The following is a 445,021-nucleotide window of genomic DNA, read 5'->3' on the forward strand; positions in this document are numbered from 1 at the left end:
CACCCGATCCGGGCGCCCTTGCCTGGCCGGTGGCGGCTGTCCTCGGGAGGGACTGCACCATGCGACAGATCCATCGCAATGCATTGACGGCAATCATTCTGAGCAACCTCGCACTCATGCCCGGGCAGCTGCTGGCCCAGGACAGTGCGGATCCACCGCCGGCGGGGCAGGCACCGCAAGTCACCGAGCTGGACCGGATCCAGGTCACCGGGCGCCGCGCGGCCGACCGCGCGGCCATCGACGACAAGCGCTACGCGGACGGGCAGGTGGACGCGATCCGCTCCGACGACGTCGGCCGGCTGCCCGACCAGAACGTGGCCGAGGCGGTCCGCCGGCTGCCGGGCATCTCCACCGTCAACGACCAGGGCGAGGGGCGCTACCTCACGGTGCGCGGCATTTCGCCGGACCTGCTCAACGTCACCCTCAACGGCCAGACCTCGCCGGCGCCGGAGCCGGACGGCCGCCAGGTCAAGCTCGACGACATTCCCTCGGGCCTGATCGGCGCGGTGGTCGTGTCCAAGACGCTGACGCCGGACATGGACGCCAACTCCATCGCCGGCATGGTCAACATCGAAACACTCAGCGCGTTCGACCGCCAGGGCACGTTCGGCACCGCCAGCGCGGCCTACGGCTACAACGACATCAACGGCGAGCATCCCTACGAGTTCGACGGCTCGTTCGGCGGGCGCTTCGGCCCCGACAAGCAGTTCGGCGCGGTGTTCGCGCTCAACCACTCGGACCGCAAGATCGGCAGCCAGAACATCCAGAACGCGGGCGACTGGATCGAGGTCGACGGCCAGTTCGTGCCCGAGGGGCTGGACATGCGCCAGTACAACACCCATCGCCAGCGCACCGGCGCGGTGGCCAACTTCGACTGGCGCCCCAACGACGACACCAGCCTGTTCCTGCGCCTGCTGTACTCCAAGTACGAGGACTCCGAGACGCGCGACCGCTTCGCGATCGAGTTCGACGAGGACGGGATCTCGCCCACCGACGCGCGCAGCGGCACCTTCAGCGACGCCGAGGCGCTGCGTGCACTGCGCACGCGGTCGGAGAACACCAGTACGCTGACCGCATCGGCCGGCGGCGAGTTCGAGTTCGAGGGCGACCGCAAGCTCAGCGCCGAGGTCACCTGGTCACGCGCCGACAAGCGCGATCCGCACCGCGACGAGTGGGGCTTCGTGCAGGGCGACATCACCGGCAGCTACCTGCTGGGCAGCGATACCTACACCGTCACCCCGGACGGCCCCGACGCGTACGATCCGTCGCTGTTCGAACCCGATTTCTGGGAGCCCGAATCGCGCCACGCGGTCGAGGACCTGTACCAGGCGCGGCTGGACTACCTGATGCCGCTGTCGATCGGCGACGGCTCCGACCTGCAGTTCGGCGTGAAATACCTGCACCGCAAGAAGACCAACGACGAGAACGGCCGCGCCTACGAGTACCACGACGGCCCGATGACGCTGGCCGACGTGCTCGGCAAGCCCATGGGCTCGATGTTCGGCGGCCGCTACTTCATCGGTCCGACGATCTCCAATCCGGCGGCGAAAGCCTACTTCGACGCGCACGGCGGCGAGTTCGAGGAAGACGAGGAGGGCACCCTCTCGGCCACGCTGGCCGCCGACTACCGCATCACCGAGAAGATCACCGCCGGCTACATCATGAGCCGCCTGCGCTTCGGCGACCTGACCGTGATCCCCGGCGTGCGCGTCGAGCACACCCAGGGCGACTACGCCGCCAACGCCTTCGACGTCGAGGAAGCCTCCCTCGACCAGGGCTTCAACACGTTCGGTTCGCGCAGCTACACCGACTGGTTCCCCGGCGTGAACTTCCGCTACGACGCCGGCGAGAACCTGGTGTTCCGCGCCGCCGCCACGCGCGCGATCGGCCGGCCCAACTACGAGTCGCTCGCGCCGTTCGTGCAGGTCGAGGACGCCGGCAGCGCCGAGCCCGAGGTCACGATGGGCAATCCCGACCTCGACCCGCTGATGTCGACCAACCTCGACCTGTCGGTCGAGTACTACGTGGGCAACCGCGGCCTGCTGTCGGCGGCGGTGTTCCACAAGGAAATCAAGAACCCGATCTACGAGGTCACCCGCGACGGCCAGGACGGCGTGTTCGGCGGCCTGCCGTTGACCAACGCGGAGGTCGGCACCTGGACCAACGCCGACAAGGCCACGGTGAAGGGCCTGGAACTCAACGCGCAGTACGAGCTGAGCTTCCTGCCGTCGCCGCTGGACGGGTTCAGCGTCGGCGCCAACATGACCTGGGTCGATTCCGAGGCCGAGGGCCTGCCCGGGCGTTCGGACAAGGTGCCGCTGCTCAACCAGTCCGATCGCGTCGCCTCGGCACAGATCAGCTACGAGAAATACGGGTTCGCCGCGCGCATCGCCTACACCTACCGGTCGGCGATGCTGCTGGAGGTCAACGAGGAGGAGCGCGAGGGGGACATCTACGTCGACGCGCTCAAGCAGTGGGACGCGCGCGTGAGCTATGCCTTCAATCCACTCGTGACCGTGTTCCTGGAAGGCAGCAACCTCAACGACGCGGCCCTGCGCAACTACATGGGCTACCGCAACCGCATGGCCGAGAAGGAGATCTACGGCTGGACCGCGCGCATGGGCATCCAGCTCAGGTTCTGACCCCGGCGTCGACACGATGGTGATCCCGATGCAGGAGCGCAACGCCATGCCCCCTCCGATCCGCTGCGCCCTGGGCGCCGGCCTGCTCGCGCTTTGCGGCCTGCTGGCCGCCTGCGCGGGCAGCCCGGAGCGGCCGGCCCCCGACGCGCAGTCCGCGCCGGTGCTCGAACGCGTGGTGATGCTGATGCGCCACGGCGTCCGCCCGCCGACCAAACCGCAAGTCGCGCCCGAAGGCATGGCAGACCGGGAATGGCCGACCTGGTCGACAGGATTCGGCGAGCTGACGCAGCACGGCTACGACGCGGTGCGCCTGGTCGGCGCCTGGGATCGCACGCATTGGGCGGCGCGTGGCCTGATCCCGACCGACGGCTGCCCGTCGCAGGACACCGTGGCGGTGGCGGCCAGCGCCAAGTCGCGCACCCAGGACACCGCGCGTGCGCTGCTCGAAGGGCTCGCGCCGGGCTGCGGCATCGCGGTCGCCTTCCCGGCCGGTGCCGACGAGGATTTCGAGTTCCATCCGCTGGAAACCGGCTACACGCGCGTGGAGCCCGACCAGGCCGTGCGCGCGGTGGCCGCGCTCGCCCCGCCAGGCGGGATGGATGCCGAGGTGCAGGCGCGCGCGGCGCTGTTCGCGCAGCTCAACCAGGCGCTGGGCTGCTGCGCACCGCCGCTGTGCGAAGCGTGGGGCGTACCGGCCGGGTGCGACCTCTCGCAGATGCCGACCGGGATCGTGCGCCACGAGGACGATCGTCCCGACGTCGGCGACCCCTTCGGGCTGGCATCGACGATCAGCCAGACCTTCCTGCTCCAGTACCTGGAAGGCATGCCGATGCAGGACGTGGCCTGGGGCCGCCTGGACCGCGACGGCATCGAGGCGCTGCTCGAGTTCCATTCGATCAAGTTCCGCTACGAAGGCCGCGCGCCGTACGTCGCCGCGCGCGCCGCCTCGCCGCTGGCCGCGCGCATGCTTGCGGCCGTCGAAGACGGCCCGCCGCTGACGGTGCTGGTGGGGCACGACACCAACATCGCCGACCTCGGCGGCCTGCTCGACCTGCACTGGACCGTGCCCGGCTACCCGCGCGACGATCCGCCGCCGGGTGGCGCGCTCGGCTTCGAGGTGCTGTCGGATGCGCGCGGTGAACGCTTCGTGCGCGCCTTCTACCGCTCGCAGACCATGGACCAGGTGCGCGAACTGCAGCCGCTGTCGGACGCCAACGCGCCCGCCTACGTGTCCCTGCCGATCCCCGGCTGCGCGCAGCCCTGCCGCCTGGACGACTTCGCCGCGCTGGTGCGCGGCAAGCTGGTCGCGCCCGTGGCCGCGGCCGCGCGCTGAGCCCGCGTCAGGGGGCGACCACCTGGCCGCTGCGCAGCGACTGCGCCGCAGCCTCCGCCAGCGCCAGCGCGGCGACGCCGTCGGCGTAGCCCACCGATGCGCTGCAGCTGCCGTCGAGCATGTCGGCGAAGTGATCCATCTCGCGCCGGTAGGCCTCGGCATAGCGGTCGAGGAAGAAATTCTGGAAGCGGTCCGCCGCGGCGCCGGCCTCGGTCCAGGCCTGCACCGTGGTCTCGGTGACATTGTCGGCGCGCAGCATGCCGGCCGAGGCGTAGGCCTCGATGCGCTGGTCGTAGCCGAAGCCGGAGCGGCGGCTGTTGGAGATCACGCACAGGCGGCCCGATGCCGTGCGCAGCAGGGTGCGCGCGGTATCGACGTCGCCGAGCCTGCCGATTTCCGGGTCCACCAGGCAGCTGCCGACGGCAAACACCGCCACCGGCTCTTCGCCCAGCAGCCAGCGCGCCATGTCGAAGTCGTGGATCGCCATGTCCTTGAACAGGCCGCCGGACACCGCGACGTAGGCCGGCGGCGGCGGGCCCGGGTCGTTGGAGGTGATCTGCAGGCTTTCCAGGGTGCCGACCTCGCCGCCGTCCAGCCGCGCCTTGAGCGCCTGGAAGTTGGGATCGAAGCGGCGGTTGAAGGCCAGCAGCAGGCGCGCGCCGGACAGTGCATCGGCCGCGGTGCGGGCGCGGGCCAGGTCCTGGTCGATGGGCTTCTCGCAGAACACCGCCTTGCCGGCGGCCGCGGCGCGCACGCTGTAGTCCAGGTGCGTATCGGTGGAACTGGCGATGACCACGCCGGCCACGTCCGGATCGGCCAGGACCTCGTCGAGCGTGGCGACCCGGCTTTGCCACTCGGCGGCCAGCGCGCGCGCTGCCTCCTCGACCGGGTCGACCACGGCGGCCAGTGCCAGCCGCGGATGGCGCGCGATGTTGCGCGCGTGGATGCGGCCGATGCGGCCGGCGCCGATCAATGCGACCTTGTGCATGTTCGATTCCTTCATGAGTGGACCGGCGCGGCGGCGCGCGCGGATTGTCCGCAGGCTTCGGCCAGCGCGAGGGCGGCGATGCCGTCGTCGTAGCCGATCGCCGGCGCCGCGCGGCCGTGCACGACGTCGGCGAAGTGCTCGATCTGCGCGCGGTAGGCGTCGCGGTAGCGCTCGGGGAAGCCGGGGTGGATCGGCGCGGCGAGGGCGCCTTGCGCGGTCGTCGCCACCAGCGTGCTGGTGTGGACGTTGTCCGCGGCGAGCCGCCCGCCCGAGCAGAACGCCTCGATGCGCTGGTCGTAGCCGCAGCCGCTGCGACGGGTGTTGGAGATCACGCACAGGCGGCCGGACGGCGTGCGCAGCAGCACGCGCGCGGTATCGACGTCGCCCAGCCGGCCGATCTCCGGATCCACCAGGCAGCTGGCCGAGGCGAACACCTCGCACGGCTCCTCGCCCAGCAGCCAGCGGGCCAGGTCCAGGTCGTGGATGGTGAAGTCCTTGAACAGCCCCCCGCTGGTGGGGATGAAGCCGGGCGGCGGCGCGGCCGGGTCGTGGTTGACGATGTGCAGGGCTTCCAGTCGGCCGACTTCGCCCGCGTCCAGCCGGCGCTTGAGCGCGAGGAAGTGCGGATCGAAGCGGCGGTTGAAGCCGAGCAGGAAGCGCGCGTCGCGGAACAGCGGCTGCGCCTGGCGCGCCTTGGCCACGTCCAGGTCGATGGGCTTCTCGCAGAACACCGCCTTGCCGGCGGCCACGGCCGCGCTGGCGTGCGCCAGGTGCAGGTCGGTGGTGCTGCACACCAGCACGCCGCCCACGGACGGGTCGGCCAGCGCCTGTTCCAGCCCCGCGACCCCCGCCTGCCACCGGCCCGCCATCGCCTCGGCCACGCCGGGGCGGGCATCGACGACGTACTTCAGGCGCAGCCCGGGATGCCGGGCCGCGTTCGGGCCGTGGACCTGGCCCATGCGGCCGGCCCCCACCAGTGCGACATCGATACGCTGCATCTGGACCCCACCCGCACCGGAATGCAGATAGAATATTTGTTCTGTTTGGGAATGCAATAGAATTCGACGCCGGCGTACATCGCCGTGGGCGAACATGTGCACCCGTCCCATCCCCCGAACCACGCAACCCGAAGGAGTGGCCGAATGACCGAACGGACCCAGGCACCTGCGGATGCGGACGAACTTCGCGCAGCGATCCTCGACGAGTACGAGACGCTGAGCAAGCGGCTCAAGCAGATCGCGCGCTACGTGCTCGACGAGCCCAGCGCCGTGGCCCTGGAAACCGTTGCGGTGCTGGCCGAGCGCACCGGCGTGCAGCCGTCGGCGATCGTGCGCTTCGCCAAGCACTTCGGCTTCGACGGCGCCAGCCAGATGCAGCGCCTGTTCGTCGACGGCCTGCTGGGCAGCACCACGCAGGGCTACGGCGAGCGTGTGCGCGAGTTCACCCAGACCGTGGACCGTAAGGCCGTGGGCGATCCGGGGCAGGTGCTGGCGGAGTTCGTCGAAGGCAACGTGCTGGCGCTGCAGAACCTGGGGCGGGCGGTGGACCGCGACCATCTCGCGCGCGCGGTGAAGCTCATCTCGCAGGCCGAAACGGTGTACGTCGCCGGGTTCCGGCGTTCGTTCCCGGTGGCCGCCTACCTCGCCTACTCGCTGCACCAGGCCGACAAGAAAACCGTCTTCATCGACAGCGTCGGCGGCATGGCGCTGCAACAGGTCCATGCCATCGGCCCGCGCGACCTGCTGGTGGCGGTCAGCTACCACCCCTACGCCGAGGAGGCCGTGCACCTGATCGACGCGGCCGCCATCCGCGGCTGCAAGGTGCTGTCGATCAGCGACAGCATGGTCAGTCCGGTGGCCAAGCCATCGACCCTGGTGCTGCAGGTGCGCGAGGCGGAGATCCGCAAGTTCCGCTCGCTCTCGGCCTCGATGTGCCTGGCGCAGGCGCTGGTCATTTCCTACGTGTTCGCGGCCGTGCCCCCGGCGCGCGGACGGCGCAGCGGCGGCGCTGGCGGGCGGCGCGCGAAGAAATGAAACGTACGTTGCTTCATATTTCAAAATAGAATATATGTTACAAAAGCGGGGGCGATAGGCGCCCGGCACAGTGGGGCATGGCCTGCATGGCAGCGAAGGAGCGGCAACTCGACCTGGTCACGATCGGCCGGTCCTGCATCGACCTCTACGGCGAGCAGGTCGGCGGCCGCCTCGAGGACATGGGGTCGTTCGCCAAGTACATCGGCGGCAGTCCCACCAACACCGCCGTGGGCGCCGCGCGCCTGGGCTTGCGGTCGGCGCTGCTGACCCGCGTGGGCGCGGACCACTTCGGCCGTTTCATCACCGAGCAACTCGCGCGCGAAGGTGTCTCGACCCGCGGCGTGCTGGAGGATCCCGAGCGGCTGACCGCGCTGGTGTTCCTCGGCATCCGCGACGCGGACACCTTCCCGCTGGTGTTCTATCGCGAGAACTGCGCCGACATGGCGCTGCAGGCCTCGGACGTGGACGAGGGCCTGCTGCGCGACGCGGGCGCGGTGCTGATCAACGGCACCCACCTGTCGCGCGACAACGTCTTCGAGGCCTCGCTGCGCGCCTGCCAGATCGCGCGCGGCAACGGCGCGCGCGTGGTCTTCGACATCGACTACCGCCCGGTGCTGTGGGGCCTGACCCGCAAGGACATGGGCGAGAACCGCTTCGTCGCCCACGACGGCGTCACCGCGCGGCTGCAGCAGGTGCTGCCGCTGTGCGACCTGGTGGTCGGGACCGAGGAGGAGATGCACATCCTCGGCGGTAGCACCGACACGCTCGCCGCGCTGCGCGCGATCCGCGAACGCACGCCAGCGCTGCTGGTGCTCAAGCGCGGCCCGCACGGCTGCGTCGCCTTTGCCGGCGCGATTCCCGACCGCCTCGACGACGGCCTGGTCGGGGAGGGCTTCCGGGTGGACGTGTTCAACGTGCTCGGCGCCGGCGACGCGTTCATGGCCGGCTTCCTGCGCGGCTGGCTGCGCGACGAACCGCTCGAGGCGTGCTGCCGGTACGCCAACGCCTGCGGCGCGATCGTCGTCTCGCGCCACGGCTGCTCGCCGGCGATGCCGACCTGGGAGGAACTGCAGGCGTTCCTGGCATCGGACGCGCGTCCGTTCCGGCTGCGCGACGATGCCGCGCTCGAACAGCTGCACTGGGCCACCACCCGCGTCGGGCGCTGGGACGACCTGATGGTGCTGGCGATGGATCATCGCAGCCAGTTCGAGGCGCTGTGCGCGCAGGTGGGCGCCGATCCGGCGCGCATCCCGGCGTTCAAGGCGCTGGCGCTGCGCGCGGTGGACCGGGTCGCGCATGGGCAACCCGGTTTCGGCCTGCTGCTCGACGGCCGTTACGGTATGCGCGCGCTGCAGGCGGCGGCCGATTATCCGTACTGGATTGGCCGGCCGATCGAGATGCCGGGGTCGCGCCCGCTGGACTTCGAAAGCAGCGCCGACGTGGCCACTGAACTGGCCACCTGGCCGGGCAACCACGTGGTGAAGTGCCTGGCGTTCTATCACCCCGACGATCCGGACGACCTGCGCGCGCGCCAGGAGCGCCAGCTGCTGCGGTTGCAGGACGCCGCCCGCAAGACCGGCCACGAGCTGCTGGTGGAAATCATCGCCTCCAACAGCGGCGCCGTGGACGACGACACCGCGGCGCGCGCGATCCAGCGGCTCTACGACCTGGGCATGCGCCCGGACTGGTGGAAACTCGAACCCAGCGACAGCGCCGCGGCGTGGCGCAACATCGAACGCACCATCGTCGCCAACGACGCGCACTGCCGCGGGGTGGTGCTGCTGGGCCTGTCGGCGCCGCAGGAAGTCCTGGTCGCCTCGTTCCAGGTGGCCGCCGCGCAGCCGCTGGTGAAGGGGTTCGCGGTGGGACGCACCATCTTCGCCGAGGCCGCCGCGCGCTGGCTGGGCGGCGAGATCGACGACGAGACGGCGGTGGACGACCTGGCGGCCCGGTTCGGCGTACTCGTCGAGGCATGGCGCCAGGCCAGGAGTGCGAAGATCGGACATCCTGCCGTCGCGGACTGCGCCTGATGAGCGACATGGCCACGCCACGCACGATCCTGCTGACCGCCGCACAGGCCACGGTGCGCTGGCTGGCCGCGCAGCGGGTCGTCGTGGACGGCGCGCAGGTGCCGTACTTCGCCGGCGCGTGGGCGATCTTCGGCCATGGCAACGTCGCCGGCCTGGGCGAGGCGCTGCACGCGGCGGGTGACGCGCTGCCGACCTGGCGCGCGCACAACGAGCAGGCGATGGCGCACGCCGCGATCGCCTATGCCAAGCAGATGCGGCGCCGGCGCGCGATGGTCTGCACCAGTTCGATCGGGCCGGGCGCGACCAACATGGTCACCGCCGCGGCGCTGGCGCACGTCAACCGGCTGCCGGTGCTGTTCCTGCCCGGCGATGTCTACGCCGGGCGCCGGCCGGATCCGGTGCTGCAGCAGCTCGAGTCCGGCGCCGACGGCACGGCGTCGGTGAACGACTGCTTCCGCCCGGTGTCGCGCTACTTCGACCGCATCACGCGCCCGGAACAGATCCTCGATGCGCTGCCGCGCGCACTGGCGGTGCTGCGCGACCCGGCGCTGTGCGGGCCGGCCACGCTGGCGTTCTGCCAGGACGTGCAGGCCGAGGCGTTCGATTTCCCGGCATCGTTCTTCGAGCCCGTGCTGTGGCCCGAGCGGCGCCAGCCCGCGGACGAGGCGGCGTTGCAGGCGCTGCTCGAAGCGGTCCGCAGGTCGCAGCGCCCGCTGCTGGTCTGCGGCGGCGGCGTGGCCTACAGCGGCGCCGGGGCCGCGCTGTCCGCGCTGGCCACGGCCACGGGCCTGCCGGTCGCCGAAACGCAGGCGGGCAAGGGCACGCTGCCCTGGAACCATCCGCGCAACCTCGGCGCGATCGGCGTGACCGGCTCGACGGCGGCGAACGCCGCCGCGCAGGCGGCCGACCTGGTCGTGGGCATCGGCACGCGGCTGCAGGATTTCACCACCGGCTCGCGCAGCCTGTTCCCGCAGGCGCGGCTGTTCCAGGTCAACGTGCAGCCGCTGGACGCCCACAAGCACGGCGCCACCGCGGTGGTCGGCGACGCGCGGCTGGTGCTGGAAACCCTGCGCGAAGGGCTGGGCGACTGGCGCGTGGAGGAAGGCGTCGCACGGCGCAACGCCGCGGCCATCGCGGCCTGGAACGAACAGGTCGACGCCGCGACCGCGCCCGGCGCGGCGGGCGAGGCGCCCAGCGACGCGCAGGTGCTGGGTGCGGTGCAGGCCGCCGTGGACGACGACGCCATCGTCGTCTGCGCCGCCGGCGGGTTGCCGGGCGAACTGCACAAGCTCTGGCGCACCGCGTCGCCGCGCGGCTACCACGTCGAATACGGCTACTCGTGCATGGGCTACGAGATCGCCGGCGCGCTGGGCGTGAAGATGGCCGAGCCGGGCCGCGAGGTGGTGGTGCTGGTCGGCGACGGCAGCTATCTGATGATGAACTCCGAACTGGCGACCTCGGTCATGCTCGGCCTGAAGCTGGTGGTCGTGGTGCTCGACAACCGCGGCTTCGGCTGCATCGACCGCCTGCAGCGCGCCACTGGCGGCGCGGGCTTCAACAACCTGCTGGCCGACGCGCGCCACGCGCGGCTGGCGCCCGTGGATTTCGCCGCGCACGCACGCAGCCTCGGCGCGCTGGCCGAGCACGTGTCCGGCGTGGCGCAGCTGGGCGAGGCGCTGGCGCGCGCGCGCGCCGCCGACCGCAGCGCCGTGGTGGTGATCGACACCGATCCGCGCCGGACCACCGAGGCCGGTGGCTGGTGGTGGGACGTGGCCGTTCCCGAAGTGTCCGACCGCACCGAGGTCAACATCGCGCGCCAGGCCTACGAGGCCGGCGTGCCCCTCAAACGGAACCAGCCATGAGCATCCGCTTCGGCGTCAGCCCGATCGCGTGGTCCAACGACGACATGCCCGAACTCGGCGGCGACACGCCGCTGGACGACATCCTGCGCGAGATCGCGGCGCTGGGGTTCGAGGGCGTGGAGCTGGGCGGGCGCTTCCCGCGCGAGCCCGCCGAACTGGCGGCGCTGCTCGGCGGTCACGGCCTCGACCTGATCGGCGGCTGGTACAGCGGCGCGCTGCTGGCGCGCGACGCGGATGCGGAAATCCAGGCGCTGCAGCCGCACCTGTCGCTGCTCAAGGCGCTGGGCGCCACCGCGTTCGTGTTCGCCGAAACCAGCAATGCCGTGCACGGCGAACGCGGCACGCCGCTGGCCGATACGCCGCGGCTGCGGGACGACCAGTGGGCGCAGTTCGGCGAACGCATGACCCGCGTGGCCGACCACGTCCAGGCGCAGGGCATCCGCTTCGCCTACCACCACCACCTGGGCACGGTGGTCGAGCGCGCCGCCGACCTCGAGGCGCTGCTGCGCAACACCGGCCCGTCGGTGGGGCTGACGCTGGATACCGGGCACGCGGCGCTGGGCGGGATCGACCCGCTGGCGGTGATCGACGCGCACCCCGGACGCATCGCGCACGTGCACTGCAAGGACGTGCGCCGGGAGGTGTTCGCCGGCATCCACGAGCGCGGCGCGAGCTTCCTCGACGGCGTGCTCGCCGGCATGTTCACGGTGCCCGGCGACGGCGGGCTGGACTACGCCGCGGTCATGCGCGCGCTGGCGCGCATCGGTTACGCGGGCTGGATCGTCATCGAGGCCGAGCAGGATCCGGCGCTGGCCAACCCGCGCCAGTACGCCGCGCTCGGCCTGCAGACGCTGAAACAGGAGGCCGCGAAAGCGGGGCTGCAATGACCTCACCGCTGCTCGTTCGTCCCCACGCACCCGATGATTCGGGCACCGTGCTGGAAGTGACGCCCGAGAGCGCGGGCTGGAAGCACGTCGGCTTCCGCGTCGCGCGCCTGCTCGACGGCCAGGTGCATGCCGGCGAGGACGCCGCGCGCGAGACCTGCCTGGTGCTGGTCGCCGGCAGCGCCGACATCACCGCCGGCGGCCAGTCGTTCGAGGGCATCGGCGGGCGCGCCACGCCGTTCGAGGACAGGGCGCCCGGCGCGGTCTACGTGCCCGCGGGCGTGCCCTACGCGGTGGTCGCGCGCGGCGACGTCGAACTGGCCGTGTGCACCGCCCCCGGCCGCGGCGACGGCCAGGCGCGCCAGATCGACCCGGCGCGGATGAGCCGCGAGGTGCGCGGCAGCGGCACCAACACCCGCCACGTGCGCAACATCCTGCCGCAGACCGAGCCGGCCGACAGCCTGCTGGTGGTCGAGGTGATCACGCCGGGCGGGCACTGGTCCAGCTATCCGCCGCACAAGCACGACACCGCCACCCCGGGCGAGGAAACGGCGCTGGAGGAAACCTACTACCACCGCCTGCAGCCCAGCCAGGGCTTCGCGATCCAGCGCGTGTACACCGACGACCGCTCGCTGGACGAAACCGTTTCGGTCGCCGACGGCGACGTGGTGATGGTGCCGCGCGGCTACCACCCGGTCGGTGCGCCGCACGGCTACGACCTGTACTACCTCAACGTGATGGCCGGGCCCCAGCGGCGCTGGATCTTCCGCAACGACCCGGCGCACGAATGGATCGTGCAACCGGCGCCGGCCCCGGCACCAGACAAAAGGTAAAGCGACATGCGCAACATCGAACATTTCATCGGCGGCCGCAGCGTTGCCGGCACGTCCGGCCGCCACGGCGATGTCTTCGACCCCAACGCCGGCCGCGTGCAGGCGCGCGTCGCGCTGGCCGACGCCGCCGAGCTCGACCGCGCGGTCGCCAGCGCCGTCGACGGGCAGCGGGTGTGGGCGCAGGTCAATCCGCAGCGGCGCGCACGGGTGCTGTTCGAGTTCAAGCGCCTGCTCGAACGCGACATGGACACGCTGGCCCGCCTGCTGTCGAGCGAACACGGCAAGGTGCTCTCCGATGCGCGCGGTGACCTGCAGCGCGGGCTCGAGGTGATCGAGTTTTCCTGCGGCATCCCGCATCTGCTCAAGGGCGAGTACACGCAGGGCGCAGGCCCGGGCATCGACGTGTTTTCGGCGCGCCAGCCGCTGGGCGTGGTGGCGGGCATCACGCCGTTCAATTTCCCGGCGATGATCCCGATGTGGATGTTCGGCCCGGCGATCGCCAGCGGCAACGCCTTCATCCTCAAGCCGTCCGAGCGCGATCCTTCGGTGCCGGTGCGGCTGGCCGAGCTGATGCTCGAGGCTGGGCTGCCCGAGGGCGTGCTCAACGTGGTGCACGGCGACAAGGACGTGGTCGAGGCGATCCTCGCCCATCCGCTGATCAAGGCGGTGAGCTTCGTCGGCTCCTCCGACATCGCACAGCAGGTCTACGCGCGCGGCGCGGCGCACGGCAAGCGCATGCAGTGCATGGGCGGGGCCAAGAACCACGGCATCGTGCTGCCGGACGCCGACATCGACCACGTCATCTCCGACCTGATGGGCGCGGCCTACGGCTCGGCCGGCGAGCGCTGCATGGCCCTGCCGGTGGTGGTGCCGGTGGGCGAGGAGACCGCAGAGCGGCTGCGCGCGCGCCTGGTCGAGGCAATCGGCGAGCTGCGCGTGGGGACGTCCTTCGACGCCGATGCGCACTACGGGCCGGTGGTGACTGCCGCGCACAAGGCGCGGATCGAGGGTTACATCCAGGCCGGCGTCGACGAGGGCGCCGAGCTGGTGGTCGACGGCCGCGGCTTCACGATGCCCGGGCACGAGCAAGGCTTCTTCCTCAAGCCGTGCCTGTTCGACCGCGTCACCCCGGAGATGCGCACCTATCGCGAGGAGATCTTCGGGCCGGTGCTGCAGATCGTGCGTGCCGACAGCTTCGAGCAGGCGCTGGAACTGCCCAGCCGCCACCAGTACGGCAACGGTGTCACCATCTTCACCCGCAACGGCGACGCCGCGCGCGAGTTCGCCGAGCGCGTCGAGGTCGGCATGGTCGGGATCAACGTGCCGATCCCGGTGCCGGTGGCCTACCACGGCTTCGGCGGCTGGAAGCGCTCGGGCTTCGGCGATCTCAACCAGTACGGAATGGACGGCGTGCGCTTCTACACCCGCACCAAGATCGTGACCCAGCGCTGGCCGCGCGGCGGCGCGACGGAGCGGGACTTCAACATGCCGATGATGAAATGAACGCCGGCGCAGGGGAGGGCAGGGGCATGGGCAGCGCGATCGCGCGGTTCTTCGCCACCGGCGCGGACCGCGAACAGATCGCGGACACCGGCGAGATCGACCGTCTGTTCCGCAGGCATCGCGTGCGCGTGATGCTGGCCATCACCCTGGGCTACGGATTGATCTACACGTGCCGGCTGGCGCTGGGCGTGGTCAAGAAGCCGCTGATCGATGCCGGCGTGTTCTCGCCCAACGACCTGGGCCTGATCGGCTCGGCGCTGTTCTATACCTACGCGCTGGGCAAGCTGACCAACGGCTTCCTCGCCGACCACGCCAACATGAAGCGCTTCCTCGCGTTCGCCTTCATGATGACCGCGCTGTGCAACCTGGCGATGGGCTTCGCCACGGCGCTGTGGCTGGCGGTCGTGCTGTGGGGATTGAACGGCTGGTTCCAGAGCTTCGGCGCGCCGGGCGGGGTGGTCGCGATGACCGGCTGGTTCTCCAACCGCGAGCGCGGCCGCATCTACGGCGTGTGGAGCACCGCGCACTCGATCGGCGAGGGCCTGACGTTCCTGGGCGTGGGCCTGGTGGTGAGCGTGCTGGGCTGGCGCTGGGGATTCTGGGCGCCGGGGCTGGTCGGCATCGTCACCGCACTGGGCTGCTACCTGCTGATCCAGGACCGGCCGCGCACGCTCGGCCTGCCCGAGGTGGCCGACTGGAAGGACGACCATTACGACGCCGCGCCCAAGGCCGGCATGAAGTCCGTGCTCGCGCTGCAACTGTCGATCCTGAAGATCCCGGCGATCTGGGTCCTGTGCCTGGCCAGCGCCACGACCTACGTCACCCGCTATGCGATCAACTCCTGGGGCATCCTCTACCTGCAGGAAGCGCGCGGCTTCTCGCTGCCGGCCGCCGGCACGCTGCTCATGACCAGCACGCTGGCGGGCATCGCCGGGGCGATCGCGTTCGGGTTCGTTTCCGACAAGTTCTTCAACGCGCGGCGCCCGCCGGCCAACCTGCTGTTCGGCCTGATCGAGCTGGCCGGCCTGGGCCTGTTTTTCTTCGGCCCGCAGACGATGCCCGTGCTGCTGCTGTCGATGGTGCTGTTCGGCATGGGCCTGACCGGCCTGGTCACCTCGCTGGGCGGGCTGTTCGCGGTCGACATCGCGCCCAAGCGCGTGGCTGGCGCGGCGATGGGCGTGATCGGCATCTTCAGCTACATCGGTGCGGCGATCCAGGAGCAGGTGTCGGGCGCGCTCATCCAGGGCGGGATGCGCATGGTCGACGGCGTGCGGGTGTACGACTTCGGCCCGGCGATCTGGTTCTGGATCGGATCGTCGGTGCTGTCGCTGCTGCTGGCCAGCAGTCTGTGGCGCACGCGCCTGCGCGATTGATTTCGATGGACAGGAGCCGGACGTGTTGAATGCTTCCCCAGACCTGGTGGTGATGATGCAGGCCGCGCGCGCGGCCGGCGACGGGCTGAAGGCGCATTTCGCCCGCCTGCCGGAGATCACCGTGCGCAGCAAGAGCGGACCGGCCGACCTGGTGTCGATCGCCGACGAGGAGGCCGAGCGCACCATCCGCGGGCTGCTGTCCGCGGCGCGGCCGGACTATGGCTTCCTCGGCGAGGAAAGCGGTGCGTTCGCAGGCAGCGACGACGGCCACACCTGGATCGTCGACCCGCTCGACGGCACCACCAACTTCCTGTTCGGCTGCCCGTTGTGGGGCGTCAACGTCGCGCTGGCCCGCAACGGCCGCATCGTGGCCGGCGTCACCCACCTGCCGATCCTCGACGAGTTCTACGTCGCCGAGCTCGGCGGCGGCGCCTGGTGCAACGGCCGGCGCATCCACGTCTCCACGCGCGGACGGCTGATCGAGGCGGTGCTCGCCTGCGGCATTCCGTTCGCCGGCAAGCCCGACCATCCGCTGTTCGCGCGCGAGATGGCCCTGCTCAGCGAAGCCACCGCCGGCATCCGCCGCACCGGCGCCTGTTCGGTGGACATGGCCTGGGTGGCCGCCGGGCGCTGGGATGCCTACTGGGAGCGCGCGCTGATGGCGTGGGACATGGCGCCGGGCGTGATCCTGGTGCAGGAGGCCGGCGGCGACGCCAGCGCCGTCGACGGCGGGCCGCTGGATCTGCACGGCGGCACCGTGTGCGTGTCGAATGGCGCGATCCGGGAGCCGCTGATGGACGTGCTCAACCGTGTGCTTGCAGAGGGAGGGGTTTGACCATGCGCAGGCGCGTCTTCCTCAGGACCGGCGGGTTGATGGCGCTGCTGGCCGCGATGCCGCGCGCGTTCGCGCGCGCGGTGGGTTATCCGCGCGCGCTGCAGGGGCCGATGATCGGCGCGCCCGGGCCCAACCACTTCACGGTCTGGACGCGCGCCAGCGGCCTGTTCGACGTGACCCTGGAATATTCCACCGACCGCGACTTCGCCACCGTGATCGAAGGGCCGACGGCAACGGCGACCGCGGACGATGAAGGCTGCGTGGTGCTGCGCGCCGAAGGCCTGCAGCCGGATACCGACTACTGGTACCGGCTGCGCTACGCCGGCGAGCACGACCGCCACCAGCCGCTGCCGCACCGCACCCGCACCGCGCCCGCGGGGCCGGCGGACTTCCGGGTCGCGTTCGGCTCCTGCTGCCGGATCCAGTTCGACCAGGAGCAGCGGATCTGGAACGCGGTGCGCGCGCTGGAGCCGGACATGTTCCTGTGGCTGGGCGACAACATCTACGCCGACAGCGACCAGGCGAACGCGCTGGTCGACCTGTACGCGCGCGGCCGCAGCGTCGAGCGGCTCGAGCCGCTGCTGCGCTCGGTGCCGCAGCTGGCCACCTGGGACGACCACGATTTCGGCTACAACGATTCGGACGGACGCAGCACGTCCAAGGCGCAGTCGCTGCGCGTGTTCCGCAGCTTCTGGGCCAATCCGGCGTATGGCGAGCGCGACAATCCCGGCGTCTATTTCCGCCAGCACTACGGCGGGGTCGATTTCTTCGTCCTCGACGGCCGCTACCACCGCGATCCCACCGACCAGGTCGACGATGCCGGCAAGACCATGCTCGGCGCCGCGCAGAAGGCCTGGCTCAAGCGCGAACTCAAGACCAGCACCGCGCCGTTCAAGGTGCTGGCGATCGGCGGCGGCTGGTCGTGCGCGGAGAACGAGGAAGGCGGCGATTCCTGGGCCGTGTACCTGACCGAGCGCACCGAGATCTTCGACTTCATCCGCGACGAGGGCATCGGCGGGGTGGTCTGCATCTCGGGCGACTCGCACATGGGCGAGCTCAACTGCATCCCGCGCTCGCAGCAGGGCGGCTACGACATCTACGACTTCTGCTCTTCGCCGCTGGCGCAGATGCCCGCTGCCAAGAACACCCGCCAGGCGCCCGAGGTGCGCGTGCGCGACACGTGGACGCGTTCGGTGAACGTCGGGCTGATGCGCTTCGACATGACCGGCGACACGCCGCGGCTGACCTACACCCTGCACGACGTGATGGGCGAGCCGGTGTGGGAACCGCTGGTGCTCACCCCCGACGACCTGCGCAACGGCGCGCGCACCTGGGACAGCAAGTCCGACCCGCTGGAGCTCGAGCGCCTGGAGCGCTTCCGCCAGGGCGGCGGCTATTACGGGTTCGACCCGCCGCAGGGCTGGCCTAGCCGCCCACACTACGACGGATCGTCAGACTGACCACGCCCGGCGTGCGCCGCCTGCGGGTCTCGACTTCCCCGACCGCGCCGTCGGCGCGGGTGCCGTCGTACTTCTCGCGACGCTCGGAGAAGCTGCGTCCGAACAGGTCGGTGGCTTCCGCGCGCAGCCGCCAGTGTTCGCCGATGCGGTGCTCGGCGAACAGCGTCCAGCCGACGGCCTCGGATTCGCGGGTGATGCGATCGTAGCGGTACTTGGTCTGGCGTTCGCCGATATGCTCCACCAGCACGCCCCAGTTCGCGCGCAGCGCGGGCAGCTCCTGGGAGAATTCGATCTCGCCCTCGACCGGTTCTTCGTCGGAGATGCCGCGGCCACGGCCGGTGACCGGATCGGTCACGCGGCTGGCGCGCCACAGCAGGGTGGAACGGATGCGGCCGCCGGCGATGCCCCAGGCGTCGAGCGGCGCGGCCAGGTCCAGCGACAGCGTGTCGCGGCGACCGCGGCCGATGTTGCCCGGCGCGTCGAACACGTCGTCGTCGGTGACCACCAGCACCCGGTCCACCGCGTCCTCGATCCGGTCGTGCGTCCAGCCCAGGGTCAGCGCCGCATCCTCGCCAAAGCGGTGCTCCCAGGACAGCGTGGCGCGCCAGGTCTTGTCCGGCTCCAGTTCGGCGTTGCCGGCGCTGACCACGCCGCCGTCGAGCGAGGCCGAGGCGACGAAGTCGTTGAAGTCCAGCTGCCCGACCTCGCGCGAGAGCGAGAGGCGCCACTGGTCCGATTCACCCGCGTCCCAGCGCAGCGCGAGCCGCGGCTTGGCATAGGTGAAGCCGCGCTGCAGCGGGCTGTCGCCGGACTGCGCGATCTCCGAGCGTTCGACCCGGAGGCCCGGTTCGATCGTCCAGTCCTGCGCGGGGTTCCAGGTGGCGCCGAGCGTGGCTTCGCCGCGCCACTCGCGGATCCGCACGTCCGAGCCGGGCAGCGGGATGTCGACGCCGCCTTCCTGCACCCGGCTGTCGCCGTCGAGGGCGTTGTAGGCGCCTTCCAGCGCCGCATTGAACGACAGCACGTCCGAGCGCGCATGGGTCAGCGCGATCCGCGCGATCGTCTCGCCACTGCCGGTATCGCCCTCGAAGCGCTCGTCGTCGTCGCCGGCCTGCGAGTGCTCGCGTTCCTCGAGCCAGCCGCGCTGCACGCTGGCCATGGCCTCGAGCGTGGTGCGGCCCTGGAACTGGCGCACGAAGCGCATGCCGACCTCGGCCTCGCGGTAGCGCTCGCGCTCACCGATGCGTTCGGCATCGTCGACGGCCGATGCGCCGATGCGCGTGGTGGTGCGCGCATCCTCGCCGCGCAGCGCGCCGGTCAGCGACAGGCGACCGGATGCGAGCGGCTGGCGCCAGCTCACCGTGGCTTCCTGCTCGCCCTCGATGGTGCGCGTGTCCAGCGACCGGCGCCACGTGTCCGCGCCGTCCCGGGTGCGGATGCTGCCGCGGCCGGTGTCGTCGTCGATCTCGCGGACCGACTTGAGCGAAGCGTCCAGCGCGGTCTCGCCGCGGCGGCGGCCGTACTCGAACTTGGCCCGCGGTTCCGGCGCGCCGTCGGTGGCGGCGGAGAGCCCGGTTTCGACCGCCCACTCGGTGCTCGCGTCGTCGCGGCGGACCACGTTGGCCAGCACCGCGTAGCCGCCCATGTCGATGCCGGGCATACCGGCATGGATGAGTTCGATGCGCGCCACCGCGCGCGCCGGGATGCGCTTGAGCAGCGCGGCGGTGTCCTCGCGCTTGCTGGTCGGGCGCGCGCCGTCGAACAGCACGTTGCCGGCGGCGCCGGCGTAGCCGCGCACGTCGGCGTCGGACTCGACGATGGTGAAGCCGGGCAGCCGCAGCACCATGTCGTAGGCGTTGGCCGGCGCGACGTCGTCGAAGTAGGCGGCGGCGTAGACCGTGCGCGAACGCGAGTCGCCTGCCGATTGCGCGGCGACGGCGGGGAGGCAGGCGCCGGCGGCGAGCAGGCAGGCGTACAGCAGTGCGTGGTGGTGTTCCCGCCGCATGGTCATGTCTGGTTCCCCGGAAGTCGCTGCAAGGCTAGACTCGACGCGCTGACAGCACGGCCACGGTCGCTGTCAGGTTGCTGTCAGGAGGGGTCTCGCATGCTGCCCGCCATGGACATCCAGACCGGTTCTTCGCGCATCCGCCCGCTCCTGCTGCCGTTGCTCATCGGCATCGTGGCGATCCTTCCCGTGTCCGCCGTGCTGGCGGGCAAGAAAAGCGACCACATCGAGGCCCGCGAGCTGCTCCGCCGCGGCGAGATCGTGCCGCTGGCGCAGATCCTCGAGGTCGTGGCCCATCGCGTGCCGGGCGACGTCATCGAGGTCGAACTGGAGCGCGACGACGGCGTCTGGGAGTACAAGGTCAAGGTGCTCACCGCCACCGGCCGGGTCCGCAAGCTCACCCTCGATGCGCGCAACGGCGCGGTGCTCAAGATCAAGGATGATTGATGCGTTGCCTGGTCGTCGAGGACGAGCCTGACATCCGCGCCGACCTGGCGCGCGCGCTCGAGGCGGCCGGATTCTTCGTGGAGACCGCCGCCGACGGCGACGCGGCGTGGTACCAGGGCGACGTCGAGGACTACGATGCGGTGATCCTCGACCTCGGCCTGCCGCAGCTCGACGGCCTGACCGTGCTGCGGCGCTGGCGTTCGGCCGGGCGTACGTTCCCGGTGATCGTGGTGTCCGCGCGCGGCGACTGGACCGAAAAGGTCGAGGGCATCGAGGCCGGGGCGGACGACTACCTGTCCAAGCCGTTCCAGATGGGCGAGCTGGTCGCGCGCGTGCGCGGACTGGTGCGGCGCGGCGCCGGCAAGCTTTCGCCGGTGATCGAGATCGGCCGGCTGCGCCTGGACACGGTGCGCATGAGCGCCTCGTTCGACGGCGCGCCGGCGCGGATCTCGCCGCTGGAATTCCGCCTGCTCGACTACCTGGCCCACCAGCCCGGCCGTGCGGTGCCGGCCGGCGAACTGGCCGAACACCTGTACGGCGCCACAGAAAGCGGCGACGCCAACGCGATCGAGGCGGTCGTGGCGCGCCTGCGGCGCAAGTTCGGCAGCGCGGTCATCACTACCCGGCGCGGCTTCGGCTACCTGCTGGAACAGGACCGATGATCGCCCGCTCGCTGCGCTGGCGCCTGCTGCTGGCCGCGGCGGCGGCGATCCTGATGGCGCTGGCGATCGCGTGGGTATTCATGACGCTGCTGTTCGGACGGCACCTGGAGCGCCAGCTCGAAGCCGAGATGACGCGCGGCGCGCTGGTGCTGGTCGCCGGCCTGGAGCTGTCGCCCGCGGGCGGGCCGGTGCTTGTCGCGCAGCCGGTGGATCCGCGTCTGGACAAGCCCGCCGGCGGCGCCTACTGGCAGGTGTCCGCGGACGGCGGCACGTTGCGTTCGCGCTCGCTGTGGGATGCGGTGCTGCCGGTGCCCGCCGACGTCCCCGCGGATGCCTGGCGGATGCGTCGCGCCCCCGGGCCGTTCGGACATCCGGTGGCGGTGCTCGAGCGCCGCCTGGTCATCGAGTCCGACCACGCCCCGGTGGTGGTGCAGCTGGCGCAGGACACCGCGCCGCTGACCACGGCGCGTGCCGGTTTCGCGCGCGAGCTGGCGGTGTTCCTGGCGGTGCTGTGGGCGGTGCTGTCCGCGGCTGCGTGGCTGCAGGTCACGCTGGGGCTGCTGCCGCTGGGGCGGATCCGCGGCGACCTGGTGAAGCTGGAGAACGACGCCGATGCGCGCCTGCCGCCGGCGCGCCTGCGCGAGATCCAGCCGCTGGTGCAGGCGATCAATTCGCTGGCCGACGCGCGCGCCGGCGAACTCGAGCTTGCGCGCCGGCGCGCCGCCGACCTGGCGCACGGGCTGAAGACGCCATTGGCCGCGCTGGCCGCGCAGAGCCGGCGCGCGCGCGAGGCCGGTGCGGACGCCGCCGCCGACGGCATGGATCGGGCCATCGCCGCGATCGGTCGCGTGGTCGACGCCGAACTGGCGCGGATGCGGCTGGCGCGGGTGGGGCGCGTGCCCGGCGCCAGCGCAGGCGTGCGTGCGGTGGTCGAGCGGCTGGTCAACGTGCTGGAACACACCGAACAGGGCGGCCAGCTCGCCTTCGCCATCGACATCCCGGCCGGATTGCAGCTGGCGATGCAGGAGGAGCACCTGTCGGAGGTGGTCGGCGCGGTGCTCGAGAACGCGGTGAAGTACGCCCGCCGCCAGGTGCGGATCACCGCCGCGGCGGGACCGGAATGGACCAGCCTGTGCATCGAGGATGACGGCGCCGGCATCCCCCCGGCGCTGCTGGAGCAGGCCCTGGTGCGCGGGCGCCGGCTGGACGAGGCGGGCGGCAGCGGCCTGGGCCTGTCGATCGCGCGCGAACTGGTCGAGGCCAGCCACGGCCGCATCGCCCTGGACGCCTCGCCGCTGGGTGGCCTGCGGGTGCGTTTCGCCTGGGGGGCCGGCACCGGGAACTGAACGCGCCGGCGGTTGCCTTCACGGCATCTCCACTCCGGAAACGGCAGCCTTCACAAACCTGAAGACTGTACTTCCCCACGACAACTTTCACCGGAGCAGGCATGCGCGGATCAACGGAACCGGGCGGGCTCGTCCTCATCGTCGAGGACAACCGCAACATCTCGGAAATGGTGGGCGAATACCTCGAAGGCCGCGGCTTCGAGGTCGATTACGCCTCCGACGGCCTGGATGGCTATCGCCTGGCGGCGGAAAACACCTACGACGTGATCGTGCTCGACCTGATGCTGCCGCGGCTGGACGGCATCGAGGTCTGCAAGCGCCTGCGCGAGGAAGCGCGCAAGTCCACGCCGGTGCTGATGCTGACCGCGCGCGACACCCTGGACGAGAAGCTCACCGGCCTGGGCGCCGGCGCCGACGACTACCTGACCAAGCCGTTTGCGATCCAGGAACTCGAGGCCCGCCTGCGCGCGTTGATCCGCCGCGAACGCCGCCAGGTGGGGTCCGAGGTGCTCAAGGTTGCCGACCTGGTGCTGGACCCGGCCTCGCTGCGCGCCACCCGCGGCGGCACCGAACTGCAGCTCTCGCCGATCGGCCTGAAGTTGCTGACGATCCTGATGCGCGAGTCGCCGCGGGTGGTCAACCGCCAGGAGATCGAGCGCGAGATCTGGGGCAACAGCCTGCCCGACTCCGACACCCTGCGCAGCCACCTGTACAACCTGCGCAAGACGATCGACAAGCCCTACGACAAGCCGCTGCTGCACACCGTGCAGAGCGCCGGCTACCGGATCGCCGACATCGAGCAGCCGCCGACCTGACGCCGGCGCCTGGTCGTCGCCATGTCGCAAGGCCTGCCGCGCAAACTTCGCTATGCCTTCATCCTGCAGGTGGTGCTGGCCAGCCTCGTCGTGGTCGTCGGGGCGGTGGTCACCGGCAGCATCGTCAAGGACGCGCTGACCGACCAGCAGCTGCGCGGCGAAGCGCAGGAGTTCTGGAACGGCCGCGCGCGGGATCCGGCGTATCCGCTGCCCCGGGCCTCGACCATGCATGGCTATTTCGTGGCCACCGGGCAGTTGCAGGACCAGGTGCCTGCCGAACTGCGCCGGTACGGGATCGGTGTCTCCGACCTGCCCGGCGGCAACCGCAAGCTGATCGTCGACGAGCGCCCGCAGGGACGCCTGTACCTGGTGATGTCGTTCGACCTGCTCGACGCGATCATCGCGCGCGCGGGGCTGGTATCGATGCTGCTGGCGCTGGTGGCCGTCTACCTGACTACCTGGCTGACTTACCGCGCATCGAAGCGGCTCGTGACCCCGGTGAGCTGGCTGGCACGACAGGTGGCGCACTGGGACCCGGGCAAACCGGACATGCATTCCATCGCACCCGGGCGGATACCGGGCGAAGCCGATGGCGAGGTCGGGCAGCTGACCAGCGCGCTGCGCAGCCTGACCCGGCGCACCCGTGACCTCGTCGCGCGCGAGCGCGACTTCACCCGCGACGCCAGCCACGAACTGCGCACGCCGCTGACCGTGATCCGCGTGGCCACCGACATGATGCTGGCCGACGAGGACGTCCCCGCGCGCGGGCACCGCACCCTGCAGCGGATCCAGCAGGCCGGCCGCGACATGGAGGCGATCATCGACGCCTTCCTGATCCTGGCCCGCGAACATGGGCACGCGCCGTTGACCGAGGACTTCGATGTCGCGGTCGTCGTCGACGAGGAGGTCGAGAAGGCGCGCCCGCTGCTGGCGGGCAAGCCGGTGGAGCTGGAGGTGGTCGCGACGGCCTCGCCCCGCCTGCACGCCTCGCCGCGGGTACTGGCAGTGATGCTCGGCCAGGTGCTGGACAACGCCTGCGTGTTCACCGAGCGCGGGCGCATCGAGGTGCGGGTCGAACCTGGCAGCCTGGTCGTTGTCGACACCGGCATCGGCATGACGCCCGGGGTGTTGCACAGGGCCTGGGACCCGTTCTACCGCGCCGACAGGGTCAACCCGAGCGGCAAAGGCATGGGACTGTCGATCGTGCGGCGGCTGGCCGACCGCTTCGACTGGAAGGTGACGCTGGACAGCACCCCGGGGGTCGGCACGGTGGTGACCATCGATTTCGCCCGCGACGTCATTGCTGACTCCGTTGCCTGATGCGTTGCCTGAAGATTCCCCGTCGCCGGAAACCGGTCGCGGCCGGACGCTGTCAACCCGGCATCCTTCCGCGCGTTGACTGAAATCGACACCCTTTCCCCACGAACGCAACGCATGAGCACACCACGCAAGAAGCCGACCCCTTCCCGCATGACGCGCCGCCTGCTGGTGGGCGTGGTCGTGGTTGCACTGGCGGTGCTCGCGACGTGGTACTGGAGATCCCAACGGGCCGCCGCCGACGAGGGCGCGTGGCGGACCACGACGGTCGAGCGCGGCGATATCCGCGTGGCCATTTCCGCGACCGGCACGCTGAGCGCGATCTCCACCGTCACTGTCGGCAGCCAGGTGTCGGGCCAGGTCACCGATGTGCTGGTCGACTTCAACGACAAGGTCGTGAAGGACCAGGTGATCGCGCGCATCGACCCGAGCACCTACGAGGCACAGATCAACCAGGGCAATGCCCAGGTCGCGAGTGCCCAGGCCTCGCTGCGGCAGGCGCAGGCGACGCTGGCCAACGCCGAGGCCGACTACCGGCGCAAGTCCGAGCTCGGCGCGCAGCAGCTGGTCGCCAGAAGCGACATCGACCTCGCCCGCGCCGCACGCGACCAGGCCCGGGCCCAGGTCAACGCCGCGCAGGCGCAGATCCGCCAGCAGACGGCCTCCACCGAAACCACCCGCATCAGCCTCGGCCGCACCGTGATCCGCTCGCCGGTGGACGGCGTCGTGCTCACCCGCACCATCGAGCCTGGCCAGACCGTGGCCGCGAGCCTGCAGGCGCCGGAGCTGTTCACCATCGCCGAGGACCTGTCGAAGATGAAGATCGAGCTGGCCGTCGACGAATCCGACATCGGCCAGGTCAAGGCCGGGCAAGCGGTGTCGTTCACTGCCGATGCCTTCCCCGACCGCCAGTTCAAGGGCGTGGTCGAACAGGTGCGGCTGTCGGCGACGACCACCAACAACGTCGTCACCTATCCGGTCGTGGTCACCGTCGACAACACCGACGGCACCCTGCTGCCGGGCCTGACGGTGAACGCCGAGATCGAGGTCAGCAAGCGCGATGGCGTGCTCAAGGTCGCCAACGCGGCGCTGCGCTACAAGCCGGCGGACGAGGCCACCGCGACGGGCCAGCAGGCGGCCGCGCAGCGTGGCGGCGGAAGTGGCGGCGGGATTTCCGACGACCTGGCCCGCACCGCGGCGGCGCTGAAGCCGGACGCAACGCAACAGGCCGCATTCGATGCCGCGATCGAGGCGATCCGGCAACGCCAGGCGGCGCGCCAGGCCGCGCCGCAGCAGGGCGGCAACAGCCTGTTCGGCGGGCGTGGCGGCGGGATGCGGGTCATGGGCGGCGGCGATGGCGCGATGCAGGCGCAGATGCGCCAGCGCATGCTGGAACGTTACCAGCAGGATTTCGCCGGCTTCCGCGCTTCGCTCGACGATGCCCGGCGCAAGCAGTGGGATGCCGCCGTGTCCGCGCTGGTCGGCGCGCGTCGCGCACCGCTGTACACGCTGGTCGACGACAAGCCGCAGCGGGTGATGGTGCGCATCGGCGCCAGCGACGGCACCAGCACGGAAGTGTCCGGCAACATCAAGGCCGGCGACGTGGTGGTCACCGGCGAGCGCGCGCGACAATGAACGCAGCCCGCAACCCGGTCGCGGTGATCGAGACACGCGGCCTCGGCAAGGTCTACTCGCCGGGCACGCAGGCCGAGGTGGCCGCGCTCAAGGACGTTGACCTGCGCATCGGCCGCGGCGATTTCGTCGCGATCATGGGGCCGTCGGGCTCGGGGAAGTCGACGTTGATGAACCTGGTCGGTTGCCTCGATACCGCCAGCAGCGGTACCTACGAATGCGACGGCGTCGACGTCTCCACGCTCGACGCCGAGGAGCTGGCCACCCTGCGCCGCGACAAGATCGGCTTCGTGTTCCAGGGCTTCAACCTGTTGCCGCGGATGACCGCGCTGGACAACGTGGCGATGCCACTGGGCTACGCGCGCGTGCCGGTCGCCGAGCGCCACGAGCGCGCGCGCGAGGCGCTGGCTGCGGTCGGCCTGTCCGAACGCGCCGGGCACCTGCCCAGCGAGTTGTCCGGTGGCCAGCAGCAGCGTGTGGCGATCGCGCGAGCGTTGATCAACCAGCCCCCGATCCTGCTCGCCGACGAACCCACCGGTGCGCTCGACAGCAAGACCGGCGAGGAGATCCTCGCGCTGTTCAAGCGCCTGCGAGATGCCGACCACACGGTGGTGCTGATCACCCATGACGCCGAGGTCGCCGCACATGCCGACCGCACGTTTGTCATGCACGACGGCGAGTTGCACGAGCAGGCGCGGCCATGAACTTCACCGACATCCTCCGCACCGCCATCCACGCCCTGCGCGGCAACTGGATGCGCAGCGCGCTGACCTCGCTGGGCGTGATCATCGGCATCGCCGCGGTGATCGTGATGGTGTCGGTCGGGCAGGGCACGCAGCGCGAGATCGACAGCCTCGTGTCCGGTCTTGGCTCGCAGCGCCTGGACATCTCCCCGGGCGCGGGCCGCGGCTCCGGCGGTGCGCGCATGAGCGCGAGCAGCTTCTTCACCCTCAGCGAAGGCGACGTCGACTCGATCCGCAGCGAAATCCCGGAGGTGCAGTACGTCGCCGGCGCGCTGCGCGGCGGCACCCAGGTGGTATTCGCGGAAAACAACGCGGCGACCAACTGGCAAGGCGTGCAGCCGGACTGGTTCGCGATCAACGACTGGAAGATCGGCCAGGGCGCGGGCTTCGATGCGCAGGACTACAGCAGCGCCGCCAAGCACGTGATCATCGGCGAGACCGTGCGCCGCACGCTGTTCGGCGACGACAGCGGCGTCGGCCAGACCATTCGCCTGGGCCGGGTGCCGTTCACCGTGGTCGGCACGCTGGCGCCGAAGGGGCAGGGCGGCTTCGGCCAGGACCAGGACGACATCGTGATGGTGCCGCTGGAAACCGGCCGTCGGCGCCTGCTCGGGATGATGGGCCTGCCGCCGAGCGCAGTGATGCAGATCGCGCTGACCGTCACCAGTGCCGACGACCTGGACTACGTGCAGGGCGAGGTGGAGGCGCTGCTGCGCCAGCGCCACAAGATCCGGCCCGGCGACGATGACGACTTCCGCGTGCGCAACATCAGCGAAATCGTGGCCACGCGCACCGCCACCACCAACCTGATGTCCAAGCTGCTGGGCGCGGTGGCGACGATCTGCCTGATCATCGGCGGCATCGGCATCATGAACATCATGCTGGTGTCGGTGACCGAGCGCATCCGCGAGATCGGCCTGCGGATGGCGGTGGGCGCGGGGCCGAGCGACGTGCGCCGGCAGTTCCTCGCCGAGGCGATGCTGATCTCGCTGATCGGCGGCGTCATCGGCATCGCGATTGGCGTGGTCGGCGCGCTGCTGGTCGGCAGGTTCAGCGAGCTGCCGGTGGCGCTGAACGGACAGGTGGTGGCGCTGGCGGCGGTGTTCTCGATCAGCACCGGGCTGTTCTTCGGCTACTACCCGGCGCGAAAGGCCTCGCAGCTCGACCCGATCGAGGCGCTGCGACAGCAGTAGGCCGGGGTTGCGCCGCCGCCACTTTTGCGCGATGGAGCGAGCGCGGTGCCGCCATGCGCCCGCGGGGAAAGGCTTTTTGTAGGAGCGGCTTCAGCCGCGAGCTTTTTCCCAGACAGCCAGCGCCTTGCGAAGGAGCTCGCGGCTGAAGCCGCTCCTACAGGATTGAAGTCGATAGCGCGTCCCGGCCAATCGCATATCCTGTAGCGATGAGCCAAACAACCCATTCCCGTCCCACGGCACTGGTCATCCACGGCGGCGCAGGCGTCATCGAACGCGACAAGCTCGACGCTGAAGATGAGCGCGCGATCCGCGCCGACCTCGATGCGGCGCTCGACGCTGGTCACGCGGTGCTCGCCCGCGGCGGCAGCGCGCTCGACGCGGTCGAGGCCGCGGTGCGCGCGCTGGAGGATTCGCCGCGCTTCAATGCCGGCCATGGCGCGGTCTTCGATGCTGATGGTCGCCATGAACTGGATGCCTCGGTGATGGAAGGCCACACCCGTCGTGCCGGCGCGGTCGCGGGGGTCACCACCATCCGAAATCCGGTCTCGCTGGCGCGCGCGGTGATGGAGCACTCGCCGCACGTGATGCTGATCGGTGCCGGCGCGGAAGCTTTCGCCGGCACGCGTGGTGACATCGAACAGGTTCCCAACACGTACTTCGATACCGCGCATCGCCGGCGCGAACTCGAACAGGCGCAGACCCGAGAGCGCGCCGACGCCGATGCCGCGGATAATCTCAAGGGCAAGTATTTCGGCACCGTCGGCGCGGTGGCGCTGGACGCCGACGGCCACATTGCCACGGCCACGTCCACCGGCGGCATGACCAACAAGCGCTGGGGTCGGGTCGGCGACACGCCGCTGGTGGGCGCCGGCACCTGGGCGGACGAGCGCTGTGGCGTGTCCGGCACCGGCTGGGGCGAGTTCTTTATCCGCTGCGCGGTCGCGCACGACATCGCCGCGCGCATGGCCTACCGCGGCGATTCGCTGCGGGCCGCGACCGACGCGGTGATCCTGGGGGCGGTGCCGGAACTGGGCGGCGACGGCGGCGCGATCGCACTCGACCGCGACGGCAACGTGGTCATGGCGTTCAACACTTCGGGCATGTATCGCGGCTGGATCCGGCCGGACGGCACGCGCGGCACCGCGATCTTCCGCGAGTAGGCCGGAGGCAACCGTCGCCGACGCGAACGGACCAGCATCCCGCAGCGGCGGCCTGCGTTCGTCGCGTGGTCAGCGCAGGTATGGCACGACGATGCCGCGCCAGAGCGCGTAGCCCTCGTCGTTCATGTGCAGGCCGTCGGCCAGGAACAGCTCGGCGCGCGGCTTGCCGTCGGCATCGAGCATCGGCGTGGCGACGTCGATGAACGCGACATCGCGCATCCGCGCCGCTTCGGCCTTCACCAGTGCGTTGGCCTCGCGCTGCGCCGGCAGCTGGTCGATGCGCGCCAGGCTGGGCTTGATCGCCAGCCACGCGATCGGGACACCGGGCAAGTCGCGTCGGACGCGGGCGACGAAGGCGCGGAAATCGGCCAGGACCTGTTGCGGCGGGCGCCCGGCATCGATGTCGTTGTCGCCCGCGTACAGCACGACCTGGCGCGGCTGGTAATGGATGGCGACCTCGTCCGCGTACCAGGTCGCATCGCGCAGCTGCGAGCCGCCGAAGCCGCGGTTGAGCACCGGCCGGCCGGGGAAATCCTCCGCCAGCGTGAGCCACATCCGCACCGAGGAGCTGCCGGTGAACACGATCGGATGCGCCGGCGGCGGGTTGCGCGCGTCCTCGGCGGCGAAGCGGGCCATGTCGGCTGCCCACTGGGGCGACGACACGGCCTCGGCGGCGGGCGGCACGGACGCGACCCGCGCTGTCGTCGGGCCGGCACCGGTGCAGGCGGCGAGCAGGGCGGCCAGCAGCAAGGCGGGCAGGGCGATCGGTCGCATGGAGGCTCCCTGGGGCGCGGGGCGCCAGTGGAACAGCGCCGGGAATCGATTGCAAACCCTGGGGGGTTCACCGGGCCGGATGGGCGGCGGACGCCGCCCATGTGGCAAAATTGCAGGATTCCGGCTTATCGGCCGCGGCGCCAATCTCCTTTCCATGCCACTGATCCCAGACCCTGCCCCAGGCGGCCGCCGCATCGCGACGAATCCACTCCGCCGGTGCGGCATCGATTCCGCCGCCGCCCGCCATGGCGGGCGCTGAGGTGGCCGACGAGGTCGGACATCTGCCGCGCGGCCCGGGGCGGATCCTGAAGGCCACGGTCTGGTCCATGCAGGGCCTGCGTGCGGCGTGGCTGCACGAGTCGTCGTTCCGGCTCGAGGTGTACCTGTTCGTGGTGCTTGCGCCGCTGGGCGCGTGGCTGGGCGGCAATGGTGTCGAGCGCGCGCTGCTGATCGGTTCGATGCTGCTGGTGCTGGCCGTGGAACTGCTCAATTCCGCGATCGAAGCGGTGATCGAGCGCTACGGCGCCGAACACCATGAACTCGCCGGGCGCGCCAAGGACATGGGGTCCGCGGCGGTGTTCGTGCTGATGATGAACGTATTGCTGTGCTGGGGACTGGTCCTGGCGCCGCGCTGGACGTGAAGCCGGTGACCGTCGTCCCCGCGCTCTCCGCGCCCGAAGCCATCGGGTCATTCTTGAAGGAAACCGTTTGATGAGTTGGGAAATGCTGGCCGATCCGCAGGTATGGATCCTGCTGTTGACGTTGAGTTCGATCGAGATCGTGCTGGGCATCGACAACCTCGTGTTCATCTCGATCGCGGTGAGTCGCCTTCCGGCGGCGCAGCGCGAACGCGCGCGCAAGTTCGGCATCGCCGTGGCCTGCATCACCCGCATCGCGCTGCTGCTCACGCTCGCCTACCTGGCGCACATGAAGCAGGACCTGTTCACGGTATTCGGGCAAGGGGTCTCGATCCGCGACCTGGTGCTGATCCTCGGCGGCGTGTTCCTGCTGGTGAAGGGCACGATGGAGATCCGCGACCTGGTCGCGGGCGAGGACGAGTCCGAGGACATCCACACCAAGCCGGTCACCTCCTTCGGCGCGGTGATCGCGCAGATCGCGGTGATCGACATCGTGTTCTCGCTCGACTCGGTGATCGCCGCGGTCGGCATGGCCGACCAGTACGTGCCGGTGATGGTGGCGGCGATCCTGCTGGCGGTGGCGGTGATGCTGCTGGCCGCGCGGCCACTGGGCCAGTTCATCGACAACAACCCGACGATCAAGATGCTGGCGCTGGCGTTCATCGTGCTGATCGGCGCCTACCTGCTCGTGGACGGTCTCGGCATCCACATGCCCAAGGGCTACATCTACGGCGCGATGGGCTTCTCGGCCGCGGTGGAAACGCTGAACCTGTGGGCCAAGCGCCGAGCGCGGCTGCGCGAGGCGCTGCGCGGCGAGGAATCCTGAAGGGAGCGCCGCCGAACCGGGGCGTTGCGCCGGGCCGCGCAGGGTGCTGCAATGCCGGCGTCTTCCCAACGGAGCCGGACCATGCGCTTGATCCTGTTGATGGTGCTCGCCGCGCTGCTCAGCGGCTGTGGATACAACCAGATCCAGCAGAAGGATGAAGCGGTCAAGGCCGGCTGGTCCGAGGTACTGAACCAGTACAAGCGCCGTGCCGACCTGATCCCCAACCTGGTCAGCACGGTGAAGGGCTACGCGGCGCACGAGCAGCAGGTGCTCACCCAGGTGACGCAGGCGCGCGCCAAGGTCGGGCAGGTCAACGTCAACGCGGACGACCCGGCGTCGCTTGCCCAGTTCCAGCAGGCGCAGGGCGAGCTGTCGAGCGCGCTGCAGCGGTTGATGGTGGTGGTGGAGAACTACCCCAACCTGAAGGCCGACCAGTCCTTCCTGGGATTGCAGACCCAGCTCGAGGGCACCGAGAACCGGATCACCGTGGCGCGCGGCCGCTACATCCAGCTCGTGCAGGACTACAACACCTACATCCGCTCGTTCCCGCAGAACCTTGTGGCGATGATGTTCGGCTACAAGCAGAAGCCGAACTTCACGGTCGAGAACGAACGCGCGATCCAGGAAGCACCGGCGGTCGACTTCGGGCAGGCGCCGGCCGCGCCGCAGCAACAACCGCCGCCGCAGCCGGCCAATTGAGCCGACGCGGGCCGGGATGATGTTGCCGCGGCTGGGCGCCAGCGGGCTGCTGGCAGTGCTGCTGGCGTTGCTGCCGTGGCAGCAGTCGCGCGCACAGCAGCTCGCGGCGATCCCGCCGCTGGATTCGCCGGTGGTCGACACCACCGGCACGCTCGATGCCGCGCACAGGCAGCAGCTCGAACAGCAGGCGCTCGCGCTGCAGCAGCGCAAGGGCAGCCAGCTGCAGGTGCTGCTGGTGCGCAGTACGCAGCCCGAGTCGATCGAGCAATACACGCAGCGCGTGTTCGACCAGTGGAAGCTCGGCCGCAAGGGGGTCGACGACGCGGTGCTGCTGGTGGTGGCGACGGACGACCGGCGCGTGCGCATCCAGCCGGGCTATGGCCTGGAGGGCGCGATCCCGGACATCACCGCCGGCCGCATCATCCAGGAATACATGGCGCCGAAGTTCCGCGCCGGCGACTACGGCGGCGGCATCGTCGATGCCACTGCGGTGCTGGTGAAGCTGATCGACGGCGAGCCGCTGCCGGAACCGATCGCCGACAACCGCGGCAAGGAAGGTGGCGGCGGCGACTGGCTGTTCGCGCTGTTCGCGGCGTTCATCGCCGCGAGTTTCGTGCGCGGGGTGTTCGGGCGCACGCCGGCCGGCGTGCGCGGCGTGCTGACCGGCGGCGTCGCGGGCGGGGTGGCGTGGCTGCTGTCGTCGCTGCTCGGCCTCGGCGGCCTGGCGGCGCTGATCGGATTCTTCTACGGCCTGGTCAAGCTGCCGGCGGGGAGCTATGCCCGCCACGGTGGCTGGGGCGGGTTCGGCGGCGGGGGCGGTGGAGGCGGCTTCGGTGGCGGGTCGGGCGGCGGCTTTGGCGGAGGCGGTGGCTGGTCCGGCGGTGGCGGCATGAGCGGAGGCGGCGGCGCCTCGGGGAGCTGGTGATGGCGGGCATGGCCTCGCGCTTGCTGCGGCATGTATTCGCCGCTCCCGCGGCTGGCATGTTTCCGGCGGCCAGCCTGCAGCGCATCGCCGATGCCGTCACCGTGGGCGAAGCGCGCCATCGCGGTGAGGTCTGCTTCGCGGTCGAACCCGCGCTGCCGCTGCGGCAGGTGCTGCGCGGCGTGCAGGCCCGCGATCGCGCGCACGAGGTGTTTGCGCAGCTGCGAGTCTGGGACACCCGGGCCAACAACGGCGTCCTGGTCTACCTGCTGCTGGCCGACCACCGCATCGAGGTCGTCGCCGATCGCGGCCTCGCAGGCCTGGTCAGTGAAGAGCAATGGCGCGGGACCTGCGTGCTGATGGAGGAGCGCCTGCGCGCCGGCGAGCCGGAGGCGGCGATCGTGGGCGGAGTTGCCGCCATCGCGGACCTGCTTGCCGCGCATTTCCCGCGCGCGCCCGGTGACGCCGACGAGAACGAACTGCCGGACCTGCCGCGCGTGCTGTGACGGTCGGTGCGGCGTCTGCCTCCCGCCATCGCGGGAGTGCACGATGGCTGCGATCCGCACAAGCGCCGGCTTCCGCGGCGCGGCACAATAGGCACGGACGAATCCCGGAGTGCCGAGCCAGATGCTGCTACTGAACCAGATCGACCCGATTGCCTTCCGGCTCGGCCCGCTGGCCGTGCACTGGTACGGGATCATGTACCTGCTCGGGTTCGCGGTGGCTTGGTTCCTCGGCCAGCGCCGCGTGCGTGATGGCCGGCTGCCTGGCGTGGACGCCAACGCGTTCGGCGACCTGATGTTCTACGGCATGCTCGGCGTGGTGCTGGGCGGGCGCATCGGCTACATCCTGTTCTACGACCTGCCCACCTACCTCGCGCACCCGCTGCAGGTGTTCAAGATCTGGGAAGGCGGGATGAGCTTCCACGGCGGGCTGCTGGGGGTGATGGTCGCCGCTTGGCTGTGGTCGCGGCGGCAGAAGCTGCATTTCTTCGACGTCGCCGATTTCGTCGCGCCGCTGGTGCCGGCGGGCCTCGGTCTCGGGCGCCTGGGCAACTACATCAACGGCGAACTGTGGGGCAAGCCGACCGATGGCAGCTGGGGCGTGGTGTTCCCGCAGGCGCCGGAAATCGTGAAGCTCGGGTTCGACCCGGCCGCGCTGCGCGCGCAGTTCGAGTCCGGTGCGCTGGACATGTTCGCGCGCCATCCTTCACAGCTCTACCAGGCCGGGCTCGAAGGCGTGGCGATGCTCTGCATCCTGTGGTGGTACTCGCGCAAGCCGCGACCGCGCTACGCCGTGGCGGGCATGTTCGCGCTGCTGTACGGCGTGTTCCGCTTCGCGGTCGAATTCGTGCGTCTGCCCGATCCGCAGATCGGCTACCTCGCCTTCGGCTGGCTGACCATGGGCCAGGTGCTGAGCCTGCCGTTGATCGCGGTCGGCCTGGTCTGGCTGTGGATGTCGCGGCGCGCGCCGACGCTGCAGCCGCAGCCTTCCGCATGACCCCCAGCGTCGGGAAGAATGCCGGTGGGCGCCGCAGGTCGGGGCTGCGCCCCCGACGCCCGCAACAACGGCCGGAATACGTAATGTCGGGGGCGTAGCCCCGACCTGCGAGAGGATTTGCATGCACCAGTACCTCGACCTGTTGCGCCACGTGCTCGAGCACGGCGCCGAGAAGTCGGACCGCACCGGCACCGGCACCCGCAGCGTGTTCGGCTGGCAGATGCGCTTCGACCTCAACGCGGGCTTCCCGCTGGTCACCACCAAGAAGCTGCACCTGCGCTCGATCGTGCACGAGCTGCTGTGGTTCCTGAAGGGTGAGACCAACATCGCCTACCTGAAGGACAACAAGGTCGGCATCTGGGACGAGTGGGCCGACGCCGATGGCGAACTCGGCCCGGTCTACGGCAAGCAGTGGCGGCGCTGGGCGACCGCTGACGGCGGCGAGGTCGACCAGATCCAGTGGCTGGTCGACGAGATCAAACGCAATCCGGACTCGCGGCGGCTGGTGATCAGCGCGTGGAACGTGGCCGACCTGCCGAAGATGGCGCTGATGCCGTGCCACGCGCTGTTCCAGTTCTACGTGGTCGACGGCAAGCTCAGCTGCCAGCTGTACCAGCGCAGCGGCGACATCTTCCTCGGCGTGCCGTTCAACATCGCCAGTTACGCGCTGCTGACCCACATGGTGGCGCAGGTGACGGGGCTTGGGGTCGGCGACTTCGTGCACACGCTCGGTGACGCGCACCTGTACTCGAACCACTACGAGCAGGCGCGCGAGCAGCTCTCGCGCACGCCGCGCGCGCTGCCGATGCTGAAGTTGAACGCCGACGTGCGCGACATCTTCGGCTTCCGCTATGACGACATCGCCATCGAGGGCTACGACCCGCTGCCGGCGATCAAGGCGCCGGTGGCGGTGTGATCGCGCCGAGGATGCGTAGTTCGTGATGGGTGATTCGCAAGAGGGACAGTCGTCGGCAGCGGAAGGCGAAGCCGGGATGTGCGTTTCCCTCGTCGCCGCGTTCGACCGCAACCGCGCCATCGGCCGCGACAACGCGTTGCCATGGCACCTGCCTGCCGATCTGAAGCGCTTCAAGCAGCTGACCCTGGGCAAGCCGATCCTGATGGGCCGCAAGACGGCCGAGTCGCTTGGCCGTGCGCTGCCCGGACGACGCAACCTGGTGCTCACGCGCAGCGGCCGGGTGCCATTCGAGGGCATGGAAGCGGTGGCCTCGGTCGATGCCGCGCTGCGCGTGGCGGCGTCTGATGGTGCGGGCGAGCTGTGCGTGATCGGAGGTGCGCAGGTCTATGCGCTCACGCTGCCGTTGGCGACGACGCTGCACCTGACCCATGTCGACACCGCGGTCGAAGGCGCGGATGCATTTTTTCCGATGTTCGACCAGGGCATATGGCGCGAGGCATCGCGCCAGCGGCATGAAGCCGATGCGAAACACGCGTTCGCTTACGAGTTCGTCGACTACCGGCGCGTCGCACGCTGAGCAGCGTGTGGGAGCGGCCATGACCGCTCCCACAAGGCCTAGGCCACCTCGCGGCCGGGCACCTGCACCACGCGCAGTTCGTCGGTGTCGAGCTGCAGTGCGGTGAGCTTGCCGCCCCAGACCGCGCCGGTGTCGATCGCATGCACGCCGTGGCCGATGAACAGCCCCAGCGCGCTCCAGTGGCCGCAGACGATCTTCAGGTCGCGCGGCGCGTGGCCCGGCACTTCGTACCAGGGATACAGGCCGGGCTGCTGCGTGCCGGGCGTGTTCTTCTCCTCGAACGCGATGCGCCCGCGCGGCGTGCAGTAGCGCATGCGGGTGAAGACGTTGATGATCGCGCGCTCGCGGTCCAGGCCCTTGAGCCCGGGCGACCACGCCGGACGGTCGCCGTACATCTGCTTGAACAGCTTGCGGTAGCTGCCGTTGCGCAACCGGCCCTCGACTTCGCGCGCGTGCTGCTCGGCCAGTTGCGTGGTCCACTTCGGCGCGAGGCCGGCGTGGATCATCATCCAGCCCAGATCGCGGTCGACGTGCGCCAACGGCTGCATGCGCAGCCAGTCGAGCAGCACGTCGCGATCGGGCGCGAACAGAACCCGCCGCAAGTCGGGGTTGACCTTGCGCTGGTCCTCCTCGCGGCGCTCGGCGATCGCCAGCAGCGACAGGTCGTGGTTGCCCAGCACGCTGACCGCGCTATCGCGCAGCGAGTGCACCAGGCGCAGCGTTTCCAGCGATTCGCCGCCGCGGTTGACCAGGTCGCCGCAGAACCACAGCTTGTCGCGCGCCGGGTCGAAGGCGATCTTGTCGAGCAGGCGCTGCGTCGGTTCGAGGCAGCCCTGCAGGTCGCCGATGGCCCAGACGCTCATGCCGCCGCCACCTGCCCGCGCTTCAATGCAGGGTCCGCGGCATCGACAGCGTGAACGGCGGGATCGGCGCGTCGAAGTGCGTGCCGTCGTCGCCGATCATGTCGTAGCTGCCCTGCATCGTGCCCACCGCGGTCTCCAGCACCGCGCCGGAGGTGTAGGTGAATTGTTCGCCGGGCTCGATCCGCGGCTGTTCGCCGACCACGCCGTCGCCGCGCACTTCCTCGACCTTGCCGTTGGCATCGGTGATCACCCAGTGCCGCGCGAGCAATTGCGCCGGCAGGCGTCCGAGGTTGCGGATGCGGATCGTGTAGGCGAACACGTAGCGGTCGTCGTCGGGCGCCGATTCCTCGTCGAGGAAGCGGGTGGCGATCTGGATTTCGAGGGTGTAGTCCGCTGTTTCGTCCATGGCGACAGTGTAAGGGCTTGCGGTGAACGCTTGGACTACATCGTGACGGGCAGGTTCGCCAGGCGCACGAAATCGGCCACTTCGAGCTGTTCGGCGCGTGCCTGCGGGTCGACGCCCGCGGCGCGCATTGCCGCTTCGTCGCAGACATTGCGCAGCGCGTTGCGCAGGGTCTTGCGACGCTGGCCGAACGCGGCGCGGACCACGTCGGCGAAGCGCCTGCGGTCGTCGATGCCGATCCGGGCTGGGTCGCGCGGCACAAGCCGCATCACCGCCGAGTCGACCTTCGGCGGCGGCCGGAACGCGCCGGGGCCGACGGTGAACAACGAGGTGACGTCGCAGAACGCCTGCAGCATCACGCTCAGCCGGCCGTAGATCTTGCTGCCGGGGCCGGCGGCAGCGCGCTCGACGACTTCCTTCTGCAGCATGAAGTGCATGTCGCGCACGGCGGTGGCGTGGTCCAGCGCGTGGAACAGGATCGGCGACGACAGGTTGTACGGCAGGTTGCCGACCAGCCGGATCGGCGTGCCCGCCGCCAGCGCGGTGAAGTCGACGTCCAGCACGTTGGCGTGCACCAGGGTCAGCTCGCCGTGCGCGCGCGCCGCGGCGGCGAGCGGCTGCAGCAGGTCGCGGTCGAACTCGATCGCGGTGAGCGCGCCGTGGCGGTCGAGCAGCGGGAAGGTCATCGCGCCCTGGCCGGGTCCGATCTCGACCAGCCGGTCGCCGGGTTTCGGGTCGACGGCGTGGATGATCCGGTCGACGACGCCGCGCTCGTGCAGGAAGTGCTGGCCAAGCGACTTCTTGGGCGGGGCGCGGAAATGGTCGCCTGCGTGCGTGCTCATGCAGGAGTGCTCACAGCAGTTTCGTTCCCAACGGCACGTCGCGGTCGGGCACGCACAGGGCGACGTGGCCGTCGGCGTCGTGGAAGCCGGTGACCAGGCATTCGGACATCAGCGGCCCGATCTGCTTCTTCGGGAAGTTGACCACCGCCACCACCAACCGTCCCACCAGCTCCTCCGGCCGGTAATGCGCGGTGACCTGCGCGCTGGACTTGCGCACGCCGATGTCCGGGCCGAAGTCGACCTGCAGGATGTACGCCGGTTTGCGCGCCTGCGGGAACGGTTCGGCCGACAGCACCCGGCCGACGCGCAGCTCGACCTTCATGAAATCATCCCAGCCGATCTGCTGCATGGCGCTGTCGCCACTCATGTCGTGCTCCCTTGCATGCGTGCCAGTGCGCGTGGGCGCGCCAGTCGCGTGCAGGTATCGATTGCAGCCAGCAGGCTCGACGGATCGGCGGTGCCGGTGCCGGCCAGGTCGAGCGCGGTGCCGTGGTCGACCGCGACGCGCGGGTAGGGCAGGCCGAGGGTGAGGTTCACCGCGCGTTCGAAACCGCTGTACTTGAGCACCGGCAGGCCCTGGTCGTGGTACATCGCCAGCACCGCATCGAACCCGGCGAGCCTGGCCGGCAGGAAGGCGGTATCGGCCGGCAGCGGGCCATGCAACGTCATGCCTTCGCCACGCAGGCGTTCGAGCACCGGTTCGATCACGTCGATTTCCTCGCGGCCCAGGTGCCCGGCCTCGCCGGCGTGCGGATTGAGCCCGAGCACGGCCACGACGGGCGTGGCAATGCCGAAGTCGTCGCGCAGGGCGGCGTCGAGGATGCGCAGCGTGCGTTCCAGCCCGGCGGGCGTGATCGCATCGGCGACTTCGCGCAGCGGCAGATGGGTGGTGGCCAGCGCCACGCGCACGATGTCGTTGGCCAGCATCATCACCACCTCGCAGCCGGCCTGCCGCGCCAGCAGGCCGGTCGTGCCGGTGTAGGCGATGCCGCCGGCGTTGATGTTCGCCTTGTGCACCGGGCCGGTGACCAGTCCGTCGAACTCGCCCGCGATGCAGCCCGCGGCACCGCGCTCCATCGCGGCGATCACCGCGCTCGCGTTGGCGGGGTCGGGCGTGCCGAACTCCGCGGCAACGGCGTTGGGGATGTTGATGAGCCGGATCGTGCCCGGCGCGGCCTCGGTCGCATCGGCCGTCGTGAACGCAACCGGCAGGCCGATGGTTTCCGCGGCACGCGCGAGGGTGTCGCGGTCGCCGAACACGACGATGTCGGCGGCGTGCTGCTGGTGCATCGCGCGGATGCACAGTTCCGGCCCGACGCCGGCCGGTTCACCCGGGACCAGCGCGAGCCGCGGACGCATTCGATCAGCCGCCGTTGCCGTCCGCGGCAGCCGGGGTGCCGGTGCGGATGTCGACGTAGGCCTCGCCGCGCATCTCGCGCAGGTAGCGGTTCCACTCGTCTTCCAGCTTGCGCTGGCCGATGCGCTCGCGCATCTGCGCGCGGCGGTTGTCGTCGGTGACGTTGGCCTGGCGCGAGGCTTCGCGCTGGACGATGTGCCAGCCGGCCTGGGTCTTGAACGGCGCAGACACCTGGCCGTCCTGCAGGCCGGCTACCGCGGCGCCGAACTCGGGCCCGAACTGGTCCTGGGTGAACCAGCCAAGCTCGCCGCCCTTGTCCTTGGTGAAGGTGTCGTCGGAGCTTTCCTTCGCCACTTCGGTGAAGTCGGCACCGCCGGCGATGCGCGCGCGCAGGGTGTCGATCCGGGCCTTGGCCTTGGCGTCGTCCCCGCCTTCGTCGCGGACCAGGATGTGACGCGCCTGGAACTGGGTGACGCTCTGCGCGGCCGCCTGGTCGGTGGCGCGGGTTTCGACCAGCTGCAGCAGCTGGAAGCCGCTAGGACCGCGGATCGGCCCGATCACCTGGCCGTTCTGCAGGCCGCGGATGGTGCTGGCGAACGCGGCCGGGATCTCGTCGAGGCTGCGCCAGCCCAGGTCGCCGCCTTCCAGCGCGTTCGGGCTGTCCGAATAGCGCACCGCGGCGGCGGAAAAGGCCATCTCGCCCTTGTCGAGCAAAGCCTTGATGCCCTCGACCTTCTGCTGCCCGGTCGCGATCTGCTCGGGCGTGGCGCCGTCGGGCAGGGCGACCAGAATGTGCGCGAGGTGGTACTGCTCGCCGTCCTGGGACGCCAGCGCGGCTTCGACCTCGGCTTCGCTGACGCTGATCCGGGTCTGCGCGAAACGCTGCCGCAGCCGCTGGCTCAGCAGTTCGTCGCGCAGCGAGCGGCGGAAATCATCGTAGGAGATGCCGTCGTTGGCGAGCTGCTGGCGCATCTGGTCCGGGCTCAGCTTGTTCTGCGCGGCGATGTTGGAGATGGCGGTGTCGATCTCCTCGTCGCTGACCCGCACGCCGGTCTGGTTGGCCTGGGCGGACTGCAGGTGCACCAGGATCAGGCGCTCGAGCACCTGCCGCTGCAGGATCTCGCGCGGCGGCAGCTGGTCCTCGCGACCCACGTACTGGGCCAGCACGTTGTTGAGCGCGAGGTCGAGTTCGCTTTGCAGGATCACGTCCTCGTCGACGACGGCGGCGATGCGGTCGAGCGGCTGGACCTGCTGCGCATGCGCTGCCGTGCCGAACAGCAGGGCGACGGCAAGGAAAGAGGCGGTGAATGTCTTCATGGGGAGTCGTCGGGGGAGTCGTCGTCGCCACTGCGGACTTCGGGCGGCGGTACGAGGTAGAGGTCCTCGCGATAGTAGCCGAGGATAGCACGGCGCAAACGGCTCTCCGTGTCCGGGCCGGCCGAGCCCAGGCCCTTGAGTTCGATCTCCAGCTGGATCGCGTCGTTCATGTCGCCGGTACGGTTTCGCACGTAGCGGCGGGCGACCAGGCGGGCGGACAGGCAGCAGCTGTCCCACTGCACGCCGGCGATGCCTTCGAGCAACTGGTTGTCCAGCAGCGAGTAGTAGTAGCGACCGACCAGGCTCCAGGACGGCGAGATCGGGTAAAGGAACGACAGGTCGGCCTGTTCGAGCAGGTCCTCGCCGTTGCCGGCGTTGCGGCGGTAACGGTAGCTGAGGTTGACGATGCCCTCGTCGCCGATCAGGTAGCGGGTACGCACGCTCGCGAGGTCCTCGCTGCGTGATTTCGGATCCCACTGGTAGGACGCGCCGATGTTCCAGCGGTCGTTGATCGCGTAGCTGGCGTCGGCAACCCAGGCCGAGCGGCCGCTTTCGAGCACCGGGCTGTTGGCGCGCAGCCCGACCCGGGAGTCCTCGAAATACCGGATCTGGCCGAGGCTGGCCGACAGCTTCTCGCGCCCGTCGGATTCGCGGATCAGGCGGCTGGTCACCGCCATGGTCAGCTGGTTGGCGTCGGTCTGGCGGTCGGCGCCGGAGAAGCGGTTGTCGCGGAACAGCTGGCCCCAGCTGAAGGTCATCGGGCCGGTGTCGAAGATCGGCAGGTTGTCCTGGTTGCGGTAGGGCGCGTTGAGATAGAACAACCGCGGCTCGAGCGTGTTGACGTAGTCGTCGCCGCGGAACTTGACGTGGCGGTCGAAATACAGGCCGGCGTCGATCGAGCTGATCGGCAGGCTGCGGTTGGGCGACGTCTCGGGGGTGCCGGTGCCGGCGAGGCCGTCCGCCAGGTCCTGGTCGAGCTGATAGCCGGTGTAGCGCCAGGCCAGGGTGGGGGTGATGAACCAGCTCGAGCCACCCAGCGGCATGCTGACGTAGGGCTTGAGGTCGATCCGGCTGCCACCGGGGCGGACGTCGCTCTCGACGTGCTGGAACCGCGCCGCCTCGGCGTTGATGCCGGCGGTGAACCAGCGGCCGAACGACTGTTCCCAGTTGTAATACGCACGCGGCAGGCGGTAGTAGGGCAGGGTCGTTTCCGACAGCGTGTAATCGGCCAGCTGGTAATAATCGGCCATCAGGCCGGCATTCCAGTGGCGTCCGCGGCCGTAGACGCCGATGTCGCTGTTGACCCGGTAGTTGGAGATCGAACTGAGGTTGTTGTTGAAATCCTCGAGGTAGCGCGGGTCGCTGATCCAGTTGATGTTGGCGCGCGCCTGCCAGGCGCGGTTGATGTTCTGCTTGCCGAGGAACCGGAAGCGGCCGCGGTCATCCTTGCGCCTGTTTTCCAGCGGATACCGGTTAGCCGGGTCCAGGAATTCGGCCAGCTCGTCGTCGTGCTCGCGGCTGGTGAGGTCGTCCGACGGCAGGTAGCCGATGTCGAACTCGCCGCTGCCGGTGGGCGTGAGGTAGCGGAACTCGGTGTTCAGCATCAGCCCGCGCTTGGTCATGAGCCTGGGTTCCAGGGTCATGTCGTAGTTCGGGGCGAGGTTGAGGTAGATCGGCTGGCGCCAGTCGAAGCCGTTGCGCCCGGACTGGCTGACGTTGGGGTAGAGCAGGCCGGTCACGCGGCGGTCGTCGATCGGGAACCGGAACCACGGGACGTACAGCACCGGCACCTTGCCAACGCGGATGGTCGCGTTGCGCGCAGTGCCGAAGCCCGAATCGGTGTCGATGTCGATGCGGTTCGCGCGCAGTTCCCAGTGGCGGTCGTCCGGCGGGCAGGTCGAGTACGTCGAACCCATCAAGGCGCCCTGGGTGCCTTCCATCCGGATGCTGTCGGCGCCGCCGTTGCCGCGCCGTTCGATCAGCTGGTAGCGGACATCGTCGATCTGGTGGATGTCCTTGGTCTGGTCGCCGTGCGCGCTTTGCGCCACCATGCGCATGCCCGAGTCCTGGTAGCGCACGTTGCCTTCGGCGGCGTACTGCGAGCTCTCCTGGTCGAAGCGCAGGTTGTCGGCCTGCAGGAACTGGTCGCCGCGCTGGAGGGTGACGTTGCCCTGGCAGACCACCGTCCCGCCCATCACGCCTTCGGTGCTGTCGCAGGCCAGGTCCGTGTCCTGCAGCGCCCGATCTTCGGGCGAGCCGACCGGCGATGGTGCATTGGCGAACACCGGGACCGCGTCCTGCACGGGACACAGCGACCAGTTTTCCGGACGGTCTTCGTCGGCATGGGCGGCCAGCGAAAGGGCGATGCACAGCGGCAGCGGCAGCAGGCGGACAACAGGGCGCACGCGGGCATCCGTTCAACGAAAAGCGGCGGTTAGCTTGCCGCATCGCCCGTCAAGCGGCAATGCAGGCCTCCGGGTTTCCCTTCAGCTTCGCGCCGGCCGGTGAAAACCAGGGCCGGCGCGCCGGTCCTGACCGCCGCAACGCCAGCTGAACGCAGCTGCGTGCCGCGGCCTCAGTTGCCGCGAAGCGCGCGGACGTGGGCGACGCTGCACTCACGCAGCGCCTGCAGGTCGTAACCACCCTCGAGTGTCGAGACTAGGCGCCCGGAAGCATGCTTGCCGGCGAGCCGGTGCAGTTCGCCGGTGATCCAGGCGATATCGTCGGCGTCGAGCTGCAGTTGCGCCAGCGGATCGCGCCAGTGCGCGTCAAAGCCGGCCGAGACCAGCAGCAGCTGCGGGCCGAACGCGTCGATCGCCGGCAGCAGGTGTTCCTCCCACGCGATCCGGAAGCCGCGGCTGCCGGTGCCCGGCGGAAGCGGGGCATTGAGGATGTTGCCGACGCCGCGTTCGTAGGCGTGGCCGGTGTCCGGGTACAGCGGCATCTGGTGCGAACTCACGTAGTGCACGCGCGGCTCGGCCTCGAAGATCGCCTGGGTACCGTTGCCGTGGTGGACGTCGAAGTCGGCGATCGCCACCCGCGCCAGCCCGTGCCGCTCCAGCGCGTGGGCGGCCGCGACGGCGACGTTGTTGAACAGGCAGAAGCCCATCGCCGCCCGTGACGTGGCGTGGTGTCCCGGTGGCCGCACCGCGCAGAACGCGGCGGACGCCTCGCCACCCATCACCGCGTCCACGGCCGCAACGCCGGCGCCGGCCGCGCGCAGCGCCGCTTCGGCCGATTGCGGCGACAGGACCGTGTCGGGGTCCAGTTCGACCTGTTGCGTCGGCCGGGTTTCCAGCACCGCGTCGAGCAGCGATGCGTCGTGCACGCGCAGCAGCTGGCCGCGGGTGGCGCGCGGCGCTTCGCGCCAGTCGAGGTCGTCGAAGCCGTTGCGCAGCGCGTCGATTACGGCGCCCAGCCGCTGCGGCCTCTCGAAGTGGCCGGCACCGGTGTCGTGGCCGAGGCAGGCGGAGTGGGTGAAGACCGGCAGGCTCATGGGGATGACGGGCGCCGGTGGCCGTTCACGCTTGCGGCTTGCGGCGCTCGTGCTGCCAGGTGACTTCGCCGTGGCCGCCCTGGCGCGCGAGCACCCGCGCGAGCACGAACAGCAGGTCGGACAGGCGGTTGAGGTAGCGGATCGGCTGCGGGCGCACGGCTTCGTCACGCGCGAGCGCGACCGTCTCGCGCTCGGCGCGCCGCACCACGGTGCGGGCGATGTGGCAGCGCGCCGCGGCATCGCCGCCGCCGGGCAGGATGAATTCCTTCAGCGGCGGCAACGCGTCGTTGTAGTGGTCGAGTTGCTGTTCGAGGCGATCGACGTCCGCATCGTCGATCGCCGCATGCCCGGGGATGCATAGCTCGCCGCCGAGGTCGAACAGCTGGTGCTGGATCGTGGTCAGCAGTTCGCGGATGTCGTCGGGGACATCCGCCGCCAGCAGCAGGCCGATGGTCGAATTGGCTTCGTCGACCGTGCCGTAGGCGGCCACGCGCGCCGAGTCCTTCGCGACCCGGCTACCGTCGCCGAGGCCGGTCGTGCCGTCGTCGCCGGTACGGGTGTAGATCTTCGACAGGCGGTTGCCCATGGCGGTGCGGTCAGCCCTGCTTCTTGTGTCCGGATGCGATCGGGTGGGCGTGCCTGGCCACCTGTTCGCTCACCACCTGGGCGATGGCGGCCAGGGTCACGAACATGGCCGTGCCCTGCAGGTAGGGCAGGAACCAGTCGCCATAGTTCTTGGCCCAGCCGGCGAACGTGGGTTCGGCGACGCTGTCGCTCAGCCAGTAGAAGCCGCCCTGCGCCAGCAGGTGGCACAGCGCGGTGGCCGCGACCAGGCTGGCGGCCAGCCGGCCCAGTGCCGGGACGCTGGCGCCGGAATAGTGGCGGCGCAGCCACAGGCCGCCCATCCACATCGCCAGATGCGCGGGAACCAGGAACCAGTAGCCCGGCGAAACGCAGTAATGGCTCCAGAAGCTCATGCCCTGGCCGGTGATCACGGCCCAGTCGATCCCCACCGCCAGCACCATCAGCAGCGGGAAGGCCCAGCGCGACCAGCCGCGCAGGTAGAAGCCGCCGATGAAGAACACCGCCCACGACGCATCCGGCACCGGCGTGAAGTGGGAGAAGACATGCGACCGCGTCGCCGCCATCAGCAGTACGAGCAGGGACAGGACGATGACGCGTTGCAGGTTGGTGTTCATGGGGCGGGCAGCTCCGGTCGCGGTGTGCGGATGGCGGACATTCTAGCGAACTGGCCGCGACGGGGCCCTGGAGCGTGCGCCTGCCTCAAAGTGGTTCCCGGGCGTCGGGGCGGTCGCGAAGCAAGGCCGGGCCATCGCGCGGCCGGGCTGCGTTGGCAACGGCGGCGATGCGCCATCGCGGCCATCGTGGCGGGCGGGCAAGTACTGCCAGGCAGATGCACGCTCTATCATGCCGGCATGAAACACGGTGCCGCCAAGGCAGGACATGACGTGGTGATCGTCGGCGGCGGCCTGGTCGGCGCCAGCCTGGCGATCGCGCTGGACAGGATCGGGCTGGATGTTGGCCTGGTCGAGGCCGCCCCGGCCGGCGCGCTGCCGGCGGTGTTCGACGAGCGCAACCTGAGCTTCGCCGATGCCACCGTCAATGCGCTGGACGCGCTCGGCGTGATGTCGAAGCTGCGCGCGCCCACCGGCGCCATCACCCGCATCCACGTCAGCCGCCGCGGCGATTTCGGCCGCGCCAGCCTGGTAGCGGCGGACTACGGGCGCGAGGCGTTTGGCCAGGTGGTGGTCGCGCGCGACTTCGGTGAGGCATTGGAAGCCCGGCTCGCGGAACTGCAGCGGTTGACCCGCTACCGACCGGCGCGCTTCATCGGCCTCGGCGACGGCGACGAAGCGGTGCGTGTGGTCCGCATCGCTGACGACGGCGGCGAACGTGAACTGCGCGCGCGGCTGCTGGTCGCAGCCGACGGCACCGGCAGCAGCGTGCGCGACGCACTGGGCATCGAAGCCGATCGCCACGACTACCTGCAAACCCTGTTCGTCGCCCGCCTGCGCGCGGCGCGCGCGCCCGACGGTACCGCCTACGAGCGCCTCGGCGACGACGGCCCGACCGCGCTGCTGCCGCGTGGCGACCGCCACTTCGGCCTCGTGCATGGCGTCGCCCGCGACGAGGCGGCGGCGGTGCAGGCGCTGGATGATGCGGCGTTCCTCGAACGGATCCAGCGCGCGTTCGGCTGGCGCGTCGGCCGCCTCGAATCGATCGGTGCGCGCAGCGTCTACCCGGCCATCCGCACGGTCGCGCGCAGCACCATCGCGCCACGCGCGGTGCTGGTGGGCAACGCTGCGCAGACCCTGCATCCGATCGGTGCGCAGGGCTTCAACCTGGGCCTGCGCGACGCGCTGACCCTGGCCGAACTGATCGAGACCCGCGGCGGCGGCCATCCCGTCGATCCCGGCGACGCGGATCTGCTCGCCGAGCATGCACAACGACGGTCCGAGGACCGCGCGCGCACGCTCGCCATGAGCGATGGCCTGGCGCGGCTGACCGCGAACGATGCGCCGCTGCTGCGGCCACTGCGCAGCCTCGGGCTGTTCGCGCTGGACCGCGTGCCCTCGGTGCAGGCATGGCTGGTCGGCGGCGCGATGGGCTATCGCGGGCAGGTGCCGGCGCTGTGCAGGAAGGCCTCGTGAGCCGCGGCGCGCGCAATGACGCGGTCGTCGTCGGTGGCGGCATGGTCGGCGCCGCGTGCGCGCTGGCGCTGGCCAGGCTCGATCTCGACGTCACCCTGGTCGAGGCCGCCGAACCCGCGCGCTGGTCGCGCGAGCAACCGGACCTGCGCGTCTTTGCCTTCGCCCCCGACAACGCCGCGCTGCTCGACACGTTTGGCGCCTGGCGCGAGGTGCTCGACGCGCGCGCGCAGCCGTACCGGCGCATGCGGGTATGGGATGCGGCGGGCGGCGACGAACTCGCATTCGATGCCGACGCGGTCGGCCGCGGGGAGCTGGGCTGGATCATCGAGAACGGGCTGCTGCTCGACCGCCTGTGGTCGGCGTTGTCGCGTGCCGGGGTCGACGTGCGGGTGCCGGCGCGGGTGGAGGCGCTCGAACAGGACGACGACGGCGTGCGCCTGCGCCTGGACGATGGCAGCCGCGTCGATGCGCGCGTGGCGGTCGCCGCCGACGGCGCCGAATCCACGCTGCGCCGGCTCGCCGGCGGCGAGGTCAGCCGCCACGACTACGGCCAGCGCGGCGTGGTGGCCTACATCGAAACGCAGCAGCCGCATGAAGACACCGCCTGGCAACGCTTCCTGCCGACCGGCCCGCTGGCGGTGCTGCCGTTCACGCAGGGCCGCAGTTCGATCGTGTGGACGCTGCCGGACGCGCGCGCGGCGGAGGTGCTGGCACTTGACCACGACGCGTTCGCGCGGGAACTCACGCGCGCGTTCGACGCACGCCTGGGACCGATGCGCGTGGTGTCGAAGCGGGCGGCGTTCCCGTTGCGCCGGCAACTGGCATCATCCTGCGTGCACGGGCGCGTGCTGGTCGTCGGCGACGCCGCGCACGTGGTGCATCCGCTGGCGGGGCAGGGCGTCAACCTCGGCCTGCGCGACGTGATCGCTTTGCGCGACGCGATTGCCGCCGCGCAGGGCCGCCGCGCCGACTGGACATCGCCGCAGCGCCTTGCGCGCTGGGGGCGCGGGCGCAGCAGCGAGAACGCGCTGGCCGCGCACGCCTTCGACGGCATCAACCGGTTGTTCTCCAGTGACGGCATGCATCGCACGCTGTTGCGCGGGCCGTTGCTCGGGCTTGCCGGGCGGCTGCCGCCGCTGACCGAGGCGCTGTGGCGGCGCGCGGCGGGGCTTTGACGGGACGCGCAGTTGCGCGCTCGTTCGGAACCGTCCCGAAAGATCGCGGCTGAAGCTGCTCCTAAGTTCTGGCAAGAAAAGCCCCGCGTTTGCGGGGCTTTTCGTCGTCGTATCGGGCGGTCGCGGCGTGGAGGACCATCCCCATGCACCCCTCCCTTGAAGGGAGGGCTCAAAGGCGGGCCGCTTGGTCCTTACATCCAGCCTGCCAGTTCCTGCTGGTCGAGCCGGCCGTCGTGATTGTTGTCGACGGCGTCGAACTCGGCGGTCAGCGTGGCGTTGGATTTCGCCTCGCTGCGGCTGATGCTGCCGTTGCCGTTGCTGTCCATTGCGGCGAAGTCGATCTTGTAGTCGCCGACGATCGAGTTCGATGGGCTGGAGGTAACGGTGACCTGCGGTTCCGTCGGGCCCGTGGTGGTGACGGGCGTCGGCGGTGGCGGCGCTGGCGGGGTATTGACCGCGTCGGTCGTGGCCTGCGCGGCGAGCGAGGCTTCGGTCGCGGCCGCCGTGGCCTGGGTGCTTGCGGCCTGCGCGGCGTTTGCCGCCTGGCGCGCCTGGTACACGGCGTGGTCGGATTGGCGGGTACCGCCGGCGGCGGCCGAATATGCGGCGCCCGCCTGGTTGGCCGCCTGGGTGGCATCACGCGCCGCCTCCTGGGCCTGGACCGAGGATTTGTCGGCGGCGTAGGCGTGGTACTGGGCGTTCGCAGTGCCGTCGCTGGTCAATGCACCGGCGCGCTTGCTCGCGGCGGCCTGCTGCGCGGCATCGCGTGCGGCCTGGGCCTGGTTGCGGGCCACGTCCGCCTCGGCTGCCGCGACCCGCGCTGCGTCGCTGGTTGCTGTCTTCGCGGTGCTGGAGCTGACGGTGGATTGCGCCTGCACGCTGCCCGCAGCGAATGCGCCGAGCAGGGCCAGGGCCAACAACGAAAAAGTGGGGGAGCGCTTCATTTCGATCTCCGGGCTGGGATGACGCGGCCACGCTAGGGCCGGGGCAATGAATCCCGCGTCAACTGCGCGAAACGATTCCTGAACGGGGCTTGCCGGCGCCGCCGACAGCGGCGGCAATCAAAGACAGGCACCCTGAGCAGATCACCAGAAGGAGCCCCCGGGCGCGGGCGACCAGAAGCGGGTTGGCGGTCAGGACCCCACGGCCGCGAAGACCGTGATCTCCTCGCGGTCGTGATAGAGCTGGCGTGCCCGGACCACCAGCGGGCGCTGCGCCTGCGCCGCGAGCAGGTCGAGGCACAGCCGGGTTTCGTCCCAGCGCTTTTTCATCGGCAGCTTGAGGTTGAAGATCGACTGCCGGCACCAGCCTTCGCGCAGCCAGGTCGCCATGCGTTCGGCGACGCGGCGTGGCTGCTCGACCATGTCGCAGACCATCCAGTCCAGCGGGCGCGTTGGTTGCCAGAGGAAACCGTCGGCGCGCAGGTGCTCGACCAGGCCGGTGTCGAGCACGTGCTGGCGCAGCGGGCCGTTGTCGATCGCGCTCACGTGCAGGCCATGGCGCGTGAGCACCCAGGTCCAGCCGCCGGGCGCGGCGCCCAGGTCGGCGGCGCGCATGCCTTCGCGGAGCAGGCGCGCGCGGTCTTCGTCGTCGAGCAGGGTGAGCAGCGCTTCCTCGAGCTTGAGCGCGGAGCGCGAAGGGGCGTCGGGGAGCAGGCGCAGGCGCGGGATGCCCAGCGGCCACGGCGCGCTGTCGGCGGGATCGCTGCTGGCGACGAAGGCATGGTCGCCGTCGACGAAGCACACGTGCAGCCGCGGCAGCGATGCGTTGTCCTGCGCTGCCAGCAGGCCGGCTTTTCGCAGCACAGGGCGCAATGCATTGCCGAATGCGCGCGCCAGGCCCGACAGCGGCTTGCCGGCGTCGCTGTCGGGATGCTCCACCAGCAGCTCTCCGTAGAGCCTGCCCCGAACCTGATCCGGAGGCGGCCCCTCGCCTGTCGAGTCCGCGTGCAATGCCGCCACGATCGGCGCGATCCGGTCCTTCGGGTCCAGCCCGCGCAGTTCCGCGAGCAACTGCAGTTTCTGTCGCGCGAACACCAGACCGCGCCACGGCAACGCGCGCGACAGCGCTTCGGCCCGGTCGCAGGCGAACACCACGAATCCGCTGCCACGCTCGGTGCGCGCATGGCCGAAGAAGCCGGCTTCCGCGGCGCGCGCGGTCAGCTCGGCGGCCAGCTCGGGTTCGAAGCCGGCGCGGCAGTAGCACAGCAGTCCCGTCATTGCGCGTTGCTCATGCAGGAGCGGCTTCAGCCGCGAGCTCCTGTCTTTGGTGAGGAATCAAGGGCTCGCGGCTGAAGCCGCTCCTGCAACGCCGGCGACCATCAATAACGGCGGCCGCCCCGTTCTCCATAGGCGCGCAGCACCGCGCGGGCGTCGTCGCGGTTGAGGTCGCGCACGACTTCGATGCCGCGCTTGTCCAGTTCGCCGACCCAGTCCGCCGGCAGCGGGCCTTCGTCGAACTCGGTCAGCTCCATCACGTCCCCGGCGCGGGCGCCGATCAGCAGGCGGTCGATGCCGGCCCAGATCGTGGCGCCGTAGCACTGGCAGCACGGCTGCGCCGAGGTGGCCAGGGTGTAGCGGCCGTCGGGCTCGCCGGCGTCGTCGCGATTGAGCCGGGCGCGCTGCAGCCGCTGTTGCGCCAGCATGTAGGCCATGGTCTCCGCGTGCCCCAGCGACGTGTTCTGCGGCAGCACCACGTTGACCCCGACCGCGACGATGCGGTCGTCGGCATTGAACACCGCCGCGCCGAACGGACCGCCGGTGCCGGCCTCGAGGTTGCGGCGCGACAGTTCGATCGCCAGCGCGACCTTCTCCGCGTCGGAACCGTAGCTGCGCGCGCCGTCGACTGCGTCATGCACCCATGCGGGCAGGGTGAGGTGGATCTGTGCGTAGAGCATCAGAGCTTCACCTTCGATCGCGATTGCGATGGCATGAAGGCTTCCGCGGGCTCGCAGCGCCCGGCGTTGCACGAACAGCTGCTGATCTCGCGGAATCCGCATACGTCCATGCGCCCGTCCTTCGCGCACTGCGACTGCACGGCCGCCGGATCGGTGGGGCTGTCCTTGTTGACGCAAGCCGGCATCTCGCCGCAGCAGTTGCCGACGTTCTTGACCGCGCAATCGGTGTCGGCCTTGCAGCTGGCGTCGATCACGGGCGCCTCGCGCACGCGGTTGGGCGGCAGCGGGCGCGACATCGATGGCGGTGCCTTGGCTGCCGGGTCCTGCGGAACGGCAGCACCGTTCGTGGCCGGCGCCGCGCAGGCGGCCAGCAGGACGCACAGGCAAAAGGCGATGGCGTTCATCAGGCGCTTGGGCATGGTCAGTCTCCCTTCTGCATCCAGGTATCGCGCAGGGTCACGGCGCGGTTGAACACCGGTGCATCGCTGCGGTGGTCGCGACGGTCGGCGACAAAATAGCCCGTGCGTTCGAACTGGAAGCGGGTTTCGGGTTCGGCCGCCGCCGCCGTGGGTTCGACATAACCGTGCACCACCTTGCGTGAATCCGGGTTGAGGTGCTCGCGGTAGGTCTTGCCCTCGCTCTCGTCATCCGGGTCGGCGACCGAGAACAGGCGGTCGTAGAGGCGGATTTCCGCCGCAACCGCGCGGGTGGCGTCGACCCAGTGGATGGTGCCCTTGATCTTGCGGTTGGCGCCTTCCATGCCGGGGCGCGATTCGGGGTCGAGCGTGCCGCGCAGTTCCACGACATTGCCATCGGCGTCCTTGACCACCTCGTCGCAGCGCACGATGCCGGCGCCGCGCAGGCGTACTTCGCCGCCGGGCACCAGTCGCTTCCAGCCTTTCGGCGGCACTTCGGCGAAGTCGTCGTGTTCGATCCAAAGCTCGCGCGAGAACGGCACCTCGCGCGTGCCGAACGATTCGTCCTTGGGGTGGTTGCCGAACGAGAGCGTTTCGGCATGCCCTTCGGGCAGGTTGGTCAGCACGAACTTCAGCGGCGTGACCACCGCCATCCGCCGCGGTGCATGTGCGTCGAGGTCGTCGCGCAGGCAGCCTTCCAGCACGGAAAAGTCGATCACCGAGTTCTGCTTGCTGATCCCGACGCGGTCGACCAGCAGCCGCAGCGACGCCGGCGTGTAGCCGCGGCGGCGCAGGCCCTGCAGGGTCGGCATGCGCGGGTCGTCCCAGCCGTCCACCAGGCCGTCGTTCACCATCGCCACCAGCTTGCGCTTGCTCATCACGGTGTAGTTGATGTTCAGGCGCGAGAACTCGATCTGGCGCGGCTTGGCGGCCTCGTTCGGCAAGCCCTTGGCCAGCAGCGGCGCGAGCAGTTCCGGCGAGCCGGCCAGGTCCACCTTGTCCACGCACCAGTCGTACAGCGGCCGGTGGTCCTCGAACTCCAGCGTGCACAGCGAATGGGTGATGCCCTCGACCGCGTCGCCCAGCGAATGGGCGTAGTCGTACATCGGGTAGATCGGCCAGGCGTCGCCGGTGTTCTGGTGCGCGACTTTCTTGATCCGGTACAGCGCCGGGTCGCGCAGGTTGATGTTGCCGCTGGCCATGTCGATCTTCGCGCGCAGGGTGCGCGCGCCGTCGGGGAACTCGCCCGCGCGCATGCGCCGGAACAGGTCCAGGTTTTCCTCGACGCCGCGCTCGCGGTACGGCGAATTGCGGCCCGGTTCGGTCAGCGTGCCGCGGTATTCGCGCACCTGTTCGGCGGACAGGTCGCAGACGAAGGCGTCGCCCTGCCGGATCAGCTTCTCGGCGGCGAGGTAGAACACGTCGAAGTAATCCGAGGCGTGGCGCAGACTGGCCCAGTCGAAGCCCAGCCAGCGCACGTCGTCCTGGATTGCCTGCACGAACTCGGGGTCTTCCTTGGCCGGGTTGGTGTCGTCGAAGCGCAAGTTGCACAGGCCGCCGAACTCGGCGGCGATGCCGAAGTCCAGGCAGATCGCCTTGGCGTGGCCGATGTGCAGGTAGCCGTTGGGCTCGGGCGGGAAACGGGTGCGGATCGCCGCGTGCTTCCCGTCGGCCAGGTCCTGGCGGACGATCTGGCGGACGAAATCCTGCTTTTCGACGGGCGCGGCGGGGGCGCCGGCGCCGGGGGCGGTGCTGTGGCTCATGTGCGGGGGTGCCGGGAAAAACAACAGTTTAGCCGAGCCCACCGGCCCGCGAGCGCGGCATCATCGCGATGCGATGGGACGGAGAAGACCTCCCCAATGGCCTGTCTGCCCGACTGGCACGCATGTTGCGTGCGGTAGGGTACGGATTCGGGGGGATGCGTCTGGTGTCGGAGACAGCACCACTGGCAGGAACGATCGCGGGGCAGCGCCCGGCCGGCATCGCTTTGGGCGGAGCCCGCCGATGAGCCTGCTTCGCCTGCACCATTCCTCGCACCACGAATGGCTGGTCGGCGGCTGCCTGCTGCTGTTGCTCGGGCTGTTCGCCAGCGCCGTCGCCGGGGGCCAGCCGGGCATCGAGACGGTGCCGGTCCAACTGCTGGCATCGCCGGAGCAGGGCGGGAGCCGACCGTCGGTCACCGCCGACGGGCAGGGGCTGGCGGTCGGTGGCAACCCGGGCGGCGTTGTCGCGCGAATGCATTTCACGCTGCCGCAGCGCACCGATCGCGACAACCCTTGGGTGGTCTGGATCGAACGCAAGCCGGTCGAGCGGGTGCAACTGGTCCGCGATGACTGGCGCAGCGATCCGCGCGAGTTCTTCGCTCCCCGTGCCGGCGCCGGGCCGCTGCCGACCGGTTACGTGTTCGAGCTGCCCTACGGCTGGCAGGGCGACATCGACCTCGAATTGCACGCGACCGGCAAGCTGCCGGCGGTGCTGCGTCCGAGGGTGATCGCCAATGCCGAGGCCTGGCGGGTGGAGCGCCAGGGGGTGGCGATCAGTGCGATGGTCTACGCCACCCTGTTCACCCTGGCGTTGCTGGCGCTGGCGTTGTTTTCGGCCGCGCGCGACCGGTTGTTCCTGACGCTATTCGGCTGCGCCACGCTCACCCTGCTCACGTTCTCGGCGGTCAACGGCCATCTCTACCAGGTGCGCGGTCTGCGCTGGCTCGCCGGCTGGGGCGTGCAGGGCCTGCTGGCGCTGCAGTTCCTGCTGTGCGCCGCGCTGCCGCAACTGTTGCTGCGCTATGCGGGGACGCGGCGGGTGCATTCGGCAATCGCGCGTGGCATCGATATCGCCTGCGTCGCCATGGCGGTGCTGGCCGCGGTCTGCCTGCTCGACCTGCAACCGCTGGTGCGTTGGCTGCAGCTGTTGGCCGTGCTCGCGCGCGTGGCCTGCGCGCTGGCGTGCCTGGGACTGGTGCTCGATGCCGCGCGCCGCCGCCTGCCGATGGCCTGGCCGCTGGCGATCCTGGCCATGCTGACCATCGCCGCGGGCGTGGCCAGGCAATTGATGCTGTGGGGCTACCTGCAGGACTTCCCGTGGGTGCGTTCCGGCGACCAGGTCGCGCTGGCCGCTGCCATGGCGATCCTCGCGGTCGGGGTGATCAGCCGCATCAGCGACTATCGCGACCAGCGTGACCGCGACCAGCTCGCGCGACTGGATTCGGAGCGACGGATGCAGCGAGAGGCGGCGCGTTCGGACCTCAACGCCGCGCTGCAGGTGAAGCTGCGCAGCTGCACCGAGGGCGACATCGAATGGACCGCCTTCCACCTGCTGCTCGAGCACCTGGTGCCGCTGGTGCGGGCCGACAAGGCGGTGGTGCTGGCGCGCGGCTATCACGGCCAGGACGTGCAGGTGGCGGTACCGGCGTCGCGCAAGGATGAAGCCGAGGCACTGGTCTCCCAGCGCGAGCTGTCGCTCAAGCGCCACGCCGCCAACGGCATTCCGCTGCAGCAGCCGCTGAGCGTCGGCGACGCCGGCGGGCTGGCGATGGAAGCGCTGGTGCCGTTGCCGATCCGCGCGCCGGCCTGGGGCATGCTGCTGCTCGAACGTGCCGGCGGCGAAGGTTTCACCACCGAAGAGCTGGCGCTGGCCGGCGAATTCATCCGCCTCGTGCTGGTCCACGTCGATCAGGCGCTGACCGCGATCCAGCTGCGGCGTTCGGCCGAACTCGATGCGCTGACCGGCACCTTCAACCGTCGCACGATCGACCAGTGGCTGGTGCGCAGCTTCGGCGAGGCCGAGCGCGACGGGCAGCCGATCTCGGTGCTGTTCGTCGACATGGACCATTTCAAGGCCATCAACGACAAATATGGTCATGCCTGCGGCGACCACTGCCTGCGCGCCGTGGCGCAGGCGTTGCGCACGGCGCTGGGCGAGGGCGACCTGCTCGGCCGTTACGGCGGCGAGGAGTTCATCGCCGTGCTGCCCGCGCGCGGCGGTGCGGCGGCGCGGATGGTCGGCGAGCAGCTGCGTGGCGACATCGAGCGGCTGAGGCTGGAGTGGGAGGGGCAACCGCTGCGCCTGACCGTAAGTGTCGGCGTGGCGATCCGGCTGCGCGACGAACGGCCGGCCGAAACGATCGACCGCGCCGACAAGGCGCTGTACGCGGCCAAGCGTGGTGGCCGCAACTGCGTGCACGTGGCGCCAGCAGTGTTCAGCTGACCGCTGCCAACCGGCCGGCCGGGAGCTTGTGGGAGCGGCCATGGCCGCGATGGCTTTACCGGCAAACCATCGCGGCCATGGCCGCTCCCACGGGAGTCATTACCATGTGTCGTCGCCGCCCTGGCGATGCCATGCAAGCACGTCCATGACCCATTCGCGGAACGAACCCAAGGCGCTGGTCTGGATGCTGGCCGGCGCCGCGATCATCGGCACCAACGGCATCATGGTCGAACTGGCCGGCACGCCGCCGACGGTGTCGGCGTTCTGGCGCATGGCGTTCGCCGGGACGATGCTGCTTGGGTGGGTGATGGCGTCGGGTGGCTGGCATGCACTGACGCCGCGCGCCTGGGGCTGGATCGCCGCCACCGGTGCGGTGTTCGCCGCCGACCTGTGGCTGTGGCATCGCAGCATCCTGCTGGTCGGTCCCGGCCTGGCGACGCTGCTGGGCAACGCGCAGGTGTTCTTCATGGCGCTGGCGGGCGTGCTGTTCTTCCGCGAGCGCATCGGCCCGCGTTTCCTTGCCGGGCTGCTGCTGGCGTTCGCCGGGTTGTGGCTCATGCTCGGCTCGAACTGGGCGCAGTTGCCACCGCAGTATCGCTGGGGCGTCTGGCTCGGGCTCGGCACCGGTGTCTGCTACGCGGCTTCCAATCTCGGCCTGCGCCGCTCGCAGCGCGAGGCGCACGTTGACCGCGCGCGCCCGGCGCCGGTGGCGCAGGTATTGGGGATCGCGGCGCTGGTCAGTGCCGTGTTCCTCGGCGGGGCGGCGATGGCGGAGGGCGTCGCGTTCGCGATCCCGTCGTTGAAGTCGTTCCTGGTGCTGCTGGCACTGGCCGGCTTCGGCCACTGCCTGAGCTGGGTGCTGATCTCGCGCGCGATGTCGCACCTGCGCGTCGCCCTGGTCGGGCTGCTGCTGTTGCTGCAGCCGGTGGTGGCGTTCGTGCTGGACGTCTGGCTGTTCGACCGCGCCACCGAGCCGCGCGAATGGCTTGGCCTGGCGCTGAGCCTGGCCGGCATTTTCCTGGCCGGCCTGAAGGGCCGATCTCGGTTGCCGGAACAGCCCACCTGACGTAGGTCGGGGCTACGCCCCGGACGCCCAACGCCCAACGCCCGACGCCAGACGCCCGCGCGCCCATGGCCGCACCATGACGCCATTTGAGACGGCCGCGGACCGGGCTAGTCTGCGGCGAATTCGCCGGCGAACATTGCCCGCACCTGCGCGATCGCCTCGCCCTTGTCGGGATGCAGCAGGCGCAGGCACTCGCAGGCGAAGCCGACCGGGCTGGTGCCTGGCGCGGTGACCAGGCCGCCCTCGCTGACCACTGTGGCATCGCGGTAATGCGCCGCGCCCGCATAGGCGGGTGCGTTGTCGCGCAGGAACTGCAGCGAGTTGCTGGTGTGCGCGCGCTCGTCGAGCAGGTCGGCATGCGCCAGTGCAAGGGTGGCGCCGCAGATTGCCGCCACCGGCCTGCCGGCAAGCAGGCGTGCGCGCAGCGCCTGGCCGAGGGCAGGGATCGCGCCGTCGCGCCAGGTATCGCTGCCGGGCAGCAGCCACAGGTCGCTATCGAGCGGGTTGAGGTCGGCGAGCGCGGCTTCGGGCAGGATTTGCACTCCGCCGATCGAGGTCAGCGGCGCACCATCGATGCTGGCGATGCGGACCTCGTCGCCGAACCATTCGCGCGCGGCCGGCAGCACCGGACCGATTTCCCAGTCGGCGACACCGTCGATCATCAAGACAGTGATCGTGGCCATGGATAAGCCTTCGTGCTTGCAGGGAGAGGAAGTGTCGCGGACTTCGCGGCGTGGATCAAAAGATCGTGGCTGAAACCGCTCCCGCAAGGGAGTGCGAGGCGTCTGCCATGGGGTGCTTGCGCAAGCCTGGATCGCTTCGCGGCACCGCCTTCGCTGTCATCGCAAACTCACGCGCCGGAAGCGCCAGGTGCGTGGGTGTACAGGGTTCCGGCGTCGGCGGCGGGCACGAGCAGGTCGGGCGGGAGTTGCCGGAACACGTCGGCAAGCTGCTCCAGGAAGCCGGCCATCGCCGAACTCCTGCGCCAGACCATCGCAATCCGGCGGCTCGGCGGCGGGTCGCGGAAGCGGACCAGGCGGATGTTCTCCGAACGGGCGACCGGTGGCTTGACCGCCAGCGTCGGAAGCAGGGTCACGCCGACATCGGCCGCGACCATCTGCCGCAACGTCTCGAGACTGGTGGCCTGGAACTCGCCCTTCTCGCTGGCGCCGGACATGTGGCAGACGTCGAGCGCCTGCTCGCGCAGGCAGTGGCCGTCGGCCAGCAGCAGCAGGCGTTCGTCGGCGAGATCGCGCAGCGACAGCGAATCGCGCTGCGCCAGGGCATGCGCTTCCGGCACCGCCAGCACGAAGGGCTCCTCGAACAGGAATTCGACGTGCAACTGGTCGTCGTTGACCGGCAGCGCCAGCAGTGCCGCATCGAGCCGGCCTTCGTGCAGGCGCGCAAGCAGCACGTCGCTCTTCTCCTCGACCAGCAGCAGCTCCAGCTGCGGGAAGCGTGCGCGGATGTTGGGCACCACGTGCGGCAGCAGGTAGGGGCCGAGCGTGGGGAACATGCCCAGCGTGACCGTGCCGGCTTCGGGGTCGCGGCTGCGGCGCGCAGCCTCGCGCATCTGCTCGATGTCGGCGACGACGCGGCGCGCGCGCGCGGCGACGTCGCGCCCGGCGGGAGTCAGCATCACCTTGCGCGGCGCGCGTTCGACCAGCGGCACGCCCAGCTCCTCCTCCAGCTTGCGGATCTGGGTGGAGAGCGTGGGCTGGCTGACGAAGCACGCCGCGGCGGCGCGGCCGAAGTGCAGGTGCTCGGCGAGGGCGACGAAGTACTTGAGGTCACGCAGGTTCATGGGGTTCCTCCGCTTCATGCCGCTGGGCTTGCGTCACGCGGCTTCGGCCTCTGCCTCTGCCTCGGTCTTCCCGGCCGGGCTGCTGGTGCGGATCAGGTGGTCGAACGCGCTCAGCGCGGCCTTGGCGCCATCGCCCATCGCAGTGACGATCTGCTTGTACGGCGTGGTAGTCGCATCGCCGGCCGCGAACACGCCCGGCAGCGACGTGCGGCCCGCCGCATCGACCTCGATCTCGCCGCGCGGCGAGAGCTGCAGCGTGCCCTTGAGCCACTCGGTATTGGGCAGCAGGCCGATCTGCACGAACACGCCCTCCAGTTCCAGTCGATGGCTGTCGCCACCGGCGCGGTCGCGATAGACCAGGCCGTTGACGCGACCGCCGTCGCCCAGCACCTCGAGCGTTTGCGCCGAGGTAATGATGCGCACGTTGTCCAGGCTGCGCAGCTTGCGCTGCAGCACCTCGTCGGCGCGCAGCTTGTCGTCGAACTCGATCAGGGTGACGTGCTTGACCAGGCCGGCCAGGTCGATGGCCGCTTCCACGCCGGAGTTGCCGCCGCCGATCACCGCCACCCGCTTGCCCTTGAACAGCGGGCCGTCGCAGTGCGGGCAGTAGGCCACGCCCTTGTTGCGGTACTGGTCTTCGCCGGGCACGCCCATCTGCCGCCAGCGGGCGCCGGTGGACAGCACCACCGAGCGCGCGCGCAGCGAGGCGCCGCTTTCCAGCTTCACCGTGGTGATGCCGTCGGCGTCCTGCTCCAGCGCCTGCGCGCGCTGCAGGTTCATGATGTCGACCTCGTACTGGCGCACGTGCTGCTCCATCTGCGCGGCCAGCTTCGGGCCCTCGGTTTCCTGCACCGAGACGAAGTTCTCGATCGCCATCGTGTCCAGCACCTGGCCGCCGAAACGCTCGGCGACCACGCCAGTACGGATGCCCTTGCGCGCGGCATACACCGCCGCCGCGGCGCCGGCCGGACCGCCGCCGACCACTAGCACCTCGAACGGCGCCTTCGCATTGATCGCCGCGGCCTCGCGCGCTGCGGCGCCGGTGTCGAGCTTCGCCACGATCTGCTCCAGGCTCATCCGGCCCTGGTCGAACAGTTCGCCGTTGAGGTAGACAGACGGCACCGACAGGATCTCGCGCGCCTCGACCTCGGCCTGGAACAGCGCGCCGTCGATGGCGACGTGGTGGATGTTGGGGTTCAGCACCGCGGCCAGGTTCAGCGCCTGGACCACGTCCGGGCAGTTCTGGCACGACAGCGAGAAGTAGGTTTCGAAGCGGTACTCGCCGTCGAGCGCGCGCACCTGCTCGAGCAGTTCCGGCGCGGCCTTGGACGGGTGCCCGCCGACCTGCAGCAGGGCGAGCACCAGCGAGGTGAATTCGTGGCCCAGCGGGAGGCCGGCGAAGCGCAGGTCGATGTCGTGGCCCGGCGAGGTGATCGCGAACGAGGGCTTGCGCTGGTCGTCGTCGCGGCGCACCTCGACGCTGACCTTGTCCGACAGTGTGCGGATGTCCTCCAGCAATTCCAGCAGTTCGCGTGACTTGTCGCCGTCGTCGACCGAGGCGACCAGCACGACCGGGCGCACCAGGCGCTCCAGGTAGGCGGCGAGTTGGGTCTTCAGGTCGTCGTCGAGCATGGCTTCGGATCTCCGTCAAAAAGGCAAACGCGTGGCGTGCGTCCTGCGCGGGCAGGTCGCCTCCGGCGTGGGGGTGGACCGCAAACCGCGCCGGCAGGCACGGGTTCCGGTCCATCCCCACCCCCGCGGTGCGGGGATGGGAACGGGGTTGCCGAATCGAGGGCCGACTTAGATCTTGCCGACCAGGTCCAGCGACGGCTTCAGGGTCTTCTCGCCTTCCTTCCACTTGGCCGGGCAGACCTCGCCCGGGTGTGCGGCGACGTACTGCGCGGCCTTGACCTTGCGCAGCAGTTCCAGCGCGTCACGGCCGATGCCCTCGGCGGTGATCTCGACGGCCTGGATCACGCCCTGCGGGTCGATGATGAAGGTGCCGCGGTCGGCCAGGCCGACGCCCGGGCGCATCACTTCAAAGTTGTTGGTGATGGTGCCGGTGGGATCGCCGATCATCGCGTACTTGATCTTGCCGATCGCGTCGGAGGTGTCGTGCCACGCCTTGTGCGAGAAATGGGTGTCGGTGGACACGCTGTAGATCTCGACGCCAAGCTTCTTGAATTCGTCGTGGTTGAGGGCCAGGTCCTCGAGCTCGGTCGGGCAGACGAAGGTGAAGTCGGCGGGGTAGAACACCACCACGGACCACTTGCCTTTCAGGTCGGCGTCGGTGACTTCGATGAATTCGCCGTTCTGGTAGGCGGTGGCCCGGAAAGGCTTGATTTCGGTATTGATGACGGACATGGGGTTCCTCGGTTGGTTGCAGGAAAAGGCCGGCGGCTGCCGGCGTCGACGCATAGATTAGGTGTTGCCTATTGATATGTAAAATTGATTATATCGATTCTATCGATAGGTTCAACCTATCGAATGTCCAGAATCTGCAGATCCTTCCGCCAAGCCTTCGGCGATCTTAATTTTTTTCATAAGTTATTGATTGTATGGAACCTAGAGCATGAACTTGGGTTATCCGCTCGCCAACGCTGCGTCCGAATGCGCCGTTGCCCGTGGATCAGGCCGGGCAGCCGGCCCGTGTTTCGATAGGCGCTTCCTGGCCTTGGCCCCGCTGCCTGTCGCCCGTGAGGTGGAACGCAATGACTGACGGAAGCGGCCCGGAAGCATCGGCCGACGCCTGCCTGCGCGCGGCCCGGGCGCACGTCGAGGTCGGCGAGGCCGCATTGCTGCTGGCGCACGTGCTCGGCCGCAGCCGCGGCTGGCTGTACGCGCATGGCGATGCGCCGGTGCCGGCGCCGGACCTGGCCCGCTTCGAACAGTTGGTCGCACGCCGCGCCGCTGGTGAGCCGGTGGCCTACCTGCTGGGGACGCGCGGTTTCTGGCGCTTCGATCTGGCGGTCACGCCGGACACCCTGATTCCGCGCCCGGAGACCGAGTTGCTGGTCGAGCTCGCGCTGGCCCGGATTCCCGCGCAGTCGGCCGCGCAGGTGGCCGACCTGGGCACCGGCAGCGGTGCGATCGCACTGGCCATCGCCAGCGAACGCCCGCAGGCCCGGGTGGTCGCTGTCGACATCAGCGGCGACGCGCTGGAGGTGGCGCGCGGCAATGCCGCCGCGCTCGACCTCGACAACGTCGAGTTCCGTCGCGGCGACTGGCTGTCACCGCTGGCCGGCGAACGCTGCGACCTGATCGCCAGCAACCCGCCCTACATTGCCGAAGGCGACGCGCACCTGGCGCAGGGCGACCTGCGCTTCGAGCCGCGCGGCGCGCTGGCCTCGGGCGCCGACGGACTCGAGGCAATTCGCATCATCGCCGCCGCCGCGCCCGCTCACCTGCGCGACGGCGGCTGGCTGCTGGTCGAACACGGCTGGGAACAGGGCGCGGCCGTGCGCGCGCTGTTCGAGGCCGCCGGCCTTGTCGATGTCGCGACCGAGCCCGACCTCGAGCAACGCGACCGCGTCACGCTCGGCTGCAATCGATTGGTCCGCTGACCTTTCAGGAGCGGCGGAAGCCGCTCCCGCAAGGCACCGCGGAATCGGCTGCTAGACTCGTCCGACGTTTTTTTCGACGGATTCCACGCATGCGCACGCTCTATCCCGAGATCGAACCCTTCGACACCGGCAAGCTCGAAGTCGACAGCCGCCACACGCTTTACTACGAACAGTGCGGCAACCCGGACGGCAAGCCGGTGGTGCTGCTGCACGGTGGCCCCGGTGGCGGCTGCAGCGCCAAGATGCGGCGTTTCCACGATCCGGCCAAGTACCGCATCGTGCTGTTCGACCAGCGCGGCAGCGGCCGTTCCACGCCGCACGCGGACCTCACCGACAACACCACCTGGGACCTGGTCGACGACATCGAAAAGCTGCGCGTGAAGCTCGGCGTCGACAAGTGGCAGGTGTTCGGTGGTTCCTGGGGCTCGACCTTGGCGCTGGCCTACGCGGAAATGCATCCCAAGCGCGTCACCGAGCTGGTGCTGCGCGGCATCTTCATGCTGCGGCGCTGGGAGCTGGAGTGGTTCTACCAGGAAGGTGCGTCGCGGCTGTTCCCCGACGCGTGGGAGCACTACATCACGGCGATCCCGCCGGTCGAACGCCACGACCTGATCTCCGCCTTCCACCGCCGCCTGACCAGCGACGACGAAGCGGTGCGCCTGGCCGCCGCGCGCGCATGGAGCGTGTGGGAAGGCGCGACCAGCTTCCTGCACATCGATCCCGATTTCGCCAGCAGCCATGCCGATCCCCGCTTCGCGCTGGCTTTCGCGCGGATCGAAAACCACTACTTCGTCAACGGCGGCTTCTTCGAGGTCGACGACCAATTGCTGCGCGATGCGCCGAAGATCGCCGACATCCCCGGCATCATCGTCCACGGCCGCTACGACGTGGTCTGCCCGATCCAGAACGCCTGGGACCTGCACAAGGCCTGGCCGAAGGCGGAGCTGGCGATCTCGCCCGCGTCCGGTCATTCCGCGTTCGAGCCGGAGAACGTCGACGCGCTGGTGCGGGCGACGGACGGCTTCGCCTGAGGCGCGCGGCTCGCGTCCCCTTGCCCTGATAGGGGTGGCTTCGGCCACGAGCTTTTGCTCCCTCCCCTGCGAAGGCAGGGGAGGGTTGGGGAGGGGTGCCTTTCAGCAGCGCCGCGAACCGTGGACACCCCCTCCCTACCTCCCCCTGCCTTCGCAGGGGGAGGGGCCAAAGCAAAGGCTCGCGGCTGAAGCCGCTCCTGCAAGATCAAAATCGCGGTTCAATCCGCCGGCGAGCCATCCGGGTTGTGCTCGATCATCCACAGCCCGGCCCAGAGCTTGAGGTCGAGCTCGTAGCCTTCAGCGTACTTTTGCATCAGCCACGCCGGCGCCTGCGCACGGGGGATGCTGTGCACGGTGATGTTCTCATCGGCCACGCCGCCGCCGTCGCCGACCTTCTTCAGATCGCGCGCGCGGGCGAAGGCGATGCGTTCGTTGCTCATGCCGGCGGTGGTGGGGCCGACCAGCAGCACGTCGATGCGGCCGGCGTCCCAGCCGGTCTCCTCGATCAGCTCCCGGCGCGCGGCGCTTTCCAGGGTGTCGCTGGCGTCGTCGTCGCCGACCAGGCCGGCCGGCATTTCGATCGTCTTCGCGCCCAGCGGCACGCGGTACTGCTCGACGAACAGCACGTGGTCGTCTGGCGTCACTGCGATCACCAGCACCGCCAGGCCGTCCTTGCCGTGGGTGCGTTCGCAGGACTCCCACTGGCCGCGCTTGACCATGCGCAGCCATTCGCCTTGGTAGAGGAGTTCTGGCGCTTCTTTGGAGGTGTCGTTCATCCAAGGATCGTACCGCGGCGAGGTTGGAAGTGGGTTGCAGCTGTCGTCGTCAGTCGGGTGACCTGTGGTTTACCTTTTGCGGCCGCCAAGCCCCCCGCCTGCGGGAGAAGAGCCTGTCTCGCGAAAGCGGGGGCGGCGCGAAGCGTCGGATGTGGGGGCGAGCAGGGCGAGCTGCCTTTCCGTGGGGCTTCCGTGCCTGCAAGATCAAAAGCGTTTCGCGCCGTGACGGCGCGAGTCACCTTTCTTTGCTTGTGCAAAGAAACGTGACCCAAAGAAACACACCCCGCCTGCGCGCCCGGCGCTGCGCACCGGGTCCGCGGAGCCGGCGGGATTTTCCGAAGGGGCATCCTGCCCCTGCGGAAAACGCCGCACATCCATGTGCGGCGCCCTGCGGGTCTTGTCCACCGCCTCCGCCGCTACGGAGGGGCCCCGAGAGTCAAGGTCAGCATCAACAGCAAAACCAAAACCAAAACCAAAATCCGACAGGCCTTGTGGGAGCGGCTGCAGCCGCAAGCTTTTGATTTCGCCGGGCACCGATGCAGAAAACTCGCGGCTGAAGCCGTTCCCACGAATTTGGTCTAGGCGCCCGGCGCGAACTCGACGCCGGCCGCGGTTTGCAGTCGGCGCCGTGTCATCGGTCCGAAGCGCATCGCCTCGCACAGCGCGAGCAGGATCGGGGCGTCGGCCTCGCCGCGCACGAACGGCGGCGCGGCGCCGGACAGCGGTGCGTCCAGCGCGATGGTGGACAGTTGTCGGCACAGCAGCGCCTGTTCGCGGTGCAGGCGGAGCTTCGCCCCGGCCTGGGCCGCGCCGCGGAAGCGCAGGAACTCGATTTCGTCGATCCGTTCCAGCAGCGCGTCGAGGCTGTCGAAATGGGCCAGCAGCACCGCCGCGGTCTTGGCGCCGATGCCGGGGACGCCGGGGATGTTGTCGACCGCGTCGCCGCTCAGCGCGAGGTAGTCGGCGATCTGCCGCGCTTCCACGCCATGCCGGGCCTTGACCCCGGCCATGCCCCAACGCTGGTTGCGGCCGAAATCCCACTGCTCATCGTGTTCGCCGAGCAGCTGCGACAGGTCCTTGTCGGCCGAGACGATCACGCCGCGGTGGCCGTGCGCGCGCGCCTGGTGCAGGGCGCTGCCGATCAGGTCGTCGGCTTCGTAATCCGAGTGCGACAGCGACACCAGGCCGAGCGCGTCGCACAGCGCGCGGCAGTACGCGAACTGGCGCTTGAGCGCCGGCGGCGCCGGGTCGCGGTTGGCCTTGTAGGCGGGATAGATCGCGTTGCGGAAACAGGTGTCCAGCGCCTCGTCGAAGGCGACGACGATGTGCTTCGGGCGTTCGCGTTCCAGCAGTTCGAGCAGGAAGCGGGCGAAGCCGTGCACGGCGTTGGTGGGCCAGCCGTCGGCGTCGTGGAACTCGTCGGGCATCGAATGCCAGGCGCGGAACACGTAGAGGCTGGCGTCGATGAGGTAGAGGGGTTTCATGGGTTCGATGTAACACAGGCGGCCATCGCTGGCGCGACTTCACAGGCTTCGGAACGCCGGGCCCGGCCATCGATGGCCGGGCATTCGCCACCGCAGCCGATACCGACAGGGCAACCCGCTAGGCGCGATCGCCCACCCAATCGGTGAGCAGGGTGCGCGCGTCGGGGCGCTCGCGTTCGGGCACTGTCATCGTCGGAGTGCCGATGTGGACGAAGCCAACGACGCGTTCGTGTTCGCCCATTCCCAGCAACGCATGCACGTTCGGGTCGTAGGCCGGCCAGCCGGTCAGCCAGTTCGCGCCGAAGCCCAGCGCCTGCGCGGCCTGCAGCAATGCGAAACAGGCACAGCCGGCGCTGAGCAGGCGCTCCTGTTCAGGAATCCTGGCATCGGCGGGGTCGAGCACCGCCAGCACCGCGATCACTAGCGGCGCATGGCTGAAACGGTGGCGGTCCTTGTCGATCGCGCCGTCGCCCGCCTGCGGGTCTCGCTGCACGGTGAGCGCGGCCAACGCCTCGCCCAGCGCGAGGCGTGCATCGCTGGCGATGCGCAGGAAGCGGAACGGCACGCGCTTGCCGTGGTCGGGCACGCGCGAAGCCGATTGCAGCATGCGCAGCAAGGTGGCATCGTCCGGGCCCGGCATGCCAAGCTGTCGGGCCGGAACGGAGCGGCGCGCATCGAGCGGTTCGAGCGCAGAAAAAAGCCTGTTTTGGCTATTTGCGGTGTTGGTCACAGACATGAAGCTCCACTTAACGGATCGTATTCAGCTCGGGCATTCCGCCTACGCGCATTGTCCCCCGAAATGACGCAACTCGACGACCTCAATTCGCTGGCCACACCGACGCGTCACCGCGCAGGAAGCGAGGCGGTGCGCGTCTACGAAGCGTTCAAGCGCCATGCGCTCACCGAGATGGCGGGTGTCCTGTCGGGGTTCTGGGGCAGCATCGAGGAACAGGTGCGGCTGGCGGCATTGGCCGGCCACGACTACAGCGCCAACCAGGATGATCGCGTGGCGATCACCGCGCTGCACCAGCGGGCGCTGGAACTGGCGACGCGCTACCGCGATGCGATCGAGCGCGAGTTCGCGCGCTGGCTGGATCCGAAACCGCCCCAGGCGCTGGAAAAGTCGCTGAGCCTGATGTCCGAGGCCGAGCTGGAAATCCACCTGGCCGGGCAGCAGACCACCGAATTGCTCGACCACCAGTTCCTGCATCCGCTGGAGATGATGGACGAACGCCTGCAGTCGCTGGCCAATGCGCTGGGCGCGCACGGCAAGCGCGCCAATCCGATGCGGCCGGAGGCGGCGGTCGCCGCATTCACCGGCCTGTTCGAGCACGACGACCTGAGTCCCGGCTTGCGCACGATGGTGTTCCGGCTGCACGAGAAGCGCCTGCCGCACGCCCTGGGCACGATCTACGAACGCACCAATGCCGCGCTCGAAGCGGCCGGGTTCGGCGGGATGGGCGCCGGTGCCAAGCAGCCGCGCTACCCCGGGCGGGTCGTGCAGGCGCCGCCGGCATCCTCGGGTGGCCGCGCCAATGCCGGCGCCGGCGCCGGCGATGAACTCTGGGTGCCGGACGGTGGCGTAGTCGAACACATGCAGGGTTTCATGCCGCCCGGTGCAGGTGGGCAGCCCGGGCAGGTCATGGCCGGGCCGATGGCGATGCAGATGCCGATGATGCCGGCGGGGGCGAAGGGTGCCGTGGGGCCGGTCGCGGCGCAGTCCTTCGGTGCATCCATCGCCTCGCAGGTCGCCGCCGCGGGCGGGGCGATGCCACAGCAGGCGCCGGACTTCGCCGGGCGCGTGCCGCGCTACCGCGACGTCGTCCGCGAACAGCTGCGCACCTGGCGCACACGCCAGGCCGAGGCGAGCGAACTGGCTGCGCGCCAGGCCGCGGAACACGCCGCTGCCGATGCCGCGAACCACGTGCTGGGAACCGAAGACCTGCTCAACGTCGCGCGCATGCTGCAGGGCGACGACCCGGCGCCGTTCGTGCGCGCGCTTTCCGGTGAAAGCGGCTATGCCCTGGCAGGCGCGCTGCGCGAGGAGATCCTCGACGGCATCCGCCAGCTCGGCTTCGATCCCGAGGACACCGCGCTGAGCACCGACGAACAAGACGCGATCGACCTGGTCGGCATCCTGTTCCAGTCGCTGGTCGAGGCCAACGAACTGATGCAGCGCGCCCGCACCATGTACGGGCGGCTGGTGGTGCCTTACCTGAAGATCGCGCTGACCGACGACTCGATGTTCAACCGCCGCAGCCATCCGGCGCGGCGCCTGCTCGACGTGCTCACCGAGGCCTGCGACGGCAATGCCGGCGACACGCCGCAGGATCGCGAGATGCTCGATCGCGCCGAGCAGGCGGTCGATCGCGTCGTCGCCGAGTACGACGACGACCAGGCGATCTTCGAACTGGCCGCCACCGAACTGCGCGACCAGCTCGACCAGCAGCGCAAGCGTTCCGAACTGGCCGAGAAGCGCACCGCCGAGGCGATCCACGGACGTGAACGCCTGCAGCATGCGCGCCGCGCCGCCGAAGGCCTGGTGGCCTCGCGCGTGGCCGATCGCCCGTTGACCGAGGCGATTTCGAATTTCCTCGACGGCCAGTGGCGCCATTACCTCACCCAGACCTGGCTGCGCGACGGCGCCGATTCGGCGCGGCACCACGCGGCGATCGCGCTGGGCGACGCGATGGTCCAGGTCGATACCGATGCCGCGCACGCCCGCGGCGCGGCGGTGGCCGACCAGTTGCTCGCGCTGCAGGCGCCGCTGGTGGATTGCTATTCGAGCTGCGGGCTCGATGCCGGCAGCGCGCGCGACTCGATGGCGCGCATCATCGCCGCACTCGGCTTGCCCGACACCATGCGCAAGGTGCACGTGCCGCGTGCCGACGAAGGCGGGGTCGACACCATCGACGACGAACAGAAGCCGCCGATCCTGCGCGTGGTGGGCGGCCATGACGCGCTCGAGTTCGACCCGGCCATCGCCGCGCGCATGCGCCGCCTGCGTCCGGGCCAGGGCCTGCGCCTGGTCGACGAAGAGGGTCGCGAGACCGCCGCGCGCGTGGCCTGGATCAGCCCGCTGACGTCGCGGCTGCTGATCGTCAATCGTCGCGGCGCACGCAAGATGGTGGTGTCGCCGGAAGAGCTGGCGGTGCTGGTCGGCAACGGCCAGGCGATCGTGCGTTCGGTGGACGCGCCGTTCGACGAGGCGATGAAGCAGCTCTGGCAACGCCTCAACGAAGTGCCGGCGGCGGCAGCGGTCAACTGACCCGCCGAAGCCGGGTGCCGGCATGTACCGCCGCTCCCCGGCGCACCGACGCAATCGCACCGCCGCGGGCGATTCGCTACGATGGCGAACGACCGGACCTCGGAGCCAGGCATGACAGTGACGATCGGAATCGCGCGCGAGACCGCGCCCGGTGAGCGGCGCGTCGCCGTCACCCCGGAAACCTGCAGGAAGCTTGTCGCCGCCGGTGCCACGGTGCGCGTCGAACGCGGACTGGGTGATGGCGCGCACTTCCCGGACGCCGCCTATACCGAAGCCGGCGCGCAGCTTGTCGACGGCGTCGACGAGGCGCTGGCGCAGGCCGATGTCGCGCTGTGCGTGCAGCCGCCGGACCCCGCGACGATCGCGCGCCTGAAGCAAGGCGCGGTACTGGTCGGCAGCCTGCAACCGGACGCCGACCCGGCGCGCGCGGAGGCGCTGCGTGCGAACGCGGTCGTCGCCTTCCCGCTCGAACGCCTGCCGCGCACCACCCGCGCCCAGGCGATGGACATCCTCAGCTCGCAGGCCGGCATGGCCGGTTACAAGGCGGTGCTGATCGGCGCGCAGCTGGCGCCGCGGTTCTTCCCGATGCTGACCACCGCGGCCGGCACGATCCGGCCGTCGAAGGTGTTGATCGTCGGCGCCGGCGTCGCCGGCCTGCAGGCGGTGGCCACCGCCAGGCGCCTGGGGGCGCAGGTCGAGTGCTTCGACGTGCGCCCCGAAACCCGCGAACAGATCGAATCGCTCGGCGGCAAGTTCCTCGACCTGGGCGTCAGCGCCGCGGGCGAGGGCGGCTATGCGCGCCAGCTCACTGACGAGGAGCGCGCCGAGCAGCAGCGCCGGCTGGGCGAGCATCTCAAGGGCATCGACGTCATCGTCTGCACCGCCGCGGTGCCGGGGCGCCCGGCGCCGAAGATCATTTCCGCGGCGATGGTGGCCGGGATGAAGCCGGGCAGCGTGATCGTCGACCTGGCAGCGGAAACCGGTGGCAACTGCGAGTTGACGCAACCCGGGCAGACCGTCGAACACGGTGGCGTGGTCATCGCCGGCCCCTTGAACCTGGCCAGCAGCGGCGCGCTGCACGCCAGCGAGATGTACGCGCGCAACGTCTTCAATTTCGTCGCGCTGCTGCTCAAGGACGGCGCGCTGGGTTTCGACTGGAACGACGAGCTGCTCGCGAAGACCGTCTGGCCGGAGCCGCCTGCCGCCTGATCCCTCGTGCCCTTGCAGGAGCGGCTTCAGTCGCGAGTTCTTCGAACGGCGACGTCGTCCTGGAAAAGCTCGCGGCTGAAGCCGCTCCTGCAGATGCGAAAAAGCGCTGGCCGGTTCGTGGAAGCCGGCTCAGCGCTCGGCCGGCGGCGGGTTCTGCTCGACCCACTGGCGCCGCTGTTCGGTCGTCATCTTGTGCCAGCGGTCGCGCAGTTCCTTGCGCTGTTCGGACGACATGCCGCGCATCCGTTGGAACAGCGCGCGCGCCTGTTCGCGCTGTTCGGGGTCCATGTGGCGCCAGCGCTTCATGCCGCGATGCGCGCGCTCGCGCTGCTCCGGGGTCATGTCCTGCCAGCGCCGGGCGTGTTCGTACATGCGCGCGCGTTTTTCCGGGTTGTCGTTCCAGCGGGCGCGCATCGGCGCGATGAGGGCGTCGCGCTGGGCCTGGGTGAGCTGTTCCCAGGCCGGCATCGGCGTGGCCTGGTCCGCGGCCACCTGCGGCGGCGAGGCAAGCGCGCTGCAGGGCAGCAGCAGGGCGAGGAGGACGAGTGTCGTGAAGCTGCGCATGGCTTACTCCATGGCCAGGGCGTAGGCGTCGTTGGACGCCAGCCACAGGTAGAGGTCGGGATTTTCGTCGAGCGCGAGGTCGATGTCCTCGCCGCTGTCGGCGACGGCGGTGGTCGCCGGTGTTGCCGGCAAGGGGAGCGGTTCGTGCCGCAGCTGCAGGCCGACCATCAGCGCCAGCACGGCGGCGAACGAGGCCGCCAGCGGCCAGCCGAAGCGTCGCGATGCGGGTCGGGCAGGCGATGCCGTGCGCGGAAGCTGCTGCAGCTGCAGTCGCGTGCGCCCGGAAATCCGCTCGGTGGCGGTCCCGTGCAGTTGCCGCATCGCCGCATCGAAGCGTGCGTCGCGGTTGTCGTGGTTCATGCGAAATCCTCCAGTTGCCGTTGCAGCGCCGCGCGTGCGCGCGACAGGTGGGTCTTCACGGAGCCCTCGCTGCATTTCATGATCCGCGCCGTGTCGGCGACATCGAATTCCTCCAGCACGCGCAGCGTGAATGCCTCGCGCTGGCGTCGCGGCAGCTCGCGCAGCGCCGCCACCAATCGTCCATAGGCTTCGCGCCCGTCGTGCGTGCGCGCCGGGCCGGGGCCGTCGTCGGCCCAGTCCAGGCTGGCGTCCTCGCCGCCGGGACCGGTGCTGCCCAGCCAGCCGAGCCGGAACGTGCGCCGCCGCTGCACGTCGATGATGCGGCTGCGCAAGATGCTCCAGAACAGCGGCGTCCATTCGTCCGCCGGCCGGTCGCGATAGGCCAGCATCTTCATCATCGCTTCCTGCACCGCGTCCATCGCGTCCTCGCGGTGGCGCAGGCCGGCCTCGGCGAAGCGGAACGCGCGCGCACCCACGCCGGCCAGGAAGCCGTCGAGGGTGACGGGCATCTGCGTGGCCGCGAGGCCTGCGACGGCAGGATCGACGATGGCGTTGGCATCGGTACTCACCAGACCGAGCTTAGCGGCAGGGCGGGCAACCGGGGCTGTCCCGGCCGCGGGCCGTCGTGCCGCGCGGCGGGGCGCGGCACTGGGCTGGCGGTCATGGAACGTGGCTTCGGGCATGTCATCGGGCGCTGCATGGCGTGGAGACTGCCATGGGAACGCGCCTGCGCCTGCCGGGTTGACAACGCCGGGCGGCAAGCGCGCCTGCGGTCCGCGTCCGGCCGGTTATGATGCGGGCAACCTGATGGGGAGAGCGGCGATGGGCGATGGTTTCGTGGCGCTTTACATCTTCATGCTGGCGGCGATCGCCGGCAACGTGATCATCTCGCGGGTGCCGGTGATCCTGCACACACCGCTGATGTCGGGCAGCAACTTCATCCACGGTATCGTCCTGATCGGCGCCATGGTCGTCCTCGGCCACGCCGACACCCCGCTGGAGAAGGTGATCGGCTTCGTCGCGGTGCTGCTCGGCGCGGGCAACGCCGCCGGCGGCTACGTGGTCACCGAGCGGATGCTGGACATGTTCAAGTCCAGCAAGAAACCCGCCGCGCAGTCGGAGGCCAAGCCGTGAGCTGGACGCTGCCGGAAGTGCTGATGCTGGTGGTCAAGGCGAGCTACCTGGTCGCCGCGACCCTGTTCCTGCTGGGCCTGCAGCGCATGGCCTCGCCGCTCACCGCGCGCAGCGGTATCCGCTGGGCCGGGCTGGGCATGGTGATCGCCACGGTGGCGACGCTGTTCCTGCCGGGGCTGCACAACCTCGGATTGATCGTCTCCGCGGCCGTGATCGGCATCGCGCTGACGTGGTTCTGGGGCAAGAAGGTCGCGATTACCGACATGCCGCAGATGGTGGCGCTGTTCAACGGCATGGGTGGCGGTTCGGCGGCGGCGATCGGTGCGGTCGAGCTGCTGCGGTTTGCCGGCGTGGGCGCCGCGCCGTCGAAGATCACGCTGGTGCTGGGCGTACTCGGTGCCCTGATCGGCTCGGTGTCGCTGTCGGGTTCGGTCATCGCGTGGGCCAAGCTCGACGGGCGCATGGACAAGCGCTACACGTTCCCGGGCCAGCAGCTGTTCAACGCCGCGGTCGCGATCGTGACGGTGGTGCTCGGCGGCATCGTCGTGCATTCGCTCGGCGTGCCGATGATCATTGCGTTCTTCATCGCGGCGCTCGCGCTGGGCGTGCTGATGACCTTGCCGATCGGCGGCGCCGACATGCCGGTGGTGATTTCGCTGTACAACGCGCTGACCGGCCTTGCGGTGGCGTTCGAAGGTTACGTGCTCGGCAACGAGGCGCTGATCATCGCCGGCATGATGGTCGGTGCGGCCGGCATGCTGCTGACGCGGCTGATGGCCAAGGCGATGAACCGCTCGATCAAGAGCGTGCTGTTCTCGAACTTCGGCGGTGGCGGCGAGGCCCAGGAAATTACCGGTTCGCAGAAACCGATCGAAGCCGGCGACGTCGCCGCGATGATGGCCTTCGCCGAACGCGTGGTGATCGTGCCCGGCTACGGCATGGCCGTGGCGCAGGCCCAGCACAAGATCTGGGAGTTGGCGAAGAAGCTGATGGAGCGCGGGGTGAAGGTGAAGTTCGCGATCCATCCCGTCGCCGGGCGCATGCCCGGGCACATGAACGTGCTGCTCGCCGAGGCCGGCGTGCCCTATGACCTGATCGTCGACATGGAAGACATCAACCCCGAATTCGCCAACACCGACGTCTCGCTGGTGATCGGCGCCAACGACGTGGTCAACCCGGTGGCGAAAACCGACCCGGCCTCGCCGATCTACGGCATGCCGATCCTCGACGTGGTGGATTCGAAGAACACCATCGTCATCAAGCGCGGCAAGGGCACCGGTTTCGCGGGCATCGAGAATGCGCTGTTCTACGCCGACAACACCCGCATGCTCTACGGCGACGGCGCGGAGATGGCGAGCGCGCTGGTCAGCGAACTCAAGGCGCTCGACGGCGGGCACTGACGAACCCCGAACATCCGGGCTCGGCCGTTTCAGGCCCGGCGTGCGAACAGGGCGCACATCACGCCGAACACGGCGTGCATCACGATGCTGCTGGCGACCCAGGGCACGTTATCGAAGTCGGGCGTGCCGGCCGCCGACAGCGGCACGACGACGAAGTTCATGACCAGGTACAGCAGCACGCCATAAGCCAGCCCGCAGGCGACGGGATGCCTGTGCAGACCTGCGTGGCGCAGGCCCGCCAGCCAGTAGGCGAGTACGAACATCGTTGCGATGAAGTAGTGCAGGCCGGCTCCGAGCAGGACGGAGGTGATGCCGGCCTTGAAGCTCGCCCCGCCGAGCAGGCCGGCCGCGACCGACTGCAGGATTCGCGAGAGCCCGACGCCCTGCGACTGCCAGAAGATCCACGCGAACGCGAGGTCCGTCGTGCCGACGACAAGACCGCCGAGTACCAGCCATGCCGCGATCGACAACCTGCTTGCGTTGGGATGGAGCGAGGCGTCGGCCATCGCTTGCCTCGGGTTGGGATCAGGCAGCGACCGATGTCCGGATCGGTGGGCGCGCGGACGGATCCGCATGCCGGCGCGCGTCGGTTCCCGGCTCATGCGGCCAGCGAACCGGTTTCGCCTCGGGCGCTTCGTGCTTCGGTCGTGGTGCAGCCGAAGGACTTCTTGAAAGATCGGCAGAAAGCACTCTGGCTCTCGAAGCCGAGGGATTCGGAGATTTCGCAGATCGCGGTCGTGGTGTCGCGCACCAGCGTCCAGGCATGCTGCAGCCGCAGCCGGGCCGCATATTCGGAGGGCGTTTCGCCGAACACGTCACGATGGACGCGGATCAGGTGCCAGGGGGAATAGTTGGCGCTGCGTGCCAGTCGCGCCAGGTCCGGTCGTTCACCTTCGCAGCTTTCGATCAGGTGCCGGACGCGCAACAGGCGCAGCATGATCTGCTGGCGCCGCTGCCGGGTGCGGCCGCTGCAGCGCGCGGCCAGCGCGGACAGATCGCGCTGTTGCTCGACCACGGCTGCGCAGACGGTTTCGACCATCCGGGCCGGATCGTCGTCCACGGTCCCGCCTCCGCGCGTCACGCGAGCCAGCCGGACCAGCAGCCGGCGCAAGTGGCGGGGGCAGGTGCAAGCGCGCGGAAAGATCTCCTGGTGATCCTGGCCGCAGATCCGCAGGGCGTGCTGCCACGTGGCGAGCGGTCCCGCCACCGCCAGCCACGCGCCGGGATCGTCGCAGCCCATGTGGACCGGGCTGTCGCGCCACGCCTGCCAGCTGCCTGCGGGAATCGTCCAATGGCTCCCGGCGGATTCCAGCCACAGACGGCCCGACAGCGGCAGGCAGAGCGACAGCCATCCGGCCGGCATTTGCAGGCGAGTACCGCGCCCGCGGGCGTGGACGACTTCGAGGGACAACCTCGGGCCTGGCTGGAGCTGCAGGGAGTCCGCGAAATGCAGTGCGTGGAAGCGCACGGCTCCCAGACGCGCACTTTCGGGGCTCGGGTCGGGGGCGGCACGGGTGACCATGGCGTGACGTTAGCCGCGCAAGTGGCCCGGCTGCAGTGCCAATCCGGCCGGCGTGAGGGGAGCCAATTCCGGAATGTGAAAAAAACGGCCCGGGCGATGCCGGGCCGATGTCCGCGGGCGGGCGTTTGTCGCTGCATGTTCTCGAACGGCTGCAGCCCTGGGCGCCCTTGCTGGAGAGAGAGATGCGTGAGCACCGCTGACGGACATCCACAGTGGGCGGCGTTGCGAGCGCATGCTGTTCCGCAAGCCACGGGAACATTGTCCTGGATTGTGTTTTCGACAGTAGGCGATGGCCTGCGGTGCGTCCCGGTCATGTCGCGGACGCAGCGCAAAAAAAAGGGAAGGGCCGAAGCCCTTCCCGTGGTGTGCCTGCGGACAGGTCAGAAGCGCTGTTCGTAGCGCATGTACGGTGTACGGCCGTAGGCGTCGTAGAGGAAGAAGTTGAACGGGCGGCCGTCGAAATTGATCAACTGCGGCATTTCGTTGGTCACGTTGTTGACGCCGGCCGTGAACTTCGCGTTCCACGGCAGTTCCACGCTGGCCTGCAGGTCGTGCGTAAGGTAGCTGTCGGTGGCGTCCGGGCCCGAGCCGTTGGCACCGATATAGCGGGCGATGTAGCCCACGCCCCAGTCACCGCGCGTCCACTGGTTGTTCAGCGTGGCGCGGGTGCCCGGGAAGCCCTGCGTCTGCACCTGGTCTTCGCCGCCGTCGATCGTGAACTTGTTCGACCAGCTGGCCTGCAGCACGTTGGTCAGCTTGCCGGCGCCACCGAGGTCGAAGTTGGTGCGAAGTGCGAGATCCACGCCGTCGGTCTTGACCTCGCCCTGGTTGAAGAAGCAGTTGTGGATCTCGACCACCGAGTTGCCGCGGTTCGGATCGCGCGTCAGCGAGCACGGTGCGCCCGGCATCGGCGTCGGGTCGTCGCCGTTGTCGATGTCGATCAACTTCTGCGAACTGAAGAACGCGATGCGCTCCTCGATCTTGATGTTCCAGTAGTCGACCGTCACGTTCAGCCAGTCGGTGGCGTCCCAGACCACGCCGAGCGAGTATTGGGTCGACTCTTCGGCGCCCAGGCCTTCGGCCTTCTCGCGGAAGGCATTGACCTGGACCGCATCGTCGCCGCCGAATGCCGCGCAGTCCGCCGCGGTGTCGGCGCCGAAGAACAGGCAGGTGGCCGGATCGAAGACCGGGTCGGCCGAGAACGCGGTTTCCTGGGTGATGACGTCCAGGGTCGGGGCGACGAAGCCGCGGCCCACCGAACCACGCAGGGTCAGGCTGTCGATCGGATGCCAGCGCAGGGCCACCTTCGGGGCGAAGTTGGTGCCGTAGTCCGAGTACTTCTCGTAGCGGCCGGCGATGTCGGCCTCGAGGGTGGACGTGAACGGCAGCAGCATTTCCGCGTAGATCGAGCTGACCTCGCGACCGCCGCCCGAGGAGGCGCCGGCGCTGCCGAGGATCACGCCCGCCGAGGACAGCGAGTCGTAGATGTCGGCGTAGTCTTCCTTGCGGAACTCGCCACCGACGACCAGGCCGGCGCTGCCGCCGCCCATTTCGAACAGGTCGTTGAAGGTGACGTTGCCGAACGCTTCCTTGGTGGTGAAGGTGCTGTTGCGGGTGATCGTGGCCTTGATCGAGTTCAGCACGTCGATCGGGGTGGAGCCCGGATCGTAGATGTTGTAGGTGCCGTCGTTGATCGCCTGCTCGGCCAGCGAGCCGACGATGTAGTTGCGGCCGAACTCGTCGTAGCGATAGGTGTTGTAGCGCACGCCCGCATCGATGTCGATGGAGTCGTTCACCGTGCCGCGGAAGCCGAGCATGATGTCGTAGACGTTGGCGTTGGTCTCGTTGTCGCGGTTACCCGCGGCAGCGAAGCGGTGGTACAGGTAGGTCGTGGCACCGGGCATCGGATTCTGTGCGGCATCCGGAGCGATGATCACGACGCCGGGCGTCGGCGCGTAGCGGCCGAAGCTCTTGGCGTTGGTGACGGTGGTGCTGAAGTAGGTCGACCAGTCGTCGTTGATCTGCACTTCGCCGTTGAGGAAGAACGCCTTGTTGCCGTAGCTGGCTTCGTCCGCCGCGGTGGCGTTGAAGTCGTACACGCAGCGGCCATTGGCCGGCAGGATGTAGAAGTTATCGTTGGTGCAGCCGCCCGGGACCGGGTTGAAGAAGTCGATGCCGTTGACGAAGTTGGAGTTGACGACGTTGCCGTCCGCGTCCACGGAGAAGTAGTTGTTGCCGAAGGTGCTGGCGCCGGGGGTGGAGCCCCACGGGCGGGTGTGGGTGAAGATCATCGCGCGACGGTTGTGCGAGAAGCCGCCGACGATGTGGCCGCGATCGCCGCTGACACCGAACAGGATCGAGGCTTCGTCGGTCGGGCCCCACTTCGGGCTCGAATGACCGACGGTGACCTGCGCGCCGTTGTAGTCCTTGCGCAGGATCAGGTTGATCACGCCGCCGACCGCGTCGGCACCGTACACGGCCGATGCGCCGTCGGTGAGCACTTCAATGCGCTCCACGGCCGCCAGCGGGATGGCGTTGAGGTCGGTACCGGCACCGGCGGCAAACGGCGCCTTCGGTGCGCGGTGGCCGTCGATCAGGACCAGGGTGCGCTGGCCGCCGAGGCCGCGCAGGTCGGCGAACGCACCGGCCTGGGCCGAGCTACCCGACTGCGGGCGGAACTGGCCGACCGAGTTGAAGTTGGTGGTGCGCAGGTAGTCGGCGACGGACACTTCGCCGCTGGCGTCGATCTGGGCGCGGTCGATGACCGTGACCGGCATGGCGCCTTCGATCTCGGCACGCTTCAGGCGCGAACCGGTGACCTCGATGCGGTCGAGGGTGGTGGTGTCGGGAGTAGCAGGGGTGCTGGTCTGCTCCTGCTCCTGGTCCTGCGCGAACGCAACGCCGGTGCCGGCGATGCTGGCGGCGCCCGCAACGAGAGCGAAGGCGATCGCGTCGCGGAGCTTGGTGGTCTGCAAGGTCATCTCGGATTCTCTCCAGTCATTCCGGTTTCGGATAAGCCCCGTGCCACGTCGTCGCGCGGTTGGGGGGTCGATTCAAATTACGAATCCTTAACCTGTGCCGGTGTGCATCGCGAGGTGGAAAAGATGTGCAGAAACCGGGATTTGACGCTGGCAATCCGTCGCGGCGGGCGGGCTGCGCCACGCCACATGCACATGCCGCGCCGAACGCCGCTGCAGGCCGGAGCGGCGTTCGGCGCGGGGAGCCGGAGAATACCGGGCCAGGCCGCAGCCACCGCCGGCGAAAAGCGCGAGGAGCCGTGACGGTCCGGCTTCAGTCGCGGCTCCCGGCGAGCGTCGCGCGGGCCGCCAGGGCTGCCGGGATGCCGATCGCCACGATGTACGTTGCCACGCACAACCCGAGCCATTCGGGCTTCGTGGAGCCCCCGTCGCCGGCGAGCAGCGGCGCGATGATCCAGAAGACCACGCCATACGCCAGCATTCCGTACAGCGCGCCGCACAGGACCGGACGCCGCAGCAGTACTGCGTAGTGCCGGGCGGCGACCCGGTACAGCGCGCAGACAGCCCAGACCAGGCCGCAGTAGAGCAGCGTTCCGAGCAAGGCCGTTGCCGCGCCCCCGTCGAATGCGTCGCGCCCGACGATCCATGCGGCAATGCCCTGCGGAATCCGGATCGCCTCGACCTGGAACTGCGACCAGTATGCTGCGGCGACCCAGAGGTCGAGCAGCGCGCCGCCAATGCCGGCGATCGCGACCCAGGGGGCACGCGCCAGCCGGTTGCGGGCTTGCGCGTCGGGGGAGGCTGCGAGCGTATTCATGGTGTGGCTCCGGTCGGGATTGGAATTGGCCCCATCAGGACCCGGGCAAGTGGCACTATCAAGGGCCAATTGATCCGGCTGAAATGGAGCCAATCGAACGGAGCTCGCCATGGAACTCCAACTCGACGGCAACGGCACGCTTCATGCCCAGCTCACGCGCGCGCTCAAGGCAGCCATGCTCGCCGGACTGGTGGGCAGTCGCCTTCCGCCGAGCCGGCTGCTGGCGCGCGAACTGAACCTGTCGCGAAACACCGTGCTGGCCGCCTACGAACAGCTGCGTGCCGAAGGCTTCATCGAAAGCCGGGTGGGATCGGGGAGCTACGTCGCCACGCCGCTGCCGGCGGTACGGCCGGCGCCGCCGCCGCCGCTGGGCGACGTCGCCGCGCAGTCGACTCGCGCGCGACGCGTGCGCGAATGCTTCGAGCATGGCGCGATGCCCGGCCGCGATGTTCCAGGCGCCAGGCACGCGTTCCAGTACGGCGTGCCCATGGCCAACCCGGCCCTGAGCAGCAACTGGGCGCGTGCGCTGTCGCATGCGGCCCTGTACACGTCGCCGGGTTATCCGCACACCCAGGGCCTGCTGGAGCTGCGCGAAGCGACTTGCGACTACCTCGCGCGCCGGCGCGGCGTGCATGCGCTCCCCCAGGATGTGCTGATCGTCGGTGGCACCCAGCAGGCGATTGCCCTGATCGCCGACGTGCTGATCGACCCGGGCGACGTCGCCGTCATCGAGGATCCGCATTACTTCGCGATCCGCAGCGTGCTGCAGGCGCGCGGCGCGTGCATGCGTGCCATGGACGTCGATGGCGATGGCATGACCTGCGACGAATTGCCGCGATCCGGGGCGAAGCTGCTGTGCGTGACACCCTCGCACCAGTTCCCGACGGGCGCGGTGATGTCGTTGTCGAGGCGGATGGCGTTGCTGGACTATGCGAAGCGCCACCAGGCCTGGATCTTCGAGGACGATTACGACGGCGAGTTCCGCTACGGCGGCAAGCCACTCGCGGCACTGCGTTCGCTGGACGAACACAACCGCGTCATTTATGTCGGTACGTTCTCCAAGGCACTGTTCCCGGCGATGCGGCTGGGTTACCTGGTGATGCCGCCGCAGCTGCGTCGCGACTTCATCTCGGCCAAGTGGCTGAGCGATTTCGCATCGCCTGGCATCGAGCAGGCGGCGCTGGCCCACTTCATCAAGGACGGCGCCTTTGAACGCCACCTGCGACGCACCGCGCACGAGCTCAAGGCACGCCGGCAGGCGCTGATCGACGGACTGCGCGCATGCAGCCGCGGGCGGCTGCGGATCGAGGACTCGCAGGCGGGCATGCACCTAGTGGTATGGCTGCCCGGCCACGGCGATGCCGATGTCGCCGGGTTGATCGCGCATGCGCAGGGGATCGGACTCGGCCTGTATTCGATCGCGCCCTATTACCTGCGCCCGCAGGACCGGGGCGGGCTGCTGATGGGGTTCGGCGCGATGTCCGTGGCCGAGATCGAGCAGTCGCTGGCGCTGTTCGCGCGCAGCCTGGACGCGGTCTTTCCCGTGCTCAGCGCGAAGCCACCGCCGCCACCACCAGCGCCGCGCCCCACCAGGCGAATTCGACAGGGCCGTTCGCGAGCTGGGTCAGGATCCAGATGAAGTCCGGGCCGAGCTGGAACATCGAATCCCACGGCAGCAGAGCCATCGACTTTCCGACCTGCGCCGCGACGATGCCCCAGTTGGCCAGCGCGATCGCAAGCGCGGTGCCGAGCACGGCGGACGCGGCGCGTGGCCAGCCCGGTCGCATACGCCCCAGGCGCAGCATGAGCGTGGCGTCGAATGCGGCGACCACGGCCATCCAGCCCAGCTGCCGGTCGCTGGCGAGGGCCAGCAGCACCCATGCCGCGGCAATGCCCATGCTGCCCAGCAGCAGCAAGGCGAGCGCGGGCAGGGGATTGCGGGATCGGGAATGGGGAGGCATGGACCAGCCGGCGGGACGAAAGCCGGACAGCATACCGTTCGTGCAGCGATACAATGGCGTCCTTGCGTGGCGGCAGGCCGCCACCATCTTGGGCCTGTACCGCCGTCCGGGCGGAAGCGACCCTGTCCGGACCCGCATTCCCACACAGGCCGACGACCGATCATGTATTCCCGCAGCAGCGAACCCGTCCGCTTCGAACGCGATTGCAGCGCCGTCCTGGTGCCGCAGGGCGACGTCGTGACCCTGCCGGCGGGCAGCATCGGCTACATCACCCAGGCGCTCGGCGGCAGCTACACGGTCTTCATCGAGGGCAACCTGTTCCGCATCGCCGGCCAGGACGGGGACGCGATCGGCAAGGAGCCGGCCGAGCCGCTGTCGCTGCCCGACGACGCCAGCGACGACGCGGTGGAAAAGCTGGTGTGGCAGCAGTTGCGTACCTGCTTCGACCCCGAGATCCCGATCAACGTGGTCGACCTGGGGCTGGTCTACGAGGCCAACGTCACCCACGGCGACGACGGCAAGCGCCAGGTGGAAGTGAAGATGACGCTCACCGCGCCGGGCTGCGGCATGGGCGACATCCTGGTGGATGACGTGCGCAGCAAGCTGGAAATGATCCCGACGGTCGCCGAGGCCGACGTCGAGCTGGTGTTCGACCCGCCGTGGAACCGGGCGATGATGTCCGACGCGGCCAAGCTCGAGACCGGGATGCTGTAGTGCGGTACACGGCGTCGGGATTCCGCCGCCACTCCTTTTGCCGGTGATTCACCGGCCCGCTTGCCCAACCGGCGTGACCACCGCCGCCGGACGGAAGATAAAGCCGCGATTGCCAATGTGCTTGCCCTGCCCATCGCATCCGCATGGGGAGGGTGTGCGCCCGCGCGCGCGACGGGGCGAGTGCGCCGATGACGGTACCGGTCTCCCGTTCGGGTTGGAGTGGGGTCTGGATCACAGATCGGCCAATCGCCCGGCGAAATTTCAGTGTGAACGCCCGCTGAGTTGCCATTTTTGGTCAGTATCGGGACGCACAGGGTCACATCCGGGGATGCAAGCCGGCATGCACTCGACGGCAGTGACGCCGTCCGCGTCCCGGTCGGCCTTCCGCCGCCGTGATCGAGCGGTGGCCACGCATCGTCGCCTGATCCTGTGCCCATGGCGTCACGCGGGGCTGTTCTCCAGACGGGTCCCGCGCCTGTTCCACTTCTTCGATGAAGGATGTTCGTGCGGCAAGAAGCTGCGGAGGAAGCGATGGCCATCCATCGCGCCGGGGGGGTCCCATCGACGCCTGCGGCGTCCGGCACACGCCGGACATCAAGACAGCAGCAGGGATGCGACGGCCGAGGGGGCGGCCGGGCGCAGTCGTTGGAAAGCAAGTCAGAGCGCCGGCCAGGCGGCCGGTCGCATGTCCAACCCATCGGGAGATCCACTGCAGTGATCCAGTCCAAGAAGCGTTCCCTACAGCTCGTCACACTCACGCCGCTGGCGTTCGCCTGCATGGCGATGTCGGCCCATGCCGCTACGCGGGTCAACCTGCAACACGAGGATGTTGCAAGCATCAACGGTCGCTACGCCCAGGCCAGCGTCGCGATCGGTGTCAGCAAGCAGGCCAGCATCCGCCACGCGGAGATGCTGGGCCTCGGGCCGGACTCCGCGCTGAGCGTGCTCAATACCCGCGCCACCCGCGACGGCGTGCGCAACACCCGTTACCAGCAGACCTTCCGTGGCGTGCCGATCTACGGTGAGCAGGTGGTGGTCAGCGAGGACGCCAATGGCGCCGTCCGCGCGCTGTTCGGCCGCAAGATCGGCGGGCTGGAAAGCGAACTGCCGGCCGTGGCCCCGAAGGTCAGCGGCACCCAGGCGCTTGCCGCCGCCAAGCGCGCCGTGCTCGGCAGCCGCCTGCTCGCGATGCGCGTCCAGGGTGAGCAGTCGCGCCAGGTGGTCTTCATCGACGACAACAACCGCGCCCACATGGCCTGGGAAGTGTCGTTCTTCGCGGATTCCGCGAAGGGTGGCTCGCCGACCAGCCCGAAGGTGATCGTGGACGCCGCCAGCGGCGCGATCCTCAAGCAGTTCGACAACCTGAAGAACGCCGAGATCGGCACCGGTCCCGGCGGCAACGAGAAGACCGGCCAGTACGAATACGGCACCGACTTCGGCTTCCTCGACGTCGAGGAGAGCGGCGCCAACTGCACGATGAACAGCACGAAGGTCACCACGATCAATCTCGCGCACGGCACCACCGGTTCCACCCCGTGGAGCTACACCTGCCCGCGCAACACGGTCGAGGCGATCAACGGCGCGTTCGCGCCGCTCAACGACGCGCACTTCTTCGGCCATGTCGTGTTCGACATGTACAGCGACTACCTGCAGACCTCGCCGCTGACCGGCAAGGTGACGCTGAAGGTGCACTACAGCAGCAACTACGAGAACGCGTTCTGGGAGCCGGCCACGCAGACGATGTACTTCGGCGACGGCGCCAGCACGTTCTATCCGCTGGTCGGCCTGGACGTGCTCGCGCACGAGGTCTCGCACGGGTTCACCGAGCAGAACTCGGGCCTTGAGTACTCCGGCCAGTCCGGCGGCATCAACGAGTCGTTCTCCGACATCGCGGGCGAGGCGGCCGAGTTCTTCTTCAAGGGCCAGAACGACTTCCTGGTTGGTGGCGAGATCTTCAAGGCGCCGGGTGAAGCGTTGCGCTACTTCGAGGACCCGACCCTGGACGGGATCTCGATCGGCAGCGCCAACGACTACTACGACGGCCTGAACGTGCATTACTCGTCGGGCGTGTTCAACAAGGCGTTCTACCTGCTCGCGCACACCGCGGGTTGGGACACGCAGAAGGCGTTCCTGGCATTCGCCGGCGCCAACCGCGACTACTGGACCCCGAACGTCAACTTCTACGACGCCGCGTGCGGCGTCGAGACGGCCGCCGAGGATCTGGGCTACACCAAGGCGGACGTGACCGCGGCCTTCGCCGGCGTCGACGTCGAATGCGGTGGCGGCCCGCCGCCTGACCCGGATCCGGTCGCGCTCGAGAAGGGCGTGGCGGTGACCGGCATGGCGATCGAGAAGGGCCATGCTCTGCGCTACACCCTCGACGTGCCGGCGGGTGCGGCGAACCTCAGCTTCACGATTTCCGGCGGCACGGGCGATGCCGACCTGTACGTGAAGTTCGGCGAGGAAGCCACCGACACGGTGTATGACTGCCGTCCGTACAAGGCCGGCAACAGCGAGGTGTGCGAGTTCCCGACTCCGTCGGCGGGCACGTACTACGTCCGCGTCAAGGCGTACTCGTCCTACAGCGGCGTCACCCTGGTCGGCGACTACGACGGCGATGGCGGCGGCGACCCCGGCGGTGATGAGGTGCAGACCTACACCAACGGCGACGACTTCGTGATCAACGATCGCGGCACGTTCCGCAGCCCGATCGTCGTGGCCGACCGCACCGGTTCCGGGCTGGCCGAAACCGAAGTGAAGGTGGACATCACCCACAGCTACATCGGTGACCTGAAGGTCGACCTGATCGCGCCGGACGGTGGTACGTACGTGCTGCACAACCGTACCGGCGGGAGCACGAACGACATCAACAAGACCTACACGGTAGACCTGTCCGGGGAAAGCCTCAACGGCACCTGGAACCTGCGCGTCAAGGACAACGGCAAGGGTGATACCGGCACGCTCAACAGCTGGAGCGTGACCTTCTGATCGATCCGGTCCCGGCCTCGGCCGGGACCGGTATCCGACAGGATGCAGGGAAGCTTGAACGGGCGGGGCATGTCCCCGCCCGTTCTCATGTCCGGACCCGGAAAAATGGTTCGGCGTGGATGCGGGGCTCAGGACAGGCCGGCACGCACCAGTGCCGCACGCAGCGGATCGAGCAGCGCGCCATAGCCGCCGGTGCGGCCGGTATCGGCTTGCAGCGGCTGCCTGACCTGGGTCGCGCTGGCGGTGCGCACGCTGCGACGCGCGGCATGGAACGCCAGGCAGGCCGGATCGAAGGGCAGGCCGCAGGCATCGAGCAGCGCGTGGATCGCGGCGGTCGGGTCGCGCAGCAGGGCTTCGTACGATTGCAGGTGGACGCGGCCGGGATCGCGTTCGCGCCAGGTGTCCATCGCACGCTGGCTGTCGCGCCCGAAGGCGGCGATGTCGTCGAAGTCGCAGGAAAAATGCGGCAGCCGGTAGAAGTGCTGCTTGTAGCAGGACCACGCCGTCTCCAGCGGATCGCGGCGGGTCTCGAGCACGGTCGCGCCCGGCAGCATCGCCCGCAGCACGCCGGCGTGCAGCCAATTTTCCGGCATCTTGTCGGTGAAACGCGGTCGGTGTTCGCGCCAGCGCGCGGTGCGCTGCAGGTAGTCGCGGCCCAGCCGCTGCCAGTCGCCGACATCGGCCTGCGCGATCCACTCCGGGAACGGTCGCCCGCGACGGACCGACTCCTCGTCCAGCACGTTGCCCAGGTCGGGCAGTTCGCTCGCGCCTTCGACCTGCGGATGCGCGGCGAGGATCTGTTCGAACAATGTCGAACCCGAGCGCGGCATGCCGGCGATGAAGAGCACCTCGCTGCCGAGCGAAGGGTCGGCAGGAGAGGGGAGTTGCGCGGTCGCGGCAATGATCGCGTCCACGCGCGCGCTGAAAGCCACGGCATCCCACGGCGCTTCGCGGCCCAGGCGCGCGTTGGACGACTGCAGCGCGGCGAATGCCTCGGCGTGGCGGCCGTGGTCCTCGCAGACCTTGCCCAGCGCGTAGCCCATCGCGACGCGATCGGGCTCGCCGATGTCGGCGCGGCCGTGGTTGAGGGCGAGCTGCTCGCGGTCCTCGTCCGACAGCGGGCGCACCTTCATGTTGGCCAGCCCGCGCCACGCATCGCCGCAGGCGGGGTTGCGCCACAGCGCCTCGCGATAGTGCGTGTCGGCGTCGTCGAAATGCCCGGCGTGCACCAGTGCGTCGCCGAGCAGGATGCGCGCGGGCATGAAATCCGGGGCCAGTTCTACTGCCCGCGACAGCATGGCGATCGCGTCGGTGGTGTGGCCTTCGAGCTGCAGGCCGCGGCCGAGGTTGTACCAGGGCATCGGGTGTCGCGGCGCCAGCTCGCCGGCCTTGCGCCAGCTGGCGCGCGCGGCTGCGGCGTCGCCACAGCGCTGCTGCGCGTTGCCCAGGTCGATCAGCACCAGGGCATCGTCGGGCCGCTGCTCATGCGAGCGTTGCAGCGCATCGCGCGCGAGGTCGTGGCGTCCGCCGGCGCCGTGCGCGATGCCGGCCAGGCGCAGGGCCTCGGGATGTTCCGGCGCGATGGCAAGGACCTCGCCGGTCAGGCGCAATACCGCCTCCGCGTCCCCGTGCCGGATCGCCTGCATCGCCGCATGCATTCGCTGCACCGCGGCGGGCGGAAGCGCGGCCAGGCGCGGGTCGGCGGGGGAGATGTCGGAGTTCGTCGAGGACTGCGGCATTGCGTCGCCGGAAATCGGGGAACGTCGATGATAAGTGGCCGCGACCGACGATGCCCGTTGCCGGACGATCGTCGCCCTCGACCAGCGGCACCTCGGCCAACGATTCCCGCGACGGCGGGCCGAGTCCTGTGCGAGCGGCTTCAGCCGCGAGCTTCTGAAGAGTGCGACGACAGCCTTCGACTTTGAAAGCGCGACTGGCGATCCAGGACCCGCTGTCGGCAGTCGGCTCGATTCCTGGCCTGTCTCCACAAAAAGCTCGCGGCTGAAGCTGCTTCGCAGGGATGCGATGCCGGTCGATGAAGCCGATGGGTCGCGGTCAGCGCGAACGCACAATCCGAAATAGTTCCGGATGTAACCGTCTACATTCCGAAATAGGGAGGCCCATCACGATTAATGCCCCGAAATTGCTGCGCTTGCAGCGTGAATATTTTCTGAACTGTCATTTATTGTCAGTGGCAGACGCATTGCGTCATGCGTCTGTTTCCGGTGGGCGGGGTTCGACACGACCCACCGATTTGCCGCCAGCGGCATTCCTTCCAGCACGAGGCTATCGATGCCGGGCCTATTCCGGATTTTCGCCGCAGTCGCGTCCCTGCCGGTCTTCCGACCGATCGCGGGGCGCGGCACCGCGGCGCCGGGAGCGGGCTGCGCGTGCGAAGGAGGGAAGCCGCCGGCCGTGCCGACGGAAACGTGGGTGTGCATTGCGGGAAGTTCGTCGGACGCGTCAACGATCGACATCTGAAGAAGCTGCGAGGGGCCAGCACCGGCAGCCGGGGGGCCGTCGCCGCCGGTGGGGAGTTCCAGAAAAAGCAGTGTTCAAGCCGGATGCGGGCGAACAAGCCCGTGCCGGTGCAGTTGGAAAAGCGTCGAGAGAGATCGCCATGCCGGCGATCGACATATCCAACCATTCGGGAGACAAGCAATCGTGACCCATTCCAGCAGACATCCAATCGCACTCTTCGTCGTGACACCGCTGGCGCTCGCGCTCGCGGCGGTTTCGGCGCAGGCGGCGAACCGCGTCGACCTGCAGAAGCAGAACGTGGCAGCGCTCAACAGCCAGTACGCCAACGCCAGCGTGGCGATCGGCGTCAGCAAGCAGGCCAACCTGCGCCATGCCGAAATGCTCGCGCTCGACGCCCACTCGGCGCTGACCGTGGTCAACGCCCGCGCCATCGAGAACGGCGCGCGCAACTACCGCTATGCGCAGACCTGGAACGGCATCCCGGTGTACGGCGAGCAGATCGTCGTCAGCGAGGACGCCAATGGCCAGGTGCGCGCGATGTTCGGCCGCAAGGTCACCGGCCTGGAGAGCGAGCTCCCGGCGACGGTCGCGCCGAAGCTGACCGGCGCCCAGGCGCTGGCCACCGCCAAGCGCGCGACGCTGGGCAACCGCCTGCTGGCGATGCGCGTGGAGCGCGAGGAAAGCCGGCAGATGGTCTTCATCGACGACAACGACCGCGCGCACATGGCGTACGTGGTGTCGTTCTTCGCCGACGCGGCCAAGGGCGGCAGCCCGACGCGCCCGGTGGTGATCGTCGATGCCAACAGCGGCCGCATCCTCAAGCAGTACGACAACCTGCAGAACGCCGAGATCGGCACCGGCCCCGGCGGCAACCAGAAGACCGGCCAGTACGAATACGGCACCGACCACGGCTTCCTCGACGTCACCCAGAGCGGCAGCACCTGCACCATGGACAACGCCGTGGTGAAGACGGTGAACCTCAACCACGGCACCAGCGGCAGCACCGCCTTCGGCTATACCTGCCCGCGCAACACGGTGAAGTCGATCAACGGCGCCTATTCGCCGCTCAACGACGCGCACTACTTCGGCAAGGTCATCTTCGACATGTATGACTCCTATGTCGGATCGGCGCCGTTGACCTTCAAGCTGACGATGAAGGTGCACTACAGCAACAGCTACGAGAACGCGTTCTGGGACGGCTCGTCGATGACCTTCGGCGACGGCGCCAGCACGTTCTACCCGCTGGTCAGCCTGGACGTGTCGTCGCACGAGGTTTCGCACGGCTACACCGAACAGAACTCCGGGCTGCAGTACAGCGGCCAGTCGGGCGGCATCAACGAAGCGTTCTCCGACATGGCCGGCGAGGCCGCGGAGTACTTCTTCAACGGCGGCAGCAACGACTTCCTGGTGGGCGCGCAGATCTTCAAGGGCAGCGGCGCGCTGCGCTACATGGCCAACCCGCCGCAGGACGGGCGCTCGATCGGCCATGCCGACGACTACTACAGCGGCATGGACGTCCACTATTCCTCCGGCGTCTACAACAAGGCGTTCTACCTGCTGGCCAACAAGAGCGGGTGGAACACGCAGAAGGCGTTCCAGGCCTTCGCGCGCGCCAACCGTGACTACTGGACCTCGAGCACCGACTTCGACCAGGGTGCCTGTGGCGTCGAAACCGCGGCCACCGACCTGGGCTTCACCAAGGCCGACGTGACCTCGGCGTTCGCCGGCGTCGGCGTGAGCTGCGATGGCGGCACTGGTCCGGGTCCTGATCCGGGCACCGTGGTGCTGTCCAAGGGCGTTCCGGTGACCGGCCAGTCGGGCTCGGCCGGTGCGTCGCTGAGCTACACGCTGGCCGTTCCGGCCGGTGCGTCCAACCTGGTGTTCACGATGTCCGGTGGCACCGGTGATGCCGACCTGTACGTGAAGTTCGGCAGCGCGCCGACCGACAGTTCCTACGACTGCCGCCCGTACCGGGCCGGGAACAGCGAGAGCTGCACCTTCGCCTCGCCTTCCGCCGGCACCTACTACGTGCGCATCAAGGGCTACTCGGCATTCTCGGGCGTGAGCCTGGTCGGCGACTACGGCACCGGAGGCGGCGGTGGCGGTTCGCAAACGTACTCCAACACGACCGACTACGCGATCAGCGACTACGCCACGGTGTACAGCTCGATCACGGTGTCCGGCCGCAGCGGCAACGCGGCGACCTCGACCCAGATCAAGGTGGACATCAAGCACACCTACATCGGTGACCTGAAGGTGGACCTGATCGCGCCGGACGGCAGCGTGTACGGCATGCACAACCGCAGTGGCGGCAGTGCCGACAACATCATCAAGACCTACACCGGCAACCTGTCGAGCGAAGCCCTCAATGGCACCTGGCGGTTGCGCGTGACCGACAGCGGCTGGGGCGACACCGGCAAGATCGACAGCTGGAGCGTCACGTTCTGAAGAAGTCCATGGCCCCGGTCGCAAGACCGGGGCTTTTCTTCAGCAGGCAAGGCGCGCATGCCACGCGGCATGGCGCCATTGCCACCCTTGCCGGATTACATCGATCCGGCGGCCGCACGGCTGCCGGATCGTCAAGGAGCGACTCGATGACACCACGCACTTTGCTCGCCGGGCTGGTTGCCGGCGCCCTGCTGGCCGGCATGCCGGACGCGCAGGCTTCGACTGCGTCCCACGCCAACCATGCCGATGAAACCGCCGCACTGGGCCTGGAGCAGGACCCCTTCGCCCCCGTTTTCATCGTCGTCTCGGACGACACATACCGCAACGGCCTGCAGGCGATCGCCCGCGATGGCGTGGCGCGCCGCGACAGCGTCGGCAATCGCCTGGTGGTCGCGCGGATCCGGGCCAACCAGCTCGGGCAGGTCAGCACGCTGATCCACGAGCGGGAGAAGCGCTGCGGCGGATACTTCGCCTTCGCCAGCCGCGCCGACGCCGATGCATTCGTCGCCGCCGACCGATCCGCGCTGGCGCGCAACACCGTGTTCCTGGCCAACTACACGGTCGACAACCAGGCCACGGTCGGCCCGTGGTTGTCGCAGGTCCAGGAAGCCGGCATCCGCGACACCATCGAACACCTCTCGACCGCCTGGCCGAACCGCTACTACGCCAGCAGCCACGGACAGGCCGCGGCGGAGTGGATCCGCGACACATGGCTGTCGCTCGCCAACGGCCGCAGCGACGTCAGCGCCGAACTGTTCACCGCCTGCAGCACCTGTTCCACCCAGCCGTCGGTGATCCTGACGGTGCAGGGCACGGAACTGCCGAACGAGATCGTCGTGCTCGGCGGCCATCTCGATTCGATCTCGTACTCCGGCAGCGGCGACAGCATGGACGCGCCCGGCGCCGACGACGACGCCTCGGGCATCGCCACGCTGACCGAGGTGATCCGCATCGCGCTCGCCAGCGGCTGGCAGCCGAAGCGGACCGTGAAATTCATGGGCTACGCCGCCGAGGAAGTGGGCCTGCGCGGCTCGAACGCCATCGCGCAGTCGTTCCAGGGCGCGGGCAAGAACGTGGTCGGCGTGCTGCAGCTGGACATGACCAACTACGCGATCGGCGCCAGCGACGACATGCAGCTGATCACCGACAACAGCAATGCCGGCCTGCAGCAATTCGTGCGCGACGTGTTCGACGAATACCTCGCGCCGCTGGGCCTGACCCGCGGCACCTACACCTGCGGTTACGGGTGCTCGGACCACGCTTCCTGGACCAGCGCCGGCTATCCGGCGGCGATGATGTTCGAGGCCGGGTTCAACAACGACATCCACACGCCCGACGACACCCTGGCGAACATGGGTGGCAACGCCGCACCCAGCGTCGCGCTGGCCAAGCTGGGCCTGGGCTTCCTCGGCGAGCTGGCCAAGACGTCCGGTGGCGGCGGTGGCGAGAACAGCCCGCCGGTGGCGGATTTCACGGCAAGTCCGGACGGGCTGGCGGTGGTCTTCACCGATGCATCGAGCGACGGCGACGGCAACATCGCGTCGCGCAGCTGGGACTTTGGCGATGGCGGCAGCAGCAACGCGGCCAATCCCGTCCACACCTATGCCGCCGGTGGCACCTACAGTGTCACCTTGACGGTGGTCGACGACGATGGCGCCAGCAACGCCAAGACCTTGCCGGTCACCGTGAGCGGAGGCGGCAGCGGCGGTGGAACGCTGGAGAAGGGCGTGCCGGTGACCGGGCAGTCCGGTGGCGCGGGCCAATCACTCGCGTACACGCTGGACGTGCCGGCCGGCGCCTCGAACCTGGTGTTCACGATGTCCGGCGGCAGCGGCGATGCCGACCTGTACGTCAAGTTCGGCAGCGCGCCCACCGACAGTGCCTACGACTGCCGGCCGTACAAATCCGGCAACAGCGAAGCGTGCACCTTTGCGTCGCCTTCGGCCGGTACCTGGCACGTGCGGATCAAGGGCTACTCGGCGTTCTCGGGCGTGAGCCTGGTGGGCGACTACGGCACGGGCAGTAGCGGTGGCGGCACGCAGACCTACGCCAACACGGACGATGTCGCGATTGGCGACTACGCCACGGTGTACAGCCCGATCACGGTCTCCGGCCGCGGCGGCAAGGCGTCGGCATCCACGCAGGTCGACGTCGACATCCGGCACACCTACATCGGCGACCTGCGGGTCGACCTGGTGGCGCCCGACGGCAGCGTGTACCTGCTCCAGAACCGCAGTGGCGGCAGCGCCGACAACATCATCAGGACCTATACCCTCGACCTGTCGGCCGAAGACCTCGACGGGATCTGGCGACTGCGCGTCAGCGACCGCGGCAGGGGCGACACCGGCAAGATCGACAGCTGGAGCGTCACGTTCTGACGGTAGCGCCTTCGGAGCAATGGAATCCCGGCAAGAGCCGGGATTCCCTTTTTTTCCTACCAAAGGCAGTGTGCGGTGCGTATCGGCCCTCAGATCGCCTCGAACCGGTTCGCGTCCACGTTCTTGCGGACCTTGAGCGGATCCCAGATGCGGCCGTTCATGGCGATGTAGACCCCCGGCGCCAGCGACTGCACCGCGCCGACCGCGCAGCCGATGTTGAATTCGGCGTCCGAGCCGCGGAAGCGGGCCGGGTTCAGCGCGCCGGTCAGGACGATGGTCTTGTCCGCGATCGTGGCGAGCACCTTGGCGGTGTCGACCATGGTGTCGGTGCCGTGGGTCACCAGCACCTGCCGCGCCGGCTGCGCGGCGATGGTGGCGCGCAACAGCTCGCGGTCTTCGGCGTTGATGTGCAGCGAGTCCTTGCGGATGATCGGGATCACCCGGAAACGGAACGCGACGCCGAGCTCCTCGAGAATGCGGCCGATCTGCGGCTCGCCGACCTGGTAGTCGGACTTGTCGTCGAAATACACCTTGTCGATGGTGCCGCCGGTGGTGACGACGAGGAGCTCGTCCATCCTGTTCATCCTGTACTGCAATGGGAACGTGGTTGCGGTTGTTTGGGGAGCGGCCACGGCTGCTCCTACCGGCGTGGATTCTAGCGCCCGAAGCGCGCGCGCAGCCCGGGCCAGTTCGCCGCCACGATGATCACAAGCGCCAGCACGATCTCGGCCCAGGCGTAAACGCCGTCGGCAGGCCGGCTCCAGGCCACCATCACCCCGTGCGAGAACCAGAACAGGCCAAGCACGCCCGCCCAGAACCCGCCCCGGGACGCCGTGGTGCCGCCGCGCAGCACGGCGGCAAGTGCCAGTAGCGGCGGCAGGGTGAACACCAGCAGCGCGGCGAGGCGGTGGCGATCGCCGTGGAACCACAGCGTGAACAGTGCCGCGAGCGCGAACAGCGACACCGCAAGCACGATGCGCGAACGGGTACGAGCGGTCATGCGAGCTTCGCCGCGATTAAGGCCACGCGGCGGCCGAGCGCGCGCGCCAGCGACGCTTCGTCGTCGCTGGGCTGCGGGTCGTCCTGCAGGCCGGAGACATGGCTGGCGCCGTAGGGCGTGCCGCCGCCGCGGGTGGTGTTGAGCGCAGCCTCGGTGAACGGGATGCCCACGATCACGCAACCGTGGTGCAGCAGCGGCAGCATCATCGACAGCAGCGTCGATTCCTGGCCGCCGTGCATCGTCGCGGTGGACGTGAACACCGCCGCCGGCTTTCCGACCAGCGTGCCGCTGGCCCATTGCGCACCGAGATTGTCGATGAAGTGCTTGAGCGGTGCGGCCATGTTGCCGAACCGGGTTGGGCTTCCGAGGACCACGCCGGCGCATTCGTCCAGGTCGGCGGCCTGCACGTACGGCGCGCCGTCCTCGGGCACCGGTGGCGCTGCGACCTGCGTGGTTGCCGCCACCGGCGGCACCGTGCGCAGCCGCGCGCTCATGCCGTCGACTTCGCCGATGCCGCGCGCGACGTGGCGTGCGAGCCGGGCGACCGAGCCGCCGCGGCTGTAGTAGAGGACGAGGATGTCGGGCATGGCGTGCGTCGCGGCGCGGGAATGACGGCATTGTCGCAGGTCGGGAGCAATGTGCAGCCGAGGCGGCTGCATGTGCGGAACACGCTCCCCGACGCCGCTTGTCGATCCCGGCCCCTGTCATCCCGAGCGCAGCGAGGGATCTTCTCCGGCGGCAGGAGGGCGAGATCCCTCGCTGTGCTCGGGATGACAGGAGGGGTGATGACGGAGGAGGCGCTGTTGATGACACGGGAAGCGCTCCGGTGGACGGCAGAACCGATCGCGGTGGCAGGGCAGGGCGCAAGCCGCAGGCCCGGCACCGCCAGCGCCGTGCCGCCCGCCGCCTTTGCTACCCTTCGCTCGATGGAGCCCCTCGACACCCTGTACCGCTGGAGCGAACGCATCCACGACCGCGCGCGGACGGGGACGTTCCTGCGCTTCCTGTGGCGCCGGTTCCTCGACGACCGCCTGTTCGAGTCGGCCGGCGCGCTGTCGTTCACGATGGTGTTCGCGCTGGTGCCGCTGTCGATGGTGGTGTTCGGGGTGCTGTCGGCATTCCCGGTGTTCAACAAGTGGAGCGACCAGCTCAGCGACTACATCTTCTCCAACTTCGTGCCCGGCTCGGCGCGTGCGATCGAGGGCTACCTGCGCGAGTTCTCGCAGAACACCGGCCAGCTCACCACGGTCGGCGTGATCGCACTGGTGGTGTCGCTGCTGATCACCCTGGTCAGCGTCGAGGCCACGTTCAACAAGATCTGGCGGGTGAAGACCGCGCGCCCCAAGTTCAGCCGCTTCCTCGTCTACTGGACGGTACTGACCCTCGGCGCCCTCGTGGCCACCGCCAGCCTCGCGCTGTCGACCCGGTTCTTCGCGCTGGGCATCTTCAAGAGCGCGTCCGGGCAGTGGCTTGAAGGCGTATTGCTGCAACTTGCGCCGATGCTGATCGAATGGCTGGCCTTCACCGCGATCTATCGGGTCGTCCCGCATCGCACCGTGCAGTGGCGGCACGCCGTGGCCGGCGCGGCGTTGGCGGTATTCCTGCTTGAATGCGTGAAAGGGGGCATCGGCCTCTATCTTGGCAGCTTCGGCGCCTACTCCAAGATCTACCAGCAGGTCGCGTTCGTGCCCATCTTCCTGCTGTGGATCTACTTCGGCTGGGTCTCGATCCTGCTCGGCGCCTCGTTTGCGTCCTCGATCTCGGCCTTCCGTTACCAGCCGGCCTCGATGCGCCTGCCGGTCGGGCACGAGCTGTACGGCCTGCTGCGCATGCTCGGGCGCTTCGCGATGGCGCGCCAGGACGGCAAGGGCCTGCACAGCGACCAGATCCAGGGCATGGAGCCGATGCTCACCGATGCCCTGGTGCAGCAGATGCTGGCGCAGCTGAGCGAGATCGGCCTGGTCACCCGCGCCGAATCCGGCGAGTGGCTGCTGGCGCGCGATCTCGACGACCTGTCGCTGGCCGAACTGTACGAAGCCTGCAACCTGCGCATCCCGATCAACGAAGCGCACCTGCCGTGCCGCGACGACGCGCTGGGCATGAATGCCATCCGCACGCTCGACGAGTTGCGCATCCCCCTGCGCGAACTGCTCAAGCGCCGTGTCTCCAGTCTCTACGACCTCCCCAGGGAACCGTCATGAACCACCGCCACCTGATCGCCCTGTGCCTGCTCGCCGCCATGCTCGCCGCCTGCAAGCGCCCGGCGGATGACGCAACGGCGCCATCGCCGTCGCCCGATGCGCAGCAGCAGGCGCCTGCCGCGAATGCCGCCAAGGCGCCCGAAACGCCGCCGACCGCCGAAGTCACCGGCAAGCCCGAAATGCCGACGCTGCGCACCACCACCATCGACGGCAAGCCGTACGACCTGGCCCAACACCGCGGCAACTGGGTGGTGGTGAATTTCTGGGCCACCTGGTGCGCGCCGTGCCTGAAGGAGATGCCGGAACTGTCGGCGCTCGACGCCATGCGCCAGCATGTCGAGGTCATCGGCCTGGCCTACGAGGACATCGATCCCGAGGAGTTGCGTGCCTTCCTCGAGAAGCATCCGGTGGTCTATCCGGTGGCCATCATCGACGTCTACAACCCGCCGGCCGACTTCGCCACGCCGCGCGGCCTGCCGATGACCTACCTGATCGCGCCCGACGGCAAGGTGGCCAAGCAGTTCCTCGGTCCGGTGAGCGCCAAGGACATCGAAGGCGCGATCGCCGCCGCCGGCGGCCCCACCGCGGATTCCGGGTCGGACGCCAAGGACTGAGCGATGGCGGCCGCGCGTTTCCTGGTCAGCGGCAAGGTGCAGGGCGTGTTCTTCCGCGCCGGCACGCGCGAGCAAGCGTGGCGACTGGGACTACGTGGCCACGCCCGGAACCTCGCGGATGGTCGCGTCGAAGTTGTGGTCGCCGGGGATGCCGCGGCCATTGAAGCATTCGCCGGATGGCTGCGGCGCGGCCCGCCGATGGCACGCGTGGAAAGCGTGGAGCACGCGGCGTTTGATGAGGTTGAAGCAGGCGGCGGTTTCGTGATTCGCTAGAGGCATGTGCGAGGCCGGCACGAAGCCCGTGCCTGCGATCGGCTCCATCAGACAGGGATGGTCTTCCATGCAACAAAATCCGTACGCCGCACCCACTGCAGTGCTCCGTGGCGATGCCGCCGGCGCCGTTCGCCTGTATTCGCCTTCGCAGGTCGCCTGCGGCGCGCTTGTGGGCGGGCCGGTGGGGCTCATCTACTTTCTCCGGGCGAACTTCTCGGCGCTGGGCAATGATCGGCTGGTGACAACGACGCTGTTGGTGGGCGTCGCCCTGATCGTTGCCCTGATCGCGATCCTGCCGCTGCTGCCCGAAGACTTTCCCGGTTCGCTGCTTTCGATCCTGTACATCGTCACCGGTCGCCACGTCGCCGAGAAGCACCAGATAAGCAAGCAGGCCATCGCCGCATCGGACCGCTTTGCGTTCCATTCGAACTGGCGAGTGTTCTGGATCGGGTTGTTGTGCCTGCTCGCTTCGTTCGTCGTTCTCGTGTTGCCGCTGATGCTGTTGGCGGCCGCCGGGGTGTGGACTCCCTGACCGGGCAAGCGCGCGGACGCAGGTTCAGTTTTCGAACGGCGTGATCGGTTTCAATACGCCGTAACGTTCCTTCAGCAGCCTGCCCGGCAGGGGCGGGAATTCGATGTCCGCGGGCGGCACATGGGTGTCCGGCAGGCGGTCGAGCAGGTCGCGGATCAATGTCAGGCGGCCGCGCTTCTGGTCGTTGAAGTCCACCAGCGTCCATGGCGCATATTTCGTGTGCGTGGCTTTCAGCATCGCCTCGCGGGCACGGGTGTAGTCGGCGTAGGCGCTGCGGGCCTTGAGGTCGATCGGCGAGAGCTTCCAGCGCTTGAGCGGGTCGTCCAGGCGTTCGGCGAAACGCTCCTCCTGCTGCGCCTGGTCGGTGCACAGCCAGTACTTGAACAACACGATGCCGTCGTCGACCAGCAGCTTCTCGAACGCCGGCGCCTGCTGCAGGAACGCCTTGACCTGCGCGTCGCTGGCGAAGCCCATCACCTTCTCGACGCCGGCGCGGTTGTACCAGCTGCGGTCGAACAGCACGAGTTCGCCGGCCGCGGGCAGGTGCGGCACGTAGCGCTGGAAATACCACTGCGTGCCCTCGCGGTCGTTGGGCTTGGGCAGCGCGACGATGCGGCACTGGCGCGGATTGAGGTGATCGGAGATCGCGCCGATGACGCCGCCCTTGCCGGCGGTGTCGCGACCCTCGAGCACCACCAGTACGCGCTTGCCGGTATGCGCGAGCCAGCGCGCCATCGCGACGAGTTCGAGCTGCATCGGTTCGAGCTGTTTCTCGTAGGGCTTGCGCTTGAGTTTCTTCATGCGGGATTCCTGCGGGCGGTGAGCATGCGACCGATGCCGGTTCGATACCGTCAACGGAAGCCCGGGGCGCTCATTTCGAGTGTCGCGAAATGCGCTTCACGACATCGCATCTTGTCGATCCATTCTGCATGCCAGGGTTCCTTGCTGCGCCCGGAATGACAATGCCGGCTTGCCCTGGGCTTCTCTAGTATTTCTTCCGCGCGGCCTTGTGGCCGGCCATGCCGCGCGCCACTTCCAGCAACGCACCCTGCTGGCGGGTGTTGAGGTCGCGGTAGGCGGCAAGCAGGTCGTGCTCGCCTTTCGTACGCGCAGGGTCGAGGGTGCTGGCCAGTTCCGACAGTAGCGCGCCGGCGGGCACGCCGAAGGTGCGGGCGAGGGCGTCGAGCTGGTCGCGGCCGGGCAGCTTGTCGCCGCGCATCCACGCCGACACTGTGGCCACGCCGGCACGCGGAATCGCGGTGGCGATGTCGGTCACGGTCAGGCCGCGTGCCTTGGCCAGCAGTCGCAGGGTCTGGTCGATGGACATGTTCACTCCTCTTTCGATCGTCCCTGATCGGGATCCCGCATACCCATGTGCGGGCCTTCCAACAGGCGCGGCTTCAATGTCGCGAGGTTGCACGGACGCGTGCGCGCGTCGAGCTGTGCGCGGATGATCTTCTCCCATGCCGTGCGGCAGGCCGACGTGGAGCCGGGCAGGCAGAACACGAACGTGCCATTCGCCAGCCCGGCGAAGGCGCGCGACTGCAGCGACGAGGTGCCGATCTCCTCGAAGCTGATCGCGCGGAACAGCTCGCCGAAGCCGGGCATTTCCTTGTCCAGCAGCGGCAGCAGCGCCTCGGGCGTGGAATCGCGGCCGGTGAAGCCGGTGCCGCCGGTGACCAGCACGCCGTCCACGGCCTCGTCGGCGATCCAGCGCGACACCACGGCGCGCAGACGGTAGCGGTCGTCGGGCAGCAGGGTGCGTTCGTGCAGGCGATGGCCCTCGGCTTCGAGCGCGGCGGCGAGGTAATCACCGGAGCTGTCCTCGGCCCGCGTGCGCGAGTCGGAGACGGTCAGCACGCACAAGGACAGCGGGACGGGATCGGATTCTGCGGTCATGGCGCGAAGCCTAGCGCAAGGCTGGTTTGGCTGCCTGTCCAGGGGGTGTGATCTTTTCAGCAAAAGAACACCCATCTGTTGGGCTTGTGAGGCAAGCCTTACAGGCCCAGCGAATACCACTGCGTCGCGTCCTCGTGCCAGCCGGCGTCGCGATACAGGGCGCGGGCGGCGGCATTGTCGCGAGTCGTTTCGAGGCAGATGCCGGCCGCGCCATCCTCGCGCGCGAAGGTGGCGGCGGCGTCGAGCAGGGCGCGGGCCACGCCGTTGCGGCGCGCAGCGGCGTCCACGTAGAGATCGTTGAGGATCCAGGTCCTGGCGGTGCGCACCGAGGAGAACATCGGATACAGCTGGACGAAGCCCGCGGCCGTGCCGTTGCGCCTGGCCACCAGCACCACCGATTCGCCGAAGCGCAGTCGTTCGCGCAGCCACTGGCGCGCGCGCGCCAGGTCGGGCGCCTGCCCGTAGAACTGCCGATAGGCGTCGAACAGCACGGCCAGCGCGTCGAGGTCGGCCGGGCCGGCGCGTGAAATCGTGGTGGCCATCGTGGTGTCCATGCTCATGCCTCCTGCGTCAGCCGCGCGAGTTCATCGGCCTGGTGTTCGCGTGACAGGCGCTCGACCAGCGGGTCCAGCGCGCCTTCGAGCACGTTCGGCAGGTCGTACAGGGTCAGGCCTTCGACGCGATGGTCGGTGATCCGGCCCTGCGGATAGTTGTAGGTGCGGATGCGCTGGCTGCGGTCGCCGCTGCCGACCTGCAGCTTGCGGCTCTGCGCCGTGGCCGCGGCCTGCTTCGCGGACTCGGCATCGACCAGCATCGCCTTGAGCCGCTTCATTGCCTTGTCGCGGTTGGCGTGCTGCGAGCGCTCGGTCTGCGATTCGACCACGATGCCGCTGGGCACGTGGGTGATGCGGATCGCCGACTCGGTCTTGTTGACGTGCTGGCCGCCGGCGCCGGAGGAACGGAAGGTGTCGACCTTGAGGTCGGCGGGATTGATCTCGATCGGCGGGCCGCCCTCTTCGATCGGGATGATCGCCACGGTCGCCGCCGAAGTGTGGATGCGGCCCTGCGATTCGGTTTCCGGCACGCGCTGCACGCGGTGGGTGCCGGACTCGAACTTCAGGTGCGCGTATGCGCCGCGGCCCTCGACGCGGGCGATGACCTCGCGGAAACCGCCGTGCTCGCCGGTGCTGGCGGACTCGACTTCGATCCGCCAGCCCTGGCGTTCGGCGTAGCGGGTGTACATGCGCAGCAGGTCGCCGGCGAAGATCGCGGCTTCGTCGCCGCCGGTGCCGGCGCGGATTTCCAGGTACAGGTCGCCCTCGTCGCGCGCGTCGCGCGGCACCAGCAGCGCCATCAGCGTGGTGTCGAGTTCGGCCAGGCGCGCGTTGACGGCGGCGATTTCCTCGTCGGCCAGCTCGCGCAGCTCGGGATCCGCCTGCATCGCCTGCGCGGCGGCGAGGTCGTCGCGCGCCTGGCGTTCGTCGGCGAGCGCGGCGGCGACCGGCTCGAGCTGGGAGAACTCGCGCGAGAACGCGCGGAAGCGGTCCTGGTCGGCGGCGACGCCGGGATCGGCGAGCAGGCGTTCGAGTTCGTCGCGTCGTTCGGCCAGGGCCTCGAGCTTACGGCGCAGGGTCGGCAGCATCGTCGTCCTTGTCGGCGCCCGTTCCGTGCATCAGCCGGTCGACGGCGTGCATCAGTTCGGTGTCGCCGCTGATCGCGGCCTCGCGCAGCGCCACGGTCGGCGCGTGCAGCAGGCGGTTGGTGAGGGTGTGGGCGAGGAAGTCGAGCGCCGCCTCCGGCGACTGGCCGGCGGCGAGCTGCTGCTTCGCCTTCGCCAGCACTTCGGCGCGGGTGCTTTCGCCGTGCGCGCGCAGGCGCTTGAGCGGTGCGTTGCGGGTGCCGGCAGCGAGCACTTCCACGTAGCGCGCGACCTGCAGCTCGACAATGGCCTCGGCCTCGTCGGCGGCCTCGCGGCGATTCTGGCGGTTGTCCTCGACCGCGCGCTCCAGGTCGTCGACGGTGTACAGGAAGGCGTCCTTGAGCGTGGCCACGTCCGGCGCGATGTCGCGCGGCACGGCCAGGTCGAGCAGCAGCATCGGCCGGTGGCGGCGCGCGGCCAGCGCCGCTGCGACCTGCGCCTTCGACAGGACCGGCGTGCGGCTGGCGGTGGCCGAGAACACGATGTCGGCCAGGAACAGGTGGCGGTCGAGTTCGTCCAGCGGCAGCGCCACGCCGCCGTGGCGCGCGGCCAGGTCCTGCGCGTGCGCGTAGGTGCGGTTGGCGACCAGCAGTTGCTTGACCTTGGCCTGGGCGAGGTGGCGCGCGGCCAGCTCGATGGTCTCGCCGGCGCCGATCAGCAGCACGGTCGAATCCGAGGGCTGCGCGAACGACTCCTGCGCCAGCCGCACGGCCACCGACGCCACCGACACCGGACTGTTGCCGATCCGCGTTTCGGTGCGCGCGCGCTTGGCGGTGACGAAGGCGTGCTGGAACAGGCGGTCGAGCTGCCCGCCCAGCGTGCCGGCGCCGCGCGCGGTGGCCCAGGCGTGCTTGACCTGGCCGAGGATCTGCGGCTCGCCGAGGACCAGCGAATCGAGCCCGGTGGCGACCCGGAACAGGTGCCGCACCGCGTCGCCGTCCTGGTGGCGGTACAGGTAGGCGCGCAGGTCGCCGCTCTCGGACGGGTGCGTGGCCAGCCAGTCGACCAGCGCGCTGCCGTCGTCGTCGGTCACCGCATAGAGTTCGGTGCGGTTGCAGGTCGACAGCAGCGCCACCTCGCGCACCTGCGGCAGTGCATGCAGGCCCGCTAGCGCAGGCGCCACCGCGTCGTCATTGAAGGCGACGCGCTCGCGCAATGCGACCGGTGCGGTCTGGTGGTTGATGCCGAGTGCGAACAGGCTCATGGAGGGCGGGCTGCACGGATGGCAGGGGCGATCAGGCGCTCCTGCATTCAGGCGCTTGCGATAAGCTCATTGGACTTGAGGCCGACATTTTACGGCCCGGCTGCGCCAGATGCCCGTAACGCTTCGTTTCCCGCTTTCAACCCTGCTCCCGGCCCTGCTGTTCGCCGCCTGTTTCGTGCCCCTGCCGGGGTTGGCCAAGCCGCCGGCGGCCAAGGCGCCGGACACCCTGGTCGCCACCATGGCCGGTGAATACGCGCTGCTCGCGGGGCGCCTGGACGAGGCCGCCGACTGGTACCTGCAGGCGGCGCGCAGCGCCGAAGGCGACGCCGGCCTGGCCGAGCGCGCCACCCGCATCGCGCTGCTGGGCAACGACAACGCCCGCAGCGCCCAGGCGCTGAAGCTGTGGCGCCAGCGTGCGCCGTATTCGCTGGCGATGGGCTCGGCCGAGGCCACCCTGTCGCTGCGCGACAACAAGCTGCGGGCCGCGCGCCGACAGTTGGAAGCGCTGCTGCGCGACCCGGACCCCAAGGGCTGGCGCTACGCCGTGGCGGCCATGGGCAGCGGCGGCAAGGATCCGAAAGCCACGGCCAGGGTGCTGGGCGAACTGGTCGGCTCCGGCGCGATTCCCGACGACCTGCAGGCCTGGCTGGTACTGGGCGGCCTGGCGCAGCGCCTGGGCGATGCGGCCCTGACCGAGCGCATCGTCGCCGCGGTGATCGAGCATTTCCCCGACGAACCCCGGGTGGCCCTGCTGCGGGCCAGCCAGCTGCGCGAGGCCGACAAGCCCGACGAAGCGCGCGCGGTGCTGGCGACCTTGGCGAAAACCGAGCCGATGACGCCCGACCTGCGGCTGTCGATCGCCGCCGAATACGACGCCCTCGGCGACAGCGCCGCCGCTGCGACCATGCTGGCGCAGGGCCCGCAGGACGACCAGCTCTACGGCTTGCGCGCGTCGCTGCTGGCCAAGGCCGACGACAAGCCGGCACTGGGCGAACTCTACGAGGAATTGAAGCAGGGCTCCGCCAGCCCCGACCCCTCGCGCCGCCTGCTGCTCGGCCAGACCGCGGAGTTCCTCGACCGCCATGCCGAGGCCCTGGAGTGGTATCGCAGCGTCGCCGGCGGTCCGCCGCGGGCGCAGGCACGGCTGCGCATCGCCAAGGTGCTGCACGACATGGACCGGGACGCCGAAGCCTGGGCGGCCCTGCGCGAGCTGCAGGCCGATGCCTCGGTCGACGACGATGCGCGTCGCAACGGCTACCTGCTGGAAGCCGAGCTGCGCATGGACGACGGCGACGCCAAGGGCGAACTCGACACCTACGCGCGCGGCCTGGCCGCCTATCCCGACGACCCCGAGCTGCTGTACGCGCGCGGCCTGATGTGGGAGCGCCGCGACGACATCGCGCGCGCCGAGGCCGACTTGCGTCGGATCCTGGTGGCCGATCCGGAAAACGTCGCCGCGCTCAATGCGCTCGGCTACACGCTGGCCGATCGCACCAACCGCTTTGATGAGGCGCTGCAGCTGATCGATCGCGCCCGCGTCGCCGACCCCGACAACCCGGCGATCATCGACAGCCACGGCTGGGTGCTGTACCGGCTCGGCCGCAACGACGAGGCGCTGGCCGAGCTGCGGCGCGCCTTCGCGCTGCAGAAGGACGCCGAGATCGGTGCCCACCTGGGCGAAGTGCTGTGGGTGACCGGCAACAAGGACGAGGCGCGCAAGTATTTCGAGGAGGCGCGCAAGCTCGATCCGGACAACCGCTCGCTCAAGCGCGCGCTGGAAAAGACCGGCGCATGAGCAGGCTGCGCGGCGCCTGCGTGGCCGCCTGCCTGCTGCTGGCAGGTTGCGTCACCGTCCCGAACGGGAAGGGCGTGGCGATCGGCGAGCTGTCGACGGCTGCCGAAGGTGCGGCAATCGCGGCGCAACAGGCGCGCGAACAGCGCCTGCAGGCGCTGCCGACACTGGCTTTCAGCGGCCGCGTTGCGCTGTCCAATGGCCGCAACGGCGGCAGCGGGCGGATCGAGTGGCAGCAGTCGGGCGACCGCTACGCCGTGACCCTGAGCGCGCCGGTGAGCCGGCAGAGCTGGCGGCTCACCGGCGACGCCGCTTCGGCGCGGATCGAGGGCATCGAGGGCGGCCCGCGCAGCGATTCCGACGTGGTGCGCCTGCTGCGCGAGGCGACCGGGCTGGACATCCCGGTCGGCGCGCTGGCGGCGTGGGCGGGCGGGGCGCGCGCGGACGCGGCGGCATTCGGTCCGGCGCGGATGGAATTCACCGCCGACGGGCAACTGGCGCGGATCGAACAGGATGGCTGGACCGTCGACTACCTCGGCTGGCGCGAGGCGCGTCCCGGCGACGGCGGGCCGCCGTTGCAATTGCCCGACCGCATCAACGCCGCGCGCGGCGAGGCCCGGGTGCGGCTGGCGATCGATGCCTGGTCGTGGGCGCCGGAGGCGCCGTGAAGCCGGCGGAGGCGGAAGCGGGCTGGTCGCAGTGGCCGGCGCCGGCCAAGCTCAACCTGTGCCTGCGCATCGTCGGCCGCCGCGCCGACGGCTACCACCGATTGCAGACGGTGTTCCGGCTGCTGGACTGGGGCGACACGATCCGGTTGCGGCCCCGGACCGACGGCGTGGTGGCCCGCCATGGCGCATCGGCGCCGGGAGTGGAGGCGGCCGGCGATCTCACCGTCCGGGCGGCGAAACTCCTGCGACGTGAGTCGAACACCGCGCAAGGTGTCGACATCGTCGTCGAAAAGAGGATTCCCGTGGGCGGCGGCTTCGGCGGCGGTTCGTCCGATGCGGCTACCGTGCTGCGCGCCCTGGACCGTCTCTGGGCGCTGGACCTGGGGCAGGAACGGCTGGCCGCGCTGGGCCTGCAGCTGGGCGCGGACGTGCCGGTGTTCGTCCGCGGGCGCAACGCCTGGGCCGAGGAGGTCGGTGAACGGCTGACCCCGCTGGACCTGCCGCCGGCCTGGTACGTGCTTGCCGATCCCGGTGTCCACGTTGCCACGGCTGAACTCTTCCAGGCCGCCGAATTGACGCGAAATGCCGCGCCCGCGACAATATCCGACTTTGTTTCAGGCGCTTCGCTCGGCAACGCGTTCGAGCCCGTGCTGCGTCGCCGCGAACCCGCCGTCGAAGCGGTGTTCGCCGCGCTGTCACGGGTGGGATCGCCACGGCTGACCGGAACGGGCAGTGGCTGTTTCGTCGAGTTCCCCGACCGGGAGTCCGCCGAAGCCGCGCTGGCGCGATTGCCCACCGGCCTCAGGGCATGGATGGCGCGGGGCGCTGCGCACTCGCCGCTGGTCGACGCGCTTGAGGCATGGCAACAGCGGCAGGCAGGCGGGACGGCGCACACTTCATCTTGAGACTGCAGGGGCGTCGCCAAGAGGCCCAAGGCACCAGGTTTTGATCCTGGCATTCGCAGGTTCGAATCCTGCCGCCCCTGCCATTCCACGCGGATCGTTCCGCAAAGCGCCTGCGCGTTTACGCGCCGGCTTTTCCAAGACACAGCCCGTGCACGGATGCGCGAGTCCCGGTGTTGCAACGGTGGTTTTTGCAACGGTCAGTTCGCAACGGTCAGAGCGCAGCGGAGCACGAACATGAAGAACGAGGACGGCAACCTGCTGATCTTCTCCGGCAACGCGAACAGGCCGCTGGCCCAGGCAGTGTGCCGCGAACTCGGCGTGCGCCCCGGCAAGGCGCTGGTCTCGACGTTCTCCGACGGCGAGGTCCAGGTCGAGATCGAGGAGAACGTGCGCCGGCAGGACGTGTTCGTGCTGCAGTCCACCTGCGCGCCCACCGCCGAGCACTTCATGGAGCTGCTGGTGCTGATCGACGCGCTCAAGCGCGCATCGGCCGACAGCATTACCGCGGTGGTGCCGTACTTCGGCTACGCCCGGCAGGACCGGCGCATGCGCTCGTCGCGGGTGCCGATCACGGCCAAGGTGGCGGCGAAGATGTTCACCGCAGCCGGCGCCGACCAGATGCTGACCGTGGACCTGCATGCCGACCAGATCCAAGGCTTCTTCGACATCCCGGTCGACAACGTCTATGCCTCGCCGCTGCTGCTGGCCGACATCTGGCGCGCGCACGGCACCGACAACCTGATCGTGGTCTCGCCGGACGTCGGCGGCGTGGTGCGCGCGCGGGCCATCGCCAAGCGCCTCGACGACGCGGACCTGGCCATCATCGACAAGCGCCGGCCGAAGGCCAACGTGGCCACGGTGATGAACATCATCGGCGACGTCGCGGGCAAGACCTGCGTGCTGGTCGACGACATCGTCGACACCGCGGGCACCCTGTGCGCGGCGGCGGCGGCGCTCAAGGCGCAGGGCGCGACCAAAGTGGTTGCGTACTGCACGCACCCGGTGCTGTCGGGCGCGGCGATCGACAACGTGAGCAAGTCGCAGCTCGACGAACTGGTGGTCACCGACACGATCCCGCTGTCGGAAGCGGCGAAGGGTTGCCCCAAGATCCGCCAGCTCAGCGTCGCCGAGCTGCTGGCCGAGACTATCCGCCGGATCGCGTTCGGCGAGTCGGTCAGTTCACTGTACGTGGATTGATCCAGGGCCGGGGTTCGTGACTGGGGATTGGGGACTCGAAGAAGCATCGAGCCTCCAGTCCCGATTCCCGATCCCGGGAACGAAAAGCTCACCTGGTCGCGGGTGAGCTTCACAACCGCCGCGAGGCGGTCAACAACAAGCAAAGCGAGTAAACGAAATGTCCGATCAGAAACTTACGGCAACCGGCCGCAAGGACGAGGGGAAGGGTGCGAGCCGCCGCCTGCGTCGTGCGGGCCGCATCCCGGCCATCATCTACGGCGGCAGCGCCGAGCCGCAGAGCATCCAGCTCGAGCAGGAAAAGACCTGGGTCGCCAGCCAGAAGGAATGGTTCTATTCCTCGATCATCGACCTCGACGTCGATGGCAAGGTGGAGAAGGTGCTGCTGCGTGACATGCAGCGCCACCCGTACAAGCAGATCATCATGCACCTGGACTTCCAGCGCGTGAACAAGAACGAGATGATCCGCATGTCGGTGCCGCTGCACTTCATCAACGGCGACACCTCGCCGGCCGGCAAGATCGCCGACGTGGTGATCATGCACGAGCTGACCGAAGTCGCGATCAGCTGCTTGCCGGGCGACCTGCCGCTGAACATCGAAGTCGACCTGTCGGCACTCGAAGTCGGCGACACGGTGCATCTGTCGAAGCTGGTGCTGCCCAAGGGCGTCGAGATTCCGCAGCTCAAGCTCGGTCCGGACCACGACGTGGCCGTGGTCGTGGCCCGCCGCGGCCGTGTCGAGGCCGAAGAGACCGTCGAGGGCGACGAGGCCGCTGCCGAGGCGCCGAAGGCCGCCGAAGCCAAGGGCGAGTCGGAAGGCGAAGAGAAGTAATCGCAGCGCCCGTTGCACCCGAGATGGGTGCAACGGGCGCTTGCGTCTGGAATGGAAGGCTTGCGACTCATCGTCGGGCTGGGCAATCCCGGCCCGGAACACGCACGGACCCGGCACAACGCCGGGTTCCGTTTTGTCGACGTGCTCGCGGACAAGGCGGGCGAACGCTTCAAGATCGACGCCAAGCTGTTCGGCGAGACGGCGAAGATCGACATCGGCGGCCGCAGCGTGTGGCTGCTCAAGCCGGCAACCTTCATGAACCTCAGCGGCAAGTCGGTGCTCGCGGCGATGCGGTTCTGGAAGATCGAGCCGGAGCAAACGCTGCTGGTGCACGACGAACTCGACCTGCCGCCCGGCGTGGCGCGGCTGAAGTTCGACGGCGGCCACGGCGGCCAGAATGGCCTGCGCGACACGATGCGCCTGCTCGGGCATGGGAAATTCCATCGCCTGCGCATCGGCATCGGCCATCCCGGCCACAAGGACAAGGTCACGCCTTGGGTGCTGGGCCGCGCTTCGGCCGGCGATGACATCGAGATCGCACGGGCGATCGACGATGCGCTCGACGTGCTGCCGCTGGCGGTGCAGGGCGATTTCAGCGAGGCGATGAAGCGGTTGCATACGCAACAGCAGTGATGGGCGGTTGGTGATTGGTGATTCGAAAGGGCGTGCATTGCGCCAGGCGAATCACCAATCACGAATCGCGAATCACGGATCCACACATGGGCATCAAATGCGGCATCGTCGGCTTGCCGAACGTCGGCAAGTCGACCCTCTTCAACGCACTGACCAAGGCCGGCATCGCCGCGGCCAACTTCCCGTTCTGCACGATCGAGCCCAACGTCGGCGTGGTGCCGGTGCCGGACCCGCGCCTGAACGCGCTGGCCGAGATCGTCAAGCCGCAGCGGGTACTGCCGACGGCGGTCGAGTTCGTCGACATCGCCGGGCTCGTCGCGGGCGCGGCCAGCGGCGAGGGCCTGGGCAACAAGTTCCTGGCCCACATCCGCGAGGTCGATGCGATCACCCACGTGGTGCGCTGCTTCGAGAACGACGACGTCATCCACGTCAACAACAAGGTCGACCCGATCGCCGACATCGAGACGATCGATACCGAGCTCGCACTCGCCGACCTGGATTCCGTTGACAAGGCACTGCAGCGCGCCGAGCGCTCGGCCAAGACCGGTGACAAGGACGCGAAGGCGCGGGTCGAGGTGCTTGCGCGCGTGCGCGCCGCGCTCGATGCCGGCAAGCCGGCGCGCGCGCTGGACCTGTCCGAGGACGACCGCGCGCAGCTGCGCGATCTGTTCCTGCTGACGCTCAAGCCGGTGATGTACGTGGCCAACGTGCTCGAGGACGGCTTCGAGGACAACCCGCACCTCGACGCGGTGCGCGCGCGCGCGGCAGGCGAGGGTGCTGAAGTAGTGCCGGTGTCGGCGGCGATCGAAGAGGAGTTCTCGCAGCTCGACGACGCCGACCGCGACGAGTTCCTCGCCAGCATCGGGCTCGAGGAGCCGGGCCTGAACCGCGTGATCCGTGCCGCCTACAAGCTGCTCGGCCTGCAGACCTACTTCACCGCGGGCGTGAAGGAAGTGCGGGCGTGGACGGTCAAGGGCGGCTCGACCGCGCCGCAGGCCGCCGGCGTGATCCATACCGACTTCGAGAAGGGCTTCATCCGCGCCGAAACCATCGGCTACGACGACTTCATCAAGTACAAGGGCGAGGCCGGCGCCCGCGATGCCGGGCGCCTGCGCCTGGAAGGCAAGGAATACCGCGTGCAGGAAGGCGACGTGCTGCACTTCCGCTTCAACGTCTGACTTCCGGACACACGTTGGCGTTACAGGGCCCCGCATTGCGGGGCCTTGTCGTATCGCCGGGGCGAAAAATTCACGCGGCCTTGCCGGAACTTCGCGGGAGCAGGTGCAGGTTTTTCCGGGGGAAGGAAGCAATGCGCAGGCGGCCATGCCGCAACGGACGGCGCTTGCGTGCCGGCGTGCCGCTGAAGAGACAACAAGGCCCGCCGATGGCGGGCCTTGCTGATGTTGCCGGGAACAGGGCGATTGGCTTACAGCGGCTTGCCGCCCAGCTTCCAGGTGACCTGCACGTAGTAACTGCGGCCCATGCTGTCGAACCAGGAAGTGTCGTAGTACGGGTAGTTCGACCAGGTGGGGTCTCGCGGCGGCATCTTGTCGAGCACGTTGTTGACCGACAGCGAGACGCGCAGGTGGTCGTTGACATCGTAGCGCGCGCCGGCGTTGAAGCGCCAGGTGGCCTGCGTCCATGCGTCGTTGTCGTAGTTTGCGACGCGGCCAAGGTAGGTGCCGAACAGGCTTGCGCCCCATGCGTCCTTGTCCCAGCTCACGCCCAGGTTGCCCTTGGTGCGGGGCAACGTGGTGGAACTGAAGCTGACGTCCAGCATGTCCTCGGTCGGGTCGCCCGGGTACTGCTGGCGGGTGTGCTTGTGGGCCCAGTTGTAATTGGCATTGAAGTTGAAGTCGCCGGCGCTGGCGGTTTGCAGGCGATAGTTGGCGGTCACGTCGATGCCCGATGTCTCTTCGTTGGCGATGTTGATCGGGCTGAAGTGCACGCTGGTGATGTTGCCGTCGGCGTCGCGGATGACGCGGGCAAGGGCATCCGCACAGGTTGGCGAATTGACCTCCACGGCCGTACCGGTGTCAGTCACGCCCAGGCGGCAGTCGGCCTCGTCAATCTTCAGCCGCTCGCGGCTCTGCGCCTGCACCTGGTTCGCCACGCGGATCTTGTAGTAGTCCATCGCCAGGTCGAAGTTGGCGAACGGCGACCACACGAAGCCTGCCGTGAACGACTTGCTGGTTTCCACGCCCAGTTCCGGGTTGCCGTTGTAGACGTCGAAAGTGCTGACGTCGTAGCTGCCGTCATCGAAACAGTAGCCGTCGGTGGCGTCCGGTTCCGCGGTCCGGCACGTGTAGTAGTCGGTCGAGAAGCGGGTGCGGTAGTAGTCGTCGCCCGCGAACAGGTAATGCATGTCGGGCGCGCGGAAGCCGGTGCCGTAGGAGCCACGCACCAGCAGGGTGTCGACCGGGCGCCATTCCAGTCCGGCGCTGTAGGTGAACTTGCCCGGGTCCTTGTTGGCGTAGCTGTAGCGGTCGTAGCGGCCCGCAAGGCTGGCCTGGAGGCTCGACAGCAGCGGCACGCGCAACTCGCCCGCCGCGCTCCAGCGGGTGCGGCTGCCGTGGCCATCGCCGTAGCGAGGGCCGAAGTAGGCGTCGTCGGTCAGGGCGAGCGGATCGGGGTTGATGCGATAGGACTGGCGACCGTATTCCACCGCGCCGGCGAAGCCGACGTCGCCGGCCGGCATCGAGAACAGCGCCGGGGTATCGGTGGTGAAGCTGAGGTTGTCGTTCTTGGCCACCGGGTGCCAGGTGGACATCGCGCCGATGGTGGCGAACTCGGCTGGCGTCAACGGGGTGAAGAAGCGCGTCGGGTCGGGGTTGTAGATCGCATAGCCGTCGGCGTCGTAGCCAAGCCGGTCGCCGAGGAAGAAGCGGTTGGCGGCGTCGGATTTGATCCGCGGCATGCCCACGACCGCCTTGTACTGGGAATGGTTGTAGGCCCCCTCCCAGTTCCAGTCGTCGCCGAACATGCCCTTGAAGCCGGTCGTCACTGCCGCGGTCTTTTCGGTGGTGACGTTCATGCGGTTTTCCAGCCCGCCGACTTCCTCGGGAGAGAACTGCCGCACCCACAGCTCGTAGCGACCGGTGCCCGCGTTGTAGAACACGCTGTTGCGGTAGTTGTCGGTCGAGGCCGGGTCGTGGAATTCCCAGCCCATGTGGTCGCTGCTCACGTCGTTGCCGTTGGTGCCGGTCAGCAGCTTGACCTTCTGGTATCCCAGCTGGATGTCCGCGAACCAGGACAGGGCGTCGGAGAAGCGGTACTCGAACGAACCGTAGGCGTTGGCGCCCCTGCGCTCGTTCTGGATCGTGCGATACGCGATGGCGCGCTCGCTGCCGCAGTAGGGATCGCCGAACCGGTCTTCAGCCAGCACCGTGGTGCCCTCGTTCAAGCCCGACATCGCCGCGCAGCCGCCGACCGGATCGATGCCGATGTCGTCGTCCCAGTTGTAGGTCTGGGCGATGAGACGGGGCAGGCGCCGGCGCGCCGTCGGCGCGTCGAGGGTGGAGTCCTGGATGTCGCGGTCGGTGCCCCACAGCGGGCGCTTGTCCAGCAATTCCAGGCCGACGATGCCGCTGAAGTCGTTGCGCTCGAAGCCGCTGGTCAGCGTCAGCTTGTGCGACTCGCCGCCCCCCTGGCTGGTGTCGCCATAGCGGTAGTCGATGATGGTGCCGTCGGTGGATTTCTTGAGGATGAAGTTGATCACGCCGGCCATGGCGTCCGAACCGTAGACGGCCGAAGCGCTTCCGGTCAGCACCTCGATGCGGTCGATCATCCCGAGCGGGATGTTGCCGATGTCGGTGAAGTTGCTGCGGCTGTTGAGCGGCAGCGGGAAGTCGGCGATGCGGCGGCCGTTGACCAGCACGAGCGTGTGGTTGGGGCCGAGGCCGCGCAGGTCGACGGCCTGCGCCCCGGGCGTGGACTGGGCGTTGGTCGTGTTCTGCTGGCCCTGCACGCTGCCGCTGTTCTGGCTGAGCGAGCGCAGCACGTCGGGAACGGAGGTGAGCCCGGTGGCGGCGATCTGCTCGGCGGTCATCACCGTGACCGGCGCCGGGCCTTCGATCTGCGCGCGCGGGATGCGCGAGCCGGTGACCTGCACCGTCTGCAGTTCGGTGGTTTCCGGTTCTACCGGCTCCGGTTCCGCTGCAGGCGGCGGCGGGGGAGGCGCGGCAGGGCGGGGCGCCGCCTGCGCATGCTGCTGGCCCTTGACGATGATCACCGCGCCCGATGCATCGCGCTTGGGCACGTAACCGGTGTCCTTCAGCAGCCGGTCGAGCGCCGCGTCGGCCGGCAGGTTGCCCTGCACGCCGCGGGTGCGTGCGCCGCGCAGCTGGTCGGCGCGGTAGATCAGCTGCGCGCCCGATTGCCTGGCCAGGCTGTCGAGCGCTGTGGCCAGGTCGCTGGCGGGAATGTTGATTTGCTGCTGTGCAGGTTCGGCCTGCGCGTAGGCGGACATCGCAAGCAGGCAGGCTGCGGCGATCGGAAGCATGCGGATTCGACTGGACAAAGGACCCCTCCCCGGATGGTGCGGGCGATGCCCGCTCTCACCTTCTACTCGACGAACGAACGACCCAAATCCCACCTGCCCCCCGGCGGCGCCGCGGATACGCCCGGGCACGGTCTAGCGGTCATGCAGCACGATGGCCTTGTCGCCGTATTCGGCGCGCACCGGGAATCCCTGTTCCAACAGCCGCACGAAGGCCTCGGCGTTGGACCAGCGGAAGCTGCCGCCGACCCGCAGCGCGCCGACCGACGGGTCGGCGATGACGATCTTGCGGGCGTTGTAGCGGTTGAACTCGGCGGCCGCCGCGGCCAGCGAGGTGTCGCGGAAGGCGAGGAAGCCGTCGCGCCAGCTCAGCGCCTGCCGGGCGTCGTCGACGCTGCCCGACTGCACGACCACCCCGTGCGGGCCGGCCAGCGCCACGCTGCCGGCCGGCAGCAGGGTGGTGGGCTGGGGCCGGCCGTCGGCGCCGGGATCGGACTCCAGCCGCACCAGGCCTTCGGTCACGACAACCCGCATGCCGTCGGCGTCGCGGCGCACGGCGAAGCGGGTGCCGACCGCAATCGCCTGGTGGCCGGCCGCGGCGACCACGAACGGCCGCTTCGGGTCCTTGGCGGCGTGGAAGAACGCTTCGCCGCGTTCCAGCTCGATGTGGCGCTCGCGGCGCGAGAGTGCGACCACGATGCGGCTGTCGCTGCTGAGCGTGGCCTCGGAGCCGTCCGCCAGCGACGTCGTCTCCAGGGCACCGACGGCGGTGCCGTAGGCGACCGGCTGCACGGCGGGCGAATGAAGCTGCCAGCCCAGGGCCAGCGAAATCCCGACGACGGCAACCGCCGCGACGGCGGCGAGGCGGCGCGGGCGGGATTCCGGTTCCCGCCTTCGGGGCGCGAACACCAGGGCCGCCGGGTCCAGCGCAGGCCGCCGGACCGCGCCTGATGGCGTCCCGGGCGCGGGCCACGGTTTCGCCATGCGCACGGGCGAATCCGCCGAATGGTCCTGTTGCGACGGCGCTGCCCATCGCCCGGGCGCGGGAACCTCGCCCGCGGGCAGGCCGGCGCCGAGTGCCTTGAGCCGACCGCTTTCGCGCCAGGCCGCCTGCAGCCGCAGCCACGCCACGCGATGCGCGGTGGATGCGGCCAGCCAGTCGTCCAGTTCGGCCTGGTCGCGCGCGGCCCAGCCGCCGGCATCGCGCCTGGCCAGCCAGGCGGCGGCGGCGCGTTCAATCCGGATGCTGCTGGCCATGTCCTGTTCCATCCTCGGTCTCCGGCACGCCGGGCCGCGTGGCTCGACGTACCTGTCCATTGCCGTAGAAGTACCCGGCCATCAGCCGGACTCCCTTGGCGACCTGTTTCTCCACCGTCTTCTCGCTGATGCCGAGCCGGGCGGCGACCTCCTTCTGCGGCAACTCCTCGACCCTGCGCAGCCACATCACTTCGCGGCAGCGCGGCGGCAGGCGGTCGAAAGCGGCAGCCAGCCGGTGCAGGGTCTGGTGCGCGTCCAGCCGCCGTTCCGGGGACACCTCATCTATCAAGACGTTCAAAGCGTCCAGATCACCCACCGGTTCGATCGAAACCACCCGACCGCGGCGCAGGCGATCGGTGATCAGGTGGCGGGCGGTGGTGAACAGGAAGGCGCGCGGCGTGGTCGGGCGACACTTGCGGGCGGCCTCGTAGACCCGGACGTAGGCTTCCTGGCGCAGGTCGTGGATTTCGGCGCGATCGGGCCAGGCGCGATGGAGGAAGGACACCAGCGCGCCCTCGTGGACGAGGATCTCGCGTGCGAACCAGTCGTCCAGGGAATCGTTCATTGCGTCACGTTATCGTCATTCGTGGCGGTGCGGCAGTGGTGTGCGGACATTGTCCCTTGGGGTAGGGAAAGGCGGCCGTTGTTCGTCTTCCCTAACCTTGACGACCGCCATTGCCACACGGGATCGAGCGCATGCACCTGTTCGCGAAGTTGTCCGCCTCCCTGATCCGCGTGCCGTCGCGCCTGCTTGCGGGCGTGGTGCTGGCTGCGTGCATGTTGCCGGGAGCCGTGATCGCGACGACCGCCGCCTCGCCGGCGCCGGTCGCCGAAGGCGATGGTTACCGGTACTACGCGATCGGCGACCTGGCCGCGGCCCGGCCCGGCCCGGTGGAGCCTGGTCTGATGCTGGTCGGCGGCGGGCAATGGCCGCATGACGCCTTCCGCTGGATGATCGAGCGTGCCGGCCACGGCCACATCGTGATCCTGCGCGCTTCCGGCGCGGCCGAGGCACAGGACGAGTTCTACAACGACATCGGCGGCGTCGCCTCGGCGCAGACCTTCGTCTTCAGCGACCGCAAGGCCGCCAGCGATCCGGCGGTGCTCGCCGCCCTCGAGGCGGCCGACGGCATCTTCATCGCCGGCGGCGACCAGGCCAACTACGTGCGCTACTGGAAGGGCACGCCGCTCAACGCCGTGCTCGACCGCCACGTGCGCGACGGCAAGCCACTCGGCGGCACCAGCGCGGGGCTGGCGATCCTCGGCGCCTGGGCGTATGGCGCGATGGATGGCGGCAGCATGACCTCGAAGGTGGCGCTGCGCGATCCGCTGGACCCGGGCATGACCCTGGTCGCTGATTTCCTGCACCTGCCGTACCTCGGCCATGTCATCACCGACAGCCATTTCGCCAAGCGCGACCGCCTCGGCCGCCTGGTGGCCTTCGTCGCCAAGCTGCGCAGCGAAGGCGTGGCCGACGTGGTCGGACTCGGCATCGACGAGGATGCGGCGCTGTGCATCGACGGTGACGGCGTCGGCCGGCTCTATCCGGGCGACGAGGGTGGCTTTGCCTGGCTGGTGCAGCCGACCCGGCCGCCGGCGCGGGTCGAGCGGGGCCGATCGCTGGAATTCAGCGATGTGCGCGTCACCGGCATCGGTGCGGACAGTCGCCTGCGGCTGCCGGGGCTCGAAGTGCAGGCGCCTGCGTTCGAGAAGATCGCCGACGCAAGCCACGGCAAGCTGGTGCTGCGCGACGCCGCGCCGGCCGCGCGCGCGGCCAGCCGCTAGAATCCATCGACTCCTTCCGCTCCGGGACCACCCACATGAATGCGTTGCGTCCGCTGTGTGTCGCCTTGCTGCTGTTCGCCGCCGCCCCGGCGTTCGCCGCCGAAGACCCCGCCACCATGCTGGTGATCCACGGCGGGGCCGGGCTCGAGCGCAACGGCACCAGCGATGCGGACGAGGCCGCGATGCGTGCCGCGATCACCCTGGCGCTGCGCAAGGGTCACGAGCAGCTGGCCGCCGGCAAGCCGGCATTGGACGCGGTGACCGCCGCGATCACCGTGCTCGAGGACGATCCGCTGTTCAACGCCGGCAAGGGCGCGGTGTTCACCCACGACGGCCGCAACGAACTGGACGCCTCGCTGATGGACGGCGCCACCCGGATGGCCGGGGCGGTCGCGGGCGTGCACCACGTCAAGAACCCGATCCTGCTTGCCCGCGAGGTGATGCAGCACTCGCCGCACGTGATGATGGCCGGCGACGGCGCCGAGGCGTTCGCCAAGGCCCGGGGCGTCGAGCTGGTCGATCCTTCCTATTTCCGCACCGAGCGGCGCTGGCAGCAACTGCAGCGGGCGTTGAAAGAGGACGCCGCAGGACAGGCCCACGCCGAACCGGAGGTCGCCAAGCATTTCGGCACCGTTGGCGCGCTGGCGCTGGACGGGCAGGGGCACCTGGCCGCGGGCACCTCCACCGGCGGGATGACCGACAAGCGCTACGGCCGGATCGGCGATTCCCCGATCATCGGCGCCGGTACCTACGCCAATGCCCAGTGCGCCGTCTCCGGCACCGGATGGGGCGAGTTCTACATTCGTGTCTCGGCAGCCCATGAGATTTGCGCGCGCATGGCCTACCTCAAGGAAACCCCGGCACGGGCAGGCGCGGCGGTGATCAACCAGGAAATCCCGGCGATGGGCGGCGACGGCGGTGCCATCGTGCTGGCCGCCAATGGCCAGGTCGCGATGCCGTTCAATACCGAGGGCATGGCGCGCGGCTGGATCGGCGCCGACGGCGTGCCGCACGTGGCGCTGTATTCGGACGAATCGTTGCCGCTTCCGGGCGAGGCCGCCGCCGCCCCCTGAGCGGGCCAAGGCCGGACACGGGCGGGCGCGACCGGATTTCGGCCCCTGGGGAACGCGGGAGCGGCGGCCCGGGAAAAGAAAGATGGTGCCCACCGTTGACATGAAATCCTGCCCACGTCAAAATCGCGGGCTGTTTCATGGGTTTGCACAAATACCGGAGGGATACCCAAGCGGCCAACGGGGGCAGACTGTAAATCTGCTGGCTTACGCCTTCGGTGGTTCGAATCCACCTCCCTCCACCAACCGGTTCCGCATGTCGCGGGAGTAGTTCAACGGTAGAACCTCAGCCTTCCAAGCTGATGGTGCGGGTTCGATTCCCGTCTCCCGCTCCACTGCTGCTCTTCCATTGATATTCCTGCGACACGCATACATCTACATCGCTCACGTAGCTCAGTCGGTAGAGCACCTCCTTGGTAAGGAGGAGGTCGATGGTTCGATTCCATTCGTGAGCACCATCTCCAGCTCCAACGCTCCACCCAACATTCCGATTCCAGTCATCCAACAGTTCAGCGAGAAGCACAGTCATGGCCAAGGGTAAGTTCGAGCGCACCAAGCCCCACGTGAACGTGGGCACGATCGGTCACGTGGACCACGGGAAGACGACGCTGACGGCGGCGCTGACGAAGATCGGCGCGGAACGTTTTGGCGGCGAATTCAAGGCCTACGACCAGATCGACATGGCGCCGGAAGAGAAGGCGCGCGGGATCACGATTTCGACCTCGCACGTGGAGTACGAGAGCCCGAACCGCCATTACGCGCACGTCGACTGCCCGGGTCACGCGGACTACGTGAAGAACATGATCACCGGTGCGGCGCAGATGGACGGCGCGATCCTGGTGTGCTCGGCCGCGGACGGCCCGATGCCGCAGACGCGCGAGCACATCCTGCTGGCCCGCCAGGTGGGCGTGCCGTACATCGTGGTCTACCTGAACAAGGCGGACATGGTGGACGACGCCGAGCTGATGGAGCTGGTGGAGATGGAAGTCCGCGAGCTGCTGAGCAAGTACGAGTTCCCGGGCGACGACACCCCGATCATCAAGGGTTCGGCGCTCAAGGCGCTGGAAGGCGACCAGTCGGAGATCGGCGTGCCGTCGATCCTGCAGCTGGTGGACGCGCTGGACACCTGGATTCCGGAGCCGGAGCGCGACATCGACAAGCCGTTCCTGATGCCGGTGGAAGACGTGTTCTCGATCTCGGGCCGCGGCACGGTGGTGACCGGTCGCATCGAGCGCGGGATCATCAAGGTGGGCGACGAAATCGAGATCGTGGGCATCCGGGCGACCCAGAAGACCACGGTCACGGGCGTGGAGATGTTCCGCAAGCTGCTGGACCAGGGCCAGGCGGGTGACAACGCGGGCCTGCTGCTGCGCGGCACCAAGCGTGACGACGTGGAGCGTGGCCAGGTGCTGGCCAAGCCCGGTTCGATCACCCCGCACACGGAGTTCGAGGCCGAGGTGTACGTGCTGTCGAAGGACGAGGGCGGCCGTCATACGCCGTTCTTCAAGGGTTACCGCCCGCAGTTCTACTTCCGGACCACGGACATCACCGGTGCCGTCACCCTGCCCGAGGGCGTGGAGATGGTGATGCCGGGCGACAACGTGAAGATGGTGGTGGCGCTGATCAACCCGGTGGCGATGGACGACGGCCTGCGATTCGCGATCCGCGAAGGCGGCCGCACGGTCGGCGCCGGCGTGGTGGCCAAGATCATCAAGTAAGCAAGTCTGGCGGCCCGTCCGCCGGAAACGCGAACGGCGGGCCGCGGATTGTTGTCTGATCCACGTCCCGCCTTCGCCATTTTCAAGAACGTGCGTCGCAGCAGTCGCGGACACTCCACGCGTCAGTAGCTCAACTGGCAGAGCAGCGGTCTCCAAAACCGCAGGTTGTAGGTTCGAGTCCTACCTGGCGCGCCACCTGCGGATCCGTCCGCGGAAAGCAGCGCCTGCCGCGTGCGGGTCCCACCAACAGGGCAATTCGGGAATTTCGTGAATAGTCGAGTCGAACAAACCAAGGCAGCCTCCCCGGCCGATCTCGCGATGTACGCGGTCGCCGTGCTGCTCGTGGTGGCCGGCGTATTCGCCTTCTACTGGTTCGATGGCCAGTGGTCGAACACGTTGCGCATCGCTGCGGTCGTCGGCGGCCTGGTGGCGGCGCTGGTGGTGTTCATGCTCAGTGCCAAGGGCCGCGAGACCCGCGAGTTCCTCTCGGAATCCCGCTTCGAACTGCGCAAGGTCGTCTGGCCGACGCGGCAGGAAGCTACCCGCCTGACCTGGGTCGTGGCCGGCGTCGTGGTCGTGATCAGCCTGATCATGGCCGGCTTCGACGCGATCGTTCAATGGGGCATCAAGCTCCTGCTCGGGCACTAGGAGTCGCAAGTTCGATGGAAACGCAAGACAACACGCCGGAAGGCAACAACAAGCCTGACGTGAACAAGCGCTGGTACGTGGTGCACGCCTACTCGGGTTTCGAGAAGTCCGTGGCCCAGGCGCTGCGCGACCGCATCGTGCGCACCGGCATGGAAGAGCGTTTCGGCGATGTGCTGGTGCCGACCGAGGAAGTGGTGGAGATGCGCTCCGGCCAGAAGCGCCGTTCCGAGCGCAAGTTCTTCCCCGGCTACGTGCTGGTGCAGATCGCCACCCACGACGAGGGCGGCATTCCGCGCATCGACAGCGAGAGCTGGCACCTGATCAAGGAAACGCCGAAGGTGATGGGTTTCATCGGCGGCACCGCCGACAAGCCGCTGCCGATCCGCGACGACGAGGCTGCCGCGATCCTCGACCGCGTGCAGGAAGGCGTCGAGAAGCCGCGTCCCAAGGTGCTGTTCGAAGCCGGGCAGATGGTGCGCGTCACCGACGGCCCGTTCAACGACTTCAACGGCGTGGTCGAGGAAGTGAATTACGAGAAGAGCCGCCTGCGCGTGGCGGTGCTGATCTTCGGGCGCTCGACGCCCGTGGAACTGGAATTCGGCCAGGTCGAGAAGGCCTGACCTGCTCCTGCAGGCGCGGCTGAAGCCGCGCCTGCAGGGACACATCCGCCGGTGCGAGTGGTTCGCGCTGGCCAACACGCGAGGAGCCCCGCAGCCGCAAGGCGTGCAGGCGTTCGGACTCGCAGGAGTAGAGAGCAATGGCAAAGAAAGTCGTCGGTTACATCAAGCTGCAGGTCAAGGCCGGGCAGGCCAATCCCAGCCCGCCGGTCGGTCCCGCGCTGGGCCAGCGTGGCCTGAACATCATGGAATTCTGCAAGGCATTCAACGCCGCCACGCAGAAGCTCGAGCCGGGCCTGCCGATTCCCTGCGTGATCACCGCCTACTCGGACCGTACCTTCACCTTCATCACCAAGACGCCGCCCGCGACGATCCTGCTGAAGAAGGCGTCGGGCGTGCAGTCCGGTTCCAAGCGCCCCAACACCGAGAAGGTGGGCAAGGTCACCCGCAAGCAGCTCGAGGAGATCGCCAAGGCGAAGGAACCCGACCTGACCGCGGCGGATCTCGATGCAGCAGTGCGCACCATCGCGGGCTCCGCCCGTTCGATGGGCCTGACGGTGGAGGGCTGAGACCATGGCACAGACCAAGCGACAGAAGACCATCCTGGCTGCCGTCGTCCCGGGCAAGAGCTACCCGATCGACGAGGCGCTGAAGATCGTCAAGGACAACAGCAAGACCAAGTTCGTCGAAGCCGTCGACGTGGCCGTGCGCCTCGGCGTGGACGCCAAGAAGTCGGACCAGCAGGTGCGCGGTTCCACCGTGCTGCCGGCCGGCACCGGCAAGAGCGTGCGCGTGGCGGTGTTCGCCCCGGCGGGCGCCAAGGCCGATGAGGCCCTGGCTGCCGGTGCCGACGCGGTCGGCATGGACGACCTGGCCGAGAAGATGCAGGGCGGCGACCTGAGCTACGACGTGGTGATCGCCACCCCGGACGCGATGCGCGTGGTCGGCAAGCTCGGCACGCTGCTCGGCCCGCGCGGCCTGATGCCCAACCCGAAGGTCGGCACCGTGTCGCCGAACCCGGGCGAGGCGGTCAAGAACGCCAAGGGCGGCCAGGTGCGTTACCGCACCGACAAGGCCGGCATCATCCACTGCACGATCGGCAAGGCCGACTTCGACGCCGACAAGCTGAAGGACAACCTGCAGGCGCTGCTCATCGACCTGGTCAAGGCCAAGCCGGCCACCGCCAAGGGTGCCTACCTGCAGAAGATCTCGATCAGCTCGACGATGGGCCCCGGCGTTGCCGTCGACCAGTCGTCGCTGTCGCTGAAGTGACGATTGCCAGCCGCGCGTAGCGCGGTGCCAGCAATCGTCATCCCCGAGTGCTTTTGTCGGGGATCAAGTGACGTTGATTTTGATTTGCTGGTGGCTTTGCAAACGATTTGAAAGATGCAAATTCACTGGATCCCCGCCTCCGCGGGGATGACGTTCCAAGTGTGCCGGGCCAGCGTCCGGTATCACGCAAGTTTTGAGGGCATCGCGCAGGCTCAGGCCAGCGCGGGGCCGTCAAAGACCGCAGGCGCGGTCGGTGCAGTAGCGACGACGGGCAGGGACGCTCGAACTGGCATGGATTCGCCGTCGCTGCAGGTATCGATCGCTTAATCCCGGAATGCGAAAGCACGAAAGGGCCTGCGTAGATGGTTGCCGACCCTCCAGGATCATCGTTGTACCGATCTTTTGGAAACGGCCACCACCCGGAACGCCACCTGGCGTTCCCCGCGTCGACGGACCGATGCGGCTCATGGCCCGTCTTCGAGCGGATGCGAGAAGGCGGAAATGCAATACGGAGGAGTGCAATGGCTCTCAATCTGACCCAGAAGCAGGAAGTCGTTGCCGAACTGGCCGAGGTCGCGGGTTCCGCGCACTCGCTGGTCGCCGCGGAGTACGTGGGTTTGACGGTCGCCCAGCTGACCGACATGCGCAAGAAGGCGCGCCAGGAAGGCGTGTTCTTGAAAGTTGCCAAGAACACGCTCGTCTCGCGCGCAGTGGAGAACACCGATTACGCCGTCGTCAAGGACGCGCTGACCGGTCCTTTGCTGTACGCCTTCTCGCAGGAAGACCCCGGTGCCGCCGGACGTCTGATCAAGGAGTTCGCCAAGGCGAACGACAAGCTGAAGCCGCGCCTGGTTTCGTTGGGCGGGCAGATGTACCCGGGCTCCCATGTGGATGTCCTGGCGTCGCTGCCGACCCGCGATCAGGCGTTGTCGATGCTGCTCAGCGTCATGGTCCAGCCCGCCACCATGCTGGTGCGCCTGCTCTCCGAGCCGGCCGTACAGGTTGCCCGCGTGACCAACGCGGTCGGCCAGCAGAAGGCGGCCTGACCCAGGCAGGAGCAGCGCCTTCGGGCGCGATCCGCGATCAGTTCGGTTTACGAGTTTCCAGAATCGATAGCTGTTTCCAACTTTAGATAACAGAGGTAATTACGATGTCCCTTTCCAACGAGCAGATCATCGAAGCGATCAGCAGCAAGACCCTCGTCGAGGTGATGGAGCTGGTCAAGGCGATGGAAGAAAAGTTCGGCGTGTCCGCCGCAGCCCCGGTGGCCGTTGCCGCTGGTCCGGCTGCCGGTGCCGCCGCCCCGGCCGAAGAGCAGACCGAGTTCACGGTCTCCCTGAAGTCGGCCGGCGAGAAGAAGGTCGAAGTCATCAAGGTGGTCCGCGCGATCACCGGCCTGGGCCTGAAGGAAGCCAAGGACCTGACCGAAGCCGGTGGCACGATCAAGGAAGGCGTGTCGAAGGACGACGCCGCCAAGTTCAAGAAGGACCTGGAAACCGCCGGCGCCACGGTGGAAGTGAAGTAAGCGTTCCTTGCGTCGCCGGAGGTAGTGGCGACCAGCCAAGGCTGGGGGCGAAAGCCCCCGGCCTTTGGCCGTTGTAGCGATACCCGAAAAACTGACACGAGTCGACAGTCGGAAGTAGCGGGAGAAGGCGTGCTGGTGCCGGCAATACCAGCGACTTCCCACTGGCGATTTTCCCCGAATCAGCCCAATTGATTCCCCCGGGCCGCGGACGCGCGGCCCACAGATGCCAAAGGCGGTAGCTCCCCATGACGACGTCCCAGAACCAGTCGCAGTACTCGTTCACCGAGAAGAAGCGCATCCGCAAGGACTTCGGCAAGCGCGGTTCCATCCTCGAAGTGCCATTCCTTCTCGCCATCCAGGTCGACTCCTACCGCGAGTTCCTGCAGGCCAACACCGATCCGGCCAAGCGCGCCGATCGTGGCCTGCATGCCGCGCTCAAGTCGGTGTTCCCGATCGTCAGTTACAACGGCTACGCAGCCCTCGAATACGTCGGCTACAAGCTCGGCGACCCGGTGTTCGACGAGCGCGAGTGCCGCCAGCGCGGCATGAGCTACGGCGCGCCGCTGCGCGTCACCGTGCGCCTGGTGATCTACGACCGCGAGTCGTCGAGCAAGGCCATCAAGTACGTGAAGGAGCAGGAGGTCTACATGGGCGAGATCCCGCTCATGACCGACAACGGCACCTTCATCGTCAACGGCACCGAGCGCGTCATCGTCTCGCAGCTGCACCGTTCGCCGGGCGTGTTCTTCGACCACGACCGCGGCAAGACCCATTCGTCGGGCAAGCTGCTGTACAGCGCCCGCATCATTCCGTACCGCGGCTCCTGGCTGGACTTCGAGTTCGACCCGAAGGACGCGCTGTTCACCCGTATCGACCGCCGCCGCAAGTTGCCGGTGTCGGTGTTGCTGCGCGCGTTGGGCTACAACAACGAAGAGATGTTGAACGAGTTCTTCGAGATCAACACCTTCCACATCGACCCGACCGAAGGCGTGCAGCTGGCGCTGGTGCCCGAGCGCCTGCGCGGCGAGACCCTGGACTTCGACCTGGCCGATGGCGACCACGTCATCGTCGAGGCCGGCAAGCGCGTCACCGCCCGCCACGTCAAGCAGCTCGCCGATTCGGGCATCGCCGCGCTGGCGGTGCCGGACAGCTACCTGATCGGCCGCATCCTGTCCCATGACGTGATCGAGGCCGAGACCGGCGAACTGCTGGCCACCGCCAACGACGAGATCACCGAGGAGACGCTGGAGAAGTTCCGCAAGGCCGGCATCGACGGCATCGGCACGATCTGGGTCAACGACCTCGATCGCGGCGCCTACCTGTCCAACACCCTGCGCATCGACAGCACCAAGACCCAGCTCGAAGCGCTGGTCGAGATCTACCGCATGATGCGTCCCGGCGAGCCGCCGACCAAGGATGCCGCGCAGAACCTGTTCCACAACCTGTTCTTCACCTTCGAGCGCTACGACCTGTCGACGGTCGGCCGGATGAAGTTCAACCGTCGCATCGGCCGCAAGGAAGTCACCGGCGCCTCGGTGCTGTACGACGCGCGTTACTTCGCCGAGCGCAAGGATGAGGATTCGGTGCGCCTGCGCGAGGAGTTCGGCGACATGTCCGACATCCTCGACGTGATCAAGGTGCTGACCGAGATCCGCAACGGCCGCGGCACCGTCGACGACATCGACCACCTCGGCAACCGCCGCGTGCGTTCGGTCGGCGAAATGGCCGAGAACGTGTTCCGCGTCGGCCTGGTGCGCGTGGAGCGCGCGGTGCGCGAACGCCTGACCATGGCCGAGGCCGATGGCCTGACCCCGCAGGAACTGATCAACGCCAAGCCGGTCGCGGCGGCGGTGAAGGAGTTCTTCGGTTCGTCGCAGCTGTCGCAGTTCATGGACCAGAACAACCCGCTGTCGGAAGTCACCCACAAGCGCCGCGTCTCCGCGCTTGGCCCGGGCGGCCTGACCCGCGAGCGCGCCGGCTTCGAAGTGCGCGACGTGCATCCGACCCACTACGGTCGCGTCTGCACCATCGAGACGCCGGAAGGCCCGAACATCGGCCTGATCAACTCGCTGGCCGTGTTCGCGCGCACCAACAAGTACGGCTTCCTCGAGACGCCGTACCGCAAGGTCGTCAACAGCAAGGTCACCGACGAGATCGAATACCTCTCCGCGATCGAGGAGAACGAGTACGTCATCGCCCAGGCCAATGCGCCGCAGGACGACAAGGGCATCATGAACGCCCAGTTCGTCGACTGCCGCTACCAGGGCGAGTCGCTGCTCAAGCCGCCGAGCGAAGTGGACTTCATGGACGTCTCGCCGATGCAGACCGTGTCGGTCGCCGCGGCGCTGGTGCCGTTCCTGGAGCACGACGACGCCAACCGCGCGCTGATGGGCGCCAACATGCAGCGCCAGGCCGTGCCGACGCTGCGTTCGCAGAAGCCGCTGGTCGGCACCGGCATCGAGCGCGCCGTGGCGCGCGACTCGGGCGTGACGGTGAACGCGCGCCGCGGCGGCGTGATCGAGCAGATCGACGCCGGCCGCATCGTGGTCAAGGCCAATGAGGACGAGATTTCCGGCGAGCACGATGCCGGCGTCGACATCTACAACCTGATCAAGTACACGCGCTCCAACCAGAACACCTGCATCAACCAGACCCCGCTGGTGAACGTGGGCGACGTGGTCGCGCGCGGCGACGTGCTGGCCGACGGCCCGTCCACCGACATCGGCGAACTGGCCCTGGGCCAGAACATGCTGGTCGCGTTCATGCCGTGGAACGGCTACAACTTCGAGGACTCGATCCTGCTTTCCGAGCGGGTGGTGGTCGAGGATCGCTACACCACGATCCACATCGAGGAGCTCACCGTCCAGGCGCGCGACACCAAGCTCGGGCCGGAGGAGATCTCCGCCGACATCCCGAACGTCTCCGAGCAGGCATTGAACCGCCTCGACGAGTCCGGCGTGGTGTACATCGGCGCCGAAGTGCGCGCCGGCGACATCCTGGTCGGCAAGGTCACGCCGAAGGGCGAGAGCCAGCTGACCCCGGAAGAGAAGCTGCTGCGCGCGATCTTCGGCGAGAAGGCCTCCGACGTGAAGGACAGCTCGCTGCGCGTGCCGCCGGGCATGGACGGCGTCGTCATCGACGTGCAGGTCTTCACCCGCGACGGCATCGAGAAGGACAAGCGTGCCAAGCAGATCGAAGAGAGCGAGATCAAGCACGTCAAGAAGGACTTCGACGACCAGTTCCGCATCCTCGAAAGCGCGATCTACGCGCGCCTGCGCTCGCAGCTGCTGGGCAAGGTGGCCAACGGTGGCGCCGGGCTGAAGAAGGGCGAGACGGTCAGTTCGCTGGTCCTCGACGGCCTGCCGAGGAAGGAATGGTTCAACCTGCGCATGAAGGACGAGGACGCGTCCGACGCGATCGAGCGCGCTTCGATGCAGATCGAGGCGCACCAGAAGGAGTTCGAGCGCCGCTTCCAGGACAAGCGCGGCAAGATCACCCAGGGCGACGACCTCGCCCCGGGCGTGCTGAAGATGGTCAAGGTGTACCTGGCGGTGAAGCGCCGCATCCAGCCGGGCGACAAGATGGCCGGCCGCCACGGCAACAAGGGCGTGGTGTCGACCATCGTGCCGGTGCAGGACATGCCGCACATGGCCAACGGCGAGACCGTGGACATCGTGCTCAACCCGCTGGGCGTGCCGAGCCGAATGAACATCGGCCAGATCCTCGAGGTGCACCTGGGCTGGGCCGCGAAGGGCCTGGGCCAGAAGATCGATCGCATGCTGCAGGCGCAGGCCAAGGTGGCCGAGCTGCGCAGCTTCCTCGACGAGATCTACAACCACGACGGCAAGCTGCACGGCCAGCGCGTCGACCTGAAGCAGTTCTCCGACGAGGAGTTGCTGACGCTCGCGCACAACCTGACCGACGGCGTGCCGATGGCCACCCCGGTGTTCGACGGCGCGACCGAGCTCGAGATCAAGAAGATGCTCGAACTCGCCGAGCTGCCGACCAGCGGCCAGACCCAGCTCTACGACGGCCGCACCGGCGAGCCGTTCGAGCGCAAGGTCACGGTGGGCTACATGCACATGCTCAAGCTCAACCACCTGGTCGACGACAAGATGCACGCGCGTTCCACCGGTCCGTACTCGCTCGTCACCCAGCAGCCGCTGGGCGGCAAGGCGCAGTTCGGCGGCCAGCGCTTCGGCGAAATGGAAGTCTGGGCGCTGGAAGCCTACGGCGCGGCCTACACCCTGCAGGAAATGCTGACGGTGAAGTCCGACGACGTGCAGGGCCGCAACCAGATGTACAAGAACATCGTCGACGGCGAGCACGAGATGGTCGCCGGCATGCCCGAGTCGTTCAACGTGCTGGTCAAGGAAATCCGCTCGCTGGCCATCAACATGGAGCTCGAGGAGAACTGAGGAACGGAGGTGGGGAATCCGGCATCGCCGGGTTCCCGCAATAGCCAATCCCGAAACTCGTATCCCGAATCCCGGAGTCAAACATGAAAGACCTTCTGAACCTGTTCAACCAGCAGCGCCCGGCGCTCGACTTCGACGCGATCAAGATCGCGCTGGCCTCGCCGGACCTGATCCGTTCGTGGTCCTACGGCGAAGTGAAGAAGCCCGAGACCATCAACTACCGCACCTTCAAGCCCGAGCGCGACGGCCTGTTCTGCGCCGCCATCTTCGGGCCGATCAAGGACTACGAGTGCCTGTGCGGCAAGTACAAGCGCATGAAGCACCGCGGCGTGGTGTGCGAGAAGTGCGGCACCGAGGTCACGCTGGCCAAGGTGCGCCGCGAGCGCATGGGCCACATCGACCTGGCCTCGCCGGTGGCGCACATCTGGTTCCTCAAGTCGCTGCCGTCGCGCATCGGCCTGATGCTGGACATGACCCTGCGCGACATCGAGCGGATCCTGTACTTCGAGGCGTTCGTCGTCACCGAGCCGGGCCTGACCCCGCTCGAGCGCGGCCAGCTGCTCAACGAAGAGCAGTTCATGCAGATGCGCCAGGAGCACGGCGACGACTTCGATGCCGCGATGGGCGCAGAGGCGGTGTTCGACCTGCTGCGCACGATCGACCTGCAGGCCGAGATGGTGCACCTGAAGGAAGAAATCGCCGCCACCGGTTCGGAGACCAAGCTCAAGCGCCTGACCAAGCGCATCAAGCTGGTCGAGGCCTTCCTCGAGTCGGGCAACCGCCCCGAGTGGATGGTCATGACCGTGCTGCCGGTGCTGCCGCCGGACCTGCGCCCGCTGGTGCCGCTGGACGGTGGCCGCTTCGCGACCTCCGACCTCAACGACCTGTACCGTCGCGTCATCAACCGCAACAACCGCCTGCGCCGCCTGCTCGAACTCAACGCGCCCGACATCATCGTGCGCAACGAAAAGCGCATGCTGCAGGAATCGGTCGACGCGCTGATGGACAACGGCCGCCGCGGCCGTGCCATCACCGGCACCAACAAGCGCCCGCTCAAGTCGCTGGCCGACATGATCAAGGGCAAGCAGGGCCGCTTCCGCCAGAACCTGCTCGGCAAGCGCGTCGACTACTCCGGCCGTTCGGTCATCGTGGTCGGCCCGACGTTGCGCCTGCACGAGTGCGGCCTGCCGAAGAAGATGGCGCTTGAGCTGTTCAAGCCCTTCATCTTCGCCAAGCTGCAGCGTCGTGGCCTCGCGACCACGATCAAGGCTGCCAAGAAGCTGGTCGAGCGCGAGGAAGCCGAAGTCTGGGACATCCTGGAAGAAGTGATCCGCGAGCATCCGGTGCTGCTCAACCGCGCGCCGACCCTGCATCGCCTCGGCATCCAGGCATTCGAGCCGGTGCTGATCGAAGGCAAGGCGATCCAGCTGCATCCGCTGGTCTGCACCGCGTTCAACGCCGACTTCGACGGCGACCAGATGGCCGTGCACGTCCCGCTGAGCCTCGAGGCCCAGCTGGAAGCGCGCGCGCTGATGATGGCGTCGAACAACATCCTGTCGCCGGCCAACGGCGAGCCGATCATCGTGCCGTCGCAGGACGTCGTGCTGGGCCTGTACTACATGACCCGCGCCCTTGAGAACACCAACGGCGAAGGCATGGTGTTTGCCAACGTCGCCGAGGTGAAGCGCGCGTTCGACAACAAGGCCGCCGGCCTGCACGCCAAGGTCAAGGTGCGCATCACCGAAACCGTGACCGACGAGGAAGGCAACAAGCAGAAGAAGACCTCGATCGTGGACACCACGGTCGGTCGCGCGCTGCTGGTCGAGATCCTGCCCGAAGGCCTGCCGTTCGCGCTGGCCAACACCGAGCTGACCAAGAAGAACATCAGCCGCCTGATCAACTCCTGCTACCGCCTGCTCGGGCTGAAGGACACGGTCGTGTTCGCCGACCAGCTGATGTACACCGGCTTCGCGTACGCCACGCGCGCCGGCGTCTCGATCGGCATCGACGACATGATCATCCCGGACACCAAGAAGGGCATCCTCGAAGAGGCCGAAGCCGAAGTCGTGGAGATCCAACAGCAGTACCAGTCGGGTCTGGTCACCGCCGGCGAGCGCTACAACAAGGTGGTCGACATCTGGTCGCGCACCAACGAGCGCGTGGCCCAGGAAATGATGAAGACCATCGGCACCGAGATGGTGACCAACGCCAAGGGCGAGCAGGTCGCGCAGAAGTCGATGAACTCGGTCTACATCATGGCCGACTCCGGCGCCCGCGGTTCGCAGGCGCAGATCCGCCAGCTGGCCGGCATGCGCGGCCTGATGGCGCGTCCGGACGGCTCGATCATCGAGACGCCGATCACCGCGAACTTCCGCGAGGGCCTCAACGTCCTGCAGTACTTCATCTCGACCCACGGCGCCCGAAAGGGCCTGGCCGATACCGCGCTGAAGACCGCGAACTCCGGCTACCTGACCCGTCGCCTGGTCGACGTGGCGCAGGACGTGGTGATCACCGGCGACGACTGCGGCACGCTCGGCGGCCTGACCATGGCCCCGATCGTCGAAGGCGGCGACGTGGTCGAGCCGCTGCGCGACCGCGTGCTGGGCCGCATCGTGGCCGAGGACGTGTTCGTGCCGGGCGAGGACGACGACCCGATCGTCACCCGCAACACGCTGCTCGACGAGGCCTGGGTGCGCAAGCTCGAGGACGCCGGCGTGCAGTCGATCAAGGTGCGCTCGACGATCACCTGCGAATCCTCGTTCGGCGTCTGCGCGTACTGCTACGGCCGCGACCTGGGCCGTGGCCACATCGTCAACCATGGCGAAGCCGTGGGCGTGGTGGCCGCGCAGTCGATCGGCGAGCCGGGCACCCAGCTGACCATGCGTACGTTCCACATCGGTGGCGCGGCGTCGCGTGCGGCGGCGATCGACAACGTGACGGTCAAGACCACCGGTTCGATCAAGTTCAACAACCTCAAGACCGTCTCGCATGCCAACGGCCACCTGGTCGCGGTGTCGCGTTCGGGCGAACTGTCGGTGCTCGACGCCCACGGCCGCGAGCGCGAGCGCTACAAGCTGCCCTACGGCGCCACCATCGACGTCAAGGACGGCGCCGCGGTCAAGGCCGGCCAGTCGGTCGCGCATTGGGACCCGCATAACCACCCGATCGTGTCGGAAGTCGCCGGCTTCATCCGCTTCGTCGATTTCATCGACGGCGTGACGGTGATCGAGAAGACCGACGACCTGACCGGCCTGGCCTCGCGCGAGATCACCGATCCCAAGCGTCGCGGTTCGCAGGGCAAGGACCTGCGCCCGATCGTGCGCATCGTCGACAAGAAGGGCGAGGATCTCTCCATCCCCGGGACCGACCTGCCGGCTCAGTACCTGCTGCCGCCGCGCTCGATCGTCAACCTGCAGGACGGCGCCCCGGTCGGCGTCGGCGACGTGGTCACCAAGGTGCCGCAGGAAGCCTCCAAGACCCGCGACATCACCGGTGGCCTGCCGCGCGTGGCCGACCTGTTCGAGGCCCGCAAGCCCAAGGACCAGGCGATCCTGGCCGAGCGCTCCGGCGTGGTCAGCTTCGGCAAGGACACCAAGGGCAAGCAGCGCCTGATCATCAAGGGACCCGATGGCGAGGAGCACGAGGAGCTGATCCCGAAGTATCGCCAGATCATCGTGTTCGAAGGCGAGCACGTGGAGAAGGGCGAGACCGTGGTGGACGGCGAGCCGAGCCCGCAGGACATCCTGCGCCTGCTGGGCGTGGAGCCGCTGGCCGTGTACCTGACCAAGGAAATCCAGGACGTCTACCGCCTGCAGGGCGTGAAGATCAACGACAAGCACATCGAGGTGATCGTTCGCCAGATGCTGCGCAAGGTCGAGATCACCGACCAGGGCGACAGCCGCTTCCTGCACGGCGAACAGGCCGAGCGCCAGCGCGTGCTGGAGGACAACATCAAGCTGGAAGCCAAGGGCGAGCTGCCGGCGAAGTTCGAGCCGGTCCTGCTGGGCATCACCAAGGCCTCGCTGGCGACCGAGTCGTTCATCTCCGCGGCTTCCTTCCAGGAGACCACCCGCGTGCTGACCGAGGCCGCCGTGCGCGGTACCCGTGACGGCCTGCGTGGCCTGAAGGAGAACGTGATCGTCGGCCGCCTGATTCCCGCCGGCACCGGCTTGGCGTACCATACCCAGCGTCGCAAGAACGCTTCGGGCCTGACCGATTCCGAGATGGATGCCCTGTCGGGCACGATCGCCGGCGAGGCAGCTGGCGAAGTCAGCGAAGTCATGGCCGACGAAGCAACCGGCAACACCTGATATACCGCTAGTGGCGACCCCGTAAAAGGGGGTCGCCGGGCCCTCCGGGGCCCGCCAGATCACGAAATGAGGCGCCATGGAAGCGCCTCGTGTTCGGCCCAGGAAGGGCGGGATCTCGATCGCAGGCTCCGGCCGCCACCCTCTGGGGTGGATGGCCCGGGCCGGGTCCGGCTTGCGTTGACGCCCAGCGTCCGCGCCAGCTATACTTTTCCGTCTGGCAGGCTGGGTCACTCCGCCTGCCTTCGTTTTCACGACAGGGCTCCGGCCCGTACACAGACCCGAGACCGATGGCAACGATCAACCAGCTGGTGCGCAAGGCGCGCAATCCCGAGACCTACAAAAGCAATTCGCCCGCGCTGGTGAACTGCCCGCAGCGTCGCGGGGTTTGTACCCGCGTCTACACCACCACCCCGAAAAAGCCGAACTCGGCCCTGCGTAAGGTGGCCAAGGTGCGCCTGACCAACGGTTACGAGGTGATCTCGTACATCGGCGGCGAAGGCCACAACCTGCAGGAGCACTCGGTGGTGCTGATCCGTGGCGGTCGCGTCAAGGACCTGCCGGGCGTGCGCTACCACACCGTGCGCGGCTCGCTCGACGCCGCCGGCGTGACCAAGCGTCGCAAGAGTCGCTCCAAGTACGGCGCCAAGCGTCCGAAGAGCTGATCAGCCCGGGCATCCAGGCCCGGAAAGGCAGGGCGGCCATCCATGGCCGCACTTTCAACCAAAAGCATTGAGATAGGCGAACACAGCTATGTCGCGTAAAGGAAACACTCCGCAGCGTTCGGTGCTGCCCGACCCGAAGCATGGCAGCGAGACGATCGCGCGCTTCATCAACATGGTCATGTACAGCGGCAAGAAGTCGGTGGCCGAGAAGATCGTCTACGGCGCCATGGACGTGATCGGCGAGAAGAACCCGAACCCGCTTGAAGTCGTCGAGAAGGCGCTGGGCAACATCTCGCCGTCGGTCGAGGTGAAGTCCCGCCGCGTCGGCGGCGCCACCTACCAGGTGCCGGTCGAAGTGCGCCAGTCGCGCCGCATGGCGCTGGCCATGCGCTGGCTGATCGATTCCGCCCGCAAGCGTGGCGAGAACAGCATGCCGCGCAAGCTGGCCGCCGAGCTGATCGATGCCTCCGAGAACCGTGGCGGCGCGATCAAGAAGCGCGAAGAAACCCACCGCATGGCGGAAGCGAACAAGGCGTTCGCGCACTACCGCTGGTGAGATAGCTGAAAAGCGGCGCACGGACGTGTGCCGCGGGGCGCCGGAGACGGCGCCCGCTCCCGGCGTCCGCTGCGCATCGCGCGCGGATACCGACCCGCGACCCGGTACCGCTCCAGGTCGCACGACGATTCCGGAAGCCGCCGCGAGGCGGCGTCCGGCCATTTCCGGCCCTGGTTCACCGGGCAAACATTACGAGAATCGCCGTGGCTCGCACCACTCCCATCGAACGCTACCGCAACTTCGGCATCATGGCCCACATCGATGCCGGCAAGACCACCACGTCCGAGCGCATCCTGTTCTACACCGGCGTCAGCCACAAGATCGGTGAAGTGCACGACGGCGCCGCCACCATGGACTGGATGGAGCAGGAGCAGGAGCGTGGCATCACCATCACGTCCGCCGCGACCACCGCGTTCTGGACCGGCATGGACAAGTCGATGCCGCAGCACCGCTTCAACATCATCGACACCCCCGGGCACGTCGACTTCACGATCGAAGTCGAGCGGTCGCTGCGCGTACTCGACGGCGCGGTGTTCGTGCTGTGCGCGGTCGGCGGCGTGCAGCCGCAGTCCGAGACCGTGTGGCGCCAGGCCAACAAGTACAAAGTGCCGCGCATGGCGTTCGTCAACAAGATGGACCGCACCGGCGCCAACTTCGACAAGGTCGTCGAGCAGTTGCGCTCGCGCCTGGGCGCGTACGCCGTCCCGATGCAGGTGCCGGTGGGTGCCGAGGACGGTTTCGACGGCGTCATCGACTTGGTCAAGATGAAGCGTATCCACTGGGATACCGCGTCCCAGGGCACCGTGTTCGAATACGGCGAAATCCCGGCCGAGCTGCTCGAGAAGGCCACCGCGGCGCGTTCGTTCATGGTCGAGGCCGCGGCCGAAGCCAACGAAGCGCTGATGGACAAGTATCTGGAAGGCGGCGAGCTGACCGAGGACGAAATCCTTGCCGGCCTGCGCGAGCGCACCCTGAAGGTCGAGATCGTGCCGGTCTTCTGCGGCACCGCGTTCAAGAACAAGGGCGTGCAGGCCATGCTCGACGGCGTGGTCCACCTGCTGCCGTCGCCGACCGACCGTCCGCCGGTGCAGGGCATCGACGATGACGAGAAGGAAGACAGCCGCAAGGCCCTGGATACCGAGCCGTTCTCCGCGCTCGCGTTCAAGATCATGACCGACCCGTTCGTGGGTTCGCTGACGTTCTTCCGCGTCTACTCGGGCGTGCTTAACTCCGGCGACCAGGTCTACAACCCGGTCAAGTCGAAGAAGGAGCGCGTGGGCCGCATCCTGCAGATGCACTCCAACGATCGCAACGAGATCAAGGAAGTGCGCGCCGGCGACATCGCTGCGGCCGTGGGCCTGAAGGACGTGACCACGGGCGACACGCTGTGCGCCCAGGACCACATCATCACCCTCGAGCGCATGGTGTTCCCGGAGCCCGTCATCTCGATGGCGGTCGAGCCGAAGACCAAGTCCGACCAGGAGAAGATGGGCATCGCGCTCGGGCGCCTGGCGCAGGAAGATCCGTCGTTCCGCGTGCGGACCGACGAGGAATCCGGCCAGACCATCATCGCCGGCATGGGCGAGCTGCACCTGGACATCCTCGTCGACCGCATGAAGCGCGAATTCAACGTCGAGGCCAACGTCGGCAAGCCGCAGGTTGCCTACCGCGAGACCATCCGCAAGACGGTCAAGGCTGAAGGCAAGTTCGTGCGCCAGTCGGGCGGCAAGGGCCAGTTTGGCCATGTCTGGCTGGAAATCTCGCCGAACGAGCAGGGCAAGGGTTACGAGTTCGAGAATGCGATCGTCGGTGGCGTGGTGCCGAAGGAATACATCCCGGCCGTCGACAAGGGCATCCAGGAAGCCGTCGCCAACGGCATTCTTGCGGGCTATCCGATCGTCGACGTCAAGGTCAAGCTGTACGACGGTTCGTACCATGAGGTCGACTCGTCCGAAATGGCGTTCAAGATCGCCGGTTCGATGGGCTTCAAGGAAGGCTTCCACAAGGCCAGCCCGGTTCTGCTCGAGCCGATCATGAAGGTCGAGATCGTCTCGCCCGAGGATTATCTTGGCGACGTGATGGGCGACGTCAGCCGTCGCCGCGGCATCCTGCAGGGCCAGGACGACAGCCCGTCGGGCAAGATCATCAATGCGATGCTGCCGCTGGGCGAGATGTTCGGCTATGCGACGAGCTTGCGCTCGATGTCGCAGGGTCGCGCCACGTTCACGATGGAGTTCGACCATTACGCGGAAGCGCCGGCGAACATCGCCGAGACGGTCACCAAGAAGGGGTGATTTCCGATCCGGGATTCGTGATTGAAGGTCATGAATCCCGTTTCCAGCGAATCACCAAGCGATTCACAGCAGCCGCAGGCTGGTAACCACCAATTACGAATCACGGAGTTCAAACCAATGGCCAAGGGTAAGTTCGAGCGCACCAAGCCCCACGTGAACGTGGGCACGATCGGTCACGTGGACCACGGGAAGACGACGCTGACGGCGGCGCTGACGAAGATCGGCGCGGAACGTTTTGGCGGCGAATTCAAGGCCTACGACCAGATCGACATGGCGCCGGAAGAGAAGGCGCGCGGGATCACGATTTCGACCTCGCACGTGGAGTACGAGAGCCCGAACCGCCATTACGCGCACGTCGACTGCCCGGGTCACGCGGACTACGTGAAGAACATGATCACCGGTGCGGCGCAGATGGACGGCGCGATCCTGGTGTGCTCGGCCGCGGACGGCCCGATGCCGCAGACGCGCGAGCACATCCTGCTGGCCCGCCAGGTGGGCGTGCCGTACATCGTGGTCTACCTGAACAAGGCGGACATGGTGGACGACGCCGAGCTGATGGAGCTGGTGGAGATGGAAGTCCGCGAGCTGCTGAGCAAGTACGAGTTCCCGGGCGACGACACCCCGATCATCAAGGGTTCGGCGCTCAAGGCGCTGGAAGGCGACCAGTCGGAGATCGGCGTGCCGTCGATCCTGCAGCTGGTGGACGCGCTGGACACCTGGATTCCGGAGCCGGAGCGCGACATCGACAAGCCGTTCCTGATGCCGGTGGAAGACGTGTTCTCGATCTCGGGCCGCGGCACGGTGGTGACCGGTCGCATCGAGCGCGGGATCATCAAGGTGGGCGACGAAATCGAGATCGTGGGCATCCGGGCGACCCAGAAGACCACGGTCACGGGCGTGGAGATGTTCCGCAAGCTGCTGGACCAGGGCCAGGCGGGTGACAACGCGGGCCTGCTGCTGCGCGGCACCAAGCGTGACGACGTGGAGCGTGGCCAGGTGCTGGCCAAGCCCGGTTCGATCACCCCGCACACGGAGTTCGAGGCCGAGGTGTACGTGCTGTCGAAGGACGAGGGCGGCCGTCATACGCCGTTCTTCAAGGGTTACCGCCCGCAGTTCTACTTCCGGACCACGGACATCACCGGTGCCGTCACCCTGCCCGAGGGCGTGGAGATGGTGATGCCGGGCGACAACGTGAAGATGGTGGTGGCGCTGATCAACCCGGTGGCGATGGACGACGGCCTGCGGTTCGCGATCCGCGAAGGCGGCCGCACGGTCGGCGCCGGCGTGGTGGCCAAGATCATCAAGTGACGATCTGGCCCGTGCGCGCCAAGGCGCGCACGGGTTTGTCAGATCGTCATCCCCGAGTGCTCTAGTCGGGGATCCAGCCTTACCCGGCGGGGCGAGCCAACCCCGCAAAAATGATCGAAAACGGGCTTGCAATGGTTTTGGGCAGCCCGCTATAATGTTCGACTACTTCACGGATCGCCCGCATGGCAATTCGCGAAGACCGCGAAATGAGGCGCAGGACGCGCTTCGTTTTCGCCAGACAGGGAAATGTCGCGTGGCAGTGCTCCACCCGCCCCGAAGTTCTTCGGAGCACATAGGGAGGAGCCAGCCGTCGCGTCTGCGATTCTCAAGTCTGGCGGACCGGGTGACCGGTCCGTTCTTGCGTTCAGGATACTGCCGAAGTGGGGGATTTGTTTCGGCAAGTCATTGTTTCCACGGGGTTTTGCGCATCCAGCCGCGAAGCCTGTCGCTCTTTCAATGAAGGAATCTCCGTCATGGCGGACCAAAAGATCCGGATCCGGCTCAAGGCGTTCGATCATCGTCTGATCGATCGTTCGGCCAGCGAGATCGTCGAAACGGCCAAGCGGACCGGCGCCCAGGTATGTGGCCCGATCCCGTTGCCGACCAAAATCGAGCGTTACACCATCCTGACGTCGCCGCACGTCGACAAGGATGCGCGTGACCAGTACGAAACCCGCACGCACAAGCGCGTGCTCGACATCATCGACCCCAACGACAAGACCGTGGACGCGCTGATGAAGCTCGAGCTCGCGGCTGGCGTCGACGTCCAGATCAAGCTGACCTGAGGGCCACGACCATGACCGCGAAGAAATATTCGTTGGGCATCGTCGGCCGCAAGGCCGGCATGAGCCGCATCTTCACCGAAGACGGCGCGTCCGTTCCGGTGACGCTGATCGAGGCGACCCCGAACCGCATCACCCAGGTGAAGACCCCCGAGACCGACGGCTACAGCGCCGTGCAGGTTGCCGTTGGCGTCAAGCGCGCCGCGCTGGTCAACAAGCCCGAGGCGGGCCACCTGGCCAAGGCCAAGGTCGAAGCCGGCCGTGGCCTGTGGGAGCTGCGCGTGGCCGACGACAAGATCGGCGACTTCAGCGTCGGCGGCGAGATCAAGGCCGACATCTTCGAAGTCGGCCAGATCGTCGACGTCGAGGGCGTGACCAAGGGCAAGGGTTTCCAGGGCACGATCAAGCGCTGGAACTTCAAGATGGGCGACGCGACGCACGGCAACTCGCTGTCGCACCGCTCGCCGGGTTCGATCGGCCAGCGCCAGACGCCGGGCCGCGTGTTCCCGGGCAAGAAGATGTCCGGCCACATGGGTGCCGTGCGCCAGAGCACGCAGCGCCTCGAAGTGGTCCGGGTCGACGCCGAGCGCGGCCTGATCGCGATCAAGGGCGCCGTGCCTGGCGCGCCGGGCGGCGACGTCATCGTCCGTCCGTCGAGCAAGGCATAAGGAGAACGACGATGGAACTTGCCATCAGAAATAGCAACGAGAAGCTGTCGGTTTCCGACGCCGTGTTCGGTCGCGAGTTCAGCGAGGACCTGGTCCATCAGGTCGTCGTTGCCTACCGCAACGCGGGCCGTGCCGGTACCAAGGCGCAGAAGACGCGCTCGGAAGTCAGCGGCACCACCAAGAAGTCGAAGAAGCAGAAGGGCGGCGGTGCGCGTCATGGCGCGCTGACGGCCCCGATCTTCGTCGGCGGCGGCGTGACGTTCGCGGCCAAGCCGCGCAGCTTCGCGCAGAAGGTCAACCGCAAGATGTATCGCGCCGCGATCTCCGCGATCCTGTCGGAGCTCAACCGCCAGGGCCGCCTGACGATCGTCGACGGTTTCGACATCGACGCGTCCAAGACCAAGGGTCTGGTGTCGAAGCTGAAGGACTACGACCTCGGCCGCCGGCCGCTGATCGTGACCGAAGAGGCTTCCGAGCACCTGTACCTGTCCGCGCGCAACCTGCCGTACGTCGAAGTCCGCGACGTGCAGGGCCTGGACCCGGTGGCGCTGGTCAGCGCCGACAGCGTCCTGGTCACCAGTGACGCGGTGAAGAAGATCGAGGAGTGGCTGGCATGAACAAGCCCGATAGCGCCCTGACGAACGTCGTGTCGGCCGCCAGGCTCTACAGCGTGATCCGTGCCCCGCGCGTGTCCGAGAAGACCGCGCGCCTGCAGGAAGTTTCCAACCAGTACGCGTTCGAAGTCGCGAAGACCGCGACCAAAGCCGAGATCAAGTCGGCCGTCGAACAACTTTTCAGCGTCAAGGTCGAAGCGGTCAACGTGGTGAACGTGAAGGGCAAGAACAAGGCCTTCCGCAATCGCCAGGGCAGCCGCGGCGACTGGCGCAAGGCGTACGTGACGCTGGCCAACGGCCAGTCGATCGACGTGATGACGGCCAAGGCCTGAGGACGGACCGATGCCATTGATGACTTTCAAGCCTACTTCTCCCGGCCGCCGCTCCGCGGTGCGCGTGGTCACGCCTGACCTGCACAAGGGCGCGCCCCATGCGCCGTTGCTCGAAAAGCAGAGCAACAGCGGCGGTCGCAACCACCACGGCCGGATCACCACCCGCCACATCGGCGGTGGCCACAAGCAGCATTACCGCATCATCGACTTCAAGCGCGACAAGGAAGGCATTCCGGCGCGCGTGGAGCGGATCGAATACGATCCCAACCGCACCGCGCACATCGCGCTGCTGTGCTACGTCGATGGTGAGCGCCGCTACATCATCGCGCCCAAGGGCCTGAAGGCTGGCGACCAGGTGATCGCGGGCAACGATGCGCCGATCAAGACCGGCAACACCCTGCCACTGCGCAACATTCCGGTTGGCTCGACCGTGCACTGCATCGAGATGAAGCCTGGCAAGGGCGCGCAGATCGCACGTGCCGCCGGCGCCGGTGTGCAGCTGGTCGCCCGTGAAGGCGTCTACGCGACGCTGCGCCTGCGTTCGGGCGAGATGCGCCGCGTTCCGTCCGAGTGCCGCGCGACCATCGGCGAAGTCGGCAACGTCGAGCACAACCTCGAGAAGCTGGGCAAGGCCGGCGCCAGCCGCTGGCGCGGGATCAAGCCGACCGTCCGCGGCGCGGCGATGAACCCGGTCGACCATCCGCACGGCGGTGGCGAGGCCAAGGCCGGCCAGGGCAACCCGCATCCGGTCACCCCGTGGGGCGTGCCGACCAAGGGTTACAAGACCCGACACAACAAGCGGACGCAGCAGTTCATCGTGCGCGATCGCAGGAGCTAATCGACCATGGCACGTTCACTCAAGAAAGGTCCGTTCGTCGACCACCACCTGGTCAAGAAGGTGGAAGCGGCGGGCAACACCAAGCGTCCGATCAAGACCTGGTCGCGTCGTTCGATGATCCTGCCGGAAATGGTGGGTTACACCATCGCCGTGCACAACGGCAAGAACCACGTTCCGGTGCTGGTCAACGAGAACATGGTTGGCCACAAGCTCGGCGAATTTGCGTTGACGCGGACCTTCAAGGGTCACGGCGGCGACAAGAAGTCGGGGAAGTAAGGACATGACGATGGAAGCGACAGCAATCCTCCGCAGCGCGCGCATCTCGCCGCAGAAGGCCCGACTGGTGGCAGACCAGGTGCGCGGCCTCTCTGCAGAGCGCGCCGTCAACCTGCTGAAGTTCTCGGACAAGAAAGCCGCCCACCTGATCAAGAAGGTGGTGGAGTCGGCGATCGCCAATGCTGAGAACAACCAGGGCGCCGACGTCGACGAGCTGAAGGTCAAGACCATCATGGTCGACGAAGGCCCGACGCTGAAGCGTTTCATGGCGCGCGCCAAGGGTCGCGGCACCCGCATCCTCAAGCGCACCAGCCACATCACCGTCGTCGTCGGCGAGGGGAAGTAACTCATGGGTCATAAAGTTCATCCGACCGGTATCCGCCTTGGCATTTCCAAGGACTGGAACTCGAAGTGGTATGCCGGCAAGAAGGAATACGCCGGTTATCTCGCCGCCGACCTGAAGGTCCGCGAGATGCTGCGCAAGAAGCTGGCGGCCGCCGGCATCAGCCGCATCATGATCGAGCGTCCGGCCAAGACCGCCCGCGTCACGATCCACACCGCCCGCCCGGGCGTGGTGATCGGCAAGCGTGGCGAGGACATCGAGAAGCTGCGCAAGGAAGTGTCCGACTTGATGGGCGTCCCGGCGCACATCAACGTCACCGAGGTCCGCAAGCCGGAGCTCGACGCGCAGCTGGTCGCCGAGTCGATCGCGCAGCAGCTCGAGCGCCGCATCATGTTCCGCCGCGCGATGAAGCGCGCCGTCGGCAACGCGATGCGCCTGGGCGCTCTGGGCATCAAGGTCAACGTCGCCGGCCGCCTCAACGGCGCCGAGATCGCGCGTTCGGAGTGGTACCGCGAAGGTCGCGTACCGCTGCACACGCTGCGTGCGGACGTCGACTACGGTTTCGCCGAGGCCAAGACCACCTACGGCATCATCGGCATCAAGACCTGGGTCTACAAGGGCGAGATCTTCGATTTCTCCCAGGTTGGCCAGGAGAAGCAGGACGACACGCCGCGAGGCGATCGCGGTGACCGCGAGCGTCCGCGTGGGCCGCGTCGTGAACGCGAGGCGAGGGACTGATCATGTTGCAACCCAAGCGAACCAAGTACCGCAAGATGCACAAGGGCCGCAATGACGGCCTGGCATGGAACGGCAACCTCGTCAGCTTTGGCGAGTTCGGCCTGAAGGCCACCCAGACCGGCCAGCTGACCTCGCGCCAGATCGAGGCCGCGCGCCGTTCGATCAGCCGCTATGTCAAACGCGGCGGCAAGATGTGGATCCGCGTGTTCCCCGACAAGCCGATCACCAAGAAGCCGATCGAAGTCCGAATGGGCTCGGGCAAGGGCGCCGTGGAATTCTGGGTCGCGCAGATCCAGCCCGGCCGCATGATCTACGAGATCGAGGGCGTCGACGAGGCAACCGCGCGCGAGGCATTCCGCCTGGCCGCAGCCAAGCTCTCGGTCACCACCACTTTCGTGACCCGGACGGTGCGCTGATGGAACTCAAACAACTCCGCGAGAAGTCGGCCGACGACCTCAAGGCCCATTTGCTCGAGCTGCACAAGGAGCAGTTCTCCCTGCGCATGCAGAAGGCCACCGGCCAGCTCGCCAAGACCCACGACGTGCGTCGCGTGCGTCGCGAGATCGCCCGCGTCAACACGCTGCTCGGCACGAAGCAGTAAGGACCATGACCATGGACAACATTGATAAAAAGCAGCGCACGGTCGAAGGCCGCGTGGTCAGCAACAAGATGGACAAGACGGTGACGGTGCTCGTCGAGCGCCAGGTCAAGCACGCGCTGTACGGCAAGTACATCCGCCGCTCGACCAAGCTCCACGCCCACGATGCCGACAATGCCTGCAACGAAGGCGACGTCGTCCGGGTGACGGAGATCGCACCGATGTCGAAGACCAAGAACTGGCGCGTCGTCGAGATCGTCTCGCGCGCGGCCGAATAAGAGGAGGCTGAACCATGATCCAGATGCAAAGCCACCTCGACGTGGCCGACAACTCCGGCGCCAAGGAAGTGATGTGCATCAAGGTGCTCGGCGGCTCCAAGCGCCGTTACGCCGGCATTGGCGACATCATCAAGGTGTCGATCAAGGATGCGATCCCGCGCGGCAAGGTCAAGAAGGGCGAGGTCTACGACGCCGTCGTGGTGCGCACCCGCAAGGGCGTCCGCCGCGCCGATGGCTCGCTGATTCGTTTCGACGGCAATGCCGCGGTGTTGCTCAACAACAAGCACGAGCCGATCGGCACGCGCATCTTCGGGCCCGTGACCCGTGAACTGCGTTCCGAGAAGTTCATGAAGATCGTCTCGCTCGCGCCTGAAGTGCTCTGAGCGGAGGAAACAGACATGAACCGTATCAAGAAGGGTGACCGCGTGATCGTCACCGCCGGCAAGGACAAGGGCAAGCAGGGCGACGTGGTGCGCGTCATCGGCGACAAGGTCGTCGTGTCGAACATCAACATCATCAAGCGCCACACCAAGCCGAACCCGCAGATCAACCAGCCGGGTGGCGTGATCGAGCGCGAAGCGCCGATCCATGTATCCAACGTGATGCTGTTCAACCCTGCCTCCGGCAAGGGCGAGCGCATCGGTACCAAGGTCCTCGAGGATGGACGCCGCCTGCGCGTGTTCCGCTCGAGTGGTGAGGCGATCGACGCCTAAGGAATGTTGAAATGAACACCCGTCTGGAAAAATTCTACAAGGAAGAAGTGGTGCCGAAGCTCATGGAGAAGTTCGGCTACACCAATCCGATGCAGGTGCCGAGGCTGTCCAAGATCACGCTCAACATGGGCGTGGGCGAAGCCGCGACCAACAAGAAGATCCTCGAGAACGCGGTTGCCGACATGGCGAAGATCTCGGGCCAGAAGCCGATCGTGACCAAGTCGCGAGTCTCGGTGGCCTCGTTCAAGATCCGCGACGGCTGGCCGATCGGCTGCAAGGTGACCCTGCGCCGCTCGAAGATGTACGAGTTCCTGGATCGCCTGGTCAACGTGTCGCTGCCGCGCGTGCGCGACTTCCGTGGCGTCTCGGGCCGTTCGTTCGACGGCCGCGGCAACTTCAACATGGGCGTGAAGGAACAGATCATCTTCCCGGAGATCGACTTCGACCAGGTCGACGCGCTCCGCGGCATGGACATCGCCATCACTACCACGGCGAAGACCAACGACGAGGCCCGGGCGCTGCTCGAAGCCTTCCGCTTCCCGTTCCGCTGATCCGAGGATAGAACCATGGCAAAGACATCAATGGTGAACCGCGAGACCAAGCGGGCCAAGCTGGCGAAGAAGTTCGCCGCCAAGCGTGACGCGCTGAAGAAGATCATCAGCGACCAGGCGACCGGCTACGACGAGAAGATGGAAGCGGTGGTCAAGCTGCAGAAGCTGCCGCGCGACTCCTCGCCTGCGCGCCAGACCACGCGTTGCGCCCTGACCGGCCGTCCGCGCGCGGTGTACAGCAAGTTCGGCCTGGGCCGCAACAAGCTGCGCGAAGCCACCATGCGCGGCGACGTGCCTGGCCTGCGCAAGGCGTCCTGGTAAGCAACCACAACCGCTCCGTCGTCCGGCGGAGCTCCACGAAGACATTCGCGAAAGCGGATATCGGTGTACTCAAAGGTAATCATCAATGAGCATGACTGATCCCATCGCCGACATGCTGACCCGCATCAGGAATGCGGCGGCGGTTGGCAAGCCGACGGTGAAGATGCCGTCGTCCAAGACCAAGGTGGCCATCGCCAAGGTCCTGCAGGACGAAGGCTACATCGGCGGTTCGCGCGTGACCGAGAACGGCGCCAAGGCCGAGCTCGAGATCGAGCTGAAGTATTACGAAGGCCGCCCGGTGATCGAGCGCCTGCAGCGCGTTTCGCGCTCGGGCCTGCGCCAGTACCGCGGCAAGGACGCGCTGCCGAAAGTCCTCAACGGACTGGGCGTCGCGATCATCTCCACCTCCAAGGGCATCATGACTGATGCGCAGGCGCGCCAGCAGGGCGTCGGCGGTGAAGTCCTGTGCTTCGTGGCCTAAGGGAGTAACGAACATGTCCCGAGTAGCCAAGAAGCCGATCGCCCTGCCGAAGGGTGTCGAACTCAACGTCCAGGCCGAGAGCGTCAGCGTCAAGGGCCCCAAGGGCACGCTGTCGATCGCCAAGTCCCCCGACATCGACGTCAAGATCGACAATGGCCAGGTGCAGCTGTCGACCGGCGATTCCGAGAAGGTCGCCATCACCGGCACCTTGCGCGCGATCATCGCCAACATGGTGCACGGCGTCTCCGAAGGCTTCGAGCGCAAGCTCGAGCTGGTCGGCGTCGGTTACCGCGCCGCGATGCAGGGCAAGGACCTGAGCCTGTCGCTGGGCTTTTCGCACCCGGTGCTGTTCAAGACCCCGGACGGCATCACCATCAGCACCCCGACCCAGACCGAGGTCGTGGTCGCCGGTGCCGACAAGCAGAGCGTCGGCGAGGTTGCGGCCAAGATCCGCGGCTTCCGTCCGCCGGAGCCGTACAAGGGCAAGGGCGTGAAGTACGCCGGCGAGAACATCATTCGTAAGGAAGCCAAGAAGGCCTGATCCCGTAGGGGATCCCAGGGTTTTCAGCTTTCGCCAGGAGCAAGAAGATGGACAAGAAAATCGCACGCCTGCGTCGCGCCAAGTCGACCCGCGCGCACATCCGCGAACTCGGCGTGCCGCGCCTGTCGGTGCTGCGCACCGGCCAGCACGTCTATGCGCAGCTGTTCAACGCCGACGGCTCGAAGGTGCTCGCCGCGGCCAGCACCACGCAGGCCGACATCCGCGATGGGCTGAAGGGCAGCAAGAACATCGAGGCCGCCGCCAAGGTGGGCCGCGCCATCGCCGAGAAGGCCCGGGCCGCGGGCGTCGAGAAGGTCGCTTTCGACCGTTCCGGCTACCGTTACCACGGCCGCATCAAGGCGCTGGCCGATGCCGCGCGCGAAGGCGGCCTGCAGTTCTGATGCTTGAATGCATGGGGCGTTGTCCCCATGCACGGTTGTCCCTGCCGGCGCGGGTTGCGCCGGGCGGCGCGGCGGGTTCCCGCCACGACCGAATCGCCCGATCCATATCCCAACAATAAGCGGCAGCAGCCGTAATCAACTCTTCAAAGACAGGAAACGACAATGGCAAACGAACGCGATTCACGCGGGCGCAACAACCGCGAGGAAATCGACGACGGGATGATCGAGAAGCTCATCGCCGTCAACCGCGTCTCCAAGACCGTCAAGGGCGGTCGGCAGTTCACCTTCACCGCGCTGACGGTGGTCGGTGACGGCAACGGCAAGGTCGGCTTCGGCTACGGCAAGGCGCGCGAAGTGCCGGTCGCGATCCAGAAGTCGATGGAATATGCACGCAAGGGCATGTCCAACGTCGAGCTGAACAACGGCACCCTGTGGCACGCGGTCAAGTCGGGCCACGGCGCGGCGCATGTGTACATGCAGCCGGCGTCCGAGGGTACCGGCGTGATCGCCGGTGGCGCGATGCGCGCCGTGCTGGAAGCCGTCGGTGTCAAGGACGTGCTGGCCAAGGCGACCGGTTCGCGCAATCCGATCAACCTGGTGCGCGCCACGCTCAAGGGCCTGACCGAAATGCACTCGCCGGCCCGCATCGCGGCCAAGCGCGGCAAGAAGGTGGAGGATCTGCAGCATGGCTAAGAACGAAAACAATGGCGGCACCGTGAAGGTGCGCCTGGTCAAGGGCCTGCGCGGCTCGCAGGCAAAGCATCGCCTGTCGGTCAAGGCGCTGGGCTTGAACAAGTTGAACGATGTCCGGGAACTCAAGGACAGTCCGCAGGTCCGTGGTCTGATCAACAAGGTCCACTACCTCGTCCGTGTGGAGGAATAAGACATGCGCATGAATACACTTTCGCCCGCAGACGGCGCCCGCCAGGAGCGCAAGCGCGTCGGCCGTGGCATCGGTTCGGGCTTGGGCAAGACCGCGGGCCGCGGCCACAAGGGTTCGTTCGCGCGCTCGGGCAAGGGCAAGATCAAGGCCGGTTTCGAAGGCGGCCAGATGCCGATGCACATGCGCCTGCCGAAGGTCGGCTTCCGCTCCAAGCTGAAGAACGACACCGCCCAGGTCATGCTGTACCAGCTCGACAAGCTCGAGGGCGATATCGACTTCGCCGCGCTGCGCGCCGCCAAGCTGGTCCCGGCGAAGGCCAAGCAGGCCAAGATCGTGAAGAAGGGCGAGGTTTCGAAGAAGCTCGTGCTCAAGGGTCTGCTGGCCACGGCCGGTGCCCGCGCGGCGATCATCGCTGCCGGCGGCAAGTTCGAGGAGTAAGCGACGCATGGCACGAAGCGGCAACGCGGTGGGCGGGCTCGGCAAGTTCACGGAACTGCGCCAGCGACTGCTGTTCGTGCTCGGCGCGCTGCTGGTCTATCGCGTCGGTTCCTTCATTCCTGTCCCGGGTGTCAACCCGCAGGCGATGCTGGCGCTGATGGAGCAGCAGAAGGGCACCATCGTGGACATGTTCAACATGTTCTCCGGTGGTGCGCTGTCGCGCTTCAGCCTGTTCGCGCTGAACGTGATCCCGTACATCTCGGCCTCGATCGTGATCCAGCTGCTGGTGCAGATCATGCCCAGCCTGAAGGCGATCCAGAAGGAAGGCGAGTCCGGCCGCCGGCGCATCACCCAGTGGTCCCGCATCGGCGCGATCCCGCTGGCGATCTTCCAGGCTGCCGGCATCGCGACGGCGTTGCAGGGTGGCGGCGCCACCGGCGGCATCCAGGCCGTCTACAGCCCGGGCATCGGCTTCATCATGACCGCGGTGGTGGCACTGACCGCGGGCACGATGTTCCTGATGTGGGTGGGCGAGCAGGTGACCGAGCGCGGCGTCGGCAACGGTGTGTCGCTGATCATCTTCGCCGGCATCGTCGCCGGGCTGCCGGGCGCGGTCCTGACCACGCTGGAAGCCTTCAGCAACGGCGACATGAGCGCCATCACACTGATCCTGATCGTGCTGGTGGTGTTCGCATTCACCTTCTTCGTGGTGTTCGTCGAAAGCGGCCAGCGCCGGATCACGGTGAACTACGCCCGTCGCCAGGGTGGTCGCGGCGCCTACATGAACCAGAGTTCGTTCCTGCCGCTCAAGCTCAACATGTCCGGCGTGATCCCGGCGATCTTCGCCTCGTCGATCATCATGTTCCCGGCCACGGTCACGACCTGGTTCGGCGGACAGGGCGCCGGTGGCTTCCAGCTGACGCTGCAGAAGGTCAGCCAGGCGCTGTCGCCGGGCGAGCCGCTGTACCTGATCCTGTTCGCGGCCCTGATCACCGGCTTCACCTTCTTCTACACCGCGCTGGTCTTCAACTCGCAGGAAACCGCCGACAACCTCAAGAAGTCGGGCGCGCTGATTCCGGGCATCCGTCCCGGCAAGGCGACGGCGGACTACGTGGACTCGGTGCTGACGCGGCTGACCGCCGCCGGCGCGGCCTACATGGTGCTGGTCTGCCTGTTGCCGGAGTTCATGCGCAAGGACCTGGGCGCCTCGTTCTACTTCGGCGGCACCTCGCTGCTGATCGTGGTGGTGGTGGTGATGGACTTCATCTCGCAGATCCAGGCCCACCTGATGTCGCACCAGTACGAGAGCCTGCTGAAGAAGGCCAACCTCAAGGGCGGGGCCCGGGCGCGCTAGTCCGGGCAGCCTCCCGGTCATCCGGGACCATCCGCCGCAGACGGGCGGGCGGTGAGACAATACGAAGGTCCACCCACGGAGCGGGCGGATGGCAAGAAACCGGCCCACCAGGGCCGCGCCAGGACGGCGGTGACACCCCTCCCGAGAGGAGGGCTGATGGGCAACCCGGGCGGCGGTCTCGCGCACGGGTGGGCCGGTGCCGGTCCCCGCGCTTGAGTGGCGAGGGGCGGGCGGGGCGTCGGATCCACGACGTCGCGTCCAGCGCGGGTCCGTTGCCGGAGCATGGGCACACTCCCCATGCCGGAAAGGGGCATTGGCCGGTTCATTGGCCGAATGCAGGCAGGATGCCGGACCCCCTTCCTAGCAACCCGAGACCCTGTTAGAATTTCGTGTTCACTCCGCCGGATTTCCCTGTCCGGCCGCCAAACAGTTGGAGATCTCGCGCATGGCGCGTATTGCAGGTGTCAACCTGCCTGCCCAGAAGCATGTCTGGGTCGGGCTGCAGAGCATCTACGGCATTGGCCGTACCCGTTCGAAGAAGCTTTGCGAATCGGCCGGCGTCAGCTCGTCGACCAAGATCCGCGACCTGTCCGAGCCGGAAGTGGAGCGCCTGCGCGCCGAAGTCGGCAAGTACGTGGTCGAGGGCGACCTCCGCCGCGAGATCGGCATGGCCATCAAGCGTTTGATGGACCTGGCCTGCTACCGCGGCCTGCGCCACCGCCGCGGCTTGCCGCTGCGCGGCCAGCGCACCCGGACCAATGCCCGCACCCGCAAGGGTCCGCGCAAGGCCATCAGGAAGTAAAGGAAACAGACCATGGCCAAGCCAGCAGCTGCCAAACCGAAGAAGAAGATCAAGCGCGTCATTACCGACGGTATCGCGCACGTCCACGCTTCGTTCAACAACACCATCGTCACCATCACCGACCGCCAGGGCAACGCGTTGTCGTGGGCGACTTCGGGCGGCGCGGGTTTCCGCGGTTCGCGCAAGTCGACCCCGTTCGCAGCCCAGGTCGCCGCAGAGAAGGCCGGCAAGGCCGCGCTCGACTACGGCGTGAAGTCGCTGGAAGTGCGTATCAAGGGTCCGGGTCCGGGCCGCGAGTCGGCCGTACGTTCGCTCAACAACGTCGGCTACAAGATCACCAACATCATCGACGTTACGCCAATCCCGCACAACGGGTGCCGTCCGCCGAAAAAGCGTCGCGTCTGAGGAGCTGAGAAGAGATGGCTCGTTATATCGGTCCCACCTGTAAGCTCGCCCGTCGCGAAGGCGCCGACCTGTCGCTCAAGAGCCCGACGCGTGCGTTGGACTCCAAGTGCAAGCTGGAACAGAAACCCGGCCAGCACGGCGCGACCAACACCCGTCGCGGCAAGCTGTCCGACTACGCCACCCAGCTGCGCGAGAAGCAGAAGGTCAAGCGCATCTACGGCCTGCTGGAACGCCAGTTCCGCAACTACTACAAGAAGGCCTCGACCAAGAAGGGCAACACCGGCGAGAACCTGCTGCAGTTGCTCGAGACCCGCCTGGACAACGTCGTCTACCGCATGGGCTTCGCGGTGACCCGCCCGGCCGCGCGCCAGCTGGTGTCGCATCGCGGCATCACGGTCAACGGCAAGCCGGTCAACCTGCCTTCGTACCAGGTCAAGGCCGGCGACGCGATCGCCCTGTCGGAGAAGGCGCAGAAGCAGCTCCGCGTGCAGGAAGCGCTGACCGTCTCCTCGACGATGGACCTGTCCCCGTCGTGGGTCGAGGTCGACTCGAAGAAGTTCAGCGGCGTGTTCAAGGCGGTCCCGGACCGCGGCGACCTGCCTGCCGACATCAATGAAGCGCTGATCGTCGAGTTGTATTCGAAGTAAGCAAGCGCCCGCTTCAGCATTCCCGAAGCATTTGCATGGCATCGCCGACCCCACCGACGAGCCCCAGGAGACACCAGAACATGACGGCTAACGCCAACCAGGTCTTGCGCCCGCGTGGTCCCCAGATCGAACGCCTCGCCGGCAACCGCGCGAAGGTCGTGATCGAGCCACTGGAGCGCGGCTACGGCCACACCCTCGGCAACGCGCTGCGCCGCGTGCTGCTGTCGTCGATCCCCGGCTTCGCGATCACCGAAGTCGAGATCGACGGCGTGCTGCACGAGTACAGCACGATCGAGGGACTGCAGGAGGACGTGCTCGAAGTCCTGCTCAACCTCAAGGATGTCGCCATCCGCATGGGCACCGGCGAGAGCTCCACGCTCACGCTCGCAAAGTCCGGCCCCGGCGTCGTCACCGCTGCCGACATCAAGACCGACCACAACGTCGAGATCCTCAACGGCGAGCACGTGATCTGCCACCTGACCAAGGATGCGTCGATCAACATGCGCCTGAAGATCGAGCGCGGCTTCGGCTACCAGTCGGCCGCCTCGCGCCGCCGCCCGGACGAGGAAACCCGTGCGATCGGCCGCCTGATGCTGGACGCCTCGTTCTCGCCGGTCCGCCGCGTGGCCTATGAAGTCGAAGCGGCGCGCGTCGAACAGCGCACCGACCTCGACAAGCTGGTCATCGACATCGAGACCAACGGCACGATCGACGCCGAGGAAGCCGTGCGCACCGCCGCCGACATCCTCACCGACCAGCTGAGCGTCTTCGGTGACTTCACCCACCGCGACCGCAGCGCGCCGAAGGCCACGCCGACCGGCGTCGACCCGATCCTGCTGCGCCCGATCGACGATCTCGAGCTGACCGTGCGTTCGGCCAACTGCCTCAAGGCCGAGAGCATCTACTACATCGGCGACCTGATCCAGAAGACCGAAGTCGAGCTGCTCAAGACCCCGAACCTCGGCAAGAAGTCGCTCACCGAGATCAAGGAAGTGCTCGCCCAGCGTGGCCTCTCGCTCGGCATGAAGCTCGAAAACTGGCCGCCGGCCGGCGTCTCCGCCCACGGCATGCTCGGCTAAGCCAAGAATCAACAGGAACCAAGACCATGCGCCACCAGAAATCCGGACGCAAATTCAACCGCACCAGCGCGCACCGTGATGCGATGTTCACCAACATGGCCGCTTCGCTGTTCAAGCACGGGCTGATCAAGACCACGCTGCCGAAGGCGAAGGAACTGCGTCGCGTCGCCGAGCCGCTGATCACGATGTCGAAGACCGATGGCGTCGCCAATCGTCGCCTGGCGTTTTCGCGCCTGCGCGACAAGGAAGCGGTCGGCAAGCTGTTCGTCGAGCTTGGCCCGCGCTACCAGGCCCGCCCGGGTGGCTACCTGCGGATCCTCAAGTGCGGCTTCCGCGACGGCGACAACGCACCGATGGCCTACGTCGAACTCGTCGACCGGCCGCAGGCCGCCGAGTAAGCCGACGGGACCACCCGCGTACCACCAGAAGCCCCGGTCTGCGCACCGGGGTTTTTGCTATCGTGGCGCCGCCGCGGCGGGCGACCACCGCAATCGATCCGAAGAACAAAGGCGACCCGCCCGTGACCCTCAATCCTTCCCGCTGGTCCTTCCGCAACCAGTGCTTCGCCGGTTTTGCCGCGTGCGTGGCGCTGGTGGGGTTTGCGATTTTCTCGCAGTTCCAGTGGGGGCTGGCACCGTGCCCGCTGTGCATCTTCCAGCGCATCGCCTTCGCGGCGCTGGCGCTGGTGTTGCTGGTGGCGGGGCTGCACGCGCCGCGAGGCGCTGGCGGAAGGCGGGTGTATGGCGTGCTTGCGCTGGTCCCGGTGCTTGTCGGCATCGCCATTGCCACGCGCCACGTCTGGCTGACCCATTTGCCGGCCGACCAGGTGCCGGCCTGCGGCCCGCCGCTGTCGTTCATGATGGAAGCCAACCCGCTGACCGACGTGATCCGCCAGGTCCTGACCGGTTCCGGCGAGTGCGCAAAGGTCGACTGGACCTTCCTGGGCCTGTCGATGCCGGCCTGGAGCCTGCTCTGGTTCGTGCTGCTCGGGCTGCTGGTGCTGTCGGCTGCATTCCGGCGTCGCTGAACCCGGTGAACGCGACGGGTTGCAGCGCGCCCGCTTCGGGCAGATGATGGGTTTTCGCTGCGACGCAACATAAGCTGCCCGACGATGGCCCACTCCGACCGATCCGCCCTTCATTCCGTCAGCCTGCCCGAGGACTGGACGCCGTCGAGCTGGCGCTCGCGTCCGGCGCTGCAGTTGCCCACCTATCCCGATCCCGACGTGCTGGCCGGCGTGCAGGAGGAACTGCGCGCGTTGCCGCCGCTGGTGACCTCGTGGGAGATCACTGCGCTGAAGCAACAGCTGGCCGATGCGCAGGAGGGCAGGCGCTTCCTGCTGCAGGGCGGCGACTGCGCGGAGAATTTCTCGGACTGCAACTCCGATGTCATTTCCAACCGGCTCAAGGTGCTGCTGCAGATGAGCCTGGTGCTGGTGCATGGGCTGCGCCTGCCGGTGGTGCGCGTCGGCCGGTTCGCCGGCCAGTACGCCAAGCCGCGCTCGGCCGACACCGAGACCCGCGACGGCGTCACCCTGCCGAGCTACCGCGGCGACATCGTCAATTCCCCCGGATTCACAGCGCAGGCGCGCACGCCGGATCCGCGACGCATGGTCAAGGCGCATGCGCGCTCGGCGATGACGATGAATTTCGTGCGCTCGCTGATCGATGGCGGTTTCGCCGACTTGCACCATCCCGAGTACTGGGATCTGCGCTGGGTGGGGCATTCGCCGCTGGCCGACGAATACCACCGCATGGTATCCGGCATCGGCGATGCGGTGCGCTTCATGGAGACGCTGTCCGGGACTTCGGTGAACAACCTTAACCGGGTGGATTTCTTCACCTCGCACGAGGCCCTGCTGCTGCCCTACGAGGAAGCGCAGACCCGGCAGGTGCCGCGCCAGTGGGGCTGGTTCGACCTCAGCACGCACTTCCCGTGGATCGGCATGCGCACCGCGGCGATCGGCGGCGCGCACGTGGAGTACTTCCGCGGCATCCGCAACCCGGTGGCGGTGAAGATCGGCCCGTCGGTGACGCCCGACCAGTTGCTGGCGCTGGTCGACGTGCTCAATCCCGACGACGAACCCGGCCGCCTGAGCCTGATCCACCGGATGGGCGCGGCGCACGTGGCTGCCAAGTTGCCGCCGCTGCTCGATGCGCTCAAGCGCGATGGCCGCCGCGTGCTGTGGATCTGCGACCCGATGCACGGCAACACGGAATCGACCAGCAACGGCTACAAGACCCGGCGTTTTTGCAACATCCGCAGCGAGATCGAACAGTCGTTCGACATCCATGCCGCGGCGGGCACGCGCCTGGGCGGCGTGCACCTGGAACTGACCGGCGAGGACGTCACCGAATGCACCGGCGGCGCGCGCGACCTGAGCGACCGCGACCTCGAACGCGCCTATCGTTCCAGCGTCGATCCGCGCCTGAACTACGAGCAGGCGCTGGAAACTGCGATGCTGATCGTGCGCAAGCAGGCGCAGCTGGCGGCACCGGCTTCGGCCTGACGCCTTGACCCCCTGGGATCGCGGGTAGTCAGCCGCGTCGCGGGTGACAGAGGCTTGCTCCTGATCCTGCTTTCTCGGGCAACGGCAAGAGCAGATTTCTCGTCGGCCGTTGGCCGATTTGTTCCCTTTCCACAGTTGGCCACGGCGCAGAGCGCCGTGCCGGGGTGCTAGGCTCGGCGCGGTCCACACGGAGCGCGCCATGTTCCCGATGCGCATCTTCATAGCCGGCCTGCTGTTGTTCGCGGCGGCCGGCGCATGCGCCGAAGTGCGCATCATGCCGCAGCACAGCGGCGTCGAAGTCCGGTTGCGCGGCATCTCCGCGGTCGATGGCGCCATCGCCTGGGCCAGTGGCGCGAAGGGCACGGTGTTGCGCACGCTGGATGGCGGCAAGCATTGGCAGCGCGTCGCGGTGCCGGATGCGGACGAACTGGATTTTCGCGACATCGAGGCCTTCGATGCCGATACCGCGGTGGTCCTGGCGATCGGCCCGGGCCAGGCCTCGCGCGTATACCGCACCGCGGATGGCGGCAAGACCTGGCGACTCGCGCTGCAGAACCGCGACCCGCGCGCGTTCTTCGATTGCATGGTGTTCGAGGGCGAGCGGGGGTGGATGCTCGGTGATCCGGTCGAGTCGCGGTTCCAGGTGCATGCCATCGACAACGGCGGTCGCAGCTGGAAGTTGCTGCCCGATGGTCCGCTTGCCGCCGACGGCGAGGCGGCATTCGCGGCAAGCGGCACCTGCATTGCGCGGGTGGGAGCGATGCTGGTCGTGGCAACGGGCGGCACGCAATCGCGGATCCATTTTCGCCACGACGGCGCGGCGGAGTGGAAGCAGGTCGCGAGCGGGTTCGAGGCAGGCGTCGAGTCGAAGGGCGTGTTCTCGATGACGCCCGTTGCGCGGTCCGGGGACTTCATCGCCGTGGGCGGGGACTTCCGCGCAGAGGGAACGCTCGCCGACGCGGCAAGGTTCGTGGCGGCCGATGCACTGGTCCTTGGGCATGAAATCCGGGATGGCCGCGTCGTGCCGGAACCCTTGGTCGATGCCGGATTTGACGCGACGCCGTTGCCGGCAACACCCGGTTATCGTTCCGGCGTCGCATGCGCGGCGACCGCAACGACGTGCATCGCGGTCGGCCCGTCGGGTGTCGATGCGTGGGAGGGCGTCGAGTGGAAACCGGTCCCGGCCGCCGGTTACGACGCCATCGACATCACCGGCAACATCGGTTGGGCCAGTGGCGACGATGGTCGCATCGCCCGCATCGAGATCGACGACTGATTACCGCTTCGTTACCGTTGCCCCTGGCGTGACGCTCGGCAGGAACCGCGGTGGCTTGCGCGCCCTGGTCGCCTGCTCGAACGAATAGGCCAGCTCCACCAGCCGTGGCTCGCTCCACGCCGGCCCCATGAACACGATGCCCACGGGCAGGCCGTGGCTGTCGCCCATCGGCACGGTGATGCTGGGTGTGCCGGCGGTGGCGGCCGCGCCGTAGCCGGCGCCGGTGAAGTGGTCGCCGTTGATCGGATCGATCAGCCACGCGGGCGACGTGGCCGGTGCGGCCAGCGCATCGAGGTGCGCCGCCGCGAGTGCGGCATCGATGCCCTCCGGACCGGCGAGGCGGCGCGCCTTCGTGCGCGCGGCGATGTATGCCGGTTCGCTGAGTGGCCCCTTGGCCTGGGCCTGTTCGAAGATGTCCTGGCCGAAGTACGGCATTTCCTGCGCCGCGTGGCGCTGGTTGAACTCGATCAATCCGGCCAGCGTCCGGATCGGTGCATCGCTCTTGCGCAGGTATGACTCGAGGTCGGCCTTGAGCTCGTACTTGAGCACTTCGAACTCGGCATCGTTCCATTGCCCCAGTGTCGGGATCTCCGCGTCGACCACGGTTGCGCCGGCAGCTTCGATCGCCTGGATCGCGCGCGCCATGGCGGCATCGACATCGGGCTGGTAGCCCATCAGCCCGCGCACCACGCCGATGCGCGCGCCCTGCAGGCCATCGGCTTTCAGGTGCGGCGAGTAGTCGACGGTTGCGTGGCCGGCGCTTGCCCGGGTGGCGGCATCGGCGTCGTCCCTGCCGGAAATCGCGGCCAGCAGCGCCGCGGCGTCGGCGACGCTGCGCGCCATCGGGCCGGCGGTGTCCTGGCTGTGCGAGATCGGGATGATGCCGTCGCGGCTCACCAGTCCCACCGTCGGCTTGATCCCGACCAGTGCGGCGACCGCGGACGGGCAGATGATGCTGCCATCGGTCTCGGTACCGATCCCGACGACGGCGAGATTGGCCGCGATCGCGGTGCCGGTGCCGGCGCTCGAGCCGCAGGGGCTGCGGTCGAGCGCGTAGGGGTTGCGGGTCTGGCCGCCGCGCGCGCTCCAGCCGGAGGTCGAGCGCGAGGAGCGGATGTTGGCCCACTCGCTGAGGTTGGTCTTGCCGAGGATCACCGCGCCGGCCTCGCGCAGGCGGCGCACGAGGAAGGCATCCGTCTTCGGGCGGTGTTCGGCGAGGGCGAGCGAACCGGCCGAGTTCACCATCGGTGTTGCGTCGATGTTGTCCTTCAACAGCACAGGGATGCCGTGCAGGGCGCCGCGCACCTTGCCGGCCTTGCGTTCGGCGTCGCGGGCATCGGCTTCCTCGAGCGCGCGCGGATTGAGTTCGATCACCGCGTTGAGCATCGGCCCGGCGTCGTCGATGGCGGCGATCCGTTCCAGGTAGGCCTGGGTCAACGCATGGCTGCTCAGCCCGCCACCGGCCATGCGCGCTTGCAGGTCGGCGATGCTGGCTTCTTCGAAGGCGAAGGAGCCGGGTGCGCCGGTGTCGTTCGAAGCGGTGGACGGGTCGGATGCATTGGAGGGCGACGCGGGTGTGGTTGCCGGCGGTTGCCGGCCGCAGGCGGCGAGCAGCGTGCAGGCCAGCAGCAGCGCGAAGATCGGTTGGTGCGGCATGGTCGTGCTTCCCGCGGTGGCAGGCGTGCAGCATCGCGCGGCACGACGGTGCGGGCAAGGAACGGGTCGGGACGATCGCTGCTGCGGTGGTGGCGCTGGTGTCGTATCGGAAAGCGAGCTTTAGAAGGCCCCTGATGCGCGTGCCCGGAAAATCAGAGCCGTCGCCTGAGCAGGTCGCGCCCCAGCACCCAGACCACCACGAGATTGATTGCCACCACCGCCAGCGCGATCCAGCCCGGATGCACGACCAGCGCATAGACGTCGAACGGCAGGTAGACCGCCGCAGTCACGCAGCCCAGCCATGAGGCCCATGATTTCGCCCGCCACAATCCCCAGGCTTCGAGCAGGTGCAACGCGCCGTAGAAGAACACCGCGGCCGCGGCCAGGTGCACGGAACCGGGGCCAATCGCATTGGCCAGCCAGGCCATCGCCCCGTGATCGGGATCGAGCTGGAAGCGGGCGATCAGCAATTGCACGAAATGCTGCAGCGGCGCCGGGCCGAGCAGCTCCAGCCCGCTGGCCGCGAGTACCGCCAGCGCGCCCTTGGCGGCTTCGACGAGGGCGATGACGTGCAGCCCCGGATGCGCGTGCGGATCCGGGTTGTAGTGCGGATGCGGATGCTCCGCGTGCAGGCCGGCGGCGTCACCGGGACGCATGAGGCATGCAGGCTGGCCGCTTCTGCCGATGGCGCCGGACTCAGGCGGCGCGCGAGGCGCGCTTGCGGTCGGTCTCGGTCAGGAATTTCTTGCGCAGGCGGATTTCCTTCGGCGTCACTTCCACCAGCTCGTCGTCCTCGATGAAGTCCAGCGCCTGTTCCAGCGTGTATTTGATCGCCGGCGTCAGCTGGATCGCATCATCCTTGCCGGAAGCGCGCATGTTGGTCAGCGGCTTGGTCTTGATGACGTTGACGGTGAGGTCGTTGTCCTTGCTGTGGATGCCGACCAGCTGGCCTTCATAGACCTGGTCGCCTTCGGCGGCGAACAGCTTGCCGCGATCCTGCAGCGGCCCGAGCGAGTAGGCCGGGGTCGCGCCGGGGGCGTTGGCGATCATCACGCCGTTCTGGCGCTTGGCGATCGCGCCCTGTTCCTTCGGCCCGTAGTGGTCGAACACGTGGAACAGCAGGCCGGTGCCCTGGGTCAGGGTCTTGAATTCGTTCTGGAACCCGATCAGGCCGCGGGCCGGGATCATGTAGTCCAGGCGCACGCGTCCCTTGCCGTCGGATTCCATGTTCTTCAGCTGACCCTTGCGGATGCCGAGCTTTTCCATGACGCCGCCCTGGTGCACTTCCTCGATGTCGACCACCAGCTGTTCGATCGGCTCCATCAACTGGCCGTCGATCTCCTTGATGATGACTTCCGGGCGCGACACCGCCAGCTCGAAGCCTTCGCGGCGCATCGTCTCGATGAGGACCGACAGGTGCAACTCGCCGCGGCCGGACACCAGGAACTTGTCCGGGTCCGAGCCTTCCTCGACCTTCAGCGCGACGTTGTGCAGGGTCTCGCGCTCCAGTCGTTCGCGCAGCTGGCGGCTGGTGATGAACTTGCCGCCGCTGCGGTCCTTGTTGCCGGCGAACGGCGAGTTGTTGACCTGGAAGGTCATGCTGATCGTCGGTTCGTCGACGGTCAGGGCCGGCAGCGCTTCGGGCGCGTCCAGCGCGCAGATCGTGTCGGAGATGCTGAGGTCGGCGACGCCGGACAGGGCGATGATGTCGCCGGCCTCGGCCTCCTCGACCTCCACGCGCTCCAGGCCCATGAAGCCGAGCACCTGCAGCACCTTGGCCTGGCGCTTCTTGTCGTGGCGGTCGATCACGCTCACCGGCATGTTGGTCCGCACCTTGCCGCGCTGGATGCGGCCGACGCCGATCAGGCCGACGAAGTTGTTGTAGTCCAGCTGGCTGATGCGCATCTGGAACGGGCCGTCGAGATCGACGGTCGGCGGCGGCACGTGCTTCATGATCGCTTCGTACAGCGGGGTCATGTCGCCGTCGCGCGCGGTGTCCTCGAGGCTGGCGTAGCCGTGCAGCGCCGAAGCGTAGACGATCGGGAAGTCGAGCTGTTCGTTGGTCGCGCCGAGCTTGTCGAACAGGTCGAACACCTGGTCGATCACCCAGTCCGGCCGCGCGCCGGGGCGGTCGATCTTGTTGACCACCACGATCGGCTTGAAGCCCATCGCGAACGCCTTCTGGGTGACGAAGCGCGTCTGCGGCATCGGCCCGTCCATCGCGTCGACCAGGATCAGCACCGAGTCGACCATCGACAACACGCGCTCGACCTCGCCGCCGAAGTCGGCGTGTCCGGGGGTGTCGACGATGTTGATGCGGTTGCCCTGCCAGGTGATGGCGGTGTTCTTGGACAGGATCGTGATGCCACGTTCCTTTTCCTGGTCGTTGCTGTCCATGACGCGCTCGGCGAGCACGGTGCGTTCGGAGAACGTACCCGACTGCTTGAGCAGGCAGTCGACCAGGGTGGTCTTGCCATGGTCGACGTGGGCGACGATGGCGATGTTGCGGAGGCGTTCTATGGACATGACAAGGGGCGCGCCGGAACTGGTGAGGGCAGGGCGCGACTAGGAAGTGGAGGAAGCCGAGTAGTATACCGCGCTGCGGTGCCGCTAAAAGCCCCGATTGAAACCTTTCCTTCAGCCCGCATATTGCCCGCGGACCCCAACCAGACCCGAGGAACCCATGTCCCTGAACGCCGTTTTCGACACCGACCGTGGCCCGATCAAGGTCGAGCTGTACCCCGACAAGGCCCCGCTGACCGTGGCCAACTTCGTCAACCTGGCCCGGCGGGGCTTCTATGACGGCCTGAAGTTCCACCGGGTGATCCCGGACTTCATGATCCAGGGCGGCTGCCCCCAGGGCACCGGCACCGGCGGCCCGGGCTACAAGTTCGAGGACGAGACCAACAACGGCGTGAAGCATGAGCGCGGGGTGCTGTCGATGGCCAACGCCGGCCCCAACACCAATGGCAGCCAGTTCTTCATCACCCACATCAAGACCGACTGGCTGGACGGCAAGCACACCGTCTTCGGCAAGGTGGTCGAGGGCCTGGAGGCGGTGGACGCCGTCAAACAGGGCGACGCCATCAAGTCGGTGAAGATCGAGGGCGACGCCGATGCGGCGCTGGCCGCGAAGGCCGACCGCGTCGCCGAGTGGAACAAGATCCTCGCCGCCTGACCGCGGCGGCGCCGTCCCCGGCACCCGCCCGGCAGCGCCGGCGCGGGTGGCCGGCGTGCTAAAATTCAGGCCTGCAACAGCGCGTGCGAAAGCACCACGATGCCGCGCCATCCCGCAGTCTCCGCTCCCCAAACTCCCGAGGTTCCCGCGATGCCCCAGCTCGCCAAGCGCATGGGCCGTGCCAAGCCCAGTGCGATCATGGTGGTGGCCGAAAAGGCCAAGCAGCTCAAGGCCGAAGGCCGCGACATCATCAGCTTCTCGATCGGTGTTCCCAACTTCCTGCCCGGCGACCACGTCTACGCCGCCGCGCGCGAGGCGCTGGAACACGACTCCGGCCAGTACGGCAGCAATCGCGGTTCCAACGAACTGCTCGACGCCTTCCTCAAGCACATCGAACAGGTCGGCCTGACCGGCTATACGCGCGCCAACTGCGCGACCGGGATCGGCGCCAAGCACGTGCTCTACAACCTGTGCGAAGCGCTGCTCGACGAAGGCGACGGCTTCGCCTTCGCCACGCCGTACTGGACCAGCTACGTCGACATCGGCGAAATCCTCGATGCCGACATCCAGCTGCTGCCGTGCCCGGCGGAGCAGGACTACAAGCTCACGCCCGCGCAGCTCGATGCGGCGCTGGCGAAGAAGCCCAAGGTATTCCTGTTCAACAACCCGTCCAACCCGACCGGCATGGTCTACACGAAGGACGAGATCTCGGCGCTCGCCGACGTCATCGTGAAGCATCCCGATACCTGGGTGATCACCGACGACATCTACAACCGCATGGTGTTCGACGGCATCGGCTACCACAACTTCGTGCACGCGCGCCCCGAGCTGCGTGACCGCGTGGTGTTCATGGATTCGCTGTCCAAGACCTACGGCATGCCGGGCTGGCGCGCCGGTTTCATGGTCGGCCCGGAAGTGGTGGCCAAGGCGGTCGCCACGATGAATTCCAACCACATCACCAACATCCCGGAAATCGTGACGGCCGCCGCCGTTGCGGCATTGTCCGGCCCGCAGGACGTCCCGACCGCGAAGCGCGCCGAGTTCCAGGCCAAGCGCGACCAGGTGGTGGCGGCATTGAATGCGATCCCCGGCGTGACGTGCCCGGTGCCGCAGGGCGCGTTCTATGCGTTCCCGGACATCAGCGTTGCGTTCGGCAAGTCGCACGACGGCAAGGTCATCGGCAACGACGTCGACTTCTGCAACGCGCTGCTCGAAGCCAAGGGCGTGGCCTGCGTACCGGGCTCGGCCTTCGGCGAACCTCGCGGCCTGCGCATCAGCTACACCTGCCCGACGCCGCAGCTGGCACCGGGGCTGCAGCGCATCCAGGAATTCTTCGCCGAATTGAAGTGATCCGTAGGGTGGGCCCAGGCCCACCATCTCCCACGCGGTGGGCCAGGGCCCACCCTACGATGCATCGAGGATTCAACCCATGAAGCAACCCGTCCGCGTCGCCGTCACCGGTGCAGCCGGCCAGATCGGCTATTCGTTGCTGTTCCGCATCGCCTCGGGCGAAATGCTCGGCAAGAACCAGCCGGTCATCCTGCAGCTGCTCGAACTGCCGATGGAGAAGGCCCAGGCCGCGCTCAAGGGCGTGATGATGGAGCTCGACGACTGCGCGTTCCCGCTGCTGGCCGGCATGGTCGGCACCGACGACGCCGAAGTCGCGTTCAAGGACGCCGACATCGCCCTGCTGGTCGGCGCGCGTCCGCGCGGCCCGGGCATGGAGCGCAAGGACCTGCTGCTCGAGAACGCCAAGATCTTCACCGCCCAGGGCGCGGCGCTGAACAAGGTCGCCTCGCGCAACGTCAAGGTGCTGGTGGTCGGCAACCCGGCCAACACCAATGCCTACATCGCGATGAAGTCGGCGCCCGACCTGCCGGCGAAGAACTTCACCGCGATGCTGCGCCTGGACCACAACCGCGCGCTGAGCCAGCTGGCCGCCAAGGCCGGCGTGGCCGTCGGCGACATCGAGAAGCTGGTGGTGTGGGGCAACCACAGCCCGACCATGTACCCCGACTACCGCTTCGCCACAGCGGGCGGCGTGTCGCTGAAGGACAAGATCAATGACGCGGCCTGGAACGCCGACACCTTCATCCCCACTGTTGGCAAGCGCGGCGCCGCGATCATCGAGGCGCGCGGCCTGTCGTCGGCCGCCTCGGCCGCCAACGCCGCGATCGACCACATCCATGACTGGGTGCTGGGCAGCGATGGCAAGTGGGTGACGATGGGCGTGCCGTCGGATGGCAGCTACGGCATCCCCGAAGGCGTGATGTACGGCGTGCCGGTCACCACGAAGGACGGCGAGTACACCCGCGTCGAAGGCCTCGAGATCGACGACTTCAGCCGCGCGGCGATGGACAAGACCCTCGCCGAACTGGAAGAAGAACGCGCCGGTGTCGCCCACCTGCTGGGCTGATGCCACAACGTGACGAGCAAGGAAACGCCGGGCTTGCCCCGGCGTTTCCGTTTGCGGGTTTCGGCAGTGGCGTGGGACACCGTTGCGACAAAGCTTGAAGCGCGGCATCCGTGGTGCGTGCTGCTCCGGGCGGTCTTCCAGCCGCTCCGCTAAAATGGCGTTCGCGTAGAGCGGGCGCCGCCCGCCTTGCGGATGCGTTTCGTCGATCCAATGGCGGGCCAGCGCCCGCCCCACAGGTAGGTAGCCATATGTCGCAAGTTTCCGCAGGTGCGCGCTTCCGCGCCGCCATCAAAGAAGAATCCCCGCTGCAGGTCATGGGTGCGATCACCGCCTACGCCGGACTGATGGCGAAACGCACCGGCTACAAGGCGCTGTACCTGTCGGGCGGCGGCGTGGCGGCCAATTCGCTGGGCATGCCGGACCTGGGCATCAGCACGATGGAAGACGTGCTGATCGACGCGCGCCGGATCGTGGATGCCACCGGCATGCCGCTGCTGGTCGACATCGATACCGGCTGGGGCGGGGCGTTCAACATTGCGCGCACCATCCGCAACTTCGAGCGGGTTGGCGTGGCCGCCGTGCACATGGAGGACCAGGTCGGGCAGAAGCGTTGCGGGCATCGCCCGGGCAAGGAAGTGGTGCCGGAGGCGGAGATGGTCGACCGGATCAAGTCCGCGGTGGATGCGCGCACCGATGCCGGCTTCGTGATCATGGCGCGCACCGACGCGGCGGCGAGCGAGGGTGTGGATTCTGCGATCGAACGCGCGGTGGCCTACGTCGAGGCCGGCGCCGACATGATCTTCCCCGAAGCGATGGGCACGCTCGACGACTACCGCCGCTTCAAGGCCGCGGTGAAGGTGCCGATCCTCGCCAACCTCACCGAGTTCGGCTCCACGCCGTTCTTCACCACCGACGAGCTGCGCGATGCCGGCGTCGACATCGCGCTGTACTGCTGCGGCGCATACCGCGCGATGAACAAGGCCGCGCTCGGTTTCTACGAAACCGTGCGCCGCGAAGGCACGCAGAAGCACATCATCGATCGCCTGCAGACGCGCGCCGAGCTCTATGACTTCCTCGGCTACCACGCCTACGAGCAGAAGCTCGACGAGCTGTTCGCGAAGGAATAGGCAGCCGGGGCGCGCGGCGACCCGAGAAGTCGCCGCGCCCGCGGATGGAATAGTCGGCCGGCGGGCCTGGAGAGAAGTCCCATGGTCCGAGCCACCCCCTCTGGCCAGACCCCACCGGCGCGTTGGTCCGCGATGCGGGCCCGGGCCGCATGTCGCGTGGCTGGCGATACCGTCCCTGGCATCGCGCCCTCGTCATTGCCAACGCGGGTGCCGGCGCGAAGCGGACAGGCGCATCGCCGAAAGCCGTAAAATGGCCGGATCGCAAAGCAAACACGACCGGAGCATGCCGATGAGCGAGACCCTGTCCACCCTGCCGAAGCCGAAGAAGTCGGTGGCCCTGTCCGGCACCGCCGCCGGCAATACCGCGCTGTGCACGGTGGGTCGCAGCGGCAATGACCTGCATTACCGTGGCTACGACATCCACGACCTGGCCACCAAGTCCACGTTCGAGGAGGTTGCGCACCTGCTGGTGCACGGCGCGCTGCCCACCGCGTCGCAGCTCAAGGCCTACAAGGCCAAGCTCAAGCGCCTGCGCGGGCTGCCCGCGATCGTGCATGAGGCGCTGGAGCTGGTACCCGCCAACGCCCATCCGATGGACGTGATGCGCACCGGCTGCTCGGTGCTCGGCACGGTCTTGCCGGAGCGCGACGGCCATCCGGCGGCCGAGGCGCGCGACATCGCCGACCGGCTGATGGCCAGCTTCGGTTCGATGCTGCTGTACTGGTGGCACTTCACCCGCAATGGCCGCCGCATCGACGTGGAGACCGATGACGATTCGATCGCCGCGCACTTCCTGCACCTGCTGCACGGGCAGCCGCCCAGCGAGCTGCATGCCGACGCGATGGACAAGTCGCTGATCCTGTATGCCGAGCACGAGTTCAACGCCAGCACGTTCACCGGGCGCGTGATCGCCGGCACCGGGTCAGACATGCATTCGTGCATCACCGGCGCGATCGGCGCGCTGCGTGGCCCGAAGCACGGCGGCGCCAACGAAGTGGCGATGGACATCATCTCGCGCTATGCCAATGCCGACGAAGCAGAAGCCGACATCCGCGCGCGCGTCGAGCGCAAGGAGATCGTGATCGGCTTCGGCCACCCGGTCTACACCATCGGCGACCCGCGCAACCCGATCATCAAGGAGATCGCGCGCAGGCTGTGCCACGACGGCGGCAACATGACCCTGTTCGACGTGTCCGAGCGGATCGAGAACGTCATGATGGACATGAAGAAGATGTTCCCGAACCTCGACTGGTACAGCGCGTCGAGCTACCACATGATGGGCGTGCCGACGCCGATGTTCACGCCGTTGTTCGTGATCGCGCGCACCGCAGGCTGGAGTGCGCATGTGATCGAGCAGCGCGAGGATGGCAAGATCATCCGCCCGAGCGCCAACTACACCGGCCCGGAAGACCGCGATTACGTGCCGATCGGCAAGCGCTGACCGCGCCGGGCCCGGGAACACGAAAAAGCCGCGCTTTTGCGCGGCTTTTTCTTTGTGCGACGTGGCAGGGAGTCAGGCCAGGCCTTCTTCCCCCAGCACCTTCCGTACCGCGGCGTCGGACTCGATGCGCTCGACGAAGCGTGCGAGGTTGTCCAGTCCCGACAGGTCGATGTCGTTCGCCTTCGCCCAGCGCGTCACCACGTAGAGGTACGGATCGGCGATCGAGCGGCTGCCGGCGATCCAGTCGTTGCCTGCAAGCTGCGCATCGGCGCGTTCGAACATGCCGCGCAGCGTCTTGCGTGCCACGCCCTTGCCCTTCTCGATGGCGGCATCGTCCTCGAGCCACGCGATCGTGCCGAACAGCGGCTTGAACGCCGGATGCATGTCGGAATTGACGAACGCCAGCCAGCGGTTCACTTCGGCGCGGCCCTTGGGCGTGCCGTCGCCGCCGAGGCCCGCTTCGGGAAAACTGTCAGCGAGGAAATTGAGGATCGCCGCGTTCTGGGTCAGCACCCAGTCGCCGTCCTGCAGCACCGGGACCGCGCCGGCCGGGTTGAGCTTGAGGAATCCGGGCGTCTTGCGCTCATCGCGCGAGACGCGGATGGCCTCGTACGGCTTGCCGATCCATTCGAGCACGATATGGTCAGCGAGCGAACACGCGCCTTGCGAGTAATACAGTTTCATGTGACGACTCCGTGGGCCAAACGACCATGATGATGCAGGCGGTGCGTGACGGTGCAGTCACGCCGGCGGAACGGAGCGTCGCGCGGTGGCCCGGCGCTGGAACTCAGCCGCGGCGCGGCTTGAGGTCCTGGACCTTGAGGAAAGTGTGGCCGCCGATGGTCGCGACCTGGTAGGCGTTGCGCCAGCTTGGGCTGGCGATGTCGTGCGCCATGAAATGACTGGCGCCGGGCACGATTTCCTTGCGCTCGCCGGCCGGCAGGGCCCAGTTGCGCTCGGATTCGATCGCCACCGTCACCGCCTGCGACCAGGCCTCGACGTTGCCCAGGCGGGTATTGGGCGACACCAGCGACGGCGCGAACTGCTTGCGCGCGGTGACCACCTCGCACATCGACTCGCCCCACAGGCCGCTGTCCTGGCGGCGCAGGGCAACCTCGGCCACGGCCTGCTGGCCACGGTCGGACTGGTCGCGGGCCTCCAGGTACACCGTGGTGCTGAGGCAGAGCGAATCGGCGGCTTGCGGCGGCAAGACGGAGGCCAACCACAGGATCCAGGCCAGTTTCATCGAACAACTCCTTGCTGCGTTGCGCCCGTCGGCTCACCGCACCCCTCGGGGTTCAGTGTTGCCAACGGACATGGCGTATTGGGGAGGGCAGCGGCTCTATGGCGCTTTCGCCCGGGCTCCGAAGACCGCAGAAGGGCGGTCCGGGCCGGTCCCGCCAGAATCGGGCGGCGGGAAAAGTTGGCGCACGGTAGCGGTCGGTTTCCCAACGCTACCTGAACAGGGGGTTCGGAAAATCCTTGATTGGATTGGAGTTTTTATTCTGGATTGTGCGGTGGAGCGCCGCAGCTAGAGTGCTGCGGCCACGCGCGCGGCCTGCGCGATTGCGCGCTTGGCGTCGAGTTCGGCGGCCACGTCCGCGCCGCCGATGACTTGGACCGGGATCGAAGCGGCCTCCAGCGGGGCCAGCAGGTCGCGTCGCGATTCCTGCCCGGCGCACACGACCACGTGGTCCACGGCCAGTCGTTGCTCGGTGCCGTCGATGCGCACGCGCAGGCCGTCGTCATCCACGCCCAGGTACTCCACGCCGCCCAGCATGCGCACGCCCTTGGCCTTCAGGGTGGCACGGTGGATCCAGCCGGTGGTCTTGCCCAGCCGCGCGCCGGGCCTGCCGGCGGTGCGTTGCAGCAACCACAGCTGGCGCGGCGACGGCTCGGGCCGCGCCGGCACGAGGCCGCCGCGGGCATTGAAGTGTGTATCCACGCCCCATTCGGCCATCCAACGCGCGGGATCCAGGCTCGGCGAGGGCGCGTCCTGGGCGAGGAACTCGGCCACGTCGAAACCGATGCCGCCGGCGCCGACGATGGCCACGCGCGCACCGGGCACGACGCGCCGCTGCAGTACGTCGAGATAACCGACCACCTTTGGGTGATCGTGGCCGGGGAAATCGACCTTGCGCGGCGTCACGCCGGTGGCGAGCACGACATGATCGAAGCCGGCCAGCAGTTCCGGCGTGGCCGCTGTCGACAACCGCAGCTCCACCCCGGTCTCGTCGATGCGGTGGCGGAAGTAGCGCAGGGTCTCGTGGAACTCTTCCTTGCCGGGGATTGTTTTGGCCAGGTTGAACTGGCCGCCGATCTCGTCCGCGGCATCGAACAGGGTGACGCGATGCCCGCGCGCGGCGGCGATCGTCGCGCAGGCCAGGCCCGCGGGGCCGGCGCCGACCACGGCGACGCGTTTTGGCGCAGGCGTGGGCATGTAGTTCAGTTCGGTCTCCGCGCAGGCGCGCGGGTTGACCAGGCAACTGGCCTTCCTGTTCTGGAACACGTGGTCCAGGCAGGCCTGGTTGCAGGCGATGCAGGTGTTGATCGCGTTTGCGTTGCCGGCGCGCGCCTTGGCTACCCATTGCGGGTCGGCGAGCAACGGTCGCGCCATCGACACCATGTCCGCGCCGCCGCCGGCGAGGATGCGTTCGGCCACGTCGGGCATGTTGATGCGGTTGGTGGCTACCAGCGGCAGCGCCACGTGCGGCCGCAGCTTCGCGGTGACGCCGGCGAATGCGCCGCGCGGCACCGAGGTGGCGATGGTGGGCACGCGCGCTTCATGCCAGCCGATGCCGGTGTTGATGATCGTCGCGCCGGCCGCTTCCACCGCTTTCGCCTGCGCGATGATCTCGTTCCAGTCGTTTCCGCCGTCGACCAGATCCAGCATCGACAGCCTGTAGATCACGATGAAGTCGGGCCCGCAGGCCTCGCGCACGCGCCGTACGATCTCCACCGCGAAGCGCATCCGGTTCTCGACGCTGCCACCCCAGCGGTCGTCGCGCCTGTTGGTGCGGGCGACGGTGAACTGGTTCAGCAGGTAGCCTTCCGAGCCCATCACCTCGACGCCGTCGTAGCCGCCGTCGCGTGCGAGTTTCGCCGCGGTGGCGAAGGCATCGATCTGGCGTTCGACGCCGCTTGCCGACAGCGCGCGCGGAGTGAAGGGATTGATCGGCGCCTTGAGCTTCGACGCCGATACCGACAGCGGGTGGTAGGCGTAGCGACCCGCATGCAGCAGCTGCAGGCAGATCTTCGCGTCGTGCGCGTGCACCGCCGCGGTGACCTGGCGATGCTTGTGGGCTTCCCACGGCCAGCTGAGCTTGCTGGCGAAGGGCTTCAGCCAGCCGACCAGGTTCGGCGAGAAGCCGCCGGTGACCATCATCCCGACGCCGCCCTCGGCGCGTTCGGCGAAATACGCCGCGAGCTTCGGAAAATCGCGGCGGTGGTCTTCCAGCCCGGTGTGCATCGAGCCCATCAGCACCCGGTTGCGCAGCGTGGTGAAGCCCAGGTCCAGCGGCGCGAACAGGTGCGGATAGGGCGTGGCGTCGGACATGCAGGCGTGCGTTGGCGTATGGAGCGGGCCACGATGCCGGGAAAGGGCCCGGGCGGCAACCTGTGCGTCTGCGTCGGCAACCCCCGGAATGGCCTGGCCAACCCGGGTTTGTCATTCCGAGCGCAGCGAGGAATCCCGGGAAATCAATTGATCCGGATTGACCGGCATCGCCGCGAAGATTTCCCGCTGCGCTCGAGATGACAGCCGTGCAAGGATTTTTCAGCCGATCGGCAGGGCGGTGCCGCGCACCACGATCCCGCTCGTCATGGGAATGTTCACTGCAACCGGCTCGGCCGGCCCATCGCCGCGTCCATCACCATCCCGCCAGCACCAGCTTGCCGATCGTGCCACCCGATTCCAGCCGCCGATGCGCCTCGCGCAGGGTGGCCGCGTCGATGCGGCCCAGGGTTTCGGTGTGGGTGCTGCGCAGTTCGCCGGCATCGACCAGCGCCGCGACGCGTTCGAGGATGCGGCCCTGTTCGCCCATGTCGGCGGTCCGGAAGCGCGGGCGCGTGAACATCAGCTCCCAGTGGATGCCGATGCACTTGAGCTTGTAGGGGTCGCCGATGTTCAGCGGTGCCGACGGCTCGACGATCAGGCCGACGTGGCCCTGCGGCGCCAGCAGTTCGCCGAGCGCTTCCCAGTAGCGGGTGGTGTCGGCGAGGTTGATCGCCGCATCGACCTGTTCGAATCCCAGCGCCGCCAGCTGTGGCGCCAGCGGCTGGCGGTGGTCGATGACATGGTGCGCGCCCATCGCCTTGCACCATTCGGTGGTTTCCGCGCGCGAAGCGGTGGCGACCACGGTGAAGCCTGCGCGCCGCGCCAGCTGGATCGCGATCGAACCGACGCCGCCGGCGCCCGCGATCACCAGCAGCGCCTTGCCATCGCCGCCGTGCTCCGGGTCGAACGGCATGCGCTGGAACAGCAGCTCCCACGCGGTGAGCGCGGTCAATGGCAGCGCGGCCGCGTGGGCGAAGTCGAGCGACTTCGGCTTGTGGCCGACGATGCGCGCGTCGACCAGCTGGTACTCGGCGTTGCTGCCCGGGCGGGTGATGTCGCCGGCGTAATAGACCTCGTCGCCGGGCTTGAAGCCGGTGACCTGCTCGCCGACGGCCTCGACCACGCCCGCGGCGTCGAAGCCCAGCACCTTCGGTGCCGCTTCGACCTGCGGCTTGGGCGCACGCACCTTGGTATCGACCGGATTGACCGACACCGCCTCGACCCGCACCAGCAGGTCATGGCCGGTGGGCGCCGACGGCTTCGGCAACTCGACGTCGAGCAGCGATTGCGGGTCGTCGATCGGAAGGTAGCGGGTGAGGGCGACGGCTTTCATGCGGACTCCTGCGAAGCGGGGTGGACGGGCACGGGCGCGGGGCTGCGCTCGGCGAACTGCCCGTTCCAGTACGGGTAGTAGGGATAAGGCGGCGTGACGGCGCTGGCGGCGTCGAGGCGCGCCACCTGTGCGGCATCGAGGTTCCAGCCGATCGCGCCGAGGTTCTGTTCCAGCTGCGCCTCGTTGCGTGCGCCGATCAGCACGCTCGATACGGTGGGCCGTTGCAGCAGCCAGTTCAAGGCGACCTGCGGCACGGTCTTTCCCGTTTCCTCCGCAACGATGTCCAGCGCGTCGACGATGCGATACAGGCGTTGCTCGTCGACCGGCGGTGCGAAACCGGCGGTGTCGTGCAGGCGGCTGCCTTCGGGCAGCGGCTGGCCACGGCGGATCTTGCCGGTGAGCCGGCCCCAGCCCAGCGGGCTCCACACCACGGCGCCGATGCCCTGGTCGAGTCCCAGCGGCATCAGTTCCCATTCGTAGTCGCGGCCGGCCAGCGAGTAGTACGCCTGGTTGGCGACGAAGCGCGGATAGCCGCGACGGTCGGCGATGGCCTGCGACTTCATCAGCTGCCAGCCGGAGAAATTCGACGCGCCGAGGTAGCGCAGCTTGCCGGCGCGGACCAGGCCGTCGAGCGTGGACAGCGTTTCCTCGACCGGCGTCATCGCATCGAAATGGTGCAGTTGCAGCAGGTCGATGTAATCGGTGCCGAGCCGTCGCAGCGCGTTGTCGACCGCAGTGAGCAGGTGGTGGCGCGACGAGCCGATATCGTTCGGGCCGTCGCCGAGGCGCAACGACGTCTTGGTCGAGAGGATCACCCGGTCGCGGCGGCCCTTGATCGCCGCGCCGAGGATCGACTCGGACGCGCCGTCGGAATACACGTCGGCGGTATCGAACAGGTTGACGCCGGCATCGAGGCTGATGTCGACGATGCGCCGCGCCTGTTCCACGTCGGTATTGCCCCAGGCGCTGAACAGCGGCCCCTTGCCGCCGAACGTGCCGGCGCCGAAACCGAGCGCGGAGACTCTCAGGCCCGAGGCGCCGAGGTGGCGGTATTCCATCGCCGCATCGATGCCGCTCATGCGTCCGCCTCCCGCTGCATCGTGATTTCCATGCTCATCCGGCCTCCGCCGACGGACCAGTCGGAGAAGTCGTTCTCGTTGAGATAGACGAACACGTCCTGCGGGCGGATATCCGCGGCCTGTCCGAGGTTGGCGGCGATGCGTGCATAGAGATCGCGCTTCATCGCGTCGCTGCGTCCGCGCCGCAGGGTGATCTGGACGACCACCAGGCCGTCGGAGCGCTGCAGGCCGAGGAAGCCGCGGTCGAACAGGAAATCGCCGGGCTGGTACTCCGACAGCAGCTGGAAGAAATCGTCCTCGGGAATGCCGATCGCCGCGACCATCGCCTCATGCACGCCGCGCGCAATGGCGGCCTTGTGCGCGGGCGATGTTCCGGCGGGAATGGCGACTCGGGTAAAGGGCATGACGGGCTCCTTCGGGAAGGTGGAAGTTCAGGCAGTCGCGTCGCAGGCACGTGCCTGCGCGATGGCCGCGGTGGGGGAAGCGCCGGCGTTGTCGTGGCTGTCGCCGCGCCGCTGCAGCGCGCGCGCCCACAGCGCGACGCCCAATCCGCCCAGCGTTACCAGCATCGCCGCCCAGGCCACCGCGCCGAGGCCGGGGCCGTGGACGATGACCACGCCGCCCAGCCAGGCGCCGAGCGCATTGCCGAGGTTGAACGCGCCGATGTTGAGGCTCGAGGCCAATGCTTCGCCGCCCGTCGCGCGGCGCAGCACCCACAGCTGCAGCGGCGACACGGTGGCGAACGCGGCCGCGCCCAGCAGGCCTGTGAACAGCACCGCCGCCGGCTTGAAGTGCAGCGCGAAACCCATCGCGCCGAGCACGAGCGCCAGCGCGGCGAGGGTGGCGAGCAACGCCGGCATCAACCGACGATCGGCCAGGCGCCCGCCGAGCACGTTGCCGAGGATCATGCCGACGCCGAACACCAGCAGCACCGGCGACACCGCGCGGTCGGCGAATCCGGTGACGCGGGTCAGGATCGGTTCGATGTAGGTGAAGACCGTGAACACGCCGGCGAAACCCAGCACCGTCGTCAGCAGGCCGAGCAGCACCTGCGGCCGGCGCGCCACCGACAGCTGGCCGCGCAGGGACGTGGCTTCGGTTGCACCGCGGTCGGCCGGCACCAGCGTGGCGATCACCAGCGTCGCCACCACGCCGACTGCCGCCACTGCCCAGAATGTCGCCCGCCAGCCCAGGTGCAGGCCCAGCCACGCCCCGGCCGGCACGCCGAGCAGGGTGGCGACGGTCAGGCCGGTGAACATGACCGAGATCGCCGAAGCCTTGCGATCGGGCGCGACCAGCCCGGTTGCCACCACGGCGCCGACGCCGAAGAAGGTGCCGTGGGCAAGCGAGGTCAGCACGCGCGCGGCCATCAGCCAGGCATAGTCCGGCGCCAGCGCACAGGCGAGGTTGCCCAGCGTGAACACCACCATCAGCGCCACCAGCACCGCCTTGCGCGGCAGCCGCGCGGTGGCGACGGTCAGTAGCGGCGCACCGACGAACACGCCCAGCGCATAGCCGGAAATCAGCAGCCCGGCCGCGGCGATGGTCACCTGGAGATCGGCGGCCACCTGTTGCAGCAGGCCCATGATCACGAATTCGGTGGTGCCGATGCCGAACGCGCCGGCCGTCAGCGCGTAGACGGCCAACGGCATGCGGGGAGGGGCGGCGAGGGTGGCGGTGGCCATGGGCGGTTCCGGAACGGGAAGCGCGCAGCCTAGGCCGTTGCATCTTCAGCAGAAACAGCCAAGATGGCGAATCAATGTCAATGAACTATTGATAATGGATGACCGGATCAGCGACATCGGCCTGTTCCTGCGCGTGCTCGACCTGGGCTCGATCAGCGCCGCCGCGCGCAGCCTCGACCTCTCGGTGGCGGTGGCCAGCCAGCGCCTGAAGCGGCTCGAACGCGCACTGGGCGTGCGCCTGCTGCACCGGACCACCCGCCGCCTGCATCCCACGCCCGAGGGCATCGCGCTGGCCGAGCAGGGGCGGGTGCTGGTCGAGGACCTGGAAGCGCTGACCAGCGGCCTGCGCCAGTCGGCGACGGAGGTGTCCGGGACGTTGCGCGTGACCACGTCGGCCTCGTTCGGGCGCCTGTACGTCTCCCCGCTGCTGCCCGAATTCCTGCTCATGCACCCGCGACTGCGGGTCAGCATCGACCTGAGCGACCAGACGCTCGACCTGGTGAGCGCCGGCTTCGACCTCGCGATCCGGATCGGCGCGCTCGACGACTCCACCCTGGTCGCGCGCAAGCTGGCCAGCAACCGCCGGGTGCTGTGCGCCGCGCCCGATTACCTGCGCCGGCACGGCATGCCGCGCACGCCCGCGGACCTGGCCCGGCACGAATGCATCCTGCTGTCCGGCAGCCAGGGGCGCCAGGACACCTGGCGGCTGCGCGACCGTGACGGCCATGACACCGTGGTCCGCGTGCAGGGGCGCCTGGAGACCAATTTCGGCGAAGTGGTCCGCGACGCGGCGGTGGCCGGCCTCGGCATCGCCCTGCATTCGACCTGGCATGTGTGCGAGGACCTCCACGCCGGCCGCCTGCAGGTGGTGCTGCCGGACCACGCGATCGCCGACAGCGGCATTTATGCCGTGATGCCGCAGCGGCGCCTCGTGCCGCCGCGGGTGCGGGCGTTCACGGACTTCCTTGCCGGCAAGTTCGGCGAAAACCCGCCGTGGGAGCGCGCTCTGGCAAAATGACGACATCTCCTTACGTCCGCCGTTGTGGCGCCCGGGGCCCCATTGCGCGATGGGCCTGGTCGGCGCGCCTGCGCCCCGCCCCCTGCCAGAGACCCCCTGCCTGCCATGAACACCGACTACCGCAAGCCGCTGCCCGGCACCGAACTCGACTATTTCGACACGCGTGCCGCGGTCGAGGCGATCAGGCCTGGGGCCTACGACGGCCTGCCGTACACCTCGCGCGTGCATGCGGAGAATCTCGTGCGTCGCGCCGACCCTGCCAGGCTGGTCGACTATCTGACCCAACTGGTCGAGCGTCGCCGCGACCGCGACTTTCCGTGGTTCCCGGCCCGCGTTGTGTGCCATGACATCCTCGGCCAGACCGCGCTGGTCGACCTGGCCGGCCTGCGTGACGCGATTGCCAAGCGTGGCGGCGACCCGGCCCTGGTCAATCCGGTGGTGCCGACCCAGCTGATCGTCGACCACTCGCTGGCGGTGGAGGCGGCGGGCTTCGACAAGGACGCGTTCGGCAAGAACCGGGCGATCGAGGATCGCCGCAACGAGGACCGTTTCCACTTCATCGAGTGGACCCGGCATGCATTCCGCAACGTCGACGTGATCCCTCCGGGCAACGGGATCATGCATCAGATCAACCTCGAGAAGATGTCGCCGGTGGTCTACGTGAGCGACGGCGTGGCGTTCCCCGACACCTGCGTCGGTACCGACAGCCACACCCCGCACGTCGACGCGCTGGGCGTGATCGCGGTGGGCGTCGGCGGGCTGGAGGCGGAAAGCGTGATGCTCGGCCGCGCATCGTGGATGCGGCTGCCGGAGATCGTCGGCATCGAACTCGGCGGTCGTCCGCAGCCGGGAATCACCGCCACCGACATCGTGCTGGCGCTGACCGAGTTCCTGCGCCAGTCTAAGGTGGTCGGCGCGTACCTGGAATTCCGCGGCGAAGGCGCGTCCGTGCTCACTCTGGGCGACCGCGCGACGATCTCCAACATGGCGCCCGAGTACGGCGCGACTGCGGCGATGTTCTTCATCGACGACAACACCATCGACTACCTGCGCCTGACCGGCCGCGACGACGAACAAGTCCGGCTGGTGGAGACGTACGCCAGGCACACCGGCCTGTGGGCCGATGCGCTGGCGACCGCGCAGTACGAGCGCACGCTGGCGTTCGACCTGTCGACCGTCACCCGCAACATGGCCGGCCCGTCAAACCCCCACCGGCGCCTGCCGACCTCGGCGCTGGCGGAGCGCGGCATCGCCGGCAACCTCGACGCCGCGCGCGCCGAGGAAGCGCAGGGCCTGATGCCCGACGGCGCAGTGATCATCGCCGCCATCACCAGCTGCACCAACACCTCCAACCCGCGCAACGTCGTCGCCGCCGGCCTGCTGGCGAAGAAGGCCAACGCGCTGGGCCTGGTGCGCAAGCCATGGGTCAAGACCTCACTGGCACCAGGTTCGAAGGCGGTGCAGCTGTACCTGGAAGAATCGAAGCTGCTGCCCGAGCTGGAGCAGTTGGGCTTCGGCATCGTCGGTTTTGCCTGCACCACCTGCAACGGCATGAGCGGCGCACTCGACCCGGCGATCCAGAAGGAGGTCATCGAGCGCGACCTCCATGCCACCGCTGTGCTGTCAGGCAACCGCAACTTCGATGGCCGCATCCACCCGTATGCCAAGCAGGCCTTCCTCGCTTCGCCGCCGCTGGTGGTCGCCTATGCGATCGCCGGCACCATGCGTTTCGACATCGAGAAGGACGTACTGGGCACCGACCTGCAGGGCCAGGCGGTCAGGCTCGTGGACCTGTGGCCGAGCGACGAGGAGATCGACGCGGTCGTGCGCGAATATGTCAGGCCCGAACAGTTCCGCCAGGTGTACGAGCCGATGTTCAACGTACGCGTCGAACGCAACCGCAAGGCCGAACCGCTGTACGACTGGCGCCCGCAGAGCACCTACATCCGCTGCCCGCCGTACTGGGAAGGCGCGCTGGCCGGCGAGCGCACGCTCACCGGGATGCGTCCGCTGGCCGTGCTCGGCGACAACATCACCACAGACCACCTGTCGCCGTCGAATGCGATCCTGCCGACCAGCGCCGCCGGCGAATACCTGGCGAAGATGGGCCTGCCGGAGGAGGACTTCAATTCCTACGCGACCCATCGCGGCGACCACCTCACCGCACAGCGCGCAACCTTCGCCAATCCGAAGCTGCTCAACGAGATGGTGCGCGACAAGGCCGGCAACGTGCGCCAGGGTTCGCTGGCGCGAGTCGAGCCGGAAGGGCAGGTCATGCGCATGTGGGAGGCGATCGAAACCTACATGGACCGCAAGCAGCCGCTGATCATCATCGCCGGCGCCGACTACGGCCAGGGCAGCTCGCGCGACTGGGCCGCCAAGGGCGTGCGACTGGCAGGGGTGGAGGCGATCGCCGCCGAAGGCTTCGAGCGCATCCATCGCACCAACCTGATCGGCATGGGCGTGCTGCCGCTGGAGTTCCTGCCCGGCACCGATCGCAACACGCTCGGCATCGACGGTACCGAGACCTTCGACGTCGGCGGAACGCCGGCGCCGGGCGCGGCGCTGACGCTGCTGATCCACCGCAAGGACGGCGAGCGGCTGGACGTGCCGGTCACCTGCCGCCTGGATACCGCGGAGGAAGTTTCGATCTATGAAGCCGGCGGCGTGCTGCAGCGTTTCGCCAACGACTTCTTCGACGCGTCGCAGGTGGCGTAGGCGGATCGTACTCGTCGCGCCCCGCACCAGAATCATTCCGCGTCGCATCCCCAAGTCCCGGAGCCCGTCCATGCCGCATGTCCCCCAACTCCGCATCCCCGCAACCTACATGCGCGGCGGCACCAGCAAGGGCGTGTTCTTCCGCCTGCAGGACCTGCCGCAGGCGGCGCAGGTGCCGGGGCCCGCGCGCGATGCGCTGTTGATGCGCGTGATCGGCTCGCCCGATCCCTACGCCAAGCACACCGACGGCATGGGCGGGGCGACGTCGAGCACCAGCAAGTGCGTGATCCTCTCGAAAGCGTCGGTGCCCGACCACGACGTCGACTACCTCTACGGCCAGGTCGCCATCGACAAGGCCTTCGTCGACTGGAGCGGCAACTGCGGCAACCTGTCGTCCGCGGTCGGTCCGTTCGCCATCGCCAACGGCCTGGTCGATCCGGCGCGCGTGCCCCGCGACGGCACCGCGGTGGTGCGCATCTGGCAGGCCAACATCGGCAAGACGATCATCGCGCACGTGCCGGTCGCCAACGGCCAGGTGCAGGAGACCGGCGACTTCGAACTCGACGGCGTCACCTTCCCGGCCGCCGAGATCAGGCTGGAATTCATCGACCCCTCCGACGCGGACGAAGGCGATGGCGCGGCGGCGGGCATGTTCCCGACCGGTAACCTCGTCGACGAGCTGGACGTGCCCGGCGTGGGCAGGTTCACGGCGACGATGATCAATGCCGGCATCCCGACAATCTTCCTCGACGCCGCCGAGCTGGGTTACCGCGGTACCGAGCTGCAGGCCGCGATCAACGAGGACGCGGCCGCGCTGGCACGATTCGAGGCGATCCGCGCCGCCGGGGCGGTGCGCATGGGCCTGATCGCGCAGGTTGCGGATGCGGCCACGCGCCAGCACACGCCCAAGGTCGCCTTCGTCGCGCCGGCGCAGGACTACGTGTCCTCCAGCGGCAAGGCGATCGCCGCCGGCGAGATCGACCTGCACGTGCGCGCGCTGTCGATGGGCAGGCTGCACCACGCGATGATGGGTACGGCCGCCGTCGCCATCGGCACCGCGGCATCGATCCCCGGCACCCTGGTCAACCGGGCAGCCGGCGGCGGCGAGCGCGAGTCAGTGAGCTTCGGCCACCCGTCCGGCACGCTGCGGGTCGGCGCGCAGGCGCGGCAGGTCGACGGACGATGGACCGTCACCAAGGCGATCATGAGCCGCAGCGCGCGGGTGCTGATGGAGGGTGCGGTGCGGGTTCCCGCAGGGACGTTGTAAGGGGGAGGCGACCTGCCGCGCCGTCCAACGCGGCTGCGCAAACACTGGTGGGAGCTGCGGCCGCATGATCCTCGCCTGATTCGCCAGCCCGCGAGGCCACACGTGGCAACCACACCTGTCGTCGCACAATGACTGTGTCCTTTCTGCATGGGCCGATCATGACCAGTACCGACGTCCGTTCCGCCGCCCGCCCCGATCCCGACCAGCCGATGGTCGATATCGCCGATTACGTCATCGATGCGAAGATCGATTCGCAGGAGGCCTACGACACCGCGCGCTACATGCTGCTCGACTCGCTGGCCTGCGCGATGCTGGCGATGAAGTTCCCCGATTGCGTGAAGCACCTCGGCCCGCTGGTCCCTGGCGGCGAGATCCCCGGCGGCGCGCGCGTGCCGGGCACGGCGTTCGAGCTCGACCCGGCCCAGGCCGCGTTCAACATCGGCACCCAGGTGCGCTGGCTCGACTTCAACGACACCTGGCTGGCGGCCGAGTGGGGCCATCCGTCCGACAACCTCGGCACCATCCTCGCCGTCGCCGACTGGCTGTCGCGCAAGGCCGAGAAGGAAGGCGGCAAGGGCCTGACCGTACGCGACGTGCTGGGCTGGGCGATCAAGGCGCACGAGATCCAGGGCGTGTACGCGCTGCAGAACTCGTTCAACCGCGTCGGCCTCGACCACGTGATCCTGGTCCGCCTGGCCTCGACCGCGGTCGCCACCGCGATGTTCGGCGGCAGCAAGGAGGAGGTGATCAACGCGGTCTCGCATTCGTGGATCGACAACGGCGTGCTGCGCACCTACCGCCACGCGCCCAACACCGGGCCGCGCAAGAGCTGGGCCGCGGGCGACGCCTGCCGCCGCGCGGTGATCCATGCGATCAATGCCGTCGACAAGAAGGTGGTCGGCTACCCGAGCGCGCTGTCGGTCAAGACCTGGGGGTTCTACGACATCGCCTTCGGCGGCAAGGAGTTCCAGTTCGAGCGCCCGTTCGGCAGCTACGTGATGGAGAACGTCCTGTTCAAGATCAGCTACCCGGCCGAGTTCCACGCCCAGACGGCGGTGGAGTGCGCGATGCAGCTGCACGGCCAGGTCAAGGACCGCATCGATGACATCGAGAAGATCGTCATCGAGACCCAGGAAGCCGGCGTGCGCATCATCGACAAGACCGGCCCGCTGGCCAACTACGCCGACCGCGACCATTGCCTCCAGTACATGGTCGCCGTGCCGCTGATCTTCGGCCGCCTGACCGCCGGCGACTACAACGACGACATCGCCGCCGACCCGCGCATCGATGCCCTGCGCGAAAAGATGACGGTGTCCGAGAACCCGCAGTTCACCAAGGATTACTTCGACGCCGACAAGCGCTACATCGGCAACTCGGTGCAAGTGTTCTTCAAGGACGGCAGTTCGACGGACAAGGTGTCGATCGATTATCCGATCGGCCACCGCAAGCGCCGCGCCGAGGGCATCCCGGTGCTGATGGACAAGTGCGAAAGCGCGCTGCGGGCGCATCTCGCGCAGGACAGGGTGGATCGCCTGATGGCGCTTGCCGCGGATCCCGCGGCGCTCGACGCGCTCCCTGTTTCCGAATTCATTCAGCTTTACCAACAATAATGACCCGTTCAGCGGACCTGTTACGCAGGCGTTAACAGCGCCTTCACGGCAATCGCCCTAGGGTTGCGCCGGGCGTTCCCTGCGGCCGTCTGAACGACAACAAAGACAAATCGAAACAAGTAAAGCCTTCCCCTGAATCAAAGGAGCTGAACCCGAATGAACAAGAAACTGCTTTGTGCCGCACTGCTCGCCGGTATCGGCTTCGTGCAGGCCGCCAATGCGCAGGAGTTCGACGATCGCTGGTACCTCACCGGCAGCGTCGGCTACAACTTCCAGGACAATGACCGCCAGACCAAGGATGCCCCCTTCGGCACCATCGGCGTGGGCAAGTTCCTGACCCCGAACTGGTCGATCGACGGTGAGCTGAACTACCAGAACCCGAATAACGACGCGAACGACGACCTGAACTGGAGCCAGTACGGCATCTCGTTCGACGCGCGCTACCACTTCATCGCCGAAGGCCGCAGCTGGAATCCCTACCTGCTGGCCGGCCTGGGCTACCAGCGCGCCGAGGAAGAGGTCGACAACTTCCCGAACCCGAATTCGCCGCTGCAGCGCGAGGACGGCCATGTTGCCGGCAAGCTCGGCGTCGGCGTGCAGAGCACCCTGGCGCGCCGCGTCGGCGTCCGCGCCGAACTGGCGTACCGGATCGATGCGGACAACGACAGCTATGGCGCGCTGGCCAGCGATCCGAACCACGACGACGGTGAAGACTGGTTCGGCGACATCCTCGCGTCGGTTGGCGTGGTGATCCCGCTGGGTCCGGAGCCGACCGCCCCGGTCGCCCCGGCACCTGCCGCTCCGAGCTGCGCCGACATGGACAGCGACGGCGACGGCGTGAACGATTGCGACGACAAGTGCCCGGATTCGCAGGCTGGCCAGACCATCGGTCCGGACGGCTGCCCGGTGCCGGTGTCGATCGACCTGAAGGGCGTGAACTTCGACTTCGACAAGTCGACCCTGCGTCCGGACGCGGTGGCGATCCTGAACGAGGCGATCGAGATCCTGAAGCGTTACCCGGACCTGCGCGTCGAAGTGGCTGGCCACACCGACTCGAAGGGTACCGACGCGTACAACCAGGCCCTGTCGGAGCGTCGCGCGAGCGCCGTGTATGACTACCTGACCAGCAACGGCATCGATGCCGGTCGCCTGGTGGGCCCGGTAGGTTACGGCGAGAGCCGCCCGATCGCGCCGAACACCAACGACGACGGTTCGGACAACCCGGAAGGCCGTGCGCGCAACCGCCGCACCGAGCTCAACGTCCAGAACTGAGTTCGAGGTTCCAAGTGGTCCCCGAAGCCCGGCTCACGCCGGGCTTCGTTTTCCTGGCTTTCCCGGCCTTCGAGTATGGTTAAGATTGTGCTAATACGGTATTATCGCGCCGCTCACGTGGCTCTGAGGGGATGGCCGCACGGAGTTCAAGTACCGCTGACCTCATTAGTTCCGTCCAAAAGTTTCCAATCAAGGAGTCTGCAATGAAGATCCGCCTGTTAAGTGTTGCCCTTCTCGCGGGCCTTGCCTTCGCGCAGGCCGCCGATGCACAGGAATTCGACGATCGCTGGTACCTGACCGGCAGCGTCGGCTACAACTTCCAGGACAGCGACCGTGGTACCGACAGCGTGCCGTTCGGCACCATCGGCCTGGGCAAGTTCATCAGCCCCAACTGGTCGATCGACGGCGAGCTGAACTACCAGAATCCGAATCTCGAAGCCAACGACGACCTGAACTGGAGCCAGTACGGTATCTCGATGGACCTGCGTCGCCACTTCATCGCCGAAGGCCGCAGCTGGAACCCGTACCTGCTGATGGGCCTGGGCTACCAGCGCTCGGAAGAAGAGTTCGATGCGTTCCCGAGCCCGAACTCCCCCGGCCAGGTCGAGGACGGCAACTTCGCCGCCAAGGTCGGCGCCGGCGTGCAGAGCACCCTGGCCCGTCGCGTCGGCGTCCGCGCCGAACTGGCCTACCGTGCCGACTTCAACGACGCCAGCTTCGCCGCTCCGCAGGAAGACTGGTTCGGCGACATCCTCGCGTCGGTTGGCGTGGTGATCCCGCTGGGTCCGGAGCCGACCGCCCCGGTCGCCCCGGCACCTGCCGCTCCGAGCTGCGCCGACATGGACAGCGACGGCGACGGCGTGAACGATTGCGACGACAAGTGCCCGGATTCGCAGGCTGGCCAGACCATCGGTCCGGACGGCTGCCCGGTGCCGGTGTCGATCGACCTGAAGGGCGTGAACTTCGACTTCGACAAGTCGACCCTGCGTCCGGACGCGGTGGCGATCCTGAACGAGGCGATCGAGATCCTGAAGCGTTACCCGGACCTGCGCGTCGAAGTGGCTGGCCACACCGACTCGAAGGGTACCGACGCGTACAACCAGGCCCTGTCGGAGCGTCGCGCGAGCGCCGTGTATGACTACCTGACCAGCAACGGCATCGACGCCGGTCGCCTGGTGGGCCCGGTGGGTTACGGCGAGAGCCGCCCGATCGCGCCGAACACCAACGACGACGGTTCGGACAATCCGGAAGGCCGTGCGCGCAACCGCCGCACCGAGCTCAACGTCCAGAACTGAGTTCGAGGTTCCAAGTAGTCCCCGAAGCCCGGCTCACGCCGGGCTTCGTTTTTTCCGCCGGGGCATTCCCGCTGATGTTCACGTTTCACATGAACAAACGCGCGCAAGGCTTGTCCGATCCGCGCGCCGCACCTACACTCGCGGGCATCGAAAAGAGGGTGCTGGACATGCGCAAGACGGTCGTTTCCCTGCTGTGCCTGATGCTCGTGCCGGGGTTCGCGCACGCGGCGGTGCAGTGTCCGTCCACGAGTGTGCCGCAGGCCACACCGTTGCGCGCGACCGTAATCGCGCCCGTGTCCAGCGAACTCGCCGCCTCCGCGTACCAGCTGGGAACGCAGGTCAGCGTGCTGAGCCAGGCCTACGACGAATCCCAGTCCGCCGACCAGGTGCTGCTGCGCCTGCGGATCGAAGGCTGCCAGAACGTCGCCAAGGCGATGCCCGCGCCGAGCGCGATCAAGGCCGACGACCCGGCCGCCTACAAGCCGAAGACCGAATTCGACAACACGCCCTGGCGCTTCGACATGAGCCAGAACGGCAAGCGCATGACGGCCGACGAGTTCAGTGCGTGGATGCAGTCCCGCGGCGTGCGGGTCGCCAAGGGTGCGACCCCGGCGGCGGCTGCGACACCACCGGCCGCGACACCCGCCGCCGATGGCACCGTGCCTGCGGCGGATGTGCCGGCCGCGACGGAACCGGCCGCCGAAGCCGAAAAGCCCACCACGCCGTAATCGCCGGGCGGGTCTTGGGGGAGCGGCTGAGCCGCAAACTCCTGGTCCCGGTGCCGGGTTGGCTGGAAAAAGCCCGCGGCTGGAGCCGGTCCTGCAAGAGCACAGGGTTGCGGCGGCTCAGGCCTTGATCACGCTCAACTCGTGGCCGATGCGGGTGAACGCATCAATCGCGCGGTCCAGGTGCTCGCGCGTGTGCGCGGCGCTGATCTGGGTGCGGATCCGTGCCTGGCCCTGGGGCACGACAGGGAAGAAGAAACCGATCGCGTAGATGCCTTCCTCGAGCAACCGCTGCGCGAACTTCTGCGCCAGCGGCGCGTCGTACAGCATCACCGGGCTGATCGGATGCACGCCCGGCTTCAGGTCGAAGCCGGCCGCGGTCATCTTCTCGCGGAAGTACGCGGTGTTCTTCGCCAGTTGTTCGCGCAGGTCGCCCGCGGCGTCGAGCATCTCGAAGGCCTTGATGCCCGCGGCGACCACGTGCGGCGGCAGCGAATTGGAGAACAGGTAGGGGCGCGAACGCTGGCGCAGCAGTTCGATCACTTCCTTCTTCGCCGTGGTGAAGCCGCCCAGCGCGCCGCCCATCGCCTTGCCGAGGGTGCCGGTGATGATGTCGATGCGGTCCAGCACGCCCTTCACTTCGGCCGAACCGCGCCCGGTCTTGCCGAGGAAGCCGGTGGCGTGGCATTCGTCGATGTGCACCAGCGCGCCGTACTTCGCGGCCAGCGCGGTGATCTCGTCGAGCGGGGCGATGAAGCCGTCCATCGAGAACACGCCGTCGGTGGAGATCAGCTTGGTCCGGGCACCCGCGGCATCGGCGGCCTGCAGCTGCTTCTCCAGGTCGGCCATGTCGCAGTTGGCGTAGCGGAAGCGCTTGGCCTTGCACAGGCGCACGCCGTCGATGATCGAGGCGTGGTTGAGCGCGTCGGAGATGATCGCGTCCTCCTCGCCCAGCAGCGGTTCGTAGAGGCCGCCGTTGGCATCGAAACAGGCGGCGTAGAGGATCGTGTCGCCCTTGCCGAAGAAGTCGGAGATGGTTTTCTCCAGCTGCTTGTGCAGGTCCTGGGTGCCGCAGATGAAGCGCACCGAGGCCATGCCGAAGCCGTGCGTGTCGAGCGCCTGCTTGGCGACCGCGATGATGTCCGGGTGGTCGGCCAGGCCCAGATAGTTGTTGGCGCAGAAGTTCAGCACCGTGCGGCCATCTTCCAGCGTGATCTCGGCCGACTGCGGGCTGGTGATGATGCGCTCGGCCTTGAACAGGCCGGCGTCGCGGATCTCGTCGAGGGTGTCGGCGTAGCGTTGGGTCAGGGACATGGCGGTTCCATAACATTGATCTTGCAGGAGCGGTTTCGGCCGTGAGCCTTTGACGCCGCCGTATAAAAGCTCGCGGCTGAAGCCGCTCCCACGGGAAGCGGCGGGGCGCTCAATTCCAGCTCAGCACGACCTTGCCGGACTTGCCCGATTCCATCAGGTCGAAGCCCTTCTGGAATTCGTCCACCGGCAACTGGTGGCTGAGCACCTTGCCCAGCGGGAAGCCGGACAGCACCAGTTGCGTCATCTTGTACCAGGTCTCGTACATGCGCCGGCCGTAGATGCCCTGCAGGGTCAGGCCCTTGAAGATCACCCGGTCCCAGTCGATGCCGGCGCCCTTGGGCTGCAGGCCGAGCAGGGCGACCTTGCCGCCGTTGTACATGCAGTCGAGCATGTCGTTGAGCGCGCGCGGGTTGCCGCTCATCTCCAGGCCCACGTCGAAGCCTTCCATGTGCAGGTCGGCCATCACGTCCTTGACCGACTGGTTGGTGACGTTGACCACGCGCGTGGCGCCCATGTCGGCGGCCAGCTTGAGCCGGTAGTCGTTGACGTCGGTCACGACCACGTTGCGCGCGCCGATGTGCTTGCAGATGCCGGCGGCCATCACCCCGATCGGGCCTGCGCCGGTGATCAGCACGTCCTCGCCGACCACGTCGAACTCCAGCGCGCAGTGCGCGGCGTTGCCGTAGGGGTCGAAGAACGCGGCCAGTTCCGACGGGATCTGGTCCGGGATCGGCCACAGGTTGCTGGCCGGCATCACGATGTATTCGGCGAACGCGCCGTCGCGGTTGACGCCGATGCCAACGGTGTTCGGGCACAGGTGTTGCTTGCCGGCGCGGCAGTTGCGGCAGTGACCACAGACGATGTGGCCCTCGGCCGAGACCCGCTGGCCGATTGCGTAGCCGTTCACGCCGGGGCCGATCTCGACGATGCGGCCGACGAATTCGTGGCCGATCACCAGTCCGGGCTTGATCGTGCGCTGGCTCCACTCGTCCCACAGGTAGATGTGCAGGTCGGTGCCGCAGATCGCGGTCTTCTCGAGCTTGATCAGGACCTCGTTCGGGCCCGCCTGCGGAACCGGAACCTCCTCCATCCAGATGCCCTTGGCGGCTTCGCGCTTGACCAGCGCCTTCATGGTCGAGGGGATCTGCAGGGGCTGGCTGGCGATGGGCGACATGGAATGGCCTGGGGTCCGGACGGATATGCGATTGTACCGCCCGGCCCCGATGCCGGCCCCGCCATGACCGCCGGCATTTGCCTCCCCGGCCCCGCTGTGTCTATGGTCCGGGGTTTGCCTTGCAACCGTCTTTTTTCGAGGAGTGAAAGTGTCCCTGCGCATCCTGCCTGCGGCCCTGGCCGTCGCCCTGTTGTCCACCGCCGCCAGTGCCGATGAAGGCATGTGGGAACCCAAACAGATGCCCGAGCTGGCCGCCCAGCTCAAGGCGCGCGGGCTCGAGATGCCGCCGGCGGACCTCTCCAACCTCGCCGCCAAGCCGCTCGACGCGGTGATCAGCCTCGGCGGCTGCACCGCCAGCTTCGTCTCGCCCAAGGGCCTGGTGGTGACCAACCACCACTGCGGCTACGGTGCGATCCAGTACAACTCCACGCCCGAGCGCGACCTGCTGGCGGACGGCTTCGTGGCCAAGGATTTCGCCGACGAACTGCCGGCCGATCCCAACGCCCGCATCTACGTCACCCAGGACATCCGCGACGTCACCGACCAGGTCACCGGCGACCTGGCGGCCGACATGGAGGGCAAGGCCCGCTTCGACGCCATCGACGCGCGCCGCAAGGCGCTGGTCGCCGAATGCGAAAAGCCCGGCGGCCTGCGCTGCAACGTCTACAACTTCAACGGCGGCCTGCAGTTCTCGCTGATCCGGCAGCTGGAAATCCGCGACGTGCGGCTGGTGTACGCGCCGCCGGAGTCGATCGGCAAGTTCGGCGGCGACGAGGACAACTTCGAATGGCCGCGCCACACCGGCGACTGGAGCTTCCTGCGCGCCTATGTGGGCAAGGACGGCAAACCGGCCGCTTACTCGAAGGACAACGTGCCGTACCAGCCCAAGAGCTGGCTGACCGTGGCCCAGGACGACCTGAAGGCCGGCGACTACGTGATGGTCACCGGCTACCCGGGCTCGACCAACCGTTACCGCCTGGCGGACGAAGTCAACGACGCGATCAGCTGGGAGTACCCGATGCTGGTCGATTACCTGAAGGACTACCTCGCCACCATCGACCGCACCACGCAGGGCGACAAGGCCGCGGCGCTGAAATATGCGTCGACCATCGCCGGGCTCAACAATGCGATGAAGCTGTTCCAGGGCCAGCTCGACGGCTTCGCGAAGATGGACAACCCGGTGGGTGCGAAGCGCGCGCGCGAGGATGAGCTCAAGGCGTGGCTGGCCGGCCGCGGCGACGCCGGCAAGACCCAGACCGCGGCGATCGCCGCACTGGAGCAGGAACTGGCGGCGCAGCGCGCCACCCGCGAACGCGACCAGTGGTTCAACGGCGCGGTCGGCGGCGGGCTGGCGGGCGTGGCGGTGCAGCTGTACCGCAACGCGATCGAGCAGGCCAAGCCGGATGCGGAGCGCGAGAGCGGTTACCAGGACCGCGACGCGCCGCGCATGGAAGGCCGCCTGAAGTCGATGGACAAGCGCTACGACGCCAAGGTCGACAAGGCGATCATGGCGCTGCGCCTGCAGCGCTACGCCAGCCGCGTGCCGGCCGACCAGCGCGTGCCCGAGCTGGACGCATGGCTGGGCATCGGCGCCAACGACAAGACCATCCCGGGCCTCGATGCGAAGCTCGACGCGCTCTACGCCGGCTCAAAGCTTGGCGACGAAGCTGCTCGCCTGCAGTGGTGGAAGGCCGACAAGGCCGCGATCGACGCGTCCGGCGACGCCGCGCTGCAGTTCGCGGCGAAGGTGATGCCGGCGATCCTGCGCCTTGAAGACGAAGGCGAGGCCCGCAGCGGCCGCATCCAGGCGCTGCGCCCGCAGTACATGCAGGCGATGATCGACTTCAACGCCTCGCAGGGCCGCCCGGTCTACCCGGACGCCAACAGCTCGTTGCGCATCACCTTCGGCACCGTGCGCGGCTACTCGCCGCGCGACGGCGTGGAAATGAAGCCGTTCACCACCCTGGCCGGCATCGTCGCCAAGACCACCGGCAAGGAACCCTTCATCTCGCCGCAGTCCGAGCTCGACGCCATCGCGCAGGGCAAGGGCGCGCAGTATCGGGTCGCCGAACTCGGCGACGTGCCGGTCAACTTCCTCAGCGACGTCGATACCACCGGCGGCAACTCCGGCTCGCCGACACTCAACGCGCGCGGCGAGCTGGTCGGCCTGCTGTTCGACGGCAACTACGAAAGCCTGAGCGCGGACTGGATCTTCAACCCCGCGCTGACCCGCTCGATCCACGTCGACGCGCGCTACATGCGCTGGACGATGGACGAGGTGGACCACGCCGAACGCCTGCTCGAAGAGATGGGGCTGCCGCATGACTGATTGCAAGGGAGCATTGACCATGGCACTGCGCAGCGCATTGCTGGTATCCGTCGCCGGGCTGTCGCTCGGCGCCCACGCCGACGAGGGCATGTGGATGCCCTCGCAGCTGCCGCAGATCTCCGCGCAGCTGGAAGCCGCCGGCTTCAAGGGCGATCCAAAGGACCTCGCCGACCTGACGAAACCGCCGATGAGCGCGGTGGTCTCGCTCGGCGGCTGCACCGCGAGCTTCGTTTCCCCGCAGGGCCTGGTGGTCACCAACCACCACTGCGCCTACGGCGCGATCCAGCTCAACTCGACGCCGGAGAACAACCTGATCGCCAACGGCTTCAACGCCGCGACGCGCGCGCAGGAAGTGTCCGCCGGGCCGGCGGCGCGGGTGCTGGTGACCGAATCGTTCGACCGCATCACCGACCGCATCCTCGCTGGCGCGCGCGGCAAGACCGGTCGCGCCTACTACGACGCCGTCGATGCGGCGAGCAAGGCGGTGGTGGCCGAATGCGAGCAGGAGGCCGGCTACCGCTGCAGCGTCGCCAACATGTACTACGGCACCGATTTCTACCTGGTCAAGCAGCTGGAGCTGAAGGACATCCGCCTGGTCTACGCGCCGCCGGAGGCGATCGGCAGCTACGGCGACGAGATCGACAATTTCATGTGGCCGCGCCACAGCGGCGACTTCGCGTTCTATCGCGCCTACGTCGGCAAGGACGGTAAGCCGGCGCCGTTCGCGGCCGACAACGTGCCGTACCAGCCGAAGGCCTTCCTGGAAGTGTCGACCGATCCGGTCGCCGAAGGCGATTTCGCGATGCTTGCCGGCTATCCCGGCCGCACCTTCCGCCATCGCAGCGCCGCCGAATTCGCCGATCAGGTTCAATCGCAGCTGCCGGCGCGCATCGACCTGTACGGTTCGCTGATCGACACCATCGAAGCCGCCGCCGCCGGCAATGCCGATGCCGGCGTGCGCTATGCCTCGCAGCTGGCGAGCCTTAAGAACGGGCTCAAGCGGGCGCAGGGCGAACTCGACGGCCTGCGCCGCAGCGATGCCGTCGACGTGAAGGCGAAGGACGAGGCGGCGATGCTGGCCTGGCTTGCACCGCAGCCCGATGCCGCCGCCACGCGTACCGACATCGACGCCGCGCAGGCGGTGATCGCGCAGTCGCACGCCACCCGCGAGCGCGACATCCTGTTCGCGACGATGCAGTCGCAGACCCAACTGCTCAAGTCCGCGCTGCAGCTGCAGCGGCTGGCGGTCGAGCGCGGCAAGCCGGACCCGGAGCGCGAGCGCGGCTACCAGCAGCGCGACGAGGCGCTGATCGAAGCCTCGTTGAAGCAGGCCCAGCGCCGCTACGTCCCGGCGGTGGAGAAGGCCGTGCTGGCCGAACTGCTGGCGCGCTACCACAAGCTGCCGGCCGACCAGCGCATCGCCGAGGTCGACGCCGTGTTCGGCAGCGACGCCGCGCAGGCGAAGGCGGCGCTCGACAAGCTGTATGCCGGCACGAAGCTCGGCGACGAAGCCGAGCGTCTGCGCCTGCTCGCCGCGCCGCCGGCCGAGGTTTCCGCCTCGACCGACCCACTGCTGCAGGCCGCCGCGGAACTGCTGCCGGCGCAGCTGCGCATCGAGGGCACCGACAAGGCGCAGGAAGGCGAACTGCTGCGCCTGCGTCCGGCCTACATGCGCGCACTGATCGGCTACCGCGAGTCGCAGGGGCAAGCGGTGTACCCCGACGCCAACTCCACCTTGCGCGTGAGCTACGGCAAGGTGAGCCCGCTCGACCCGCGCGACGGTGTCCACTACACGCCGCTGACCACGGTGCAGGGCATCGTCGAGAAGCACACCGGCGTGGTGCCGTTCGACGCACCGAAGCCGCTGCGCGATGCGATCGCGAAGGGCGATTTCGGCAGCACCGTCGATCCGGCGCTGAAGACGCAGACGGTCGACTTCATGACCAACCTCGATACGACCGGCGGCAATTCCGGCTCGCCGGTGATGGACGCGCGCGGCCGCCTGATCGGCCTGAACTTCGACAGCAACTGGGAAGCAGTCAGCGCCAGCTGGATGTACGACCCGCGCTACAAGCGCGCGATCCACGTCGACGTGCGCTACCTGCGCTGGCTGCTGGCCAAGGTCTATCCGGCGCCGCAGCTGCTGGAGGAAATGCGCCTGCCAGCCGAGTAGGGCAGGCGGCGCACCCGCGACCGTTCACACCGATCCGCACGACACGATTTGCACCACACGATCTGCAAGCAGGAAAAAGAAGACATGCGAATGACGATTCTGGCCGCGACCATCGCGGCAGTGGCAACGCTGGCGATCGCCGCACCGGGCACGGCCCGGGCAGGCGAGGGCATGTGGGTCCCGCAGCAGTTGCCGGAGATCTCGAAGACCCTGAAGAAGGCCGGCCTCAAGCTCGATCCGGGCGACCTCGCCGACCTCACCGGCGACCCGATGGGCGCGGTGGTCTCGCTCGGCGGCTGCACCGCGAGCTTCGTTTCCCCGCAGGGCCTGGTGGTCACCAACCACCACTGCGCCTACGGTGCGATCCAGCTCAATTCCACGCCGGACCGCAACCTGATGACCGACGGCTTCAATGCCGCGCAGCGCGGCGACGAGCTGACTGCCGGACCGAACGCCCGCATCTACGCGCTCGAATCGATCGAGGACGTCACCGGCAAGGTCAAGGCCGCGATCACGGCAGCGCCCGACGCGCTGGCGCGGGCCAACGCGCTGGACGACATCGAGAAGCAGCTGGTCGCCGGCTGCGAGGCCGGCGGCGGCTATCGCTGCCGCCTGTACAGCTTCGCCGGCGGCAACACCTACCGGCTGTTCAAGAACCTGGAAATCCGCGACGTGCGCCTGGTCTATGCGCCGCCGGGCAGCGTCGGCGCGTTCGGCGGCGACATCGACAACTGGATGTGGCCGCGCCATACCGGCGACTTCTCGTTCTACCGCGCCTACGTCGGCAAGGACGGCAAGCCGGCCGCATACGCCGAAGACAACGTGCCCTACCAGCCGAAGCACTGGCTGAAGTTCGCCGACAAGCCGCTGGGCGCGGGCGATTTCGTCATGGTCGCCGGCTACCCCGGCGTCACCAGCCGGTACGCGCTGGCCGACGAGTTCGACAACGCCGCAGGCTGGAGCTACCCCGCGATTGCCACCCACTACCGGCAGCTCGCGGCGCTGGTCGACGCGGCCGGCATCAAGGACCCGGACATCGCGGTGAAGTACGCCAGCACCGTACGCGGCTGGGAAAACACGATGAAGAACTACGCCGGTCAGGTGGAGGGCTTCGAGCGCATCGGCGCCGCCGCGCGCAAGCGCAGCGAGGAGGCCGCGGTGCTCGACTGGCTGCGCGCGCAGGGCGACCAGGGCAAGCCGGCGCTTGAGGCGCACGACAAGCTGGTGGCGCTGGCCGCCGACGCCCGCGCCACGCGCGAGCGGGACCTCGTCGTCTCCCGCTTCGACAACACCGGCGTGGTCGATGTCGCGCTGACCCTGTATCGCCGCGCGATCGAACGCGAAAAGCCCGATGCCGAGCGCGAAGCGGGCTACCAGGATCGCGACGACGCCAGCACCGAGGGCGCGATGCGACAGATGGAGCGCCGCTACGTGCCGGAGATGGACCAACAGCTGCAGCGCTACTGGCTGCAGCAGTACGTCGCGCTGCCCGAGGCGCAGCACGACGAGGCGATCGACAAGTGGCTCGGCGGCAGCGACGAGAAGCACGTCAAGCGCGCCATCGACAAGCTGGCGAAGACCAAGCTCGGCGACACCGACGAGCGCCTGCGCTGGTTCGCCGCCTCGCGCAAGGAGTTCGAGTCGAGCAAGGATCCGGCGATCCAGTACGCGGTGGCGGTGATGCCGTCGCTGCTGGAGCGCGAGGCCCAGCGCAAGGCGCGTGCCGGTGATGCGCTGCTGGCCCGCCCGGTGTACCTGGAGGCGGTCGCCGACTACCGCAAGAGCAAGGGCGAGGCGGTGTATCCCGATGCCAACAGCTCGCTGCGCATCACCTTCGGCCATGTGCAGCCGTACACCAAGCTCAACGGTGCGAAGCAGCTGCCGTTCACCACCCTGGAGCAGGTGGCGGCGAAGACCACCGGCAAGGAGCCCTTCGACGCGCCGCAGTCGCTGGTGGATGCGGTCAAGGCCAAGCGCTACGGCGGGCTGGCCGACAAGCGCCTGGGCACCGTGCCGGTGAACTTCCTGTCCGACCTCGACATCACCGGCGGCAATTCGGGTTCGCCGGTGCTGGACGCGCGCGGGCGGCTGGTGGGCCTGGCGTTCGACATGAACTGGGAAGCGGTGGTGTCGAACTGGGTATTCGACCCGGAGATGACGCGGATGATCGCGGTCGACGGCCGCTACGTGCGCTGGATCATGCAGGAGGTCTACCCGGCGCCGCAGGTGCTGGAGGAACTCGGCCTGGCACCGCGCGCGAAGCGCTGATCGCGCCCGCCGTTGGCGGGATGAAACGAAGAAACGGCGGCCCTCGGGTCGCCGTTTCCTTTTTGCGCGTTACGAGGTGCCGGTCAGGGGAGGTTGCACATCAGGCGGCCGTTGGTCACCGGGTGGCTGGTGCGCGTGCCGCTGTAGCTGAAGACGCCGTCGCAGCTGACCTGGAACGTACCGACGACATTGCCGCTGTCGTCGAGGTAGACCCCCATGTCGCCGTTGTTGGGCCTGGCGATGGCGATTCCGGCGGCGAGGGCGACGGCAAGACCGAGGGTGATGGCAAGTTTGGTGCGCATGCGGAAGTTTCCCGTGATTGGAGGAAAAGGCTGGACGGCGTGCGCGACGGACCGCGCCACGACTGCCTCCAGGCCACCGGCATCGTGGCCGGCCCGTCAACCTGGAAGACGGAAGGTTAGCGGGCGGTCAAATTTGCGCGTCGCCGCATCGCACCATGCACGGTTTGCGCAATCGGTCACGCGAAGATGTGCGCCGATTGCACGTTCGCGCCGGCGGGCTGCGCCAGCGTTTCTCTCCCCTGCACCTGGCCAGCACGAGCCACGGGTCTGCTACGCTGCCGCCGCCCCGTGCGGAGTCGTCGAACCCCATGAAGATCCTGCTCGCCCGCCACGGCGAAACGCAGTGGAATGCCGAAGGCCGCTACCAGGGCCAGGAAGACATCGCGCTGTCGCCGGTCGGCGAGGCGCAGGCGCGCGCGCTGGGCGAACGCCTGCGCGACGTTCGCATCGATCGCGCGGTCGCGTCGCCGCTGTCGCGCGCGCGTCGCACTGCCGAACTCGCCCTCGGCCCGGCACGCGCCGGCATGCTGTCCACCGATCCCGGGCTGATGGAAATTGCCCACGGCACCTGGGAGGGCCTGCTCGCCGCCGAGATCCGCGAACGCGATCCCGATCGCCTGCTGGCCTGGCGCGACAGCCCGCATGAAGTGCTGATGCCCGACGGCGAATCGCTGCAGCACGTGTTCGACCGCGCCTGGCCGGCACTGGCGCACGCCTGCGACGGCCTCGGCGCGGACGACACCGTGCTGGTGGTCGCCCACGACGCCGTCAACCGCGTCCTGCTGTGCCACGTGCTCGGCATCCCGCTGGCGCGCCTGTGGACCTTCCGCCAGGCACCGACCACGCTGAACCTGCTCGAGGGCCGCGACGTCGACCACCTCGACGTGGTGCGGCTCAACGACTGCTCGCACCACACGCCGTTCTTCGGGGAGGCGGTGCACCGGGCGTTGTAGGAAGGGCGGCAGGGAAACGCGGATGTTCGCTCTTGCCGTCGTTCCCGCGAAGGCGGGAACCCAGCGACTTGCCTGCTTGGCACTGATCTCGCGCGTCAAGGTCACTGGTTTCCCGCCTTCGCGGGAATGACGATCAAGGCGCTACGCTATTCCCGTTTCCCGTTTCCCGTTTCCCGTTTCCCGACTCCCGACTCCCGACTCCCGTCCCCCGTCCCCCGTCCCCCGGCCACCATGCTCCCCATCACCCTCGCCGACTGGCTCGCCTACATCGAGCGCCAGCACCCCCGGTCCATCGACATGGGCCTGGAGCGCGTGCGCGAAGTCGCCGGACGCATGCGACTCGGGCGCCCCGGGCGGCACGTCATCACCGTCGGTGGCACCAACGGCAAGGGCTCGACGGTCGCCTTCATCGAAGCGATCGCCCGCGCGGCGGGCTGGAAGGTCGGCGCCTACACCTCGCCGCACCTGCTGGCCTACAACGAGCGCGTGCGCATCGATGGCCGCGATGCCGACGATGCCGCGCTGGTGGCCGCGTTCGCCGCGGTCGAGGCGGCGCGCACCGGGGCGGGCGAGGGCGGCGAGGTCGCGCTGACCTACTTCGAATACGGCACGCTCGCCGCGCTGTGGCTGTTCGAACGCAGCGACCTCGACCTGGCCGTGCTCGAGGTCGGCCTCGGCGGGCGGCTGGACGCGGTCAACGTGGTCGATGCGGACGTGGCGGTGATCACCACCGTCGACCTCGACCACCAGGACTGGCTCGGCGACGACCGCGAGCGCATCGGCTTCGAGAAGGCCGGCATCGCGCGGGCCTGGAAGCCGCTGGTGCTGGGCGAGGACGACCCGCCGTCGAGCGTGCTCGGCCATGCCTACGCCATCGGCGCGTCGACCTGGCGCGTCGGCAACGATTTCTTCTTCGAACGGATCGACGACGCCCGCTGGCGCTGGCGCGAGGTCGGTTGCGAGCTGGAGCTGCCGCTGCCCGCGCTCGCCGCGCCGGTGCAGTTGCGCAATGCCGCGGCCGCGATCGCCGCGCTGCGCGCGCTGGACGCCACGATCCCCGACACCGCGTGGGCCGAAGGCGTGGCCGCGGCGCGCCTGCCCGGGCGCCTGCAGCAGTTCCCGCGCGATGGCCTCGATGTCGTGGTCGACGTCGGCCACAACCCGCAGGCCGCGCGCGAGCTGGCCGCCTGGCTGGACGCTGCGCCGTCTGCCGGCCGCTGCCTGGCTATCTACGCCGCGCTGGGCGACAAGGACGTGACCGGCGTGGTGGGCGCACTCGATGGCCGGGTCGACGCCTGGTTCCTCGCTGGGCTCGAATCGGCCGGTCCGCGAGGCACGTCGGTGGATGTGCTGGCCGGGCGCCTGGCCGGCACCGCGGCAGGGCGGGGCGACCGCCATCCGGACGTGGACAGCGCGCTGTCGGCGGCGCTCGCACGCGCGCGCCCCGGCGATCGCATCCTGGTGTTCGGCTCGTTCCACACCGCGGCCGCGGCGCTGCAGTCGCTGGCGTCCCGGGATTCATGAGCGCGGGGGCGGCCCGCGTATAATTTGCCGGCCCCCGCCTGTCGCGGCTGCGATGGAACCCGGACTGTGGACTCTCAACTCAAGCAGCGCCTGATCGGCGCCGCCGTGCTGGTCGCGCTCGCGGTGATCTTCCTGCCGATGCTGGTCAAGGGGCCGGCGCCGGACAGCGGCGTCTCGGACGTGCCGCTGAAGGTGCCGGAGGCGCCGCAGGGCGACTACGAAACCCGCGACCTGCCGCTGGTCACGCCCGACGAGGCGCCGGCGGACGGCGTGGTCGGGATGCAGTCGCGCGATGCCGGGGACGGCGACTCGCTGCCGACCGTGGACACCACCACCGCGCCTTCAGGCCGTGATGCGCCGCCCGCCGGTGCGCCGGCCGAAGCGGGCGCGATGCTGCCGCCGACTGCGGCCGGCGGCGATTACGCGGTGGACTTCGCCGCCTACGACAGCAGCGTCAACGCCGACACCGTGGTCGCGCGCCTGCGTGGCGCGCAGTTGCCGGCCTATCGCGAGGCGACCCAGGTCGGCGCCCGCCAGGCTTGGCGGGTCCGGATCGGGCCGTACGCCACCCGCGCCAACGCCGAGATCGCGCGCGTTGAAGCCGCCCGCGTCGGCAAGCACGGCGGCGCCCGCGTGATCGCGCTGGATGCCGCCGAGCCGGCCGAAACATCCGTGTCGAAGCCGGCTCCCGCGCCCGCACCGGCACCGGAGGTCGCCACCAAACCGCTGCCGCCGAGCACCGTGGCCACCAAGCCGGCCACCAAACCGGTCGAGAAGCCGGCCGAAGCGCCGAAACCGGCAGCCAAGCCGCCCGCGGCGCCGGCCGCCACCGGCGTCGGGTTCGCGGTGCAGATCGGTGCGTTCGGCAACGCCGCACAGGCCACGGCCAAGCGCGACCAGCTGCGCGCAGCCGGCTTCAGCGCCTTCACCGAAACGGTCAAGACCGACAAGGGCACGCTGACCCGGGTGCTCGCCGGGCCGGTGGTGAGCCGCGCCGACGCCGATCGGCTCAAGGGCCAGGTCAAGGCCAAGCTCGGCATCGACGGCATGGTGCGTTCGCACCCCTGACCCCATATCGACACCCGCAGCCATCGCCCCGGCGGTGGCCGCACCTTCCTCCAGCAACGGCAGAACCCCCATGTGCGGCATCGTCGGCATCGTCGGAACCACTGAAGTCGCAGCCGCGCTCTACGACGGCCTGACCGTGCTCCAGCATCGCGGCCAGGACGCGGCGGGCATCGCCACCGTCAGCGGCACCCAGTTGCGCGTGCACAAGGGCAATGGCCTGGTGCGCGACGTGTTCGACGCCCGCGCGATGGCGCTGCTCGAAGGCCGCGTGGGCATCGGCCACTGCCGCTATCCCACCGCCGGCAGCGAGGGCTCGGACGAGGCGCAGCCGTTCTACGTCAACTCGCCCTACGGCATCGCGCTTGCCCACAACGGCAACCTGATCAACACCGACGCGCTGCGCCGCGAGGTGTTCGAGCAGGACCGCCGCAACATCAACACCGAGTCGGACTCGGAAGTGCTGCTCAACGTGTTCGCGCACGAGCTCGACCGCCAGAACGCGCTTGGCCCGGAGGCTGCGTTCCGCGCCATCGACGGCGTCAACCGCCGCGCGCGCGGCGGCTATGCGGTGGTGGCGACCGTGCTCGGCCTTGGCCTGGTGGCGTTCCGTGACCCGCACGGCATCCGTCCGCTGGTGCTGGGCAAGCGTGAAGCCGAAGGTGGCACCGAGTACGCGGTGGCGTCCGAGTCGGTCGCGCTCGACATCCTCGGCTTCGAGCGCGTGCGCGACGTCGCCCCCGGCGAGGGCGTGGTCATCACCGCGCGCGGCGAGCTGCACGTGCGCCAGTGCGCGGAACCCAAGGCGCACGCACCGTGCATCTTCGAATACGTGTACTTCGCCCGCCCGGACTCGATGATCGAGAACATCTCGGTGCACAAGGCGCGCATGCGCATGGGCGTGACGCTGGGCGAGAAGATCCTGCGCCAGCGCCCCGACCACGACATCGACGTGGTGATCCCGATCCCCGACACCTCGCGCGACTCCGCGCTCGAGATCGCCAACACGCTCAACGTGAAGTACCGCGAGGGCTTCATCAAGAACCGCTACGTCGGTCGCACCTTCATCATGCCGGGGCAGGGCGAGCGCGCGAAGTCGGTGAAGCGCAAGCTCAACCCGATCCCGCTGGAATTCCGCAACCGCGTCGTGCTGCTGGTCGACGACTCGATCGTGCGCGGCACCACCTCGAAGCAGATCGTGCAGATGGCGCGCGACGCCGGCGCGCGCAAGGTGTATCTCGCCTCGGCTGCGCCGCCGGTGCGCCATCCGAACATCTACGGCATCGACATGCCGTCGGTCGAGGAGCTGGTTGCCAACGGCCGCAGCGAGAAGGAGATCGAGCAACTGCTCGGCTGCGACTGGCTGGTCTACCAGGACCTGGCAGACCTCGAGGCGGCCGTTGCCGGGCCGAAGTGCCCGGACCTCCGGTTCGACAGCTCGTGCTTCAACGGCGAATACGTGACCGGGATCGAGCCGGGTTATTTCGAGCGCATCCAGCAGTTGCGTTCCGACGAAGCGAAGCGCCGACGCCGCCTGGCGTCGTGAAGCCATCGCCTGCTTTTCCAGGAGCGGCTTCAGCCGCGAGCCTTTGCGATTGCCCCTCCCCCTGCGAAGGCAGGGGGAGATTGGGAGGGGGTGCCCACGGTTCGTGGCGAATACCGAGGGCACCCCTCCCCAGCCCTCCCCTGCCTCCGCAGGGGAGGGGGCAAGAGCTCGCGGCTGAAGCCGCTCCTGCGAGGGCCATCTCGTGACCGGCTCATTGTTCGCAGCCGCCCGCGCCTGCCTCGACGCCGCATCGCCCGACGACAAGGTCGCGGCCACTTCTGCCGCGGCCGAAGCCTTCGCCCGCGGCGAACTGGCCATCGACGACAACGCGCCGCCGCCCGAATCCATCGCCATGCCCGGCCGCCCGCCGTGCCCGCGGCTGGTGCATCCGCGCGAGCTGCCGCGGCGCGGCTTCGGCACGCCGGAAGGCCGCGCGGCCTTCATCCACTCGATCGCGCACATCGAGTTCAACGCCATCGACCTGGGCTGGGACGCGGTCTATCGCTTCCGCGGCCTGCCCGCTGCGTACTACGCCGACTGGGTGTCGGTCGCGAATGACGAAGCACGGCACTTCACGATGCTGCGCGAGCGCCTGCGTGCGACCGGCCACGACTACGGCGACTTCGACGCCCACAACGGCCTGTGGGAGATGGCCGAGAAGACCGCGCACGACGGCCTCGCCCGGATGGCGCTGGTGCCGCGCGTGCTGGAAGCGCGCGGGCTCGACGTCACGCCCGGCATGATCGTGAAGCTGCGATCGCTGGGCGACGAGGACACCGCCGCCATCCTCGAAATCATCCTGCGCGAGGAAGTGGCCCACGTCGCCGCGGGTTCGCGCTGGTTCCGCTGGTTTTGCGAACGTGTCGGGGTGGCGCCGGAACCGAAGTTCCGCGAACTGCTCGCGCAGTACGCACGCGCGGTGCTGCACGGCCCGTTCAACTTCGAGGCACGCGCCGCCGCGGGTTTCGGCGAGGACGAACTGGCCGCGCTGCGGCAGCTGTCCGGCTGAAAGCTGAACCGGTGACGGCTGCGCCCGCATTCATCACCCGGGCTTGCAGGGCGAGCCGTTAGCGTGCGCGCAGACCTCCGAGGGAACGTCCACATGACCTTGCATACCCGCCTGCCGTCGATCCTCCTGCTGGCCTGCCTGGCCGCGTGCACCGCGCCCGACGGCGGCAGCGATCCTGCCACAGCGCCGGATGCGGGCCATGCGGCGGATCCAGCGCCGTCGGCCGTGGCCGGCGACGCGATTGCCGGCGACCGCTTCCGCGCGCGCGGGAACGAGCCGTTCTGGGCGATCGACGTCGAGGGCGACGTCCTGCACTTCGTGACCCCCGAGATGCCGGAAGGGCGGACGCTGCAGGGCACGCGCATCGCGCACGCGAAGGGCGTGGCGTTCTCCGGTGAGGACGAGGGGCGGCCGTTCAACCTCGACATCACCCGCACCGCGTGCAGCGATTCGATGTCCGGCGACGCGTTCGAGTTCACCGCGACATGGGATTACGCCGGCCAGCGCATGCACGGTTGCGCGCGCGCGGGCCACTGAGTCCCGCCGCGCCTGCAGGAGCGCGTCGCCAGCGCTACGGGCCGGGCAGCGTCGACAGATCGAACCCCTGCGACGACACCCGCAGCACCGATCCCTGCTCGTACCAGTCGCCCAGCACGATCCGTTGCCGCGGTCTGCCGCCGACGTCGAGGTCGTGGACCGCGGGCCGGTGCGTGTGGCCATGGATGATCGTGTCCACGCCGTATTCGGCGAATGCAGCCTCCACCGCCACCGGCGACACGTCGGTGATCGTTTCCATCGTCCCGGCCTCGCGCAATTCGCCCTGTCGCGCCTGGCTGGCCGCGCGCGCCTGCTGCGCGAATGCCAGCCGCGCCGCCAGGGGCTGCGAGAGGAATTGCGCCTGCCAGGCCGGGTCGCGCGTCTGCGTGCGGAATTGCTGGTAGGCGACGTCATCGGTGCACAACGTATCGCCGTGCATCAGCAGCACCGACCGGCCATGCAGGTCGATGCGCATGGGGTCGGCGAGCAGGGCCATGCCCGCGCGCCGCGCGTAATCCCCGCCGAGCAGGAAGTCGCGGTTGCCGTGCATGAAGGACACCGGCACGCCGCTGTCGGCCAGCGCCTTGAGTTTCTCCGCAACGAAGGCGCCGGTCTCGGACGGATCGTCGTCGCCCACCCAGGCTTCGAACAGGTCGCCGAGGATGTACAGCGCGTCCGCACCCCGGGCCTCGCCGTCGACGAACTCGCCGAACAGGCGCGTGATCTCCGGCCGGGCGGGATCGAGGTGCAGATCGGAAATGAAGAGGGTCGTCATGCGCGCATTGTAGGTCGGGGCTACGCCCCCGACGCCCGGCAATGGTCATGGCACCGGCGCATTCCCGCGAGGCGCTCGCCGGCGGCCTCACTGGAGGCGCGGGCGTCGGGGATGTCGCTCCGGCCTACGGTAAAATCCCGCGATTCCTGCTTTTTCGAGCCCCACATGACCTGCCGCACCCGCTTCGCTCCAAGCCCCACCGGCTACCTGCACATCGGTGGCGCGCGCACCGCGCTGTACTGCTGGCTGGAGGCGCGTCGCCGCGGCGGCCAGTTCATCCTGCGGATCGAGGACACCGACCGCGAGCGCAGCACCCAGGCCGCGATCGACGCGATCCTGGAAGCGATGGACTGGCTCGGCCTGGATTACGACGAAGGCCCGATCTACCAGACGCAGCGCGTGGATCGCTACCGCGAGGTGGCCGAGCAACTGGTCGCGTCCGGCCACGCCTACTACGCCTACGAGTCGAAGGAAGAACTCGATGCGATGCGCGAGGCGGCGATGGCGAAGGGCGAAAAGCCGCGCTACAACGGTGCCTATCGCGAGCAGGGCGCATCGCATCGTGACGATCCCAATCGCGTGATCCGCCTGAAGAACCCGCTCGACGGCGTCGTGGCCTGGGACGACAAGGTCAAGGGCCGCATCGAGATCGCCAACGCCGAACTCGACGACCTCGTCATCTTCCGCCCGGACGGCTACCCAACGTACAACTTCGCCGTGGTCGTCGACGATCTCGACATGAAGATCACCGACGTGGTCCGCGGCGACGACCACGTCAACAACACGCCGCGCCAGATCAACATCTACAAGGCGCTCGGCGCCGAGGTGCCCGCGTTCGCGCACCTGCCGATGATCCTCGACGAGCAGGGCGCCAAGCTGTCCAAGCGCACCGGCGCGGCGGACGTGATGCAGTACCGCGATGCCGGCTACCTGCCACACGCGCTGCTCAATTACCTGGTGCGGCTGGGCTGGTCGCACGGCGACCAGGAGATTTTCTCGATCACCAAGATGCAGTCGCTGTTCGACCTGCGCGACGTCAACGCCAAGGCCTCGCGGCTCGATCCGGCCAAGCTCGGCTGGCTCAACCAGCAGTACCTGAAGAGCGACGATCCCGCGGCCGTCGCGAAGCACCTGGAGTGGCACCTGCAACAGGTCGGCTGCGACCTCGCCGCCGGTCCCGCGCCGGCCGACGTGGTGGTCGCGCTGCGCGACCGCGTGCAGACGCTCAAGGACATGGCCGAGCGCGCGGTGGTCTGGTACCGGCCGCTGGAACATTACGACGAAAAGGCAGTGGCCAAGCATCTCAAGCCCGAGGCCGCCGCGCCGCTGCGCGACATGCGCGAGCGTCTGGATGCGCTGCAGGCATGGGCGGTCGAAGGCATCGACGCCGCCTTCCATGCGACGGTGGAAGCATCCGGCCTGGGCATGGGCAAGGTCGCCCAGCCGCTGCGCGTGGCGATCACTGGCACCCAGGTCAGCCCGGACATCGCCCAGACCATCTATCTGGCGGGCCGCGACCAGGCACTCGCGCGCATCGATGCGGCGATCGCGAAGATTCCAGCGGACGCCAGCTAGCCTGGCTTTGGCTCTCGCAGGAGCGGCTGAAGCCGCTCCTGCAAGATGCGCCTCCGCGCGGGCTTGAGTCCTGCAGCCGGCGGCACCATCATCCTTGCATGGCCAAGCACGCCTGCACCGATCCCAAGCACCATGTCCACGACGCCCATGGCTTCGTCGCGGCGGTCGAACGTGCCTGCCACGAACGCGGCCTGCGCCTGACGCCGATCCGCGCGCGCGTGCTCGGGCTGGTCGCCGACGCCGGCCAGCCGATCAAGGCCTACGACCTGCTGGAGCTGATCCGTGCAGGCAACAGCGCCGATGGCGAAGGCGCCGGCGCCGCCGCGCCGCCGACGGTGTATCGCGCGCTCGATTTCCTGCTCGCCAACGGTTTCATCCACAAGCTCGAATCGGTCAACGCCTTCGTTGCCTGCCACCACCCGAGCACGGCGCAGCACTCGGTGCCGTTCCTGATCTGCGACCGCTGCCATTCGGCGGTCGAACTCGAGGACCTCGACGTGGTCGCGCAGCTCGAGCAACGGGCGAAGTCGCTCGGTTTCCAGCCGCAGGCGCAGACCCTGGAAGTACACGGCCTCTGCGCGCGCTGCGCGGCGGGCTGAGCTTCCGGCAGGGCAGGCGCGCGGACCAGCGCGCCATGCGGGCCAGCGGGTGCCGCGGAGATCCCGGTGGCCTCGGGAGAGATGAGTCCACCAGGACCGCCGCGGCGTGACTGCTCGAACGGACCCGGCATGTCCGGGATTCAGGGCAGGATCGTCGCTGCCATGATCGCCGCCAGGTACAGGCCGACACCGAACACCGCGTGCGTGGCGAGGCTGCGCACCCGCGCCTGCGCGGGATTCGGCGTCTTCGATCCCGCGATGCCGGCGCCGAGCGCCGGCTGCATCACGAAGTAGGGAAACAGCACCGTCAGCAGGCCGATGCCCAGGCAGGGCAGCAAGGTCGGTTGCCGCGCCCAGGCGGGGCCGTTCGCAATCAGCAATGCGGACGCAAACGCGATTCCGGTGGCGTAGTGGAAACACCAGCCGAGCAACCGCTCGCCACGTACCGGCGCCGCCGCCGCGATATTGGCGTGCGTGAAGCGGCCACGCGGGAAATGCCCGAGCCAGCGGCCCGCCAGCGACCAGTCGAGCGACCGGATGCCGAACGCGCGCCGCAGAACCGCGGCCCATGCATCGACCACCAGCGTGGCACCGACGCCGATCATGAGCGCGCGCACGGCGAAGTCGGTGGCCGCTTCCATCAGGGCGACTCCGTCAGAAGAACACGCGTACGCCGGCGCTGATGCCACGGCCAGGCAGCGGCGCGACATCCTTCAGGAACGACGTATGCACGCGCGCTTCCTTGTCGAGCAGGTTGCTGCCGTCGAGGAAGATCTCCCAGGCGTTGTCGTGCGCGGTGTCGGCATGCCATGCCAGGTGCGCGTCGACCAGCGTGTAGCCGGGCGTCGCATGCTCGAACTCCGCCACCCGGTCCTGCTCGGCATAGCGCACTGCGCCCAGCGAGGCGCGCAGCGGGCCGCGTTCCCAGCGCAGTTCGCCGCCGACGCGCCACGGCGCGATCCGCGGCAGGTTGCCGCCGCGCGTCAGGTCGACGCTGTAGTCGTGGCTGTGGTCGCCGTGCGGCACCGAGACGTCGAGCTGGCGCGTGCCGCTGCCGCTGAGCTTGGCGCGCACCACGTCGCCGAACAGGCGCAGGTTCCACAGGCCGCTGTCGTTGTCGGCGAAGTTCCAGTCCACGCTCGCCTCGGCGCCGTTGAAGCGCGCGTCGTCCTGGGTCCACACACGCAGCGGCCCGTCGTGTTCCTCGATGCCGGTGTCGGCCAGATAGATGAAGTCGGCGTAGCGCACGTGGTACAGCGACGCGCCGAGGGTCAGTGGGCCGTTGTGCCAGTGCAGGCCGACTTCGGCGCGGTTCGCGGTTTCCGCATCGAGGCCGGGATCGCCGAGTTCGACGCTGCCGGTGGCCACGTGCAGGCCGCTGGAATACAGCTCCTCCGCGGTCGGCGAACGCTGCGCGCGGTCGAGCCCGAGCGAGAGGTGGAAGTCCTCGGTGACGTCCCATCGCAGCGCCGTCGACAGGCTGGTGGTGTTGAAGTCGCGGTCGGGCCGGCCGGCATCCGCGGTCGCGTCGGCGACGTCGATCCCGTTGCGGTCGTGGCGCGCACCGAGTTCGAGACGCAGGGCGTCGAACTGCCTGCGTCCGATCCAGAACAATCCGGTGTCGCGCGACTGCGAGGCCGGAACGAAGGCTTCATCGCCGACCGCCTCGAAGTCGCGCTGCGCCCACTGCAGCCCGAATGCGCCATCCCAGCCGCCCCAGGGCTTGTGCACCAGTTCCACGCGACCTTCGGTGCTCTCGTTCTCGAACACGGTGCCCACGTCCTCGCCTTCGTACTCGGTGTGGGTGTAGTCGGTGTGCGCGAGCTTGACCCGCAGCGAAGCGAACGGGCCGAGATCATCGAGGCCGCCGCGCAACTCGCCGCGGCGCTGGTCCATCACGATGCGCACGCCGCCTTCCTCCGCGTGGGCCTCCTCGCCTTCGTGCTCGTCGTCGTGTGCGTGGTCATCGCCTTCTTCGTGCGCGTGCTCATGCCCGGGCACGCCGTAGCGGGTGTTGAACAGGCTGTAGCCGACGCCCAGGAAGCCGCGATCGCCGACCCAGGTCACGCCCAGCGCGCCGCTGTCGGTCCGCAGCGCGCTGTTGGCGAGCGTGCCGCGGCTGGCCGGGTCCGGTACCTCGCCTTCCTCGGCCATGTGCTCGGCGTTTTCGGCGTAGCCGGGGATGTCGTAGTCGCCGGTTTCGCGGTGCAGGGCGTCGAAGTGGAATACCAGGTTGCCGGATGCCGACGTGCCGTCCAGGCGTGCCATGCCGGTCTTCTCGTCGTTGACGCTGCCGGCGCGCAGTTCCGCGCGTCCTTGCAGCGGCTGGTCGGTCGCGGCCTGCGGGATGCGACCGTCGACGACGTTGACCGCGCCGCCGATGGCGCCGCTGCCGTAGAGCAGGGTGGACGGACCCTTCAGCACCTCGATCTGGTCGGCGAGGAAGGGCTCGATGGTGACCGCGTGGTCAACGCTGACAGTGGACACGTCGCCCGAGCCTAGGCCGTCGCTCAGCACCTGCACGCGCGCGCCGTCGAAGCCGCGGATGATCGGTCGGCCGACGCCCGGGCCGAAGTACGACGACTGCACGCCGGGCAGCTTGTTGACGGTATCGCCCAGCGAGTTCGACTTGGCCTCGTCCAGCCGCGCGCCGGCCAGTACCTCGACCGGGCGGATGAGGTTCTCGGCCGTGTCGGGCAGGGGGCTGGCGGTAACCACGACGCTGTCCAGGTCCTTGACGTGGCGGTCGTCCTGCGCGCCTGCCGGAGTCGAAGCTGCGGATGATGCGGCGTCCGCCGCGATGCCGGGCGCGGGCGGTGCCGCGGCAGCCGGCAGGGCAATGGCGGCTGCCAGCGCGAGCGCCAGCCGGGCCGGGGTTGGGCCGGCGGCAACGATCGCGCGGAAGGAGGCGGGGCTTGAGGATGGGATCACGGGGACGAATTTCCTGGGACAAGACGACGCAAATGTTATAACATATCAATTCTGGACATCCACCCCTGCCGCAAGTCACGATTCCCCGCCCATGAATCCCAGCCTCCACGCTTTCCTCGATCGCTTCGGCGCCACGGGGTCCCTCATCTGTGCCGTCCACTGCGCGCTGCTGCCGTTGCTGCTGGCGGCGATTCCCTCGCTCGGGCTGGCGGCGTGGCTGGGGGATGGCGTCGAAATGGCCTTCATCATCTTCGCCACGTCCGTGGGCGTCTTCAGCCTGGTCTACGGCTATCGCCGCCACCGCAGGATCCGCGCGCTGGGTGTCCTGCTATTTGGGCTGGTATTGCTGTGGAGCGGGCTGCTGTACAGCCCCTGGCACCACGGCTCGGTAGCCCTGCACGCGGCGGTGATGACGCTCGGCGGCACCCTGATCGGCATCGCACACCTGCTCAACCTGCGGCACGTGCACGACGCCAGCTGCGCGCACTGAACCAATGCGTCGCATGGGTTCAATCCCGAAATTCGCTTCGCATATTTCGGGCCCTGCTGCGTGCTTCTGCCCGGCCCGGCGAAGCACGCCGGGCGTTCGGACGGCCTGCGCGGCAATGCCGTGCAAACTGGCCACCCTCACCCCCGCTCTTCGGGGCGCCCCCTGACTCAAGGGGCTTTCCCCCGGCAGGGATCCTGGCGAAAGCGACGCCGTCGCGCGTGGTAGAATCCCGCCCCTCGCGCGCGTCGCGATCCATCTACGAAGACACGAGTTCAGGAGCACGACATGGGCAAGGGCGACCGCAAGACCGCCAAGGGCAAGCGCTACAACTCCAGCTACGGCAACGCCCGTTCGCAGGTGACCAAGAAGGCCGCAGGCGCGGCTTCGGCACCGGTGGCGAAGAAGGCCGCGGCCAAGACCGCGACCAAGGCGCCGGCGAAGAAGGTCGTGGCCAAGAAGACCGTCGTCAAGGAGTAAGCATCGGCCCAGCGCCGGTGTGACGAGAAGCCCCGCCAAAAGCGGGGCTTTTTCGTGCACGGCTGCAGGCGTCAGGCACATGTAGGAGCGGCTTCAGCCGCGAGCTTTTCCAGCAGCCCGCAGGTGAAGAAAAAGCTCGCGGCCGAAGCCGCTCCTACAGGATCAGTGAAGCCCTTGATCAGGGAGTCGCGTGGCCTTCGGCACCGGCCTCGATCGCGGCCCACGCGCGCAGCAGGTTGCCGCCGAGGATCTTGCGGATGTCGTCGTCCTTGTAGCCGCGCGCCTGCAGGCCGGCGATCAGGTTCGGGTAGTCGGCTGCGGTCAGCAGGCCTTCGGGCAGTTCGCCGCCGACGCCGTCGAAGTCCGATCCGATGCCGATGTGGTCGATGCCGATCAGCTTCACCCCGTAATCGACCTGGTCGAGCACCGCATCGATCTTCGTCACCGGTGCCGGATGGGCAGCGGCCCAGGCCTTGTCGAAGGCCTCCTCGCTCTCCAGCGGCTGGCCGGCGGCCTTGAGCTTCGCATTGCGCTGGTTGAAGTCGTTGATCGCGCGGAAATGCGCCTGCGTATCGGCGGCGCCCTTCGGATCGACGAACGCGGTGCCGAACGGGATCTGCACCACGCCGCCCTTGTCGGCGATCGCCTTGGCCAGCTCGTCGCTGATGTTGCGCTCGAAGTCCGGGGTGAAATGGCGGAACGCGGAATGGCTGGCGATCACCGGCACCGTGCTCGCGGCGATCGCGTCGCGCGCGGATTCGTCGGAGACGTGCGAGACGTCGACCATGATGCCCAGACGGTTCATCTCGGCCACCACCTGCTTGCCGAACGGGCTCAGGCCATGCCACTTGCGCTCGATCGCGTACGACGAATCGGCGATGCGGTTGGCCGCGCTGTGGGCAAGGGTGATGTAGCGCACGCCGCGGTCGAAGAAGAACTGCACGTTCTTGATGTCGTCGCCGATCGGCGCGCCGTTCTCCATGCCCAGCGGCAGCAGCACGCGGTCGCCCTTGCGCAGGGTGTCGACATCCTTCGGCGAACGCAGCAGCGCGAACTTGTCCGGATGGCGTTCGGCCAGCGCTTCGACCGCGTCGATCATCTCGTTGGCCACCTGCCATGCCGTGCCGTTGTCGTCCTGCTTCGGCGAGGTGTAGATCGACATGAAGGCGACATCCAGGCCGCCGGCACGCGCCTTCGGATAATCGAACTCCCGGCCCTTGGCTTCGCTGCCCAGGTCCTTCCAGCCGTCCATCAGCATGCCGGGCGCATCGATGTGGGTGTCGACGATGACCGCGTCCTGCGCCAGCGCGCGCGCGGCGTCGGTGGCCTGCGCGGATGCGAGGGCGGGAACGATGGCGAGCAGCAGGACGGGCAGGGTGCGGTGCATGGTGGCCTCCGACGTGGACAGGGAAGTTGTAGGAGCGGCTTCAGCCGCAAGCTTTTACAGCCTGCAGGAGAAGAAAAAGCGCGCGGCTGAAGCCACTCCTGCAGGTGATGCGACGACCGCTCAGGCGACGCGGCGGCCGCCAGCGTACACCGCTTCGGCCAGCCGGCCTCCCAGCCAGTAGCACAGCTCCGCCGGCTGCGACACCCGCCAGTGCACGAAATCCGCGCGCATGCCGGCGCGCAGCGCGCCACGATCATCGAGGCCGAGCGCCCGCGCACCGTTGACCGTCGCGCCGCGCAGCGCCTCCTCGGGGGTCAGCCGGAAATGGGTGCAGGCCAGCTGCATCGCCTGGCGCAGCGACAGCAGCGGCGAGGTGCCGGGATTGCAGTCGGTGGCCACCGCCATCGGCACGTGCCGTGCACGGAACTCGTCCAGCGGCGGCAGCTGAGTTTCGCGCAGCACGTGGAAGGCGCCCGGCAGCAGCACCGCGACCGTGCCGGCGGCAGCCATCGCCGCGACCCCGGCCACCGACGTGTGTTCGACATGGTCGGCCGACAGGCCGCTGAACTCGGCCACCAGCGCCGCGCCGTCGCCGTCGCTGAGCTGGTCGGCGTGCAGCTTCACCGGCAGCCCCAGCGCACGCGCCGCTTCGAACACCCGCCGCGTCTGCGCCAGCGTGAAGCCGATGCGTTCGCAGAACGCATCCACCGCATCCACCAGTCCTTCGGCGTGCAATCGCGGCAGCCAGTCGACGACCGCGTCGATGTAGCCGTCGGGATTGCCGGAGAACTCCGGCGGCAGCGCATGGGCGCCGAGGAAGGTCGCGCGCACCTGGATGCCGAGCGCGTCGCCGATCCGGCGCGCGACGCGCAGCATCTTGCGTTCGTTGTCGAAGTCCAGCCCGTAGCCCGACTTGATCTCCAGCGTGGTAACGCCATCGGCCAGCAGCGCGCGTGCGCGAGGCAGCGACTGCGCCAGTAGTTCGTCCTCGCTGGCGGCGCGGGTGTGGCGCACGGTGGAGACGATGCCGCCGCCGGCGCGTGCGATCTGCTCGTAGTCCGCGCCCTGCAGGCGCTGCTCGAATTCGCCGGCGCGGTCGCCGGCGAAGACGGCATGCGTATGGCAGTCGACCAGTCCCGGGGTGATGCAGCCGCCACCGGCATCGATCGCATCGCCGGCGAGTTCGCCGGGCAGCTCGGCGCGTGGGCCGGCATAGCGGATGATGCCGTCGCGCCAGGCCAGCGCGCCGTCCTCCACCAGGCGATAACCCACGTCGCCGTCGAGCGTGACCAGCGTCGCGCCCGTGACCAGGCCATTTCCCGCCGCATGCGCTGTTTCGTTCATGGGCCGATTGTAGCGGTCGCGTTTCCCGTGCGGGCGCGCGAGAATGGCCGCATGTCGACATCCGCCTTCCAGGTCCAGCGCACCCCCGAAGGCTGGCGTGCGCCCGGCATCGCCAACCTGCATTCGCATGCCTTCCAGCGCGCCATGGCCGGCATGGCCGAACGCCAGACCAATCCCGAGGATTCGTTCTGGACCTGGCGCGAGACCATGTATCGCTTCGCCGCGCGCTTCGACCCCGACACGCTATACGCAGTGGCCGCGCAGCTCTACGTCGAAATGCTCGAGGCCGGTTACACCAGTGTCTGCGAATTCCATTACCTGCACCACGCGCCGGACGGCCGCCCGTATGCCGATGCGGCGGCGATGTCGCAGGCGCTGGTCGCCGCGGCGCGCGATACCGGCATCCGGCTGACCCTGCTGCCGGTGCTGTACATGACCGGCGGTTTCGATGGCCGCGCGCTCGGCGAACGCCAGAAACGCTTCGGCCACGACGTCGACGGCTACCTGCGCCTGTTCGAATCGCTGCATGCGGGGCAGGGCGATGGCTTGCGCGTCGGCTGCGCCCTGCACAGCCTGCGCGCGGTGCCGGCCGACGCGATGCGCGACGTCGTCGCCGCGCTGCCGGGCGATGCGCGCCTGCACGTGCACATCGCCGAACAGCTGGGCGAGGTGCAGGACTGCCTTGCGATCCGCGGCGCGCGGCCGGTGGAATGGCTGCTGGCCAACGCCGCCGTCGACGCGCGCTGGACGCTGGTGCACGCCACCCACCTGACGCCCGAAGAAATCCGCGGCATCGCCGCCAGCGGCGCCACCGTGGCGATCTGCCCGACCACCGAGGCCAACCTTGGCGACGGCTTGTTCCCTTTGCGCGCCTACCTCGATGCCGGCGGCGCCTGGGGCATCGGCTCGGATTCGCACATCTCGGTGTCGCCGGTCGAGGAGCTGCGCTGGCTGGAGTACGGTCAGCGCCTGGTCACGCACCATCGCAACATCGCGGTGAGCGCGGGTTCGAACAGCGTCGGCGAAACCTTGTTGCACGACGTGGCCGCGAGCCGCGCCCGCTCGACCGGATTCGACGATGCCCACGACCATGTCCTGCTCGACGCGGCGGCGCCCATCCTCGCCGGCGCCAGCGACGACGACATCGCCGACCGCTGGATCTTCAGCGGCAACCGCAACCTGGTGCGCGAAGTGGTGGTGGGCGGCGAACGCGTGGTCATCGACGGCCACCACCGCGACCGCGACGCGGTCGCGCTGCGCTATCGCAAGGCCATCGAAAGCCTGCTCGCGTAGGGCGGGACCATACCCCGGACCTAAGGGAACAATGCATTCAAGCGCGCGTAATCCAGCGCATTGGCGAACGACGGCGCGAAGTCCCCGCCCAGCCACGCCTTCACCGAAGCCTGCGCATTGCCGTAGGCGCTCCGGAAGAACGCCGGCCCGGCGCTGATCCGCCGCACGCCGGCCTGCGCCAGCGCATCGATCGAGGCCAGGCCCGGCATCGCCATCACGTTGATCGCCAGGCCCGGCACGGCGGCGACGATTTTCGCCGCATCCTCCGCCGACGACAGTCCCGGAACGAAGCCACCGTCGGCGCCGGCGTCGCGATAGGCGGTGAGCCGCTCGACGGTCATCGCGATCGCCTCGTCGCCGCTGGCCATCCCGCGCAGGTACACGTCGGTGCGCGCGTTGACGAACAGCGGCGCGGCGCCGCCGGATTCGCGGATCGCGCGGATCTTGTCGACCAGCAGCATGGGCGCACCGCCGCCGTCCTCGAGGTTCACGCCTACCGCGCCGGCGCCGGCGATCTCACGCGCCAACTCCGCGACGGCGTGCGGGTCGTCGCTGTAGCCATCCTCGGCATCGACAGTGACCGGCACCGACACCACCCGCAGGATGCCGCGCAGCGAACCCAGCAGCTCCTCGCGCGGCAAGCGGCCACCGTCGGCATAGCCCAGCGCCCAGGCCACCGCCGCGCTGCTGGTGGCGATGGCGGTCGCGCCGGCTTCCTGCCACAGGCGCGCACTGGCGGCATCCCAGGCGTTGGGCAGCAGCAGCGGGACATCGGTGTCGTGGAGGGCGACGAACTGGGCGTGGGGTGAAAGCGTCATGGGTGACTCCGTCGTGATGTCGGCCAGCGGTGACCCTCGTAGGAGCGGCGGAAGCCGCGAGCTCTTCGGTTGGAGACGTGGTTGGCGGAAGCTCGCGGCTTCCGCCGCTCCTACGAGGGAGGGGGATCGCGTTGTGCAAACAGGTCGCCACTCGGCAGCGCGCCTTCCAGCATCAGCAGGAACTGCTTGGTCGGCAGGCCGCCGCCGAAGCCGGTCAGCGAGCCGTCGGCACCGATCACGCGATGGCAGGGCAGCACGATCGGGATCGGATTGCGCCCGTTCGCCGCGCCCACCGCGCGCACGGCCTGCGGCTTGCCGATGCGGCGCGCAACGTCGCTGTAGCTCCAGGTCTGCCCGTACGGGATCTGCGCCAGCGTCGACCACACCTCGCGCTGGAACTTGGTGCCCACCGGCTGCAGCGGCAGGTCGAACGCATGCAGCGAGCCGGTGAAATAGGCTTCCAGCTGCGCACCGGTTTCGCGCAGCACCGCGTTGTCGCCGTGTTCGAGCACCACGTTGCGCGGCAGCGGATGGCGCGGCGTGCTGAACCAGATCAGGCGCAGGTGGTCGTCGTCCGCGCCCAATAGCAGTGGCCCGACCGGGCTGGGGATGTGTTTCGAAACGAGGTTCACGGATTCGACCTCCTGGTGCCGGTGCGCCGCACGGCGCCACCGCCCCGCGAAGGCATGCGCTGCGATGCAGCAGGTGCGATGCCGTCGCGCTTCGATGCCGCCGCGCGTTTCGCGGTGGCGGCAACCGGGGCCGCTATCGCCTCGCGCCACAGCTGCAGCGTCGCGTATCCGCGCCACGGCCGCCATGCCTCGGCGCGCGCGGTCAATGCTTTCGCGGTCATGCGCGTGCCATCCAATGGCACCGCCTTCTGCAGCACCAGATCGTCGGCGGGAAAGGCGTCGGGGTGCCCCATCGCGCGCAGCGCGATGTAATGCGCCGTCCATGGGCCGATGCCGGGCAGGGCGGTCCAGTGCGCGACGAAATCGTCGAGCGTGCGCTCGACCCGGAAGTCCACGCGTCCGTCGAGCAGCGCGCGCGCGATGGTGCGCACCGTCTCCGCCCGCGTGCGGGTGATGCCGATGTCGGCCAGGTCCGCATCAGCCAGCGCCTCGGGCGTCGGGAACAGGTGGGCCAGCCCGTGCGCCGCGTGTTCGGCCGGCAACGGCGTGCCGAAGCGTTCGGCGATGCGCGTGGCGAACGTGCGCGCCGCGGCAACGCTGACCTGCTGGCCGAGGATCGCCCGCACCGCGATCTCGAATCCGTCCCAGCCGCTGGGCAACCGCAGCCCCGGGCGTTTGCGCAGCAGCGGTTTCAGGCGCGGGTCGGCCGAAAGCGCGTTCGCGATCGCGCGTGGATCGGCGTCGAGGTCGAACATCCGCCGCAACCGGCTGACGATATCGAGCAGCCGCGACGCCAGCGGTGCATGCAGTTCCAGTTTCAGCGCGTGTTCGCGACCGGGCCAAGCGCTGACCCGCAGCCAGCCCGGCGGTGCATCCGCGCCGTCGCCGGCGACCACCCGCGCGTAGCTGTGGTCGTCGACCTGTTCCACGCCGGGCAGCGCGCGCCCGCGCAGGAAGCCGAGCATCGATTCGAAATCGTAGGGCGGGCGATAGCCCAGCCGCAGCGTCAGCGACTCATCGCGGCGCGCGTCCCTGGCCGCCACCGGATGCCGGCGCAGGTCCCGCGGCGCCATCCGGTACGCCTCCTTGAACGTCGCATTGAACCTGCGCAGGCTGCCGAAGCCCGCCGCCAGCGCGACGTCCGTGATCGGCAGCGGCGTCTCGGTGAGCAGTTGCTTGGCGAACAGCAGGCGACGGGTGCCGTGCACGCCGATCGGCGATGCGCCGAGGCGTTCGACGAACAATCGCCGCAGCTGCCGCTCGCCGAGGTTGACGCGCTCGGCCAGCGCCGACACCGGCTGCCCGGCCAGTGCGCCCTGTTCGATCAGCTTCAGCGCGCGCGACACCGCTGCATCGCCGCGCCGCCACGCGCCGTCGGATGGCGACAGCTCCGGCCGGCAGCGCAGGCACGGCCGGAAACCGGCCGCTTCGGCGGCGGCCGCGTTGCGGTAATAGGTGATGTTGGACGGCTTCGGCGAGGGCGCCGGGCAGACCGGGCGGCAATAGATGCGGGTACTGGTGACCGCGATGAAAAACAATCCGTCGAAGCGCGGATCGCGGCTCAGGCGCGCCTGCTCACAGACGCGGTGCGGTGGCAGGGCGGTGGATTCTGGCGACGGCATGGCGGCAGGCTAACACCGCCGCGACGCATGGACTCGCCGGATTCGGACATCGACGTTGGGGCTGGTCGATGGTGCCGATGAAAGCCCCTCTACCGCGCGCGGGAGAGGGGTTGGGGTGAGGGCGCGGCGTTTCGCCGCAGGCTTTCAGGGCGTTGTGGATCGTTGGTCCATCGCGGACAGCGCCGGGATTCAGGGTTGCGACACCGCAGCGCCAGGGTCGCGCAGCGCTGGCAGCAGCGGGGCGATGTTGCCGTCGTTCGGCGCCGGGGTGATGCCCAGCAGCCGCGCCAGCAGCGGGTACACGTCGACGTTGTCGAACGCGGGAATCTCCGCGCCCTGCCGGAACGCCGGCCCACGTGCCACGAACAGTGCGCGCATCGACGGCAGCGCGGGATCGTAGCCGTGCGAACCGCGCGTGTGGCCCATCGGCCGCCCGGCGATCACCTCCCGCGGCAGCGCGTCCCAGCCTTCGTGCATCTGGCAGATGATCGGCGGGATGCGCGGATGGGTGCCGTAATGCCAGCGCGCCGGCAGTTCGCCCTTGCGCCAGCAGTCGTAATGGTCGTGCGCGCCGAGCAGCCTGTCTTCCACCGCCGCCTCGTGGCCCGGGTTGGGCGCGATGCCAACCACCTGTCCCACCGACACCACCACGGCCTCGGTCATCGACACCATGTCCTCGACCGCGACCTGGTGCCCCGGTGCCACCGGCGCCATGCCGTGGTCAGACACGATCACCAGGTTGGTGCGGTCGAGCAGGCCGCGCGTGGCCAGGCCGTCGCGCAGGCGGCCGATCGCCGCGTCCACGTCCGCGACTGCGGCATGCGCCTGCGGCGAATCCGGGCCGTTGCCATGCGCCGCCGAATCGACCATGTCGAAGTACAGCGTCACCAGGCGCGGCCGCGTTGCCGGCGGCGCATCCAGCCAGGCCAGCACCTGGTCCACGCGCTGCGCGGCGGTGACGTCCTGGTCGAACGGCTTCCAGAGTGAAGGACGCACGCCGCCGATCTCCGCTTCGCTGCCCGGCCAGTACATCGTTGCGCTGTGCAGCCCGGCGTTCTGCGCGCCGACCCAGATCGGCTCGCCGCCCCACCAGCGGCTGTCGCCCACCGCCTCGCGGTCGGAGAGCTTGAATCCGCCCAGTTCGGCATCGCGCATCGTGTTGTGGACGATGCCGTGGTGATCCGGGCGCAGCCCGGTGACGATGCTGTAGTGGTTGGGGAACGTCAGCGACGGATACGACGGCGTCATCCATTGCGCACGCACGCCCTCGCCGGCGATGCGCGACAGGTTGGGGGCGATGTCCGGGGCCAAGTAGTCGGCGCGGAAGCCGTCGATCGAGACCAGTACTAGCGGCGCGGGTGCGGGCGTGGCGGTCGGCGGCGCCGAGACGCATGAGGCGAGCGACAGCAGGAGGAAGGGCAGCAGGAGCCGGCGGAGGAAGGCGGGAGCGGCGTAACCGCGGATTTTCGAGGTCATCGGCCCATGATACGGGCGCCGCATGACAACCGGACAGCACCGGATACCGGTTGCGCACATGGCTGGATGGGTGCCGCCGCGCCCGTCTCCTGACGCGAAACTAAACCGCGGCGGCGCGCACAGCGCCGGTTCGCAATGGCGGGCGTATGGTCATGGCTGCAGGGCGGCAGTCCCCGCCCGGATTCCCGCGAGGTGTGCCATGAAACGTCTACTCGTCTTCTTCATCGTCGGTGGATTCGCGTCCATCGCATCCGCGCAATCGGCGCCGGTCGAACAGAGCCTCGAGCCAGGCGCCGCCGCGATCGGCGCCGAAGCCAGCGACGCCCCGGTGAAGGACCGCAACTGCCTGCGCCAGACCGGCTCGATGATCACCACCAGCCAGAACGCCAAGGCACGCCGCGCCGGCAAGGCTGAGGACAAGTGCGCCAACGCCTTCGGCCGCGCTTACGACCGCGAAGACATCGAACGCACCGGCGCCACCGACGTCGCCCAGGCGCTGCGGATGCTCGACCCCGCGATCCACTGATCCCTGCGCCTGTTTGCAACACCCGACGCCCGGCACCGCCGGGCGTCGTCGCATCTGCGAAGCGCGGAATCTCCCTACTGCTCGAACACCGCCGTCTCCGCCGGATAGTCCACCGTGATCCGGAAACCGCGGAACGCCTCGCCACCCAGCGCGCCGTCCACCGGCCGGTCCATCCACTGCGCCATGTACTCGTGGAACGCCGCGTCGGGCCGCGCCGAGAACCACGCCGGCCCGGTGCGATAGCCGGCGACCTCGACCGCGGGTACCTGGATCATCGCCATCCCGGCGTCACCCTTGTCGATGGTGGGCCAGTCCGGATGGCGCTCGCGCCAGCGCTGCATCACTTCCTGCGTGATGAAGTTGCCCGCGCGCTCGCGCACCGCCGCATCGCCCAGCCTGGCCGCCGCCGCTTCGTCGAGGCGGAACGTCGCCCCGGTGTCGAACAGGAACTGCAGCTCCTCGCCGTCGACGCGCGCCGGGATGCGCGGGAAGTGCGTGGTGTGGCCGCCGTCGTCGCCGCGCTGGAAGCCCAGCTTCACCACGTGCGCCGGGTCGGCCTTCGGCAACTGGCCGTCGGGCAGCTGCCGCAGCGTGCCCGCGCGGTAGTCCCACTCCCAGGTGCGGCCACCGAACCACGACGCGCCGAGCATGCCGTCGAACGTCAGGCCTTGCTGCGGCGACAGGATCGGCAGGGTCATGTCCGGCGGCGCGGACTTCGGCGGCGGAATGCCCGCGCCCGCATAGCGTGGCCAGGGCGTGGTGCCGGCGAGCTGCTCGCCCGGCTTCGCCTCGTACGCGATGCCCAGCTTGTCCGCGCCCGAGGTGGTGAGGTTCATGCCGCCGCCGGTGTCGGTGAACAGGTGCAACACCTGGCCCGACGGCGCCTGCGCATCGATGAAGAACCGGTGGTGCTGCATCCGTGCCGGCAACGGCTCGGGCGGAAGCGGCGTGGCCGGCGGTGCCGCCGCGGCCAGCGGCGCGACGAGCAGGCATGCCAGCCAGGTCAGTGATCGGATCATCGATGCGGGTCTCGGAAGTAGGGGCCCCAGACTGCAGCGGCACGCATGGCGTCGGCAGTGGCCATGGTCATGGTGCCGATCGGCCGGGCCGTGCCGGCACCGGTGCGATAATCGTCGCAATGTCGCACAAGGAGTTCCCACAGATGTCCACCCGCAACCCGCCCTCCCGTTTCGACGCCAGCCGCAGCATCCGCGCCCCGCGCGGCAGCGCGCTCAACTGCAAGTCCTGGCTCACCGAAGCGCCGTACCGGATGATCCAGAACAACCTCGATGCCGAGGTGGCGGAAAACCCGGCCGAGCTGGTGGTCTACGGCGGCATCGGCCGCGCCGCGCGCGACTGGGATTGCTATGACGCGATCCTGAAATCACTGAAGGATCTCGGCGACGACGAAACCCTGCTGGTGCAGTCCGGCAAGCCGGTCGGCATCTTCCCCACTCACGCCGACGCGCCGCGGGTCCTCATCGCCAACTCCAACCTCGTCCCGCACTGGGCCACCTGGGAGCACTTCAACGAGCTCGATAAGAAGGGCCTGATGATGTACGGCCAGATGACCGCCGGCAGCTGGATCTACATCGGCAGCCAGGGCATCGTGCAGGGCACCTACGAAACCTTCGTCGAGATGGGCCGCCAGCACTACGGCGGCAGCCTCAAGGGCAAGTGGATCCTCACCGCCGGGCTGGGCGGCATGGGCGGCGCGCAGCCGCTGGCCGCGAGCCTGGCCGGCGCATGCAGCCTCAACATCGAATGCCAGCAGTCGCGCATCGACATGCGCCTGAAGACCCGCTACGTCGACGAACAGGCAACCGACCTCGACGACGCGCTCGCCCGCATCGACAAATACACCAAGGCCGGCGAAGCCAAATCCATCGCCCTGCTCGGCAACGCCGCCGAAATCCTGCCGCAGCTGGTCGAACGCGGCGTGCGCCCCGACGCCGTCACCGACCAGACCAGCGCCCACGACCCCGTGCACGGCTACCTGCCGATCGGCTGGACCGTCGAGCAATGGCTCACCGAACAGAAGCAGCATCCCGAGAAAGTCCGCGACGCCGCCAAGCAATCCATGCGCGTGCATGTCGAAGCGATGCTCGCGTTCGAGAAGCAGGGCATCCCGACTTTCGACTACGGCAACAACATCCGCCAGATGGCAGCAGACGTTGGCTGCAGCAACGCGTTCGACTTCCCCGGCTTCGTCCCCGCTTACGTGCGTCCGCTGTTCTGCCGCGGCGTCGGCCCGTTCCGCTGGGTCGCGCTGTCCGGCGACCCCGAGGACATCTACAAGACCGACGCCAAGGTCAAGGAACTGATCCCCGACGACCCGCACCTGCACAACTGGCTCGACATGGCGCGCGAGCGCATCAGCTTCCAGGGCCTGCCCGCGCGCATCTGCTGGGTCGGCCTGGGCCAGCGCGACAAGCTCGGCCTCGCCTTCAACGAGATGGTCCGCAACGGCGAACTCAAAGCCCCCGTCGTCATCGGCCGCGACCACCTCGACAGCGGCTCCGTTGCCTCACCCAACCGCGAAACCGAAGCGATGATGGACGGCTCAGATGCCGTCAGCGACTGGCCGCTGCTCAACGCGATGTTGAACGTCGCCGGCGGCGCCACCTGGGTGAGCCTGCACCACGGCGGCGGGGTAGGGATGGGCTACTCGCAGCACAGCGGGATCGTCATCGTCTGCGACGGCACCGAAGCCGCCGACAAGCGCATCGCGCGGGTGTTGTGGAACGACCCGGGCACCGGCGTGATGCGGCATGCGGATGCGGGGTATGAGATTGCGAAGGCTTGTGCGAGGGAGCAGGGGTTGAAGTTGCCGATGGGCTAAAGAAGGCCTGCGCGTTCCCGGGTTTCCCTGCTTACACCCCGTGGCTGAGGGGTGTAAGCATTACACCTTCGCTTGAGCGCGATAGAGCAGGCCTTGCGTCGGCGGAGTGCTCGACTCAATGGTTAAGTCGGTGATTTCCAGAGAAATTTTCCTATTGGAAGGCTCCCGCTATGCAGGTGCATACTCGGCGCAATGCCTCTGGGGAGAGGCCGAATAGGTAGTTAGGCCTCATGACGAACACTGTCGCAACTGCCAAAAGAGCTTTCTTACAGTTCACCTCATGCTCTGGCGAGGGGATGCAGCTTGAGATTCTTGCTGGCGGCCCAGATGGGGAGTTCCTGCCAAACTGTCCCGAAGCACTCGCACGGATCGTTGCTGACGACAATGAGATCCACTGGTTTGAGTTCTTCACCCCAGAGGGCCGCGTTCGTCTCCCCCTATCTGAGATTGAGCGAGCAATTGCGGCCGGCAAACCGGACGTGCACGGAGAGGCCTGGTATGACAAGCATCTACCTGAGGCCTAACAATTCATTCAAGCCGAACCCGCTTCGCGGGTCGGCTTAATTCGGGCGTTAGGCGGCCGATCAAGTGAATGATCTACTTGACCAGACAGAAGCATTTCAGAACTTGCTGATCGCTCATGCAACGGGTGGAAGTGAGGACGAGGCTGAATTCATACGCCTGCGCCAAATGCTCCTCTCAAACCCGGCATTGGACGCACTTATCCCGCGCTTCGTCAGAACCTCGCGAAGCCTCGCGCAGTTCTGGCAGTTCATTAAGTTCAAGTACTCCACTTACGCAGAGCGGCGTCAGTTCATCTGGGAGGAGTTCCGTCCGTTGCTTGAGGTGCTGGAGCGTGGGCCGTTGTCTCCTGCTGACCAGCTTGTTACAGAAAAGCTAGAGAAGTTTGATGCTTCACATGTTCAAGCCGCTTGGTCCAAGGCCCTCGAGCGGCGTGCCTCCGATCCGGAGGGCGCCATTACATCTGCTCGCACACTCATTGAGTCTGTGTGTAAGCACATCCTAGACTCATCTGGCTCCCCCTACGATGACGGCGCAGATCTGCCAAAGCTCTACAAGCTAACTGCGGAGGCTTTGAACCTCGCTCCATCCCAACATACAGAGGCGGTATTTAAGCAAATCCTAGGCGGCTGCACCGCTGTCGTTGAGGGTTTAGGATCACTTCGTAACCGCCTCAGTGACGCCCACGGGAAGGGTAAGGTTGCATCAAGGCCGGCTTCGCGCCACGCAGAGCTTGCCGTCAACCTCTCGGGTGCGTTAGCAACCTATTTGCTCGCCACGTGGGAGGCACGCAATGAAGCGGCCGCCTAACAATTCATTCAAGCCGACCCCGCTTCGCGGGTCGGCTTAATTCAGGCGTTAGGTTGCAAGGAGAGATCGTGGAGGCCGAAGAAAAGATTCAGAAGCTCCGAGAGTACAAGGCCAAGTTGCACCAATGGCAAAAGAATCATGATGCAGAAACACGCTCATGGATCAATGAGAACACTCTCTGGGTGCGCCGCGAGACAATCGAGGCCGGCTGCTTTTTCACAATGACCATTTCTCCGCCACCTGCTGTCGGCGGCTTGGTCATGCAAAACGTCGATCCGTTCGCAATGATGTTTAGTCCACCGTACCTCATGAACCTTATGGGTCATGTGGTCGATATGATTGACAAAACCATCGGAGTGTTAAAGGAACCACCGCGTGAGCCCAAGCCGGCTAAGGCGATTGCGGCGCCCGATCCTGTTCAAAAAGGCTACGCGTTCATTGCAATGCCAATAGACCCAGCCGACGCACAGCTTGAGGATGTACTTGACGCGATCAAAGAGGCGGCAAAACGCTGCGGCGTTCAAGCAGAGCGCGTAGACGAGCCACACTCCAACGAACGGATCACCGACAGAATTCTAGAGTCAATCCGCAAAGCCGAGTACGTCATCGTGGACCTTACAGGTTCACGCCCTAACGTCTTCTATGAAGCTGGCTATGCCCAAGGACTACGCAAAACACCCATCTACATAGCTCGCGAGGGGACGCGTTTAGAGTTCGACCTTAAGGACTATCCGGTCATATTCTTCAAGAGCATGAAAGAGCTGAAAGATCTGTTGGAGCGCAGGTTGCGTGGGTTGGCTGAGTCACGTGCAACCTAACAATTCATTCAAGCCGAAGCCGCTTCGCGGCTCGGCTTAATTCAGGCGTTAGGCCTACAGGGGGAGATATGTCGCACATCATCGCATTGCAGGGCCGAGCAAGCTCAGGAAAGACAAGTACGCTCCTGCAGGTTTTTAGCGATCTTCAGGCAAAGCACCCGAGCGCAATGGTTCAGATTCTGGCCGGAAGAACCGACCTTAAGGTGCTAATGCATGGCGTCAACGGCAAGGTTGTAGGCATCGAGACCCAAGGCGATCCGAACTCCCGCCTTAAAAAAAGTCTGTCTGATTTCCTTGCGGCAAAATGCGACATCATCTTCTGTGCATGCCGTACCAGCGGGATGACTGTGACCTGGGTCAATGCTCATTCGGCAAAGCACAAGGTCCAGTTCGTGCCACAAACCAGCGTAGCAAGTGGGCAAGCCAAAGCTAATGCAGCGATGGCCGCACATCTAATCAAGGTGGCCGGGCTGTAGGCCTAACAATTCATTCAAGCCGAAGCCGCTTCGCGGCGCGGCTTAGCCCAGGCGTTGAGTGCCGGGCCGCGATGCCTTCAAGCCGAATCCGGTTCGCGGGTTCGAAGAACGGAATCAGGTTTCACTTCCCCAGAGCCCGCAAGGGCTTCCGGCTGGAAGGTCGACAAGGGCTGCGGCTTCGTCATGCCCGGCGCCGGTACCACCAGGGCGGAAATGGTGGCTTCGACCCCATCGATGGGGCCGCGGGAGCCATCGACGGGGCTCCAGAGGCCATCGATGGGGTTTCCGAGGCCATCGATGGGGTTCCGGAGGTCATTGACGGGGTTGCAGAGGCCATCGATGGGGTCGCGCGGGCCATCGATGGGGTTCAATGGGCCATCGCCGGGGTCGCGCAGGCCAACGACGGGGTTACGAAGGCCATCGCCGGGGTTGCGGAGCATGAGCGGGCCCCGGGTTGCGGTCTGGCCGTCCATCCACGCCGGCCGCTTCGCGGGTCTGCTGGTCACTCGCCCAGCAGGGGCATCACATCCACGGGTCGCAGGGGAAGATCGTGAAGTGGGGACTCGTGTCCCTGGAGCCAGACAGCGAGCGGCCTGTCGCGTATCTCGAACGGAGGACACCATGGGACTCTTGACCTTCAGCATCAACGTCACCCTCGACGGCTGCGTCGACCACCAAGAAGGAGTCGTCGACAACGAGACGCACGCTTTCTTCACCAGCCTCATGGACGCGTGCGGGGCGATGCTGTGGGGCCGCGTCACCTACGAGTTGATGGAGAGCTACTGGCCACTGGTCGCCCGCGGCGACATGGAGGCGCCGCCGGCGATGCGCGAGTGGGCGGTCAAGCTGGAGGCCAAGCCGAAGTACGTGGTGTCCTCGACGCGAAAGGACTTCCCCTGGACCAACAGCCACCACATCGCCGGCAACCTGCGCACGGAGGTACAGAAGCTCAAGGACGCGACCCCGGACGGCGTGCTCCTGGGTAGCGGCAAGCTCGCGACCGGGCTGGACCGGCTGGATCTGATCGACGAGTACAAGTTGCTCATCCACCCCATGATCGCCGGCCACGGCCCGACCCTGTACGAGAGCGGGCTGCCCGGCACGCGACGACTCGAGTTGATCTCGGCGAAGCCGCTCCGCTGCGGCGCGATCGCCATGCACTACCGGCGCGCGCGCTGACCCGGAGACGGGTCATGTCGCCTGGCAATCGTTCAAGCAGGAACAAGGGGAACGGATCAGCTTCACTTCGATAGACGAAAGCCGGACTTTCCGCGGGATTGACGCCGCCGAGCCTGCGTGCCCCAATGCGGTGGCCGGACGTGGGATCCGGCATGGTCGGCCAGGCTGAGGGGAGCCCGCCTACAGATCGTTGATCGCCGGGGAGAAGTCGCATGATCGGGATTCGCATCGCTTGTCTGCGCAGCGTGTGCTGTGCATCGCTGTTGGCGCTGGCACTGCCGGCCATGGCGCAAGAGGCCTCCGGCAACGCCGGACAGGAGCAGGGCGGCGAGGACGCGACCGGGGCCAAGACACTGGACGCGGTCACCGTCACCGGCACCCGCATCAAGCGCACCGAAGTGGCCGCCGCGCTGCCGGTCATGGTGATGCAGAAGGAAGAGATCGAGGCGCAGGGCATCACCTCCGCCGAGCAGTTGCTGCAGTTCCTCAACGTCGCCAGCAACAGCGCGGACAGCCTGGCCGCCAACAGCGGCATTGCGCCGCCCGATACCCGCGGCAACAACGGCGTGTCCGGGGCCAACCTGCGCGGGCAGGGCTCGGATGCGACGCTGGTGCTGCTCAACGGGCGCCGCGTCGCCACCCACGGCCTTGCCGGCCAGGTGGTGGACCTGAACTCGATTCCGTTCGCCGCGATCGAGCGCGTCGAGGTGCTGCGCGACGGTGCGTCCGCCGTCTACGGCACCGACGCCATCGGTGGCGTGATCAATTTCATCACCCGCACCGAGTTCCAGGGCCTGTCGGTGACGGCCGGCGCCGACGTCACGCAGGAGGGCGGCGGCGACATCTACCGCGCCAGCGTGTTCGGCGGCTTCGGCGACCTCGACAGCGATCGCTGGAACGTGTGGGGCGCGCTGAGCGTCAAGGAGAACAAGATCCTGCGCGGCGTCGACCGCGACTTCGCCAACAGCTTCCAGCCCGATCGCGGCCTGTCGCCGGATACGCGCGGCCCGCCGTTCGCCACCGTGTTCAACCAGACCGGCGGCATCATCATCGGCAGCCTGGTCGATCCTGAGGACGGGGAATCGCGCACCGCGGTCAACCTCCTCGACCTGCCGGGCGGGCCCGGCTGCGAGGCCGGCGGCGACCTGATGGGGCCGTACGACCACCAGATCTGGAGCTCCAGCGGTTCGAAGTATGCGTGCGCATGGGATTACGGCCGGGCGCGCGTGATCCAGCAGCCGGTGGAGTCGTCGCAGGTCATCGGCCGGGCCACGTTCAAGATGGCCGACGAGCACCTGGCCTACCTCGAATTCATGGGTTCGCGCGTCGAGTCCAGGCGCCAGTTCGAGGCGCAGCAGTTTTCTTCCTCGACGACGGTCTCGGCGTCGTCGCTCGATCCGAGCACCTGGTATCCGCTCAACAGCCTGACGCAGGACACCTACGACATGGTGTACGACGGGCTGGCCGCCTACTTCGGCGAGGACAACCTGGCCTACGGCAATCCCATCGCCTACCGCTGGCGCTGCATCGCGTGCGGCCCGCGCGAGATCGAGACCACGACCAAGGCCACGCGCCTGCTGCTCGGCTTCGAGGGCGTGATCGGCAGCTGGGATTACAGCGCCGGCCTGTCGCGCGCGGTGAGCAGGGCGGAGTCCGTGCTGGCCGGCGGCTATTACTTCACGCCGCAGCTGAAGCAGATCCTCGGCAGCGGCCTGCTCAATCCGTTCCTGCTTGCGGGGCAGGAGCAGAGCGCGGAGGCCCTGGCTGCCCTGCAGGCGGCGTCGGCGAGCGGCGTGCAGCTGTACGGCGGCGAGAGCACCAGCACGATCTTCGATGCGAGCTTCTCGGGCGGCCTGGGGTTCGAGCTGCCCGGCGGTGAAGTGCAGGCAGCCGTTGGCGTGGACCTGCGCCGCGAGGAGTACGAGTTCACCGGCCCGGCGGACGCCGCGCTGGGCAATGCATGGGTCTTCGGCGCGCCGGGCGACTCGCAGAACTACTTGCCCAAGGTCAGCCGCGACGTCAAGGCGGCATTCGCCGAGATCTACCTGCCGGTCTTCGATTCGCTGGAGGTGACGCTTGCCGGCCGCCACGACCGCTACGACGGCTTCGGCGGCACGACCAACCCGAAGTACTCGTTCAAGTACCAGCCCGCCGACTGGCTCGCGTTCCGCGGCGCCTACAGCACGGGGTTCAAGGTGCCGTCGTTCGCGCAGCTGTTCCGCGACTCTGCCGAGACGCAGTACACCAACCTCGATCTTGCCGATCCGGCCACTTGCCCGGGTGGCATCTACAACCCGCAGGTCGCCGGCTGCGACGTGCAGATCCAGCCTGACATCCTGATCGGCGGCAACCCCGCGCTCGAGCCGGAGGAGTCGAAGCAGAAGAGCTTCGGCGTCGTCATCGCGCCGACGGCGAACTTCAACGTCAGCATCGACTGGTGGGAGATCGAGCGGCTCAACACCATCCGCAGCGGCTTCGACCTCGACGACATGCGGGCCGACTACGACCGGTATGCGGCCAACTTCATCCGCGACGCGAACGGCGACATCCTGCTGATCGACCAGCGATTCATCAATACCGGCGGCAGCCTGACGCGTGGCATCGAGCTGGACGCCAACCTCACCGGTGAGCTGTGGGGCGGCAACTACCACCTCAATCTCAATGGCAGCTATCTCGATACCTACCGGAAGAAGGACTTCAACGCCGAGCCTTATGGCGACAACCTGGTGGGCAAGTACGAGCCCTACCTGAACCTGCCGCTGGAGTGGAAGCACACGCTGAGCTTCGGCTGGAACAAGGGCGCCTTCACCCACACGCTGACCCAGGTGTATCGCGACGGTTACGAGGACTACCTGCCGCCAGGCATGCGCAATGGCACGTATGTCCCGCCGAACTACGATCCGGACGTGGATGCGTACATCACCTACAACTACAGCCTGGGCTGGGAGGTTTCGGACGCGCTGAAGGCGACCTTCGGCATCCGCAACCTGCTCAACACCGATCCGCCATTCACCTTGCGCTACCTCGACCACGGCGACGGCGCCGCGTGGGAATCGCGAATCGCCGATCCGCGCGGGCGCTCGTTCACCCTGCAGGTCGAGTTCAACTACTGGTGACGGCCGCTGCGGCCCTCGGCCGGCGGCGGTGGCTTGGGCTAACCTCGGACGCGCTGAGCCGCGCGCGCTGTGCACAAGGCAGGGCGTGGTCACGCCGCTTGACGAGGTTCTCGATGTTCCGGAGCGATGCCAGGTCGCCTGCATAGGGCAGGTCGATTCGGGCGGCCTTCGATGAGCTGGATTGCCTGCGCGGCCTGATTCCGGAACAGGCCGCCGCAGCAGTTGTTCAAGTGTCCTGGTCCGGCCTGTCGCCGTCGCCGTCGCCGTCCAGGTCCGCCGCGAACTTCTGCATCAGCCGCACCAGGTCGGCGACATCCTGCTTCTCCCAGTTGGCGAATATCTCCCGCCCCATGCGCTCGCGCGCGGCATCCACCGCGTCGGTCATGACCTTCCCTTTCGGCGTGAGGACCGCGTGGCGCACGCGGCGGTCGTGGTCGCCTGCCTGCCGGCTGACCAGCCCCAGGCTCTCGAGCTTCGCGACCTGCCGGCTGACGGTGGTGTAGTCGCGCCCGACGCGGTCTGCCAGGTCGACCACGCCGATGGGCCCCGATCGTTCGATGCCGACGAGCAGCGGGAACAAGGCGCGATCCAGCGAGATGCCGGCTTCGCGGACCATCGCCTCGTCGCGCTGGGGCCGGTTCATGGCGCTGGCGATGCTCAGCAGGGAGCCGTGCAGGGCACGGATCTGCCGGGATATATGTGCATGTTGCACATTTTTCTTGGAAGGCATAGCATCGCTCCTAGTAAGTGCATATTACACATATGGAGTCGCCAATGGCACAGCAATCCTCGACCGACGTCCTCATCTGCGGCGCCGGCGCCGCCGGCCTGGCCCTGGCGATCGACCTTGCGCGGCGAGGCATCGCGTTCCGCCTGGTCGAAAAGAACGGGAGCCCATTCGCCGGCTCGCGAGGCAAGGGGATCCAGCCGCGGAGCCAGGAGATCTTCGAGGACCTGGGCATCCTCGACCGGCTGGTCGCAACCGGTGGCCTCTATCCGACGCCGCGGAAATATCACGCGGATGGCACCAGCACCGATTTGCCCTGGGGCGGGCAGGCCGAACCGACGCCCGCGGAGCCGTATCGGCTTGCGCTGCTCGTGCCGCAGTTCCTCACCGAGCGCGTGATGCGCGAGCGCCTAGTGGAGCTGGGCGGCGACGTGGCGTTCGCCACAGAGCTGGTCGGCTTCGAGCAGGACGCCGACGGCGTTGTCGCGCGGCTGTCCACGCCGACGGGGGAAGAAGTCGTCCGTACCCGATTCCTCGTGGGCGCTGATGGTGGGCGCAGCTTCGTGCGCCAGGCACTGGACATCGGTTTTCCCGGCAAGACCCTGGGTATGCGCGCGGTGGTGGCCGACGTGGCCCTGACCGGTCTCGGGCGCGATGCCTGGCACCAGTTCGGCGAGGGCGGCATGGATGCGTTCGTGTCCCTGTGCCCGCTTGCAGGCACCGACCTGTTCCAGCTGCAGACACCGATTCCATCCGACGGGGAGCCCGATCTCTCCGCCAGCGGACTGACCGAGATGGTGGCCGTGCGCACGGGTCGGGACGATATCCGGATCCATTCGGTCGCGTGGGCGTCGGCCTACAGCATGAATGCGCGCGTGGCCGATCGTTATCGTGTCGGTCGCGTGCTGCTGGCCGGTGACGCGGCGCACATCCATCCGCCCACCGGCGGGCAGGGGCTCAATACCAGCGTGCAGGACGCCTACAACCTTGGCTGGAAGCTTGCAGCCGTATCGAACGGTACTCCCGAAGTGTTGCTGGACACCTACGAACAGGAGCGTCGACCCATTGCGGCCGACGTGCTTGGCCTGTCCGCCAGACTGCTCGAGCAGGCCAAGCGCGGCGGCATGCAGCGCGGGCGGGACGTGGACCAGCTCGGTATCGGCTACGCGGGTTCCGCGCTGGCGTTGGAAAATCCGGAACGCGCCGGCGGGCTGCGCGCAGGCGACCGGGCGCCGGACGCGCCGATCCGTGGCGCCGCCGGGCAGCCGACGCGGCTGTTCGAATTGTTCAAGGGCACGCACTGGACGTTGCTCGGCTACGAAGTGGAGAGCGACCCCGTGGCACCGCGCCGGGGCCTGCGCATCCACCGCTTCGGCGCTCGCGGCGATGTGGCGGACTATGGCCACTATTTCCGCGCTGCGTACGGGTTGGCGGCCGGCGACTGGGTGCTGGTCCGGCCGGACGGTTACATCGGCGCAATCCTCTCGTCCGCCGGGATCGAGGCGCTGGAACAGTATCTGCACCAGGTTGGCCTTGGACCGAAACAAGTGGCGGTGTGAGTTTCTCTTCCGGGCTGTGCCAGCCTTCGGTGGCTGGGCACTTGGCGTGAGGGCTAGAAGCTCGCCGGTCGCCTTGCCCGGGACTTCGTGAGCGCACCGCATGCGTCCAACGGGTTCTCGCATCGATCGGATTGGCTGAGTGGAAGCGAGCGCCGCAATTCGATCGAGGCGATTGATTCGCTACCGCTCGATCCAGCGTCCAGCGTCGAGGTTTCGTTGGAATTCTCCCTGATTCAGGCGCTACGGAAATGGCGTCAGGGACAATTTGATCGGGCAGCTGCGCCGACAATTTAGCGTCGGAAAATTCGTCTCCGACGTCTCTTCGATCAAGACAGTGCGCCAGCTCGCGCGGCAGTGCCCGGCCAGGCCTGAACGCGCCCGCCCCCCCGGCTCCAGGCGGAGCACCCCCAACCTTTGGTTATGCCATGCGCCTCTTTTTTCATGGAAGGCTTCGCCTGCCTGTGACTATGCTCGGTCAAGGGGTTGTGATGAGGGAACGCATGTTCGACCGAAACGCACCACGACCATGCGCAGGACCGGCTTGCGGGCCGTCACCACGCTGCAGCGGCCAGAGCCGGGACCGGACTGCTCTTCCGGCAGGCGGACGAAACGATCGCCCGCCGTGACCACATGCCAAACCTCATTCATCGGTTGAAAAAAGAAACGTGCGGCCGCTTCGGCGGGCATCTTGTTGCAACAAAACACTCGGGGAGAGAGTTGAAATGAACAAGCGTCCTGGCCGGATCGTTCCGACCTTACTGGCTACCGCGGTACTGCTGGCACTCACCAACGTGGCGGTGGCGCAGGACGCCGACCCGCCGGCACCCACCAACGTGGCGGCGGCGCAGGACGCCAGCCCGCCAGCGCCGTCCGATTCGACCAGCACGACCAGCACGGCCGCCAGGAAGCCGGCCGGGGCGACGAACCTGGATACGGTGGTGGTGACCGGCACGCGCGCCGGCAACCGCACCGTCAGCGAGTCGCTGACGCCGATCGACGTGATCTCGGTCGAGGCGTTGCTGCAGACCGGCACGATCGACCTGGCGCAGGCCCTCGAGCGCACCATTCCATCGCTGAACTTCCCGTTTGCGCCCGCCTCGGACACGTTCGCGTTCCAGCGGCCCTTCGAAATGCGCGGCCTGTCGCCGGACCAGGTGCTGGTGCTGGTGGACGGCAAGCGCTGGCATCCCGGTGCGCTGGTGCTGAGCCTGGGCCAGATCGGCCAGGGCTCGCAGGGCATCGATCTCAACACGATCCCGATGTCCGCCATCGACCACATCGAAGTGCTGCGCGATGGCGCGTCCGCACAGTACGGCTCGGACGCGCTCGCCGGCGTGGTCAACATCATCCTGAAGAAGGGCGCCGAGGGCGGCGACGTCCAGCTTTCCGGCGGCCAGTATTCCGCCGGCGATGGAGAGCAATGGCAGGCGGCGGGCAATCTCGGCGTCCCGCTCGGCGGCGACAAGGGCTGGCTGCGCCTCACCGTGGAGAGCAGCAACCAGAATCCCAGCAACCGTGCCGGCGTGGACCGCCGGCCGGGCGTGAGCCATCTGGGCGTGAAGTTCCACTACGGCACCGTGAAGTTCCGGAACGACAATCTGTTCCTCAACACGCAGTACGACATCAGCCCCGGCGTGCAGCTGTATGCGTACGGGCATTTCGGCCGGCGCGTCGGCGAGCCGCGCGGGTTCTACCGCTACGGCACCAACACGCCGTATCCGCGCCATCCGTTGATCGAACAGGTCTATCCGAACGGCTTCCTGCCCAGGGAGCACGGCGAGTCGACCGATCGCTCGCTGGTGGTTGGATTGCGTGGCGAGGTGAACGACTGGTACTGGGACCTGAGCGCCAACTACGGCAACAACCGCGTGTCGTACAGCACGCTGGACTCCACCAACTTCGCGATGATCAATGATTTCGGCAGCAGCCCGACCGATTTCCACGACGGCATCCTGTCCGCCTCGCAGCAGACCGTCGATCTCGACATCTCCAGGGAGATCGGTGCCGATTCGCTGGCCCACCCGCTGACGCTGTCCTTCGGTGCACAGTACCTGCGGCAAGCCTACGAAGTACGGTCCGGCGATCCTGCTTCCTACTATGTCGGCATGTCCGGCGTCCCCGGCGGCGCCCAGGGGTTTGCCGGCTGGGGCCCGCAGGACGAGATCTCGGTGGCCAGGCACAACGTTGCCGAGTACGTGCAGCTGGAAGGCAACCTCACCGATCGGTTCGGTTTTTCCGCGGCCGCGCGCCACGAGGATTACTCGGACTTCGGCACCGCGAATTCCGTGGCGTTGTCGGGCCGCTTCGACTTCACCGACACGTTCGCGCTGCGTGGCAGCGCCTCCACCGGCTTCCGTGCACCGGGGCTGGGCCAGCAGCACTATTCCGAAACGACGTCGGCGGCAGTGGGTGCCGGCAACTCGCTCGGTCTGCCGCCGGGCATCTACCTGCGCGGACTGGTGCCGGTGGACAACCCGATTGCCCGACTGCTCGGTAGCGAGCCGCTGAAGGCGGAAAAAGCCCGCAACTACACCTTCGGCGCGGTGTGGAATCCGACCGAACGGCTGAGCATCTCCGCCGACGTCTACCAGATCACCGTCCGTGACCGCATCGCGCTGTCGAGCTCGCTGTCGCTCTCGACGCCGGAGGTCATCGACTACCTGGCCGACAACGGCATCACCAACCTGCAATACCGTGGCCTGGCGTATTTCACCAACGCCGGCACCGTCAAGACCCAGGGCATCGACCTGGTGACCAGCTATCGCGCGCCGGTCGGCGACAACGGCACGCTGTCGTCCACGCTCAGCTACGGCTACCACAAGAACGAGGTCACCGACGTCAAGCCGAACCCGGCCGTGCTCGACTCGCTGGGCCTGATCTTCCAGCGCCTCAACCGCAGCGCCATCAAGGGCCTGCTTGCCGACACCGCCCCGCGCAGCAAGCTGATCCTCAACGAGACCTACACGGTCGGCAACTGGGGGTTCAACGCCACGGCGACCCGCTACGGCCGCATCACCTCGTACGGTTCGGTCAGCTACCTGGACGACACGGTGTATCCGGGCAAATGGCTGCTCGACGTGGCGGCGAGCTACCACCGCGACCGCTGGACGTTCACGCTCGGCAGCGACAACGTGCTCAACACCTATCCGAAGCGGGCGCCGGAAGACGACGACCAGAACGGTGCCTTCCCGTATTCGTCCAGCTCGCCGTTCGGCTTCCAGGGCGCGTATGTCTACGGAAAGGTCCGCTACAGCTGGTAAACCCGGCAATGCCGGCATGGCGAAGGCTCCGGTTCACGCCGGAGCTTTCGTCGCGAGACCCACCGGCAACCCGTGAAACGCGGCGGCTGTTTTTTCTATCGAAGTCTCGGCATCCGATCGAGCTCGACCCCCATACGTGAAAGGTGACCGAATGTTCGACCAGGACACGCTGCAATCCCGTGCAAATCCGGCCTGCCGTGCAGTGCCGAATCGACGCAACCTGCGCTGGTACCGATCCGTGCTGGTGGTGGCGATCGCCACGTCCAGCGTGCTGGCGTATGCGCGGGACGACGCGCCGTCGCGCACCACCACGACCACCGCCGCCATCGCCAGCGCCAATGCCCTGGCCACCGAAGCCGGGTTCGAAACGCTTGCCCAGGGTGGCAACGCGGTCGATGCCGCGATTGCCGTGGCCACCTCGCTGTCGGTGGTGCAGCCGGAAGCCTCGGGCCTGGGCGGCGGCTTCCTCGCCCTGATCCACGACGCCGCTACCGGCAAGGACACCTTCATCGACGCGCGCGAGATGGCGCCGCAGGCGGTAAGCGAGGCCGACTACCTCAGCGCCGACGGCACCCCCAATCGCGACACCTCGCTCAACGGCCCGCTCGCCGCCGGCATTCCCGGCATGCCGGCAGGCCTGGCGTACATGGCGGACAAGTACGGAAAGCTGCCGCTGGCGGTATCGCTGCGTCCGGCGATCCGATTGGCCGACGAGGGCTTCCATCCCAGCGGCGCGCTGGTCCGTTCGATCACGCGCAAGGAAGACGTGCTGCGCCGCTACCCGGCCTCGACCAGCAAGTTCTTCCCCGACGGCAAGGCACCGCAGGAAACCGGCATCTTCCGCGACCCGGGCCAGGGCGCGACGCTGAAAGCCATGGCCGAACGCGGCGCCGACGGCTTCTACAAGGGGGCGGTGGCGGATGAAATGGTCAAGGCCGTCAAGGCGGCCGGCGGCACCTGGACACTCGCCGACCTCGCCAGTTACCAGGCGAAGGAGCGCGCGCCGATCGAACTGGATTACGCCGGCTACAGGATCGTCACCGCGCCGCCGCCGTCCTCCGGCGGCGTGGCGGTCGCCGAAATGCTCAACATCCTCGCGCCGATCGACCTCAAGGGCATGGATGAAGCCCACCGCATCCATTACCTCGTCGAAGCGATGCGCCGCGCCTTCCGCGACCACAACGAATACCTCGGCGATCCGGATTTCGTGAAGATGCCGCTGGACATGCTGCTGTCGCGCTACTACGCCGATGGCCTGCGCCAGAGCATCCTGCCCGACCAGGCCACCAAGTCCGCATGGCTGCCGTCGGTGGCCGTGAAAGATCCCGGCATGCACACCACGCATTACTCGATCATCGACAAGGACGGCAACATGGTCTCGATGACCGCCACGGTCAACACCACGCTGGGCTCCGGCTTCGTCGCCGGCAACAGCGGCGTGCTGCTCAACAACGAGATGGACGACTTCGCCCTGGTGGCCGGCCAGCCCAACGCGTTCGGCCTGATCGGCGGCTCCGCCAACGCGGCGGTCGGCGGCAAGCGGATGCTGTCGTCGATGACGCCGAGCTTCGTGGTCGGCAAGGATCGCCTGGCGGTGATCGGCTCGCCCGGCGGCTCGACCATCATCACCCAGGTCTTCGGCGCCATCCTCGCCTTCATCGACGGCAAGGATGCTGGCCAGATCACCGCGCAGAAGCGCATCCACCACCAGTTCATGCCCGACCGCGTCGACATCGAGAAAGACAGCGACATCCCCGCCGACGTGCTGGCGAAGCTGGAGGAGATGGGTTACGACATCAACGACAAGGACACGTGGGGCAACATGAACGTGGTGGTCTGGGACCGGGCCCGCAACGTCAAGACCGCCGCCAGCGATCCGCGCAACCCGAATGGCCTGGGCAAGGTCGAAGCCGTCGATTGAGGCATGCGCAGCGCGGCAGGATGGGTTGAGCGCAGCGATACCCATCGGCTCGTGGTGGCAAGGGGAATCGGCAAAAACAGGGGTCAGAGTGCAATTTCCCGCAATCGAGAGATTGACGCTGGCCCCCAGTTCTTTTCGGCAGCTACTTTCCGGACTTCTGCGGTGCGGGGATCAGTTTGTCGATTCCGGGGTGCTTGCCGACTTCGTACCAGCCGATGGGCGTACTTATGATCGTTCCCGGCAGGACGTCGGCGGGGCGCGGTCTGGTCCGGGCCACGGTGCATTGGTCGGTGGCTGAGGGGCAAGTCACGCAGCCGTTCTTGTTGCAGATGTCGATCTCGCCCTTGTCGTTCACCGACCACGCGCAACGCGCCCCGCTCGCGGTGCTGTCGATGCACATTCCAACGGCGGTTCTTCCATCCGTCGCATGTGCCGGACCGAACAAGAACAGGCCACCCAACAGGGTCGCCAGTGCAATGAATTTGTTCATGGAATTCTCCTGGGGTTGGTACTTTTCGAGAACGCCACGGTGCTGCGGCAACGGCCAGGAACTGGTGCAGCCAGGGTTTGTTAAAGCGATCTAACAGTTCCGGGAAAATACGCGGCATCGACTTCTTTTCCGCTTCACATTGGGTCCCCTGCGCGTTCACACGCGCGGCGCAGGATTGCACTGCTTCGGGACCTGGGGCGCGGTCGTCCAGGTCGTCGAAGTGGCGGGCACGCCCACTCACGCGCGGAGACAAGCCGATGGCGACACACATGCAAGACGACGGCGCACGGCGCGGCAGCCGTTGGCGCTTGATGACCTGGGGCGGCGCGGCATGCCTGTTGCTGTTGCCACTGGTGGCGATGCAGTTCTTCCCCGGCAGCGGCGTGGACTGGACGCTGTCGGATTTCGTGGTGATGGGCGCGCTGCTGTCCATCGCCTGCGGCGCCTGCGAACTGGTGTGGCGTTCGACCAATACCGCCTACCGCGCCGCCGCCGGCATCGCGATCCTGACCGGGTTCCTCACCGTCTGGGTGAACCTTGCCGTCGGCATGATCGGCAGCGAGAACAACCCCTACAACCTGCTATTTGCCGGCGTGCTCGCCATTGCCGTGTTCGGCGCCGCCTTCGCGCGCCTGCAGGCGAAGGGAATGGCGCTTGCGATGGCTGCGGCCGCGTTGGCGCAGGCCGCGGTCGCCGGGGTGGCGCTGGTGGCGGGCTGGGATGTCGTGGGCGCGCTGTTCTCCGCGGCCTTCGCGGCACCGTGGTTGCTTTCGGCAGTGCTGTTCGGCGTGGCGGCGCGGCCGCAACGCACTCAATCCAGGTAGTGCTCCTCCAGGAACTTCGAGCGGAACACCTGCGGCGGGGTGGGGCGGTCGGGCCTGCCCTCGGGCGTGAAATCCATCAGGTTCCAGTAGGTCCACACGGTGTCGACGTGGTTGGCTTCCAGTTCGGTTCCCCAGAAGTGGAAGATGCCGTCGTCGTGCTTCCTGAAAACATGCATCACCGGATACTGCATGTCGTCGGAGTCGCCCTGGCATTTGTAGTCGTGCTGGTACGTGCACTCCGATCCGGACAACAGGTCGACCTGCGACCAGCCGCGTTTCCTCGCCCAGGCATTGATCATCTCCGCGGGCGCCTTCGCCACGGCCGCGAACGCCGCATCGCGGGTGACCTGGTAGGCGGTGCGATCGAACCCGTCGACCAGGGACGTGCACGACGGGCAGGGATTGTCCCAGTGCGGGCCGTACATGAAGCTGTAAAGCAGCAGCGTGTGCTTGTCGCCGAAGAGTTCGGAGAACTTCACGCGCTGCCCCAGCCGCGCGTCCGTCGCCCAGGTGAATGCGTAGTCCTGCTTGAGCCGCCCGCCGCGCGGCAGCCTGCGCCTCTGCGCGGCAACGGCCTTGACCTTGGCGACCAGGGCCTTTTCCTCGGCCAGCAAGGCATCGCGGGCGGATCTGTATTCCGTTGGTTCGTTCGGATAACGGGGTTCGGTCATGGCCATCGACTCCAAAGCCACGGGGTTCGGGGCCGGATATAACAAAGCAAACCGGAAAGGCGCGTTAGGACGTGGAAGCCGACGCCGCAGCTGCAGGATGGGTTGAGCGGAAGTGAACTCCATGTCGCTACGCGCAAGAGCGATGGGGATCGCTGCGCTCTCCCCATCCTGCGGACTGATTGTCCGGTCTCCTTTGCCAGAACCCTCAGGCGCGACGCAGCTTCACGTACGCGTCGTAGATGCCGTCGTCGTCGCCGCCATCGAAGCGCAGCGCGGGGAAGAAGAACGGATTGCTGCCGTTGGTGCTGGCGTCCGCCTGCGCCTGGTTGAGGGTGATCGATTTCGTGCCGCCGATCTGGTCGTCGGCGCCGATCAGGTCCACGAGGTAACTCACGCCGATGGCGATGACCGCGGCACCGGCGACGATCCAGCCGACGACGCCACCGGCAGCCGCGGCCTTGGTGGCCACCGCGGTCAGCGCGGCGCGGATCTTGTCGGTGGTGTCGCTGACATCGCCGAGGTCGTGTTCGAAACAGGTGGCGGTTACCAGCACGTTGGAGTCGATCGCGCGCGGGCCGGCGAAACCGTACAGCCGCAGGTTCTCGTCGCCGGAGGACGGGCGCGTGTCGCCATCATCCACGTCCTCGTAGACCGGGGAATGGAAACCGACCGCAGCGGTGCCGCCTTCGGCCATCGCCTCGGTGATGACGGCAAAGACGGTGTAGGGCTCGTCGCTGCCGCCCCATTCGGGATCGCTTTCGTCCACGCAATAGAGTTTGGCGAACGAAAGTTCGTACTCGTTCGGCTTGGGCTGCGGCGGAGTGTCGCCACCGGGACGGTCGTCGTCGCAACAGCAGCAGCATCCGTGCGACTCGGGCTTGCGGGCGTAGATGCGCGAGGCGGCGAAGACGTTGCGTCCGCTGGCCCTGGCGCCGCGGTCGATGATCGCCGACAGCTCCTGCTCGCCGATAGTGTGGTCCGCCGGCAGGTTGAGGTAGCGGGGCGAGAAGATCCGCTGCTTGAACTCGTACGGGAGCTTGTCGTGCTTTTCCAGCGCCGTTTTCAGGAACTCGCGACCGCCCTTGATGCTCCGCAACGCGGCGAAGAAGTGCTCGTCCGCGGGCGTCGAGGCCTTCTTCGACGACAGCAGGCGACGGAGCTCGTGCATCAGCGCGGGGATGAACTCGTATCCCGTCGCGTCGAACTGGTATTTCACCAGGCGTTGTTCGAGCGTCTTCGGGGACCGCCTCTTCCCCTTGCCCGATCCGCTGGATGTCGCGTCGCGTGATCGGGCGTTGCCTTTCGGGGTCTTGCTGCGCTTGCTTGCCATGGGTATCCACCTTGAAGGTTTCCTACCCCCTGCATCGGACAACAACGCACGGCAATGCCCGCGCAGGACATCCCGCGTGGCGCATGTTGGCGACGTACGCGCCGCCGATGCCGATCCTGGTCACGGTGATCGCGGTGCTGCCGGTCCGGTTCGCGCGCAGGGCGCGTGCGCGCGGCTGGACCGGCAGGCGTGAATGGCGAGAGTGCCGGCGCTTACTCCGGTGCGCGCCGGGACTCGATCATCTTCCAGCCGTTGCCCGAGGGGTCGCGGAAGTTGGCGTCCACGTTGCCGTAGCGTTCCTCGGGCGCCTGGGTGAATTCCACGCCGCGGGCGCGCATCCGTTCGTAGGCGGCGCGGCAGTCGTCGACGTCGAGTACCAGCGGCGGCATGGCGCCCTTGGCGACGATCTCGCTGACGGCCTGCGCGGTGGCCGCGTCCAGCACCGGCGCCTGCGGCTTGAACAGGCCAAGCTGCAGGGACGGCTGCTCCGGATGCTGCACCGTGAGCCAGCGGTAGTCGCCGTTGCGCACGTCGGTGTGCACGCGGAATCCGAGCTTGTCGACATAGAACTCGAGCGCTTCGTCCTGGTCGCGAACATACAATCCGACAACTCCAATGCTTTGGCTCATGTGGCCTCCTGTTTTCGTGGGGGCTTATTTTTAACAGCCGTCTCCCGCCGCCGCTTCTCCGAAACTGCGGTGGTGAGGCCGGGCCGGTGGGCGGCGCTGACGTAGCAGGCCGGCACCCGCTGCAGTGGGTGCCCGGCGGCCCGCTCGCGCGCACGCAGCGCGCCGGGGGACTCGCCGGTGACATCGCGGAACGTACGCCCGAACGTGCCCAGGCTGTTCCACCCCGTCTGCAGCGCGATCTCGAGGATGGGCAGGTCGGTGTCGCGCAGCAGCGCCTTGGCCCGCTCGATCCGGCGCGTGAGCAGGTAGCGGTGCGGCGGCACACCGAACGCCTCCTTGAACGATCGCGCGAAGTGCGCCTCGGACACGCGGCTCACCCGCGCCAGCCGCTCAACCGGCCAGGCCTCCTGCGAGGCGGCGTCCATCCGGTCCTTCGCGCGCAGCAGGCGGCGCAGCAGTCCGGGGTCCTGGTTCGTGCGTCCTGCTTGGCTCACGCGTCGTGTCCCATGGGCGATCGATCGGGGGCTTCGTCATCCGGGCGCGGCGCCTTGCGGGCCGCCGCCGTATCAACGTTCGCGGCAAACCATACGCCACGCGCGCAGGGCGATGCGCGCCCGATGGCGGGGCATGCGCGCCGGTGCGAGGTGCCGACGTAGCCGCGCAAGGCGTCGGCGATGCCGCTTTTTTCGCCAACGGAGGTGCTTCGCGGGCCGCAAGGTTCGCGGGCCGGCCTCGGGCAGCGGGCCTGGCCCCGCCCGGTGGCCGGGTTCACCGGGCAGTTCCGGGCCGGGTGACGTGGCTGCGGCAGATCGTGGATCATGCGATCGAGCGGCCGGTTGTCCTGACATCGGCGACACCGCCTGCATCTGCCAAGCCCATGCCACCGGAAGGCGGGTCCGAGCCGCCGCGGTTTCCTGCCGGCGCACACCATCCACCCCACCGAGTGCCGTGCATGCGTTTCCTCCAGAGCCTGACCCGTACCAAGACCATCGAACAGTCGATCGCCGACGCCGCCGAGCCCGGCCGTGAACTCAAGCGCTCGCTGAGCGCCTGGGACCTGATGATCCTGGGCGTCGCGGTGGCGGTCGGGGCGGGCATCTTCTCGGTCGGCGCGCGCGCGGCGGGCAGCTTCGCCGGGCCGGCGGTGACCCTGGCGTTCGTGCTGGCGGCGGTGACGTGCGCGCTGGCGGTGATGTGCTACGCCGAGTTCGCCTCGTCGATCCCGGTCGCCGGCAGTGCCTATACCTATACCTACGCCACGTTCGGCGAACTGCTGGCCTGGATCATCGGCTGGGACCTGATCCTGGAACTGCTGACGGCCGCGGCGGTGATCGCGAAGTACTGGGGCATTTATCTCGCCACGGTGTTCGAACTGTTCGACATGCATATCCCCACCACCGTCGGCGTGTTCGGGCTGGCGCTCGACTGGGGCCCGCTGTTCATCGTCGCGGTGTTCACCGCGCTGCTGATCCAGGGCACCAAGATGTCGGCGCGGGTCAACAACGTGTTCACCCTGATCAAGGTCGGCATCGTGCTGTTCGTGATCGTGGTGGGGCTGAGTTACCTGAAGGTGGAAAACTTCAGCCCGTTCGTGCCGCCGTCGGCGCCAACTTCGGGTGGTTCGGCGGACGTCTGGTCGCAATCGCTGTTCTCGTGGGCCACCGGCGCGGTGCCGGCGAAGTACGGGGTGGCGGGCGTGCTGTCGGGCGCGGCGCTGGTGTTCTTCGCCTTCATCGGCTTCGACGTGGTCGCCACGTCGGCCGAGGAGGTCAAGGACCCGCAGAAGACCCTGCCGCGCGGCATCTTCGGCGGCCTGGCGCTGGTGACCATCCTGTATCTGCTGGTGTCGCTGGCGCTGACCGGGATGGTGCCGTACACGGTGCTGGCCGCGGCCGAGAATCCGTCGCTGGCCACCGCCTTCGTCGCGGTCGGCGCGGGCTGGGCGGCGCAGGTGATCTCGGTGGGCATCCTGATCGGCTTGACCACGGTGATCATGGTGCTGCTGATGGGCCTGTCGCGGGTGTTGCTGGCGATGAGCCGCGACGGCCTGCTGCCGCGCTGGCTGAGCGTGACCTCGCCGACCCGCAAGACGCCGGTGCGGTTGCAGCTGGTCTGTGGCGTGACGGTGGCGCTGCTGGCCGGCCTGACGCAGGTGGAGATCCTGGAGGAGATGATCAACATCGGCACGCTGTCGGCGTTCGTGCTGGTCAGCGTCGGCGTGGTGATCCTGCGCCGCAAGCGCCCGGACCTGCCGCGCGCCTACCGGGTGCCGTTCTCGCCGGTGCTGCCGATCGTCTCGGCGCTGCTGTGCCTCTACCTGATGCTCAACCTGACCACCCTGACGTGGGTGCGCTTCGCGGTCTGGCTGGCGGTCGGCATCGCCATCTACTTCGCCTACGGCCGGCGGCATTCGCGGGTGGGGATGCGCGCGGACGCGGCGCGGGCCGGCGTGATCGACGCGCAAGACCGTTAACTGGGACGCAACGCAATGGACAGGGAAGCAGGACCGGATTCAGTCGCGACAGCCACGTCGATCGGCTGCGGGGACATTTTCTGGGTTGCCGCCGATGCGTCGAAGGGGTCCATCCCCGGCGTGCCGCACCCGCATGTCGTGGTGCAGGACGACGTGTTCAACCATTCCAGGATCAGCACCGTCGTCGCCTGCGCGCTCAGCTCCAACCTCGGGCGGGCGTCGGAGCCGGGCTGCGTGCTGCTGGAACCGGGCGAGGGCGGCCTGGGCCGGCAGAGCGTGGTGATCGCCTCCCAGGTGTCGTCGATCTACAAGCATCGCCTGGGCGAACGCATCGGCTCGCTGTCGCGCCAGCGCGTCGACCAGATCGTGGCGGCGTTGCGCTTCCTGCAGGCGTCGCACTTCCGCGGCCGTTGAGGTGCGTGAAGCCCGCAATTCCTTCGTGACGGAGGCATTCCCATGAAAATCCTGCTCACGCTCGCAGCCGTTCTCATGTCCGCGCTCGTGTTCGTGTTCGTGCCAGTGGCGAGTGCCGCCGAGGGTCTTGTCGCGGTCAAAAGCCCGTACAGCGCGAAAGTCACGATGGACAGGCTCGAAGCGGCGGTCCGGCAGCGCGGCCTCACCGTGTTCGCGCGCGTCGACCATGCAGCCGGTGCCGCCCGGGTCGGCAAGTCGCTGCGGCCCACCGAGGTCCTGGTGTTCGGCAATCCCAAGGGCGGCACGCCGTTCATGGAGTGCGCGCAGACGGTCGGCATCGACCTGCCGCTCAAGGCGCTGGTCTGGGAAGACGCCTCCGCCCAGGTCTGGCTCGGGTACAACGATTCGGCCTTCCTCGCCAGGCGGCATGAGGTTGCCGCGTGCCCCGCTGTCGAGCCTCTTCGCAAGGCGCTCGAAGGGCTTGCCGAAACCGCGGTGGCGACCGGGGAATGAAGCCCGCTCTTTCGCCGCGTGTGATGTCCTGCGCGCGCCTTGTGGCGGCGTGCAACCGCGTCGGCGGCACGCATCGGCATGCGCACCGATGATCCGCGTCGTCCGTCATGATCCCGGCTGGTCCGCCCGGTTCGATGCCGAGGCGGGGCGGATTGCAGCAGCGGTGGGCGAGGTGGCAGTCCGGATCCACCACATCGGCAGCACCGCCATTCCGCAGACGAAGGCCAAGCCGATCATCGATCTCCTGCTGGAGGTGGCTTCGCTTGGAGCCCTGGACCAGAAGCGCCCGATGCTCGAAGCGCTGGGCTACGAGGCGATGGGGGAGTTCGGCATTCCGGGCCGGCGCTATTTCCGCCGCGACGATTCCAGCGGGACGCGCACCCATCAGGTCCACGCGTTCGAGGCGGGCGTGCCCGATGTCGTCCGCCATGTCGCGTTCCGCGATTACATGCGCGCCCATCCCCTGGTCGCCGAGGAGTACGGTGTCCTGAAGGAACGCCTGGCCCATGCGCATCCACACGACATGGCCGCGTACATGGATGGCAAGGATGCGTTCGTCAAGGAGCACGAAAGGCGTGCGTTGCTCTGGGCAAGCGGCATCGGCGTCGGGCCGGTCGCCTGACAATTCATTCGGTACGGAGGGATGGCGATGGGCAAGGGGCGGCTGGAAGCATTCAGCGATGGGGTCATCGCGATCATCATCACCATCATGGTGCTGGAGCTGGAGGTGCCGCACGACGCTGCGTTCGCGTCGCTGGTGCCGCTGCTGCCGGTCTTGCTCAGCTACGTGCTGAGCTTCGTGTACGTGGGCATCTACTGGAACAACCACCACCACATGCTGGCGGCGTGCGGGCGGGTCTCGGGCGGCGCGCTGTGGGCGAACCTGCACCTGCTGTTCTGGCTGTCGCTGTTCCCGTTCACCACCGCGTGGATGGGCGAGAACCACTTTGCCGCTGCGCCCACGGCGGTCTATGGCGGCGTGCTGCTGATGGCGGCGGTCGCGTACTGGATCCTGCAGCGGATCCTGATCGGCCTCGACGGCGATGGGTCGGTGCTGCGGCAGGCGATCGGCAGCGACTGGAAGGGCAAGCTGTCGCCGGTGCTGTATGCGGCGGGCATCGTGTCCACGCTGTGGGCGCCGCGGTTCGCGCTGCTGCTGTATGCCTCGGTGGCGGTGATGTGGCTGATTCCGGACCGCCGCATCGAAGGCGTGCTTCCCGGCGCGCGCGGCGCCCGCCCGCCGGGGGAATAATCCTCGCCGATCGCGGGGAGGCATTCGCATCCGGATGCCGGAAGACGGCATGACACCGGCTTGATCCAGGTCAGGGGACCGCACGCGGCCCGGGCGCAGACTTTCGCCATCCCCACCCACCCGCAGCCATCCGCAACTCCCGGCTGCCCTGGAGCCTGCAATGAAGCACGTCACCGTCCGCATCCTGTGTGTCATCGCCCTCGTCACGGCGGCCATCGCGATGGTCGGCATCGCATCCACGCGCTCGGATGCCGGCGCCGTGCAGGGCGATGCGCCGTTCTCGATGATGACGCCGTTCTGATCGCGAAGCGCGTCGCCTGAAGCGGTCCGCCATCGGCGCGAACGCTTCCGCTGGCGGCGGTGATATGCCGTGCCATGACTTCCTGCATGGAAAGGTGCGTGCGTGCCGTGACTTCCCGCACGCGCCGATGCGCGGATGCGGCACGATCATGCGTGCACCCCCGCTTCCCACGGCCCGCCATGCGCCATGCCATTGCCGCCATCGCCTGCCTGTTCCTGTTCGCGGCTGGTGCCGTGCATGCCGGATCATCGAAGACGCCGGACCTGTCGTCGCGTGAGTGCGGCCTCTCCACGCCCTACAACGTGCAGGTCGACGGTGGCGGCGTCTGGCTGTATCGCCGCGAGGGCGTGCCGAAGGAAATCTTCTTCCACGACGGCACGCTCAGCGTCGACCACCGGGTGCAGGCGGTCAGCGACGCCGATGCACGGCGGTTGCGGCGGATGGAAGACGACGCGCGGGCCCTGATGCCCGAGGTCGCCGGCATCGCCCGCGAATCGGTCAGCCTCACCTTCGACGTGCTGGCCGGCGTGGTGCGCACGATGACTGAAAGCGAGCGCAAGGCGCGCAAGGTCGAACGCCACCGCGACGATGCGCTGGCGCATATCGACGACAGCCTCGGCAACGGCCGCTGGGACCAGGACGTGTTCGGCGCGCAGTTCGAGGCCGACGTCGAGCAGGTCATCGAGCAGATCACCGGCAGCATCACCCGCAGCGCGCTGTGGGCCGCGTTCACCGGCCGCGCCGAGCGCCTGGAAGAGCGTGCCGACCGGGTGGGCCGGGATGTGGAGCGGCTGGTCGATGCGCGCAGCACCGCGCTCGAGCGCCGTGCCGAAGCACTCTGCGGGCAGGTCGCGACGCTGCACGAGATGCAGGGCGCGCTGGAATACCGCTACCAGGGCGCGCCGCTGGTGATGCTGGAGCGATCCGCGAGCCCGGCCGAGTCCATCGACGCCACCGCAAGCGTCGACATCGCGGATCGCGACAGCGCGAAGTAGCGGGGATGGTCCAGGCTGTCCTGGCAGAAGCGGCTTCAGCCGCTCCTGCCCGGCGCCGCTCGGGCAATCGAGGGCCCGGGCGTGGACCGGTCAGCGCTTGGGCAGTTCCAGCACAGGCGAGAAGCCGCCGAAGATCATGCGCTTGCCGTCGAACGGCATGTCGCCTGCGGTCTCCATGCGCGGGTCCTGCATGAACTTTTCCATGCCGGCGTCGCGCGTCGCCTTGTCGGGCCACTCGACCCAGGCGAAGACCACGGACTCGCCGTCCTTCGCCTGCACCGCGCGGCGGAAGTCGGTGACCTTGCCGTCGGGCACGTCGTCGCCCCAGCACTCGAGGACGCGGGTGGCGCCGACCTCAAGGAAAATGGGGTCGAACGTGTTGGCGTGGGCGATGAAAGCCTCGCGGTTGTCATTGGGTACGGCCATCACGAAGCCGTCGATGTAGGACATGGCAGGTTTCCTCTCGGTGTGGAGGGCGCCCCCGATGGGCACCTCGTGTTGACGACGATCCGGCCAGGCCCGGATCGATATTTCCGGTGGATGAAGCTTTGCGAACTCGGATCGGTGCCGGGTGCAGGCGATGCGGAGTGCCGGCATGAAGCACCGGCATGCCGTCGATCCGCGGCCGATCCGCGGCCAATCGCGGATCAGTCCGGGATTTCCGACTCCACCAGCTTGCCCAGCAGCACCAGCGATTCCTGCCAGCCCAGGTAGCACTGTTCGACCGGGATCACCTCCGGCAGGTTCTCCTGCACCACCTGCAATTCGGTGCCGCACGACACGGCCCTGAAGGTGATGGTGGTGATCATCTCGCCGGGCAGGTTGGGATCCTCGAACACGTCGGTGTGGCGGATGCGCTCGTCGGGCACCAGCTCCAGGTAGGTGCCGCCGAAACTGTGGCCGTTGCCGGTGGAAAAATTGGTGAAGCTCATCCGGTAGCTGCCGCCGACCGTCGGGTCGAGGTGATGGACCTTGCAGGTGAAGCCGTTCGGCGGCAGCCACTTGGCGAGCGCGTCGGCATCGAGGAAGGCGCGGTAGACGCGCTCGGGCGGGGCACCCAGGACACGGTGGAGGCGGACGACGTTGTTGGCCATGGCGGTTCTCCTTGCAGGGGAAGGGGATTTACCGGGTACGACGAACGGGCGGGCGCGAAATCGACAGCGGGGCGTTCGCGGGCATCCTGGCGCCGGGGAGCTGCATGGCGGCTTTTCCCGTCCGCGCCGGCCCCGTAGCATCGGCGGGTCGGCGCGGGTGCATGCGCTGCGCGTCCGGCGCCATCGACTCAGCACAGGGGATGCAAGATGAACAAGGGGATCGTGGCGGCTGCAGCCGCCGTAGTTTTCATGGCCGGCATCGGCGTGGGCTACACCGCCAAGCCCGGGCCTTCGCCCGTGATGTACCACGACAAACCGAACCAGGAAGCCGGGAAGGCACTGCTCGACGTGGCGTTGCTGCAGGCCGAGGACGGAAGCTGGGAGCGGATCGGCGTCGGCCGCGTGTACTACCTGGGCGGTTTCAAGGCCGAGGGCCAGCGGATCTTTGATGAGCTGCTCGCGGGCAAGCACGACGACGGCGACGCGTACCGCATCGCCCGCGTCTATCGCGAAGCGGGCGAATGGGAGAAGGCCAAGCCGCTGTTCGAGCGCTATCTCGCCGCCAATCCGCAGGAAGCCAAGGACCTTGCCGAAGTGGGCGCCTACTACCTGCTCGACGGCGACCGCGCTGCCGCGGAGCGGCTGTTCGACCGCTCGTTCGCGGCCGATCGCGAGGAGATGTGGGCGACGCTGAGCACCGCGGGTGCGTACCTGGGCGTGCAGCCGCAGCAGTAACCCGGTCGCGTTGGCAAATGCGCGGCGGTTCCGCCGGCGGATGTGCACCCGCCGGCGGAACGCATAGCAGTCGGGCAGGTGCGTCAGCCGGAAGGCGACCGTTCGACAAACGTCTTCAGCCGCACCAGCGCGTCGTCCCATTGGCTGGATACCAGCGCGAGATAGTCCTGCAGGCCGGTGATCGCCTTGGGGTTCAGTGCGAACAGGCTCTCGCGGCCCTGGCGCCGGCTGCGCACCACGCCGGCGTCCTCCAGCACGCGCAGGTGCTTGCTGATCGCCTGGCGGGTGAGCGCGCTGTCCTGCCCCAGTTGGGTGATCGACCGCAGGCTGCCGTCGCCGAGCTTGCCCACCAGCGCCAGGCGGGTGGGGTCGCCGAGGGCGGCGAACACCACCGCCGTCGCCGCCGCGCGCCGCGACCACCGAGCCCGCGCGCTGCGCGCCCTGGCGTCATTCGACATGGCGCTTGATGTTCTGCATCTGTGCGCTCCAGCCACCGTCGTTCATGCGGAAGGCCTCGTCGCGACGGTGCGCCGGGATGCGGTCGAAGCCCGATTCGATCACCGTCAGCAGCGTGCCTTCACCGCGCGGCTCCAGGCGGAACTCCACCAGGGTCGGCGGTTCGTCCGAGTAATCCACGCCGGGCTCGATCGCGTAGGGATGCCAGGTGAAGGAAAACAGGCGCTCCGGCACCATCTCCTTGACCACGCTGCGCCATTCGACGTGCTCGAAGCCGGGGTGGGTGATGCGGCCGCGGGATTCCTGGCCGGCTGCGAACGGGCTGTCCAGCCTGACCCGGAACCACTCGCCGAATTCGCGATGGTCGGTGAGTGCGCGCCAGACCCGGGAAACCGGTGCGGCCAGCTCGATCTTCTTTTCGATACGGTCGTTCATGTGCTACCTCCTGGTTGCGTATTTCGACGCTAGCGCGATCCGTTTTTTAACGCAACTGATCGGTTGCGTATTCAGGAGGCGAAAGCTTTCATCGCGGGTGCAGGTGGCTGGCGTTAGCCTGCCGTTGTCGTCATCTCCGGGAGCTGCCGATGCCACGCATTGTTCCGTTATGGGCCGCGGTCGCGCTGGGCCTTGCGGCGCTGCCGGCGGCGGCGCAGCAGTTGCTGCAGCCGCAGCCCGGGGCAGCGGCGACGCCACCGGCAGCATTGCCTCCGTCGCCGAACGACCGCCCACCGTCCACGCTGCCCAGCGATCCCGGCCAACGGCCGGCATCAGCCAGCCCGGTCCCGAGCGAGGGGCCAGCGAAGCTGCTGCCGCCGACACCGCCGCAGCCATCGCGCGAGCCAGGCGCGGTGTCGCCGCCTGCCGGCGTGTTCGACGCCAGCGGGCGCCCGATCAACGACATGTTGCGGGTGGGCCCCAATCGCGCGCTCGATCCGCGGACCGGGCGGTTCTACCAGACCACGCCCGCAGGCAAGCTGATCGAACCCCCGCCACTGCCGCCTCCACCGACGGACAGGTAGCGTGCAGTCCGCCGTTCGCGCTGCTGCGTCGCAGCATGCACCCTGCGGTGCGCGACGCGTGCATGTCGCTGTTCGCGCGGCTAACGCCTTGCCGCGAACGATGCCGGTCAGGACAATCGCCGCGTCGGGATCGTGGTGGATTATGCGGGGCCACGCACGGATAGCACGGCGCAGGCGGTGCCCGCGGCCTGAGCGACGGATGCCCGCAAGGGCAGATGCCGCTCCGGTGAAAAGAATGGCCCCGCATGCGCGGGGCCTTCTTTCAGCATCCGCAATGACAGCCCATGCTCCAGGCCGGATGCCCTTGACCGGTTCTGCGCGCATCGATCTCCCGTAGTTCGATTGCATCAGTAGTAGCTTGTGTGGGAGCGGTTTCAGCCGCGCGCTCTTGCCCCCGGGAAACAGATCAAGAGCTCGCGGCTGAAGCCGCTCCTACAAGGGTTCGTGGCGACTGCTTCGATGGTGTTTCGGTACCGGCGCCCGATGGCTCTGATGTACTGCGCTCGCGTCGCGGACGCTCTGCTAGGCTGCGGCCACCGCCGTTCCCCGCATCCCGATGCCTGCAGCCGCTTCCATCCATGCCGATGTCCTGCCGGTCGCCTCGGCGCCCGCGATCGCTTCGTTCCCGCCGCCGCTACGCGTGGCCATGTGGTTCGGCCTCGTTGCCGCGCTGCTGCTCGCTGGCTGCGCGACGCGGGCGCCGTTGCCGGTGCAGCGCACGCCCGAGCAGGTGCGCGCGGACATCGTCGCGCGGATGCCCGCGAAGACATCCAATCGCGAAGGCTGGGCGGCCGACATCCAGGTGGCGTTCTTCGCCCAGGACATCGCGCCGACGCCGGAAAACCTGTGCGCGGTGCTGGCGGTGACCGAACAGGAATCCACGTTCACCGCCGACCCGCGGGTGCCCGGGCTGGGGAAAATCGCACGCGAGGAGATCGACCGGCGTGCGGCGTCGATGCACGTGCCGAAGCTGCTGGTCAGCGCCGCGCTGCGCCTGCGCTCGCCCAATGGACGCCGCTACGCAGAACGGATCGAGCATGTACGCACCGAGCGCGAGCTCAGTGCGCTGTTCGAGGACTTCATCGACATGGTGCCGCTGGGCCAGCGCCTGTTCGGCGGGCTCAACCCGGTGCATACCGGCGGGCCGATGCAGGTCGCGATCGATTTCGCCGAGGCGCACGCGCAGGACTATCCGTACCCGGTCGACGGATCGATCCGCCACGAAGTGTTCACCCGTCGCGGCGGCATGTACTTCGGCATCGCCCACCTGCTGGGGTATCCGGCGAGCTACGACGCGCCGCTGTATCGCTTCGCCGACTTCAACGCCGGCTGGTACGCGAGCCGCAATGCGGCGTTCCAGGCGGCGGTTGCCCGCGCCTCGGGCATCGAGCTTGCGCTGGACGGTGACCTGCTGCTGCCCGGCGCGCCGCTCGACGATCCGGGGGCGACCGAACGCGCCGTGCGCGCGCTGCGTTCGCAGCTGGGCATGGGCGACGCCGCGATCCGTCGCGCGCTGGAGAAGGGCGATGGGCAGGACTTCGAGGCCACCGACCTGTACGCGCGCGTCTTCGAACTGGCCGAGGCCGCCGCGCGCCAGCCACTGCCGCGCGCGGTGCTGCCCGGCATCGACCTGCACAGCCCCAAGATCACGCGCAAGCTGACCACGGCGTGGTTCGCCAACCGCGTCGACGACCGTTGGAAGCGCTGCATGGCGCGGCACTGAGCGAGGCAGACCGATGCGGACCGAGAAGGAAAAGATGCTTGCCGGCGAACTCTACGACGCCAGCGATGCGGTGCTCCAGGCCGACCAGGCGGCCGCGCATGCCTGGCTGGCACGCTACAACGCCGCGCTGGGGCTGGCGCCGTCGGCGCGGCATGCGCTGCTGCGCGAGTGCTTCGGCGCGGTGGGCATCGGCGTCGACGTGCGACCACCGTTCCACTGCGACTACGGTTACAACATCCGCCTGGGCGACGGCGTGTTCCTCAACTTCAACTGCGTGATCCTCGACGTGTGCGAAGTGGTGATCGGCGACCGCACGCAGATCGCGCCGGGCGTGCAGATCCTCACCGCCGATCATCCGCGCGATCCGCGGCAGCGGGCGACGGGGTTGGAGTTCGGGCGCCCGGTGCGGATCGGCCGCAATGCCTGGATCGGCGCCGGTGCGCTGATCCTGCCGGGCGTGACCATCGGCGACGACGCGCTGGTCGGCGCGGGCAGCGTGGTGACGCGCGACGTGCCGGCCGGCGCCACGGTGGTCGGCAATCCCGCGCGCGTGGTGTCGCGCGGGGCAGGGCAGGGCGGCAGATGAACATGGATGACGCAACGACGGGGCTCGACAACCCGTTCTGGGCGTCGCTGTGCAGCCGCCATCGCGGCATCGCGCTGCGCGCGGGCGACGTGGCGCGCTATCCGGCGGCATTCGCACCGTTCCTCGGCGTGGCGGATGCGGAGGTCGACGTGGACGATGCACTCGACACGCTGGTGGCGCCCGGCGAGAGCGTGTACCTGCTGGGCGTCGCACCGGCGTCGGTGCCGGGTGGCTGGCGCCTGCAAGCCGCCGACCCGCTGCTGCAGATGGTTTGCGACACGCCACTGCCGGTGATCGACGGGCCGGAGATGGTCGCGCTGTCCGAAGCGCATCGCGCCGACGTGCTCGCGTTGACCGCGCTGGTGTATCCGCACTATTTCCGCGAGCGCACGATGGAGCTGGGCCGCTACTTCGGGATCTATCGCGACGGCCGGCTCGCGGCGATGATCGGCGAACGCCTGGGCACGGATGCGGCGCAGGAGATGAGCGCGATCTGCACCCATCCGGATGACAGCGGCCGCGGCCATGCGCGGCGCCTGACCGCGATGCTGACGAACGACACCCTGCATCGCGGCCGCCTGCCATTCCTGCACGTGAGCCGCAGCAATGTGCGCGCCGTGCGGCTGTACGAGGCGCTCGGTTACCGCCACCGCTGCGACATTGCGTTCTGGTCGCTGTCGCGCGCCTGAGCGATATCATGGATGCGCGATCGATCCGGTCGCATCGATGCCCTGTCGCAGCGGCAGGCGAATCCTTCCCCAGGAGCACGACGTGGCCGACCTTTCCGCCTTCCCCATCGCAAGCCGCTGGCCGGCGGCGCATCCTGACCGCATCCAGCTGTACTCGCTCAACACCCCCAACGGGGTCAAGGCCTCGATCATGCTCGAGGAAACCGGGTTGCCTTACGAGGCGCACCTGGTGGACATCATGGAGAACGAGAGCCATCTGCCCGAGTTCCTGGCGCTCAATCCCAACGGCAAGATCCCGGCGATCATCGATCCCGACGGCCCGGGCGGAAAGCCGCTGGGCCTGTTCGAATCCGGCGCGATCCTGATGTACCTGGCCGACAAGAGCGGCAAGTTCATTCCTGCCGATGCCGCCGCGCGCTGGGAAACGATCCAGTGGGTGTTCTTCCAGATGGCGTCGATCGGCCCGATGTTCGGGCAGCTGGGATTCTTCAACAAGTTCGGCGGCAAGGAATACGAAGACAAGCGGCCGCTGCAACGCTATGTCGACGAGTCGAAGCGGCTGCTGGGCGTGCTCGATGGCCGGCTCGAAGGGCGCGACTGGATCATGGGCGACGACTACAGCATTGCCGACATCGCCACGCTCGGCTGGGTGAACAACCTGATCACCTTCTACGAGGCGCGCGAGCTGGTGGAGTACGACGGCTTCGGCAACGTCGTGGCCTGGCTCGAACGCGGCCTGGCACGCCCGGCGGTGCAGCGCGGATTGCAGATCCCGGCGCGCGACTAGCGGGCCACGAGTTTTTTGCGCCGCGGTTTCCAGGAAGCTCGCGGCTGAAGCCGCTCCAGGCTCTATTCCAGCAGCCAGCGAAACGCGCGCCGCAGCTCCACCGTGCCGTCGCGCTCGTACCAGCGGCCGTGGGCCAGCACCACGCGCTCGGGTTGCCAGGCCAGCATGCGTTCGACCGCGGCCTGGAGCTGCGGCCGCTGGCGCAGGAAGGTGCGGCGCATGTCGCGCGGCATCGAGCCGTCCGGGTCGCGCACGCCGCCCAGGCGCGTGAGCCACTGCATCCACCAGCTGCCGAGCTTGTCGGGCTCGAAGTTCTCGATGAAGTCGGTGAGCACCAGCGTCCGGCTTGGGTGGTGGAAGAACTCGACCTCGGTCATGAAGCTGCCGGCGACCGGGAGGGTGGAGATCGCGCCGTCCCACGGATAACCGGTTTCGGCGTCCAGCCGATGCGCGTCGAAGTCGATGCGCGGGCCGGCCTGCTCGCGGATGCGCGGCGCCAGCCAAATCCCGGCATCGGGGTAGGCGCGCTTCCAGTCGGGGATCCACCAGTAATGGATGCGGTTGGGGCCGATGATCCAGCGTGGCGTGCCGATCTCGGCGATCTGTTCGCGCAATGCGTCGGTCAGCGGCGTGGGGGAGTGCACGAACAGGTCGCCGTCACGCAGGCGCAGCAGCGTCATCCGGGTGGGGAAGGGCATCTTCGGCCAGGGCATGCCGAAGTGGATGACCGGGCCGTCGACGATCCAGGCGTCGGTGGCCACCGGCTTGAGCGTGTCGAGCGGCGGATAGCAGGCAATCGCTGGGTGGGCCATCGGCGTCTCGCATGCGGGCTGCGGCGGCATTGTCGCGCGCTCGGCGTGGAGGCTGTGTTCCCGGCCGACGCTTGGCGCGCTCCCGGCGGTGCGGAACGGAGTATTCATCGCGCATTCGGTCGCGGGTGCGCATGGGCCATAGACTATGGTGTCGCGCCATTGACCAGAGTCTTCTTCCGTGATCCCCGCCCGGTTTCGCCTTCCGTCCCAGCGGTTCCTGCTGCCTTGCCTCGCCATCGCCTGCCTGCTGCCGGCGGCCTGTCGGCAACAGGCGCCGGCGCCCGTTCCGGCGCCGCCGAAAACCGTCGTGGCCAGCGGCAGCGAGGACGCCGGCGCGGTCAGCAGCGATGCCAAGCCGGCCAGGGTCACCCAGGCCGAACTGCTCAAGGGCACCGACTGGCCGGCGCTGCGGCTGGTGTCCGGCGAGGCGTGGATCGATTGCGACCATGCCGGCGCACCGCCGCCCGGCACGCTCGCAGTCGTCCCCGATCCGGCGCCGCCGGCGGGACAGGCCGATGCCGCTGCGCCGCCGTCGCACCCGGACGTCGCCGCCGCGGCGCTGGGCGTGGCCGACGCTGCCGCCACGCCTGCGTCGCCCGTGCCCGCGGAGGAAGACACGCGGGATGACGCTGCCGACGATGCCGCTGTCGCGATCGCCGACGGGCCGGTCGACGAGCCGCGCCCGCTGGTTGACCTGGGGTTCAAGGACGTCGAGGCCGCCATGTCGCCGTGCCGCGAACGCGGCGCCGTGCGGCTGCGCTACGAAGGCAAGATCAGCAGCGACTTCACCGCGCTGATGCAGCGCACCGCGGCGATGGCCGACCGCATGGAGATCGGCACCCGCATCCTCGACATCGATTCCACCGGTGGTCGCGTGGAAGACGCGATGCCGGCCGGCGACGCGATCGCCGGCTCGCAGTGGACGATCCGCGTGCGCGCCGATTCGATCTGCCACAGCGCCTGCGTGCTGGTGCTGGCCTCCGGCGACGAGCGCGATATCGCCGGCAAGGTCGGCATCCATCGCATGGTGCGGGTCGGCTCGCAGGCCACCACGCGCGCCGAGCTGAGCCAGGAACTGCGCGAGGTCTACGGCGAGATCAAGGAATACCTGGAGCGCAACGGCGCCTCGGTGGCGGTGGCCGACCTGATGATGACCGTGCCCAATCGCAGCCTGCGCCTGCTCGACGCCAACGAGTTGCGCGAATACGGGCTGTCGGGCGCCAACGCGGTGCAGGACGACCTCGACCGCATCATCCTGGCGCGCAAGTGCGGCGACGATTTCGTCAAGCGCCGGGATGCCTTCCTGCGCGCGTTCACGAGCCGCTGCGAGATGGCGGACGACCAGGCCGCGGTCGCGGCCTGCGCGGTGTCGCTGGGGAACGAATACGGATTCCCGGACGAGACCTGCGCCGCCGATGGCCCGCTGGTCAGCCTGCGACGCGCGGGCCGGGTGTCAGCGGCCGCCGCCGCCGCCGCCACCGCCGCCGCCGCCGGAGAAACCACCGCCGCCTCCGCCAGAGGAACTGCCGGAGGAACTGCCGGGCGGGGTGGCTGACGAGGCGATCTGCGAGGTCAGGCTGCTGCCGATCGCCTGGCTCAGGCTGCCCAGGTTGTCGACGTGCCCGCCCTGGTACCAGGTGATCGCCGCGGTGGTCGCCGCGGCCGCCGCGGCGCCGACGGCGAGGGTGAATTTCTTCGTCCAGGCCTCTTCCACGTCGAGCGCCACCGCATACGGCAGCAGCCGTTCGTAGCGCTTGGCGTCGAGCATCGGCGGCCCGTCAGGGCCCTGCATGCCGGCCAGTTCGTCGCGCTCGGCCACCTCCAGGTAGCGCTTGAAGCCCTCGATGGCGTCGAGCAGCTTGCGGCCCTCCGGTGTCGGCGCCTTGATCACGATGCCGAACACGACCACGGTCGCCAGCATCGCGATCGCGATCGGCAGCACCAGCAGCAAGCCGCCGGAACGGAGCCAGATCACGCCGACGCCGACGGTGAGCATGGCCGTCAGCACCAGGATCAGGATCGCCAGCACGATGCTGCTGCCGTTGCGGCTGAACATGCGCGGGTTGAAGCGCTTCTCCAGCTGGAGGGCATGCAGCATGCGCGCGTTGCCCACGGTGGCGGCGTTGGAGTTGTCGAGTTCCAGCTCGGGGCCGTCCTTGAACAGCGCATCGAGCAGCCGGCGCGGGCCGGGGATGCCGTCGGTGTCCATCCCGCGACCGCGCCTGAGCACCAGGTCGAGCGCTTGGCGCAGGCCATAAGCATCGCCTGCGCCAGGCGCGGCATCCGCACCGGGTGCGGCGAGGTATTCCAGGCGCCACGCGTCCGAGGTCGAACCCGCTTCCTTTTCCTTGTGGATGCGCACCTTTCCGTCGACGGCGCTGGCCAGCAGGTCCGACGAGAAGCAGCGGATGTCGTAGCCCGTGCGTTTGACGAAGCGCAGGTCGGCCGGCGAGAACTCGCCCGACGAGCCATCGCCTGGCGGGTCGTAGCGCACCACCACCACGCCCTGCCGCGGGTCGCGGCCGACCTGGCGCCAGCGGACGAGGCAGAACACCAGCAGCACCACGAACCCGCACAGTGCGATCAGGACCGCGCTGTTGTCCTTCAGCAGCCACCACGCCTTCTGCGCGCCATCCGGTGCGGCGACGATCCCCTTCGGGAACGAGAGCACCACGGTCATGCCTTGGCCGGGCCGCAGCGGCTGCGACAGCGTCCAGCGCGCAACGCCCGGCGCCGGCAGGGCGGCCTCGAACGCCCGCGCGGTCGAACCGTAGCCGCCGGTGTAGCCCTCGGCCTTCATGTCCGCGACCGGTACCGGCCGCGGCAGCCGCACCTCGACGCTGCCGTGTTCGATCGCGAAGTCCCAGCCGGTGCCGATGGCGTTGAAGTACAGCTCGTCGTGGTCGTCGAAGAAGCCGAGCTGGCGGGTGGTGCGGTAATGCAGGCGATAGGTGTAGTCGGCGGGCACCTGCAGGAAGTCGTCGTTGCCGGTGTTGATGCGCATGCCGTTGGCGCGGCGCTGGGTGAACCAGGGCTCGGGCCTGCCGTCGCGCTGCACGTCCAGCACCTCGAAGCCGACCACCACGCGGTTGCCGAAACGATCCTTGTAGCGGGTGGGGAAGTCGCGATAGATGCCGCGGCGGATGGCGCTGCCCTCGGCGCGCACGCGGATGTCCTCGGTGATATCGAGGCTGCCGTCGGCGCGCACCTCGATCACGCTGTCGTGGGACAGGATGCGCTCCTGCGCCTGCGCCGTGCCGGCAAGCAAGAGCAGCGCCAGGCCCGTGGGAGCGACCATGGCCGCGATTGTCTTCGCCGTGCGCTTCATCGCGGCCATGGCCATTCCCGCTGCGGTGCGGATCATCGCGGCAGCTCCACTTTCACCGCCGTGCGCTGGTCGTCGCCGGCCTGGAAGAATTCGGCGGAGGAAAAGCCGCAGCTGCGCGCCACCAGCAGGTCCGGAACGCGCTGCGTGGCGTCGTTGTAGTCGCGCACCGCGCCGTTGTAGAAGCGCCGCGCGTACTGCAGCGTTTCCTCCACGCCGACCAGATCGCGCTGCAGCTGCAGGAAGTTCTGGTTGGCCTTGAGGTCCGGATAGGCTTCCTTGAGCGCGACCAGCCGCCCGAGCGCGTGCTCCAGCTGGCCTTCGACCTCGCCGAGCCTGCCCGGTGCGCGCTCGGCGGTGGCCTGCGCGCGCAGGGTGGTGACTGCTTCGAGCAGCGTCTCCTCGTGGTCGGCATAGCCCTTCACCGCGGCGACCAGCAATGGCACCAGGTCGTGGCGACGGGTGAGCTGCACGTCGATGTCGGCCCACGCGGTGCGCACCTGATTGCGCAGGCGCACCAGGCGGTTGAACAGCATCACCGCCCAGGCCAGCAGGGCGGCGACGAGGATGGCCAGCAGCAGGAAGGATGTCGTCACGCGTGCGATTCCTTTCGTGGGGGTGCCGTTACTGTATCGGGCAGGCGTTGCGGATGCCTTCGATCCTGTGGCGGCGGCTTCAGCCGCGAGCCCCTGGCCAATTGCTTCGCAACCCGTCAGCCCGCGGCGACGTCGATGCGGACATCGTCCAGTTCGACCCGCTGGCCCGCGCGGATCTTGCAGGTCTTGCGCATCTCCACCACGCCGTCCACGCGCACCGCGCCGCTGGCGACCAGCGCCTTGCCGGCGCCGCCGCTGTCGCACAGGCCGGCGAGCTTGAGCAGCTGGTTGAGTTCGATGAAGTCGCGTTCGAGGCGGAAGTCGAGTTGCTGCATCGGGCCTGCCAGGGGGAAGTCCGGCGAGTCTCGCGGTAATGCCGCCGCAGGACAAGCGCCGATCCGCTGACGCGCCGTCCGCAGGAACACTCGGCCGGTTGGGCGCACGCGTGCGATTCCCTGGAACGGGTCCGGTTGCGGCGCAAGGCCGGAGCACTCGCCTCCGCCGGTGGATCCTCGCCATGGCGCCCGGCGTGCGGGCCGTCTCTGCTGCGGAGCTGCGATCGTGGTGGTCCCGCTGTCGTGCCGGTCCATCCTGACTGGCGTTGCCCGGCAGCTCGACGGCCAGAACGGCCGTGCCAGCCGGTCAGATCACCCGTTCAGCGAGATGTGCTCTCTCGCAGCGCCGAAGCAGGGGGAACCCCGAAGCTTGCCGGGCATGGAGGGGCTTGGCGTAGACTTGGACCACATCCAATTCTGCACCGAGGAACCCGCATGAACCATCGTTTCCTGCTGTCTGTTGCCCTCATGGCCTGCATCGGCACCGCCTCGGCGCAACAGGCACAGCCGGCGCAGCCCGCGCAGCAGCCCGCCGCCCGCCCGGCCCAGCAGACGCTCACGCCGCAGCAGCAGGCGCAGCTGGCCAAGCAGAACACCGACATGAGCAAGGCCGCGCTGCAGGTGATGCAGATGGTCGACGCCAACCAGATCGGCGAGATCTGGGACAACGCATCGGCCACCATGAAGCGGATGGTCACGCGCGACGATTTCGTCAAGCAGATCACCATCGACCGCAACAACCTCGGCAAGGTCTCTTCGCGCGGCAACCCGGCGGTGAGCCGCTCGCAGTTCCCGGCCGGGGCCCAGGTGCCGGAAGGCTTCTACCTCAACGTCGCCGTGCCCTCCACGTTCGCCAAGTCGCAGACGCCGGTGCGCGAGCTGGTGTCGTTCCGCCTCGACGAGGACAAGACCTGGCGCGTGTCGGGCTACAGCCTGCGCGGGCCGAGCGACGGCAAGTAAGCACGACCGGATCGATGTGGAATCGGGCGGGACCGGGAAACCGGCCCCGCCTTTTTTATCCTTTTGTAGGAGCGGCTTCAGCCGCGAGCTCTTTCAATCCGCGGCAGGTCCGGTCGAAAAAGCTCGCGGCTGAAGCCGCTCCTGCAGGATCGGGGGCGGGAAGGCCTGCGGCCAAGCCGCACCCGCGACAGGGCGCTACTCGCGTTCGAAGCGGACGATCTCGTCGAGCGTCGCCTGTGCCCGCTTGAGCAGCGCGCCGGTGCTGTTGTCGTCGACGTAGCCGGCGACGCGCCGGCGCAAGGCGCGCGGCGACCCGTACATCAGCCACAGGGTCAGCAGCAGCCCGGTGACGCCCACCGCGAGGAATCCGCCCACCGTGGCCGGCGAATGCGTCCACAGGTCGAAGCCGAGCCAGTACTCGAGCATCACCAGGATCACCGGGATCCACAGGATCCACTGCGCCAGGCCAAACCAGCGCCGGGTCCGGATGCGCCACTGCCGCAGCAGGTTCAGGTACTTCTGGATGGTGACGACCTGCGCGGCGTAGTCGGTGCGCACGAGCAGCAGCATCTCCATCACCCCGGCGATGATCATGGCAACGCCGTAGACGTGCAGGACGATGCCGGACAGCAGCAGCGCCGGTGCTTCCATGTGTGCGATCCAGAACCTGGCGCAGAAGACCGTGACCACCAGGCCGACCAGGATCTGCCCGACGCTCAGCGCCTGCAGCCAGCGCAGGCCGGCTTTCGCCTTGCGCAGGCGGGTTTCGGTGAGCAGTTCCAGGTTGATCCGTTTCTGCTGCTGCAGCTGGCGATCGAGCGACTGCCAGGCCTGCTTGAGTTCGTCGAGTTCCATGGTCGATTCCATCGTCATTCGGTTCCGGGGGGCGCGACGTGGTCGCGGATGCGCTGCCTGAGGCGGCTGATCTTGGTGGTGACGTTGCTTTCGGAGATGCCCAGCACCTCGGCCATCTCGCGGGTACTGCGCTCGTCGAGGTAGAGCAGCAGCAGGGCGCGGTTGAGCGGTTCGAGCGTGGCGATGAAGCGCTGCAGCATGCGCAGCGACTCGGCGGTTTCGTGGTCGATTGCGCTGTCGTCCGCGATGTCGTGGACGGCTTCGTCGAGCGGCACGACATGCCTGCGCCGGTGGCCGTCGCTGCGCAGGAACGAGATCCCCACGTTCAATGCGACGCGGTACATCCACGTCGAGAACCGGCGCGCCGGGTCGTAGCCAGGCCAGGCGCGCCACAGCTGCACGGCGATCTCCTGGGCGAGATCGTCACGGTCCTCGGCACTGCGCGCATAGGCGTTGGCGACCTTGAACACGATCCCGCGGTGCTGCTGCAGCAGGTCGTCGAAAGCCTGGCGGGCGTCCGCGGTCATGGTGGCGCTGGCGTGCATCCGTGGTCGTGGCCCGTGGGGCGATTGTGCCCGTCGTGGACATGGTTCGCGGCGTGGGCGGGTTTGTCACACCAGGGGTGTACAGGGGCGCCCCATGGGCGCGACGGCCTCCCCGATGAAGCCATCGCGCCCATGGGCGTGCCTACATTGCGAGATGTTGCAGGCGATTGGCGTGGTCGCGCAGTGCGGCGCGCAGCGTCGCGGGGTGGCGCACTTCGAAGCCGAACGGCAGGCGCGAGAGTTCGCGCGCGAACCAGTCGAGATCATCGGCCTGCGCGAACAGGACCGTGCCGTCGCCTGCGGGCTCGAGCACGCCGATGGTGTCGAAGATCTCGCGTCGCGCAGTGGCCACGTCCGCGTGCAGCAACACCTCGATCGCATGCGTGCGCGGCAGCGTTGCCATCGAAAACACCAGATGGGCGAGGGCATCGAAGTCGTCCGGGCGGCCGAAACTTGCCGGCACCGGATGCACCTGTTCGATGCGGTCGAGCCGGAACGAGCGCACGCCGCCGCGCAGGTGGCAGTGCCCCACTGCGTACCAGCGCCCGCCGCGCCAGGCCAGGCCATAGGGATCGAAGTCGCGTTCGCTCGCGCCGCGTTGCGCGGTCCGGTAATGCAGATGCACGCGCTGGCGCGCCTGCGCGGCCTGGCTCAACACCACCAGCGCCGCGCTGTCGGCGCTGGCATCCGCATGGGCGAGGTCGAGCGCGACGGTTTCGTCGATCGCGCGCACGCGGCGCTTGAGGTTGGCCGGCATCACCCGTTCGAGCTTGGCCTGCGCGCTGGCCACCGCCGGTGCCGACTCGGCCAGGCCCAGCCCGCGCGCCGCGAGCAGGCCGACCGACAGCGCCAGCGCTTCGTCGTCGGTGAACACCATCGGCGGCAACTTGAAGCCGGGCATCAGCGCATAGCCGCCATGGCGGCCGCGCCCGGCGGTGACCGGGATGCCGATTTCCTCCAGCGCGGCGATGTAGCGGCGCAGGGTGCGGCCGTCGACGCCGATCCGCCGCGCCAGCTCCGGGCCGCTCATGCGGCCGTGGGCCTGCAGCAGCTCGAGCACGGCCAGCACGCGGGTGGCGGGGCGTTCCATGGACGCATCCTACGCTCGAATCAGGGCGGATTTAGACCTGATTCGGGTGGAGGATGGCGTCCTCACTGCACAGACGGGGAAGGCGCATGCATCCGGTCCATCGAACAGCCGTGCCAGCCCCAACCGCGGCGCGCGCCCTGGCCGCCGCGCTGCTCGCCTTCGTCGCCTGCGTGTCCGCCCGGGAGCCTGCCATGCCCACGCAACCCTCGTCCGCCATGCCCACGCCCGGCGCCACCTGCTGCGCCGTGGTCGAATTGCGCCAGTACACGCTGCATCCGTTCAAGCGCGATGTGCTGATCGACCTGTTCGAGCGCGAGTTCGTCGAGTCGCAGGAAGCGACCGGTATTCGCCTGATCGGTACCTTCCGCGACCTCGCCAATCCCGATCGCTTCGTCTGGCTGCGCGGCTTCTCCGGCATGCCGGGACGGCGCGACGCGTTGCAGGCGTTCTACGACGGGCCGGTCTGGCAGGCACACCGCGACACCGCCAACGCCACGATGATCGATTCGAACAACGTGCTGCTGCTCCAGCCGCTGCAGGCAGGCACGGGCTTCCCCTTCGATGATCGGGCGCTGGCGCCGCGGGACGCGGTCGCGATCCCGCCGGGGCTGGTGGAGGCGCGGCTGCTCTACCTGCCCGCGCTGCCTACGCCGGCGCAGCGTGCACTGGCGGCGTCGATCGCATCGTTGCAGGCGCAAGCGGGCGCGACGCCGCTGGCCGCGCTCGCCACCGAGCCGGCGCAGAACAGCTTCCCGCGCCTGCCGGTGCGCGAGGGAGAATCGGTGCTGGCGTGGTTCGCGCAGTTCGCCGACCGCGCCGGGTACGAACGCTACCTCGCCGCGCTCGCCCGGTCCCCACGCTGGCAGGCGGCCATGGGCACGCTCGGCGAAGACGCGCCGCGCGCGCCCGACATCCTGCTGTTGTCGCCAACCGCGCGCTCGCGGCTGCCGCGTTGACGTTGCCGGAGACCGCCGATGCAGACCGCGCACCTGTGGCTGTTCTTCGTGATGGTGTTCGGCGTGGTGCTGCTGCCGGGCCTGGACATGGCCTACGTGATCGCCAGTTCGCTGGTCGGCGGCAAGCGCTCGGGCCTGGCGGCCACCGCGGGCGTGATCGCCGGCGGCGCCTGCCACGTGCTGATGGGCGCGCTCGGGATCATGGCGGTGCTGAAGCTGGTGCCGGCCGCGTTCAACGGCATGTTGCTGGCAGGCGCGGCCTACATCGCCTGGATCGGCGGGTCGCTGCTGCGCAGTCGCGCGGCGTTCGGTGCCTTGCCGTCGATTTCGGCGCGCACGCGTACGGCGACGTTCGGGCAGGGCATGGCGACTTGCCTGCTCAACCCGAAGGCTTATCTGTTCATGCTGGCGGTGTTCCCGCAGTTCCTGAAGCCCGAGTACGGCCCGCTGTGGCTGCAGGCGCTGGTGCTGTGGGCGATCATCGCCGCCTGCCAGGCCGGCGTGTATGGCGGCATGGCGCTGGCGGGCGACCGCGTGCGTGGCTGGCTCGAAGCGCGGCCGGCGGCCAACCTGCTGGTGGCGCGCGGCGTTGGCGCGCTGCTGCTGGCGGCGGCGCTGTTCACCGCGTGGGAAGGCTGGCGGCTGGCGTGACCGGCCTGCGCGCTGCTACTCCACGATCCCCTTGGATTCCGCCGTCGCCAGCACTTCGGGATGCGCGATGCGCCGCCGCGGCCCGAACAGCGGATACACCAGCACCGCGCCGAGGATGATGGCCACGCCGACGTAGAACTGGGTCGACAGTTCGTGCTGCTCGCCCAGTAGGACGATCGCCAGCATGATCGCGTAGACCGGTTCCAGGTTCACCGCCAGCTGCGCGGCGAAGGCACTCATGTGCCGCAGCGCCACCAGTGACAGGGCGAACGGGAACAATGTGCAGGCCAGCGCCAGCGCCAGCAGCAGGCCTAGGTCGTGCGCATCGGGCAGAGCGAACAGCGTGCCCGAGAAGGCCGGGAACAGCAGTGGCATCAGCGGCGCCAGCGCGGTGAGCAGCAGAGTGCCGGCGCCTAGTTCCAGCGCGGTGATCGCCAGCGGTTCGCCGTGTTCGACGAAGCGCTTGTTGAGCGAGCCGAAGATCGCCACCAGCAGCGCCGAGAGCGCGCCGACCGCGATGCCGAGATGCATGCCTTCAGGGACGCCGCCGACCACCAGCGCCACGCCCGGCAGCACCGCGATGCCCAGCAGCACGTCGCGCCACGAGAAGCGCCGCCCGGTGAGCCACGGCTCCAGCAGCGCGGTCATCGGTGTGCCCAGCGCGATGCAGGTGGCGCCGACCGAAGCATTGGACAGCTTGATCGCGCCGTAGAAGGTCAGCCAGTGCAGCGCCACCAGCGCACCGATGCCGGCATAGGCCAGCAGCAGCCGCGGCGACATCGCGCGCAATCCGCGCCAGACCCGCGGCAACAGCGCGAGCGTGGCGGTAACCAGCAGCATGCGCCACCACACCAGTGGCAGCGCGGGCAAGGTGATGAGCTTGCCGAAGATGGCGGTGAATCCCCACAGCAGGACGCACAGGTGGATCTGCCACTGGGCTTTGGCGGCGGGAGTCATGGGGATGGGGGTGGGGAGGCTGGGGGCATTATCGCCTTGCTTGGGTGCTTCGGTGCGGGCTTCAGGCGCGAGTTGGCCTCTTTGAAGAAGGGGCAGGGACCTTGCGGAACCAAAAGCGTTTCGCGCCGTGACGGCGCGAGCCACCTTTCTTTGCTTGTGCAAAGAAACCTGGCGCAAAGAAACACACCCCGCCTGCGCGCCCGATGCTGCGCACCGGGTTCGCGGAGCCGGCGGGAATTTTCCGAAGGGGCATCCTGCCCCTGCGGAAAACGCCGCGCATCCATGCGCGCCGCCCCTGCGGGGTTTGGCCCGCCGCCCCCGCCGCTTCGGAGGGGCCCCGAGGGTCAAGGGCGAAGGGCAACGGCAGAAGAAACAGCAGAAGCAGGACCCTGTGGGGCGGCTGAAGCTGCTCCCGAAGGTCGTCGGCTATCCGGCGTGGCGTGGACGGCCGCCTCCGGGACAAAATGCGGGCCATGCACGAGACCTCCGCTTCCGGCATCGCCGCGCCACGCCCCTTCGACCGCCGCGACGCGCGGACACTGACGCTGTCGGCGCTGGGCGGGGCTCTCGAGTTCTACGACTTCGTCGTGTTCGTGTTCTTCGCCAAGGTGCTGGGCGCGCTGTTCTTCCCGCCCGACACCGCGCCCTGGCTGGCGCAGCTGCAGGCCTACGGCATCTTCGCCACGGGGTACCTGGCGCGGCCGCTGGGCGGGATCGTGATGGCGCACTTTGGCGACCTGGTCGGGCGCAAGCGCATGTTCACGCTCAGCGTGTTCCTGATGTCGGTGCCGACCCTGCTGATCGGCCTGCTGCCGACCTACGCGCAGGCGGGCATGTTCGCGCCCTTGCTGCTGCTGCTGCTGCGCGTGGTGCAGGGCATCGCGGTCGGTGGCGAGGTGCCGGGGGCGTGGGTATTCGTCGCCGAGCATGCGCCGCGCGGGCGGGTGGGCTTCGCCTGCGGCAGCCTGACTTCGGGGCTGACCGCGGGGATATTGATCGGCTCGCTGCTCGCGGCCTGGATCAACGGGCACTACAGCCAGCAGCAGGTGCACGACTGGGTCTGGCGCGCGCCGTTCCTGCTCGGTGGCGTGTTCGGCTTTCTTGCGGTATGGCTGCGCCGCTGGCTCAGCGAGACGCCGGTGTTCGCCGAACTGCGCGAGCGCAAGGCGCTGGCGGAAGGCTTCCCGGTGCGCCAGGTGCTGGCCGCGCATCGCGGTGCGGTGGCATTGTCGATGCTGGCGACGTGGACCCTGACCGCGGCGATCCTGGTCGTCGTGCTGATGACGCCCACGCTGGTGCAGGCCTCGTTCGCGATGCCGCCCGCGCTGGCCTTCAACGGCAACAGCATCGCCACCGCGGCACTGATGCTGGGCTGCCTGGCGTTCGGCTGGGGCGCGGACCGGTTCGGCCCGGCGCGCGCGCTGCTGGCGGGCGTGCTGGGGCTGGCGGTGAGTACGTACGCGCTCTACCTGCACCTGGTATCGGGGAGCACGGCGCACTTCCTGCTGCTGTACGCCATCGCTGGTGGCTTCACCGGCGTGGTCGGGGTGGTGCCCACGATCATGGTCGCCGCGTTTCCGCCGGCGGTGCGGTTTTCGGGGTTGTCGTTCTCCTACAACATCGCCTACGCGATCTTCGGCGGAATCACGCCGCCGCTCGTGGGATGGCTGTCGGCGCGCTTCGGCGGACTGGCGCCCGCCCATTACGTCGCGCTGGCCTGCGCGGTGGGGCTGGGCGTGGCGGTGCACCTGCTGCGGCGCCACGGCGGCGGCACGCCTTCGGCCTCCCCCTTGTAGAAGCCGCTTCAGCCGCGAGCTTCGACTCCCTCCCCCTGCGGAGGCAGGGGAGGGCTAGGGGTGCCTTTGGGATCAGCGAGAACCGTGGGCACCCCCTCCCAGCCTCCCCCTGCCGTCGCAGGGGGAGGGGCCAAAATCAAAAGCTCGCGGCTGAAGCCGCTCCTGCAGAGCAGGGCGGGGATCACGCGCCAAGTTCTTGGAGCAGCGTCATCGCCGCCGCCGGATTGCGCTCCTTCGCCGCGCTGATGAAATAGATGAAAACGTCGCGCTTGGCGGCGGGCTTCCTGGGTGCCGGGCTGATCCGCGGCAGGTCATCGGGCTCCTTGCCGGCCGCCCACTGGCGTGCACGCACCGCCCACTGCCGCAGCTCGTCGCCGGGATAGCCGGTCTCGACATCTGCGCGGGACCGCATCAGTCGTGCATAGACGAAATCCGCGGTGACGTCGGCGAACGATGGGTGCTCCGGCGAATCGGTGAACACCGTGGCCATGCCATGTCCGCGCACCAGCGCGAGGTAGCGTGCGTCGACGAATTCCGGATCGCGAACGTCGAGCACGTGCCGCAGCGCACGCCCGCCAGCCTGTTTCGGCAGCAGTTCGAGGAACGCCGTGAAATCATCGGTTTCGATCTTCGTGCCGCGATCGAACTGCCAGACCAGCGGCCCGAGCCGGTCGCCGAGTTCGACGATGCCACCGATGAAATCCTCGACCTGCGCGCCGGCCTTCGCCAGCACTCTTGAGGCCATGATCCGCTTCGGCGCCTTGGCCGAGAACAGGAAGCCCTCCGGCGTTTCGTCGCGCCATTTCGCGTACGTCGCCGGCTTCTGCGTGCCGTAATAGGTGCCGTTGATCTCGATCGCGCTGACGTGGCGGCTGGCGTACTCGAGCTCGCGCCGCTGCACCAGGCCGGTCGGATAGAAGTTGTTGCGCCACGGCGCGAACGTCCAGCCGCCGATGCCGGCGCGGATGCCGTCAACGGGTTTCGGCGGCGCCGCGGTGAACAGGTCGTCAGTCATGTGCTTTCCACGGGTCGTAGCTGCCGAACCACCACAGGTGGCCTTCGAGGTCGCGGCAGGAGTAACCGCGGCCGCCATAGTCCTGGTCGCTGATGTCCATCACGATCTGCGCGCCGGCCGCCTTCGCCCGAGCGTAGTGCGCATCGGTGTCGCGCACGATCACGCACGGGCTCTGGGTTTCGCGCTTGCCGATCTCCTCCGGCTGCGCGATCTGCCGGCCCCAGTCGCTGGCGTTGTCGGCCGAGCCGAGCATGATCATGCCGTTGCCGAAGGTCAGCTGCGCGTGGTGCACGGTGTCGCCATCGGCGTAGACGGCTTGCTTCTCGAAGCCGAACGCCCGGCACAACCAGTCGATCGCCGCGAAGGCGTCGCGATAGCGCAGGCAGGGAATGATGGTGGCGGTGGTGTCGGCGGCACTGGACATCGCGGACTCCAAGGTTGCGGGAACCCCGAATCTACGACTTTCCGACGTCAACGTCCTGTGCCAGGCGGGCGGTTCCGGCGAGCGGCCGCGCCTGTCTACAATGCAGCGGTCACTCCACCGGGGAAACCGCATGCTTGCCGCCTCGACGCTCCTGCGCCGCGCCTGTCCTGTCCTGTTCATCGCTTTCTCCTGTGGTGCCGCATTCGCCGCGCCGCCCGCGGCCCCGGTTGCGACGGCTGCCGTCGATGCCGGAGCGGTACCTGCGGAGCTGCAGGACCTCGACGCCTACGTCGAGCGCGTGCGCGAGCAGTTCGACGTGCCCGGGATCGCGGTCGCGGTGATCAAGGATGGCCAGGTGGTGCTCGAGCGCGGCTATGGTGTACGCAAGCTCGGCGAGCCGGAAAAGGTGGACGCGCACACGCAGTTCGCGATCGCATCGAACACCAAGGCCTTCACCGCCGCGTCGATCTCGATCCTCGCCGACGAAGGCAAGCTCAAGCTCGACGATCGCGTGATCGACCACCTGCCGTGGTTCCGCATGTCCGATGCCTACATCACCCGCGAGATGCAGGTGCGCGACCTGCTGGCGCATCGCAGCGGCCTGGGCCTGGGCGCCGGCGACCTGCTGTTCTGGCCCACCACCACCTACACCGCGCGCGAGGTGGCCGAGCGCCTGCGCGACGTGCCGATCAGCGGCGGCTTCCGCGAACGCTATGCCTACGACAACATCCTGTTCGGCGTTGCCCAGCAGGTGATCGAGCAGGCCAGCGGGATGTCGTACGAACAGTTCCTGCGCACCCGCATCTTCGGGCCGCTGGGCATGGCCGAGACGCGTTTCAACGCCGACTACCTCAAGCCCGGCGACAATGTCGCCACCGGCCACGCCAAGTTCGATTTCAAGGACCTCAAGCCGGTCGCGCCGTTGACCTGGTCGAACGTGGCCGGCGCCGGCGGCATCTACTCCAGCGTCCACGACCTGTCGAAGTGGATGCGCGTGCAGCTCGATGGCGGCGTGATCTCAGGCGAGGGCGACGACGCCAGGCGCCTGTTCAGCGCCAAGCGGCAGAAGGAGATGTGGTCGGTGCTCACGCCGATGCCGATCTCCGAGCCGTCGGTCCCGGAGCTGGCGGCGACGAAGCCCAACTTCCTCGGCTACGGCGAAGGCTGGGTGCTCACCGACTACCGCGGCAGCAAGCTCGTCTACCACACCGGCGGTTGGCCGGGCATGGTGTCGCGCCTGACCCTGGTGCCCGGGGAGAAGTTGGGCGTGGTGGTACTGACGAGCGCCGAGGTCGGTTCGGCGTTCAACGCCATCACCATGCGCGTGCTCGACGCCTACCTCGGTGCGCCGAGGACCGACTGGGTGGCGGCTTACGCCGCGTCAATGGCCAAGTCGCAGGCCAAGGCCGATGAAAGCTGGCAGCAGCACGAGGCCGCGCGCGACGCAGGTTCCAAACCCTCGTTGCCGCTGGACAAGTACGCCGGCACCTATCGCGACCCGTGGTATGGCGACGTCGTGATCAGCCATGATGGCAAGGGCCTGCAGCTGCAGTTCTCGAAGACCGCGCAGCTGCTTGGCGACCTGGAGCACTGGCAGCACGACACCTACATCGTCCGCTGGCGCGACCGCGGGTTGAACGCCGACGCGTTCCTGACGTTCTCGCTGGACCCGGACGGCAAGATCGTCGAGGCGCGGATGGTGCCGGTCTCGCCGCAGACCGATTTCAGCTTCGACTTCCAGGACCTGCGGCTGGCGCCGGTGGAGAAGCGATAGCCCCGGCAGGCATCCAACGCCCCTGCAGGAGCGGCTGAAGCCGCTCCCGTAACATCCTTTCCATCTCCGCGGCGGTCACGCCGCGAATGCGACAATGCGCCGCTCCGCCCGGAGCCGCGCATGATCTTCCGCTGGTTCGAATCGCTGGTCGACATCTTCGCCGAGCCGGGCGACGGCATGCCGCCGCGCGGCGTGTGGCGCTTCTACTGGCACTACCTGCGCCAGGTGCGCGGGATCCTGTTGTCGATCTGCGTGCTCGGCTTCTTCGTCGCGCTGGTCGAAGTGGCGCTGTTCAACTTCCTTGGTCGCCTCGTCGACCTGGCCGCGGAGCCGGTCGCCGGCTTCTTCACGCGGCATGGAGGCGAATTGGCGTGGATGGCGTTCGTCGCCCTGATCGCGCGACCGCTCCTGCTCGGACTGCACGACCTGATGGTCAACCAGGCGCTGGTGCCGGGCCTGACCGCGCGCGTGCGCTGGCAGCAGCATCGCTACGTGGTGCGGCAAAGCCTGGCGTTCTTCCAGAACGACTACGCCGGCCGCATCGCCAATCGCATCATGCAGACCGGCGCGTCGCTGCGCGAGTCGGCGGTGCAGATCGTCGACGCGATCTGGTACGTGGCGGTCTACACCGGCACTGCGCTGGTGCTGTTTGCGAAGGCCGACGCATGGCTGATGCTGCCACTGGCGCTCTGGGTGCTCGGTTATGTCGCGCTGCTTGCGTTCTTCGTGCCGCGGGTGAAGCAACGCTCGTGGCAGGCCTCGCAGGCGAGGTCCGGCGTGATGGGCCGGGTGGTCGACGGCTACACCAATATCACCACGCTCAAGCTGTTCCCGCACGAAGGCCGCGAGGACGCCTACGTGGGCGAGGCGATCGCCGACAACGCCGACAAGGTACGCCTGATGACGCGCATGACCACGGCGATGGACGTGAGCATCACCACCTTCAACGGCCTGCTGATCGTCGGTACCTCGGCGCTGGGTTTGTGGCTGTGGAGCCGGGGCTCGATCACCGTCGGCGACATTGCGCTGTCGACCGGGCTGGTGATCCGCATCAACAACATGTCCGGCTGGATCATGTGGGTGGTCAACGGCATCTTCGAGGACATCGGGACCGTGCAGGACGGCATGACCACGGTCGCGCAGCCGCGCACGGTGGTCGATCGCGTGGATGCGAAGCCGCTGCTGGTGACGCACGGCGCGATCCGCTTCGAGGACATCCACTTCCACTATGGGAAGCGGGGCGGGGTGATCTCCGGCCTCGACCTGGTGGTGCGGCCCGGCGAACGCATCGGCCTGGTCGGGCCATCGGGTGCGGGAAAATCGACGCTGGTGAACGTGCTGCTGCGCCTGTACGACCTTGAAGCCGGCCGCATCCTGGTCGATGGGCAGGACATCGCCGGCGTCACCCAGGAAAGCCTGCGCGGGCAGATCGGCGTGGTCACCCAGGACACCTCGCTGCTGCACCGCTCGATCCGCGACAACCTGCTGTATGGCCGGCCGGATGCGACGCAAGCCCGGATCGAGGCCGCGGTGCGTGGTGCGCGTGCGGACGGTTTCATTGCCTCGCTGGTCGATGGCGAGGGCCGCACCGGTTATGAGGCGCAGGTGGGCGAGCGCGGGGTCAAGCTGTCCGGCGGCCAGCGCCAGCGCATCGCCATCGCGCGGGTGCTGCTCAAGGACGCGCCCATCCTGCTGCTGGACGAAGCAACCTCTGCGCTCGATTCCGAGGTGGAGGCCGCGATCCAGGACAGCCTAGACGTGCTGATGGAAGGCAAGACCGTCATCGCCATCGCGCATCGCCTGTCGACGATCGCACGCATGGACCGGCTGGTGGTGATGGACCAGGGCCGCATCGTCGAGAGCGGCACGCATGGGGAACTGATCGCGCGCGCCGGGCTGTACGCGAGGCTCTGGCAGCGGCAGACGGGCGGCTTCGTCGCCGCGGATGCCATCTAGCAAGTCCGTGCAGGAGCGGCTCCGGCTGCGAGCCTTTCTTCTGGTTGCCAGGAAAGCGAAAGAGCTCGCGGCTGAAGCCGCACCTACAGTCGCACGCGAATATTTACGCGGAATTTATGCCTCTGTCCTGTATCCGGCATAGCGACTTTACAGGCCGCCGCCCGAGAATTTCATCGTGCCCGATCGGGGCGCGATGCATCCATCGGGTATCGGCATGTCCCTGCAAGTTCCATCTATCCATGCCGTTCCGGCGTCTGTCGGCGCAGCCTGTGTCGGCGCGTTGCTGCTGTCGGCCGCATTCCGTGCCGATGCCGCCGAGCTCAGCGGCAACGCCGCGCTGACCAGCGACTACATCTGGCGCGGCAGCACACAGACCCACGGCGATCCTGCAGTGCAGGTCGGCTTCAAGATCGCCGGCGACTCCGGCCTCTACGGCTCGGCCTGGGCTTCGAACGTGGAGTTCGCGCCCGAAACCCATGCCAGCAGCGAGTTCGATTTCACCCTGGGCTGGGGGCGGAGCCTTGGCGCCGACTGGGCGATCGACGTCAACGTGCTGCATTACGCCTATCCGTCGACGACCAGCGATCTCGACTGGACCGAGCTCAATGGCACAGTGACCTGGAAGGGCAACTACTGGGCCTCGCTTGGCTATTCGAACGAAGCACTCGGCTACGGCGACAGCGGAATCTACGGCCTCGTCGGTGCGAAGTGGCCGCTCAACGACCGGCTCCGTTTCGAGGCAATCGCGGGTTACTACGACCTCAAGGATCTTGACGGCGACCATCGCGACGACAGTTACGCGCACGGTTCACTCAGCGCGGTATGGGCGCTCACTGCAGCCGGCTCGAAACCCGCCGTCGAGGCCCGCTTCACCGCGCACACCACGAGTTCGAGGGCGGAGGATTTCTTCGGTGACGAACTCGCAGGCAGCCGCGTCGAAGCGGCGTTGCAGACATCCTTCTGAAAGGAGAAATGAAATGCCCGACTGGTTGGCAATGCTCTGTGCGATCGCGGTCATCATCGCGGCCGCCTATCTCCTGTTCGTGATCCTGTATCCCGAGCGCTTCTGAGTCGCCACGATGAATGAATTCCTCTTCCTTTTCGTCCTGGCCATCGTCCTCGGCTGGCCACTGGGCCGTTACCTGGCCGCGGTGATGCGCGGCGCGCCGATGCGCGTGGATGCGTGGTTCGGCTGGATCGAAAAGCCTATCTATCGCGTGCTCGGTACCGACCCTTCGCGCGGCATGAGCTGGCGCGGATACGCCAAGGCCTTCGTGCTCAGCAATCTGCTGATCGGCGTCATCGTCTGGGTGTTGTTCATGACCCAGGCCTGGCTGCCGCTCAATCCGGACGACATCCCCAACATGCGCTGGGACACCGCGCTGCACACGATGGTGTCGTTTCTCACCAACACCAACCAGCAGCACTATTCGGGACAGGCGCAGTTGTCGTACCTGTCGCAGATGGTCGGCATCGTCGGCCTGCAGGTGGTGACGCCGATGATGGGGCTGGCGATGGTGGTCGCCACGTTACGCGCCCTGTTCGGCGGGCGCGGGGAAATGGAGCATGCCGGCACACGGCTCGCCGATGCGCACGTCGCGCAGGGCCATGTCGGCGAAGGCGGCGATCGCGATGTCGGCAACTACTGGGCCGACGTGGTCCGGGCGACGTTCCGCTTCATGCTGCCGCTGTGCCTGCTGTGGTCGCTGCTGCTGACCAGCCAGGGCGTGCCGTCGACGCTCGCCGCGGGCCCGGTGGTCACGCCGGTCGATGCCAGTGCCGGGATGACATCGCAGAAGATCCCGCTGGGCCCGGTGTCGCCGATGGTCGCGGCCAAGCAGCTCGGTTCCAACGGTGGCGGCTGGTATGGACCGAACAGCTCGGTCGCGCTGGAGAACCCCACGCCGTTGTCCAACCTGATCGAGAACCTCGGCATCCTGCTGATCCCGGTCGCGATCGCCTTCATGGTCGGTCCGTTCACGCGGCGCCGGAAACTGACCGCGCTGGTGTTCGGCACGATGCTGCTGATGTCGCTGGCTTCGACCGGCCTGTCGGTGTGGTCCGAGGCACATTCGGCGACCGCGGCCGACCCGGCGCTGATGGAAGGCAAGGAGGTGCGCCTGGGGGCGGAAGCCTCTGCGGTGTGGTCGTCGATGACCACGCAGGTCAACAACGGCTCGGTCAATGCCATGCACGATTCGCTGGCGCCGCTGACCGGCATGGTGGCGATGTCCAACATGCTGATCAACGCGATCTGGGGCGGCGTGGGCTGCGGCCTGCAGCAGTTCCTGGTGTACCTGCTGCTGAGCGTCTTCCTCGCTGGGCTGATGACCGGACGCACGCCGGAACTGTTCGGACGCAAGATCGAGGCGGCCGAAGTGCGGCTGCTGGCCTTGCTGATCCTGCTGCAACCGCTGGTCATCCTCGGCTTCACCGCGGTGACGCTGGCGATTCCCGCGATCACCGGAAGTTCCACTCCGGGCTTTCACGGCATCAGCCAGGTGTTCTACGAGTACACCTCGGCGTATGCCAACAACGGTTCCGGTTTCGAAGGCCTGGGCGATGCCACGTACTGGTGGAACCTGAGCTGCGCCGTGGTCCTCGCGCTGGGCCGGTATCCGGCGCTGATCGTGCCGCTGGCGGTTGCCGGGCTGATGGCGCGAAAGCGCGTCGCGCCGGAGGGCGTGGGCACCCTGCGCATCGAATCGGCGACGTTCGCGCTGACGATGATCGCGGTGATCGTGATCCTGACGGTGCTGCAATTCATGCCGGCGCTGGTACTGGGCCCGGTCGCCGACCACCTCACGCTCGTCGCTTACTGAGCGGGGAAATCCAATGACTGACACGATCCATCCAGGCAAGACCCGCGTCGGCCATCCGGCGCTCATCGATGCCACCGCATTCCGGCAGGCGCTGGCGCAGGCCTTCATCAAGCTTGCGCCGCGGCACCTGATGGGCAGCCCCGTGATCGCGGTGGTGATGGCAGGCACGGTCCTGTCCGCGCTGATCGCAGTGTTCGGCGACGGCAACGCGGCATTCGGTGCGGCGGTCGCCGTGATCCTGCTGGTGACGGTGCTATTCGCCAACTTCGCGGAAGCCGTCGCCGAGGCCCGCGGCCGCGGCCAGGCGGCATCGTTGCGACGTGCGCGCAAGGATCTGGTGGCGCGGCGCGTCGACACGCTGCTCGGCGGCAGCGAGACGAAGATCGTCGCCGCCGAGTTGCGCCCCGGTGACCTGGTCATCGTCTCGGCAGGCGAGCTGATCCCTGCCGATGGCGAGATCGAACGCGGCGTTGCCACCATCAACGAATCCGCGGTCACCGGCGAATCGGCCCCGGTGTTGCGCGAGGCCGGCACCGATCGTTCCGGCGTGATCGGTGGGACCAAGGTGCTGTCCGACGAGATCATCATCCGCATCACTGCGGAGCCGGGCCACAGCTTCCTGGACCGCATGATCGCGCTGGTCGAGGGTGCGAATCGCCAGAAGACGCCCAATGAGATCGCGCTGACGATGCTGCTGGCGGCGATGACGCTGACTTTCCTGATCGTGGTCGCCACCTTGCCCGCGATCGGCGCCTTCGTCGGCGTGCACGTCGATCCGTTGTTGCTGATCGCCCTGCTGGTCTGCCTGATCCCGACAACGATCGGCGGCCTGTTGCCGGCGATCGGCATCGCCGGCATGAACCGCGCGCTGTCGGCCAACGTGCTGGCGAAATCCGGCAAGGCGGTGGAAGTCGCGGGCGACGTCGATGTGCTATTGCTCGACAAGACCGGCACGATCACCCACGGCGACCGCCAGGCGACCGTGTTCCATCCACTGGCTGGCATCGATGCCGCGGTATTGCGCGACGCGGCGCTCCTGTCGTCGCTGGCCGACCCGACGCCGGAAGGCAAGTCGATCGTCAGGCTGGCGCGCGAACAGGGTTGCACCGTCGCCGAACCGGATCGCGCCGAGTACGTGCAGTTCAGCGCGCAGACACGGATGTCGGGCGTGGACCTGCCAGTCATGACCTCGCAGGGCGAGGGCAACGAGACGCGCGTGATCCGCAAGGGTTCCGGCGATGCCATCGCCAGGCATGTGCGTGTGCTGGGCGGGCAGGTCGAGTCGGAACTGCTGGCGCGCATCGACCAGGTCGCGCGCAGCGGCGCCACGCCACTGGTGGTGTCGGATGGTCGCCACGTGCTTGGCGTGATCGAGCTGTCGGACGTGGTCAAGCACGGCGTCAAGGAAAAGTTCGCGCGGCTGCGCGCGATGGGCGTACGCACGGTGATGATCACCGGTGACAATCCGCTCACGGCCGCCGCCATTGCAGCCGAAGCCGGTGTCGACGATTTCATCGCCGAGGCCACGCCGGAGGACAAGCTGGCGCGGATCCGTGCCGAGCAGGCCAGCGGCAAGCTGGTGGCGATGGTCGGCGACGGCACCAACGATGCCCCCGCGCTGGCGCAGGCCGACGTCGGGCTGGCAATGAACTCGGGGACCCAGGCGGCGAAGGAAGCGGGCAACATGATCGATCTCGACAGCGATCCGGCGAAGTTGCTGGCCGTGGTCGAGGTCGGAAAGCAGCAGTTGATCACGCGCGGCGCACTGACCACGTTCTCGCTGGCGAACGACGTTTCGAAGTACTTCGCGATCCTGCCGGCGATCTTCGCCGCCAGCATTCCGCAGATGGCGGCGCTCGACGTGATGCATCTGTCCAGCCCGGCCAACGCGGTGCTGGCGGCGTTGATCTTCAATGCGCTGGTCATCCCGGCGCTGATCCCGCTTGCGCTGAAGGGCGTCCGCTTCAAGCCGGCCAGTGCAGTGTCGTTGCTGCGCCGGAACATGCTGGTCTACGGCGTCGGCGGCGTGCTCCTGCCGTTCGTCGGCATCAAATTGATCGACCTGCTGCTGGCAGCGGTCGGCGGAGCCTGAAATGAAGACTGAAACTCCCGTGCTCGACAATGCCTGCAACCTGCGGGCCTCGCTCGGCCTGGCGCTGGTCGCGCTGCTGGTGATGGGGCTGCTCTACTCGCTGGCGGGAGCCGGCCTCGGCCGCGCGCTGTTCCCGGTGCAAGCCACCGGCAGCATCATCGAACGTGACGGCGTCGCGGTCGGTTCGGCGCTGGTGGCACAGCCCTTCGGCGACGCACGCTATTTCCAGCCGCGGCCATCGGCTGCGAATTACGATCCGATGGCCGCCGCCGGCAGCAACCAGGCGCGCAGCAATCCCGGCCTGCGCCAGCGCATCGATGACACCACGGCCGCGGTCGCCGCGCGTGACGGGATTGCGGCGGCGGACGTGCCGGCGGAGCTGGTCACGCAATCCGGCAGCGGGCTCGATCCCGATCTGTCGCCCGCAGGCGTGCAGGTCCAGGTCGCGCGCGTCGCGGCGGCGCGCGGCTTGCCGCCGGATGTCGTCGCAAGGCTTGTCGCCGGGCACACGCAGGCACGGCAGTTCGGCCTGCTGGGCGAACCGCGTATCAACGTGCTGGAGCTCAACCTGGCGCTCGATGCGTTGCGATGACGCCTTGTCGTTGGCTTCTCCCTCCGCGGGAAGGGCAGCCTGTCCAGAAAGGCAGGAAAATGGTTCGCGCATGAGTGGCGGGCGACCCGACGAGGTGCACAATTGACGCCATGAACAACCGCGACGCCAAGGCCAATGCGCTCGTCGAAGAACTGCGCCGGCAGGGCGCCGGGCGCCTGACGATCTTCCTCGGCGCGGCGCCCGGTGTCGGCAAGACATTCGCCATGCTGTCGCGAGCCAGAGAACTGAAGCGGCAGGGGGTCGATGTCGTCGCCGGCATCATCGAGACCCATGGTCGCAGCGAAACAGCGCACCTGCTCGACGGCCTGGAGGTGATGCCGCGAGCGCGCAGCGACTACCGCGGAAGCTCCCTGCAAGAGCTCGATCTCGACGCCCTGATTGCGCGCAAGCCGATGGTTGCGCTGGTCGACGAACTGGCGCACCGCAACGCACCGGGCAGTCGGCATGAGCGCCGCTGGCAGGACGTGATCGAACTGCTCGATGCCGGCATCGACGTCCATACCACGGTCAACATCCAGCACCTGGAAAGCCTCAATGACGTGGTGCACCGGATCACTGGCGTGCGCGTCAGCGAGACCGTGCCGGACAGCGTCTTCGACCGCCTGCGTGACATCGTGCTGGTCGACCTGCCGCCGCGCGAGCTGATCCAGCGCCTGAAAGATGGCAAGGTCTACGTGCCGGAACAGGCGGCGCAGGCACTGCAGGCGTTCTTCTCGCCATCGAATCTCGCGGCGCTGCGTGAGCTGACGATGCAGACGACTGCCGACCGCGTCGACAGCGACCTGCGCGAAACGCAAGCCGCGCGTGGCGCGCCGGGCATGAGCCTGCGTCGTGGCGTGATGATCGCAATCGACGGCCACGGGCAATCGGAATACCTGGTGCGCGTCGGCCGTCGCATCGCGGAACGCCGCGCCGCGCCGTGGACCGTCGTGACCGTGCAAGGCGCGCGCGCGCCGGCCGAATCGGTGCAGCGCGAGCTGGACCGCGCCTTTGCGCTGGCGCGCCGGCTCGGCGGCGAGGCCGTGGTGTTGCATGGCAACAACATCGTCGATGCGTTGCTCGATCATGCCGCGCAGAACGGCGTTTCCACGATCGTGCTCGGCCGCACCCGGGAGCGTCCGTGGGCGCGCATGGTCAATCGCACGCTGACGCAACAGCTACTGCAGCTCGGCGCGCACTTCGAGCTCAATATCGTCAGCACGCCGGAGGCACGCGCGAAATCGCGGCGCCACTTCCACAATCCATTCGAGGGCGGCGGCTGGCGCGACTTCGGCATCGCCTTGCTGGGCAGCGTGCTGGCGGTGATCGTGGCGGTCGTGGCCGAACGCTGGGTACAGCTCGACGACCTGTCGATGGTGTTCATCGTTGCCGTGCTGCTGGTCGCGGTGCGTACGCGCATGCGCGCGGCCATGATGGCCGCGGTGCTGTGTTTCCTGGCCTACAACTTCTTCTTCCTGGACCCGCGTTTCACTTTCTTCATCGGCGCACGCCAGGGCGTGGTGACGGTGCTGTTGTTCCTGATCGCGGCGATCGTCGCGGGGCGGCTTGCTTCGCGCCTGCGTCAGCAGGTGATGGCGTTGCGTGCTGCGAACACGCACGCGACCGCCCTGCAGGGATTGGGACGACAGCTTGCCAGCGCGGCTGATCTGGGCCAGGTGGTGCAGGCCGCGCGCACGGCGCTGCGGGCGTCGCTGGATGCTGCCACGTGGATTCGCATCGGCGACGACGACAGCATTCCCGAGGGTGTGCCACCGCCGGGCGACAAGGATCGCGCCGCCGCCGACTGGGCGCAGCATCATCGCCAGCCGGCGGGTCACTACACCGACACGCTGGCCGCTTCGGACTGGTGGTTCCTGCCCTTGCCGGATGAGCACGGCGTTTCAGGCGTGATCGGCCTGCGTTTCAGCGAACGCGACATGCGCCTCGGTCCCGAACGCCGCCGTCTCGCCGAGGCCATGGCCGACGATATCGCGCAGACCATCGTGCGCACGCGCCTGGTGGAGGATCTCGAAAGCGCGCGCGTTGGTGGCGAAACCGAACGCCTGCGTTCGGCGCTGCTGTCGTCGGTATCGCATGACCTGCGCTCGCCGCTGGCGTCGATCATCGGCTCGGCCAGCAGCCTGGAGAACTATGGCGACGCGATGGGCGAAGAGGACCGCCGCGGGCTGCTCGACACGATCCGGCTCGAAGGCGAACGTCTCGACCGCTACATCCAGAACCTGCTCGACATGACCCGGCTCGGCCACGGCAGCTTGCCGCTCAACCGTGACTGGATCGGCGTCGATGAGCTGATCGGGTCGGCGGTGGCGCGCCTGCAGCGCTACCAGCCAACGGCGCGCTTCGATGTCTCGATTGCGCCGGGCCTCGCGCCGATCTGGGTGCATCCTGCGCTGGTCGAGCAGGCGCTGTTCAACGTGCTCGAGAACGCATTGAAGTTCTCGCCGCCCGGCGAGGCGGTTGGCGTCGACGCGCGCCTGGTGGATGGCGCCCTGCGCATCGACGTGAGGGACCGCGGCCCCGGCATTCCCGAGGACGAGCGCAAGCGCATCTTCGACATGTTCTACAGCGTGGAGCGCGGCGATCGCGGGCGCGAAGGCACCGGCCTCGGCCTGACCATCGTGCGCGGCATGATCGGCGCGCACGGCGGCAGCGTCGAGGCGCTGCCGGGCGGGCCGGTGGACCATGATCGCCGCGGCACCACGATCCGGATTACCCTGCCGCTGATCACGCCGTCCAGAACCGCCCCGCCACCCGATGATTGAGGATGCCGCCAGCGCCGTTTCCGTGCCGCCAGCACGCGTGCTGGTCGTCGACGACGAGCCGCAGATCCGCAAGTTCCTCGACATCAGCCTGCGCGCGCAGGGCTACCACGTCGAGCTGGCTGCCAATGGCGAAGCTGGCCTGGCCACGCTAGCCACGCATGGTGCCGACCTGGTGATCCTCGACATCGGCCTGCCGGACCGTGACGGCCACGAAGTGCTGCGCGAGATCCGGCAGTGGTCGCAGGTGCCGGTGATCATGCTGACCGTGCGCGCGGATGAGGCCGGAAAGGTCGCCGCGCTCGATGGCGGCGCCAACGACTACGTCACCAAGCCCTTCGGTGTGCAGGAGCTGATGGCGCGCGTGCGCAGCCTGCTGCGCGCGCATGCGGCGCCGGCGGAAGCTCTGCCGCTGTTCGACGACGGCATGCTGCGCATCGATTTGCCGAAGCGCGAGGTGCGTCTCGTCGGCGAGGTCGTGACTCTCACGCGCAAGGAGTACGCGCTGCTGTCGCTGCTGCTGCGCAATGCCGGTCGCGTGGTCACGCAGCCGCAATTGCTGAGTGAGTTGTGGGGCCCGACCCACCAGCACGACACGCACTACCTGCGCATCCTGGTCGGCAAGCTGCGGCAGAAGCTGGGCGACGATGCCGCCGCGCCGCGTTACATCGCCACCGAGCCGGGCGTGGGTTTGCGGTTCTTGCCGGAGCGCGAATCGCCGTCCCCGGGATCCTGAGCGGCAATGCGAGTCCGTGGGAGCGGACATGGCCGCTCCCCACGGATATTGCCGGTTACTCGATCGGCTGGTCCAGCATCAACTCGCGCACGAAGCGCACCGGCGGCGCGCCGTAGGACAGCACCTGGTCGTTGTAGGCCTTCAGGTCGAACTTGTCGCCGAGCTTCGTCTCGACCGCCTTGCGCGTGTCGAAGTGCTCCTGCACGCCGACGAAGTAGGTCGGCAGCTGCGCGGAACTCAGTTGCGCACGCACCCACTTGCCGGCGGCCTCGCGCTCCTGCTGGAAGGCGTCATGGGTCATCAGGTGCATCGCCTGTTCGCGCGACCAGTTGTCGACGTGCACGCCCTGGTCGAGGATCGCGTTGGCGATCGTGCGCAGGTAGAACTTCAGCTGCACCAGGCGGAACAGCGGGTCGCCGTCGAGGTAGCCGGCATCGGTCATCATCTTCTCGGTGTAGACCGCCCAGCCTTCGGCGAACGGCCCCGAGCGCAGCACCGCGCGCAGCGTGGACGGGAACTGCGCCGAATGCGCGCCCTCCAGGTAATGGCCCGGCATCGCCTCGTGGATCGCCAGCAGGTCGATCATCCGCGAGTTGTATTCGCGCAGGAACGAGGTGGCCTGTTCGTCGGTCCAGTCGTCCGGGATCGGCGAGATCGCGAAGTAGGTGTCCAGGCCCTTGTCGAGCGGGCCGGGCGAGTCGCAGTAGGCCACCGCGACGCCGCGCTGGAACTCCGGCATCAGGATGATCTTGACCGGGTCGTCCGGCACCGTGACCAGGTCCTTTTCCTTCACGAATGCGGTGGCGTCGGCCAGCGCCTTCTTCGACGCGTCGACGACGTCGTTGCGTGCGGGACGGTTGGCATAGGCGAGTTCCAGCGCGGCTTCGATCGCCGCCTGCCGCTGCTCGTCGCTGGGCGCATCCGGCATCTGCGGCGCGTCGGGCTTGTCCTTGAGCACGGTCTGCGCGATGCCGTACATCTCATCGCGCACGCGCTTGAGCTCGGCTTCGCTGCGCTGCTTGATCTCGGTGCGCGACAGCGCGGAGTTGAGCGCGAACTTCAGCTTCTCGTCGTACAGCTTGGCGCCGATGCGGAAATCGCCCCTGGCATTGGGCACCAGGGTCTTGTCGAGCCAGTCCTGCTGTTCGGCCACCGCCTTGCGCAGCGTGGCCACGGCGTCGTCGAGCTGCTTGCGGTCGTCGCCGGACAGCTGGCCGGCATTCGGGGTGATGAACTGGTCCACCAGTTGCAGCACGCCGGCGTTCTGTTTCGCCACGGTCTCGGCGTGGATCTTCGGCACCCGTGCCGGGTCCAGGTTCTCGCGCATCTGCGCGAACAGCCCCGGGATCTGCTGCATGCGCGCGGTCGCGGACTTCAAGCGCTGCGGCATCGGCGCGAACTCGCGCGCCATCAGGTTGTAGATCGCGCCACCGGCCAGGCCGTTGTAGACCTGCGGATCCCAGGCCCAGCTCTGGAAGGTCTCGGTGTTCCAGATGTCGCCCTGCAGCTGGTTGCGCAGGATCAGCGCGTCCACCTGGTTCTCGCGCGACAGCTTCGACACGTCCATGGCGTCGAGTTGGGCAAGGATCTTCTTGCTGAAGTCGACGCCTTTCTGCCGGCCCGCGGCGCTGAGGTCGTCGAGCCGGTCGTCGTAGCGATGGTCGCCGACCTGGGTGGCATTGACTGGATTGAGTTGCAGCCAGCCGTCCAGCCATTCCTTCGAGAGTGCGGCGAAGGCGGTGTCGGCCTCCGTGGCGGCGCTGTCGGCCGCAGCATCGGATTGCGCCGCATCGATGGTGGCTGGTGCTGGCGGCGTCTGCGCCTGGCAGGCGGCCAGGGCGAGGGCGAGCAGGGCGACGGCGGGCAGGGTCTTGCGCATGGCGGTTCCGGCTGGGCGATGGGAAGCCCCGGATTCTGGCACGAAGCGCCAGCGTCGCCATGTGGCGTTCGTTGGCCTGCGTCACGGGCGTTGCGCGCGGCGTGGCGTTAAGGTGCATGCCTCATTACCCCGGAGCCAGGCCCATGACCCATCAAGGAAGCTGCCACTGCGGCGCCGTCGCCTTCGATCTGGAAGGCGAGGTGACCGAGGCGATCGACTGCAACTGCTCGATGTGCCGCCGTCGCGGCGGACTGCTGGCGTTCTTTCCGCGCGAGGCGCTGACGCTGACGACGCCGGAATCGAACTTCGCCACCTATCGCTTCAACAAGGAACACCTCGCGCACCATTTCTGCCCGACCTGCGGCATCGCGCCTTTCAGCGAGGGCGCGGACCCGCGCACCGGCGCGAAGATGGTCGCGGTCAACGTGCGCTGCCTGCCGAATGTGGACCTGTCCGCGCTCAAGGTCGCCCAGGTGGACGGCGCGAGTTTCTGACGACCTGCACGACCCCGTTCGTCTCGTGCGGACGTTGGCCATGTCACCGCGCCGCGTGGCGCATAACGGGAAAGGACGATGACGATGCACCCAGTCGTGCGATGGGCCGGTGCCGGCGTGCTGGCGCTGGCGCTGGCGGCCTGCTCGAACAAGACGCAGCAGGAACACGCTGTTGGCGCAGTCGGCTTCGCGGCCGCGCCGGCGGCCGATGCCGGGGCGCGGGCCGGGAATGCGGCCAACGACATGCAGGCGATGCTGGCCTACGAGCACCACGTGGGCGTGGTGCTGCCGGCCGACGAGACCGCGACGCGCATGCAAGCGGCCAAGGCAGCGTGCGAGGACGGGCGCTTCGGCGCCTGCGTGGTGCTCGATGCGCGCAGCCAGGGGGGCGACCAGCCGAGCGCGAGCCTGGGCATGCGCATCGTCCCAGCCGGTGTCGAGCGGATGATCGCGTTGGCTAGCCGGGACGCGCGGGTTGGCAGCCGCAGTACGCATGCCGAGGACCTCGCGGTGCAGGTGCGCGACAACGCGCTGGTGCAGGAGCGGCTGCGTAACGAACTGTCGCGCCTGCAGGAGTTCCAGCAGCGGCGCGACCTGGCCGTAGCCGACATGATCGCGCTCTCGCGCCAACTGGCCGAGACCCAGGCCCAGCTCGACGCCGCCGAGCGCGAAGGCGCGCAGAACCGGCGCCGGATCGACACCCAGAAGCTGACCGTGGATTTCCGTCCGCCGGCAGCCGAGAGCGGCCGCGGCGAGATCGGCCAGGCGTTGCGCGACTTCGGCGGCACGCTGTCGACCGGTGCGGCGTGGACGATCCGCGCGCTGGCGTTCCTGCTGCCGGTGTTGGTGGTGGTGGCCGTTCTGGTTGCACTGTGGCGCAGGCTGCGCCGGAACAGGGCACGCTAAGCCCTTCTTCCGCGTACGGGGCATGGTGCGAAGCGCCGGGTGATGGCGCGAGCGCAACTTGCTGCTTTGGGGTGTGCAATGCTTCGCCGTTCCTGAAGGGTTTCGCGTTCTTCATCAAGACGGGCCTATGCCGTCTCCGGTGCAGGTGCCACGTCCCGCGCCTCCCCGCGCAGCCATTCGATGAAGGCCGCCGCCGGCGCGCGCGGCCGCCGATGCGCGGGATGCACGATGTAGTAGGCGAAGCGGGTCTTGAGTTCCGGGCCAGGCAGGCGTTGCAGCTCGCCGCGCTGCAAGTAGGGCGCGACGATGTGCCGGCGCGCCAGCCCGATGCCGATGCCAACCGCGGCCGCGCGCATCACGTCGGTGCTGTCATTGAACATGTGCATGTCCGGCAGCCGCTGTCCGCGCAGGCCCGCGGCGCGGAACCAGTCCGGCCAGCCCTGCAGCGCGAGGTCGGAGAGCAGCGGGAACGCCAGCAGGTCGCTGGGGTCGGCGATGTCCTCGACGCCCGGCAACGACGGCGCCGCCACGGGGAACAGCGCGTCGTCCATCAGGTGCCGCGCCTTGAGCCCCGGCCAGTGTCCGGCGCCGTGGCGGATCGCCAGGTCCGGGCCGCCGTCCTCGAATCGAGCCAGCGACATGCCGGTGTCGAGGCTGATGCGCAGCTCGGGATGCGCGGAGAGGAAGCGCGGCAGCCGTGGCAGCAGCCAGCAATGGGCCAGCGAATGCAGGGTATTGATGCGCAGGCGCTGGCGGTCGTCGCTGCGGCCCAGCGACTGCGCGACGGCTTCCAGGTCCGATACCGCTGCCGAGGCAGCGTCGGCCAGCAGCCGGCCCTCGCCGGTCAGCGTGACGCCGCGGGCATGGCGCCGGAACAGAGCTACACCCAGGCTTGTTTCGAGCTTGCGCACGTGGTGGCTGACCGCACTGGCGGTCAGGTGCAGCTCCTCGGCGGCATGGGCGAAGTTCTGGTGCCGGGCTGCCGCGGCGAACACGCCTAGCGATGGCAGAAGGCCGGGACGCAGGTTCATGCGGGTCTCCCTGAGACACAAGCCAGATTCGTGGCTGGAGCGAAAAGTATGCGCTTGTCGGGTATTGCCGGGCAGGGACAATACACGGCAGCCCCCCACAAGATGACAGGCATGAGCACCCTCGACTGCACGCCGGCCACCACGACGCCCTTGCCACGGGCGGTCGCGCGTGACTGGATGACACCCCTGGAGTTGACCGTCCTCGGCGCGATCTGGGGCGCCTCGTTCCTGTTCATGCGGGTGGCGGCGAACGACTTCGGTGCGGTGCCGCTGGTCGAGGTGCGCCTGGCGCTGGGCGCGCTGGTGCTGCTGCCGTTCCTGTGGCGGTCACGCGCGCAGTTCCCGCGTGTGCTGTGGCCGAAGATCGCCCTGATCGGCGCGATCAACTCGGCGGTCCCGTTCATCCTGTTCGCCTGGGCCGCGCAGCGCGCACCGGCCGGCATCGGCGCGATCGCCAATGCGATGACGGTGCTGTTCACGGCGCTGGTCGGTTTCCTGTTCTTCGGCGAGAAGATCGGCGCGCGGCGTTCGCTCGCGTTGCTGGCCGGTTTTGCGGGCGTGGTGGTGCTGGCCAGCAGCAAGGTCGCCGGCGCCAGCATCGGCTGGGCGGTGGTGGCCGGCGCAACGGCCGCCTTCCTGTACGGCATCGGCATCAATCTCGTGCGTCGCCACCTGACCGGCCTGCCGCCGGCGGCAGTGGCGGCGGCCACGCTCGGCACGTCCGCGCTGCTGACGTTGCCGTTCGCGGCGCTGTCCTGGCCGCGGCATGCGATCCCGGTGCAGTCGTGGTTGTCGGCGTCGATGCTGGGCGTGCTGTGCACGGGCATCGCGTTCGTCATGTACTACCGCCTGATCGCCCGCATCGGTGCCAGCCGCGCATCGACCGTGACCTACCTGGTGCCGCTGTTCGGCGTGGCGTGGGCGTGGATGCTGCTCGGCGAGCCGCTGACCTGGGGCATGGGCATCGCCGGCGCGATGATCCTCGGCAGTGTCGCGTTGAGCCAGCGCGCGACGCGCTGAGCCGGGATAACCGGCGAACACCTGTTGGCTGCCCTGGAGAAATCGATGACCTACCGGCTTTTCGTCTACGGAACGCTCGCCCCGGGGCGGCCCAATGCGCATGTCCTGGCCGATGTCCCGGGACAGTGGCAACCCGCGACCGTCAGCGGCACCCTGCACAAGGAAGGCTGGGGCGCGGCGGTGGGCTATCCCGGCATCGTCCTCGACGCATGTGGTGACGAAGTCGACGGCTTCCTCTTCAGCTCGGGACACCTGCCTGCGCACTGGGCGCGCCTCGATGCGTTCGAGGGCGAAGGCTACGAACGCGTCATGGCCGAAGCGAAGCTTGCGGATGGCACGATCGTGGACGCCCACGTCTACGCGCTGCGCGGCGCCGGTCGCCGCCCGCCCGACGGGCAACAGCGACAGCCAGTGCTGCATCGGGCCACGCGATGAATGCGATCCGCGGCGAAATGCTGGCGCTGGTCGCCGCCGAAATCCCTGCGATCGAGGTCGGCCCCGGTTGCCGCCGCCGCGACCTGCCCAGCGCCGCCGGCGTGCGCGCGTGGATCGTCGAGATGGACCCCGGCAGCCAGTGGCCGCATGTCGACCGGCATCCGACCGGGGAGGACGTCTACGTGCTCGAGGGCGAGATGATCGAGGGCGAACAGCACTATCCGGCCGGTAGCTACCTGCATTTCCTGCCGGGATCGTCGCACCAGCCGCGGACCCGGACCGGGCTGAGGTTGTTCGGATTCAACGTGGTCGCCAAGTGAGCGGGAACCCGATGGCCGACGTGCAGCATCGCGTGCGGTTCGACTTCGAGATCGGCTTCAGCAATGGCGGCGATCTGCGTGGCCGTGGATTCCGGCTGGATATTCCCGGAAACGACATCGGCGACGCCGAACTGATCGAATACCTGGTCAGGGACATGCGCCTGCTGATGGTCGATCGCGCGAGCATCCGCAACAAGCAGGTCATCATCGAGCCGCACAAGCGACCCGACCCGCCCAGGTAACGTGATGACTGCAGGAGCGGCTTCAGCCGCGAGCTGTTGGCGTTGCCCTTGGGCTCCCACAACTGGTGTGATTGCAGCACCGGCTGCTATTTTCAGTCGCACCTCCCCCGGCGGAATTGCCATGCCCCATTTCATCTGCATCACCTGCGGGACGCAGTTCGCCGAGACCGCAGGCGAGCCCGGGCACTGCCCGGTCTGCGACGACGAACGCCAGTACGTCGGCCACGGCGGGCAGCAGTGGACGACGCTGGACCGGCAGCGCCGCACCCACCGCAACCGCATCGAACCCGAAGCCGATGGCCTGCTCGGCATCGGTACCGAGCCGGCGTTTGCGATCAACGAACGTGCGCTGCTGGTGCGCGCGCCGGGTGGCAACCTGCTCTGGGACTGCATCGCGCTGGTCGACGACGACACCGTCGCGCGGGTCAACCAGGCCGGTGGCATCCGCGCGATCGCGATCTCCCATCCGCACTACTACTCCGGCATGGTCGAGTGGAGCCGGGCATTCGGCGACGTGCCGATCCTGCTGCACGCCGCGGATCGCGAATGGGTGATGCGCGACGCGCCGGCGATCGAATACTGGGAAGGCGAAACGCGCGCGCTGTGGGACGACATGATGCTGGTCCGCTGCGGTGGGCACTTCGCCGGCGGCACCGTCGCGCACGTGCCGCACCTGCACGAGGGGCGCGGCGCGCTGCTGACCGGCGACGTGATCCAGGTGGCGATGGACAACCGGCACGTCGGTTTCATGCGCAGCTTCCCCAACTACATCCCGCTGTCGGCGCGCGCGGTGCGCGCGATCGAGGCGGCGGTGGAGCCGTATCCATTCGATTCGATCCACGGCGCGTGGTGGGGGCGCAGCATCGCCACCGACGCGCGCGCGGCGCTGGCGCGATCGGTCGATCGCTACATTCAGGCGCTGGAGGGGGTATACGACGGACGGTGACGGCACGAAGAACGGATTGGGGCCTACTCGTCCTCGTCGTCCTCGAACTCCACCAGCGCCTCCAGCTCGAACGCCAGAGCGTCGACCGCCTCGCGGACCTTGCGGCCGGTGGATTCGTTGGGCACGTCGATCTCGATCTCGTGCATCTGCGGGCCCTCGACATCGCTGAGCCCGGCCGAGCTCGAATCCGCATCGTCCATGTGCGTCATCAGGTCGCCGATCTCTTCGACATGCTCGATCCCGTCGAGACTCAGCAGCAGGTTCATCACTGCACGGACGGCATCGTCGCTGCCGGTCAGGCGGATTCGGAGCAGGGCCATCTTGCGTGGTTCCTTGCACGTGTGGGGTGCAAGGAGGCTAGCCCGGAAAAAGCTAAACGCGCGTGACGGATCCGCTCAGGGCTGCGTCGTCGCCGGCGGTTCGCGGGTGGGGATGGTGATGTTGCACAGGTCGATGTGGCCGGCAGGCCGCTTGTACCAGTCGTCGCGGCGGTTGCGGCGCGATTCGACCACGGCGTCGAACAACGGCGTGTCGGTGCGCAGCACCTGCAGCTGCGTGCGTTCGGCCTCGGGCACGTCGGCGGCGAGCCGGATCGACTTGATCGGCACGCGCTGCGCGGCCTGCTCGTAGAAGCCCAGCGGGCCGGTGCCGCGCGGCAGCACGCTCAACAGTTCCATTCCTTCCACCACGCGCCCGACCAGGGTGATGTTGCGGTCGAGCTGGCGCGGCGACTGCCCGTCGACCACGTACAGCTCGGTGCCGTCGCTGGAATCGGCGGCCATGTCGCGGCCGGCGCCGACCGCGCCGTAGCAGTGCGTGAGCCACGCCTCACCAGCCTGCGGGTCGCGCGCCGCCGGGAAGCCGGCGGCGAAACCCACCTGCGGCGCCCAGCCGTCCTTGTCCGGCAATGGGTGGAAGGACAGGCCGTCGGCCTTGCGTTCGAACTCGGCCGGCAGCTTCGCCTTCGCGCTGCCCAGCGGCTTGCGCGGCTGGCCTTCCTCGGCCGGATCGCCCCACTGCACGACGAAGTTGTCCTGCGAGCGGTTGATGCTCATGCCGTTCCAGTAGCCCTCGTGCGCGAGGGTGCGGATGTTGCCCACGTGTTCCGGCGCGAAGTCGGGGGCCAGCTCGATCACCACGCGGCCGGAGGCCAGTTCCAGGTAGAGCGTGCTGGCCGGATCGAGCGTGCGCCAGTCGGCGGGCTGCGAGGCGTCCAGCAGTTCCTGCGTGGTCTTCGGCTTCTGCGCCTCGTCGGCGCAAACGGCGAGCGACGGCGTGAGGGTGGCGGCAACCAGCAGGGCGAGCAGGGCAGGGCGCATTCGTGGACCTCGTGCGGATGTCGGATCAGCCGAGTGTAGCCGCGGCGCCGGGGCCGGCATGACTAGCGGCACATTCGCTATAGCGAACTTCGCAATAGCATTGTCTCCAACCCAGCAAGAGCGCCGCCATGGGCGACTTCGACCCGGCCATCACCGAACAGCAGCTGCGCAAGTTCCAGAAGGAGCTCAGCGCCGGCACCGTGTCGCTGGCGTTGCTGGCGGTGCTGGGTGCGGCCAGCGAGCCGATGTACGGCTACCAGATCGCCAAGCGGCTGGAGCGCTTCGGCGACGGGGTGCTCAGCGGCAAGCAGAGCGCGCTGTATCCGGTGCTGCGCAACCTGGGCGCGGCCGGGTTGCTGGACAGCCACGTCGAACCGTCGATGTCCGGGCCGCCGCGGCGCTACTACCAGCTCACCGCCGCAGGCCGCGCCACCCTGTACGAATGGAGCGCCGCCTGGCGCGCCACCCGCGATTCCGTCGATGCCGTCCTCAAGGGCCTGATGCCATGACCACCGCACTGCCGACCAACATCCCCGACTATCTCGCGCAGTTGCGCCAGGCCCTCGCCGACGCCGACCCGGCGCTGATGCAGGACGCGCTCTACGACGCCGAGGAATACCTGCGCTCGGAACTCGCGGAAAACCTGGACAAGTCGGAAGCCGAAGTGATCGCCGCCGTCGCGTCCAGCTATGGCGCGCCGGAGGAGGTCGCCGACATCTACCGCGACACCGAGGTCAAGGTGCAGACGGCGTTGCGCGCGCCGCCGCCGCGCCCGCGCAAGTCACTGGCCGGCCGCTTCTTCGGCGTCGCCGCCGACCCGCGCGCCTATGCCGCGCTGTTCTACATGGTGCTGAGCCTGGCTACCGGGCTGTTCTATTTCGTGTGGGTGGTGGCCGGCGTTTCGCTTTCGGCGGGATTTGCCGCACTGATCATCGGAATTCCGTTCCTGATCCTGTTCCTGGGCTCGATCCGGATGCTGTCGCTGCTCGAAGGCCGCATCGTCGAGGTGATGCTGGGCGAGCGCATGCCGCGCCGGCCGCTCTACGGCAATCGCGGCAGGCCGCTGCTGGAGCGGATCAAGGACATGTTCCTGGATCCGCGCACCTGGAGCACGGTGCTGTACTTCCTGGCGATGCTGCCGTTGGGGATCCTGTACTTCACGCTCGCGGTAAGCCTGGCGGCCGTGTCGCTGTCGCTGATACTCGCGCCGCTGGCGCTGCTTCCGGGCGTGCACTTCAGCCTGTGGATCTTCGGTATCGACGTACCGGCCCAGGCGCCCTGGATGTTGCCGCTGCTGACCGTTGCGGGCGTGGCATTGCTGTTCGCGACCCTGCACCTGGCGCGCGGCATCGGCAGGCTGCACGGGACGTTCGCCAAGCACCTGCTGGTGAAGTCGGCGCAGTACGCCTGACCTCTCCAGAGATCGCCCTTTTTGTCCCTGGCGAGCCATTCCGGAGGTGCCTGATGAAAACATGCATGTTGACCGTGGTGCTCCTGATCTGGTCGGCGACCGCATCGGCGCAACAGTTCGAGCTTCCACGGGGGGATGGTGGAGCAACGCCGGAAGTGGCCATCGCCGGACTTTTCGGCAAGGTGATCGCAGCCCGCAAATCGGGTGGTGCGGAATTTCCCGATGGCAGTTTCGCCCACCTGCAGATCGCCGCCGGGCGTCATGCCGATGCTGCGGCGACGATCCATGCCATCGTGCGTGAGTTGGTCGATGCCGGCGACGTACGGCGAGCGGACCGCTGGACGCCATATCTGGTGTATGCGCAGGCGAGGGCGATCGAGTCCGGCAGCGGAGTTCCATTCGATGCCGCCTATGGACGGGCCTTCCGAGAACGCTTCGGCAACACCGACGACATGGCGGCCAATCGTGCGCAGTACTGGTTCATGGCTGACCTGGATCGTGCCCGTGCGGATCTCGACGGGGTGTTGAAGGAGCACGCGGGCAGCAGGTCCGTTTCTTTGCCGGATGCGCTCGAATTGGCTCGTCAGCACGCGTTCGTCGAGGTCTATGAAGCGGCGACGCGGCTTGGCCCGGCGCTGATCGCGGAAGATGAGCAGGCACGCTATGTCGTCGAAGAGAACCGTGTCTTCACGACGGCGCAGGGCGCGACGCTGTCCGCGGTGGTTGTGCGTACGCGAAAGCAGCCGGAGCGAAAGCCTGTAGCGTTGCTTTTCACCATTTACACGGATCTCAGACAGCATCTGCAACAGGCCATGCAGGCCGCTGCACGCGGCTACGTGGGCGTGGTCGTTGATGCGCGCGGAAAGCGGCTGAGCACGGATCGGATCATGCCGTACGAGCACGAGGCCGACGACGCGAATGCCGCGGTCGATTGGGCCAGCCGGCAACCGTGGAGCAACGGAGAGGTTGGCATGTACGGCGGGAGCTATTCGGGCTTCGCCGCATGGGCCGCGGCGAAGCGTGGCCATCCTGCATTGAAGACGATCGTTCCCTATGTCGCGGCCATTCCAGGGCAGGGGCTGCCGATGGAGAACAACGTTTTCCTCAGCGCCAATTACGGCTGGGCATTCTTCGTTGCGAACAACCGGTTTCTCGACAACGACACTTACTCGCAGCGCGAACGCTGGAACGCACTGGATGAAAAGTGGTTCAAGAGCGGCCGGCCATACCGCGAAATCGATCGGGTGGATGGCACGCCGAATCCACTGCTGCAGCGCTGGCTGCTTCATCCCGCCTACGATGCCTATTGGCAGGCGATGGTGCCGTACAAGGAGGACTTCTCGCGGATCGACATCCCGGTGCTGTCGATCACCGGCTACTACGACGACGGCCAGATTTCCGCATTGCACTATTTCAAGGAACATTACCGCTACAGGCCGGACGCGGAACATTACCTGCTGATCGGGCCGTACGACCATTTCGGTGCCCAGGCCCCATTTAAATCCCCGGTCCTGAATGGCTACGGGATCGACCCGGTCGCGCAGTTCGATACGGTGGATGTCACTTTCCAGTGGCTGGATTACGTGATGCGCGGCGGTGCAAGGCCTGAATTGCTGAAGGATCGCGTGAACTACGAAGTGATGGGGGCGAACGAATGGCAGCATGCGCCCTCGCTGGCGGCCGCCGGCGGCGGCTCGATCGATTTTTATCTGTCCGACGCACTCACTGGCGGGCATCGTCTGCTTTCGAAGGAGAAGCCGGCCAGCATCGCCATGCTCGCGCAACAGGTCGACTTCGCGGACCGCAAGACCTACAGCCATGGCTACTATCCGGACCCCATCGTCCGCGATTCATTGCCGGTCGAAAGCGGGCTGTCCTTCATCAGTGCGCCGTTCGATCACCCCGTCACGATCAGCGGAACGTTCTCGGGCGAACTGAAGGCGCGTATCAACAAGCGTGACTTCGATTTCACAGTCGTCCTGTACGAGATGATGGCCGACGGCCGCGTGATGCAGCTTTCGTACTATCTGGGCCGCGCTAGTTTCGCCCGCGACATGGGGACGCGCGTTCTGCTCGAGCCGGGCGAGTGGACGTCGATTCCGTTCGAGCGAACGCGGATGGTGAGTCGCAGGCTGGAGAAGGGCAGTCGCCTGCTGGCGGTGCTGGACGTAGTCAAGGATCCGATGCACCAGGTCAACTACGGTACCGGCAGGGACGTCAGCGACGAATCGATCGCCGACGCGGCGATCCCACTGGATATCGAATGGCGAACGGACAGCTACCTGCGCATCCCGCTGTCGGTGGAAAAGCCTGACTGACCTCGGTCTCGTCTGGGCGGGTCGCAGCCGCGCAGCGGCCAGCCCCACCATCCCGGCGGAAATCAGGATCCATGCTGCCTGCAAGTCCTTGAAGAGAACGGATCCCGGCTTTCACCGAAATGACGAACCAAGGATTTGTTCAGAAATTTCCCGGGGAAGGGAATGATGATCTGACGGTAGGTGTCACCAACTCGCAAGACAGCGTGCCGGCCGTCAGCGCCTGGCTTTGGGGGCTTTCCCTGCGACCTTCGGCGGACGCTTCCCTGTCGCCGGTTTCGCGCCGGAAGCCGCGTGTGCGGTGATGAAATCCCGCACCTGCGGATACACCTGCTCGCGCCAGCGGCGGCCGCTGAAGATGCCATAGTGGCCGGCGCCCTTCACCGTCAGGTGCTCGCGATCGCGCTCGGCTACGCCGGTGCACAGCTTGTGCGCGGCGCGGGTCTGGCCTTCGCCGGAAATGTCGTCGAGCTCGCCCTCGATGGTCATCAGCGCGGTGTCGCGGATCGCGGCCGGGTCCACGCGTTCCCCGCCTACGTCCCACAGCCCGCGCGGCAGCAGGTGCTCCTGGAACACGATGCGCACGGTATCGAGGTAGTAGCGCGCTGGCATGTCGAGCACGGCGTTGTATTCGTCGTAGAAGCGGCGGTGCGCGGCGGCGTCTTCCATGTCGCCCTTCAGCAGGTCCTGGTAGAAATCCCAGTGCGATTCGAAGTGGCGCTCCGGGTTCATCGCCATGAAGCCGGCGTGTTGCAGGAAGCCCGGGTAAACGCGGCGGCCGCTGCCCGGATAGTTCGCCGGCACGGTGTGGATGACGTTGGTTTCGAACCACCACAGCGGCTTCTGCGTGGCGAGGTTGTTGACCGCGGTGGGCGATTCGCGGGTGTCGATCGGGCCGCCCATCATCACCAGCGAGCGCGGGGTCTTCTCGCCGCGTGCGGCCATCAGCGAGACCGCGGCCAGCACCGGCACGGTCGGCTGGCAGACGCTGATCACGTGCAGGTCGTCGGCGCCGATCTCGCGGATGAAGTCCTCGATGTAGCCCACGTAGTCGTCGAGCGAGAACGTGCCCGATTCCTTCGGCACCATGCGCGCGTCGACCCAGTCGGTGACGTAGACCTTGTGGTCGGGCAGCAGGGTACGCACGGTGTCGCGCAGCAGAGTGGCGTGGTGGCCCGACAGCGGCGCGACCACCAGCACGGTGGGGTCGGACTTCATGTCCTTGATGTTGGCGACGTCGTCGGTGTAGCGCTTGAAGCGCAGCAGCCGGCAGAACGGTTTCTCGGCGACCACCTTCTCGATCACCGGCACATCGAAGCCGGAGACCTCGACGGCGTGGATGCCGAAGGCCGGCTTCTCGTAGTCCTTGCCGATGCGGTACAGCAGCTCGTTGCCGGCGGCGATGCGCGCGGCGCCAGGCACCGCCGACAGCCAGCTCTCGCGAGCCGAGAACATGCGGGCGTTGGCCTCGGCCCAGTAAGTCATGGGCGCCATCCACGCGCGGCCGAGTTCGTGCATCTGGTAAAGCAGCATGGGATCGCCAGGTTGCGGGTGCTGCGGCGCAGCATAACGGATCGGTGATGATGGAACTGAACACGCAGCCTTGGAGCCCCGCATGGCCGTTCGCGACCCCGCCATCGACCATCTGCTAGAGCTTCTGGCGCCGCTGGGCGCGGCGACCGCGCGCAGGATGTTCGGCGGATGGGGCGTGTACCTGGACGGCGAGATCGTGGTGCTGTTCGCCCGCGGCGTGGCCTATGCGAAGACGGACGCGCTGACGCGAGCGGACTTCGCGGCGGCGGGCTCGGCGCCGTTCGTGTTCGAGAGCAGGGGGCGGACGGTGGAAACCAGCTACTGGTCGCTGCCGGAGGCGGCGCTCGATTCGTCGGAGGCGCTGCGGCCGTGGGCGCAGCTTGCATTGGCCGCGGCGCGGCGCAAACCGGTGGCGAGAAAAGCGCGCAGCGGCGAGGACAGGCGGGGCTGAGTCGTCCCGGTCATTCAGGGCCGGAACCCACGTCCTGGAACCGGAATGCTGGTTACCCGGCCTCGAGCGCCGTGGCGGCGTCGGCCAGCGTGGGCGAGAGCCAGCAGTGCGAACCGAGCTGGCGGAAGCCGGCGGCCTCGAAGCGCTTGCGATAGAACGCCGCCGACCGCTGCTTGAACTCGTGCTCGTCGCCCTCGGCCTGGTCCTCGCGGGCGAACGTCTCGAGGAATGCGATGCCGCCGCACAGTTCGGCCAGGCCGGGCAGGCCGCGATCGAGTTCGCGTGCCCGCAGGTAGTGCAGCACGTCGCTGCACACCAGCAGGTCCACCGGCGCGCAGGGGCGCAACTGTGCGAAGTCGGCGAAGCGCGCCAAGTGCAGGTTGCGGCTGCGGCCATAGCGGGTGATCGCGTATTCGCTGCTGTCGAAGCCGAGGTACTGCGCCTTCGGCCGAAGCTTCAGCAGTGGCGCACGCCACGCGCCCTCGCCGCAGCCGATGTCGAGCACGCTGCGCAGCGGGCGTTCGAGATGGTATTCGGCGGTGGCCACGGCCAGCGCCACCTTGCGCGCCAGGCGCTGCCTGCCGCCGATGCCGCCGTCGCGGTACCAGCGCTGGAAATAATCCGCGTCGTATTGCTTGCTCATGGCGCAATGATGGCGCCTTCGCGACCGCTTTTGTAGGAGCGCCCCATGGGCGCGATCGGCTTGCCCGAAGAAGGCGACCGCGCCCTTGGGGCGCTCCTACGGAGACCCGATCAGCAGCGAGGTCATCGACAAGGAGCTGCGCACGTCGTCGTTGAAGAACTCCAGCGCATCGCCGTTGCGGCCGTTGGCCAGGGCGTACAGCAGCGGGATGTAGTGTTCGGGCGTGGGGATCGCCAGCGCGGCGTCGTCGAGCGACGGCCAGTCGGCGAGTGCGGCGTGTCGGCCTTCGCGGATGTGGGTGTTGACGGTGTCGCGGAAGCGCATCGCCCACTCCGGCGCGGTGGTGGCGTGGTAGTCGAACAGGCGCAGGTTGTGCACGATGTCGCCGCTGGCGAGGATCAGCACGCCCTCGTCGCGCAGCGGGGCCAGTCGCTGTGCCAGTGCGTAGTGCCAGGCGCCCGGCCGGCGCGTGTCGATGCCCAGTTGCACCACCGGCACGTCGGCGTCGGGATACATCGGCAGCAGCACGCTCCAGGCGCCGTGATCGAGGCCGCGCTGCGGGTCGATGCGTGCGCCTGCGTCGTCGCCCAGCAGTTCGACCACGCGCTGGGCCAGCGCATGGTCGCCGGGCGCGCGGTACTGGACGTCGAATAGGGCCTGCGGGAATCCGTAGAAGTCGTGGATGGTGTCGGGCTTCGCATTCCCCGTGAGTTTTGGCCCGGCGGTTTCCCAGTGCGCCGAGATGCACAGGATGGCGCGAGGCCTGCGAAGGCGCTGGCCGAGCTCACGCCAGCTGCGCGACCACGCGTTGTCGTCGATCGCGTTCATCGGCGAGCCGTGGCCGAGGAACAGCACCGGCATGGGCAGGGTGGACATGGCGTGCTCCGCGGACGGCAACCGTGCGATCCTAGCGCGAGTCCAAGCCACATGGTGTCAGCCAGCATGCAAGCCTATCTGTGGGTCAAGACCGGCCATCTCGTGTTCGTGATCGCGTGGATGGCGGCGCTGTTCTACCTGCCGCGGATCCTGGTCAACCTCGCCGAGGCCGGCGACGAACCGGCGGTGCGTGCGCGGCTGATGCTGATGGGGCGGCGGCTGTACCGCTTCGGCCACATGATGTTCGGCCTCGCGTTCGTGCTGGGGCTGGTGCTGTGGCTCGGCTACCGGGTCTTCCCGGACTTTCCGACGATGGTCGGCGCCGGCACGGGTTGGCTGCACGCCAAGCTGGCGCTGGTGGCGCTGCTGCTGGCGTATTTCAGCTTCGCAGGGCGCTGGCTCAAGGGGCTCGACAAGGGCAGGTCATTGCCGTCGTCGAAGACGCTGCGCTGGTTCAACGAGGTGCCGGTGCTGCTGCTGGTGGCGGTGGTGTACCTGGTGCTCGCCAAGCCGTTCTGAGCGGCGATTGGTGATTCGTGATTGGTAGGAGCGGCTTCAGCCGCGAGTTTTTTGGTGGGTAGCCGGCGGATCCAGAAGCTCGCGGCTGAAGCCGCTCCTACAAAAGACGGAAGGCGTTGATTCCGCCCATCACGGCTTCTTACTGCATGTACCAGCCATGGCTGACCACCAGGCTTTGCCCGGTCAGCGCATTGGTCTCGAATGCGGCCAGCGTCAGCGCGACGTTGGCGACGTCGTCGACGGTGGTGAATTCGCCGTCCACGGTGTCCTTGAGCATCACATTCTTCACCACCTCGTCCTCGCTGATCCCCAGTTCCTTCGCTTGTTCCGGGATCTGCTTTTCCACCAGCGGCGTGCGCACGAAGCCGGGACAGATCACGTTGGCGCGGATGCCGTGCTCGCCGCCTTCCTTCGCCACGGCGCGGCACAGGCCGAGCAGGCCGTGCTTGGCGGTGACGTAAGGTGCCTTGAGCTTCGAGGCCAGGTGCGAATGCACCGAGCCCATGTAGATGATCGCGCCGCCCTGGCCGCGCGACTGCATGTCCTTCATGCACTCGCGGGTGGTGAGGAAGGCGCCGTCGAGGTGGATCGCGAGCATCTTCTTCCAGTCGGCGAAGCTCAGCTCGGTGACGGCGTTGATGATCTGGATGCCGGCATTGGAGACCAGCACGTCGACGCGGCCGTAATGGGCGATCGCCTTCGCAACCCCGTCGACCACCTGCGGCTCGTCGCTCACGTCCATCGCCACCGCGAACGCGTCGCCGCCGGAATCGCGGATCGATGCCGCGACGGCATCGGCGGCGTCTAGCTTCAGGTCGGCGACCACGACCTTGCCGCCGTTGGCCGCATAGACCTCGGCGATGCGCTTGCCCAGGCCGCTGGCGGCGCCGGTGACGAGGCAGACCTTGTTGTCGAGTGGCTTCATGGGCTGGTCCTGCGGGGTTGTTCGTTGGGAAGAGACGGGCTCGCGGATGCCGCCGGGCAATTTCGTCATTCCCGCGGCCTTCAGCAGACGAATGCCTGGTCACGCGGGAATGACGATCAAGTGTCGGAACGCCTTGAAGCCCAGCCTATCGCGCCGCCGCGACCGGATGCCATCGTCCTTCCGGTCAATGCGCCGCCGGCACGAAGGCGCCGATCGCCGGCAGTTCCACCGGCACGCCGTCGTCGCTGCAGGTGTCGGCGGCGCACAGGCGTTCGCGCAGCTTCGGCGTGGCCTGCACGATGAGGTGGTAGATGACGTTCTGCTCGACCGTGCCGCGCACCGCGGCGCTGCCCGGGCCGCGCGCCCAGATGCCGACGTCCTCGCCGCCGTGGCTTTCGCTGGACAGCGGCACGGCGGCTTCCTGCAGGTAGTCCGGGTTGGTGGTGTCGACCTGGGTCAGGTCGGGGCGCCCGTTCGCCGGCTTGTAGCCCTTGCCCATGTGCGGGAAATGCTTGCTGCCGGCCGGCTGCGAATCGCTGGCGCCGGTATAGCCGGGGCCGTTGGCGTAGCCCAGCGTGGTGTAGGGCAGACCGGTGCCGTCCTTCGCCAGTTTTCCAGGCGCGCCGTCGAAGCTGCTCTTGCCGCGCACCTTGCCCAGGATCGGGTTGCCGCGCACCGGATAGCCGACGAAGTTGAGCGCATGCGAATGGTCGGCGGTGACGATGATCAGGGTGTCGTCGGCGGAGGTCGCATCCACGGCGGCCTGCACCGCGCGCGACATCGCAATGGTGTCGTCGAGCGCGCGGAAGGCGTTGCCGTAGTGGTTGGCCATGTCGATGCGCGCGCCCTCGACCATCAGCACATAGCCGTCCGGGTCGCGAGACAGGGTGTGGATCGCGGCGCGCGTCATCTCGGCCAGGTCCGGTTCGCCCCGGGGCGAGGTGTCGCGGTCGTGGTCGAAGCTCATGTGGTCGCGGCCGAACAGGCCCAGCAGGCGCGGCGCATCGGCGGCATCGCGCAGTTGCTGCGTGTTCCAGACATAGGCGCCCTGCGGATGCGCTGCGCGCCATTCGGCGACCAGGTCGCGGCCGTCCTCGCGCTTGCCGTGCTTGCCGGCTTCGGCCGGATCGGCGGCGGTCGTCGGCGTGAACTCGGCGCGTCCGCCGCCGAGCGCAACCACCGGGCCGCCGAAGGGTGTTTCGACCAGCTGCCGCGCGATGTCGTGGCAACCCTGCTGCACGGCGTCGGCCGGCAGGTCGCTGTCGTTCTCCCAGCCGCGCGTCGGCACGTGCGCGTAGGTGGCCGCCGGGGTGGCGTGGGTCAGGCGCGCGGTGCTGACGATGCCGGTGGCCATGCCGGCGCTCTGCGCCAGCTCGAGCCAGGTGAGGTTGTGGTTGCGCAGGCTGCCGGCGCAGTCGTCACTGTGCGAGGCCGGGCCCACCGCGATCGAACCCATGAAGGTCTTCACGCCGGTGGTGATCGCGCTCATGGTGCCGGCCGAATCCGGCGTCTGCGCGTCGGTGTTGTAGGTCTTGCTCAATGCGGTGGCGGGGAAGGTTTCCCACGACAGCGCGTTCTCTTCGCCGGGCTGACCCTTGCGCTGGCCGTCGAGGATGCGCGCGGCGGCGACCGTGGTCAGGCTCATGCCGTCGCCGAGGAACACGATCACGTTCTTCGCCCGCCCGCTCATCGCGCCGTTCGCCGCCGCGCGCGCTGCGCCGCTGCGGTACCACCAGTCCGCGGTCTCGCCCTGCGGATGGGCGACGGCCGGCACGTCGATGGCGATTGCCGCATGGCTGGCGGCAGCAGCGGGCGTGGCTTCGCGCACGTTGCCGGTGCATGCGGCGAGCAGGGTGGCGAGACAGGTGATCGGCAGCACGCGCATTCAGGGGCTCCAGTAGGGGGCGATCGGGGCATTATGCCGTCCGACCCATGGCAGGGCGGCGACACGTGGACGCAAGGCGGACGCTGTGTCGCGCCAGCGACACCGTCACCGCGGCGCGCCTGCGCTATCGTGCGGCGCTCGTCCATTCGCACGCGCGCATCGCTGATGAAGTTGATCTCGGCCTGGTTCAGGATTCCGTTCTGGCAGCGCGTCGCCGCCGGTTTCGTGCTCGGCGCGCTCGCCGGCTGGTGGCTGGGACCGGCGGCGGCCACGTGGTTCAAGCCGCTGGGCGATGTCTACGTCACCCTGATCCGGATGATTGCCACGCCGCTGGTGTTCTTCGCCGTGGCCACCGCGATCTCCAGCCTGCACGGGCAGAAGTCCGTGGCGGCGCTCGGCGGGCGCACCTTCGCGTGGTTCGCCGTGACCGCGGCGCTGGCGGTGTGCATCGGCCTCGGAGTTGGTGCGGTGCTGCAGCCGGGCACCGGCATCAGCGGGTTAGTCGTGGCCCCGGACTACGTGGTGAAGCAGGTCCCCGGACCGGTGCAGGTGCTGCTCGACGTGGTGCCGGCCAATCCGTTCAAGGCGCTGTCGGAAGGCAAGATCCTGCAGGTGATCTTCTTCGCCGCGCTGCTCGGCTTCGCGCTGGTGAAGCTGGGCGAGAAGACCACGCGCCTGCGGGCGCTGCTGGGCGAGGGCAGCGAGGCGATGATCCAGGTCACCCGCTTCGTGCTCGAGTTCACCCCGCTGGGGACGTTCGGCCTGATCGCCGCGCTGGTCGGCGCCTACGGCTTCGAGAAGCTGCTGCCGCTGCTGAGCTTCGTCGGCGCGCTGTACCTGGCCTGCGCGCTGCACATCGTGTTCGTGTACGGCGGCCTGCTGCTGGCGCACGGGCTGAACCCGTGGAAGTTCTTCCGCGGCGCGGCGCCGGCGATGCAGGTGGCCTTCGCCGCCTCGTCGAGCTTCGCCGCGCTGCCGGCGAGCCTGCGCAGCGCCACCCACAACCTCGGGGTCGACAAGGACTACGCCGCGTTCGCGGTGCCGCTGGGCGCCAGCATCAAGATGGACGGCTGCGGCGCGATCTATCCGGCGCTGACGGCGGTGTTCGTGGCGCAGTACTTCGGGCTGGACCTCAGCGCTTCGCAGTACTTCATCATCCTGCTGGCCTCGGTGCTCGGCAGCTTCGGCACCGCCGGCGTCCCGGGCACCGCCATCGTCATGGTCACGCTGGTGCTGAGCGCCGCCGGCCTGCCGCTGGAGGGGATCGGCTACCTGGTGGCCATCGATCGCGTGCTCGACATGATGCGCACGATGACCAACGTCACCGGGCAGATACTGGTGCCGGTGCTGGTGGCCAAGGAAACCGGGCTGCTGGACCGCGATGTCTATGAAGCGGCGTCGACCAACCTCGGCATCGCGGCGGGCGAGGAGAGCGGAGTGGACACGGACGGGGAAATGGACCGGGAAATTGACAGGATCAGGCCGTGACCGCGGCCGACGGCGGATACGTGCTGCAGGAGCGGTTTCCCGGCACCGACGACTACCGCCGCCTGCGCGTGGCGACGGGGCTGTCGCCGCGCTCCGCCGAAGCCGCGGCGCGCGGGCTGCCGAACACGCTCTTCGGCGTCAGCGTGCTGCATGCGGACAGGGTGGTCGGGATGGGTCGGATCATCGGCGACGGTGGCTGCTTCTTCACCGTGGTCGACATCGCGGTCGAGCCCGCGCACCAGAAGCGCGGCCTCGGAAAGCGCATCATGTCGGCCCTCGATGCATGGCTGCGCGAGAACGCGCCGGTGTCGTCGAGCGTGTCGCTGTTCGCGGACGGCGAGGCCAAGCGTCTCTATGCGCAATATGGCTTTGTCGAGACCGGGCCGGTGTCGGTGGGGATGGACTACACCGTCCGCGGCGAGCGTTGAGCCGATATCGAGTTGCCTGTGTGGGAGCGGCCATGGCCGCGGTGATTCCTGCACAGGACAATCGCGGCCATGGCCGCTCCCACAGAGGCTGTTCCAGCGCTTAGGCGCGCGAGTAGCGCCATGACTGCATGCGCCCGTCGCGATACGGCATCACGCCGTGGAACGGGCGCGGGTCGTCGTCGAACACCAGCGGCAGGAATTCGCGGTCGCCTTCCCACATCGGCAGCTCGTGCAGGCGGTCGATCGCAACCCATTCCAGCGTGCCTTCCGGGTTGCGTTCCAGAGGCGTGCCGGTGAAGGCGGTGACCACGAACACGAAGCCCAGCCAGTCCTCGCCGTGCTTGCCGAAGCCGGGCCAGCTGATCGTGCCGCGCAGCGACAGCGCGGTGCATTCGATGCCGGCCTCCTCGGCGATCTCCCGGCGCATGCCGGCGAGCACGTCCTCGTCGGGTTCGATCTTGCCGCCCAGGCCGTTGTACTTGCCCAGGTGGTGGTCGTCGTCGCGCGTGTTGCGGTGGAGCATCAGCACTTGTTTGCCGTCGGGCGACAGCACGTAGCCGAGAGTGGCGACGATCGGCGTGTACGGCATCAGTCGTCGCCCTTGCGCTGCTTCGCGATCTGTTCGTCGAGGGCGCGTGCGGCCTTGTCGGCGTATTCGCGGCAGGTCAGCGGCCCGGCATTGCCGGCGCCGGCCTGGTCGCGGCCGCTGGCGTCGGCGTGCGGGGTCAGCAGCAGGTCGCAGGGCAGGGCGCGGACGACGTCGAAGCTGTGGCGATAGTCGTCGACGATGCGCGGATAGCGCGGGTTGTCGAGCAGCTGGTAGCCCGGCGCGGTGAGGCTGTCGACATAGGCGATGCGCAGCGGCTTGCCGTCGCGGGTGTCGGTCCAGGTCCAGCTCATGCTGCCGGGGGTGTGTCCCGGGGTGGAATGCACGGTCAGGCGCATCCCGCCCAGTTCGACGGTCTCGCCATCGCGGACGATGCGGTCGGCCTGCACCGCCGGGTAGAGGATGTCGTCGCCGAAATGGATGTCGTTGCTGCCGCCGTGGGCGAGCAACACGGCGGATTCGGCATTGCTGACGAGTGCCGCGCCGGTGGCACGCCGGATCGCCGCGAGCGGGCCGGCGTGGTCGCCGTGGGCATGGCTGTGCACGATCAGCTTGAGATCGCCGGGCTGCACGCCCAGCGCACGCATGTGCGCCAGCAGCATGCCGGCGGCCTGCGGCATGCCGCCATCGATCAGCACCGCGCCGGCGTCGGTCTTCACCAGCAGCGCGTTGATGCCTTCGGTGCCGATGCGCCAGGTGTGGTCGGCGACCTGTTGCGGTGCGACGGGCTGGCGCCACGCTTCCCGGACTTCGTAGGCCTGCAGCTGGGGCAGGACGGGCTCGGCGGCGATTGCATGGCCTGCGGACAGGAACAGGCTGGCCAGGAAGAAGAGTCGGAGGCGATTCATGGGATGCGGGCCGCGGGGGGCGTGACAGTTTCGGCGATCGATCGCCGTGCGGCCAGTGCGGGCGCCCTTTGTCGCTTCCGCTTCCCACATGCGCACTGCGGCGAAGCCGGCGCCCATGACTTCTGGCCCGTCTGGCCGCGGGCCGTGGGCGGTACCTTGGCGCCTTCAATCGGGGACAAGGAGAATTCCGTGCGCACGCGACACCTGATGTTGCTGCTGTCCGGCCTGCTGCTCGCATCCACGGCCCAGGCGGCCGAGACGACCAATCCCGATGCGTGGGAGCTGCCGATCGCCACCAAAACCCTCGACAACGGCCTGACCGTGGTCGTGTCCGAAGACCACAGCGCGCCGGTGGTAGGCGTGAGCGTGGTCTACCACGTCGGCATGCGCCTGGAACCGCGCGACCGCACCGGCTTCGCGCACCTGTTCGAGCACCTGATGTTCGAAGGCACGCCGAACGCGAAGGAAGGCGTGTTCGACCGCGTCATCACCGGCGGCGGCGGCCGCAACAACGGCTCCACGCGCGCCGACTTCACCAACTACATCGAGACCGCCCCGGTGTCCGCGCTCGAGCCGATCTTGTGGCTCGAGGCCGATCGCATGAAGACCCTCGACTTCAACCCGGTCACGCTGAAGAACCAGCAGGACGTGGTGAAGGAAGAGATCCGGGTCAACGTGAAGAACCAGCCCTACGGTGGCTTCATGTGGATCGACATCGGCCAGCAGGCCTTCCAGAAGTGGGAGAACAACCACGACGGCTACGGCAGTTTCGAGGATCTGGAAACCGCGAGCCTGGAAGACGTGGCTGCGTTCCACCGCGACTATTACGGCCCCAACAACGCAGTGCTCGGTATTGCCGGCGACGTCACGCCGGAACAGGCATTCGCGCTGGCGGAGAAGTATTTTGGCGACATCCCGGCGCGCAAGACGCCACCGGCCCCGGATTACCGCGAGGGCCTGAACACCGCCGAGAAGCGCGTGCAGCAGTCCGACGCGCTGGCGCAGGTGCCGGCGATCGCGGCGGCCTGGAAGATGCCAGACCGCGGCAGCAAGGACCAGGCGCCGATGGCGGTGCTCGGCGCGCTGCTGGCCAACGGCGATGCGTCGCGGCTGTACCAGGGGCTGGTGAAGGGCCGCGAACTGGCACTCAACGTCGACTCCCTGTACGGCCTGACCAGCGAATGGGAATACGACGGCCCGACGCTGTTCACCGTGTTCGCGCTGTACAAGCCCACCACCGACGCCGACGCCGTGCTCAAGGCGATCGACGAGGAGATCGCGAAGGTCGCGACCGAAGGCGTCGACGACGCCACCCTGCAGCGGGTCAAGACGCAGATGCTGGCCGACTGGTACGACGGGATGGAGATGTTCCTCTCGCGCGCCGACACCCTGGCCAAGCTGCAGACGCTGTGGGGCGACGCCAACGTCGCCAACGAAATCCCCGGCTGGATCGCGGGCGTCACGTCCGGCGACATCCAGCGCGTCGCGAAGACCTACCTGACCCGGGACAACCGCACCGTCATCGACCGCAAGCCCGCCGCCATGCTGCAAGCGCAGCCTGCCGCGGCGCCCGCGGCGAAGAACTGAGGAGGCACGGACATGAACCTCATCCACAAGACCCTGCTGGCCGCCGCCGTCTGCGCGCTGCTGCCGACCACCGCGCTGGCCAAGGACGTGGTGATGCCGAAGGACCTGCCGGCCTATGGCGCCGACAAGCCGCTGCCGGTGCCGCAGATCGAGAAGAAGACCCTGGCCAACGGCCTGGAAGTGTGGGTATTGCCGCGCGACGGCGTGCCGCGCGTGGATTACGTGCTGGCGGTTCGCGGCGCCGGCTATGCGGCCGACGACGCTCCCGGCTTCGCGGCGATGCTCGCCGGCCTGCTTGCCGAGGGCACCGCACAGCATGATTCGAAGGCGATTGCCGAGGCCGCGCAGGGTTACGGCGGCAGCCTGGGCGCGCAGGCCAGCAGCGATGGCATCACCGTCTACGGCAACGCGCTGGCCTCGAACGCCGAGGGCATGCTGCAGTTGCTGGCCGAGGTGTCGCGCTCGCCCGCGTTTCCAGACAGCGAGGTCAAGCTTGCGCAGGCCAACGCGCTGCAGGGCCTGATGGCGGCCGAAGCGCAGCCCGGGTTCAAGGCCGAGCGCGCGCTGGCGCAGGCGGTCTACGGCGACCATCCCTACGGCCATACCCAGCCGACCGAGGAAGCGATCAAGGCGGCCACGCCGACGCAGTTCCGCAGCGCCCACGCGGCGCGCTTCCGCCCGGATCATGCGTTGCTGGTGGTGACAGGCAAGATCGAACCGGCGCACGCGTTCGAACTGGCGCAGGCCGCGTTCGGCGACTGGAAGAACGCCGGCGAACCTATGGCCGAAACACCGGCCGCAGCGGCCAGCACCACGCCGAAGTTCGTGCTGGTGCAGCGCCCGGGCAGCGTGCAGTCCGCGGTGCGGCTGGGGCGGCCGGCGATCGCCGCCACCGATGCGGACTACATCCCGCTGCAGCTGGCCAACGCCGTGGTCGGCGGCGGCTTCAGCAGCCGCCTGATGCAGAACCTGCGAGAGGACAAGGGCTACACCTACGGCGCACGGTCGAGCGTGAGCGCGCTGCGCGAGGGTGGGCGGATCACCGCCAGCGCCGACGTGCGCAACGAGGTCACCGGCGCGTCGTTGAAGGAGTTCATCGGCGAATACGAGCGCCTGGGCAGTGAGCCGGTGCCGGCGCGCGAACTCGACGACACCAAGCGCTACGTCGCCGGCGGCTACCTGATCTCCAACCAGATGCAGGGCGCGGTTGCGTCGATGCTGGCCGGCAACTGGCTGGTCGGGCTGCCGCCGGAGTATCTGGGCCAGTTCGTGCCGAAGATCCGCGCGGTCGATGCCGCGCAGGTGCAGGCGATGGCGAAGAAGTACTACGACCCGAAGGACCAGTCGATCGTGGTGGTCGGTGACGACAAGGCGGTCGCCGAGCAGCTCAAGCCCTACGGCGAGTTCGAGGTGCGGGAGAAGTAGCCCGCAAATAGCCCTCCCCTTCAGGGGGTGCCAATAGCCCTCCGCTTCAAGGAGTGCCAATAGCCCTCCCCTTCAAGGGGAGGGTTGGGTGGGGATGGGTTTCGTTTCCGAAATCGCGAACCTTGGCCCCCTCCCGGCCTTCGCGGGAAAACAGGGCAAAGAGCCCGCGGCCGAAGCCGCTCCCGCGGGTGCTGCCCTTCAGAGCTCGGCGCGCGGAATCGCCAGCCGCCAAGCGCACAGTGCGAGCGGGATCGGCAACAGCATCGCCGTGACCGGCATCCAGTCCGGCTGCGGGACCAGCGCCGCGGCGATGATCACCAGGACCGTGATCGGTGCGCCGATCGCCAGCGCCGCGCCGCCGCGGTGGGGCCGTGCGACCAGCGCCGCGCACCAGGCGCCGAGCAGCGCCGCCAGGCCGAAGCCGGCCACGATGCAGGCCATGGCGCCGGGAGGTGCATTTTCGAGCCAGGCCGCGGCGTCGCGCAGCGAGCGCATCGCGTTCCCGGCGGGCAGCGGATGCAACGCCAGCGCGGCATAGCCGCTGCCGGCGAGTACCAGTGCGGCGGCGATCGCGCCGGATGCGATGCCCAGGGTGGTGCGGACCATCACGACCTCCTTGTGTTGATGTCGCGCCAGCATGGCGGCGCAGTCGCGGCACCGCAAGCCGTCCCTCCCGCTTTTGTGACCATCGCAGCGTCGCCGTGCACAATGCCGGCATGGCCGTTCCCCGTGGACGCCGACGCGAAACGGAGCAGGCATGAGCGGACAGCAGCGCGAACTCGAATTCCGGTTCCTCGCCGAACCCACCGACGTCAACTACGGCGGCAAGGTCCATGGCGGGGTGGTGATGAAGTGGATCGACCAGGTCGGCTATGCCGCCGCCGTGGGCTGGAGCGGGCGCTACAGCGTTACCGTGGCGGTCGGCGGCATCCGCTTCGTGGCCCCGGTCCGGATCAGAGATCTGGTCACGGTGTCGGCCAAGCTGGTCTACACCGGCACCACGTCGATGCATTTTTCCGTCGACGTGCATGCGCGCGACCCGATGGGCGGCGACGAGCGCCTGTGCACGCACTGCGTGATCGTGTTCGTCGCTCTCGACGACGTCGAGGGCAAGCCCGTACCCGTGCCACCCTGGGTGCCGCAGACCGACGACGACCGGCGGCTGTCCGAGTACGCCACCAAGGTGATGGACCTGAGCAAGGGCATCGAGCAGACGGTGGCCCGCTACCGCGCGCCGGCCTGACGCCTGCTGCAAACGACGAAGGCCGCTTGCGCGGCCTCCAGTCCTTGTTCCCTGGTGTGCGACCCGATCAGCTGCCGGTGACGCGCCGGGCCTGCGTGAACTTGCGGCTCCAGTAGCCGTCGGTGAGGCTGGACACCATCACGTCCTTGCCGGTGCGCGGGGCGTGGACGAAGCGGCCGTTGCCCACGTAGATGCCGACATGGTCGACGCGCTTGCCGCGGCGGCTGAAGAACACCAGGTCGCCGGCGCTCAGGGCGTCGCGATTGACCTTCTCGCCGCTGGTCGCCATCTGCCGCGAGACCCGCGGCAGCTCGATGCCCAGCGCGCTGCGGAACACGTAGCCGACCAGGCCGCTGCAGTCGAAGCCTTCGGTAGAACTGCCGCCCCAGCGGTACGGCGTGCCGAGCAGGGCCAGCGCGCGCTTGAGCAGGGTCTGGACGCGGCCATCGGCGTCGGCCGGGATGCCGACCGGGCTTGTGGTGCCGGCATCGATCAGCTTGTTGACGTCGTTGGCGAACAACATGTTGCGCTGCTCGGCCAGGACCGGCGCGGCGGCGGTTTCGCTGAGTGGGGTGCTGACATGCAGCTGGTCGGCCGAATCGGCGGCCAGGCCGGTCGCGGCAAACGCGGAACCGGTGCCCAGGAGGGCAAGGAGCGGGAGGAGAACGGAGAACGCCGGGATGGAGCGGCGGACGACTCGATTACGGCTTGGGGCTGGATCTTTCGTCGTCACTCGGCGTCATTCACGGTTGTCTGCAGCGCGTGATGGTGCCCCAGCGACCGCATGGGGTTGTTCAAATTTCATTAGAGTTGCGTGAAAGCGAATAGGACTTTCATCACATTTTTAATGTAGAACCCGTTTGGCGCCGCTGTAGTGGTCGCGCCAATAAGGGCCGTCGAGGCGGTCCAGGCGCACCGTTCCGCCGGAGCTCGGGGCGTGCACGAAGCGCCCTTCGCCGACATAGATGCCGACGTGGGTGACGCTGCCGCCGCTGCCGAAGAACACCAGGTCGGCGGCGGTCAGGCGCCCCGGGGCGATGCGGGGCCCCTGGAACGCGGCCAGGTCGCGCGAAGTGCGCGGCAGCTTGAGGTCGAGCATGTCCCGATAGACGTAGTTGACCAGGCCGCTGCAGTCGAAGCCGCCATCGGGCGTGTTGCCGCCATAGCGGTAGGGCGTGCCGACCAGGCTGATCGCCCGCATCAGCACGGCGTTGGCGGAGGCGGGGTCGGCCGGCGGGTTCTTCGACCAGGCCTGGGACGTGACGGCGGACGCCTGCGGGCGCGCGTGACGGACTTCGTCGTGGCTGCAGCCGGCGATCAGCACCACCAGCAGGGTGGCCAGCGCCACACCCGGATGCCGCCAGGTTGGCGCGCGGGCGGGTGAGCCGGGATAATGCGCGGTCTCCATCACGGCCGACATCTTGGCCGAATCCCCTTCCGACTGACAAGCGACCGCGCGTCGCGCGTCCGCACGCCTGCCGCAAAAGAGAGCCCATGAGCACCGAAGCGATGAAGATCGAGAAAGACCGCGTCGTCCAGTTCCACTACACCGTGTCCGAGCAGGGCCAGGAACCGCTGGAAACCTCGAAGGAGCGCGACCCGCTGGCGATCCTCGCCGGCCACGGCAACATCATCCCGGGCCTGGACAAGGCGCTCGAAGGCCACGTCGCCGGCGACAGCTTCGGCGTCGACGTGCCCGCGGCCGAGGCCTACGGCGAGCGCCGCGACGGCCTCACCCAGCGGGTGCCGAAGAAGCATTTCAACGAACAGAAGCTGGCGCCGGGCATGCAGGTGGTGCTCAACACCAACTTCGGCCCGCGCGCGGTGACGATCCAGAAGGTCGGCATGAGCGTGGTCGACGTCGACCTCAACCACCCCATGGCCGGCAAGGACCTGCATTTCGACATCGAGATCGTCGACGTGCGCGAGGCCAGCAAGGAAGAGATCGAGCACGGCCACGTCCACGGCGACGGCGGCCACGCGCACTGACCGGGCACCGTCGCCGGGTCGCGCCGAACGCTTCGGTTCGTCGCGGCGGCGGAATACACTTGCGCCATGAGCGAACGCGATGATGTGCTGGTGGTCGGTGGCGGGGTGATCGGTCTGGCCAGCGCGCTGGCGCTGCTCGACGCCGGGCGCCGCGTGCGGGTGCTGGAAGCCAACACCGTGGGGTGCGGCAGTTCGCATGGCAACTGCGGCACCATCACCCCCAGCCACGCCGCGCCGCTGGCCGCACCCGGCAAGATCGTCAAGGCGCTGCACTGGATGCTGACGCCGGACGCGCCGTTCTACGTCAAGCCGCGTTACGACCCGGCGCTATGGCAGTGGCTGCTGCGCTTCGCCGCGCGCTGCAACACCCGCGACTGGCGCGCGGCGATGGTCGCGCGCGCCAGCATCCTGCGCGAATCACGCGAGCAGCTGCCGCAGTGGGTGGAGCGCTATGGGCTGCAGTGCGAATACGCCGAACAGGGCGTGGATTACGTGTTCCGGACCGAACGCGAGCTCGCCCACCTGGCCGCCGAACTGCCGCCGCTGGCCGAGCTGGGCATCGCCAGCGAGATCATCGATGGGGCCACCTACCTGCGCAATGAACCCGCGCTGCGCGACGGCGTGGTCGGCGTGGTGCGCTTCCCGGGCGATGCGCGGCTGCGGCCGGACCGCTACGTCGCCGAACTGGCGCGCGCGGTGCGCGAGGCGGGCGGCAGCATCGAGGAACACTGCGAGGTGAAGGGCCTGGTCGACGATGGCGACGGCATGCGCGTGGCCACCTCGCAGGGCGAACGCCATGGGCGCGATGTCGTGATCGCGACCGGCGCCTGGTCGCCGCTGCTGGCGAAGACGGCGGGACTGTCGAAGCTGCCGATCCAGCCCGGCAAGGGCTATTCGATCACCTACGACCGCCCTGCACTGGCACCGAAGCAGCCCGTGGTGCTGTACGAGCGCAGCGTCTGCGTCACCACCTGGGACAGCGGCTACCGCCTCGGCAGCACGATGGAATTTTCCGGTTACGACACCAGCCTCAACCGCCGCCGGCTGGATGCACTGGAGCGTGGTGCGCGCGAATACCTGCATGAGCCGGTCGGACCGGTGAAGCGCGAGGAATGGTTCGGCTGGCGGCCGATCTGCGTCGACGACCTGCCGATCATCGGCCGCGCGCCCGGCCATCGCCACGCCTGGCTGGCGACCGGGCACGGCATGCTCGGCGTCAGCATGAGCACCGGCACCGCGCAGCTGGTCGCCGACCTGGTCTGTGCGCGCACGCCGCGGATCGACCCGCTTCCCTACTCGCCGCAGCGGTTCGCGTGAGCACCGGCGCCGGCAAGCCAGGACTCGACTTCGACCTTGTCGTCATCGGCGGCGGCTCCGGTGGCCTGGCCGCGGCCTTCCGCGCGGCCGAGCACGGCGCGCGCGTGGCCCTGCTCGAACCGGCCGAACTCGGTGGCACCTGCGTCAACGTCGGCTGCGTGCCCAAGAAGGCGATGTGGCTGGCCGCGCACGTGGCCGAGCGCATCGAGCTGGCCGCGCAGCTCGGCTTCGAGGTCGATGCGCCCAGGCTGGACTGGTGCGAGTTCGTCACCCACCGCCAGCGCTACATCGCCAACATCCATGCCAGCTATCGCCGGCGGCTGGACGCGGCGGGCATCGTCACCGTCGCCTCGCGCGGCCGCCTGCTGGATCCGCGCACGGTGGAATGCGCCGATGGCGTGCGCCTGCGCGCTGCGCACGTGGTGATCGCCACCGGCGGCCGCCCGCGGCGCCCGTCGATCCCCGGCGCCGAGCTCGGGCTGGTGTCGGACGACTTCTTCCACTTCACCGCGGCGCCCGCGCGCGTGGCGATCGTGGGCGGCGGCTACATCGGCGTGGAGCTGGCGGGGATGCTGCGGGCGCTGGGCAGCGAGGTCGAGCTGTTCGTGCGCGGCCCGCGGCTGCTGCAGGGCTTCGACGTCGAACTGGTCGAACGGCTGCAGGAAAACTACCACCAGGCCGGCATCGCCCTGCACCTGGGCCACGATGTCCGCGGACTCGAGCGCGCCGGCGACGGCCGCGTCTGTGTGTCCGGTGACGTCGCCGCGTTCGACGCGGTGCTGTTCGCCACCGGCCGGCAGCCCAACACCGAAGACCTCGGCCTGGAAGCCGCCGGCGTCACCACCGATGGCGCCGGCCATGTGTGCGTCGATCCCTGGCAGGACACCGCGGCCGAGGGCGTGCATGCCGTCGGCGACGTCACCGACCGCATCGCGCTGACCCCGGTCGCGATCGCGGCCGCGCGCCGGCTGATGGACCGCATCTTCGGCGGCGCGGCGGACGCAAGGCTCGACTACGACAACGTGCCGACGGTGGTGTTCGCGCATCCGCCGCTGGCGACGGTGGGCCTGACCGCCGCGCAGGCGCGGGAGCTGTATGGCGACGACGTGCACGAGTACCACGCCGATTTCCGCGCCATGCTGCACGCACTGGCCGACGTACCGCAGCGCAGCCTGTTCAAGCTGGTGTGCGTGGGCGCGCAGCGCCAAGTGGTGGGCATCCACCTGCTCGGCGAGGGCGCGGACGAGATCCTGCAGGGCTTCGCCGTGGCGCTGAAGAAGGGCATCACCCTGGACGACCTGCGCGAGACCGTCGCGATCCATCCGACCAGCGCCGAGGAAGTAGTCCTGATGCGATAGGGCGCCGTTGTGGGAGCGGCCATGGCCGCTCCCACGGCGTTCCGCAGAGTCGTTGTCGTTCCGGGAAACCTTGCATCCGGGCGACAGCGCCCGGAGTGGCGCGGTGCGACAGGCCCAGGCGATGGCGCGATTGCCGCGGCTGCCCCGGCCGCCAGCGGGTTACGATTCGCGCATGGACATCTTCACCCTGCATCGCGGCACCGCGCCGCTGCTGGTCAGCGTGCCGCACGACGGCACGCGCCTGCCGGCCGACATCGCCTCGCGGCTGAGCGAATCGGCGCGCCGGGTGCCCGACACCGACTGGCACATCGCCAAGCTCTACGCCTTCGCGCGTGGCATGGGCGCGTCGATGATCGTGCCGCTGCATTCGCGCTACGTGGTCGACCTCAACCGCGCCGAGGACGACGTCTCGCTGTACCCCGGCCAGAACACCACCGGCCTGTGCCCGGTCGTGCAGTTCACCGGCGAGCCTGTGTACCTCAAGGGTGGCGAACCGGACGAAGCCGAAGTGCATGCGCGCGTCGATCGCTACTGGCGTCCCTACCACGAGGCGCTGCGCGACGAGCTCGCACGGATCCGCGCCGAACACGGCCGCGCGGTGCTGTGGGAAGGCCATTCGATCCGCGGCGAGCTGCCGTTCCTGTTCGACGGCCGCCTGCCCGACCTCAACCTCGGCACCGCCGGCGGCACCAGCTGCGCGCCGGCGCTACAGGCGCGGCTGGAACAGGTGTTGGCGGCGCAGGACGACTACGACTTCGTCGCCAACGGCCGCTTCAAGGGCGGCCACATCACCCGCCACTATGGCGACCCGGGCAACGGCATCGATGCGGTGCAGCTGGAGATCAGCCAGCGCGTCTACATGGACGAGACTTCGTACGTCTACGACGAAGCGAAAGCCGGCCGCGCGCAGGCGCTGGTCCGCCGGCTGCTGGAAGCCGCGCTGCAGGCGGACTGAGCCGCCCGGTGCTCAGTCCGCCTTGGTGTTGGCGGAGATGAAGGCGTCGGCCCGCCGGTACAGTTCGGCCTGGTTCTCCGGCTTGTAGAAGCCGTGGCCCTCGCCGGGCACGACCATGGTCTCGATCTCCACCCCGGTCGCGGCGAAAGCCTTGGTCAGCGCCTTGAACTGATCCATCGGCACCCGCCGGTCGATCCTGCCCTGGGCGAGGAACACCGGGACGCCGACCTTGTCGACGTTGCGCGCGGGCGAGGCCGCCGCCAGCGCTTCGTCGTCGCTGCCGAGCACGCGGTCGAGGTAGCGGCGGCCCCAGCGCGTGCCCGGGATGTCGCCTTCCTTCTTCATGATGGCCAGGTCGTAGACACCGACGTAGCCGATCGCGCAGCGGTACAGGCCGGGGTTGCGGATCGGCTGCATCATCGCCGCGTAGCCGCCGAAGCTCGCGCCGAACGTGCAGATGCGGGCGGGATCGGCGAGGTGGTTGTCGACCAGCCACTTCACGCCGTCGCTGATGTCGTCCTGCACCTTGCCGCCCCATTCGCGATAGCCGGCGCGTTCGAATTCGTGGCCGCGCCCGGCCGAGCCACGGAAGTTCACCTGCAGCACGCCGTAGCCGCGGCTGGCGAAGAACTGCGCGTCCGGGTCGTAGCCCCAGGTGTCGTACACGCCATGCGGGCCGCCATGGGGAATCACCACCAGCGGCCGCGGGGTGTCGTCCTTCGCGGTATAGAAGCCGAACAGCTTGCGGCCGTCGCGGGACTGGAACTCGATGGCACGCGAGGGCGCGAGCTGTGCAGGCTTGAGCCACGGCCGCGATTCGGCCACCAGGACCATCTTGTGGGTGTCGCGGTCGAAGACGTAGAAGTTCACCGGCTGGCGGTCGGCGCGGGCGGAGAACAGCACCTTGCGGTTGTCGCGGCTGAACGACTCGAATGAAACCAGCTCGCCGGGGAAGGCCTTCATCAACCCCGCATGCAGCGCGCTCCACTCGGAGTCCGGGTCGAGATATTCCACGCCGGGCGTGCCGGCGTCGTAGACGACCGCGAACGGTATTCCGTTGCGGCCGCCGAATTCGTAACCGCCGATGCCCACGTCGCCGCTGCCGGCCAGCTTTTCGCGCTCGCCGGTGGACAGCTGCAGGCGGTACATCCGCGACGGTCCGCCATCGTCGAAGACCGCGGCGTACAGCGTGTCGTTGTCCGGCGCAAAGCGGCCGCCGCCGATCGAATAGCCAACCATCGCCTTGGGCATCGGTTGCCACTGCGAGGTGGGGGTGGGGCGGTACGCGACGACCGGGATGTCGTTGTCGTCGCTGCCGACCCTGACCCGCGGCACGCCGGCGTTGTCGAACACGAAGCGGACACTGCCCTTGGCCCGTTCGATCTCGCGCCGCGACCCGGTCAGGGTATCGACCTTGAAAATGGTGGTGTCGGGGTCCTCGCCGCAGTCCCAGCAACGGAACGACACCAGCACCTTGCCCGGCTCGTTGTCGAGCACGTCGACGACCTCGGCATAGCCGTGGTCCTTGCGCCTGCCGCTGCGGCCGCCGTCGTCGTCGGCGAAATAGCCGAACAGCACGTTCTGCTGCTTGCCGGCGATGTCGGACGAGAACAGCTGGCCATAGCTGAGTGGCGCCGCGCGCAGCGGCTCGGTCTTCGCGCGCGCCAGCACCAGTTGGCGATCGGTGGTCCAGTACACGTCGGCGACGTGCTGCTGCTTGCCGAACCTGAGCACGTGCGGCGCCTCGCTGCCGTCGATGCGCAGGACCTTCAGCTCGGTCTCCATCCCGTCTCCGCTGGGCACCGCCAGGGCGACGTAGCGGCCGTCCGGCGACAGCGACACTTCGCTGATCGCGGCGTGCCTGGCGAAGTCCATCGGCGTGGGGACCTGTGCATCGACTTGCAGCGCGCAGGCCAGCAGCAGCGCGCAGCTCCAGCGCGCGAATCCGGATCGGTGCATCGTTCTCCCCCTGATTGCCTTCCCCAAGGCCGCCGCCAGACTAACCGTGCGCCGGGCGGGATGCCAAGCGCCCGCCGCGGGTCAGGAGACCACGGGTACCACGGCGCCGTCGTAGTGGATCAGCCGTCCGAGCAGGGGGAAGTCGGCATGGGAGTAGAAGCGGAAGGCGCCGTTTCCGTCTTCCGCCTCCCAGGACTCGATCCGCGGGCCGAGCGCACCCGGCAGCGGCAGCGGGCCCAGCGACCAGCGCCGGAAATGCCAGTGCATGCGCCCGCCGGCGGCGGACAGCGCGAAATGGAAGCGGAACGGGCCGAAGCGTTCGGCCAGCAGCGTGCCGCTGGCGTCGCGGCAGAAACTGGAGGCGAAGGCACGGTCGCCGAAGCGGCGGCTCCAGCGCTCGCCGTCGCCCTCGCGCCGGACGTGGATGCGTACCGGCACCGACACGCCGGGCCGGGGAAAGCCGAACACGCGCCGCAGCAGTCGTGCGGGCAGGTGGTCGGCGCCGCGCACGAGCGCGGTGCCGGCGTAATGGGCGTCGGTCGATTGGTGGAACCCACGCACCGCCGCGGGCAGCGCGGCCCACGCGTCGCCCAGCAGGTGTGCGAATACGCTGTCCGGCACACCCGGGCGGGGCGGTTGCTGTTCGTGCCGACCCATCCCGTGCCCGCTCAGACTTGCAGCGCCGCCGCGCCGCGCGATTCGTTCCGCAGCGCAAGCGCAAACGCACGGGCCGTTGCCACGGCGGGTGGCAACGAATCGCTCATCAGACCTCCAGGGTCGCCAGGTCGCCCTTCGCCTCCAGCCACGCCTTGCGATCCCCCGAACGCTTCTTCGCCAGCAGCATGTCCATCAGCGAGCGGGTCTGGTCGGCGTCGTCGATGGTCAGCTGCACCAGCCGGCGGGTGTCGGGATGGATGGTCGATTCGCGCAGCTGCGAGGGGTTCATCTCGCCCAGGCCCTTGAACCGGGTCACGTTGACCGCACCGGACATGCCTTTCTTGCGATCGCTTTTCTCGCGCTCGATCTTCTCCAGCAGCAGGCGCTTTTCTTCCTCGTCCAGGGCGTAGAACACCTGCTTGCCCACGTCGACGCGGAACAGCGGCGGCATTGCCACGAACACGTGGCCGGCGGCGACCAGCGTGGGGAAGTGCTTCAGGAACAGCGCCGAGAGCAGGGTGGCGATGTGCAGGCCGTCGGAGTCGGCGTCGGCGAGGATCACGATCTTGCCGTAGCGCAGTCCGGAGACGTCGTCCTTTCCCGGGTCGCAGCCGATGGCGACGGCCAGGTCGTGGACTTCGTTGGAGGCCAGCACGCCGCCCGACGCCACTTCCCAGGTGTTGAGGATCTTGCCGCGCAGCGGAAGGATCGCCTGGAAGTCCTTGTCGCGCGCCTGGCGCGCGCTGCCGCCGGCCGAATCGCCTTCCACCAGGAACAGCTCGGTGCGCGACAGGTCCTGCGAGATGCAGTCGGCGAGCTTGCCGGGCAGGGCAGGGCCCTGGGTGACCTTCTTGCGGGTGATCTGCTTCTCGGTCTTGAGCCGCGCGCTGGCGCGTTCGATCGCAAGCTGCGCGATCTTCTCGCCGAGTTCGACGTTCTGGTTGAGCCACAGCGAGAACGCATCGTGGGCGGCGTTCTCGACGAAGCCCGCGGCCTGGCGCGACGACAATCGCTCCTTGGTCTGGCCGCTGAACTGCGGGTCGGTCATCTTGACGCTGAGCACGAACGCGACGCGGTCCCAGACGTCCTCCGGCGCCAGCTTGACGCCGCGCGGCAGCAGGTTGCGGAAGTCGCAGAACTCCCGCAGCGCGTCGGTGAAACCGGTGCGCAGGCCGTTGACGTGGGTGCCGTGCTGCGCGGTCGGAATCAGGTTGACGTAGCTTTCCTGCACCAGGTCGCCATCCGGCGCCCAGGCCACGGCCCAGTCGACCACTTCGGTGTCCTTCGCAAGCCGGCCGATGAACAGTTGCGGCGGCAGCAGCTCGCGGTCGACCAGTTCGCCGCGCAGGTAGTCGCTCAGGCCGTCGGCGTATTGCCACTGGTCGCGCTCGCCGCTGGCCTCGTCGTACAGGTGCACGGTGAGCCCGGGGCAGAGCACGGCCTTGGCACGCAGCAGATGGCGCAGCGCACGGAGATTGAACTTGGCCGTGTCGAAGTATTTCGGATCCGGCCAGAAACGCAGCCGGGTGCCGGTGTTGCGCTTGCCGACGCTGCCGACCACCTCCAGCTTCGATGCGCGGTCGCCGTGGGCGAACGACATCCGGTGCTCGTTGCCGTCACGCTTGATGTACACGTCCAGCTGCTTCGACAGCGCGTTGACCACGCTGACGCCGACCCCGTGCAGGCCGCCGGAGAAGGTGTAGTTCTTGTTGCTGAACTTGCCGCCCGCGTGCAGGCGGGTGAGGATCAGTTCCACGCCCGGGATTTTTTCCTCCGGGTGCAGGTCCACCGGCATGCCGCGGCCGTCGTCGGAGACCTCGCAGCTGCCATCGGCATGCAGCACCACCTCGATCTCGCGCGCGTGCCCGGCCAGTGCCTCGTCGACCGCGTTGTCAACCACTTCCTGCGCCAGGTGGTTGGGGCGGGTGGTGTCGGTGTACATGCCCGGGCGTCGCTTGACCGGGTCCAGCCCCGACAGGACTTCGATGTCGGCGGCGTCGTAGCGTGCATTCATTCGTGTCGGGCCATTCGTGTTCGGCGTGGGGGTGTGGAGCGTGGGGGTGTGGAGCGTGCGCATAGCTTACCGATGCGGCGGTGTTAAAACTCCGTTGTTCAGTGGCCGGCGGGGGTGGGCCGGCTAGCGTGCGACTCTCGCCGTGGGGAGCGAATGCTGGAAACACCACCATTTATTCGTAGGGAGAACCACCGATGAAGCAATCCCAGATCCTTCTGGCCGCCGTGATCGCAGCCGCCTTCGCCGTCCCGGCGGCGCATGCCCAGTCGCAGACCGATGCCGCCAAGGCCGAACAATCCGCGCAGCAGGCACAGGAATCGGCCGAAGCCGCGGAAGCCGCGGCCACCGCCGCCGAGGCGAAGGCCAAGGCTGCGGAAGGCCAGGCAGAGGCTGCGGAAGGCCAGGCGCAGGCGGCCAACGAGGCCAGCGATACTGCATCGGATGCGGCCGACGAGGCTGCCGAGTCCGAGGAAGAAGAGCAGAACTAGCAACCCGCAGCGGTCGTCCGCTTCGGACCTTGGACGCCCCGGCTCGCCGGGGCGTTTCTCTTCGTGCTGCGGGAGCGCTCGCGTTCCCTGGAGTCGGTGCGTGTTGTGGACCATGTGGCCGAGACTGGCCATTGCGACGTCTTGTAAAACCCGCCCGCGGCGGCCCGCCACACTGGAAGGGTCGGGCGGCCATGCGCGGAGGTGTCGTCTGCTGCCCGTATGGCATGATCCGATATCGGGAACCTGCAGCACGGATGCCACTGACGCGCCATGCACGCGAACGGCGAGCCAACCTCGGAGGACATCACCAGGCTGTTCGTCTCGTGGCGGCATGGAGCCGGTGCAGACTTCGACGTCCTGTTCGCGACGCTTTACAGAGAATTGCGAACGCTGGCACACCGCCAGGTTGCGCGCGCGTGGTCGAGTGACACCTTGCACACGACCGCGCTGGTGCACGAAGCCTACCTGCGGCTGATCGACCGCGAGCAGGTCGGGATCCAGGATCGCACGCACTTCCTCGTCCTGGTTGCACGCGTGATGCGCAACGTCCTGGTGGACAGGGCGCGGGAGCGGGGCAGGCAGAAGCGCGGCGGCGACCGGCAGCGCGTCGAGCTCGATGAACACCTGGCCGCCGGGATACCGGGGGCGGCGGACGTACTCGCAGTGGACAGCGCGCTTGCGCGCCTGGCGGCGCTGGATGTGCGCCAGGCCGAGGTGGCACAGATGCGGGTGTTCGGCGGCCTGTCGCTGGAGGAAGCGGCGGAAGTCCTGCAAGTGTCCACGGCCACGATCAAGCGCGACTGGCGCAAGGCGCGCATGTTCCTGATCCGCGAGTTGAGCCTGGAGCCAGACGCGTGATGTCGGAGGACCAACAGCGGCAGGCCCGTTGGCAAAGGATCTGCGCGGTCCTGGACGCTGCCCTGGATGCATCCAGCGAGGATCGCGAACACGTGGTCGCCGCGCAGTGCGCAGGCGACCCGGCATTGCGCGAGGAAGTCGAAGCCCTGCTGGCAGCGGAAGCCGCGACCGACCGGCGCGTGGACTCGCCTGCGATGGAGTGGGCGGCCGATGTCCTCGACGGGCAGGAACCTGCGCCGGCGCACCTGCCAGGTGAAGTGGTCGGGCCCTACCGGCTGGTGCGGGAGCTGGGACGCGGCGGCATGGGAACCGTGTGGCTCGCGGAACGGACCGATGGCGGCTTCGAGCAACAGGTGGCGCTGAAACTGCTCAAGCGCGGCCTCGACACCGATACCATCATTGCCCGCTTCCTCGATGAACGCCGCATCCTGTCCCGGCTCCGGCATCCGCATATCGCGCTGTTCATGGATGGCGGCGTGTCGGAAGAAGGGCAGCCCTGGTTCACCATGGAATGGGTGGACGGCCAGCGGATCACCGACTGGTGCGATGCCCGCAGGCTGGGGATCCGGGAACGCATCGCGCTGTTCCTCGATGCGGTTGCGGCAGTGCAGTACGCCCACCAGCAACTGGTCGTGCACCGGGATCTGAAGCCCGGCAACGTCATGGTCACCGCCAGCGGGCAGGTCAAGCTGCTCGATTTCGGCATTGCCAAGGTGCTCGACGTGACCAGCGCCAGCGCCGAAGCGGCGACCCTGACCCGGATGGGCTGGCGCATGCTCACGCCGGAGTACGCCGCCCCCGAGCAGTTGCGCGGCGAACCGGCGAGCACTGCAACGGATGTCTACGCGCTGGGCGTCCTGCTGCACGAGTTGCTCACGGGCGAGCGGCCGGCGAGCGGTGGCAAGGACGCCACGGCGCCACAGCGGCCGTCCTCCACGATCGGGAGTGCGGCTGCCGCGCTGCGTGGCGGCAGCACCGAACGCCTGCAGCGCGTGCTGCAAGGTGACCTGGACACGATCGTGCGCAAGGCCATGCACGCCGATCAGGCGTTGCGCTATGGCTCGGCCCAGGGGCTGGCCGAAGACCTCCAGCGCTACCTGGACGGCCAGCCCGTCCATGCGCAGCCGGACAGCGCGTGGTATCGCACGCGCCGGTTCGTTGCCCGCCACCGCTGGGGCGTCGCGGCAGCTGCAGCCATCGCACTGTCGCTGACGGCCGGTGCGCTGGTAGCGACATGGCAGGCGCTGGCGGCGAAGACACAGACGATCGAAGCGCAGAAGCAGGCGCGGCGGGCGGAGCAGGCCAGGGACTTCCTGGTCAAGATCATCTCCCAGGCCGATCCCTATGCCTGGCGTGACAGCAAGGAGCCGACCGTTGGCGAGTTGCTCGAAGCCGGCACCAGGCTCGCGGACGAGGAACTCGGCGATACACCGGCGCTGCATGCCGAGATACTGGTCGCGCTGGGCAACGCGTACGAGTCGCGAGGCGACCTGGATCGGGCCGAAAAGTTGATGCGGCGCTCGTTGCGCGGACGCCGCGAGTTGTTCGGGGAAGAACACGAGGCCTACGCCGACTCGCTGTACCAATTGTCCAGCGTGCTGTACGCCAAGGGTGACTGGAAGGGCTCGCAGGACGCGACCACGCGGGCAGCCGCCATCTTCGAACGGACGCTCGGCGACGCCCCGAAGACCGCGCTGGCCTACGAGGGCATGGCCAGTGCCCTGGAAATGGGGAGCGACATCGATGGAGCACTGCGCCTGCGCCGGCGCGCGCTTGACATCTATCGGCGTAACTTCGGAGAGCGCGACGCCCGGACCGCCGGCGCGGAACAGTCCCTCGGACTGGTCCTCCTGGATGAGCGGGACAAGGGTGCCGAAGGCAAGGCGCTGCTCGATCACGCACTGGAGACCATCAGACAGATCGACGGGCCGCGCAGTCTGCGGTACGCGAACGGACTTAGCGACTATGCCGTCGGACTGCAGGGCGCAGGTGACGCACCACGGGCCGCGGAAACATATCGCAGCGCCATCGCCATCTACCGGGAGTTCGGGGCGAAGGACCTGCTGGAGACGCCGTTGGGCAATCTCGGCCTCACCTACCAGAGGCTGGGCCGCTTCGATGATGCCGAGCGCAGCATGCGCGAGACGCTGGCCCTGTCGAAGGCAGGGCCGAAGGCGGGTACCCGCGGGGAAGGGCGCTGGCTGCTGGGGCTGGCCGACGTGCTGCGCGAGGCCGGAAAGCTCGACGAGGCGGAGCCGCTGATGCAGCAAGCGGTCGCGATCATGGAGCGCGACGCGGGGCCGGACCATGCCTTCCTGCCGGAGTCGTTGTGGCGCCTGGCGGACCTGCGCTACGAGCAGGGGCGGTTTGCCGAGGCATTGGCGCTTGCCACGCGTGTGGATGCCCTGCTGCAACGGCAGGCCGGGCCGGACGATTTCAGGGTCGCGTTGAACCAGGGGCTCATGGCCCGCGTGCGCGCTGCCATGGGTGAGCAAGCGCGGGGACGGGAGTTGATGGCATCGGCGATGCGCAGCTTGCGGCGCGCGCGTGGCGCAGATTGGGCCTCGACCTCGTCCGTTGCCGGTTACGTTGCGGAGATGCAGCTGCAATCCGGCGATGCGCAATTGGCGGAAGCGGGTTTCCGGACGCTTGCCGAGGCATTCGACGCCAGCGGCAAGCGTGCCAAGGCCATCGAGGCGCACATGCACCACGGTGCCGCACTGGCCGTACAGGGCAGGCCGGCCTGCGAGCCGGTCCTGCGCAAGGCTTTGTCGCAGCGGCGCGCCATGTACGGAGACAACAACGCGCGGACGGGCGAAGCCAGGCTGTATCTGGGCGTGTGCCTGCTCAAGCGCGGGCAGCACGCCGAGGGGCGCGGCCTGATCGAACGCGGGCGCGGAGAGTTCGTCCGCCAGTTCGGGGGCAAGCATTTCGTGGTGCGGCTGGCGGACGAACGATTGGGATCAGGCTGAATCCCGAAAGGCGGGCCGTGCAGTCGCATCAGGACGGCACGCCGGTACCCGGACGGGCTGTCGAGACGGTGCGTTGGGCGATGCCATGTCAACTGAGCGGACGGACTGCTTTCGCCAAGCGTGTTTCAGGGGTGTGCCTGGAGCTGCTCCAGCATTTTCTGCATTGCCCCGCGCGACTCATCGGTCGGTGCTGTTTCGATGAGCTTGCTGAGCGTGGCGGCCAAGGATGCCTGGTTCCGTGAATTGCCCAGTTGCGACCTCCATTCCGGGCTGATCACGATCGCCTCCAAAAAATGCCGCAGGCCTGTCTCGCCCACTCCCGAGAGCAGGTCCATGATCCTGTTCGCATCCAGGCCCGCGCCCTTGAGCGCGTCAGTCAGGATGCCCAGTCCCAGCATGTCCCTTTTGCTGGAGAGCAGTGCTGGAAAGTGCCCCGCGAGGGCAGCGATCTGTTCGGGGCTGAAACCAGCGTCCACGAGTTGCCTGATCGAATCCGGATTGGCGGCAAATACCTCTGCCAGGCTCGGCGCGAAGCCGATCTCAACCAGGTACTTCCTGATCTGGGCTTGCATCTCCTGTTCTTCCACGAAGCCTCCGATGGCCTGGCCTGCCACGCTCAAGATGACCGCTGCGGCTGCCAGGAACGGGGACGCCGGGGTGGGAAGCGTTGCTGCGATGGCCACCAGCCCGCTGACGATATTGAACATGTCCGCCCAGTTGAGCGCGCCTTCCTCCATCTGCCTCTCAAGGCTTTCGCCAACGCTCATCGAAGTCAGGATCAAGCCGAGCGCTGCGCTGACGAACTTCAGGGTTACCGCAGCGCTTCCCAGGAATCTGGCGACCCGTCCGCTCTCGGCAGCGAAGTGGCTCAGGATCGCGACGAGGCCGCTGGCGGTGTCGGTCGTCGCCACGCCGAGTTCGATCAGCGCGCCCATGGAATTCTTGAGCTCCTCGGGGCTCGATGCCGTCAACGCAACTGCCATCGACAGGATCCCGCCAACGAGATTGCGCAATGGCCCTGCTTCGCCCAGGATCTCGGCCAATTCCTTCGCATTGGGACAACGGTCTTCGGGGAAGAGGGCGAGCAGCTTCTCCAGCTTGCCGATGACGCCATCCACGTCATCGAAAGAACCCTTCAATGCTTCGAGCAGTGCGTTCAGCCCGCTCTTGACGTCGCCTCCGTTCTGGAGTGTGGCCTGGGCGATCGCGGAGGCACCTGCAATCCGCTCCAGCGCCGCCACGTCGACGCCGGTCTTTTCCAATTGCGCGAGCGCCGCCGGCATCGCCTTGACTGCCAACAGCACTTCGACGGCAGCGATGCCCTGGCCGTATCTGGCCAAGCTGCCGATCAGGTTTGGAACATCGGACAACTCGTATCTGTTCAGAATCGTCGCTACGACTTCACTTGCGGCGACGGCCACTATTTTCGCCATAGGCACCGCGGCGCTCGCGGCCCTTTCATAGATCGCCGCGTTCTCGGGATCGCTGACAAACTTCCGGTAGAGCTCCTGCTTCTGCTCGTTGGTCAGGCTGTTCCCCAGCCGCGCCAGCATGGCCGCGAACTCCGTGTCCTTGGCCGACTTGGCATCCTGCGCGGACTTGTATTCCTGGTACACCTCCTTGACTAGTTCGGTGATGCTGTTGCGCAGTTCGAGGGCCTGCACCGAATGGAGGGTTCCGTGCTCGACCCTGGCGAGGAGTTCCTTGAGGATCAGGATCTTCAGCGGCCGCTCTTCGTTGGCGCCCTGGTGGATCGTCCGCAGGAACTCGCGGACCTGCTGGTCCGACATCGCGCCGGCCAGATTGCGCGCGAACTCGCGCAGCAGTCCCTGGCCGGTGGGGCTCTTCATCAGGAGCGAGGCCATTTGCGCGATCACGGCATACATCTTCTTGTCGCCCGCGGCGTCCCTGGCCAGTTGGCCGATGAATTCCCTGCATTCCTCCGCAAGCCTGGCCGCGACCTCGGGCGGCATGTCCTTCATCTTGCCGGCCAGGTATTCGGCGGCGGCCTGCTTCATGCCCGCGTCGTAGAGGCGCTGCGCCACCTCGCGTTCCGATGCGACCATTTGCTTGCAGTCGGGGCTCTCCAGGTACTTCTTGATCTTGGCGTCGCTCATCGACTTGAAGTCCGGCACCCAGGTGAGTTCGCCCATCCCGCCCCCGTCCGTATCCGGAGCCACCGGCCGCAGCGCGGCTGTGTCCGCAAATTCCCCGCTGTCGGGGCCGGGCGAGGCCTGCTCAGGGACCCGCAGCAGCGTCCCGGGATATACGGCCTGCCCCGGCCCCAGATCGTTCGCCTGTCGTAGTGCAAGCTCGGTCACTCCGTGGATGCCGGCGATTTCCTCCATGGATTGCCCGGGTTCGACGGCATGCCGCGCGGCTTGCACGCCGGCGTCCGTCGCGGGTGGGGCCGGCTGCCGGAGGAGGGAGGCTTCGTTCAGGGGCTGGAGCAGGAAATGGTTCATGGGTCGTCGTCCTGTCGATGGGTCGTTGGGTCCGGGCAGCGCCGCACGGCGCCGCCTCACGAATCCAATCGACATCCAGCGTCGGAAAGGATCATCAGGAAATGAATGGATGTTCAGCTGGGCAGCGCGGAGCGTGCCGGAAAGCAGCGCATGCCCAGCCGCAGTCCGATGCCGCGAGGGGCCGGACAGTCCGCACGGCAGGCCGGGAAGTTCGCCGAAGCGACGGGTGCTGCAGCCACCGCCGCCAGCGATACCGGGCTCGATGCGGTCGAACAGGCCGCGCCCGCGGAAGAAAGCGCCCAGGCGATCCGCAGCGGTCATCCCGCTTCGCCCTGGACGCCCCGGCCTGCCGGGCGTCTTTCGTTGGCCGGATTGTGCGTGGCGATGGCGCCGGGATAGCATCCGGGTCGATGCGGCGGCGCGCCAGGCGCGCGGACGCAATGGAATGCCATGCCAGCCAGGGAGTCGTCGAGATGAACAAGAAGATGCCAGTCGCCCTCGCCATCGCGATGTTGGCCGTGACCTCGGCGTGGGCGCCGCGGGGGTGGTCGCAGGCTGGCTCCAGCCTGCCACCGCAGTTGCAGACAGATGCACAGCGCGGGGCAGCACGTGCGGCACGCGCCGCGGCGGCGTCGGCGGAGGCGGGCGGTGCGGCCCAGCCGTCGAACGCGGCCGGAGGCGATACCGTCGCCACCGCGCTGGGTGCCGCGGTGCTGGCGGACGTGGTGGATGCGGCCGCTGCCTCGGCGCACAACGCCGCGATGCGCCCGCCGCGCGGGCCGGATCCGGTGGCCGATTGGCGTGGCGGCGTCGATCCCGATGCCTCGTCGGATGATCCGCTGGGTCCGGCGCGGGGCAGCGGCCCGCAATAGCGGCCGGAGGCCGGTTTTCAGCGCAACGCCTGCATCAGGGCGTGGATTGTCGGTCGCAGGGCTCGCGGGGACGCGCCGAACCGGTAGAATATGGATTTCCAGCGACGTGCTGATCCCATGACTTCCCCCGGCTCCGTCACCCCGCTCGTTTTCGTCACCGGCGGCGTGGTGTCCTCCCTCGGCAAGGGCATTGCCGCGGCCTCCCTGGCCGCCATCCTCGAAGCGCGCGGCCTGCGCGTGACGATGATGAAGCTCGATCCCTACATCAACGTCGATCCGGGCACGATGAGCCCGTTCCAGCATGGCGAGGTCTACGTCACCGACGACGGTGCCGAGACCGACCTCGACCTGGGCCACTACGAGCGTTTCATCAACGTGCGGCTCAGCGGCAGGAACTCGATCACCACCGGCAAGATCTACGAAAACGTGATCCGCAAGGAGCGTGCCGGCGACTACCTCGGCGCCACCGTACAGGTGATCCCGCACATCACCGACGAGATCAAGCGCTGCATCGACACCGCCACCACCGGCTTCGACGTGGCGCTGGTGGAGATCGGCGGCACCGTCGGCGACATCGAGTCGCTGCCGTTCCTGGAGGCGATCCGCCAGATCCGCACCGAGCGCGGGCCGGACAAGGCGCTGTTCATGCACCTGACCCTGGTGCCCTTCATCGCCGCGGCCGGCGAGCTCAAGACCAAGCCCACCCAGCACTCGGTCAAGGAGCTGCGTTCGATCGGCATCCAGCCCGACGTGCTGCTGTGCCGCAGCGAGCAACCGCTGCCCGAGGGCGAGCGCCGCAAGATCGCCTCGTTCACCAACGTCTCGGAAAAGGCCGTGATCTCGGTCATGGATCTGGACAACATCCACAAGATCCCGATGTGGCTGCACGCGCAGGGCCTGGACCAGATCGTCGTCGAACGCCTGCGCCTGGACGACCGCGCCGCGAAATCGGCCGACCTGTCTGAATGGATCGCGGTGGTCGACGCCGCCGAATACCCGATCGACGAGGTCACCATCGGCATCGTCGGCAAGTACGTCGACCACAAGGATGCCTACAAGTCGGTCGGCGAAGCCCTCAAGCACGGCGGCATCCGCCAGCGCACGCGCGTGAACCTGAAGTGGCTCGAGTCGCAGGACATCGAGCGGGAGGGCGCCGAAAAGGTATTGGCCGGGCTCGACGGCATCCTGGTGCCGGGCGGCTTCGGCGACCGCGGCTTCGAGGGCAAGGTGCTGACCGCCCGGCACGCGCGCGAAAACGGTATTCCGTACTTCGGCATCTGCTATGGCATGCAGGCGGCGGTGGTGGATGTCGCCCGCAACCTGGCGGGCCTGGAAGATGCCAACAGCACCGAGAACGACAAGCGCACCGCGCACCCGGTGATCGGCCTGATCACCGAATGGCGCACCCAGTCCGGCGAGATCGAGCGTCGCAGCGAGGACAGCAACCTCGGCGGCACCATGCGCCTGGGCCTGCAGGAGCAGCGCCTGAAGCCGGGCAGCAAGGCGCGCGAGATCTACGGCAAGGACGTGGTGGCCGAACGCCACCGCCACCGCTACGAATTCAACAATCGCTACCGCACCCAGCTCGAGGAAGCGGGGCTGGTGATCAGCGCCAAGTCGATGGACGACCTGCTGGTCGAGATGGTGGAGCTGCCGAACCACCCATGGTTCATCGCCTGCCAGGCACACCCGGAATTCCTGTCCACGCCGCGCCACGGCCATCCGCTGTTCGTCGGTTTCGTTCGCGCCGCGCGGGAGCACAAGGCCGGCGGCAAGCTGCTCAAGGAGGCGTCGGCATGAGCCTGCGCACTTGTAGGAGCGGCTTCAGCCGCGAGCTCTTGATTCGCGCAGGCAGGGACGAAAAGCTCGCGGCTGAAGCCGCTCCTACGGGGGTAGCATCATGAAACTCTGCGGATTCGATGTCGGCCTCGACCAGCCGCTGTTCCTGATCGCCGGCCCCTGCGTGATCGAGTCGGTGCAGCTGCAGCTCGACGTCGCCGGCCAGCTCAAGGAGATCACCTCCGCGCTCGGCATCAACTTCATCTTCAAGTCCAGTTTCGACAAGGCCAACCGCACGTCCGGCACCAGCTTCCGCGGCCCCGGCCTGGAAGAAGGCCTGAAGGTGCTGGCCGAGGTGAAAAAGCAGATCGGCGTGCCGGTGCTGACAGACGTGCACGAGTACACGCCGATGGACGAAGTGGCGTCGGTCGTCGACGTGCTGCAGACGCCGGCCTTCCTCGTGCGCCAGACCGACTTCATCACCAAGGTCTGCGCTGCCGGCAAGCCGGTCAACATCAAGAAGGGCCAGTTCCTGTCGCCGTGGGAAATGAAGCCGGTGGTGGACAAGGCCAAGGCAACCGGCAACCCCGACATCATGGTTTGCGAGCGCGGCGCCAGCTTCGGCTACAACAACCTGGTCAGCGACATGCGCTCGCTGGCGGTGATGCGCGACACCGGCTGCCCGGTGGTGTTCGACGCCACCCACTCGGTGCAGTTGCCGGGCGGGCAGGGCGGCAGCAGCGGCGGCCAGCGCGAGTTCATCCCGGTGCTGGCGCGCGCCGCGGTCGCGGTCGGCGTCAGCGGGCTGTTCATGGAAACCCATCCGCGCCCGGAAGAAGCGCTCAGCGACGGCCCGAACGCGTGGCCGCTGCCGAAGATGCGCGCGCTGCTCGAAACCCTGCTCGAACTCGACCGCGTGACCAAGAAGAACGGCTTCCTCGAAGCCGGGCTGTAGGCGGAGGCGCGGGTTTTCCGCGCGCCGTCCCCGATTCCGCCGCCGACCGGACTGGATGCCCGGCGCCGGACTCGGATCCACCGTCGTCCATCGATTCCTCCAACCCCGAGACACCATGACCACGATTGCCAAGATCCACGCCCGCGAAATCCTCGACTCCCGTGGCAACCCCACACTCGAAGCCGAAGTCACGCTCGCCGATGGCAGTTTCGGCCGCGCGATGGTGCCGTCGGGCGCCTCCACTGGTTCGAAGGAGGCGGTGGAACTGCGCGACGGCGACCGGACCCGTTACCTCGGCAAGGGCGTGCTCAAGGCGGTGGCCAACGTCAATGACACCATCGCGCAGGCGCTGCGGGGCTTCGATGCCGCCGACCAGGTCGCGCTCGACAAGCGCCTGATTGACCTCGACGGCACCGAGAACAAGGGGCGCCTGGGCGCGAACGCGCTGCTCGGCGTGTCGCTGGCGAACGCGCACGCGGTGGCTGCGTCAAGGAAGGAACCGCTGTGGAAGCTGCTCGCCGGTAACCGCGCACCGGTGCTGCCAGTGCCGATGATGAACATCATCAACGGCGGCGCGCACGCCGACAACAACGTCGACCTGCAGGAATTCATGGTGCTGCCGGTCGGCTTCTCGTCGTTCTCCGAGGCGCTGCGTGCCGGCACCGAGATCTTCCATGCGCTGAAATCCGTGCTCAAGGGCCACGGCCTGAGCACGGCGGTCGGCGACGAAGGCGGCTTCGCGCCGGACCTGCGCAGCAATGTCGAAGCGCTCGACACCATCCTCGAGGCGATCGGCAAGGCCGGCTACCACGCGGGCGAAGACGTGCTGCTGGGCCTGGACGTGGCGTCCACCGAGTTCCACGACAACGGCAAGTACCACCTCGTCGGCGAGGGCAAGCGCCTGACCAGCGAGCAGTTCGTCGATTTCCTCGCCAACTGGTGCGACGAGTACCCCATCGTCACCATCGAGGACGGCATGTCCGAGGACGACTGGGACGGCTGGAAGCTGCTGACCGAGCGCCTGGGCAACAAGGTGCAGCTGGTTGGCGACGACCTGTTCGTGACCAACCCGCGCATCTTCAAGGACGGCATCGAGCGCGGCGTGGCGAACGCGATCCTGGTCAAGGTCAACCAGATCGGCACCCTGACCGAAACCCTGGAAGCCATCGCGATGGCCGACGCGGCCAACTACGCCGCGGTGGTCTCGCACCGCTCCGGCGAGACCGAGGACACCACCATTGCCGACATCGCGGTGGCCACCACGGCCACCCAGATCAAGACCGGTTCGCTATGCCGCAGCGACCGCGTGGCCAAGTACAACCAGCTGCTGCGCATCGAGCAGGCGCTGGGCGCCGATGCCCGGTATGCCGGCCGTGACGCCTTCGTGTCGCTGAAGCGCTGACGGCCGCGTCGATGCGCATGCTGCGGATCACGGCGCTGGTACTGCTCGCGCTGCTGGCGTGGCTGCAGTACCGCCTGTGGTTCGGGCATGGCGGCGCCGGCGACGTGCGCGCGCTGTCGCACCAGGTCGAGCAGCAGGAACGCGACAACGGTGGCCTGCAGCAGCGCAACGACGCGCTCGCCGCCGAGGTGGCCGAGCTCAAGAGTGCCGACGGCGGCGCCGCGGTCGAGGAACGCGCGCGCAGCGAACTGGGCATGATCAAGCCGGGCGAGACGTTCTACCGCGTGGTCGACAGGCAGCCGGCCGAACCGGACCGCCAGGATGACGCGACGAAGGAGGACAACCCATGACCCCGGACCAGCTCCCGGGCAGGCTCTGGGCGGTCGTGCCCGCGGCCGGCCGCGGCGCGCGCTTCGGTGGCGACGTCCCGAAGCAGTACCTGGAAGTCGCCGGCAAACCGTTGCTGGCGCACACGTTGCGTGCGCTGCTGGCGCACCCGAAAGTGCAGGGCGCGGTGGTGGTGCTGGCCGAAGGCGACGAACGCTGGCCGGGTTGGCGCGAGTTCGAAGGCAAGCCGCTGCTCACCTGCATTGGCGGTGACGCGCGCGCCGATTCGGTGCTGGCCGGCCTGGCGGCGCTGCCGGACAGCGTGCGCGCGGACGACTTCGTGCTCGTGCATGACGCCGCGCGCCCGAACCTCTCGGCCCCCGACCTCGACCAGTTGCTCGAGCGCGGCCGCAACGATCCGGTCGGCGCGATCCTGGCCGCGCCGGTGCGCGACACGCTCAAGCGGTCCGGCGATGACGGCGGGATCGACCGCACCGAGTCGCGCGAACGCCTGTGGCGCGCACTGACGCCGCAGCTGTTCCGCCGCCTGCAGCTCACCCGCGCGCTGGAAAGCGCGCGCGACGCGGGCGTCGACATCACTGACGAGTCGATGGCGATGGAGCGGCAGGGCCAGCGTCCGCTGCTGGTCGAGGGCGCTGAGGACAATTTCAAGATCACAACGCCGGCGGACCTGGCGCGGTTCGAGTTCGTTCTTTCGCAACGCACTTAGGAGCACACGCGGGCGCGACCTGGTTCTGCAGGGAGCGCCCGGTCGCGCCCGAGTGCGCTCCTACGGAGATCACGGGTAGATGGATATCAGGATCGGCCAGGGTTACGACGTGCATGCCTTCAGCGAAGGCGACCACGTCATGCTCGGTGGCGTTCGCGTGCCGCACGACCGTGGCGTGCTGGCGCACAGCGACGGCGACGTGGTGCTGCACGCGCTGTGCGACGCGCTGCTCGGCGCACTGGCGCTGGGCGACATCGGTCGCCATTTTCCGCCCTCGGATCCGCGCTGGAAGGACGCGGACAGCCGCGCGTTCGTGCGCCACTGCGACACGCTGCTGCGCGAACGTGGCTGGAAGCTCGGCAATGCCGACGTCACCGTGGTCTGCGAACGCCCGAAGGTGGGCCCGCACGCCGACGCGATGCGCGCGCTGATCGCACTGGACCTCGGCGTGGACATCGACGCGGTCAGCGTCAAGGCGACCACCAGCGAATCGCTCGGCTTCATCGGCCGCGGCGAAGGCATCGCCGCGCAGGCGGTGTGCCTGCTCGTGCGCGACGGGGCGTAGGTTGAATCGACTTCGAGACGCATCCTGCCGTCAAGGCTCGCGCCGTCACGGCGCGAAACGCTTTTCCGAAAACACGGTTGACCAACCGTCAATCCGGCTGGACAACGCCGGCACCCGCGCGCGGTACAGCCATGTCTGAAACAACGCTCCCGTGCGCGCACGGCACCGCGGTGCTGACAGCGACAATCCGCACGACGCCGCAGGACTTCTTCGTCGAGGAGATCGACGCCTTCGCCTCCAGCGGCGAAGGCGAGCACCTGCTGCTGGACGTCGAGAAGCGCGGCATGAACACCGCCTTCGCGGCGAAGCTGATCGCGCAATGGGCCGGGATTGCGGACATGGCAGTCGGGTATGCGGGACTGAAGGACCGCCACGCGGTGACCCGCCAGCGCTTCAGCGTGCACCTGCCCGGGCGCGAGGCGCCGGACATCGACGCGTTGCAGGCACAGGGATTGCGCGTGCTCGGCCATGCATGGCACGCGAAGAAACTGCCGCGTGGCGCGCTGGCCGGCAACCGCTTCCGGCTGGTGCTGCGCGAAGTGCAGGGCGACCATGCCGCGATCGCGGCGCGCCTGCAGGCGATCGTCGATGCGGGTGTGCCCAACTATTTCGGCGAACAGCGTTTCGGTCGCGAGGGCGCCAACCTCGGCAACGCGCTGGCGATGTTCGCCGGGCAGCGCGTTGCCCGAACCCAGCGTACCTACCTGCTGTCGGCCGCGCGTTCGGAGCTGTTCAACCAGGTGCTTGCCGCGCGCGTGCGAGATGGCTCATGGAACCGCGGCCTGGAAGGCGAGGTCTGGGCGCTCGACGGCAGTCGCAGCGTGTTCGGGCCCGAGCCGTGGAGCGAGGCGCTGGCCGAGCGCCTGGATCGTTTCGACATCCATCCCAGCGCGCCGCTCTGGGGTCGAGGCGACCTGCGCAGCGCCGGCGCCGCGCGACACGTGGAGGAGGCCGCGCTCACCGGCGACACCGCGATGGCACTGCGCGCCGGGCTGGAGTCGGCGGGGCTGCGCCAGGAGCGGCGCGCGACGCGCCTGCGCCCCGGTGCGCTGGCATGGGAATGGCAGGGCGACGACGCCCTCGTGGTGGCATTCACCCTGCCACCGGGCACCTACGCGACCACGGTGCTGGCGGAGTTGGGCGCCATGCACGACGTGCAGGGCGGCCAGCGACCGTTCGTCGGAAACGTATGAGCGGCACTGGCCGGCGAAAGCGGCCGGCGTAGAGTCGAAATCGACGCAGGACATGGGGTCCTGCGCCGGGCAAGCAGGAGAATCGCCATGAAAGCCATTCCCGGTATTGCTGTCGTGTCCCTGCTGTTGATTGGCCTGGCCGGTTGCACCAGCGCCGGCATGAAATCGGCCTACGTTGCACCTGCCGCCGTCAATGGCGATGCGGCCACCGAGACGCGGATGCGTCCCGACGCGCAGTACATCGCGGAGGTCGAATGGATTGCACGCCAGCGCGGCGTCCGCGTGCATTGGGTGAATCCGCCGGAAAGGCGCGTATTGATCGCGTCCCACTGAAAGCGGAGGGGCGCTTCAGCGCTTCGCGAGCAGCACGAGCACCGCGCCGCCGCCGCCTTGCGCGGCCGGCGCGGAATGGAACGCCAGCACGTCGGCGCGCTGGCGTAGCATCCGGTCGACCAGGTTTTTCAGCGGCGGGGTACGGCTATCCGAATGCAGCCCCTTGCCGTGGATGATGCGGACGCAGGCGACGCCCGCGTCGCGCGCGGCTTTCAGGAATCCCCGCAACAGCGCTTCGGCCTGGGCCAGGTCGGCATGGTGCAGGTCGAGTTCCTCCTGCGCGGCGTACTCGCCGCGCGCCAGCCGCTGCAGTACGCGCGGTGGCACGTCGTCGCAGCGGTAGCGCAGCGCATCGCCGGTTTCCAGCAGGCCGGCATCGAGGATCCGCTGGAATTCGCTGCGCGCGTCGTCGTCGTCGCGCCGGGCCATGCGCGGCACCGGTCGCGGCTTTGGCGGCGCGGGCGGGAGCGGGGCCGGTGGCAGCTCGCGCACCGGGCCGATCGCGCTGCGGAACAGCGCGGCGTCGTCGTCTTGAGGCCCGTCCCCGGGCGGATCGCGGCGTGCGGTCATGGACCAAGCCTAGCGCGGCGCCAGCGGCGGCGCATCGCCCGGCGGGTGGTCGCGCGCATCCGCTATCATGTCGTGCAACAGCACTGCGATGGGGCACGGAAGAGAGGTTCATGCGGGTACTTGTGAGCAACGACGACGGCGTGGATGCCCCCGGCATCCGGATCCTGGCCCAGGGGCTGCGCAATGCCGGCCATGAAGTGCTGATCGTTGCCCCGGACCGCGACCGCTCCGGCGCCAGCAATTCATTGACCCTCGATGCGCCGGTGCGCGTGGTGCAGCAGGAAGCCGCGGTCTGGCGCGTCTACGGCACGCCCACCGACTGCGTGCATGTCGCCATCACCGGGATGCTCGAGGACGAGCCGGACATCGTCGTCTCCGGGATCAACAACACCGCCAACCTCGGCGACGACGTCATCTATTCCGGCACTGTCGCCGCGGCGATGGAAGGGCGTTTCCTCGGCCTGCCGGCGGTGGCGATGTCGCTGGCCACGGCCGACCACCAGGGCAAGCATTACGAGACCGCCGCGCGCGCCGCCGTGGAGATCGTCGCCCGGCTCGCAGCCGACCCGCTGCCCGCCGACACCATCCTCAACGTCAACGTGCCCGACCTGCCGTGGGAAGAGGTCGCCGGCTTCGAGGTCGCGCGCCTGGGCAACCGCCACCGCGCCGAGCCCTGCATCCCGCAGCAGGACCCGCGCGGCCGCGACTGGTGGTGGATCGGCCCGGCGGGCGCCGAGCACGACAGCGGCGCCGGCACCGATTTCCACGCCGTGCGCACCGGGCACATCTCGATCACCCCGATTCACGTCGACCTGACCCGCTACCAGGCGCTGGAGCAGGTGGCCAGCTGGGTCGACGGCCTGGCCGCGGAACTGCGCGAGGATGCGCCATGACCGCGCGCATGCGCCTGCATCCCGAAGCGATCGGGATGGGCATGACCTCGCAGCGGGTGCGCGACCGCCTGATCGAGCGCCTGCGTGACAACGGCATCGTCGACGAGCGCGTGCTCAACGCCATCCGCACCGTGCCGAGGCACCTGTTCGTCGACGAGGCACTGGCCACCCGCGCCTATGAAGACACCGCGCTGCCGATCGGCCACGGCCAGACCATTTCGCAGCCGTGGGTGGTGGCGAAGATGACCGAGGCGCTGTTCGCCAACGGCGCCCAGCCTTCGAAGGTGCTGGAGGTCGGCACCGGCTCCGGCTACCAGGCCGCGATCCTGGCCGCGCTGGGGCTGGAGGTGCATACGGTCGAGCGCATCGGCGAGTTGCTGCGCACCGCGCGCAAGCGCTTCCGCACGCTGGGGTTCAACATCCGCAGCAAGCACGACGACGGTCGCATCGGCTGGCCGGAGAACGGCCCGTTCGACGGCATCGTCGTCACCGCCGCCGCGCCGGCGCTAGTCGACGCACTGGCGGCGCAGCTCGCGCCCGGCGGCACCCTGGTGGCGCCGGTGGGCGGCAGCGGCGCGCAGTCGCTGCTGTGCCTGCGCAAGGACGCCGATGGCGTGATCAGCCAGGCCAATCTCGCGCCGGTGGTGTTCGTGCCGCTGCTGTCCGGGCTGGTCGACTGAATGTGGCGGCGACCGCACGCCAGTCGGTGTCGGCGATGACCTGGAGCACGACATGACGGCAAGGCATCCGGCCAGCGATGGCGATTCGGCGTCGCTCGGCGAACAGCTCGCCGCGATCATCGCCGGGCTGCCCGAGGACCACCTGACACTTGGCGAACTGCTCGACGTGTTCGGCGACGAAGGGTTGCTGCTGCTGACGATGCTGTTGACGCTGGTGTTCCTGATCCCGGTGTCGATTCCCGGCGTCAGCACCGTGTTCGGTGCCGCGATCCTGCTGGTCGGCGTCAGCCGTCTGATCGGGCGCCCGCTGTGGCTGCCCGCACGACTGCGGGCGAAGGCGCTGCCGGTCGACCGGCTGCGGCCCGGTTTGACCGCCGGCATGGTGTGGGTGCAGCGGCTGGAACGGATCAGCCGGCCGCACCGGCTGCGCGCGCTGGTCAATGGCCGCGTACAGAACCTGTTCAACAACCTGGCGTTCATCCTGGCCGCGCTGCTGTTGATGGCGCCGTTCGGTTTCGTGCCCTTCAGCAACACATTGCCCGCGCTGGCATTGCTGTTCCTTGCCGCTGGCCTGATCCAGCGCGACGGCGTCGCGGTGCTGCTGGGTTACCTGGCCAACGTCGGTACGATCGTCTACTTCGGTATCCTGATCGGCGGTGGCAGCGTCGCCGCGCGCGAATTGCTGCAGCGGCTGACCGGCTGAGCGTTCCGTTTGCCGCGCCATGACGCCCCTGCCGCCGTTGGCCCGACCTGAAGGACCCGCAAGCCGCATGACCACGACGCCCCGTACCGGAAACACCCCGTCCCGCATCCTCGTCGCCGGGCTGGCCTCGCTGGCGCTGCTCGTCCTGGCCGCCTGCGGCAGCAGCCACGTCGTGCGCGAGGGCGGGGCGCGCGTTTCCACGCCCAAGTACGGCGCGACCACCACCGTCCGCCGCGGCGACACGCTGTACCGGATCGCCACCAACAACGGCATCACCACGCTCGACCTGGCGACCTGGAACAACATCGCCCCGCCGTACACGATCTATCCCGGGCAGCAGTTGAAGCTTTACCCGGGCAACGGGCGCCGGACCACCACGACGCAGCCGTCGTCGCGGCCCCCCGCGACCAGCCGCCCGGCGCCTTCAGCAGGCACCACTGCGACCACCGTGCCGCGGCCGGTCGCGGCGTCCAGCCCGTTCAGCTGGCGCTGGCCCACCGAGGGGCAGCTCGTCGGCACCTACCGCGCGGGCGATCCCACCAAGCAGGGCGTCGACATCGCCGGGGCCGGCGGCCAGCCGGTGCGCGCGGCCGCCGATGGCGTGGTGGTGTATTCGGGCTCCGGCCTGGTCGGCTACGGCGAACTGGTCATCGTCAAGCACAACGACGAATGGCTGTCGGCCTATGGCCACAACCGCGCGCGGCTGGTCAACGAGGGCCAGGTGGTGAAAGCCGGCCAGCAGATCGCCGAAATGGGCCGCAGCGGCGCGGCGCGCGACATGCTGCACTTCGAGATCCGCTACAACGGCAAGCCGGTCGATCCCTTGGGTTACTTGCCGAAGCGCTGATCGCACCCCGGCTTCGGACGGGCGGATCCCCGGCCCGGCGCAGCGCGCCGGTCGTTCGCCGACGCGCGCTCCTGCGGAGCGCAAGCCGCGTCGGCTCACCCGCGACAACGGCAAGCCGGTCGATCCCTTGGGTTACTTGCCGAAGCGCTGATCCCCGCAACCCGCTCCTGCAAGACCTGTTCAGGCGCGCAGCACGAACCCCGCCACCACCCGTCGGCCCTCGCTTGCCAGCACGTTGAACGTGCGCGCGGCGGCGGCATTGGTCATGGATTCCAGCCCGATGCCGCGCGACAGGCAGGCGGCCATCGTCGCCGGCGGCGGGAAGGCCTGGGTCGCGCCGCTGCCGAGCAGCACCAGTTCGGGCTCGAGTTCGAGCAGCGGCTGCAGGTCTTCGGGTGCCAGCGTGGTGACGTCGGTCACCGGCCAGTTTTCGACGAGCGTGCGCGGGGAGAGGATGAAACTGCGTTCCAGCCGGCGCTCGTTGACCAGCGCCGAGGCGCCGTCCGCGCCGCGCAGGAAGAAGTCGTAATCGGGGCGTTCGAGGTTGAGTTGCATGGCACGTGGGATCGGGTCGGGAACGGGGGAGCACGAGATGCATCCGCTTGCGCGGCACTGCATCCGGGAAACGGGGGCCTGAATCGTAACCCCAGGGAAGAAGGCGCCAGCACCCGCCTCGAACGATTCCCGGTTTCCGGGCCCTTATTCCCTGGCCCCGGCCCCACGCGGCAACACGATTCGCCGGTGCTCCTCGCTCGGCCGGTACAGGATCGCGACATGCCCGATCCGCTGCACCAGCGCCGCATCGCTGCGTGCGACGAGGGCGACGATGATCGCGTCGCGGGCCTCGCGGTCGGTGGCGGCGATTTTCACCTTGATCAGCTCGTGATGCTCCAGCGCGGCGGCGACTTCGGTCACCACCGCGTCGGTCACGCCCTTGCCGCCGACCTGCAGCATGGCCTTGAGGTCATGCGCCTGTCCGCGCAGGAAACGGTTCTGGGCTGCGGTCAGGACGATGGGCATGCGCTGGATCGAGTGGGGGAAAGGCGCGCAGGGTATCATGGCGGCCCGCAACGCCCTGATTTCCGGGCACTTACCCCCAGCCCCTCATGGCCACCCGCAGCAAGAGCAGCCAGCGCTGGCTGAAGGAGCATTTCTCCGATCCCTACGTCAAGAAGGCGCAGGCCGAGGGATTGCGTTCGCGCGCGGCCTACAAGCTCGAGGAACTGGTCGAACGCGACCGCCTGCTCAAGCCCGGCATGGTGGTGGTGGACCTGGGTGCCGCCCCGGGCGGCTGGTCGCAGTGGGTCCGGCAGGCGCTGGGCAGCATGGACCAGGCCAATCCGGGCCGGGTGGTGGCGCTGGACATCCTGGAGATGCCGCCACTGGCCGGCGTGGAGTTCCTTCATGGGGATTTCAGGGACGATGACGTCCTATCGAGGCTGGAAGCGACACTGGAAGGGGCGCAAGTCGACCTTGTCCTGTCCGACATGGCCCCCAATAAGAGTGGTGTGGATGCCGTCGACCTGCCGCGGGCCATGCATCTGGCGGAACTGGCGATGGATTTCGCCGACCACCACCTGCGAACCGGCGGCACGCTGCTGATCAAGCTGTTCCAGGGCGTGGGGTTCGACGAATACGTGCGGGAGCTGCGGCGGCGCTATGCCAAGGTGGTGATCCGCAAGCCGGCTGCCTCGCGCAAGCGTTCGCCGGAAGTCTATGCGCTGGCGCAGGGCCGGCTGGCACAAATCAAGTAAGGTGGCGGCGTTGCCGCGGAGCGCAATCGAATGAGTGACCTGGTCAAGAATCTGATGCTTTGGGTGGTCGTCGCCGTCGTGCTGATGGTGGTGTTCCAGAGCTTCAGCCCGAAAGCCGTCGGCAGCGACGACATCATCTACTCGCAGTTCATCACCGACGTCCGCAACGACCGGATCAAGGAAGTGGACATCGCCAGCGATGAGCGCTCGATCAAGTTCACCCGTTCCGACGGCAGCAAGGGCGTGACCAATGCGCCGCGCCGCGACGAGCGCCTGATCGACGACCTGCTCAAGCACGACGTCGCGATCAAGCAGGCGCCGCCGGAATCCGGCGTGACGATCTGGGCGCTGCTGATCAACTTCCTGCCGGTGCTGCTGATCATCGGTTTCTGGTTCTTCATGATGCGGCAGATGCAGCAGGGCGGCAGCAAGGGCGCGATGTCCTTCGGCCGCTCGCGCGCCAAGCTGCTCAACGAGGACCAGACCAAGGTCACCTTCGCCGACGTCGCCGGCTGCGACGAGGCCAAGGAAGAGGTGTCCGAACTGGTCGAGTTCCTGCGCGACCCGACTCGCTTCCAGAAGCTGGGCGGCAAGATCCCGCGCGGCGTGCTGATGGTCGGCCCGCCCGGCACCGGCAAGACGCTGCTGGCCAAGGCCATCGCCGGCGAGGCCAAGGTGCCGTTCTTCTCGATTTCCGGTTCCGACTTCGTCGAGATGTTCGTCGGCGTCGGCGCCAGCCGCGTGCGCGACATGTTCGAGCAGGGCAAGAAGCACGCGCCTTGCATCATCTTCATCGACGAGATCGACGCGGTCGGCCGCCATCGCGGTGCCGGCCTGGGCGGCGGCCACGACGAGCGCGAGCAGACGCTCAACCAGTTGCTGGTCGAGATGGACGGCTTCGAGGGCGGCGAGGGCGTGATCGTGGTGGCGGCGACCAACCGCCCCGACGTGCTCGATCCTGCCCTGCTGCGCCCGGGCCGCTTCGACCGCCAGGTGGTGGTCGGCTTGCCGGACGTGAAGGGCCGCGACCAGATCCTGAAGGTGCACATGCGCAAGGTGCCGCTGGCCGACAACGTCGAGCCGATGATCGTCGCCCGCGGCACGCCGGGCTTCTCCGGCGCGGACTTGGCCAACCTGGTCAACGAGGCGGCGCTGTTCGCCGCGCGCGAGAACGCGAAGGAAGTCCGCATGGACCACTTCGACAAGGCGCGCGACAAGATCATGATGGGCGCCGAGCGCCGCTCGATGGCGATGAGCGAGGACGAAAAGACGCTCACCGCCTACCACGAGGCCGGCCATGCCATCGTCGGCCGCCTGGTGCCCGAGCACGACCCGGTCTACAAGGTGACGATCATCCCGCGCGGCCGCGCGCTGGGCGTGACCATGTACCTGCCCGAGGGCGACAAGTACAGCTACAACCGCACCGCGATCGAATCGCAGCTGTGCTCGCTGTATGGCGGCCGCGTGGCCGAGGAACTGATCTTCGGCGAGGACAAGGTCACCACCGGTGCGTCCAACGACATCGAGCGGGCGACCAAGATGGCCCGCAACATGGTCACCAAGTGGGGCCTGTCGGACGAGCTTGGCCCGATCGCCTATGGCGAGGAAGACGACGAGGTGTTCCTCGGTCGTTCGGTCACCCAGCACAAGAGCGTGTCGGACGACACCGCGCGCCGGATCGACGAAGTCGTGCGCGGCATCCTCGACAAGGCCTACGGCCGGACCACGAAGATCCTCACCGAAAACATCGACAAGCTGCACGCGATGGCCAAGCTGTTGCTCGAGTACGAAACCATCGACGTGCCGCAGATCGACGCGATCATGGAAGGCCGTGACCCGCCGCCGCCGATGGGCTGGACCCAGGGCGGCCCGGCGCGCGAGGAGCCCAAGCCGATCACCATCGGCGGGCCTGCTGCGCAGACCTGACGCCCCGCGGTTCGTGCGGAAGCCTCGAAGGCCGGAGCTTGCTTGCTCCGGCCTTTTTTCTTTCCCGGTCCGCGCCTACAGGGGCCATGGCGGTCACATCCGCGTGCGCAGCGCGTCTCCGTCGATGGATAATCGGAAATCATGAGGAGGACTGCCATGAAGATCTCCTGCCCTCGCATGTCGTGGGTGCCGCTGGGCATCGCGCTTGGCGTCGCCATGGGCGTGACCACCGGGCAGCTCGCGCTGTGGATGGCCATCGGTGTCGCCCTCGGCGCGGCGTTCCAGGGCTCGCTAAAAGGGGACCCCCGCTGATGTTCGATACCGTGGCGACGCTCGATTGCGGCGGCCGGATCCTGCGGCTCGACCGGCCGCGCGTCATGGGGATCGTCAACGTCACCCCGGACTCGTTTTCCGACGGCGGCACCCATGCCACCGCCGACGCCGCCGTGGCGCATGGGCTGGCGCTGGCGGAGGAGGGTGCCGATGTTCTCGACATCGGCGGCGAATCGACGCGCCCCGGTGCCGCCGACGTTCCGCTCGACGAGGAACTGCGCCGCATCATTCCGGTGGTCGAACGGCTGGCGCAGGAAACCGCGCTGCCGATCAGCATCGACACCTCCAAGCCCGAAGTGATGCGCGCCGCGGTCGCCGCCGGCGCCGGCATGATCAATGACGTCTACGCGCTGCGCCGCGAGGGCGCGCTGGATGCGGCCGCGGAGCTGGGCGTGCCGGTGGTGCTGATGCACATGCTCGGGCAGCCGCGTTCGATGCAGGACGATCCGCACTACGACGACGTCGTCGCCGAGGTGCACCGGTTCCTCGCCGAGCGCATCTTCTCCGCCGAGATGGCGGGGATCGCGAAGAAGAACATCGTCGTCGATCCCGGCTTCGGTTTCGGCAAGAACCGCGACCACAACCTGGCCCTGCTCGCGCAGCTGCAGCGTTTTACCGAGTTCGGCGTGCCGCTGCTGGCCGGGCTGTCGCGCAAGAAGACCATCGGCGAACTGACCGGCCGCGATGTCCCGCGCGCCCGCGTCCACGGCTCGGTTGCCGCGCACCTGATCGCCGCCCAGCGCGGCGCGATGCTGCTGCGGGTGCATGACGTCGCCGCGACCGTCGATGCGCTGATGGTCTGGAACGCGGTCGCCGCGGTGCCAATGCCGCGCGTCGATGCAAAGCCGGCGATCCGCTGGCCGGACGACGACTGAGCCAGCCCGCGCCCGCAGGACATGTCCCGGATGACCCGGGGGCAGGGCGGCGGTGCGGTAAGCTCGGGCGCTGGGAAAACCACTGGACTCGCGCATGACCGCCAGCACGCCGCTGCTCGTCACTTTTGCTGCCTACCTGCTGCTGATGGTCGGCATCGGCTTCGTCGCGTGGCGTTCCACGCGCAGCTTCGACGACTACATCCTCGGCGGCCGGTCGCTGGGCAGCTACGTCACCGCGCTGTCGGCCGGCGCCTCGGACATGAGTGGCTGGTTGCTGCTGGGCCTGCCCGGCGCGCTGTACGCCAGCGGGCTGTCGGAGGCGTGGATCGCGATCGGCCTGACCATCGGCGCCTGGTGCAATTGGCGCTTCGTCGCCGGGCCGTTGCGCGTCTACACCGAGCGCACCCACAACGCGCTGACACTGCCGGACTACTTCACCCATCGTTTCGCCGACGGCAGCCGATTGCTGCGGATCCTCTCGGCGCTGGTGATCCTGGTGTTCTTCGCGGTGTACTGCGCCAGCGGCATCGTGGCCGGCGCACGCCTGTTCGAAAGCGTGTTCGGGCTGCCGTACGCACAGGCGCTGTGGTGGGGCGCGGCGGCGACGATCACCTACACCCTGGTCGGCGGTTTCCTCGCGGTGAGCTGGACCGACACCGTGCAGGCGACGCTGATGATCTTCGCGCTGCTGCTCACGCCGGTGTTCGTGCTGATCGGCAGCGGCGGCCTGGACGAGACCCGGGTGCTGATCGAGCAGGTCGACCCGGCGCGGCTGCAATGGGTCGGTGCCGGCGGCCTGGTGGCCGTGGTCTCGGCATTGGCCTGGGGCCTGGGCTACTTCGGCCAGCCGCACATCCTGGCGCGGTTCATGGCTGCCGATGGCCTGCAGACCATTCCCAAGGCGCGACGCATCGGCATGACCTGGATGATCCTGTGCCTGCTCGGGTCCGTGACGGTGGGACTGTTCGGCATCGCCTACTTCGCCGGGCACCCGGGGCCGGCCGCGGACATGGTGCGCGACAACCCCGAACGGGTGTTCATCGCGCTCGCCGAAGTGCTGTTCAACCCGTGGATCGCCGGGATCCTGCTGTCGGCGATCCTCGCGGCGATCATGAGCACGCTGTCGTGCCAGCTGCTGGTGTGCTCGAGCGCGCTCACCGAGGATTTCTACCACGGCTTCCTGCGCCCGAACGCCAGCCAGCGCGAGCTGGTCTGGTTCGGTCGCGCGATGGTGCTGGCGGTGGCGTTGCTGGCGATCTGGATCGCGCGCGACCCGGACAGCCGCGTGCTCGGGCTGGTCAGCTACGCCTGGGCCGGATTCGGCGCCGCGTTCGGTCCGATCGTCCTGATCTCGCTGTCGTGGAAGCGGATGACCCGCAACGGCGCGCTGGCGGGCATGGTGGTCGGCGCCGTGACCGTGCTCGTGTGGAAGCACACCGGCAGTGCGCTGTACGAGATCGTGCCGGGCTTCATCGCCGGGACCGTGGCGATCATCGTCGTCAGCCTGCTCGGCCGCGCGCCGCCGCCGGCGGTGCAGGCCACCCATGACGCGGTGCGGGCCGAACTGCAGCTGCACGGGCACTGATTGGACATGGCCGGGTGCCGTCGCGAGGCCTGCCGGGGGCGATGGCCGAGCGCTTCGCCCGGCCGCGCGGATGTTGTTCCGCAATGACCCGCGACCCTCGTCCACCCGCCATCGCCCTCATGGGCCCGACCGCATCGGGCAAGAGCGCGCTTGCGCTGGAATGGGCGCAGCGGCTGGGCGGCGAAATCGTCAGCGTCGATTCGGCGCTGGTCTATCGCGGGCTCGATATCGGTGCGGCCAAGCCGACCATGGAGGAGCGCGCGACCGTACCGCACCACATGATCGACCTGCGCGATCCGTGGCAAACCTATTCGGCCGCCGAGTTCGCCGCCGACGCACGCGCGGCCATCGACGGCATCCTCGCGCGCGGCCGGTTGCCGATCCTGGCCGGCGGCACCGGGCTGTATTTCCGCGCGCTGCTGCAGGGACTGTCGCCGATGCCCGAGGCCGACGCCGCGATGCGCGCGGCGATCGAGGCCGAAGCGCGTGAGTCCGGCTGGCCTGCGCTGCATGCCGAGCTGGCCGGCGTCGATCCCGCGGCGGCGGCGCGCATCCACGCCACCGATGCGCAGCGCATCCAGCGTGCGCTGGAAGTCTTCCGCCTCAGCGGCCGGCCGATCAGCCAGTGGCAGCGCGAATCGCCGCCCGGCCAGCGGTTGCCGTGCCGGGTGCTGAAACTGGTCATCGCGCCCGCCGACCGCGCGACCTTGCATGGCCGCATCGCCGCGCGCCTGGACACGATGCTGGCCGCGGGCTTCCTCGACGAAGTGCGTGGGCTGCGTGCGCTGCCGGAGCTGCGCGCGCATCCGGCACCGCTGGAGCTGCCGGCGATCCGCGCCGTCGGCTATCGCCAGGCATGGGAGCATCTGGACGGCGCCACTCCGGTTGGCGAATTCCGCGACCGCGCGATCTATGCCACGCGCCAGCTGGCCAAGCGCCAGCTGACCTGGCTGCGCGGTGAGCTCGATGCGAGCTGGTTCGACCCGGCCACGGCCCAGTCCCGGCTGGACGATGCGCTGGCGCTGTTCTTCGGCAGTCGTGGCCGGGGGTGCCCTGCGCCAATGGGCTGATTGCCCGTGTGGGAGCAGCCATGACCGCTCCCACCGCCTGGCCTGCGAACTGCGTCACGCAGGCGGCGCCCACAAGCCTGAACTGTTGTATAACATCGGCCTTGTCGCCGCCGTGGGGAACGGGTCGGGCGAAGCGGGCGCAAGCCAGAACAACAATAACCAAGCTGGGGAAACACATGTCCAAGGGGCAATCTCTGCAGGATCCTTTCCTGAATGCGCTGCGGCGCGAACGCGTGCCGGTGTCGATCTACCTGGTCAACGGCATCAAGCTGCAGGGCACCGTCGAGTCGTTCGACCAGTTCGTGGTGCTGCTGCGCAATACCGTCAGCCAGATGGTCTACAAGCACGCCATCTCGACCGTGGTGCCGGCGCGCAACGTGCGCGTGGGGCCCGGGGGCGGCCACGTCCAGTCGGCCGAGGGCGGCGCCGAAAACGACGAAGAGGGGAGCGACGAAGCCGAATAGGCTTGCGTCGGCGGGTTGGCGCCGCCATATCCCTGGCTTGAAACGACCCCGGGTAGACGATGCCGACCACGCTGTTTGAACGTTCCCGCAAGGGCGAGCACGCCCTGCTGATCCAGCCCCATTCCGGCGGGCCGGCGGACGAGGGTGCGCTGGAGGAATTCGCCGACCTCGCGCGTTCGGCCGGGGCCACCGTGGCCACCATCGTCAACGCCCGCATCGATCGACCCAACCCGGCGACCTTGATCGGCAGCGGCAAGCTCGACGAGGTCAAGGCGGCGGCCGAGGCCAGCGGTGCCGACCTGGTGCTGGTCAACCATCCGCTCACGCCCGGCCAGGAACGCAACCTGGAAAAGGTGCTGCAGCGGCGCGTGGTCGACCGCACCGGGCTGATCCTCGACATCTTTTCCCAGCGCGCGCGCAGCGCCGAGGGCAAGCTGCAGGTCGAACTCGCGCAGCTGCGCCACATGGCCACGCGCCTGATCCGCGGCTGGACCCACCTGGAGCGCCAGCGCGGTGGTTCGATCGGCCTGCGCGGCCCGGGCGAGACCCAGCTCGAAACCGACCGCCGGCTGCTGCAGAAGCGCGTCGAGCAGTTGCAAAAGCGGCTCGACAAGGTCGAGGTGCAGCGCACCCAGATGCGCCGCGCCCGCGTGCGCCGGGAAGTGCCGCGCATCGCACTGGTCGGTTACACCAACGCCGGCAAGTCGACGCTGTTCAATGCCTTGACCGGCGCCGATGCCTACGCGGCCGACCAGCTGTTCGCTACGCTCGATCCCACCGTGCGCCGCATCGCGCTGCCGGGCGGCCACGCGGCCATCGCGGACACCGTCGGCTTCGTCCGCGACCTGCCGCATGAGCTGGTCGCCGCGTTCCGCTCCACCCTGAGCGAGGCGCGCGACGCCGACCTGCTGTTGCATGTCATCGACGCTGCCGATCCATTGCGCCAGGAGCGCATCGCCCAGGTTGATGCGGTGCTGGCCGAGGTCGGCGCCGGCGAGATCCCGCAGCTGCTGGTCTACAACAAGATCGACAAGGTCGGCGAAGCGGCGCACCGGGACGATGGCGGCGAGGAAGCCATGGCCGGCGACGACCGGTTGCCGGCCCCCGTGTCGCGTCGCGCGCTGCAGCCACGCCACGATCGCCCTGGCGGCGACCAGCCCGACGCCGCGGTGCGCGAGCGGGTGTGGGTGTCGGCCCGCGACGGCCTTGGCCTCGACCTGTTGCGCACGGCGGTGGCCGGCCGGCTCGGCCTGCGCCGCATCGTCGCCGAGCTGCGCCTGCCGACCTCGGCCGGCCGCCTGCGCTCGCAGCTGCATGCGCTCGATGCGGTCCGCGGTGAAGCGCACGACGAACACGGCTGGACGCTGGCCGTGGACCTGCCCGCCGCCGAGGCGATCCGCCTGGCCGCCGGCGCCGATGGTGCGCCGCTGCGGGACCAGCTGGCCCTCGAAGCTTCCCCATGACCGCGCAGGCATGATCTGTCATCCGTTTGCAGGAGCGGCTTCAGCCGCTTCTGCAAAGCCAATACCTGGCTGCATGCCCTTGCTTCCGGGCGAACCCGGCCCGACCTAGTAAACTGTCCAGCGCACACGCCCGATCCGGGCGCCGTGCCACACCCCGATTGGAGCAGGCATGGCCTGGAACATTCCCGGCAAGAACGATGACAGCGGGTCCGGCAAGGACCGTCGCAACCCATGGAAACCGCGCCGCGGCAACGGTGGCGGCCTGGGCGGCCTGTTCGACAATTTCCGCGGCATGTTCGATGGGGGCGGCAGCAGTCCGGTGCGCTGGATCGGTCTGGCGCTGGCGCTGTGGCTGGCCTTCAACTGCTTCGTCCTGGTGGCCGAGCAACAGCGCGGCGTGGTGCTGCGCTTCGGCCAGTTCTCGCGCGTGCTCGAACCCGGCCCGCACTTCAAGCTGCCATGGCCGATCGAGCGGGTGACCAAGGTCGCCGCCACCCAGATCAAGACCTTCAGCGACAACGTGCCGATCCTGACCAGCGACGAGAACATCGTCCAGGTCGAGATCAACGTGCAGTACCGCGTCAGCGATGCGCAGAAGTACCTGTTCGGCACCCGCGACGCCGACCAGATGCTGCAGCAGGCGGTGCTGTCCACCGTGCGCGAGCAGGTCGGCCGTGCCGACCTCGACACCGTGCTCGGCGCCCGCGAGGCGCTGGCCGTTTCGGCGCGGCAGATGCTGCAGGCCTCGATCGACGCCTACCGCACCGGCCTGGTGGTCACTGAACTCAACCTGCCCAACGCGCGCCCGCCCGAAGAGGTCAAGCCCGCGTTCGACGACGTCAACAGCGCCCAGCAGGACAAGGACCGCCTGATCAGCGAGGCGCGCGCCTACGCGGCCAAGGTCGTGCCCGAGGCACGCGGCCAGGCGGCACGGGTGCGCACCGTGGCCGAAGGCTACAAGACCGCGTCGATCGCCCGCGCCACCGGTGACGCGGAACGCTTCAGCCTGCTGGTCGACGAGTACCACGACGCGCCCGAGGTCACCCGCAAGCGCCTGTGGCTGGAAACCGTGCAGGGCGTCCTGGCCCAGAACCGCACCATCGTCGGTGGCGACAGCCGCCAGCTGATCTATGTGCCGATGGCGAAGGACAACGGTGCATCCACGTCGGCGCCGCCGTTGCTGACGCCCGACATGGTCGCCCCGACCGTCAACGCCGGCGCCGACGACGACATCCGTCCCGGCCGTAATCCGCGCGGCAACGAGGAGCCAGGCCGATGAGACTCAACATCCTGATCCCGCTCGTCATCCTGGTCGTGTTCGGCCTGATGGGTTCGGTCTACGTGGTCGCCGAAGGCCACACCGCCATCGTGCTCAACCTCGGCCGCGTCGCCCGCAGCGACATCGGTCCCGGCCTGCACTTCAAGTGGCCGCTGGTCGAGAGCGCGCTGGTGTTCGACCGCCGCCTGCAGGTGCTCGACGCGACGCCGGAGCGCTACCTGACCTCCGAGCGCAAGGACGTGTCGGTGGACTTCTTCGCCGTCGGCATGATCGAGGACGTGCGCGCGTTCTATCGCGCCACGGGTGGCGCGGGACCGGCCGCCGAAGAGCTCGCCGTGCAGCGCCTGGCGCCGATCATCAAGGACTCGCTGCGCAACGAAGTCAACGCACGCACGCTGTCGCAGGTGGTGTCCGGCGACCGCTCCGAGGTGATCGGGCGCCAGCTCGAGAACATCAACAAGGGCGCCAAGAACATCGGCATCCGCATCGTCGACCTGCGCATCAAGAAGATCGACCTGCCGACCGACAGCACGGTGATCCGCGACGTCTACAAGCGCATGAGCGCGCAGCGCCAGCAGGTCGCCAGCCGCCTGCGCGCCGAGGGCGAGGAGCAGGCGCAGACGATCCGTTCCCAGGCCGATCGCGAGCAGACCGTGATCATCGCCGAGGCCGAGCGCGACGCGCAGAAGCTGCGCGGCGAAGGCGATGCGGAGGCCACGCGCATCTATGGCATGGCCGCCAACCGCGACGCGGGTTTCTACGCCTTCCAGCGCAGCCTTGAGGCGTACCGCAAGTCGTTCTCCGGCGGCGACAGCGTGATCGTGCTCGACCGCAACGATCCGTTCCTGCAGTACATGCGCAGCGACAAGTAGGGCCGATGTCGGACCTGTGGGCGTCGCTGTGCCTGGTCGCGGTGCTGGAAGGCCTGGTGTTGTTCGCCTTTCCGGATGCGTGGAAGCGCATGGCCGAACAGATGCAGGCGATGGAATCGCGCCAGCTACGCGTTGCGGGCGCCCTGCTGCTCACGGCGGGCGTGATCGCGCTGTGCCTGGTGCGCCGCCTGGCCTGAGTTGGTGCCGCGCAGGCGCCGCCCTCATCCGGTGCTTCGCTTTATTCTCCGACGCCCGCTTCCAGCGGCACATCGCGTGCGCGCAACCATTCCACCACTGTCTTGCGGTTGGCTCGCGCCTGCGCCGACAGCGAAGCCTCCGGGGTGGTGAAGAAATAGGCCTGGAACGTGGCGTCCTGCACGCTTTTCGCCTGCGGATCCGCACCGGCGTCGAGCAGCTGCAGCACGTGTTCGCCGGCGTTGATCATCGCCGCGCGATGCAGCGGCGTGTAGCCCTGCCGGTCGGCTGCGTTCGCATCCGCACCGGCGTCGAGCAGCATCCGGAACTGCGCGTCGGTGCGCGGCGACACCGCCACCGCCAGGGCCGTCTCGCCATTGCGGCGGTTGGCCGCGTTCGGATCGGCGCCGTGCGCGAGCAGCAGGCGCAGGTAATCGGGATCGTCGGCGAGCGCGGCGGTATGCAGCGCGGTGGTGCCGTTGAAACCGGGCGCGTCGGGCTTGGCGCCGCTGTCGAGCAGGGCCTCGAAGCCGGCCTTGTTGGCCACCATGATCGCGTACTGCAGCAGGTTGATGCCGTCCTTGCCCTGCGCATCGGGATCGGCGCCGTCACGGATCTGCGCGCCGATCGCATGCGCGTTGCCGTGGTCGATCGCGCTCGCCAGTTCGGATGCGCTGGCGTCGGTGAACGGGGCGTCCATGGATTCTCCGCGGCAGGCGACGGTCGACAGGAGCAGTAGCAGCGATACGAGTGCGGGCCGCATATGCATGGGGCATTGTGTGTCAGGGGTTCTGGGCTGTCGAGGCGAGTGCCGCGGCGCATGCGCCGCCCCGGGGGCTTGCGGCGTCAGCCGGCTCGAACGGCGTGCGCGCGCATCGGTGCGTTGCACCGGGCAACCTCACCCGTCATGCGGCCGGCGTCGAAGATGCCTCGTTACGCCGTCCGCCGGTCATCGACCGAACAGACGGGCAAGCGCATCGGCGCCCGCCTGGACCACGTCGCCACCGGCGTGGATCGCGGTCCCGCCGGCTTCGCCGGCAACGCGGACGCCATCGGCCGCCGCGTCGAAGAGGAAGCGGCCGACGGGGCTGGATGCGGCATCGGCGCGGGCATCGAGTGCGTTGGCCGCATCCACCGAAACGCCTTCCACGGCGGCCGCGACCACATCGGCGCCGGTGGAGGCGAGGTCACCCCCGACTTCAAGCCCGGTCTGCACGAATTCGCCTGCCATCTTCAGGGCTCCCAGCGGCTCCCGGCCCGCCCGGACGTCATTCGCGATCCGGGCAAGATCCTCGCTGCCCTTGGCCACGTCGGTCACCAGTTCGTCCACGCCTGTCGCCATGGCTTCCGTCACCCGGCTTTCGACTTCGCGCGAATTCAACGGCGACATCAGGGTGCGTTCGATGCTGGCCGGGTTCTGGTAACCGGGTTCCCAGGGTTGCTGCTGCAGCATGGTGTCGATCATGACCTGCTGCTCGTGGCTGCTCACCGCACGCGCCAGGTAGCGCACGGCGCCGCCGAGGTCGCCAAGCGGGCCGGGCAGGCCCGGGAGGCCCTCGATCAGGTCATTGACGAAGCCTGCGGCGCCCGGATCCATGCCGACGCGCTCGAGCCCGTACTCGACCACGCGGTCGGCCAGTTCACCTTCGGGCCTGACCACGATCTGGTGGCCGATGGCGTCGGGTGCGAGCGGCGCGGTGAACCAGCCTTCCTGCACCTGCGTCAGCGCGTCTTCCTGCATCGAATAGCGGCGTACCTGGCCGCCTTCGGCCTGCTGGCGGAACTGGTCGCCGTCCAGGCCCAGTCGCTGGAGGGTGCGGTCGTGCACGCCGGAAGGATCGAACGTCACCGCCGGGATCCCGGTTACCGCCGAGGCCACGGTGGCCAACCCGCCACCCTGCGAATGACCGGTGATGGCGAGGTTGGTGTAGGCCCGGTTGCCGTCGGCATCCACGCCGCGCTCGCCGAAGGCGCGCGCGAATTCCTGCGCCGCCTGCGGCGCGAGGCGGTCGAATTCGTCGGTGACCTGGCCGGTGCCCTGGGCGAAGTTGGTCATCCAGTCCGCGGCGCCCTCCTGGGTGCCGCGGAACGCCAGCACGTAGTTGCCCTGGCCATCGGTGAACACCGTCGCCTTGAACTGGCTGCCGGGCACGTCGAGCCGGCCCGGGTCCATGCCCGCCGCCTGCAACTGCTCGTTGTCCAGCGCAGTCCAGCCACAGATGGCCTGGGTGCCGCCTTCGTAGGTGGCCAGCGACATCCGCATCAGGTCGACGTCGACCTGGCGCCCCTGCGTGCCGCTGATGTAGGAGGAGAAGTTGGCGGCGTCGTAGGGCATCGCCTGGCCGGGGCCGCAGGTTGCGGGGGCAGCGACCTGCGGGTGGTAGCTGGGCTCCGGGACGTAGGGATCGGCCAGCTTCGCAGCGTGCCCGGCGACGGTCGGCGAGAAGGTCGACGGCCACTGCAGCGCAAGGGCGCGCTGCGCGAAGTCTCCGATGGTCAGGCCCATGTCCATGCTTCCGGGTTGGATGGCCCGAAGGTAGGTGGCATCGCAGGGCGGAAACAGCTGGTGCTGCCCCTAGGGCAGGGTGTTGGCTGGCGGGTTGCGGCCGTTGCCTGAGCCAGGCGACCGCGGCGGGCGTTGCCCGGGCAGTGGAGCAGTGGAGCTAGCCCGCGTCCGGGATGTCCACGTCCTCGAGCGGGATGCGCTGGATGTGTTCGCGCGGATCGTCGACCTTGTCGCGGTACTTGTCCGCCGCGCTCTCGTACGTCACCCAGACCTGGCCGTCGATGATGTTGACGCCTTCGGCGTAGTAATCGAGCTCCGCCACCTTGCCGGCATCGGCCGCGGCCTCGTAGCCGTCGGCGCTTCCGTCGCGCTCGAGGAAGGTCAGTTCGTGCGGGGCTTCGATCTTGATGCCGTGCCCCACGTTGAGTTCGAGACTGCCGTAGGAACGCGTGAACAGCAGGCCCTCGTCGGTGATCGCCACGCCCTGGGTGTCGAACGGGATCTCGAAGGATTGCTCGGGCTCCGGCTTGTCCGAACTGACCTCCCCGGTGCCTTCGTCGATGACGCCACCGGTGCTTTCGTCGATGCTGTAGACCAGCATTTCCGGGCGGTCGAGGCCATGCAGTTCCACCGGGCTGAGTGCATCCAGCGGATCGGTGAAGTAGTCCTTGAACTTGTCCTTGAGCGGATTGATGGCCTTGAAGAAATCGCCCAGCCGTTCGCCGAAGCCCTCGACCTCGATGGTGTCCTTCAGCGCATCCACGGTGGAAGCGAACTCGCCCACGTACAGCTTGCCGTCCTTGATGTTGAGGTAGCTGGCGCGCGTGCCATCCGGCATCTCGATCCGGTCGATCGCGGGCACCGGCTCGCCGCACAGGTCGCCGCGGGACGCCTGGATGTCCGAGAGCCGGTAGACGTAGATGGCTTCGGTATCCGCCACGTAGACATGGGTGCCGTCGGTGGCGACGCCGCCCGCCTTGTCCGGTGCGGGCTGGGATGCACCGAAAGTCGTCGACGGCAGGCCGCCGAGGATCACGGCATGGTCGGCGTCGCTGTCCGGAGACTGGTGGAGGTCCTGCATCGAAAGCAGCACGCCATCGTCGCGGCCGCCGCTGTACGTGGTCAGGATCTGCCCGGGGTTGCCGCCGGTGCCTTCGAGATGCCCCTGGCCCTGCGGTGTCCAGAGAGACCCGTCCCCCGCATACAGCAACTTCGGGCCCAGTTCTTCGGATGCGGCGGCAGATGTCGCCAACGGGGCCGAAAGGCCGGGGCTGATGGAGTCGATGTGCATGCTGGAGGTTCCACGTGGGCTGCCGCCCACCCTAGACAATGCCCCGTTGCGGCGGCATCTGGGGTCAACCCTTGGCGGGGCGTGGAAACGGGCCGCGAGCGGGCTCCCGCATCCGTACAGCCACGCTTCAGCCCGGCGGCCGTGCCAGCATCGGCTGGCCTGCAGGGGAAGAAACCCGGATAATGCGCAAAAGCCGGACGGGCAAGCTCTCAGGAGCCGACCGCCGGCTTTTTCCGCGTGTGGATCACTGCAGTGTGGCGAAAAACCACCTGCGTACCCCTTCCCGCGCACCGGATCGCTCGCGCGGCTGATGCCGCTCCTACCAATTCGCAGCAGGAGTTTCGCAATGGGTCAGTCAGTGGTGGTGCTGGGCGCGCAGTGGGGCGACGAGGGCAAGGGCAAGATCGTCGACCTGCTGACGCAGGACATCGGCGCCGTCGTGCGCTTCCAGGGCGGCCACAACGCCGGCCACACGCTGGTCATCGGTGGCAAGAAGACGGTGCTGCACCTGATCCCCTCGGGGATCCTGCGCGACGACGCGCTGTGCCTGATCGGCAATGGCGTGGTGCTGTCGCCGGCGGCGCTGATGAAGGAGATCGGCGAGCTCGAGACTGCCGGCGTGGAAGTCCGCAGCCGGCTGAAGATCAGCCCGGCCACGCCCTTGATCATGCCGTACCACATCGCCCTGGACCAGGCGCGCGAGAAGGCTGCCGGCGGCAAGGCCATCGGCACCACCGGACGCGGCATCGGCCCGGCGTACGAGGACAAGGTCGCGCGCCGCGGTATCCGCGTGGCCGACCTGCATTACCCCGAGCAGCTCGCCGAACTGTTGCGCAGCGCGCTCGACTACCACAACTTCGTGCTGACCAAGTACCTGGGTACCGACGCCGTCGATTACCAGCAGACCCTCGACGAAGCGCTTGCGTTCGGCGAGTACGTCGAGCCGATGAAGTCCGACGTCGCCGGCATCCTCCACGACCTGCGCAAGCAGGGCAAGAAGGTGCTCTACGAAGGCGCGCAGGGCGCCTTGCTCGACATCGACCACGGCACCTATCCGTACGTGACGTCGAGCAACACCACCGTCGGCGGCGCGCTGGCCGGCACCGGCGTGGGCGCGGACGCGATCGACTACGTGCTCGGCATCGCCAAGGCCTACGCCACGCGCGTGGGCGGCGGCCCGTTCCCGACCGAGCTCGACGACGACGTCGGCCAAGGCATTCGCGACCGCGGCCAGGAATACGGCGCCTCCACCGGCCGCCCGCGCCGCTGCGGCTGGATCGACATCGTCGCGCTCAAGCGCGCTGTGGCGATCAACGGCATCAGCGGCCTGTGCATCACCAAGCTCGACGTGCTCGACGGCATGGACAAGCTGAAGATGTGCATCGCCTACCGCTACCGCGGCAAGGAAACCGAATACGCCCCGCTCGACGCGCAGGGCTGGGACGAGTGCGAGCCGGTGTACCTGGAGTTCCCCGGCTGGAGCGAGAACACCCACGGCGTGACCGAATGGGACGACCTGCCGCCCGCCGCCCGCGCCTACCTGCGCGCGCTGGAGGAACTGGCCGGCTGCCCGATCGCGATCGTCAGTACCGGTCCCGACCGCGAGCACACGATGGTGCTGCAGGATCCGTTCGCGTAAGGATCGGGAATTCCTGCGGCCGTACTCGCCCGTGCTCGACGATTTCCTCGACGAGACGGGCGGCGTCGAAGTCGATGGTGGCGCCTTGAGCGTCACGCTGCACATGTGGGCCAGTGCGGACACATGGTCCACCAGCAGCCGGTTTCACCTTTCGCTGTCGTGACGGCTGTTTCCGCCTGGTTGGTTACGACGACATAGGTCGACATCGCGGCAGTGGCGAGATCCAGACGGTTAGCGTGAATTACTTCACCCGCCGTGCGTGGCGTTCGCAAGGCTCGATCGATGACGGCGGAGAAGCAGAGCGAACCTGGCTACGCCTACCGAAGCAGTCGTTGCAATGCCCGGAAGAGCTGGGGATGGTCTGGAATTCGATGCCCGGCTGCTGTTGGCCGGGAGATGAATCACGTCGGAGCGTGCGGCTTTTCCTCGCGGCCCGCGAGGGTGACGATGCCGTGACATCACGGCGCCTAGGCTGGTGACCTTTCCAGGCCCAGGAATCCAGAGCATGCCCATTTCCGCGGAATCCGCGCCGCTGCTTGACGTGGTGGTGGTGGGCGGTGGCCCGGCCGGGTTGACCGCCGCTACCTATCTCGGCCGTTTCCTGCGTTCGTGCCGGGTGCTTGATGCCGGGGACAGTCGTGCAAAGTGGATTCCGGAAAGCAACAACTGCCCCGGCTTCCCGAACGGCGTGGCCGGGTTGGAGCTGCTGCGCCGGATGAAGGCGCAGGCGATGGAGTTCGGGGCGCGTTTCGAGGCGGTGGAGATCGAGCGGATCGAGCGCGGCGACGCCGGCTTCACGTTGTTGGACGGCGCGCGGTCGTGGCGCGCGCGCTGCGTGATCCTTGCCACCGGGCTGGCCGACAAGCTGCCGGACGAGCCGTGGGTGGCGGATGCGGTCGCTTGCGGCGCGCTGCGGCTGTGTTCGATCTGCGATGCCTATGAAGCCGGCGATTCGTGTATCGGCGTCTATGGCCCGGCCGGCGACATCGGCGCCCACGGCTTGTTCCTGCGCGCCTATTCCAGTCGGGTCTACCTGTTGCCGAGCGACGACGGCGAGGGTGGCGACAAGATGCGCAAGGCGATCGACGCGGGCGTACGTGTGCTGGCGCCGGGCGGCCGGCTGGACTTCGATGGCGAGCGCTGCAGCTACGCAAGTGGCGAAGGCGAGGCTGTCACCTTCGACAGCATCTATCCGTTCATGGGGTCGCATACCAGCGCCGGCATCGCCGCCGCGGCCGGCGCCACGTTGTCGGACACTGGCGAGATCGTCGTCGACCACGACCAGATGACCAGCGTGCCGGGGTTGTTCGCGATCGGCGACGTGGTCAGTGGGCTCAACCAGATATCGGTGGCGGTGGGGCAGGCGGCGATCGCCGCGACGCGAGTGCACGCGATGCTTCCCTTCGTGCCGCGGGATGGGGCGGGGGCGTCATGAATCCGTGAACAAGTCGTCATCTGCGCGACGGCGGGGATCCATGGACGTCGCTTGTCAGCGAGGTAGAAGCAATGATCAGCCGTCCGGCTGTGGTGGAGTACCTCCCTCCTTGGTGGGGAGGGCGAAACCTGTTCAGGCCTTCCCCGGGCGATGGAGCGGATCTCACGCGTTGACTTGGCGCTTCTTCTGGCGAATCCGGAAAGAGCTCGCGGCTGAAGCCGCTCCTGCAAGAGCCGGCATGGCGTGGATGCGATGAGTGAAAAAATTGCCACCGGCGGGCGCTGTTTCGTTTACGTGCTGCCGTGCACGTGGGAGGACCATTGCAAGATCGGCTTCTCGCGTGATCCGCTGTCGCGGCTACAGCAGTTGCATCGGCGTTGGTACGAGTTCTTCGACATCGATCGTGGGCTGCTGGTGGAAACCGAAACGGTGCGCGATGCGCGCGACCTGGAGTTGGAGTTGCGTCGTCCGCTGGCCGAACACAACGCGCCGGCACCGCTGACCGTGCGCAGGGAGGCTGCCGGGCATACGGAATGGTTCCGTGGCGTGGCTCCGCAACTGGAACACGCGGTCGCGGAATTGCGCCAGCGTGGCCACGTCGTGCATGCGCCGCTGCGAGACTGGCTGCGACCGGTACTGTTGGCGCGCAGCGATCCGCTGTTCGGATGGACGCAGGCGCAGCTGTCCCCGGACGAACTGGAGGGATTGGCCGGGCCGACGCCGGTGCAGCGGATGGTGCGCGACACGCTGGATGCGTACGGGGCACTCGGGATCGAGGTGGAACCGTTGCTGCCGGCGGAGGTCTGGCGGTGGTATCGGGGAAGGGATGCAGGCTAGGCGGCCAGGACTCGTGGGGCCATCGGCACCCGCAAGGATTGGTGGGAAGAACTCGCGGCTGAAGCCGCTGGGTGGGAGAACGCTGGTCAGGCGGTGGGATGGCCGGTGTGCGGCGTGTGGATCAGGTCGGCGAGGTCGAATCCCTGCTGGCGTGCGTGGGCGAGGTACGCCTGCGTCGTTGCTTCGTCGAGGTGCGGCTGCCGCGACAGCAGCCAGAGGTACTTGCGGTCGGGGCTGCCGACCAGGGCAGTGGAATAGTCCGGGTCGATCTTCAGGACCCAGTAGTCGCCCTTGGTGAACGGGATCCAGCGCAGGCCTTCGGGCAGGAAAGTGACTTCGAGCTTGCTGTTGCTGGTGTCGACAGCACTTGCTTCGCCGATGGACTCCTCGCGTTCGCCCTTGCCGTTGAGGGCGCGGTTGCGCACGCGGATCCTGCCGTCGTCCTGCAGGGAGTAGTGCGCGGTGATGTCGGTGAAGTCCGCGGGTTCATGGCGCATCGGCAAGCGCGCGATCTCGAACCAGGTGCCGAGATAGCGCGGCAGGTCGATGGACGCGACGGTGGCGGGTTCATTGCGGGTAGTGGTCATGCGGACTCCGGTTGGAACAGGGATGGAACGGGCAAGGACACCTGGGCAATGAAGCCTGCGCGTGTCCGGGTACCGCAGCCTCAGGCAACCCGCAGGCGCGCTGACGTGGTCACCCTGGCGCCAAAATACAGCGCGTTGATCATGTCGATGATGACCAGCGCGCTGCGCGGGCGCGGGCCATGGAAGTCAGGTGAGCTCGGCCTTGCGCGTGGCCATCCGCTCGCCCAGCTCCCGCAGTTGCGCCTTGTCCATGAGCGCCTTGGCGCGCGGGAACATCTCCTTCTCCTCTTCGTCGGCATGGTGCTCGACGAGCTCCTTGAGCACCTTTGCGCGGCCGCCGAACTGGTCGGAGCTGACGTCGGTGCGGAGCAGGTCCGGCAGCACCAGGTCGCCGGCGGCGCGATGTTCCTCCAGCGCTTCGAAGAACATCTTGTTGTCGTCGGCCTTCTCGGCCGCCGCCTTGAACGCGGGATAGAAGATTTCCTCCTCGATCGTGGTGTGCGCTTCGAGCTCGGACTTGATCTTCTGCAGCAACTCGGTCCGGGTCTTCTTCGCACGGGAGGTGGTGTCGGCGAGTTCCGTCAGCATGGCGCGGACCGCCTTGTGGTCTTGCTTGAGGAGCGCAATGGCGTCCATCGGGGTTCTCCTGAGACTGCGCAATGTGCAGACAAGGGAACGTGACTAGTGGATGTGCGAAGGATGAATTCAGGTCCGTGGTGCGTGGAAGCCGCAGCACACCGTCCGATCACGCGTCGGCTGCGATGACTTCCAGTGGCGTGCCACGGCACGCCCTGTCGGCCATGGCCGCGAAGCGGTCGACTGGCGACGGCGCCCACTGGCGTCGTCGCCATCCCGCAGCCTTACGCCAGCGTCCGCACCTTCGGCTCGCGATCCCATTGCCGCGTCATCGCCGCCTTGACGAAGGCCTTGGCATCGCCGGTATCGACTACGCCGGCATCCTTTGCGACGCCGCCGGCTTTCAGCACCGCCTGCGCACCGGCATCGGCAGCGATGGCCTTGAGGTGACCGAAGGCATCGCGAACGAAATCGACCGCGGCCGCTTCGCCTGCCAGGCGCTTGCCGGCCGCGTCGGAGAGCACCAGCGCGACGGCATCGAACACCACCGAAGGCGTACCGGCCAGCTGGCCGTCGGCAGGCAGTTTCCTGCGGTCGGACAGCGTTGCGCCGCCCACCTTCGGTGCGACGATCTTCACCGTCGCGCCCGCATCTTCCGCGGCCTTGCGCAGCGACTTGATCGCGGCCGCGTCGGAGCCGTCATCGACCAGGATGCCGATGCAGCGGCCTTCGAGCGTCGGTTTCATCTTGCCGATGATCTGCAGTGCGGGCGAAGGCGGCAGGTCGAGGGTTTCCGCCGCGGCCGTCGCCGCAGGCGGCAACTTGTCGAGGCCGAGGCCGTCGGCAACGCGTTTGGCGAGGTCGGCATCGATATTGCGCAGGTGCCCGACCATCGCCTCGCGGACGTGCGGCGTGTCGACCTTGGACAGTTCGAACACCAGCGCCGAGGCGATGTGCGCCTGTTCGGGCGCGGTCTGGCTGTGGAAGAACTGCCGCGCCTGGCTGTAGTGGTCGGCGAAGGTGTCGTAGCGGATGCGGCTCTTGGATTCGTCGTCGGCTGGTTCGGCGAAGCTGCGGAAGCCCGAAGGCGTGGCGCGCGCGGAGGCGGGGTCGAGCGAGCTCGGCTCGTAGTTCACGCGTCCCTTGGGGACCTGCATCTGCATGTGGCCGTCGCGCTGCTGGTTGGCGAACGGGCACTTCGGCGCGTTGATCGGCAACTGGTGGAAGTTGGGCCCGCCGAGGCGGATCAGCTGCGTGTCGAGGTAGGAGAACAGGCGCCCCTGCAGCAGCGGATCGTTGCTGAAGTCGATGCCGGGCACGATGTTGGCCGGGCAGAATGCGACCTGCTCTGTCTCGGCGAAGAAATTGTCGGGCCAGCGGTCGAGCACCATGCGCCCGATCACGGTCAGCGGCACCAGTTCCTCGGGGATCAGCTTGGTGGCGTCGAGGTGATCGAACGGGAAGCCGTCGGCCTGTTCCTCGGTGAACAGTTGCACAGCGAATTCCCACTCGGGGAAGTTGCCGCCGGTAATCGCCTCGAACAGGTCGCGGCGGTGGAAGTCGGGATCGGCGCCGGCCAGCTTGACCGCCTCGTCCCATACCGTGGACTGCAGGCCCAGCTTCGGCCGCCAGTGGAACTTGACGAAGGTGGACTTGCCCTTGGCATCGACCAGGCGGAACGAATGCACGCCGAAGCCTTCGATCATGCGCAGCGAGCGCGGGATCGTGCGGTCGCTCATCGCCCACATGATCATGTGCATGGATTCGGGCGTGAGCGAGATGAAGTCCCAGAACGTGTCGTGCGCGCTGGCCGCCTGCGGGAAGCCGCGGTCGGGTTCCATCTTCACCGAGTGCACCACGTCGGGGAACTTCATCGCGTCCTGGATGAAAAACACCGGGATGTTGTTGCCGACCAGGTCGAAGTTGCCTTCGCTGGTGTAGAACTTCACCGCGAAGCCGCGCACGTCGCGCGGGGTGTCGATCGACCCGGCGCCACCGGCCACCGTCGAGAACCGGGTGAACACCGGCGTGCGCGTACCCACTTCGGTGAACAGTTTCGCGGTGGTGTACTTCGACAGGGATTTCGTCAGCTCGAAGTAACCATGCGCGGCGGATCCGCGTGCATGCACGATACGTTCGGGAGTGCGCTCGTGGTCGAAGTGGGTGATCTTCTCGCGCAGGACGAAGTCCTCCAGCAACGTCGGCCCGCGCGGCGTGCTGCGCAGCGAGTTCTGGTTGTCGGAGACCTGCAGGCCCTGGTTGGTGGTCAGCGGCGGATGCGCGCCGCCGACAAGTTGGTGGAGCTCGTCGGCATTGCCGCGGATCTCGCGTGCGGCGGTGGGTTTGCCGGCGGTCGTGCTGGCGGTTTTGGACTTGGCGGGTGCTGGTGATTTGCCCGGCTTCTTGCTCGTTGCCATCGGAACGCTCCGGAGAGGGGGAAGGAGGCACGCGGCAAACATGCTGGGCGCGCGGGCGTTAATGCAACGTCGTTCTGGGCGGGCATTGGCGCATGCGCGATGGCTCGAAGGCGGGAGTGCAGTGAATCGTTGGCTGCGGCCACTGACGGGCCGCGTGCGCGGTGCCCGGGACTTGTGCGAGTCCTTCTTCTTGCCGCCGCTGTCCTGCCTGTTCACGTCGCACAGGCGATGCGTTCGGCCGATTCCTCGCTGCGGCCCTGCTCCTCCCGATGTGCTCGATGTATTCGGCCTGGCGCTTCTGCTTGTCGGTGTAGCTGGATTTGTTTCCGCGCGACATCTGCATGTCTCCGGGTGGGGAGGGATGAGGACATCCGCGCGCGGTCAGCGTGTGAAAACCGCGCAAGCCGGTTTGTCGATTCCGGTCAGCAACCTGACCGGACGTGGCGCGGTGGACACGAGATCAGCGCAAGTCACTGATCCGGCTCCCGTCTTGGCCGGTGAGACGACAAGGTGGCGCAATGGGTTCGAACGCGGGGCTTGCGCTTGCCCGCAAAGGTAAATAGATTTTTACCCATGACTGACGACCTCACCGACCGCCAGCGCGCCGTGCTCGACTTCATCCGCGAGCACGCCGCCAGCGAAGGCCTGCCGCCGACGCTGCAGCAGATCGCCGACGCGTTCGGCTTCCGCCAGGCCTGCGCGGCGCACAAGCACGTGCGCCGGCTGCAGGAAGCCGGCTACCTGGACGTGCGGCCCAACGAGGCGCGCGGGATCCGCCTGGCCGGCAGTCGCGGCCGCAGCACGCGCGCACGGCTGCGCGAAGACCGGATGGAGCTGCCGGTGCTCGGCCGCGTCGCAGCCGGCGCGCCGATCGGCGCCGATGCCGGCGTCGAACGCCACGTGCTGCTCGACCGCGCGCTGTTCGCCAACCGGCCCGATTACCTGTTGCGGGTGAAGGGCGACTCGATGCGCGACGACGGCATCTTCGATGGCGACCTGGTCGCGGTGCAGCGCACGCGCGACGCGCGCAATGGCCAGGTGGTGGTGGCCCGCGTCGATGGCGAGATCACCATCAAGCGCTTCGAGCGGACGAAGTCGCAGATCCGGCTGCTGCCGCGCAATCCCGACTACGCGCCGATCGTGGTGCCGCCGGGGTCCGACTTCGCCATCGAAGGCCTGTACTGCGGCCTGGTGCGCAGCGACTGATGGGCGCAATGGACGCCATTGCCGGCGCGACGGCGCCCAGCCTCGATGCGCTGCTGTCGGCGCAGACCGTGTGGCGCGCCGGACGTGCGCCGGCGGCGGCCGCGGGCGGCGAACCGACCGGCCACGCCGCGCTCGACGCGCTGCTGCCGCAAGGCGGCTGGCCACGGCGCGCGCTGACCGAACTGCTGCTGCCGGCCGACGGCGTCGGCGAACTGTCGCTGCTGCTGCCCACGCTCGCGCGCATGACGCAGGCGGGCGCGGTGGTCGCGGTGGTGGCGCCGCCCTACCTGCCGTACGCGCCGGCATGGCAGGCGGCGGGCGTGGACCTGCGCAGGCTCGAGGTCATCGACGCCGATGCACGCAACGCGCTGTGGGCGTTCGAACAATGCCTGCGCAGCGCGGCGTGCGGAGCTGTGCTCGGCTGGCCGTTGCAGGCTGACGCACAGGCGTTGCGGCGCCTGCAGGTGGCGGCCGACAGCGGCGACTGCCTCGGCTTCGCCTTCCGCGACCGCAGGCACGCCGCCAATCCGTCACCGGCCGCGCTGCGCCTGGAGCACGCCGGCGGCGCCTGGCACGTGCGCAAGTGCCGCGGCGGCAACGTGCCCGCAAATGCTTTCCCTCTCCCCGCAGGAGCGGCGGTAGCCGCGAGCTCTTCGCCCGCCTCGCAACAAAACCTTGCAGGAGCGGCTTTAGCCGCGAATCTTGGCTCCCTCCCCTGCGACGGCAGGGGAGGGCTGGGGAGGGGTGCCTTTGGGCATCGCCGCGAACCGTGGGCACCCCCTCCCAGCCTCCCCCTGCCGTCGCAGGGGGAGGGGCCAAGCCAAAAGCTCGCGGCTGAAGCCGCTCCTGCAGCAGGCCCCGCCAAAATCGCCGCCATCGCAGGACTTCGTTGAGCGCGCCATGCTCTGGGCCTGCATCCACCTGCCGCAGCTGGCGCTCGACGCCGTCCTCCGGCGCACGCCCGATCCGACCCGCCCGCTGGCGCTGGTCTCGGGCCCCGCGCACCTGCGCCAGCTGCACGCCGTCAACGATGCTGCCGCGCAAGCCGGGCTGAAACCCGGCATGCGGCTGTCGGCCGCGCACGCGTTGCTGTCCGACGTGGCCCTGGTTGAACACGACGCCTCCGCCGAGGCGCGCTGGCAGCGTTTCCTCGCCGCATGGGCGTACCGCCACAGCTCGCAGGTCAGTGCGCAGTGGCCGGGTGCGATCGTGCTGGAGGTGCGGGCGAGCTTCCGCCTGTTCGGGCCGTGGCCGCGTTTCGAAGCGCGGCTGCGCGAGGAACTCGACGGCTTGGGCTTCCGCCACCGCATCGCATTGGCGCCGACGCCGCGCGCGGCGCTGGTGTTCGCCGAATTGCGCGACGGCTTCGCGGTGACCAGCGCCGCGGCGATGCACGAGGCGCTGGCGCGGGTGCCCGTGCGCCGGGCCGCGCTGCCGGACCGGGCCGGCGACGGCGAGGCCGGCGAACGCCTGCACCGCATGGGCGTGCGTACCCTCGGCGCAGTGCGCGCATTGCCGCGCGACGGCCTGCGTCGCCGCTTCGGCGCCGAACTGCTCGACCATCTCGACCGCCTGCACGGCGAGGCTGACGACCCGTTGGCCTGCTACATGCCGCCGGACCATTTCGATGCCCGGATCGAACTCGGCTACGAGGTGGAAAGCCACCAGGCATTGCTGTTCCCGCTACGGCGGCTGGTCGGCGACCTGACCACCTACCTGTCGGTGCGCGACGGCGGCGTGCAGCGTTTCGTGCTGCGGCTTGAGCACGAGCAGACCCATACCGACGTGGTGGTTGGCTTGCTCGCGGCCGAGCGCGAGCCGGGCATGCTGTTCGAACTCACGCGCAACCGGCTGGAGCAGGCGGCGATCCCGGAGCCGGTCGTCGCGGTGCGGCTGCTGGCGCGCGAGCTGCCGCCGTTCGTTCCGGCTTCGCGCGACCTGTTCGACAATCGTCCGGCGCAGGCGTTGCCGTGGCCGCAATTGCGCGAACGCCTGCGCGCGCGGCTCGGCGATGAAGCGGTCTGGCGGATCGCACCGACGGGCGATCCGCGCCCGGAGCGGGCTTGGCGCAGTGCCGGCGTCGACGATGACCCGGCATGCGCGCAGGAAGCGCCGCGCCGTCCGCCGCGCCCGGCATGGTTGCTGGACAAGCCCGTGCCGTTGCGCGACCCGCGCCTGCGCATCGTCTCCGGCCCCGAACGGCTGGAAAGCGGCTGGTGGGACGGCGACGACGCGCGCCGCGACTACTACGTCCTCGAAACCTCGCAGGGACAGCGCGCCTGGGCGTTCGCGCCGGTGGGCGAGCAGGGAAGCTGGATGCTGCACGGCTGGTTCGCATGAACCGGTTGCAGAACGGCTGTGGGAGTTGTGAAGGTTGTGGGAGCGACCATGGCCGCGATGCTCTTGCCCCTGTCGTCGTGGTTGTGGTCGTGATCGGAATTGACTCTGCGGCGAGCTTCATCGCGGCCATGGCCGTTCCCACAAAGGCTTCGGGGTCATGGGATGACAGGAAGCAGGATGACGCCGGCGTGTGCCGCGAAGGCAAACGGCCATGAGCGCCGACGGCGATTTCGATCTGCCCGCTGGCGTCGCCCCCGACACCCCGGGTGCGCACGTCCCGCGCATCGTCCGCATGCGCGAGCGCCTGCGCGGTGCCGCCAACGACGACCCGCACGGCGACGCGCCGGCCTACGCCGAGCTGCACTGCCTGTCCGACTTCAGCTTCCTGCGCGGCGCCGCCAGCGCGGAAGAGCTGTTCGAACGCGCCGCACGCTGCGGCTACGAGGCGCTGGCGATCACCGACGAGTGCTCGCTGGCCGGCATCGTGCGTGCGCGCGATGCGGCGGAGGTCACCGGCATCCACCTCGTCGTCGGCGCCGAATTCCGCCTTGACGACGGCCTGCGGCTGGTGCTGCTGGTCGAGAACCGCGCCGGCTACTCGCAGCTGTGCCGCCTGATCACCGTCGCACGGCGCGCTGCAGTGAAGGGCGAATATCGCCTCGATCGCGCGGACGTCGAAAAGGAAACCTTCGACAACGGCGCCACCGGCCTGTTCGCACTGTGGTTGCCCGGTGCCGAACCGGATCCGGGCGAGGGCGCGTGGTTGCGCGCCGTCTTCGGCGACCGCGCGCACCTGGCGGTGGAGCTGCACCGCGACGACGACGATGCCGCGCGCCTGGCGCGCCTGCTCGTGCTGGCCGATGAGCTGCAGCTGGTGCCGCTCGCCGCCGGCGACGTGCACATGGCCACCCGCCGCCAGCGCGTGCTGCAGGACACGGTCACCGCGATCCGCCACGGCTTGCCGCTGGCCGAATGCGGCGCGCACCTGTTCCGCAACGGCGAGCGGCACCTGCGCACGCGTCGCGCGCTCGCAAACATCCATGGCGCCGTCGAAGGCGGACAGGTGTTGCTGCAGGCGGCTGTGGCACTGGCGCGGCGCTGCACGTTTGAACTGCGCGAGGTCACATACAAATATCCGGCCGAACTGGTGCCGGAGGGCGAAACGCCTGCGTCGCATCTGCGCAAGCTCACCGAGGCCGGCATGCGCAAGCGCTGGCCGGAAGGCACGCCAGTACAGGTCGCCAAACAGATCGACAACGAGCTGGCGCTGATCGCCGAACTCAAGTACGAGGCGTTCTTCCTCACCGTCGAGGACATCGTCCGCTTCGCCAAGGAGAAGGAGATCCTCTGCCAGGGCCGCGGTTCGTCGGCCAATTCCGCGGTCTGCTACGCGCTCGGCATCACCGCCGTGAATCCCACCGAGAGCCGCCTGCTGCTGGCGCGCTTCCTGTCGAGGGAGCGCAACGAGCCGCCCGACATCGATGTCGACTTCGAGCACGAGCGGCGCGAGGAAGTGATCCAGTACGTCTACAACAAGTACGGCCGCAGCCGCGCCGCGCTGGCCGCCACCGTGATCCGCTACCGCGGCAAGAGCGCGGTGCGCGACGTGGCCAAGGCCTTCGGCCTGCCGCCGGACCAGATCGCGTTGCTGTCCGAGTGTTACGGCTGGGGCAACGGCGAGACGCCGATGGAGCAGCGCCTGCGCGAGGCCGGTTTCGACATCGACAACCCGCTCATCGCACGCGTGCTGGCGGTGACCGGCATGCTGCGTGGCCGCCCGCGGCACCTGTCCCAGCACGTCGGCGGCTTCGTGATCTCCGACCAGCCGCTGTGGCAGCTGGTGCCCGTGGAGAACGCGGCGATGGATGACCGCACGATCATCCAGTGGGAGAAGGATGACCTCGAATCGATGGGCATGCTCAAGGTCGACTGCCTGGCGCTGGGCATGCTGACCTGCCTGCGCAAGGCGCTGGACCTGGTGCGCGTGCATCGCGGGCGCGACTACGAGATCGCGACGCTCCCCACCGACGACAAGCCCACCTACGAGATGATCCAGCTCGCCGATACCGTCGGCGTGTTCCAGATCGAATCGCGCGCGCAGATGTCGATGCTGCCGCGGTTGAAGCCGGAGTGTTTCTACGACCTGGTGGTCGAGGTGGCGATCGTTCGGCCGGGGCCGATCCAGGGCGGCATGGTGCATCCCTATTTGCGCCGGCGCATGAAGAAGGAGGCTCCGACGTACCCGTCGCCCGGCGTCGAGGAAATCCTCGGTCCGACGCTGGGGATTCCGCTGTTCCAGGAACAGGTGATGGAGTTGGTGATCCATGCCGGCTACAAACCGCACGAAGCCGACCAACTGCGGCGCTCGATGGCCGCGTGGCGCCATGGCGGCGACATGGAGCCGCATCGCGAACGCATCCGTGCGCTGATGCTCGACAAGAGTTATTCGCCCGAATTCATCGACCAGATCTTCGAACAGATCAAGGGCTTCGGCTCCTACGGCTTCCCGCAAAGCCATGCGGCGTCGTTCGCGAAACTCGTCTACGCCAGCTGCTGGCTCAAGCGCCACGAACCGGCGGCGTTCGCCTGCGCGCTGCTCAATTCGCAGCCGATGGGATTCTATTCGCCGAGCCAGATCGTGCAGGACGCGCGACGGGACAAGGGTGGCAGCGAAGGCCGCCCCGGTGTCGATTTCCTGCCGGTCGACGTGATGCACAGCGACTGGGACAACACGCTGGTCGATGGGCCAGCAAGCGGATGTGGCCGGGAAGCCTCGGATCAGGCCCCCGATCAAGTTCCTTGTGGGAGCGGCCATGGCCGCTCCCACAGTGGGCAACCAGCGATCCGCCTGGGCTTGCGTGAGATTCGTGGAATTTCGGAAGAAACCGCCAACGCCATCACCATCGCGCGCACGCGGCATCCATTCCGCAACGTCGCCGACCTGTGCCTGCGTGCGAACCTCGACGAGAAGGCACGCAGCGCGCTCGCCGAAGCCGGCGCGCTGCGCACATTGGCGGGCCATCGCAACGACGCGCGCTGGCTCGTCGCCGGCATCGAGCGCCAGCGGCCGCTGCTGCCGAGCAGTCCCGACGAGGACGCCATCGAACTGCCGGCACCGGGCATGGGCGAGGAACTCCTGTCCGACTATCGCGCCACCGGCCTGTCGCTGGCCGCGCACCCGCTGTCGCTGCTGCGCGAACAGCTGCGCGCGCGGCGCGTGCTCGGTTCGAACGATCTGCACGGCCAGCGCCACGGCAGGAGTGTCTACACCGCCGGCATCGTCACCCAGCGCCAGCGCCCGCAGACCGCGAGCGGCACGATCTTCGTCACGCTGGAGGACGAGCACGGCATGGTCAACGTGATCGTCTGGCCGCACGTCGCGCTGCGGCGGCGCAAGGCTTTGCTCAGTTCCACGCTGCTCGCGGTGCGCGGGCGCTGGGAGCAGGTCGATGGCGTCGAGCACCTGATTGCGCGCGACCTCGAGGACCTGAGCGCGATGCTCGGCGGACTGCGCACGGAATCGCGGGACTTCCATTGAACCGTCCGATGGAACATGCGCCGAGCGGGAGTGGCCATGGCCGCGATGGGATCCCCAAGGCATCACGGCCATGGCCGCTCCCACGGATGTCTCCGTCGCGAGGCACTTCACGGACCGCCCCATCGCTGGACCTGTTCGCCTCGCCGATGATGCAGCTGCTCGAGGATGCCGAAGGTGGCGTGCGCTACTGGCCATCGTTCGTCGACGCCGCCACTGCGTATGCGTGGTTCGAGTCGTTGCAACATGCGGACTGGAAATCGCAGCGGCGGATGATGTACGACCGCGAAGTCGACGTGCCGCGGCTGACCGCGTCGTACTGGCTGGACGACCTTGCGTCGGATTCGCCGCTGCCGCTCGCCGGCATGCTGGCGAGCGTGCAGCAAAAGGTACCGGCGCCGTTCAGTGCGGTCGGCATGAACCTCTACCGCGACGGCCGCGACAGCGTGGCGATGCACCACGACAAGCTGCACATGCTGGTGCCGGGGCAACCGATCGCGCTGGTCTCGCTCGGCGATGCGCGGCGCATGCGCATCCGTGCGCAGGCGAACCATCGCGATGCCATCGACGTGGAACTCGCGCACGGCAGCCTGCTGGCGATGAGCCACGCCTCGCAGCTGACCCACGAGCACGGCATCCCCAAGACCATCAGGCCGATGGGGCCGAGGATGAGCGTGGTGTTCCGCGTGCGGCCGCCGCGTTGAACCTGCACTGGTCGCGCCCTTGCAGGAGCGGTGTCGGCTGCGAGCTTTCCATCCCTCCCCCGAGAAACCAGGAGGATCGAAGCAGAGTGCCCTCGGGACCGGCGCGAACCATGCGCGAACGGAATGGGTTGAACACAGAACCCTTCTCCCGTTTACGGGAGAAGGTGCCCGGAGGGCGGATGAGGGCGCGCGAGCGAAGCGACGCGCTGCTTTTGACTTCGTTCCGGATAGTGGGAAGAGCAAGCGCAGCTCGCTGCGCTCGCGCCCTCATCCGGCGCTGCGCGCCACCTTCTCCCGCTGCGCAGGAGAAGGGCTGGTAGTCGCTTCCGGGGTAACGGGGATGAAGGCCCGTGTTGGATCTTCCACGCCACCCGGACAGAACGAAGCCCCGCATCGCGGGGCTTCGTTCGTTCCACTCGTCCTACGCCCGACTCACACCACGTCAGGCTCGCTGAACGCCTCCGGTTCCTCGTCCGCCGAGCCCACCGGGATGCAGCTGCAGAACACGTTCTTGTCACCGTGCACGTTGTCCACCCGTGCCACCGGCGGCCAGTACTTCTGCAGGCGCAGGCTGGCCAGCGGGAACGCGGCCAGTTCGCGCGGGTAGGCGTGGGTCCACTCGCTGGCCGATACCTGGGCCGCGGTGTGCGGGGCGTGGCGCAGCGGGTTGTCCTCGCGGTCGAGCTTGCCTTCCTCCACCGCGCGGATCTCGTCGCGGATCTGGATCATCGCGTCGATGAAGCGGTCGAGTTCATGCTGCGATTCGCTCTCGGTCGGCTCCACCATCAGCGTGCCGGCAACCGGGAACGACAGCGTCGGCGCGTGGAAGCCGAAATCGATCAGGCGCTTGGCGACGTCTTCTGCGCCGATGCCGGTGGCGTCCTTGAGCGGGCGCAGGTCGAGGATGCATTCGTGCGCGACCAGGCCATTGCGGCCGGTGTAGAGGGTCTCGTAATGCGGCTCGAGCTTTTTCGCGATGTAGTTGGCGTTGAGCAGGGCCACCTGGGTCGCCTTGCGCAGGCCGCCGGCGCCCATCAGCGCGATGTACATCCAGCTGATCGGCAGGATGCTGGCCGAACCGAAGGTTGCCGCGCTGACCATGCCGCCGGCGGCATCGCTGCCGAACGCCTTGGGCAGGAACGGCGCCAGGTGCGACTTCACCGCGCACGGGCCAACGCCCGGGCCGCCGCCGCCGTGCGGGATGCAGAACGTCTTGTGCAGGTTGAGGTGCGAGACGTCCGAGCCCCACTTGCCGGGGCGTGCGACGCCGACGAGGGCATTCATGTTGGCGCCGTCGGTGTACACCTGGCCGCCATGCTTGTGCACGATCTCGCAGATCTCGACCACGTCCTCCTCGAACACGCCGTGCGTGGACGGGTAGGTGATCATGATCGCGGCGAGGCGGTCGGCGTGCTTCTCGGCCTTGGCGCGGATGTCGTCGACATCGACGTTGCCGTTGGCGTCGCAGCGCGTGACCACCACCGTCATGCCGCACATCTGCGCCGACGCCGGATTGGTGCCATGCGCGGACTCGGGGATCAGGCAGATGTCGCGATGGCCCTCGCCGCGCGAGCGGTGCCAGGCGCGGATCGCCAGCAGGCCGGCGAACTCGCCCTGCGCGCCCGAGTTGGGCTGGAAGCTGACCGCGTCGTAGCCGGTGATCTCGGCAAGCATCGCCTCCAGGCCGTCGACCAGTTCGCGGTAACCCTGCGTCTGGCCAGCGGGCGCCAGCGGATGGAGGTTGCCGAACTCCGGCCAGGTGATCGGGATCATTTCCGCGGTGGCGTTGAGCTTCATCGTGCACGAGCCCAGCGGGATCATGGTGCGATCCATCGCCAGGTCCTTGTCGGCCAGCGCGCGCATGTAGCGCAGCAACTCGTGCTCGCTGTGGTGGCTGTTGAACACCGGGTGCTGCATGAACTTCGACTTGCGCTGCAGCGCGCCGGGCAGGGCGTCGGCCGTGGCCGCGTCGAGCGCGTCGATGTCGTCGACCTGCGCGCCGAACAGGCCCGCCAGCGCGATGACGTCCGCGCGCGTGGTGGTTTCGTCCAGGCTGACGCCGACGCTGCCGCCATCGATCGCGCGCAGGTTGATGCGCGCGGCTTCGGCCTTCGCATGCAGCGCGGAGGCGTCGATGCCGGTGACGTGCAGCGTGTCGAAGAAGCCATCGGCGACCGTGACGCCGGCCTTGCGCAGCGCGCTCGCGAGGATCGCGGCGAGGCGATGCGTGCGGCGCGCGATGCGGACCAGGCCCTCGGGGCCGTGGTAGACCGCGTACATGCTCGCCATCACCGCCAGCAGCACCTGCGCGGTGCAGATGTTGGACGTGGCCTTCTCGCGGCGGATGTGCTGCTCGCGGGTCTGCAGGGTCAAGCGGTAGGCCGGGTTGCCCTCGGTGTCGACCGATACGCCGATCAGGCGCCCGGGCATCGAGCGCTTGTAGGCGTCGCGGCACGACATGAAGCCCGCGTGCGGGCCGCCGAAGCCGAACGGCACGCCGAAGCGCTGGGTGTTGCCGACCACGATGTCCGCGCCCCATTCGCCGGGCGAGGCGATCAGGGTGAGCGCGAGCAGGTCGGTGGCCACCGCGACCAGTCCGCCGCGCGCGTGCACCGCGTCGGCGACGGCCTTGTAGTCGTGGATGCGGCCGAAGGTGTCGGGGTACTGCAGCAGCACGCCGTAGCTTTCGACGGTGGCCGCATCGGCGTCCTCGCCCACGTGCAGTTCGATGTCCAGGCCGTCGGCGCGGGTGCGCAGCACTTCCAAGGTCTGCGGATGCACGTTCTTCGAGACGAAGAACACGTTGGACTTCGACCGCGACGAGCGCTTGGCCAGGGTCATCGCCTCGGCCGCGGCGGTGGCCTCGTCGAGCAGCGAGGCGTTGGCGATCTCCATCCCCGTCAGGTCGGCGACCATGGTCTGGAAGTTGATCAGCGCCTCCATGCGGCCCTGCGAGATCTCCGCCTGGTAGGGCGTGTACGCCGTGTACCAGGCCGGGTTCTCGAGGATGTTGCGCAGGATGACGTTCGGCGTGTGGGTGCCGTAGTAGCCCTGGCCGATGAAGCTGCGGAAGACTTCGTTCTTGTCGGCGATGGCGCGGATCTTCGCCAGCGCGTCGACCTCGGTCAGCGAGGGGGGCAGGGCAAGGTCGTCCTTCGAGCGGATCGAGCCGGGGACGATGGCATCGGTCATCGCGTCGAGCGAGTCGTGGCCGACCGTGCGCAGCATGCGCGCGATCTCGGCGTCGTTGGGGCCGATGTGGCGTTCGACGAAGGCTTCGTTGTGTTCGAGGTCGCGCAGGGAGGGCGTCGTGGGCATGGTGGGGCGTCCATAGGTGGCCTGCAGGCCGGGCCTGCAATGGCGTGCGTGCGAACCCGCACGATGGGCGCCCCTCTGTCCTTTTGCCTGAGAGTTTGGAAGCGCATCGATCGTCGATCGCGTGCTTCGTGCCCCTTCGGCGCCGGTTCATGCCGATCACGGCAGCCGGTCTCTCCAGAGTGATTAGGTTTGCCGACACATGCAGAGCGGACCTGGCTGCGCCTGAAGCCGCACGATGCGGCGTCTTCGCTCAGTTGCGTATTGACATACGCGCCCTTGCTCTTCCTTGCTTCGCACGCCCTCAGGCGCAGCCAGGCCCACTCCACATATGTCGACAAACCTTGGCACGCGGCGGTCTGGGGCCTGAGCGATTACGGGCGTTGCGCCTTCGGCAGCGACCATGCCGTCCCGGCCAGGCCGCTTCTCCCACTGCGTGCTGCGGGTGGATTATAGCCCGGAGCGGGCGCTGGACTGACCAACGTCTGGGCGGAAATCGCGGGGATCCGTCGCCAATGGCGGCTTGTCGTGTGGCCTGGCTGCCGAATGGCGTCCAGAAGCATGTCCAGCCCTCGCAGGGGCGTCCCACGGGCGCGATTGGCTTGCCCGGGGAAGGCGAGCGCGGCCCATGGGCGCTCTTACGGAAAGCGCGAACGCTCCGTTCCGCGGCCGGCAGCCACATGCCGCGTAAGATGGCCGGCCGCGACGACGCTGCCGTGGCATCCCCGAGGCCCGGAGCTCGCGGCTGAAGCCGCTCCTGCGGAAGCGGGGCATTCTTCCGGCCTGCGTGCCGTTGCCGCCAACCCCAATCCCAATGACCCCCGCCCAGCCGACTCCGACCGTCCCGCTCCGCCGCCTCGCCTTCCTGCTGGGCGGCCTGGCGATGTTCGGGCCGTTCTCGATCGACACGATCTTCCCGGCGTTCGAGCACATCGGCGCCGAGCTCGATGCCGACAAGGTGGCGATGCAGCAGACGATCAGCGTCTACCTGATCGCGTATGCGCTGATGAGCGTGGTGCATGGGCCACTGTCGGATGCGATCGGACGGCGCAAGGTGATCATCGGCGGGCTGGCCGTGTTCACGCTGGCGTCGGTGGGATGCGCGCTGTCGCGCGACCTGCCGACGCTGCTGGCCTTCCGCGCATTGCAGGGACTGTCGGCCGGTGTCGGCCTGATCGTGGGGCGGGCGCTGATCCGCGACGTGCTGCACGGCGACGACGCGCAGCGGCTGATGAGCCAGGTGTCGATGATCTTCGGCGTGGCGCCGGCGATCGCGCCGATCATCGGTGGCTGGATCCTCGGCTGGGGCCACTGGTCGGCGATCTTCTGGTTCCTGGTCGGGTTCTCGCTGCTGCTGTTGCTGGCCGTATCGGTCGCGTTGCCGGAAACGCACCCGGTGGAGATGCGGCTGTCACTGGCGCCGAAACGCCTGCTGCGCGACTACTGGGCGATCTTCGTCAACCCGCGCTTCCAGCGGCTGGCGGCCTCGGGCACGTTCAACTTCAGTGCGCTGTTTCTCTACATCGCCTCGGCGCCGGCGTTCGTGATGGACCTGATGCGGCTCAACGAGCGCCAGTTCGGCTGGTTCTTCATCCCGATGATCGGCGGCATGATGCTGGGCGCGTTCACGTCCGGGCGCATGGCCGGGAAGATCAGCGGCGCGCGGCTGGCGAACATCGGTTTTATTTGCTGCGGCGTCGGCGCGGTGGTCAACGTGGCGTACAACCTGTTCGTGCCGGTGCCCTCGATTCCGTGGGGCGTGCTGCCGATGGCGATCGGTTCGTTCGGCATCGCGCTGGTGTTCCCGATCCTGACCCTGGCGGTGCTCGACATGTATCCGCGCCAGCGCGGTTCGGCGTCGTCGCTGCAGGCGTTCACCAGCCTGGTGATGAACGCGATCGTCGCCGGCGTGCTGTCGCCGCTGCTGAGCCACAAGGGTCTCCACCTCGCGCTCGGTTCCGCCGTGTTCGCGCTGCTGGGTTGGGTGTTCTGGCGCTGGGAGATGGGGCTGGCCGGGCGGCACGTGCCCGAGTGCACGCCGGACGCCGCCGCGCTGGAGCCGACCGAACGCCTGTAGGAGCGCCCCATGGGCGCGATGCTCTACGGGGATGCCATCGCGCCCAGGGGGGGCTCCTGCGCCTCGCGATAGGCGTGGCGCAGCAATTCGTGGAAATGGTGCACGCCGGACTCGCGCAGCGGGTTCAAGCGCCCGGCTACATACGAACCAGACGCCAGCCCCCGCTGCACGTCCTCGCAGATGGCGATGTCCTCGTGCTGCACCTCGTCGCTGAACACACGGTCTGCGTCGCGCCGCGCGCGCGCTTCGCCGGAATCGTCGAGCGGGTAGTAGAAGTCGAACTCGACCCGGCAGCGATCGACACCCAAAGGCACCACGCGATTGGTCTGCAGCCTTCCGGGCAGGATGTTGAGCATCGTGTTCGGCCACAGCCAGTAGTACAGCGCGTCGCCGTTGCCATACAGGCTGCCGTCGCTTTCGAGCGGACTCCACTGCAGCGAATGCCGATCGGACAGTTCGGTCACATAGCTCCGGTAGTCGAGGATGCGGTTCAACGCCGGATGCACGTGCGGCAGGTGGTAGCCCTCGAGGAAGTTGTCGACGTAGGCCTTCCAGTTGCATGCGATGTCGTAGCCGATGCGCTGGTGGTGGCCGTAACCGGCCAGGCCGCGTTCGGTGCCGAGCCGCGCGTCGATTCCGGCGACCAGCGCCTCGAACGGCGGCGGGTCATCACCGCTGCAGGCGAATACCAGGCCCTGCCAGATGCGTGCGTGCAGCCGTGGCAACCGGATCGAGGCGACGTCGAAATCTTCGGCGTCGCCCATCTCTGGCGCTGATTTCAGCACGCCGTCGAGTCCATAGGTCCAGCCGTGGTAACGACAGCGCAGCGACTTCGCGGCCAGTCCGTCGCACCGCGCGATCGGCCCGGCGCGGTGGCGGCAGATGTTGTGCAGCACGCGGATTCCGCCGGTGCCGCCTTCGCTGTCGGTGCCGCGCACGGCGACGACCGGCAGCCCGGCCAGGTCGGCGACGACGTGGTCGCCCGGATCGCGCAGGCAGCAGACATGCGCGACCAATTGCCAGCCGCGGTCGAAGACGGCGCGGCGGTCGAACGCCGCCATCGCCGGCTCGCAGTAGAAGCGCGCGGGCAGGGAGGTGGCGCGACCGGGCGGCTGCGCGGCGAGATCGGCATCGGCGGGGGCGGCATCCATGGCGGAAGTATGCCGCGGGGCGGGGAAACCTAGGTCCCGCCGATCCGATGCTGGTAAACCAGCTTGCCGCCCAGCCACCCGGCCGCGCCGAGACACAGGAACCCCGCCACGCTCGTCGCCAGCGCCGGCCACGCCGGCGCGACCAGCGTGGTGCCCTGCAGCCGCAGCAGCAGGCTGGCGGCATAGAGCACCCACGCCGCCATCGCCAGCAGCATGTGCCGACGGGCATCGGCGAGCCCGGGGTTGCCTTCCGTAATGCGCGCAAATTCGTACAGCCCCGCCGCCATCGCCGCCAGCGCCGTCACCGTGCCGATCGCGAGCAACACGCCGGCCAGCCACCATGCCGGCTGCCCCAGCCAGAGACTCGCGAGGTCGGCGATGGTCGCCAGCGACCAGCAGGCCACCGGGAAATGCACCAGCGCCGGATGCAGGGGATGGCGGGCGGTGGTCATTGCGTGCTCCGCGCCTGGGTCGCGTGGGCTAGAGCGCCAGCACGGCGCTGAGCAATGTCAGGAAGCCGACCACCGCGACGCCTGCATGGACGAAAACCACCGCCTTTGGTGCGACCTGCTTGCGCAGGTGCAGCGAGGCCAGGTAGAAGCCGCCGAGCGCGGCCAGCACCAGGATGCCGAGCGCGGCCGTGACGCGGCCAGCGCCCTGGCCCTGCAGCACGGTGACGATCAGCAGCACCAGGCCGCTGGCGCCGAGCAGGGCATGGAGGATGGAAATCGCCCACGGCGCGAGCTTGCCGCGCAGCACGCTGGAAGCCAGCACGAGGCCGCCGAGCGCGGCGACGGCGAAAACTGCGAGTGCATAGATGAGCATGTCCGGTTCCTCTTGGTGGGTTGGATGGCGTTGCCTTGTGGAAAGGCGTATCTCTTGCAGGAGCGGCTTCAGCCGCGAGATTTCCGTGTTCTCCTGGCGAACCAAAAGCTCGCGGCTGAAGCCGCTCCTACAAGTGGCCCGGCGGTATGGCGGGTGACATGCGATCGACACGCGCCAGCACCGCCTCGGTCATGCGTGCGCAGCGCGGGCCGAGGAACGGAAACGCTTCGCCGAGCGTGGCCGCCAGCGAGTCGTGCAGCGCACTGCGCAGCAGCCGGCGTGCGCGATACAGGCGGGTCTTGACGGTTTCCGGACGGATGTCGAGCGTGGTCGCGGTTTCCTCGACCGAACAGCCCTCGACCTCGCGCATGATGAAGACCACGCGGAATGCTTCGGGCAGTTCGTCGATCGCATGTTCGAGCAGCCCACGGATCTGTGCCCGCGCTGCCGCCGCGGCCGGGTCCTCGCTGCCGAAACGCGACGGAAAGGCGATCACGCGCGGGTCTTCCTGCGCAGTGGCCTCGAACGTGGCGATGTCGACGCTGGGGCGACGCTGGCGCAGGCGGCCATTGGCCTCGTTGAGCACGATGCGCGTCAGCCAGGTCGACAGCGACGCCTCGCCGCGGAACGTGGAGAGCCTGGCGAACGCGTGCGTGTAGGCCTCCTGCACCACGTCCTCGGCCTCGGCATCGTTGCGGACGACGGCCCGGGCCACGCGGAACAGGCGCTGGTTGCAGCGCTGCATGAGGTGCCGGAACGCCTCGCGCCGGCCTTGCCGGGCAAGCGCGACCAGTTCCGCGTCGGGCAGGGTGGACCAGGCGACGGGTTCGGCGATGGCGGGCAGGCGATGCATGGCAACTCCTCGTGTCACCGATCGGATGCAGCAGTGCGGGAAAGGTTCCCGTGCGTGCCGCCCGGGTTGCCCGCTCAGCCCACCTTGGTCGCTTGCGCCGCAGCCGGGCGTGAAACCGCCTTCAGGATGCGCTGGCGGATGCCCTCCCACAGCAGCGACAGGCCAGGCCAGGGGTCGCGGATGCGGAACACGTGGAAGTAGGCGCGTGCCCACTGCCCGAGCGCCCGCGACAGCGGGATCGTGCCGGGTCCGCGGCGCAACAAGACCGACTGGAGGTCGCCGTGCAGGTTCACGCAGCCGGCGCCGACGCGGTAGCGCTCGCCGGTCCGGCCGACCGGCAACCCGTTGGCGTCTTCCCAGGCCATGCGGCAGACGTTGACGCCGCAGCGGGCGGCGAACTCCACGTACCACCACGCCCGGGTGTTGACCTCGAGCAGCTTGAACCGCCCGTCGCGCCCGTCGCGCTTGAATTCGGCGCTGAAAATGCCGCGATACGACAGTTGTGCCAGCAGCGTGGCCAGGCTGTCGATCGCCGTGGACAGGTCGCCGGGCGCGATGCTGCTGCAATACGAGCTGTTGCCGAAGTCGGGTGGGTGGATCCGCAGCCGACGACGGCAGAAGATGCCGGCCAGTGCCCCGGTGCGATCGCAGAAGCCGTCGACGAAGTAATGATCGTCCGCGCCGCCCGGCACGTATTCCTGCGCCACCATCTGGAAACCGAGCGCATCGAGCCGACTCCACTGCGCGTCGAGTTCGGCGCGATCGCCGACCCAGACGCCCTTGCCGCCGAACTCGCGGTTGTAGCGCTGCGAATCGACCGGTTTGAGGAAGACGCGGTCGAGCTGGCTGAAATCCACCGCCGCGATGTCGCCGCGACCGGCGATGGCGAACGTGCGCGGGTGCGGGATGTCGGTGCCGGCAAGATAGGCGGCGAAGCGATCCTTGTCCTGCAGGATCTCCAGCGTCGCGCGCGAACTTGAACTGGTGCGGAAGCGGGTCGACAGTTCGCTGCCGGCGATGTCGGCCGTCCACAGCGCGGCGTCGTCGGCGCAGGGGATCAGCACCGCCTGTTCGAATGGCAGCGCCTGCAGTCGTTCACGCGCGCTGTCGTCGATGGTGCCGTCCCAGGGCGACGTTCCGGGCAATGCCCGGTAGCTGCGCGAACGGGCGGCCAGGTCGCCGGCGGGGCAGGCGATCCATGCCGGGATGCCGACCTGTGCCAGCGAACGCATCGCGCCCAGGCCGGTGTAGCCGCGGCCCAGGACGATGGCAGGCGTGGCGTTGCTATGGGTACTGCGCAAGCGGCTTTCCCCCATTCGTCGGCGCACGCGTCTGTGCGCGGGCCGCTCCCCGGGGCTACCTTATCCCAGAACAGCCCTCTACCGGCACCGGACGGCGTTGCTCAAGCGCCCTTCGGCGCGGCGGGCGCCGCCGCCGGTTTCGGCGCCGGCATCTGCCAGCCGCAGGCCTGGCCTTCGTTCTGCTGCTTCAGCCATTCCTGCAGCGGGCTGAAGTATTCCAGCACCGGCGCGGCGTCGAGCTTCTCGCTGCCGGTCAGCTCCTTCATCGTCTTCTGCCACGGCTGGCTGGCGCCCTTGTCCAGCATCGCCCAGAACTTCTGCCCGGCAACCTTGTTGCCGTAGAAGCTGCATTCGTACAGCGGGCCCTTGTAGCCGGCCGCGTCGCACAGCGACTTGTAGAACTGGAACTGAAGGATGTGCGAGAGGAAATAGCGCGTGTACGGCGTGTTGCCGGGCACGTGGTACTTCGCGCCCGCGTCGAAGAACTCCTCGCCGCGCGGCTCCACCGGCGCCACGCCCTGGTATTTCGCCTTGAGCTGCCACCAGGCCTTGTTGTAGTCGTCCGGCTTGATCGAGCCGTCGAACACCCCCCAGCGCCAGCGGTCGATCATCAGCCCGAACGGCAGGAACGCCACCTTCGCCAGCGCCATGCGCATCTGCGAGTTGATCAGCGCGTCGTGGCCCTGCTGCTGCTCGCCGACCAGGCCGATCGAGTGCAGGTACTGCGGTGTCATCGCAAGCACGATGGTGTCGCCGATCGCTTCGTGGAAGCCGTCGTTGGCGCCGGCCTGGAACAGCGGCGGCTGCTTGTTGTAGGCCAGGTCGTAATACAGGTGGCCAAGCTCGTGGTAGATCGTGGTGAAGTCTTCCTCGTTGGGCTTGATGCACATCTTGGTGCGCACGTCGCCGCTCATGTTCATGTCCCAGGCGCTGGCGTGGCAGACCACGTCGCGGTCGCGCGGCTTGATGAACTGCGAGTTGTCCCAGTAGCTCGCCGGCAACTTGGGCATGCCCAGCGAGACGTAGAAGTCCTGCGCGCGCTCGGTCATCTTCTTCGCCATTTCGAGCTGCGCGGCGTGGACGACCTCGGCGCGGCCGTCGGTATCGAGCATCACGTTCTGCTTGACCAGCATGGCGTTGAGGTCGGCTTCGTACTGCTTCTTCAGCGTGCCGGTGATGTCCAGGCTGCCGGCGTCCGGGTACGGCTCCAGCAGGTCCCACAGGCTGCTCCAGTCCTGCTGCCACATGTTGCCCATCAGGTGCGCGGGCAGCAGGCCGTCGACCGAGCCTTCGCCCGGGTACTTCGATTCCAGCCGCGTGCGCGCATAGCAGTGCAACTGGTCGTAGAGCGGCTTGACCTGGCCCCACAGGCGGTCGGTTTCCGGGCCGATCTGGGTCGGTGGCATGTCGTAGCCCGAGCGCCACAGTTCGCCGGCGTCGGCGTAGCCCATGTCGCGAGCGCCCTCGTTGACCAGTTCGACGAAGCGCTTGTACTCGCCGCGCATGGGCTTTGCGATCGAATGCCAGCCGCGCCAGGCGTCAAGCTGGTCGTCGTAGTCGCGGTCGTTGCGCAGCACGTCCTCGAGCTCGCCGAGCTGGCGGCAGTTCTGGTCGTCGCCTTCGCCCTTGCAGTAGGTGCCGGCGCCGTACATGCCTTCCATGTCGGTGGCGATGCGGGTCAGTTCGGCCAGTTTCTCCGGGTCCTGCGGCGGCGGCATCGAGGTGCCGATCTTGAGCAGGTTGATCGCGCGCGCGGTCTGCGGCGACATGTCCTTGCCCTCGAAGCGCTTGGCCTGCTCGAGCCAGCTGTTGAGCTGTGTCAGGAAGCGCTCGTTGGACTTGGCCGCGATCAGCTTGCTGTCGTCGGTGATGTAGGTGTTGGAAATCCACTGCGCCGCGGTGATCTCCGGGTACATCGCCTTGAGCTCGCGATTGACGCGCTCGATGAACTGGTCGGCGGTTTCGTCCTTCGGGACCGCGGGGCCGGGCGAGGGTTCGCGCTTGCACGCGGAAAGCGCCAATGCACCGGCGATGGACAGGACGAGCAGGAGGTGGCGATAGGTCACGGAATTACCCCGGGGCCGTGGCAGGAAGGCTGCAGGCTAGTGGGTGGCCGGCCCGGTCGCAAGCATCGGCGGCGCGATGCGCGGGGCTAGCGCCTGAAACCCAGCACCAGCACGCCCGCGCCGACCAGGGCGATGCCGAGCCATTCGCGGGGGCTGGGCCGTTCGTGCAGGAAAGCGAACGCGAACACCGCCACCAACACCACGCTGAGTTTGTCCACCGGGGCCACCTGCGACGCATTGCCCAGCTGCAACGCGCGGAAGTAGCACACCCAGGAGGCGCCGGTGGCCAGCGCCGACAACACCAGAAACCATAGCGTGGCCGGCGGCAGCGTCAACGGATTGGCCATCTTCCCGGTCATGGCGACGAACGCCGCCAGCACCGCCACGATCACCACTGTCCGCACCAGCGTGGCGAAGTCGGGATCCACGCGCTGCAGGCCCAGTTTGGCGAAGATCGCGGTGAGCGCGGCAAAGCAGGCCGAAAGCAGCGCCCAATGGAACCAGCTCGTGCCTTGGCTCATGGCCTCTCCAGTGAAATACGCCGTGATGTGAAGCGTCGGGGGAATTCTCGGCGCCGCGGCGTCAAGGCCGTGGCATGGCCCCGCCTTGCCCGCTCGACTGCTCCGGCCTTCAGTGCGCGCGCTGCGCTGCCCTGTGCGGGAGCGCCAGCACCAGCATGGCCACCAGCCCGAACAGCACCGCGCTGGCGACATAGCGGCTCAGTTCGAGGCCGCCCTGTTGCAATGGCTTGTCGAGGAAGTCGCCGACCACCGCGCCCAGCGGCCGGGTGAGGACGAAGGCGGTCCAGAACAGCACGGTGCGCGAGATGCCGGTCCGGAAGTACGCCAGCGCGACCAGCAGCAACAGCGAGCCGAAGACCATCGCGCCGCCGGCGTAGCCGAGCCCGGCGGTAGCCGCGGTCCAGTCGCCCAGCGCGGTGCCGAGGGTTTGCGAAAACAGGATAGTCACCCAGTAGAACGATTCCGCCCTGCGCGAATCGATGCTACCCATGTCGACCGCGCCCGTGCTGCGCTTCCACAGCGCAAGCGAGCACAACAGCAGGAGCGCGAGCAACGTGCTGCCGCCGGCATAGCCGATCCCGAGCGAGCGGTCGACCAGGTCGGCGAGCGTGGTACCGACGGTCGTGGACGCGATCACCGTCGCCCAGTACAGGAACGGACGGAAGCGACGCGCACCGACCTGCGCCGCAACGGTGGCGACGAACAGGGCGAGGAAAATCGCCGTGCCCGCCGCATAGCCAAGCTGCATCGACATCGTGACCGCATCGCCACCGGTTTCGCCCAGCGTGGTGACTAGCACCTTGATGATCCAGAAGCCGAGGGTGACCTCGGGAACCTTGGCCAACGCGTGCCCGTTCATGGCCGCGCGTGCTCACAGCGGCGCAACAGGTCGAGCTTCGGATCGTAGAGGCCGGTCTGGACCTGGAACATGCCGAGGATGGTGGGGAACAGGTTGTCGTGGCTGGCGGACTGGTCCGCCACCTGCCGCACGCAGCCGAGATCGAGCCCCTGCTGGCGCGCAAAGCCCGGCGAGAACCACATCACCATCGGCACGTGGGTCTGCTGGCTGGGCGCGATGGCCTGCGGTACGCCGTGCAGGAACAGGCCGTCCTCGCCCAGCGATTCGCCGTGGTCGGAGACGTACACCAGCGCGCTGTCGTAACCGGGCTCGTTGCGCAGCAGGTCGATCGCGCGGGCAAGGAAATGGTCGGTGTAGAGCACGGCGTTGTCGTAGCTGTTGACGATCTGCTGGCGGCTGCAGTTGCCCAGTTGCTCGGTGTCGCAGGTCGGCGTGAAGCGGCGGAACGCGGGCGGATAGCGCTGGTAGTACGCCGGCCCATGGTTGCCGAGCTGGTGCAGAACGACGATGCGGTCGCGGCCATCTGGCCTGATCCGCGCCTGCAGGCCGGACAGCAGGATCTCGTCGAAGCAGCGCTTGCCGTTGCACAACGCAGGATCGGTGGCGCTGGCCATCGACTCGAACTCCAGCCCGTCGCAAACGCGCTTGCAGCCGGACTGGTTGTCGCGCCATAGCACCTGCACGCCCGCATGCTGAAGCACGTGCAGCAGCGACTGGTGGCTGCGGATCTGCGCCGCGTCGTAATCGTGGCGGCCGTAAGGCGAGAACAGACAGGGCACCGAAACCTGGGTGCTGGTGCCGCAGGATTCGACGTCGGGGAAGTTGATGACGTCCTGCATCGCTGCCAACTGCGGCGTGGTCTGGCGCAGGTAGCCGTCCAGCCCCCAGTTCTGGGCGCGCACGGTTTCGCCGAGCACGAACACCAGCAGGCGCGGGCGGTCACCGTCGGCGCGCGGCAGTTCGTGGGCATCCTCGCCAATCGCCTGCAGCGGTTTCGCCGGGCCGGGCGGCGTGGCGAGCAGCACCTTGGACAGCGACACCACGTAATTGGCGGGCGTGACCAGGTAACGCACTTCGCGATGGTTGCGGGCGAGCGCCGACAGGTCCTGGAACGCGAACAGCGCGCCGCCCGCGGCCAGCAGCAGCATGCCGGCAAGGAAGGCCAGTCGGATCCACGCGGCGCGCAACAGGCTGCGCCGGCGCAGCCGCAGTCGCCACACGGCCGCGATCGGCAACACGGCCAGTCCCAGCAGCGGCAGCACCAGGCCCGGCACGATCAGCTCGCTGGCCTCACCCGGGTCGGTTTCCAGGACGTTGCGGATCATGTCCGGGTCCAGGTACACCTTGTACGTGCCCACGTAATAGGCGGCGAGGGCAGTGGTGGCGAACAGCAGGGTCAGCAGCGGCTTTGCCGTCCAGCGCGTCAGCACCAGCCCGAGCAGGAATGCCTGCAGCGCGGTGACGAAGACGAATACAGCCACCAGCAGCCTGGCGTGGGCGTGCAGGTCGGCGACGAGCGTGTGCCACAGCTCGTAGTTGCAGGCGACGGTGAAGAACCCGCTGGTGAGCAGCGCCAGCAGTTCGGTCGAGACCGTGGGACGCCAGCACAGCCACGCCATGCGACTGGCGATGGCTGGCGGGGTGGCTTCGGCAACGGCGGTCATGGAGTTCGGCCTGCCAGGGCAGCGGCGTTAGCGGCCTGCACGCGCGTGCGTCGCGCGAACATCGCCCGGTGCAGCAGCACTGCGACCAGCCAGCAGAGCATCAGCGTCCAGAGATCGTGCGACGCGAAGTGGGCACCGCGCAGCTGCTGGGCGATGCCGAAGACCACGCCGGCACCAAGCCCCACGGCGAATCCCTTCCAGCGCAATGACGGGCGCGTGTCGCCAAGGAAGAAGAACAGCGCGAGCCAGGCATAACCCGCGCTTGCATGTCCCGCGGGGAAGCAGCGCCCGGGCGGTGCATGCGCGGGCAGGGCGGCCAGCAGGTCGTGGTAGCTGCGCGTGCCGCCGAAGCCCACCAGGTCCCAGGGGCAATCGACATGGGTCCAGGATTTCATCCACGCCACGATACTGGTGGACAGCAATACCGCCAGTGCGAGGTACAGCAGCGGTTTGCACCATGTACGCCACGCAGGCCGCCGCCACGCGATCAGCGCACACGCCACGACGCCCAGCCATGCGAGCGCGCTGAGCCGCTTGCCGCCCTGGTGGATCAGCGTGCTGGTGACCGGGTTGTCCTTCAGTGCCCAGTGGCCCCCTTCCCACAGGTAGAGATGGCCGGCGATCCAGCGGTCGCCGCCGAACTGGAGGAGCACGACATTGGCCGCCACGAATGCCGCCAGCGGCACCAGCAGCTGCCAAAGCGCCCACGACGGCACGCCGGCTCGCGCCAGCCGGCCGGGGAGCCCGTGCGGGAAGGAAACGGGGATGGCGGAGAGTTCGGCGCCGGGAACCTGGGCACGCGATGCGCGGGAGTCTGGCGAAAGCGGGTTGTTCAAGGACTTGACTCGTGTTGCCGGGAACGGCGACCCCGGCAATGGAGGCCGGGCCGATCGCAAGCTTGGTGGCGCCGCTGTCGGAGCGGGGTAGGAGCCCGGTTGGATCGGCGTTAAGCCCGGATTCCCATGCAATTTCGACATCGGGAGTGCGATGCTCTTGCGATCTCGGGTCCCGGACCCACGGAGGAACGCCGCCATGCGGCTGCTGGTCATCGAGGACAACCGCAATCTGGTCGCCAACCTGTTCGAATACTTCGAGGCGCGCGGGCACGTACTCGACGCCGCGCCCGATGGCGTCACCGGCCTGCACCTGGCCAGCACGCAGGCCTATGACGCGGTGGTGCTGGACTGGATGCTTCCGGGCCTGGACGGGCCCGAAGTGATGCGCCGCCTGCGCGAGGAGCATGGCCGCGATACGCCGGTGATCATGCTGACCGCGCGCGACGACCTGCCGGACAAGATCGCCGGCTTCCGCGCGGGCGCCGATGACTACCTCACCAAGCCGTTCGCGCTGCCGGAACTGGAGGTGCGGCTCGAGGCGCTGGCCGCGCGAGCCAACGGCCGCAGCCGGAAGCGGGTGCTGGAAGTGGCCGACCTGCGCCTGGACCTGGCCACGCTGGAAGCGACCCGCGCCGGCAGGCTCCTGCACCTGTTTCCCGCGGGCCGCAAGCTGCTGGAAGTGCTGATGCAGGCCAGTCCCGCCGCCGTCACCCGCGAGCGCCTCGAATACGCCCTGTGGGGCGACGAACCGCCCGACGGCGATATGTTGCGCTCGCACGTCTACGAGCTGCGGCGCAGCGTCGATGCCCCGTTCCAGGTCAAATTGATCCAGACCCTGCCGCGCGTCGGATACCGGATCGCGCCTGCGTTTGAAGGGGAAGCCGGGGCCGGCGATGCGTAGGACCGGCCTGCGCCTGCGCATCACGCTACTGGTGGTCGCCTACATGCTGCTGCTGTCGCTGGCGGTGGTCTACCACGGCAACGTGGTCAACGAGCGCGCCGAGAAGCTGGTCTGGAGTTCGCTGCTGCAGTCCGAGCTCGAGCATTACCTGCGCCGTCGCGCCGAGGATCCCGGCTATCACTGGCGCGACACCGCGGACGTGGCGCTGTACGGCGAGCCCGGCGGCGCTGCGACGCCGGCGAAGCTTGCCCGTCTGCAGCCCGGCCTGCATGACGAAATTCACATCGATGGCGGCCAGCGGGTCGTGCTGGTCAGGGATGTCGACGGGCGGCGGCTGGTGCTGACCCTGGACATCACCGAGTTCGAGGACGAAGAACGCCACCTCACCACCTTGATGGTGGGGTCCGCGCTCGGCGGGCTGGCGTTGTCGGGCCTGCTGATCGCGTGGGGCCTGCGACGCCTGGTGAAGCCGCTTGCCGACCTGGCCCGCGACATCGCCGCGTTGCGGCCCGACCGCGGTGGCCAGCGGGTGTCGGTGGGCCGCCGCGCGAGTTCGGAACTGGTGGTGATTTCCGATGCGGTCAACGACTACCTGGCGCGCAACGAACGCTTCGTCGAGCGCGAGCGCGCCTTCATCGACAGCAGCAGCCACGAGTTGCGCACGCCGGTGGCGGTGATCGCCGGTGCCAGCGAGCTGGCGCTCGGCCAGCCGGGCACGCCCGACGCGGTGCGCAAGCAGCTGTCGCGCATCCTGCGCACTGCGCGCGGCGTGGAGCAGCTGATCTCGCTGCTGCTGGTACTGGCCAAGGACCCACAGCGCCTGGCGCAGGTCAGCGACCACTTCCGCCTCGACCAATTGCTGCCTGAAATCGTCGACGACCATCGCCACCTGTGCGCCGACAAGGATCTCGCATTGGACATGCCGCCGCTGCCCGCCTGCGAACTGCTGGCGCCACTGGCGATCGTGCAGGCGGCGATCGGCAACCTGCTGCGCAACGCGATCGAGAACAGCGACCGCGGCACCATTTCGATCGCGTTGGAGCCTGCGGGTGTGGTGGTGATCGAGGATCCCGGCCACGGCATGTCGCCTGAGGAGATCAGCGCCATCTACGCGAAGGTCGCGCGCGGTGGCGGCGGACGCGATGGCGGCGGCATCGGCCTGGACCTGATCGCGCGGCTGTGCGAGCACCTGGGCTGGCGCCTGGAGATCGAGCCGCGCACGCCGCGCGGGACCCGGGTGACGCTGGATCTCGGCGCTGCGCTGGCTTGATACGCCTAGGGCGCGCGCCGGGCGCGTCGCTGCGGCGCCTCCAGCCACGCGTAGACCGCCAGCGCCAGCAGCAACGGCGCGAGATAGAACACGGCGCGATAGGCCAGCAACGCCGCCAGGATCTCCGCTGCCCCGGCGCGCCCGCCGAGCAGGCCGAGGAAGACCGCCTCGAGCACGCCGAGGTTGCCGGGCACGCGGATGACGAGGTTCGCCGGCACGCTGCACAGCAGGACGCCCAGCGCGTCGAGATAGCCGATGTCCTCGGGCAAGAGAACCTGCAGCAGGTTGGCGATGGCAAGCCAGCTTGCGGCTGCGATCGCGGTCTGCGCCAGCGCGACGCCGAAGGACGGCAGTTCGATGTCGTGGTCGCGCCAGGTCCAGCGGCGTCGCGGCGACCAGGCAGCCATCGCCAGTGCGCCGACCAGCAGCGCGAGCATGCCGCCGCCGAGCAGCCGCTGTGCATCCTGCGCGAGATGCCACTGCGACGGCAGCGGCAGCGGTGCGAACAGGAACACCGTTCCGGCCAGCAGCAGGAAGCCCGACCAGTTGCCGGCGATCGCGAACGCGACGATCCGTGAGATCGATGCGACCTCGACGCCGCTGCGCGCATACAGCCGGTAGCGGAAGCCGATGCCACCGAGGGTGCCGCCGATGTTGAGGTTCATCGCGTAGCAGACGAACGCGATCGCGAGCGTGCGCATGAACGACAGGCCGTGGCGGACGATGCGGCGCGAGAGCAGGTCCAGCCCGCAGTAGCAGGCGTATGCCAGCAACGCCGCGAGCGCAGCCGCGAACAGGCGCCCGTGCGGATACGCCGCCAGCGCCGCGCCGACGGCGCTCCAGTCGATGGTGCGCGCCTGCCGCCACAGCAGCCAGCCCGCGGCCACGAGGAACACGGCCATCAGCAGCGGCCGCAACCGGCGCCACCAGGCGCGCGCGTTCATTGCGGCGGATCCTGCCCGGGCGCCACCGCCACCACCCGCGGCGTGTGTGCCGGCCACAGCCCGGCCCACGCTGGCAGGTGGCGGATGGTGTGGAACACCAGCAGCCGCGACAGCGTGCGCAACGGCGTGCGCGGTGGCAGGTCGTCCGTGCCGATCACGCGGCAGTGGTGCTCGATCAGCCACTGCAGGTGCGCGTGCACATGGGCGTTGAAGGCGCGGTCGCGGACGGCGACGTTGGCCTCCAGGTTCAGCGACAGGCTGAGCGGGTCGAGGTTGCTCGAACCCACCGTGGCCCAGTCGTCGTCGACCAGGGCCAGCTTGGCGTGCAGCGGGCGCTGGCAATATTCGACGATGCGCACGCCGCCGCCGAGCAGGTAGGGATAAAGGCCGCGCGCGGCGTTGGCGACGATCGGCATGTCGGGGTTGCCCTGCAGCAGCAGCGTCACCTCGATGCCGCGGCGTGCGGCATGGTGGAGTTCGTGCAGCAGCCGGTAGCCGGGCAGGAAGTAGGCATTGGCGATCATCACCCGCGTGTGCGCGCCGCGGATCGCGGCGATGTACGCGTCCTCGATGTCGGTCGGATGCCGGCGATCACGCGCGACGAAGCGGACGCCGGCGTCGCCGGCCTTGTCGCGCTCCGCGCCGGACACGCGCTCCCAGCCCTGCGGCGCATCGGGGGCCTGCAGCGCGGCGCGCGCGAAGGCATGAATCGTGGCCACCGCTGGCCCGTCGACCTCGATCGTGTAGTCCTGCTTGGCGGTCTCGCCGGACCCGGCCAGATGGTCGGCCGAGAAGTTGATCCCGCCGACGAACGCCGTGCGCCCATCGACCACCACGATCTTGCGGTGCAGGCGCCGGAACAGGTTGGTGCGCAGGCCCAGCAGGCGCCGCTTCGGGTCGAAGTAGCGCAGCCGCACGCCCGCTTCGACCAGCGGCGCGGTGAAGCTGGCGGGCAGGTCGGGCGAACCGTAGCCGTCGAGCGTCAGCGCCACGCGCACGCCGCGCCGGGCGGCCGCGCACAACGCCGCGTGCACCGGTCGGCCGGCTTCGTCGTCGAACAGGATGAAGGTCTCGACCAGGACCTCCTCGCGTGCCGCGTCGATCGCGGCGATCACCCGCGGGAAGAACGCGTTGCCGTTCTCCAGCAGGCGGACGCGGTTGCCGGGGATCCATTCGCGGCTCATGCCTGCACTTCCACCAGCAGTGGCGCATGGTCGGACAGGTGCGACCACGGCCGTCCAGACAGCACCCGCGGCCGCGCCGCGCGCACGCCGCGCACGTAGACCCGGTCGAGCGCCAGCAGCGGCCAGCGCGCGGGGAAGGTGCGGGCGTGGCGGCCGCCCGCGGCAACGAATACCTCGCGCAGCCCGCACTGCGCGAGGACCGCGTCCGCACTGCGCCGCCAGTCGTTGAAGTCGCCGGCCACCACCAGCGGCGCGTCGGCGGGTACTTCGTCCTCGACCAGCCGTCGCAACGCGTCAAGCTGCTCCCGGCGATGCGCCTCGCGCAGGCCGAGGTGCACGCACACGGCGTGGATCTGCAGTGCCGTGCCCGGGACGTCGAGCACGCACCATAGCATCCCGCGCTGCTCCGACGCCGGCACCGAGACGTCGACGTTGCGATGCCGCGCGATCGGGAACTTCGACAGCATCGCGTTGCCGTGGTGGCCTTCCGGATACACGGCGTTGCGACCGTAGGCGAACTGCGGCCACAGCGCATCGGCGATGAACTCGTAGTGCGGCACCGCAGGCCAGTCTGCGTGGCGGCGGGACAGCGGCTCGTGCGCCCCCAGCACTTCCTGCAGGCAGACCACGTCGGCGGACACCGTCCGCACCGCTTCGCGCAGATCGGCCAGGACGAAGCGGCGCTTCAGGGCACTGAATCCCTGGTGGGTATTGAGCGTGAGCACAGTGAATTCGAGCATCGGCAAGCCGTTGCGCCGCGCATGCGACCACGGCGGGACTCTAGCGGCTGCGGCGTGCATGTCGCGTGGCGCAACGGAGTGCCGTAATTGCAATCCCTGTGGGAGCAGCCATGGACGCTCCCAAAGGAGCCGTGGTCGCCTCGCCGCTCAGCCCGGCAGGCGCAGCCCGCGGTCGCTGTCGACCAGCCCATGCGCGACGAGCCATGCCCATGCGGCGTCCGCGTCGCGTTCGAAATACGCCGCTGCCGAGCCGAGCCGGAACGTGTAGCCCCAGGCATCCATGTCGGCCAGCACGCGGACGCGGCCGACGCCGGGGAGGGTGTCGCCGAGCAGCGCCTGCAGCAGGCAGACCGCGTCTTCTTCCTCGACCGAATCGGTGGCGTCCGTGTGTACTACCGCGCGCCGCTCCGGCGGCAATACGATGAGATGGCAGGCTTCATGCAGCAGCGAATGCACCGGCGTGTCGCCGCGTACGTACACAGTGCTGCCGATCACGCCGGCCTCGCATTCGCCCCAGTAGCTGCCGGGGATCGCTTCGCCGTCGGGCACGCGTTCGAGGTGCAGGTCGTAGCGGGCGAGGAGGGCGGCGGCATCGGCGAATGCGATGTCGCGCAGCCGCAGTACCTCGCCGTGCCCTGTCCCTGGAGGAGAAGCGCCTTTGCCTTGCTTTACTCCCTCCCCTTCAAGGGGAGGGCCGGGGTGGGGATGGGGTTGGTGCATACGATGGGATCACAGGCGGCGGATCGGAAACCCATCCCCATCCAACCCTCCCCTTGAAGGGGAGGGCTTTATCGGGCTCCGGATCGAACGAACGCCCGGCCAGGTCAGGCCGTCGCCGTGCGCCCGTCGGGCAGGGCAACCGAGATGTCGAGCACGTCGTGCTCGCCATCCTTGACCACGTCGACCTTCACCGCATCGACATCGACGCTGACGTACTTGCGGATCACTTCCAGCAGTTCGCGCTGCAGCAGCGGCAGGTAGTCGGGGCCACTGCGGTTGGTGCGTTCCTGGGCGATGATGATGCGCAGGCGATCCTTGGCGATGGAGGCGGTGTTCTTCTTCACCTTCAGGAAATCAAACATGCCCATGCCTCAACCCCCGAAGATCTTGCTGAAGAAACCCTTCTTCTCCAGCTGGGTGAAGCGCATGGGCCGCTCCTCGCCCATCAGCCGCGCAACCGCGTCGTCGTAGGCCTGGCCGGCCATCGACTCCATGTCCAGGATCACCGGCTCGCCCTTGTTGGAGGCGTTGAGCACGTCGCCGGACTCGGGGATCACGCCGATCGTCTGCAGGCCGAGCACTTCCTCGACGTCCTTGACCGACAGCATTTCGCCGCCATCCACGCGCTGCGGGTTGTAGCGCGTCAGCAGCAGGTAGGACTTGATCGACTCGCCGTCCTCGGCGTGGCGGGTCTTGGAGTCCAGCAGGCCCAGGATGCGGTCGGAGTCGCGCACGCTGGACACTTCCGGGTTCACCACCACCACGGCCTTGTCGGCGAAGTACATCGCCAGGAACGCGCCCTTCTCGATGCCGGCCGGGGAGTCGCAGATGATGTAGTCGAAGCCGTCGTCGGCGAGGTCCTTGAGCACCTTCTCCACGCCTTCCTTGGTCAGCGCGTCCTTATCGCGGGTCTGCGAGGCGGCGAGCACGAACAGGTTGTCGAAGCGCTTGTCCTTGATCAGCGCCTGCCGGAGCGAGGCCTCGCCCTGGGTGACGTTGACGAAGTCGTACACCACGCGGCGCTCGCAGCCCATGATCAGGTCGAGGTTGCGCAGGCCGACGTCGAAGTCGATCACGACGACCTTCTTGCCCCGGCGCGCGAGGCCGCACGCGAGGCTGGCGCTGCTGGTGGTCTTGCCGACGCCGCCCTTGCCCGATGTGACTACGATGATCTCAGCCAAAATGTTTCTCCGTGGTTGGCCGCGTCAATCCAGCGCGGCGATCTTGAGTTCTTCTTTTTCCAGCCACACCTGCACCGCCTTGCCGTGCAGTTCCTTCGGGATGTCGTCCAGCACCTTGTAGTTGCCGGCGATGGCGACCAGTTCGGCATGGAACGCGCGGCAGAAGATACGCGCCTTCTCGTTGCCCTGCGCGCCGGCCAGCGCGCGGCCGCGCAGCGCACCGTAGATGTGCACCGAGCCATCGGCGATGACTTCGGCGCCGGCACCCACGGTGGTGAGCACCGTCAGGTCGCGATTGTCTGCATAGACCTGCTGGCCGGAGCGTACCGGCGTGGCCTGAATCAGGCCCGGCTGGCCGGCGGGGGCGGCCGGGGCCGGGGCCTTGGCCTGCGCCTTTGCAGGAGCGGCGGAAGCCGCGACTGGTTGCGATGAGGCTGTCGAGATCGCGGCTTCCGCCGCTCCTGTGGCCGCTCCCGCAGTCGATTCGTACTGGGCGCGGAACTTGGCCAGCAGCGGCAGGCCGAGTTCGTTCGCCAGCTTCTCGTTGTCGCTGCTGCCGTAAGCCAGCGCGACGGGCAGGACGCCGGCGCCGCGCAACCCGTCGAGCAGGGCGCGGGCGGTGGCGGCGTCGGGCGTGGACGCCAGACCACCGAAATCGACGATCACCGCGGCGCGGGCGAACAGTTTCGGCGCGCGCTTGACCCGGTCGGCCATCTCCGCCGACAGGCGGGCCACGTCGAGCGTGCGCACGCGCAGGTTGGCGATGCCGACCTGGCCGATCTTGAGTTCGCCGGCCGGTTCGTAATCGTGGGCGGGGGACGTCGAAGGCGATGCCACGCTCAGGTCCCCGTCGCGCGGTGCGGCGCGGGGGCGGGCGCGCGGGGCTGGGTCAGCCAGGGGGCACTGGGCAGGCGGTCGCCGTAGTGCTCGCGCACCCATGCGTAGCTGCACAGTTCCTTGATCAGCATCGAGGCGCGGATGCCGGACGACTCGCCGTCGCGGCCCGGCATCACGTGCTGGCCGACCTCGTGGAAGCCGAAGCTGCCATGGAACACGCGCGCCGGGTCGCTGTCGTGCTCGATGAATACCTCGCAGGCCAGCTGCGGGTAGCGCAGTTCGGCATAGCTCTGCACGTCGGCGTAGAACGCACGGCCGAGGCCACCGCCGCGGCGGCGGCTGGCCACCACGATGCGGTCGATGTAGAAGAACCGCCCGTGGCGTTCCTGGAACCAGCGGAAGTTGCTGCTGTCGTGACCGCTTTCGGAACCGAAGCCCACCAGGAAGCCCGACAGGGTCCCGTCGCGCACGGCGACGCGGAAGTACTCGGCGGTGTCGAAGAACCAGCGCAGCCTCGCGGCATCGAGGGGCAGGATGGCAGGGCCGGCGGCGTTGTTCAGGGCAAGGATGGAATCCAGCTCGTGCTCACGCACGTCGCGGACGACAATCGACATTCCTGACTCCCTTGCTTCAAAAATTACGGCATCGGCCGGAGATAACGAAACGGGCGCTTGGCCGCGGCCGGATTATCGCACGGCCGGCAGGTGGGGGCGACTTCCGCGGCGCCGCCGGCATGACTTCTGGACGGTCGTTTCCGGCCGCTTTGCGCCTACCATGGGGTATGTTCGCGCACCTCGACCCGACCCGCCTGCTGCGCTACGCCGGCCTGTTCACATGGGCGGTGGTGGGGCTGCCGCTGCTGCTGCTCTCGCAACTCGCCGAGCCGGCGGACGAGACGGCAGTGGCCGCCACGCTCGGCTGGCAGGCCTGGCTGGCCTGGGCCACCTTCGGCTTCAGCTACGCCTGGCTGACCCGCGCCCTGAGCGTGCGCCGCGGCAGCGCTTTCGACTACCTGCTGCTGGTGCTGCTGACCGGCAGCGCCATCGCCATCAGCTACTACAGCGGCAGCGGCCTGGGCAGCATCCTGCTGATGGTGGTGGCGTGCGTGCTGCCGTGGCTGCTGCCACTGCCGGTCGGCATCGCCGTGCTCGCGCTGAGTGAACTGGTGGTGGTGCCGGTGTACATGGGGGCGCTGGGCTTTTCGTGGTTCGAGGCGCTGATGCAGGCGATCCTTTACGTGGGATTCGCAGGGTTCGTGTTCGTCACCAGCATGGTCGCCCGGCAACAGGCACAGGCGCGTGACGAACAACGCCGGCTGAACGCCGAATTGCGCGCCACCCGCGCGCTGCTGGCCGAAAGCGCCCGGGTCAACGAGCGCACCCGCATCTCGCGCGAACTCCACGACCTGCTCGGCCACCACCTGACGGCGCTGAGCCTGAATCTGGAAGTCGCCAGCCACCTCACCGAGGGCAAGGCGCACGAGCACGTCGGCCAGGCCCACACGCTGGCGCGGCTGCTGCTGAGCGACGTGCGCGAGGCGGTGAGCCAGATCCGCGGCAACGATGCCATCGACATGGCCGCGACCCTGCTGCCGCTGGCCGACAACGTGCCGGGGCTGCACATCGACATGGTCATGCCCAAACCCTTCCTGCTTGACGATCCCGAGCGCGCACATGTGCTGCTGCGCTGCACCCAGGAGATCATCACCAACGCCGTGCGCCATGCCCAGGCGCAGGTGCTGCGGCTGCGCTATGGCTGGGACGGCGATGCGATCCGCCTGCAGGCGCGCGACGACGGCCGCGGCTCCGAGAATCCCGATGCGGGCAACGGCCTGGCGGGCATGCGCGAGCGGCTGGCGACCTATGGTGGCGAGCTGGAAGTCGAGTCCGCGCCGGGGCAGGGCTTCACCCTGCGCCTGCACCTGCCCAGGGGGCGGAGCCCGGCGCTGGGCAAGCCGGCGCCGCGACCGGTGCCGGCGGCATGACCATGATCGCGCCAATGCCGGCCACGGCGCCGACGACGGCCCATTCCGGGGCCGTCATGCGGCCCGTGGACGCAATGATGATCGCGGTTCGGGCGCCTGCCCGGGTCGCAGCGGCCTTCGCGCGCGTGCGCGGCGCGGCCGTACAGGGTGCATTCCGCACCGTGGAGGCCCCGTCTCGGGCGGGCTTCCCTGACTCGAAGGATTGGGAGGCAACGACATGATCCGTGTCTGTCTGGTGGACGATCAAACCCTGGTGCGGCAGGGCATCCGCTCGCTGCTGGCCCTTGACGACGGCATCGAGGTGATCGCCGAGGCCGGCGACGGCCGGCAGGCGGTCGAACTGATTCCGCAGGTCAAGCCCGACGTGGTGCTGATGGACATGCGCATGCCGGTGATGTCCGGCCTGGAGGCACTGCAGGCGCTGGCGCACCTGAACGCGCTGCCGCCGACCATCATCCTGACCACTTTCGACGACGACCAGCTGGTCCTGGCCGGGCTGAAGGCGGGCGCCAAGGGCTACCTGCTCAAGGACGTCTCGCTGGAGCAGCTGGTCGGCGCCATCCGCACCGTGTCCGGGGGCGGCTCGCTGGTGCAGCCGGCAGTGACCCAGCGCCTGCTGTCCGGCCTGGAGCACATGCGCAATGACTTCGTCAGCCTCGACCGGCCCGACCCGCTCACCGATCGCGAGACCGAGATCCTGCGGCTGATGGCCAGTGGCTTCTCCAACAAGGAGATCGCCAATTCACTGGGCGTGGCCGAGGGCACGATCAAGAACCATGTGTCGAACATCCTGAGCAAGCTCGGCGTGCGTGACCGCACCCGGGCCGTGCTCAAGGCCTTCGAATTGCAGCTGGTCTGATCGACAGGACGCCCGGCCCGACGCAGCGCGGCGGGCGCCCGCGCCCGCGCGGGTACTTGCAGAGCCGCTTCAGCCACCAGCCCGTTGGTAGTGATGTCAGCGGGCTGCCTGCCATAGCTCACGGCTGAAGCCGCTCCCGCAGGAGCAGATGCAGGTACGCGACAATACCGACGATTGCCGGCGGCATGCCGTCAAAATGGGCGCAACAGACGGCCAGCGCGCCCGCGACGGCAGGCCGATGACGCATCTTGCCGCCGCGCCGGCGTCTTTTCGCGGCAGGGATCTCGCTCGTTACCGTTCAAATTGCTACGATTGCCCGTCTGCGCCCGGCCCGGCCGGAAATGGTCCTGGAGAACCCTGAATGACCCGTCTCATCGAGATCCTGATTTCGTTCGCGATCGTCATCGCCCTGATGCTGATCGTGGGCCTCGTCCTGCCGTCCAGCCGTCACCTCAGCGAAAGCGTCGAAACCAACCGCAAGATGACGATCGTGTTCGACACGATCAACAGCCTGCGCCGCTTCAAGGACTGGAACCCTCTCGTCCTGCGCGATCCGGCAGCCAAGCTCGAACTGTCCGGCCCGAACGCAGGTGTTGGCGCCAAGCTGGCCTTCTCGTCCGACGTCAAGCAGGTCGGCGACGGCAGCTGGGAGATCGTCGAATCGGTCCCGGGCAAGAGCGTCAAGTACGCGATCGACGACCAGCGTCGCGGCCACGGCAAGTTCACCGAGTTCAAGCTCACGCCCACCGGCCGTGGCGCGGTCAAGCGCAACGTGGAGATCACCCAGACCTATGACGTCGAGTACGGCTGGAACCTGATCGGCCGCTACGCCGGCCTCTACGTCAGCCGCCACGTCGGCGACGACATGAAGCTGGGCCTCGCGCGCCTGAGCAGCATGCTGGCCACGGTGCCGAACGTCGACTACGCGGTGAAGGGCAGCAAGATGCGCGGCATGGCCGAGATGGAGCGCCCGGCCGAGGACCTGCTGGTCGTCAAGGCCGGCTCGATCGAGCGCAACAACGACAAGATCAAGGCCTCGATGAAGTCCAACATGGAGTGGATTAAGCGCACCATGGAAGCCAATGGTCTGGTCGCCGCCGGCCCGATGCGCATCATCTCCACCGAGCTCGGTCGCGAGAACTACACCTTCGATATCGCCCAGCCGGTGCGCAAGGCCGGTTCCGGCGACAAGAAGAGCGACGAGGCCAAGGACGTGAAGACCGTCGAGGCCGCCGACAAGAAGGGCGAGGAGCAGAAGCAGGACGGCGAACTGGTGTTCACCGTCGACACCCTGGCGCCGGTCACGGCCGCCGGTGAGCCGCTGGAGGTCAAGATCCCCGACGGTGCGCCGGTCGAGTACGTGCAGACCAAGCCCGGCCACGTCGCGATGGCGTACTACACCGGTTTCATGGCCGAACTCGACAACGTCCGCAACGCCCTGCGCGCCTGGGCGCTGACCCAGGGCTACGAGGTCACCGATCGCCCGTACGAGATCTACAAGAACGGCATCGACCAGGCCTTCACCGCCGAAGGCGAGTACGAGGTCTACTGGACGCTGAAGTAAGGCGCCCTTGCACCACGTGTTACCCGGCACGCCGCATCCCGTGATGCGGCGTGTTGCATTTTGGAGGACTGCATGACCGATTCCATGCTCTCGACAGGCTCGGCTGCCGCGCAGCGCTGGCTCGGCTTCGCAGGCGCGGTTCTGGCGGCTGCCTCGGTGGCGCTGTCGGCCTATGCGTCCCACGCGGCGAACGGGGCAGGGCAGGCGTCGTTGCAGGCAGCTGCCGCGATCGCCTTCGGCCACGGCATCGCACTGGCCGCGCTGTCGCACCTGGCGCGACGCAGGCTGGCCAACATCGCGCTCGTCGCGATGCTGCTGGGCACCTTGCTGTTCTCGGGCGGTCTCGTGGTGGCGCATGTCGCAGGGGTGCCGGCGCGCACCGCGCCTTTCGGCGGGTCGCTGCTCATCGCGGCCTGGCTGGCCTGGGCCCTGGACGCACTGCGGAGATAGCCGGATGCCACGATACAAGCGCGGGTTCGATACGCAGGCCGCATTCGCGCACCTGGCGCGGCGCGACCGCAAGCTGGGGACGTGGATGAAGCGCATCGGCCCGATCGCACCGGATCCGCGTTGGCGCAAGTCGTTCGATCCGGTCGATGCACTCGCACGCGCGATCCTCTACCAGCAGCTCAGCGGAAAGGCGGCCGCCACCATCGTCGGCCGCGTCGAGGCCGCGATCGGCAGCGACCGCTTCCATTGCGACACCCTCGGCAGGATCGACGACGCCGGCCTTCGCGCCTGCGGCGTGTCCGGCAACAAGACGCTCGCGCTGCGCGACCTGGCCCTGCGCGAGTCCCGTGGCGAGATCCCGGACCTGCGGCGCATGTTCACGATGACGGAGGCCGACATCGTCGCCGCCCTCGTGCCGATTCGCGGGATCGGCCGCTGGACCGTCGAAATGATGCTGATGTTCCGCCTCGGCCGCGCCGACGTGCTGCCTGTCGACGATCTCGGCATCCGCAAGGGGGCACAGGTGGTGGACAGGCACGATGCCATGCCGACGCCGAAGGAGTTGGTGGAACGCGGCGAGCGCTGGGGCCCTTATCGGACCTACGCCGGCTTGTACCTGTGGCGCATTGCCGACTCCGCAACGAAGGCGACCACTCCTACCAAACGTTCGCAGGACTGACGCGGGCAATGAACCGCTTCAGCTCGACTTCGATGTACCTCACGCTTGAATGAATCCAGCTTCTCCCAGTTGATATGAAATCCGGGGATTGCGAAGCGGATTCAGCTTGAACGAACCATCAGGTGCCGAGGGACATGCCCATGATGTTGTCATCATAATCTTTGCCGCCGACATTGAATTTGCGGGATCCAAGCTTGCCAAAGCCAGCGCGTTCATAGAACGCAATCGCTGAATGGTTATGGGCATACACGCCGAGCAGGAGGCGCTTGGCGAGAGTCGAAGCGGAATGCGTGATTGCAGCTGCAACCAGACGTTTGCCGATACCCCCCCTTTGGAACTTGCTCAGCAAGTAGATTCTTTTCAACTCCACGTCGCCAGATGTGTCAGGTAACGGCAGTTGGGGTGGCGCGATCACCATGTAGCCGATGGGCGCATTGCCAGGGCTGATCTCGGCGAGCCACAACGCATGGCCCGGATCGGCCAGCCACGCACGATAGAGCTCAACAGTGTGTGTATTGGCACAGTGGGCGACGATCTCGTTGCCGCCAAGAATGCCTGCGAATGTTTCCAGGAACGTGGCTTGGCCCACCAGGGCAAGCGCTGCTTCGTCCCCAGGCCCGCAACGCCTCAGTTGAATGTCGGTACCCATGCTCCCCCTTCAACATCTAAGGCTTGAGTCAAGCGGCGGCGAAGCCGTCCGTCTTGAACGAATTTTCAGGCACTTCCCTCGGCCTCGATGAAGAGGATGCGGGCTTGGCCGATTGGATGCGCGACATGTTCCGTACCGATGGAGGCATAAAAAATGTCACCCGTTTCAAGAATGGCAGATCGATCTTCTCCGCTCTCGCGGAAGCGCATCTCAACACGGCCATCGAGGACAGCAAACACCTCTTGCCCATCATTGATGTGCCATTTGTAGGGCTGGTCCGTCCAATGAAGGCGCGTGGTGATACCACCCATGTTCGCGATATCAAGTGCTCCCCAAGGGTGGTCGGCCGTGAACTCCTTGGATCGGATGATCTTCATTGTCTGAATGTCCACCGTCTGAACTAAGCCGGCTCGCGAAGCGGACCCGGCTTGAATGAACTGTCAGGCCCCGACCAGAACGAAGGAATCGTGGCCAATAGAAGCATCATGCTGATGATGAGAGCCACGCAGATGAAAGCGCGCCAGGTATAGGAACCACCTGGCGCGAGCCAGTCGAACACCAGGGTCGCGGCCGTAACAGTTCCCGTGACAAGAAGTGCGAGCGTCACTTTCCGAAGAATCCGGCGACGCCTGAGGGTAGGCGTACGGAACAACACTCGCAGCAGTCCCCCTGCCAAACCCAAGCAGCCTCCGATGCCAATAGTTGTTGCGTCCGGGCTGGCAGCGTAGAGCAGGGCAAGAAGGAAGATGCAAAGAACGGCAGCGAACACGAGGCCGAGGAGTCCCAAGCCCGCTCTGACTATCGGGCGATCAACTGTACTGGCGATGATCTCGAGCATAGGGGCGTAGCGCCTGGATTGAGCCAAGTCGCGAAGCTGGTTCGGCTTGAATGATTTGTTATGCCTCATCCGGGAACAATGACTCATAGGTTGGGTTTGCATGCTCCCACTGAGCGTCATGTGCGATGAGGTACGACCGAACATCTTGTAGCTCTACCTTTGGCGGAATGTTGACGGAGACATATTTGGGATTGGCACCCTCATAGCTGCATCCAAGAGCGACCAAGCCTTGAAGAAGCTGATCTGAGATGTTGCCCGAAGAGACAGGTAGCTCAAAGATAATTCGGATTGTCTGATTGCCTGACCTCTCGACTACGGACTGAAAGGTTGGCATTTGCTCTTGTAGGTCTATCGGTGCAAGCACCGTGTCTTGCCAAGAAACGCCGTAAGCATAGAACGGCGAGTTGTCCAGTCTGTAGAGGTCGCGGCCGAGCGGGATTGCCCAAAGCGTCTCGACAGATGCGCTGCCATCATCGTCTAGGACGCGGAACAAAACTTTGGCCGTCGGTTCACTGCTCATGAGGCATAACGCCTGAGTTAAGCCGAACCGCGAAGCGGTTTCGGCTTGAACGAATTGTTAGGCCGCGTAGCCAGCCAAGCCACCCGAGTGAGTATGTAAAGAAAGACGGTGTTGAGCGTAAATCCTGAGGCCATGGCGATAGCTTGCAAAGGTGGTTGCATAAAATTGGGGGCCATGTCGGTCAGTGCCGATATCCAAGACCACCAGGGCATCGACCATAAGGGGATGAGCCATAGCGGATCAGAAAGGTGGAACCTGTCGTACCACCAGATGCCATGAAAGACTACAACTCCCAGGAACGCTAGCAGAAAGACCATCCTGGCTCCGCGCCTGGCCCTACCAAAAATTTCTACGAAACTGTCCATAGCGGCCTAACACCTGAACTAAGCGGACCCGCGAAGCGGGTTCCACTTGAATGAATTGTTAGGCCGCGGCACGTGAATCGAGTACTTGATGCCGCAGTGCTCGAGACCCGCCTGCAAGACCTCTGGATAGTTCATGGCATTTGTCATATGGGCGCAACCACCACCAATGTCTTTAGCCTCACCCTGGATCTCACAGCGCCTTCTAAGTGTGTCCATGTACGCGAACACAAAGGACTCAGCGCAATGCCGGTCTTTGCCTTGAATCTTAGTCCAGAACGTCTCCTGAATTGCTCTGTACTCATCAGGTGAGAACTCTCTATGAGGAATCTCGACGAATGGAGGAAGCTCCGCTTGAGGTACAGAATGACTCGGCGCGCCCTTGTATGCGTAAGCAGCTACTAGCGCCACTCCCACGACGAGCAAGCCAGTAATCCAAGAAACGCGCCGCAATTTCACCATGGCTGTTCCCTCTGGGTAGCAGAAATGCTTTTCCGAGGTCTAACACCTGAGTTAACCCGACCTGCGTAGTGGAGCCAACAACATGGCAAGCTCTACCTGCCATGTTGTTGGTGGAACGAAGCGGGTTCGGGTTGAACGAATTGTTAGCTGTGCACCCGGGCAAGCCAACGAAGAATCTGCTTGCGAAACAATAGCATCGGGAGCGCCATGAACAATGCGACGAAAGCCAAGCTCTGGGGAATACCCCACAACCAACTAGTTTGATGTGCATTGACTGCTGTTATAGCAAATATGATCGGAATTGAATTGATAAGCCATTCTTTTCCGGTACGCCAATAGGCAATAAACAGAATAAAAGAAATAAGCCCCACGATAGGGGAAAGCAACACCGCGACAATGTAGAGCTTGTTGTATATAAACGTGGCTGCGATTACCGCAAGAGAAATCAGACAAACCCAGGGCGCGGACTTGGCGAACTTTGCTGCAGATGTCATAGGAGATGTCGGCACAGCTAACGCCTGAGTTAAGCCGACTTGCGTAGTGGAGACAAACACATGGCAAGCTCTTTCTGCCATGTGTTTGGTGTAACGAAGCAAGTTCGGCTTGAACGAATTGTTAGGCTGCACCTGCGCGCTTTTGCTTGGCAAGCAACGCGGCAACAAATGCCCAGCCCAACACACAAAACGCAACAACAGCGACGGCGATGCTAAACGCCAACCAGACTGAGCCACGCGACCCGCTGAAGTTTAGCGCGAGATTGCCGGCAAGCGCGATGGACACAGGAAGCCAGGCGGCCGATGCGGCCAGCGACAACAGTGAGGCATGACGGGCGGCCGTGGCGGCGGGGCTGAGCCGAACAGCAGCGCCAGCGATAGCGCACAGAGGCACCGCAGCCAGCAGATTTCCGAGCGGCAGACCGCCAGGAAGCATTACGCCAAGGTATGACGCGCCAGAAACAAGCGAAAAGACGGCGAACGCAGCGGCAGCTAACAGCAATGCGACGATCATCTTTTGCACATACCGGAAGTGTCTGTTGTGCAGCCTAACGCCTGAGTTAAGCCGAGCCGCGAAGCGGCTTCGGCTTGAATGAATTGTTAGGCCTTAGCGTATCCATGCATTGGTCTGCCCCAAATAGCAGTTGCCGCGCATTGCCAAATGGCCACCAGCTACTTGCGTCTCAAAGCCGTGGAGCTTGTCACCTTGCCGTAGCTTAGCGCGAAGGTCCGGCCAACCCAGTTCGTTGAGCTCTGGCAGAGCGGCCCGACCGACAACGACAGCCGGTCCGAGTTTGACAACATTGGAAGGCAACGGGTCGCAACTAAGAGACTCGACGGGCGGCGACGGCGTAGCGAAACGCCAATAAGCGATTCCGCCCACAACCGCCAAAACAATTAGCGCGACGGTCCAAGCGACGATGCGGAGGGCTTTTGGCTGAGTTGCCACTGAAATAGGTCTAAGGCCTAACGCCTGAATTAAGCCGAGCCGCGAAGCGGCTTCGGCTTGAATGAATTGTTAGGCCTCGCCCTCACGGCGATTGCCTCGAAATTCCGCAACCATGTTTGCGCGCCCAATATGTGGCCACTGAAGCTGCGACGAAGCCTGCCGCAGCAGCCCAACCAATTGCACTGAAGTAGGAAGGATTGTCTCCGTGCATGAGCCGCTCTAGCAGAGCCAACGCAACACCTGCGATGGCGAAAACAAGCGAGAAGCGGCGCAGCCAGAAGTTGAAAAGAATGCCGGTCATCGATTTCCTTTCGTGCGAGGCCTAACGCCTGAATTAAGCCGACCCGCAGCACGAACAACAGGGAGCTGGCGCGCTGGCCGATACGGCACGAATGCCGAAGCCGCGAAGCGGGTTCAGCTTGAATGACCTGTTAGGGCGAAGTGGCTCTGCGATCCTGGCAGGCCCCCAACCTGCGGCTCCCCAGCCACGCCCTGTTGGCCGACATTACCACCAGCCGCCGGTCGACGCTTTACCCGCGCAACGCCAAGGCGTGCCCTGGCCGAAGCGCGCCATGTACGGGCTGCAGGGAACGAAAGCGGGAGAGAGCGAAGCCAGCGCGCGGCCGAAGAAGCGCCTATGACGGACGCGCAGCCACTGCGGCCTAACGCCTGAGTTAAGCCGCGCCGCGAAGCGGCGTCGGCTTGAATGAATTGTTAGGTGGCTGAGCTAGCGGAAAGCAAAGCTTCTAACACGATCCATGTTGCAACTGAAAAACAACCCAATGCACCCACGTCAACGGCCATGTCTATCCAGCTCTGTTTGTTGATAAAGCACCAGATCCGATAAGTCTTGGACTTATGGTGATTGTCGCACTCCGAGTCACCTCTAGATTCAAGTTGCTTGGCATAGGCGCCGCGGTACATGTTCCAAGCTGCCCACTTGTTTAGGAACGAAAGAAATATTTGTAGCGCAACCCCAACGACAAACAAGGTAACGATGGTTTTTAAGTGTGGTGATCTTGAAATAGTCTCCGGCGCATCTTTGCTTAGAAGGAAGAGAACCGGCGCACCAATCCCGTATGCAACTAGCCAAGAGCGTAGAGTCTTGGAGTACTCGGCGTAGTTGACAAAGTGTCCGTCGTAGTCGCTTGTATCTTGACCCACTGGTATCTCCCCTTGCCACCTAACACCTTGAAATAAGCCGACCCGCGAAGCGGGTTCGGCTTGATTGAACTGTTAGGCCGCCGGCCGAAGAGACGACGCCCCACCGCGGCGAACTTTACGACAGATCTTGCCGAAGGACGCGCTTGCACCGGAAGCGATCTGGAGGGAGCAATGGCAAGCCCGTCCGTGAGCCAGCGGCTTGCGCCAGGGACTATCCAGGCCAGACCGACTGCGATCTTGTCTGGAGTGACAGGCTTGCGCCGTGCACTGTCAGGCGCACCAAAACCGCACAGCCTTTGATGTGTCCCGAGCGGCCTAACGCCTTGAAATAAGCCGACCCGCGAAGCGGGTTCGGCTTGATTGAACTGTTAGGCCGCCGGCCGAAGAGACGACGCCCCACCGCGGCGAACTTTACGACAGATCTTGCCGAAGGACGCGCTTGCACCGGAAGCGATCTGGAGGGAGCAATGGCAAGCCCGTCCGTGAGCCAGCGGCTTGCGCCATGGGCTATCGAGGACAGACCGACTGCGATCGTGTCTGGAGTGACAGGCTTTCGCCGTGCACTGTCAGGCGCACCAAAACCGCACAGCCTTTCATGTGTCCCGAGCGGCCTAACGCCTGAATTAAGCCGAGCCGCGAAGCGGCTTCGGCTTGAATGAACTGTTAGGGGCTATGCGACCGGTAGATCAAGTTTGACGCCAAAGTGTCCTTGGTCTGTCCGAGATCGACGCCACCCACCTACGATCATTGCATCACACCTACAGACTATCCGCTCATGCCCGAGTTGCTTGAGTTGTTGGCGGTAAGAGCGAGCGTCTTTGCGCGACAAGTAGCCAACTGTACGGCCTGCGATGTCCACGCGCACTGCCAGGTCATCGTGAGGATTTGAATCCTCCAGATACAAGACTGCTTCCGTTTGGTGCTCGGCACTGTCCTCTGTGCGACCGCCACAGATCGCCTCAAGCGCATCTTGATACTTGGACTCGCCGACAATGTCGAACTCGTAAGTGCCGGGCCCGGGGAGATGCCCTTGCACCGAAGGCGAGAGACTTCTGCCAAAGCGGCCGCGCAGTAAGAAGTATGCGACGGCTGCTATGGCCAAGATTACGAGAATGCTGGACATAGCCCCTAACACCTGAGTTAAGCCGACTTGGCCCGCGTAGCGGGACAAGTTCGGCTTGAACGAATAGTTAGGGCGCCGGCGACAGAACTACCTGAGCCCGTTGCAGGAACGGTACGCCAGCCGATTGCCACGCAGGGCTTGCCCAGAGACAACTCGGCAATGGGCCGCCCAGTGGAAGGCCGCCAGCCTGCGGCTTGCACCTGGAGTTCTCGGGAACGAAGCTGCGGCGCGACGGCCTGGTGCGGCAGGCTTGCGCGAGCAAGGTAACGTTGCTGCGACCACACACCGACCATGGGATGCCTCAGCGAGCGCCCTAACGCTTGAGTTAAGCCGAACCGCGAAGCGGTTTCGGCTTGAACGAATTGTTAGGTGCCTGCACGCGATAGTAAATCACTGGCGGCAAAAGCACCGAGGTACAAGCAGGACTGTGGATGCCTACGCTCTTGCTGGATGGATTGAGCGGATAGAAGTTATCAATACTCTCTGGAGCCGGCCGAAGGATCGCCAAAGATGGTGCGCTCACGCGGGAGACCGGCATGGCGGAATACACCCTAAGAAATGCAGAAGATTGGCGAGCATGGTGAGTGCAGGACGAGCCCCAAGCTGATGATAGTGCTGCGAGATTGTCTGGGCTAACGGGCCCAACAACGGATAGCCAAGTCAGGTTGGAGGGTAGTGGGCGTGGGAGATGGTGCTCTACCGATGCCCAGAAATCCACCAGCCCGGTAGTGCAGCTACTGCCGTCAATTTGGAGCCCGGCTCCGTTTTGAGAGGCCGCAACTCGAACAGACACTGGACAACTCTCCGAAGCGTGGGCCGCGCCGCAGAATCCGAATGCTATGGCTGCAAGAACTAGGAGTCTCATCAAAGGCACCTAACACCTTGAAATAAGCCGACCCGCGAAGCGGGTTCGGCTTGATTGAACTGTTAGGCCGCCGGCCGAAGAGACGACGCCCCACCGCGGCGAACTTTACGACAGATCTTGCCGAAGGACGCGCTTGCACCGGAAGCGATCTGGAGGGAGCAATGGCAAGCCCGTCCGTGAGCCAGCGGCTTGCGCCAGGGACTATCCAGGCCAGACCGACTGCGATCTTGTCTGGAGTGACAGGCTTGCGCCGTGCACTGTCAGGCGCACCAAAACCGCACAGCCTTTGATGTGTCCCGAGCGGCCTAACGCCTGAATTAAGCCGCGCCGCGAAGCGGCGTCGGCTTGAATGAATTGTTATGCCACAATGCCGTTGAGCATGACTTGTACTCTTTTCAGCTCGCTGCCAACTTGGGTGAGCTTGTATAGACTGCACTTACGATAGCGGGACTCGATTAGCTTTGCGACAGACTGCAGGGTTTCTTGTGTGGCCGCGCTGCCGACAGTTACTGACTCAAGCTCTTCTGGGTAGAACTTGTAATCACCGTACTGCTTATCGCCATCGAATTCGCGCCACATGACCGTGCGCCATTCCTGCTGATATGACCAGTGGTGCTTTTTAGTAAAGCAAATGGCGTCGATCGTGGCCTCTTTGAGCGCCCTGGTGCCTGCGTAAAGCAAAAAATCGACTCCGGATCCGACGACCGGTGCGTGCTCAGAGTACTTCACTGGCTTTGCCGCAAGTAGAGGAGTGTCCAGACCAGGGATGTGCCGAAACCCCAGAACGCATCCCTTAAAGTTGTCTGCGTAACTCGCCCAGAGCGCATCGTTGTCAAAGATTGGAGCCACGCAAAGAACGCGAGCCGTTGAAATGAAGCGGTCGTTGAAGAACTCTCTTAGGGCAGACTCAATTCTTGAGTCGGATGCCTCTGGAATCTCCCCTAGCTCCGTAATTAGCGCGCTCGGGCTCATTCCGGTGGAGATGAGTAGTCGTGTCATGTCTAACAGCAAGCGAGAGCTTGGTGTCAGCTCGTAATCTCGGATTGGAAACTCTCCCAAGGCTGCTTTGACCATGATCTCGGGAAAGGTCTTTGCTACGTCGGAGATGCTTGGCTCGAATCGCGGCATGCGTTTGAACTCTGCCGGATCATCGAACTTGAAGGGGCTGGACCATCTCAAACGCGAAGTCTCCAGCACAATCAATGCTGTGCTGGCAGCGGTGTATTTATAGAAGAGCTCAGGATGCGACACAGTGTCCAATTGGGGCATAACGCCTGAATTAAGCCGCGCCGCGAAGCGGCGTCGGCTTGAATGAATTGTTAGGCCTCATGCTGAGACTCGGCCCGACGATATGCAACATGGGCCAATGGCTCCAAAGGTGCAGGCACGGGAACAGTAAGGTGCTGCTCGTCCAGCTGCCACTGTGCCGGTAAGTCAGCGATGACCTCGGCAGCGGAGCAAGAGCAACTCTCCCATGCCCGTTCCGAAGGAGGCCCGTCGTACTCGAAGCGGAGCCGAAGGGTCTTTGAGGCTGTATCAGCCTCGATTGAGGCTTGGCGCAACTCAACGTGCACCTCACCGAGAAGTGCTCGCTGGAGTGAGAGCAACAACATTGGACGGTCGAAGGTGTCGCTCATGAGGCCTAACACCTGTTCGGCCCTTAGATCGAGGCGTTGCACCGAGTATGCCCCTGGATTCCATCGTTGCCAATCGGGGAAATCCTACGCGAAATCAGTGCTTTGGATGATAGACGTATGACGTCGTGAGGCGCAGTCTGCCGTTGTTATCAGTCCATGGAAGGGCCGTATGAATTACAGGAGCAATCCAGAGGGTGTAACGGGGAAAGTCGGTCCGCCGATGTTGCTGGATCAGGTTCGGCAGCGGTTGCGGGTGAAGCATTACAGCATGCGCACGGAGCAGGCGTATGTGGGATGGATCCGGCGTTTCATCCTGGCCAACGGCAAGCGGCATCCGCGCGACATGGGGGAGCGCGAGGTGGAGGCGTTCCTGACGTTGTTGGCGACGAAGGGCAACGTCGCGGCGGGAACCCAGAATCAGGCGTTGTCGGCATTGCTGTTCCTCTACCGCGAAGTGCTGAAGCTGGAACTGCCGTGGATGGAGAACGTGGTGCGCGCCAAGCGCCCGCGGAGGATTCCGGTGGTGCTGTCGCGCGAAGAAGTCACGCGGCTGCTGTCCGCGCTGGACGGACAGCTCTGGCTGATGGCGGCACTGTTGTATGGCACCGGGATGCGCCTGATGGAATGCATCCGCTTGCGGGTGAAGGATGTCGACTTCGGTCGCGGCGAGATCGTGGTGCGGGACGGGAAGGGCGGCAAGGACCGGCGCGTGCCGCTGCCGATGCGGTTGCGTGAATCCTTGCAGGCGGCGATCGAGCGCGCCTGCCTCTTGCACGCGTCCGACCTGGTCGATAGCCTGGGCGAGGTCTGGTTGCCGCATGCGCTCGCACGCAAGTATCCGAATGCCGCGCGGGAGACGGGTTGGCAGTATGTGTTCCCTTCGCCGCAGCGCTCGGTCGATCCGCGTTCGGGGAAGATGCGCCGGCATCACGTCGACGACAGCGTGCTGCAGCGGGCGGTGCGGGCCGCGCGCAAGCTCGCCATGATCGACAAGCCCGCCACCTGCCATACGCTGCGGCATTCGTTCGCCACGCACCTGCTGGAAGCTGGCCACGACATCCGCACGGTGCAGGAACTGCTGGGCCACAAGGACGTGGCGACGACGCAGATCTATACCCACGTGCTCGGCCGCGGCGCGGGTGCGGTGCTCAGCCCGCTCGACCGCTGATCCATGACCGCTGATCCATGCGATGGAGTGCGTGCCGTCAGCGGCTGAAGCGCCAGTGCCAGGGTTCGTAGACGATGCCGTGCGGATTGTCGCGCGGATAGCTCATCGCGAAGCCATGCTCGCCGGCATGGCGCTCGAGCCACTCGAACGCAGCCGTGCCTTCGAATGACTCCTCGGCCGGCGGCTCGCCCGGGGCGCCGATGTCGAGCGCGAGGCCCGCGTGGTGTTCGGAATAGCCCGGTGCGGCGTTGACGGTCAGGATCTGCTCCACGTCCTGCCCGCGCGCGCGCTTGCGTTCGAAGATGCCGAGCTGGTAGTCGTGGCTGCGGTAGCCGGAGATGGATTCGAGCACGATGCCGTCGCGCAGCGCGGCGTCGCGCAGGTTGCTCCAGGCGCGCGCGGCGTCGACGTGCAGCCACAGCGGGCGGCGGAAGCGGTCGAAGCCGGCGAAAGACAGCCATGCCGGCTCGGCGACCAGCGTCAGGCCAGTGCGTCTGGCATAGGCATCCGAATCGATGCCCAGCTGTTCGAGGCGCGCCTCGAGCCGGTGCAGGGGCAGGGTGGGGACGACGTCGATGCCGGGTCGCGCGCGTGCGGGTTGCAGGTCGAGTGCGCCGAGGGCGTCCTTGATGCCGGGCTCGCGCATGACGTGCGGGACCAGCGGAAGCAGGCCTTCGGGCAGGTCGGCGGCGAGATACCGGCCGTCGCGCTTGCGCCGAAGCACGTGGCGCGCGCGCGCGATTGCGCGGGCATCACGATTGCCATGTGCGCGCAACAGGCCGCCGGGCCAGAGTTCGATCTCCGGCGTGTTGACCAAGACTTGGGGCTGCCCGCGCATGCGAAACAGATTAGCGGCGCGCGCTTGCCGGTGCCAGTTCCTGCAGGCGTTGCAGCAAGGCCTGCGGTTGGCGCGGCTGCAGCAGCAGGTCATAGCCCTGGGTGGTGGGCAGGTACAGCACGCGCGGGCCGCTGGCCATCGCCACCAGCGCCTTGTGGCGATTGCGCAGACGGAACCAGCCGCTGCTGAACCCCGGCAGGCGCGTCCCGTTGGTCTTGAGCAGGGGCTTGAGCTCGGTGTGTTCATCGAGGTCGATCACGCGTGCCTGCCGCAACTGCAGTTCGTCCCAGCCGAGCTTGCGCGCGTAGAAGGTGGTGGCGATGCCGAGTCCGCCGCCGTCGAGCGTGATGTGGTGTCGGCGCAGGGCGCGGCCGATGAACCAGTGGACGGCCAGGCAAAGGACGAGGATGCCGACGACGACCACGGTATTGGTCAGCCACGGACTGTTGCCGATCAGCAGCTTCGGCCCGGGGCCGTTGCCGGCGAATGCGAGCGCACCGAGTGTGATCGCGACCGGCAGCGCGACGGCCAGCAGGAACAGCCACAGGCGCGCGGTGGAGGAGGCTGGTTGCAGTTGCCAGGCGGGCTGGGATTCCATGGGCGGCCTCACGGTCGGAATGATGCCGCGTTCATTGCGGCGCCTGCGCCAGCAGCGGCGCGAGTACGTGCAGCACGATGTCGGCGCTGAAGTGGCCCAGCATGGCCATCTCGATGCCGCGCTTCCAGTACAGCCAGCCGAACACCAGGCCACCGATGGCGTTGAGCGCCACCGTGCGGACCACGACGATCGTCGACAGGCCCCATACCTGGTTCGCAGCGGGCAGGTGGCCGGCGCCGAACAGCAGTGCGGCGATGACGATCGCCGACCAGAACATCGCTTCGCGCAAGGGTCTGCGGCCCGCGGCCGCGCACAGCCAGACCACCAGCGTCATCACGAACAGGCGCAGCTGCAGCTCCTCGACGATGCCGCCGTAGAACGAGGCCAGCAATCCGTGGAGCGCCGAGGTGCCGGCACCGGGAATGGTCGGCGGATGCAACGGTTTGGGCAGAAACGGGTCGAGCACGGCGCTGGCGGCGACGATGACCAAAGCGACCACCGCGCCAAGCAGGATCGAATGCAGCGGCCGATGTTGTTTCCAGTCGAATCGCTCGCGCTGCACCAGCGCGCGCAGCAGTGGGCTTCCGAGGCCCACGCGATGGCCCATGCGCAGCCCGAGGAGCGTAAGTATGCCGATCAACACCAGCGCCTGAAGCGCCTGCGCGGCAGCCAGCACCGGGAACGACACGGGAATGTTTTCGAAGGCCTGCGGCGTCAGTTGCCGCAGGTAAGGCAGCACCGCGATCGTGCATGCGCCTGCGAGCACGCCCCAGATCGCGGCGATCTTGACGTCGGGTTTCCATGGCGCTGCGTGTCGTGCAATGGGTGCGATCACGGCGTGGTCCTCATTCCGCGCCATGCGCCTGGATCCACTTGGCAACATCGGCGATCAGCGCCGGGTCGACATGGCCGGGCTGCTGGTACTGCGCCAGCCCCTGTTCGCCCTCGACCGCGATGCCGAAGTGGTTGAGCGTCGGATACAGCTTGAACTCCACCTTCGGGTCGTCGTGGAAGCCGCCCTTCCAGCGCTGCCAGTCGGCGTCCACCACCTGGATGTCCTGCGCGCCCTGCAGCACCAGCATCGGCAGCGCGACGGCCTTGGCTTCGGACACCGGGTCCACGGCTTCGATGCTGCGCCAGTAGGCAACGGGCTGCTGCATCGGCGAGTCCGCGTCGGCCACGTCGCCACCGGCGCGAACCGCGGCCACCTGGCCCTTGAGTTTGGCGATCGCAGCGGCTTCGGCGTCGCTGGTCTTCGCATCGTCGAGCACGGCCAGGCGGATGTTCTGTTCGATGAGGATGTCGAGCAGCGGACGCGCCGGCGCCGCAAGCAGGACCAGCCCCGCGACGTGCCCGGATTGCGCGGCAATCCGCGGCGCCATCATCGCGCCCTGGCTGTGGCCGAGGACGAACACGCGCGCCGGATCGATGCCGGGCGCCTTGCGCAGCGCTGCGACCGCGGCGACCGCATCGTCGGTGGTTTCGCTGTCGATGGTGACCTTGCCATCGGCGTAGTCCTGCGGCCGCGCCTTGCTGCGCTTGTCGTAGCGCAGCACCGCGATGCCTTGCGCGGCCAGGCCGCGGGCGATGTCGAGGAAAGGGCGGTTGGGGCCGACGGTCTCATCGCGGTCCTGCGGGCCGGAGCCGTGCACCAGGACGACGGCGGGCACGCCGGCACCTGCACCGTTCGGCATCGCCAGCGTGCCGGGCAGGGCGCGTTCGCCGCTGCCCACGGCGAAGTCGCGTTCTTCGTAGCCGGCTTCCGGGTCCACCGCCGGCGCCTCTGCAGCCGGCGCCGCGGCGGGCGCGTAGCGCAGGCCAGCCACCTTGCCTTCGCCATCGACGGCGATGGTGGCGTCGATACTGGCCTGCTCGCGATGGATGCGGATCACGACCACCGTCATGCCGGGCTGTTCCGACACTTTCGGTGCATCGCGGCTTTTTTCCGCGCCGGCGGCGGCGACCTGTTCCTGCACCGCGGCGAGCTTGCCGACGTCCAGGGCGGCTTTCATCTGCGGCGAGAAGTCGGCGGTCGCGGCTTCGTACTCGCCGGCCTCCATGTGGTCGAGCAGGCGGGTGGCGATCGCCATCGCATCGGCGTCGTCCACGGCGGCTATTGCCGGCATCGTTGCCGGCAGGCAGAGCAACAGCATCAACAATATCCTTTGCAGGTGTCGCATCTCAGTTCTCCTTCTTGAGGAACATCCGCAGGGTGTCGGCGTAGTGAGCCTGCACGGCCGAGACCAGTTCCCAGCCCTGCGCGCCGAGCTTGTCGAGCTCCGACTGGGCGCGCTCGGCGAGCTTGCCGCCGAACATCTGGTACGGCAATTCGACGACCTTGTATTGCCAGCGCATGCTCATGTGTCGTTCTCCTTGTTTCCTGTCGCGAGGTCAGCCTTCTTCGGCAGGCGGCCGGCCTTGCGCAATGATTCGCGCAGCACGTATTCGATCTGCGCGTTGAGGCTGCGCAGCTCGTCGTCGGCCCAGCGCTGGGCAGCGGCCAGCACGTCGGCGTTGATGCGCAGCGGATAGGCCTTCTTGGCACTCACGGGCGGTTCCGTGCCTTGCGTCGCGCGGCAAAGATCGACAGCAGCACCGCCACGATCATCGCGTTGACCAGCACCACCATCGCCACCACCACCAGCGTTGCGCGGCCACGATCATCGCCCGCCCACCACAGGCCGGCGGCCGCGGCGAGGCCGACCATGCCGACCATGTCCATCAACCGTGCGAGCCGGCGGTCGAGCACGGCCTTGCCGGGGGAATCCGCAGCGGGCGCATTGTCCTTGCGCCGTGCCGGGTTGCGGCGCAGCATCCGCGCGATCGCGAACGCCGGCAGGCTCGACAGCGCGAACACGATGGCGGGAAGGTTGGCAGTGCCCACGGCGACCTCAGTACAGCGAGCCGGCATTGAGGACCGGCTGGGTCGCGCGGTCGCTGCACAGCACCACCAGCAGGTTGCTGACCATGTTGGCCTTGCGCTCCTCGTCGAGCTCGACCACGCCGTTCTTCTGCAGTTCGTCGAGCGCCATCTCGACCATGCCGACGGCGCCGGCGACGATCCGCGTGCGCGCGGCGATGATCGCGTTGGCCTGCTGGCGCTGCAGCATCGCCTGGGCGATTTCCGGCGCGTAGGCGAGGTGGCTGATGCGCGCATCGAGCACCTTCACGCCGGCGTCGGCCAGGCGCTCGGCCAGCTCGTCGCGCAGGTGCTGGCTGATTTCGGCGGCGTGGCTGCGCAGCGCGACCTGGCCTTCCTCGTGCTGGTCGTAGGGATAGCTGGTGGCCATCGTGCGCAGCGCGGACTCGGACTGGATGTGGACGAAGCTCTCGTAGTCGTCGACGTTGTAGACCGCCTCGGCCGAATCCACGACCTGCCAGACGATCACCGCGGCGATCTCGATCGGGCTGCCGTCGAGCTCGTTGACCTTGAGCTTGCCGCTCTCGAAGTTGCGCACGCGCTGGCTGATCTTGCGCGCGCCATAGAAGGGATTGTTCCAGCGCAGGCCGTTGTCCTTGACCGTGCCGATGTACTTGCCGAACAGGCTCAGTACCGCGGCCTGGTTGGGCTCGACCTTGTACAGGCCGAGCAGGCTGAGGAAGGCGATCGCTCCAATCAGCAAGGCGGCCAGCATGAGCAGGCCCGCGGCCAGGACGTTGTCCGAGGCGGAACCGACACTGACGGCAAACAGGCAGGCGGCGAGGATCGCCAGCACCAGCACGCCGAGCAGGAACGGGATGCCGGGGAGGGAGCGGATCGGGTTCTCTTTCATGGTGGTCTCTCGTTGTCCCCAGTGGACGATAGATTGATATCAAATTGATATCTATTTTGCAATAGATGCCCGACGGCAACGCCGTAGGTCGGGGCTACGCCCCCGACGCCCAGGTCATCGCAGTCCGCCTTCCTCGACGGGGCATGGGCAAAGGGTTCTTGTATGGGAGCGGCTTCAGCCGCGAGTTCTTCAAGACTCGTGTCCGGGCGGCTCCCGCCGGAATCTTGCGGTCAGCCGAGGGAGCGGCCATGACCGCGGTGGTTCGCAGGAAGACCCAACGCAGCCATGGCCGCTCCCACGGCAGCAGAAGCTGCCGGGGCATGGCCGAGGTCTACGAACCCGGGTTGAGGTACAGCAGCGGCGCCGGCGCGAACTCCCCGGTGGCGTAGAGGCCGCGACCATTGGCATCCCAGCCCAGCGCTTCGGCCTGCGGCAGCCAGGGCAGGTCGTGGACGGCCGGCTTGCGCGCCACGGCCTGGGCCCAGGATTCGTCCCCACGGCGCTGGTACAGCAGCACCTCGTTGTAGGTCATCACCGCCAGGCGGCCGCGGTCGGGGGCGATGTCGGCGGCGGTGACCTGGTGGCGGATGCGGGCCATGCGCTTGTTGGCGCGCAACGCCTCGGCGTCCGGCACCGGTACGCCGGCCAGTTCGCCCAGCTTGCGAGCGACTTGCAAGCCATCGCCGCGTGGCCGCAGCGGCAGCGCGAACAGCTCCGGCGGGGTGCGCTTCTTCGAGATCAGCAGGATCTCGCCGCGCTGTGCGTCGACCGCCACCGCCTCGCAGTCGCGTGCACCGTCGGGCCAGCGGAAGGCGATGGACCAGGCCGGCTCCAGCGGCGCGCGCTGCGCCACCTCGTCGAGCGATGCCGGTTCCTCGATCACGTGCAGCTGCAGGCTGCGGCGCAAGCCGCCGTTGTCTCCGGTGTCGGCAACCAGCAGGTAGTGGCGGCCGTCGAGCTCGAACGCGGCGATGTCTTCCCAGTCGGTGTTGGCCACGCCCGCAACCGGGAACGTTGCCTGCAGCCCGCCGCGGATGCCGACCGCGAACAGCCGTGCGTCGTTGCCGCCGTCGTCGTGCATCCACAGCACGTCCTCGTGCACGCGCGATGCGGCCAGCCCGCTGATCTCGTCGAGCCGCGCGTCGAGCAGCATGCCCGACAACTGCGCGAACGGCGGCGGTTGCGCGGTGCAGGCAAGCAGCAGCGACGACGCGAGCAGCAGCGTGCACAGGCGGTGGCTGGGGCGGCGGACGCTCATGGCACCAGCATCGCACGGCCCCGCACCGGCGCGAAGCGTCGCAGCGCATGCGAGCGTGCCCGCTAGAATGCAATCCACGGCTCCCGGGCGCTGCCAGCCCCACGCAGTCCACGACACGAGGAATCCCCGCGCCATGAATGAATCCAACGGTTACGCCGTCTTCTTCTTCCCGCAGGCACTGGAGGTGCTGGGCGATGCGGTCAAGCCCTACCTGCAGGACAGCCCGGCGGGTGCGCATGTGCTGTGCAACGCGATCGATACCGGCGGCGCGCTGGTGGAGATGACGCTGCACGGGCGCGACATGGAAAACCGCGACGTTGCGCTGGAACTGATGGTGCCGGTGAGCATGGTGCGGATGGTGGTGTCGACCCACAGCGACGAGAGCTTCGGCTTCGGCCCAAAGGTGGCGGCCACGCCCGAGCCGGTGGTGGCCAAGGACGCGGCGCAAGTGGCGGTGCCGGCAACTCCAGCTCCGGTTCCGGCGCCGGCTTCGCCCGCGGCCCCCGCAGAACTGGAAGTACCCAAGTCCTGATCGCAGCGCAGGCCCGCTGCAGGTGCGGCTCCTGCAGGCGCGGCGGAAGCCGCGAGCCCTTTGCCGGGTGACCGGAGCCCTGTCGAAAAGCTCGCGGCTGAAGCCGCTCCTACAAGAGCTGATTCCTGAAGGCAACGAATTGCCTGGACGTTGTGATCAGGGGCCGATCGCCAGGTCCACCCATACCAGGCGGTGGTCGCTGGCGGCGACCGGCGCGCTCGCCGGATCGGCCGACGCCGGCCAGTACACGCCGCTGTCGACCAGGCGCAGGCCGGTCGACGGCAGCACGTAGTCCAGCCGCAGCGTGCCGACGCGGTCGCCGAAGTCCCCGGTTGCGTGCGCGGCGGCACCGCGATGCGCGATGCCCGCCGCGGTGTACTTCATGGCGGCTTCGACCGCGCCCTCGCTGCGCGGCGTCGCCTGGCGCAGCACGCGCGGATGCTCGAGCAGTTCGACGATCGCATCGTGGCGGCCGTCGCCGTCGGCCGGGTCGTTGTTGAGGTCGCCGGCGATGACGAAGCGCGCAGCGGCATCCAGCCCGCCGCAGCGACCCTGGTCGTCGCACAGCCACGGCTTGTCGCCGGGCGAGATGTATTCGCGCCACAGCCGGATTTCGTCGGCGTTGCGCGCGCCATTGCGGTCCTCGGGGCCGTCGAACACCGGCGGCGTGGGGTGCGAGGCCAGCAGGTGTAGCGTGCCGCCCGGCGCGTGGACCGGTACGTCCCAGTGCGACTTCGACGACAGCCGCAGTTGCGCCCAGATCGCGTCCGGGTAGTACGACGCGCCGGTACCGGGATCGACCGGACGCGCGGCATCCGGCATCGCGCTCCACTTCAACAGCTGGAACGTGCGCACCGCGGCGGTGTCGATCGGGTACCGCGATAGCACCAGCATCCCGTACTGGCCGGGGTGCAGGCCATAGCCCCAAGCATCGTTGCCGCGATCGCGGCCGGCGCCGCCAACGCTGCCGCTGCGGTCGAGGTCGAGGCCGCTGGGCACGCCGGTGTTCACCGGTGCGAGATAGCGGTACGGGTAGCGCAGCGGCTTGCCGCCGCCGGGCTGGGCCTGTTCGAGGTAATCGCGCTGGAACAGGTCGGCGGCGCGATGCGCATCGTCATGGTCGAATTCGTTGAGCAGCACGATGTCGGGCCGCACGCGCTGCAGCACCGCGGCGATCCGGCGCGCGCGGTCGTCGCCGGATTCGAGCCGCCGGACCAGGCCATTGGCGGCATCGTCGTACAGCGAGGTGTTGTACGTTGCCACGCGCAGCGCGTCGCCGGCGTTCGCCGGCTGCGCCGCGTAGGCCTCCGGGTCACCGTACACGTGCGTGCGCACGCAGCCCGCGCAGGCCAGCAACAGCAGGCACAGTGGAATGATCGCCTTCATGCATCGTCTCCGCGCTCCAGTCGCCGCCAGCCGCGGCCGGTGAATGCTTCCAGCGGCCGGAAGCGTTGCTTGTAATCCATCTTGCGGTGGCCTTCGATCCAGTAACCCAGGTACAGGTGATCGAGGCCCTCGCTGCGTGCCCATTCCACCTGCCGCAGCACGGCGAACGTGCCCAGCCCGCGCACGGATTCGGCCGGATCGAAGAACGTGTAGACGGCCGAGAGCGCGCGCCCGGTGCGGTCGGTGACCGCCACCGCCAGCAGGCGGCCGTCGACCCGGAACTCGAGGAACCGCCCCTCCGACCAGGCGCCGACCAGGAACTGCTCGAACTCGCTGGCGCCGTGGTCGTCCATGCCGCCGCCGAGGTGGCGCGCCTTCAGGTAGCGCTGGTAGAGCTCGAGCTGTTCGTCGGTGCGCTGCGGCGCCACCACGCGCATCGTGACGTCGGCGTTGCGGCGCAGGCAGCGGCGCTGGCTGCGGTCGGGAAAGAAGTCCGCCACCGGGATGCGTACCGCGACGCAGGCGCGGCAATGGCCGCAGTGCGGGCGGTAGACGAGGTCGCCGGAGCGGCGGAATCCCCACTCCAGCGCCTGCGGATAGAACTGCGGCAACCGCGGGTCGCGCGGATCGAGCACCAGGTCGCGCGCGGTGCGCTCGGGGAAGTAGCCGCAGGGATGCGCGCCGGTGTCGAATACCCGCAGGCCGTCATCGTCGCGTTGCGGCGTGCTGCCCACGCCTCAGCCCGCCGCGACCGGCAGCAGCCGCCAGAACGCGAGGCCAGCGAGCAGGCCGGCGATCGCGCCGGCAACAAGATCGCGCGGCGCATGCCGGGCCAGCGCCAGCCGCGACCAGGCCACCGCCGCCGCGAATGCGACGCCCGCCGCGCAGGCCAGCCATGACAGCTGCACCAGCAGCACCGCGGCGTACATCGCGAAGGCGACGTGCAGCGACAGCTTGCACCAGCGCGCCGACAGCATCGCCGCCGCGACCAGCAGCGCCGACAGCGCCAGCCCCAGCGCGAACTCGCGCTGCGGCGACCACGCCCAGATGGCCACGGCGGCAGCGGCGAACAGGAGCAGCAGGAAGCAGTTGAGCGTGCGCCGTTCCTCGCGACCGCTGGCGTCAACGTGCCGCCAGCGGTTGCGCCGCACCTGCCAGCGCGAGTACGCCATCACCCCGGTGGCGATCGCACCCAGCCCCAGCACCAGCGCGGACAGGCGCGCCGGGCCGGCGCCGCGGTGCGCCGCCAGCAGCAGGGCCGCCACCGGCAGCGACAGCAGCGGATGGCCGAGGATCGACAGGGCGCGGGCGAGGCCGTTCAACATCCGGCAAGCATAGCGCCCGTCCTCGCAGGCGCTGCGACTGTCCGCGTGCTGAATGCGCCCGCCGGTTTGTCATCCCCGTGGGCGGCCGGGCGTTGATGGTTGCGATGGCGGCACCGTCGCTGCCGGAATGGAGACATCGATGAACCACAAGATCCTGTTCGCCACCGTGGCCCTGGTCCTGGCCTCGGCCGGTACCGCCGCTGCGCAGCAGCCCGCGGTCAAGGCCGACAAGCCAGCCCGGCACATGCAATTGGACACCAACAACGACGGTGCGATCGACCGCGCCGAAGCGGCGGTTTCGCCGCGCCTGGCCGAACGTTTCGACCAGATCGACAAGAACAAGGACGGCAGGCTCGCCGCCGATGAACTGCCGCAGCATCGCCGCTGGGGCCACCGCGGCCATCGCGGGCACGGCGCGATGATGAAGCTGGACACCGACAAGGACGGCCGCATCAGCAAGGCCGAAGCCGCGGCCGACCCGAAGTTCGCGGAGCGATTCGCGAAGATGGACTTCAACAAGGACGGCTACGCCGACCGCGCCGATTTCAAGGCACGCATGGAACAGCGCCGCGGCGAATGTTTCGACAAGGCAGACCTCAACAAGGACGGCAAGCTCAGCCGGGTCGAGTTCTCGAACATGCACGAAGTCTGCGGCATGGGGATGCGCGATGGATCGCGGATGCACGCAGGCAAGCAACAGGGCGCCGTATCGACGAAGTAAGGGCAGCAATGCCTGAGCAAGCGGCCCGCGCAGGGATGCGCGGGCCTTTTACGCTCTTGTAGGAGCGGCTTCAGCCGCGAGCTTTTCGGCGGCCCGAAGCAAGAAGCTCGCGGCTGAAGCCGCTCCTGCAGAAGCGGCGGCCTAGATCTGCCCTGCCGCCGCCATCAGCCCGGCAATCATTCCGCCCAGCCCGCACACGGTGCCGACGATGCCGCCGACCCAGCAGGTGATGCGCTCGCGTCGCCGCCGCCTGGCCGCCGCCACCGGGTCGCGGGCGGCTTCCAGCGCGTGTCGCCGCCGCAGTGCGCGCGGCTGGACCACCAGCGTCTGGTAGAAGATCACGGCCATGAACCCGAGCGTGAGCGCGACCGTCCCGAGCGTCAGCAGCGGCCCGCGCGCCCTGGACGCCACCAGTACCAGCAGGATCACGAAGCCGATCGACGCCAGCGCGTTGACCACCGCGCTGCGCACCAGTTCGGACCGTTCGCGTTCGTCGATCGCGCCCTTGAGCTGGCTGCGCAGGCCGAGCCAGATTCCCGCCATCGCGGCGGCGACGGCGATGCCGATGCTGCCGGCCGCACCGAGCATGAGCTTGCTGGCGGTCTTGGCGCCGCCCGCCGCCGCGATGGCAAGGATGCCCTTGGCCGCGGCCGGCGGACTGGCGGTCACCAGCGCGGTGGAGATGATGGTGGTGAACGCCGCCGTCGGCGCGCTGCTTCGCGCGAACTCGCCGAAGCGGTGCAGCAGGTCGTCGCGCAGGCTCTGGCGAGCGCGCGACAGGCGCTTGCGCACGGCGGCGTCCGAGAGGCCGAGCAGGGCCGCCACCTGCTGTGAACTCTGGCCCTCGCGGTAGTACAGCAGCAGCGCTTCGCGGCTGTCTTCGGGCAGCGCGGCGATCAGTTCGGCGGCCGCCTGTTCGCGCTCGTCCTCGACTAGTTGCTGGACCGGCGTCGGTGACGGGTCGGCGGCGAGCGAGATCGCGATCTCCGCGCCTTCGCCGTCGAGCGGGCGATGGCGGTTGGCGCGCAGGTGGTCGCGGGCGAGGTTGCGCGTGATCTGGCGCAGCCAGGGCAGGAAGCTCGACGGATTCTGCAGGCGCTTGAGGTTCTGCCACGCGGCGAGGAAGGCGTCCTGGGCGATGTCCTCGCTGGCCGGCACGTCGCGGGTGATGGCCAACGCAACCGCGGTGACCACGTTCTGGCAGGCCTCGACGATACGGCCGTACGCGTCGCGGTCACCGCGCGCGGCGGCGGGCAGTTCGTGGCGGATCAGCAGGTCGATGGCTTCGGCGTTCATGGCGGTTTCCGCGGGCAGTCAGCCTCTCAGGACGTGGTAGCGGGCCGGATGTGACTGGGTGTCGCCATGCGGGACATCGTAATCCCGGCGCCACGGCCTGGAAAAGGAGCGCGGGAGTCCTTCAAACCGTCATTCCCACGAAGGCGGGGTTTCAGCAGACGAATGTCTGATCATCGGGTGACTTGCCCGTCGAGCGCCCCGGGCCGCGAAAGACCCTGGTTTGGCAGGTTTTCGCTGTTGCCAGATGCCTCCGCTTTCGCAGGAAGGACGGCCTTGGGAGATGCGGAGGAACTGGCTCGAGCCAGGACAAGCCAGCGGTTCGGCCCGGCGGCCGGACCAGCAGGGTCGCCGGCAGGTCGAACGTCTGAATTAAGCCGAGCCGCGAAGCGGCTTTGGCTTGAATGAATTGTTGAAGGGCGTACTAGACGGCCTCATGGTCAACGGAAAGATGGTAATCCAGTCGCCGGACCGCTGCCTGGAAAGGAGGCAAGGCCTCCACGGCTGTAAAGAATGCATCTGCTGTTGGGTAGTCAAAGGACCAGAGTGAGGCTTCTACGCCATTGACCGTATCGTCAGGGACGCAGGTGAGCTCGCAATGAAGTTGCTCGAAATGGTCATGCTCTCCATCCGAATCGGTGATCTCGAACTGGCACACCGGATCAAAGTAGAAGAGGGGCCTCCCTGTGAAGTCGTAAGTGCCGACCTGGAATAGAAGTCCGATTCCTTCTGAACCAAACATCTCCCGGCCGAAGTCCTTGAAGGCGGACCAGGCAGCCAGGCCAGGAGCTGATTGGTGATCAACGCCATGCTGGCGCAAGAGGGCAATGAGACGCTTTGCCTGCGGAATGCTAGACAATTGGATAGCCCTCGAGCCGGCGCCTACAACGGCTGCACGATCCGCCAACCATCGCCTTCGGGGCGCACGTCGTACCACTGCGGCACGCCCTTTCCGCCGACGCGGCGTCGCTGCAGGTAGATGGTGCCGGTGCCGCCCGCATTGGCCTCGTATTTGCCGACCGCGATCAGCTGCGCCGCAGATGCGCCTTCGACCGTCGCCGGGCATTGCGACACTGGCAGCACGCGGCCAGGCGTGGCCGGCAGTGCGGCCAGCAGTGCCGGAGACGGGTCGCGGCCGTCGATCGCGAGGCACGCCACCGCGTCCGCGCTGCGCGGCAGTTCGCTGCGCAGCAGCGCGACCGCCAGCGAATCGGGCGTAGCGGTATTGCCGGGGCCGACCAGGTCGTCCGGAACCGGTGCGACCGTCACGACAGGCGCCGGCGCCGGTCCCTGTGTTGCGTCGGGCTGCGTGGTCGTTGGCGGTGACCGCAGGGCCATGAACGCCAGCGAGACGATCGCCGCGATCACCACCAGCAAGCCGAGCTTGATGCGGAACGCGCGCCGCTGCGGGTCGCTGCGGCGCCCCGGGTCGGGATTGGTGCCGCGGAAACTCATCGCCAGGGGGCTGTCCGCTGCATTGCGCGAGGAGTCCATCAGCCCGGCCTCGCGCAGCATCGTGCGCGCCTTCGGCTGGTCCTCGGACTTGACGATCCACACCGCCGGCTTCGGCCCGCCCTCGTCGCGATAGGTGAAGTTGCCGCGGATGCCGCCCTTGTACGAGCGGCCGTGGGTGATGCGCACCTCGATCCCGGCGTCCTCGAGCAGCTTCGCCACCTGTTCGACGTTCTCGAGCCGCGCGCTGGTGAAGACCTGCCTCATCGCCTGCTCACTTCGATGCCGGCACGTGCGAGGACGATTCGCCCGCGTTGACGCGGATCAGCCCTTCCTGCGCGGTGCTCGCGACCAGCTTGCCTTCGCGATCATAGATCAGGCCGCGCGCCAGCCCGCGCGAGCCCTGCGCGCTGGGGCTGTCGATCGAATACAGCAGCCAGTCGTCGGCGCGGAACGGGCGGTGGAACCACAGCGCGTGATCGAGCGAGGCCATCTGCACGTTCGGCTGGTAGTAGCTGATGCCGTGCGGGAAGGTCGCGGTGCCGAGCAGGTGGAAGTCCGACGCATAGGCGAGCAGGGCGCGATGCAGTTCCGGTGCATCGCCGACCTTCTCGGCCAGGCGGAACCAGACCTGCTGGAACGGCGGCCGCTTGGGTGGGTTGAGCTCGTCGCGCGGATAGACGTGGCGGAATTCGAACGGGCCCATGCGGTCGAGCCAGCGCTGCACCTTGGTCGGCAGGGTCGCCAGCACGTCCGGCGGGATCGCCGGCGCGGGGTCGATGTCCTCGGGCTTGGGCACCTCCGGCATCGACAGCTGGTGCTCGCCGCTGTCCTCGTGCTCCTGGAACGACGCCGCGCAGAAGAAGATCACCTGGCCGTGCTGGATCGCGGTCACCCGGCGCACCGAGAACGTGCCGCCGTCGCGGGTGCGGTCGACGTCGTAGATGATCGGATGCTCGATGTCGCCGGCGCGCAGGAAGTAGGCGTGCAGCGAGTGCGCGTTGCGCGGCTGGGTCAGCGTCGCCTGCGCGGCCGACAGCGCCTGCCCCAGCACCTGCCCGCCGAACACGTACTTGGTGCCGATGTCGCGGCTCTGGCCGCGGAACAAGTTGTCCTCGAGCCGCTCCAGCGACAGCAGCTCGATCAGCTCGGAGACCACGGGTTGCAGGGGAGGGGACATGGGAAGCCGGTGCGGGAGTCCGCGGCGATTATACGGGCGTGGCTTTTGCAGGAGCGGCTTCTGTAGGAGCGGCTTCAGCCGCGAGCTCTTCGCAAGGCCATCGCAAGCAGGAGTTCGCGGATGAAGGCGGTCCTGCACGAACGCTTGGCGCCATGACGCGCTACGACAGCCGCTGCAGTCGCACGGATTCCAGCACCCGCTGCCACGGAAACCGCGGCCCCGGGTCGCGCTTGCGCGGCACCAGGATCGCCGGGTCGTCGCTGGCCGGCACCATCGCCGTGTCCAGGTCCTCGTGGCCGGCGATGTGGCGCAGCGATGGCAATTCCGCCTGCAATGCGTTCAAGAGCGCGATGAGCGCATCGACCTGCGCGTCGGGATACGCCTCGTCCATCGCCTGGTGGCGCGAATCCAGCCAGTGCGGCCAGCGGCCGGTGTTGACCAGCTCGATGCCGATCGAGCGCGGGTTGTAGCCGCGGACGTGGTGGGCGATGCGGTCGGGTGCGACGAAACGGAGGCACCTGCCGTCGCGGTCGATGTAATAGTGGCCGCTGTTGCCAGTGCCCCCGCTTCCGTCGGCACGCTCGGCATACAGCACACGCTCTCCGTATTCGCGCGCGGTGGCCAGGTCCGGCAGTTCGGTGCAGTGGATGACCACCAGGTCCACCTGCGACAGCGGGCGCGCGTCGAGCCGGCTTTCGTAGGCCAGCGGAGACAGCTTCAGCGCGTGCGGAACGGGCTCGGGCGGCATCCGGCGATGCTAGCATCCACGCATGAGTCCACGCGGCCACTGCATCCTTTCCCATGGTTTCGAGAGCGGCCCGGACGCGACCAAGGTCACCGCGTTGGCCGCTGCGGCCGAGCGCCTCGGCTGGAGCCACGAGCGTCCCGACTACACCGACCTCGATGCGAAGCACGACGTCAGCGAACTGGGCGACGTGCCAGTGCGGCTGCAGCGCCTGTTGTCGCTTGCCCGCGCGGCTGCGACGCGCGGGCCGGTGGTGCTGGCCGGTTCCAGCCTCGGCGCCTGGATCTCGGCGCGGGCGTCGCTGGAAGTTCCGGTGGCGGCGCTGTTCCTGATGGCGCCGCCGGTGGCGATGGACCCGGCGCCGGCGCTTGAGGCGGCGGCGGTGCCGACATCGATCGTCCACGGTTGGGACGACGAACTGATCCCCGCATCGCAGGTCGTCGACTGGGCCCGGGCGCGCCGCGCGCGCCTGCTGCTGGTGGACGATTCGCACCGGCTCTCGGGGCATGTGGCGGCGTCCGCCGAGGCGTTCGCGACACTGCTGGCGGGCTTGTGATGGGGAATGACGATCCGGGGGCGCCGGGAATGATGGCAGCCGCTGGAACACCGGACATGCAGGGAACACCAAAAACGCCATGAAATTCTTCGCTTCCTGCGCCAAGGGCCTCGAATACCTGCTTGCCGATGAGCTGGTCGCGCTCGGCTGCGCGCGCGCCACTGCGACGATGGCGGGGGCCAATGTCGAGGGCTCGCTGGAAGACGCGCAGCGCGTGGTGCTGTGGTCGCGGCTGGCGAGCCGGGTGTTGTGGCCGCTGGCCGAGTTTCCCTGCGAGGACGAGCACGCGCTGTACCGCAACGTGGCCGTGCTGCCGTGGCGCGAGCACATCGACGAGGGCATGACCCTGGCGGTGGACGCGCACGTGTCCGGCGACGCGATCACCCACGCACGTTACGCCGCGCTGCGGGTCAAGGACGCGGTGGTCGATACCCTGCGCGAGGCGACCGGTTCGCGGCCGTCGGTGGATGTCGAGGCGCCGGACCTGCGTTTGAACCTGGTGGTGCGCAAGGGCAGGGCGATCCTCTCGGTCGATCTCGGCGGCGGTCCGATGCACCGCCGCGGCTGGCGCCGCGCGCAGGGCGAGGCGCCGCTGAAGGAGAACCTTGCCGCGGCCGTGTTGCTGCGCGGCGGCTGGCCGCAGGTCTACGCCGACGGCGGCGCGCTGCTGGACCCGATGTGCGGCAGCGGCACGCTGATGATCGAGGGCGCACTGATGGCAGCGGACGTGGCGCCGGGCCTGATGCGGCATGGCGACGTGCTGCCTTCGCGCTGGCTCGGCTTCGACGAGAAGGCCTGGGCGCGGATGTATGCGCAGGCGCACGAGCGCGAGCGTGCCGGACGTGGCGCGCTGCGCGACGTGTTCGACGGCAGCGACAGCGACCCGCACGCGATCCGCACCGCGCGCGAGAACGCCACCGCCGCCGGCCTGCGCGACGCGATCCGTTTCGACGTGCGCGACATGGCCGCGCTGCCGGTGCAGTCGGTGCCGCGCGGGCTGGTCGTGTGCAACCCGCCCTACGATGCACGCCTGGCCGCGGACCCCACCCTGTACCGCACCCTCGGCGACGCGCTCAAGCGGGCCGTGCCCGGCTGGCGCGCGAGCCTGCTGTGCGGCGATGCGACGCTGGCCCACGCCACCGGCCTGCGCGCGGTCAAGAAGTACCAGCTGTTCAACGGCGCGCTCGAATGCAGCCTGATCGTCTGCGATCCGCTGCGCCCCGCGCTGCGCGAGGAGGCACAGGCGCGCGCGCTGTCAGACGGCGCGCAGATGCTCGCCAACCGCCTGCGCAAGAACCTGCGCAACCTCAAGTCCTGGCGCGCGCGCGAATCGGTGGAATGCTTCCGCGCCTATGACGCCGACCTGCCCGAGTACGCCGCCGCGATCGACGTCTACCCCGAAGCCGACGATCCCGACACCACCTGGCTGCACGTGCAGGAGTACGCGGCGCCGGCGGAAATCCCCGAGGCCGACGTCCGCCGCCGTTTCGGCGAGGTGCTGGCCGCCGCGCGCGAAGTGTTCGGCGTGCCGCGCGAGCGTGTCGCCACCAAGACCCGCGCCCGCGGCAAGGGCGGCAGCAAGTACGCGCCGTCGGGCACCGGCTTCGGCCCGCGCGGCGACAGCTTCGTCGTGCGCGAGGGCGCGGCGCGGCTGCGCGTGAACCTGTTCGATTATCTCGACACCGGCCTGTTCCTCGATCACCGCCCGCTGCGCCAGCGGATCTTCCGCGAGGCGCGCGGCCGCCGCTTCCTCAACCTGTTCTGCTACACCGGCGCGGCCACGGTGCAGGCGGCGGTGGGCGGCGCGGCGTCGACCACCAGCGTCGACCTGTCGGCGACCTACCTGCAATGGCTGTCGGACAACCTGCAGGAGAACACGTTCGACGGCCGTGCCATCGGCGGTGACGCGCACCGCCTGGTGCAGGCCGACGCGATGGCATGGCTGGAAGCCGACCTGGGCCGCTACGACCTGATCTTCTGCGACCCGCCGACCTTCTCCAACTCCGCGCGCGCCGACGACTTCGACATACAGCGCGAGCACGTGCGGCTGCTGCGCGCCGCGGTGGCGCGGCTGTCGCAGGGCGGCATCCTGTATTTCTCCAACAACTTCCGCCGCTTCCGCCTCGACGCCGAAGCGGTGGCGGAGTTCGCCGACTGCGAGGACATCAGCGCGCAGACGATCCCGCAGGATTTCGCCCGCAATCCGCGGATCCATCAGGCCTGGCGCCTGATGGCGTCCTAGCCCCGGCCGCTTGCGCGTAACAGCGGCCGCGCGCGATCAGTCGACCGCGGCTTGCGCTTCCACCAGCGAACCGCGGTGATCCACCGGCTGGCGGTTGTGGTCCGGCCCGTCTGCCTGTTCGAACACGCGCTCGTAGGTGACTTCATCGATACGCCGGATGCTGCCGATGCGGCACGGAATGTCGATGTTGCTGCGGATCGCGCTGTGCGGGACCACGGCATCGCCCATGTCACCGCAAATGCGGCCATCGTGGGTGACCGGGTCGGTGCCAATGTCCGTGCGGGTGCGATGCGCGGGATCGGGCTGCCGTTCGAATCCTTCGCGGAACGAGAAATAGGGGCGCTTCAGCAGGTCGGGGCAGTCGTGGGCCAGCTGGATGTCGTAATAGCGCTTGCCGAGGGCCTTGACCACCAGGTGGCGCTGGTCGATGACGCCCCAGTCGAGCACCTGGTCCCGCTTCAGGCATTCGCCGAGCGGCCGTATCGGGGTGGCTGTTTCTGCTGGGTTGGTCGGCGGGCCTGCGGCCGCGGCGGGCCCGGCAAGGATGGCCAGCGCAAGCATCGCGGGGAACGTCGATAACGTCTGGAATGACATGAAGTACCTCCCTGGATAGTCGTCCTGCCGCCCATCGCCTTCGCGGCTGCTCAAATGTCCGCCCGGCGCGCTTAACCCGCCCGAAATGGAGCTGGAATGGGCATTCCGAGACTGGGCCGACGCGTTGTGCATTCGCTTTCCGTGACGAACCACGATGCGTTCCAGCGGTGTCGCTGGTGCTGGCGCATCATGCCCCCGATCTTGGGCCCATCGCATCCCATCGGAGCCTTGCCATGCAGACCACCACCCACGCCCGCGTCATCCGCCAGGTGCGCGGCAGCGCCACCTCCGACGGTGCCGGGGTCAAGCTCACCCGCGTCATCGGCGGCCCGGCGCTGCCCGACCTCGATCCGTTCCTGTTGCTCGATGAGTTCGGCACGGAGCAGGCCGAGGACTACATCGCGGGCTTCCCGAGCCATCCGCACCGCGGCTTCGAGACTGTGACCTACATGCTCGACGGCCGCATGCGCCACAAGGACAACCACGGCAACGAGGGCCTGCTGGTGCCCGGCAGCGTGCAGTGGATGACCGCCGGCCGCGGCCTGGTGCATTCGGAGATGCCCGAGCAGCAGGAAGGCCGCATGCGCGGTTTCCAGCTGTGGGTGAACCTGCCGGCGAAGGACAAGATGACCGACCCTCGTTACCAGGAATTCGATGCGGCGCGGATCCCGGAGGTGCAGCCCGCCAGCGGTGTCACCGTCAAGGCCATCGCCGGCGAAGTCGAGGACGGCCACGGCGGCAGCGTGCGCGGCCCGATCGTGCAGCCGGCCACTGATCCGCTTTACCTCGACATCGCGCTCGAGGCGGGCGCGGGCTGGCAGTACCCGCTGCCGGAAGGCCTCAACGCCTTCGCCTACGTGTTCGAGGGCGATGTCGCGCTCGGCGACGGCGAGGACGCGCGGCCGTTGGCCACCCACGAGATGGGCGTGCTCGGCGGCGGCGAGCTGCTGAAGCTGCAGGCCGGCAAAGCCGGCGCGCGCCTGATCCTGGTGGCCGGCCGGCCGCTGCGTGAGCCGGTCGCGCGGCACGGGCCGTTCGTGATGAATACGCGGGAGGAGCTGATGCAGGCCTTTGTCGATTTCCAGGAAGGCCGCTTCTAACTGTTGTGTTTGCGGCTGCTCCGCCGCTCCCTCCAAGCCCTTCTCCCGCTCGCGGGAGAAGGTGGCGCGAAGCGCCGGATGAGGGGCGAGCGCAGCGAGCTGCTTTTACACTGCGCGCAAAATTCGCGGTTCTTTCAAGTTTTCCGTGCCTGCAACATCAAAAGCGTTTCGCGCCGTGACGGCGCAAGCCACCTTTCTTTAGCTTGTGCAAAGAAACCTGGCGCAAAGAAAGCACACCCCGCCTGCGCGCCCGATGCTGCGCATCGGGTTCGCGGCGCCGGCGGGAATTTTCGGAAGGGGCATCCTGCCCCGTCCTAGAACGCCGCACATCCATGTGCGGCGCCCTGCGGGTTTTACCCGCCGTCTCCGCCGCTACGGAGGGGCCCCGGAAGGGCAACGGCGTAACAGCAACGGCAACGGCGAATCCGCGATGCTTCCGGATTCGATACAAGTGGTGCGCTGAAACTCGTGTCCTGTAGAAAAACGAAAGGGGCCGCAAGGCCCCTTTCGTCAATCGCGAATAACCCATCACCAATCACGCATCCCCGACCACGTCCGGCCGGTGCTGCCCGAGCCACCGGTAGGCAATCCCGCCGATCAGGCCGCCGAGGATCGGCGCCAGCCAGAACAGCCACAGCTGGCCAATCGCGCCGGAGCCGACGAACACCGCCACGCCGGTCGAGCGCGCCGGATTTACCGACGTGTTGGTGACCGGGATGCTGATCAGGTGGATCAATGTCAGCGCAAGGCCAATCGCGATGCCGGCGAAACCGGCCGGCGCGCGGCCGTGGGTGGCGCCCATGATCACGATCAGGAAGAACGCGGTCATCACCACCTCGCACAGGAACGCCGCGGCCACCGAATAGCCCTGCGGCGACAGCGCGCCGTAGCCGTTGCTGGCGAATGCGCCGGCGGCGTTCGGGTCGATCGCGAAGCCGGCCTGGCCGCTGGCGATCTGGAACAGGATCCAGCCGGCCGCAACTGCGCCGACCACCTGCGCCACGATGTAGGGCACCACGTCCTTGACCGGGAACCGATCACCGGCCCACAGGCCAAGGGTGACCGCCGGGTTGAAGTGGCCGCCGGAGATGTGGCCGAACGCATAAACGCCGGTCAGCACGGTCAGGCCGAAGGCCAGCGCCACGCCCATGTAGCCGATGCCGAACTGGTAGCCGTCGGCCCCCACCACGTGCGCGGCCAGGACCGCGGATCCGCACCCTCCCAACACCAGCCAGAACGTGCCGAGCAGCTCGGCGACAAGTCGTCTCGTCATCTTGGTTGTCCCCATGAATGGCCCGAAGGAGGGCCGGGGAATGCTGCTGCAATCGCGCGGCGGAAATGTTCGCATGGCGTGAAATGCCCCACGCTGCATGCGCGCACGCGCGATCGTCGTGCGGGCGCCGGGCAGCCAAACGCCACCGCCCGCGCGGTGGCGTCATGCCGCCATGGCGGCCGTCAGTTGCTGCTCAGCTGCAGCCCGCGGAAGCGCAACGCCTGGGCCTGCTGCAGCGCGCTGGCCAGTTCGGCCTCGGAGTTGGCGCGAAGCGAGATATGGGCGACGCGGCCATCGTCGAGCTCGATCAGGGTTTCGCGCACCTGGGCCTGGGGCGCGGACGCGATTTCGCCGCGGTACCAGCGCATCTCGTGGCCGTCGATCATCGCCTCCTCGGCGCGGTCCGAGCGCTTGGGCTCGAACGGCGAATCCTTGGAGATGGTCACGGCGAAGACCTCGCCGCCGTCTTCCTGCAGTGCCTTGCAGAACACGAAATCATCGCCGGCCATCGCCTTCCACGACAGGCCGCTGTCGCCAGGCAGCAACGGACATTCACCGGCCGATTGCGCGTGGACGGCGCCGGCGGCCAGCAGGCAGGCGAGCGGAAGTATCCGAAGCAGGTTCATACGCACCCCCTTGCGCACGGGAACAGCTGTTGCCCGAACATAGTTGACAGCAGTCCGGGATGCAAACTGTGATGAGTCTCACATTTTATCGGGGGATCTCAACGCTCGGGCAGCGGGATGAACTCGTCGTCGCCGGGTACCTGCCCGAAGCGCCCGGCGAGCCAGTCCTGCTTCGCCTGTTCGATCCGCTCCTTCGACGACGACACGAAGTTCCACCACAGGTGGCGCCGGCCGTCGAGGGGTTCACCGCCAAACAGCATCGCCTTGAGCGGGGTCTTCGCGCGCAGCACGGCGCGTGCGCCGCGGTCGAGCAGCACCAGGTGCCGCTGCGGGATGTCGGCGCCGTCGAGCTGGGCATCGCCTTCGAGCACGTACAGCGCGCGTTCGACGGCGCGGTCGTCGATGGTGACTTCGGCGTCGGCGGCCAGGTCGACGGCGACATTGAATGTATCGGCGAACACCTTCACCGGCGACTCCTCGCCCCAGGCATGGCCGGCGACCACGCGCAGCAGCGCGCCATTGCGTTCGATGCGGGGCAGGGTGGCCGCGGCGTGGTGGTGGAACTCCGGTGCGACCTCCTCGGACGCCTTCGGCAGCGCCACCCAGGTCTGCATGCCGTGCAGCGGATGCTCGCCCTCGCGCAGTGACTGCGGCGTGCGTTCGGAATGGGCGATGCCGCGGCCGGCGGTCATCCAGTTGACGTCGCCCGGGGTGATGTCCTGGTCGGAGCCGAGCGTGTCGCGGTGGCGGATCGTCCCGGCCCACAGGAAGGTCACGGTGGCCAGGCCGATGTGCGGGTGCGGGCGCACGTCGATGCCCGCGCCCGGTTCGAACACCGCCGGGCCCATGTGGTCGACGAACACGAACGGGCCGACGCTGCGCGCCTCGATGGAGGGCACGGCGCGCCGTACCTGGAAGCCGCCGAGATCGTGCACGCGCGGGGCGATGATCGTGGTCATGGGCAAGTCCTCGCGAAAGCCAGGCGCCAGCATCGCACCAACCGCGCTGATGCCGCGAGATGCGCGACGCAACGCAGCATTCCGGGTTGCGGACCCAGCCGGTGCAGGAGCGGCTTCAGCCGCGAGCTTCTGCCGGGACCCAGCAATGACCCTGAAAGGGATCCACCTGCACGCCGCGCCGGGCGCCGCTCAGGGCAGCGTTTCGAGCTTGAGCTGCGCTTGCGGCTCGGCGCCCTGCGCCAGAGACACCAAGGTCAGGCGGCGGCCGCCCAGGTCCTTGCTGCGGTCGCCGCGACCGGTGTGCAGGCTGAACGATTCCGGCGTCGCCGCGGCGTCGGTTGCCCATTCGAAGACGACTTCGGCGTCGCCGGCCCAGACGCACTGGCGGCCTGGCTGGCAGCGCGAATCGTTGGTGACCCGCACATAGCGCAGCGTGCTGCGGTCGGCGAGCGCGACCCGTTCGCCGGTCGCGAGCGTGAATGTCTCGCCGTCGGCGATCGTGCGCTGGTCGCTGGCATCGGCAGCTGGCGTCGAGCACGCGGCGAACAGCAGGGGCAGCAGGCCGGCAACGGCGGCGGCATGGGGCAGGAGCGTGCGCATGCGAAAACGTCCTTGAGCGGGGGAATGCAGGATTCTAAGCAGGCTCGCACCTGCCGCGGGTGAACGCAGGTGGTGGCGCGGCCCGGGCGCACGCTCAGGCGCCGTCGGCGCAATCCTCGTCGCGGCGCGAGGCGAGCCGGTCGGCCAGCCGCGTCGGTTCGGGCAGACGGTAGCTGCGGGTGAACCGCATCACCAGGTCGGCGGCCGATGCCATCGATACTTGATGTCCGGGCGAGACGATCAGCGGATTGCACTTGACCTTGCTGCGCAACAACCAGCCCAGCTGCGTGCCCTTGTTGCGCAGCGGCGTGTAGGCGCCGCGCACCTGGTGCGGCTCGGAGCCACTGCCCACCAGGATCTTCTTCGCCACGCCGACGCTCGGCAGGCCGGTGGCGACGCCGAAGTGCGCGGCGATGCCGAGCCCGCGCGGATGGGCGATGCCGTGGCCATCGACGAAGGCCAGGTCCGGCGCCTGCGGCAGGGCCTCGAGCGCCAGCAGCAGCGCCGGCAGCTCGCGGAACGACAGCAGCCCGGGAATGTAGGGCATCCGGGTGGGAATGCGCGCGATTTCCGAGGCGAGCACCTGCAGGCTGTCGGCGTCGAGCAGCACCGCTGCCGCGCGCGTGGTCGCGCCGTCGTCCTCGAAGCCGACGTCGAAGCCGGCAATGGTGCGCAGCGGCTTCGCATAGCCGTCGCGCAGGCTGACTTTTTCCGCGAGCTCGACCTGCAGCGCGCGCGCCGCGGCGATGTCGCCGTCCCAGTCCGCCATGCCCGCGATGTCTGCCACCTCAGTAGCGCCGCCGCGACAGCACCGGCGGTGCATCGCCGTCGATGCGTATCTCGAACAGGTTGCCGTAATCGCTTTCGTCGATCGGCGCGACCTCGCAGCCGCACAGCGCCGACACGATGCCGGGCACGGTGTTGCTGTGGCCGACGACGAGTACGGTGCCGTTGGCGTGGCTGCGGCGCAGGCGCTCGGCGACCGCCTCGGCCGGCGCTTCCGATTCGTAGGACGTGATGCTCACGTCGTGCTCGGCCGCGGTCGGTGCCGCGGTGTCGCTGGTCCTGCGGTACTCGGTGGCGTAGGCGGCGACCACGTCGCGCGAGCGCAGCAGGGTGGCCAGCGTTTCGGCCCGGGCGAGGCCGGCGTCGCTCAGCGAAGGATCGCGTGGATCATCGGTGGCCTTCTCGGCGTGGCGGACGACGACGTAGCTCACCGACGATGGCGTGGACAGCGTGGCGCAGCCTGCCAGCGCAAGCACGCCGGCGGCGATCAGGAGGCGGAACGAAACTGGCATCGGTCGGGTCTCGGTTCGGGTCCGGAGGAAACGGAATACAGGCGCAGATCGTCGCCTGCAGTGCAGAGCATGCGCCCGAATGCGAAGCCGGGCGACCACGCAGGCGGATCGGAGGCGCATTGTCCGACATCACGGCCATCCGCGCGCCCTTGTCCGCCGGCGCGGCGTCGAGGCCGCGGATCCGTGCAGCCATTCGCTCAGGACTCGAGGCAGACCCGGTTGCGCCCTTCCTTCTTGGCGCGATACAGCGCGGCGTCGGCGGCGGTCATCAGGCGGATCCGGCTGTTGCGCACGGGCGACAGGTCGGCGATGCCGATGCTGACGGTGATCCGCTGCGGTTCGCCGCCAGGCGCGAAAACGGCCGCGGCGACAGCCGCGCGCAGGCGCTCGGCGAAGCCGTACGCGGCGTCTGCGTCGCATTCGGGCAGCAGCACCGCGAACTCCTCGCCACCGATGCGCGCGGCGATGTCGTCGTTGCGCACGTGGTGGTGGACCAGGTCGGCGATCTGGCGCAGCACCTCGTCGCCGGAAATGTGGCCGTAGCGGTCGTTGACCGGCTTGAACAGGTCGACGTCGATGATGCACATCGACAGCGGCCGTCGATGGCGCAGCGCCCGGGCGACCTCGCGCTCGATCTGCTCGATGAAATGGCGCCGGTTGCACAGGTCGGTCAGCGGGTCGCGGGTGGCGAGCTGGTAGATCTCCTCGTGGTAGTTCGCCTCCATGCTGGTGTGGCTGATGAACTTGAGGATGCTCTCGCCGACGGTGACGTGGTCGCCGTCGGACAACGTCGCCTCGGCGACCGGCGCGTCGTTGACACGGGTGGTGTTGGTGGCGCCGAGGTCGCGGATACGGTAATCCTCGCCATCGCGCCAGACCAGGCAGTGCTCGCGCGAGACGCTCTTGTGGGCGATGCACAGGTCGGCATCCTGCGAACGCCCGACCAGCACGCGGGTGGCGTCGATGTCGGCACGGCCGCCGATGCCCACGCCGTGGATCACGACCACGCATGCCGACCGCGGCGACGCATCGTGCGGGCCATCGCTGAGCAGCGTGCGCTGCGTGGTGTCGGACGGGACGTTGCGGGTGTCCATCTGGGTCGGGCGCAAGCAGGGGCTGCAGTGTAGCCACAATCCCGCGGCCGGGCATGGCGCTTCCGGTAACATGCGGGCGCTGCGCACAGGGGGAGTACGCCATGACCATGCCCGTTGGGGACGATCCCGATCGTACCGAACTGCTGGCCACGCGCGGACCGGTGGCGGAGGCCGTCGACGGCGACGCGCTCGCACCGGGCGAGCGGCTGGGGCGCTACCGCATCGAGGCCCTGCTCGGCCGCGGCGGCATGGGCGACGTGTATCGCGCCGAACAGCTCGAACCGGTGCGTCGCACGGTGGCCCTCAAGCTGCTGCGCAGGCGTCGCCTGGACGCGCGGCACCTGGCGTACTTCGAGGTCGAGCGGCAGTTGCTGGCGCAGATGCGGCATCCGGCGATCGCCCAGGTGTTCGACGCCGACACCACCGCCGACGGGCATCCGTTCTTCGCGATGGAGTTCATCGCAGGCAGCCCGCTGACGCAGTTCTGCGAGGCGCATGCGCTTTCGCTGCGGCAGCGCATCGGATTGATGATCCGCGTCTGCGAGGGCGTGCAGCACGCGCACCAGAAGGGCGTGGTGCACCGCGACCTCAAGCCCGGCAACCTGCTGGTGGACGAGGTGGACGGCCGCGCGCTGCCGAAAATCATCGACTTCGGCATCGCCACCGCCTCGTCGATGGCCGAAGGCCGCGAGGTTGCCGGCACGCCCGACTACATGAGCCCGGAGCAGGCCGGCGGCGACCAGTCGCTGGTCGACACCCGCAGCGATGTCTATTCGCTGGGCGTGGTGCTGTACGAGGTGCTGACCGGGCAGCGCCCCGAGGCCGCGGGCGAAACCCACGTGGCCAGCACCCGCACGCTGCGCCTGCCCTCGGAACAGCTGGCCACGCTGGCGCCCGGCGATGCAGACCGCATCGCGCGCGGCAACGGCCTGCGGCTGGCCGACATGCGGCGTGTGCTGCGCCATGAGCTCGACTGGGTGGTCGCGAAGGCGATGCGTCACGATCGCAATGAGCGCTACCCGTCCGCCGGCGCGCTGGCCGACGATCTGCAGCGTTTCCTCGATGGCAAGCCGCTGTCCGCGGTGCCGGCCTCGCGCGGGTACATCTGGGGCAAGTTCGTGCGCCGCCATCGCGTGGGCCTGGTCGCCGCGTCGGTCGCGCTTGCGGCGCTGCTCGGCGGCCTGGCGATGTCGCTGTACGGCTTGCAACAGGCGCGCACGCAGCGCGCGATCGCGCAGCAGCGCAGCGCGGAGCTGGAGAAGGTGGCTGCCTTCCAGCAGTCGATGCTCGAAGGCATCGACATCGAGGCGATGGGCATCGGCATGGCCCGTGGCCTGCGCGAACAGGCGGCCAAGGCCGCGCCCGCGACGCGCGATGCGGTCGAGGACACGCTCGCCCATGCCAGTACCGCCGACATCGCCCGCAACCTGATCGACCGCAACATCCTCGCCGGCGCTGAAGCCGCGATCGCCCGCGACTTCGCGCGGGAGCCCGGGCTGGCTGCCGACCTGCGCGAGTCCGTGGCCCGCGTGCGCGATGCGCTCGGGCTGCCGGAAGCCGCTGCCGCCGGGTTCGGCGAGGTCGCGGACTACCGCGAGCAGGCGCTGGGCGCGACTGCCACCCCCACCCTCGATGCGCGCAGGCAACAGGCGTCCGCAATGCTGGCGGCCGCGCAGCCCAAGCCGGCTCTGGCGCTGCTGGAGCGCACGCTGGCGGACGCGTCGCCGTTGCCGCAGGACGATCCACTGCGGATCCGCCTGGAAATGGCGCATGCGGCGGCGGTGAGTTCGCTCGGCGACCGCAAGGCCGCACGACAGGCGCTGCAGGCGCTGTACGAACGCAGCCGCAAGGCGCTCGGCGAACGCGATCCGACCACCATGGAAGCGATGAACCGCCTGGCGATCCTGCTCGGCCGCATGGGCGAAGCCAGGCTCGGACGCGACTACATGGAGCGCCTGGTACCGATGCGCCGTGAAGTGCTCGGCGCCGACCACGAGGACACGCTGGGCTCGCTGCACAACCTGGCGGTGATGCGGATCATGACGGGCGACAGCCAGGGCGCGCTGGCGTTGCAGCGCCAACTGGTGGAAACGCAGACGCGCCGGCTGGGCGCGGAACATCCGCTGACGCTGACCGAGCGCGGCAACCTCGCGAGCATGCTGATCGACAGCGGCAAGGCTGGCGAGGCGCTGCCGATCTCGCTGTCCGTGGTGGAGGCTTGCACCCGCGTCCTCGGCGCCGACAGCCCGCAGACGCTGCGCGCCAAGCTCAATCTCTCCACCCTGTACGCGCGCCTGGAGCAGTTCGACAAGACGCTTGCGATGCAGCAGGAAGTCGTCGATGCCCGCACGCGCCTGCTCGGGCCGCGCCATCCGGACACGATCTACATCCGGGTCAACCGTGCCGGCACGCTGCTGCAGGCGGGTCATGCGAAGGAGTCGCTGGCGCTGCTGGACACCTTGCTGCCGCTGGCGCGCGAGGTGCTGGGCGACCGGCATCCGCAGGCGCACGCAGCCCTGGACATCCGTGCGCAGGCGGCCGAGGCGGTGGGCGATATGTCGCTGGCGATCGCCAGCGATCGCGAAGCGCTTGCGCTGCGCACGGCTTCACTGGGCGCGGACGACCTCAAGACCATCGATACCGCCTGGAAGCTGGAAGGCCTGCTGCTTGCCGCCGGGCAGGGCGGGGAAGCGGCGCGCATCCGCGCCCGCTACGTCACGCCGCTGCTGGAGACGCCGGATGCGAAGCTGGACGAACGCCAGCGCGCCTTCGTGGCCAACATCCGCAGCACCGAAGCCGAGGAAGCCGCGCAGGAAACCGCGAAGCGCTGACCAGGGCTTTTCGCTTCACTCCGCGGGCTTGGCCGCCTCGACCGGGGCATTCGTCGCCGCGCGCCGCGCGAGCTGCACCTCGCGGTGGGCGATGTAGGCGTTGGCAATGAAGATGATCGCGGCGCCGATGATCGTCCAGCGGCTCGGATCCTCGCCGAACAACAGCCACGCGGCGAAGGCCACCAACGGCAACTGCATGAAGCTGATCGGGGTGAGCGCGGAGACGTCGCCGAGCTTGAGCGCGCGGGTCCACAACAGCTGCCCGCCGGTGCCGAACGCGCCGATCGCGACCACCCACAGCCAGGCGATGCCCTGCGGCCACTGCCACGCGAACAGTGCCGGTACCAGCGACAGCGGCACCCAGAACAGATAGGTGTAGAGCACGATGGTGTCGGCTGCGTCGACCCGCGACAGCTGCTTGATCTGGATTGCGACGATCGCGCTGAGCACCGCCGCCGAAAGCGCCACCAGCGTGCCGAGGGTGAAGGACGTGCTGCCCGGTTGCACGATCACCAGCACGCCGATGAAGCCGATGATCACCGCGCTCCAGCGGCGCAGGCGCACCTTTTCGTGCAGGAAGATCACCGCGGCGATGGTGACGAACAGCGGTGCGGAGTACGACAGCGAGATCGCCTGCGCCATCGGCAGGTTGCCGATCGCCCAGAAGCCGCACAGCATCGATCCCACGCCGATCGCACTGCGCAGCAGGTAGCGCGGCAGCTGCTGGGTGCGCAGCACCGCCGGCCCGCTGCGCCACAGGAACGGCAGCAGCGCGAGCAAGCCGAAGAAGTTGCGGAAGAAGGCGATCACGGTGGTCGACAGCATGTCCGAGGCCAGGCGGATCGTCACCGCCATGGCTCCGAAGAACATCGTGCTGCCGATCATCAGCAGGGCGGCGCGGGCATGGGGCGTGGAGGGCATGGGCAGGGAGTATCGAGGTGGGAGGGGCTTATGCAGGAGCGGCTTCAGCCGCGAGCTGTTGATCTTGTAGGAGCGGCGGCAGTCGCGATGGCGTGATCGGGAAAGCATCGCGGCTCCCGCCGCTCCTGTGGGGTTGTTGGGGTGTGCGGCAAATCACCAGTCCGCGCCAACGATCCGCGGCTCCGGCTCCAGCGCAATGCCGAAGCGCTCCTGCACGGACCCGGCGATGCGGCGCGCCAGCGCCAGCAACTGCGCACCGGTCGCCTCACCATGGTTGACCAGCACCAGCGCATGTTCGGGCGATACACCCGCGTCGCCGTCGCGATGGCCCTTCCAGCCGCAGGCATCGATCAGCCACGCGGCGGACAGCTTGCGGGTGGCGTCGCTTTCGCTGCGGAACATCGGCAGCCCCGGGTGCGCGGCGTGCAGCGCGTCGGCCCGGGCGTTCGGCACGATCGGATTCTTGAAGAAGCTGCCGGCATTGCCGAGCACGGCTGGGTCGGGCAGCTTGCGCCGGCGGATACGGATCACGGCCTCGGCGGCCTGCATGGCCGTGGGCGCGGCGATGCCCATCGCGGCCAGTTCGTCGCGCAGGCCGGCGTAGTCGAGCACCGGCGCATTGCTGCGCGAAAGCGCGAACTCGACGGCGGTGACGATCCAGCGCCCCGGGTCGCGCTTGAACGCGCTGTCGCGGTAGGCGAAGCGGCATGCGTCCGGACCGAGCCGCCGAACCTGTCCGGTGACGCGTTCGAACACCTCGACCGCATGGACGCGCTCGCGGACCTCGACGCCATACGCGCCGATGTTCTGGATCGGCGCGGCGCCGACGGTGCCGGGAATCAATGCCAGGTTTTCCAGCCCGCACAGCCCCAGCGACAGCGTGTGCATGACCAAGTCGTGCCACGGCACGCCGGCGCTGGCGTGGACTACGACGTTGTCACCGTCGTCCGAAACGATCTCGACGTTCTGCGCCGTCAGCGCCAGCACCGGCCGGGGTGCGTCGGCGGCGAACAGCAGGTTGCTGCCGCCGCCGAGCACCAGCAGCGCCGGATCGGCGGCATCGACGAGGCCGCTGGCGAACAGGCGCGGCAGCGCCGCGGCATCGTCCACCTCGACCAGCAGCGGTGCGCGGGCGACGATGCCGAAGGTGTTGCGGTTCGTCAGGTCGGCGTTGTCGACCAGCCGGTAGCCGTCGCTCATTGTGGGCTCACTGGTTGGGCAGATTGCCACGGCTGGGGGCTTCCTTGCGCCGGCGGATCGCCTCGACGCATTCGCCGATCAGCGCCGGGCCGCGATAGACCAGGCCGGTATAGCACTGCACCAGCGAGGCGCCGGCCGCCATCTTCTTGGCCGCGTCCGCGCCGGACAGGATGCCGCCGACGCCGACCAGCGGGATCGATTCGGGCAATCGCGTGCGCAGCATCCGCAGCACCGCGGTGGACTTGTTCATCAGTGGCTCGCCGGACAGGCCACCGGTCTCGCGCGCGTGCGGGTCTTCCTGCACGGCGATCCGCGAGACGGTGGTGTTGGTGGCGATCACGCCGTCCACGCGCATGTCGCCGAGCACGCGCGCGGCGGCGTCGATGTCGTCGTCGGACAGGTCCGGCGCCACCTTGACCAGCATCGGCACGTACCTGCCGTGCTTCGCCGCCAGCCGCTCCTGCTCCTCGCGCAGGGTGCCGATCAGCCGTCGCAGCGCCTGTTCCTCCTGCAGTTCGCGCAGGCCGGCGGTGTTGGGCGAGGAGATGTTGACGGTGACGTAATCGGCCGCCGGGTAGACGTGTTCGAGGCAGAACAGGTAGTCGGACGAGGCCAGCTCGTTGGGCGTGTCCTTGTTCTTGCCGATGTTGATGCCGAGCAGGCCATCGCGGCGGCGTGCGCGGCCGACGTTGCGCAGCAGCGCCTGGATGCCGTCGTTGTTGAAGCCGAGCCGGTTGATCACCGCGCGGTGGCGCGGCAGGCGGAACATGCGCGGCTTCGGGTTGCCTTCCTGCGGCTCCGGGGTGACCGTGCCGATCTCGACGAAGCCGAAGCCCAGCGCCAGCAGCGCGTCGATGTGCGTGCCGTTCTTGTCGAGCCCGGCCGCGAGCCCGACCGGATTGCGGAACGTGAGCCCGAATGCCCGCGTCGGCAGCGGTTTCGGTTGCCGAGCCAGCAGCGGCGACAGGCCGCTGCGGTAGGCGGCTTCCAGCGACGCCAGCCCGAGCCCGTGCGCGCGTTCCGCGTCGACTCCGAACAGGAAAGGGCGTGCGAGTCCGTACATCAGCCAAGCGTACCGACGAATACGCGGGTGTCATAGTCGAAATCGACCTGGCCATCGACGGCATGGCGTTCGAACAGTGCGCGCAGTGCGTCCATCATCGTCTCGTGCCCGGGTTGCCTCGCGTGCGGCGCGGACGAGGAAGACAGCAGGCATCCGCGCAGGCCATCGAAGTCGAAACGTTGCCGGTGCGGAAAACAGGCCATGGCCTGCAGCCCGTCGCCTAACCAGCGCCGCATCGCGTCGTCGTCGGGCGCGCGCCTGGCTATGCGGGCGTAGTCGATGCCCTGCGACTGCCGCAGCCACGCCGGAAGCGGCGCCGGATAGCCGGGTCGATGACGGATGTCGTCATCGACCCGGTTGCTGAAGCGTTCGGTGGGCGCGGGGGCGTCCGGCATGGTGGGGTGCGCTTGGTTTACAGATCGAACTTGATGCCCTGCGCCAGCGGAAGTGCGTCGGAGTAGTTGATGGTGTTGGTCTGGCGGCGCATGTAGGCGCGCCACGCGTCCGAACCCGATTCGCGGCCACCGCCGGTTTCCTTCTCGCCGCCGAATGCGCCGCCGATCTCGGCGCCCGAGGTGCCGATGTTGACGTTGGCGATGCCGCAGTCCGAGCCGGTCGCGGCGAGGAAGGCTTCGGCGGCCTTGAGGTTGGTGGTGAAGATCGCCGACGACAGGCCCTGCGGCACGTCGTTCTGCATCGCGATGGCGTCATCGAGCTTCGAGTACTTCATCACGTACAGGATCGGCGCGAAGGTTTCGGTCTGCACCACCTCGGCCTTGTTCTCCAGCCCGGTGATGATCGTCGGCAGCACGAAGTTGCCCTTGCGCTCGGTCAGCGCCTTGCCGCCGCTGGCGACGGTGCCGCCGGACGCCTTCGCCTTCTCGATCGCGCCCAGGTAGGCCTGCACGGCGTCCTGGCTGTTGAGCGGGCCCATCAGGTTGGCCGGGTCGGTCGGGTCGCCGATCTTCTTCTCGACCTGGCCGTAGGCGGTGACCAGCTTGGCCAGCACGTCGTCATGGATCGACTCGTGCACGAACACGCGGCGGGTGCTGGTGCAGCGCTGGCCGGCGGTGCCGACCGCGCCGAACACGATCGCCGGGATCGCCAGCTTCAGGTCGGCGGTTTCGTCGACGATGATCGCGTTGTTGCCGCCGAGCTCCAGCAGCGAGCGGCCCATGCGCTGGGCGACGCGCTCGCCGACGTGGCGGCCGACCTTGGTCGAACCGGTGAAGCTGACCAGCCCGATGCGGCGGTCGTCGACGAAGTTCGAGGCCAGCTCGGTGCCGGCGTCGTTGAACAGGAAGAACAGGTCCGGGAAGCCGGCCTTCTTCAGCGCCTCGTTGCAGATCTTCATCGAGGCGATGGCAGAAAGCGGGGTCTTGGGCGAGGGCTTCCAGATCGAGATGTCGCCGCAGACCGCGGCGATGAACGAGTTCCACGCCCACACCGCGACCGGGAAGTTGAACGCCGAGATGATCCCGACCAGGCCAATCGGGTGCCACTGCTCGTACATGCGGTGCCCGGGGCGCTCGCTGTGCATGGTCAGGCCGTAGAGCTGGCGCGACAGGCCGACGGCGAATTCGCCGATGTCGATCATCTCCTGCACCTCGCCGTCGCCTTCCGGCTTCGACTTGCCCATTTCCAGCGCGACCAGCGAACCCAGCGCGTCCTTGTGGGTGCGCAGCGCATCGGCACACAGGCGGATCGCCTCGCCGCGACGCGGCGCCGGCGTCGTGCGCCAGACCTTGAAGGCGGCCTGCGCGCGCTCGACGATGGTGTCGTAGTCAGCCTGCGACGACGCCTGCACCTTGGCCAGCACCGAGCCGTCGGTCGGGTTGACCGGCTCCAGCACGCCGGCATCGGCGGTCTTCGACCATTCGCCGTGGCCGAGGTAGGTGCCCGATTCGTTGTCGGACAGGCCGAGGGCGGTGAGGACGGGGTGGGTCATGGGGAACTCCTGGCTAGCGAAGAATGAGGGCGATCGCGCATTGCCGCATGCGGCTGTGGGAGCGGCCATGGCCGCGATCGGATTCCCTGGAGAAAGCCCATCGCGGCCATGGCCGCTCCCACCGGCGAGTGGTGCCCCCGGCGCGATTCGAACGCACGACCTTCCCCTTAGGAGGGGGACGCTCTATCCAGCTGAGCTACGGGGGCATTAGCCGCGCATTTTCGCACGAACCCGTGACCGGCTGGGAATCAGGGGCGGGATGTCGCGGCGCCTCCGCGCCTCGTCCCCACCTGGGAGCGCTCGAACCACCACAGTGCGGCGCTGAGCAGTAGCCAGGCGAGGAACCACGGCCAGCGCAGGCCGGGCGCGGAGGAGGCACCGGCCCGCGCCGGAACCTCTGCCGCAGCGAGGCGCTGCGTTGCCTCGCGCACGGCGGCGGCCTGCAGACCGGTGGCTTCGTCCGTGGCGCGGACACGGAACGGCAGCTGGCGCTCGCCCTCCGCCTGCGCGGGCGCGGGCGTGCGCAGGACATGCCAGCCGGGCAGGCGTGGCCAGAATCCGGCACAGGCGCGGGGGCCGCTGGTCGGATCGATCGCCACGGCCACCGCGCGCCCATCCGGCGCAGTCACTTCGGCACCGTCGCGCACGCCGCACAGCACGACGCGCTGGCCGGCGCGCGGATCGCCTTCGATCGTCGGGGCGGGCACTCCACGGGCGCGGGCGAGGGTGGAGAACAGCGTGCCCCACAGTTCCCCGTAGCGGTCGCCGTGGCCGGCGAGAACCAGCCGGAAGCTGCCGTCGAACGTGGCGATGCCGATGCGGCCGCCGCTTCGCGCGCGCCAGATCGCGAGCGACGTGCCGCTGGCATCGGGCAACAAGGGACTGCCATCGACGGCAGTGATGCGCAGTGGTGCGCGAGTCAGGGCGGGCGGCGCCTTGCCATCGTTTCCGGTCTGGCCACCGGCACCGGTCGATGTGGCCGGCAGGCGTACGTCGCGTGTCGCGCCGACAGGCGTCGCGGTGAATCCGAGTTGCCGCAGCGCGGCGCGGTCAGGGCCGGTCAATGTGGCGGGCAGTCGCAGCAGCACGCCGAGACCGTCGCGTACCGCCTGGTCCAAGGCTGCGCGGCGCGCCGTGCCGAGCGATTGCCAGGCGCGCTGGTCGAGCACGACAAGATCGAACTTGCCGAGGCTCGTGGCATCGAACGCCACCGGCGCATCGCCGATCTGCATCCCGGCGCCGAGGCTGATGCGGGTATCGAGCGGCAGCCCGGCATCGGTGGCCCAGCGGCGCAGGTACTTCAGCTCCGGGGTCGGCGCGCCTGCCAGCATCAGTACGCGCAGCGCGACGTCGGGCTCTACCACGAGCGGCAGCGCGGTGTTTTCGGTGTGCAACCTGTCCTTGTCGTGTAGTCGCAGCTGCCAGACAGTGGGGCCTGCACTGCGTGCCGTTCCGGCGAGCCGGAAACGGCCGTCCGCACCGATGCTCGCGCGGGCGACGACGGTGTTGCCCGGATCGAGCAATTCGGCGCTGCCACCAGGCAAACCTTCGGCACGACCGCCAACCTCGAACCGGCGTCCGGCTTGCACATGCCGGGGCGGCCACAGGGCGACCAGTCCGCGCGGCAATGGCGCCGGTACGAAGTACAGCGCGCGGCCCGTCGCAGCCTGCCGGTCGCGCGCGGTGAGTCCCGTCCCGATCACGCGGATGCGTGTCGTCGCGGGATAGCGACGCAGCGCCGTGGCGAGGTCGGGCATGCGTTCAGCATCGCGCAACGCCGGCGCTTCCGGCATGGCGACCAGGTGTTCGCCAGGCGACAGGCCGGTCCGGGGTGCCCGGTGTGCGTTAGAGGTCGCCACGACCAGGGTTCCGGCCTCCGTGTGCGTCGCGGGCGGGAACAGCACGCAGTACAGCAATACCGCCCCGGCGGCCTGCGCGAGCAACAGCACGGCGACGCGCCATGCGCTTGGCCTGTCGTCCACGGTGCTGCGACGTACCCGCCACAGGATTCGTACGCTGGCCGTGACCACCACGAAGGCGAGGGCGAGGGCGATCGCGAGTTCCAAGGTCATCGCGCGTCCTCGCCGTCCAGCGCATCGAGATAGACCTGCCCGGCCTTGTTCGCGCGCTCGCGCTGGGTCGCCGCGGGCGTCGGCCGCGGCAGCATGGGCCACAGCGCACGACGCAGTTGCTCACGGCACCCGGCGCAGGACGGGTTGCGGCGCGCGGCGTCGATCGCGGCGAACAGCGCCAATGGATCGGAAGTCCGGGAGTCGTGCGCGCGTGCCCACCGATCGAGTGCGTCGTAGTCGGGCGCCTCGCGATCCGCGGGAGGCGTGTCCTGCAATGCACGCCACGCGGCGGCGGGAACGGGATCGACCGGTTCGGCATCGGGCAGCACGTCGCGGCGGTCGCCGAGTCCGGCGCGATCGCCGCCCAGGCGCCGGCCCTCGTCGATCGGCGGCAGTTCGCTGCCGGTGCGCGCCAGATAGATGCGGTCGGCCTGCTGCACCTGCTTGATGAAACCCAGTGCCTTGTAGGCGAACGGCAGGGCGGTGCCGGGACTGCCCTGGCGCAGGTGCTGTTCGGACTGCCACATCTGGTCGAGTGCGGCGCGCAGCAGCTTCTTTGTTTCCGGATCGAGCAGGGTCGCGGCTTCCGGGAGGTCGTGGACGTGGCCGTACTCGGCGACGACCAGGCCGGCTTCGCCAAACTTCGCAGGCGGCGCGCCGGGCGCAGATGCGTGCTCGTCGTGGCCGGCAGGGCTTTCGGCTTGTGCGACCGCATGTGCGTCGTGATCGGTGCCGCGGCTTTCGTCAGTGTCGTTGGTTGGCAAGTCATTGGTGGGAAGCGCCGGCGCGCCTTCGCTTTCCTCGCCGAGGAACTGGCCGTAGCGCAGCCGCAACAAGCGCTGATCGACGCCGAGTTCGTCGGAACGCTTGAGGAACGCCGCGGCATCGAGCCCGCGCTTCTGCTTCAGCAGGGCCTCGGCATCGATGATGATCTGGCGCTGGCTGCGTAGGTACGCCGGCAGCGCCTGCTTGACCAGGCCTTCCATGCCGGTGGATTCGGTTGCCTGCTCCGGCGGCCAGCGCAGGATGAAGCTCGGGCTGCGCGTGTGCTGCGGTCGCGGCGACCGGTTGTCGGCGACGTCGAGTCGCACGATCAGGTCGTCTCCCGCGACGAGGCCGAGCGAAGAGAGGTCGAGCGTGTGCGCGTAGCGCTTGTGCTTCGCATTGCCGCGTCCGGATATCGCAAGCGTGCGTTGTTGCGTGGTGATGTTCTCGCCGCCGCCCTGGGTCTGGATCAGCTCCAGGCGTGCGCTGGAGGCAAGCCCATGGTCGTCGTCGGCCTCGAACACCAGCGTCCAGCTGCGCTGGCCACTTCCGCGGATGCTGAGGTTGCGGTCGGGTTGCAGCGCGCGCAGTACCGGTGACGCGTCGGCGACGGCATCGATGCGATGCAGTGCTGCCTGCGCGGTTGGCAGCGGCGTCGGCAGCACGAGGCGATAGAGCGTCGACTTGTCGATACGCGTGCGCGCGGTCCAGTCGTCGCCGTTGCGCTGCAGTGGCACGTGCCGGCCGTCATGGAAGACCAGTTCCGCCGATTCCGGGATCGGCGCGAAGCGCAGCGTCCATTGCAGCGTCGTGCCGGCGGGGACCTTTGCATCCAGCGCCGGTTGTTGTCGCGTTGGCAGGCCGGTGTATGCGGGCGGCCGGATGTCGAGTCGCTGTTCGACCAGTCGGGGCGTTGCAGCCTTGCCGGAGGCGATGATCGATGGCGTGGTGCCATCGACGATGGGCGCGCGCGGCGTCGGCCACAGCGCGATGAGTGTTGTGGCGACGAGGGCGGCGAGGACCGATGCCAGCAGGGTCCGGGGCCGCCATGGTTCCCGCAGGTGGGGCCGTGGATCGGCTTCGAGTCGCTGCCGCAGGCGTGCACGCTGCAATTGTTGCAGTGGTCCGAGCGAACTTTTTTCGGAGATGCCATTGTCGGAAAACAGCAATGTGGCGCTGTCCTCCATGTCGGGTCGCAGCGCATCGAGCCGGCGCGCCAGCCAGCGTGCGTCGATGGCGTGCGCGGCGTGCCATGCGAACCAGGAGATCGCGGCGACGGCGAGTGCCAGCAACGAAAGCAACCACGCATTCCAGTTGCAGCGCCACGCCAGCATGGCCAGCGCACCCAGCCACGGCAGCGCATGCAGCAGGACATTGCCACCTCGACGCCGGCGCGCGGACTCGCGCAGGCTGCGCAGGATCGCTTCGGCGTTCACGGCGCGGCCCCGCGTCGCGGGCTGCTGGCGAACCAGCGTTCGAACGCGAACAACAAGGCCACCAGCGCGACCAGCCAGGGCGCCAGCGGACGTGGTGTTTCCGGCCAGGGCGGTGCCCCAGCCGTCGGTGCATAGGCGCTGGCGGCCACGCGTGCGGGCGCGGGAGCGGGATCCGAGAACAGCGCGCGCAAGTGCTCGGGGAAATCCGCTTCCAGGAGTTGCGGCATCGCGTCCGGCGACAGCCCCCGCGTCAGCTGCATGATGCGGCCGCGACCGAGCGGTGCGCCGCGGACGAGCGGATCGCCCGCATCGTCACGCCAGAGCGGCGTGGACTTCGCGAGTTCCGGTGCCTTGATATCAGCGGCGAGCAGCGCATGGCCGCCATCGCGGATCCAGTCGCGGACGTGCGCGGGCAGGGCGCCGGGCACGAGCCAGATGAGGTTGCGCGTCCTGGCGTCGAGCGCCTGCGATGCCGGCGCGATCACGATGGGTGATGAGGTCGTGGCCTTCGAACCACCGTCTGCCGCTGGCGTCGCCGCGCGCCAGGCGGCGCCCGCCGCGCGCAGGTAGCGCAGCGCCGGCACGTCTCCTGGCGCATGCCGCACCATCACCTCGGGGATCGCGGTCGCAGCGACGGTTGTCGGCGGGGTGGGCGTGGAAGGCACGACGCGCCATTCGACATGACGACTGAGCCTTGGCCGTTGCGCATCGGCGCCATCGATCACCGTGGGCACAAGCACGGTCAACGGCGTGCCGGCGGGAAGCGTGGCGTCGAGTTCGCGCAGCAGGCTGGCGACGGGTTGCTTCCCTGTCGGTGGTGCTTCCTCGAGCGCAGGGAAGCCGGGCGCGAGCCAATGCAGGCGCGCGCTGCCGGTGCCTGCAGCATCACGCAAGGGAGCGGCGCCCACCTCGGGCACCGCCACGATCCACGGCGTGCGGTCGGGATTTCCGTACAACACCGGGCGCGCAAGCAGCAAAGCCAGCGCGGCGAGCAGAAGCAGTCGCAGCAGCAGCAACAGGCGTTCGTCGAAGCGGCGCTTGCGGCGCGGTCGCGGCTTTGCCGCCAGCCAGCGCAGCGCGGCGAAATCGGTGATGCGTTGCTCGCTGCGGCGCGCGAGGTGGATCAGCAGTGGCAGCAGCAGCGCGGCCAGCGCCGCGAGCCCAGCCGGAAGCAGCAGCGCCAGGTTCATGCGCCCGTGCCGCCGTGGCGCGTGCTGAACAGTACGCGCAGCGGTGCGTCGAGCGGCTGGTCGAGCACGTATTCGACGTGGCGGATGCCGCCGGCGGCCAGACGCCTGGCCAGCGTGGCACGCGCCGAGGCGAAGCGTTTGACGAATTCATCGCGCACCGCGGCCCCGTCGCCGAGCACTTCGTCTCCGCTCTCGGGATCGCGGAAGCGATGGCCGCCGCGGAACGGAAAATCGCGCTCCTCGGTGGTGAGCAGCTGCACGACGATCACTTCGCGCCGCGCCGCGGCGAGGCGCTCGGCCAGCGACACCACATTCTCGTCGAAGCAGTCGCTGAGCACGATGGCCAGCGTGCCGGCATGGATGCCTTCCCACAGCGGGCGCAGGCGTTGCTGGCCCGGCCAGGCACCACTGGCGGACAGGCGATGGAGTTCGAGCAGGCAGCGGTCGCGATGGCGCGCGCCGCCGCCTGCCGGCACCGCATGCAGGCTGGTGCCGCCCGCGGCGATGACGCCGAAGCGGTCGCCCTGGCGCACGGCCAGTTCGATCGCGCAGGCCGCCAGTGCCTTCGCCGCGTCGAGTCGCGACCAGCCCGGACGGACAGCATCGCCCTGCGCCATCGAAGCGCTGGTGTCGAGCAGCAGCCATGCGGTCAGCGGACTGTCGCGTTCGGCTTCGCGCACGAAGAACTTGTCGGAGCGCGCGTAGAGTTTCCAGTCGATCTGGCGCAGGGAATCACCGGGTTCGTAGGCGCGGTACTGGGCGAACTCGAGGCCGGCGCCCCGGCTGCGGCTGTGATGCACGCCATGGCCCTGCGCGCCGGCGGGTTGCCGCATCGCCAGGCGCAGCGTTCCCAGTCGCGCACGCACGTCGGCTGGGATGAGGTCGTGGTGTGCGGGAATCGAAGGGCTCATGGTTCGAGGCGTGGCATCTGTGGGGGCGGCTTCAGCCGCGAGCTCTTTGGTGAATCGACGAAGATCAAAGCTCGCGGCTGAAACCGCTCCTGCAGGTCAGGAGGCGGCGAACGGCACGCTGCGCAGCAACATGGCGACGATGTCGTCGGTCGATTTCCGTTCGGCCTCGGCGGCGAACGACAGCAGCAGGCGGTGGCGCAGGACCGGTGCGGCGAGCGCACTGATGTCGTCGCGCGTCGCACTCAGGCGCCCATGCAACAGGGCGCGCGCCTTGGAGGCCAGCACCAGTGATTGTCCGGCGCGCGGGCCGGCGCCCCAGCGCAGCCATTGCCGTATGTCGTCGGTCGCGCCCTCATCGGTCGCGCCGGCCTGTGGGCGGCTGGCGCGGACCAGGCGGGTGACCCAGTCGAGCAGGTCGTCGCCGAAGTGCACGTCGCGCACGCGCGACTGCAGGGCGAGGATGGCGTCGCCGTCCATCACTTGAGGCACCGCGGCGATCCGTGTGCCCGTGGTCTGGGTGATGATGGCGCGTTCTTCCGCTTCGCTCGGGTAATCGACGCGCACGTGCAACAGGAAGCGATCAAGCTGCGCTTCGGGCAGTGGATAGGTGCCGGCCTGTTCGATCGGGTTCTGCGTCGCCAGAACGAAGAACGGCGCGGGCAGGGCATGGGTGACGCCGGCGTAGCTGACGGTGTGCTCCTGCATCGCCTCCAGCAGTGCGGCCTGGGTCTTCGGCGGCGTGCGGTTGAGCTCGTCGGCGAGCAGCAGGCTGGTGAACACCGGGCCGGGCTGGAACTTGAACATGCGGTGGCCAGTGCCGTGATCCTCTTCCAGGATCTCGGTGCCGATGATGTCGCTGGGCATCAGGTCGGGGGTGAACTGCACGCGCCGGAACGGGAGGTCCAGCGCCTGCCCGAGCGAGCGGACCAGCAGCGTCTTGCCGAGGCCGGGCACGCCTTCGAGCAGGCAGTGGCCGCCGGCGAGAAGGGCGATCAGCAACTGTTCGACCACGTCGTCCTGGCCGACGATGGCCTGGGCAATGGCGGCGCGCAGGGTGCCGAGTTGCGCGAGTTCGGCCTGCAGTTCGGATTCGGTGAGGGGGGGGCTCATATGGATCCTGTTGTTGAGATGCCTGCGCAAATGAAGATCCGTCATTCCCCCGAAAGCGGGAACCCGGCGGCTTCAGTTCTCGCCAGCAAGCCGACCAGCCAAAGACACTGGGTACCCGCTTCCGCGGGAATGACGGCAAGGACCGGCCAGATGGTTCGATTCGTTCATGCCGTCAATGCATAAATCGCGATGTTGACGGCAAACTTCGTGTTGTCCTCGGCCAGCCAGCGCTTGTTGCGCCAGTCGTAGTCCCACTCGCAACCATAGTCCTTGTTGCTGTAGAGCACGCCGAGGCGGCCGTCGATGTCGATGCCCTTGAGGTAATCGTGGACGAGGTCGTCGCCCCATCCGTTGAGTTCGAGGCCGGTGGCCGGCGGGCCGTCCTTGAAGGTGAAGAAGCTGCGGTAGATGCCGTGGCTGTTCGGCAGCTTCTTCAGCGCACTGGTGCCGAAGATCGACGCCATCTGCCGTTCGAACGATTTGGCGAACAGCCCGTCGATGTCATGGTTGCAGTCGTCGACGAAGACGAAGCCGCCATTGCGCACGTAGTGCTCGAAGTTGCGTCGTTCGGCGGGGTTGAACTCGACCAGCTTGTGCCCGGCGAGGTAGCAGAACGGCGCCAGCAGCATCTTCGGATCGGCCAGCGCCACGACGTGCTCCTTCGGATCGACGCGCAGGCTGGTGTAGTCGATCAGCGAGGTGATCATGTTCGCCGGCATGCGCTGGTCGACGTCCCAGTCGCCGGAGTCGTACTTCAGCCGCGTGAACCAGAAGTCGTACGGCGCCGCGGCGCGGGCGAGCGGGGCGAGCGCGGCGCCGGCCGCGCCGCCGAGGACCAGCCTCAGGAACTGCGCGCGATTCACTGCGCCGCCATCCCTTGCCCGTCATCCCCGCGCAGGCGGGGAGCCATGGACGTCGGTACTGCGAAGCTCAAGGATTCCGAATCCCTGCCTGCGCGAGGGTGGCGAGCAAGGTGAGCCAGCCGATCCCGCCCCGCTCTTGATGCCAACGGCGCGGTTCTTCACACCGCATCCGACAGCGAAGTGAAGGTGAAATCGCGCAGTTTCATCGGCGGGATCATCATCGCCATCGACGACTCGTCGCCCTGCACCCGGATCGGCTTGCCGAGCTCTTCGATGTTGTTGAGCATGATCACCGGCGACTCGTTGAAGCGGAAGTTCTTCACCGGGTACTTGATCTCGCCGTTCTCGATGTAGAAGGTGCCGTCGCGGGTCAGGCCAGTCAGCAGCACGGTCTGCGGATCGACCATGCGGATGTACCAGGTGCGGGTGACCAGCACGCCCTTGCTGGTGCCGCGGACGAGGTCGGCGGTGGACTTGTCGCCGCCGGACATGATCAGGTTGCCGGGCGTGCCGACGGCGCGCTTGCCGCTCTTCTGCGCCCAATAGCGCGAGTAGTCCAGCGCCACGACCTTGCCGCCCTTGACGATGTCCATCTTCTCGCGCGGCAGGCCGTCGCCATCCCAGGGCATGACCGGGACATCCGCATCACCGGGGTCGGCGTGGAAGTTGACGCGCGGGTCGTAGACCTGCTCGCCGATCTTGTTGCCGCCCCCCTTCTTCGACAGGAAGCTGCGGCCTTCGTCGGCCTGGCGTGCGTCGAAGTAATTCATCATGAACGAGATCAGTCCGGCCGCTGCCGCGGGTTCCAGGATCACGGTGTACTTGCCCGGCTCCAGCGCCTTGGCGCCGGACGACGCGGTTGCCTTGCGCACCGCGGTGCGGATGTCCTGCCCGGCGTCGAACTTGTCGACGTCGTCGAGGTTGCGCCCGACCCAGCCCGAACCGGTGCCGTCTTCGGTGCGCACGGTGCAGGTGTAATCGAGGCCGCTGGACTGCTGGTAGCCGAAGTTGCCCTTGCTGTTGGCGAAGGCCTGGAAGCTCTGCCCGTCCTGCAGGAAGCCGGCGGCGACGAGCTTTTCGGCCTTGCAGGCATCGATCGAGTCCGCGGCAACCTTCGCGCGGTATTCCGGCGAAATCGCGGCGGTGGACGCCTTGAAGGTCTGGGTGGGCGTGTAGGCCTGCTTCTCGACGGCCGGCATGAATTCGGGGTTCTCCGGCGACAGCTTCGCCAGTTCCTCGGCGCGGCGCACCACGCGCTCGAGCGATGCGTCGTCGAACTGGTTGATCGTCGCCACGCCGCTGCGCTTGCCGAACGCGACCTGCACGGCCAGGTCGATGTTGTCGACCACGCCGCTGGTGGAGATGTTGTTCAGCGCGAAACGGATGTTGCCGTCGATCGAACCGGCCAGCTGCGCGGTGCATTCGTCGGCGGTCGACAGCTTGATGACCTTGTCGAGGATGGCCTTGGCCTGTGCTTCGGTGAGGATGCTCATTGGCGAATCTCCTGTGGTCCGCTCAGCCGAGGCTGCGGGCGCTGCTGATGACGTTGACGCCGTTGAAACGCGCCGTGCTGGAGCCGTGCGAGACGGTCGAGACCTGGCTCGGCTGGCCCTTGCCGTCGAAGAACGAGCCGCCCATGCGGTAGTCGCGCTTGTCGCAGACCGCGACGCACGAGTTCCAGAATTCCGGCGTGCGCATCTGGTAGGTCACGTCCTCGAGCATCCGGGTGATCTGGCCGTTCCTGATCTCGTAGAACAGCTGGCCGCCGAATTGCGCGTTGTAGCGCTGCTGGTCGATCGAGAACGAGCCGTCGCCGATGATGTAGATGCCGTTTTCGACGTCCTTGATCATGTCGGCGACCGACAGTTCCTTCTCGCCCGGCTGCAGCGAGACGTTGGGCATGCGCTGGAACTGCACGCTCGACCACGAGTCGGCGTAGCAGCAGCCCTGCGAGGCGTCGAGGCCGAGGATGTGGGCCTGGTCGCGGATCGCCTGCAGGTTGACCAGCTTGCCATCGCGGATCAGGTCCCATTGCTGGGTCTTGACACCCTCGTCGTCGTAACCGACCGCGCCGAGGCTGCCGGGCTGGGTCTTGTCGGCGACGATGTTGACGTGCTCGCTGCCGTACTGGAAATGTTCCTTGACCTTGTCGAGGGTGACGAAGCTGGTGCCGGCGTAGTTGGCCTCGTAGCCGAGCACGCGGTCGAGCTCGAGCGGGTGGCCGATGCTCTCGTGGATGGTCAGCCATGTGTGCGACGGGTCGAGCACGAGGTCGTACTTGCCTGGCTTCACCGACGGCGCCTTGAGCTTCTCCTGCACCTGCTTCGCCGCGGCGATGGCGTCGCCCATCATGTCGTAGGAGGTGCTGTAGTTGACAATGCCATTGGGCGAAACGACCTTGCCGGACGCATCGCCGTCGAGGTACTCGTAGCCCATGCCCATCGGCGCCGACAGGCCCTCGCGGGTGCGGAACTTGCCGCTGGCCTTGTCGATTCCGGTGACGGTCATCGGCGCCCAGATGCGGTGCACGTCCTGGTCGATGTAGGAGCCGTCGGTGGACGCGAAGTACTTCTGCTCGTTGACCAGGAACAGCATCGAATTGACGAAGCTGGCGCCAGCGTTGGTCGCCGCGGCGTTGACGCCGAGCAGCAGGTCGACCTTGTCCTTGATCGGCACTTCCATCGCGTTCTTGCGGATCGGCGTCTTCCACGCCACTTCACCGACGCCGGGCGTCGGCGCGAGCTGCACCGGCGCGGTCTGGGTCTTCGCGTTCGCCTTGGCAATCGCGACGGCCTGGCGCGCGGCAGCGGCGACGCCTTGCGTGGTCATGTCATTGGTCGCGGCGAAGCCCCAGGCGCCGTTGGCGATCACGCGGATGCCGACGCCGCTGGATTCGGTGTTGACCACGTTCTGGACCTTGTCCTCGCGGGTGATCACGAACTGGCGCAGGTAGCGGCCGATGCGTGCGTCGCAGTACGAGGCGCCGGCCTGGGTCGCAGCCTGCAGGGCGGCGTCGGCCATCGCCTTCTTCAGGCCCACGTCCATCGTCGTCAGCAGGGCTTCGGCGGCGATCGCGCGCGTGCCGAAGGGAAGCGCCAGACCAGCCAGGCCGAAGCCGCTGATCGTGAGGAAGTCACGTCTGTCCATCGAGTTGCTCCACCGGTGTGGCCTGCGCGCGTCCGTCGGGTCCCCGGGGACGCAGGCGTGAGAAGAGGGCGAACCCGTCGACTCTGCTGGCGGGGTGCAGGAGGGTCAAGTGACGTTCGTCACCCCCACCGGATCGCCGCGCAATGCGCACTTGCCGCGCCTCGCGCATCGATACGGCACCGTAGGTCGTGGCTACATTCCCGACGCCCACGCAAATCCCGCACAAAGCCGTCGGCCACGTGGGCCGACCTGCGATGCTCAGGCGATGGTGTCGCGTTCCGCGAGGTTCGCGCCTGGCTCGCCGAGCCCGGCCGGCGTGCGCTTCGCCACCACGCTGGTCGCGGTGAGGTCGGCGCTGACGTTGCCGACGGTCGAGAACACGTCGGGAATCGTGTCGACCGCCAGCAGCACGCCGAGCGGCTCGATCGGCAGGCCCATGGCCTGCACGATCGGCATGTTGGTGGCCATGAAGCTCACCTGCCCGGGCAGGCCCACCGATCCCATGCTGACGATCACCGCCAGGCCGACGCCGGCGGCGATGTGGGCCGTGGTCACGTCGATGCCGTAGATCCAGGCGATGAATGCGGCCACGCCCAGATACTGGACCGGGCTGGTGATGCGGAACAACGACACCGCCATCGGCAGCACCAGCGAACTGACCTGCAGCGGGTAGCCCAAGCGCACGCGTGCGCTTTCGAGCATCGCCGGCAGCGAGGCCAGCGACGACTGGGTGCTGGCGGCGATGGTCTGCGCCGGGATGATCGCCAGCGCGAAGCGCTTGAACGGTTCGCCGCCGAACACGCGCGCGACCAGGTACAGCATCACGGTGACGCTGATGTACAGCGTGCACTGCAGCGCGATGTACCAGGCCAGCGCGCTGAGCATCTTCACCCCGACCTGCGCGCACACCGCCAGCACCAGCGCGAACACGCCCAGCGGCGCCACCCACAGCACCCAGCGCACGATCACGATCATCACG

At 68.1% G+C, this 445,021-nt stretch carries 422 protein-coding genes, 6 tRNA genes, 2 pseudogenes and 2 riboswitches (1 of these 432 running past the window's edge); of the genes and pseudogenes, 242 read left to right on the top strand and 188 right to left on the bottom strand.

Annotated elements, in window-relative coordinates; translation table 11 throughout:
- Positions 1–59: 59 nt before the first annotated feature.
- Entirely contained in the window at positions 60–2,642 is a 2,583-nt protein-coding gene (locus ACTJIL_RS00695) for a TonB-dependent receptor (RefSeq protein WP_440753704.1), read from the top strand.
- A gap of 46 nt (positions 2,643–2,688) precedes the next feature.
- Positions 2,689–3,975 carry a histidine-type phosphatase gene (locus ACTJIL_RS00700; protein ID WP_051176406.1) on the top strand — a complete coding sequence of 429 codons (1,287 nt, stop codon included), beginning with the start codon at positions 2,689–2,691 and terminating at the stop codon, positions 3,973–3,975.
- A 7-nt stretch (positions 3,976–3,982) separates the two neighbouring features.
- Here the strand turns inward: ACTJIL_RS00700 and iolG are convergent, their stop codons facing one another.
- Together iolG and ACTJIL_RS00710 are read right to left on the bottom strand one after the other, a co-directional pair.
- A complete protein-coding gene (iolG, locus tag ACTJIL_RS00705) occupies positions 3,983–4,963 on the bottom strand; it encodes an inositol 2-dehydrogenase (RefSeq protein WP_027080736.1) in 981 nt (326 codons plus the stop codon).
- Between the two features lie 11 nt (positions 4,964–4,974).
- A complete protein-coding gene (locus tag ACTJIL_RS00710; protein ID WP_027080735.1) occupies positions 4,975–5,961 on the bottom strand; it encodes a Gfo/Idh/MocA family protein in 987 nt (328 codons plus the stop codon).
- A gap of 144 nt (positions 5,962–6,105) precedes the next feature.
- On the opposite strand from ACTJIL_RS00710, the gene ACTJIL_RS00715 reads away from it, so the two are divergent.
- The 9 genes from ACTJIL_RS00715 (at position 6,106) to ACTJIL_RS00755 (ending at position 17,776) form a co-directional block, all read left to right on the top strand.
- Entirely contained in the window at positions 6,106–6,996 is an 891-nt protein-coding gene (locus ACTJIL_RS00715; RefSeq protein WP_440753705.1) for a MurR/RpiR family transcriptional regulator, read from the top strand.
- Between the two features lie 86 nt (positions 6,997–7,082).
- Entirely contained in the window at positions 7,083–9,026 is a 1,944-nt protein-coding gene (locus ACTJIL_RS00720) for a bifunctional 5-dehydro-2-deoxygluconokinase/5-dehydro-2-deoxyphosphogluconate aldolase (protein WP_417474941.1), read from the top strand.
- A complete protein-coding gene (gene iolD, locus ACTJIL_RS00725) occupies positions 9,026–10,888 on the top strand; it encodes a 3D-(3,5/4)-trihydroxycyclohexane-1,2-dione acylhydrolase (decyclizing) (RefSeq protein ID WP_440753706.1) in 1,863 nt (620 codons plus the stop codon). Before ACTJIL_RS00720 ends, iolD begins: the two co-directional genes overlap by 1 nt.
- Entirely contained in the window at positions 10,885–11,775 is an 891-nt protein-coding gene (gene iolE, locus ACTJIL_RS00730; protein ID WP_027080731.1) for a myo-inosose-2 dehydratase, read from the top strand. The genes iolD and iolE overlap by 4 nt, the downstream gene beginning before the upstream one ends.
- Positions 11,772–12,605 (top strand): 5-deoxy-glucuronate isomerase, encoded by an 834-nt coding sequence (iolB, locus tag ACTJIL_RS00735; RefSeq protein ID WP_440753707.1) that lies wholly within the window; start codon positions 11,772–11,774, stop codon positions 12,603–12,605. Before iolE ends, iolB begins: the two co-directional genes overlap by 4 nt.
- 6 nt (positions 12,606–12,611) lie before the next feature.
- A complete protein-coding gene (locus ACTJIL_RS00740) occupies positions 12,612–14,108 on the top strand; it encodes a CoA-acylating methylmalonate-semialdehyde dehydrogenase (RefSeq protein WP_440753708.1) in 1,497 nt (498 codons plus the stop codon).
- Positions 14,109–14,134: 26 nt separating this feature from the next.
- Positions 14,135–15,481, top strand: a complete 1,347-nt coding sequence (locus ACTJIL_RS00745; RefSeq protein WP_417474932.1) for an MFS transporter — start codon at positions 14,135–14,137, stop codon at positions 15,479–15,481.
- Positions 15,482–15,506: 25 nt separating this feature from the next.
- Positions 15,507–16,316, top strand: coding sequence for an inositol monophosphatase family protein (locus ACTJIL_RS00750; RefSeq protein ID WP_156899951.1), 810 nt, complete (start codon positions 15,507–15,509; stop codon positions 16,314–16,316).
- A gap of 2 nt (positions 16,317–16,318) precedes the next feature.
- Positions 16,319–17,776 (top strand): alkaline phosphatase D family protein, encoded by a 1,458-nt coding sequence (locus tag ACTJIL_RS00755; protein ID WP_417474930.1) that lies wholly within the window; start codon positions 16,319–16,321, stop codon positions 17,774–17,776.
- Here the strand turns inward: ACTJIL_RS00755 and ACTJIL_RS00760 are convergent.
- Positions 17,742–19,787 carry a TonB-dependent receptor plug domain-containing protein gene (locus ACTJIL_RS00760; protein ID WP_440753709.1) on the bottom strand — a complete coding sequence of 682 codons (2,046 nt, stop codon included), beginning with the start codon at positions 19,785–19,787 and terminating at the stop codon, positions 17,742–17,744. The two genes, ACTJIL_RS00755 and ACTJIL_RS00760, sit on opposite strands and share 35 nt — an antisense overlap.
- 93 nt (positions 19,788–19,880) lie before the next feature.
- On the opposite strand from ACTJIL_RS00760, the gene ACTJIL_RS00765 reads away from it, so the two are divergent.
- The 9 genes from ACTJIL_RS00765 to ACTJIL_RS00805 all read left to right on the top strand — a co-directional run bounded on the left by ACTJIL_RS00765 (position 19,881) and on the right by ACTJIL_RS00805 (position 29,096).
- Positions 19,881–20,228 carry a PepSY domain-containing protein gene (locus ACTJIL_RS00765; RefSeq protein ID WP_440753710.1) on the top strand — a complete coding sequence of 116 codons (348 nt, stop codon included), beginning with the start codon at positions 19,881–19,883 and terminating at the stop codon, positions 20,226–20,228.
- Positions 20,228–20,890, top strand: coding sequence for a response regulator transcription factor (locus ACTJIL_RS00770; protein WP_440753711.1), 663 nt, complete (start codon positions 20,228–20,230; stop codon positions 20,888–20,890). The genes ACTJIL_RS00765 and ACTJIL_RS00770 overlap by 1 nt, the downstream gene beginning before the upstream one ends.
- Entirely contained in the window at positions 20,887–22,236 is a 1,350-nt protein-coding gene (locus tag ACTJIL_RS00775; RefSeq protein ID WP_440753712.1) for a sensor histidine kinase, read from the top strand. Before ACTJIL_RS00770 ends, ACTJIL_RS00775 begins: the two co-directional genes overlap by 4 nt.
- A gap of 101 nt (positions 22,237–22,337) precedes the next feature.
- Entirely contained in the window at positions 22,338–23,051 is a 714-nt protein-coding gene (locus tag ACTJIL_RS00780; RefSeq protein ID WP_386741996.1) for a response regulator transcription factor, read from the top strand.
- Between the two features lie 21 nt (positions 23,052–23,072).
- A complete protein-coding gene (locus ACTJIL_RS00785; protein WP_440753713.1) occupies positions 23,073–24,371 on the top strand; it encodes a sensor histidine kinase in 1,299 nt (432 codons plus the stop codon).
- Between the two features lie 114 nt (positions 24,372–24,485).
- Positions 24,486–26,003 (top strand): efflux RND transporter periplasmic adaptor subunit, encoded by a 1,518-nt coding sequence (locus ACTJIL_RS00790; RefSeq protein ID WP_440753714.1) that lies wholly within the window; start codon positions 24,486–24,488, stop codon positions 26,001–26,003.
- The gene (locus tag ACTJIL_RS00795) at positions 26,000–26,704 is read left to right on the top strand and encodes an ABC transporter ATP-binding protein (RefSeq protein WP_440753715.1); all 705 of its coding nucleotides are present in this window, start codon (positions 26,000–26,002) and stop codon (positions 26,702–26,704) included. The genes ACTJIL_RS00790 and ACTJIL_RS00795 overlap by 4 nt, the downstream gene beginning before the upstream one ends.
- Positions 26,701–27,936 carry an ABC transporter permease gene (locus ACTJIL_RS00800; RefSeq protein WP_440753716.1) on the top strand — a complete coding sequence of 412 codons (1,236 nt, stop codon included), beginning with the start codon at positions 26,701–26,703 and terminating at the stop codon, positions 27,934–27,936. Before ACTJIL_RS00795 ends, ACTJIL_RS00800 begins: the two co-directional genes overlap by 4 nt.
- Before the next feature lie 206 nt (positions 27,937–28,142).
- A complete protein-coding gene (locus ACTJIL_RS00805; protein ID WP_440753717.1) occupies positions 28,143–29,096 on the top strand; it encodes an isoaspartyl peptidase/L-asparaginase family protein in 954 nt (317 codons plus the stop codon).
- 69 nt (positions 29,097–29,165) lie between these two features.
- Here the strand turns inward: ACTJIL_RS00805 and ACTJIL_RS00810 are convergent, their stop codons facing one another.
- Entirely contained in the window at positions 29,166–29,870 is a 705-nt protein-coding gene (locus ACTJIL_RS00810; protein WP_440753718.1) for an SGNH/GDSL hydrolase family protein, read from the bottom strand.
- Positions 29,871–30,130: 260 nt separating this feature from the next.
- Between ACTJIL_RS00810 and ACTJIL_RS00815 the strand changes: the two genes are divergently transcribed.
- The 8 genes from ACTJIL_RS00815 (at position 30,131) to ACTJIL_RS00850 (ending at position 35,948) form a co-directional block, all read left to right on the top strand.
- Positions 30,131–30,511, top strand: coding sequence for a diacylglycerol kinase (locus ACTJIL_RS00815; RefSeq protein ID WP_440755804.1), 381 nt, complete (start codon positions 30,131–30,133; stop codon positions 30,509–30,511).
- Positions 30,512–30,581: 70 nt separating this feature from the next.
- Positions 30,582–31,334 (top strand): TerC family protein, encoded by a 753-nt coding sequence (locus ACTJIL_RS00820; protein WP_440753719.1) that lies wholly within the window; start codon positions 30,582–30,584, stop codon positions 31,332–31,334.
- 81 nt (positions 31,335–31,415) lie between these two features.
- On the top strand, positions 31,416–32,033 hold the full coding sequence (locus ACTJIL_RS00825; protein ID WP_440753720.1) for a LemA family protein: 618 nt from the start codon (positions 31,416–31,418) through the stop codon (positions 32,031–32,033).
- Between the two features lie 22 nt (positions 32,034–32,055).
- Positions 32,056–32,958: a TPM domain-containing protein gene (locus ACTJIL_RS00830; protein ID WP_440755805.1), complete on the top strand. Its 903-nt coding sequence runs from the start codon at positions 32,056–32,058 to the stop codon at positions 32,956–32,958.
- 8 nt (positions 32,959–32,966) lie between these two features.
- Entirely contained in the window at positions 32,967–33,461 is a 495-nt protein-coding gene (locus tag ACTJIL_RS00835; protein WP_440755806.1) for a TPM domain-containing protein, read from the top strand.
- A gap of 121 nt (positions 33,462–33,582) precedes the next feature.
- A complete protein-coding gene (gene lgt, locus ACTJIL_RS00840) occupies positions 33,583–34,455 on the top strand; it encodes a prolipoprotein diacylglyceryl transferase (protein WP_440753721.1) in 873 nt (290 codons plus the stop codon).
- Between the two features lie 121 nt (positions 34,456–34,576).
- Positions 34,577–35,371, top strand: a complete 795-nt coding sequence (locus tag ACTJIL_RS00845) for a thymidylate synthase (RefSeq protein ID WP_440753722.1) — start codon at positions 34,577–34,579, stop codon at positions 35,369–35,371.
- Positions 35,372–35,447: 76 nt separating this feature from the next.
- Positions 35,448–35,948: a dihydrofolate reductase gene (locus ACTJIL_RS00850; RefSeq protein WP_440753723.1), complete on the top strand. Its 501-nt coding sequence runs from the start codon at positions 35,448–35,450 to the stop codon at positions 35,946–35,948.
- A 44-nt stretch (positions 35,949–35,992) separates the two neighbouring features.
- Here ACTJIL_RS00850 and ACTJIL_RS00855 read toward each other — a convergent pair.
- The 10 genes and pseudogenes from ACTJIL_RS00855 to ACTJIL_RS00900 form a co-directional block, all read right to left on the bottom strand.
- Positions 35,993–36,811: pseudogene (locus tag ACTJIL_RS00855) on the bottom strand (symmetrical bis(5'-nucleosyl)-tetraphosphatase); the annotation flags it as partial.
- 22 nt (positions 36,812–36,833) lie between these two features.
- Positions 36,834–37,217 (bottom strand): Co2+/Mg2+ efflux protein ApaG, encoded by a 384-nt coding sequence (gene apaG, locus ACTJIL_RS00860; RefSeq protein WP_440753724.1) that lies wholly within the window; start codon positions 37,215–37,217, stop codon positions 36,834–36,836.
- 35 nt (positions 37,218–37,252) lie between these two features.
- The gene (rsmA, locus tag ACTJIL_RS00865) at positions 37,253–38,056 is read right to left on the bottom strand and encodes a 16S rRNA (adenine(1518)-N(6)/adenine(1519)-N(6))-dimethyltransferase RsmA (RefSeq protein ID WP_440753725.1); all 804 of its coding nucleotides are present in this window, start codon (positions 38,054–38,056) and stop codon (positions 37,253–37,255) included.
- A gap of 10 nt (positions 38,057–38,066) precedes the next feature.
- Positions 38,067–38,423 (bottom strand): tRNA-binding protein, encoded by a 357-nt coding sequence (locus tag ACTJIL_RS00870; protein ID WP_440753726.1) that lies wholly within the window; start codon positions 38,421–38,423, stop codon positions 38,067–38,069.
- Positions 38,420–39,415 carry a 4-hydroxythreonine-4-phosphate dehydrogenase PdxA gene (gene pdxA, locus ACTJIL_RS00875; RefSeq protein ID WP_440753727.1) on the bottom strand — a complete coding sequence of 332 codons (996 nt, stop codon included), beginning with the start codon at positions 39,413–39,415 and terminating at the stop codon, positions 38,420–38,422. Before pdxA ends, ACTJIL_RS00870 begins: the two co-directional genes overlap by 4 nt.
- Before the next feature lie 4 nt (positions 39,416–39,419).
- Positions 39,420–40,730 carry a peptidylprolyl isomerase gene (locus tag ACTJIL_RS00880; protein WP_440753728.1) on the bottom strand — a complete coding sequence of 437 codons (1,311 nt, stop codon included), beginning with the start codon at positions 40,728–40,730 and terminating at the stop codon, positions 39,420–39,422.
- A complete protein-coding gene (gene lptD / locus ACTJIL_RS00885; RefSeq protein WP_440753729.1) occupies positions 40,727–43,135 on the bottom strand; it encodes an LPS assembly protein LptD in 2,409 nt (802 codons plus the stop codon). Before lptD ends, ACTJIL_RS00880 begins: the two co-directional genes overlap by 4 nt.
- Positions 43,136–43,305: 170 nt before the next feature.
- Positions 43,306–44,220 (bottom strand): histone deacetylase family protein, encoded by a 915-nt coding sequence (locus tag ACTJIL_RS00890; RefSeq protein ID WP_440755807.1) that lies wholly within the window; start codon positions 44,218–44,220, stop codon positions 43,306–43,308.
- 31 nt (positions 44,221–44,251) lie between these two features.
- Positions 44,252–44,812, bottom strand: a complete 561-nt coding sequence (locus tag ACTJIL_RS00895; RefSeq protein ID WP_440753730.1) for a cob(I)yrinic acid a,c-diamide adenosyltransferase — start codon at positions 44,810–44,812, stop codon at positions 44,252–44,254.
- A gap of 10 nt (positions 44,813–44,822) precedes the next feature.
- Positions 44,823–45,425 carry a hypothetical protein gene (locus tag ACTJIL_RS00900; RefSeq protein ID WP_440753731.1) on the bottom strand — a complete coding sequence of 201 codons (603 nt, stop codon included), beginning with the start codon at positions 45,423–45,425 and terminating at the stop codon, positions 44,823–44,825.
- A gap of 237 nt (positions 45,426–45,662) precedes the next feature.
- Between ACTJIL_RS00900 and ubiH the strand changes: the two genes are divergently transcribed.
- Together ubiH and ACTJIL_RS00910 are read left to right on the top strand one after the other, a co-directional pair.
- On the top strand, positions 45,663–46,898 hold the full coding sequence (gene ubiH / locus ACTJIL_RS00905; protein WP_440753732.1) for a 2-octaprenyl-6-methoxyphenyl hydroxylase: 1,236 nt from the start codon (positions 45,663–45,665) through the stop codon (positions 46,896–46,898).
- Positions 46,895–48,073 carry a UbiH/UbiF family hydroxylase gene (locus ACTJIL_RS00910; RefSeq protein WP_440753733.1) on the top strand — a complete coding sequence of 393 codons (1,179 nt, stop codon included), beginning with the start codon at positions 46,895–46,897 and terminating at the stop codon, positions 48,071–48,073. The genes ubiH and ACTJIL_RS00910 overlap by 4 nt, the downstream gene beginning before the upstream one ends.
- A 191-nt stretch (positions 48,074–48,264) precedes the next feature.
- On the opposite strand, the gene ACTJIL_RS00915 is transcribed toward ACTJIL_RS00910, so the two are convergent.
- From ACTJIL_RS00915 to ACTJIL_RS00935, 5 genes are all read right to left on the bottom strand, one after another.
- Positions 48,265–49,017: an EF-hand domain-containing protein gene (locus ACTJIL_RS00915; protein ID WP_440753734.1), complete on the bottom strand. Its 753-nt coding sequence runs from the start codon at positions 49,015–49,017 to the stop codon at positions 48,265–48,267.
- A gap of 189 nt (positions 49,018–49,206) precedes the next feature.
- Complete coding sequence (gene rlmM / locus ACTJIL_RS00920) at positions 49,207–50,292, bottom strand: 23S rRNA (cytidine(2498)-2'-O)-methyltransferase RlmM (RefSeq protein ID WP_440753735.1); 1,086 nt, start codon at positions 50,290–50,292, stop codon at positions 49,207–49,209.
- Positions 50,293–50,393: 101 nt separating this feature from the next.
- Positions 50,394–50,969 carry a nucleoside deaminase gene (locus ACTJIL_RS00925; RefSeq protein WP_440753736.1) on the bottom strand — a complete coding sequence of 192 codons (576 nt, stop codon included), beginning with the start codon at positions 50,967–50,969 and terminating at the stop codon, positions 50,394–50,396.
- On the bottom strand, positions 50,969–51,388 hold the full coding sequence (locus tag ACTJIL_RS00930) for a hypothetical protein (RefSeq protein WP_440753737.1): 420 nt from the start codon (positions 51,386–51,388) through the stop codon (positions 50,969–50,971). The genes ACTJIL_RS00925 and ACTJIL_RS00930 overlap by 1 nt, the downstream gene beginning before the upstream one ends.
- A 2-nt stretch (positions 51,389–51,390) precedes the next feature.
- Complete coding sequence (locus ACTJIL_RS00935) at positions 51,391–53,148, bottom strand: glutamine--tRNA ligase/YqeY domain fusion protein (RefSeq protein WP_440753738.1); 1,758 nt, start codon at positions 53,146–53,148, stop codon at positions 51,391–51,393.
- Between the two features lie 241 nt (positions 53,149–53,389).
- Between ACTJIL_RS00935 and ACTJIL_RS00940 the strand changes: the two genes are divergently transcribed.
- The gene (locus tag ACTJIL_RS00940) at positions 53,390–55,591 is read left to right on the top strand and encodes a diguanylate cyclase (RefSeq protein ID WP_440753739.1); all 2,202 of its coding nucleotides are present in this window, start codon (positions 53,390–53,392) and stop codon (positions 55,589–55,591) included.
- A 145-nt stretch (positions 55,592–55,736) separates the two neighbouring features.
- On the top strand, positions 55,737–56,657 hold the full coding sequence (locus ACTJIL_RS00945) for a DMT family transporter (protein ID WP_440753740.1): 921 nt from the start codon (positions 55,737–55,739) through the stop codon (positions 56,655–56,657).
- A gap of 107 nt (positions 56,658–56,764) precedes the next feature.
- Here the strand turns inward: ACTJIL_RS00945 and ACTJIL_RS00950 are convergent, their stop codons facing one another.
- The 4 genes from ACTJIL_RS00950 to ahpC form a co-directional block, all read right to left on the bottom strand.
- Positions 56,765–57,340 (bottom strand): DJ-1/PfpI family protein, encoded by a 576-nt coding sequence (locus ACTJIL_RS00950; protein ID WP_440753741.1) that lies wholly within the window; start codon positions 57,338–57,340, stop codon positions 56,765–56,767.
- Between the two features lie 167 nt (positions 57,341–57,507).
- Complete coding sequence (locus tag ACTJIL_RS00955; RefSeq protein ID WP_440753742.1) at positions 57,508–58,461, bottom strand: LysR substrate-binding domain-containing protein; 954 nt, start codon at positions 58,459–58,461, stop codon at positions 57,508–57,510.
- A gap of 33 nt (positions 58,462–58,494) precedes the next feature.
- Positions 58,495–60,093: an alkyl hydroperoxide reductase subunit F gene (gene ahpF, locus ACTJIL_RS00960; RefSeq protein ID WP_440753743.1), complete on the bottom strand. Its 1,599-nt coding sequence runs from the start codon at positions 60,091–60,093 to the stop codon at positions 58,495–58,497.
- Positions 60,094–60,261: 168 nt separating this feature from the next.
- Positions 60,262–60,825: an alkyl hydroperoxide reductase subunit C gene (gene ahpC, locus ACTJIL_RS00965; RefSeq protein ID WP_440753744.1), complete on the bottom strand. Its 564-nt coding sequence runs from the start codon at positions 60,823–60,825 to the stop codon at positions 60,262–60,264.
- A 347-nt stretch (positions 60,826–61,172) separates the two neighbouring features.
- Between ahpC and prmC the strand changes: the two genes are divergently transcribed.
- Complete coding sequence (gene prmC / locus ACTJIL_RS00970; protein WP_440753745.1) at positions 61,173–62,024, top strand: peptide chain release factor N(5)-glutamine methyltransferase; 852 nt, start codon at positions 61,173–61,175, stop codon at positions 62,022–62,024.
- An 89-nt stretch (positions 62,025–62,113) separates the two neighbouring features.
- Entirely contained in the window at positions 62,114–63,055 is a 942-nt protein-coding gene (pip, locus tag ACTJIL_RS00975) for a prolyl aminopeptidase (RefSeq protein WP_440753746.1), read from the top strand.
- A gap of 218 nt (positions 63,056–63,273) precedes the next feature.
- Here the strand turns inward: pip and ACTJIL_RS00980 are convergent, their stop codons facing one another.
- The 4 genes from ACTJIL_RS00980 to ACTJIL_RS00995 form a co-directional block, all read right to left on the bottom strand.
- Positions 63,274–63,831, bottom strand: a complete 558-nt coding sequence (locus tag ACTJIL_RS00980) for an NUDIX hydrolase (protein WP_440753747.1) — start codon at positions 63,829–63,831, stop codon at positions 63,274–63,276.
- Positions 63,832–64,035: 204 nt separating this feature from the next.
- A complete protein-coding gene (locus ACTJIL_RS00985) occupies positions 64,036–64,365 on the bottom strand; it encodes a hypothetical protein (RefSeq protein ID WP_440753748.1) in 330 nt (109 codons plus the stop codon).
- A 44-nt stretch (positions 64,366–64,409) separates the two neighbouring features.
- A complete protein-coding gene (locus ACTJIL_RS00990; RefSeq protein ID WP_440753749.1) occupies positions 64,410–65,315 on the bottom strand; it encodes a 5'-3' exonuclease in 906 nt (301 codons plus the stop codon).
- Positions 65,316–65,433: 118 nt separating this feature from the next.
- A complete protein-coding gene (locus ACTJIL_RS00995; RefSeq protein ID WP_440753750.1) occupies positions 65,434–66,051 on the bottom strand; it encodes a nitroreductase family protein in 618 nt (205 codons plus the stop codon).
- A gap of 63 nt (positions 66,052–66,114) precedes the next feature.
- Here ACTJIL_RS00995 and ACTJIL_RS01000 point away from each other — a divergent pair, with 63 nt between their 5' ends.
- On the top strand, positions 66,115–68,583 hold the full coding sequence (locus tag ACTJIL_RS01000) for a DUF1631 family protein (RefSeq protein ID WP_440753751.1): 2,469 nt from the start codon (positions 66,115–66,117) through the stop codon (positions 68,581–68,583).
- A 111-nt stretch (positions 68,584–68,694) separates the two neighbouring features.
- Entirely contained in the window at positions 68,695–69,792 is a 1,098-nt protein-coding gene (locus ACTJIL_RS01005; protein WP_440753752.1) for an NAD(P) transhydrogenase subunit alpha, read from the top strand.
- 129 nt (positions 69,793–69,921) lie between these two features.
- Here ACTJIL_RS01005 and ACTJIL_RS01010 read toward each other — a convergent pair whose 3' ends face one another.
- Genes ACTJIL_RS01010 through ACTJIL_RS01020 form a run of 3 tightly spaced genes read right to left on the bottom strand, consistent with a single transcriptional unit; the run spans position 69,922 to position 71,225 of the window.
- Complete coding sequence (locus tag ACTJIL_RS01010) at positions 69,922–70,356, bottom strand: DUF3106 domain-containing protein (RefSeq protein ID WP_440753753.1); 435 nt, start codon at positions 70,354–70,356, stop codon at positions 69,922–69,924.
- A gap of 3 nt (positions 70,357–70,359) precedes the next feature.
- Positions 70,360–70,716, bottom strand: a complete 357-nt coding sequence (locus tag ACTJIL_RS01015; protein WP_440753754.1) for a hypothetical protein — start codon at positions 70,714–70,716, stop codon at positions 70,360–70,362.
- Positions 70,713–71,225: an RNA polymerase sigma factor gene (locus ACTJIL_RS01020; protein ID WP_440755808.1), complete on the bottom strand. Its 513-nt coding sequence runs from the start codon at positions 71,223–71,225 to the stop codon at positions 70,713–70,715. Before ACTJIL_RS01020 ends, ACTJIL_RS01015 begins: the two co-directional genes overlap by 4 nt.
- 313 nt (positions 71,226–71,538) lie before the next feature.
- Here ACTJIL_RS01020 and ACTJIL_RS01025 point away from each other — a divergent pair, with 313 nt between their 5' ends.
- Entirely contained in the window at positions 71,539–71,850 is a 312-nt protein-coding gene (locus ACTJIL_RS01025) for an NAD(P) transhydrogenase subunit alpha (RefSeq protein ID WP_440753755.1), read from the top strand.
- 23 nt (positions 71,851–71,873) lie between these two features.
- A complete protein-coding gene (locus ACTJIL_RS01030; RefSeq protein ID WP_440755809.1) occupies positions 71,874–73,250 on the top strand; it encodes an NAD(P)(+) transhydrogenase (Re/Si-specific) subunit beta in 1,377 nt (458 codons plus the stop codon).
- A gap of 29 nt (positions 73,251–73,279) precedes the next feature.
- Here ACTJIL_RS01030 and ACTJIL_RS01035 read toward each other — a convergent pair whose 3' ends face one another.
- From ACTJIL_RS01035 to ACTJIL_RS01050, 4 genes are all read right to left on the bottom strand, one after another.
- Positions 73,280–73,756: a hypothetical protein gene (locus ACTJIL_RS01035; protein WP_440753756.1), complete on the bottom strand. Its 477-nt coding sequence runs from the start codon at positions 73,754–73,756 to the stop codon at positions 73,280–73,282.
- Positions 73,757–73,848: 92 nt separating this feature from the next.
- A complete protein-coding gene (locus ACTJIL_RS01040; RefSeq protein ID WP_440753757.1) occupies positions 73,849–74,772 on the bottom strand; it encodes a helix-turn-helix transcriptional regulator in 924 nt (307 codons plus the stop codon).
- A 380-nt stretch (positions 74,773–75,152) separates the two neighbouring features.
- Positions 75,153–77,753 carry a TonB-dependent receptor plug domain-containing protein gene (locus tag ACTJIL_RS01045; protein WP_440753758.1) on the bottom strand — a complete coding sequence of 867 codons (2,601 nt, stop codon included), beginning with the start codon at positions 77,751–77,753 and terminating at the stop codon, positions 75,153–75,155.
- Between the two features lie 310 nt (positions 77,754–78,063).
- Positions 78,064–78,567, bottom strand: a complete 504-nt coding sequence (locus ACTJIL_RS01050; RefSeq protein ID WP_440753759.1) for a hypothetical protein — start codon at positions 78,565–78,567, stop codon at positions 78,064–78,066.
- 109 nt (positions 78,568–78,676) lie between these two features.
- Here ACTJIL_RS01050 and pdxR point away from each other — a divergent pair, with 109 nt between their 5' ends.
- Positions 78,677–80,206, top strand: a complete 1,530-nt coding sequence (pdxR, locus tag ACTJIL_RS01055) for a MocR-like pyridoxine biosynthesis transcription factor PdxR (RefSeq protein ID WP_440753760.1) — start codon at positions 78,677–78,679, stop codon at positions 80,204–80,206.
- On the opposite strand, the gene ACTJIL_RS01060 is transcribed toward pdxR, so the two are convergent.
- Positions 80,115–80,528, bottom strand: coding sequence for a hypothetical protein (locus tag ACTJIL_RS01060; protein WP_440753761.1), 414 nt, complete (start codon positions 80,526–80,528; stop codon positions 80,115–80,117). The two genes, pdxR and ACTJIL_RS01060, sit on opposite strands and share 92 nt — an antisense overlap.
- A gap of 162 nt (positions 80,529–80,690) precedes the next feature.
- Between ACTJIL_RS01060 and sufT the strand changes: the two genes are divergently transcribed.
- Positions 80,691–81,242 (top strand): putative Fe-S cluster assembly protein SufT, encoded by a 552-nt coding sequence (gene sufT, locus ACTJIL_RS01065; protein ID WP_440753762.1) that lies wholly within the window; start codon positions 80,691–80,693, stop codon positions 81,240–81,242.
- Between the two features lie 714 nt (positions 81,243–81,956).
- Positions 81,957–84,230 carry a M4 family metallopeptidase gene (locus ACTJIL_RS01070; protein WP_440753763.1) on the top strand — a complete coding sequence of 758 codons (2,274 nt, stop codon included), beginning with the start codon at positions 81,957–81,959 and terminating at the stop codon, positions 84,228–84,230.
- Between the two features lie 128 nt (positions 84,231–84,358).
- Here ACTJIL_RS01070 and ACTJIL_RS01075 read toward each other — a convergent pair whose 3' ends face one another.
- Together ACTJIL_RS01075 and ACTJIL_RS01080 are read right to left on the bottom strand one after the other, a co-directional pair.
- The gene (locus ACTJIL_RS01075; protein WP_440753764.1) at positions 84,359–85,969 is read right to left on the bottom strand and encodes a tetratricopeptide repeat-containing sulfotransferase family protein; all 1,611 of its coding nucleotides are present in this window, start codon (positions 85,967–85,969) and stop codon (positions 84,359–84,361) included.
- A gap of 390 nt (positions 85,970–86,359) precedes the next feature.
- The gene (locus ACTJIL_RS01080) at positions 86,360–86,707 is read right to left on the bottom strand and encodes a hypothetical protein (RefSeq protein WP_440753765.1); all 348 of its coding nucleotides are present in this window, start codon (positions 86,705–86,707) and stop codon (positions 86,360–86,362) included.
- Between the two features lie 187 nt (positions 86,708–86,894).
- Here ACTJIL_RS01080 and ACTJIL_RS01085 point away from each other — a divergent pair, with 187 nt between their 5' ends.
- Positions 86,895–89,159 (top strand): M4 family metallopeptidase, encoded by a 2,265-nt coding sequence (locus ACTJIL_RS01085; RefSeq protein ID WP_440753766.1) that lies wholly within the window; start codon positions 86,895–86,897, stop codon positions 89,157–89,159.
- A 146-nt stretch (positions 89,160–89,305) separates the two neighbouring features.
- Positions 89,306–91,537 carry a M20/M25/M40 family metallo-hydrolase gene (locus tag ACTJIL_RS01090; protein WP_440753767.1) on the top strand — a complete coding sequence of 744 codons (2,232 nt, stop codon included), beginning with the start codon at positions 89,306–89,308 and terminating at the stop codon, positions 91,535–91,537.
- A gap of 89 nt (positions 91,538–91,626) precedes the next feature.
- Here ACTJIL_RS01090 and ACTJIL_RS01095 read toward each other — a convergent pair whose 3' ends face one another.
- The 3 genes from ACTJIL_RS01095 to wrbA form a co-directional block, all read right to left on the bottom strand.
- Positions 91,627–92,112 carry an asparaginase domain-containing protein gene (locus ACTJIL_RS01095; RefSeq protein WP_027080675.1) on the bottom strand — a complete coding sequence of 162 codons (486 nt, stop codon included), beginning with the start codon at positions 92,110–92,112 and terminating at the stop codon, positions 91,627–91,629.
- 80 nt (positions 92,113–92,192) lie between these two features.
- Positions 92,193–92,537, bottom strand: coding sequence for a DUF2069 domain-containing protein (locus ACTJIL_RS01100; RefSeq protein WP_440753768.1), 345 nt, complete (start codon positions 92,535–92,537; stop codon positions 92,193–92,195).
- Positions 92,534–93,124 carry an NAD(P)H:quinone oxidoreductase gene (gene wrbA, locus ACTJIL_RS01105; protein ID WP_440753769.1) on the bottom strand — a complete coding sequence of 197 codons (591 nt, stop codon included), beginning with the start codon at positions 93,122–93,124 and terminating at the stop codon, positions 92,534–92,536. The genes ACTJIL_RS01100 and wrbA overlap by 4 nt, the downstream gene beginning before the upstream one ends.
- Before the next feature lie 339 nt (positions 93,125–93,463).
- On the opposite strand from wrbA, the gene ACTJIL_RS01110 reads away from it, so the two are divergent.
- The 4 genes from ACTJIL_RS01110 to ACTJIL_RS01125 all read left to right on the top strand — a co-directional run bounded on the left by ACTJIL_RS01110 (position 93,464) and on the right by ACTJIL_RS01125 (position 96,157).
- A complete protein-coding gene (locus ACTJIL_RS01110; RefSeq protein WP_440753770.1) occupies positions 93,464–94,738 on the top strand; it encodes a YihY family inner membrane protein in 1,275 nt (424 codons plus the stop codon).
- Positions 94,735–95,352 carry a TlpA family protein disulfide reductase gene (locus ACTJIL_RS01115; RefSeq protein WP_440753771.1) on the top strand — a complete coding sequence of 206 codons (618 nt, stop codon included), beginning with the start codon at positions 94,735–94,737 and terminating at the stop codon, positions 95,350–95,352. The genes ACTJIL_RS01110 and ACTJIL_RS01115 overlap by 4 nt, the downstream gene beginning before the upstream one ends.
- Positions 95,353–95,355: 3 nt before the next feature.
- The gene (locus ACTJIL_RS01120) at positions 95,356–95,625 is read left to right on the top strand and encodes an acylphosphatase (RefSeq protein WP_440753772.1); all 270 of its coding nucleotides are present in this window, start codon (positions 95,356–95,358) and stop codon (positions 95,623–95,625) included.
- Positions 95,626–95,692: 67 nt separating this feature from the next.
- Entirely contained in the window at positions 95,693–96,157 is a 465-nt protein-coding gene (locus ACTJIL_RS01125; protein WP_440753773.1) for a hypothetical protein, read from the top strand.
- 24 nt (positions 96,158–96,181) lie between these two features.
- Here ACTJIL_RS01125 and ppk2 read toward each other — a convergent pair whose 3' ends face one another.
- The 6 genes from ppk2 to hemA form a co-directional block, all read right to left on the bottom strand.
- Positions 96,182–96,958: a polyphosphate kinase 2 gene (gene ppk2 / locus ACTJIL_RS01130; RefSeq protein ID WP_440753774.1), complete on the bottom strand. Its 777-nt coding sequence runs from the start codon at positions 96,956–96,958 to the stop codon at positions 96,182–96,184.
- A gap of 184 nt (positions 96,959–97,142) precedes the next feature.
- Entirely contained in the window at positions 97,143–97,484 is a 342-nt protein-coding gene (locus ACTJIL_RS01135; RefSeq protein WP_440753775.1) for a helix-turn-helix domain-containing protein, read from the bottom strand.
- 2 nt (positions 97,485–97,486) lie between these two features.
- On the bottom strand, positions 97,487–98,056 hold the full coding sequence (gene moaB / locus ACTJIL_RS01140) for a molybdenum cofactor biosynthesis protein B (RefSeq protein ID WP_440753776.1): 570 nt from the start codon (positions 98,054–98,056) through the stop codon (positions 97,487–97,489).
- A 98-nt stretch (positions 98,057–98,154) separates the two neighbouring features.
- Positions 98,155–98,598 carry an N-acetyltransferase family protein gene (locus ACTJIL_RS01145; protein WP_440755810.1) on the bottom strand — a complete coding sequence of 148 codons (444 nt, stop codon included), beginning with the start codon at positions 98,596–98,598 and terminating at the stop codon, positions 98,155–98,157.
- A 14-nt stretch (positions 98,599–98,612) separates the two neighbouring features.
- Complete coding sequence (gene prfA, locus ACTJIL_RS01150; RefSeq protein ID WP_440753777.1) at positions 98,613–99,698, bottom strand: peptide chain release factor 1; 1,086 nt, start codon at positions 99,696–99,698, stop codon at positions 98,613–98,615.
- Positions 99,676–100,959 carry a glutamyl-tRNA reductase gene (gene hemA, locus ACTJIL_RS01155; protein ID WP_440753778.1) on the bottom strand — a complete coding sequence of 428 codons (1,284 nt, stop codon included), beginning with the start codon at positions 100,957–100,959 and terminating at the stop codon, positions 99,676–99,678. The genes prfA and hemA overlap by 23 nt, the downstream gene beginning before the upstream one ends.
- 109 nt (positions 100,960–101,068) lie before the next feature.
- Between hemA and ACTJIL_RS01160 the strand changes: the two genes are divergently transcribed.
- From ACTJIL_RS01160 to ychF, 8 genes are all read left to right on the top strand, one after another.
- Positions 101,069–102,754 (top strand): tetratricopeptide repeat protein, encoded by a 1,686-nt coding sequence (locus tag ACTJIL_RS01160; protein ID WP_440753779.1) that lies wholly within the window; start codon positions 101,069–101,071, stop codon positions 102,752–102,754.
- On the top strand, positions 102,751–103,419 hold the full coding sequence (gene lolB, locus ACTJIL_RS01165; RefSeq protein ID WP_440753780.1) for a lipoprotein insertase outer membrane protein LolB: 669 nt from the start codon (positions 102,751–102,753) through the stop codon (positions 103,417–103,419). Before ACTJIL_RS01160 ends, lolB begins: the two co-directional genes overlap by 4 nt.
- Positions 103,416–104,324, top strand: a complete 909-nt coding sequence (gene ispE, locus ACTJIL_RS01170; RefSeq protein WP_440753781.1) for a 4-(cytidine 5'-diphospho)-2-C-methyl-D-erythritol kinase — start codon at positions 103,416–103,418, stop codon at positions 104,322–104,324. The genes lolB and ispE overlap by 4 nt, the downstream gene beginning before the upstream one ends.
- Positions 104,325–104,330: 6 nt before the next feature.
- Positions 104,331–104,407 (top strand) — tRNA-Gln (locus tag ACTJIL_RS01175).
- Positions 104,408–104,558: 151 nt separating this feature from the next.
- Positions 104,559–105,521 (top strand): ribose-phosphate diphosphokinase, encoded by a 963-nt coding sequence (locus tag ACTJIL_RS01180; protein WP_440753782.1) that lies wholly within the window; start codon positions 104,559–104,561, stop codon positions 105,519–105,521.
- A 157-nt stretch (positions 105,522–105,678) separates the two neighbouring features.
- Entirely contained in the window at positions 105,679–106,350 is a 672-nt protein-coding gene (locus tag ACTJIL_RS01185) for a 50S ribosomal protein L25/general stress protein Ctc (RefSeq protein WP_440753783.1), read from the top strand.
- Positions 106,351–106,401: 51 nt separating this feature from the next.
- Positions 106,402–106,983, top strand: coding sequence for an aminoacyl-tRNA hydrolase (gene pth / locus ACTJIL_RS01190; RefSeq protein ID WP_440753784.1), 582 nt, complete (start codon positions 106,402–106,404; stop codon positions 106,981–106,983).
- An 86-nt stretch (positions 106,984–107,069) separates the two neighbouring features.
- Complete coding sequence (gene ychF / locus ACTJIL_RS01195; RefSeq protein WP_440753785.1) at positions 107,070–108,161, top strand: redox-regulated ATPase YchF; 1,092 nt, start codon at positions 107,070–107,072, stop codon at positions 108,159–108,161.
- 248 nt (positions 108,162–108,409) lie between these two features.
- On the opposite strand, the gene ACTJIL_RS01200 is transcribed toward ychF, so the two are convergent.
- The 3 genes from ACTJIL_RS01200 to ACTJIL_RS01210 form a co-directional block, all read right to left on the bottom strand.
- On the bottom strand, positions 108,410–111,484 hold the full coding sequence (locus ACTJIL_RS01200; protein WP_440753786.1) for a TonB-dependent receptor: 3,075 nt from the start codon (positions 111,482–111,484) through the stop codon (positions 108,410–108,412).
- Between the two features lie 132 nt (positions 111,485–111,616).
- A complete protein-coding gene (locus ACTJIL_RS01205) occupies positions 111,617–112,738 on the bottom strand; it encodes a FecR family protein (protein WP_440753787.1) in 1,122 nt (373 codons plus the stop codon).
- Positions 112,716–113,303 (bottom strand): RNA polymerase sigma factor, encoded by a 588-nt coding sequence (locus ACTJIL_RS01210; protein WP_440753788.1) that lies wholly within the window; start codon positions 113,301–113,303, stop codon positions 112,716–112,718. The genes ACTJIL_RS01205 and ACTJIL_RS01210 overlap by 23 nt, the downstream gene beginning before the upstream one ends.
- 131 nt (positions 113,304–113,434) lie before the next feature.
- Between ACTJIL_RS01210 and ACTJIL_RS01215 the strand changes: the two genes are divergently transcribed.
- The 49 genes from ACTJIL_RS01215 (at position 113,435) to ACTJIL_RS01455 (ending at position 152,789) form a co-directional block, all read left to right on the top strand.
- Entirely contained in the window at positions 113,435–114,523 is a 1,089-nt protein-coding gene (locus ACTJIL_RS01215; protein ID WP_440753789.1) for a cyanophycinase, read from the top strand.
- Between the two features lie 35 nt (positions 114,524–114,558).
- Entirely contained in the window at positions 114,559–115,596 is a 1,038-nt protein-coding gene (locus ACTJIL_RS01220) for an isoaspartyl peptidase/L-asparaginase family protein (RefSeq protein ID WP_440753790.1), read from the top strand.
- 156 nt (positions 115,597–115,752) lie between these two features.
- A tRNA-Tyr gene (locus tag ACTJIL_RS01225) sits at positions 115,753–115,838 on the top strand.
- A 16-nt stretch (positions 115,839–115,854) separates the two neighbouring features.
- Positions 115,855–115,928 (top strand) — tRNA-Gly (locus ACTJIL_RS01230).
- 47 nt (positions 115,929–115,975) lie between these two features.
- A tRNA-Thr gene (locus ACTJIL_RS01235) sits at positions 115,976–116,051 on the top strand.
- A 69-nt stretch (positions 116,052–116,120) separates the two neighbouring features.
- Positions 116,121–117,311 (top strand): elongation factor Tu, encoded by a 1,191-nt coding sequence (tuf, locus tag ACTJIL_RS01240; protein WP_440753791.1) that lies wholly within the window; start codon positions 116,121–116,123, stop codon positions 117,309–117,311.
- 119 nt (positions 117,312–117,430) lie between these two features.
- Positions 117,431–117,506: transfer RNA gene (locus tag ACTJIL_RS01245), tRNA-Trp, on the top strand.
- A 72-nt stretch (positions 117,507–117,578) separates the two neighbouring features.
- Complete coding sequence (gene secE, locus ACTJIL_RS01250; RefSeq protein ID WP_440753792.1) at positions 117,579–117,959, top strand: preprotein translocase subunit SecE; 381 nt, start codon at positions 117,579–117,581, stop codon at positions 117,957–117,959.
- Between the two features lie 14 nt (positions 117,960–117,973).
- On the top strand, positions 117,974–118,579 hold the full coding sequence (nusG, locus tag ACTJIL_RS01255) for a transcription termination/antitermination protein NusG (RefSeq protein WP_440753793.1): 606 nt from the start codon (positions 117,974–117,976) through the stop codon (positions 118,577–118,579).
- 137 nt (positions 118,580–118,716) lie between these two features.
- On the top strand, positions 118,717–119,145 hold the full coding sequence (gene rplK, locus ACTJIL_RS01260) for a 50S ribosomal protein L11 (protein ID WP_027078980.1): 429 nt from the start codon (positions 118,717–118,719) through the stop codon (positions 119,143–119,145).
- A gap of 4 nt (positions 119,146–119,149) precedes the next feature.
- Complete coding sequence (gene rplA / locus ACTJIL_RS01265; protein ID WP_440753794.1) at positions 119,150–119,848, top strand: 50S ribosomal protein L1; 699 nt, start codon at positions 119,150–119,152, stop codon at positions 119,846–119,848.
- A 521-nt stretch (positions 119,849–120,369) separates the two neighbouring features.
- A complete protein-coding gene (rplJ, locus tag ACTJIL_RS01270; RefSeq protein ID WP_386711983.1) occupies positions 120,370–120,894 on the top strand; it encodes a 50S ribosomal protein L10 in 525 nt (174 codons plus the stop codon).
- A gap of 104 nt (positions 120,895–120,998) precedes the next feature.
- Positions 120,999–121,373, top strand: a complete 375-nt coding sequence (gene rplL / locus ACTJIL_RS01275; RefSeq protein ID WP_440753795.1) for a 50S ribosomal protein L7/L12 — start codon at positions 120,999–121,001, stop codon at positions 121,371–121,373.
- Positions 121,374–121,618: 245 nt separating this feature from the next.
- Positions 121,619–125,791 (top strand): DNA-directed RNA polymerase subunit beta, encoded by a 4,173-nt coding sequence (gene rpoB / locus ACTJIL_RS01280; RefSeq protein ID WP_440753796.1) that lies wholly within the window; start codon positions 121,619–121,621, stop codon positions 125,789–125,791.
- 83 nt (positions 125,792–125,874) lie between these two features.
- Positions 125,875–130,101 carry a DNA-directed RNA polymerase subunit beta' gene (gene rpoC / locus ACTJIL_RS01285; RefSeq protein WP_440753797.1) on the top strand — a complete coding sequence of 1,409 codons (4,227 nt, stop codon included), beginning with the start codon at positions 125,875–125,877 and terminating at the stop codon, positions 130,099–130,101.
- A gap of 287 nt (positions 130,102–130,388) precedes the next feature.
- On the top strand, positions 130,389–130,763 hold the full coding sequence (rpsL, locus tag ACTJIL_RS01290) for a 30S ribosomal protein S12 (protein WP_027078974.1): 375 nt from the start codon (positions 130,389–130,391) through the stop codon (positions 130,761–130,763).
- 88 nt (positions 130,764–130,851) lie between these two features.
- Entirely contained in the window at positions 130,852–131,319 is a 468-nt protein-coding gene (gene rpsG / locus ACTJIL_RS01295) for a 30S ribosomal protein S7 (protein WP_027078973.1), read from the top strand.
- Positions 131,320–131,522: 203 nt separating this feature from the next.
- Positions 131,523–133,613, top strand: coding sequence for an elongation factor G (gene fusA, locus ACTJIL_RS01300; protein ID WP_440753798.1), 2,091 nt, complete (start codon positions 131,523–131,525; stop codon positions 133,611–133,613).
- A gap of 117 nt (positions 133,614–133,730) precedes the next feature.
- Complete coding sequence (tuf, locus tag ACTJIL_RS01305) at positions 133,731–134,921, top strand: elongation factor Tu (RefSeq protein WP_440753791.1); 1,191 nt, start codon at positions 133,731–133,733, stop codon at positions 134,919–134,921.
- A gap of 473 nt (positions 134,922–135,394) precedes the next feature.
- On the top strand, positions 135,395–135,706 hold the full coding sequence (gene rpsJ / locus ACTJIL_RS01310; RefSeq protein ID WP_027080654.1) for a 30S ribosomal protein S10: 312 nt from the start codon (positions 135,395–135,397) through the stop codon (positions 135,704–135,706).
- 11 nt (positions 135,707–135,717) lie between these two features.
- Complete coding sequence (rplC, locus tag ACTJIL_RS01315) at positions 135,718–136,371, top strand: 50S ribosomal protein L3 (RefSeq protein ID WP_440753799.1); 654 nt, start codon at positions 135,718–135,720, stop codon at positions 136,369–136,371.
- Between the two features lie 11 nt (positions 136,372–136,382).
- The gene (gene rplD, locus ACTJIL_RS01320; protein WP_440753800.1) at positions 136,383–136,988 is read left to right on the top strand and encodes a 50S ribosomal protein L4; all 606 of its coding nucleotides are present in this window, start codon (positions 136,383–136,385) and stop codon (positions 136,986–136,988) included.
- Positions 136,985–137,317 (top strand): 50S ribosomal protein L23, encoded by a 333-nt coding sequence (rplW, locus tag ACTJIL_RS01325; RefSeq protein WP_440753801.1) that lies wholly within the window; start codon positions 136,985–136,987, stop codon positions 137,315–137,317. Before rplD ends, rplW begins: the two co-directional genes overlap by 4 nt.
- A gap of 10 nt (positions 137,318–137,327) precedes the next feature.
- Entirely contained in the window at positions 137,328–138,155 is an 828-nt protein-coding gene (gene rplB, locus ACTJIL_RS01330) for a 50S ribosomal protein L2 (protein ID WP_386713023.1), read from the top strand.
- 6 nt (positions 138,156–138,161) lie between these two features.
- Positions 138,162–138,431, top strand: coding sequence for a 30S ribosomal protein S19 (gene rpsS, locus ACTJIL_RS01335; protein ID WP_027080649.1), 270 nt, complete (start codon positions 138,162–138,164; stop codon positions 138,429–138,431).
- A 10-nt stretch (positions 138,432–138,441) separates the two neighbouring features.
- Entirely contained in the window at positions 138,442–138,777 is a 336-nt protein-coding gene (rplV, locus tag ACTJIL_RS01340) for a 50S ribosomal protein L22 (protein WP_440753802.1), read from the top strand.
- A 3-nt stretch (positions 138,778–138,780) separates the two neighbouring features.
- Positions 138,781–139,512 (top strand): 30S ribosomal protein S3, encoded by a 732-nt coding sequence (rpsC, locus tag ACTJIL_RS01345; protein ID WP_440753803.1) that lies wholly within the window; start codon positions 138,781–138,783, stop codon positions 139,510–139,512.
- Between the two features lie 2 nt (positions 139,513–139,514).
- Positions 139,515–139,928, top strand: a complete 414-nt coding sequence (gene rplP, locus ACTJIL_RS01350) for a 50S ribosomal protein L16 (RefSeq protein ID WP_440753804.1) — start codon at positions 139,515–139,517, stop codon at positions 139,926–139,928.
- Positions 139,928–140,113 carry a 50S ribosomal protein L29 gene (gene rpmC, locus ACTJIL_RS01355; protein WP_440753805.1) on the top strand — a complete coding sequence of 62 codons (186 nt, stop codon included), beginning with the start codon at positions 139,928–139,930 and terminating at the stop codon, positions 140,111–140,113. The genes rplP and rpmC overlap by 1 nt, the downstream gene beginning before the upstream one ends.
- 11 nt (positions 140,114–140,124) lie before the next feature.
- On the top strand, positions 140,125–140,388 hold the full coding sequence (gene rpsQ, locus ACTJIL_RS01360) for a 30S ribosomal protein S17 (protein ID WP_440753806.1): 264 nt from the start codon (positions 140,125–140,127) through the stop codon (positions 140,386–140,388).
- 14 nt (positions 140,389–140,402) lie between these two features.
- Positions 140,403–140,771, top strand: coding sequence for a 50S ribosomal protein L14 (rplN, locus tag ACTJIL_RS01365; protein ID WP_027080643.1), 369 nt, complete (start codon positions 140,403–140,405; stop codon positions 140,769–140,771).
- Positions 140,772–140,786: 15 nt separating this feature from the next.
- A complete protein-coding gene (gene rplX / locus ACTJIL_RS01370; RefSeq protein WP_440753807.1) occupies positions 140,787–141,101 on the top strand; it encodes a 50S ribosomal protein L24 in 315 nt (104 codons plus the stop codon).
- A gap of 11 nt (positions 141,102–141,112) precedes the next feature.
- Positions 141,113–141,652: a 50S ribosomal protein L5 gene (gene rplE / locus ACTJIL_RS01375; RefSeq protein WP_440753808.1), complete on the top strand. Its 540-nt coding sequence runs from the start codon at positions 141,113–141,115 to the stop codon at positions 141,650–141,652.
- A gap of 15 nt (positions 141,653–141,667) precedes the next feature.
- Positions 141,668–141,973 carry a 30S ribosomal protein S14 gene (rpsN, locus tag ACTJIL_RS01380; RefSeq protein WP_440753809.1) on the top strand — a complete coding sequence of 102 codons (306 nt, stop codon included), beginning with the start codon at positions 141,668–141,670 and terminating at the stop codon, positions 141,971–141,973.
- 85 nt (positions 141,974–142,058) lie between these two features.
- Positions 142,059–142,454, top strand: coding sequence for a 30S ribosomal protein S8 (rpsH, locus tag ACTJIL_RS01385; RefSeq protein WP_440753810.1), 396 nt, complete (start codon positions 142,059–142,061; stop codon positions 142,452–142,454).
- A 13-nt stretch (positions 142,455–142,467) separates the two neighbouring features.
- Positions 142,468–142,995: a 50S ribosomal protein L6 gene (rplF, locus tag ACTJIL_RS01390; RefSeq protein WP_440753811.1), complete on the top strand. Its 528-nt coding sequence runs from the start codon at positions 142,468–142,470 to the stop codon at positions 142,993–142,995.
- A gap of 47 nt (positions 142,996–143,042) precedes the next feature.
- Entirely contained in the window at positions 143,043–143,396 is a 354-nt protein-coding gene (rplR, locus tag ACTJIL_RS01395) for a 50S ribosomal protein L18 (RefSeq protein WP_440753812.1), read from the top strand.
- Between the two features lie 162 nt (positions 143,397–143,558).
- Complete coding sequence (gene rpsE, locus ACTJIL_RS01400) at positions 143,559–144,089, top strand: 30S ribosomal protein S5 (RefSeq protein ID WP_036135949.1); 531 nt, start codon at positions 143,559–143,561, stop codon at positions 144,087–144,089.
- Entirely contained in the window at positions 144,082–144,279 is a 198-nt protein-coding gene (rpmD, locus tag ACTJIL_RS01405) for a 50S ribosomal protein L30 (protein ID WP_440753813.1), read from the top strand. The genes rpsE and rpmD overlap by 8 nt, the downstream gene beginning before the upstream one ends.
- A 3-nt stretch (positions 144,280–144,282) precedes the next feature.
- Positions 144,283–144,717: a 50S ribosomal protein L15 gene (rplO, locus tag ACTJIL_RS01410; RefSeq protein WP_440753814.1), complete on the top strand. Its 435-nt coding sequence runs from the start codon at positions 144,283–144,285 to the stop codon at positions 144,715–144,717.
- Positions 144,718–144,724: 7 nt separating this feature from the next.
- Positions 144,725–146,071 carry a preprotein translocase subunit SecY gene (secY, locus tag ACTJIL_RS01415; protein WP_440753815.1) on the top strand — a complete coding sequence of 449 codons (1,347 nt, stop codon included), beginning with the start codon at positions 144,725–144,727 and terminating at the stop codon, positions 146,069–146,071.
- Between the two features lie 445 nt (positions 146,072–146,516).
- A complete protein-coding gene (rpsM, locus tag ACTJIL_RS01420; RefSeq protein WP_440753816.1) occupies positions 146,517–146,873 on the top strand; it encodes a 30S ribosomal protein S13 in 357 nt (118 codons plus the stop codon).
- A 12-nt stretch (positions 146,874–146,885) separates the two neighbouring features.
- The gene (gene rpsK, locus ACTJIL_RS01425; RefSeq protein WP_027080631.1) at positions 146,886–147,278 is read left to right on the top strand and encodes a 30S ribosomal protein S11; all 393 of its coding nucleotides are present in this window, start codon (positions 146,886–146,888) and stop codon (positions 147,276–147,278) included.
- A gap of 14 nt (positions 147,279–147,292) precedes the next feature.
- The gene (rpsD, locus tag ACTJIL_RS01430) at positions 147,293–147,925 is read left to right on the top strand and encodes a 30S ribosomal protein S4 (RefSeq protein ID WP_440753817.1); all 633 of its coding nucleotides are present in this window, start codon (positions 147,293–147,295) and stop codon (positions 147,923–147,925) included.
- A gap of 80 nt (positions 147,926–148,005) precedes the next feature.
- Complete coding sequence (locus ACTJIL_RS01435; RefSeq protein WP_440753818.1) at positions 148,006–149,004, top strand: DNA-directed RNA polymerase subunit alpha; 999 nt, start codon at positions 148,006–148,008, stop codon at positions 149,002–149,004.
- Positions 149,005–149,030: 26 nt separating this feature from the next.
- Entirely contained in the window at positions 149,031–149,402 is a 372-nt protein-coding gene (gene rplQ / locus ACTJIL_RS01440) for a 50S ribosomal protein L17 (RefSeq protein ID WP_440753819.1), read from the top strand.
- Between the two features lie 122 nt (positions 149,403–149,524).
- Complete coding sequence (locus tag ACTJIL_RS01445) at positions 149,525–150,031, top strand: disulfide bond formation protein B (RefSeq protein WP_440753820.1); 507 nt, start codon at positions 149,525–149,527, stop codon at positions 150,029–150,031.
- A gap of 84 nt (positions 150,032–150,115) precedes the next feature.
- Positions 150,116–151,513 carry a class II 3-deoxy-7-phosphoheptulonate synthase gene (locus ACTJIL_RS01450; protein WP_440753821.1) on the top strand — a complete coding sequence of 466 codons (1,398 nt, stop codon included), beginning with the start codon at positions 150,116–150,118 and terminating at the stop codon, positions 151,511–151,513.
- 199 nt (positions 151,514–151,712) lie between these two features.
- Positions 151,713–152,789, top strand: coding sequence for a WD40/YVTN/BNR-like repeat-containing protein (locus ACTJIL_RS01455; RefSeq protein WP_440753822.1), 1,077 nt, complete (start codon positions 151,713–151,715; stop codon positions 152,787–152,789).
- Here ACTJIL_RS01455 and ACTJIL_RS01460 read toward each other — a convergent pair whose 3' ends face one another.
- From ACTJIL_RS01460 to typA, 3 genes are all read right to left on the bottom strand, one after another.
- Positions 152,790–154,445 carry an amidase gene (locus ACTJIL_RS01460; RefSeq protein WP_440753823.1) on the bottom strand — a complete coding sequence of 552 codons (1,656 nt, stop codon included), beginning with the start codon at positions 154,443–154,445 and terminating at the stop codon, positions 152,790–152,792. It abuts the gene before it with no gap.
- A gap of 152 nt (positions 154,446–154,597) precedes the next feature.
- Entirely contained in the window at positions 154,598–155,101 is a 504-nt protein-coding gene (locus ACTJIL_RS01465) for a DUF2127 domain-containing protein (RefSeq protein ID WP_440753824.1), read from the bottom strand.
- Between the two features lie 40 nt (positions 155,102–155,141).
- Entirely contained in the window at positions 155,142–156,971 is a 1,830-nt protein-coding gene (gene typA, locus ACTJIL_RS01470) for a translational GTPase TypA (RefSeq protein WP_440753825.1), read from the bottom strand.
- Between the two features lie 157 nt (positions 156,972–157,128).
- Between typA and ACTJIL_RS01475 the strand changes: the two genes are divergently transcribed.
- From ACTJIL_RS01475 to prpC, 5 genes are all read left to right on the top strand, one after another.
- A complete protein-coding gene (locus ACTJIL_RS01475) occupies positions 157,129–157,623 on the top strand; it encodes a peptidylprolyl isomerase (RefSeq protein WP_440753826.1) in 495 nt (164 codons plus the stop codon).
- A 150-nt stretch (positions 157,624–157,773) separates the two neighbouring features.
- Complete coding sequence (locus tag ACTJIL_RS01480; RefSeq protein ID WP_440753827.1) at positions 157,774–158,973, top strand: pyridoxal phosphate-dependent aminotransferase; 1,200 nt, start codon at positions 157,774–157,776, stop codon at positions 158,971–158,973.
- A 79-nt stretch (positions 158,974–159,052) separates the two neighbouring features.
- Positions 159,053–160,039, top strand: a complete 987-nt coding sequence (locus ACTJIL_RS01485) for a malate dehydrogenase (RefSeq protein ID WP_440753828.1) — start codon at positions 159,053–159,055, stop codon at positions 160,037–160,039.
- Positions 160,040–160,287: 248 nt separating this feature from the next.
- Entirely contained in the window at positions 160,288–161,166 is an 879-nt protein-coding gene (prpB, locus tag ACTJIL_RS01490) for a methylisocitrate lyase (RefSeq protein ID WP_440753829.1), read from the top strand.
- A gap of 289 nt (positions 161,167–161,455) precedes the next feature.
- Positions 161,456–162,607: a bifunctional 2-methylcitrate synthase/citrate synthase gene (gene prpC / locus ACTJIL_RS01495; RefSeq protein WP_440753830.1), complete on the top strand. Its 1,152-nt coding sequence runs from the start codon at positions 161,456–161,458 to the stop codon at positions 162,605–162,607.
- 72 nt (positions 162,608–162,679) lie between these two features.
- On the opposite strand, the gene ACTJIL_RS01500 is transcribed toward prpC, so the two are convergent.
- From ACTJIL_RS01500 to ACTJIL_RS01530, 7 genes are all read right to left on the bottom strand, one after another.
- Entirely contained in the window at positions 162,680–163,291 is a 612-nt protein-coding gene (locus tag ACTJIL_RS01500; RefSeq protein WP_440753831.1) for a glutathione S-transferase family protein, read from the bottom strand.
- A 103-nt stretch (positions 163,292–163,394) separates the two neighbouring features.
- Positions 163,395–163,853, bottom strand: a complete 459-nt coding sequence (locus ACTJIL_RS01505; RefSeq protein WP_440753832.1) for a cell wall hydrolase — start codon at positions 163,851–163,853, stop codon at positions 163,395–163,397.
- 285 nt (positions 163,854–164,138) lie between these two features.
- Positions 164,139–166,163 carry an oxidoreductase gene (locus tag ACTJIL_RS01510; RefSeq protein ID WP_440753833.1) on the bottom strand — a complete coding sequence of 675 codons (2,025 nt, stop codon included), beginning with the start codon at positions 166,161–166,163 and terminating at the stop codon, positions 164,139–164,141.
- 313 nt (positions 166,164–166,476) lie between these two features.
- Positions 166,477–167,496 carry a zinc-binding alcohol dehydrogenase family protein gene (locus ACTJIL_RS01515; RefSeq protein ID WP_440753834.1) on the bottom strand — a complete coding sequence of 340 codons (1,020 nt, stop codon included), beginning with the start codon at positions 167,494–167,496 and terminating at the stop codon, positions 166,477–166,479.
- Positions 167,493–168,554, bottom strand: coding sequence for an aldo/keto reductase (locus tag ACTJIL_RS01520; RefSeq protein WP_440755811.1), 1,062 nt, complete (start codon positions 168,552–168,554; stop codon positions 167,493–167,495). Before ACTJIL_RS01520 ends, ACTJIL_RS01515 begins: the two co-directional genes overlap by 4 nt.
- A 17-nt stretch (positions 168,555–168,571) precedes the next feature.
- A complete protein-coding gene (locus tag ACTJIL_RS01525) occupies positions 168,572–168,979 on the bottom strand; it encodes a tautomerase family protein (protein ID WP_440753835.1) in 408 nt (135 codons plus the stop codon).
- Positions 168,980–169,006: 27 nt separating this feature from the next.
- Entirely contained in the window at positions 169,007–170,260 is a 1,254-nt protein-coding gene (locus ACTJIL_RS01530; RefSeq protein WP_440753836.1) for an MFS transporter, read from the bottom strand.
- 94 nt (positions 170,261–170,354) lie between these two features.
- Between ACTJIL_RS01530 and ACTJIL_RS01535 the strand changes: the two genes are divergently transcribed.
- From ACTJIL_RS01535 to ACTJIL_RS01565, 7 genes are all read left to right on the top strand, one after another.
- A complete protein-coding gene (locus ACTJIL_RS01535; protein WP_440753837.1) occupies positions 170,355–171,278 on the top strand; it encodes a LysR family transcriptional regulator in 924 nt (307 codons plus the stop codon).
- Positions 171,279–171,383: 105 nt separating this feature from the next.
- Positions 171,384–173,996: a Fe/S-dependent 2-methylisocitrate dehydratase AcnD gene (acnD, locus tag ACTJIL_RS01540; RefSeq protein WP_440753838.1), complete on the top strand. Its 2,613-nt coding sequence runs from the start codon at positions 171,384–171,386 to the stop codon at positions 173,994–173,996.
- A gap of 70 nt (positions 173,997–174,066) precedes the next feature.
- Positions 174,067–175,263, top strand: a complete 1,197-nt coding sequence (gene prpF / locus ACTJIL_RS01545; protein WP_440753839.1) for a 2-methylaconitate cis-trans isomerase PrpF — start codon at positions 174,067–174,069, stop codon at positions 175,261–175,263.
- A gap of 158 nt (positions 175,264–175,421) precedes the next feature.
- Positions 175,422–176,873: a bifunctional 2-methylcitrate dehydratase/aconitate hydratase gene (locus ACTJIL_RS01550; protein WP_440753840.1), complete on the top strand. Its 1,452-nt coding sequence runs from the start codon at positions 175,422–175,424 to the stop codon at positions 176,871–176,873.
- Between the two features lie 156 nt (positions 176,874–177,029).
- On the top strand, positions 177,030–178,145 hold the full coding sequence (locus ACTJIL_RS01555; protein WP_440753841.1) for an OmpA family protein: 1,116 nt from the start codon (positions 177,030–177,032) through the stop codon (positions 178,143–178,145).
- Positions 178,146–178,348: 203 nt separating this feature from the next.
- Entirely contained in the window at positions 178,349–179,440 is a 1,092-nt protein-coding gene (locus ACTJIL_RS01560) for an OmpA family protein (protein WP_440753842.1), read from the top strand.
- 167 nt (positions 179,441–179,607) lie between these two features.
- A complete protein-coding gene (locus ACTJIL_RS01565; protein WP_440755812.1) occupies positions 179,608–180,168 on the top strand; it encodes a hypothetical protein in 561 nt (186 codons plus the stop codon).
- 117 nt (positions 180,169–180,285) lie between these two features.
- Here ACTJIL_RS01565 and kbl read toward each other — a convergent pair whose 3' ends face one another.
- Both kbl and tdh read right to left on the bottom strand, forming a co-directional pair.
- The gene (kbl, locus tag ACTJIL_RS01570; RefSeq protein WP_440753843.1) at positions 180,286–181,479 is read right to left on the bottom strand and encodes a glycine C-acetyltransferase; all 1,194 of its coding nucleotides are present in this window, start codon (positions 181,477–181,479) and stop codon (positions 180,286–180,288) included.
- Positions 181,480–181,588: 109 nt separating this feature from the next.
- Entirely contained in the window at positions 181,589–182,623 is a 1,035-nt protein-coding gene (gene tdh, locus ACTJIL_RS01575) for an L-threonine 3-dehydrogenase (RefSeq protein WP_440755813.1), read from the bottom strand.
- Positions 182,624–182,801: 178 nt separating this feature from the next.
- Between tdh and ACTJIL_RS01580 the strand changes: the two genes are divergently transcribed.
- From ACTJIL_RS01580 to ACTJIL_RS01590, 3 genes are all read left to right on the top strand, one after another.
- The gene (locus tag ACTJIL_RS01580; protein ID WP_440753844.1) at positions 182,802–184,982 is read left to right on the top strand and encodes a S46 family peptidase; all 2,181 of its coding nucleotides are present in this window, start codon (positions 182,802–182,804) and stop codon (positions 184,980–184,982) included.
- A gap of 19 nt (positions 184,983–185,001) precedes the next feature.
- Positions 185,002–187,155 (top strand): S46 family peptidase, encoded by a 2,154-nt coding sequence (locus ACTJIL_RS01585; RefSeq protein WP_440753845.1) that lies wholly within the window; start codon positions 185,002–185,004, stop codon positions 187,153–187,155.
- Positions 187,156–187,239: 84 nt separating this feature from the next.
- Positions 187,240–189,423, top strand: coding sequence for a S46 family peptidase (locus tag ACTJIL_RS01590; protein ID WP_440753846.1), 2,184 nt, complete (start codon positions 187,240–187,242; stop codon positions 189,421–189,423).
- A gap of 83 nt (positions 189,424–189,506) precedes the next feature.
- Here the strand turns inward: ACTJIL_RS01590 and ACTJIL_RS01595 are convergent, their stop codons facing one another.
- Entirely contained in the window at positions 189,507–189,725 is a 219-nt protein-coding gene (locus tag ACTJIL_RS01595; protein WP_440753847.1) for a DUF6289 family protein, read from the bottom strand.
- 308 nt (positions 189,726–190,033) lie between these two features.
- Here ACTJIL_RS01595 and ACTJIL_RS01600 point away from each other — a divergent pair, with 308 nt between their 5' ends.
- The 6 genes from ACTJIL_RS01600 to ACTJIL_RS01625 all read left to right on the top strand — a co-directional run bounded on the left by ACTJIL_RS01600 (position 190,034) and on the right by ACTJIL_RS01625 (position 196,359).
- Positions 190,034–190,678: a histidine phosphatase family protein gene (locus tag ACTJIL_RS01600; RefSeq protein ID WP_440753848.1), complete on the top strand. Its 645-nt coding sequence runs from the start codon at positions 190,034–190,036 to the stop codon at positions 190,676–190,678.
- A gap of 231 nt (positions 190,679–190,909) precedes the next feature.
- Positions 190,910–192,202 carry a bifunctional tetrahydrofolate synthase/dihydrofolate synthase gene (gene folC, locus ACTJIL_RS01605; protein ID WP_440753849.1) on the top strand — a complete coding sequence of 431 codons (1,293 nt, stop codon included), beginning with the start codon at positions 190,910–190,912 and terminating at the stop codon, positions 192,200–192,202.
- Positions 192,203–192,268: 66 nt separating this feature from the next.
- Entirely contained in the window at positions 192,269–193,270 is a 1,002-nt protein-coding gene (locus ACTJIL_RS01610; RefSeq protein WP_440753850.1) for an SPOR domain-containing protein, read from the top strand.
- A 70-nt stretch (positions 193,271–193,340) separates the two neighbouring features.
- Entirely contained in the window at positions 193,341–194,813 is a 1,473-nt protein-coding gene (gene purF, locus ACTJIL_RS01615; protein WP_440753851.1) for an amidophosphoribosyltransferase, read from the top strand.
- 202 nt (positions 194,814–195,015) lie between these two features.
- Entirely contained in the window at positions 195,016–195,822 is an 807-nt protein-coding gene (locus tag ACTJIL_RS01620) for a ferritin-like domain-containing protein (RefSeq protein WP_440753852.1), read from the top strand.
- A 93-nt stretch (positions 195,823–195,915) separates the two neighbouring features.
- On the top strand, positions 195,916–196,359 hold the full coding sequence (locus tag ACTJIL_RS01625; RefSeq protein ID WP_440753853.1) for a COG3650 family protein: 444 nt from the start codon (positions 195,916–195,918) through the stop codon (positions 196,357–196,359).
- A gap of 34 nt (positions 196,360–196,393) precedes the next feature.
- Here ACTJIL_RS01625 and lpxH read toward each other — a convergent pair whose 3' ends face one another.
- Positions 196,394–197,134, bottom strand: coding sequence for a UDP-2,3-diacylglucosamine diphosphatase (gene lpxH / locus ACTJIL_RS01630; RefSeq protein ID WP_440753854.1), 741 nt, complete (start codon positions 197,132–197,134; stop codon positions 196,394–196,396).
- Positions 197,135–197,299: 165 nt separating this feature from the next.
- Between lpxH and gltX the strand changes: the two genes are divergently transcribed.
- Positions 197,300–198,709, top strand: coding sequence for a glutamate--tRNA ligase (gene gltX / locus ACTJIL_RS01635; protein WP_440753855.1), 1,410 nt, complete (start codon positions 197,300–197,302; stop codon positions 198,707–198,709).
- Positions 198,710–198,807: 98 nt separating this feature from the next.
- Positions 198,808–199,308, top strand: coding sequence for a transcriptional repressor (locus ACTJIL_RS01640; protein WP_440753856.1), 501 nt, complete (start codon positions 198,808–198,810; stop codon positions 199,306–199,308).
- A 140-nt stretch (positions 199,309–199,448) separates the two neighbouring features.
- On the opposite strand, the gene ACTJIL_RS01645 is transcribed toward ACTJIL_RS01640, so the two are convergent.
- Both ACTJIL_RS01645 and ACTJIL_RS01650 read right to left on the bottom strand, forming a co-directional pair.
- On the bottom strand, positions 199,449–199,949 hold the full coding sequence (locus tag ACTJIL_RS01645; protein ID WP_440753857.1) for a DUF2938 domain-containing protein: 501 nt from the start codon (positions 199,947–199,949) through the stop codon (positions 199,449–199,451).
- 13 nt (positions 199,950–199,962) lie between these two features.
- Entirely contained in the window at positions 199,963–202,203 is a 2,241-nt protein-coding gene (locus ACTJIL_RS01650; RefSeq protein WP_440755814.1) for a TonB-dependent receptor, read from the bottom strand.
- Between the two features lie 127 nt (positions 202,204–202,330).
- On the opposite strand from ACTJIL_RS01650, the gene ACTJIL_RS01655 reads away from it, so the two are divergent.
- On the top strand, positions 202,331–202,729 hold the full coding sequence (locus ACTJIL_RS01655; RefSeq protein ID WP_440753858.1) for a MerC domain-containing protein: 399 nt from the start codon (positions 202,331–202,333) through the stop codon (positions 202,727–202,729).
- A gap of 285 nt (positions 202,730–203,014) precedes the next feature.
- On the top strand, positions 203,015–203,206 hold the full coding sequence (locus ACTJIL_RS01660) for a 30S ribosomal protein THX (protein WP_027081530.1): 192 nt from the start codon (positions 203,015–203,017) through the stop codon (positions 203,204–203,206).
- Positions 203,207–203,384: 178 nt separating this feature from the next.
- Here ACTJIL_RS01660 and ACTJIL_RS01665 read toward each other — a convergent pair whose 3' ends face one another.
- Both ACTJIL_RS01665 and hutI read right to left on the bottom strand, forming a co-directional pair.
- Positions 203,385–204,593 carry a dipeptidase gene (locus ACTJIL_RS01665; RefSeq protein WP_440753859.1) on the bottom strand — a complete coding sequence of 403 codons (1,209 nt, stop codon included), beginning with the start codon at positions 204,591–204,593 and terminating at the stop codon, positions 203,385–203,387.
- Positions 204,594–204,713: 120 nt separating this feature from the next.
- Positions 204,714–205,937 (bottom strand): imidazolonepropionase, encoded by a 1,224-nt coding sequence (hutI, locus tag ACTJIL_RS01670; protein WP_440753860.1) that lies wholly within the window; start codon positions 205,935–205,937, stop codon positions 204,714–204,716.
- A 51-nt stretch (positions 205,938–205,988) separates the two neighbouring features.
- Here hutI and ACTJIL_RS01675 point away from each other — a divergent pair, with 51 nt between their 5' ends.
- Complete coding sequence (locus ACTJIL_RS01675; RefSeq protein ID WP_440753861.1) at positions 205,989–207,230, top strand: formimidoylglutamate deiminase; 1,242 nt, start codon at positions 205,989–205,991, stop codon at positions 207,228–207,230.
- Positions 207,231–207,250: 20 nt separating this feature from the next.
- On the opposite strand, the gene ACTJIL_RS01680 is transcribed toward ACTJIL_RS01675, so the two are convergent.
- From ACTJIL_RS01680 to ACTJIL_RS01695, 4 genes are all read right to left on the bottom strand, one after another.
- On the bottom strand, positions 207,251–208,048 hold the full coding sequence (locus ACTJIL_RS01680) for an isocitrate lyase/PEP mutase family protein (RefSeq protein WP_440753862.1): 798 nt from the start codon (positions 208,046–208,048) through the stop codon (positions 207,251–207,253).
- Positions 208,049–208,158: 110 nt separating this feature from the next.
- Entirely contained in the window at positions 208,159–208,680 is a 522-nt protein-coding gene (locus ACTJIL_RS01685) for a methylated-DNA--[protein]-cysteine S-methyltransferase (RefSeq protein WP_440753863.1), read from the bottom strand.
- On the bottom strand, positions 208,677–210,302 hold the full coding sequence (locus ACTJIL_RS01690) for an AlkA N-terminal domain-containing protein (RefSeq protein ID WP_440753864.1): 1,626 nt from the start codon (positions 210,300–210,302) through the stop codon (positions 208,677–208,679). Before ACTJIL_RS01690 ends, ACTJIL_RS01685 begins: the two co-directional genes overlap by 4 nt.
- Before the next feature lie 189 nt (positions 210,303–210,491).
- A complete protein-coding gene (locus ACTJIL_RS01695; protein ID WP_440753865.1) occupies positions 210,492–211,778 on the bottom strand; it encodes an alkaline phosphatase family protein in 1,287 nt (428 codons plus the stop codon).
- 199 nt (positions 211,779–211,977) lie between these two features.
- Between ACTJIL_RS01695 and ACTJIL_RS01700 the strand changes: the two genes are divergently transcribed.
- Positions 211,978–212,304, top strand: coding sequence for a hypothetical protein (locus ACTJIL_RS01700; protein ID WP_440753866.1), 327 nt, complete (start codon positions 211,978–211,980; stop codon positions 212,302–212,304).
- A 74-nt stretch (positions 212,305–212,378) separates the two neighbouring features.
- Here the strand turns inward: ACTJIL_RS01700 and ACTJIL_RS01705 are convergent, their stop codons facing one another.
- A complete protein-coding gene (locus ACTJIL_RS01705; protein ID WP_440753867.1) occupies positions 212,379–213,323 on the bottom strand; it encodes a hypothetical protein in 945 nt (314 codons plus the stop codon).
- Positions 213,324–213,466: 143 nt separating this feature from the next.
- Between ACTJIL_RS01705 and hutU the strand changes: the two genes are divergently transcribed.
- The 5 genes from hutU to ACTJIL_RS01730 all read left to right on the top strand — a co-directional run bounded on the left by hutU (position 213,467) and on the right by ACTJIL_RS01730 (position 217,772).
- Positions 213,467–215,146, top strand: coding sequence for a urocanate hydratase (hutU, locus tag ACTJIL_RS01710; RefSeq protein WP_440753868.1), 1,680 nt, complete (start codon positions 213,467–213,469; stop codon positions 215,144–215,146).
- Between the two features lie 230 nt (positions 215,147–215,376).
- Positions 215,377–215,670 carry a hypothetical protein gene (locus ACTJIL_RS01715; protein ID WP_440753869.1) on the top strand — a complete coding sequence of 98 codons (294 nt, stop codon included), beginning with the start codon at positions 215,377–215,379 and terminating at the stop codon, positions 215,668–215,670.
- Positions 215,671–215,734: 64 nt separating this feature from the next.
- Positions 215,735–216,478, top strand: coding sequence for an abortive infection family protein (locus ACTJIL_RS01720; protein ID WP_440753870.1), 744 nt, complete (start codon positions 215,735–215,737; stop codon positions 216,476–216,478).
- A 68-nt stretch (positions 216,479–216,546) separates the two neighbouring features.
- Positions 216,547–217,296: a hypothetical protein gene (locus ACTJIL_RS01725; protein ID WP_440753871.1), complete on the top strand. Its 750-nt coding sequence runs from the start codon at positions 216,547–216,549 to the stop codon at positions 217,294–217,296.
- A gap of 68 nt (positions 217,297–217,364) precedes the next feature.
- Positions 217,365–217,772 carry a hypothetical protein gene (locus ACTJIL_RS01730; RefSeq protein WP_440753872.1) on the top strand — a complete coding sequence of 136 codons (408 nt, stop codon included), beginning with the start codon at positions 217,365–217,367 and terminating at the stop codon, positions 217,770–217,772.
- Between the two features lie 77 nt (positions 217,773–217,849).
- On the opposite strand, the gene ACTJIL_RS01735 is transcribed toward ACTJIL_RS01730, so the two are convergent.
- A complete protein-coding gene (locus ACTJIL_RS01735; RefSeq protein ID WP_440753873.1) occupies positions 217,850–218,212 on the bottom strand; it encodes a hypothetical protein in 363 nt (120 codons plus the stop codon).
- A gap of 181 nt (positions 218,213–218,393) precedes the next feature.
- Here ACTJIL_RS01735 and ACTJIL_RS01740 point away from each other — a divergent pair, with 181 nt between their 5' ends.
- Positions 218,394–218,951, top strand: coding sequence for a dihydrofolate reductase family protein (locus ACTJIL_RS01740; RefSeq protein ID WP_440753874.1), 558 nt, complete (start codon positions 218,394–218,396; stop codon positions 218,949–218,951).
- A 212-nt stretch (positions 218,952–219,163) separates the two neighbouring features.
- Positions 219,164–222,067, top strand: a complete 2,904-nt coding sequence (locus ACTJIL_RS01745) for a TonB-dependent receptor domain-containing protein (protein WP_440753875.1) — start codon at positions 219,164–219,166, stop codon at positions 222,065–222,067.
- A 226-nt stretch (positions 222,068–222,293) separates the two neighbouring features.
- On the opposite strand, the gene ACTJIL_RS01750 is transcribed toward ACTJIL_RS01745, so the two are convergent.
- Positions 222,294–222,710 (bottom strand): MarR family winged helix-turn-helix transcriptional regulator, encoded by a 417-nt coding sequence (locus ACTJIL_RS01750; RefSeq protein WP_440753876.1) that lies wholly within the window; start codon positions 222,708–222,710, stop codon positions 222,294–222,296.
- Positions 222,711–222,841: 131 nt separating this feature from the next.
- Here ACTJIL_RS01750 and ACTJIL_RS01755 point away from each other — a divergent pair, with 131 nt between their 5' ends.
- From ACTJIL_RS01755 to ggt, 3 genes are all read left to right on the top strand, one after another.
- Positions 222,842–224,353: an FAD-dependent oxidoreductase gene (locus tag ACTJIL_RS01755; protein ID WP_440753877.1), complete on the top strand. Its 1,512-nt coding sequence runs from the start codon at positions 222,842–222,844 to the stop codon at positions 224,351–224,353.
- Positions 224,354–225,075: 722 nt separating this feature from the next.
- On the top strand, positions 225,076–227,613 hold the full coding sequence (locus ACTJIL_RS01760; protein WP_440753878.1) for a TonB-dependent receptor plug domain-containing protein: 2,538 nt from the start codon (positions 225,076–225,078) through the stop codon (positions 227,611–227,613).
- Positions 227,614–227,764: 151 nt separating this feature from the next.
- Positions 227,765–229,534 (top strand): gamma-glutamyltransferase, encoded by a 1,770-nt coding sequence (gene ggt / locus ACTJIL_RS01765; protein WP_440753879.1) that lies wholly within the window; start codon positions 227,765–227,767, stop codon positions 229,532–229,534.
- A 142-nt stretch (positions 229,535–229,676) separates the two neighbouring features.
- Here ggt and ACTJIL_RS01770 read toward each other — a convergent pair whose 3' ends face one another.
- The gene (locus tag ACTJIL_RS01770) at positions 229,677–230,024 is read right to left on the bottom strand and encodes a hypothetical protein (RefSeq protein WP_440753880.1); all 348 of its coding nucleotides are present in this window, start codon (positions 230,022–230,024) and stop codon (positions 229,677–229,679) included.
- Between the two features lie 257 nt (positions 230,025–230,281).
- Here ACTJIL_RS01770 and ACTJIL_RS01775 point away from each other — a divergent pair, with 257 nt between their 5' ends.
- Entirely contained in the window at positions 230,282–230,848 is a 567-nt protein-coding gene (locus ACTJIL_RS01775; RefSeq protein ID WP_440753881.1) for a hypothetical protein, read from the top strand.
- Here ACTJIL_RS01775 and ACTJIL_RS01780 read toward each other — a convergent pair.
- Entirely contained in the window at positions 230,836–231,519 is a 684-nt protein-coding gene (locus ACTJIL_RS01780; RefSeq protein ID WP_440753882.1) for a DUF899 family protein, read from the bottom strand. The two genes, ACTJIL_RS01775 and ACTJIL_RS01780, sit on opposite strands and share 13 nt — an antisense overlap.
- 205 nt (positions 231,520–231,724) lie before the next feature.
- A complete protein-coding gene (locus tag ACTJIL_RS01785) occupies positions 231,725–232,735 on the bottom strand; it encodes a hypothetical protein (protein ID WP_440753883.1) in 1,011 nt (336 codons plus the stop codon).
- A gap of 40 nt (positions 232,736–232,775) precedes the next feature.
- Between ACTJIL_RS01785 and ACTJIL_RS01790 the strand changes: the two genes are divergently transcribed.
- Positions 232,776–233,042, top strand: coding sequence for a hypothetical protein (locus ACTJIL_RS01790; protein ID WP_440753884.1), 267 nt, complete (start codon positions 232,776–232,778; stop codon positions 233,040–233,042).
- A 19-nt stretch (positions 233,043–233,061) separates the two neighbouring features.
- Here the strand turns inward: ACTJIL_RS01790 and ACTJIL_RS01795 are convergent, their stop codons facing one another.
- Complete coding sequence (locus ACTJIL_RS01795) at positions 233,062–233,478, bottom strand: VOC family protein (protein ID WP_440753885.1); 417 nt, start codon at positions 233,476–233,478, stop codon at positions 233,062–233,064.
- The gene (locus ACTJIL_RS01800; protein ID WP_440755815.1) at positions 233,475–233,903 is read right to left on the bottom strand and encodes a helix-turn-helix transcriptional regulator; all 429 of its coding nucleotides are present in this window, start codon (positions 233,901–233,903) and stop codon (positions 233,475–233,477) included. The genes ACTJIL_RS01795 and ACTJIL_RS01800 overlap by 4 nt, the downstream gene beginning before the upstream one ends.
- 527 nt (positions 233,904–234,430) lie before the next feature.
- Here ACTJIL_RS01800 and ACTJIL_RS01805 point away from each other — a divergent pair.
- The 7 genes from ACTJIL_RS01805 (at position 234,431) to ACTJIL_RS01835 (ending at position 239,426) form a co-directional block, all read left to right on the top strand.
- Positions 234,431–235,951 carry an amino acid permease gene (locus ACTJIL_RS01805; protein WP_440753886.1) on the top strand — a complete coding sequence of 507 codons (1,521 nt, stop codon included), beginning with the start codon at positions 234,431–234,433 and terminating at the stop codon, positions 235,949–235,951.
- 15 nt (positions 235,952–235,966) lie between these two features.
- Positions 235,967–236,365, top strand: coding sequence for a type II toxin-antitoxin system PemK/MazF family toxin (locus ACTJIL_RS01810; protein ID WP_440753887.1), 399 nt, complete (start codon positions 235,967–235,969; stop codon positions 236,363–236,365).
- Positions 236,366–236,407: 42 nt separating this feature from the next.
- A complete protein-coding gene (locus tag ACTJIL_RS01815; protein ID WP_440753888.1) occupies positions 236,408–236,878 on the top strand; it encodes a DUF302 domain-containing protein in 471 nt (156 codons plus the stop codon).
- An 88-nt stretch (positions 236,879–236,966) separates the two neighbouring features.
- Positions 236,967–237,500 (top strand): GrpB family protein, encoded by a 534-nt coding sequence (locus ACTJIL_RS01820; protein ID WP_440753889.1) that lies wholly within the window; start codon positions 236,967–236,969, stop codon positions 237,498–237,500.
- 27 nt (positions 237,501–237,527) lie between these two features.
- On the top strand, positions 237,528–238,130 hold the full coding sequence (locus ACTJIL_RS01825; protein WP_440753890.1) for a TMEM175 family protein: 603 nt from the start codon (positions 237,528–237,530) through the stop codon (positions 238,128–238,130).
- A gap of 160 nt (positions 238,131–238,290) precedes the next feature.
- Positions 238,291–238,431 carry a hypothetical protein gene (locus ACTJIL_RS01830; protein ID WP_440753891.1) on the top strand — a complete coding sequence of 47 codons (141 nt, stop codon included), beginning with the start codon at positions 238,291–238,293 and terminating at the stop codon, positions 238,429–238,431.
- A gap of 179 nt (positions 238,432–238,610) precedes the next feature.
- Positions 238,611–239,426, top strand: a complete 816-nt coding sequence (locus ACTJIL_RS01835; RefSeq protein ID WP_440753892.1) for a DUF2884 family protein — start codon at positions 238,611–238,613, stop codon at positions 239,424–239,426.
- 90 nt (positions 239,427–239,516) lie between these two features.
- Here the strand turns inward: ACTJIL_RS01835 and ACTJIL_RS01840 are convergent, their stop codons facing one another.
- The gene (locus tag ACTJIL_RS01840; RefSeq protein WP_440753893.1) at positions 239,517–239,876 is read right to left on the bottom strand and encodes a DUF1428 domain-containing protein; all 360 of its coding nucleotides are present in this window, start codon (positions 239,874–239,876) and stop codon (positions 239,517–239,519) included.
- A 197-nt stretch (positions 239,877–240,073) separates the two neighbouring features.
- Positions 240,074–240,520: an SRPBCC family protein gene (locus tag ACTJIL_RS01845; RefSeq protein WP_440753894.1), complete on the bottom strand. Its 447-nt coding sequence runs from the start codon at positions 240,518–240,520 to the stop codon at positions 240,074–240,076.
- 207 nt (positions 240,521–240,727) lie between these two features.
- On the opposite strand from ACTJIL_RS01845, the gene ACTJIL_RS01850 reads away from it, so the two are divergent.
- Positions 240,728–241,255, top strand: a complete 528-nt coding sequence (locus ACTJIL_RS01850) for a tetratricopeptide repeat protein (protein ID WP_440753895.1) — start codon at positions 240,728–240,730, stop codon at positions 241,253–241,255.
- Positions 241,256–241,338: 83 nt separating this feature from the next.
- Here the strand turns inward: ACTJIL_RS01850 and ACTJIL_RS01855 are convergent, their stop codons facing one another.
- Complete coding sequence (locus ACTJIL_RS01855; RefSeq protein WP_440753896.1) at positions 241,339–241,713, bottom strand: ArsR/SmtB family transcription factor; 375 nt, start codon at positions 241,711–241,713, stop codon at positions 241,339–241,341.
- A complete protein-coding gene (locus ACTJIL_RS01860) occupies positions 241,703–242,146 on the bottom strand; it encodes an SRPBCC family protein (protein ID WP_440753897.1) in 444 nt (147 codons plus the stop codon). The genes ACTJIL_RS01855 and ACTJIL_RS01860 overlap by 11 nt, the downstream gene beginning before the upstream one ends.
- A gap of 149 nt (positions 242,147–242,295) precedes the next feature.
- On the opposite strand from ACTJIL_RS01860, the gene ACTJIL_RS01865 reads away from it, so the two are divergent.
- The 5 genes from ACTJIL_RS01865 to ACTJIL_RS01885 all read left to right on the top strand — a co-directional run bounded on the left by ACTJIL_RS01865 (position 242,296) and on the right by ACTJIL_RS01885 (position 246,515).
- A complete protein-coding gene (locus tag ACTJIL_RS01865; protein ID WP_440753898.1) occupies positions 242,296–242,730 on the top strand; it encodes a hypothetical protein in 435 nt (144 codons plus the stop codon).
- 646 nt (positions 242,731–243,376) lie between these two features.
- Positions 243,377–244,453, top strand: a complete 1,077-nt coding sequence (locus tag ACTJIL_RS01870; protein WP_440755816.1) for a DUF1615 domain-containing protein — start codon at positions 243,377–243,379, stop codon at positions 244,451–244,453.
- A 13-nt stretch (positions 244,454–244,466) separates the two neighbouring features.
- Positions 244,467–245,039: a sugar O-acetyltransferase gene (locus ACTJIL_RS01875; RefSeq protein WP_440753899.1), complete on the top strand. Its 573-nt coding sequence runs from the start codon at positions 244,467–244,469 to the stop codon at positions 245,037–245,039.
- Positions 245,040–245,041: 2 nt separating this feature from the next.
- Positions 245,042–245,728: a GNAT family N-acetyltransferase gene (locus tag ACTJIL_RS01880; protein WP_440753900.1), complete on the top strand. Its 687-nt coding sequence runs from the start codon at positions 245,042–245,044 to the stop codon at positions 245,726–245,728.
- Between the two features lie 82 nt (positions 245,729–245,810).
- Entirely contained in the window at positions 245,811–246,515 is a 705-nt protein-coding gene (locus tag ACTJIL_RS01885) for a glutathione S-transferase N-terminal domain-containing protein (RefSeq protein ID WP_440753901.1), read from the top strand.
- 62 nt (positions 246,516–246,577) lie between these two features.
- Here ACTJIL_RS01885 and ACTJIL_RS01890 read toward each other — a convergent pair whose 3' ends face one another.
- The gene (locus ACTJIL_RS01890) at positions 246,578–247,327 is read right to left on the bottom strand and encodes a DUF4336 domain-containing protein (RefSeq protein ID WP_440753902.1); all 750 of its coding nucleotides are present in this window, start codon (positions 247,325–247,327) and stop codon (positions 246,578–246,580) included.
- 307 nt (positions 247,328–247,634) lie between these two features.
- Here ACTJIL_RS01890 and ACTJIL_RS01895 point away from each other — a divergent pair, with 307 nt between their 5' ends.
- Entirely contained in the window at positions 247,635–248,882 is a 1,248-nt protein-coding gene (locus ACTJIL_RS01895) for a hypothetical protein (protein WP_440753903.1), read from the top strand.
- Here ACTJIL_RS01895 and ACTJIL_RS01900 read toward each other — a convergent pair.
- The 3 genes from ACTJIL_RS01900 to ACTJIL_RS01910 form a co-directional block, all read right to left on the bottom strand.
- Entirely contained in the window at positions 248,781–250,625 is a 1,845-nt protein-coding gene (locus ACTJIL_RS01900; protein ID WP_440753904.1) for a DUF2207 domain-containing protein, read from the bottom strand. The genes ACTJIL_RS01895 and ACTJIL_RS01900 overlap by 102 nt on opposite strands.
- 62 nt (positions 250,626–250,687) lie before the next feature.
- Positions 250,688–251,248, bottom strand: a complete 561-nt coding sequence (locus tag ACTJIL_RS01905; protein WP_440753905.1) for a LemA family protein — start codon at positions 251,246–251,248, stop codon at positions 250,688–250,690.
- Positions 251,249–251,364: 116 nt separating this feature from the next.
- A complete protein-coding gene (locus ACTJIL_RS01910) occupies positions 251,365–251,583 on the bottom strand; it encodes an RNA-binding S4 domain-containing protein (protein WP_440753906.1) in 219 nt (72 codons plus the stop codon).
- Between the two features lie 435 nt (positions 251,584–252,018).
- Between ACTJIL_RS01910 and ACTJIL_RS01915 the strand changes: the two genes are divergently transcribed.
- On the top strand, positions 252,019–252,543 hold the full coding sequence (locus tag ACTJIL_RS01915; RefSeq protein WP_440753907.1) for a DUF4019 domain-containing protein: 525 nt from the start codon (positions 252,019–252,021) through the stop codon (positions 252,541–252,543).
- Positions 252,544–252,738: 195 nt separating this feature from the next.
- On the opposite strand, the gene ACTJIL_RS01920 is transcribed toward ACTJIL_RS01915, so the two are convergent.
- The 3 genes from ACTJIL_RS01920 to ACTJIL_RS01930 all read right to left on the bottom strand — a co-directional run bounded on the left by ACTJIL_RS01920 (position 252,739) and on the right by ACTJIL_RS01930 (position 255,033).
- Positions 252,739–253,410, bottom strand: a complete 672-nt coding sequence (locus ACTJIL_RS01920) for a hypothetical protein (protein ID WP_440753908.1) — start codon at positions 253,408–253,410, stop codon at positions 252,739–252,741.
- A 2-nt stretch (positions 253,411–253,412) separates the two neighbouring features.
- Complete coding sequence (locus ACTJIL_RS01925) at positions 253,413–253,943, bottom strand: RNA polymerase sigma factor (RefSeq protein ID WP_440753909.1); 531 nt, start codon at positions 253,941–253,943, stop codon at positions 253,413–253,415.
- A 142-nt stretch (positions 253,944–254,085) separates the two neighbouring features.
- Positions 254,086–255,033, bottom strand: a complete 948-nt coding sequence (locus tag ACTJIL_RS01930) for a helix-turn-helix transcriptional regulator (protein ID WP_440753910.1) — start codon at positions 255,031–255,033, stop codon at positions 254,086–254,088.
- Between the two features lie 191 nt (positions 255,034–255,224).
- On the opposite strand from ACTJIL_RS01930, the gene ACTJIL_RS01935 reads away from it, so the two are divergent.
- Both ACTJIL_RS01935 and ACTJIL_RS01940 read left to right on the top strand, forming a co-directional pair.
- Positions 255,225–255,989, top strand: coding sequence for an NIPSNAP family protein (locus ACTJIL_RS01935; protein ID WP_440753911.1), 765 nt, complete (start codon positions 255,225–255,227; stop codon positions 255,987–255,989).
- Between the two features lie 18 nt (positions 255,990–256,007).
- Positions 256,008–256,640 (top strand): LysE family translocator, encoded by a 633-nt coding sequence (locus ACTJIL_RS01940; RefSeq protein WP_440753912.1) that lies wholly within the window; start codon positions 256,008–256,010, stop codon positions 256,638–256,640.
- 15 nt (positions 256,641–256,655) lie between these two features.
- On the opposite strand, the gene ACTJIL_RS01945 is transcribed toward ACTJIL_RS01940, so the two are convergent.
- Complete coding sequence (locus ACTJIL_RS01945; protein WP_440755817.1) at positions 256,656–257,603, bottom strand: DMT family transporter; 948 nt, start codon at positions 257,601–257,603, stop codon at positions 256,656–256,658.
- Positions 257,604–258,070: 467 nt separating this feature from the next.
- Between ACTJIL_RS01945 and ACTJIL_RS01950 the strand changes: the two genes are divergently transcribed.
- Positions 258,071–259,393 (top strand): MFS transporter, encoded by a 1,323-nt coding sequence (locus tag ACTJIL_RS01950; protein ID WP_440753913.1) that lies wholly within the window; start codon positions 258,071–258,073, stop codon positions 259,391–259,393.
- A 181-nt stretch (positions 259,394–259,574) separates the two neighbouring features.
- Here ACTJIL_RS01950 and ACTJIL_RS01955 read toward each other — a convergent pair whose 3' ends face one another.
- Positions 259,575–260,408 carry a DUF72 domain-containing protein gene (locus ACTJIL_RS01955; RefSeq protein ID WP_440753914.1) on the bottom strand — a complete coding sequence of 278 codons (834 nt, stop codon included), beginning with the start codon at positions 260,406–260,408 and terminating at the stop codon, positions 259,575–259,577.
- Positions 260,401–260,832 (bottom strand): VOC family protein, encoded by a 432-nt coding sequence (locus tag ACTJIL_RS01960; protein WP_440753915.1) that lies wholly within the window; start codon positions 260,830–260,832, stop codon positions 260,401–260,403. The genes ACTJIL_RS01955 and ACTJIL_RS01960 overlap by 8 nt, the downstream gene beginning before the upstream one ends.
- Positions 260,833–260,962: 130 nt before the next feature.
- Here ACTJIL_RS01960 and ACTJIL_RS01965 point away from each other — a divergent pair, with 130 nt between their 5' ends.
- From ACTJIL_RS01965 to ACTJIL_RS02005, 9 genes are all read left to right on the top strand, one after another.
- Positions 260,963–262,606 (top strand): serine hydrolase, encoded by a 1,644-nt coding sequence (locus ACTJIL_RS01965; RefSeq protein WP_440753916.1) that lies wholly within the window; start codon positions 260,963–260,965, stop codon positions 262,604–262,606.
- 120 nt (positions 262,607–262,726) lie between these two features.
- Complete coding sequence (locus tag ACTJIL_RS01970; protein WP_440753917.1) at positions 262,727–264,562, top strand: ABC transporter ATP-binding protein; 1,836 nt, start codon at positions 262,727–262,729, stop codon at positions 264,560–264,562.
- 214 nt (positions 264,563–264,776) lie between these two features.
- Entirely contained in the window at positions 264,777–265,526 is a 750-nt protein-coding gene (locus tag ACTJIL_RS01975) for a TorF family putative porin (protein ID WP_440753918.1), read from the top strand.
- 13 nt (positions 265,527–265,539) lie between these two features.
- Positions 265,540–265,632, top strand: coding sequence for a potassium-transporting ATPase subunit F (locus ACTJIL_RS01980; RefSeq protein ID WP_440753919.1), 93 nt, complete (start codon positions 265,540–265,542; stop codon positions 265,630–265,632).
- 9 nt (positions 265,633–265,641) lie between these two features.
- The gene (locus tag ACTJIL_RS01985; protein WP_440753920.1) at positions 265,642–267,384 is read left to right on the top strand and encodes a potassium-transporting ATPase subunit KdpA; all 1,743 of its coding nucleotides are present in this window, start codon (positions 265,642–265,644) and stop codon (positions 267,382–267,384) included.
- A 13-nt stretch (positions 267,385–267,397) separates the two neighbouring features.
- The gene (gene kdpB, locus ACTJIL_RS01990; protein WP_440753921.1) at positions 267,398–269,476 is read left to right on the top strand and encodes a potassium-transporting ATPase subunit KdpB; all 2,079 of its coding nucleotides are present in this window, start codon (positions 267,398–267,400) and stop codon (positions 269,474–269,476) included.
- Position 269,477: 1 nt separating this feature from the next.
- Positions 269,478–270,068 carry a potassium-transporting ATPase subunit KdpC gene (gene kdpC, locus ACTJIL_RS01995; RefSeq protein ID WP_440753922.1) on the top strand — a complete coding sequence of 197 codons (591 nt, stop codon included), beginning with the start codon at positions 269,478–269,480 and terminating at the stop codon, positions 270,066–270,068.
- A 110-nt stretch (positions 270,069–270,178) separates the two neighbouring features.
- Positions 270,179–272,851 carry an ATP-binding protein gene (locus tag ACTJIL_RS02000; protein ID WP_440753923.1) on the top strand — a complete coding sequence of 891 codons (2,673 nt, stop codon included), beginning with the start codon at positions 270,179–270,181 and terminating at the stop codon, positions 272,849–272,851.
- Positions 272,844–273,584: a response regulator gene (locus ACTJIL_RS02005; RefSeq protein WP_440753924.1), complete on the top strand. Its 741-nt coding sequence runs from the start codon at positions 272,844–272,846 to the stop codon at positions 273,582–273,584. Before ACTJIL_RS02000 ends, ACTJIL_RS02005 begins: the two co-directional genes overlap by 8 nt.
- Before the next feature lie 55 nt (positions 273,585–273,639).
- Here the strand turns inward: ACTJIL_RS02005 and ACTJIL_RS02010 are convergent, their stop codons facing one another.
- Positions 273,640–275,463 (bottom strand): DUF885 domain-containing protein, encoded by a 1,824-nt coding sequence (locus ACTJIL_RS02010; RefSeq protein WP_440753925.1) that lies wholly within the window; start codon positions 275,461–275,463, stop codon positions 273,640–273,642.
- Between the two features lie 143 nt (positions 275,464–275,606).
- Between ACTJIL_RS02010 and ACTJIL_RS02015 the strand changes: the two genes are divergently transcribed.
- Together ACTJIL_RS02015 and ACTJIL_RS02020 are read left to right on the top strand one after the other, a co-directional pair.
- A complete protein-coding gene (locus ACTJIL_RS02015; RefSeq protein ID WP_440753926.1) occupies positions 275,607–275,957 on the top strand; it encodes a GFA family protein in 351 nt (116 codons plus the stop codon).
- A gap of 78 nt (positions 275,958–276,035) precedes the next feature.
- Complete coding sequence (locus tag ACTJIL_RS02020; RefSeq protein WP_440753927.1) at positions 276,036–276,863, top strand: DUF4349 domain-containing protein; 828 nt, start codon at positions 276,036–276,038, stop codon at positions 276,861–276,863.
- A 125-nt stretch (positions 276,864–276,988) separates the two neighbouring features.
- Here the strand turns inward: ACTJIL_RS02020 and ACTJIL_RS02025 are convergent, their stop codons facing one another.
- Positions 276,989–277,894 carry a LysR substrate-binding domain-containing protein gene (locus ACTJIL_RS02025; RefSeq protein WP_440753928.1) on the bottom strand — a complete coding sequence of 302 codons (906 nt, stop codon included), beginning with the start codon at positions 277,892–277,894 and terminating at the stop codon, positions 276,989–276,991.
- 111 nt (positions 277,895–278,005) lie between these two features.
- On the opposite strand from ACTJIL_RS02025, the gene ACTJIL_RS02030 reads away from it, so the two are divergent.
- From ACTJIL_RS02030 to ACTJIL_RS02050, 5 genes are all read left to right on the top strand, one after another.
- A complete protein-coding gene (locus ACTJIL_RS02030; RefSeq protein ID WP_440753929.1) occupies positions 278,006–278,914 on the top strand; it encodes a DMT family transporter in 909 nt (302 codons plus the stop codon).
- A 45-nt stretch (positions 278,915–278,959) separates the two neighbouring features.
- Complete coding sequence (locus ACTJIL_RS02035; RefSeq protein ID WP_440753930.1) at positions 278,960–279,349, top strand: gamma-glutamylcyclotransferase family protein; 390 nt, start codon at positions 278,960–278,962, stop codon at positions 279,347–279,349.
- Positions 279,346–279,669: a cupin domain-containing protein gene (locus tag ACTJIL_RS02040; protein WP_440753931.1), complete on the top strand. Its 324-nt coding sequence runs from the start codon at positions 279,346–279,348 to the stop codon at positions 279,667–279,669. The genes ACTJIL_RS02035 and ACTJIL_RS02040 overlap by 4 nt, the downstream gene beginning before the upstream one ends.
- 11 nt (positions 279,670–279,680) lie before the next feature.
- A complete protein-coding gene (locus tag ACTJIL_RS02045; protein WP_440753932.1) occupies positions 279,681–279,911 on the top strand; it encodes a cyclase in 231 nt (76 codons plus the stop codon).
- Positions 279,912–280,032: 121 nt separating this feature from the next.
- Positions 280,033–280,857, top strand: a complete 825-nt coding sequence (locus tag ACTJIL_RS02050) for an MBL fold metallo-hydrolase (RefSeq protein WP_440753933.1) — start codon at positions 280,033–280,035, stop codon at positions 280,855–280,857.
- A 23-nt stretch (positions 280,858–280,880) separates the two neighbouring features.
- On the opposite strand, the gene ACTJIL_RS02055 is transcribed toward ACTJIL_RS02050, so the two are convergent.
- Complete coding sequence (locus ACTJIL_RS02055) at positions 280,881–281,177, bottom strand: hypothetical protein (RefSeq protein ID WP_440753934.1); 297 nt, start codon at positions 281,175–281,177, stop codon at positions 280,881–280,883.
- Positions 281,178–281,252: 75 nt separating this feature from the next.
- Positions 281,253–282,176 (bottom strand): peptidylprolyl isomerase, encoded by a 924-nt coding sequence (locus ACTJIL_RS02060; protein WP_440753935.1) that lies wholly within the window; start codon positions 282,174–282,176, stop codon positions 281,253–281,255.
- 128 nt (positions 282,177–282,304) lie between these two features.
- Between ACTJIL_RS02060 and ACTJIL_RS02065 the strand changes: the two genes are divergently transcribed.
- From ACTJIL_RS02065 to ACTJIL_RS02075, 3 genes are all read left to right on the top strand, one after another.
- Entirely contained in the window at positions 282,305–282,685 is a 381-nt protein-coding gene (locus ACTJIL_RS02065; RefSeq protein ID WP_440753936.1) for a PadR family transcriptional regulator, read from the top strand.
- Positions 282,682–283,587: a sensor domain-containing protein gene (locus tag ACTJIL_RS02070; protein ID WP_440753937.1), complete on the top strand. Its 906-nt coding sequence runs from the start codon at positions 282,682–282,684 to the stop codon at positions 283,585–283,587. Before ACTJIL_RS02065 ends, ACTJIL_RS02070 begins: the two co-directional genes overlap by 4 nt.
- A gap of 65 nt (positions 283,588–283,652) precedes the next feature.
- A complete protein-coding gene (locus ACTJIL_RS02075; RefSeq protein WP_440753938.1) occupies positions 283,653–285,905 on the top strand; it encodes a CocE/NonD family hydrolase in 2,253 nt (750 codons plus the stop codon).
- A gap of 213 nt (positions 285,906–286,118) precedes the next feature.
- On the opposite strand, the gene ACTJIL_RS02080 is transcribed toward ACTJIL_RS02075, so the two are convergent.
- On the bottom strand, positions 286,119–287,435 hold the full coding sequence (locus ACTJIL_RS02080; RefSeq protein WP_440753939.1) for a polyhydroxyalkanoate depolymerase: 1,317 nt from the start codon (positions 287,433–287,435) through the stop codon (positions 286,119–286,121).
- Positions 287,436–287,517: 82 nt separating this feature from the next.
- Here ACTJIL_RS02080 and ACTJIL_RS02085 point away from each other — a divergent pair, with 82 nt between their 5' ends.
- Positions 287,518–287,886, top strand: a complete 369-nt coding sequence (locus ACTJIL_RS02085) for a TfoX/Sxy family protein (RefSeq protein ID WP_440753940.1) — start codon at positions 287,518–287,520, stop codon at positions 287,884–287,886.
- Between the two features lie 52 nt (positions 287,887–287,938).
- Here the strand turns inward: ACTJIL_RS02085 and ACTJIL_RS02090 are convergent, their stop codons facing one another.
- Both ACTJIL_RS02090 and ygiD read right to left on the bottom strand, forming a co-directional pair.
- On the bottom strand, positions 287,939–288,529 hold the full coding sequence (locus tag ACTJIL_RS02090; RefSeq protein WP_440753941.1) for a class I SAM-dependent DNA methyltransferase: 591 nt from the start codon (positions 288,527–288,529) through the stop codon (positions 287,939–287,941).
- 96 nt (positions 288,530–288,625) lie between these two features.
- The gene (ygiD, locus tag ACTJIL_RS02095; RefSeq protein WP_440753942.1) at positions 288,626–289,405 is read right to left on the bottom strand and encodes a 4,5-DOPA dioxygenase extradiol; all 780 of its coding nucleotides are present in this window, start codon (positions 289,403–289,405) and stop codon (positions 288,626–288,628) included.
- Positions 289,406–289,471: 66 nt separating this feature from the next.
- On the opposite strand from ygiD, the gene ACTJIL_RS02100 reads away from it, so the two are divergent.
- Positions 289,472–289,924 (top strand): CopD family protein, encoded by a 453-nt coding sequence (locus ACTJIL_RS02100; RefSeq protein ID WP_440753943.1) that lies wholly within the window; start codon positions 289,472–289,474, stop codon positions 289,922–289,924.
- 139 nt (positions 289,925–290,063) lie between these two features.
- On the opposite strand, the gene ACTJIL_RS02105 is transcribed toward ACTJIL_RS02100, so the two are convergent.
- Together ACTJIL_RS02105 and ACTJIL_RS02110 are read right to left on the bottom strand one after the other, a co-directional pair.
- A complete protein-coding gene (locus tag ACTJIL_RS02105; RefSeq protein WP_440753944.1) occupies positions 290,064–290,849 on the bottom strand; it encodes a 3-hydroxybutyrate dehydrogenase in 786 nt (261 codons plus the stop codon).
- A 184-nt stretch (positions 290,850–291,033) separates the two neighbouring features.
- Positions 291,034–292,734, bottom strand: a complete 1,701-nt coding sequence (locus tag ACTJIL_RS02110) for an alkaline phosphatase (RefSeq protein WP_440753945.1) — start codon at positions 292,732–292,734, stop codon at positions 291,034–291,036.
- A 165-nt stretch (positions 292,735–292,899) separates the two neighbouring features.
- On the opposite strand from ACTJIL_RS02110, the gene ACTJIL_RS02115 reads away from it, so the two are divergent.
- Positions 292,900–294,222: a dicarboxylate/amino acid:cation symporter gene (locus ACTJIL_RS02115; RefSeq protein ID WP_440753946.1), complete on the top strand. Its 1,323-nt coding sequence runs from the start codon at positions 292,900–292,902 to the stop codon at positions 294,220–294,222.
- Complete coding sequence (locus tag ACTJIL_RS02120; RefSeq protein WP_440753947.1) at positions 294,219–294,650, top strand: GNAT family N-acetyltransferase; 432 nt, start codon at positions 294,219–294,221, stop codon at positions 294,648–294,650. Before ACTJIL_RS02115 ends, ACTJIL_RS02120 begins: the two co-directional genes overlap by 4 nt.
- 100 nt (positions 294,651–294,750) lie before the next feature.
- On the opposite strand, the gene ACTJIL_RS02125 is transcribed toward ACTJIL_RS02120, so the two are convergent.
- Positions 294,751–295,239, bottom strand: coding sequence for an NUDIX hydrolase (locus tag ACTJIL_RS02125; RefSeq protein WP_440753948.1), 489 nt, complete (start codon positions 295,237–295,239; stop codon positions 294,751–294,753).
- Positions 295,239–296,105, bottom strand: a complete 867-nt coding sequence (gene bla, locus ACTJIL_RS02130) for a subclass B3 metallo-beta-lactamase (RefSeq protein WP_440753949.1) — start codon at positions 296,103–296,105, stop codon at positions 295,239–295,241. The genes ACTJIL_RS02125 and bla overlap by 1 nt, the downstream gene beginning before the upstream one ends.
- Positions 296,106–296,294: 189 nt before the next feature.
- On the opposite strand from bla, the gene ACTJIL_RS02135 reads away from it, so the two are divergent.
- Together ACTJIL_RS02135 and ACTJIL_RS02140 are read left to right on the top strand one after the other, a co-directional pair.
- Complete coding sequence (locus tag ACTJIL_RS02135) at positions 296,295–297,692, top strand: M16 family metallopeptidase (protein WP_440753950.1); 1,398 nt, start codon at positions 296,295–296,297, stop codon at positions 297,690–297,692.
- Between the two features lie 12 nt (positions 297,693–297,704).
- Positions 297,705–299,117, top strand: coding sequence for a M16 family metallopeptidase (locus ACTJIL_RS02140; protein ID WP_440753951.1), 1,413 nt, complete (start codon positions 297,705–297,707; stop codon positions 299,115–299,117).
- 198 nt (positions 299,118–299,315) lie between these two features.
- On the opposite strand, the gene ACTJIL_RS02145 is transcribed toward ACTJIL_RS02140, so the two are convergent.
- Positions 299,316–299,723, bottom strand: coding sequence for a hypothetical protein (locus ACTJIL_RS02145; protein WP_440753952.1), 408 nt, complete (start codon positions 299,721–299,723; stop codon positions 299,316–299,318).
- Between the two features lie 151 nt (positions 299,724–299,874).
- On the opposite strand from ACTJIL_RS02145, the gene ACTJIL_RS02150 reads away from it, so the two are divergent.
- Positions 299,875–300,360 carry an acyl-CoA thioesterase gene (locus ACTJIL_RS02150; protein WP_440753953.1) on the top strand — a complete coding sequence of 162 codons (486 nt, stop codon included), beginning with the start codon at positions 299,875–299,877 and terminating at the stop codon, positions 300,358–300,360.
- A gap of 67 nt (positions 300,361–300,427) precedes the next feature.
- On the opposite strand, the gene ACTJIL_RS02155 is transcribed toward ACTJIL_RS02150, so the two are convergent.
- Both ACTJIL_RS02155 and ACTJIL_RS02160 read right to left on the bottom strand, forming a co-directional pair.
- On the bottom strand, positions 300,428–300,883 hold the full coding sequence (locus ACTJIL_RS02155) for a C40 family peptidase (RefSeq protein WP_440753954.1): 456 nt from the start codon (positions 300,881–300,883) through the stop codon (positions 300,428–300,430).
- A 321-nt stretch (positions 300,884–301,204) separates the two neighbouring features.
- Positions 301,205–301,780 (bottom strand): C40 family peptidase, encoded by a 576-nt coding sequence (locus ACTJIL_RS02160; RefSeq protein ID WP_440753955.1) that lies wholly within the window; start codon positions 301,778–301,780, stop codon positions 301,205–301,207.
- Positions 301,781–301,869: 89 nt separating this feature from the next.
- Between ACTJIL_RS02160 and ACTJIL_RS02165 the strand changes: the two genes are divergently transcribed.
- From ACTJIL_RS02165 to hutG, 4 genes are all read left to right on the top strand, one after another.
- Positions 301,870–302,349: an FKBP-type peptidyl-prolyl cis-trans isomerase gene (locus tag ACTJIL_RS02165; protein WP_440755818.1), complete on the top strand. Its 480-nt coding sequence runs from the start codon at positions 301,870–301,872 to the stop codon at positions 302,347–302,349.
- Positions 302,350–302,415: 66 nt separating this feature from the next.
- Positions 302,416–303,666 carry an NAD(P)/FAD-dependent oxidoreductase gene (locus ACTJIL_RS02170; RefSeq protein WP_440753956.1) on the top strand — a complete coding sequence of 417 codons (1,251 nt, stop codon included), beginning with the start codon at positions 302,416–302,418 and terminating at the stop codon, positions 303,664–303,666.
- On the top strand, positions 303,663–305,024 hold the full coding sequence (gene gorA, locus ACTJIL_RS02175) for a glutathione-disulfide reductase (protein WP_440753957.1): 1,362 nt from the start codon (positions 303,663–303,665) through the stop codon (positions 305,022–305,024). The genes ACTJIL_RS02170 and gorA overlap by 4 nt, the downstream gene beginning before the upstream one ends.
- 172 nt (positions 305,025–305,196) lie before the next feature.
- Entirely contained in the window at positions 305,197–305,979 is a 783-nt protein-coding gene (gene hutG / locus ACTJIL_RS02180) for an N-formylglutamate deformylase (RefSeq protein WP_440753958.1), read from the top strand.
- A gap of 12 nt (positions 305,980–305,991) precedes the next feature.
- Here hutG and ACTJIL_RS02185 read toward each other — a convergent pair whose 3' ends face one another.
- From ACTJIL_RS02185 to parE, 3 genes are all read right to left on the bottom strand, one after another.
- On the bottom strand, positions 305,992–307,938 hold the full coding sequence (locus ACTJIL_RS02185) for an alpha/beta hydrolase family protein (protein WP_440753959.1): 1,947 nt from the start codon (positions 307,936–307,938) through the stop codon (positions 305,992–305,994).
- Positions 307,939–308,019: 81 nt separating this feature from the next.
- Positions 308,020–308,559 (bottom strand): DUF4166 domain-containing protein, encoded by a 540-nt coding sequence (locus ACTJIL_RS02190; RefSeq protein WP_440753960.1) that lies wholly within the window; start codon positions 308,557–308,559, stop codon positions 308,020–308,022.
- 142 nt (positions 308,560–308,701) lie between these two features.
- Positions 308,702–310,609 carry a DNA topoisomerase IV subunit B gene (parE, locus tag ACTJIL_RS02195; protein ID WP_440753961.1) on the bottom strand — a complete coding sequence of 636 codons (1,908 nt, stop codon included), beginning with the start codon at positions 310,607–310,609 and terminating at the stop codon, positions 308,702–308,704.
- A gap of 194 nt (positions 310,610–310,803) precedes the next feature.
- On the opposite strand from parE, the gene ACTJIL_RS02200 reads away from it, so the two are divergent.
- The 3 genes from ACTJIL_RS02200 to ACTJIL_RS02210 all read left to right on the top strand — a co-directional run bounded on the left by ACTJIL_RS02200 (position 310,804) and on the right by ACTJIL_RS02210 (position 314,927).
- Positions 310,804–311,097 (top strand): hypothetical protein, encoded by a 294-nt coding sequence (locus tag ACTJIL_RS02200; RefSeq protein ID WP_440753962.1) that lies wholly within the window; start codon positions 310,804–310,806, stop codon positions 311,095–311,097.
- Between the two features lie 270 nt (positions 311,098–311,367).
- Positions 311,368–311,955, top strand: a complete 588-nt coding sequence (locus tag ACTJIL_RS02205; protein ID WP_440753963.1) for an ECF-type sigma factor — start codon at positions 311,368–311,370, stop codon at positions 311,953–311,955.
- Positions 311,955–314,927, top strand: a complete 2,973-nt coding sequence (locus tag ACTJIL_RS02210; protein ID WP_440753964.1) for a tetratricopeptide repeat protein — start codon at positions 311,955–311,957, stop codon at positions 314,925–314,927. Before ACTJIL_RS02205 ends, ACTJIL_RS02210 begins: the two co-directional genes overlap by 1 nt.
- Before the next feature lie 125 nt (positions 314,928–315,052).
- On the opposite strand, the gene ACTJIL_RS02215 is transcribed toward ACTJIL_RS02210, so the two are convergent.
- On the bottom strand, positions 315,053–317,713 hold the full coding sequence (locus ACTJIL_RS02215; RefSeq protein WP_440753965.1) for a LysM peptidoglycan-binding domain-containing protein: 2,661 nt from the start codon (positions 317,711–317,713) through the stop codon (positions 315,053–315,055).
- A 152-nt stretch (positions 317,714–317,865) separates the two neighbouring features.
- Here ACTJIL_RS02215 and ACTJIL_RS02220 point away from each other — a divergent pair, with 152 nt between their 5' ends.
- The 9 genes from ACTJIL_RS02220 to ACTJIL_RS02260 all read left to right on the top strand — a co-directional run bounded on the left by ACTJIL_RS02220 (position 317,866) and on the right by ACTJIL_RS02260 (position 325,548).
- Positions 317,866–318,264: a hypothetical protein gene (locus ACTJIL_RS02220; protein WP_440753966.1), complete on the top strand. Its 399-nt coding sequence runs from the start codon at positions 317,866–317,868 to the stop codon at positions 318,262–318,264.
- Positions 318,265–318,381: 117 nt separating this feature from the next.
- Entirely contained in the window at positions 318,382–320,064 is a 1,683-nt protein-coding gene (locus ACTJIL_RS02225; RefSeq protein ID WP_440753967.1) for a CTP synthase, read from the top strand.
- Positions 320,065–320,164: 100 nt separating this feature from the next.
- A complete protein-coding gene (gene kdsA, locus ACTJIL_RS02230) occupies positions 320,165–320,998 on the top strand; it encodes a 3-deoxy-8-phosphooctulonate synthase (RefSeq protein WP_440753968.1) in 834 nt (277 codons plus the stop codon).
- 115 nt (positions 320,999–321,113) lie between these two features.
- Positions 321,114–322,400 (top strand): phosphopyruvate hydratase, encoded by a 1,287-nt coding sequence (gene eno, locus ACTJIL_RS02235; protein ID WP_440753969.1) that lies wholly within the window; start codon positions 321,114–321,116, stop codon positions 322,398–322,400.
- An 11-nt stretch (positions 322,401–322,411) separates the two neighbouring features.
- A complete protein-coding gene (ftsB, locus tag ACTJIL_RS02240) occupies positions 322,412–322,750 on the top strand; it encodes a cell division protein FtsB (RefSeq protein ID WP_440753970.1) in 339 nt (112 codons plus the stop codon).
- On the top strand, positions 322,747–323,457 hold the full coding sequence (gene ispD / locus ACTJIL_RS02245; protein WP_440753971.1) for a 2-C-methyl-D-erythritol 4-phosphate cytidylyltransferase: 711 nt from the start codon (positions 322,747–322,749) through the stop codon (positions 323,455–323,457). The genes ftsB and ispD overlap by 4 nt, the downstream gene beginning before the upstream one ends.
- Before the next feature lie 79 nt (positions 323,458–323,536).
- The gene (ispF, locus tag ACTJIL_RS02250; RefSeq protein ID WP_440753972.1) at positions 323,537–324,022 is read left to right on the top strand and encodes a 2-C-methyl-D-erythritol 2,4-cyclodiphosphate synthase; all 486 of its coding nucleotides are present in this window, start codon (positions 323,537–323,539) and stop codon (positions 324,020–324,022) included.
- A 131-nt stretch (positions 324,023–324,153) separates the two neighbouring features.
- Positions 324,154–325,215: a tRNA pseudouridine(13) synthase TruD gene (gene truD / locus ACTJIL_RS02255; protein ID WP_440753973.1), complete on the top strand. Its 1,062-nt coding sequence runs from the start codon at positions 324,154–324,156 to the stop codon at positions 325,213–325,215.
- Positions 325,216–325,302: 87 nt separating this feature from the next.
- Positions 325,303–325,548: a hypothetical protein gene (locus ACTJIL_RS02260; RefSeq protein ID WP_440753974.1), complete on the top strand. Its 246-nt coding sequence runs from the start codon at positions 325,303–325,305 to the stop codon at positions 325,546–325,548.
- A gap of 15 nt (positions 325,549–325,563) precedes the next feature.
- Here ACTJIL_RS02260 and ACTJIL_RS02265 read toward each other — a convergent pair whose 3' ends face one another.
- Positions 325,564–326,118 (bottom strand): Smr/MutS family protein, encoded by a 555-nt coding sequence (locus ACTJIL_RS02265; RefSeq protein ID WP_440753975.1) that lies wholly within the window; start codon positions 326,116–326,118, stop codon positions 325,564–325,566.
- Positions 326,119–326,228: 110 nt separating this feature from the next.
- On the opposite strand from ACTJIL_RS02265, the gene surE reads away from it, so the two are divergent.
- The 4 genes from surE to ACTJIL_RS02285 all read left to right on the top strand — a co-directional run bounded on the left by surE (position 326,229) and on the right by ACTJIL_RS02285 (position 329,241).
- Positions 326,229–327,011 (top strand): 5'/3'-nucleotidase SurE, encoded by a 783-nt coding sequence (surE, locus tag ACTJIL_RS02270; protein WP_440753976.1) that lies wholly within the window; start codon positions 326,229–326,231, stop codon positions 327,009–327,011.
- Positions 327,008–327,691 carry a protein-L-isoaspartate(D-aspartate) O-methyltransferase gene (locus tag ACTJIL_RS02275; protein ID WP_440753977.1) on the top strand — a complete coding sequence of 228 codons (684 nt, stop codon included), beginning with the start codon at positions 327,008–327,010 and terminating at the stop codon, positions 327,689–327,691. Before surE ends, ACTJIL_RS02275 begins: the two co-directional genes overlap by 4 nt.
- A gap of 52 nt (positions 327,692–327,743) precedes the next feature.
- Positions 327,744–328,394: an exopolysaccharide biosynthesis protein gene (locus tag ACTJIL_RS02280; RefSeq protein ID WP_440753978.1), complete on the top strand. Its 651-nt coding sequence runs from the start codon at positions 327,744–327,746 to the stop codon at positions 328,392–328,394.
- Between the two features lie 67 nt (positions 328,395–328,461).
- A complete protein-coding gene (locus ACTJIL_RS02285) occupies positions 328,462–329,241 on the top strand; it encodes a peptidoglycan DD-metalloendopeptidase family protein (RefSeq protein ID WP_440753979.1) in 780 nt (259 codons plus the stop codon).
- A 180-nt stretch (positions 329,242–329,421) separates the two neighbouring features.
- Here ACTJIL_RS02285 and ACTJIL_RS02290 read toward each other — a convergent pair whose 3' ends face one another.
- Together ACTJIL_RS02290 and yhbY are read right to left on the bottom strand one after the other, a co-directional pair.
- Positions 329,422–329,796, bottom strand: a complete 375-nt coding sequence (locus ACTJIL_RS02290; protein WP_440753980.1) for an MTH938/NDUFAF3 family protein — start codon at positions 329,794–329,796, stop codon at positions 329,422–329,424.
- Positions 329,797–329,940: 144 nt separating this feature from the next.
- Complete coding sequence (gene yhbY, locus ACTJIL_RS02295) at positions 329,941–330,261, bottom strand: ribosome assembly RNA-binding protein YhbY (protein ID WP_440753981.1); 321 nt, start codon at positions 330,259–330,261, stop codon at positions 329,941–329,943.
- A gap of 86 nt (positions 330,262–330,347) precedes the next feature.
- Here yhbY and rlmE point away from each other — a divergent pair, with 86 nt between their 5' ends.
- The 11 genes from rlmE (at position 330,348) to ACTJIL_RS02350 (ending at position 341,059) form a co-directional block, all read left to right on the top strand.
- Positions 330,348–330,995, top strand: a complete 648-nt coding sequence (gene rlmE / locus ACTJIL_RS02300; protein ID WP_440753982.1) for a 23S rRNA (uridine(2552)-2'-O)-methyltransferase RlmE — start codon at positions 330,348–330,350, stop codon at positions 330,993–330,995.
- Between the two features lie 30 nt (positions 330,996–331,025).
- The gene (gene ftsH / locus ACTJIL_RS02305; protein ID WP_440753983.1) at positions 331,026–332,921 is read left to right on the top strand and encodes an ATP-dependent zinc metalloprotease FtsH; all 1,896 of its coding nucleotides are present in this window, start codon (positions 331,026–331,028) and stop codon (positions 332,919–332,921) included.
- Between the two features lie 156 nt (positions 332,922–333,077).
- A complete protein-coding gene (locus ACTJIL_RS02310; RefSeq protein WP_440753984.1) occupies positions 333,078–333,233 on the top strand; it encodes a hypothetical protein in 156 nt (51 codons plus the stop codon).
- Positions 333,233–334,129, top strand: a complete 897-nt coding sequence (gene folP, locus ACTJIL_RS02315; protein WP_440753985.1) for a dihydropteroate synthase — start codon at positions 333,233–333,235, stop codon at positions 334,127–334,129. The genes ACTJIL_RS02310 and folP overlap by 1 nt, the downstream gene beginning before the upstream one ends.
- 94 nt (positions 334,130–334,223) lie before the next feature.
- Positions 334,224–335,714: a sodium/proline symporter PutP gene (gene putP / locus ACTJIL_RS02320; RefSeq protein ID WP_440753986.1), complete on the top strand. Its 1,491-nt coding sequence runs from the start codon at positions 334,224–334,226 to the stop codon at positions 335,712–335,714.
- A gap of 83 nt (positions 335,715–335,797) precedes the next feature.
- Positions 335,798–336,784, top strand: a complete 987-nt coding sequence (gene miaA, locus ACTJIL_RS02325; RefSeq protein WP_440753987.1) for a tRNA (adenosine(37)-N6)-dimethylallyltransferase MiaA — start codon at positions 335,798–335,800, stop codon at positions 336,782–336,784.
- A 176-nt stretch (positions 336,785–336,960) separates the two neighbouring features.
- A complete protein-coding gene (gene hfq, locus ACTJIL_RS02330; RefSeq protein ID WP_440753988.1) occupies positions 336,961–337,248 on the top strand; it encodes an RNA chaperone Hfq in 288 nt (95 codons plus the stop codon).
- Between the two features lie 71 nt (positions 337,249–337,319).
- Entirely contained in the window at positions 337,320–338,711 is a 1,392-nt protein-coding gene (hflX, locus tag ACTJIL_RS02335; RefSeq protein WP_440755819.1) for a ribosome rescue GTPase HflX, read from the top strand.
- A gap of 169 nt (positions 338,712–338,880) precedes the next feature.
- Entirely contained in the window at positions 338,881–339,990 is a 1,110-nt protein-coding gene (gene hflK, locus ACTJIL_RS02340; protein ID WP_440753989.1) for an FtsH protease activity modulator HflK, read from the top strand.
- A complete protein-coding gene (gene hflC, locus ACTJIL_RS02345) occupies positions 339,987–340,862 on the top strand; it encodes a protease modulator HflC (protein ID WP_440753990.1) in 876 nt (291 codons plus the stop codon). Before hflK ends, hflC begins: the two co-directional genes overlap by 4 nt.
- Positions 340,863–340,867: 5 nt before the next feature.
- The gene (locus tag ACTJIL_RS02350) at positions 340,868–341,059 is read left to right on the top strand and encodes a DUF2065 domain-containing protein (RefSeq protein WP_440753991.1); all 192 of its coding nucleotides are present in this window, start codon (positions 340,868–340,870) and stop codon (positions 341,057–341,059) included.
- A gap of 41 nt (positions 341,060–341,100) precedes the next feature.
- Here the strand turns inward: ACTJIL_RS02350 and ACTJIL_RS02355 are convergent, their stop codons facing one another.
- The 3 genes from ACTJIL_RS02355 to ACTJIL_RS02365 form a co-directional block, all read right to left on the bottom strand.
- Positions 341,101–341,757: an ankyrin repeat domain-containing protein gene (locus ACTJIL_RS02355; protein WP_440753992.1), complete on the bottom strand. Its 657-nt coding sequence runs from the start codon at positions 341,755–341,757 to the stop codon at positions 341,101–341,103.
- 249 nt (positions 341,758–342,006) lie between these two features.
- Complete coding sequence (locus tag ACTJIL_RS02360) at positions 342,007–343,563, bottom strand: lipase family protein (protein ID WP_440753993.1); 1,557 nt, start codon at positions 343,561–343,563, stop codon at positions 342,007–342,009.
- A gap of 157 nt (positions 343,564–343,720) precedes the next feature.
- Positions 343,721–344,854 (bottom strand): hypothetical protein, encoded by a 1,134-nt coding sequence (locus ACTJIL_RS02365; RefSeq protein WP_440753994.1) that lies wholly within the window; start codon positions 344,852–344,854, stop codon positions 343,721–343,723.
- Positions 344,855–345,200: 346 nt separating this feature from the next.
- Between ACTJIL_RS02365 and ACTJIL_RS02370 the strand changes: the two genes are divergently transcribed.
- The 4 genes from ACTJIL_RS02370 (at position 345,201) to ACTJIL_RS02385 (ending at position 348,765) form a co-directional block, all read left to right on the top strand.
- A complete protein-coding gene (locus ACTJIL_RS02370) occupies positions 345,201–346,493 on the top strand; it encodes an adenylosuccinate synthase (RefSeq protein WP_440753995.1) in 1,293 nt (430 codons plus the stop codon).
- Between the two features lie 31 nt (positions 346,494–346,524).
- Entirely contained in the window at positions 346,525–346,656 is a 132-nt protein-coding gene (locus ACTJIL_RS02375) for a hypothetical protein (protein WP_440753996.1), read from the top strand.
- Between the two features lie 342 nt (positions 346,657–346,998).
- Positions 346,999–347,928, top strand: a complete 930-nt coding sequence (locus tag ACTJIL_RS02380; RefSeq protein WP_440753997.1) for an NAD(P)/FAD-dependent oxidoreductase — start codon at positions 346,999–347,001, stop codon at positions 347,926–347,928.
- A gap of 252 nt (positions 347,929–348,180) precedes the next feature.
- Positions 348,181–348,765 carry a GIY-YIG nuclease family protein gene (locus ACTJIL_RS02385; protein WP_440755820.1) on the top strand — a complete coding sequence of 195 codons (585 nt, stop codon included), beginning with the start codon at positions 348,181–348,183 and terminating at the stop codon, positions 348,763–348,765.
- An 86-nt stretch (positions 348,766–348,851) separates the two neighbouring features.
- On the opposite strand, the gene ACTJIL_RS02390 is transcribed toward ACTJIL_RS02385, so the two are convergent.
- The 3 genes from ACTJIL_RS02390 to ACTJIL_RS02400 form a co-directional block, all read right to left on the bottom strand.
- Positions 348,852–349,352, bottom strand: a complete 501-nt coding sequence (locus ACTJIL_RS02390; RefSeq protein ID WP_440753998.1) for a lipocalin family protein — start codon at positions 349,350–349,352, stop codon at positions 348,852–348,854.
- 186 nt (positions 349,353–349,538) lie between these two features.
- Positions 349,539–349,988, bottom strand: coding sequence for a hemerythrin domain-containing protein (locus ACTJIL_RS02395; protein WP_440753999.1), 450 nt, complete (start codon positions 349,986–349,988; stop codon positions 349,539–349,541).
- A 224-nt stretch (positions 349,989–350,212) separates the two neighbouring features.
- On the bottom strand, positions 350,213–352,345 hold the full coding sequence (locus ACTJIL_RS02400; protein ID WP_440754000.1) for a catalase: 2,133 nt from the start codon (positions 352,343–352,345) through the stop codon (positions 350,213–350,215).
- Positions 352,346–352,918: 573 nt separating this feature from the next.
- On the opposite strand from ACTJIL_RS02400, the gene lexA reads away from it, so the two are divergent.
- From lexA to ACTJIL_RS02425, 5 genes and pseudogenes are all read left to right on the top strand, one after another.
- Complete coding sequence (lexA, locus tag ACTJIL_RS02405; protein ID WP_440754001.1) at positions 352,919–353,551, top strand: transcriptional repressor LexA; 633 nt, start codon at positions 352,919–352,921, stop codon at positions 353,549–353,551.
- Positions 353,551–354,174, top strand: a pseudogene (gene imuA, locus ACTJIL_RS02410) (translesion DNA synthesis-associated protein ImuA); the annotation flags it as partial. The gene lexA and the pseudogene imuA, both read left to right, overlap by 1 nt.
- Before the next feature lie 277 nt (positions 354,175–354,451).
- Positions 354,452–355,891 (top strand): Y-family DNA polymerase, encoded by a 1,440-nt coding sequence (locus tag ACTJIL_RS02415; RefSeq protein ID WP_440754002.1) that lies wholly within the window; start codon positions 354,452–354,454, stop codon positions 355,889–355,891.
- A gap of 211 nt (positions 355,892–356,102) precedes the next feature.
- A complete protein-coding gene (locus tag ACTJIL_RS02420; protein ID WP_440754003.1) occupies positions 356,103–359,429 on the top strand; it encodes an error-prone DNA polymerase in 3,327 nt (1,108 codons plus the stop codon).
- A 125-nt stretch (positions 359,430–359,554) separates the two neighbouring features.
- Positions 359,555–360,130, top strand: coding sequence for an alpha-ketoglutarate-dependent dioxygenase AlkB (locus tag ACTJIL_RS02425; protein WP_440755821.1), 576 nt, complete (start codon positions 359,555–359,557; stop codon positions 360,128–360,130).
- A 432-nt stretch (positions 360,131–360,562) separates the two neighbouring features.
- Here ACTJIL_RS02425 and gcvP read toward each other — a convergent pair whose 3' ends face one another.
- Positions 360,563–363,448 (bottom strand): aminomethyl-transferring glycine dehydrogenase, encoded by a 2,886-nt coding sequence (gcvP, locus tag ACTJIL_RS02430; protein ID WP_440754004.1) that lies wholly within the window; start codon positions 363,446–363,448, stop codon positions 360,563–360,565.
- A gap of 65 nt (positions 363,449–363,513) precedes the next feature.
- Positions 363,514–363,636: riboswitch (glycine riboswitch) on the bottom strand.
- 154 nt (positions 363,637–363,790) lie between these two features.
- A riboswitch (glycine riboswitch) is annotated at positions 363,791–363,887 on the bottom strand.
- A gap of 372 nt (positions 363,888–364,259) precedes the next feature.
- Between gcvP and ACTJIL_RS02435 the strand changes: the two genes are divergently transcribed.
- Positions 364,260–365,522 (top strand): multidrug effflux MFS transporter, encoded by a 1,263-nt coding sequence (locus ACTJIL_RS02435; protein WP_440754005.1) that lies wholly within the window; start codon positions 364,260–364,262, stop codon positions 365,520–365,522.
- 23 nt (positions 365,523–365,545) lie between these two features.
- Here the strand turns inward: ACTJIL_RS02435 and ACTJIL_RS02440 are convergent, their stop codons facing one another.
- From ACTJIL_RS02440 to ACTJIL_RS02485, 10 genes are all read right to left on the bottom strand, one after another.
- Positions 365,546–366,673: an aromatic ring-hydroxylating oxygenase subunit alpha gene (locus ACTJIL_RS02440; RefSeq protein WP_440754006.1), complete on the bottom strand. Its 1,128-nt coding sequence runs from the start codon at positions 366,671–366,673 to the stop codon at positions 365,546–365,548.
- A gap of 29 nt (positions 366,674–366,702) precedes the next feature.
- Positions 366,703–367,125: a DUF2231 domain-containing protein gene (locus tag ACTJIL_RS02445; protein WP_440754007.1), complete on the bottom strand. Its 423-nt coding sequence runs from the start codon at positions 367,123–367,125 to the stop codon at positions 366,703–366,705.
- A gap of 28 nt (positions 367,126–367,153) precedes the next feature.
- Positions 367,154–367,498, bottom strand: a complete 345-nt coding sequence (locus ACTJIL_RS02450; protein ID WP_440754008.1) for a hypothetical protein — start codon at positions 367,496–367,498, stop codon at positions 367,154–367,156.
- Between the two features lie 127 nt (positions 367,499–367,625).
- Complete coding sequence (locus ACTJIL_RS02455; RefSeq protein ID WP_440754009.1) at positions 367,626–368,351, bottom strand: RNA polymerase sigma factor; 726 nt, start codon at positions 368,349–368,351, stop codon at positions 367,626–367,628.
- Between the two features lie 74 nt (positions 368,352–368,425).
- Positions 368,426–369,652, bottom strand: coding sequence for a carboxylate--amine ligase (locus tag ACTJIL_RS02460; RefSeq protein WP_440754010.1), 1,227 nt, complete (start codon positions 369,650–369,652; stop codon positions 368,426–368,428).
- A gap of 101 nt (positions 369,653–369,753) precedes the next feature.
- Positions 369,754–371,718, bottom strand: a complete 1,965-nt coding sequence (locus ACTJIL_RS02465; protein WP_440754011.1) for a M2 family metallopeptidase — start codon at positions 371,716–371,718, stop codon at positions 369,754–369,756.
- A gap of 86 nt (positions 371,719–371,804) precedes the next feature.
- Positions 371,805–372,239: an EamA family transporter gene (locus ACTJIL_RS02470; RefSeq protein ID WP_440754012.1), complete on the bottom strand. Its 435-nt coding sequence runs from the start codon at positions 372,237–372,239 to the stop codon at positions 371,805–371,807.
- A gap of 109 nt (positions 372,240–372,348) precedes the next feature.
- Positions 372,349–373,098, bottom strand: a complete 750-nt coding sequence (locus tag ACTJIL_RS02475; protein ID WP_440754013.1) for a COG4705 family protein — start codon at positions 373,096–373,098, stop codon at positions 372,349–372,351.
- Entirely contained in the window at positions 373,095–374,762 is a 1,668-nt protein-coding gene (locus ACTJIL_RS02480; RefSeq protein WP_440754014.1) for a phosphoethanolamine transferase, read from the bottom strand. Before ACTJIL_RS02480 ends, ACTJIL_RS02475 begins: the two co-directional genes overlap by 4 nt.
- Positions 374,759–375,598 carry a phosphatase PAP2 family protein gene (locus ACTJIL_RS02485; RefSeq protein WP_440754015.1) on the bottom strand — a complete coding sequence of 280 codons (840 nt, stop codon included), beginning with the start codon at positions 375,596–375,598 and terminating at the stop codon, positions 374,759–374,761. Before ACTJIL_RS02485 ends, ACTJIL_RS02480 begins: the two co-directional genes overlap by 4 nt.
- Before the next feature lie 196 nt (positions 375,599–375,794).
- Between ACTJIL_RS02485 and ACTJIL_RS02490 the strand changes: the two genes are divergently transcribed.
- Both ACTJIL_RS02490 and ACTJIL_RS02495 read left to right on the top strand, forming a co-directional pair.
- Positions 375,795–376,499, top strand: coding sequence for a response regulator transcription factor (locus ACTJIL_RS02490; RefSeq protein ID WP_440754016.1), 705 nt, complete (start codon positions 375,795–375,797; stop codon positions 376,497–376,499).
- Positions 376,492–377,769 (top strand): sensor histidine kinase, encoded by a 1,278-nt coding sequence (locus tag ACTJIL_RS02495; RefSeq protein WP_440754017.1) that lies wholly within the window; start codon positions 376,492–376,494, stop codon positions 377,767–377,769. Before ACTJIL_RS02490 ends, ACTJIL_RS02495 begins: the two co-directional genes overlap by 8 nt.
- 5 nt (positions 377,770–377,774) lie before the next feature.
- Here ACTJIL_RS02495 and ACTJIL_RS02500 read toward each other — a convergent pair whose 3' ends face one another.
- The 8 genes from ACTJIL_RS02500 to ACTJIL_RS02535 form a co-directional block, all read right to left on the bottom strand.
- The gene (locus ACTJIL_RS02500) at positions 377,775–378,713 is read right to left on the bottom strand and encodes a UPF0104 family protein (protein ID WP_440754018.1); all 939 of its coding nucleotides are present in this window, start codon (positions 378,711–378,713) and stop codon (positions 377,775–377,777) included.
- On the bottom strand, positions 378,710–379,897 hold the full coding sequence (clsB, locus tag ACTJIL_RS02505; protein WP_440754019.1) for a cardiolipin synthase ClsB: 1,188 nt from the start codon (positions 379,895–379,897) through the stop codon (positions 378,710–378,712). Before clsB ends, ACTJIL_RS02500 begins: the two co-directional genes overlap by 4 nt.
- A complete protein-coding gene (locus tag ACTJIL_RS02510) occupies positions 379,894–380,637 on the bottom strand; it encodes an endonuclease/exonuclease/phosphatase family protein (protein ID WP_440754020.1) in 744 nt (247 codons plus the stop codon). Before ACTJIL_RS02510 ends, clsB begins: the two co-directional genes overlap by 4 nt.
- 147 nt (positions 380,638–380,784) lie before the next feature.
- Positions 380,785–381,357 (bottom strand): hypothetical protein, encoded by a 573-nt coding sequence (locus tag ACTJIL_RS02515; protein WP_440754021.1) that lies wholly within the window; start codon positions 381,355–381,357, stop codon positions 380,785–380,787.
- Between the two features lie 104 nt (positions 381,358–381,461).
- Positions 381,462–381,725 (bottom strand): cell division topological specificity factor MinE, encoded by a 264-nt coding sequence (gene minE, locus ACTJIL_RS02520; RefSeq protein ID WP_440754022.1) that lies wholly within the window; start codon positions 381,723–381,725, stop codon positions 381,462–381,464.
- A 3-nt stretch (positions 381,726–381,728) separates the two neighbouring features.
- Positions 381,729–382,538: a septum site-determining protein MinD gene (gene minD, locus ACTJIL_RS02525; protein WP_440754023.1), complete on the bottom strand. Its 810-nt coding sequence runs from the start codon at positions 382,536–382,538 to the stop codon at positions 381,729–381,731.
- A gap of 24 nt (positions 382,539–382,562) precedes the next feature.
- Entirely contained in the window at positions 382,563–383,477 is a 915-nt protein-coding gene (gene minC / locus ACTJIL_RS02530; protein WP_440754024.1) for a septum site-determining protein MinC, read from the bottom strand.
- Positions 383,378–383,989, bottom strand: a complete 612-nt coding sequence (locus ACTJIL_RS02535; RefSeq protein ID WP_440754025.1) for a GNAT family N-acetyltransferase — start codon at positions 383,987–383,989, stop codon at positions 383,378–383,380. Before ACTJIL_RS02535 ends, minC begins: the two co-directional genes overlap by 100 nt.
- Positions 383,990–384,156: 167 nt before the next feature.
- Between ACTJIL_RS02535 and ACTJIL_RS02540 the strand changes: the two genes are divergently transcribed.
- The 5 genes from ACTJIL_RS02540 (at position 384,157) to ACTJIL_RS02560 (ending at position 388,911) form a co-directional block, all read left to right on the top strand.
- Positions 384,157–385,359, top strand: coding sequence for a sensor histidine kinase (locus ACTJIL_RS02540; RefSeq protein ID WP_440754026.1), 1,203 nt, complete (start codon positions 384,157–384,159; stop codon positions 385,357–385,359).
- Positions 385,360–385,576: 217 nt separating this feature from the next.
- Positions 385,577–386,218 carry a response regulator gene (locus tag ACTJIL_RS02545; RefSeq protein WP_440754027.1) on the top strand — a complete coding sequence of 214 codons (642 nt, stop codon included), beginning with the start codon at positions 385,577–385,579 and terminating at the stop codon, positions 386,216–386,218.
- 361 nt (positions 386,219–386,579) lie between these two features.
- Entirely contained in the window at positions 386,580–387,782 is a 1,203-nt protein-coding gene (locus ACTJIL_RS02550) for an SRPBCC family protein (protein WP_440754028.1), read from the top strand.
- A 72-nt stretch (positions 387,783–387,854) separates the two neighbouring features.
- Positions 387,855–388,232: a DUF423 domain-containing protein gene (locus tag ACTJIL_RS02555; protein WP_440754029.1), complete on the top strand. Its 378-nt coding sequence runs from the start codon at positions 387,855–387,857 to the stop codon at positions 388,230–388,232.
- A 4-nt stretch (positions 388,233–388,236) separates the two neighbouring features.
- Positions 388,237–388,911 (top strand): DNA-3-methyladenine glycosylase family protein, encoded by a 675-nt coding sequence (locus tag ACTJIL_RS02560; RefSeq protein WP_440754030.1) that lies wholly within the window; start codon positions 388,237–388,239, stop codon positions 388,909–388,911.
- 118 nt (positions 388,912–389,029) lie between these two features.
- On the opposite strand, the gene ACTJIL_RS02565 is transcribed toward ACTJIL_RS02560, so the two are convergent.
- The 9 genes from ACTJIL_RS02565 to ACTJIL_RS02605 all read right to left on the bottom strand — a co-directional run bounded on the left by ACTJIL_RS02565 (position 389,030) and on the right by ACTJIL_RS02605 (position 397,597).
- Positions 389,030–389,560 carry an N-acetyltransferase family protein gene (locus ACTJIL_RS02565; protein ID WP_440754031.1) on the bottom strand — a complete coding sequence of 177 codons (531 nt, stop codon included), beginning with the start codon at positions 389,558–389,560 and terminating at the stop codon, positions 389,030–389,032.
- A gap of 65 nt (positions 389,561–389,625) precedes the next feature.
- A complete protein-coding gene (locus ACTJIL_RS02570) occupies positions 389,626–389,937 on the bottom strand; it encodes a cupin domain-containing protein (protein ID WP_440754032.1) in 312 nt (103 codons plus the stop codon).
- Positions 389,938–389,960: 23 nt separating this feature from the next.
- A complete protein-coding gene (locus ACTJIL_RS02575) occupies positions 389,961–390,398 on the bottom strand; it encodes a hypothetical protein (RefSeq protein ID WP_440754033.1) in 438 nt (145 codons plus the stop codon).
- 58 nt (positions 390,399–390,456) lie between these two features.
- Entirely contained in the window at positions 390,457–390,918 is a 462-nt protein-coding gene (locus ACTJIL_RS02580) for a DUF4265 domain-containing protein (RefSeq protein WP_440754034.1), read from the bottom strand.
- A gap of 967 nt (positions 390,919–391,885) precedes the next feature.
- Positions 391,886–392,338 (bottom strand): hypothetical protein, encoded by a 453-nt coding sequence (locus ACTJIL_RS02585; protein ID WP_440754035.1) that lies wholly within the window; start codon positions 392,336–392,338, stop codon positions 391,886–391,888.
- A gap of 19 nt (positions 392,339–392,357) precedes the next feature.
- Positions 392,358–392,759, bottom strand: a complete 402-nt coding sequence (locus tag ACTJIL_RS02590; RefSeq protein ID WP_440754036.1) for a hypothetical protein — start codon at positions 392,757–392,759, stop codon at positions 392,358–392,360.
- Positions 392,760–393,267: 508 nt separating this feature from the next.
- Positions 393,268–393,486 carry a hypothetical protein gene (locus tag ACTJIL_RS02595; RefSeq protein ID WP_440754037.1) on the bottom strand — a complete coding sequence of 73 codons (219 nt, stop codon included), beginning with the start codon at positions 393,484–393,486 and terminating at the stop codon, positions 393,268–393,270.
- Between the two features lie 413 nt (positions 393,487–393,899).
- Entirely contained in the window at positions 393,900–394,349 is a 450-nt protein-coding gene (locus ACTJIL_RS02600; RefSeq protein ID WP_440754038.1) for a hypothetical protein, read from the bottom strand.
- Between the two features lie 2,345 nt (positions 394,350–396,694).
- Entirely contained in the window at positions 396,695–397,597 is a 903-nt protein-coding gene (locus tag ACTJIL_RS02605; RefSeq protein WP_440754039.1) for a DUF2971 domain-containing protein, read from the bottom strand.
- A 546-nt stretch (positions 397,598–398,143) separates the two neighbouring features.
- On the opposite strand from ACTJIL_RS02605, the gene ACTJIL_RS02610 reads away from it, so the two are divergent.
- Positions 398,144–399,142 (top strand): integron integrase, encoded by a 999-nt coding sequence (locus tag ACTJIL_RS02610; RefSeq protein WP_440754040.1) that lies wholly within the window; start codon positions 398,144–398,146, stop codon positions 399,140–399,142.
- A gap of 37 nt (positions 399,143–399,179) precedes the next feature.
- Here the strand turns inward: ACTJIL_RS02610 and ACTJIL_RS02615 are convergent, their stop codons facing one another.
- The 9 genes from ACTJIL_RS02615 to ACTJIL_RS02655 all read right to left on the bottom strand — a co-directional run bounded on the left by ACTJIL_RS02615 (position 399,180) and on the right by ACTJIL_RS02655 (position 405,609).
- Positions 399,180–399,980 (bottom strand): M15 family metallopeptidase, encoded by an 801-nt coding sequence (locus tag ACTJIL_RS02615; protein ID WP_440754041.1) that lies wholly within the window; start codon positions 399,978–399,980, stop codon positions 399,180–399,182.
- Positions 399,981–399,990: 10 nt separating this feature from the next.
- Positions 399,991–400,578, bottom strand: coding sequence for a hypothetical protein (locus ACTJIL_RS02620; RefSeq protein WP_440754042.1), 588 nt, complete (start codon positions 400,576–400,578; stop codon positions 399,991–399,993).
- Positions 400,579–400,609: 31 nt separating this feature from the next.
- The gene (locus tag ACTJIL_RS02625; RefSeq protein ID WP_440754043.1) at positions 400,610–401,413 is read right to left on the bottom strand and encodes a CPBP family intramembrane glutamic endopeptidase; all 804 of its coding nucleotides are present in this window, start codon (positions 401,411–401,413) and stop codon (positions 400,610–400,612) included.
- Positions 401,414–401,423: 10 nt separating this feature from the next.
- On the bottom strand, positions 401,424–402,758 hold the full coding sequence (locus ACTJIL_RS02630) for an alpha/beta fold hydrolase (RefSeq protein WP_440754044.1): 1,335 nt from the start codon (positions 402,756–402,758) through the stop codon (positions 401,424–401,426).
- A 1-nt stretch (position 402,759) separates the two neighbouring features.
- Complete coding sequence (locus tag ACTJIL_RS02635; protein ID WP_440754045.1) at positions 402,760–402,939, bottom strand: DUF4177 domain-containing protein; 180 nt, start codon at positions 402,937–402,939, stop codon at positions 402,760–402,762.
- The gene (locus ACTJIL_RS02640) at positions 402,936–403,127 is read right to left on the bottom strand and encodes an Arc family DNA binding domain-containing protein (RefSeq protein WP_440754046.1); all 192 of its coding nucleotides are present in this window, start codon (positions 403,125–403,127) and stop codon (positions 402,936–402,938) included. The genes ACTJIL_RS02635 and ACTJIL_RS02640 overlap by 4 nt, the downstream gene beginning before the upstream one ends.
- On the bottom strand, positions 403,124–403,462 hold the full coding sequence (locus ACTJIL_RS02645; RefSeq protein WP_440754047.1) for a hypothetical protein: 339 nt from the start codon (positions 403,460–403,462) through the stop codon (positions 403,124–403,126). Before ACTJIL_RS02645 ends, ACTJIL_RS02640 begins: the two co-directional genes overlap by 4 nt.
- A gap of 7 nt (positions 403,463–403,469) precedes the next feature.
- Positions 403,470–404,351 carry an SPFH domain-containing protein gene (locus ACTJIL_RS02650; RefSeq protein ID WP_440754048.1) on the bottom strand — a complete coding sequence of 294 codons (882 nt, stop codon included), beginning with the start codon at positions 404,349–404,351 and terminating at the stop codon, positions 403,470–403,472.
- A 331-nt stretch (positions 404,352–404,682) separates the two neighbouring features.
- A complete protein-coding gene (locus ACTJIL_RS02655; RefSeq protein WP_440754049.1) occupies positions 404,683–405,609 on the bottom strand; it encodes a hypothetical protein in 927 nt (308 codons plus the stop codon).
- 133 nt (positions 405,610–405,742) lie between these two features.
- Here ACTJIL_RS02655 and ACTJIL_RS02660 point away from each other — a divergent pair, with 133 nt between their 5' ends.
- The gene (locus ACTJIL_RS02660) at positions 405,743–406,141 is read left to right on the top strand and encodes a hypothetical protein (RefSeq protein WP_440754050.1); all 399 of its coding nucleotides are present in this window, start codon (positions 405,743–405,745) and stop codon (positions 406,139–406,141) included.
- Between the two features lie 156 nt (positions 406,142–406,297).
- Here ACTJIL_RS02660 and ACTJIL_RS02665 read toward each other — a convergent pair whose 3' ends face one another.
- Genes ACTJIL_RS02665 through ACTJIL_RS02675 form a run of 3 tightly spaced genes read right to left on the bottom strand, consistent with a single transcriptional unit; the run spans position 406,298 to position 408,852 of the window.
- The gene (locus tag ACTJIL_RS02665; protein WP_440754051.1) at positions 406,298–407,527 is read right to left on the bottom strand and encodes an endonuclease/exonuclease/phosphatase family protein; all 1,230 of its coding nucleotides are present in this window, start codon (positions 407,525–407,527) and stop codon (positions 406,298–406,300) included.
- Complete coding sequence (locus ACTJIL_RS02670) at positions 407,524–408,261, bottom strand: arginyltransferase (RefSeq protein ID WP_440754052.1); 738 nt, start codon at positions 408,259–408,261, stop codon at positions 407,524–407,526. Before ACTJIL_RS02670 ends, ACTJIL_RS02665 begins: the two co-directional genes overlap by 4 nt.
- Positions 408,262–408,264: 3 nt before the next feature.
- Entirely contained in the window at positions 408,265–408,852 is a 588-nt protein-coding gene (locus ACTJIL_RS02675; protein ID WP_440754053.1) for a phosphatase PAP2 family protein, read from the bottom strand.
- A gap of 139 nt (positions 408,853–408,991) precedes the next feature.
- Here ACTJIL_RS02675 and ACTJIL_RS02680 point away from each other — a divergent pair, with 139 nt between their 5' ends.
- A complete protein-coding gene (locus ACTJIL_RS02680; protein WP_440754054.1) occupies positions 408,992–409,573 on the top strand; it encodes an EF-hand domain-containing protein in 582 nt (193 codons plus the stop codon).
- A gap of 141 nt (positions 409,574–409,714) precedes the next feature.
- Here the strand turns inward: ACTJIL_RS02680 and ACTJIL_RS02685 are convergent, their stop codons facing one another.
- From ACTJIL_RS02685 to ACTJIL_RS02705, 5 genes are all read right to left on the bottom strand, one after another.
- Positions 409,715–410,869, bottom strand: coding sequence for an RNA polymerase sigma factor (locus ACTJIL_RS02685; protein WP_440754055.1), 1,155 nt, complete (start codon positions 410,867–410,869; stop codon positions 409,715–409,717).
- A 421-nt stretch (positions 410,870–411,290) separates the two neighbouring features.
- Positions 411,291–411,725, bottom strand: a complete 435-nt coding sequence (locus ACTJIL_RS02690; protein ID WP_440754056.1) for a hypothetical protein — start codon at positions 411,723–411,725, stop codon at positions 411,291–411,293.
- A 23-nt stretch (positions 411,726–411,748) separates the two neighbouring features.
- Complete coding sequence (locus tag ACTJIL_RS02695) at positions 411,749–412,585, bottom strand: hypothetical protein (RefSeq protein WP_440754057.1); 837 nt, start codon at positions 412,583–412,585, stop codon at positions 411,749–411,751.
- Positions 412,586–412,592: 7 nt separating this feature from the next.
- Positions 412,593–413,498 (bottom strand): acyl-CoA thioesterase II, encoded by a 906-nt coding sequence (gene tesB, locus ACTJIL_RS02700; RefSeq protein WP_440754058.1) that lies wholly within the window; start codon positions 413,496–413,498, stop codon positions 412,593–412,595.
- Positions 413,499–413,658: 160 nt separating this feature from the next.
- Positions 413,659–414,246 carry an N-acetylmuramoyl-L-alanine amidase gene (locus ACTJIL_RS02705; RefSeq protein ID WP_440754059.1) on the bottom strand — a complete coding sequence of 196 codons (588 nt, stop codon included), beginning with the start codon at positions 414,244–414,246 and terminating at the stop codon, positions 413,659–413,661.
- 22 nt (positions 414,247–414,268) lie between these two features.
- Between ACTJIL_RS02705 and ACTJIL_RS02710 the strand changes: the two genes are divergently transcribed.
- Together ACTJIL_RS02710 and rlmKL are read left to right on the top strand one after the other, a co-directional pair.
- Complete coding sequence (locus tag ACTJIL_RS02710; RefSeq protein ID WP_440754060.1) at positions 414,269–414,799, top strand: hypothetical protein; 531 nt, start codon at positions 414,269–414,271, stop codon at positions 414,797–414,799.
- A gap of 79 nt (positions 414,800–414,878) precedes the next feature.
- Positions 414,879–417,041 (top strand): bifunctional 23S rRNA (guanine(2069)-N(7))-methyltransferase RlmK/23S rRNA (guanine(2445)-N(2))-methyltransferase RlmL, encoded by a 2,163-nt coding sequence (gene rlmKL, locus ACTJIL_RS02715; protein WP_440754061.1) that lies wholly within the window; start codon positions 414,879–414,881, stop codon positions 417,039–417,041.
- Between the two features lie 36 nt (positions 417,042–417,077).
- Here the strand turns inward: rlmKL and ACTJIL_RS02720 are convergent, their stop codons facing one another.
- Complete coding sequence (locus ACTJIL_RS02720; protein ID WP_440754062.1) at positions 417,078–417,767, bottom strand: hypothetical protein; 690 nt, start codon at positions 417,765–417,767, stop codon at positions 417,078–417,080.
- A gap of 101 nt (positions 417,768–417,868) precedes the next feature.
- Here ACTJIL_RS02720 and ACTJIL_RS02725 point away from each other — a divergent pair, with 101 nt between their 5' ends.
- The gene (locus ACTJIL_RS02725) at positions 417,869–418,735 is read left to right on the top strand and encodes a pirin family protein (RefSeq protein WP_440754063.1); all 867 of its coding nucleotides are present in this window, start codon (positions 417,869–417,871) and stop codon (positions 418,733–418,735) included.
- Between the two features lie 535 nt (positions 418,736–419,270).
- Here the strand turns inward: ACTJIL_RS02725 and aqpZ are convergent.
- From aqpZ to ACTJIL_RS02760, 7 genes are all read right to left on the bottom strand, one after another.
- Positions 419,271–420,008 (bottom strand): aquaporin Z, encoded by a 738-nt coding sequence (gene aqpZ, locus ACTJIL_RS02730; protein ID WP_440754064.1) that lies wholly within the window; start codon positions 420,006–420,008, stop codon positions 419,271–419,273.
- 182 nt (positions 420,009–420,190) lie between these two features.
- Positions 420,191–420,634, bottom strand: coding sequence for a hypothetical protein (locus tag ACTJIL_RS02735; RefSeq protein ID WP_440754065.1), 444 nt, complete (start codon positions 420,632–420,634; stop codon positions 420,191–420,193).
- Positions 420,635–420,732: 98 nt separating this feature from the next.
- Positions 420,733–421,593, bottom strand: a complete 861-nt coding sequence (locus tag ACTJIL_RS02740) for a pirin family protein (protein ID WP_440754066.1) — start codon at positions 421,591–421,593, stop codon at positions 420,733–420,735.
- Between the two features lie 189 nt (positions 421,594–421,782).
- Positions 421,783–422,193 (bottom strand): hypothetical protein, encoded by a 411-nt coding sequence (locus tag ACTJIL_RS02745; RefSeq protein ID WP_440754067.1) that lies wholly within the window; start codon positions 422,191–422,193, stop codon positions 421,783–421,785.
- A 94-nt stretch (positions 422,194–422,287) separates the two neighbouring features.
- Positions 422,288–423,016: a deoxyribonuclease V gene (gene nfi / locus ACTJIL_RS02750; RefSeq protein WP_440754068.1), complete on the bottom strand. Its 729-nt coding sequence runs from the start codon at positions 423,014–423,016 to the stop codon at positions 422,288–422,290.
- Positions 422,982–423,491, bottom strand: coding sequence for a SixA phosphatase family protein (locus ACTJIL_RS02755; RefSeq protein ID WP_440754069.1), 510 nt, complete (start codon positions 423,489–423,491; stop codon positions 422,982–422,984). The genes nfi and ACTJIL_RS02755 overlap by 35 nt, the downstream gene beginning before the upstream one ends.
- A gap of 197 nt (positions 423,492–423,688) precedes the next feature.
- Entirely contained in the window at positions 423,689–424,585 is an 897-nt protein-coding gene (locus ACTJIL_RS02760; protein WP_440754070.1) for a GGDEF domain-containing protein, read from the bottom strand.
- Between the two features lie 101 nt (positions 424,586–424,686).
- On the opposite strand from ACTJIL_RS02760, the gene ACTJIL_RS02765 reads away from it, so the two are divergent.
- Positions 424,687–427,416 (top strand): protein kinase domain-containing protein, encoded by a 2,730-nt coding sequence (locus ACTJIL_RS02765; protein ID WP_440754071.1) that lies wholly within the window; start codon positions 424,687–424,689, stop codon positions 427,414–427,416.
- A 15-nt stretch (positions 427,417–427,431) separates the two neighbouring features.
- Here the strand turns inward: ACTJIL_RS02765 and ACTJIL_RS02770 are convergent, their stop codons facing one another.
- From ACTJIL_RS02770 to ACTJIL_RS02840, 15 genes are all read right to left on the bottom strand, one after another.
- Complete coding sequence (locus ACTJIL_RS02770; protein ID WP_440754072.1) at positions 427,432–428,337, bottom strand: DMT family transporter; 906 nt, start codon at positions 428,335–428,337, stop codon at positions 427,432–427,434.
- Positions 428,338–428,490: 153 nt separating this feature from the next.
- Positions 428,491–429,537, bottom strand: coding sequence for a UDP-N-acetylmuramate dehydrogenase (gene murB / locus ACTJIL_RS02775; protein ID WP_440754073.1), 1,047 nt, complete (start codon positions 429,535–429,537; stop codon positions 428,491–428,493).
- A gap of 7 nt (positions 429,538–429,544) precedes the next feature.
- Positions 429,545–430,600 (bottom strand): quinone-dependent dihydroorotate dehydrogenase, encoded by a 1,056-nt coding sequence (locus ACTJIL_RS02780; protein ID WP_440754074.1) that lies wholly within the window; start codon positions 430,598–430,600, stop codon positions 429,545–429,547.
- Positions 430,600–430,995, bottom strand: coding sequence for a hypothetical protein (locus ACTJIL_RS02785; protein ID WP_440754075.1), 396 nt, complete (start codon positions 430,993–430,995; stop codon positions 430,600–430,602). The genes ACTJIL_RS02780 and ACTJIL_RS02785 overlap by 1 nt, the downstream gene beginning before the upstream one ends.
- A gap of 17 nt (positions 430,996–431,012) precedes the next feature.
- Complete coding sequence (gene amaB / locus ACTJIL_RS02790) at positions 431,013–432,548, bottom strand: L-piperidine-6-carboxylate dehydrogenase (protein WP_440754076.1); 1,536 nt, start codon at positions 432,546–432,548, stop codon at positions 431,013–431,015.
- 129 nt (positions 432,549–432,677) lie between these two features.
- Positions 432,678–432,754, bottom strand: a tRNA-Arg gene (locus ACTJIL_RS02795).
- A gap of 42 nt (positions 432,755–432,796) precedes the next feature.
- On the bottom strand, positions 432,797–434,620 hold the full coding sequence (locus ACTJIL_RS02800; RefSeq protein ID WP_440754077.1) for a carboxypeptidase regulatory-like domain-containing protein: 1,824 nt from the start codon (positions 434,618–434,620) through the stop codon (positions 432,797–432,799).
- Positions 434,617–436,821 (bottom strand): hypothetical protein, encoded by a 2,205-nt coding sequence (locus ACTJIL_RS02805; protein WP_440754078.1) that lies wholly within the window; start codon positions 436,819–436,821, stop codon positions 434,617–434,619. The genes ACTJIL_RS02800 and ACTJIL_RS02805 overlap by 4 nt, the downstream gene beginning before the upstream one ends.
- Positions 436,818–438,011 (bottom strand): BatA domain-containing protein, encoded by a 1,194-nt coding sequence (locus ACTJIL_RS02810; RefSeq protein ID WP_440754079.1) that lies wholly within the window; start codon positions 438,009–438,011, stop codon positions 436,818–436,820. The genes ACTJIL_RS02805 and ACTJIL_RS02810 overlap by 4 nt, the downstream gene beginning before the upstream one ends.
- Positions 438,008–438,922 carry a DUF58 domain-containing protein gene (locus ACTJIL_RS02815; protein ID WP_440754080.1) on the bottom strand — a complete coding sequence of 305 codons (915 nt, stop codon included), beginning with the start codon at positions 438,920–438,922 and terminating at the stop codon, positions 438,008–438,010. The genes ACTJIL_RS02810 and ACTJIL_RS02815 overlap by 4 nt, the downstream gene beginning before the upstream one ends.
- A 96-nt stretch (positions 438,923–439,018) precedes the next feature.
- Positions 439,019–440,032, bottom strand: a complete 1,014-nt coding sequence (locus ACTJIL_RS02820; protein ID WP_440754081.1) for an AAA family ATPase — start codon at positions 440,030–440,032, stop codon at positions 439,019–439,021.
- Positions 440,033–440,196: 164 nt separating this feature from the next.
- A complete protein-coding gene (locus tag ACTJIL_RS02825) occupies positions 440,197–440,895 on the bottom strand; it encodes a DUF4159 domain-containing protein (protein WP_440754082.1) in 699 nt (232 codons plus the stop codon).
- A gap of 158 nt (positions 440,896–441,053) precedes the next feature.
- A complete protein-coding gene (locus ACTJIL_RS02830; RefSeq protein WP_440754083.1) occupies positions 441,054–442,388 on the bottom strand; it encodes a TldD/PmbA family protein in 1,335 nt (444 codons plus the stop codon).
- A 22-nt stretch (positions 442,389–442,410) separates the two neighbouring features.
- The gene (locus tag ACTJIL_RS02835) at positions 442,411–444,042 is read right to left on the bottom strand and encodes a TldD/PmbA family protein (protein WP_440754084.1); all 1,632 of its coding nucleotides are present in this window, start codon (positions 444,040–444,042) and stop codon (positions 442,411–442,413) included.
- A gap of 258 nt (positions 444,043–444,300) precedes the next feature.
- Positions 444,301–445,021, bottom strand: partial view of a dicarboxylate/amino acid:cation symporter gene (locus ACTJIL_RS02840; RefSeq protein ID WP_440754085.1) — the 3' portion only. The gene runs 557 nt beyond the window's last position; 721 of the gene's 1,278 nt are visible here — the last part of the coding sequence; its start codon lies off the right edge, out of view; it ends in the stop codon at positions 444,301–444,303.

Origin of the sequence: Luteimonas sp. 22616 (assembly GCF_052044325.1) — a bacterium.
Classification (GTDB): domain Bacteria; phylum Pseudomonadota; class Gammaproteobacteria; order Xanthomonadales; family Xanthomonadaceae; genus Luteimonas.

Excerpts from the sequence above, each read along its gene's own strand:
- ACTJIL_RS00695 (WP_440753704.1), top strand. The coding sequence starts at position 60 with ATGCGACAGATCCATCGCAATGCATTGACGGCAATCATTCTGAGCAAC.
- ACTJIL_RS00700 (WP_051176406.1), top strand. The coding sequence starts at position 2,689 with ATGCCCCCTCCGATCCGCTGCGCCCTGGGCGCCGGCCTGCTCGCGCTT.
- iolG (WP_027080736.1), bottom strand. The coding sequence starts at position 4,963 with ATGCACAAGGTCGCATTGATCGGCGCCGGCCGCATCGGCCGCATCCAC.
- ACTJIL_RS00710 (WP_027080735.1), bottom strand. The coding sequence starts at position 5,961 with ATGCAGCGTATCGATGTCGCACTGGTGGGGGCCGGCCGCATGGGCCAG.
- ACTJIL_RS00715 (WP_440753705.1), top strand. The coding sequence starts at position 6,106 with ATGACCGAACGGACCCAGGCACCTGCGGATGCGGACGAACTTCGCGCA.
- ACTJIL_RS00720 (WP_417474941.1), top strand. The coding sequence starts at position 7,083 with ATGGCAGCGAAGGAGCGGCAACTCGACCTGGTCACGATCGGCCGGTCC.
- iolD (WP_440753706.1), top strand. The coding sequence starts at position 9,026 with ATGAGCGACATGGCCACGCCACGCACGATCCTGCTGACCGCCGCACAG.
- iolE (WP_027080731.1), top strand. The coding sequence starts at position 10,885 with ATGAGCATCCGCTTCGGCGTCAGCCCGATCGCGTGGTCCAACGACGAC.
- iolB (WP_440753707.1), top strand. The coding sequence starts at position 11,772 with ATGACCTCACCGCTGCTCGTTCGTCCCCACGCACCCGATGATTCGGGC.
- ACTJIL_RS00740 (WP_440753708.1), top strand. The coding sequence starts at position 12,612 with ATGCGCAACATCGAACATTTCATCGGCGGCCGCAGCGTTGCCGGCACG.
- ACTJIL_RS00745 (WP_417474932.1), top strand. The coding sequence starts at position 14,135 with ATGGGCAGCGCGATCGCGCGGTTCTTCGCCACCGGCGCGGACCGCGAA.
- ACTJIL_RS00755 (WP_417474930.1), top strand. The coding sequence starts at position 16,319 with ATGCGCAGGCGCGTCTTCCTCAGGACCGGCGGGTTGATGGCGCTGCTG.
- ACTJIL_RS00760 (WP_440753709.1), bottom strand. The coding sequence starts at position 19,787 with ATGACCATGCGGCGGGAACACCACCACGCACTGCTGTACGCCTGCCTG.
- ACTJIL_RS00765 (WP_440753710.1), top strand. The coding sequence starts at position 19,881 with ATGCTGCCCGCCATGGACATCCAGACCGGTTCTTCGCGCATCCGCCCG.
- ACTJIL_RS00770 (WP_440753711.1), top strand. The coding sequence starts at position 20,228 with ATGCGTTGCCTGGTCGTCGAGGACGAGCCTGACATCCGCGCCGACCTG.
- ACTJIL_RS00775 (WP_440753712.1), top strand. The coding sequence starts at position 20,887 with ATGATCGCCCGCTCGCTGCGCTGGCGCCTGCTGCTGGCCGCGGCGGCG.
- ACTJIL_RS00780 (WP_386741996.1), top strand. The coding sequence starts at position 22,338 with ATGCGCGGATCAACGGAACCGGGCGGGCTCGTCCTCATCGTCGAGGAC.
- ACTJIL_RS00785 (WP_440753713.1), top strand. The coding sequence starts at position 23,073 with ATGTCGCAAGGCCTGCCGCGCAAACTTCGCTATGCCTTCATCCTGCAG.
- ACTJIL_RS00790 (WP_440753714.1), top strand. The coding sequence starts at position 24,486 with ATGAGCACACCACGCAAGAAGCCGACCCCTTCCCGCATGACGCGCCGC.
- ACTJIL_RS00795 (WP_440753715.1), top strand. The coding sequence starts at position 26,000 with ATGAACGCAGCCCGCAACCCGGTCGCGGTGATCGAGACACGCGGCCTC.
- ACTJIL_RS00800 (WP_440753716.1), top strand. The coding sequence starts at position 26,701 with ATGAACTTCACCGACATCCTCCGCACCGCCATCCACGCCCTGCGCGGC.
- ACTJIL_RS00805 (WP_440753717.1), top strand. The coding sequence starts at position 28,143 with ATGAGCCAAACAACCCATTCCCGTCCCACGGCACTGGTCATCCACGGC.
- ACTJIL_RS00810 (WP_440753718.1), bottom strand. The coding sequence starts at position 29,870 with ATGCGACCGATCGCCCTGCCCGCCTTGCTGCTGGCCGCCCTGCTCGCC.
- ACTJIL_RS00820 (WP_440753719.1), top strand. The coding sequence starts at position 30,582 with ATGAGTTGGGAAATGCTGGCCGATCCGCAGGTATGGATCCTGCTGTTG.
- ACTJIL_RS00825 (WP_440753720.1), top strand. The coding sequence starts at position 31,416 with ATGCGCTTGATCCTGTTGATGGTGCTCGCCGCGCTGCTCAGCGGCTGT.
- ACTJIL_RS00835 (WP_440755806.1), top strand. The coding sequence starts at position 32,967 with ATGGCCTCGCGCTTGCTGCGGCATGTATTCGCCGCTCCCGCGGCTGGC.
- lgt (WP_440753721.1), top strand. The coding sequence starts at position 33,583 with ATGCTGCTACTGAACCAGATCGACCCGATTGCCTTCCGGCTCGGCCCG.
- ACTJIL_RS00845 (WP_440753722.1), top strand. The coding sequence starts at position 34,577 with ATGCACCAGTACCTCGACCTGTTGCGCCACGTGCTCGAGCACGGCGCC.
- ACTJIL_RS00850 (WP_440753723.1), top strand. The coding sequence starts at position 35,448 with ATGTGCGTTTCCCTCGTCGCCGCGTTCGACCGCAACCGCGCCATCGGC.
- apaG (WP_440753724.1), bottom strand. The coding sequence starts at position 37,217 with ATGGACGAAACAGCGGACTACACCCTCGAAATCCAGATCGCCACCCGC.
- rsmA (WP_440753725.1), bottom strand. The coding sequence starts at position 38,056 with ATGAGCACGCACGCAGGCGACCATTTCCGCGCCCCGCCCAAGAAGTCG.
- ACTJIL_RS00870 (WP_440753726.1), bottom strand. The coding sequence starts at position 38,423 with ATGAGTGGCGACAGCGCCATGCAGCAGATCGGCTGGGATGATTTCATG.
- pdxA (WP_440753727.1), bottom strand. The coding sequence starts at position 39,415 with ATGCGTCCGCGGCTCGCGCTGGTCCCGGGTGAACCGGCCGGCGTCGGG.
- ACTJIL_RS00880 (WP_440753728.1), bottom strand. The coding sequence starts at position 40,730 with ATGAAGACATTCACCGCCTCTTTCCTTGCCGTCGCCCTGCTGTTCGGC.
- ACTJIL_RS00895 (WP_440753730.1), bottom strand. The coding sequence starts at position 44,812 with ATGGGCAACCGCCTGTCGAAGATCTACACCCGTACCGGCGACGACGGC.
- ACTJIL_RS00900 (WP_440753731.1), bottom strand. The coding sequence starts at position 45,425 with ATGAACACCAACCTGCAACGCGTCATCGTCCTGTCCCTGCTCGTACTG.
- ubiH (WP_440753732.1), top strand. The coding sequence starts at position 45,663 with ATGAAACACGGTGCCGCCAAGGCAGGACATGACGTGGTGATCGTCGGC.
- ACTJIL_RS00915 (WP_440753734.1), bottom strand. The coding sequence starts at position 49,017 with ATGAAGCGCTCCCCCACTTTTTCGTTGTTGGCCCTGGCCCTGCTCGGC.
- rlmM (WP_440753735.1), bottom strand. The coding sequence starts at position 50,292 with ATGACGGGACTGCTGTGCTACTGCCGCGCCGGCTTCGAACCCGAGCTG.
- ACTJIL_RS00925 (WP_440753736.1), bottom strand. The coding sequence starts at position 50,969 with ATGCTCTACGCACAGATCCACCTCACCCTGCCCGCATGGGTGCATGAC.
- ACTJIL_RS00930 (WP_440753737.1), bottom strand. The coding sequence starts at position 51,388 with ATGCCCAAGCGCCTGATGAACGCCATCGCCTTTTGCCTGTGCGTCCTG.
- ACTJIL_RS00935 (WP_440753738.1), bottom strand. The coding sequence starts at position 53,148 with ATGAGCCACAGCACCGCCCCCGGCGCCGGCGCCCCCGCCGCGCCCGTC.
- ACTJIL_RS00940 (WP_440753739.1), top strand. The coding sequence starts at position 53,390 with ATGAGCCTGCTTCGCCTGCACCATTCCTCGCACCACGAATGGCTGGTC.
- ACTJIL_RS00945 (WP_440753740.1), top strand. The coding sequence starts at position 55,737 with ATGACCCATTCGCGGAACGAACCCAAGGCGCTGGTCTGGATGCTGGCC.
- ACTJIL_RS00950 (WP_440753741.1), bottom strand. The coding sequence starts at position 57,340 with ATGGCCACGATCACTGTCTTGATGATCGACGGTGTCGCCGACTGGGAA.
- ACTJIL_RS00955 (WP_440753742.1), bottom strand. The coding sequence starts at position 58,461 with ATGAACCTGCGTGACCTCAAGTACTTCGTCGCCCTCGCCGAGCACCTG.
- ahpF (WP_440753743.1), bottom strand. The coding sequence starts at position 60,093 with ATGCTCGACGACGACCTGAAGACCCAACTCGCCGCCTACCTGGAGCGC.
- ahpC (WP_440753744.1), bottom strand. The coding sequence starts at position 60,825 with ATGTCCGTCATCAATACCGAAATCAAGCCTTTCCGGGCCACCGCCTAC.
- prmC (WP_440753745.1), top strand. The coding sequence starts at position 61,173 with ATGACTGACGGAAGCGGCCCGGAAGCATCGGCCGACGCCTGCCTGCGC.
- pip (WP_440753746.1), top strand. The coding sequence starts at position 62,114 with ATGCGCACGCTCTATCCCGAGATCGAACCCTTCGACACCGGCAAGCTC.
- ACTJIL_RS00980 (WP_440753747.1), bottom strand. The coding sequence starts at position 63,831 with ATGAACGACACCTCCAAAGAAGCGCCAGAACTCCTCTACCAAGGCGAA.
- ACTJIL_RS00990 (WP_440753749.1), bottom strand. The coding sequence starts at position 65,315 with ATGAAACCCCTCTACCTCATCGACGCCAGCCTCTACGTGTTCCGCGCC.
- ACTJIL_RS00995 (WP_440753750.1), bottom strand. The coding sequence starts at position 66,051 with ATGTCTGTGACCAACACCGCAAATAGCCAAAACAGGCTTTTTTCTGCG.
- ACTJIL_RS01000 (WP_440753751.1), top strand. The coding sequence starts at position 66,115 with ATGACGCAACTCGACGACCTCAATTCGCTGGCCACACCGACGCGTCAC.
- ACTJIL_RS01005 (WP_440753752.1), top strand. The coding sequence starts at position 68,695 with ATGACAGTGACGATCGGAATCGCGCGCGAGACCGCGCCCGGTGAGCGG.
- ACTJIL_RS01010 (WP_440753753.1), bottom strand. The coding sequence starts at position 70,356 with ATGCGCAGCTTCACGACACTCGTCCTCCTCGCCCTGCTGCTGCCCTGC.
- ACTJIL_RS01015 (WP_440753754.1), bottom strand. The coding sequence starts at position 70,716 with ATGAACCACGACAACCGCGACGCACGCTTCGATGCGGCGATGCGGCAA.
- ACTJIL_RS01020 (WP_440755808.1), bottom strand. The coding sequence starts at position 71,225 with ATGCCCGTCACCCTCGACGGCTTCCTGGCCGGCGTGGGTGCGCGCGCG.
- ACTJIL_RS01025 (WP_440753755.1), top strand. The coding sequence starts at position 71,539 with ATGGGCGATGGTTTCGTGGCGCTTTACATCTTCATGCTGGCGGCGATC.
- ACTJIL_RS01030 (WP_440755809.1), top strand. The coding sequence starts at position 71,874 with ATGCTGGTGGTCAAGGCGAGCTACCTGGTCGCCGCGACCCTGTTCCTG.
- ACTJIL_RS01035 (WP_440753756.1), bottom strand. The coding sequence starts at position 73,756 with ATGGCCGACGCCTCGCTCCATCCCAACGCAAGCAGGTTGTCGATCGCG.
- ACTJIL_RS01040 (WP_440753757.1), bottom strand. The coding sequence starts at position 74,772 with ATGGTCACCCGTGCCGCCCCCGACCCGAGCCCCGAAAGTGCGCGTCTG.
- ACTJIL_RS01045 (WP_440753758.1), bottom strand. The coding sequence starts at position 77,753 with ATGACCTTGCAGACCACCAAGCTCCGCGACGCGATCGCCTTCGCTCTC.
- ACTJIL_RS01050 (WP_440753759.1), bottom strand. The coding sequence starts at position 78,567 with ATGAATACGCTCGCAGCCTCCCCCGACGCGCAAGCCCGCAACCGGCTG.
- pdxR (WP_440753760.1), top strand. The coding sequence starts at position 78,677 with ATGGAACTCCAACTCGACGGCAACGGCACGCTTCATGCCCAGCTCACG.
- ACTJIL_RS01060 (WP_440753761.1), bottom strand. The coding sequence starts at position 80,528 with ATGCCTCCCCATTCCCGATCCCGCAATCCCCTGCCCGCGCTCGCCTTG.
- sufT (WP_440753762.1), top strand. The coding sequence starts at position 80,691 with ATGTATTCCCGCAGCAGCGAACCCGTCCGCTTCGAACGCGATTGCAGC.
- ACTJIL_RS01075 (WP_440753764.1), bottom strand. The coding sequence starts at position 85,969 with ATGCCGCAGTCCTCGACGAACTCCGACATCTCCCCCGCCGACCCGCGC.
- ACTJIL_RS01080 (WP_440753765.1), bottom strand. The coding sequence starts at position 86,707 with ATGTCGATCGTTGACGCGTCCGACGAACTTCCCGCAATGCACACCCAC.
- ACTJIL_RS01090 (WP_440753767.1), top strand. The coding sequence starts at position 89,306 with ATGACACCACGCACTTTGCTCGCCGGGCTGGTTGCCGGCGCCCTGCTG.
- ACTJIL_RS01095 (WP_027080675.1), bottom strand. The coding sequence starts at position 92,112 with ATGGACGAGCTCCTCGTCGTCACCACCGGCGGCACCATCGACAAGGTG.
- ACTJIL_RS01100 (WP_440753768.1), bottom strand. The coding sequence starts at position 92,537 with ATGACCGCTCGTACCCGTTCGCGCATCGTGCTTGCGGTGTCGCTGTTC.
- wrbA (WP_440753769.1), bottom strand. The coding sequence starts at position 93,124 with ATGCCCGACATCCTCGTCCTCTACTACAGCCGCGGCGGCTCGGTCGCC.
- ACTJIL_RS01110 (WP_440753770.1), top strand. The coding sequence starts at position 93,464 with ATGGAGCCCCTCGACACCCTGTACCGCTGGAGCGAACGCATCCACGAC.
- ACTJIL_RS01115 (WP_440753771.1), top strand. The coding sequence starts at position 94,735 with ATGAACCACCGCCACCTGATCGCCCTGTGCCTGCTCGCCGCCATGCTC.
- ACTJIL_RS01120 (WP_440753772.1), top strand. The coding sequence starts at position 95,356 with ATGGCGGCCGCGCGTTTCCTGGTCAGCGGCAAGGTGCAGGGCGTGTTC.
- ACTJIL_RS01125 (WP_440753773.1), top strand. The coding sequence starts at position 95,693 with ATGCAACAAAATCCGTACGCCGCACCCACTGCAGTGCTCCGTGGCGAT.
- ppk2 (WP_440753774.1), bottom strand. The coding sequence starts at position 96,958 with ATGAAGAAACTCAAGCGCAAGCCCTACGAGAAACAGCTCGAACCGATG.
- ACTJIL_RS01135 (WP_440753775.1), bottom strand. The coding sequence starts at position 97,484 with ATGTCCATCGACCAGACCCTGCGACTGCTGGCCAAGGCACGCGGCCTG.
- moaB (WP_440753776.1), bottom strand. The coding sequence starts at position 98,056 with ATGACCGCAGAATCCGATCCCGTCCCGCTGTCCTTGTGCGTGCTGACC.
- ACTJIL_RS01145 (WP_440755810.1), bottom strand. The coding sequence starts at position 98,598 with ATGGCCACCACGATTTCACGCGCCGGCCCGGCCGACCTCGACGCGCTG.
- prfA (WP_440753777.1), bottom strand. The coding sequence starts at position 99,698 with ATGCTGCCGACCCTGCGCCGTAAGCTCGAGGCCCTGGCCGAACGACGC.
- hemA (WP_440753778.1), bottom strand. The coding sequence starts at position 100,959 with ATGAGCCTGTTCGCACTCGGCATCAACCACCAGACCGCACCGGTCGCA.
- ACTJIL_RS01160 (WP_440753779.1), top strand. The coding sequence starts at position 101,069 with ATGCCCGTAACGCTTCGTTTCCCGCTTTCAACCCTGCTCCCGGCCCTG.
- lolB (WP_440753780.1), top strand. The coding sequence starts at position 102,751 with ATGAGCAGGCTGCGCGGCGCCTGCGTGGCCGCCTGCCTGCTGCTGGCA.
- ACTJIL_RS01180 (WP_440753782.1), top strand. The coding sequence starts at position 104,559 with ATGAAGAACGAGGACGGCAACCTGCTGATCTTCTCCGGCAACGCGAAC.
- ACTJIL_RS01185 (WP_440753783.1), top strand. The coding sequence starts at position 105,679 with ATGTCCGATCAGAAACTTACGGCAACCGGCCGCAAGGACGAGGGGAAG.
- pth (WP_440753784.1), top strand. The coding sequence starts at position 106,402 with ATGGAAGGCTTGCGACTCATCGTCGGGCTGGGCAATCCCGGCCCGGAA.
- ychF (WP_440753785.1), top strand. The coding sequence starts at position 107,070 with ATGGGCATCAAATGCGGCATCGTCGGCTTGCCGAACGTCGGCAAGTCG.
- ACTJIL_RS01200 (WP_440753786.1), bottom strand. The coding sequence starts at position 111,484 with ATGCTTCCGATCGCCGCAGCCTGCCTGCTTGCGATGTCCGCCTACGCG.
- ACTJIL_RS01205 (WP_440753787.1), bottom strand. The coding sequence starts at position 112,738 with ATGGCCAGCAGCATCCGGATTGAACGCGCCGCCGCCGCCTGGCTGGCC.
- ACTJIL_RS01210 (WP_440753788.1), bottom strand. The coding sequence starts at position 113,303 with ATGAACGATTCCCTGGACGACTGGTTCGCACGCGAGATCCTCGTCCAC.
- ACTJIL_RS01215 (WP_440753789.1), top strand. The coding sequence starts at position 113,435 with ATGCACCTGTTCGCGAAGTTGTCCGCCTCCCTGATCCGCGTGCCGTCG.
- ACTJIL_RS01220 (WP_440753790.1), top strand. The coding sequence starts at position 114,559 with ATGAATGCGTTGCGTCCGCTGTGTGTCGCCTTGCTGCTGTTCGCCGCC.
- tuf (WP_440753791.1), top strand. The coding sequence starts at position 116,121 with ATGGCCAAGGGTAAGTTCGAGCGCACCAAGCCCCACGTGAACGTGGGC.
- nusG (WP_440753793.1), top strand. The coding sequence starts at position 117,974 with ATGGAAACGCAAGACAACACGCCGGAAGGCAACAACAAGCCTGACGTG.
- rplK (WP_027078980.1), top strand. The coding sequence starts at position 118,717 with ATGGCAAAGAAAGTCGTCGGTTACATCAAGCTGCAGGTCAAGGCCGGG.
- rplA (WP_440753794.1), top strand. The coding sequence starts at position 119,150 with ATGGCACAGACCAAGCGACAGAAGACCATCCTGGCTGCCGTCGTCCCG.
- rplJ (WP_386711983.1), top strand. The coding sequence starts at position 120,370 with ATGGCTCTCAATCTGACCCAGAAGCAGGAAGTCGTTGCCGAACTGGCC.
- rplL (WP_440753795.1), top strand. The coding sequence starts at position 120,999 with ATGTCCCTTTCCAACGAGCAGATCATCGAAGCGATCAGCAGCAAGACC.
- rpoB (WP_440753796.1), top strand. The coding sequence starts at position 121,619 with ATGACGACGTCCCAGAACCAGTCGCAGTACTCGTTCACCGAGAAGAAG.
- rpoC (WP_440753797.1), top strand. The coding sequence starts at position 125,875 with ATGAAAGACCTTCTGAACCTGTTCAACCAGCAGCGCCCGGCGCTCGAC.
- rpsL (WP_027078974.1), top strand. The coding sequence starts at position 130,389 with ATGGCAACGATCAACCAGCTGGTGCGCAAGGCGCGCAATCCCGAGACC.
- rpsG (WP_027078973.1), top strand. The coding sequence starts at position 130,852 with ATGTCGCGTAAAGGAAACACTCCGCAGCGTTCGGTGCTGCCCGACCCG.
- tuf (WP_440753791.1), top strand. The coding sequence starts at position 133,731 with ATGGCCAAGGGTAAGTTCGAGCGCACCAAGCCCCACGTGAACGTGGGC.
- rpsJ (WP_027080654.1), top strand. The coding sequence starts at position 135,395 with ATGGCGGACCAAAAGATCCGGATCCGGCTCAAGGCGTTCGATCATCGT.
- rplC (WP_440753799.1), top strand. The coding sequence starts at position 135,718 with ATGACCGCGAAGAAATATTCGTTGGGCATCGTCGGCCGCAAGGCCGGC.
- rplD (WP_440753800.1), top strand. The coding sequence starts at position 136,383 with ATGGAACTTGCCATCAGAAATAGCAACGAGAAGCTGTCGGTTTCCGAC.
- rplW (WP_440753801.1), top strand. The coding sequence starts at position 136,985 with ATGAACAAGCCCGATAGCGCCCTGACGAACGTCGTGTCGGCCGCCAGG.
- rplB (WP_386713023.1), top strand. The coding sequence starts at position 137,328 with ATGCCATTGATGACTTTCAAGCCTACTTCTCCCGGCCGCCGCTCCGCG.
- rpsS (WP_027080649.1), top strand. The coding sequence starts at position 138,162 with ATGGCACGTTCACTCAAGAAAGGTCCGTTCGTCGACCACCACCTGGTC.
- rplV (WP_440753802.1), top strand. The coding sequence starts at position 138,442 with ATGGAAGCGACAGCAATCCTCCGCAGCGCGCGCATCTCGCCGCAGAAG.
- rpsC (WP_440753803.1), top strand. The coding sequence starts at position 138,781 with ATGGGTCATAAAGTTCATCCGACCGGTATCCGCCTTGGCATTTCCAAG.
- rplP (WP_440753804.1), top strand. The coding sequence starts at position 139,515 with ATGTTGCAACCCAAGCGAACCAAGTACCGCAAGATGCACAAGGGCCGC.
- rpmC (WP_440753805.1), top strand. The coding sequence starts at position 139,928 with ATGGAACTCAAACAACTCCGCGAGAAGTCGGCCGACGACCTCAAGGCC.
- rpsQ (WP_440753806.1), top strand. The coding sequence starts at position 140,125 with ATGGACAACATTGATAAAAAGCAGCGCACGGTCGAAGGCCGCGTGGTC.
- rplN (WP_027080643.1), top strand. The coding sequence starts at position 140,403 with ATGATCCAGATGCAAAGCCACCTCGACGTGGCCGACAACTCCGGCGCC.
- rplX (WP_440753807.1), top strand. The coding sequence starts at position 140,787 with ATGAACCGTATCAAGAAGGGTGACCGCGTGATCGTCACCGCCGGCAAG.
- rplE (WP_440753808.1), top strand. The coding sequence starts at position 141,113 with ATGAACACCCGTCTGGAAAAATTCTACAAGGAAGAAGTGGTGCCGAAG.
- rpsN (WP_440753809.1), top strand. The coding sequence starts at position 141,668 with ATGGCAAAGACATCAATGGTGAACCGCGAGACCAAGCGGGCCAAGCTG.
- rpsH (WP_440753810.1), top strand. The coding sequence starts at position 142,059 with ATGAGCATGACTGATCCCATCGCCGACATGCTGACCCGCATCAGGAAT.
- rplF (WP_440753811.1), top strand. The coding sequence starts at position 142,468 with ATGTCCCGAGTAGCCAAGAAGCCGATCGCCCTGCCGAAGGGTGTCGAA.
- rplR (WP_440753812.1), top strand. The coding sequence starts at position 143,043 with ATGGACAAGAAAATCGCACGCCTGCGTCGCGCCAAGTCGACCCGCGCG.
- rpsE (WP_036135949.1), top strand. The coding sequence starts at position 143,559 with ATGGCAAACGAACGCGATTCACGCGGGCGCAACAACCGCGAGGAAATC.
- rpmD (WP_440753813.1), top strand. The coding sequence starts at position 144,082 with ATGGCTAAGAACGAAAACAATGGCGGCACCGTGAAGGTGCGCCTGGTC.
- rplO (WP_440753814.1), top strand. The coding sequence starts at position 144,283 with ATGCGCATGAATACACTTTCGCCCGCAGACGGCGCCCGCCAGGAGCGC.
- secY (WP_440753815.1), top strand. The coding sequence starts at position 144,725 with ATGGCACGAAGCGGCAACGCGGTGGGCGGGCTCGGCAAGTTCACGGAA.
- rpsM (WP_440753816.1), top strand. The coding sequence starts at position 146,517 with ATGGCGCGTATTGCAGGTGTCAACCTGCCTGCCCAGAAGCATGTCTGG.
- rpsK (WP_027080631.1), top strand. The coding sequence starts at position 146,886 with ATGGCCAAGCCAGCAGCTGCCAAACCGAAGAAGAAGATCAAGCGCGTC.
- rpsD (WP_440753817.1), top strand. The coding sequence starts at position 147,293 with ATGGCTCGTTATATCGGTCCCACCTGTAAGCTCGCCCGTCGCGAAGGC.
- ACTJIL_RS01435 (WP_440753818.1), top strand. The coding sequence starts at position 148,006 with ATGACGGCTAACGCCAACCAGGTCTTGCGCCCGCGTGGTCCCCAGATC.
- rplQ (WP_440753819.1), top strand. The coding sequence starts at position 149,031 with ATGCGCCACCAGAAATCCGGACGCAAATTCAACCGCACCAGCGCGCAC.
- ACTJIL_RS01450 (WP_440753821.1), top strand. The coding sequence starts at position 150,116 with ATGGCCCACTCCGACCGATCCGCCCTTCATTCCGTCAGCCTGCCCGAG.
- ACTJIL_RS01455 (WP_440753822.1), top strand. The coding sequence starts at position 151,713 with ATGTTCCCGATGCGCATCTTCATAGCCGGCCTGCTGTTGTTCGCGGCG.
- ACTJIL_RS01460 (WP_440753823.1), bottom strand. The coding sequence starts at position 154,445 with ATGCCGCACCAACCGATCTTCGCGCTGCTGCTGGCCTGCACGCTGCTC.
- ACTJIL_RS01465 (WP_440753824.1), bottom strand. The coding sequence starts at position 155,101 with ATGCGTCCCGGTGACGCCGCCGGCCTGCACGCGGAGCATCCGCATCCG.
- typA (WP_440753825.1), bottom strand. The coding sequence starts at position 156,971 with ATGTCCATAGAACGCCTCCGCAACATCGCCATCGTCGCCCACGTCGAC.
- ACTJIL_RS01475 (WP_440753826.1), top strand. The coding sequence starts at position 157,129 with ATGTCCCTGAACGCCGTTTTCGACACCGACCGTGGCCCGATCAAGGTC.
- ACTJIL_RS01480 (WP_440753827.1), top strand. The coding sequence starts at position 157,774 with ATGCCCCAGCTCGCCAAGCGCATGGGCCGTGCCAAGCCCAGTGCGATC.
- ACTJIL_RS01485 (WP_440753828.1), top strand. The coding sequence starts at position 159,053 with ATGAAGCAACCCGTCCGCGTCGCCGTCACCGGTGCAGCCGGCCAGATC.
- prpB (WP_440753829.1), top strand. The coding sequence starts at position 160,288 with ATGTCGCAAGTTTCCGCAGGTGCGCGCTTCCGCGCCGCCATCAAAGAA.
- prpC (WP_440753830.1), top strand. The coding sequence starts at position 161,456 with ATGAGCGAGACCCTGTCCACCCTGCCGAAGCCGAAGAAGTCGGTGGCC.
- ACTJIL_RS01500 (WP_440753831.1), bottom strand. The coding sequence starts at position 163,291 with ATGAAACTGTATTACTCGCAAGGCGCGTGTTCGCTCGCTGACCATATC.
- ACTJIL_RS01505 (WP_440753832.1), bottom strand. The coding sequence starts at position 163,853 with ATGAAACTGGCCTGGATCCTGTGGTTGGCCTCCGTCTTGCCGCCGCAA.
- ACTJIL_RS01510 (WP_440753833.1), bottom strand. The coding sequence starts at position 166,163 with ATGTCCGACGCCACGCCCTATCCGCACCTGTTCGCGCCGCTGGACCTG.
- ACTJIL_RS01515 (WP_440753834.1), bottom strand. The coding sequence starts at position 167,496 with ATGAAAGCCGTCGCCCTCACCCGCTACCTTCCGATCGACGACCCGCAA.
- ACTJIL_RS01520 (WP_440755811.1), bottom strand. The coding sequence starts at position 168,554 with ATGGAATACCGCCACCTCGGCGCCTCGGGCCTGAGAGTCTCCGCGCTC.
- ACTJIL_RS01525 (WP_440753835.1), bottom strand. The coding sequence starts at position 168,979 with ATGCCCTTTACCCGAGTCGCCATTCCCGCCGGAACATCGCCCGCGCAC.
- ACTJIL_RS01530 (WP_440753836.1), bottom strand. The coding sequence starts at position 170,260 with ATGGCCACCGCCACCCTCGCCGCCCCTCCCCGCATGCCGTTGGCCGTC.
- ACTJIL_RS01535 (WP_440753837.1), top strand. The coding sequence starts at position 170,355 with ATGGATGACCGGATCAGCGACATCGGCCTGTTCCTGCGCGTGCTCGAC.
- acnD (WP_440753838.1), top strand. The coding sequence starts at position 171,384 with ATGAACACCGACTACCGCAAGCCGCTGCCCGGCACCGAACTCGACTAT.
- prpF (WP_440753839.1), top strand. The coding sequence starts at position 174,067 with ATGCCGCATGTCCCCCAACTCCGCATCCCCGCAACCTACATGCGCGGC.
- ACTJIL_RS01550 (WP_440753840.1), top strand. The coding sequence starts at position 175,422 with ATGACCAGTACCGACGTCCGTTCCGCCGCCCGCCCCGATCCCGACCAG.
- ACTJIL_RS01555 (WP_440753841.1), top strand. The coding sequence starts at position 177,030 with ATGAACAAGAAACTGCTTTGTGCCGCACTGCTCGCCGGTATCGGCTTC.
- ACTJIL_RS01560 (WP_440753842.1), top strand. The coding sequence starts at position 178,349 with ATGAAGATCCGCCTGTTAAGTGTTGCCCTTCTCGCGGGCCTTGCCTTC.
- ACTJIL_RS01565 (WP_440755812.1), top strand. The coding sequence starts at position 179,608 with ATGCGCAAGACGGTCGTTTCCCTGCTGTGCCTGATGCTCGTGCCGGGG.
- kbl (WP_440753843.1), bottom strand. The coding sequence starts at position 181,479 with ATGTCCCTGACCCAACGCTACGCCGACACCCTCGACGAGATCCGCGAC.
- ACTJIL_RS01585 (WP_440753845.1), top strand. The coding sequence starts at position 185,002 with ATGGCACTGCGCAGCGCATTGCTGGTATCCGTCGCCGGGCTGTCGCTC.
- ACTJIL_RS01590 (WP_440753846.1), top strand. The coding sequence starts at position 187,240 with ATGCGAATGACGATTCTGGCCGCGACCATCGCGGCAGTGGCAACGCTG.
- ACTJIL_RS01595 (WP_440753847.1), bottom strand. The coding sequence starts at position 189,725 with ATGCGCACCAAACTTGCCATCACCCTCGGTCTTGCCGTCGCCCTCGCC.
- ACTJIL_RS01600 (WP_440753848.1), top strand. The coding sequence starts at position 190,034 with ATGAAGATCCTGCTCGCCCGCCACGGCGAAACGCAGTGGAATGCCGAA.
- folC (WP_440753849.1), top strand. The coding sequence starts at position 190,910 with ATGCTCCCCATCACCCTCGCCGACTGGCTCGCCTACATCGAGCGCCAG.
- purF (WP_440753851.1), top strand. The coding sequence starts at position 193,341 with ATGTGCGGCATCGTCGGCATCGTCGGAACCACTGAAGTCGCAGCCGCG.
- ACTJIL_RS01625 (WP_440753853.1), top strand. The coding sequence starts at position 195,916 with ATGACCTTGCATACCCGCCTGCCGTCGATCCTCCTGCTGGCCTGCCTG.
- lpxH (WP_440753854.1), bottom strand. The coding sequence starts at position 197,134 with ATGACGACCCTCTTCATTTCCGATCTGCACCTCGATCCCGCCCGGCCG.
- gltX (WP_440753855.1), top strand. The coding sequence starts at position 197,300 with ATGACCTGCCGCACCCGCTTCGCTCCAAGCCCCACCGGCTACCTGCAC.
- ACTJIL_RS01640 (WP_440753856.1), top strand. The coding sequence starts at position 198,808 with ATGGCCAAGCACGCCTGCACCGATCCCAAGCACCATGTCCACGACGCC.
- ACTJIL_RS01645 (WP_440753857.1), bottom strand. The coding sequence starts at position 199,949 with ATGGAAGCGGCCACCGACTTCGCCGTGCGCGCGCTCATGATCGGCGTC.
- ACTJIL_RS01655 (WP_440753858.1), top strand. The coding sequence starts at position 202,331 with ATGAATCCCAGCCTCCACGCTTTCCTCGATCGCTTCGGCGCCACGGGG.
- ACTJIL_RS01660 (WP_027081530.1), top strand. The coding sequence starts at position 203,015 with ATGGGCAAGGGCGACCGCAAGACCGCCAAGGGCAAGCGCTACAACTCC.
- ACTJIL_RS01665 (WP_440753859.1), bottom strand. The coding sequence starts at position 204,593 with ATGCACCGCACCCTGCCCGTCCTGCTGCTCGCCATCGTTCCCGCCCTC.
- hutI (WP_440753860.1), bottom strand. The coding sequence starts at position 205,937 with ATGAACGAAACAGCGCATGCGGCGGGAAATGGCCTGGTCACGGGCGCG.
- ACTJIL_RS01675 (WP_440753861.1), top strand. The coding sequence starts at position 205,989 with ATGTCGACATCCGCCTTCCAGGTCCAGCGCACCCCCGAAGGCTGGCGT.
- ACTJIL_RS01680 (WP_440753862.1), bottom strand. The coding sequence starts at position 208,048 with ATGACGCTTTCACCCCACGCCCAGTTCGTCGCCCTCCACGACACCGAT.
- ACTJIL_RS01690 (WP_440753864.1), bottom strand. The coding sequence starts at position 210,302 with ATGCCGTCGCCAGAATCCACCGCCCTGCCACCGCACCGCGTCTGTGAG.
- ACTJIL_RS01695 (WP_440753865.1), bottom strand. The coding sequence starts at position 211,778 with ATGACCTCGAAAATCCGCGGTTACGCCGCTCCCGCCTTCCTCCGCCGG.
- ACTJIL_RS01700 (WP_440753866.1), top strand. The coding sequence starts at position 211,978 with ATGAAACGTCTACTCGTCTTCTTCATCGTCGGTGGATTCGCGTCCATC.
- ACTJIL_RS01705 (WP_440753867.1), bottom strand. The coding sequence starts at position 213,323 with ATGATCCGATCACTGACCTGGCTGGCATGCCTGCTCGTCGCGCCGCTG.
- hutU (WP_440753868.1), top strand. The coding sequence starts at position 213,467 with ATGTCCACCCGCAACCCGCCCTCCCGTTTCGACGCCAGCCGCAGCATC.
- ACTJIL_RS01715 (WP_440753869.1), top strand. The coding sequence starts at position 215,377 with ATGACGAACACTGTCGCAACTGCCAAAAGAGCTTTCTTACAGTTCACC.
- ACTJIL_RS01730 (WP_440753872.1), top strand. The coding sequence starts at position 217,365 with ATGTCGCACATCATCGCATTGCAGGGCCGAGCAAGCTCAGGAAAGACA.
- ACTJIL_RS01735 (WP_440753873.1), bottom strand. The coding sequence starts at position 218,212 with ATGCTCCGCAACCCCGGCGATGGCCTTCGTAACCCCGTCGTTGGCCTG.
- ACTJIL_RS01740 (WP_440753874.1), top strand. The coding sequence starts at position 218,394 with ATGGGACTCTTGACCTTCAGCATCAACGTCACCCTCGACGGCTGCGTC.
- ACTJIL_RS01745 (WP_440753875.1), top strand. The coding sequence starts at position 219,164 with ATGATCGGGATTCGCATCGCTTGTCTGCGCAGCGTGTGCTGTGCATCG.
- ACTJIL_RS01750 (WP_440753876.1), bottom strand. The coding sequence starts at position 222,710 with ATGAACCGGCCCCAGCGCGACGAGGCGATGGTCCGCGAAGCCGGCATC.
- ACTJIL_RS01755 (WP_440753877.1), top strand. The coding sequence starts at position 222,842 with ATGGCACAGCAATCCTCGACCGACGTCCTCATCTGCGGCGCCGGCGCC.
- ACTJIL_RS01760 (WP_440753878.1), top strand. The coding sequence starts at position 225,076 with ATGAACAAGCGTCCTGGCCGGATCGTTCCGACCTTACTGGCTACCGCG.
- ggt (WP_440753879.1), top strand. The coding sequence starts at position 227,765 with ATGTTCGACCAGGACACGCTGCAATCCCGTGCAAATCCGGCCTGCCGT.
- ACTJIL_RS01770 (WP_440753880.1), bottom strand. The coding sequence starts at position 230,024 with ATGAACAAATTCATTGCACTGGCGACCCTGTTGGGTGGCCTGTTCTTG.
- ACTJIL_RS01775 (WP_440753881.1), top strand. The coding sequence starts at position 230,282 with ATGGCGACACACATGCAAGACGACGGCGCACGGCGCGGCAGCCGTTGG.
- ACTJIL_RS01780 (WP_440753882.1), bottom strand. The coding sequence starts at position 231,519 with ATGACCGAACCCCGTTATCCGAACGAACCAACGGAATACAGATCCGCC.
- ACTJIL_RS01795 (WP_440753885.1), bottom strand. The coding sequence starts at position 233,478 with ATGAGCCAAAGCATTGGAGTTGTCGGATTGTATGTTCGCGACCAGGAC.
- ACTJIL_RS01800 (WP_440755815.1), bottom strand. The coding sequence starts at position 233,903 with ATGGACGCCGCCTCGCAGGAGGCCTGGCCGGTTGAGCGGCTGGCGCGG.
- ACTJIL_RS01805 (WP_440753886.1), top strand. The coding sequence starts at position 234,431 with ATGCGTTTCCTCCAGAGCCTGACCCGTACCAAGACCATCGAACAGTCG.
- ACTJIL_RS01810 (WP_440753887.1), top strand. The coding sequence starts at position 235,967 with ATGGACAGGGAAGCAGGACCGGATTCAGTCGCGACAGCCACGTCGATC.
- ACTJIL_RS01815 (WP_440753888.1), top strand. The coding sequence starts at position 236,408 with ATGAAAATCCTGCTCACGCTCGCAGCCGTTCTCATGTCCGCGCTCGTG.
- ACTJIL_RS01820 (WP_440753889.1), top strand. The coding sequence starts at position 236,967 with ATGATCCGCGTCGTCCGTCATGATCCCGGCTGGTCCGCCCGGTTCGAT.
- ACTJIL_RS01825 (WP_440753890.1), top strand. The coding sequence starts at position 237,528 with ATGGGCAAGGGGCGGCTGGAAGCATTCAGCGATGGGGTCATCGCGATC.
- ACTJIL_RS01830 (WP_440753891.1), top strand. The coding sequence starts at position 238,291 with ATGAAGCACGTCACCGTCCGCATCCTGTGTGTCATCGCCCTCGTCACG.
- ACTJIL_RS01835 (WP_440753892.1), top strand. The coding sequence starts at position 238,611 with ATGCGCCATGCCATTGCCGCCATCGCCTGCCTGTTCCTGTTCGCGGCT.
- ACTJIL_RS01840 (WP_440753893.1), bottom strand. The coding sequence starts at position 239,876 with ATGTCCTACATCGACGGCTTCGTGATGGCCGTACCCAATGACAACCGC.
- ACTJIL_RS01845 (WP_440753894.1), bottom strand. The coding sequence starts at position 240,520 with ATGGCCAACAACGTCGTCCGCCTCCACCGTGTCCTGGGTGCCCCGCCC.
- ACTJIL_RS01850 (WP_440753895.1), top strand. The coding sequence starts at position 240,728 with ATGAACAAGGGGATCGTGGCGGCTGCAGCCGCCGTAGTTTTCATGGCC.
- ACTJIL_RS01855 (WP_440753896.1), bottom strand. The coding sequence starts at position 241,713 with ATGTCGAATGACGCCAGGGCGCGCAGCGCGCGGGCTCGGTGGTCGCGG.
- ACTJIL_RS01860 (WP_440753897.1), bottom strand. The coding sequence starts at position 242,146 with ATGAACGACCGTATCGAAAAGAAGATCGAGCTGGCCGCACCGGTTTCC.
- ACTJIL_RS01865 (WP_440753898.1), top strand. The coding sequence starts at position 242,296 with ATGCCACGCATTGTTCCGTTATGGGCCGCGGTCGCGCTGGGCCTTGCG.
- ACTJIL_RS01870 (WP_440755816.1), top strand. The coding sequence starts at position 243,377 with ATGTGGTTCGGCCTCGTTGCCGCGCTGCTGCTCGCTGGCTGCGCGACG.
- ACTJIL_RS01875 (WP_440753899.1), top strand. The coding sequence starts at position 244,467 with ATGCGGACCGAGAAGGAAAAGATGCTTGCCGGCGAACTCTACGACGCC.
- ACTJIL_RS01880 (WP_440753900.1), top strand. The coding sequence starts at position 245,042 with ATGGATGACGCAACGACGGGGCTCGACAACCCGTTCTGGGCGTCGCTG.
- ACTJIL_RS01890 (WP_440753902.1), bottom strand. The coding sequence starts at position 247,327 with ATGGCCCACCCAGCGATTGCCTGCTATCCGCCGCTCGACACGCTCAAG.
- ACTJIL_RS01900 (WP_440753904.1), bottom strand. The coding sequence starts at position 250,625 with ATGGTCGCTCCCACGGGCCTGGCGCTGCTCTTGCTTGCCGGCACGGCG.
- ACTJIL_RS01910 (WP_440753906.1), bottom strand. The coding sequence starts at position 251,583 with ATGCAGCAACTCGACTTCCGCCTCGAACGCGACTTCATCGAACTCAAC.
- ACTJIL_RS01915 (WP_440753907.1), top strand. The coding sequence starts at position 252,019 with ATGAACCATCGTTTCCTGCTGTCTGTTGCCCTCATGGCCTGCATCGGC.
- ACTJIL_RS01920 (WP_440753908.1), bottom strand. The coding sequence starts at position 253,410 with ATGGAATCGACCATGGAACTCGACGAACTCAAGCAGGCCTGGCAGTCG.
- ACTJIL_RS01925 (WP_440753909.1), bottom strand. The coding sequence starts at position 253,943 with ATGCACGCCAGCGCCACCATGACCGCGGACGCCCGCCAGGCTTTCGAC.
- ACTJIL_RS01930 (WP_440753910.1), bottom strand. The coding sequence starts at position 255,033 with ATGGAACGCCCCGCCACCCGCGTGCTGGCCGTGCTCGAGCTGCTGCAG.
- ACTJIL_RS01935 (WP_440753911.1), top strand. The coding sequence starts at position 255,225 with ATGCCCACGCAACCCTCGTCCGCCATGCCCACGCCCGGCGCCACCTGC.
- ACTJIL_RS01940 (WP_440753912.1), top strand. The coding sequence starts at position 256,008 with ATGCAGACCGCGCACCTGTGGCTGTTCTTCGTGATGGTGTTCGGCGTG.
- ACTJIL_RS01950 (WP_440753913.1), top strand. The coding sequence starts at position 258,071 with ATGCACGAGACCTCCGCTTCCGGCATCGCCGCGCCACGCCCCTTCGAC.
- ACTJIL_RS01955 (WP_440753914.1), bottom strand. The coding sequence starts at position 260,408 with ATGACTGACGACCTGTTCACCGCGGCGCCGCCGAAACCCGTTGACGGC.
- ACTJIL_RS01960 (WP_440753915.1), bottom strand. The coding sequence starts at position 260,832 with ATGTCCAGTGCCGCCGACACCACCGCCACCATCATTCCCTGCCTGCGC.
- ACTJIL_RS01965 (WP_440753916.1), top strand. The coding sequence starts at position 260,963 with ATGCTTGCCGCCTCGACGCTCCTGCGCCGCGCCTGTCCTGTCCTGTTC.
- ACTJIL_RS01970 (WP_440753917.1), top strand. The coding sequence starts at position 262,727 with ATGATCTTCCGCTGGTTCGAATCGCTGGTCGACATCTTCGCCGAGCCG.
- ACTJIL_RS01975 (WP_440753918.1), top strand. The coding sequence starts at position 264,777 with ATGTCCCTGCAAGTTCCATCTATCCATGCCGTTCCGGCGTCTGTCGGC.
- ACTJIL_RS01980 (WP_440753919.1), top strand. The coding sequence starts at position 265,540 with ATGCCCGACTGGTTGGCAATGCTCTGTGCGATCGCGGTCATCATCGCG.
- ACTJIL_RS01985 (WP_440753920.1), top strand. The coding sequence starts at position 265,642 with ATGAATGAATTCCTCTTCCTTTTCGTCCTGGCCATCGTCCTCGGCTGG.
- kdpB (WP_440753921.1), top strand. The coding sequence starts at position 267,398 with ATGACTGACACGATCCATCCAGGCAAGACCCGCGTCGGCCATCCGGCG.
- kdpC (WP_440753922.1), top strand. The coding sequence starts at position 269,478 with ATGAAGACTGAAACTCCCGTGCTCGACAATGCCTGCAACCTGCGGGCC.
- ACTJIL_RS02000 (WP_440753923.1), top strand. The coding sequence starts at position 270,179 with ATGAACAACCGCGACGCCAAGGCCAATGCGCTCGTCGAAGAACTGCGC.
- ACTJIL_RS02005 (WP_440753924.1), top strand. The coding sequence starts at position 272,844 with ATGATTGAGGATGCCGCCAGCGCCGTTTCCGTGCCGCCAGCACGCGTG.
- ACTJIL_RS02010 (WP_440753925.1), bottom strand. The coding sequence starts at position 275,463 with ATGCGCAAGACCCTGCCCGCCGTCGCCCTGCTCGCCCTCGCCCTGGCC.
- ACTJIL_RS02015 (WP_440753926.1), top strand. The coding sequence starts at position 275,607 with ATGACCCATCAAGGAAGCTGCCACTGCGGCGCCGTCGCCTTCGATCTG.
- ACTJIL_RS02020 (WP_440753927.1), top strand. The coding sequence starts at position 276,036 with ATGACGATGCACCCAGTCGTGCGATGGGCCGGTGCCGGCGTGCTGGCG.
- ACTJIL_RS02025 (WP_440753928.1), bottom strand. The coding sequence starts at position 277,894 with ATGAACCTGCGTCCCGGCCTTCTGCCATCGCTAGGCGTGTTCGCCGCG.
- ACTJIL_RS02030 (WP_440753929.1), top strand. The coding sequence starts at position 278,006 with ATGAGCACCCTCGACTGCACGCCGGCCACCACGACGCCCTTGCCACGG.
- ACTJIL_RS02035 (WP_440753930.1), top strand. The coding sequence starts at position 278,960 with ATGACCTACCGGCTTTTCGTCTACGGAACGCTCGCCCCGGGGCGGCCC.
- ACTJIL_RS02040 (WP_440753931.1), top strand. The coding sequence starts at position 279,346 with ATGAATGCGATCCGCGGCGAAATGCTGGCGCTGGTCGCCGCCGAAATC.
- ACTJIL_RS02045 (WP_440753932.1), top strand. The coding sequence starts at position 279,681 with ATGGCCGACGTGCAGCATCGCGTGCGGTTCGACTTCGAGATCGGCTTC.
- ACTJIL_RS02050 (WP_440753933.1), top strand. The coding sequence starts at position 280,033 with ATGCCCCATTTCATCTGCATCACCTGCGGGACGCAGTTCGCCGAGACC.
- ACTJIL_RS02055 (WP_440753934.1), bottom strand. The coding sequence starts at position 281,177 with ATGGCCCTGCTCCGAATCCGCCTGACCGGCAGCGACGATGCCGTCCGT.
- ACTJIL_RS02060 (WP_440753935.1), bottom strand. The coding sequence starts at position 282,176 with ATGCGCCCTGCCCTGCTCGCCCTGCTGGTTGCCGCCACCCTCACGCCG.
- ACTJIL_RS02065 (WP_440753936.1), top strand. The coding sequence starts at position 282,305 with ATGGGCGACTTCGACCCGGCCATCACCGAACAGCAGCTGCGCAAGTTC.
- ACTJIL_RS02070 (WP_440753937.1), top strand. The coding sequence starts at position 282,682 with ATGACCACCGCACTGCCGACCAACATCCCCGACTATCTCGCGCAGTTG.
- ACTJIL_RS02075 (WP_440753938.1), top strand. The coding sequence starts at position 283,653 with ATGTTGACCGTGGTGCTCCTGATCTGGTCGGCGACCGCATCGGCGCAA.
- ACTJIL_RS02080 (WP_440753939.1), bottom strand. The coding sequence starts at position 287,435 with ATGCTGCTTTACCAGATGCACGAACTCGGCCGCGCGTGGATGGCGCCC.
- ACTJIL_RS02085 (WP_440753940.1), top strand. The coding sequence starts at position 287,518 with ATGGCCGTTCGCGACCCCGCCATCGACCATCTGCTAGAGCTTCTGGCG.
- ACTJIL_RS02090 (WP_440753941.1), bottom strand. The coding sequence starts at position 288,529 with ATGAGCAAGCAATACGACGCGGATTATTTCCAGCGCTGGTACCGCGAC.
- ygiD (WP_440753942.1), bottom strand. The coding sequence starts at position 289,405 with ATGTCCACCCTGCCCATGCCGGTGCTGTTCCTCGGCCACGGCTCGCCG.
- ACTJIL_RS02100 (WP_440753943.1), top strand. The coding sequence starts at position 289,472 with ATGCAAGCCTATCTGTGGGTCAAGACCGGCCATCTCGTGTTCGTGATC.
- ACTJIL_RS02105 (WP_440753944.1), bottom strand. The coding sequence starts at position 290,849 with ATGAAGCCACTCGACAACAAGGTCTGCCTCGTCACCGGCGCCGCCAGC.
- ACTJIL_RS02110 (WP_440753945.1), bottom strand. The coding sequence starts at position 292,734 with ATGCGCGTGCTGCCGATCACCTGTCTCGCCACCCTGCTCGCCGCATGC.
- ACTJIL_RS02115 (WP_440753946.1), top strand. The coding sequence starts at position 292,900 with ATGAAGTTGATCTCGGCCTGGTTCAGGATTCCGTTCTGGCAGCGCGTC.
- ACTJIL_RS02125 (WP_440753948.1), bottom strand. The coding sequence starts at position 295,239 with ATGCCGTACACGCCGATCGTCGCCACTCTCGGCTACGTGCTGTCGCCC.
- bla (WP_440753949.1), bottom strand. The coding sequence starts at position 296,105 with ATGAATCGCCTCCGACTCTTCTTCCTGGCCAGCCTGTTCCTGTCCGCA.
- ACTJIL_RS02140 (WP_440753951.1), top strand. The coding sequence starts at position 297,705 with ATGAACCTCATCCACAAGACCCTGCTGGCCGCCGCCGTCTGCGCGCTG.
- ACTJIL_RS02145 (WP_440753952.1), bottom strand. The coding sequence starts at position 299,723 with ATGGTCCGCACCACCCTGGGCATCGCATCCGGCGCGATCGCCGCCGCA.
- ACTJIL_RS02150 (WP_440753953.1), top strand. The coding sequence starts at position 299,875 with ATGAGCGGACAGCAGCGCGAACTCGAATTCCGGTTCCTCGCCGAACCC.
- ACTJIL_RS02155 (WP_440753954.1), bottom strand. The coding sequence starts at position 300,883 with ATGTTGTTCGCCAACGACGTCAACAAGCTGATCGATGCCGGCACCACA.
- ACTJIL_RS02160 (WP_440753955.1), bottom strand. The coding sequence starts at position 301,780 with ATGTCGGCCGTGATGGAGACCGCGCATTATCCCGGCTCACCCGCCCGC.
- ACTJIL_RS02165 (WP_440755818.1), top strand. The coding sequence starts at position 301,870 with ATGAAGATCGAGAAAGACCGCGTCGTCCAGTTCCACTACACCGTGTCC.
- ACTJIL_RS02170 (WP_440753956.1), top strand. The coding sequence starts at position 302,416 with ATGAGCGAACGCGATGATGTGCTGGTGGTCGGTGGCGGGGTGATCGGT.
- hutG (WP_440753958.1), top strand. The coding sequence starts at position 305,197 with ATGGACATCTTCACCCTGCATCGCGGCACCGCGCCGCTGCTGGTCAGC.
- ACTJIL_RS02185 (WP_440753959.1), bottom strand. The coding sequence starts at position 307,938 with ATGCACCGATCCGGATTCGCGCGCTGGAGCTGCGCGCTGCTGCTGGCC.
- parE (WP_440753961.1), bottom strand. The coding sequence starts at position 310,609 with ATGAATGCACGCTACGACGCCGCCGACATCGAAGTCCTGTCGGGGCTG.
- ACTJIL_RS02200 (WP_440753962.1), top strand. The coding sequence starts at position 310,804 with ATGAAGCAATCCCAGATCCTTCTGGCCGCCGTGATCGCAGCCGCCTTC.
- ACTJIL_RS02205 (WP_440753963.1), top strand. The coding sequence starts at position 311,368 with ATGCACGCGAACGGCGAGCCAACCTCGGAGGACATCACCAGGCTGTTC.
- ACTJIL_RS02210 (WP_440753964.1), top strand. The coding sequence starts at position 311,955 with ATGTCGGAGGACCAACAGCGGCAGGCCCGTTGGCAAAGGATCTGCGCG.
- ACTJIL_RS02215 (WP_440753965.1), bottom strand. The coding sequence starts at position 317,713 with ATGACCGCTGCGGATCGCCTGGGCGCTTTCTTCCGCGGGCGCGGCCTG.
- ACTJIL_RS02220 (WP_440753966.1), top strand. The coding sequence starts at position 317,866 with ATGAACAAGAAGATGCCAGTCGCCCTCGCCATCGCGATGTTGGCCGTG.
- ACTJIL_RS02225 (WP_440753967.1), top strand. The coding sequence starts at position 318,382 with ATGACTTCCCCCGGCTCCGTCACCCCGCTCGTTTTCGTCACCGGCGGC.
- kdsA (WP_440753968.1), top strand. The coding sequence starts at position 320,165 with ATGAAACTCTGCGGATTCGATGTCGGCCTCGACCAGCCGCTGTTCCTG.
- eno (WP_440753969.1), top strand. The coding sequence starts at position 321,114 with ATGACCACGATTGCCAAGATCCACGCCCGCGAAATCCTCGACTCCCGT.
- ftsB (WP_440753970.1), top strand. The coding sequence starts at position 322,412 with ATGCGCATGCTGCGGATCACGGCGCTGGTACTGCTCGCGCTGCTGGCG.
- ispD (WP_440753971.1), top strand. The coding sequence starts at position 322,747 with ATGACCCCGGACCAGCTCCCGGGCAGGCTCTGGGCGGTCGTGCCCGCG.
- ispF (WP_440753972.1), top strand. The coding sequence starts at position 323,537 with ATGGATATCAGGATCGGCCAGGGTTACGACGTGCATGCCTTCAGCGAA.
- truD (WP_440753973.1), top strand. The coding sequence starts at position 324,154 with ATGTCTGAAACAACGCTCCCGTGCGCGCACGGCACCGCGGTGCTGACA.
- ACTJIL_RS02260 (WP_440753974.1), top strand. The coding sequence starts at position 325,303 with ATGAAAGCCATTCCCGGTATTGCTGTCGTGTCCCTGCTGTTGATTGGC.
- ACTJIL_RS02265 (WP_440753975.1), bottom strand. The coding sequence starts at position 326,118 with ATGACCGCACGCCGCGATCCGCCCGGGGACGGGCCTCAAGACGACGAC.
- surE (WP_440753976.1), top strand. The coding sequence starts at position 326,229 with ATGCGGGTACTTGTGAGCAACGACGACGGCGTGGATGCCCCCGGCATC.
- ACTJIL_RS02275 (WP_440753977.1), top strand. The coding sequence starts at position 327,008 with ATGACCGCGCGCATGCGCCTGCATCCCGAAGCGATCGGGATGGGCATG.
- ACTJIL_RS02280 (WP_440753978.1), top strand. The coding sequence starts at position 327,744 with ATGACGGCAAGGCATCCGGCCAGCGATGGCGATTCGGCGTCGCTCGGC.
- ACTJIL_RS02285 (WP_440753979.1), top strand. The coding sequence starts at position 328,462 with ATGACCACGACGCCCCGTACCGGAAACACCCCGTCCCGCATCCTCGTC.
- ACTJIL_RS02290 (WP_440753980.1), bottom strand. The coding sequence starts at position 329,796 with ATGCAACTCAACCTCGAACGCCCCGATTACGACTTCTTCCTGCGCGGC.
- yhbY (WP_440753981.1), bottom strand. The coding sequence starts at position 330,261 with ATGCCCATCGTCCTGACCGCAGCCCAGAACCGTTTCCTGCGCGGACAG.
- rlmE (WP_440753982.1), top strand. The coding sequence starts at position 330,348 with ATGGCCACCCGCAGCAAGAGCAGCCAGCGCTGGCTGAAGGAGCATTTC.
- ftsH (WP_440753983.1), top strand. The coding sequence starts at position 331,026 with ATGAGTGACCTGGTCAAGAATCTGATGCTTTGGGTGGTCGTCGCCGTC.
- ACTJIL_RS02310 (WP_440753984.1), top strand. The coding sequence starts at position 333,078 with ATGAAGATCTCCTGCCCTCGCATGTCGTGGGTGCCGCTGGGCATCGCG.
- folP (WP_440753985.1), top strand. The coding sequence starts at position 333,233 with ATGTTCGATACCGTGGCGACGCTCGATTGCGGCGGCCGGATCCTGCGG.
- putP (WP_440753986.1), top strand. The coding sequence starts at position 334,224 with ATGACCGCCAGCACGCCGCTGCTCGTCACTTTTGCTGCCTACCTGCTG.
- miaA (WP_440753987.1), top strand. The coding sequence starts at position 335,798 with ATGACCCGCGACCCTCGTCCACCCGCCATCGCCCTCATGGGCCCGACC.
- hfq (WP_440753988.1), top strand. The coding sequence starts at position 336,961 with ATGTCCAAGGGGCAATCTCTGCAGGATCCTTTCCTGAATGCGCTGCGG.
- hflK (WP_440753989.1), top strand. The coding sequence starts at position 338,881 with ATGGCCTGGAACATTCCCGGCAAGAACGATGACAGCGGGTCCGGCAAG.
- hflC (WP_440753990.1), top strand. The coding sequence starts at position 339,987 with ATGAGACTCAACATCCTGATCCCGCTCGTCATCCTGGTCGTGTTCGGC.
- ACTJIL_RS02350 (WP_440753991.1), top strand. The coding sequence starts at position 340,868 with ATGTCGGACCTGTGGGCGTCGCTGTGCCTGGTCGCGGTGCTGGAAGGC.
- ACTJIL_RS02355 (WP_440753992.1), bottom strand. The coding sequence starts at position 341,757 with ATGGACGCCCCGTTCACCGACGCCAGCGCATCCGAACTGGCGAGCGCG.
- ACTJIL_RS02360 (WP_440753993.1), bottom strand. The coding sequence starts at position 343,563 with ATGGGCCTGACCATCGGAGACTTCGCGCAGCGCGCCCTTGCGCTGCAG.
- ACTJIL_RS02365 (WP_440753994.1), bottom strand. The coding sequence starts at position 344,854 with ATGCACATCGACTCCATCAGCCCCGGCCTTTCGGCCCCGTTGGCGACA.
- ACTJIL_RS02370 (WP_440753995.1), top strand. The coding sequence starts at position 345,201 with ATGGGTCAGTCAGTGGTGGTGCTGGGCGCGCAGTGGGGCGACGAGGGC.
- ACTJIL_RS02380 (WP_440753997.1), top strand. The coding sequence starts at position 346,999 with ATGCCCATTTCCGCGGAATCCGCGCCGCTGCTTGACGTGGTGGTGGTG.
- ACTJIL_RS02385 (WP_440755820.1), top strand. The coding sequence starts at position 348,181 with ATGAGTGAAAAAATTGCCACCGGCGGGCGCTGTTTCGTTTACGTGCTG.
- ACTJIL_RS02390 (WP_440753998.1), bottom strand. The coding sequence starts at position 349,352 with ATGACCACTACCCGCAATGAACCCGCCACCGTCGCGTCCATCGACCTG.
- ACTJIL_RS02395 (WP_440753999.1), bottom strand. The coding sequence starts at position 349,988 with ATGGACGCCATTGCGCTCCTCAAGCAAGACCACAAGGCGGTCCGCGCC.
- ACTJIL_RS02400 (WP_440754000.1), bottom strand. The coding sequence starts at position 352,345 with ATGGCAACGAGCAAGAAGCCGGGCAAATCACCAGCACCCGCCAAGTCC.
- lexA (WP_440754001.1), top strand. The coding sequence starts at position 352,919 with ATGACTGACGACCTCACCGACCGCCAGCGCGCCGTGCTCGACTTCATC.
- ACTJIL_RS02415 (WP_440754002.1), top strand. The coding sequence starts at position 354,452 with ATGCTCTGGGCCTGCATCCACCTGCCGCAGCTGGCGCTCGACGCCGTC.
- ACTJIL_RS02420 (WP_440754003.1), top strand. The coding sequence starts at position 356,103 with ATGAGCGCCGACGGCGATTTCGATCTGCCCGCTGGCGTCGCCCCCGAC.
- gcvP (WP_440754004.1), bottom strand. The coding sequence starts at position 363,448 with ATGCCCACGACGCCCTCCCTGCGCGACCTCGAACACAACGAAGCCTTC.
- ACTJIL_RS02435 (WP_440754005.1), top strand. The coding sequence starts at position 364,260 with ATGACCCCCGCCCAGCCGACTCCGACCGTCCCGCTCCGCCGCCTCGCC.
- ACTJIL_RS02440 (WP_440754006.1), bottom strand. The coding sequence starts at position 366,673 with ATGGATGCCGCCCCCGCCGATGCCGATCTCGCCGCGCAGCCGCCCGGT.
- ACTJIL_RS02445 (WP_440754007.1), bottom strand. The coding sequence starts at position 367,125 with ATGACCACCGCCCGCCATCCCCTGCATCCGGCGCTGGTGCATTTCCCG.
- ACTJIL_RS02450 (WP_440754008.1), bottom strand. The coding sequence starts at position 367,498 with ATGCTCATCTATGCACTCGCAGTTTTCGCCGTCGCCGCGCTCGGCGGC.
- ACTJIL_RS02455 (WP_440754009.1), bottom strand. The coding sequence starts at position 368,351 with ATGCATCGCCTGCCCGCCATCGCCGAACCCGTCGCCTGGTCCACCCTG.
- ACTJIL_RS02470 (WP_440754012.1), bottom strand. The coding sequence starts at position 372,239 with ATGAGCCAAGGCACGAGCTGGTTCCATTGGGCGCTGCTTTCGGCCTGC.
- ACTJIL_RS02475 (WP_440754013.1), bottom strand. The coding sequence starts at position 373,098 with ATGAACGGGCACGCGTTGGCCAAGGTTCCCGAGGTCACCCTCGGCTTC.
- ACTJIL_RS02480 (WP_440754014.1), bottom strand. The coding sequence starts at position 374,762 with ATGACCGCCGTTGCCGAAGCCACCCCGCCAGCCATCGCCAGTCGCATG.
- ACTJIL_RS02490 (WP_440754016.1), top strand. The coding sequence starts at position 375,795 with ATGCGGCTGCTGGTCATCGAGGACAACCGCAATCTGGTCGCCAACCTG.
- ACTJIL_RS02495 (WP_440754017.1), top strand. The coding sequence starts at position 376,492 with ATGCGTAGGACCGGCCTGCGCCTGCGCATCACGCTACTGGTGGTCGCC.
- ACTJIL_RS02500 (WP_440754018.1), bottom strand. The coding sequence starts at position 378,713 with ATGAACGCGCGCGCCTGGTGGCGCCGGTTGCGGCCGCTGCTGATGGCC.
- clsB (WP_440754019.1), bottom strand. The coding sequence starts at position 379,897 with ATGAGCCGCGAATGGATCCCCGGCAACCGCGTCCGCCTGCTGGAGAAC.
- ACTJIL_RS02510 (WP_440754020.1), bottom strand. The coding sequence starts at position 380,637 with ATGCTCGAATTCACTGTGCTCACGCTCAATACCCACCAGGGATTCAGT.
- ACTJIL_RS02515 (WP_440754021.1), bottom strand. The coding sequence starts at position 381,357 with ATGCACCAACCCCATCCCCACCCCGGCCCTCCCCTTGAAGGGGAGGGA.
- minE (WP_440754022.1), bottom strand. The coding sequence starts at position 381,725 with ATGGGCATGTTTGATTTCCTGAAGGTGAAGAAGAACACCGCCTCCATC.
- minC (WP_440754024.1), bottom strand. The coding sequence starts at position 383,477 with ATGGGTGCGCGAGCACTACGGCGACCGCCTGCCCAGTGCCCCCTGGCT.
- ACTJIL_RS02535 (WP_440754025.1), bottom strand. The coding sequence starts at position 383,989 with ATGTCGATTGTCGTCCGCGACGTGCGTGAGCACGAGCTGGATTCCATC.
- ACTJIL_RS02540 (WP_440754026.1), top strand. The coding sequence starts at position 384,157 with ATGTTCGCGCACCTCGACCCGACCCGCCTGCTGCGCTACGCCGGCCTG.
- ACTJIL_RS02545 (WP_440754027.1), top strand. The coding sequence starts at position 385,577 with ATGATCCGTGTCTGTCTGGTGGACGATCAAACCCTGGTGCGGCAGGGC.
- ACTJIL_RS02550 (WP_440754028.1), top strand. The coding sequence starts at position 386,580 with ATGACCCGTCTCATCGAGATCCTGATTTCGTTCGCGATCGTCATCGCC.
- ACTJIL_RS02555 (WP_440754029.1), top strand. The coding sequence starts at position 387,855 with ATGACCGATTCCATGCTCTCGACAGGCTCGGCTGCCGCGCAGCGCTGG.
- ACTJIL_RS02560 (WP_440754030.1), top strand. The coding sequence starts at position 388,237 with ATGCCACGATACAAGCGCGGGTTCGATACGCAGGCCGCATTCGCGCAC.
- ACTJIL_RS02565 (WP_440754031.1), bottom strand. The coding sequence starts at position 389,560 with ATGGGTACCGACATTCAACTGAGGCGTTGCGGGCCTGGGGACGAAGCA.
- ACTJIL_RS02570 (WP_440754032.1), bottom strand. The coding sequence starts at position 389,937 with ATGAAGATCATCCGATCCAAGGAGTTCACGGCCGACCACCCTTGGGGA.
- ACTJIL_RS02575 (WP_440754033.1), bottom strand. The coding sequence starts at position 390,398 with ATGCTCGAGATCATCGCCAGTACAGTTGATCGCCCGATAGTCAGAGCG.
- ACTJIL_RS02580 (WP_440754034.1), bottom strand. The coding sequence starts at position 390,918 with ATGAGCAGTGAACCGACGGCCAAAGTTTTGTTCCGCGTCCTAGACGAT.
- ACTJIL_RS02595 (WP_440754037.1), bottom strand. The coding sequence starts at position 393,486 with ATGACCGGCATTCTTTTCAACTTCTGGCTGCGCCGCTTCTCGCTTGTT.
- ACTJIL_RS02610 (WP_440754040.1), top strand. The coding sequence starts at position 398,144 with ATGAATTACAGGAGCAATCCAGAGGGTGTAACGGGGAAAGTCGGTCCG.
- ACTJIL_RS02615 (WP_440754041.1), bottom strand. The coding sequence starts at position 399,980 with ATGCGCGGGCAGCCCCAAGTCTTGGTCAACACGCCGGAGATCGAACTC.
- ACTJIL_RS02620 (WP_440754042.1), bottom strand. The coding sequence starts at position 400,578 with ATGGAATCCCAGCCCGCCTGGCAACTGCAACCAGCCTCCTCCACCGCG.
- ACTJIL_RS02630 (WP_440754044.1), bottom strand. The coding sequence starts at position 402,758 with ATGCGACACCTGCAAAGGATATTGTTGATGCTGTTGCTCTGCCTGCCG.
- ACTJIL_RS02635 (WP_440754045.1), bottom strand. The coding sequence starts at position 402,939 with ATGAGCATGCGCTGGCAATACAAGGTCGTCGAATTGCCGTACCAGATG.
- ACTJIL_RS02650 (WP_440754048.1), bottom strand. The coding sequence starts at position 404,351 with ATGAAAGAGAACCCGATCCGCTCCCTCCCCGGCATCCCGTTCCTGCTC.
- ACTJIL_RS02655 (WP_440754049.1), bottom strand. The coding sequence starts at position 405,609 with ATGAGCGTCCGCCGCCCCAGCCACCGCCTGTGCACGCTGCTGCTCGCG.
- ACTJIL_RS02660 (WP_440754050.1), top strand. The coding sequence starts at position 405,743 with ATGAATGAATCCAACGGTTACGCCGTCTTCTTCTTCCCGCAGGCACTG.
- ACTJIL_RS02665 (WP_440754051.1), bottom strand. The coding sequence starts at position 407,527 with ATGAAGGCGATCATTCCACTGTGCCTGCTGTTGCTGGCCTGCGCGGGC.
- ACTJIL_RS02675 (WP_440754053.1), bottom strand. The coding sequence starts at position 408,852 with ATGTTGAACGGCCTCGCCCGCGCCCTGTCGATCCTCGGCCATCCGCTG.
- ACTJIL_RS02680 (WP_440754054.1), top strand. The coding sequence starts at position 408,992 with ATGAACCACAAGATCCTGTTCGCCACCGTGGCCCTGGTCCTGGCCTCG.
- ACTJIL_RS02685 (WP_440754055.1), bottom strand. The coding sequence starts at position 410,869 with ATGAACGCCGAAGCCATCGACCTGCTGATCCGCCACGAACTGCCCGCC.
- ACTJIL_RS02695 (WP_440754057.1), bottom strand. The coding sequence starts at position 412,585 with ATGAGGCAGGTCTTCACCAGCGCGCGGCTCGAGAACGTCGAACAGGTG.
- tesB (WP_440754058.1), bottom strand. The coding sequence starts at position 413,498 with ATGTCCCCTCCCCTGCAACCCGTGGTCTCCGAGCTGATCGAGCTGCTG.
- ACTJIL_RS02705 (WP_440754059.1), bottom strand. The coding sequence starts at position 414,246 with ATGCCGCCCGAGCCCGTTCCGCACGCGCTGAAGCTGTCTCCGCTGGCC.
- ACTJIL_RS02710 (WP_440754060.1), top strand. The coding sequence starts at position 414,269 with ATGAGTCCACGCGGCCACTGCATCCTTTCCCATGGTTTCGAGAGCGGC.
- rlmKL (WP_440754061.1), top strand. The coding sequence starts at position 414,879 with ATGAAATTCTTCGCTTCCTGCGCCAAGGGCCTCGAATACCTGCTTGCC.
- ACTJIL_RS02720 (WP_440754062.1), bottom strand. The coding sequence starts at position 417,767 with ATGCACAACGCGTCGGCCCAGTCTCGGAATGCCCATTCCAGCTCCATT.
- ACTJIL_RS02725 (WP_440754063.1), top strand. The coding sequence starts at position 417,869 with ATGCAGACCACCACCCACGCCCGCGTCATCCGCCAGGTGCGCGGCAGC.
- aqpZ (WP_440754064.1), bottom strand. The coding sequence starts at position 420,008 with ATGACGAGACGACTTGTCGCCGAGCTGCTCGGCACGTTCTGGCTGGTG.
- ACTJIL_RS02735 (WP_440754065.1), bottom strand. The coding sequence starts at position 420,634 with ATGAACCTGCTTCGGATACTTCCGCTCGCCTGCCTGCTGGCCGCCGGC.
- ACTJIL_RS02740 (WP_440754066.1), bottom strand. The coding sequence starts at position 421,593 with ATGACCACGATCATCGCCCCGCGCGTGCACGATCTCGGCGGCTTCCAG.
- ACTJIL_RS02745 (WP_440754067.1), bottom strand. The coding sequence starts at position 422,193 with ATGCGCACGCTCCTGCCCCATGCCGCCGCCGTTGCCGGCCTGCTGCCC.
- nfi (WP_440754068.1), bottom strand. The coding sequence starts at position 423,016 with ATGCACCGCCGGTGCTGTCGCGGCGGCGCTACTGAGGTGGCAGACATC.
- ACTJIL_RS02755 (WP_440754069.1), bottom strand. The coding sequence starts at position 423,491 with ATGCCAGTTTCGTTCCGCCTCCTGATCGCCGCCGGCGTGCTTGCGCTG.
- ACTJIL_RS02760 (WP_440754070.1), bottom strand. The coding sequence starts at position 424,585 with ATGGACACCCGCAACGTCCCGTCCGACACCACGCAGCGCACGCTGCTC.
- ACTJIL_RS02765 (WP_440754071.1), top strand. The coding sequence starts at position 424,687 with ATGACCATGCCCGTTGGGGACGATCCCGATCGTACCGAACTGCTGGCC.
- ACTJIL_RS02770 (WP_440754072.1), bottom strand. The coding sequence starts at position 428,337 with ATGCCCTCCACGCCCCATGCCCGCGCCGCCCTGCTGATGATCGGCAGC.
- murB (WP_440754073.1), bottom strand. The coding sequence starts at position 429,537 with ATGAGCGACGGCTACCGGCTGGTCGACAACGCCGACCTGACGAACCGC.
- ACTJIL_RS02780 (WP_440754074.1), bottom strand. The coding sequence starts at position 430,600 with ATGTACGGACTCGCACGCCCTTTCCTGTTCGGAGTCGACGCGGAACGC.
- ACTJIL_RS02785 (WP_440754075.1), bottom strand. The coding sequence starts at position 430,995 with ATGCCGGACGCCCCCGCGCCCACCGAACGCTTCAGCAACCGGGTCGAT.
- amaB (WP_440754076.1), bottom strand. The coding sequence starts at position 432,548 with ATGACCCACCCCGTCCTCACCGCCCTCGGCCTGTCCGACAACGAATCG.
- ACTJIL_RS02800 (WP_440754077.1), bottom strand. The coding sequence starts at position 434,620 with ATGACCTTGGAACTCGCGATCGCCCTCGCCCTCGCCTTCGTGGTGGTC.
- ACTJIL_RS02810 (WP_440754079.1), bottom strand. The coding sequence starts at position 438,011 with ATGAACCTGGCGCTGCTGCTTCCGGCTGGGCTCGCGGCGCTGGCCGCG.
- ACTJIL_RS02815 (WP_440754080.1), bottom strand. The coding sequence starts at position 438,922 with ATGAGCCCTTCGATTCCCGCACACCACGACCTCATCCCAGCCGACGTG.
- ACTJIL_RS02820 (WP_440754081.1), bottom strand. The coding sequence starts at position 440,032 with ATGAGCCCCCCCCTCACCGAATCCGAACTGCAGGCCGAACTCGCGCAA.
- ACTJIL_RS02830 (WP_440754083.1), bottom strand. The coding sequence starts at position 442,388 with ATGAGCATCCTCACCGAAGCACAGGCCAAGGCCATCCTCGACAAGGTC.
- ACTJIL_RS02835 (WP_440754084.1), bottom strand. The coding sequence starts at position 444,042 with ATGGACAGACGTGACTTCCTCACGATCAGCGGCTTCGGCCTGGCTGGT.